422 protein-coding genes, 11 tRNA genes, 6 rRNA genes, 1 other RNA gene and 4 pseudogenes (2 of these 444 cut by a window edge) are annotated in these 461,373 nt (G+C 60.0%); 174 read left to right on the top strand and 270 right to left on the bottom strand.

Annotated elements, in window-relative coordinates; genetic code table 11:
- The 6 genes from ATH90_RS23865 to ATH90_RS23890 all read right to left on the bottom strand — a co-directional run.
- Positions 1–333: the 5' end (the start) of a DUF1302 domain-containing protein gene (locus ATH90_RS23865; RefSeq protein ID WP_098467352.1), read on the bottom strand. Its footprint begins 1,458 nt before the window's first position; the window shows 333 of its 1,791 coding nt (coding positions 1–333); its start codon is at positions 331–333; its stop codon lies beyond the left edge, outside the window.
- 482 nt (positions 334–815) lie between these two features.
- Complete coding sequence (locus ATH90_RS23870; RefSeq protein WP_034109305.1) at positions 816–1,727, bottom strand: SDR family oxidoreductase; 912 nt, start codon at positions 1,725–1,727, stop codon at positions 816–818.
- A 173-nt stretch (positions 1,728–1,900) separates the two neighbouring features.
- On the bottom strand, positions 1,901–2,806 hold the full coding sequence (locus ATH90_RS23875) for an alpha/beta fold hydrolase (protein WP_069078179.1): 906 nt from the start codon (positions 2,804–2,806) through the stop codon (positions 1,901–1,903).
- The gene (locus tag ATH90_RS23880) at positions 2,806–3,588 is read right to left on the bottom strand and encodes a class II aldolase/adducin family protein (protein ID WP_098467353.1); all 783 of its coding nucleotides are present in this window, start codon (positions 3,586–3,588) and stop codon (positions 2,806–2,808) included. Before ATH90_RS23880 ends, ATH90_RS23875 begins: the two co-directional genes overlap by 1 nt.
- Positions 3,589–3,742: 154 nt before the next feature.
- Positions 3,743–4,429, bottom strand: a complete 687-nt coding sequence (locus ATH90_RS23885) for an LrgB family protein (RefSeq protein WP_034109308.1) — start codon at positions 4,427–4,429, stop codon at positions 3,743–3,745.
- Entirely contained in the window at positions 4,419–4,790 is a 372-nt protein-coding gene (locus ATH90_RS23890) for a CidA/LrgA family protein (protein WP_034109309.1), read from the bottom strand. The genes ATH90_RS23885 and ATH90_RS23890 overlap by 11 nt, the downstream gene beginning before the upstream one ends.
- Positions 4,791–4,901: 111 nt before the next feature.
- On the opposite strand from ATH90_RS23890, the gene ATH90_RS23895 reads away from it, so the two are divergent.
- Positions 4,902–5,798 carry a LysR family transcriptional regulator gene (locus ATH90_RS23895; protein ID WP_034109310.1) on the top strand — a complete coding sequence of 299 codons (897 nt, stop codon included), beginning with the start codon at positions 4,902–4,904 and terminating at the stop codon, positions 5,796–5,798.
- On the opposite strand, the gene ATH90_RS23900 is transcribed toward ATH90_RS23895, so the two are convergent.
- Positions 5,779–6,234 carry a flavodoxin gene (locus ATH90_RS23900; protein WP_034109311.1) on the bottom strand — a complete coding sequence of 152 codons (456 nt, stop codon included), beginning with the start codon at positions 6,232–6,234 and terminating at the stop codon, positions 5,779–5,781. The genes ATH90_RS23895 and ATH90_RS23900 overlap by 20 nt on opposite strands.
- A gap of 129 nt (positions 6,235–6,363) precedes the next feature.
- Here ATH90_RS23900 and ATH90_RS23905 point away from each other — a divergent pair, with 129 nt between their 5' ends.
- A complete protein-coding gene (locus ATH90_RS23905; RefSeq protein ID WP_034109312.1) occupies positions 6,364–6,831 on the top strand; it encodes a PAS domain-containing protein in 468 nt (155 codons plus the stop codon).
- Positions 6,832–6,890: 59 nt separating this feature from the next.
- On the top strand, positions 6,891–7,496 hold the full coding sequence (locus ATH90_RS23910) for a hypothetical protein (protein ID WP_034109313.1): 606 nt from the start codon (positions 6,891–6,893) through the stop codon (positions 7,494–7,496).
- Between the two features lie 2 nt (positions 7,497–7,498).
- Here the strand turns inward: ATH90_RS23910 and ATH90_RS23915 are convergent, their stop codons facing one another.
- Entirely contained in the window at positions 7,499–8,458 is a 960-nt protein-coding gene (locus ATH90_RS23915; protein WP_098467354.1) for a MerR family transcriptional regulator, read from the bottom strand.
- A 213-nt stretch (positions 8,459–8,671) separates the two neighbouring features.
- Here ATH90_RS23915 and ATH90_RS23920 point away from each other — a divergent pair, with 213 nt between their 5' ends.
- From ATH90_RS23920 to ATH90_RS23945, 6 genes are all read left to right on the top strand, one after another.
- On the top strand, positions 8,672–9,232 hold the full coding sequence (locus ATH90_RS23920; protein ID WP_034109315.1) for an antibiotic biosynthesis monooxygenase: 561 nt from the start codon (positions 8,672–8,674) through the stop codon (positions 9,230–9,232).
- 58 nt (positions 9,233–9,290) lie between these two features.
- Positions 9,291–10,001, top strand: coding sequence for a dihydromonapterin reductase (gene folM, locus ATH90_RS23925; protein ID WP_098467355.1), 711 nt, complete (start codon positions 9,291–9,293; stop codon positions 9,999–10,001).
- 20 nt (positions 10,002–10,021) lie between these two features.
- Positions 10,022–10,582, top strand: a complete 561-nt coding sequence (gene folE / locus ATH90_RS23930; RefSeq protein ID WP_025858052.1) for a GTP cyclohydrolase I FolE — start codon at positions 10,022–10,024, stop codon at positions 10,580–10,582.
- A gap of 2 nt (positions 10,583–10,584) precedes the next feature.
- Entirely contained in the window at positions 10,585–10,977 is a 393-nt protein-coding gene (gene folX / locus ATH90_RS23935) for a dihydroneopterin triphosphate 2'-epimerase (protein ID WP_034109317.1), read from the top strand.
- A 77-nt stretch (positions 10,978–11,054) separates the two neighbouring features.
- Positions 11,055–11,351 carry a DUF1244 domain-containing protein gene (locus ATH90_RS23940; RefSeq protein ID WP_034109318.1) on the top strand — a complete coding sequence of 99 codons (297 nt, stop codon included), beginning with the start codon at positions 11,055–11,057 and terminating at the stop codon, positions 11,349–11,351.
- Positions 11,344–11,682 (top strand): HopJ type III effector protein, encoded by a 339-nt coding sequence (locus tag ATH90_RS23945; protein ID WP_034109319.1) that lies wholly within the window; start codon positions 11,344–11,346, stop codon positions 11,680–11,682. Before ATH90_RS23940 ends, ATH90_RS23945 begins: the two co-directional genes overlap by 8 nt.
- Positions 11,683–11,839: 157 nt before the next feature.
- Here ATH90_RS23945 and trxB read toward each other — a convergent pair whose 3' ends face one another.
- Positions 11,840–12,802 (bottom strand): thioredoxin-disulfide reductase, encoded by a 963-nt coding sequence (gene trxB, locus ATH90_RS23950; RefSeq protein ID WP_003176041.1) that lies wholly within the window; start codon positions 12,800–12,802, stop codon positions 11,840–11,842.
- A 283-nt stretch (positions 12,803–13,085) separates the two neighbouring features.
- On the opposite strand from trxB, the gene cysZ reads away from it, so the two are divergent.
- Together cysZ and ATH90_RS23965 are read left to right on the top strand one after the other, a co-directional pair.
- Positions 13,086–13,853 (top strand): sulfate transporter CysZ, encoded by a 768-nt coding sequence (cysZ, locus tag ATH90_RS23960; RefSeq protein ID WP_098467357.1) that lies wholly within the window; start codon positions 13,086–13,088, stop codon positions 13,851–13,853.
- Positions 13,854–13,907: 54 nt separating this feature from the next.
- Positions 13,908–15,110, top strand: a complete 1,203-nt coding sequence (locus tag ATH90_RS23965) for a glycosyltransferase family 4 protein (RefSeq protein ID WP_098467358.1) — start codon at positions 13,908–13,910, stop codon at positions 15,108–15,110.
- Here ATH90_RS23965 and ATH90_RS23970 read toward each other — a convergent pair.
- The 7 genes from ATH90_RS23970 to rplU form a co-directional block, all read right to left on the bottom strand.
- Complete coding sequence (locus ATH90_RS23970; protein ID WP_098467359.1) at positions 15,079–16,182, bottom strand: NADH:flavin oxidoreductase; 1,104 nt, start codon at positions 16,180–16,182, stop codon at positions 15,079–15,081. The two genes, ATH90_RS23965 and ATH90_RS23970, sit on opposite strands and share 32 nt — an antisense overlap.
- 160 nt (positions 16,183–16,342) lie before the next feature.
- Entirely contained in the window at positions 16,343–16,825 is a 483-nt protein-coding gene (locus ATH90_RS23975) for a glutathione peroxidase (RefSeq protein ID WP_034109323.1), read from the bottom strand.
- Between the two features lie 101 nt (positions 16,826–16,926).
- Positions 16,927–17,391: a CreA family protein gene (locus tag ATH90_RS23980; protein ID WP_098467360.1), complete on the bottom strand. Its 465-nt coding sequence runs from the start codon at positions 17,389–17,391 to the stop codon at positions 16,927–16,929.
- A 15-nt stretch (positions 17,392–17,406) separates the two neighbouring features.
- The gene (gene proB, locus ATH90_RS23985; protein WP_034109325.1) at positions 17,407–18,525 is read right to left on the bottom strand and encodes a glutamate 5-kinase; all 1,119 of its coding nucleotides are present in this window, start codon (positions 18,523–18,525) and stop codon (positions 17,407–17,409) included.
- A gap of 129 nt (positions 18,526–18,654) precedes the next feature.
- Positions 18,655–19,878 (bottom strand): Obg family GTPase CgtA, encoded by a 1,224-nt coding sequence (gene cgtA, locus ATH90_RS23990; RefSeq protein ID WP_010206489.1) that lies wholly within the window; start codon positions 19,876–19,878, stop codon positions 18,655–18,657.
- 193 nt (positions 19,879–20,071) lie between these two features.
- Positions 20,072–20,329, bottom strand: a complete 258-nt coding sequence (rpmA, locus tag ATH90_RS23995) for a 50S ribosomal protein L27 (RefSeq protein WP_003176049.1) — start codon at positions 20,327–20,329, stop codon at positions 20,072–20,074.
- 34 nt (positions 20,330–20,363) lie between these two features.
- Positions 20,364–20,678 carry a 50S ribosomal protein L21 gene (gene rplU / locus ATH90_RS24000; RefSeq protein ID WP_007950961.1) on the bottom strand — a complete coding sequence of 105 codons (315 nt, stop codon included), beginning with the start codon at positions 20,676–20,678 and terminating at the stop codon, positions 20,364–20,366.
- A 239-nt stretch (positions 20,679–20,917) separates the two neighbouring features.
- Between rplU and ATH90_RS24005 the strand changes: the two genes are divergently transcribed.
- From ATH90_RS24005 to ATH90_RS24015, 3 genes are all read left to right on the top strand, one after another.
- Positions 20,918–21,886, top strand: coding sequence for a polyprenyl synthetase family protein (locus ATH90_RS24005; protein ID WP_034109326.1), 969 nt, complete (start codon positions 20,918–20,920; stop codon positions 21,884–21,886).
- Between the two features lie 169 nt (positions 21,887–22,055).
- The gene (locus ATH90_RS24010) at positions 22,056–22,397 is read left to right on the top strand and encodes a zinc ribbon domain-containing protein YjdM (RefSeq protein WP_098467361.1); all 342 of its coding nucleotides are present in this window, start codon (positions 22,056–22,058) and stop codon (positions 22,395–22,397) included.
- A gap of 161 nt (positions 22,398–22,558) precedes the next feature.
- Positions 22,559–22,816 carry a PA4570 family protein gene (locus ATH90_RS24015; protein ID WP_003194088.1) on the top strand — a complete coding sequence of 86 codons (258 nt, stop codon included), beginning with the start codon at positions 22,559–22,561 and terminating at the stop codon, positions 22,814–22,816.
- Between the two features lie 147 nt (positions 22,817–22,963).
- Here ATH90_RS24015 and ATH90_RS24020 read toward each other — a convergent pair whose 3' ends face one another.
- Complete coding sequence (locus tag ATH90_RS24020; RefSeq protein ID WP_003176055.1) at positions 22,964–23,581, bottom strand: BamJ family beta-barrel-assembly machinery protein; 618 nt, start codon at positions 23,579–23,581, stop codon at positions 22,964–22,966.
- A gap of 249 nt (positions 23,582–23,830) precedes the next feature.
- Here ATH90_RS24020 and ATH90_RS30030 point away from each other — a divergent pair.
- Positions 23,831–24,895, top strand: a pseudogene (locus ATH90_RS30030) (methyl-accepting chemotaxis protein); the annotation flags it as partial.
- Positions 24,896–25,156: 261 nt separating this feature from the next.
- A pseudogene (locus tag ATH90_RS30035) lies at positions 25,157–25,750 on the top strand (methyl-accepting chemotaxis protein); the annotation flags it as partial.
- A gap of 362 nt (positions 25,751–26,112) precedes the next feature.
- Here ATH90_RS30035 and ATH90_RS29260 read toward each other — a convergent pair.
- The 5 genes from ATH90_RS29260 to ATH90_RS24045 all read right to left on the bottom strand — a co-directional run bounded on the left by ATH90_RS29260 (position 26,113) and on the right by ATH90_RS24045 (position 30,488).
- Positions 26,113–26,295, bottom strand: coding sequence for a hypothetical protein (locus tag ATH90_RS29260; RefSeq protein WP_141537517.1), 183 nt, complete (start codon positions 26,293–26,295; stop codon positions 26,113–26,115).
- A gap of 93 nt (positions 26,296–26,388) precedes the next feature.
- Entirely contained in the window at positions 26,389–26,757 is a 369-nt protein-coding gene (locus tag ATH90_RS24030; RefSeq protein ID WP_010206499.1) for a glyoxalase superfamily protein, read from the bottom strand.
- A gap of 29 nt (positions 26,758–26,786) precedes the next feature.
- Entirely contained in the window at positions 26,787–28,250 is a 1,464-nt protein-coding gene (locus tag ATH90_RS24035) for an N-acyl-D-amino-acid deacylase family protein (protein ID WP_098467363.1), read from the bottom strand.
- Position 28,251: 1 nt separating this feature from the next.
- Positions 28,252–29,112 carry a MurR/RpiR family transcriptional regulator gene (locus ATH90_RS24040; protein ID WP_034109330.1) on the bottom strand — a complete coding sequence of 287 codons (861 nt, stop codon included), beginning with the start codon at positions 29,110–29,112 and terminating at the stop codon, positions 28,252–28,254.
- A gap of 26 nt (positions 29,113–29,138) precedes the next feature.
- The gene (locus tag ATH90_RS24045) at positions 29,139–30,488 is read right to left on the bottom strand and encodes a GntT/GntP/DsdX family permease (protein ID WP_069078764.1); all 1,350 of its coding nucleotides are present in this window, start codon (positions 30,486–30,488) and stop codon (positions 29,139–29,141) included.
- A 247-nt stretch (positions 30,489–30,735) separates the two neighbouring features.
- Between ATH90_RS24045 and ATH90_RS24050 the strand changes: the two genes are divergently transcribed.
- A complete protein-coding gene (locus ATH90_RS24050; protein ID WP_034109331.1) occupies positions 30,736–31,116 on the top strand; it encodes a lysozyme inhibitor LprI family protein in 381 nt (126 codons plus the stop codon).
- Positions 31,117–31,154: 38 nt separating this feature from the next.
- On the opposite strand, the gene ATH90_RS24055 is transcribed toward ATH90_RS24050, so the two are convergent.
- From ATH90_RS24055 to ATH90_RS24075, 5 genes are all read right to left on the bottom strand, one after another.
- Positions 31,155–32,600 carry a SulP family inorganic anion transporter gene (locus ATH90_RS24055; protein WP_034109332.1) on the bottom strand — a complete coding sequence of 482 codons (1,446 nt, stop codon included), beginning with the start codon at positions 32,598–32,600 and terminating at the stop codon, positions 31,155–31,157.
- Positions 32,601–32,794: 194 nt separating this feature from the next.
- Positions 32,795–33,688: an NAD-dependent epimerase/dehydratase family protein gene (locus ATH90_RS24060; protein ID WP_069078166.1), complete on the bottom strand. Its 894-nt coding sequence runs from the start codon at positions 33,686–33,688 to the stop codon at positions 32,795–32,797.
- 103 nt (positions 33,689–33,791) lie between these two features.
- Entirely contained in the window at positions 33,792–34,688 is an 897-nt protein-coding gene (locus tag ATH90_RS24065; RefSeq protein WP_098467364.1) for a LysR family transcriptional regulator, read from the bottom strand.
- A 30-nt stretch (positions 34,689–34,718) separates the two neighbouring features.
- On the bottom strand, positions 34,719–35,309 hold the full coding sequence (gene mdaB / locus ATH90_RS24070; RefSeq protein ID WP_098467365.1) for an NADPH:quinone oxidoreductase MdaB: 591 nt from the start codon (positions 35,307–35,309) through the stop codon (positions 34,719–34,721).
- A gap of 120 nt (positions 35,310–35,429) precedes the next feature.
- On the bottom strand, positions 35,430–36,194 hold the full coding sequence (locus ATH90_RS24075; protein WP_034109336.1) for a sulfite exporter TauE/SafE family protein: 765 nt from the start codon (positions 36,192–36,194) through the stop codon (positions 35,430–35,432).
- 188 nt (positions 36,195–36,382) lie between these two features.
- Between ATH90_RS24075 and ATH90_RS24080 the strand changes: the two genes are divergently transcribed.
- The gene (locus ATH90_RS24080) at positions 36,383–37,279 is read left to right on the top strand and encodes a LysR substrate-binding domain-containing protein (RefSeq protein WP_069078163.1); all 897 of its coding nucleotides are present in this window, start codon (positions 36,383–36,385) and stop codon (positions 37,277–37,279) included.
- Here the strand turns inward: ATH90_RS24080 and ATH90_RS24085 are convergent.
- Both ATH90_RS24085 and kynU read right to left on the bottom strand, forming a co-directional pair.
- Positions 37,225–38,631 (bottom strand): amino acid permease, encoded by a 1,407-nt coding sequence (locus tag ATH90_RS24085; RefSeq protein WP_034109338.1) that lies wholly within the window; start codon positions 38,629–38,631, stop codon positions 37,225–37,227. The genes ATH90_RS24080 and ATH90_RS24085 overlap by 55 nt on opposite strands.
- A gap of 137 nt (positions 38,632–38,768) precedes the next feature.
- Positions 38,769–40,019, bottom strand: coding sequence for a kynureninase (gene kynU / locus ATH90_RS24090; RefSeq protein WP_098467366.1), 1,251 nt, complete (start codon positions 40,017–40,019; stop codon positions 38,769–38,771).
- A 144-nt stretch (positions 40,020–40,163) separates the two neighbouring features.
- On the opposite strand from kynU, the gene ATH90_RS24095 reads away from it, so the two are divergent.
- The gene (locus tag ATH90_RS24095) at positions 40,164–40,637 is read left to right on the top strand and encodes an Lrp/AsnC family transcriptional regulator (protein WP_016974903.1); all 474 of its coding nucleotides are present in this window, start codon (positions 40,164–40,166) and stop codon (positions 40,635–40,637) included.
- Positions 40,638–40,758: 121 nt separating this feature from the next.
- Here ATH90_RS24095 and catA read toward each other — a convergent pair whose 3' ends face one another.
- The 3 genes from catA to ATH90_RS24110 are packed head-to-tail and all read right to left on the bottom strand — an operon-like array spanning position 40,759 to position 43,161.
- Positions 40,759–41,688 (bottom strand): catechol 1,2-dioxygenase, encoded by a 930-nt coding sequence (catA, locus tag ATH90_RS24100; RefSeq protein WP_034109340.1) that lies wholly within the window; start codon positions 41,686–41,688, stop codon positions 40,759–40,761.
- Between the two features lie 42 nt (positions 41,689–41,730).
- On the bottom strand, positions 41,731–42,021 hold the full coding sequence (catC, locus tag ATH90_RS24105; RefSeq protein WP_034109341.1) for a muconolactone Delta-isomerase: 291 nt from the start codon (positions 42,019–42,021) through the stop codon (positions 41,731–41,733).
- Between the two features lie 12 nt (positions 42,022–42,033).
- Positions 42,034–43,161, bottom strand: coding sequence for a muconate cycloisomerase family protein (locus ATH90_RS24110; protein ID WP_034109342.1), 1,128 nt, complete (start codon positions 43,159–43,161; stop codon positions 42,034–42,036).
- A 114-nt stretch (positions 43,162–43,275) separates the two neighbouring features.
- Here ATH90_RS24110 and ATH90_RS24115 point away from each other — a divergent pair, with 114 nt between their 5' ends.
- The gene (locus ATH90_RS24115; protein WP_034109343.1) at positions 43,276–44,151 is read left to right on the top strand and encodes a LysR family transcriptional regulator; all 876 of its coding nucleotides are present in this window, start codon (positions 43,276–43,278) and stop codon (positions 44,149–44,151) included.
- Positions 44,152–44,190: 39 nt separating this feature from the next.
- Here the strand turns inward: ATH90_RS24115 and ATH90_RS24120 are convergent, their stop codons facing one another.
- The gene (locus ATH90_RS24120; protein ID WP_069078160.1) at positions 44,191–45,171 is read right to left on the bottom strand and encodes an AraC family transcriptional regulator; all 981 of its coding nucleotides are present in this window, start codon (positions 45,169–45,171) and stop codon (positions 44,191–44,193) included.
- 313 nt (positions 45,172–45,484) lie between these two features.
- Here ATH90_RS24120 and antA point away from each other — a divergent pair, with 313 nt between their 5' ends.
- From antA to ATH90_RS24140, 4 genes are all read left to right on the top strand, one after another.
- A complete protein-coding gene (gene antA / locus ATH90_RS24125) occupies positions 45,485–46,876 on the top strand; it encodes an anthranilate 1,2-dioxygenase large subunit (protein ID WP_069078159.1) in 1,392 nt (463 codons plus the stop codon).
- Entirely contained in the window at positions 46,876–47,367 is a 492-nt protein-coding gene (antB, locus tag ATH90_RS24130) for an anthranilate 1,2-dioxygenase small subunit (RefSeq protein ID WP_069078158.1), read from the top strand. Before antA ends, antB begins: the two co-directional genes overlap by 1 nt.
- 49 nt (positions 47,368–47,416) lie before the next feature.
- Positions 47,417–48,424: an anthranilate 1,2-dioxygenase electron transfer component AntC gene (gene antC / locus ATH90_RS24135; protein WP_098467367.1), complete on the top strand. Its 1,008-nt coding sequence runs from the start codon at positions 47,417–47,419 to the stop codon at positions 48,422–48,424.
- A gap of 72 nt (positions 48,425–48,496) precedes the next feature.
- A complete protein-coding gene (locus tag ATH90_RS24140; RefSeq protein ID WP_034109348.1) occupies positions 48,497–49,900 on the top strand; it encodes an amino acid permease in 1,404 nt (467 codons plus the stop codon).
- Between the two features lie 135 nt (positions 49,901–50,035).
- Here the strand turns inward: ATH90_RS24140 and kynA are convergent, their stop codons facing one another.
- Together kynA and kynB are read right to left on the bottom strand one after the other, a co-directional pair.
- A complete protein-coding gene (kynA, locus tag ATH90_RS24145; protein WP_034109349.1) occupies positions 50,036–50,893 on the bottom strand; it encodes a tryptophan 2,3-dioxygenase in 858 nt (285 codons plus the stop codon).
- Positions 50,890–51,540 carry an arylformamidase gene (kynB, locus tag ATH90_RS24150; protein ID WP_098467368.1) on the bottom strand — a complete coding sequence of 217 codons (651 nt, stop codon included), beginning with the start codon at positions 51,538–51,540 and terminating at the stop codon, positions 50,890–50,892. The genes kynA and kynB overlap by 4 nt, the downstream gene beginning before the upstream one ends.
- A 376-nt stretch (positions 51,541–51,916) precedes the next feature.
- Here kynB and ATH90_RS24155 point away from each other — a divergent pair, with 376 nt between their 5' ends.
- Positions 51,917–52,261: a cupin domain-containing protein gene (locus ATH90_RS24155; RefSeq protein ID WP_034109351.1), complete on the top strand. Its 345-nt coding sequence runs from the start codon at positions 51,917–51,919 to the stop codon at positions 52,259–52,261.
- 48 nt (positions 52,262–52,309) lie between these two features.
- Here the strand turns inward: ATH90_RS24155 and mmsB are convergent, their stop codons facing one another.
- Together mmsB and ATH90_RS24165 are read right to left on the bottom strand one after the other, a co-directional pair.
- A complete protein-coding gene (mmsB, locus tag ATH90_RS24160) occupies positions 52,310–53,197 on the bottom strand; it encodes a 3-hydroxyisobutyrate dehydrogenase (RefSeq protein ID WP_034109352.1) in 888 nt (295 codons plus the stop codon).
- Between the two features lie 15 nt (positions 53,198–53,212).
- Positions 53,213–54,730: a CoA-acylating methylmalonate-semialdehyde dehydrogenase gene (locus ATH90_RS24165; RefSeq protein WP_034109353.1), complete on the bottom strand. Its 1,518-nt coding sequence runs from the start codon at positions 54,728–54,730 to the stop codon at positions 53,213–53,215.
- Positions 54,731–54,862: 132 nt separating this feature from the next.
- Between ATH90_RS24165 and ATH90_RS24170 the strand changes: the two genes are divergently transcribed.
- Complete coding sequence (locus ATH90_RS24170) at positions 54,863–55,810, top strand: LysR family transcriptional regulator (protein WP_098467369.1); 948 nt, start codon at positions 54,863–54,865, stop codon at positions 55,808–55,810.
- 262 nt (positions 55,811–56,072) lie between these two features.
- Here ATH90_RS24170 and yfiB read toward each other — a convergent pair whose 3' ends face one another.
- From yfiB to mrcB, 20 genes are all read right to left on the bottom strand, one after another.
- Positions 56,073–56,564: an outer membrane lipoprotein YfiB gene (gene yfiB / locus ATH90_RS24175; RefSeq protein WP_034109355.1), complete on the bottom strand. Its 492-nt coding sequence runs from the start codon at positions 56,562–56,564 to the stop codon at positions 56,073–56,075.
- Positions 56,565–56,568: 4 nt separating this feature from the next.
- Positions 56,569–57,831: a diguanylate cyclase DgcN/YfiN gene (dgcN, locus tag ATH90_RS24180; protein WP_069078156.1), complete on the bottom strand. Its 1,263-nt coding sequence runs from the start codon at positions 57,829–57,831 to the stop codon at positions 56,569–56,571.
- Positions 57,828–58,403 (bottom strand): regulatory sequestration protein YfiR, encoded by a 576-nt coding sequence (gene yfiR, locus ATH90_RS24185; protein ID WP_098467370.1) that lies wholly within the window; start codon positions 58,401–58,403, stop codon positions 57,828–57,830. Before yfiR ends, dgcN begins: the two co-directional genes overlap by 4 nt.
- 141 nt (positions 58,404–58,544) lie before the next feature.
- Positions 58,545–60,617 (bottom strand): exodeoxyribonuclease V subunit alpha, encoded by a 2,073-nt coding sequence (gene recD, locus ATH90_RS24190; RefSeq protein WP_098467371.1) that lies wholly within the window; start codon positions 60,615–60,617, stop codon positions 58,545–58,547.
- Positions 60,614–64,288: an exodeoxyribonuclease V subunit beta gene (recB, locus tag ATH90_RS24195; protein ID WP_098467372.1), complete on the bottom strand. Its 3,675-nt coding sequence runs from the start codon at positions 64,286–64,288 to the stop codon at positions 60,614–60,616. Before recB ends, recD begins: the two co-directional genes overlap by 4 nt.
- Complete coding sequence (recC, locus tag ATH90_RS24200; RefSeq protein ID WP_098467373.1) at positions 64,285–67,737, bottom strand: exodeoxyribonuclease V subunit gamma; 3,453 nt, start codon at positions 67,735–67,737, stop codon at positions 64,285–64,287. The genes recB and recC overlap by 4 nt, the downstream gene beginning before the upstream one ends.
- Positions 67,738–67,882: 145 nt before the next feature.
- A 5S ribosomal RNA gene (gene rrf / locus ATH90_RS24205) occupies positions 67,883–67,998 on the bottom strand.
- A 156-nt stretch (positions 67,999–68,154) separates the two neighbouring features.
- Positions 68,155–71,046, bottom strand: a 23S ribosomal RNA gene (locus ATH90_RS24210).
- A 251-nt stretch (positions 71,047–71,297) separates the two neighbouring features.
- Positions 71,298–71,373: transfer RNA gene (locus ATH90_RS24215), tRNA-Ala, on the bottom strand.
- Between the two features lie 30 nt (positions 71,374–71,403).
- Positions 71,404–71,480: transfer RNA gene (locus ATH90_RS24220), tRNA-Ile, on the bottom strand.
- Positions 71,481–71,562: 82 nt separating this feature from the next.
- Positions 71,563–73,099, bottom strand: a 16S ribosomal RNA gene (locus ATH90_RS24225).
- The 16S, 23S and 5S rRNA genes sit together here with 2 tRNA genes alongside, the layout of an rRNA operon.
- Positions 73,100–73,644: 545 nt before the next feature.
- Positions 73,645–74,265: a protein-methionine-sulfoxide reductase heme-binding subunit MsrQ gene (gene msrQ, locus ATH90_RS24235; RefSeq protein WP_034107009.1), complete on the bottom strand. Its 621-nt coding sequence runs from the start codon at positions 74,263–74,265 to the stop codon at positions 73,645–73,647.
- Positions 74,265–75,278, bottom strand: coding sequence for a protein-methionine-sulfoxide reductase catalytic subunit MsrP (msrP, locus tag ATH90_RS24240; RefSeq protein WP_098467374.1), 1,014 nt, complete (start codon positions 75,276–75,278; stop codon positions 74,265–74,267). Before msrP ends, msrQ begins: the two co-directional genes overlap by 1 nt.
- Before the next feature lie 63 nt (positions 75,279–75,341).
- Positions 75,342–76,199 carry a CDP-diacylglycerol--serine O-phosphatidyltransferase gene (pssA, locus tag ATH90_RS24245; RefSeq protein WP_034107013.1) on the bottom strand — a complete coding sequence of 286 codons (858 nt, stop codon included), beginning with the start codon at positions 76,197–76,199 and terminating at the stop codon, positions 75,342–75,344.
- 144 nt (positions 76,200–76,343) lie between these two features.
- Entirely contained in the window at positions 76,344–77,360 is a 1,017-nt protein-coding gene (gene ilvC / locus ATH90_RS24250) for a ketol-acid reductoisomerase (RefSeq protein WP_003176099.1), read from the bottom strand.
- Positions 77,361–77,407: 47 nt separating this feature from the next.
- Entirely contained in the window at positions 77,408–77,899 is a 492-nt protein-coding gene (ilvN, locus tag ATH90_RS24255) for an acetolactate synthase small subunit (protein ID WP_003176102.1), read from the bottom strand.
- A 2-nt stretch (positions 77,900–77,901) separates the two neighbouring features.
- Entirely contained in the window at positions 77,902–79,626 is a 1,725-nt protein-coding gene (locus ATH90_RS24260; RefSeq protein WP_034108444.1) for an acetolactate synthase 3 large subunit, read from the bottom strand.
- Positions 79,627–80,057: 431 nt separating this feature from the next.
- A complete protein-coding gene (locus ATH90_RS24265; RefSeq protein WP_034107015.1) occupies positions 80,058–80,387 on the bottom strand; it encodes a YqcC family protein in 330 nt (109 codons plus the stop codon).
- Positions 80,387–81,121, bottom strand: coding sequence for a tetratricopeptide repeat protein (locus ATH90_RS24270; RefSeq protein WP_098467375.1), 735 nt, complete (start codon positions 81,119–81,121; stop codon positions 80,387–80,389). Before ATH90_RS24270 ends, ATH90_RS24265 begins: the two co-directional genes overlap by 1 nt.
- A gap of 16 nt (positions 81,122–81,137) precedes the next feature.
- Complete coding sequence (gene mrcB, locus ATH90_RS24275; RefSeq protein ID WP_034107019.1) at positions 81,138–83,462, bottom strand: penicillin-binding protein 1B; 2,325 nt, start codon at positions 83,460–83,462, stop codon at positions 81,138–81,140.
- 118 nt (positions 83,463–83,580) lie between these two features.
- On the opposite strand from mrcB, the gene ATH90_RS24280 reads away from it, so the two are divergent.
- The 3 genes from ATH90_RS24280 to ATH90_RS24290 all read left to right on the top strand — a co-directional run bounded on the left by ATH90_RS24280 (position 83,581) and on the right by ATH90_RS24290 (position 86,041).
- The gene (locus ATH90_RS24280) at positions 83,581–85,137 is read left to right on the top strand and encodes a bifunctional aminoglycoside phosphotransferase/ATP-binding protein (RefSeq protein WP_098467376.1); all 1,557 of its coding nucleotides are present in this window, start codon (positions 83,581–83,583) and stop codon (positions 85,135–85,137) included.
- A gap of 93 nt (positions 85,138–85,230) precedes the next feature.
- On the top strand, positions 85,231–85,575 hold the full coding sequence (locus tag ATH90_RS24285) for a pentapeptide repeat-containing protein (RefSeq protein ID WP_034107023.1): 345 nt from the start codon (positions 85,231–85,233) through the stop codon (positions 85,573–85,575).
- Between the two features lie 193 nt (positions 85,576–85,768).
- Positions 85,769–86,041 carry a TfoX/Sxy family protein gene (locus tag ATH90_RS24290; RefSeq protein ID WP_034107025.1) on the top strand — a complete coding sequence of 91 codons (273 nt, stop codon included), beginning with the start codon at positions 85,769–85,771 and terminating at the stop codon, positions 86,039–86,041.
- A gap of 268 nt (positions 86,042–86,309) precedes the next feature.
- Here ATH90_RS24290 and ATH90_RS24295 read toward each other — a convergent pair whose 3' ends face one another.
- Genes ATH90_RS24295 through ATH90_RS24305 form a run of 3 tightly spaced genes read right to left on the bottom strand, consistent with a single transcriptional unit; the run spans position 86,310 to position 88,989 of the window.
- Positions 86,310–87,077, bottom strand: a complete 768-nt coding sequence (locus ATH90_RS24295) for a heme ABC transporter ATP-binding protein (protein ID WP_098467377.1) — start codon at positions 87,075–87,077, stop codon at positions 86,310–86,312.
- Entirely contained in the window at positions 87,077–88,114 is a 1,038-nt protein-coding gene (locus ATH90_RS24300) for a FecCD family ABC transporter permease (protein WP_098467378.1), read from the bottom strand. Before ATH90_RS24300 ends, ATH90_RS24295 begins: the two co-directional genes overlap by 1 nt.
- The gene (locus ATH90_RS24305; RefSeq protein ID WP_069078280.1) at positions 88,111–88,989 is read right to left on the bottom strand and encodes a heme/hemin ABC transporter substrate-binding protein; all 879 of its coding nucleotides are present in this window, start codon (positions 88,987–88,989) and stop codon (positions 88,111–88,113) included. Before ATH90_RS24305 ends, ATH90_RS24300 begins: the two co-directional genes overlap by 4 nt.
- A 157-nt stretch (positions 88,990–89,146) precedes the next feature.
- On the opposite strand from ATH90_RS24305, the gene ATH90_RS24310 reads away from it, so the two are divergent.
- Positions 89,147–89,464 (top strand): Rieske (2Fe-2S) protein, encoded by a 318-nt coding sequence (locus ATH90_RS24310; protein ID WP_034107033.1) that lies wholly within the window; start codon positions 89,147–89,149, stop codon positions 89,462–89,464.
- Here ATH90_RS24310 and sfsA read toward each other — a convergent pair.
- Entirely contained in the window at positions 89,461–90,171 is a 711-nt protein-coding gene (gene sfsA, locus ATH90_RS24315) for a DNA/RNA nuclease SfsA (RefSeq protein ID WP_034107035.1), read from the bottom strand. The two genes, ATH90_RS24310 and sfsA, sit on opposite strands and share 4 nt — an antisense overlap.
- Entirely contained in the window at positions 90,171–91,343 is a 1,173-nt protein-coding gene (locus ATH90_RS24320; protein WP_034107037.1) for a pyridoxal phosphate-dependent aminotransferase, read from the bottom strand. Before ATH90_RS24320 ends, sfsA begins: the two co-directional genes overlap by 1 nt.
- Positions 91,344–91,661: 318 nt before the next feature.
- Here ATH90_RS24320 and dksA point away from each other — a divergent pair, with 318 nt between their 5' ends.
- The 14 genes from dksA (at position 91,662) to ATH90_RS24395 (ending at position 111,161) form a co-directional block, all read left to right on the top strand.
- Complete coding sequence (dksA, locus tag ATH90_RS24325; protein ID WP_025857127.1) at positions 91,662–92,105, top strand: RNA polymerase-binding protein DksA; 444 nt, start codon at positions 91,662–91,664, stop codon at positions 92,103–92,105.
- An 82-nt stretch (positions 92,106–92,187) separates the two neighbouring features.
- On the top strand, positions 92,188–93,075 hold the full coding sequence (gene gluQRS, locus ATH90_RS24330) for a tRNA glutamyl-Q(34) synthetase GluQRS (RefSeq protein ID WP_034107040.1): 888 nt from the start codon (positions 92,188–92,190) through the stop codon (positions 93,073–93,075).
- 62 nt (positions 93,076–93,137) lie between these two features.
- Positions 93,138–93,314 carry a hypothetical protein gene (locus tag ATH90_RS24335; RefSeq protein WP_003176118.1) on the top strand — a complete coding sequence of 59 codons (177 nt, stop codon included), beginning with the start codon at positions 93,138–93,140 and terminating at the stop codon, positions 93,312–93,314.
- Positions 93,298–96,252, top strand: a complete 2,955-nt coding sequence (locus tag ATH90_RS24340; RefSeq protein ID WP_164393777.1) for a sensor histidine kinase — start codon at positions 93,298–93,300, stop codon at positions 96,250–96,252. Before ATH90_RS24335 ends, ATH90_RS24340 begins: the two co-directional genes overlap by 17 nt.
- A 22-nt stretch (positions 96,253–96,274) precedes the next feature.
- A complete protein-coding gene (locus ATH90_RS24345; protein WP_034107044.1) occupies positions 96,275–97,705 on the top strand; it encodes a sigma-54-dependent transcriptional regulator in 1,431 nt (476 codons plus the stop codon).
- A 709-nt stretch (positions 97,706–98,414) separates the two neighbouring features.
- Complete coding sequence (locus ATH90_RS24355; RefSeq protein ID WP_034107046.1) at positions 98,415–99,818, top strand: polynucleotide adenylyltransferase PcnB; 1,404 nt, start codon at positions 98,415–98,417, stop codon at positions 99,816–99,818.
- Between the two features lie 2 nt (positions 99,819–99,820).
- Positions 99,821–100,306 carry a 2-amino-4-hydroxy-6-hydroxymethyldihydropteridine diphosphokinase gene (gene folK / locus ATH90_RS24360; RefSeq protein ID WP_034107048.1) on the top strand — a complete coding sequence of 162 codons (486 nt, stop codon included), beginning with the start codon at positions 99,821–99,823 and terminating at the stop codon, positions 100,304–100,306.
- Positions 100,307–100,612: 306 nt separating this feature from the next.
- Entirely contained in the window at positions 100,613–101,413 is an 801-nt protein-coding gene (gene panB / locus ATH90_RS24365; RefSeq protein ID WP_034107049.1) for a 3-methyl-2-oxobutanoate hydroxymethyltransferase, read from the top strand.
- Positions 101,410–102,261, top strand: a complete 852-nt coding sequence (panC, locus tag ATH90_RS24370) for a pantoate--beta-alanine ligase (protein WP_098467379.1) — start codon at positions 101,410–101,412, stop codon at positions 102,259–102,261. The genes panB and panC overlap by 4 nt, the downstream gene beginning before the upstream one ends.
- A 225-nt stretch (positions 102,262–102,486) precedes the next feature.
- Complete coding sequence (gene pgi / locus ATH90_RS24375) at positions 102,487–104,151, top strand: glucose-6-phosphate isomerase (protein ID WP_034107053.1); 1,665 nt, start codon at positions 102,487–102,489, stop codon at positions 104,149–104,151.
- Between the two features lie 105 nt (positions 104,152–104,256).
- The gene (gene acs / locus ATH90_RS24380; protein ID WP_034107055.1) at positions 104,257–106,194 is read left to right on the top strand and encodes an acetate--CoA ligase; all 1,938 of its coding nucleotides are present in this window, start codon (positions 104,257–104,259) and stop codon (positions 106,192–106,194) included.
- 16 nt (positions 106,195–106,210) lie between these two features.
- Entirely contained in the window at positions 106,211–107,080 is an 870-nt protein-coding gene (locus ATH90_RS24385) for an oxygenase MpaB family protein (RefSeq protein ID WP_034107057.1), read from the top strand.
- Between the two features lie 57 nt (positions 107,081–107,137).
- Positions 107,138–108,154, top strand: coding sequence for a class I SAM-dependent rRNA methyltransferase (locus ATH90_RS24390; protein WP_098467380.1), 1,017 nt, complete (start codon positions 107,138–107,140; stop codon positions 108,152–108,154).
- Positions 108,155–108,242: 88 nt separating this feature from the next.
- Positions 108,243–111,161 (top strand): DUF748 domain-containing protein, encoded by a 2,919-nt coding sequence (locus tag ATH90_RS24395; RefSeq protein WP_098467381.1) that lies wholly within the window; start codon positions 108,243–108,245, stop codon positions 111,159–111,161.
- 285 nt (positions 111,162–111,446) lie between these two features.
- On the opposite strand, the gene ATH90_RS24400 is transcribed toward ATH90_RS24395, so the two are convergent.
- The 16 genes from ATH90_RS24400 to rlmE form a co-directional block, all read right to left on the bottom strand.
- The gene (locus tag ATH90_RS24400) at positions 111,447–112,067 is read right to left on the bottom strand and encodes a BON domain-containing protein (protein WP_098467382.1); all 621 of its coding nucleotides are present in this window, start codon (positions 112,065–112,067) and stop codon (positions 111,447–111,449) included.
- A 295-nt stretch (positions 112,068–112,362) separates the two neighbouring features.
- Positions 112,363–114,468, bottom strand: coding sequence for a polyribonucleotide nucleotidyltransferase (pnp, locus tag ATH90_RS24405; protein ID WP_017528788.1), 2,106 nt, complete (start codon positions 114,466–114,468; stop codon positions 112,363–112,365).
- Between the two features lie 194 nt (positions 114,469–114,662).
- Entirely contained in the window at positions 114,663–114,932 is a 270-nt protein-coding gene (gene rpsO, locus ATH90_RS24410) for a 30S ribosomal protein S15 (RefSeq protein WP_003177875.1), read from the bottom strand.
- Between the two features lie 115 nt (positions 114,933–115,047).
- Positions 115,048–115,965: a tRNA pseudouridine(55) synthase TruB gene (gene truB / locus ATH90_RS24415; RefSeq protein ID WP_010206595.1), complete on the bottom strand. Its 918-nt coding sequence runs from the start codon at positions 115,963–115,965 to the stop codon at positions 115,048–115,050.
- A 3-nt stretch (positions 115,966–115,968) separates the two neighbouring features.
- A complete protein-coding gene (gene rbfA / locus ATH90_RS24420) occupies positions 115,969–116,364 on the bottom strand; it encodes a 30S ribosome-binding factor RbfA (RefSeq protein ID WP_016973761.1) in 396 nt (131 codons plus the stop codon).
- A 159-nt stretch (positions 116,365–116,523) separates the two neighbouring features.
- Positions 116,524–119,049, bottom strand: coding sequence for a translation initiation factor IF-2 (gene infB / locus ATH90_RS24425; protein WP_025857113.1), 2,526 nt, complete (start codon positions 119,047–119,049; stop codon positions 116,524–116,526).
- Positions 119,050–119,076: 27 nt separating this feature from the next.
- The gene (nusA, locus tag ATH90_RS24430; protein ID WP_025857112.1) at positions 119,077–120,558 is read right to left on the bottom strand and encodes a transcription termination factor NusA; all 1,482 of its coding nucleotides are present in this window, start codon (positions 120,556–120,558) and stop codon (positions 119,077–119,079) included.
- Positions 120,559–120,605: 47 nt separating this feature from the next.
- The gene (gene rimP, locus ATH90_RS24435; protein ID WP_003235029.1) at positions 120,606–121,064 is read right to left on the bottom strand and encodes a ribosome maturation factor RimP; all 459 of its coding nucleotides are present in this window, start codon (positions 121,062–121,064) and stop codon (positions 120,606–120,608) included.
- Positions 121,065–121,204: 140 nt separating this feature from the next.
- A tRNA-Met gene (locus ATH90_RS24440) sits at positions 121,205–121,281 on the bottom strand.
- A gap of 96 nt (positions 121,282–121,377) precedes the next feature.
- Positions 121,378–121,463, bottom strand: a tRNA-Leu gene (locus ATH90_RS24445).
- A 22-nt stretch (positions 121,464–121,485) separates the two neighbouring features.
- Positions 121,486–121,869 (bottom strand): preprotein translocase subunit SecG, encoded by a 384-nt coding sequence (gene secG / locus ATH90_RS24450; RefSeq protein ID WP_010206600.1) that lies wholly within the window; start codon positions 121,867–121,869, stop codon positions 121,486–121,488.
- Positions 121,870–121,873: 4 nt separating this feature from the next.
- Positions 121,874–122,629 carry a triose-phosphate isomerase gene (gene tpiA / locus ATH90_RS24455; RefSeq protein WP_098467383.1) on the bottom strand — a complete coding sequence of 252 codons (756 nt, stop codon included), beginning with the start codon at positions 122,627–122,629 and terminating at the stop codon, positions 121,874–121,876.
- 66 nt (positions 122,630–122,695) lie between these two features.
- Positions 122,696–124,033, bottom strand: a complete 1,338-nt coding sequence (gene glmM, locus ATH90_RS24460) for a phosphoglucosamine mutase (RefSeq protein ID WP_034107070.1) — start codon at positions 124,031–124,033, stop codon at positions 122,696–122,698.
- A gap of 16 nt (positions 124,034–124,049) precedes the next feature.
- A complete protein-coding gene (gene folP, locus ATH90_RS24465; protein ID WP_069078287.1) occupies positions 124,050–124,901 on the bottom strand; it encodes a dihydropteroate synthase in 852 nt (283 codons plus the stop codon).
- Between the two features lie 8 nt (positions 124,902–124,909).
- Positions 124,910–126,820: an ATP-dependent zinc metalloprotease FtsH gene (gene ftsH / locus ATH90_RS24470; RefSeq protein ID WP_032803717.1), complete on the bottom strand. Its 1,911-nt coding sequence runs from the start codon at positions 126,818–126,820 to the stop codon at positions 124,910–124,912.
- 200 nt (positions 126,821–127,020) lie between these two features.
- Positions 127,021–127,671, bottom strand: coding sequence for a 23S rRNA (uridine(2552)-2'-O)-methyltransferase RlmE (gene rlmE / locus ATH90_RS24475; protein WP_010206606.1), 651 nt, complete (start codon positions 127,669–127,671; stop codon positions 127,021–127,023).
- A 106-nt stretch (positions 127,672–127,777) separates the two neighbouring features.
- Here rlmE and ATH90_RS24480 point away from each other — a divergent pair, with 106 nt between their 5' ends.
- Entirely contained in the window at positions 127,778–128,086 is a 309-nt protein-coding gene (locus ATH90_RS24480) for a YhbY family RNA-binding protein (protein WP_010206607.1), read from the top strand.
- A 23-nt stretch (positions 128,087–128,109) separates the two neighbouring features.
- Here the strand turns inward: ATH90_RS24480 and ATH90_RS24485 are convergent, their stop codons facing one another.
- From ATH90_RS24485 to grpE, 8 genes are all read right to left on the bottom strand, one after another.
- Positions 128,110–128,514, bottom strand: coding sequence for an MFS transporter (locus ATH90_RS24485; protein WP_069078288.1), 405 nt, complete (start codon positions 128,512–128,514; stop codon positions 128,110–128,112).
- 28 nt (positions 128,515–128,542) lie between these two features.
- Entirely contained in the window at positions 128,543–129,019 is a 477-nt protein-coding gene (gene greA / locus ATH90_RS24490) for a transcription elongation factor GreA (RefSeq protein WP_003235048.1), read from the bottom strand.
- Positions 129,016–132,237: a carbamoyl-phosphate synthase large subunit gene (carB, locus tag ATH90_RS24495; protein WP_010206612.1), complete on the bottom strand. Its 3,222-nt coding sequence runs from the start codon at positions 132,235–132,237 to the stop codon at positions 129,016–129,018. The genes greA and carB overlap by 4 nt, the downstream gene beginning before the upstream one ends.
- Positions 132,238–132,342: 105 nt before the next feature.
- A complete protein-coding gene (gene carA / locus ATH90_RS24500; RefSeq protein ID WP_025857106.1) occupies positions 132,343–133,479 on the bottom strand; it encodes a glutamine-hydrolyzing carbamoyl-phosphate synthase small subunit in 1,137 nt (378 codons plus the stop codon).
- Positions 133,480–133,738: 259 nt separating this feature from the next.
- Complete coding sequence (gene dapB, locus ATH90_RS24505) at positions 133,739–134,545, bottom strand: 4-hydroxy-tetrahydrodipicolinate reductase (protein WP_069078289.1); 807 nt, start codon at positions 134,543–134,545, stop codon at positions 133,739–133,741.
- A gap of 10 nt (positions 134,546–134,555) precedes the next feature.
- Positions 134,556–135,680, bottom strand: coding sequence for a molecular chaperone DnaJ (dnaJ, locus tag ATH90_RS24510; RefSeq protein WP_015885930.1), 1,125 nt, complete (start codon positions 135,678–135,680; stop codon positions 134,556–134,558).
- A gap of 316 nt (positions 135,681–135,996) precedes the next feature.
- The gene (gene dnaK, locus ATH90_RS24515) at positions 135,997–137,913 is read right to left on the bottom strand and encodes a molecular chaperone DnaK (protein ID WP_025857104.1); all 1,917 of its coding nucleotides are present in this window, start codon (positions 137,911–137,913) and stop codon (positions 135,997–135,999) included.
- A gap of 102 nt (positions 137,914–138,015) precedes the next feature.
- Positions 138,016–138,576 (bottom strand): nucleotide exchange factor GrpE, encoded by a 561-nt coding sequence (grpE, locus tag ATH90_RS24520; protein ID WP_025857103.1) that lies wholly within the window; start codon positions 138,574–138,576, stop codon positions 138,016–138,018.
- 254 nt (positions 138,577–138,830) lie between these two features.
- Here grpE and recN point away from each other — a divergent pair, with 254 nt between their 5' ends.
- The gene (recN, locus tag ATH90_RS24525; RefSeq protein ID WP_034107082.1) at positions 138,831–140,504 is read left to right on the top strand and encodes a DNA repair protein RecN; all 1,674 of its coding nucleotides are present in this window, start codon (positions 138,831–138,833) and stop codon (positions 140,502–140,504) included.
- Between the two features lie 85 nt (positions 140,505–140,589).
- Here recN and fur read toward each other — a convergent pair whose 3' ends face one another.
- Complete coding sequence (gene fur / locus ATH90_RS24530) at positions 140,590–140,994, bottom strand: ferric iron uptake transcriptional regulator (RefSeq protein WP_003194220.1); 405 nt, start codon at positions 140,992–140,994, stop codon at positions 140,590–140,592.
- 98 nt (positions 140,995–141,092) lie between these two features.
- Here fur and ATH90_RS24535 point away from each other — a divergent pair, with 98 nt between their 5' ends.
- Positions 141,093–141,620 carry an outer membrane protein assembly factor BamE gene (locus ATH90_RS24535; RefSeq protein WP_098467384.1) on the top strand — a complete coding sequence of 176 codons (528 nt, stop codon included), beginning with the start codon at positions 141,093–141,095 and terminating at the stop codon, positions 141,618–141,620.
- 63 nt (positions 141,621–141,683) lie between these two features.
- Here the strand turns inward: ATH90_RS24535 and ATH90_RS24540 are convergent, their stop codons facing one another.
- Positions 141,684–141,986 carry an RnfH family protein gene (locus tag ATH90_RS24540; RefSeq protein WP_098467385.1) on the bottom strand — a complete coding sequence of 101 codons (303 nt, stop codon included), beginning with the start codon at positions 141,984–141,986 and terminating at the stop codon, positions 141,684–141,686.
- On the bottom strand, positions 141,979–142,413 hold the full coding sequence (locus ATH90_RS24545; RefSeq protein ID WP_025857099.1) for a type II toxin-antitoxin system RatA family toxin: 435 nt from the start codon (positions 142,411–142,413) through the stop codon (positions 141,979–141,981). The genes ATH90_RS24540 and ATH90_RS24545 overlap by 8 nt, the downstream gene beginning before the upstream one ends.
- Positions 142,414–142,581: 168 nt before the next feature.
- On the opposite strand from ATH90_RS24545, the gene smpB reads away from it, so the two are divergent.
- Positions 142,582–143,064, top strand: coding sequence for an SsrA-binding protein SmpB (gene smpB, locus ATH90_RS24550; RefSeq protein ID WP_025857098.1), 483 nt, complete (start codon positions 142,582–142,584; stop codon positions 143,062–143,064).
- 35 nt (positions 143,065–143,099) lie between these two features.
- Here the strand turns inward: smpB and ATH90_RS24555 are convergent, their stop codons facing one another.
- On the bottom strand, positions 143,100–143,867 hold the full coding sequence (locus ATH90_RS24555) for a GntR family transcriptional regulator (RefSeq protein WP_034107087.1): 768 nt from the start codon (positions 143,865–143,867) through the stop codon (positions 143,100–143,102).
- 251 nt (positions 143,868–144,118) lie between these two features.
- Here ATH90_RS24555 and ATH90_RS24560 point away from each other — a divergent pair, with 251 nt between their 5' ends.
- The 7 genes from ATH90_RS24560 (at position 144,119) to ATH90_RS24595 (ending at position 153,288) form a co-directional block, all read left to right on the top strand.
- Positions 144,119–145,813 (top strand): lactate permease LctP family transporter, encoded by a 1,695-nt coding sequence (locus ATH90_RS24560; protein ID WP_069078291.1) that lies wholly within the window; start codon positions 144,119–144,121, stop codon positions 145,811–145,813.
- Between the two features lie 69 nt (positions 145,814–145,882).
- A complete protein-coding gene (locus ATH90_RS24565) occupies positions 145,883–148,693 on the top strand; it encodes an FAD-binding and (Fe-S)-binding domain-containing protein (protein ID WP_098467386.1) in 2,811 nt (936 codons plus the stop codon).
- 150 nt (positions 148,694–148,843) lie between these two features.
- Complete coding sequence (locus ATH90_RS24570) at positions 148,844–149,122, top strand: hypothetical protein (RefSeq protein WP_034107093.1); 279 nt, start codon at positions 148,844–148,846, stop codon at positions 149,120–149,122.
- Between the two features lie 104 nt (positions 149,123–149,226).
- Positions 149,227–149,623, top strand: a transfer-messenger RNA (tmRNA) gene (gene ssrA / locus ATH90_RS24575).
- A 187-nt stretch (positions 149,624–149,810) separates the two neighbouring features.
- The gene (locus ATH90_RS24580; RefSeq protein WP_098467387.1) at positions 149,811–151,067 is read left to right on the top strand and encodes an integrase domain-containing protein; all 1,257 of its coding nucleotides are present in this window, start codon (positions 149,811–149,813) and stop codon (positions 151,065–151,067) included.
- Between the two features lie 950 nt (positions 151,068–152,017).
- Positions 152,018–152,998, top strand: a complete 981-nt coding sequence (locus tag ATH90_RS24590) for a site-specific integrase (RefSeq protein ID WP_098467720.1) — start codon at positions 152,018–152,020, stop codon at positions 152,996–152,998.
- Positions 152,995–153,288, top strand: a complete 294-nt coding sequence (locus ATH90_RS24595) for a hypothetical protein (protein ID WP_098467388.1) — start codon at positions 152,995–152,997, stop codon at positions 153,286–153,288. The genes ATH90_RS24590 and ATH90_RS24595 overlap by 4 nt, the downstream gene beginning before the upstream one ends.
- Before the next feature lie 234 nt (positions 153,289–153,522).
- On the opposite strand, the gene ATH90_RS29265 is transcribed toward ATH90_RS24595, so the two are convergent.
- Positions 153,523–154,497, bottom strand: a complete 975-nt coding sequence (locus ATH90_RS29265) for an HNH endonuclease family protein (protein WP_141537518.1) — start codon at positions 154,495–154,497, stop codon at positions 153,523–153,525.
- Positions 154,494–156,620: an AAA family ATPase gene (locus ATH90_RS24605; RefSeq protein ID WP_098467390.1), complete on the bottom strand. Its 2,127-nt coding sequence runs from the start codon at positions 156,618–156,620 to the stop codon at positions 154,494–154,496. The genes ATH90_RS29265 and ATH90_RS24605 overlap by 4 nt, the downstream gene beginning before the upstream one ends.
- A gap of 627 nt (positions 156,621–157,247) precedes the next feature.
- Between ATH90_RS24605 and ATH90_RS24610 the strand changes: the two genes are divergently transcribed.
- The 3 genes from ATH90_RS24610 to ATH90_RS24620 all read left to right on the top strand — a co-directional run bounded on the left by ATH90_RS24610 (position 157,248) and on the right by ATH90_RS24620 (position 161,490).
- Positions 157,248–158,690 (top strand): hypothetical protein, encoded by a 1,443-nt coding sequence (locus tag ATH90_RS24610; RefSeq protein WP_098467391.1) that lies wholly within the window; start codon positions 157,248–157,250, stop codon positions 158,688–158,690.
- Between the two features lie 523 nt (positions 158,691–159,213).
- Positions 159,214–159,597, top strand: a complete 384-nt coding sequence (locus tag ATH90_RS24615; RefSeq protein ID WP_098467392.1) for a nucleotide pyrophosphohydrolase — start codon at positions 159,214–159,216, stop codon at positions 159,595–159,597.
- A 24-nt stretch (positions 159,598–159,621) separates the two neighbouring features.
- Positions 159,622–161,490: a DUF2075 domain-containing protein gene (locus tag ATH90_RS24620; protein ID WP_098467393.1), complete on the top strand. Its 1,869-nt coding sequence runs from the start codon at positions 159,622–159,624 to the stop codon at positions 161,488–161,490.
- A 206-nt stretch (positions 161,491–161,696) separates the two neighbouring features.
- On the opposite strand, the gene ATH90_RS24625 is transcribed toward ATH90_RS24620, so the two are convergent.
- From ATH90_RS24625 to ATH90_RS24640, 4 genes are read right to left on the bottom strand one after another with little or no spacing between them, the layout of a single operon-like run.
- A complete protein-coding gene (locus ATH90_RS24625) occupies positions 161,697–162,281 on the bottom strand; it encodes a condensin complex protein MksE (protein WP_098467394.1) in 585 nt (194 codons plus the stop codon).
- Complete coding sequence (locus ATH90_RS24630; RefSeq protein ID WP_098467395.1) at positions 162,274–163,695, bottom strand: hypothetical protein; 1,422 nt, start codon at positions 163,693–163,695, stop codon at positions 162,274–162,276. Before ATH90_RS24630 ends, ATH90_RS24625 begins: the two co-directional genes overlap by 8 nt.
- Before the next feature lie 8 nt (positions 163,696–163,703).
- Positions 163,704–166,661 (bottom strand): MICOS complex subunit MIC60, encoded by a 2,958-nt coding sequence (locus tag ATH90_RS24635; protein ID WP_141537519.1) that lies wholly within the window; start codon positions 166,659–166,661, stop codon positions 163,704–163,706.
- Positions 166,662–166,677: 16 nt separating this feature from the next.
- Complete coding sequence (locus ATH90_RS24640; RefSeq protein WP_098467397.1) at positions 166,678–167,475, bottom strand: hypothetical protein; 798 nt, start codon at positions 167,473–167,475, stop codon at positions 166,678–166,680.
- 253 nt (positions 167,476–167,728) lie between these two features.
- Between ATH90_RS24640 and ATH90_RS24645 the strand changes: the two genes are divergently transcribed.
- The 7 genes and pseudogenes from ATH90_RS24645 (at position 167,729) to ATH90_RS24670 (ending at position 173,038) form a co-directional block, all read left to right on the top strand.
- The gene (locus ATH90_RS24645; protein ID WP_098467398.1) at positions 167,729–168,604 is read left to right on the top strand and encodes a helix-turn-helix transcriptional regulator; all 876 of its coding nucleotides are present in this window, start codon (positions 167,729–167,731) and stop codon (positions 168,602–168,604) included.
- Between the two features lie 229 nt (positions 168,605–168,833).
- Entirely contained in the window at positions 168,834–169,307 is a 474-nt protein-coding gene (locus ATH90_RS24650) for a GIY-YIG nuclease family protein (RefSeq protein ID WP_098467399.1), read from the top strand.
- Positions 169,308–169,333: 26 nt separating this feature from the next.
- Positions 169,334–169,489: pseudogene (locus ATH90_RS29275) on the top strand (IS5/IS1182 family transposase); the annotation flags it as partial.
- Between the two features lie 162 nt (positions 169,490–169,651).
- Positions 169,652–169,858, top strand: coding sequence for a hypothetical protein (locus ATH90_RS29280; protein ID WP_141537520.1), 207 nt, complete (start codon positions 169,652–169,654; stop codon positions 169,856–169,858).
- A 241-nt stretch (positions 169,859–170,099) separates the two neighbouring features.
- Positions 170,100–170,351: a DUF6124 family protein gene (locus ATH90_RS24660; RefSeq protein ID WP_098467401.1), complete on the top strand. Its 252-nt coding sequence runs from the start codon at positions 170,100–170,102 to the stop codon at positions 170,349–170,351.
- A 112-nt stretch (positions 170,352–170,463) separates the two neighbouring features.
- Complete coding sequence (locus tag ATH90_RS24665; protein WP_098467402.1) at positions 170,464–171,489, top strand: hypothetical protein; 1,026 nt, start codon at positions 170,464–170,466, stop codon at positions 171,487–171,489.
- Positions 171,490–171,604: 115 nt separating this feature from the next.
- Positions 171,605–173,038, top strand: a complete 1,434-nt coding sequence (locus tag ATH90_RS24670) for a glycosyltransferase family 39 protein (RefSeq protein WP_098467403.1) — start codon at positions 171,605–171,607, stop codon at positions 173,036–173,038.
- Positions 173,039–173,053: 15 nt separating this feature from the next.
- Here ATH90_RS24670 and ATH90_RS24675 read toward each other — a convergent pair whose 3' ends face one another.
- The gene (locus ATH90_RS24675; protein WP_010206662.1) at positions 173,054–173,542 is read right to left on the bottom strand and encodes a TIGR00645 family protein; all 489 of its coding nucleotides are present in this window, start codon (positions 173,540–173,542) and stop codon (positions 173,054–173,056) included.
- Positions 173,543–173,705: 163 nt separating this feature from the next.
- Here ATH90_RS24675 and ATH90_RS24680 point away from each other — a divergent pair, with 163 nt between their 5' ends.
- Positions 173,706–175,529 (top strand): hypothetical protein, encoded by a 1,824-nt coding sequence (locus tag ATH90_RS24680; protein ID WP_098467404.1) that lies wholly within the window; start codon positions 173,706–173,708, stop codon positions 175,527–175,529.
- 7 nt (positions 175,530–175,536) lie between these two features.
- On the opposite strand, the gene ATH90_RS24685 is transcribed toward ATH90_RS24680, so the two are convergent.
- Together ATH90_RS24685 and ATH90_RS24690 are read right to left on the bottom strand one after the other, a co-directional pair.
- On the bottom strand, positions 175,537–175,854 hold the full coding sequence (locus ATH90_RS24685; RefSeq protein WP_034107109.1) for a PA4575 family protein: 318 nt from the start codon (positions 175,852–175,854) through the stop codon (positions 175,537–175,539).
- A 211-nt stretch (positions 175,855–176,065) separates the two neighbouring features.
- Complete coding sequence (locus tag ATH90_RS24690) at positions 176,066–178,504, bottom strand: Lon protease family protein (protein ID WP_034107111.1); 2,439 nt, start codon at positions 178,502–178,504, stop codon at positions 176,066–176,068.
- A gap of 267 nt (positions 178,505–178,771) precedes the next feature.
- Here ATH90_RS24690 and ATH90_RS24695 point away from each other — a divergent pair, with 267 nt between their 5' ends.
- The 4 genes from ATH90_RS24695 to ATH90_RS24710 all read left to right on the top strand — a co-directional run bounded on the left by ATH90_RS24695 (position 178,772) and on the right by ATH90_RS24710 (position 182,364).
- Positions 178,772–179,260: a DUF3015 domain-containing protein gene (locus tag ATH90_RS24695; RefSeq protein WP_015885974.1), complete on the top strand. Its 489-nt coding sequence runs from the start codon at positions 178,772–178,774 to the stop codon at positions 179,258–179,260.
- Positions 179,261–179,352: 92 nt separating this feature from the next.
- Entirely contained in the window at positions 179,353–181,206 is a 1,854-nt protein-coding gene (locus ATH90_RS24700) for an Lnb N-terminal periplasmic domain-containing protein (protein WP_098467405.1), read from the top strand.
- Positions 181,207–181,439: 233 nt separating this feature from the next.
- On the top strand, positions 181,440–181,796 hold the full coding sequence (locus tag ATH90_RS24705; protein ID WP_098467406.1) for a hypothetical protein: 357 nt from the start codon (positions 181,440–181,442) through the stop codon (positions 181,794–181,796).
- A 70-nt stretch (positions 181,797–181,866) separates the two neighbouring features.
- A complete protein-coding gene (locus ATH90_RS24710; protein ID WP_098467407.1) occupies positions 181,867–182,364 on the top strand; it encodes a GreA/GreB family elongation factor in 498 nt (165 codons plus the stop codon).
- Here ATH90_RS24710 and gdhA read toward each other — a convergent pair.
- Together gdhA and ettA are read right to left on the bottom strand one after the other, a co-directional pair.
- Complete coding sequence (gene gdhA, locus ATH90_RS24715; protein WP_034107120.1) at positions 182,361–183,698, bottom strand: NADP-specific glutamate dehydrogenase; 1,338 nt, start codon at positions 183,696–183,698, stop codon at positions 182,361–182,363. The genes ATH90_RS24710 and gdhA overlap by 4 nt on opposite strands.
- 348 nt (positions 183,699–184,046) lie before the next feature.
- Positions 184,047–185,711: an energy-dependent translational throttle protein EttA gene (ettA, locus tag ATH90_RS24720; protein WP_025859215.1), complete on the bottom strand. Its 1,665-nt coding sequence runs from the start codon at positions 185,709–185,711 to the stop codon at positions 184,047–184,049.
- A gap of 162 nt (positions 185,712–185,873) precedes the next feature.
- Between ettA and ATH90_RS24725 the strand changes: the two genes are divergently transcribed.
- The 3 genes from ATH90_RS24725 (at position 185,874) to glyA (ending at position 191,930) form a co-directional block, all read left to right on the top strand.
- The gene (locus ATH90_RS24725) at positions 185,874–186,485 is read left to right on the top strand and encodes a LysE family translocator (RefSeq protein WP_034107122.1); all 612 of its coding nucleotides are present in this window, start codon (positions 185,874–185,876) and stop codon (positions 186,483–186,485) included.
- 115 nt (positions 186,486–186,600) lie between these two features.
- Entirely contained in the window at positions 186,601–190,452 is a 3,852-nt protein-coding gene (locus tag ATH90_RS24730) for a bifunctional diguanylate cyclase/phosphodiesterase (RefSeq protein ID WP_034107124.1), read from the top strand.
- 224 nt (positions 190,453–190,676) lie between these two features.
- Positions 190,677–191,930 carry a serine hydroxymethyltransferase gene (gene glyA, locus ATH90_RS24735; RefSeq protein ID WP_015885982.1) on the top strand — a complete coding sequence of 418 codons (1,254 nt, stop codon included), beginning with the start codon at positions 190,677–190,679 and terminating at the stop codon, positions 191,928–191,930.
- 183 nt (positions 191,931–192,113) lie between these two features.
- Here the strand turns inward: glyA and yjiA are convergent, their stop codons facing one another.
- From yjiA to ATH90_RS24750, 3 genes are all read right to left on the bottom strand, one after another.
- Entirely contained in the window at positions 192,114–193,073 is a 960-nt protein-coding gene (yjiA, locus tag ATH90_RS24740; RefSeq protein WP_034107127.1) for a GTPase, read from the bottom strand.
- 156 nt (positions 193,074–193,229) lie between these two features.
- Entirely contained in the window at positions 193,230–193,427 is a 198-nt protein-coding gene (locus tag ATH90_RS24745; protein WP_003194308.1) for a YbdD/YjiX family protein, read from the bottom strand.
- A 15-nt stretch (positions 193,428–193,442) separates the two neighbouring features.
- Positions 193,443–195,509 (bottom strand): carbon starvation CstA family protein, encoded by a 2,067-nt coding sequence (locus ATH90_RS24750; protein ID WP_034107129.1) that lies wholly within the window; start codon positions 195,507–195,509, stop codon positions 193,443–193,445.
- A 174-nt stretch (positions 195,510–195,683) separates the two neighbouring features.
- Between ATH90_RS24750 and ATH90_RS24755 the strand changes: the two genes are divergently transcribed.
- Complete coding sequence (locus ATH90_RS24755; protein ID WP_034107132.1) at positions 195,684–196,052, top strand: PilZ domain-containing protein; 369 nt, start codon at positions 195,684–195,686, stop codon at positions 196,050–196,052.
- 63 nt (positions 196,053–196,115) lie between these two features.
- Here the strand turns inward: ATH90_RS24755 and radA are convergent, their stop codons facing one another.
- The 3 genes from radA to katB all read right to left on the bottom strand — a co-directional run bounded on the left by radA (position 196,116) and on the right by katB (position 199,675).
- Positions 196,116–197,483: a DNA repair protein RadA gene (radA, locus tag ATH90_RS24760; protein ID WP_034107134.1), complete on the bottom strand. Its 1,368-nt coding sequence runs from the start codon at positions 197,481–197,483 to the stop codon at positions 196,116–196,118.
- Between the two features lie 35 nt (positions 197,484–197,518).
- Positions 197,519–198,067, bottom strand: a complete 549-nt coding sequence (locus ATH90_RS24765) for an ankyrin repeat domain-containing protein (RefSeq protein ID WP_098467408.1) — start codon at positions 198,065–198,067, stop codon at positions 197,519–197,521.
- Positions 198,068–198,133: 66 nt separating this feature from the next.
- Positions 198,134–199,675: a catalase KatB gene (katB, locus tag ATH90_RS24770; protein ID WP_034107138.1), complete on the bottom strand. Its 1,542-nt coding sequence runs from the start codon at positions 199,673–199,675 to the stop codon at positions 198,134–198,136.
- Between the two features lie 287 nt (positions 199,676–199,962).
- On the opposite strand from katB, the gene mscL reads away from it, so the two are divergent.
- Positions 199,963–200,382, top strand: coding sequence for a large-conductance mechanosensitive channel protein MscL (mscL, locus tag ATH90_RS24775; RefSeq protein WP_034107141.1), 420 nt, complete (start codon positions 199,963–199,965; stop codon positions 200,380–200,382).
- 44 nt (positions 200,383–200,426) lie between these two features.
- Here the strand turns inward: mscL and ATH90_RS24780 are convergent, their stop codons facing one another.
- Positions 200,427–201,203, bottom strand: coding sequence for a ferredoxin--NADP reductase (locus ATH90_RS24780; RefSeq protein ID WP_034107143.1), 777 nt, complete (start codon positions 201,201–201,203; stop codon positions 200,427–200,429).
- Positions 201,204–201,582: 379 nt separating this feature from the next.
- Here ATH90_RS24780 and ATH90_RS24785 point away from each other — a divergent pair, with 379 nt between their 5' ends.
- Both ATH90_RS24785 and ATH90_RS24790 read left to right on the top strand, forming a co-directional pair.
- Entirely contained in the window at positions 201,583–202,293 is a 711-nt protein-coding gene (locus ATH90_RS24785) for a helix-turn-helix transcriptional regulator (protein ID WP_034107145.1), read from the top strand.
- A 160-nt stretch (positions 202,294–202,453) separates the two neighbouring features.
- Positions 202,454–203,578, top strand: coding sequence for a methyltransferase (locus ATH90_RS24790; protein ID WP_098467409.1), 1,125 nt, complete (start codon positions 202,454–202,456; stop codon positions 203,576–203,578).
- A 66-nt stretch (positions 203,579–203,644) separates the two neighbouring features.
- On the opposite strand, the gene ATH90_RS24795 is transcribed toward ATH90_RS24790, so the two are convergent.
- Genes ATH90_RS24795 through ATH90_RS24805 form a run of 3 tightly spaced genes read right to left on the bottom strand, consistent with a single transcriptional unit; the run spans position 203,645 to position 206,273 of the window.
- Positions 203,645–203,812, bottom strand: coding sequence for a DUF2474 domain-containing protein (locus ATH90_RS24795; RefSeq protein WP_010206690.1), 168 nt, complete (start codon positions 203,810–203,812; stop codon positions 203,645–203,647).
- A gap of 12 nt (positions 203,813–203,824) precedes the next feature.
- Entirely contained in the window at positions 203,825–204,832 is a 1,008-nt protein-coding gene (gene cydB, locus ATH90_RS24800) for a cytochrome d ubiquinol oxidase subunit II (RefSeq protein WP_034107149.1), read from the bottom strand.
- A 1-nt stretch (position 204,833) separates the two neighbouring features.
- Entirely contained in the window at positions 204,834–206,273 is a 1,440-nt protein-coding gene (locus tag ATH90_RS24805) for a cytochrome ubiquinol oxidase subunit I (RefSeq protein ID WP_034107151.1), read from the bottom strand.
- 318 nt (positions 206,274–206,591) lie between these two features.
- Here ATH90_RS24805 and ATH90_RS24810 point away from each other — a divergent pair, with 318 nt between their 5' ends.
- Positions 206,592–207,830 (top strand): MFS transporter, encoded by a 1,239-nt coding sequence (locus tag ATH90_RS24810; protein WP_034107153.1) that lies wholly within the window; start codon positions 206,592–206,594, stop codon positions 207,828–207,830.
- 99 nt (positions 207,831–207,929) lie between these two features.
- Here ATH90_RS24810 and ATH90_RS24815 read toward each other — a convergent pair whose 3' ends face one another.
- From ATH90_RS24815 to ATH90_RS24830, 4 genes are all read right to left on the bottom strand, one after another.
- Entirely contained in the window at positions 207,930–210,113 is a 2,184-nt protein-coding gene (locus tag ATH90_RS24815; protein ID WP_098467410.1) for a xanthine dehydrogenase family protein molybdopterin-binding subunit, read from the bottom strand.
- A complete protein-coding gene (locus ATH90_RS24820; protein WP_069078317.1) occupies positions 210,110–211,099 on the bottom strand; it encodes an FAD binding domain-containing protein in 990 nt (329 codons plus the stop codon). The genes ATH90_RS24815 and ATH90_RS24820 overlap by 4 nt, the downstream gene beginning before the upstream one ends.
- The gene (locus ATH90_RS24825) at positions 211,096–211,602 is read right to left on the bottom strand and encodes a (2Fe-2S)-binding protein (protein WP_034107158.1); all 507 of its coding nucleotides are present in this window, start codon (positions 211,600–211,602) and stop codon (positions 211,096–211,098) included. The genes ATH90_RS24820 and ATH90_RS24825 overlap by 4 nt, the downstream gene beginning before the upstream one ends.
- A gap of 96 nt (positions 211,603–211,698) precedes the next feature.
- Positions 211,699–212,145, bottom strand: a complete 447-nt coding sequence (locus ATH90_RS24830) for a DUF4879 domain-containing protein (protein ID WP_034107160.1) — start codon at positions 212,143–212,145, stop codon at positions 211,699–211,701.
- Between the two features lie 173 nt (positions 212,146–212,318).
- On the opposite strand from ATH90_RS24830, the gene ATH90_RS24835 reads away from it, so the two are divergent.
- Positions 212,319–213,614, top strand: coding sequence for an NCS2 family permease (locus tag ATH90_RS24835; RefSeq protein ID WP_034107162.1), 1,296 nt, complete (start codon positions 212,319–212,321; stop codon positions 213,612–213,614).
- Complete coding sequence (trmA, locus tag ATH90_RS24840; RefSeq protein ID WP_034107164.1) at positions 213,611–214,690, top strand: tRNA (uridine(54)-C5)-methyltransferase TrmA; 1,080 nt, start codon at positions 213,611–213,613, stop codon at positions 214,688–214,690. Before ATH90_RS24835 ends, trmA begins: the two co-directional genes overlap by 4 nt.
- On the opposite strand, the pseudogene ATH90_RS29285 reads toward trmA, so the two are convergent.
- The 8 genes and pseudogenes from ATH90_RS29285 to ATH90_RS24875 all read right to left on the bottom strand — a co-directional run.
- Positions 214,673–214,827: pseudogene (locus tag ATH90_RS29285) on the bottom strand (DUF2442 domain-containing protein); the annotation flags it as partial. The gene trmA and the pseudogene ATH90_RS29285 sit on opposite strands and share 18 nt — an antisense overlap.
- 17 nt (positions 214,828–214,844) lie before the next feature.
- Positions 214,845–216,161 (bottom strand): TolC family outer membrane protein, encoded by a 1,317-nt coding sequence (locus tag ATH90_RS24845; protein ID WP_098467411.1) that lies wholly within the window; start codon positions 216,159–216,161, stop codon positions 214,845–214,847.
- Positions 216,158–217,483 carry an HlyD family type I secretion periplasmic adaptor subunit gene (locus ATH90_RS24850; RefSeq protein ID WP_098467412.1) on the bottom strand — a complete coding sequence of 442 codons (1,326 nt, stop codon included), beginning with the start codon at positions 217,481–217,483 and terminating at the stop codon, positions 216,158–216,160. The genes ATH90_RS24845 and ATH90_RS24850 overlap by 4 nt, the downstream gene beginning before the upstream one ends.
- Complete coding sequence (locus ATH90_RS24855) at positions 217,480–219,216, bottom strand: type I secretion system permease/ATPase (protein ID WP_069078320.1); 1,737 nt, start codon at positions 219,214–219,216, stop codon at positions 217,480–217,482. Before ATH90_RS24855 ends, ATH90_RS24850 begins: the two co-directional genes overlap by 4 nt.
- A gap of 175 nt (positions 219,217–219,391) precedes the next feature.
- Positions 219,392–220,015, bottom strand: coding sequence for a heme acquisition protein HasA (locus ATH90_RS24860; protein WP_098467413.1), 624 nt, complete (start codon positions 220,013–220,015; stop codon positions 219,392–219,394).
- A gap of 103 nt (positions 220,016–220,118) precedes the next feature.
- Positions 220,119–222,869 (bottom strand): TonB-dependent receptor, encoded by a 2,751-nt coding sequence (locus tag ATH90_RS24865; RefSeq protein WP_034107177.1) that lies wholly within the window; start codon positions 222,867–222,869, stop codon positions 220,119–220,121.
- A gap of 883 nt (positions 222,870–223,752) precedes the next feature.
- Positions 223,753–224,751 carry a FecR family protein gene (locus ATH90_RS24870; RefSeq protein ID WP_098467414.1) on the bottom strand — a complete coding sequence of 333 codons (999 nt, stop codon included), beginning with the start codon at positions 224,749–224,751 and terminating at the stop codon, positions 223,753–223,755.
- A gap of 63 nt (positions 224,752–224,814) precedes the next feature.
- Complete coding sequence (locus ATH90_RS24875; RefSeq protein ID WP_028618031.1) at positions 224,815–225,336, bottom strand: RNA polymerase sigma factor; 522 nt, start codon at positions 225,334–225,336, stop codon at positions 224,815–224,817.
- A 206-nt stretch (positions 225,337–225,542) separates the two neighbouring features.
- On the opposite strand from ATH90_RS24875, the gene aroQ reads away from it, so the two are divergent.
- Both aroQ and ATH90_RS24885 read left to right on the top strand, forming a co-directional pair.
- Entirely contained in the window at positions 225,543–225,992 is a 450-nt protein-coding gene (gene aroQ, locus ATH90_RS24880; RefSeq protein ID WP_034109387.1) for a type II 3-dehydroquinate dehydratase, read from the top strand.
- The gene (locus ATH90_RS24885) at positions 225,989–226,837 is read left to right on the top strand and encodes a shikimate dehydrogenase (RefSeq protein ID WP_098467415.1); all 849 of its coding nucleotides are present in this window, start codon (positions 225,989–225,991) and stop codon (positions 226,835–226,837) included. The genes aroQ and ATH90_RS24885 overlap by 4 nt, the downstream gene beginning before the upstream one ends.
- A gap of 143 nt (positions 226,838–226,980) precedes the next feature.
- On the opposite strand, the gene ATH90_RS24890 is transcribed toward ATH90_RS24885, so the two are convergent.
- A complete protein-coding gene (locus ATH90_RS24890) occupies positions 226,981–227,622 on the bottom strand; it encodes a TetR/AcrR family transcriptional regulator (RefSeq protein ID WP_034109389.1) in 642 nt (213 codons plus the stop codon).
- Positions 227,623–227,699: 77 nt separating this feature from the next.
- Complete coding sequence (gene quiC, locus ATH90_RS24895; protein ID WP_098467416.1) at positions 227,700–229,601, bottom strand: 3-dehydroshikimate dehydratase QuiC; 1,902 nt, start codon at positions 229,599–229,601, stop codon at positions 227,700–227,702.
- Positions 229,602–229,822: 221 nt separating this feature from the next.
- Between quiC and ATH90_RS24900 the strand changes: the two genes are divergently transcribed.
- Entirely contained in the window at positions 229,823–231,157 is a 1,335-nt protein-coding gene (locus ATH90_RS24900; protein WP_034109391.1) for an MFS transporter, read from the top strand.
- 1 nt (position 231,158) lies between these two features.
- Here ATH90_RS24900 and ATH90_RS24905 read toward each other — a convergent pair whose 3' ends face one another.
- On the bottom strand, positions 231,159–232,037 hold the full coding sequence (locus ATH90_RS24905) for a DMT family transporter (protein ID WP_034109392.1): 879 nt from the start codon (positions 232,035–232,037) through the stop codon (positions 231,159–231,161).
- A 178-nt stretch (positions 232,038–232,215) separates the two neighbouring features.
- On the opposite strand from ATH90_RS24905, the gene ATH90_RS24910 reads away from it, so the two are divergent.
- The 3 genes from ATH90_RS24910 to ATH90_RS24920 all read left to right on the top strand — a co-directional run bounded on the left by ATH90_RS24910 (position 232,216) and on the right by ATH90_RS24920 (position 234,662).
- Positions 232,216–232,632 carry a membrane lipoprotein lipid attachment site-containing protein gene (locus ATH90_RS24910; protein WP_034109393.1) on the top strand — a complete coding sequence of 139 codons (417 nt, stop codon included), beginning with the start codon at positions 232,216–232,218 and terminating at the stop codon, positions 232,630–232,632.
- A gap of 155 nt (positions 232,633–232,787) precedes the next feature.
- A complete protein-coding gene (ypfJ, locus tag ATH90_RS24915; protein ID WP_098467417.1) occupies positions 232,788–233,678 on the top strand; it encodes a KPN_02809 family neutral zinc metallopeptidase in 891 nt (296 codons plus the stop codon).
- Positions 233,679–234,662 carry a hypothetical protein gene (locus ATH90_RS24920; RefSeq protein WP_069078389.1) on the top strand — a complete coding sequence of 328 codons (984 nt, stop codon included), beginning with the start codon at positions 233,679–233,681 and terminating at the stop codon, positions 234,660–234,662. It begins immediately after the preceding gene.
- Positions 234,663–234,697: 35 nt separating this feature from the next.
- On the opposite strand, the gene ATH90_RS24925 is transcribed toward ATH90_RS24920, so the two are convergent.
- The 3 genes from ATH90_RS24925 to ATH90_RS24935 are packed head-to-tail and all read right to left on the bottom strand — an operon-like array spanning position 234,698 to position 236,771.
- The gene (locus ATH90_RS24925) at positions 234,698–235,297 is read right to left on the bottom strand and encodes an HAD family hydrolase (RefSeq protein ID WP_098467418.1); all 600 of its coding nucleotides are present in this window, start codon (positions 235,295–235,297) and stop codon (positions 234,698–234,700) included.
- A complete protein-coding gene (gene tesB / locus ATH90_RS24930) occupies positions 235,294–236,163 on the bottom strand; it encodes an acyl-CoA thioesterase II (protein ID WP_025858197.1) in 870 nt (289 codons plus the stop codon). Before tesB ends, ATH90_RS24925 begins: the two co-directional genes overlap by 4 nt.
- 38 nt (positions 236,164–236,201) lie before the next feature.
- Positions 236,202–236,771, bottom strand: a complete 570-nt coding sequence (locus tag ATH90_RS24935; protein WP_069078387.1) for a GNAT family N-acetyltransferase — start codon at positions 236,769–236,771, stop codon at positions 236,202–236,204.
- A 75-nt stretch (positions 236,772–236,846) separates the two neighbouring features.
- On the opposite strand from ATH90_RS24935, the gene ATH90_RS24940 reads away from it, so the two are divergent.
- Together ATH90_RS24940 and ATH90_RS24945 are read left to right on the top strand one after the other, a co-directional pair.
- Positions 236,847–237,767, top strand: coding sequence for a histone deacetylase family protein (locus tag ATH90_RS24940; protein ID WP_034109398.1), 921 nt, complete (start codon positions 236,847–236,849; stop codon positions 237,765–237,767).
- Between the two features lie 171 nt (positions 237,768–237,938).
- Complete coding sequence (locus ATH90_RS24945) at positions 237,939–239,165, top strand: TIGR03862 family flavoprotein (RefSeq protein ID WP_098467419.1); 1,227 nt, start codon at positions 237,939–237,941, stop codon at positions 239,163–239,165.
- Between the two features lie 131 nt (positions 239,166–239,296).
- Here ATH90_RS24945 and ATH90_RS24950 read toward each other — a convergent pair whose 3' ends face one another.
- A complete protein-coding gene (locus tag ATH90_RS24950; protein ID WP_069078384.1) occupies positions 239,297–240,631 on the bottom strand; it encodes an RNA helicase RhlE1 in 1,335 nt (444 codons plus the stop codon).
- 48 nt (positions 240,632–240,679) lie between these two features.
- A complete protein-coding gene (gene yedA / locus ATH90_RS24955; protein WP_034109401.1) occupies positions 240,680–241,576 on the bottom strand; it encodes a drug/metabolite exporter YedA in 897 nt (298 codons plus the stop codon).
- A 160-nt stretch (positions 241,577–241,736) separates the two neighbouring features.
- Between yedA and ATH90_RS24960 the strand changes: the two genes are divergently transcribed.
- Positions 241,737–242,198, top strand: coding sequence for an Lrp/AsnC family transcriptional regulator (locus ATH90_RS24960; RefSeq protein WP_098467420.1), 462 nt, complete (start codon positions 241,737–241,739; stop codon positions 242,196–242,198).
- Between the two features lie 268 nt (positions 242,199–242,466).
- Here ATH90_RS24960 and ATH90_RS24965 read toward each other — a convergent pair whose 3' ends face one another.
- From ATH90_RS24965 to ATH90_RS24975, 3 genes are all read right to left on the bottom strand, one after another.
- Positions 242,467–243,078 carry a 3'-5' exonuclease gene (locus ATH90_RS24965; RefSeq protein WP_098467421.1) on the bottom strand — a complete coding sequence of 204 codons (612 nt, stop codon included), beginning with the start codon at positions 243,076–243,078 and terminating at the stop codon, positions 242,467–242,469.
- Positions 243,079–243,121: 43 nt separating this feature from the next.
- The gene (locus ATH90_RS24970; protein WP_024077544.1) at positions 243,122–243,598 is read right to left on the bottom strand and encodes an NYN domain-containing protein; all 477 of its coding nucleotides are present in this window, start codon (positions 243,596–243,598) and stop codon (positions 243,122–243,124) included.
- Positions 243,599–243,726: 128 nt separating this feature from the next.
- Positions 243,727–244,467 carry a DUF2076 domain-containing protein gene (locus tag ATH90_RS24975; protein ID WP_098467422.1) on the bottom strand — a complete coding sequence of 247 codons (741 nt, stop codon included), beginning with the start codon at positions 244,465–244,467 and terminating at the stop codon, positions 243,727–243,729.
- A 176-nt stretch (positions 244,468–244,643) separates the two neighbouring features.
- On the opposite strand from ATH90_RS24975, the gene ATH90_RS24980 reads away from it, so the two are divergent.
- Positions 244,644–245,303: a YciC family protein gene (locus ATH90_RS24980; protein WP_034109576.1), complete on the top strand. Its 660-nt coding sequence runs from the start codon at positions 244,644–244,646 to the stop codon at positions 245,301–245,303.
- A 41-nt stretch (positions 245,304–245,344) separates the two neighbouring features.
- Entirely contained in the window at positions 245,345–246,433 is a 1,089-nt protein-coding gene (locus ATH90_RS24985; RefSeq protein ID WP_034109405.1) for an endonuclease/exonuclease/phosphatase family protein, read from the top strand.
- A 62-nt stretch (positions 246,434–246,495) separates the two neighbouring features.
- Here ATH90_RS24985 and hrpB read toward each other — a convergent pair whose 3' ends face one another.
- On the bottom strand, positions 246,496–249,003 hold the full coding sequence (gene hrpB, locus ATH90_RS24990) for an ATP-dependent helicase HrpB (protein ID WP_098467423.1): 2,508 nt from the start codon (positions 249,001–249,003) through the stop codon (positions 246,496–246,498).
- A gap of 148 nt (positions 249,004–249,151) precedes the next feature.
- Here hrpB and ATH90_RS24995 point away from each other — a divergent pair, with 148 nt between their 5' ends.
- Positions 249,152–249,571, top strand: a complete 420-nt coding sequence (locus tag ATH90_RS24995; protein ID WP_034109407.1) for a hypothetical protein — start codon at positions 249,152–249,154, stop codon at positions 249,569–249,571.
- 15 nt (positions 249,572–249,586) lie between these two features.
- Complete coding sequence (locus tag ATH90_RS25000) at positions 249,587–250,492, top strand: cation diffusion facilitator family transporter (protein WP_098467424.1); 906 nt, start codon at positions 249,587–249,589, stop codon at positions 250,490–250,492.
- A gap of 27 nt (positions 250,493–250,519) precedes the next feature.
- Here ATH90_RS25000 and ATH90_RS25005 read toward each other — a convergent pair whose 3' ends face one another.
- Positions 250,520–251,581 carry a DUF6515 family protein gene (locus tag ATH90_RS25005; protein ID WP_098467425.1) on the bottom strand — a complete coding sequence of 354 codons (1,062 nt, stop codon included), beginning with the start codon at positions 251,579–251,581 and terminating at the stop codon, positions 250,520–250,522.
- A 397-nt stretch (positions 251,582–251,978) separates the two neighbouring features.
- Here ATH90_RS25005 and ATH90_RS25010 point away from each other — a divergent pair, with 397 nt between their 5' ends.
- Positions 251,979–252,458, top strand: a complete 480-nt coding sequence (locus tag ATH90_RS25010) for an Lrp/AsnC family transcriptional regulator (protein ID WP_003194418.1) — start codon at positions 251,979–251,981, stop codon at positions 252,456–252,458.
- Between the two features lie 143 nt (positions 252,459–252,601).
- The gene (locus ATH90_RS25015; protein ID WP_025858220.1) at positions 252,602–252,811 is read left to right on the top strand and encodes a DUF2788 domain-containing protein; all 210 of its coding nucleotides are present in this window, start codon (positions 252,602–252,604) and stop codon (positions 252,809–252,811) included.
- On the opposite strand, the gene ATH90_RS25020 is transcribed toward ATH90_RS25015, so the two are convergent.
- From ATH90_RS25020 to ATH90_RS25035, 4 genes are all read right to left on the bottom strand, one after another.
- The gene (locus ATH90_RS25020; protein WP_034109410.1) at positions 252,806–253,441 is read right to left on the bottom strand and encodes a pseudouridine synthase; all 636 of its coding nucleotides are present in this window, start codon (positions 253,439–253,441) and stop codon (positions 252,806–252,808) included. The genes ATH90_RS25015 and ATH90_RS25020 overlap by 6 nt on opposite strands.
- A gap of 71 nt (positions 253,442–253,512) precedes the next feature.
- Positions 253,513–254,985, bottom strand: coding sequence for an AMP nucleosidase (gene amn, locus ATH90_RS25025; RefSeq protein WP_161630243.1), 1,473 nt, complete (start codon positions 254,983–254,985; stop codon positions 253,513–253,515).
- A gap of 164 nt (positions 254,986–255,149) precedes the next feature.
- Entirely contained in the window at positions 255,150–256,802 is a 1,653-nt protein-coding gene (locus tag ATH90_RS25030) for an acyl-CoA dehydrogenase family protein (RefSeq protein ID WP_098467426.1), read from the bottom strand.
- A 66-nt stretch (positions 256,803–256,868) separates the two neighbouring features.
- Positions 256,869–259,259, bottom strand: coding sequence for a hybrid sensor histidine kinase/response regulator (locus tag ATH90_RS25035; RefSeq protein ID WP_034109412.1), 2,391 nt, complete (start codon positions 259,257–259,259; stop codon positions 256,869–256,871).
- Positions 259,260–259,535: 276 nt separating this feature from the next.
- Here ATH90_RS25035 and ATH90_RS25040 point away from each other — a divergent pair, with 276 nt between their 5' ends.
- The 4 genes from ATH90_RS25040 (at position 259,536) to ATH90_RS25055 (ending at position 263,056) form a co-directional block, all read left to right on the top strand.
- Positions 259,536–260,333 carry a hydroxymethylpyrimidine/phosphomethylpyrimidine kinase gene (locus ATH90_RS25040; protein ID WP_034109413.1) on the top strand — a complete coding sequence of 266 codons (798 nt, stop codon included), beginning with the start codon at positions 259,536–259,538 and terminating at the stop codon, positions 260,331–260,333.
- An 18-nt stretch (positions 260,334–260,351) separates the two neighbouring features.
- On the top strand, positions 260,352–260,981 hold the full coding sequence (thiE, locus tag ATH90_RS25045) for a thiamine phosphate synthase (protein ID WP_034109414.1): 630 nt from the start codon (positions 260,352–260,354) through the stop codon (positions 260,979–260,981).
- Positions 260,982–260,992: 11 nt separating this feature from the next.
- The gene (gene hemL, locus ATH90_RS25050) at positions 260,993–262,276 is read left to right on the top strand and encodes a glutamate-1-semialdehyde 2,1-aminomutase (RefSeq protein WP_034109415.1); all 1,284 of its coding nucleotides are present in this window, start codon (positions 260,993–260,995) and stop codon (positions 262,274–262,276) included.
- Positions 262,277–262,501: 225 nt separating this feature from the next.
- Entirely contained in the window at positions 262,502–263,056 is a 555-nt protein-coding gene (locus tag ATH90_RS25055) for a tetratricopeptide repeat protein (RefSeq protein ID WP_010206766.1), read from the top strand.
- Between the two features lie 127 nt (positions 263,057–263,183).
- On the opposite strand, the gene ATH90_RS25060 is transcribed toward ATH90_RS25055, so the two are convergent.
- On the bottom strand, positions 263,184–263,510 hold the full coding sequence (locus ATH90_RS25060) for a DUF1820 family protein (protein ID WP_003236992.1): 327 nt from the start codon (positions 263,508–263,510) through the stop codon (positions 263,184–263,186).
- A gap of 131 nt (positions 263,511–263,641) precedes the next feature.
- Between ATH90_RS25060 and miaB the strand changes: the two genes are divergently transcribed.
- The 5 genes from miaB (at position 263,642) to lnt (ending at position 269,329) form a co-directional block, all read left to right on the top strand.
- Positions 263,642–264,970 carry a tRNA (N6-isopentenyl adenosine(37)-C2)-methylthiotransferase MiaB gene (gene miaB / locus ATH90_RS25065; protein WP_034109416.1) on the top strand — a complete coding sequence of 443 codons (1,329 nt, stop codon included), beginning with the start codon at positions 263,642–263,644 and terminating at the stop codon, positions 264,968–264,970.
- Positions 264,971–265,196: 226 nt separating this feature from the next.
- On the top strand, positions 265,197–266,201 hold the full coding sequence (locus ATH90_RS25070; protein ID WP_069078377.1) for a PhoH family protein: 1,005 nt from the start codon (positions 265,197–265,199) through the stop codon (positions 266,199–266,201).
- Positions 266,194–266,652: an rRNA maturation RNase YbeY gene (gene ybeY / locus ATH90_RS25075; RefSeq protein WP_098467427.1), complete on the top strand. Its 459-nt coding sequence runs from the start codon at positions 266,194–266,196 to the stop codon at positions 266,650–266,652. The genes ATH90_RS25070 and ybeY overlap by 8 nt, the downstream gene beginning before the upstream one ends.
- Before the next feature lie 41 nt (positions 266,653–266,693).
- Positions 266,694–267,533, top strand: coding sequence for an HlyC/CorC family transporter (locus ATH90_RS25080; protein WP_010206772.1), 840 nt, complete (start codon positions 266,694–266,696; stop codon positions 267,531–267,533).
- Between the two features lie 272 nt (positions 267,534–267,805).
- Positions 267,806–269,329 (top strand): apolipoprotein N-acyltransferase, encoded by a 1,524-nt coding sequence (gene lnt / locus ATH90_RS25085; protein WP_034109578.1) that lies wholly within the window; start codon positions 267,806–267,808, stop codon positions 269,327–269,329.
- A gap of 105 nt (positions 269,330–269,434) precedes the next feature.
- Here lnt and ATH90_RS25090 read toward each other — a convergent pair whose 3' ends face one another.
- Both ATH90_RS25090 and ATH90_RS25095 read right to left on the bottom strand, forming a co-directional pair.
- Entirely contained in the window at positions 269,435–270,196 is a 762-nt protein-coding gene (locus tag ATH90_RS25090) for a YdcF family protein (protein ID WP_098467428.1), read from the bottom strand.
- A 114-nt stretch (positions 270,197–270,310) separates the two neighbouring features.
- A complete protein-coding gene (locus ATH90_RS25095; RefSeq protein WP_034109420.1) occupies positions 270,311–270,628 on the bottom strand; it encodes a hypothetical protein in 318 nt (105 codons plus the stop codon).
- Positions 270,629–270,890: 262 nt separating this feature from the next.
- On the opposite strand from ATH90_RS25095, the gene leuS reads away from it, so the two are divergent.
- From leuS to ATH90_RS25120, 5 genes are all read left to right on the top strand, one after another.
- Positions 270,891–273,497 carry a leucine--tRNA ligase gene (gene leuS / locus ATH90_RS25100; RefSeq protein ID WP_034109421.1) on the top strand — a complete coding sequence of 869 codons (2,607 nt, stop codon included), beginning with the start codon at positions 270,891–270,893 and terminating at the stop codon, positions 273,495–273,497.
- 88 nt (positions 273,498–273,585) lie between these two features.
- The gene (locus ATH90_RS25105; protein ID WP_034109422.1) at positions 273,586–274,191 is read left to right on the top strand and encodes an LPS-assembly lipoprotein LptE; all 606 of its coding nucleotides are present in this window, start codon (positions 273,586–273,588) and stop codon (positions 274,189–274,191) included.
- Between the two features lie 39 nt (positions 274,192–274,230).
- The gene (gene holA, locus ATH90_RS25110; RefSeq protein ID WP_034109423.1) at positions 274,231–275,268 is read left to right on the top strand and encodes a DNA polymerase III subunit delta; all 1,038 of its coding nucleotides are present in this window, start codon (positions 274,231–274,233) and stop codon (positions 275,266–275,268) included.
- Between the two features lie 237 nt (positions 275,269–275,505).
- The gene (gene arfA, locus ATH90_RS25115) at positions 275,506–275,670 is read left to right on the top strand and encodes an alternative ribosome rescue factor ArfA (protein ID WP_003176285.1); all 165 of its coding nucleotides are present in this window, start codon (positions 275,506–275,508) and stop codon (positions 275,668–275,670) included.
- Between the two features lie 61 nt (positions 275,671–275,731).
- Positions 275,732–277,057 (top strand): lytic murein transglycosylase, encoded by a 1,326-nt coding sequence (locus tag ATH90_RS25120; protein ID WP_034109424.1) that lies wholly within the window; start codon positions 275,732–275,734, stop codon positions 277,055–277,057.
- Between the two features lie 111 nt (positions 277,058–277,168).
- On the opposite strand, the gene ATH90_RS25125 is transcribed toward ATH90_RS25120, so the two are convergent.
- The 13 genes from ATH90_RS25125 to ATH90_RS25185 all read right to left on the bottom strand — a co-directional run bounded on the left by ATH90_RS25125 (position 277,169) and on the right by ATH90_RS25185 (position 289,676).
- Positions 277,169–278,101: a S66 peptidase family protein gene (locus ATH90_RS25125; protein WP_034109425.1), complete on the bottom strand. Its 933-nt coding sequence runs from the start codon at positions 278,099–278,101 to the stop codon at positions 277,169–277,171.
- Between the two features lie 156 nt (positions 278,102–278,257).
- Positions 278,258–279,259, bottom strand: coding sequence for a lipoyl synthase (gene lipA, locus ATH90_RS25130; RefSeq protein WP_162163623.1), 1,002 nt, complete (start codon positions 279,257–279,259; stop codon positions 278,258–278,260).
- 26 nt (positions 279,260–279,285) lie between these two features.
- Entirely contained in the window at positions 279,286–279,933 is a 648-nt protein-coding gene (gene lipB, locus ATH90_RS25135; RefSeq protein ID WP_049711375.1) for a lipoyl(octanoyl) transferase LipB, read from the bottom strand.
- Entirely contained in the window at positions 279,933–280,214 is a 282-nt protein-coding gene (locus tag ATH90_RS25140) for a DUF493 domain-containing protein (RefSeq protein ID WP_025858241.1), read from the bottom strand. The genes lipB and ATH90_RS25140 overlap by 1 nt, the downstream gene beginning before the upstream one ends.
- 84 nt (positions 280,215–280,298) lie before the next feature.
- Positions 280,299–281,456 (bottom strand): D-alanyl-D-alanine carboxypeptidase family protein, encoded by a 1,158-nt coding sequence (locus ATH90_RS25145; protein WP_034109429.1) that lies wholly within the window; start codon positions 281,454–281,456, stop codon positions 280,299–280,301.
- Between the two features lie 194 nt (positions 281,457–281,650).
- The gene (locus tag ATH90_RS25150) at positions 281,651–282,649 is read right to left on the bottom strand and encodes a septal ring lytic transglycosylase RlpA family protein (RefSeq protein ID WP_034109431.1); all 999 of its coding nucleotides are present in this window, start codon (positions 282,647–282,649) and stop codon (positions 281,651–281,653) included.
- A complete protein-coding gene (mltB, locus tag ATH90_RS25155) occupies positions 282,649–283,659 on the bottom strand; it encodes a lytic murein transglycosylase B (protein WP_098467429.1) in 1,011 nt (336 codons plus the stop codon). The genes ATH90_RS25150 and mltB overlap by 1 nt, the downstream gene beginning before the upstream one ends.
- A 17-nt stretch (positions 283,660–283,676) precedes the next feature.
- On the bottom strand, positions 283,677–284,780 hold the full coding sequence (rodA, locus tag ATH90_RS25160) for a rod shape-determining protein RodA (protein WP_052211155.1): 1,104 nt from the start codon (positions 284,778–284,780) through the stop codon (positions 283,677–283,679).
- Positions 284,781–284,811: 31 nt separating this feature from the next.
- A complete protein-coding gene (gene mrdA, locus ATH90_RS25165; RefSeq protein ID WP_034109437.1) occupies positions 284,812–286,710 on the bottom strand; it encodes a penicillin-binding protein 2 in 1,899 nt (632 codons plus the stop codon).
- Between the two features lie 15 nt (positions 286,711–286,725).
- Positions 286,726–287,193: a 23S rRNA (pseudouridine(1915)-N(3))-methyltransferase RlmH gene (rlmH, locus tag ATH90_RS25170; protein ID WP_003176297.1), complete on the bottom strand. Its 468-nt coding sequence runs from the start codon at positions 287,191–287,193 to the stop codon at positions 286,726–286,728.
- 9 nt (positions 287,194–287,202) lie between these two features.
- Positions 287,203–287,697 (bottom strand): ribosome silencing factor, encoded by a 495-nt coding sequence (rsfS, locus tag ATH90_RS25175; RefSeq protein ID WP_010206793.1) that lies wholly within the window; start codon positions 287,695–287,697, stop codon positions 287,203–287,205.
- Between the two features lie 69 nt (positions 287,698–287,766).
- A complete protein-coding gene (gene nadD, locus ATH90_RS25180; protein ID WP_034109439.1) occupies positions 287,767–288,411 on the bottom strand; it encodes a nicotinate-nucleotide adenylyltransferase in 645 nt (214 codons plus the stop codon).
- Positions 288,411–289,676 (bottom strand): glutamate-5-semialdehyde dehydrogenase, encoded by a 1,266-nt coding sequence (locus ATH90_RS25185; protein WP_034109440.1) that lies wholly within the window; start codon positions 289,674–289,676, stop codon positions 288,411–288,413. The genes nadD and ATH90_RS25185 overlap by 1 nt, the downstream gene beginning before the upstream one ends.
- Before the next feature lie 174 nt (positions 289,677–289,850).
- Between ATH90_RS25185 and ATH90_RS25190 the strand changes: the two genes are divergently transcribed.
- Both ATH90_RS25190 and ATH90_RS25195 read left to right on the top strand, forming a co-directional pair.
- On the top strand, positions 289,851–290,534 hold the full coding sequence (locus ATH90_RS25190; RefSeq protein WP_034109580.1) for a DNA-3-methyladenine glycosylase: 684 nt from the start codon (positions 289,851–289,853) through the stop codon (positions 290,532–290,534).
- Positions 290,535–290,702: 168 nt separating this feature from the next.
- On the top strand, positions 290,703–292,019 hold the full coding sequence (locus tag ATH90_RS25195) for a bifunctional DedA family/phosphatase PAP2 family protein (protein ID WP_034109442.1): 1,317 nt from the start codon (positions 290,703–290,705) through the stop codon (positions 292,017–292,019).
- On the opposite strand, the gene ATH90_RS25200 is transcribed toward ATH90_RS25195, so the two are convergent.
- From ATH90_RS25200 to ATH90_RS25210, 3 genes are read right to left on the bottom strand one after another with little or no spacing between them, the layout of a single operon-like run.
- Positions 292,016–292,606 (bottom strand): LON peptidase substrate-binding domain-containing protein, encoded by a 591-nt coding sequence (locus ATH90_RS25200; protein ID WP_034109443.1) that lies wholly within the window; start codon positions 292,604–292,606, stop codon positions 292,016–292,018. The two genes, ATH90_RS25195 and ATH90_RS25200, sit on opposite strands and share 4 nt — an antisense overlap.
- Positions 292,607–292,627: 21 nt before the next feature.
- Complete coding sequence (locus tag ATH90_RS25205) at positions 292,628–293,344, bottom strand: LrgB family protein (RefSeq protein ID WP_069078372.1); 717 nt, start codon at positions 293,342–293,344, stop codon at positions 292,628–292,630.
- Complete coding sequence (locus ATH90_RS25210) at positions 293,341–293,694, bottom strand: CidA/LrgA family protein (RefSeq protein WP_015886074.1); 354 nt, start codon at positions 293,692–293,694, stop codon at positions 293,341–293,343. The genes ATH90_RS25205 and ATH90_RS25210 overlap by 4 nt, the downstream gene beginning before the upstream one ends.
- Before the next feature lie 164 nt (positions 293,695–293,858).
- Here ATH90_RS25210 and ATH90_RS25215 point away from each other — a divergent pair, with 164 nt between their 5' ends.
- The 3 genes from ATH90_RS25215 (at position 293,859) to ATH90_RS25225 (ending at position 296,917) form a co-directional block, all read left to right on the top strand.
- Positions 293,859–294,314 carry a MaoC family dehydratase gene (locus ATH90_RS25215; protein WP_010206803.1) on the top strand — a complete coding sequence of 152 codons (456 nt, stop codon included), beginning with the start codon at positions 293,859–293,861 and terminating at the stop codon, positions 294,312–294,314.
- Between the two features lie 213 nt (positions 294,315–294,527).
- The gene (locus ATH90_RS25220; RefSeq protein ID WP_034109447.1) at positions 294,528–296,246 is read left to right on the top strand and encodes a C13 family peptidase; all 1,719 of its coding nucleotides are present in this window, start codon (positions 294,528–294,530) and stop codon (positions 296,244–296,246) included.
- 29 nt (positions 296,247–296,275) lie between these two features.
- On the top strand, positions 296,276–296,917 hold the full coding sequence (locus ATH90_RS25225) for an oxidoreductase (RefSeq protein WP_034109449.1): 642 nt from the start codon (positions 296,276–296,278) through the stop codon (positions 296,915–296,917).
- A 196-nt stretch (positions 296,918–297,113) separates the two neighbouring features.
- Here the strand turns inward: ATH90_RS25225 and ATH90_RS25230 are convergent, their stop codons facing one another.
- Genes ATH90_RS25230 through ATH90_RS25245 form a run of 4 tightly spaced genes read right to left on the bottom strand, consistent with a single transcriptional unit; the run spans position 297,114 to position 301,343 of the window.
- Positions 297,114–297,398 (bottom strand): YceK/YidQ family lipoprotein, encoded by a 285-nt coding sequence (locus ATH90_RS25230; RefSeq protein ID WP_034109452.1) that lies wholly within the window; start codon positions 297,396–297,398, stop codon positions 297,114–297,116.
- Positions 297,391–298,020: a flavin prenyltransferase UbiX gene (gene ubiX / locus ATH90_RS25235; RefSeq protein WP_010206807.1), complete on the bottom strand. Its 630-nt coding sequence runs from the start codon at positions 298,018–298,020 to the stop codon at positions 297,391–297,393. Before ubiX ends, ATH90_RS25230 begins: the two co-directional genes overlap by 8 nt.
- On the bottom strand, positions 298,017–299,366 hold the full coding sequence (mpl, locus tag ATH90_RS25240; protein WP_098467430.1) for a UDP-N-acetylmuramate:L-alanyl-gamma-D-glutamyl-meso-diaminopimelate ligase: 1,350 nt from the start codon (positions 299,364–299,366) through the stop codon (positions 298,017–298,019). Before mpl ends, ubiX begins: the two co-directional genes overlap by 4 nt.
- A gap of 57 nt (positions 299,367–299,423) precedes the next feature.
- Positions 299,424–301,343: a sigma-54-dependent Fis family transcriptional regulator gene (locus ATH90_RS25245; protein ID WP_098467431.1), complete on the bottom strand. Its 1,920-nt coding sequence runs from the start codon at positions 301,341–301,343 to the stop codon at positions 299,424–299,426.
- A 273-nt stretch (positions 301,344–301,616) separates the two neighbouring features.
- Here ATH90_RS25245 and exaC point away from each other — a divergent pair, with 273 nt between their 5' ends.
- The 9 genes from exaC to ATH90_RS25290 all read left to right on the top strand — a co-directional run bounded on the left by exaC (position 301,617) and on the right by ATH90_RS25290 (position 310,981).
- Positions 301,617–303,137: an acetaldehyde dehydrogenase ExaC gene (gene exaC, locus ATH90_RS25250; protein ID WP_034109459.1), complete on the top strand. Its 1,521-nt coding sequence runs from the start codon at positions 301,617–301,619 to the stop codon at positions 303,135–303,137.
- Between the two features lie 156 nt (positions 303,138–303,293).
- Positions 303,294–304,727, top strand: a complete 1,434-nt coding sequence (gene eat / locus ATH90_RS25255) for an ethanolamine permease (RefSeq protein ID WP_069078367.1) — start codon at positions 303,294–303,296, stop codon at positions 304,725–304,727.
- Between the two features lie 52 nt (positions 304,728–304,779).
- Positions 304,780–306,174, top strand: a complete 1,395-nt coding sequence (locus tag ATH90_RS25260; RefSeq protein WP_098467432.1) for an ethanolamine ammonia-lyase subunit EutB — start codon at positions 304,780–304,782, stop codon at positions 306,172–306,174.
- Positions 306,171–307,004 carry an ethanolamine ammonia-lyase subunit EutC gene (gene eutC / locus ATH90_RS25265; RefSeq protein ID WP_034109464.1) on the top strand — a complete coding sequence of 278 codons (834 nt, stop codon included), beginning with the start codon at positions 306,171–306,173 and terminating at the stop codon, positions 307,002–307,004. Before ATH90_RS25260 ends, eutC begins: the two co-directional genes overlap by 4 nt.
- A 91-nt stretch (positions 307,005–307,095) precedes the next feature.
- Positions 307,096–307,554 carry a GNAT family N-acetyltransferase gene (locus ATH90_RS25270; RefSeq protein ID WP_017528964.1) on the top strand — a complete coding sequence of 153 codons (459 nt, stop codon included), beginning with the start codon at positions 307,096–307,098 and terminating at the stop codon, positions 307,552–307,554.
- 321 nt (positions 307,555–307,875) lie between these two features.
- Positions 307,876–308,532, top strand: a complete 657-nt coding sequence (locus ATH90_RS25275) for a DedA family protein (protein ID WP_034109466.1) — start codon at positions 307,876–307,878, stop codon at positions 308,530–308,532.
- A 6-nt stretch (positions 308,533–308,538) separates the two neighbouring features.
- On the top strand, positions 308,539–309,354 hold the full coding sequence (locus tag ATH90_RS25280; RefSeq protein ID WP_098467433.1) for a M90 family metallopeptidase: 816 nt from the start codon (positions 308,539–308,541) through the stop codon (positions 309,352–309,354).
- 109 nt (positions 309,355–309,463) lie between these two features.
- Positions 309,464–309,991 (top strand): inorganic diphosphatase, encoded by a 528-nt coding sequence (gene ppa, locus ATH90_RS25285; protein ID WP_098467434.1) that lies wholly within the window; start codon positions 309,464–309,466, stop codon positions 309,989–309,991.
- A gap of 213 nt (positions 309,992–310,204) precedes the next feature.
- On the top strand, positions 310,205–310,981 hold the full coding sequence (locus tag ATH90_RS25290; protein ID WP_069078364.1) for a LexA family transcriptional regulator: 777 nt from the start codon (positions 310,205–310,207) through the stop codon (positions 310,979–310,981).
- 322 nt (positions 310,982–311,303) lie between these two features.
- Here ATH90_RS25290 and ATH90_RS25300 read toward each other — a convergent pair whose 3' ends face one another.
- From ATH90_RS25300 to ATH90_RS25335, 8 genes are all read right to left on the bottom strand, one after another.
- Complete coding sequence (locus ATH90_RS25300) at positions 311,304–312,461, bottom strand: glutathionylspermidine synthase family protein (protein WP_098467435.1); 1,158 nt, start codon at positions 312,459–312,461, stop codon at positions 311,304–311,306.
- A gap of 12 nt (positions 312,462–312,473) precedes the next feature.
- Positions 312,474–313,184 (bottom strand): DUF1190 domain-containing protein, encoded by a 711-nt coding sequence (locus ATH90_RS25305; RefSeq protein WP_034109475.1) that lies wholly within the window; start codon positions 313,182–313,184, stop codon positions 312,474–312,476.
- 18 nt (positions 313,185–313,202) lie between these two features.
- Positions 313,203–313,631 carry a DUF350 domain-containing protein gene (locus ATH90_RS25310; RefSeq protein ID WP_034109476.1) on the bottom strand — a complete coding sequence of 143 codons (429 nt, stop codon included), beginning with the start codon at positions 313,629–313,631 and terminating at the stop codon, positions 313,203–313,205.
- A gap of 15 nt (positions 313,632–313,646) precedes the next feature.
- Positions 313,647–314,321 (bottom strand): DUF2491 family protein, encoded by a 675-nt coding sequence (locus tag ATH90_RS25315; protein WP_098467436.1) that lies wholly within the window; start codon positions 314,319–314,321, stop codon positions 313,647–313,649.
- On the bottom strand, positions 314,308–315,342 hold the full coding sequence (locus ATH90_RS25320) for an ion channel (protein ID WP_098467437.1): 1,035 nt from the start codon (positions 315,340–315,342) through the stop codon (positions 314,308–314,310). The genes ATH90_RS25315 and ATH90_RS25320 overlap by 14 nt, the downstream gene beginning before the upstream one ends.
- 72 nt (positions 315,343–315,414) lie before the next feature.
- On the bottom strand, positions 315,415–315,975 hold the full coding sequence (locus tag ATH90_RS25325) for a rhomboid family intramembrane serine protease (RefSeq protein ID WP_098467438.1): 561 nt from the start codon (positions 315,973–315,975) through the stop codon (positions 315,415–315,417).
- A 56-nt stretch (positions 315,976–316,031) separates the two neighbouring features.
- Positions 316,032–316,730, bottom strand: coding sequence for a PspA/IM30 family protein (locus tag ATH90_RS25330; protein WP_034109482.1), 699 nt, complete (start codon positions 316,728–316,730; stop codon positions 316,032–316,034).
- Between the two features lie 17 nt (positions 316,731–316,747).
- Complete coding sequence (locus ATH90_RS25335) at positions 316,748–317,329, bottom strand: YjfI family protein (RefSeq protein ID WP_034109484.1); 582 nt, start codon at positions 317,327–317,329, stop codon at positions 316,748–316,750.
- Positions 317,330–317,699: 370 nt separating this feature from the next.
- On the opposite strand from ATH90_RS25335, the gene ycaC reads away from it, so the two are divergent.
- From ycaC to ATH90_RS25375, 7 genes are all read left to right on the top strand, one after another.
- Positions 317,700–318,332 (top strand): isochorismate family cysteine hydrolase YcaC, encoded by a 633-nt coding sequence (ycaC, locus tag ATH90_RS25340; protein WP_049711340.1) that lies wholly within the window; start codon positions 317,700–317,702, stop codon positions 318,330–318,332.
- Positions 318,333–318,859: 527 nt separating this feature from the next.
- Positions 318,860–319,504 carry an NAD(P)H-dependent oxidoreductase gene (locus tag ATH90_RS25350; protein WP_034109487.1) on the top strand — a complete coding sequence of 215 codons (645 nt, stop codon included), beginning with the start codon at positions 318,860–318,862 and terminating at the stop codon, positions 319,502–319,504.
- Entirely contained in the window at positions 319,443–319,820 is a 378-nt protein-coding gene (locus ATH90_RS25355) for a MerR family transcriptional regulator (RefSeq protein ID WP_080758327.1), read from the top strand. The genes ATH90_RS25350 and ATH90_RS25355 overlap by 62 nt, the downstream gene beginning before the upstream one ends.
- Before the next feature lie 125 nt (positions 319,821–319,945).
- Positions 319,946–320,188 (top strand): exodeoxyribonuclease VII small subunit, encoded by a 243-nt coding sequence (locus ATH90_RS25360; protein ID WP_003176346.1) that lies wholly within the window; start codon positions 319,946–319,948, stop codon positions 320,186–320,188.
- Positions 320,185–321,072, top strand: coding sequence for a (2E,6E)-farnesyl diphosphate synthase (gene ispA / locus ATH90_RS25365; protein WP_034109489.1), 888 nt, complete (start codon positions 320,185–320,187; stop codon positions 321,070–321,072). The genes ATH90_RS25360 and ispA overlap by 4 nt, the downstream gene beginning before the upstream one ends.
- 110 nt (positions 321,073–321,182) lie before the next feature.
- Complete coding sequence (dxs, locus tag ATH90_RS25370) at positions 321,183–323,081, top strand: 1-deoxy-D-xylulose-5-phosphate synthase (protein WP_069078359.1); 1,899 nt, start codon at positions 321,183–321,185, stop codon at positions 323,079–323,081.
- A 157-nt stretch (positions 323,082–323,238) separates the two neighbouring features.
- Positions 323,239–325,128, top strand: coding sequence for a TonB-dependent receptor domain-containing protein (locus ATH90_RS25375; protein ID WP_098467439.1), 1,890 nt, complete (start codon positions 323,239–323,241; stop codon positions 325,126–325,128).
- 92 nt (positions 325,129–325,220) lie between these two features.
- Here ATH90_RS25375 and ATH90_RS25380 read toward each other — a convergent pair whose 3' ends face one another.
- The 11 genes from ATH90_RS25380 to nrdR all read right to left on the bottom strand — a co-directional run bounded on the left by ATH90_RS25380 (position 325,221) and on the right by nrdR (position 333,413).
- The gene (locus ATH90_RS25380) at positions 325,221–326,006 is read right to left on the bottom strand and encodes a cobalamin-binding protein (protein WP_034109494.1); all 786 of its coding nucleotides are present in this window, start codon (positions 326,004–326,006) and stop codon (positions 325,221–325,223) included.
- Positions 326,003–326,422, bottom strand: coding sequence for a nuclear FMR1 interacting 1 family protein (locus ATH90_RS25385; protein ID WP_034109495.1), 420 nt, complete (start codon positions 326,420–326,422; stop codon positions 326,003–326,005). Before ATH90_RS25385 ends, ATH90_RS25380 begins: the two co-directional genes overlap by 4 nt.
- The gene (ribA, locus tag ATH90_RS25390) at positions 326,419–327,036 is read right to left on the bottom strand and encodes a GTP cyclohydrolase II (RefSeq protein WP_034109496.1); all 618 of its coding nucleotides are present in this window, start codon (positions 327,034–327,036) and stop codon (positions 326,419–326,421) included. Before ribA ends, ATH90_RS25385 begins: the two co-directional genes overlap by 4 nt.
- Before the next feature lie 129 nt (positions 327,037–327,165).
- Positions 327,166–327,885, bottom strand: coding sequence for a substrate-binding periplasmic protein (locus ATH90_RS25395; RefSeq protein WP_098467440.1), 720 nt, complete (start codon positions 327,883–327,885; stop codon positions 327,166–327,168).
- Between the two features lie 66 nt (positions 327,886–327,951).
- Positions 327,952–328,917 (bottom strand): thiamine-phosphate kinase, encoded by a 966-nt coding sequence (gene thiL, locus ATH90_RS25400; protein WP_034109503.1) that lies wholly within the window; start codon positions 328,915–328,917, stop codon positions 327,952–327,954.
- Between the two features lie 16 nt (positions 328,918–328,933).
- Positions 328,934–329,434 carry a transcription antitermination factor NusB gene (gene nusB / locus ATH90_RS25405; protein WP_017736636.1) on the bottom strand — a complete coding sequence of 167 codons (501 nt, stop codon included), beginning with the start codon at positions 329,432–329,434 and terminating at the stop codon, positions 328,934–328,936.
- Positions 329,431–329,907 carry a 6,7-dimethyl-8-ribityllumazine synthase gene (ribH, locus tag ATH90_RS25410; RefSeq protein WP_003176356.1) on the bottom strand — a complete coding sequence of 159 codons (477 nt, stop codon included), beginning with the start codon at positions 329,905–329,907 and terminating at the stop codon, positions 329,431–329,433. Before ribH ends, nusB begins: the two co-directional genes overlap by 4 nt.
- A 90-nt stretch (positions 329,908–329,997) precedes the next feature.
- Entirely contained in the window at positions 329,998–331,089 is a 1,092-nt protein-coding gene (gene ribBA / locus ATH90_RS25415; RefSeq protein WP_034109506.1) for a bifunctional 3,4-dihydroxy-2-butanone-4-phosphate synthase/GTP cyclohydrolase II, read from the bottom strand.
- Positions 331,090–331,104: 15 nt separating this feature from the next.
- Complete coding sequence (locus ATH90_RS25420; RefSeq protein ID WP_034109508.1) at positions 331,105–331,767, bottom strand: riboflavin synthase; 663 nt, start codon at positions 331,765–331,767, stop codon at positions 331,105–331,107.
- 48 nt (positions 331,768–331,815) lie between these two features.
- Positions 331,816–332,952: a bifunctional diaminohydroxyphosphoribosylaminopyrimidine deaminase/5-amino-6-(5-phosphoribosylamino)uracil reductase RibD gene (gene ribD / locus ATH90_RS25425; protein ID WP_034109510.1), complete on the bottom strand. Its 1,137-nt coding sequence runs from the start codon at positions 332,950–332,952 to the stop codon at positions 331,816–331,818.
- Positions 332,949–333,413: a transcriptional regulator NrdR gene (gene nrdR / locus ATH90_RS25430; RefSeq protein ID WP_010206843.1), complete on the bottom strand. Its 465-nt coding sequence runs from the start codon at positions 333,411–333,413 to the stop codon at positions 332,949–332,951. The genes ribD and nrdR overlap by 4 nt, the downstream gene beginning before the upstream one ends.
- Before the next feature lie 140 nt (positions 333,414–333,553).
- Between nrdR and ATH90_RS25435 the strand changes: the two genes are divergently transcribed.
- The 3 genes from ATH90_RS25435 (at position 333,554) to trxA (ending at position 335,685) form a co-directional block, all read left to right on the top strand.
- Entirely contained in the window at positions 333,554–334,009 is a 456-nt protein-coding gene (locus ATH90_RS25435) for a YbaY family lipoprotein (protein WP_034109512.1), read from the top strand.
- Positions 334,006–334,662 (top strand): class I SAM-dependent methyltransferase, encoded by a 657-nt coding sequence (locus ATH90_RS25440; RefSeq protein ID WP_034109514.1) that lies wholly within the window; start codon positions 334,006–334,008, stop codon positions 334,660–334,662. Before ATH90_RS25435 ends, ATH90_RS25440 begins: the two co-directional genes overlap by 4 nt.
- A gap of 150 nt (positions 334,663–334,812) precedes the next feature.
- A complete protein-coding gene (trxA, locus tag ATH90_RS25445) occupies positions 334,813–335,685 on the top strand; it encodes a thioredoxin (protein ID WP_069078356.1) in 873 nt (290 codons plus the stop codon).
- Here the strand turns inward: trxA and ATH90_RS25450 are convergent.
- A complete protein-coding gene (locus tag ATH90_RS25450) occupies positions 335,682–336,029 on the bottom strand; it encodes a hypothetical protein (RefSeq protein WP_098467441.1) in 348 nt (115 codons plus the stop codon). The genes trxA and ATH90_RS25450 overlap by 4 nt on opposite strands.
- A 130-nt stretch (positions 336,030–336,159) precedes the next feature.
- On the opposite strand from ATH90_RS25450, the gene ATH90_RS25455 reads away from it, so the two are divergent.
- The 5 genes from ATH90_RS25455 to ATH90_RS25475 all read left to right on the top strand — a co-directional run bounded on the left by ATH90_RS25455 (position 336,160) and on the right by ATH90_RS25475 (position 340,106).
- Positions 336,160–336,747: a DUF2796 domain-containing protein gene (locus ATH90_RS25455; protein ID WP_034109520.1), complete on the top strand. Its 588-nt coding sequence runs from the start codon at positions 336,160–336,162 to the stop codon at positions 336,745–336,747.
- Between the two features lie 63 nt (positions 336,748–336,810).
- Positions 336,811–337,521 (top strand): ABC transporter ATP-binding protein, encoded by a 711-nt coding sequence (locus ATH90_RS25460; RefSeq protein WP_034109522.1) that lies wholly within the window; start codon positions 336,811–336,813, stop codon positions 337,519–337,521.
- 1 nt (position 337,522) lies between these two features.
- Positions 337,523–338,788, top strand: a complete 1,266-nt coding sequence (locus ATH90_RS25465; protein WP_098467442.1) for an ABC transporter permease — start codon at positions 337,523–337,525, stop codon at positions 338,786–338,788.
- An 11-nt stretch (positions 338,789–338,799) separates the two neighbouring features.
- Entirely contained in the window at positions 338,800–339,312 is a 513-nt protein-coding gene (locus ATH90_RS25470; RefSeq protein WP_034109526.1) for a DUF3299 domain-containing protein, read from the top strand.
- 95 nt (positions 339,313–339,407) lie between these two features.
- Positions 339,408–340,106 carry an OmpW/AlkL family protein gene (locus ATH90_RS25475; RefSeq protein ID WP_098467443.1) on the top strand — a complete coding sequence of 233 codons (699 nt, stop codon included), beginning with the start codon at positions 339,408–339,410 and terminating at the stop codon, positions 340,104–340,106.
- A gap of 160 nt (positions 340,107–340,266) precedes the next feature.
- Here the strand turns inward: ATH90_RS25475 and ATH90_RS25480 are convergent, their stop codons facing one another.
- Positions 340,267–341,151 (bottom strand): sugar nucleotide-binding protein, encoded by an 885-nt coding sequence (locus ATH90_RS25480; protein ID WP_034109530.1) that lies wholly within the window; start codon positions 341,149–341,151, stop codon positions 340,267–340,269.
- 141 nt (positions 341,152–341,292) lie between these two features.
- Here ATH90_RS25480 and ATH90_RS25485 point away from each other — a divergent pair, with 141 nt between their 5' ends.
- Positions 341,293–345,552 (top strand): DEAD/DEAH box helicase, encoded by a 4,260-nt coding sequence (locus ATH90_RS25485; RefSeq protein WP_098467444.1) that lies wholly within the window; start codon positions 341,293–341,295, stop codon positions 345,550–345,552.
- 113 nt (positions 345,553–345,665) lie between these two features.
- Here the strand turns inward: ATH90_RS25485 and ATH90_RS25490 are convergent, their stop codons facing one another.
- Positions 345,666–347,771, bottom strand: coding sequence for a mechanosensitive ion channel family protein (locus ATH90_RS25490; RefSeq protein ID WP_098467445.1), 2,106 nt, complete (start codon positions 347,769–347,771; stop codon positions 345,666–345,668).
- Positions 347,772–347,947: 176 nt separating this feature from the next.
- Here ATH90_RS25490 and ATH90_RS25495 point away from each other — a divergent pair, with 176 nt between their 5' ends.
- The 4 genes from ATH90_RS25495 (at position 347,948) to ATH90_RS25510 (ending at position 352,346) form a co-directional block, all read left to right on the top strand.
- Positions 347,948–349,150, top strand: coding sequence for an MFS transporter (locus tag ATH90_RS25495; protein WP_034109536.1), 1,203 nt, complete (start codon positions 347,948–347,950; stop codon positions 349,148–349,150).
- Between the two features lie 211 nt (positions 349,151–349,361).
- Positions 349,362–350,141, top strand: coding sequence for an endonuclease/exonuclease/phosphatase family protein (locus tag ATH90_RS25500; protein ID WP_069078350.1), 780 nt, complete (start codon positions 349,362–349,364; stop codon positions 350,139–350,141).
- Positions 350,138–351,400, top strand: coding sequence for a cardiolipin synthase ClsB (gene clsB / locus ATH90_RS25505; RefSeq protein WP_034109539.1), 1,263 nt, complete (start codon positions 350,138–350,140; stop codon positions 351,398–351,400). The genes ATH90_RS25500 and clsB overlap by 4 nt, the downstream gene beginning before the upstream one ends.
- Positions 351,390–352,346 (top strand): lysylphosphatidylglycerol synthase domain-containing protein, encoded by a 957-nt coding sequence (locus ATH90_RS25510; protein ID WP_034109540.1) that lies wholly within the window; start codon positions 351,390–351,392, stop codon positions 352,344–352,346. Before clsB ends, ATH90_RS25510 begins: the two co-directional genes overlap by 11 nt.
- Before the next feature lie 105 nt (positions 352,347–352,451).
- Here ATH90_RS25510 and ATH90_RS25515 read toward each other — a convergent pair whose 3' ends face one another.
- The 3 genes from ATH90_RS25515 to ATH90_RS25525 all read right to left on the bottom strand — a co-directional run bounded on the left by ATH90_RS25515 (position 352,452) and on the right by ATH90_RS25525 (position 355,437).
- Positions 352,452–353,207, bottom strand: a complete 756-nt coding sequence (locus ATH90_RS25515; RefSeq protein WP_069078349.1) for an alpha/beta hydrolase family protein — start codon at positions 353,205–353,207, stop codon at positions 352,452–352,454.
- The gene (locus ATH90_RS25520) at positions 353,197–354,306 is read right to left on the bottom strand and encodes a DUF3182 family protein (protein WP_098467446.1); all 1,110 of its coding nucleotides are present in this window, start codon (positions 354,304–354,306) and stop codon (positions 353,197–353,199) included. Before ATH90_RS25520 ends, ATH90_RS25515 begins: the two co-directional genes overlap by 11 nt.
- A 171-nt stretch (positions 354,307–354,477) precedes the next feature.
- Positions 354,478–355,437, bottom strand: a complete 960-nt coding sequence (locus tag ATH90_RS25525) for a GlxA family transcriptional regulator (protein WP_098467447.1) — start codon at positions 355,435–355,437, stop codon at positions 354,478–354,480.
- Between the two features lie 96 nt (positions 355,438–355,533).
- Between ATH90_RS25525 and ATH90_RS25530 the strand changes: the two genes are divergently transcribed.
- On the top strand, positions 355,534–356,097 hold the full coding sequence (locus ATH90_RS25530; protein WP_034109548.1) for a cysteine hydrolase family protein: 564 nt from the start codon (positions 355,534–355,536) through the stop codon (positions 356,095–356,097).
- A gap of 21 nt (positions 356,098–356,118) precedes the next feature.
- Here the strand turns inward: ATH90_RS25530 and tam are convergent, their stop codons facing one another.
- On the bottom strand, positions 356,119–356,880 hold the full coding sequence (tam, locus tag ATH90_RS25535; RefSeq protein WP_098467448.1) for a trans-aconitate 2-methyltransferase: 762 nt from the start codon (positions 356,878–356,880) through the stop codon (positions 356,119–356,121).
- Between the two features lie 100 nt (positions 356,881–356,980).
- On the opposite strand from tam, the gene ATH90_RS25540 reads away from it, so the two are divergent.
- Entirely contained in the window at positions 356,981–357,901 is a 921-nt protein-coding gene (locus ATH90_RS25540; protein ID WP_098467449.1) for a LysR family transcriptional regulator, read from the top strand.
- 53 nt (positions 357,902–357,954) lie between these two features.
- Here ATH90_RS25540 and ATH90_RS25545 read toward each other — a convergent pair whose 3' ends face one another.
- Together ATH90_RS25545 and ATH90_RS25550 are read right to left on the bottom strand one after the other, a co-directional pair.
- Positions 357,955–358,470, bottom strand: a complete 516-nt coding sequence (locus ATH90_RS25545; RefSeq protein WP_003232445.1) for a single-stranded DNA-binding protein — start codon at positions 358,468–358,470, stop codon at positions 357,955–357,957.
- Between the two features lie 9 nt (positions 358,471–358,479).
- A complete protein-coding gene (locus ATH90_RS25550; RefSeq protein WP_034109553.1) occupies positions 358,480–359,874 on the bottom strand; it encodes an MFS transporter in 1,395 nt (464 codons plus the stop codon).
- A gap of 178 nt (positions 359,875–360,052) precedes the next feature.
- Here ATH90_RS25550 and uvrA point away from each other — a divergent pair, with 178 nt between their 5' ends.
- Positions 360,053–362,887, top strand: coding sequence for an excinuclease ABC subunit UvrA (gene uvrA / locus ATH90_RS25555; RefSeq protein ID WP_069078326.1), 2,835 nt, complete (start codon positions 360,053–360,055; stop codon positions 362,885–362,887).
- 63 nt (positions 362,888–362,950) lie between these two features.
- Here the strand turns inward: uvrA and bfr are convergent, their stop codons facing one another.
- From bfr to tyrS, 55 genes are all read right to left on the bottom strand, one after another.
- On the bottom strand, positions 362,951–363,415 hold the full coding sequence (gene bfr, locus ATH90_RS25560; protein WP_015886133.1) for a bacterioferritin: 465 nt from the start codon (positions 363,413–363,415) through the stop codon (positions 362,951–362,953).
- A gap of 155 nt (positions 363,416–363,570) precedes the next feature.
- On the bottom strand, positions 363,571–365,019 hold the full coding sequence (locus tag ATH90_RS25565) for a catalase (RefSeq protein WP_098467450.1): 1,449 nt from the start codon (positions 365,017–365,019) through the stop codon (positions 363,571–363,573).
- Positions 365,020–365,257: 238 nt separating this feature from the next.
- Entirely contained in the window at positions 365,258–365,644 is a 387-nt protein-coding gene (gene rplQ / locus ATH90_RS25570) for a 50S ribosomal protein L17 (protein ID WP_003176402.1), read from the bottom strand.
- A 41-nt stretch (positions 365,645–365,685) separates the two neighbouring features.
- Positions 365,686–366,687 carry a DNA-directed RNA polymerase subunit alpha gene (locus tag ATH90_RS25575; protein WP_003176403.1) on the bottom strand — a complete coding sequence of 334 codons (1,002 nt, stop codon included), beginning with the start codon at positions 366,685–366,687 and terminating at the stop codon, positions 365,686–365,688.
- Between the two features lie 22 nt (positions 366,688–366,709).
- On the bottom strand, positions 366,710–367,330 hold the full coding sequence (rpsD, locus tag ATH90_RS25580; RefSeq protein WP_003176404.1) for a 30S ribosomal protein S4: 621 nt from the start codon (positions 367,328–367,330) through the stop codon (positions 366,710–366,712).
- 18 nt (positions 367,331–367,348) lie between these two features.
- The gene (gene rpsK / locus ATH90_RS25585) at positions 367,349–367,738 is read right to left on the bottom strand and encodes a 30S ribosomal protein S11 (protein ID WP_002555466.1); all 390 of its coding nucleotides are present in this window, start codon (positions 367,736–367,738) and stop codon (positions 367,349–367,351) included.
- Between the two features lie 30 nt (positions 367,739–367,768).
- Positions 367,769–368,125, bottom strand: coding sequence for a 30S ribosomal protein S13 (gene rpsM / locus ATH90_RS25590; RefSeq protein ID WP_003194635.1), 357 nt, complete (start codon positions 368,123–368,125; stop codon positions 367,769–367,771).
- 129 nt (positions 368,126–368,254) lie between these two features.
- Positions 368,255–368,371, bottom strand: a complete 117-nt coding sequence (gene rpmJ, locus ATH90_RS25595) for a 50S ribosomal protein L36 (RefSeq protein ID WP_002555468.1) — start codon at positions 368,369–368,371, stop codon at positions 368,255–368,257.
- A gap of 28 nt (positions 368,372–368,399) precedes the next feature.
- Positions 368,400–369,728, bottom strand: coding sequence for a preprotein translocase subunit SecY (secY, locus tag ATH90_RS25600; RefSeq protein WP_003194637.1), 1,329 nt, complete (start codon positions 369,726–369,728; stop codon positions 368,400–368,402).
- Positions 369,729–370,166 carry a 50S ribosomal protein L15 gene (gene rplO / locus ATH90_RS25605; RefSeq protein WP_003176407.1) on the bottom strand — a complete coding sequence of 146 codons (438 nt, stop codon included), beginning with the start codon at positions 370,164–370,166 and terminating at the stop codon, positions 369,729–369,731.
- A gap of 3 nt (positions 370,167–370,169) precedes the next feature.
- Positions 370,170–370,346, bottom strand: coding sequence for a 50S ribosomal protein L30 (gene rpmD / locus ATH90_RS25610; protein ID WP_003176408.1), 177 nt, complete (start codon positions 370,344–370,346; stop codon positions 370,170–370,172).
- A gap of 2 nt (positions 370,347–370,348) precedes the next feature.
- The gene (gene rpsE, locus ATH90_RS25615; RefSeq protein WP_003176409.1) at positions 370,349–370,849 is read right to left on the bottom strand and encodes a 30S ribosomal protein S5; all 501 of its coding nucleotides are present in this window, start codon (positions 370,847–370,849) and stop codon (positions 370,349–370,351) included.
- 3 nt (positions 370,850–370,852) lie between these two features.
- Positions 370,853–371,203: a 50S ribosomal protein L18 gene (gene rplR / locus ATH90_RS25620; RefSeq protein WP_003186037.1), complete on the bottom strand. Its 351-nt coding sequence runs from the start codon at positions 371,201–371,203 to the stop codon at positions 370,853–370,855.
- A 10-nt stretch (positions 371,204–371,213) separates the two neighbouring features.
- Positions 371,214–371,747, bottom strand: a complete 534-nt coding sequence (gene rplF / locus ATH90_RS25625) for a 50S ribosomal protein L6 (protein ID WP_003194640.1) — start codon at positions 371,745–371,747, stop codon at positions 371,214–371,216.
- Between the two features lie 12 nt (positions 371,748–371,759).
- Positions 371,760–372,152 carry a 30S ribosomal protein S8 gene (gene rpsH, locus ATH90_RS25630; protein ID WP_010566853.1) on the bottom strand — a complete coding sequence of 131 codons (393 nt, stop codon included), beginning with the start codon at positions 372,150–372,152 and terminating at the stop codon, positions 371,760–371,762.
- 208 nt (positions 372,153–372,360) lie between these two features.
- A complete protein-coding gene (gene rpsN / locus ATH90_RS25635; protein ID WP_003176414.1) occupies positions 372,361–372,666 on the bottom strand; it encodes a 30S ribosomal protein S14 in 306 nt (101 codons plus the stop codon).
- Between the two features lie 13 nt (positions 372,667–372,679).
- Positions 372,680–373,219 (bottom strand): 50S ribosomal protein L5, encoded by a 540-nt coding sequence (rplE, locus tag ATH90_RS25640; protein WP_003194642.1) that lies wholly within the window; start codon positions 373,217–373,219, stop codon positions 372,680–372,682.
- A gap of 22 nt (positions 373,220–373,241) precedes the next feature.
- Complete coding sequence (gene rplX / locus ATH90_RS25645) at positions 373,242–373,556, bottom strand: 50S ribosomal protein L24 (RefSeq protein WP_007896770.1); 315 nt, start codon at positions 373,554–373,556, stop codon at positions 373,242–373,244.
- Positions 373,557–373,567: 11 nt separating this feature from the next.
- A complete protein-coding gene (rplN, locus tag ATH90_RS25650; RefSeq protein WP_002555479.1) occupies positions 373,568–373,936 on the bottom strand; it encodes a 50S ribosomal protein L14 in 369 nt (122 codons plus the stop codon).
- 23 nt (positions 373,937–373,959) lie between these two features.
- Positions 373,960–374,226 (bottom strand): 30S ribosomal protein S17, encoded by a 267-nt coding sequence (gene rpsQ / locus ATH90_RS25655; protein WP_003176419.1) that lies wholly within the window; start codon positions 374,224–374,226, stop codon positions 373,960–373,962.
- A gap of 2 nt (positions 374,227–374,228) precedes the next feature.
- Positions 374,229–374,420, bottom strand: coding sequence for a 50S ribosomal protein L29 (gene rpmC, locus ATH90_RS25660; RefSeq protein ID WP_002555481.1), 192 nt, complete (start codon positions 374,418–374,420; stop codon positions 374,229–374,231).
- Complete coding sequence (gene rplP / locus ATH90_RS25665; RefSeq protein ID WP_003176421.1) at positions 374,420–374,833, bottom strand: 50S ribosomal protein L16; 414 nt, start codon at positions 374,831–374,833, stop codon at positions 374,420–374,422. Before rplP ends, rpmC begins: the two co-directional genes overlap by 1 nt.
- A gap of 12 nt (positions 374,834–374,845) precedes the next feature.
- Positions 374,846–375,532: a 30S ribosomal protein S3 gene (gene rpsC / locus ATH90_RS25670; RefSeq protein ID WP_003176422.1), complete on the bottom strand. Its 687-nt coding sequence runs from the start codon at positions 375,530–375,532 to the stop codon at positions 374,846–374,848.
- A gap of 13 nt (positions 375,533–375,545) precedes the next feature.
- Positions 375,546–375,878, bottom strand: a complete 333-nt coding sequence (gene rplV, locus ATH90_RS25675; protein ID WP_003103908.1) for a 50S ribosomal protein L22 — start codon at positions 375,876–375,878, stop codon at positions 375,546–375,548.
- Between the two features lie 11 nt (positions 375,879–375,889).
- A complete protein-coding gene (gene rpsS / locus ATH90_RS25680) occupies positions 375,890–376,165 on the bottom strand; it encodes a 30S ribosomal protein S19 (protein ID WP_002555486.1) in 276 nt (91 codons plus the stop codon).
- Between the two features lie 16 nt (positions 376,166–376,181).
- Positions 376,182–377,006, bottom strand: a complete 825-nt coding sequence (rplB, locus tag ATH90_RS25685) for a 50S ribosomal protein L2 (RefSeq protein WP_003186055.1) — start codon at positions 377,004–377,006, stop codon at positions 376,182–376,184.
- A gap of 14 nt (positions 377,007–377,020) precedes the next feature.
- Positions 377,021–377,320: a 50S ribosomal protein L23 gene (gene rplW, locus ATH90_RS25690; protein WP_002555488.1), complete on the bottom strand. Its 300-nt coding sequence runs from the start codon at positions 377,318–377,320 to the stop codon at positions 377,021–377,023.
- Positions 377,317–377,919, bottom strand: a complete 603-nt coding sequence (rplD, locus tag ATH90_RS25695) for a 50S ribosomal protein L4 (protein WP_003176424.1) — start codon at positions 377,917–377,919, stop codon at positions 377,317–377,319. The genes rplW and rplD overlap by 4 nt, the downstream gene beginning before the upstream one ends.
- 12 nt (positions 377,920–377,931) lie before the next feature.
- Complete coding sequence (rplC, locus tag ATH90_RS25700) at positions 377,932–378,567, bottom strand: 50S ribosomal protein L3 (protein WP_003194649.1); 636 nt, start codon at positions 378,565–378,567, stop codon at positions 377,932–377,934.
- A gap of 81 nt (positions 378,568–378,648) precedes the next feature.
- A complete protein-coding gene (gene rpsJ / locus ATH90_RS25705) occupies positions 378,649–378,960 on the bottom strand; it encodes a 30S ribosomal protein S10 (RefSeq protein WP_003186070.1) in 312 nt (103 codons plus the stop codon).
- A gap of 159 nt (positions 378,961–379,119) precedes the next feature.
- Complete coding sequence (tuf, locus tag ATH90_RS25710; RefSeq protein ID WP_025857206.1) at positions 379,120–380,313, bottom strand: elongation factor Tu; 1,194 nt, start codon at positions 380,311–380,313, stop codon at positions 379,120–379,122.
- A 30-nt stretch (positions 380,314–380,343) separates the two neighbouring features.
- On the bottom strand, positions 380,344–382,449 hold the full coding sequence (fusA, locus tag ATH90_RS25715) for an elongation factor G (protein ID WP_034109562.1): 2,106 nt from the start codon (positions 382,447–382,449) through the stop codon (positions 380,344–380,346).
- A gap of 30 nt (positions 382,450–382,479) precedes the next feature.
- Positions 382,480–382,950 carry a 30S ribosomal protein S7 gene (gene rpsG / locus ATH90_RS25720; RefSeq protein WP_002555493.1) on the bottom strand — a complete coding sequence of 157 codons (471 nt, stop codon included), beginning with the start codon at positions 382,948–382,950 and terminating at the stop codon, positions 382,480–382,482.
- A gap of 118 nt (positions 382,951–383,068) precedes the next feature.
- Positions 383,069–383,440 (bottom strand): 30S ribosomal protein S12, encoded by a 372-nt coding sequence (gene rpsL / locus ATH90_RS25725; RefSeq protein WP_002555494.1) that lies wholly within the window; start codon positions 383,438–383,440, stop codon positions 383,069–383,071.
- A gap of 217 nt (positions 383,441–383,657) precedes the next feature.
- Positions 383,658–387,857: a DNA-directed RNA polymerase subunit beta' gene (rpoC, locus tag ATH90_RS25730; RefSeq protein ID WP_034109564.1), complete on the bottom strand. Its 4,200-nt coding sequence runs from the start codon at positions 387,855–387,857 to the stop codon at positions 383,658–383,660.
- Positions 387,858–387,921: 64 nt separating this feature from the next.
- Entirely contained in the window at positions 387,922–391,995 is a 4,074-nt protein-coding gene (gene rpoB, locus ATH90_RS25735; RefSeq protein WP_034109566.1) for a DNA-directed RNA polymerase subunit beta, read from the bottom strand.
- A gap of 219 nt (positions 391,996–392,214) precedes the next feature.
- On the bottom strand, positions 392,215–392,580 hold the full coding sequence (rplL, locus tag ATH90_RS25740) for a 50S ribosomal protein L7/L12 (protein ID WP_034109568.1): 366 nt from the start codon (positions 392,578–392,580) through the stop codon (positions 392,215–392,217).
- Positions 392,581–392,658: 78 nt separating this feature from the next.
- Positions 392,659–393,159, bottom strand: coding sequence for a 50S ribosomal protein L10 (gene rplJ / locus ATH90_RS25745; protein ID WP_016969477.1), 501 nt, complete (start codon positions 393,157–393,159; stop codon positions 392,659–392,661).
- 199 nt (positions 393,160–393,358) lie between these two features.
- Complete coding sequence (gene rplA, locus ATH90_RS25750) at positions 393,359–394,054, bottom strand: 50S ribosomal protein L1 (protein ID WP_003176434.1); 696 nt, start codon at positions 394,052–394,054, stop codon at positions 393,359–393,361.
- Positions 394,054–394,485: a 50S ribosomal protein L11 gene (gene rplK, locus ATH90_RS25755; protein WP_003176435.1), complete on the bottom strand. Its 432-nt coding sequence runs from the start codon at positions 394,483–394,485 to the stop codon at positions 394,054–394,056. Before rplK ends, rplA begins: the two co-directional genes overlap by 1 nt.
- 117 nt (positions 394,486–394,602) lie before the next feature.
- Positions 394,603–395,136, bottom strand: coding sequence for a transcription termination/antitermination protein NusG (gene nusG / locus ATH90_RS25760; protein ID WP_003176436.1), 534 nt, complete (start codon positions 395,134–395,136; stop codon positions 394,603–394,605).
- A 9-nt stretch (positions 395,137–395,145) separates the two neighbouring features.
- Positions 395,146–395,514 carry a preprotein translocase subunit SecE gene (gene secE / locus ATH90_RS25765; protein ID WP_003194658.1) on the bottom strand — a complete coding sequence of 123 codons (369 nt, stop codon included), beginning with the start codon at positions 395,512–395,514 and terminating at the stop codon, positions 395,146–395,148.
- Positions 395,515–395,559: 45 nt separating this feature from the next.
- Positions 395,560–395,635: transfer RNA gene (locus tag ATH90_RS25770), tRNA-Trp, on the bottom strand.
- Positions 395,636–395,793: 158 nt separating this feature from the next.
- A tRNA-Thr gene (locus ATH90_RS25775) sits at positions 395,794–395,869 on the bottom strand.
- A gap of 25 nt (positions 395,870–395,894) precedes the next feature.
- A tRNA-Gly gene (locus ATH90_RS25780) sits at positions 395,895–395,968 on the bottom strand.
- Positions 395,969–395,992: 24 nt separating this feature from the next.
- Positions 395,993–396,077: transfer RNA gene (locus ATH90_RS25785), tRNA-Tyr, on the bottom strand.
- A 143-nt stretch (positions 396,078–396,220) separates the two neighbouring features.
- Positions 396,221–396,667: a hypothetical protein gene (locus tag ATH90_RS25790; protein ID WP_034109570.1), complete on the bottom strand. Its 447-nt coding sequence runs from the start codon at positions 396,665–396,667 to the stop codon at positions 396,221–396,223.
- A 7-nt stretch (positions 396,668–396,674) separates the two neighbouring features.
- Entirely contained in the window at positions 396,675–397,424 is a 750-nt protein-coding gene (locus ATH90_RS25795) for a pantothenate kinase (RefSeq protein WP_098467451.1), read from the bottom strand.
- Positions 397,414–398,373 carry a bifunctional biotin--[acetyl-CoA-carboxylase] ligase/biotin operon repressor BirA gene (gene birA, locus ATH90_RS25800; RefSeq protein WP_098467452.1) on the bottom strand — a complete coding sequence of 320 codons (960 nt, stop codon included), beginning with the start codon at positions 398,371–398,373 and terminating at the stop codon, positions 397,414–397,416. Before birA ends, ATH90_RS25795 begins: the two co-directional genes overlap by 11 nt.
- Before the next feature lie 168 nt (positions 398,374–398,541).
- Positions 398,542–398,657, bottom strand: a 5S ribosomal RNA gene (gene rrf, locus ATH90_RS25805).
- Between the two features lie 156 nt (positions 398,658–398,813).
- Positions 398,814–401,705, bottom strand: a 23S ribosomal RNA gene (locus ATH90_RS25810).
- Between the two features lie 251 nt (positions 401,706–401,956).
- Positions 401,957–402,032, bottom strand: a tRNA-Ala gene (locus ATH90_RS25815).
- Positions 402,033–402,062: 30 nt separating this feature from the next.
- Positions 402,063–402,139 (bottom strand) — tRNA-Ile (locus ATH90_RS25820).
- A gap of 82 nt (positions 402,140–402,221) precedes the next feature.
- Positions 402,222–403,758 (bottom strand): 16S ribosomal RNA (locus ATH90_RS25825).
- A 553-nt stretch (positions 403,759–404,311) separates the two neighbouring features.
- Positions 404,312–405,511, bottom strand: a complete 1,200-nt coding sequence (gene tyrS / locus ATH90_RS25835; RefSeq protein ID WP_034109594.1) for a tyrosine--tRNA ligase — start codon at positions 405,509–405,511, stop codon at positions 404,312–404,314.
- 209 nt (positions 405,512–405,720) lie between these two features.
- Between tyrS and ATH90_RS25840 the strand changes: the two genes are divergently transcribed.
- On the top strand, positions 405,721–407,139 hold the full coding sequence (locus ATH90_RS25840) for a peptidoglycan DD-metalloendopeptidase family protein (RefSeq protein ID WP_069078395.1): 1,419 nt from the start codon (positions 405,721–405,723) through the stop codon (positions 407,137–407,139).
- Between the two features lie 3 nt (positions 407,140–407,142).
- Positions 407,143–408,234 carry an anhydro-N-acetylmuramic acid kinase gene (locus ATH90_RS25845; protein ID WP_098467453.1) on the top strand — a complete coding sequence of 364 codons (1,092 nt, stop codon included), beginning with the start codon at positions 407,143–407,145 and terminating at the stop codon, positions 408,232–408,234.
- 87 nt (positions 408,235–408,321) lie between these two features.
- Here the strand turns inward: ATH90_RS25845 and erpA are convergent, their stop codons facing one another.
- A complete protein-coding gene (erpA, locus tag ATH90_RS25850) occupies positions 408,322–408,672 on the bottom strand; it encodes an iron-sulfur cluster insertion protein ErpA (protein WP_003176443.1) in 351 nt (116 codons plus the stop codon).
- 165 nt (positions 408,673–408,837) lie between these two features.
- Entirely contained in the window at positions 408,838–409,872 is a 1,035-nt protein-coding gene (argC, locus tag ATH90_RS25855) for an N-acetyl-gamma-glutamyl-phosphate reductase (protein WP_034109601.1), read from the bottom strand.
- Between the two features lie 136 nt (positions 409,873–410,008).
- Here argC and hemJ point away from each other — a divergent pair, with 136 nt between their 5' ends.
- From hemJ to coq7, 6 genes are all read left to right on the top strand, one after another.
- The gene (gene hemJ, locus ATH90_RS25860) at positions 410,009–410,437 is read left to right on the top strand and encodes a protoporphyrinogen oxidase HemJ (protein ID WP_098467454.1); all 429 of its coding nucleotides are present in this window, start codon (positions 410,009–410,011) and stop codon (positions 410,435–410,437) included.
- A gap of 24 nt (positions 410,438–410,461) precedes the next feature.
- Positions 410,462–411,424: an NAD(P)H-dependent flavin oxidoreductase gene (locus ATH90_RS25865; RefSeq protein WP_010206937.1), complete on the top strand. Its 963-nt coding sequence runs from the start codon at positions 410,462–410,464 to the stop codon at positions 411,422–411,424.
- A gap of 68 nt (positions 411,425–411,492) precedes the next feature.
- On the top strand, positions 411,493–412,455 hold the full coding sequence (locus ATH90_RS25870; protein ID WP_034109605.1) for a DUF805 domain-containing protein: 963 nt from the start codon (positions 411,493–411,495) through the stop codon (positions 412,453–412,455).
- Between the two features lie 63 nt (positions 412,456–412,518).
- A complete protein-coding gene (locus ATH90_RS25875) occupies positions 412,519–413,307 on the top strand; it encodes an SDR family NAD(P)-dependent oxidoreductase (protein ID WP_034109607.1) in 789 nt (262 codons plus the stop codon).
- 46 nt (positions 413,308–413,353) lie between these two features.
- Positions 413,354–413,692, top strand: a complete 339-nt coding sequence (locus ATH90_RS25880) for a histidine triad nucleotide-binding protein (RefSeq protein WP_098467455.1) — start codon at positions 413,354–413,356, stop codon at positions 413,690–413,692.
- Positions 413,693–413,811: 119 nt separating this feature from the next.
- Positions 413,812–414,459, top strand: coding sequence for a 2-polyprenyl-3-methyl-6-methoxy-1,4-benzoquinone monooxygenase (gene coq7 / locus ATH90_RS25885; RefSeq protein ID WP_034109609.1), 648 nt, complete (start codon positions 413,812–413,814; stop codon positions 414,457–414,459).
- A gap of 72 nt (positions 414,460–414,531) precedes the next feature.
- Here the strand turns inward: coq7 and ATH90_RS25890 are convergent, their stop codons facing one another.
- A complete protein-coding gene (locus ATH90_RS25890; protein ID WP_005792019.1) occupies positions 414,532–414,954 on the bottom strand; it encodes an OsmC family protein in 423 nt (140 codons plus the stop codon).
- A gap of 245 nt (positions 414,955–415,199) precedes the next feature.
- On the opposite strand from ATH90_RS25890, the gene crp reads away from it, so the two are divergent.
- Positions 415,200–415,844, top strand: a complete 645-nt coding sequence (gene crp, locus ATH90_RS25895; protein WP_034109612.1) for a cAMP-activated global transcriptional regulator CRP — start codon at positions 415,200–415,202, stop codon at positions 415,842–415,844.
- Here crp and ATH90_RS25900 read toward each other — a convergent pair.
- From ATH90_RS25900 to ATH90_RS25965, 14 genes are all read right to left on the bottom strand, one after another.
- Entirely contained in the window at positions 415,841–416,536 is a 696-nt protein-coding gene (locus ATH90_RS25900; protein ID WP_098467456.1) for a lipoate--protein ligase family protein, read from the bottom strand. The two genes, crp and ATH90_RS25900, sit on opposite strands and share 4 nt — an antisense overlap.
- 153 nt (positions 416,537–416,689) lie before the next feature.
- A complete protein-coding gene (gene trpC / locus ATH90_RS25905; RefSeq protein ID WP_034109617.1) occupies positions 416,690–417,526 on the bottom strand; it encodes an indole-3-glycerol phosphate synthase TrpC in 837 nt (278 codons plus the stop codon).
- Entirely contained in the window at positions 417,523–418,572 is a 1,050-nt protein-coding gene (gene trpD, locus ATH90_RS25910) for an anthranilate phosphoribosyltransferase (protein ID WP_010206948.1), read from the bottom strand. Before trpD ends, trpC begins: the two co-directional genes overlap by 4 nt.
- Positions 418,573–418,581: 9 nt before the next feature.
- A complete protein-coding gene (locus ATH90_RS25915; RefSeq protein ID WP_034109621.1) occupies positions 418,582–419,175 on the bottom strand; it encodes an aminodeoxychorismate/anthranilate synthase component II in 594 nt (197 codons plus the stop codon).
- 9 nt (positions 419,176–419,184) lie between these two features.
- Positions 419,185–420,666 carry an anthranilate synthase component I gene (gene trpE, locus ATH90_RS25920; protein ID WP_069078400.1) on the bottom strand — a complete coding sequence of 494 codons (1,482 nt, stop codon included), beginning with the start codon at positions 420,664–420,666 and terminating at the stop codon, positions 419,185–419,187.
- Positions 420,667–420,736: 70 nt separating this feature from the next.
- Positions 420,737–421,555 (bottom strand): phosphoglycolate phosphatase, encoded by an 819-nt coding sequence (locus ATH90_RS25925; protein WP_034109625.1) that lies wholly within the window; start codon positions 421,553–421,555, stop codon positions 420,737–420,739.
- The gene (gene rpe / locus ATH90_RS25930) at positions 421,552–422,226 is read right to left on the bottom strand and encodes a ribulose-phosphate 3-epimerase (protein ID WP_025857056.1); all 675 of its coding nucleotides are present in this window, start codon (positions 422,224–422,226) and stop codon (positions 421,552–421,554) included. Before rpe ends, ATH90_RS25925 begins: the two co-directional genes overlap by 4 nt.
- A gap of 84 nt (positions 422,227–422,310) precedes the next feature.
- Positions 422,311–423,459 carry an iron-containing alcohol dehydrogenase gene (locus ATH90_RS25935; RefSeq protein WP_034109627.1) on the bottom strand — a complete coding sequence of 383 codons (1,149 nt, stop codon included), beginning with the start codon at positions 423,457–423,459 and terminating at the stop codon, positions 422,311–422,313.
- A gap of 196 nt (positions 423,460–423,655) precedes the next feature.
- Positions 423,656–424,480 carry an ABC transporter permease gene (locus ATH90_RS25940; RefSeq protein WP_017739612.1) on the bottom strand — a complete coding sequence of 275 codons (825 nt, stop codon included), beginning with the start codon at positions 424,478–424,480 and terminating at the stop codon, positions 423,656–423,658.
- Positions 424,481–424,492: 12 nt separating this feature from the next.
- Complete coding sequence (locus ATH90_RS25945) at positions 424,493–425,725, bottom strand: ABC transporter permease (RefSeq protein WP_034109630.1); 1,233 nt, start codon at positions 425,723–425,725, stop codon at positions 424,493–424,495.
- Between the two features lie 133 nt (positions 425,726–425,858).
- Positions 425,859–426,899 (bottom strand): ABC transporter substrate-binding protein, encoded by a 1,041-nt coding sequence (locus tag ATH90_RS25950; RefSeq protein ID WP_034109632.1) that lies wholly within the window; start codon positions 426,897–426,899, stop codon positions 425,859–425,861.
- Between the two features lie 43 nt (positions 426,900–426,942).
- Positions 426,943–428,055 (bottom strand): ABC transporter ATP-binding protein, encoded by a 1,113-nt coding sequence (locus tag ATH90_RS25955; RefSeq protein ID WP_034109634.1) that lies wholly within the window; start codon positions 428,053–428,055, stop codon positions 426,943–426,945.
- 243 nt (positions 428,056–428,298) lie between these two features.
- A complete protein-coding gene (locus tag ATH90_RS25960; RefSeq protein WP_016977885.1) occupies positions 428,299–428,928 on the bottom strand; it encodes a response regulator in 630 nt (209 codons plus the stop codon).
- An 18-nt stretch (positions 428,929–428,946) separates the two neighbouring features.
- A complete protein-coding gene (locus tag ATH90_RS25965; protein ID WP_098467457.1) occupies positions 428,947–430,941 on the bottom strand; it encodes a PAS domain-containing sensor histidine kinase in 1,995 nt (664 codons plus the stop codon).
- Positions 430,942–431,018: 77 nt separating this feature from the next.
- Here ATH90_RS25965 and ATH90_RS25970 point away from each other — a divergent pair, with 77 nt between their 5' ends.
- Entirely contained in the window at positions 431,019–431,993 is a 975-nt protein-coding gene (locus tag ATH90_RS25970; RefSeq protein ID WP_034109638.1) for an alpha/beta hydrolase family protein, read from the top strand.
- A 34-nt stretch (positions 431,994–432,027) separates the two neighbouring features.
- Here the strand turns inward: ATH90_RS25970 and ATH90_RS25975 are convergent, their stop codons facing one another.
- The 3 genes from ATH90_RS25975 to ATH90_RS25985 are packed head-to-tail and all read right to left on the bottom strand — an operon-like array spanning position 432,028 to position 434,493.
- Positions 432,028–432,795, bottom strand: coding sequence for a TerB family tellurite resistance protein (locus ATH90_RS25975; protein WP_034109640.1), 768 nt, complete (start codon positions 432,793–432,795; stop codon positions 432,028–432,030).
- A 1-nt stretch (position 432,796) separates the two neighbouring features.
- Positions 432,797–433,471 carry an N-acetylmuramate alpha-1-phosphate uridylyltransferase MurU gene (gene murU / locus ATH90_RS25980; protein ID WP_098467458.1) on the bottom strand — a complete coding sequence of 225 codons (675 nt, stop codon included), beginning with the start codon at positions 433,469–433,471 and terminating at the stop codon, positions 432,797–432,799.
- Entirely contained in the window at positions 433,468–434,493 is a 1,026-nt protein-coding gene (locus ATH90_RS25985) for an aminoglycoside phosphotransferase family protein (protein ID WP_098467459.1), read from the bottom strand. The genes murU and ATH90_RS25985 overlap by 4 nt, the downstream gene beginning before the upstream one ends.
- Positions 434,494–434,623: 130 nt before the next feature.
- On the opposite strand from ATH90_RS25985, the gene ATH90_RS25990 reads away from it, so the two are divergent.
- The 11 genes from ATH90_RS25990 to ATH90_RS26040 all read left to right on the top strand — a co-directional run bounded on the left by ATH90_RS25990 (position 434,624) and on the right by ATH90_RS26040 (position 448,760).
- Positions 434,624–437,434, top strand: a complete 2,811-nt coding sequence (locus tag ATH90_RS25990; protein WP_098467460.1) for an LPS-assembly protein LptD — start codon at positions 434,624–434,626, stop codon at positions 437,432–437,434.
- Positions 437,409–438,746, top strand: coding sequence for a peptidylprolyl isomerase (locus tag ATH90_RS25995; RefSeq protein WP_098467461.1), 1,338 nt, complete (start codon positions 437,409–437,411; stop codon positions 438,744–438,746). The genes ATH90_RS25990 and ATH90_RS25995 overlap by 26 nt, the downstream gene beginning before the upstream one ends.
- A complete protein-coding gene (pdxA, locus tag ATH90_RS26000) occupies positions 438,743–439,732 on the top strand; it encodes a 4-hydroxythreonine-4-phosphate dehydrogenase PdxA (RefSeq protein WP_098467462.1) in 990 nt (329 codons plus the stop codon). Before ATH90_RS25995 ends, pdxA begins: the two co-directional genes overlap by 4 nt.
- Positions 439,729–440,541 carry a 16S rRNA (adenine(1518)-N(6)/adenine(1519)-N(6))-dimethyltransferase RsmA gene (rsmA, locus tag ATH90_RS26005; RefSeq protein ID WP_034109651.1) on the top strand — a complete coding sequence of 271 codons (813 nt, stop codon included), beginning with the start codon at positions 439,729–439,731 and terminating at the stop codon, positions 440,539–440,541. Before pdxA ends, rsmA begins: the two co-directional genes overlap by 4 nt.
- A gap of 178 nt (positions 440,542–440,719) precedes the next feature.
- Positions 440,720–441,100 (top strand): Co2+/Mg2+ efflux protein ApaG, encoded by a 381-nt coding sequence (gene apaG / locus ATH90_RS26010; protein WP_034109652.1) that lies wholly within the window; start codon positions 440,720–440,722, stop codon positions 441,098–441,100.
- A complete protein-coding gene (locus ATH90_RS26015; RefSeq protein WP_034109653.1) occupies positions 441,100–441,951 on the top strand; it encodes a symmetrical bis(5'-nucleosyl)-tetraphosphatase in 852 nt (283 codons plus the stop codon). Before apaG ends, ATH90_RS26015 begins: the two co-directional genes overlap by 1 nt.
- 32 nt (positions 441,952–441,983) lie before the next feature.
- A complete protein-coding gene (gene glpE, locus ATH90_RS26020) occupies positions 441,984–442,313 on the top strand; it encodes a thiosulfate sulfurtransferase GlpE (protein WP_034109654.1) in 330 nt (109 codons plus the stop codon).
- Positions 442,314–442,597: 284 nt separating this feature from the next.
- On the top strand, positions 442,598–444,520 hold the full coding sequence (locus ATH90_RS26025; RefSeq protein ID WP_034109656.1) for a PrkA family serine protein kinase: 1,923 nt from the start codon (positions 442,598–442,600) through the stop codon (positions 444,518–444,520).
- A gap of 113 nt (positions 444,521–444,633) precedes the next feature.
- Positions 444,634–445,905 carry a YeaH/YhbH family protein gene (locus ATH90_RS26030; protein WP_034109658.1) on the top strand — a complete coding sequence of 424 codons (1,272 nt, stop codon included), beginning with the start codon at positions 444,634–444,636 and terminating at the stop codon, positions 445,903–445,905.
- Positions 445,902–447,467 (top strand): SpoVR family protein, encoded by a 1,566-nt coding sequence (locus ATH90_RS26035; RefSeq protein WP_034109660.1) that lies wholly within the window; start codon positions 445,902–445,904, stop codon positions 447,465–447,467. Before ATH90_RS26030 ends, ATH90_RS26035 begins: the two co-directional genes overlap by 4 nt.
- 63 nt (positions 447,468–447,530) lie before the next feature.
- A complete protein-coding gene (locus ATH90_RS26040) occupies positions 447,531–448,760 on the top strand; it encodes a multifunctional CCA addition/repair protein (protein ID WP_098467463.1) in 1,230 nt (409 codons plus the stop codon).
- Between the two features lie 57 nt (positions 448,761–448,817).
- Here ATH90_RS26040 and folK (ATH90_RS26045) read toward each other — a convergent pair whose 3' ends face one another.
- Positions 448,818–449,336: a 2-amino-4-hydroxy-6-hydroxymethyldihydropteridine diphosphokinase gene (gene folK, locus ATH90_RS26045; protein ID WP_098467464.1), complete on the bottom strand. Its 519-nt coding sequence runs from the start codon at positions 449,334–449,336 to the stop codon at positions 448,818–448,820.
- Complete coding sequence (gene folB, locus ATH90_RS26050; RefSeq protein ID WP_015886183.1) at positions 449,327–449,680, bottom strand: dihydroneopterin aldolase; 354 nt, start codon at positions 449,678–449,680, stop codon at positions 449,327–449,329. The genes folK (ATH90_RS26045) and folB overlap by 10 nt, the downstream gene beginning before the upstream one ends.
- A 74-nt stretch (positions 449,681–449,754) precedes the next feature.
- Between folB and plsY the strand changes: the two genes are divergently transcribed.
- Positions 449,755–450,324, top strand: a complete 570-nt coding sequence (gene plsY / locus ATH90_RS26055; protein ID WP_025857033.1) for a glycerol-3-phosphate 1-O-acyltransferase PlsY — start codon at positions 449,755–449,757, stop codon at positions 450,322–450,324.
- A gap of 33 nt (positions 450,325–450,357) precedes the next feature.
- Here the strand turns inward: plsY and tsaD are convergent, their stop codons facing one another.
- Positions 450,358–451,383 (bottom strand): tRNA (adenosine(37)-N6)-threonylcarbamoyltransferase complex transferase subunit TsaD, encoded by a 1,026-nt coding sequence (tsaD, locus tag ATH90_RS26060; RefSeq protein WP_034109665.1) that lies wholly within the window; start codon positions 451,381–451,383, stop codon positions 450,358–450,360.
- Positions 451,384–451,585: 202 nt separating this feature from the next.
- On the opposite strand from tsaD, the gene rpsU reads away from it, so the two are divergent.
- The 5 genes from rpsU (at position 451,586) to ATH90_RS26085 (ending at position 460,095) form a co-directional block, all read left to right on the top strand.
- Positions 451,586–451,801: a 30S ribosomal protein S21 gene (gene rpsU, locus ATH90_RS26065; RefSeq protein ID WP_002551877.1), complete on the top strand. Its 216-nt coding sequence runs from the start codon at positions 451,586–451,588 to the stop codon at positions 451,799–451,801.
- Positions 451,802–452,245: 444 nt separating this feature from the next.
- Positions 452,246–454,219 (top strand): DNA primase, encoded by a 1,974-nt coding sequence (dnaG, locus tag ATH90_RS26070; RefSeq protein WP_098467465.1) that lies wholly within the window; start codon positions 452,246–452,248, stop codon positions 454,217–454,219.
- A 67-nt stretch (positions 454,220–454,286) separates the two neighbouring features.
- A complete protein-coding gene (gene rpoD, locus ATH90_RS26075; RefSeq protein ID WP_034109669.1) occupies positions 454,287–456,137 on the top strand; it encodes an RNA polymerase sigma factor RpoD in 1,851 nt (616 codons plus the stop codon).
- 121 nt (positions 456,138–456,258) lie between these two features.
- On the top strand, positions 456,259–460,002 hold the full coding sequence (locus tag ATH90_RS26080) for a bifunctional diguanylate cyclase/phosphodiesterase (RefSeq protein WP_098467466.1): 3,744 nt from the start codon (positions 456,259–456,261) through the stop codon (positions 460,000–460,002).
- A 16-nt stretch (positions 460,003–460,018) separates the two neighbouring features.
- A tRNA-Ile gene (locus tag ATH90_RS26085) sits at positions 460,019–460,095 on the top strand.
- 45 nt (positions 460,096–460,140) lie between these two features.
- Here ATH90_RS26085 and ATH90_RS26090 read toward each other — a convergent pair.
- A complete protein-coding gene (locus ATH90_RS26090) occupies positions 460,141–460,566 on the bottom strand; it encodes a VOC family protein (RefSeq protein WP_034109673.1) in 426 nt (141 codons plus the stop codon).
- Positions 460,567–460,678: 112 nt separating this feature from the next.
- Between ATH90_RS26090 and ATH90_RS26095 the strand changes: the two genes are divergently transcribed.
- Positions 460,679–461,373, top strand: partial view of a LysR family transcriptional regulator gene (locus ATH90_RS26095; protein WP_098467467.1) — the 5' portion only. It continues 175 nt past the right edge of the window; only the first 695 of its 870 coding nucleotides appear in the window; the start codon lies at positions 460,679–460,681; its stop codon lies beyond the right edge, outside the window.

Here is a 461,373-nt window from a genome sequence, read left to right on the forward strand (position 1 = left end):
CTTGCCGCGTACGAATACGCCTGTGTCGCCGTACTTCAACTCAAGGTCGTGCAGGCCCTTGAAGATCTTGGAGAAGGTCTCGCCCTTCTTGAAGTTCAGGCGCCCGTCATCCCCCGTGGAAGCCTGGCCGGTGCCGCCATTCACGGTGCCCACCAGTTTGCTGTCGGCATCGCGCATCCCCCAACTCGCGCCCACTGACAGCGACGAATCGAATTGCCCTTCGATCTCGCCAATGTTGAACGAAACAGCCTGTGCCTGGGCACAGCAACCCAACGCAACCGCAGCGGCCAGCGCCTGTGGCCTGAAGATGGCGCGCATTGTTGTTCTTGTCATGCGTCTTCCCCGGTGAGTGACAGAAGGCCCCACCCTACTGCCGCCCATGTGGAGCGATAAGCGCACCAAGGAGGGATTCGTGTTGTCGCTCGAAAGGATGACAGGCCGCTCTGGCCGGGGTCTGGGCGCGCGCATGCATCCGGTGGATGGCGGGTTATCAGGAGAATGGATAGCACGCCCAGCAACTGTTGCCGAATCAGCAACAGTCCTTGTCATGAATCGGCATTACTCATTTTGTTACTAACGGCTATTCTTGCCGGGCTTTCAGGGCAAATGGCCCGCTTCCCCCTCCGGAAGAAAAGCCTGATTCAGATGGATTGATGTCTTTTTTCAATCTGTTACCGGTGTTCACTGACGTTGATTTATCGCTCCTTGATCCAACGTCTTACTTCAGCCGCTGCGTTTGCAGCGGCTTTTTTTTGCCCAAAATAAAACGGGGCGCTGTCAGCGCCCCGCAGGATTCAAGCTTTTTCAAGCAACGATCACAGGCTGTATTTCTGTAGATTGGCCATCATCTCCTTCAGGGCCTCGATGTTGTCCTTGGGGTGCGCGGCCCCCTCGAAGTCGCAGATCTGCTGCCAGTGTGCCGCCACGTCTTCGGGCGAGAAACCGGCTTGCGGGTCAAAGCCCACACCCAGGCTGCGTTCCCAGCGGGTCTTGCCGATCCAGCCGCCACCGACTTCAAACAGCCCGGACGTTTCCTGGCAGGCCTCGCTGCCCAGGTACACCACCAGCGGGCTGACCAGCTCCGGCTTGAGGCGCTCGAACACTTGCGGCGGGATCAAGCCTTCAGTCATGCGCGTGCCCCCCGTGGGCGCGATGGCGTTGACCAGGATGTTGTTCTTGCGCCCTTCCAGCGCCAGGGTGCGGGTCAGCCCATACAGGCCGAGCTTAGCCATGCCATAGTTTGACTGGCCGAAGTTGCCGTAGATGCCCGAGGTGGACGCGGTGAAGATCACCCGGCCATAACCTTGCTCGCGCAGATGAGGCCAGGCGGCGCGGGTCACTTTGTAGGCGCCTTCGACGTGCACCCGGTAAACCAGGTCCCAGTCGCTGTCGTCCATTTTGTGGAAAGTCTTGTCGCGCAGGATACCGGCGTTGTTGACCACCACATCGATACGGCCGAAGGCGTCGAGGGCGTTCTGCACGATCTTGTCACCGTCGGTGACAGAGTCATGGTTGGCCTCGGCGATACCACCCGCCTCGCGAATTTCGGCCACGACCCGGTCAGCAGCCGAAGCGTTGGCGCCTTCGCCCTGGGTGGAGCCACCCAGATCGTTGACCAGCACTTTGGCGCCGTGTCTAGCGAACAGCAGCGCATGGGCCCGACCCAATCCGCCGCCGGCACCGGTGACGATCACGACCTTATCCTGGAACTGCACTGATTCACTCATACCGAACTCCAATGGCGACAATGGGAATGGGTCGAGTGTCAGGCACGGGGGCCATGGTCACAATAACCACGACTGAGCCTGAATGGTGCTCGATAAGGCAGAGGGATGATCATGTGGGCGCTGGCATGCCTGCGATGCAAGCGCCTTGGCCTTTCAGTCGAACCGCAGCGATGCTATCGCAGGCAAGCCAGCTCCCACACGGGGCCAGCAATGCGCTCGCGAAACGCCAGGTAATGCTTGAGCACCTGCACCGGCGCCTCGATCTGCGGGTAGTGGCCGATATTGGCCAACAGCACCGTATCGGCGTGTGGCACCAACGCGCGGTAACGCTCCACCATGTGGGCGCCGGAAATCGGGTCGATCTCGCCATCGATCACTCGCAGCGGTACTTCACCCTGCTGCATCGCGTGCACCCAACGTTCACGCAGGCGTCGACGCTGAGGGATGTAGGCGATGAGTTTATGCAGGATGCGCGTGCCTTCGTGAGAGTCGATCAGGCTCCAGAAATCATCCAGGGCACTTTCGCTGGGGCGGGTATTGGGGCCGAAAATCTGATTGAAGCTGTTCGCCAGGGCATTGCGTCCGAAGGCGCGGCCGATCATCCAGCCCAGGGGGCTGAGCAACATCTTCTGCACCAGGGCCGGGCGATGGGTTTCGGGAAACAGGCCACCGTTGAGAAACACACAGCTGGCCATATGAAAGCGACCTTCGTAGTGCCTGGCGAGCAGTTCCTGGGCAACGCTGTCGCCGTAGTCATGGGCGAGCACGTGTACTGGCTGCTCCACGCGCAGGTGCTCGAGCAACGCTTGCTGCAGATCCGCCTGCTCCAGCAGGCAATAACCATGGTCCAAAGGTTTGGCCGAATCGCCAAAGCCGAGCATGTCACAGGCAATTACCAGGTTTCGCTGGGCCAGGGGCTGCCACAGGTAATGCCAGTCCCAACTGGCAGTAGGGAAGCCATGGATCAACAGCAACGGTTCTCCCTGCCCCGCCACCCAGTAGCGGATGGTGTGGCCGTGGAAGTCGAACGTCTGGCTGCGTTTGCGCCAGACACTCAGCGGGATCTCGGCGAGTGGCATCAGGTTTTATACCCAGGATCGAAGCTGTCCAACTTGCGCAGCAACGCCGGCCAGGCCAGCGCGCCCCCCATACCTTGAGCACTCTTTGTGACAGCCGCCACCATTGCCTTGGCGCCGGCAAGGATCTGCGGCCCGATGGCGATCAATTCGGCGCCGCCGTTTTGCGCCAGCACCTGGATGTCGCAGGCGCGCTGGAAGGTAAACATCATCAAAAAGGTGTCGGCGATGGTGCTGCCGCAGGTCAGCAGACCGTGGTTGTGCAACATCAGAAAGCTGTTTTCGCCCAGGTCGGCCTGCAGACGGGCCTTCTCTTCGTGGTTCAACGCCACCCCCTCGTAGGCGTGATAGGCCAGGCTCGACAGTACGAAGATCGATTGCTGGCTGATCGGCAACACACCCTGCTTCTGCGCTGCCACCGCGACACCGGCAGCGGTGTGGGTATGCAACACACAGGTCACGTCGTGACGCACTTCATGGATGGCGCTGTGGATGGTGTAGCCCGCAGGGTTGATCTCGTACGGGCTGTCCATCAGTTTGTTGCCGGCTTGATCGACCTTGACCAGGCTCGACGCAGTGATCTCATGGAACATCAGCCCATAGGGGTTGATCAGGAAATCATCGGTGCCCGGCACCTTGGCGGAGATATGGGTGAAGATCAGGTCATCCCAACCATGCATCGCCACCAGGCGATAGCAGGCTGCCAGGTCGACGCGGGTTTGCCACTCGGCGGCGCTGACCTGATCTTTGACATTCTGTGGCGATAGAACGGGGGCTAGGCTCACGGTAACGACCTCCTTGGCGCACGTTATTGTTATTGTTTTTTTGAGTGATGGGCCAGTCTAGTCAGACGTCGGGGCTGCAGGAGTTGCCTTCGCAGCCAGCTTGATGGCCGTACGAGTCAGTGTTGAGAATAGTTTAAATTGCGCACAAGCAGTGTCAGAGAAGTGCCGCCAATAAAGGCACGGCAAACAGGTTGAGCAAGCCCGTCAGCACCATCACCAACCCTGCGACCGAGCCCTCTTCGCCCCCCACTTCATGCGCCCGGCTGACGCCCGCACCGTGGGCCCCTACCCCGAATAACGCGCCCCGCGCCAGAGGCGTGCGCAACGGTAACCACTTGAGCAGCACGCCGCCGAGCATGGCGCCAAACACACCGGTGAACATCACGAACACCGCCGTCAGCTCCGGTACGCCGCCAAGGTCGGAGGACACCGGCATGGCAAACGGCGTGGTAATGGAGCGCGGCACCAGCGACATCGTCACCGCACTGTCCAAGGCCAGGGCTTTGGCCAGGCCGAACGAAGTGGCGATGGACGCCGCGCTGCCCGCGACCATCCCCAGCAACAACGCCGACCAGTGCCGCGCCAACAGCCGCCGCTGTTGCCAGATCGGCACGGCGAACGCCACGGTCACCGGCCCGAGTACCAGCATCAGCCAGTGGGTGTCGGCCGCGTATTCGGCGTAGGCCGTGTTCATGGGCACGGCCACCGCCAGCAGCAGTACAGGCACCAGGATCAACGGCGACAACAGGTAGCGACCGGTGCGCCGGTAGATCCAGCGGCTGAAGATGTACGCCCCCAAGGTCAAGGCGAGCCAGAACACCGGCATCAGTTCAAGCTTCATGGCGCAGCCTCCAGCGGCAGACCAGCTCCACGGTGAACGCCGTGACCAGCATCACCGCCAAGGTACTGAAACCGATCACCAGCAGGATGCGCCAACCGTCATTGCGCAGCAGGCCACCATAGTCCAACAGGCTCATCAAGGCGGGAATGAAGAACAGCAGCATCTCGGCCATCAGCACGCCCGCGCCCAATTGCAGGGCCGCCGGCTTGACCAGGCCGCTGGCGAAGGTTGCCAACAACAGGCCCAGGCCCACGACGCCACCGGGAACCGGCCACTTCAACCACACGGCCAGTTGGCAGCCAAGCAGGTAGATAGCCAGCAGTACGACCAGTTCAATGAACAAACGGATAAAACGTTTCATGGGCTTTGGGTCCTCGCAGGCGCTCATTTTAGAGAGGCTCGCCCCATCCCCACAGCGAATTGTTAGACTGCCAGCCATTCCACTCTGGAATACGACGCCGGGAATCACACCATGGAATTCAAACAGCTGCGCAGTTTTGTCGAAGTGATCCACCAGGGCGGATTTACCCAGGCCGGCAAAACCCTGCATATCAGCCAGTCCGCTGTCAGCAAGCAGGTCGCGCACTTGGAGCAAAGCCTCGGCACGCCACTGCTTGACCGGATAGGCTCGCAGATCCGCCTGACCGCCGCTGGCCACGTGGTCCTGCAACGTGCCGAAGCCATGCTGCGCCTGCAAAACGAGCTGCTCAGCGAATTGGATGACATGCAGCAATTGACCCGCGGTGAATTGCGCCTGGGCCTGCCATTGCTGGCGGGCGATACCTTGTTCGCCGGGTTGTTTGCCGAATACCGCAGGCGTTATCCGAACGTGACCATCCAACTGCTGGAAGGCGGCAGCCGCAATATCGAGCAGGCCATCCTGAGTGGTGAACTGGAAGTGGGGGGCAGCTTGAAGCCCAGCGACCCGGCATTTGCCTGGCAAGCGTTCTGCGACGAGCCCCTGGATGCGTTATTGCCGATCGATCATCCCCTGGCGGATAACGCCCAGGTACGCCTGGAGGAATTGGCCGAGACGCCGTTCCTGATGTACCAGCGCAGCTTCGTGCTGAACGACCGCCTGATGCAGGCATGTGAGCAACTGGGGTTTACGCCGAAGGAAATCGGTCGCAGTGGCCAGGCGGACTTCCTCGCCGCCCTGGTCGCCGCCGGCCAGGGCGTGGTGCTGCTGCCCAGTGTGGTCGCCCGTGGGCTGGTGCGGCCAGGCGTGGTACGCCTCACATTGAAGGCACCCGAGTACCTGCGCTGGGACATTGCGTTTATCTGGCGTGAGGGCGCCTATCTGTCGAAGGCCGCCCAGGCCTGGCTGGCGTTGCTGCGCGAATTTCCGGTCAAGCGCGCAGTGCAGTGACCAGTTCAGCCAGCCATGGCTCGGCATCGGCTTCCGGCGTGACGCTTTCACTGGCGTCCAGGCGCAGCATCGGCAGCACTTCGCGCACGCCCAGTTCGGCAAACAGCTCGCGCATCTGCTCACCGCCGCCACAGAAGGTGTCGCCATAGCTGGCGTCGCCCAGGCCGATCACCGCACCGGGCAGGCCGCGCCAGGCGGCCGGCAGTTGGTCGCGAATCATCGAATACAGCGGTTGCAGGTTGTCGGGCAGTTCGCCCATGCCGGTGGTGGAGGTCACCGCCAGGAAAGCATCCGGCGCAAACGCCTGCACATCCGCCAGGCTGGCGCGAGGGTTGTGCCAGGCCTCAAAACCGGCGGCATTGAGGATACCGGCAGCGTGACGGGCAACTTCTTCAGCCGTGCCGTAGACCGAGCCGGAAAGGATGGCGACTTTCATCAATCTGATCCTGTAGTTGAGCGAAAGCCTGGGATATTAACAGCTGGCGCAAATATTTCGGCGCACCCCGTGCAACATTCAGGGCATGTCATAAACTGCCAACTTCAATCACAAGCCATGGACCGCTCAATGATTAACGCCAAGCTGATGCAACTGGTTGTGAATGCATCCAACGACGGTATCGTCATTGCCGAACGCGAAGGCAAGGACAAGCCACTGATCTATGTCAACCCGGCATTCGAACGGCTGACCGGCTACACCCTTGATGAAATCCTTTATCAGGATTGCCGCTTCCTGCAAGCGGGCGACCGCGACCAACCGGCCCTGATGGCCATCCGCGATGCCTTGGAAAGCGGCGGATCCTGCCGGGAAATCCTGCGCAATTATCGCAAGGACGGCAGTCACTTCTGGAACGAGCTGTCGCTTTCAACGGTATACAACGAGGCCGACAAGCAGACTTACTTCGTCGGCGTGCAAAAGGACGTCACCCTCCAGATCAAGGCCCAGCAACGCGTGGCTCAACTGGAAGCCGAGCTGGCGCGGGTCGGGGCCGAGCTGGCGGCGCTCAAAGCGACGAGCGGATCTAACAAAATTTAGAAAATACGTTCATTACGGAGGATAATGGCATTTTAACACCCCCTCACCGAGCTCGATCGATGCAACGCGATGCGCTTCTGACCCAGGATGAGCTGGATTTCATTCAGAACATGCAGCACAACCCACAGCTCAACCTGCGGGATGCGTCGTCGAGCCTGACCGTCAATGGCGGCGCGCAACTTCGCGATTTGCTCACTCGGCTGGCCGCCCACGACCACGTCACCCTCCAGGCGCAATTCGATAACCAGCAACTCACCTTCCCCCTGCACCTGGTAGAGGATGAGTTTCATGCCGTGCATTTGCGCTTGGGTGTGCCGAGCATTTTCGAAGACGGGCCGATGATCCGCCCGTGGCGCCTGGCACTGGAATCACCCGTAGCGCTGGAAAACATCAAGGGCACCCCGGGCGCACTGTGGGTGCATGAGGTGTCATTCAAGGGTGTGCTGGTGGAGATTCGCGGCAGGATCAAACCGCCGAAAACCTTTTCCCTGTGGTTCAGCCCCTCGGGCTATGAACGCATCGCACTGCGCGGCACGTTCGAGCGGGAAACTGCACGGGGGTTGTTTGCCTACCGCCTGAACCAGGGCGACGTGGATGAAACCGAGCGCCTGCGCCAATTCATCCTGCACCAACACCGCCTGGTCCACCCGCAGATGCACGCCTGAGATCAGGTATCCAGCGTCCCGCCGAGAAACTGCTGCAAGCGCTGCTGCATCGAGCGACCGTCATTGCCCAGGCAGCCGATGGGCGTGCCCGACAGCCCTGCCCCGGCAAGGTCAGAGGCTGCACCGGCGAGGAACAGCGGGCAATCTAGGGTCAACGCCAAGCGGTTCAGGCGCGCAGCCAGATCCTGGTTGTGTGAGTGATTGGAAAAGAGGACGAGCCCTTGGGGCCGAGTCTTTTCACAGACCAGCGTCAATTCATCAAGCGGTTGCCCCATGGGCAGCACCTGCACGGCCAGCGCATCTCGACTCATCATCAACGCGGCAACCAGCAACTCCAATTTACGGCACTCGCCGGGAATGGCCGCCAGCAAAATCCGTGGAGCCTTCGTGGCACATGCCAGGCGCAGGCGCTCCAAAGCGCGCACTTGCAGGAAACTGTCGAGGAACAGCCATTCGCTGGCCTGGCCAAAACGGCCCTGGTGGCGTAGCAGGTTGCTCCACAGAGGCATCAGGATGTCCTGGAACGCCACGCTGAGCGGGTAGCTGGCGAGCACCTGGCCATAGAGGCTTTCCAACTGCCGGTCGTCGAATTCACTGACAGCCTGCATCAGCCGCACCTGCCATTGCGGCCATTCATTCTCCTCGACCGTATCTCGCTCGGCCCGTACCGCTTCGGCCTGCTGATCGTCACGGGCGAGAATCTTGCCCACCTTGCTCACGGCCACGCCGCGCTCGATCCAGTCGAGAATACGATTGACGGTCTGGATATCGGTCTTGGAGTAGAGGCGGTGCCCACTTTCGGTGCGCGTGGGCTGGATCAGCCCGTAACGTCGCTCCCACGCACGCAATGTCACCGGGTTGACACCTGTCAGTCTCGAAACTTCACGAATAGGAAACAACGCATCGGCATCCGAACGGATACCGTGGACTATTTCGCGATGAGGCACAGTAATTTCGGGCATTTGAGGTCGGAAACATCCGTGTAAATGTGGGTCCCATTTAACGCCGAATCAACTGTCCGATTCAAGCAGCCAGGCAAACCGACCGAAGTGTCTGGCGTATTTTTGCAAAACAGGAATAATCCTTGCCTGTTTTTTAGCGCAGCCGCATTACCCCGCGGCTACGCCTGTGTGCCACCTACCCGGTCCAGCGCACCCGATTACTGGAGATACATAATGTCTACCTCACCCGTCACCCTGATGGTTGCGCGCCGCGTGGCCAAGGGTCGCTACGAAGAACTGATGGCCTGGCTGCGCGAAGGCGAGCAATTGGCCACGGACTTTCCCGGCTACCTGGGTTCAGGCGTCCTCGCGCCACCGCCCAATGATGATGAATTCCAGATCATATTCCGCTTCGCCGATGAGAAGACCCTGCATGCCTGGGAGTTTTCCGCCTCCCGCAGCGCGTGGCTCAGCCGTGGCAGCGACTTGTTTGCCGACCCATCCGAGCACCGCGTGCGCGGCATCGACGGCTGGTTCGGCGCGGTAGGGGCACGTCCGCCGCGCTGGAAGCAGGCAGTAGCGATCTGGCTGGCGTTTTTCCCGGTGTCGCTGCTCTTCAACTTCGTCCTGGGCCCGCTGCTGGGCGAGTTGGACCTGGCGCCACGCGTGCTGGTCAGCACCCTGGCGCTCACGCCCCTGATGGTCTACTGGTTCATCCCGCTGTCGACCCACCTGTTGGCGAATTGGCTGCATCCTGCCCCGACCCCGCGCAAGGCCACCGAAGCCGCGGCGTGAATACACGGGGTGGCCGGTCGCTGGTATAGTTTCAATCTGCCAGCGATTCGAGCCCCCCATGACCGCAACAAACGCCCCGATCCTGATCACCGGTGCCGGCCAACGTGTCGGCCTGCATTGCGCCCAGCGCCTGCTGGACGAGGGCCAATCGGTCATATTCAGCTACCGTAGCGAGCGCCCCGGCGTGCAAGCGCTGCGCGAACGCGGGGCGATCGGTGTGTTTGCCGACTTTTCCAGCGAAGCCGGGATCCTTGCGTTTATCGCTGAACTCAAGAACCTGACGCCCAGCTTGCGGGCCATCATCCACAACGCTTCGGCCTGGGTTGCAGAAACCCCGGGTGACGAGAGCCGCGCCTTGATCGACATGTTCAGCGTGCACATGCTTGCGCCGTACCTGATCAACCTGCATTGTTCACCCTTGCTGCAACGCTCTTCACCCGCCGACATCGTGCATATCAGCGATGACGTGGTGCGCAAGGGCAGCCGCCAGCACATCGCCTATTGCGCCACCAAGGCCGGGCTCGACAGCCTGACCCTGTCGTTTGCCGCGCAGCTTGCGCCGCTGATCAAGGTCAACGGCATCGCTCCGGCAATGGTGATGTTCAACGACGGCGATGACGCAGCCTACCGCGCCAAGGTGCTGGCCAAGTCGGCACTGGGCATCGAGCCCGGGCCCGAAGTGATCTACCAGAGCGTGCGTTACCTGCTGGACAACCCCTATGTCACCGGTACCACCCTGACCGTCAACGGCGGGCGGCATATCAAGTAAGCCGTTTGTGAGGATGTTGTATGACCTTATCCCTGCCCCACCATTACCGCGAGATCCTCAAGGGCTTGGGCGAAGACCCCGAGCGCGAAGGCTTGCTCGATACGCCCAAGCGCGCCGCCAAGGCCATGCAATACCTGTGTCATGGCTACGAGCAGAACCTGGAAGAAATCGTCAACGGTGCGCTGTTTGCCTCTGACAATGACGAGATGGTGATCCTCAAGGACATCGAGTTGTACTCACTGTGCGAACACCACCTGCTGCCGTTTATCGGCAAGGCTCACGTGGCCTACATTCCGACCGGCAAGGTGCTGGGCCTGTCGAAACTGGCGCGCATCGTCGACATGTTCGCCCGCCGCCTGCAGATCCAGGAAAACCTCACGCGGCAGATCGCCGACGCCATCCAGGACGTGACCCAGGCCGCCGGCGTGGCCGTGGTGATCGAAGCCAAGCACATGTGCATGATGATGCGCGGCGTGGAAAAACAGAATTCAACCATGAACACCTCGGTGATGCTCGGCGCGTTCCGCGAGTCGAACACCACGCGCATGGAGTTCCTGCAACTGATCGGACGGAGCAAGTAGCAATGCCACAACTTCAACCAGGCATGGCGCGCATCCGGGTCAAGGACCTGTGCCTGCGCACCTACATCGGCATCAACGAGGACGAGATCCTCAACAAACAGGATGTGCTGATCAACCTGACCATCCTGTATGCCGCCCAGGACGCCGTGCGCGACAACGATATCGACCACGCGCTGAATTACCGCACCATCACCAAGGCAATCATCGCCCACGTCGAGGGCAACCGTTTTGCCCTGCTGGAGCGCCTGACCCAGGAGTTGCTTGACCTGGTGATGAGCAACGAGTCGGTGCTGTACGCCGAGGTCGAAGTGGACAAGCCGCATGCGCTGCGCTTTGCCGAATCGGTTTCGATAACGCTCGCGGCGAGCCGCTCAACCTCAAGCGACAAGCTTTAAGCCACACGTTAACGCCAATCTCACTCCAACTTGCAGCTTGAAGCTTACCCGCTTGAAGCTGTCTCGAAGAGACCGCCATGAACGACCAACAACGCCTTGAACTCGAAGCCGCCGCCTTCCGCCGGCTGGTGGCCCACCTGGACAGCCGCAAGGATGTGCAGAACATTGACCTGATGAACCTCTCGGGCTTCTGCCGCAACTGCTTGTCCAAGTGGTACAAGGCCGAAGCCGATGAGCGCCAGATCGAACTGAGCCTCGATGATGCCCGTGAAGTGGTGTACGGCATGCCGTACGCCGAGTGGAAAGCCCAATACCAGAAAGAAGCCAGCGCCGACCAGCAGGCCGCGTTCGCCAAAGGAAAACCCCATGACTGATCTGAACACCCTGCGCGCCAGCCTCAACAGCGGCGAACACGTTTTTGCCGATACCCTGGCGTTTGTCGCTGCCGGTTATGACTACCAGCCGCAAGCCTTCACCAACGGCGATGTGGAAAACGCTGCCGGGCAGAACGAAGGTTCGTGCAAGACACTGGGATTGGCATTGCTGGAAGGGTTGAGCGATCAGGAAGCGTTGCTGGCGTTTGGCGAGCATTACCGTTCGGTGGTGGCAACGCCTGAGGGCAGCGACCATGGCAACATCCGTGCATTGATCGCCAATGGCTTGGCCGGTGTGAAGTTCAGCGCACACCCCCTGACCCGCCGCTAACCCGGTCACTGTGGGCGGCGGGCGTGCCCGCGATGGCGGTGGTGCCTGGTGCACCGTTATCGCAGGCAAGCCAGCTCCCACATGTGTTCTTGGGTATTAGTTAAATCGCGGAAATAAAAAAACCGGCCTCAGGGCCGGTTTTTTTAGGTCAACGGGTTCAGAACGAAGCGTTCTGCAGGCCGTCGAGGTAACGCTCTGCGTCCAATGCCGCCATGCAGCCGGCGCCGGCCGAGGTGATGGCCTGACGGTACACGTGGTCAGCCACGTCACCGGCAGCGAAGATACCTTCGATGTTGGTGGCCGTCGCGTTGCCTTCACGGCCGCCCTGCACCACCAGGTAGCCGTCTTTGGCTTCCAGCACGCCTTCGAACAGCGAGGTGTTCGGGGTGTGGCCGATGGCGATGAACACGCCGTCGACTTTCAACTCGTCGAAGCTGCCGTCGTTGTTTTTCAGGCGCGCACCGGTCACGCCCATGTTGTCGCCCAAGACTTCGTCCAGGGTGGCGTTGAGCTTGAGGATGATCTTGCCTTCAGCCACACGGGCGTGCAGCTTGTCGATCAGGATCTTCTCGGCGCGGAAGGTCTCGCGGCGGTGAACCAGGGTCACGGTGCTGGCGATGTTGGCCAGGTACAGCGCCTCTTCCACGGCTGTATTGCCGCCACCGACGACGGCGACCGGCTTGTTGCGGTAGAAGAAACCGTCGCAGGTCGCGCAGGCGGACACGCCTTTGCCCATGAACGCTTCTTCCGATGGCAGGCCCAGGTAACGGGCGCTGGCGCCGGTGGCAATGATCAGCGCGTCACAGGTGTAGACGCCGCTGTCGCCGGTGAGGCTGTAAGGCTTCTTGGAGAAGTCGACCTTGTTGATGTGATCAAACACGATCTCGGTTTCGAAGCGTTCGGCGTGCTCTTTCATGCGCTCCATCAGCACCGGCCCGGTCAGGCCGTGGACGTCGCCCGGCCAGTTGTCGACTTCAGTGGTGGTGGTCAACTGACCGCCCGCCTGCATGCCGGTGATCAGCAACGGCTTGAGGTTGGCCCGGGCAGCGTAGACGGCAGCGCTGTAACCGGCAGGGCCGGAACCGAGAATAATCACTCGCGAATGACGGGTATCAGACATGACTCACTCCTATCGACCACCCGGAGTACAAGGTGGCTGGAATAAAAAAGGGACCACGAAGCACTTGGGGAAGGCTTGAACTCGCAGGCCCTGAAAAATAATGGGTGCAGCGTATCGAGGGGGGCAAGATTAAGGAAATACGGAATAACAATCCAGCTCATAGGTGGTCTCTATGCAGTCCACACGATTAATCGACGGCTTTGTTACCACGGATGTCGCCGCTTTCGCCTTGAAGGCAAAGCCGGTAAGGTCGGCGCGTTCGTTCCTTTGCTCGGAGTTCTCCATGCCCGCCCCTGCTCTTTCCGGCCCGCAATACCTGCGTGAAGGCCTCAAACTGGTGTTGAGCCCAGGCCTGCGCCTGTTTGTGCTGTTGCCGCTGACGATCAACCTGGTGCTGTTCGTCGGCTTGATCTATTTCGCCGGCCATCAGTTCAGCCTGTGGGTGGACCACTTGATGCCGACACTGCCGAGCTGGCTGAGCTTCCTGAATTACCTGCTATGGCCATTGTTCGTGGTGCTGGTGGTGCTGATGGTGTTTTTCACCTTCACGATGCTGGCCAACATTATCGCGGCGCCCTTCAACGGCTTCCTGTCAGAGAAGGTCGAAGTGGTCGTGCGAGGCACCGATGACTTCCCAGCCTTCAGCTGGGGCGAGTTGATCGCCATGGTCCCCCGCACCCTGGCGCGGGAAATGCGCAAGCTGGGCTACTTCCTGCCACGGGCCATCGGCCTGTTTATCCTGTCGTTCATTCCAGTGGTCAACCTGATCGCGGCACCGCTTTGGCTGTTGTTTGGCGTGTGGATGATGGCGATCCAGTACATCGACTACCCGGCCGACAACCACAAGCTGGGCTGGAACGAAATGCTCGCCTGGCTGCGCCAGAAGCGCTGGCAGAGCATGAGCTTCGGCGGGATCGTTTACCTGGTGCTGCTCGTGCCGGTGGTCAACCTGCTGATGATGCCGGCGGCGGTGGCCGGGGCTACGTTGTTCTGGGTGCGCGAGCAAGGGGCCGAGGCAATGGCACAGCAGCAAAAAGTGACCACGTCATAAATCCATCATCTCGATGACACAATGACGACATGGCCTACAGCGACACTGTGGGTCATGACGACAGCTTCGCTTCACATCACCCTCATCACCGAAACCTTCCCGCCAGAGATCAACGGGGTGGCCAATACCCTTGGCCGCCTGTGCGAGGGGTTGCGCGCTCGTGGCCATCAAGTCGAGCTGGTTCGCCCGCGCCAGGGCGTCGACCAGAGCCGCCCCAGCGACGACGCGCTACTGCTGTGCCGCGGCTGGCCGCTGCCGGGTTATCCGGGCCTGCAATGGGGGCAGTCGTCGATGCACAAGTTGCTGAGGCGCTGGACGCGCCAGCGCCCGGACGTCCTGTACATTGCCACGGAAGGGCCCTTGGGCCTGTCTGCCCTGCGCGCGGCACGTCGCCTGGGAATCAGCGTGGTCAGCGGCTTCCATACCAATTTCCAGCAGTACTCGAACCAATATGGCTTGAGCCTGTTGAGCCGTATGGTCACTCACTACCTGCGCTGGTTTCACAACCGTTCGACCCTGACCCTGGTGCCCAGCGCCAGCCAGCGGCTGGAGTTGGAGCGCCGGCATTTCGAGCGCCTGGGAATGTTGTCCCGCGGGGTCGACAGCCAGTTGTTCCACCCGGCCAAGCGTAACAATGCATTGCGCGAAAGCTGGGGCCTGGAAAACGACGACATTGCAGTCCTGCATGTCGGGCGCCTGGCGCAGGAGAAGAACCTGGGGCTGCTCAAACGCTGCTTCGATACGCTGCAGGATGCTTATCCCTGGCGCCGGCTGAAGTTGATCATCGTCGGCGATGGCCCGCAGCGCCCGCTGTTGGAGCAGGAACTGCCCGACGCGGTGTTCTGCGGTACCCAACGCGGCGAAGAACTGGCCCGGCACTATGCTTGCGGGGATCTGTTCCTGTTCCCCAGCCTGACCGAAACCTTCGGCAATGTGGTGTTAGAAGCCATGGCTTCCGGGCTCGGCGTAGTGGCGTACGACCAGGCGGCTGCAACCCAGCATATTCGTCATGGCTACAATGGCGTGCTGGCGATGCCGGGAGATGAGAATGCTTTTTGCGATGCCGCCGTCTGGTTGCTGGAAGAGCGCGAGACCTTGCGCCGGGCTCGACTGAACGCTCGCCAACATGCCAGCCGCCAGGGCTGGCCGGCGATCATCGAGCAATTCGAACGCCAGTTACGCGGTGTGTGTGAGGACGGGCATCCACTGCCCGTCCTGTCGCCACTTACACCAGGGTCGTCAACGCCTCACGACTGAACGGCAGGATGTCACCCTCGCGCCCTTCGCGCACTTTCACGGCCCAATCCGGGTCCACCAGCAATGCACGGCCCACGGCCACCAGGTCAAACTCGTCGTTGTTCAAGCGCTCCAGCAGCTTTTCCAGGCTGGCCGGTTGCGCGACCTTGTCGGTGTTGACCATGAACTGCAGGAACTCGCCATCCAGGCCAACGCTGCCCACGGTGATGGTCGGCTTGCCGGTGAGCTGACGGGTCCAGCCGGCCAGGTTGAGGTCGGAACCTTCGAATTCAGGCTCCCAGAAACGGCGTGTAGAGCAGTGGAAAATGTCCACGCCGGCGTCAGACAACGGCTTGAGAAATGCTTCCAGCGCCTCCGGCGTTTGCACCAGGCGCGCGGTGTAGTCCTGTTGCTTCCACTGGGAGAAACGGAAGATGATCGGGAAGTCCGGGCCCACCGCAGCACGCGTGGCCTGGATCAGCTCGATGGCAAAGCGCGAGCGGTTGGCCAGGCTGCCGCCGTATTCGTCCGTACGCTGGTTGCTGCCCTCCCAGAAGAACTGGTCGACCAGATAGCCGTGGGCGCCGTGGATCTCCACGCCGTCCATGCCGATGCTCTGGGCATCCTTGGCGGCTTGGGCGAAGGCGTTGATGACATCCTTGATGTCTTGTTGGGTCATGCCGTGGACGACCACGTTGCCGTCCTTGAGTTTCTCCATCGGACCGTAGGCCGGCACGCTGGCATCAGGCTCGGTGCCAATACGGCGCACACTGCCCACATGCCAAAGCTGTGGAACGATCTTGCCGCCCTCGGCGTGCACGGCGTCGACCACTTTCTTCCAGCCGGCCAGCGCGGCTTCACCATAGAAATGCGGGACGTTTGGGTAACCGTTGGACGCCCGGTGGCCGACCACGGTGCCTTCAGTGATGATCAGGCCCACGCCGGCAGCGGCGCGGCGGCGGTAATACTCGATCACCTTGGCGTTGGGTACGCCACCCGGGGAAAACGACCGTGTCATTGGCGCCATGACGACGCGGGTCGACAGTTGCAATGCACCGAGCTGGAAAGGTTTGAACAAGGCTTGGACGGGCATGGGAGCGCTCCACGGAAGACAGGATTTATGATGTCGATAATATGGGCAGCGCGCCGTGCGGGATAGCACTATTGATCTGGGTGATTAAGGGGTAAAAGCAGGACGCGGAGCATCCGAAGGGCATTCCCACGCGGGGCGTGGGAACGATCGAACCGGTGTTTCAGGCCAGGGCTTTTTCGATGGCCTGGACCACCGACGGATCATCGGGCGGGGTACGCGGAGAAAAGCGCGCGAGTACCCGCCCATCCTTACCCAGCAGGAATTTCTCGAAGTTCCAGGTGATATCCCCAGGAAACTCGGCGCCCTCACCCGCCAGCAGGCGGTACAGCTGATGACGATCAGGACCGTTGACCTCAAGCTTGCTGCCCAACGGGAACGTCACGCCGTAGTTCAGGCTGCAGAACGACTGGATCTCTTCCTCGGTACCTGGCTCCTGCCCTGCAAACTGGTTGCACGGCAGGCCGAGCACGGTAAATCCCTGGTCCTTGTACTGCTGGTAGAGGTTTTCCAGCGCGGCATATTGCGGGGTCAAACCACATTTGGAGGCCACGTTGACTACCAGCACCACTTGCCCCTTGAAGGGCGCCAGTGGCAGGTCTTGTCCGTCCAAAGCTTTGAGTTTCAGGTCGTGGAAAGCACTCATGACGAACTCCAGATATCCCATGTTCTTCGCATTGCGGCCTTTCGAGATTACAACCCGCAAGCCTGCAATCATAGACGCCGATTACAAAACTCGCCTGCGGGTTACTGAGCGGTCGGCCAGGGCAGAATCGGAATGGCCGTCACGGCGTTCTGCGGGCTGCCTTCGATCAGGCGGTCGCTATAGACCAGGTACACCAGGGTGTTGCGCTTCTTGTCGAGGAAACGTACCACCTGCATGGTCTTGAACACCAGCGAGGTGCGTTCCTTGAAGACTTCGTCGCCGTCCTTGAGCTCGCCCTTGAAGTGGATCGGGCCCACTTGGCGGCAGGCAATCGAGGCTTCGGCACGGTCTTCGGCCAGGCCCAGGCCGCCCTTGACGCCGCCGGTCTTGGCACGCGACAGGTAGCAGGTCACGCCGTCGACCTTGGGGTCATCAAAGGCTTCGACCACAATCCGGTCATTGGGGCCGACAAACTTGAACACGGTCGACACTTGGGCAATTTCTTCAGCCGAGGCCAGCAGTGGCATGGCCAATAGCACACCGAGCAATACTTTCATTGAGCGCATCGTGTATTCCTTTGATTAGACCAGGATCAGGTTATCGCGGTGCACCAGTTCCGGTTCGGCCATGTAACCCAATAATCCGACAATCGCATCGGACGATTGTCCAATAATCTTCTGCGCTTCCAGGGCACTGTAGTTCGCCAGGCCGCGGGCGATCTCGCGACCGTCCGGCGCCACGCACACCACCATCTCGCCACGGCGGAAACTGCCCTGCACCAACTTGACGCCCACCGGCAGCAAGCTCTTGTTGCCTTGGGACAGGGCCGACACCGCGCCGTCGTCCAACACCAGCGTGCCACGGGTTTGCAGATGACCGGCCAGCCACTGTTTGCGCGCCGCGAGCATGCCGCGTTCCGGCGACAGCAGCGTACCAATGCGCTCCCCGGCCTTGAGGCGGTCCAGCACGCGGTCCAGGCGCCCACCGACGATGATGGTGTGGGCGCCGGACCGTGCGGCCAGGCGCGCTGCACGCAGCTTGGTCTGCATGCCGCCACGGCCCAGGGCGCCGCCAACGCTGCCGGCCACGGCGTCCAGCGCAGGGTCATCGGCACGCGCCTCGTAGATCAGTTGGGCGTCGGGGTTGTTGCGCGGGTCAGCGTCGAACATGCCGTCGCGGTCAGTGAGGATCACCAGCAGGTCAGCTTCCACCAGGTTGGCCACCAGGGCGGCCAGGGTGTCGTTGTCGCCGAAGCGGATTTCGTCGGTGACCACCGTGTCGTTTTCGTTGATCACCGGCACCACCTTGAGCTCCACCAAGGCGCGCAACGTACTGCGGGCGTTGAGGTAGCGCTTGCGGTCGGACAGGTCGTCGTGGGTCAGCAGGATCTGCGCCGTGTGGCGGCCGTGCTCGGCAAAGCTGGATTCCCAGGCTTGCACCAGGCCCATCTGGCCGATGGCGGCGGCGGCTTGCAGCTCGTGCATCGCGCTGGGTCGCGCGGTCCAGCCGAGGCGGCTCATGCCGGCGGCAACCGCCCCGGACGACACCAGCACCAACTCGACACCGGCCTCATGCAAGGCCACCATCTGCTCGACCCAGACACTCATGGCTGCGCGATCCAGCCCCTTGCCATCCGCCGTCAACAGCGCACTTCCGATCTTTACGACCCAGCGCTGTGCACCTGTCACTTTGCTCCGCATCATCTTCAACCTTAGATAGAGGGCTGCACGCGACCCAGCGCCGCCCATAACGTTATTCGTGACTACTTTAAAGACTACAGATACCAAAACGCCGCTCGAGTGAGCGGCGCTTAAGTTTACTGCAACGAATCAGTCGCGCACGTAAATGATTTCCGGACCGTCTTCATCATCCACGTCTTCTTCGTCCCAATCATCGTCGCCGATGTCATGGACTGACTTCACGCCGCTGCGGCGCAGGGCACGCTGGTCGTCCAGGGCTTGCAGCTGGGCACGGGCTTCGTCTTCGATGCGCTGGTCGAGTTCGGCCAGTTCGGCCTTGAACACCGGATCGGCGGCCAGGCGGTCGGCACGGTCTTCGAGGTAGCGCATGATGTCGCGGGTCAGGCGTTCGGTGCCTTCTTTGGCGATGGCCGAGATCACGTAGACCGGGCCTTCCCACTCCAGGCGGTCGACGATTTCCTTGACGCGCTCCTCGTGCTCTTCTTCGAGGATCTGGTCGCATTTGTTCAGCACCAGCCAACGATCACGCTCAGCCAGGGACGGGCTGAACTTGGTCAGTTCGCTGACGATCACTTCAGCGGCGTCCGGTGCACTGGTGTCATCCAGCGGCGCCATATCCACGAGGTGCAACAGCAGACGGGTACGCGACAAGTGCTTGAGGAAGCGAATCCCCAGGCCTGCGCCATCGGAAGCGCCTTCGATGAGGCCGGGAATGTCGGCGATCACGAAGCTTTTCCAACGGTCAACGCTGACCACGCCCAGGTTGGGTACCAAGGTGGTGAACGGGTAGTCGGCGACTTTCGGCTTGGCGGCCGAAACCGAGCGGATGAAGGTACTTTTACCGGCGTTTGGCAGGCCCAGCAGGCCTACATCGGCGAGTACTTTCATTTCCAGCTTGAGGTCACGCTGCTCGCCGGGCTTGCCTGGCGTGGTCTGGCGTGGCGCACGGTTGGTGCTGGACTTGAATCGGGTGTTACCCAGACCGTGCCAGCCGCCCTGCACAACCATCAGCTTCTGGCCGGCCTTGGTCAGGTCGCCGATCACTTCCTGGGTGGCGGAGTCGATGATCGTGGTGCCGACCGGTACACGCAGTACCAGGTCTTCACCTTTTTTGCCGGTGCAGTCGGTGCTGCCACCGTTGGAGCCACGCTCGGCATCGAAGTGCCGGGTGTAACGGTAGTCGACCAGGGTGTTCAGGTTTTCGTCGGCCATCATGTAGATGGAACCGCCGTCACCGCCGTCACCGCCGTTCGGGCCACCGTTTTCGATGAATTTTTCGCGACGGAAACTCATGCAACCGTTACCGCCGTCGCCTGCTTTTACTCGGATGGAAACTTCATCAACGAACTTCATAACAAAACGCCTCTCGCCGCACGGACGAGCTTAAGAAACCAAGACATAAGACTCTTGCAAAAATGAGCGCAGCGACCTCAATCAACGACCGCAAATCCAGCGCCTGAGCCCATCACAAACAGCTTTGCAAGAGACTCACCCCACAAACGAAAAAGCCCCGTCGCAAGACAGGGCTTTTCCAGCGATCTCGCAATTAAGCTGCGACAACGCTCACGTAACGGCGGTTGAACGCGCCTTTTACTTCAAACTTGATCACGCCTTCGATTTTCGCGAAGAGGGTGTGATCTTTACCCATGCCAACACCGTAACCGGCGTGGAATTGGGTGCCGCGCTGACGCACGATGATGTTGCCCGGAATGATTTTCTGGCCGCCATACATCTTCACGCCAAGGCGTTTGGCTTCTGAGTCGCGACCGTTACGGGTACTACCACCAGCTTTTTTGTGTGCCATGAGTCAATTCTCCTAGTGAGGAATTAGGCTGAAATTAAGCCTGAATACCGGTGATTTTGATCTCGGTGTACCACTGGCGGTGGCCCATACGCTTCATGTGGTGCTTACGACGACGGAACTTGATGATGCGGACTTTATCGTGACGACCTTGGGAGATCACTTCAGCCACAACGGTAGCGCCAGCAACAACTGGAGCGCCGATGTTCACGTCATCGCCATTGGCGACCAACAGAACGCGATCAAAAGTAACGGATTCGCCGGTAGCGACTTCCAGTTTTTCGATCTTCAGGTATTCACCTGGGGCGACTTTGTATTGCTTGCCACCAGTAACAATTACTGCGTACGACATGGTATTTCTCCGATAATCCTGCTCACCCAGCGCTTTATAAGAAGAGGTATTGGCTGGCATGGCTGCATGGGATGGACGTCCCGAATGCAATTGCGTAAGGCAGGTGCTGCCCAGGAAGTTCAGGGTGCGCGATTGTACGCAAGGCAACCGGGTGTTGCAAGAGGCCGTCTATCGCGCCTTGACACTACGGGGCCTGGGTCCTAGCATGCCGCGCAACCCTTCTGGAGCGACTGTCGCTGATGCAACCCCAAGCTTTCTACCGCGCGGTCGCGGACGATTTTAGCGCCGTCGACGGCATCATCAAGAAGCAGCTGACTTCTAAAGTGCCGCTGGTCTCCAAAATTGGCGACTACATTACGTCGGCGGGCGGTAAACGCCTGCGTCCTTTATTAGTGTTGCTGTGCGGCAAGGCCCTGGGTCGCGAAGGCGATGACGTGCGCCTGCTGGCTGCCACTATCGAATTCCTGCACACCGCCACCCTGCTCCATGACGACGTGGTCGACATGTCTGGCATGCGCCGTGGCCGCGAGACCGCCAATGCCATGTGGGGCAATGCCCCTAGCGTGCTGGTTGGCGACTTCCTGTACTCGCGCTCGTTCGAGATGATGGTCGAACTCGGCTCGATGCCCGTCATGAAGATTCTTTCACAGGCCACGCGCATCATCGCCGAAGGCGAAGTGCTGCAACTGTCGAAGGTCCGTGACGCCAGCACCACCGAAGAAACCTACATGGAAGTGATTCGCGGCAAAACCGCGATGCTCTTCGAAGCCTCCACCCACAGCGCGGCCGCGCTGTGCGGTGCGACGGCCGAACAAGCCGAAGCCCTGCGCACCTTTGGTGACCACCTGGGTGTGGCGTTCCAGTTGGTAGACGACCTGCTCGACTATAAAGGCGACGCCGAAACCCTGGGCAAGAACGTCGGCGATGACCTGGCCGAGGGCAAGCCGACCTTGCCGCTGATCTACACCATGCGCGAAGGCACGCCGGAACAGGCCGCCCTGGTGCGCAAGGCGATCCAGAAAGGCGGGATCGAAGACCTGGAGGCCATCCGTGCCGCTGTCGAGGCGTCCGGCTCCCTGGAGTACACCGCGCAACTGGCACGCGACTACGTGGCCCGTGCGATCAAGTGCCTGGAAGCCCTTCCGGCCAGCGAATACCGGGACGCCCTGGTTGAGCTGAGTGAGTTTGCGGTCGCGCGTACACACTGATTGCGCACTCAGTAATCTGGAAACTGGCTGGCCTGCGATAACGGGAGTGAATTCACTGCCGCTCTCGCAGGCCAGCCAGTTTCCACATTAGCCCGAGCCCAACCCCACCCACCTCTAAAACCCTATATAATGTGCGCTTTTTAGCCATCCTGACTTTCAAGGAGCTTTAGTGAGCACGTTGCCACCCTGCCCGAAATGCAATTGCGAATACACCTACGAAGACGGCGCCCAGCTGATCTGCCCGGAATGCGCCCATGAGTGGTCCGCCAATGACGAGGCCGAAGCAGCCAGCGACGAAACCGTGAAGAAAGACTCTGTGGGCAACGTCCTGCAGGACGGCGACACCATCACCGTGATCAAAGACCTCAAGGTCAAGGGCACGTCCCTGGTGGTCAAGGTCGGCACCAAGGTCAAGAACATCCGTCTGTGCGACGGCGACCACGATATCGATTGCAAGATCGACGGTATCGGCCCGATGAAGCTCAAGTCCGAGTACGTGCGCAAAGTCTGAACCTGCTGTCTCCATCCCGCGCCCGCCGCGGGATGGCGTTTCGCCCTCCTCGTTGATCGAACGCAATATCCACACAGAAAAAACCAGAAACCGCCAATAGGCACTTGCTATTCTACGAATAAGAATTATTCTCATTGAAACCCATCAAGGAGATGCGACCCATGACTTATTTGATAGATGCCTGGCTGGACCGCCCACACCCTTACCTGCGGATCCTGCATCGGGAAACCGGCGAAGTCTGTGCGGTACTGGAAGAAGAAGCGCTGAATGAACTGCAGGACCAGGGTGACCTGGACGTCAACGGGCTGAGCTCGAGTGAACCTGGGGTACTGAAGGAGGTGGTGCGTAATCTGTTTCTGTTCTGCTATGCCCGAGCGTTGCGCCCGGCGACGGAGCTGAATGGCAAGTTCCATCCATGAAAACACCCACAAGACGTGAGTGCACCGGCTTCATAGGGGAGCCGGGCGCGCCCGCGATGCAGACAACTCGGTCAACCCTGCTACCGAGGTGATGCTATCGCAGGCAAGCCGCCTCCCACATGAAGCCGGCGCCGATGCTATCGGGTCTTACAGAACGTCGAGCAGCTCGACGTCGAACACCAGAACGCTGTGCGGCGGGATGCTACCAACGCCTTGAGCGCCGTAAGCCAGTTCGCTCGGCACGTACAGACGCCATTTGCTGCCGGCATTCATCAGTTGCAGGGCTTCGGTCCAGCCAGCGATCACGCCGCCAACCGGGAATTCTGCAGGCTGGCCGCGCTCGTAGGAGCTGTCGAACACAGTGCCGTCGATCAGGGTGCCGTGGTAGTGGGTACGTACCTGGTCTTCACGGGTCGGCTTGGCGCCATCACCTGCGGTCAACACTTCGAACTGCAGGCCGGAAGCCAGGGTGGTGATGCCATCACGCTTGGCGTTTTCAGCCAGGAACGCCAAGCCAGCGCCAGCCGCGGCTTCAGCCTTGGCCGCTGCTTCGGCTTGCATGATTTCGCGGATCACTTTGAAGCTGGCAGCCATTTGCTCTTGGTCAACGCGGCTAGGCTTGCCGGCGAACGCGTCGGTCAGGCCAGCCAGGATCGCGTCCAGGCTTACGCCCGGTGGCGGGTTGTCGCGCAGTTGGTCGCCCAACTGACGGCCGATACCGTAGCTGACGCGGGTTTCGTCGGTGGACAGATTAACTTCGGACATGAAGAGGCTCCGCTGTAGGACAACACGTGTTTCCCCGTGCTACCCAGAACTAAAAGGGCCAGCAGACTAGCACACAAGACCCACCCATGATCAGCCCTCCCCGGCCGCTCCCTGCAATCGCGCCCCTTCGTCACCCCTGACAAAATAGCATTTCAGATTCACCGCTTGCCGCCGATACAGCCCTACACAGCAGCTGGCTCCAAAATCAATAACCGTCCAGCACACCCCATCATTCTTGCGGAGCATTCGATGAATAGCTGGTTCGGCAACATCAGCGTCAACCTCAAACTGGGCCTGGGCTTCGGCCTGGTGCTTGTCCTCACGTCGATACTGGCATTGACCGGCTGGACCAGCCTGGGCAGCCTGATCGACCGCAGTAACTGGATGAGCGATATCACCCAGCTCAACGCGTCGTTGACCAAACTGCGCATCGTGCGCCTGCAATACATGCTCGCCAACGGCGACGAAGCGGTGGCCCAGAACGTACAGACCAACCTGGATGCCTTCGCCGCCCAGCAACAGAAATTGCTGGATAGCTTCAAGAGCCCGGAAAACCTCAAGCTGCTCAACGAGCAGAAATCCATCATCACTGCGTACCAGCAGTCGCTGAACAAAATGCGCGAGGCCTACCGTAATGGCAACGCCTCCCGCCAGGTGATGGGCGACAAAGCCGACATCGCCAACGCACAGATCGATGCGTTGGAAGCCAGCGTGAAGCAAATGCCCGACAGTTCGGAGCATCTTGCCCAATTCCAGGCCGTGGCCGACGCCAAGATGCAATTCCAGTTGGCCCGCTACGAAGTGCGCGGCTACACCGGCAACGTCAACCCGGACACAGAAGCCCGCGCTGCCGCACAGATTGAAAAAGCCATCGCCGGCTTGAAAAACCTCAGCGCCGCCTTCGGCACCAACCAGCAAAGCGCATTGACCGCGCTGGAAACCGCCCTGGGTGCCTATCGCAACGCCGTGCAGAACTACAAGGCGGCCAACGCCAACATCGTTACCGCCCGTGCCGAAATGACGACACAAGGTGCCGACATCGTCACGATCAGCGACAAGCTGTACGAGATTCAACTGACTCGCCGCGATGCCGAAAGCGACCAGGCCCGTAGCCTGCAGTTGATCAGCACGTTGCTGGCACTGCTGGTGGGCATCATCGCCGCACTGATCATCACCCGCCAGATCACTCGCCCGATCCAGGAAACCCTGGCCGTGGTGGAACGCATTGCCTCCGGCGACTTGAGCCACACCATCCAGGTCACTCGTCGGGATGAATTGGGCGTGCTGCAACAAGGTATCCAGCGCATGGGCACCACCCTGCGTGAATTGATCAGCGGCATCCGCGACGGCGTGACCCAGATCGCCAGCGCCGCTGAAGAGTTGTCGGCCGTGACCGAACAAACCAGCGCCGGCGTGAACAGCCAGAAGATCGAGACCGATCAGGTCGCCACGGCGATGCACGAAATGACCGCCACGGTGCAGGAAGTCGCACGTAATGCCGAACAAGCCTCCCTGGCGGCAGCCGATGCCGACGGCCAAGCCCGCGCAGGCGACAAAGTGGTGGCTGAGGCCATCGCCCAGATCGAGCGCCTGGCCGCTGAAGTGGCACGTTCCACTGACGCCATGACCCACCTGCAACAAGAGAGCAACAAGATCGGCAGCGTGATGGACGTGATCAAGGCCGTCGCCGAACAGACCAACCTGCTGGCCCTCAACGCCGCGATTGAAGCGGCGCGTGCCGGTGAAGCCGGTCGTGGGTTTGCCGTGGTGGCTGACGAAGTGCGCGGCCTGGCCCAGCGCACGCAGAAGTCCACCGAGGAAATCGAAGGCCTGGTCGCCGGGTTGCAGAATGGCACCCAGCAAGTGGCCAATGTGATGAACAACAGCCGCAGCCTCACCGACAGCAGTGTCGAGTTGACGCGCAAGGCCGGCGTGTCGCTGGAGAACATCACGCGTACGGTGTCGAATATCCAGTCGATGAACCAGCAGATCGCCGCCGCCGCCGAGCAGCAAAGCGCCGTGGCTGAAGAGATCAGCCGCAGCATTGTGAATGTGCGTGATGTGTCGGAACAGACCGCTACGGCGAGTGACGAGACAGCCAAGTCGAGTGTGGAACTGGCGCGGCTGGGCAGCCAGTTGCAGCAGATGGTCAGTCATTTCCGGGTGTAAGCAACCAAAAAGCCGCCTCGGCCTAAACCGAGGCGGCTCCACTTCTCAGACCTTAGCGGTCATCGAAGCTGTCCCGCAGGAACTTCCAGACGTGATAAGCACGTAGGCAGTTCACTACGAGGTTCCACGTACGTCGTGCAAACTTAGACATACTCGGCCCTCCGTGAGTTGGGCCTTACCTCCAGCGCACTTACCGGAACACGTGAGCCTTGGGACGCTGGTCATAGCTTCCGATGAGGCGGCCGGGCTTTGGTTCCTCCCGCATGAATCCGGCACGGATTACTAGCCCGTGGCGTTCGGTCCATAATTCCGCGCGCATACCCAGCCACCTACAAAACGAAGTACGTGGAACGGAGGCGATACTAACCGACATCCTCCTCGAAGGTGTGACGGGAGGCGAGAAACCCCTCGTAAAGGTCAGTTGATTTATTGCCAGTTTTTGCCGCCTTTTTTGAAACTTTCAGCGTATAAACATGAAAACCGTCAGCCTCCGTCGCCCCTTGCGTAGTGCGATGTTCGCCAGTAGTATCATCTTTGCTGGTCATTGCTTCCGTTGAGACAGCAACCCCAGCCACTAACTGGGATTGCAAAAAAAACCGCCCTACCAAGGCGGTTTTTTATTGCCTGCGATTTGCCCTTCAGCCCTCGCCTTCCTCGACGAACACCACGCGATTCCCGAACGGGTCCTTGATGCTCATCTCCCGCGATCCCCAAGGTGTTTCCTCAACCCCAGGCTTGGCATATCGATAATCCTTGCCCGCCAACTGCTGCTGATAGGCGTCCACCCCTTGCGCCTGGATCCGCACCGCAGCACCCGGCGAGGCATCGCCATGATGCTCAGTCAAATGCAGCACACATTCACCCAACGACACCTGCAAATACAGCGGGAAATTCGCCTCGAAACGATGCTGCCAATCCACCTTGAACCCCAGGAAATCGACGTAGAATTCCAACGCCTTGGCCTCGTCGAAAATCCGCAGGATGGGGGTGACTTTTCCTAAGTGCATGGTGACCGCTCCGTGTATGAGAGCGACCACTATAGAGACGAAAACCCACGACGCAAATCCCCAGTACGTGCCAGGAAGCGACCCGGTCGCCGGCCATTGGCCTGCCCATCGCTATAGCTCAACACGCCGTTGACCCACACCCCATCGATGCCCTCCGCTGCGCGTTGCGGCGCCTTGAAATCCGCCACGTCGCGCACGCGCAGCGGGTCGAACAACACCAGGTCGGCCCAGTGCCCTGCGCGAATTTCACCTCGCTCGGCCAGGCCAAAACGCGCCGCCGAAAGGCCGGTCATCTTGTGCACGGCGGTGTGTAATGGGAACAACCCGACATCGCGGCTGAAATGCCCCAATACCCGTGGAAACGCGCCCCACAAACGCGGATGCGGGAACGGATCCTCGGGCAACCCATCCGACCCGACCATCGACAGCGGGTGCGCCAGGATGCGCCGCACATCCGCTTCATCCATCCCGTAATACACCGCGCCCGCCGGTTGTAGCCGGCGCGCTGCGTCCATCAATGAAACGTCCCACTCTGCGGCAATATCCTGCAGATCACGCCCGCCCAGTTCCGGGTGCGGCGTCGACCAGGTGATGGTGATACGAAACGCGTCGGTCACCTGCTTGAGATCCAGGGTCGAGGAACTCGCAGCATAGGGGTAGCAATCACAGCCTACCGGATGGGTTTTCGCCGCCAGCTCCAATGAGGCCAACAGCTGCGGGCTACGCCCCCAGTTACCGGCACCGGCACATTTGAGGTGGGAAATGATCACGGGTGCCTGGGCATGCCGGCCGATCAGGAACGCTTCGTCCATCGCCTCCAGCACCGGTTCGAATTCACTGCGCAAGTGGGTGGTGTACACCGCACCGAACGCAGTGAGTTCCTCACTCAATTGCAGCACCTCGTCGGTCTCGGCGTTGAACGCACTGGCGTAGGCCAGGCCTGTGGATAAACCAAGGGCACCGGCGTCGAGGCTCTCTCGCAACTGCACGCGCATGGCCGCGATTTCATCCGTGGAGGCGGTGCGGTGCAGGTCGTCCATATGGTTGCTGCGCAACGCGGTATGGCCGATCAGTGCAGCGACGTTCACCGCCGGATGGGCACCTTCCACAGCGGCGCGGTAATCGGCAAAGCGCGGGTAAGTGAAAGCCTCGCGCGTACCCAACAGGTTCATCGGGTCCGGCGGATCGCTGCGCAAGCTCACCGGCGACGCGCTGATACCACAGTTGCCCACAATGACCGTGGTCACACCCTGGCTGAGCTTGGGGAGCATCTGTGGATGACGAATCACCACCGTGTCATCGTGGGTGTGCACGTCGATGAAACCCGGTGCCAAGACGCAGCCACTCGCATCGATCTCCTGCTCAGCCTGGGCGTTCGACAGGTCGCCAATCGTCTCGATGCGCCCGTCGCGCAGCCCCACATCGGCCACATAGCCCGGGGTGTTGCTGCCATCGATGATCAGCGCCTGGCGTATCAGCGTGTCGTATCTCATATCAGTCTCCAAGCGGCAGGCTGTCAGGGCCGCCGCGATAATCGTCCAGGGCCAGCTTGATCCGCCGCAGGCGCTCCTGGTTGTCATCCGGCAGGGCCAGGGCCAGTTCGGTGGCGAGCAGGTCGATGGCCAGCAGCATGCCGTAGCGCGCCGCAGTGGGCTTATAGATAAAGCTGGTTTCCGCCGGCTGCAGGGGCAGCAGTACATCCGCCAGCCGAGCCAACGGCGAGTCGGCCAAGGTGATGGCAACCATGCGCGCGTCGTAGTTGCGCGCCAGTTCCACCACGTCCAGCAGTTCGGGCGTCAGGCCGGTCAAAGAACACACGATCAGCGCATGCTCCGGCCCCAGTGTTGCGGCCGTGACGCGCATCATCACCGGGTCATGGCAGGCGGCAATCGGATAGCCCAGGCGTACCAGGCGTACTTGCAACTCATCGCTGCACAGGCTCGACGGGCCGCCCATGCCGAATGCATGGATCATCCGCGCCTTGCCCAGCAGGTTGACCGCATCGACGAAGCTGGCCTGGTTGAACCCCGACAAGTGCTGACGCAACGTCGCCTCGATATCCCCCAGGATCTGCCGGTGAAATGCCGACTGCTCGGGCAACCCCGCAGGGTCGAGGTAGCGACTGCCCACCCCACTGGCCTGGGCCAATTGCAGGCGCAAGTCACGCAGGTCGCGACAGCCCACACTGCGCGCGAACCGCGACAGGGTGGCGGTGCTCACCTCGGCCCGTTGGGACAACTCTTCCAGGCTGGCCGACGCGGCAAACCCCACGTCATCGAGCATCAGCTTGGCGATACGCCCTTCGCCGGCGCTGAAGGCGTCCTGGCGGGCGCGGATCTGGTAGAGGATGTCCATGGGGTCTCCGGGTTATAAGATGAGGCTCATAAAACAAGAGACAGGCCGTAGGTGAGACCGAAGGCCACCACAGAAATCAAAGTCTCCAGCACGGTCCAGGTCTTGAAGGTCTGGATCACCGTCATATTGAAGTATTCCTTGATCAGCCAGAAGCCGCCGTCGTTCACGTGGGAAAAAATCACCGAGCCGGCGCCGGTGGCCAGCACCAGCAATTCGGGGTGTGGATAGCCAAGGCCCATGGCGACAGGCGCCACCACGCCGGACGCGGTGGTCATGGCGACCGTGGCCGAGCCCGTGGCAATACGCATCAGTGCGGCAAACAGCCAACCCATCACCAATGGCGACAGATGAAAAGCGTGGGCCAGCCCCAGAATTTCGTTGGTAACACCCGCATCCACCAGGATGCGATTCAAACCGCCGCCCGCCCCCACCAACAAGGTGATGCTCGCGGTGGGAGCCAGGCATTCATTGGTGAACTTGAGGATCGACTCGCGGTTGAAACCCTGCGCAATACCCAAGGTCCAGAAGCTCACCAATGTGGCCACCAGGAGCGCAATCACCGAGTTGCCGATAAACAGCAGGAACTGGTTGAAACCGGTGCCCGGCGTGGAGATCACGTTGGCCCAGCCGCCGATCATCATCAGCACCACCGGCAACAGGATAGTGCCCATGGTCAGCGTGAAGCTTGGCAAGCGCGTACGCGGTTCGCGGTCGATGAACTGGCGTTCCAGCGGGTTCTGCGCCGGCAGGTGAATACGCGGCACGATGAATTTGGCGTAGACCGGGCCGGCAATGATTGCCGTAGGAATGCCGATCAGAATCGCATACAACACGGTCTGCCCCACCGACGCGTTATACGCCAGCACCGCCATCATCGCCGCCGGATGCGGCGGCACCAGCGCATGCACCACCGACAGACCGGCAACCATCGGCAGCCCGACCATCAGGATCGACACGCCCACCCGCCGCGCAACGGTAAAGGCGATCGGCACCAGCAACACAAAACCGACCTCGAAAAACAGTGGCAACCCCACCAGGAAAGCGATGCACACCATGGCCCAGTGGGCGTTGCGCTCGCCGAACCGATTGATCAACGTGCGTGCCACCTGCTCGGCACCGCCGGACTCGGCCATCATCTTGCCGAGCATGGTGCCCAGCGCCACGACCAGGGCGATATGCCCCAAGGTTTTGCCGACGCCGGCCTCGTAGGAACCCATGATGGTATCCGCCGGCATCCCTGCCGTCAGCGCCAGGCCGATGGAGACCAGGGTGATGACGATGAACGGGTTGAGCCGGTAACGTGCAATCAGCACGATCAAAGCGATAATGGCGATGGCAGCGTATGCCAGTAGCCCGAAGCCCGGTGATGCGGCCATGCGGTACTCCTCGGAAAGGGTCACGTCGAATTGGTTGTGAAACTCATAAATCATTACCGAGGAGTATTTTCAATTTTTATGAAAGTAATTTTCGCCCACAGATAAGCGCTGTCGCGTTGGGATATGCCCGACAACCGTCTATGAAAATTCGGGGGGTGTTCTTACATGAAGATCAGCCGATGCCGGAAACTCAACGCGCACCTTCGCGTCATAGAATGCGCCTCCCCCCATGCACAGGATACCGACCATGATTCGCACCGCTTTTGTCGCCAGCACGCTGTTCCTCGCCCTATGCACCACGGCTTCGGCCGCCGACAACGCGGCGTTGAAAAAATGCATGGACACCGCCAACACGACCGCCGACATGGTCAATTGCAACGCCAAGGAAGCCAAGGTGCAGGACGCGCGCCTGAACAGGGCCTACAAGACCGCCCTCGCCGCCCAGGAAGGCGCGCGCAAGCAGCAACTGCAGGACGTGCAGCGCCTGTGGATAAAATACCGTGACGCCAATTGCGTCTTCGCAGGCTCGGCCACCGGCGGCACTATCGACCAGGTCAACGGCTCCGGGTGTGTGCTCGACATGACACAGACCCGCGCACAGGAACTCGAAGACCTGGTCGGGCCATAAATCCCCCTTGCAGGAGCCGGTTGCCGGCGCCTGCAACGTCAGTCGTGGTGAACCTTGGCTCGCTTGAGCAGCTTCTTGCAGCGCTCCGACAAATGCAGCACCCGCAGGTGCTTGCCGGCCTTGGCATAGCGCTCGCGCAAGGTCATCAGCGCGGCAATCGCCGAGTAGTCGACAAAGCTCAGGTGACGGCAATCGAGCGTCACCTGTGCCGGGTCGTTGGCCGGGTCGAATTGATTCAGGAACGGCGTGGTCGAGGCGAAGAACAACGTGCCATGCAGGCGATAAAGCTTGCTGCCATCGGCCTCCAAGTGCTCATCCGCATACAGCTCCCGCGCTTGTTGCCAGGCGAAATTCAACGCTGCAATCACAATCCCGCACAGCACCGCCGTGGCCAGGTCGGTGAACACGGTGATGACGGTCACCGCGATAATCACCAACACGTCATTGAGCGGCACCTTGTTGATCACCCGCAGCGAAGCCCAGGCAAACGTCTGCTGGGACACCACGAACATCACCCCCACCAGCGCCGCCAGCGGGATCCGCTCGATAAACGGTGACAGGAACAGAATGAACAACAGGATCATCACCCCGGCAAACACCCCTGAGAAACGCCCGCGCCCGCCGGAGCTGAGGTTGATCACGGTTTGCCCGATCATCGCGCAACCGCCCATTCCCCCGAACAGGCCCGAGACCATATTCGCGGCGCCCAGGGCTACGCTTTCGCGGTCGGGGTAGCCGCGAGTCTCGGTGATTTCGTCAGTGAGGTTGAGGGTCAGCAGGGTTTCCAGCAACCCGACCATGGCCATCAGGAACGCATAGGGCGCAATGATGCCCAGGGTTTCCAGGGTCCACGGGACTTGCGGCAGGGCAAAGGTCGGCAGGCCGCCAGCGATGTGGGCCATGTCGCCCAGCGTGCGCGTGGGCAGGCCGAGCAGGTACACCGCCAGGCCGACGCCGAGGATCGCCACCAATGCGGGCGGCACGGCGCGGGTGATGCGCGGCAGCAGGTAGACGATGGCCATGGTCACCAGCACCAGGCCGGTCATCACGTACAGCGGCGTGCCACTGAGCCAGTGCTCACCGTTCTTGAAGTGCTCCAATTGCGCCAGGGCAATGATGATTGCCAGGCCGTTGACGAACCCCAGCATCACCGAGTGCGGCACCATGCGCACCAGCTTGCCCAGGCGCAGCAGGCCGAAGGCGACCATGATCAGCCCGCCCAGCAACACCGTGGCCAGCAAATACGCCACGCCGTGTTGCACCACCAACGCAACGATCACCACCGCCATCGAGCCCGCCGCACCGGACACCATGCCGGGGCGGCCGCCAAATAATGCCGTGAGGGTGCAGATGATAAAGGCGCCATACAGCCCCATGAGCGGGTTGAGATGGGCCACCAGGGCAAAGGCGATGCATTCGGGCAGCAACGCGAAAGACGTGGTGAGGCCGGCCAGGGCATCGGCGCGCAGACGGGTGAGGTTCATGGGGTACCAGGGCATTGCGGGGGATTAGGCGGGGAATGGTACGGAATTGAAGGAGGTGGGGCTAGTCTCGAAGAGCGTATCGCCCCCTTCGCAAGCAAGCCCGCCCCCACACTGACTGCATTCCAACGTTGGAACTCGGTCAACTATGGGAGCGGGCTTGCCCGCGAAGGCAGCAGCGCAGTATCACGCGAACATCACACCATCTCGTTGCGAATCCACTCCACCACCGATGTGCGCTTCGGCGCCCAGCCCAGCAGTTCACGGGCATGCTTGCCGCGCACTCGGCTGTTGGAGCCCAGGCCATAGTTAGCCATTTCATAGCCCCACTCGGCTTCGGCGTCCGCCAAAGGCCAATCCTGCGGTTTGCCCAGGTTCAGCGCGTCGGCAATCGCGGTGGTCATGTCGATGAACGACGCCTCGCCGCTTTCCACGAAGTAGAAGGTGCCCGGTACATTCTTCGTCAACGCCAGCAGGTACAGCGCCACGACATCTTCAATGTGCACGTTGGACCAGATGTTCTGCCCGGTGCCCACATGGCGCACCACGCCGCTCTTGCGTGCCTGCTTGAGCAGACGGGGCAATTGCACGCTGTCGCGCTTCACACCCAGGCTGTGCCCGTAGATCAGGGTGTTGCAGATCACCGCCGAATTCACCCCGTCCTTGGCAGCCGCCAGAATCAGGTTGTCGATGGCCACGCGGGCAGCCTTGTCGACCGTCGGTTCTGGCAGGCTGTCTTCGAAGTAGATGACATCGCTGGACTTGCCACCCGACGCGTCACCGACGATGCTCGAACCGCTGGTGTGCAGGAACGGCTTGTTCGAACCCTTCAAGGCAGCCAGCAGAGTTTCTACGGCGGCGCGATGGTCGCTGCTCGCAGCGTTGATCACCGCATCAGCCTTGCGCGCTTGCTCAGTCAATACGGCGGTGTCGTCAAGGTTGCCGATCACCGGGGTAATGCCCAGGGCGGTCATTTCAGCCGCTTGCTCGGCGCTGCGCACCAGGCCGGTGACAGTGTGGCCAGCCTTGACCAGGCCGGTCGCGATGGAACCACCGATAAAACCTGCGGCGCCGGTAACGAATACGTTCATGGAGAGTGCTCCTGACGGGGTAAGTGATGCGTCCAGTATCAGGGCCTCATCCCTGACGAATAAGCCCCTGTTGCCCAATTCACTCTTGCGCCAAGGTCACGAATCAACAGGCATACCGCGCCAGCTTGGCCTGTATGAAGTCCAGGAAGCACTGGATGCGCAACGCCAACTGCGAGTTGCGATAGAACACCGCGTGGATCGGCTGGCGATAACCGCTGTTGAACGCCTCCAGCACCGGCACCAGGCGCCCGGCGTCGATATCGTCGATGGTCATGAAGTTCGACAGGCAGCAGATGCCCTGCCCCTCCAGCGCCAACTGGCGCACGGTTTCGCCACTGGAGGCCGCCACGCTGGGCTGGATCAGCCAACGGTCGCCCTCCACATGGCGCAGCGGCCAGTGGTTGAGGGTTTCGGTCTGGGTGAACCCCAGCAAGGTATGGTCCGCCAACTCGGCGACCGTGGTCGGTGTGCCGTATTGCTTGAGGTAGCCGGGGCTGGCGAGGATATGCAGCGGCGTGGAGCCGAGGGCGCGCGCATGCAGTGTGGAGTCGGCCAGGGCACCGATGCGAATGGCGATATCGGTGCTCTGTTCCAGCAGGTCGATGATCAAGTCGTCGCTGTTCAGCTCCAGCTGGATGTCCGGGTAGAGGCTGCGAAACTCGGCAATGTACGGCACGATCCCATGCAGCATGAACGGCACGGCGGCATTGATACGCAGGCGACCCGCCGGTTTTTTCTGGCGTGACGACAGGCGTTCTTCCAACTCATCCATCTGTGCCAGGATCACCTTGGCCTGCTCGAAGAAATACTTGCCCTCTTCGGTCAGGTCCATGCGCCGCGTGGTGCGGTTGATCAGCGTGGTGTCGAGCTTGGCTTCCAGGCGCGACAAGGTACGGCTGACCGCCGAGGGCGTCTGCCCGACCTGCTCTGCGGCAGCGGAAATCGACCCGCATTCAATCACACTGACGAAGATCTGTAGCTCATCGGATCGGGCTTTCACAGGCGCTCCTCGTTATCGGTTCACAGCAGCTTACACCGAGATATTGAACACCTGCGCCAGATGCTGTTCGTAGCGCACCACGTCAGCCTCGATGGCCGGGCGCTTCATCACGTCCACACACAGGAAGGTCGGCAGGCCCGTCATACCGAGGAACTCGTTGGCCTTGTGGAACGGGAAGTACACCGCGTCCACGCCCTTGGCTTCAAAGAAGTCGGTCGGGTCGTCGAAGGCTTGCTGGGGCGCGTTACAGGTCAGCGACAACATGTACTGCTTGCCCTGGACCAGGCCGCCGCTGCCGTACTTCTGCGATGCGTCGGAACGGGTGCGGCCGTCGCTGGCGTACAGGCTGCCGTGGCCTTGGGTAAAGACTTCATCAATGTACTTTTTGACGATCCACGGTGCGCCCATCCACCAACCAGGCATCTGGTAGATGATCACATCGGCCCAGAGGTATTTCGCGACTTCTTCGGCAACGTCATAGCCTTCGTCGATATGGGTGACGTTGACATCGAGGCCAGCGCGGTCCAGCAACGCCACGGCGGCGTCATGCAGGGTGCTGTTGTAGCGACCATCGGAGTGAGCGAACTGCTTGCCGCCGTTGAGCAGGAGGACTTTTTTCATGGGAGGGCATCCAGAGGGGTTAAAAATGTCTGCCGGCAGGCTAACGACATTGGCCCCTGGGAATAAGCAACGACACGGCAAAATACATTTGACCTGATCGCACGAATACCCAGCCCATTGTTAACCGCCGATCAGCAGATGAGCGCCCAACAACCCCATGCCGATGAAAAATACGCGCTTGAACAACAGCGCGCTGACGCGCCTGCGCACCACCTGCCCCAACCACATGCCCAACAGTGCCGGTACCAGCGCCAGCAGCGACGCGTTGATTTCCCCGCCCCCAAGCGTACCGCGCCAGGCCAGCCCGGCAGCCAATGCCAGCGTCGAAACGCTGAATGAGAGTCCTAGCGCCTGCACCAGTTGGTCGCGATTCAAGCCCAGGGCTTGCAGATAGGGCACGGCTGGAATCACGAACACACCGGTTGCCGAGGTGATGACGCCGGTCATCACGCCGCATAGAGGACCCAACCAGCGTTCGGTTTCAGGCTTTACCCTGAACGAGGGCAGGAACAATCCGCTCAGTGCGTACACCAGCAATGCCCCGCCCAATGCATGGATCACCCAACCACCGCCGTCCATGCCCAGCCACAAGGTGCCAAGCCCGGTGCCGAGGAAGATCAGCAACAGCATCGGCCAAAGTCGCTTGGTCAGGGCGCCCAGGTGACCGCCGAATGCCAACTGCCACAGGTTGGTGACCGTCGAGGGGACGATCAACAATGCAGCTGCCTGCGCCGGCAGCATAGCCAGGCCAAGCATGCCCATGGCGACGGTGGGCAAGCCGAGGCCGATCACCCCCTTGACGGTGCCAGCCAGCAGGAAGGTGCCGATCACCAGCAGGGTCAAGGCTGGTCCTAGGTTTTGGTAGAACGCGAGGAAGGTATTCATTGGGGCAGTGTGAGGGTTTTCGCTGGCGCGGGAAATTCGCCATATACTGAGGCAGCCTCTTGTTTTGTGTGAGGCTGAGGGCCTTTTCGCGAGCAAGCCCGCTTCACACTTGAAGGTGCTCGCCCATCCACATGTGGGAGCGGGCTGGCTCGCGAAGACGCCAGTCCAGTCACAGGAACCCCGCAACCATGCATTTTGACCTGATTGATCTGCGCCTTTTCCTGCACGTCCTCGACACCGGCAACATCACCGCCGGCGCGGCCCGCAGCCATCTATCCCTGGCTGCGGCCAGCGCCCGCATCCGGGCGATGGAGGCCTCCATGGGTATCGCGTTTCTTGAGCGCGGCCGTCGAGGCGTCACGCCAACGCCCGCCGGCAAAGCCCTCGCCCGTCATGCACGCCTGCTGCTGCAACAGGCCGAGCACCTGCAACAGGACCTGGCGGAATACGCCAAAGGTGTCAAAGGCCAGGTGCGCCTGCTGTGCAACACCACCGCCCTCAGCGAATACCTGCCGGAATTGCTGGCGGACTTTTTGCGCGAGCACCCCAACCTCGATATCGACCTGCAGGAGCTGCCGAGCCTGCGCATCACCCAGGCCTTGCGCCAGGGCACGGCCGACCTCGGGATCATTTCCGACGCCGTCGACACCCACGGTTTGCAGACCCTGCCCTTTCGCGATGACCCGCTGGTGCTGATCATGCCGTTGGACCATCCGCTCACCCCGCAAAACGTGAGTTTCATCGACAGCCTGCAACACGACTACGTCGGCTTGGCGGCCGACAGTGCGCTGGCGGTGTACCTGGAAGAACAGGCGCTGCACGAAGGCTTTCGCTTGCAGACACGCATCCGTGCCGAGGGGTTTGACGGGGTGATTCGCATGGTCGCCCGTGGCGCTGGCCTGGGTATCGTGCCCCAGGCCGCGCTGCAGCGTTCGCCCTCGGAAAGTCGCGTCAAGGCCCAGCCGCTCACGGAGGACTGGGCTTGTCGCCGGTTACTGCTCTGCGCACGCTCGTTCGAACATCTGCCCGGCTACGCCAAGGCCTTGTTCGACGCCTTGGCCCTGCCCTTGCGGAAAAACCCGTAGTACACCGCCGACAGCATCAGCAGGAACGGCACGCCAAATACCAGCGTCATCTTGAACGCCTCGGTGAAGTAAGTGGTGATCATCACCGCGCCCATCAGCACCAGGCCCAGCAGGGTGCTATAGGGAAACAGCCGCAGCTGGAACGACAGCTTCGCGCCGCCGTGGCGCTTGCGGTAGCGACGGAAGAAGAAGTGCGTGAGGAAGATCATGAACCAGGTAAAGATCGCGCCAAACATCGAGATGGCCATCATCAGGGTGAATGAGCTTTCCGGGTATACCACATTCAGCAACGTTGCCAGGGCAATGCCCGAGCTGGACAGCAGCAACGCGTTCAGCGGAATGCCGCTCTTGCTCAAGGCGCCCATGGACGTGGGCGCAAAGCCGGCGCGGGACAGGCTGAACATCATGCGAGTGGTGATGTAAAGCTGGCTGTTCATCGCCGACAGCGCCGCGATCAGGATCACGAAGTTCATCACCCCGGTGGCGCCGGGAATGCCGATGGTCTGCATCACCGTCACGAACGGGCTCTGGGTTTGCCCGGCCTGGTTCCACGGCACGATGGCCAGCATCAGCGCCAGGGTCAGCAGGTAAAACACCACCAGGCGCACGATGGTGGCGCGGAAGGCCTTCTTCACGGCCTGTTCCGGGTCCGCCGCTTCACCGGCGGCCACGGCGATCATCTCCACACTCAGGTAGCTGAAGATCGACACGATCACCGCGATCCACATGCCGTTCAGGCCATGGGGGAAAAAGCCGTCGTGAGCGGTGTAGTTCTGCACCCCGTACTCTGGGTTCCCGGAGCCGAACACCACGTAAACGGCGAGGAGGATGAAGCCAACGATGGCGCTGATCTTGATCGTCGAGAACCAATATTCGAAGTTGCCAAAGGTCTTCACGCTGATGGCGTTGAGCAAGATCAGCACGCTGGAAAACGACACGATCCACACCCATTCCGGCACAGCGGCGAACCAGTACTTCATGTACATCGCCACCGCCGTGACCTCGGCGCCTACCGCCAGCACAATCGCCGCCCAGTAGGCGTACCGCACCAGGAAGCCGGCCAGGGGGCTGATGTAGAACTCGGCGTAGGCGCCGAAGGATCCGGACGTGGAATGGGCGACCGTCATCTCCGCCAGGCAGCCCATCAACAGCAACGTGATCAACGCGCCGATGGCGTAGCTCACCAGCACACTGGGGCCGGCATAACCGATGGCGTAGGCGCTGCCCATGAACAGCCCGGTGCCAATGGCGCCGCCAATGGCGATCATGCTCATCTGGCCGGAAGTGAGCTGGCGCCGCAGGCCCAGCTCGCGGTGGGTGATCTCGGCAAAGCCGTTGTCTGGCGTGGTCACGTGGTGTGCCCCTTTATTATTGTGATGGTTGTTGCTGACGCTGAACCCTGTGGGAGCTGGCTTGCCTGCGATAGCGCCGGTGCATTCACCACCGTCATCGCAGGCAAGCCAGCTCCCACATTTTGATCGGCGGTGTGTCAGGTGACGCTGTTGCGAACTTTGAACTGCGGCTGGTCCCAGGTGCGGTTGTCGAGGATGTCACCCAGGATTTCCACGGCATCCCATACCTCGGTAAAGCGGGTGTACAGCGGGGTAAAGCCGAAGCGCATGATGCGTGGCTCGCGGTAGTCACCGATCACGCCACGGGCGATCAAGGCCTGGATCACGGCGTAGCCTTCAGGGTGCTCGAAGCTCACATGACTGCCGCGCCGGGCGTGCTCACGCGGGGTGATCAATACCAGCTCATGGGCGGCGCAACGGGTTTGCACCAACGCGATGAACAGGTCGGTCAGCGCCAGGGATTTGCTGCGCAGGCTGGCCATGTCGGTCTGGGCAAAAATCTCCAGGCCGCATTCAACCATCGCCAGCGAAGTGATCGGCTGCGTGCCGCACAGGTAGCGGGCGATGCCGGCGCTCGGTGCGTAGTTCGATTCCATGGCGAACTGCCGGGTGTGCCCGAACCAGCCCGACAGCGGCTGGCGCACCACGTCCACCAGCGCCGGGTTGACCCACACAAACGCCTGGGAGCCCGGGCCGCCGTTGAGGTATTTGTAGGTGCAGCCAATCGCGTAATCGGCACCGGCCTGATGCAGGTCGATGGGCACCGCGCCCGCCGAGTGCGCCAGGTCCCAGATACTCAGCGCGCCACACTCGTGGCTCAGGGCTGTAAGCGCCTGCATGTCGTACATGAAGCCGGTCTTGTAGTTGACGTGGGTAAGCATCACCACTGCCACGTCCTGGTCGATGGCCTGGGGCAATTCGTCCGGGCTGTTCACCAGGCGCAGCGAATAGCCTTGCTGCAGCAACTCGGCCAGGCCCTCGGCGATGTACAGGTCGGTGGGAAAGTTACTCGCCTCGCTGACGATCACTTTGCGCCCAGGCTGACGCTGGCGCTGTACGGTCAACGCGGCGCTGAGCACCTTGAACAGGTTGATGGAGGTGGTATCGGTGATCACCACTTCGCCGTCGCGGGCACCAATCAGCGGTGCCAGGCGGTCGCCCAGGCGTTGGGACAAATGCGCCCAACCGGCGCTGTTCCAACTGCGAATCAAACCATTGCCCCACTCTTCGGCGATCACTGCCTGTGCCCGGGCCAGCGCCGCCACCGGGCGTGCGCCAAGGGAGTTGCCGTCGAGGTAGATCACGCCCTCCGGCAGGGCGAACTGGCGGCGTAATGGCGCCAGCGGGTCCTGGGCGTCGAGGGCTTGGCAATCGCTTCGAGTGGTCATGGGCTGTCCTGATTCTTATAAGTCGGAATGGACAAAATAATGAACGAAGTTTTAGAGAATTTTCGTGCAAAGTGCTGGGTAACAGGCTAATTAAGCTGTAGGAAATTCGAATTTAACCCCCAAATACGCGGATTTATTCTAACCATGATTCTCGACGCCACCGACCTGCGCCTTCTGCATTTCCTGCAACAGGATGGCCGTATCAGCAACCAGGAATTGGCAGAAAAAGTCGCGCTGTCGCCGTCCGCGTGCCTGCGCCGCCTGCGTCTGTTGGAGAGCGAGGGCATCATCAGCGGCTACCGTGCAGTGCTGAATGCCGAGCAGCTGGGGATTGAGCTGGAGGCCATCGTCCACCTGTCCTTGCGCCAGGATGTGGAGGATTGGCATGAGACATTTATCAAGAAGGTGCAGGGCTGGCCGGAGGTGGCCAGCGCCTATGTGATCACCGGCGCCAGCAACTATGTGCTGCGGGTGCAGGCGCGCAACCTCAAGCACTTTTCGGACTTTATCGTGAACCACCTGAACCGCACGGCGGGGGTGATGGATATCCGCTCGGAGATTGTGTTGCAGAAGATCAAGGATCGCGATGAAGTGTTGGACCTGGTCATCCGCAAATGACCGCAACAGCCTAAAACCCGTGGGAGCGGGCTTGCTCGCGAATACGGTGCGCCAGTCAATACACCGGCTGGCTGATCCCACGCATTCGCGAGCAACCCCGCTCCCACTTGTTTAACCGCATTTAATCTTCCAACGCGCGGACTCGTTGCATGCGCTTTTGTTCTACCGGCGCTTCGGCAGTCTGCAATTCAAAGTCAAAATCAATCTGCGCAAACCGCCCTTCCACGCCAAACTCGCGCGCCAGTTGCGGGTCGTCACTGAAGCGAATCTCGGCGATCAACTCATCCCGCGTCGCATAGGCAAAGTCGTCATGCAGGTACGGGTCGTCCGACAGGTTGATCTGCGTGGTCAGGTGCCGATGCCCCGGCGCCGAAATGAAGAAGTGAATATGCGCCGGCCGCTGGCCGTGGCGCCCCAGTTGGTCGAGCAGTTGCTGGGTGGGCCCGGTCGGCGGGCAGCCATAGCCGGACGGCACGATACTGCGGAATCGGTAGTTGCCCTGGGCATCGGTCTCGATGCGCCGGCGCAGGTTGAATTCGGATTGCGTGGGGTCAAACCACGAATACGTACCGCCGGTATTGGCCTGCCACACATCCACAATCGCCCCGGCCAACGGCTTGCCATGGGTGTCGCGCACTTGCCCGCGCATGAACAGCGGCACCGCGTCGTCCGTGCCATCGTCCAGCCGCGCCTCGTACTTGCTCAACGGCGCCCCGGCCACATACAACGGGCCTTCGATGGTACGTGGTGTGCCACCGGACTTGCCGGCTTCCTCGTCCGCGGCGTCCATCAACAAGTCCAGGTAATGCTCCAGGCCCAGCCCGGCGGCGAGCAGGCCGGCTTCCTGGTTCTTGCCCAGCTCATTGAGGTAATTGACCGCCTTCCAGAACTCTTCCGGGGTCACTTCCAGGTCTTCGATGATGTTCACGGTGTCGCGCAGAATCCGGTAGATCAACGCCTTGGTGCGCGGGTTGCCAGCGTCGTTGAGGTTGCCGCTGGCTTCTTCGAGAAACTGTTGGGCTGGGGCAGTCTGGGACAATCGGATGGACATGGTGCATTCCTCATCTTGTAATTATTGGGGGACATGACGGGCTTAACGGTCGTCTTCACGGATCGACGAAGGGTGCCGGCACAGGGCGTTCACTTCGATGGCCATGTAGGGATAAAGCGGCAGCTGCATCAGCAGGTCGTGCAGTTCTTGAACGCTGTCGACATCGAACACGCTGTAGTTGGCGTAGTGCCCGGCGATGCGCCACAGGTGGCGCCATTTGCCTTCGTGCTGCAAGCGCTGTGCGAGGGCTTTTTCATCAGCCTTCAAGCTGGCTGCGCGCTCGGGGTTCATGTCGACGGGCAGGTTCACGGTCATTTTTACGTGGAACAACATGGTGGGTGCCTCTTAGTGTTTGTCACGACGGAAGAACGCCAGGCGCTCTTCATCGACGGCCAGGCCCAGGCCCGGCGCGGTGGAGACATGCAGCTGGAAATCCCGGTACACCGGCGGCTCGGTGAGAATGTCTTCGGTGAGCAGCAACGGGCCGAACAGTTCGGTGTCCCACGCCAGCTTGTTCAGCGTGAGGAAGGCATGCGCCGACGCCAGCGTGCCGATGCCACCTTCGAGCATGGTGCCGCCGTACAGGCCGATCCCGGCCGCCTCGGCAATCGCCGCTGTGCGCAGTACCGCGCGGGGGCCGCCGTTCTTGGCGATCTTGAGGGCGAACACCGACGCCGCGCCTTCGCGGGCCAGGTTGAAGGCGTCCTCGACACACTCGATGGATTCATCCGCCATGATCGGCGCCGGGCTCGACAGGTTGAGCCGCGCCATGCCGCCACGGTTGTTGCGTGAGATGGGCTGTTCGATCAGGTCGATGCCGTTGTCGCCGAGCACCTTGCACGCGCGCAACGCAACCGCTTCGTCCCAGGCCTGGTTGACATCGACGCGCACACTGGCGCGGTCGCCCAGGGCCTTTTTGATCGCAATCACATGGGCCAGGTCGTGGCTGACGTCACCCGCACCGATCTTCAATTTGAAGATGCGGTGGCGGCGCAGGTCGAGCATCTTTTCGGCCTCGGCAATGTCCTTTTCGGTGTTGCCGCTGGCCAGGGTCCAGGCCACCGGCAAGGCATCGCGCACGCGGCCACCCAGCAGCTCGCTGACCGGCAGGTTCAGGCGTTTGCCAAGGGCGTCGAGCAAGGCACTTTCGATGCCGGACTTGGCAAAGGTGTTGCCACGGATGCTGCGTTCCAGGCGCAACATGGCGGCGTTGATGTTGCTGGCGTCCTGGCCGATCAGCAACGGCGCGAAGTGGCGGTCGATGTTGACCTTGATGCTGTCGGGGCTTTCATTGCCGTAGCTCAGGCCGCCAATGGTGGTGGCTTCGCCGATGCCCTCGATGCCGTCGGCGCAGCGCAGGCGGATGATCACCAGGGTCTGGTTTTGCATCGTGTGCATCGCCAGCTTGTGCGGGCGGATGGTGGGAAGGTCGACGATGATCGTCTCGATCGACTCGATGGCGCAAATCGGCATGGCAATACCCGTTGGGTTCTTTTTAGATTCAAGCCGATTCTGTCCCGCATCTTTCTCGGCTTCCAATATAGAATTGGTCTCAAGCAATACCCTCAAGGTATGAAAGGAGCCGTTATGGAACTGCGTCACCTGCGCTATTTCCAGGTGCTGGGGGAAACCCTGAATTTCACCCGCGCCGCCGAACGCCTGCACATCGCCCAGCCGCCATTGAGCCGGCAGATCCAGCAACTGGAGGACGAATTGGGCGTGGTGCTGCTTGAGCGTGGTCGACCGTTGCGGCTGACCGAGGCCGGGCGCTTTTTCTATGAGCACGCCAATGTGCTGCTGGAACAACTGAACAAGGTCTGCGACAACACGCGACGCATCGGCCAGGGTGAGAAGACCTGGCTGGGTATCGGCTTCGCGCCGTCGACCCTGTACGGCGTGTTGCCGGAGCTGATTCGGCGGCTGCGCACCCATGAGGCGCTGGAGTTGGAGTTGGGGCTGTCGGAGATGACGACCCTGCAGCAGGTCGAAGCGCTCAAGGCCGGGCGGATCGACGTAGGGTTCGGGCGCATTCGCATCGACGACCCGGCCATTGTCCAGCGCGTGCTGGTGGAGGATCGGCTGGTGGCGGTACTGCCCACCGGCCACCCGTTGCTGGCCGCCCCCGCGACCCTCGCGCAACTTGCCGCCGAACCCTTCGTGCTCTACCCCGGCAACCCACGCCCCAGCTATGCCGACCACGTGATCGCGCTGTTCGACGCCCATGGCCTGAGCCTCAAGGTAGCGCAGTGGACCAATGAACTGCAGACCGCCATCGGCCTGGTCGGCGCCGGCATGGGTGTGACACTGGTGCCGGCCTCGGTGCAGGTGCTGCACCGTGCCGACATCGGCTACACGCCGATTGTGGAAGCCACCGCGACGTCGCCGATCATTCTCAGCCGGCGGGTGAATGATCAGTCGCCGGGGCTGAGTCATTGCCTGCACCTGGTGGAAGAATTGATCTGAGCCCCAAAGCCAGCTCCCACTTTTTGATCTTCATTGCTTTCAAACGCTGCGCATACGCTTGCGCTGCAACGTCTGGCTCGGCGACTCATCGAACAGCTTGCGGTACTCCGCCGAGAACCGTCCCAAGTGAGTAAAGCCCCACCCCAGGGCGATCTCGGAAATGGTACGGGTGGCGCCGTGTTCGAGGATTTCCTGGCGCACGGCAGAAAGTCGGTACTTCTTCAAATAGGCCATGGGCGACAGCGCGAAGTATTTGCGAAACGCATCGAACAGCTTGAACCGCGACACACCGGCGGCGGCTTCCAGGTCTTCCAGGTGCACGGCTTCGCGCGCGTTGTCGTGGATGCACTGGCGGGCACGGATCAGGTAATGCGGCAGTTTCACCCCCAAGACATCGCGCAGTTCTTCGGAGTAATTGTTCGGCTGGGCCAGGATCAGGCCCTTGATCAGCGAGCTTTCCAGGTCGCGGGTAAAGGCGGCCTGCTCATACAACTCGCTGCCATGTTCCAACTCCGCAATAAAGTAACGCGCCATGCGCCACCACGACGCTGAAGCACCGTCCACCGCGTCCATCACCGACTCAAAGCGCAACGGCGCCTCGATCGGCCGTTGCAGCAAACCTTCCAGCGACTCACTCATCGCCGCGCGCGTGATCACCACCTGCAACTTGCGGCAGTCGCCGGAGATCGCCAGCACCTGATGCTCGTTGGGCGAGATAATCACACCCTGGTCGCGGTTGGAACTCAGGCGCTCACCGTTCTTGCTCAACTCCTGCTCGCCCACCAGGGGCAGGCTCAGGCTGTAGCTGCTGAAGTGCTCGGCGTCTTCGATGTCGATGGTCACGTCAGTGCCGTATTCGATCACACCCAGGGTAGTGGCGCGGGACTTGAATACGTTGGCGCTGTGGTGAAAGCGCAGGCGTTCGGGCGTGGCGGTGGCCAGGCGATGGGGCCCGCAGATACCGGACATCCAGCTGCGGGCGCCCTCCAGGTCGAAGCGTTGAATCGTTTGGCTGCTCATCAGGGTGCACCCACGGCGGTTAGGCTGTTGCGCGCTCTGGCGGCGCGTCGTTAGTGTTCCATAGCAAGTAATGCGCCACGCCAGCGCAATAGCCACTGGGTGGATAGCAATCGTCGACTAGGCGGATAAGCCGCCGGTTTTTTCGCCTCATGCCCCGCCAGACAGTAGCGCATCCCGTCACGACTATGCACCGGGTTGGGTATTTGCTGCCCAATTTTCCGGCCCAGGTTCCCCCACTAAGCGGATAGCCCGCACCCTGCCCCGCTGCCTCTAATAAACCACCGATTAGCCCCTACCCAAAAAGGTGCCTCCCATGAGTGGTGCAAGAAGCGTCGAGCAGTGGAAAACGTTTATCGAAAGCTGCCTGGACTTTCGTCCGGCAGACGACGTGTTCCGTATTGCCCGCGATATGTTCACCGAGCCGGAACTGTTCGATCTGGAGATGGAACTGATCTTCGAAAAGAACTGGATCTACGCCTGCCACGAAAGCGAACTGGCCAATCACCACGACTTCGTGACGATGCGCGCCGGGCGCCAGCCGATGATCATCACCCGCGATGGCGAAGGTCGGCTCAATGCGTTGATCAACGCCTGCCAGCACCGCGGCACCACCCTGACGCGGGTCGGCAAGGGCAACCAATCCACCTTCACCTGCCCGTTCCATGCCTGGTGCTACAAGAGCGACGGCCGACTGGTGAAGGTCAAGGCACCGGGGGAATACCCGGAGGGTTTCGACAAAGCCACACGCGGCCTGAAAAAGGCACGCATCGAGAGCTACAAGGGCTTTGTATTCATCAGCCTGGACGTGAATGGCACCGACAGCCTGGAAGACTTCCTCGGCGACGCCAAAGTGTTCTTCGACATGATGGTTGCCCAATCCGCTACCGGTGAGCTGGAAGTGCTGCCGGGCAAATCCGCCTACACCTACGACGGCAACTGGAAGCTGCAGAACGAAAACGGCCTGGACGGTTATCACGTCAGCACCGTGCACTACAACTACGTGGCCACGGTGCAGCATCGCCAACAGGTAAACACCGAAAACGGCACAGGCGCAGGCAGCACCCTGGACTACAGCAAGCTCGGCGCCGGCGACGCCAACACCGATGACGGCTGGTTCGCGTTCAATAACGGCCACAGCCTGTTGTTCAGCGACATGCCCAACCCCAGCGTGCGCTCCGGCTACGCCACCATCATGCCGCGCCTGGTGGAAGAACACGGCCAGCAAAAGGCCGAGTGGATGATGCACCGCCTGCGCAACCTGAATATCTACCCGAGCCTGTTCTTCCTCGACCAGATCAGCTCGCAGCTGCGCATCATCCGCCCGGTGGCGTGGAACAAGACCGAGATCATCAGCCAGTGCCTGGGGGTGAAGAACGAGTCCGATGCCGACCGGGAAAACCGGATCCGCCAGTTCGAGGATTTCTTCAACGTGTCCGGCATGGGCACACCGGATGACCTGGTGGAGTTTCGCGAAGCCCAGCGCGGTTTCCAGGGCCGGCTTGAACGCTGGAGCGATATCTCACGCGGCAGCCACCGCTGGGAAACCGGCCCAACGCCCAACAGCGAAGCCATCGGCATACAACCGGCGATGACCGGCACCGAGTTCACCCACGAAGGCCTCTACGTCAACCAGCACCGCAACTGGCAGCAGTTCCTGCTCAACGGCCTCGATAGGCAAGCGCTGACACTGCGGGAGGTGAAGTGATGAATGCCCAGTTGCAGTACCAGATCGAGCAGTTCTTCTACCGCAAGTCCGCGCTGTGCGACGCCCAGGACTGGGATGCCTATGTGCAGTTGTTCGACCCGCAGAGCGAGTTCCACCTGCCGCAGTGGGACTCGGAGCACGTCTACACCCGCGACCCCAAGCGCGAGATGTCGTTGATCTATTACGCCAACCGCTCGGGCCTGGAAGACCGCGTGTTCCGCCTGCGCACCGGCAAGGCCGCGTCGGCCACGCCGATGCCACGCACCTTGCACCTGATCAACAACGTGCGCATTGCCGAGCAGGCGGATGGCACGCTGGAGGTGCGACTGAACTGGCACACCCTGTTCTATCGCCTGGCCACCTCAGAGCAATTTTATGGCCACGCCACCTATCACCTGAAACCCGATGGCGACAGCTGGTTGATCACCCGCAAGCACGCGCTGCTGCTCAACGACACGATTAATTCGGTGCTCGATTTCTATCACTTGTAGCAGAGAGCCTTGTGGCGAGCGCACGTCAGAAATACGCGGAGAGCAATACATGAATCACAAAGTGGCCTTCAGTTTTGCCGACGGCAAGACCCTGTTTTTCCCGGTGGGCGCCAATGAAATCCTGTTGGATGCAGCGCTGCGCAACGGCATCAAGATCCCTCTGGATTGTCGCGAAGGTGTCTGCGGCACCTGCCAGGGCCGTTGCGAGTCCGGCGACTACAGCCAGGACTATGTCGATGAGGAAGCCCTCTCCAGCCTCGACCTGCAACAACGCAAGATGCTCAGTTGCCAGACGCGGGTGAAGTCCGATGCAACCTTCTATTTCGACTTTGATTCGAGCCTGTGCAATGCGCCGGGCCCGGTGCAGGTGCGTGGCACGGTGAGCGCGGTGCAGCAGGTGTCGGCCAGTACGGCGATCCTGCAGGTGCAGTTGGAACAGGCGCTGGATTTTCTGCCGGGCCAGTACGCGCGCCTGGCGGTGCCGGGCACGGACAGTTGGCGGTCGTACTCCTTTGCCAACCTTCCGGGCCATCAACTGCAATTTCTGCTGCGCCTGTTGCCTGATGGGGTGATGAGCAATTACATCCGCGAACGTTGCCAGGTGGGCGATGAGCTGTTGATGGAAGCACCACTTGGCGCCTTCTATTTGCGTCACGTCACCCAGCCATTGGTACTGGTGGCGGGTGGAACCGGGTTATCGGCCTTGCTCGGCATGCTCGATGAACTGGCCGCCAGTGGTTGCGACCAGCCCGTGCACCTCTACTATGGCGTGCGCGGTGCCGAAGACTTGTGCGAAGCGCCGCGCATCCAGGCCTATGCCGCGAAAATCCCGGGCTTTCGCTACACCGAAGTCCTCAGCGCACCTTCAGAGGACTGGCCCGGCAAGCGCGGCTACCTCACCGACCATTTCGACCTGGCCGAATTGCGGGACAGATCGGCGGATATGTACCTGTGCGGCCCCCCGCCAATGGTCGAATCCATCCAGCAATGGCTGACGGATCAGGCACTTGATGGCGTTCAGCTGTATTACGAAAAGTTCACGCAGAGTAATATCTGACCCCTCAGCACTTCTGAGGGGCTGATGCGGCGTGCACTCAACCCTGAGAAAAACAAGTAGAAGGGAATGTTAATGGCGGATGACATGGTTAACCCGGTAGGCCTCAAGCGTGGCCTGAAGAACCGGCACATTCAGCTGATCGCCTTGGGAGGGGCGATTGGCACGGGGTTGTTCCTCGGCTCGGCCGGGGTGCTCAAGTCGGCGGGCCCGTCGATGATCCTGGGTTACGCGATTGCCGGTTTTATCGCGTTCCTGATCATGCGCCAGCTCGGCGAGATGATCGTCGAAGAGCCGGTGGCCGGTTCCTTCAGCCACTTCGCGCACAAATACTGGGGCGGCTACGCAGGCTTCCTGGCGGGCTGGAACTACTGGGTACTCTACGTACTGGTGGGCATGGCCGAACTGACGGCGGTGGGCAAATACATCCAGTTCTGGTGGCCGGAGATCCCGACTTGGGTCAGTGCACTGGTGTTCTTTGTCGCGGTGAACCTGATCAACACCCTGAACGTGAAGTTCTTCGGGGAAGCCGAGTTCTGGTTCGCGATCATCAAGGTGGTGGCGATTGTCGGCATGATCGTCCTGGGTTGCTACCTGCTGTTCAGCGGCACCGGAGGTCCACAAGCCTCCATCAGCAACCTGTGGAGCCACGGCGGGTTCTTCCCGAATGGCGGCATGGGGCTGTTGATGTCCATGGCGTTCATCATGTTCTCGTTCGGTGGCCTGGAGCTGGTGGGGATCACCGCCGCCGAGGCCAGCGAGCCGCGCAAGGTCATCCCGAAGGCGATCAACCAGGTGGTGTACCGGATCCTGATTTTCTACGTCGGCGCCCTGACCGTGCTGCTGTCGCTGTACCCATGGGACCAGCTGCTGCAAACCCTCGGCGCGTCGGGCGATGCCTACAGCGGCAGCCCGTTCGTGCAAATCTTCGCGTTGATCGGTAACGACACCGCCGCGCACATCCTCAACTTCGTAGTGCTGACCGCGGCGCTCTCGGTGTACAACAGCGGCGTGTACTGCAACAGCCGCATGCTGTTCGGCCTGGCCGAGCAAGGCGATGCGCCCAAATCGCTGATGAAGCTCAACAAGCAAGGCGTGCCGATTCGGGCACTGGCGATCTCGGCGTTGGTGACGATGCTGTGCGTGGTGGTCAACTACGTGGCACCGCAGAGTGCCCTGGAGTGGCTGTTTGCGCTGGTGGTTGCCTCGCTGATGATCAACTGGGCGCTGATCAGCATCACCCACATCAAGTTCCGCAAAGCCATGGGTGAACAAGGCGTAACGCCGTCCTTCAAGACCTTCTGGTTCCCATTCAGCAACTACCTGTGCCTGGCATTCATGGTGATGATCATCAGTGTGATGCTGGCGATCCCGGGCATTCGCGAGTCGGTGTATGCAATGCCGGTGTGGGTGGGGATTATCTATGTGGCGTATCGGTTGCGGGTGCGCAGGAGTCACGCGGTCGTCAACGCACAATAATACCTGGGGGAGCCGCGATGGCGGTGTGTCAGCTACGGGGTGTACTGGCTGAAGCTGCGCCATCGCAGGCAAGCCAGCTCCTGCAGTTTTGAATGCATGCCAAATGAAAAGCCCCGGTGATCCGGGGCTTTTTGTTTATAGCGTCGAGCGTACTCGCCACAACTCGGGGAACAACACCGTGTCGAGCATCTTGCGCAAATACCCCACACCTTCCGTGCCGCCAGTGCCGGGCTGGAAGCCGATGATCCGCTCTACCGTGGTCACATGGCGGAAGCGCCATTGGCGGAACGAATCCTCCAGGTCGATAAACTTCTCGGCCAACTGATACAGGTCCCAGTAGCGGGTCGGGTCGCGGTACACCTCACGCCACGCCGCCTCCACGGACTCGTCGTGAACCGTCGCAGCCGTCGGGTCGCGCTCGGCACGTTTCGGATCAATCGCCAGGCCGGCCTTGATCATCAGGTTGATCGCCTCGTCATACAGCGACGGCGTGGCGATTGCCACTTTCAACTCGTTCAACAGCTCCGGCCGATGGGCGTGAGGCCGCAACAGTGCTGCGCTTTTATTGCCGAGGATAAATTCGATTTCGCGGTACTGGAACGACTGGAACCCCGACGACTGCCCCAGGAACGGCCGGATCGCCTTGTATTCCGACGGTGTCATCGTCGCCAGCACCGCCCAGGCGTGCACCAGTTGATCGAAGATGCGCGACACACGCGCCAGCATCTTGAACGCCGGCGGCAGCTCGCCCAGGCGCACGTGTTCGCGGGCCGCCTTGAGTTCGTGGAGCATCAGTTTCATCCACAATTCGGAGGTCTGGTGCTGGATGATAAACAGCATTTCGTTGTGGTCCGGCGACAGCGGGTGCTGGGCGCTGAGGACTTTGCCCAGGTCCAGGTAATCGCCGTAGCTCATGGACTCGGAAAAATTCAGTTCGGCGTTATGCCATTCTTCGGGCGGCTGGTAATCGGCAGAGAAGGGACATTGGCTCATCGCGTGGGCTCCTTGAGCGGGCGGAGAATGGCGCGGACCGGGCTCGCGTCCAGGTTGGCAAAACGCAGCGGCAGCGCGATCAGTTCATAGTCGCCCTCCGGTACGTCATCGAGCACGATGCCTTCGAGAATCGCCATGCCATGGCGGGCCACGGCGTTGTGTGAATCCATGGTCTTGGACTGTTGCGGGTCAAGGGACGGGGTGTCGATACCGACCAGGCGCACGCCGAGGCTGGCGAGCAACTCAATGGTTTGCGGGGCGATGGCGGTGAAGTCCGCATCCCATTCGGTCAGCGGCGCATGTGGATAAGTGCGCAGCAACACACGCTCGGGCAGGTTATCCACACGCCCCTCCAACTGGTGCGGCTGCACCAGCGCACCGCTGTCCAGGCAATGCAGTACGCGGCATGCGCCCATGTAGACATCCAGCGACACCTCGCCGATGGGCGCGCCGTCCGCGCTGTAATGCAGCGGCGCATCCACGTGGGCACCGGTGTGCGGCGACAGGGTGATACGCCCGACATTCACCGGGCACTCCGGGCCAAACTGCCACACGCGTTCTTCCTGGAACGGCGTATCCCCCGGCCAGGTCGGGGTCGCCGTACTCAAGGGCGGGCTGATATCCCACCACGTTTTTATTGGGTTCATTCGAAGGCTCTCGGCGGTTACTTCGGTGAATGATACGAGGGCCTGCCGCGAATTTTCTTGCGAATTCCGGCGCGAGGCGGGAAATCTTTCGCACTTACTGCGAAGAAATAGCGCCAAGACGCACAAATCTACCGTTCAGAAACACCTCCCCTCCCCTGTAGGAGCCGGGCTTGCCCGCGATGATGGTGTGTCAGGCGATGGCGATGCAAACAGTGCCGCCGCCATCGCGGGCAAGCCCGGCTCCCACGGGATGTCGCCGTGCCTGCCGAATGAACGCCTGCCTGCGCTTCTGGGCATCCCGATGTCGAGTTCAGACCACTGACACAACGCCCGAGGCCTTAGGGTGCACCTTTCCATTCGCTGCCTCGGAGTCATCATGTCCAAGCCCATCACCGTACTGCGCGACACCCACCCACTGCCCGTCCTGGACGCGTGCAAATGGGAGAAGCTGGAGGGCGACCCACATACCGTCAACCTCAACGCCTACACCAGCGAAGACGGCAGCAAGATCATGGGCACCTGGATCTGCACACCGGGCAAGTGGTACGTGGACTACGTGAAGTGGGAATACTGCCACTTCCAGGAAGGCTACTGCATCATCACGCCCGATGGGCTGGCGCCGATTCACTTGCGGGCTGGGGATATCTTCGTGGTGGAACCGGGGATGAAGGGGACGTGGGAAGTGGTCGAGACAGTGCGCAAGTATTTTGTGTTTGCTTGAGCCGCAAAAACCCGGGAGCCCACTATAAGCAGGCTCCCGGAAACGCCCCTACTTGGGCTTGCGATAGCTATTGATGATCGCTGAGAAGTCCTTGCCCCCTTCCCCACGCTGGCTCATCGATTGGTACAACTGCTGGGCCACGGCGCCCAGGATGACGGGCTGCTTGGCCTGGCGCGCGGCCTCGGTCGCGAGGCCCAGGTCCTTGAGCATCAGGTCGGCGCCGAAACCACCGGTGTAGCCACGGGACGATGGCGCAGTCTCGATCACGCCCGGCCATGGGTTATAGGTGTCAGAACTCCAGCAGCGCCCGGTGGAGCTGTTGATGATGCCGGCCAGCACCTGGGTGTCGATGCCCAACGCGTCGCCAAGCGCCATGGCTTCGCTGACGCCGACCATGCTGATCCCCAACAGCAGGTTGTTGCAGATCTTCGCGATTTGCCCAGTGCCCACCTCACCGCAAAGGACGATGTTGCGGCCCATCTGCGCCAGCACCGGTTGCAGGGTGGCAAACAGTTCCGGCGTGGCGCCGACCATGAAGGTCAGGGTGCCAGCCTGGGCGCCGCCGGTGCCGCCCGAGACCGGCGCGTCGGCGACGGCCACACCTTGCTTGGCCGCGGCCGCCGCTACATCGCGGATGGTTTGCGGGTCGATGGTGCTGCAATCCACTGCCGGTACGCCCTTGCCGATACCGGCGAGTACGCCGTCTTCATTCAGCCAGACGCTGCGCACATGCGCCGCCGCCGGCAGCATGGTAATCACCAGCTCCGCACCGTTGGCGGCATCACGCGGTGAATCGCTGATGGTGCCACCCAGTTCGGCCAACTCCTTGAGTACTGTCTGGTTCAGGTCGAACAGGTTCAACGCGTGGCCGGCCTTGATCAGGTTGCGGGCCATGGGTGCGCCCATGTTGCCCAAGCCGATAAATGCAATCTTCATGGTCGTCTCCCGGTATCAGCGCAAGTTGATGGTGGTGTTGACGCCATCGTTGACCGTGTCGTCGTCGAACCAGCGGCTGGTGACGGTTTTGGTCTGGGTGTAGAACTGCACCACTTGCTTGCCGTACGGGCCCAGGTCGCCGAGCTTGGAACCGCGCGAACCCGTGAAGCTGAAGAAGGGGACCGGCACCGGGATCGGGATATTGATACCGACCTGGCCTACATCGATTTCGCTCTGGAACTTGCGCGCCGCCGCACCGCTCTGGGTGAACAGGCCGGTGCCGTTGCCGAATGGGTTGGCATTGACCAGCGCAATGGCCTGGTCGAGGGTGTCGACTTCCAGCACCACCAGCACCGGGCCGAAGATTTCCTGGGTGTAGATCTGCATGGAGGGGGTCACGCCCGAGAACAGGGTCGGGCCGACAAAGTTGCCCTGCTCAAAGCCCGGCACCTTGATGTCGCGGCCGTCGAGCTCCAGCTTGGCGCCTTCTTTCACACCGCTTTCGATCAGCTCGAGGATGCGTGCCTTGGCGCGCTTGGAGATCACCGGGCCCACATCCGTGCCGGCTTCGCTGCCCGCGTTGACCTTGAGCTTTTGCGCCAGCGCCTTGAGGTCCGGCAGCCATTGCTTGGACGCGCCCACCAGCACCACCACCGACGTGGCCATGCAACGCTGACCCGCTGCGCCGAACCCCGCACCCACCAGGGCATTGAGGGTGTGTTCGCGGTTGGCATCCGGCAGCACCACGGCGTGGTTCTTGGCGCCCATCATCGACTGCACGCGCTTGCCATGTTTGCCGGCCAGGTCATATACATGGGTGCCCACGGCGGTCGAGCCGACGAAGGACACCGCCTTGATGTCTTTGTGGGTGCAGAGCGCATCCACCACATCCTTGCCGCCGTGCACCACGTTGAGCACGCCAGCCGGCACACCGGCTTCCAGCGCCAGCTCCACCAGCAGCATGGTCGACAGCGGGTCCTGTTCGGACGGCTTGAGGACGAACGTGTTACCGCAGGCGATCGCCATCGGGAACATCCACAGCGGAATCATCGCCGGGAAGTTGAACGGCGTGATGCCGGCGCACACGCCGATGGGTTGGCGCAGCGTGTAGGTGTCGACGCCACCGGCAACGTTCTCAGCGAACTCGCCCATTTGCAGGGTGCCGATGGAGCAGGCGTGTTCCACCACTTCCAGGCCACGGAAAATATCGCCTTCGGCATCGGCAATGGTCTTGCCCTGCTCGTTGCTGAGGACCACGGCAATGCGCTTGGAATGTTCGCGGATCAAGGCCTGCAGCTTGAGCATGATGCGCATGCGCGCGCCGATCGGGGTGAGCTTCCAGGTCTGGAAGGCGCGGTGGGCGGCGTCGATGGCGGCGTTGACCTCATCGGCGGTGGCGAACGGGACTTTGGCCAGCACTTGCTGGGTGGCCGGGTTGACGATGTCTTGCCACTCGGTGGTCTTGGACTCGACCCACTCGCCGTTGATCAGCAACTTGACCTGTTGCACGGAAATATCGGCAGATGCGTTCATGTGGTCTCCAAATCTTATAGTTATGCAGAGAACCAAGGCGTTGAATCGCCTTGAAGAATGAGGCGTTCGGACTGTTTTTGGAGTATAGATGTGCAAATCTCTAATAAGAACGCACATAAAAGCCGGACCAATATGCAAAAAAACATCACGTCCCTGGGCTCCCTGAACTGGGATGACCTGAAGTTTTTCCTCGAAGTGGCCCGCACCCGCAAGGCCAGCGTGGCCGCCAAGCGCCTGGCGGTGGACTACACCACGGTGTCGCGGCGTATCAGTTCGCTGGAAGTGTCCCTCGGCACCCTGCTGTTCGAAAAATCCCGGACCAACGGCTTCGTCCTCACCACCGAAGGCCAACGTTTGCTGGGTTATGCCGAGTCCATCGAAAGCACCTTGCACATGGCCTGCGAGCAAGTCTCCGGCTCCGGCGTGGCACTGTCCGGCCACGTGCGCATGGGCTGCACCGAAGGTTTCGGCAGCTTCTTCGTCACTCCGCAGCTGAGCCACTTCGTCGACACCTACCCGGCCATCTCTGTGGACATTTTGCCCCTGCCCCACTTCATCAGCCTGTCCAAGCGCGAAGCCGACATTGTCATCGCCCTGGAGCGCCCGGAACACGGGCCCTATGTGTGCTGCAAGCTGTGCGACTACAAACTGCAGCTGTACGCGACCCAGGAATACCTGGACCAACACCCGCCCATCCGCAAACCCGCGGATTTGGTCGAGCATCCGTTTATCAGCTATGTGGATGACTTGGCGTTCAGTTCGGAGCTGCTGTACCTGGCGAACGTAGTGCCCGGCGCCAGCGCCAGCCTGCGCAGTACCAGCGTGATCGCCCAGTACGTGGCGGCGCAACAGGGGCGGTCGATGGCGATATTGCCGTGTTTTCTGGCAGCACAGGATCCACGGTTGTTGCCGGTGCTGGGGGAGCAGATTGCGCTTACGCGGCAGTTCTGGATGTACTGCCGGGAGGACTTGAGGAAGTTGAAGCGGATTACGTTGTTGTGGGATTACATCAGGGAAGTGACCGAGCAGAACCAGGGGTTGTTGATGGGGGAGACGCGGGAGATCAGGTTCGCGGATTAAAGGGCCATCAACGACGGTTCGCTTTAAGTTGCAGGACGTTTTCTAGAGACTCTCTACCCCATTGCACCTTACCGTTTGGGTTTAGCGACATGCCGTGGTGACCCCTACTGCAAATTTGGGAAGCATCATAACCCACCGTGGGAGCTGGCTTGCCGGCGATGGCAGTATGTCCGTCAGTACATCCAGTACTGAGACACCGCTATCGCCAGCAAACCAGCTCCCACAGTTGATTGGGTTTTACATTGAGGTCGGCGGGACGGGCTCAGTCCGCGATCACCACAATCGACACCCGCCGATTCTCGGTGCGTCCCGCCACTGTGTCGTTGGACGCCACTGGCTGACTGCTGCCCAGCCCGCGCAGCTGGATGTTTTCTTCCTTCATGCCCACACCGGTCAACACCGCAGCCACACTTTTGGCGCGGCGCAGGGACAGTTGCTGGTTGTAGGTTTCCTTGCCCGACGCATCGGTGTGGCCGTCGACGCGAACGCGCTCGATACCCACGCCCAGCAGGGCCTTGCCGATGCGTTGGACGATGTCGGTGCTGGGTTGGTTAAGTGTCTCGACGTCGCTGCCAAACAGCACTTTGCCGGACAGGCCGAAGGCCCAGCCATCGTCGGTCAACGCAAAGCCTTGTTGCTTGAGGACCGCCACTTGCGCTGGGGTCAGGCCTTTGGGCGGGGGCGTCTGGCAGCCGCCGAGGGCGAGCAGTGCGACGAGCAGGGAGATAAACATGAAACGCGCGGTCGAGAACAAGGGGTCAGCTCCTGTGGTGAACGTTGGCGGCAGAGTGCTCCGACTCTGCCGTTTGCTGGCCGCCCGAGGACAGACGCTTGGCCTGGTACATCGCTGCGTCGGCGGCATTGAGTAAGGCACCTGGGGTGGCGCCATGATCGGGGTAGATGGCGATGCCGATACTGAGGGAGGTCAATACCTGGGTATTGCCGGGCACGGGGATTGGCAGGTCCATGCTGGCGATGATCTTGTCGGCGATGCGCCGGGCGTCTTCCACTTTGTGCAACGGCGCCAGCAGGATGGCGAATTCGTCACCGCCCAGGCGCGCGACTAAATCGTCTTCCCGCAACTGCGCACGCACACGCTCGGCAACGGCCACGAGGACGGCATCACCGGCGGCGTGACCAAAGCTGTCGTTGATCTCTTTGAAGCGGTCGCTGTCGAGGTAAAGCACCGCCACCTGCTCCTTGACCTTGGCCGCACTTCGCAGGGCACGGATCAAACGGCCTTCAAAGAAGGCGCGGTTGGGCAGGCCGGTGAGGCTGTCGTGGTTGGCCTGGTGGGCGAGGGATTCGTTTTCGCTTTGCAGGTGGCTTTGCCAGGCTTCCATCTCGCCGAGCAAGGCGTTGAAGTCACTGCCCAGGCTGTCGAGTTCGGCGATTTTCGCCGGCGGCACGCGGCGGTCGAAGTCGCGTTCGCTGCGGGCGGCGTGGGCCACGGCGGCGAGGCTTTGCAGCGGGCCGGTGATGCCGCGCAACAAGCGTCGCGCCAGGTGCAGCGCGATCCACGCACTGAGCGCGGTGCAGATGAGAATCCCGGCCAGGCCGCTGAGCAGGAAGCGCAGCAGGCTACCGCCGTGACCGGTGAGATGAGTGCTGCCAATGGCTCGCCCTTGATGGAGGATCGGCTGGCTGATGGGTTGCTCAAGCAGGGTATGCGCCAGTTCCAGTTCAACCCGCGAGAGCATGCCGGTATCCGGGCGTATCCACTGCGCCAGCAACTTGCCATTGGCGTCGAAGACTTCGGCGTTGGCCACCTCTTCGGTGGAGGCAATCAGGCTGAGGGCTTCAGTGGCCGCGGCGCTGTCGTTGAACACCACCGCCGCTTCCACGGTGTAGTTGATGGAGCGTGCGATCAGGTGCAAGTTGTGTTCGGCATACACTCGCAGCGCCAACACGCCAAGCAGGGTCAGCGAGACGCTCGCCAGGGTCACTGCCAGCAGCGCCAGGATGAGGTGCCCTCGGCCGATGACGGAGCGCAGGGTCGGTCGCACCTTATCCCCCTTCATGGCGCAGGTGCTCGGCGACGGGACAACTGCAGCACGCTGGGGTGAATGCGCACGCCGCTGCGTGCCACGGAGTCGAGGTTGACCTCGAACGACACTTGCTCATCCCCCACCCGCAGGCAGAAAAGGCTGCCCACCGTGCATTGGTCGCCACCTTCGCTGATGCTCAGCACCGGGTGACCGATCAACGAGGTAAACAAATGGCTGCGCTCATCGGCACTGAGTTTGCCGATGTACACCGCATCACATGCATTGACGATTTCAGGATGGCTGGCCAGCAGGCGCTGCACCACGACCGGACGGCCGGTGGCCTGGGTGGTGCCTTTGATCAGGTCGTCGGTGTATTGGGTCGGGCCGACGATACACAGGCGCAATTGCGCAGGCTCTACCGGCCAACGCGCATAGCTGAGGATACCGAGCACCACTTGGGTGACCGACTCGGCGCGTTGGGCGGCCAGGTCTGCGGGGTCGGGTGCCTGGGCGAACACGTGTGGCGCGAGCACACACAGGACCGCCATCAGTAGCCTGCATCTCCAGCTCAAACTGCGCTCTGTGGGCGAGACAGCCACGTTCATGCAGCAATTCTCTCAGATGTTTTCTAAATGATGCCGCAACGATAGCACAGCGGCGCAAAACCCCGCGAAGACCGGTCTTTGCGGGGCACGCTATTTTTTCAGAAAAATCAGGCGCCTGAATCAGAAATAGTGCATGACCTGTCAGTCAATTTTCTCAGGCTCGTGACCCAACTCCAGCATCAACCCGCTCAAGCGCTTGACCTTGCGTCTTACCGCTTCTTCAAACACGCCACCCCGGGGTTCGATCAAGCTGAACCAGCGCTTGGCCCGGGTGATGCCGGTGTAGATCAACTCCTTGGTGAGCACCGGGTTCAACGCATCCGGCAGGATCAGCGCGGTATGGGTGAACTCCGAGCCCTGGGATTTGTGCACGGTCATGGCGTACACGGTTTCCACATCATTCAGGCGGCTGGGCAGTACGAAACGCACGCCGCCCTGGCCATCATTACGTGGGAAGGCGACACGCAGCACCTGGGGGCCACCGTCACTTTCGGGCAATTTGAGGGCGATGCCGATATCACCGTTCATCAGGCCCAGGCCGTAATCGTTGCGGGTCATCAGCACCGGGCGGCCTTCGTACCATTGCTCCTCGCCTTCGATCAGCCGCACCTTGCGCAGGGCCGCGGTGATGCGCAGGTTCAGGCCTTCCACGCCCCAGGGGCCTTTGCGCACCGCACAGAGCAGTTGGAACGCGTCGAAGGCTTGCAGCAGTTGTTGCGCCCAGTGGGTCCAGGCTGGGTCTTCGCGCGGGGTGCCTGGCCCGGGCCTCGCGCTTTGCAGCAGGTTGAGGTAGTAACGATAACCCTGGGCGCCGTCGCTACCCTGCCCGTCCAGGACCAGACGCTCGAGGGCGTGGTCGTGCTCGCCCTTGAGGCTGACGCAGAACAGGTCGCTGTGGCTGCGCGCTGCCAGTAGCTTGCGGGCTTCCTCAGCGTCTTGCTGGTTGACCCAACGCGCCAGTTGGCCGATGCCACTGCCTTCGCCGAAACGTCGCGAGTAGCGCAACATCACCACTTGCTGGGCCAGGGGATGGCTGCCATCGAGGTCGGCCTGCAGGCCACTGGCGCTGAGGTCTTCGCCACTGACGGCTTGCAGCCATTGGCGGGTCTCGGCGCTGTAGAAGCCGGCTTCGGCGTCGCGGCATAGATCGCCGAGTACGGCCCCCGCTTCTACCGACGCCAATTGGTCCTTGTCGCCCAGCAGCACCAGGCGTGCATGCGGCGGCAAGGCGTCGAGCAGGTTGGCCATCATTTCCAGGTCGATCATCGAGGCTTCGTCGACGACCAGCACGTCCAGGGGCAATGGGTTGCCGATGTGATGACGGAAATGCCGCGTGCCCGGGCGACTGCCCAGCAGGCGGTGGACAGTGGTGACCTGGGTCGGGATTTTTTCCTTCACGTTGTCAGGCACTTTCAGCGACAGCACTTGCTGGCTGATGGACTCGGTGAGGCGCGCCGCGGCCTTGCCGGTGGGCGCGGCCAGGCGAATGCGCAACGGGCTGCCGGCTTCCACAGCCGGGGCCTGTAACAGCGCGAGCAGACGCACCACGGTGGTGGTCTTGCCGGTGCCGGGGCCACCCGTGACGATGCTGAATGCACCGCGAGTGGCCAGGGCGCAGGCGAGCTTTTGCCAGTCGATCACGCCGTCGGGTGGCGGTTGGTCGAACAGGCTGTCCAAGCGCTGCGGCAAATCGGCGGCGACACTTTCATGGGTGGCGAGACGCAGGCGCAAGGCGGTGTCGATGCGTCGCTCATAGGTCCAGTAGCGGCGCAGATAAAGACGCTTGCCGGACAGGACCAATGGGCGACTTCGGGCGGATTCGCTGCCATCGACTGCCAGCGCGACCAGGTGGCTGGCGGCAAGCGCATGGCACCAGTGGGCGCCGTCCAGGCCTTCGAGCAACTGCGAAGGCAGCAGCATGGCGCCGGTTTGCAGGTCGCCTTCAGGCGGCAACGACAGCGCGAAGTCCGGCGCCTTGAGCGTTTCGAACAGGTCGAGGCAGACGTGGCCATGGCCCAGTTGATGGCTGGTCAGCGCGGCGGCCAGCAGCACCAGCGGGTCAGACTGCGGATCTAGCTCGTGCAGAAAGCCTACGAAGGCTTTGTCCAGGGCACGCAACCAACCCCGATCCACCCAGCGTTCCAGCAGCTGCACCAGGTCGGCGGCGCGGCTGAGGGGCATCAGTTCCTCAAGCGGTAACGGCGACAGGCTCATAACAGCACTCCTTGTTCCCAGGCGGGCTCAGCCTTGGGCGGGATGGGCTTGCCCTGGAACAACAGGTCCAGGCCTTCGATCAGGTCCCGTGGTGGCCGGGTGAAATACGCCCCCTGGCTCGTGGACTGTGTACCGCGCAGGAACAGGTACAGCGCGCCGCCAACATGGCGGTCGTAGTCGTAGTCCGGCAGGCGCGCCTTGAGTTGGCGGTGCAGGGCCAGCAGGTAAAGCACGTATTGCAGGTCGTAACGGTGCTCGAGGATCGACTGTTCCATGGCGTCCTGGGTGTATGCCGAATCGTCGGGACCGAGCCAATTGGATTTGTAATCGGCCACGTAGTAGCGGCCATCATATTGAAAGGTCAAATCGATAAAACCCTTGAACATGCCGTTGAGCAGCACGGGCTCGGCGGCGACGCGGGAAACGCCGCTGTGGGTGTATTGGCACACCAGTTTATCGAGGGCGAGCACGTCGACTTTGTGGCTGGCGAACCAGAACTCCATCTCGATCTGGTACTGCTGCAAACGGCTGAGGGAAACGTGACCGTTATCCACCGGCAGTGGTGTTTGCAGCAGGTGGCCGAGCCAATCGCTGAGGGTGATGATCCAGCCTTCCCAGTTGCGACGATTGCAGCGGGCGCCCACGGCCTTTTCGATGGCCTCGGGCGTGACGTTGAAGCCCTCCTCCCCTGCCCATTCCAACAGACCGTGGAGGAAGGTCCCTGGGTTAGGACCGCGTGGGAAGCGGTGAATATCCCCGCCGGACGCCGCCACTTCGCGTGGAGCATCCGGGTCGAGACGCTCGTCATCGAACAGCTTCTGGGCCTGTGGGCTTTCCGGCGCTTCGAGCGTGGCGGCGCTCATGCTGTCGCCGATGCGCAAGGCACTGTAGGAGGCAATCCACCAGTTTTCCGCAGCCTTGCGCTTGGGCAGCAATGGCGCTCGCAACGTGGCTTCGTTGCGGGGTGGGTGAAAGACGATGTCTTGCGCTTCGGGCACCTGGGCATAGTCGATGGCAGGGCAACCTGCTTGCAGGTCCAACAGCCAACGCGCCAGGCCGGCAGACTCCCCCAACGGCGCTCCCGCACCGAGCAAATAACCCAGCGCCGACAGGTGCAGCACGGAGCTGTTGCTGTTACCGCGCTTGAGGTCGGCGATGCCCAACCAGCACGCATGCTTGGCGCGGGTCAGGGCTACGTAGAACAGGCGCAAGTCTTCGGCCAGGCGTTCGTTGTCGGCCTGGACGATCAATTCAGGCGTAGGGCGCAGGCTGACTTGGGATTTACCGTGTTCATCGTGGTAGTGCAGCGGCAAGCGGCTGCCATCCACCGGTTTGGCCGAGCAGATGAAAGGCAGGAAAACCAGGTCGTACTCAAGGCCTTTTGACTTGTGGATCGTCACCACCTTGACCAGTTGCTCATCACTTTCCAGGCGCAGGATTTGTTCCTCGCCCGCTTGACCCGAGAGCGCCAGGTGTTCGGCCAAATGACGGATCAGTGCCTGTTCGCCGTCCAGTTCCGAGGCGGCCTGTTGCAGCAGTTCGCTGAGGTGCAGTAGGTTGGTCAGCACACGTTCGCCATCGCTGCGCGCGATCAGGGTTTGCGGCAGTTTGAAGTCGTGCAGCAGGCGGCGCAGCATCGGCAGCACGCCTTGGGTACGCCAGATCGCACGGTAGCCACGAAACTGCATGACGCGGCTTTCCCACGCGAGCTCATCCTGGTTCAGACGCTCCAGTTCCAGCAGTGACAGGTCAAGGGTGACGCAGGCCAAAGCGGCGCGCAGCGGACGCTCGACATCCGGCTCGGCGCAGGCCTTGAGCCAGGCCAGCAGGTCGTGGGCTTCCTGGGCAGCGAAGACCGAGTCCTTGTCGGAGAGGTACACGCTACGTACGCCACGGGCGGCCAGTTCGGCTCGCACGGCCTGGGCTTCCTTGCCGTCGCGCACGAGGATGGCGATATCTGACGGAAGCACGCCGTTGAAACTTGCGTCCGCTTGTAGGAAGCCGGCAGTACCTTGTTGTCCGCCGTTGAGCAATTCAACAATGTGCGTGGCGCAGGCGGCTGCCAGTTGCTGACGATAAACCGCATTGGAAACCGGCTGGTCAGTGGGCAAGTGCCAGAGGTTCATCGCCGGCAGCGTTTGACCACCGACTTGCAATTGTTCCTTGCGGCCCTGGGACAGCACCGAGTGGAAAGGCACCGGGTTTTCGCCATGAGGCTCGCGGAACAGGAACGCACCGCGGCCTGTTTCGGCACGCTGGAACACGTGGTTCACCGCTTCGACCATCGCATGGCTGGAGCGGAAGTTGGTGCCCAGTGTGTGGTGGCGACCGGTAGTGGACTGTCGGGCGCGCAGGTAAGTGTAGATGTCGGCGCCACGGAAGGCGTAGATCGCCTGCTTGGGGTCGCCGATCAGGAACAGCCCGCTGTCGAGGTGGTTCTCTTCGATGCGGTAGATGCTGTCGAAAATGCTGTATTGCACCGGGTCGGTGTCCTGGAACTCGTCGATCAACGCCACCGGGAATTGCTCCCGGATCACACTGGCCAGTCGCTCGCCACCGTCGGCCTGCAGGGCAGCGTTGAGGCGGATGAGCATGTCGTCAAAACCCATTTCGGCGCGACGACGCTTTTCTTCCTCGAAGCGTTTGCCCACCCAGCCGGCGGCGTGTTGCAACACGGCCGCGTCGGGTGTCGGCAGCGCATCAAGGGCCGCCTTGAGGCCCGCCATGGCGTCGATACCGGGATGCTGCGGCGGTTCGCCTTTCCAGGCTTCGGCGATGCCGTCGGGCGTCAAACGCGTGAAGCCGGTGCCGATGTCCAGTTGCTCGAGGGTTTCGTCAGCGGCCCAGGCGCTGATCTTTTCGAACCAGGGCTCGAAATAACGCGCTTGCATCTTGCGACCGTCAACGGCTTTGGCAGCCACGGCTTGCAGGCAGATGTCACGCAACTCGGCGGCCCATTGTTGCCAGGGGGCCTTGAGTGTTATCAGCGCTTCGCGGCGTTCCTGCAGGCAGGCGTTGATCAGCTCGGCGGGCTCGCGGGTCTCACCAGTAGGCCGTTCGCTGCCAAACAGCGCGCGTACCCGAGGCATCAGCGCTGCGGGTCCACCCCAGTTATTGCGCACCCAGTTGAGCGCATCGTCGTGCATCGGGTAGCAGAACAGTCGCCAGTAATCGCGCAACACTTCGCCAAGCAGGTCGCTGTGGTCGGTTTCCAGGGTTTGCGTGAACAGGCTGCCGCTGTCGAAAGCGTGTTCGCGCAGCATGCGCTGGCACCAACTGTGGATGGTCGAGACGGCGGCTTCATCCATCCACTGGGCGGCGATGTCCAGGCGGTTCGCGCAAGCGGGCCATTGTTCCGGTGGGTAGTCGGCGCGCAGATCGGCGATGAGCGTGTCGGGCTGTTCAATTTCTTCGCGGAAAAAACGAGCGGCTTCAGCCAGACGGATACGGATCCGTTCGCGCAGCTCCTTGGTGGCCGCGTCGGTGAAGGTCACCACCAGGATTTGCGGCGGCAGCAGCTCACGACCAAAGCCCGCGTCGTCGCCACCATGGCCGAGGACCAGGCGCAGGTAGAGGGCCGAGATGGTGAACGTCTTGCCGGTGCCGGCACTGGCTTCAATCAGCTGGCTGCCTTTGAGCGGGAAGGCCAGGGCCAAGGCTTTGCTGGTCATGCGCTGGCCTCCTCGCCGGTGAGTGATCGCCACGGGGCGTTGAGCAGGGGGCGATACAAGGTTTCGCACCAACCTTCGAATTCTTCGCTGGCGATGAGTGTGGCGTAGTCGGGAAATTGCCGGGTGAGCGCCGGGGTTTCGCGACGTTCGCCATCGGTGGTCAGGCCATCACCTTCGTAGGCTTTACTGGCGGCCGCCTGCGCCTTCGCGGGATCGGTTTGACCGAGCCAGGCAAAAGCAGTCTTGACGGCGACAGGCAGCGGTTTACTCATTCCGACGTGCCAGGCGAGCAGTAGGTTGCCGAGCACGTCCTGGGCATTGGATTGATCCAGAGGTGACAGGAGCAAGGTGTCGTCGCTGGCCACCAGGCCAGTGCTTAACGGCAGGCCGCAGGCGCAGGCAACCACGTGATTGACCCAGGGGCGAATCAGGCGGTGCCACTTGCGGGTCTTGATCGAGCCAATGCTGTTGGGAATGGTGGTGACGCTCAGCAACCCGCCATCACTGCGTCGATGCAGGCCGCTGATCCAGCCTTCCAACTCAACACCATGATGCTCAAAACTGACCGGTTCGGCGCCGGGGTGCGGCGTGGGCCACAGGGCCAGAAGTTGCTGGTGGCGCCGCAGCAGGTCAGGCAAGGGCTCGATCAGTTCGTTGCGCAGGTATTCGCCGAAACCAACCATCGGCAACAGGCCACTGCCTTGCAAGCGCAGGGCCTGGGCGTTCAGGGCCTGATCAAAGTGATCGGGTTGGGTGAGCGCGGCGTTGAGCAGGCTGTCGCTCAAGCTGTAGCGTTGTAATGCGTCGAGAACGAAGGGCTCTTCGTCAGCGAGTGGCACTTCGGCGGCTTCGAAGAACACTTTCAGACGTTGACTGAAGAAATGTTTTACCGGGTTGCGCAGGAAGTCTTGGAGCTGGCCGAGACTCAGGGGCTCTTCCTGTTGGTGGGGTGCCAGGTCGTGATCCGTCGGGAGGGCATCGGATGCTTCATGGAGTAACTGCCATTCGCGCGCGTAGCTGAATAGCGCGTCGCCCTCATGGAAGTAGCGGGCGCTGAACGGTTGCAGCGGATGCTCTTGTGTCATCGCTTCGATCAACGGTTGGTCGCTCTGTGCGTGGTGCCAGCCACTGCTGAGATGGTCACGCAGTTGGCCGACCAGTACCGATGCCGGGCGATCGCTATTGTCACGGATGCTACGGCCAACCCAACTGATGTATAGCTGGTCACGCGCTGAAAGCACGGCTTCGAGCAGCAGATAGCGGTCGTCTTCACGACGTGAACGGTCGCCGGGCCGGTAGTCGCTCCCCATCAGGTCGAAGTCCAATGGAGGTTGCGCGCGCGGGTAATCGCCGTCGTTCATGCCGAGCAGGCAAACCAGCTTGAAGGGGATCGCACGCATGGGCATCAGGGTGCAAAAATTGACAGCTCCAGCCAGGAATCGCTGGGACAGGCGACCCTGGTCGAGGCCAGCCAGCCAGGCCTCGCGGACGACAGTGAGGGGTAACTCGTCCTGCAAGCCTACGGACTCGCAGGTCTCCAGCCAGGTTTCCCGGAGTTGTTCGAGCTGGCCCATCAGGTAGTCGTCGTGTTCGCTGCTGGGTAGGAAGAACAATTGCATCAGGCGCTGCAGGCGTTCGCCCCACTCTTTCGGAGGCGCGGGTTGCGACAAGGCTTGATGAGCGTCGTTGAGTGCGTCGAGCAAGGCGACGAGCGGGCCGATCAGTGCGGCGTCGAGGCCACCGATTTCGTCATAGGGCTCAATGCCGTCACATGCAGCACCGGTGCCCACTGCGTAACCGAGCAACATGCGGCGAAGGCCGAAACGCCAGCTGTTTTGTTCCAGCTGCGTTGGCAGCCCGAGCCCGGCACGTTGTTCGGCGTTAAGCCCCCAACGGATACCGGCGCCTTCGATCCAGCGGTGCAACGTGGGCAGATCGCGCTCCTTGATGGCAAAACGTTCGCGTAAGGCAGGAACATCAAGCAGGTCGAGGATTTCGCTGACGGGGAAGCGGCTGTCGGGGAGTTTCAGCAGGTGTTCGACGGCAATGAGCAGAGGGTCGCGACCGCGTTGGCCTTGGTCGGTCAGGGTGAACGGGATAAAGCGTGGGTCGTTGCGCTCAAGCTGACCGAACACGGCGCGGATGTGGGGCGCGTAGCTGTCGACGTCGGGGACCATGACGATGATGTCCCGGGGCCGCAGCGTAGCGTCGGCACTGAAGCGCTGGAGCAATTGGTCGTGAAGGATTTCGACTTCGCGTTGGGCACTGTGGGCAATGTGGAAGCGGATTGAGGTATCGCATTCCAGATCGACGGCAGGCCATAGCTCGCGGGTTTCGTTGAGTGGGCGCAGTTCGAGGATATCGTCCTGGAGCTGGTTGAGCAGCGTGGTGGGCTCGCTGTCGCTGAACAGGTCGATGCGGCCATCGCGGAATGCGGCCCGGTAGCTATTGGGGTCGTCGTAACTGTCCAACAGGCTGATGTAGTCACGGCCTTGCTTGCCCCAGGCGGCCAGTAACGGGTGGGCGTGCTGGTGCAGGGTTTGTGGGTCGATGGTGACCGGCATGCCTGCTTTGCGCGCTTGGCGTTTGTATTCGTTACGCAGCAGGTCTTTGTCAGCGACGATGTCGGCCCAATGATGGCGACAAGGGTTGTGCACGCAGAGCAGGACTTGGCTGAATCGCGCCAGGCCGGCAAGGGCTTCAAGCGCCTGTGCTGGCAACGAGGAGATGCCGAAGACGATGACTCGAGATGGCAAGCCTGGTGGGGCGCTCTCCAGCGAATTGATGCGCTCGATGAATCGCTGGTGAACGCCGGCACGGCTTTCGGCCATGCCCTCTTCACCTACATCCAGCAACAATGCACGCCACAGTTCGGCTTGCCAGCAGTTAGCCGGGTTGAGGGGCTTGGTTTCGCCTCGGCCGTTACGCAATTGGTGGCGACCGGCGGCCCAGTCCTCCAGCCAGTCGGCGCGATAAACCTGGTATTGGTCGAACAAGTCCGCCAGGCGTTCGGCGAGCTGGTAGCGTTTACGCAGGTCGGTGTCGTGGGTAAGGAAGCGCTGCAGCGGTTCGAAGTGCGGCTGATCGATAAGCTCTGGGAGCAGGCGCATTAGACGCCAGGTCAGTGGGGCTTTATCGAGCAGGGATTTGGGCGGAATTTCATCTCGGCCCAGAACCATGCGGTAAAGCTGCCACATGAAGCTGCCGGGCAATTGCACATCGATCGCGGCGGCGATGCCACAACCGCCCATATCGTCATCTTCCGGGTCTTCAGCCAGGGCCAGCTTCAGCCACTGGGCGATGCCGTTACTTTGTACCAGGGCGATTTCATTTTCCAGGGGCGCCAGGGGGTAGCGGCGCATCCAACTGACCACCAGGCTGCGCAGTTCGTCCAGGCGGTTGCCGTGAACCACCATGAATCCAGCACTGAGGGACGTTGCATCCGGCATAACGGCTTCCTTGGGAAAAGCAAAATCGAGGGTGCGACTTTAGCACTGTGGGCAGTTATTGGCGGAACTGGGATGTTAACTGTCTTTTCGACCGCCCAAAACAAAACCCCTGTTTGCGTTAGCAAACAGGGGTTTTGGAATTTAATCTTGACGATGACCTACTCTCACATGGGGAAACCCCACACTACCATCGGCGATGCATCGTTTCACTGCTGAGTTCGGGATGGGATCAGGTGGTTCCAATGCTCTATGGTCGTCAAGAAATTCGGGTACTGAGTCGTGGCCAGCTGGCCTCGCTTCAGCAAAATGGGTATGTGATAGCTTTCGGTGTTTGTGAGATTCGAACTTTCGGTTCATTTCGTCTTCACACACCGCAATCTGATGCTCGTTAGAGTAGTCAAATTGCTTGGGTGTTATATGGTCAAGCCTCACGGGCAATTAGTATTGGTTAGCTCAACGCCTCACAGCGCTTACACACCCAACCTATCAACGTCGTAGTCTTCGACGGCCCTTCAGGGAACTCAAGGTTCCAGTGAGATCTCATCTTGAGGCTAGTTTCCCGCTTAGATGCTTTCAGCGGTTATCTATTCCGAACATAGCTACCCGGCAATGCCACTGGCGTGACAACCGGAACACCAGAGGTTCGTCCACTCCGGTCCTCTCGTACTAGGAGCAGCCCCTCTCAAATCTCAAACGTCCACGGCAGATAGGGACCGAACTGTCTCACGACGTTCTAAACCCAGCTCGCGTACCACTTTAAATGGCGAACAGCCATACCCTTGGGACCGGCTTCAGCCCCAGGATGTGATGAGCCGACATCGAGGTGCCAAACACCGCCGTCGATATGAACTCTTGGGCGGTATCAGCCTGTTATCCCCGGAGTACCTTTTATCCGTTGAGCGATGGCCCTTCCATACAGAACCACCGGATCACTAAGACCTACTTTCGTACCTGCTCGACGTGTCTGTCTCGCAGTCAAGCGCGCTTTTGCCTTTATACTCTACGACCGATTTCCGACCGGTCTGAGCGCACCTTCGTACTCCTCCGTTACTCTTTAGGAGGAGACCGCCCCAGTCAAACTACCCACCATACACTGTCCTCGATCCGGATAACGGACCTGAGTTAGAACCTCAAAGTTGCCAGGGTGGTATTTCAAGGATGGCTCCACGCGAACTGGCGTCCACGCTTCAAAGCCTCCCACCTATCCTACACAAGCAAATTCAAAGTCCAGTGCAAAGCTATAGTAAAGGTTCACGGGGTCTTTCCGTCTAGCCGCGGATACACTGCATCTTCACAGCGATTTCAATTTCACTGAGTCTCGGGTGGAGACAGCGCCGCCATCGTTACGCCATTCGTGCAGGTCGGAACTTACCCGACAAGGAATTTCGCTACCTTAGGACCGTTATAGTTACGGCCGCCGTTTACCGGGGCTTCGATCAAGAGCTTCGCGTTAGCTAACCCCATCAATTAACCTTCCGGCACCGGGCAGGCGTCACACCCTATACGTCCACTTTCGTGTTTGCAGAGTGCTGTGTTTTTAATAAACAGTCGCAGCGGCCTGGTATCTTCGACCGGCATGAGCTTACGGAGCAAGTCCTTCACCCTCACCGGCGCACCTTCTCCCGAAGTTACGGTGCCATTTTGCCTAGTTCCTTCACCCGAGTTCTCTCAAGCGCCTTGGTATTCTCTACCCAACCACCTGTGTCGGTTTGGGGTACGGTTCCTGGTTACCTGAAGCTTAGAAGCTTTTCTTGGAAGCATGGCATCAACCACTTCGTTAACTAAAAGTTAACTCGTCATCAGCTCTCGGCCTTAGAATCCCGGATTTACCTAAGATTCCAGCCTACCACCTTAAACTTGGACAACCAACGCCAAGCTGGCCTAGCCTTCTCCGTCCCTCCATCGCAATAACCAGAAGTACAGGAATATTAACCTGTTTTCCATCGACTACGCTTTTCAGCCTCGCCTTAGGGACCGACTAACCCTGCGTCGATTAACGTTGCGCAGGAAACCTTGGTCTTTCGGCGTGGGTGTTTTTCACACCCATTGTCGTTACTCATGTCAGCATTCGCACTTCTGATACCTCCAGCAAGCTTCTCAACTCACCTTCACAGGCTTACAGAACGCTCCTCTACCGCATCACTTACGTGATACCCGTAGCTTCGGTGTATGGTTTGAGCCCCGTTACATCTTCCGCGCAGGCCGACTCGACTAGTGAGCTATTACGCTTTCTTTAAAGGGTGGCTGCTTCTAAGCCAACCTCCTAGCTGTCTAAGCCTTCCCACATCGTTTCCCACTTAACCATAACTTTGGGACCTTAGCTGACGGTCTGGGTTGTTTCCCTTTTCACGACGGACGTTAGCACCCGCCGTGTGTCTCCCATGCTCGGCACTTGTAGGTATTCGGAGTTTGCATCGGTTTGGTAAGTCGGGATGACCCCCTAGCCGAAACAGTGCTCTACCCCCTACAGTGATACATGAGGCGCTACCTAAATAGCTTTCGAGGAGAACCAGCTATCTCCGAGCTTGATTAGCCTTTCACTCCGATCCACAGGTCATCCGCTAACTTTTCAACGGTAGTCGGTTCGGTCCTCCAGTTAGTGTTACCCAACCTTCAACCTGCCCATGGATAGATCGCCCGGTTTCGGGTCTATTCCCAGCGACTAGACGCCCTATTAAGACTCGCTTTCGCTACGCCTCCCCTATTCGGTTAAGCTCGCCACTGAAAATAAGTCGCTGACCCATTATACAAAAGGTACGCAGTCACAGAACAAAGTCTGCTCCCACTGCTTGTACGCATACGGTTTCAGGATCTATTTCACTCCCCTCTCCGGGGTTCTTTTCGCCTTTCCCTCACGGTACTAGTTCACTATCGGTCAGTCAGTAGTATTTAGCCTTGGAGGATGGTCCCCCCATATTCAGACAAAGTTTCTCGTGCTCCGTCCTACTCGATTTCATGACTAAGAGATTTTCGCGTACAGGGCTATCACCCACTATGGCCGCACTTTCCAGAGCGTTCCGCTAATCTCAAAGCCACTTAAGGGCTAGTCCCCGTTCGCTCGCCACTACTAAGGGAATCTCGGTTGATTTCTTTTCCTCAGGGTACTTAGATGTTTCAGTTCCCCTGGTTCGCCTCTTGCACCTATGTATTCAGTACAAGATAACCATCTTATGATGGCTGGGTTCCCCCATTCAGACATCTCCGGATCAAAGTCTGTTTGCCGACTCCCCGAAGCTTTTCGCAGGCTACCACGTCTTTCATCGCCTCTGACTGCCAAGGCATCCACCGTATGCGCTTCTTCACTTGACCATATAACCCCAAGCAATCTGGTTATACTGTGAAGACGACATTCGCCGAAAATTCGATAATACTCAATTACGAGTAACTCACAAATTTTACCTTAGCCTGATCCGTTACCAGTGAAAGTAACGTTCAGTCTATCTTTCTATCACATACCCAAATTTTTAAAGAACGATCTAATCAAAGACTAGAAATCAACATTCATCACCGTTTTGGTGGAATGCTCATTTCTAAGCTTTCAAAACTTTCAGAAGCAGTAGTGGTGGAGCCAAACGGGATCGAACCGTTGACCTCCTGCGTGCAAGGCAGGCGCTCTCCCAGCTGAGCTATGGCCCCGTATTTCTACAGGCGTTTCCCACACAAAATTGGTGGGTCTGGGCAGATTCGAACTGCCGACCTCACCCTTATCAGGGGTGCGCTCTAACCAACTGAGCTACAGACCCAATTTCGGGCTGCTTCTTATCGTCTTCTTCAATGAATCAAGCAATTCGTGTGGGAGCTTATGGAGCAGCTGATGTCGTCGATTAAGGAGGTGATCCAGCCGCAGGTTCCCCTACGGCTACCTTGTTACGACTTCACCCCAGTCATGAATCACACCGTGGTAACCGTCCTCCCGAAGGTTAGACTAGCTACTTCTGGTGCAACCCACTCCCATGGTGTGACGGGCGGTGTGTACAAGGCCCGGGAACGTATTCACCGCGACATTCTGATTCGCGATTACTAGCGATTCCGACTTCACGCAGTCGAGTTGCAGACTGCGATCCGGACTACGATCGGTTTTATGGGATTAGCTCCACCTCGCGGCTTGGCAACCCTCTGTACCGACCATTGTAGCACGTGTGTAGCCCAGGCCGTAAGGGCCATGATGACTTGACGTCATCCCCACCTTCCTCCGGTTTGTCACCGGCAGTCTCCTTAGAGTGCCCACCATTATGTGCTGGTAACTAAGGACAAGGGTTGCGCTCGTTACGGGACTTAACCCAACATCTCACGACACGAGCTGACGACAGCCATGCAGCACCTGTCTCAATGTTCCCGAAGGCACCAATCTATCTCTAGAAAGTTCATTGGATGTCAAGGCCTGGTAAGGTTCTTCGCGTTGCTTCGAATTAAACCACATGCTCCACCGCTTGTGCGGGCCCCCGTCAATTCATTTGAGTTTTAACCTTGCGGCCGTACTCCCCAGGCGGTCAACTTAATGCGTTAGCTGCGCCACTAAAAGCTCAAGGCTTCCAACGGCTAGTTGACATCGTTTACGGCGTGGACTACCAGGGTATCTAATCCTGTTTGCTCCCCACGCTTTCGCACCTCAGTGTCAGTATTAGTCCAGGTGGTCGCCTTCGCCACTGGTGTTCCTTCCTATATCTACGCATTTCACCGCTACACAGGAAATTCCACCACCCTCTACCATACTCTAGTCAGTCAGTTTTGAATGCAGTTCCCAGGTTGAGCCCGGGGATTTCACATCCAACTTAACAAACCACCTACGCGCGCTTTACGCCCAGTAATTCCGATTAACGCTTGCACCCTCTGTATTACCGCGGCTGCTGGCACAGAGTTAGCCGGTGCTTATTCTGTCGGTAACGTCAAAACAGTTACGTATTAGGCAACTGCCCTTCCTCCCAACTTAAAGTGCTTTACAATCCGAAGACCTTCTTCACACACGCGGCATGGCTGGATCAGGCTTTCGCCCATTGTCCAATATTCCCCACTGCTGCCTCCCGTAGGAGTCTGGACCGTGTCTCAGTTCCAGTGTGACTGATCATCCTCTCAGACCAGTTACGGATCGTCGCCTTGGTGAGCCATTACCCCACCAACTAGCTAATCCGACCTAGGCTCATCTGATAGCGCAAGGCCCGAAGGTCCCCTGCTTTCTCCCGTAGGACGTATGCGGTATTAGCGTCCGTTTCCGAACGTTATCCCCCACTACCAGGCAGATTCCTAGGCATTACTCACCCGTCCGCCGCTCTCAAGAGAAGCAAGCTTCTCTCTACCGCTCGACTTGCATGTGTTAGGCCTGCCGCCAGCGTTCAATCTGAGCCATGATCAAACTCTTCAGTTCAAACATCTTTGGGTTTTTAAGAAACCCTAAACTTGGCTCAGCAATCGTTGGTTACATCTTTGATTTCTCGCGGAGTAACTTGCGATGCTGATAATCTTGTTGACTATCAGTCTGACTCCACAAGCACCCACACGAATTGCTTGATTCAGTTGTTAAAGAGCGGTTGGTTAAGATCTTTCGTCTCAACCGAGGCGCGCATTCTACAGCAGCCTCATTTGCTGTCAAGTGATTATTTTCAGAAGTTTTCGAAGAATTCTTCAACAACTTCAACCACTTGCGCTTCCGATCTCTCGTTAGCGGGAGGCGAATTCTACAGCGTTACACGCTGCTGTCAACACCTCTTTTTCTCCGCTTTCGACCGAGATGATCGAAACGTTAATAGAGCCAAACAACACCGCCCCACCAACTCCTTCTGGGCTTCGATGAACTGAAGCAACTCGCTGTCGAATTCTGCGTAACTACTTGTTTACCAAGGAGTTTTCCGTTTCGACTGCGCCGGAAGTGGGGCGAATTATAGACTTCCAGAATCTGCCGTCAACCCTTAATTACGTTTTTGTTGCAGAAAGTGGTTTTTTCGCAATAAGCCGTGGGATTCGTCGCATCACAGGCGGTATCCGCAGCACCAGGAGCAACGCACCTATAGAAGCGTAGAGAGCCCATTCCTTCAGATCTGCTCGCACGATCCACAGCATATGCAGCAAGCCGAGCCCAAGAATCACATACACCAGGCGATGCAGCTTCTTCCAACGACTTCCCAAACGACGCTGGCTGTAACGATTCGACGTCACCGCCAAAACCAACAGCAACAGGAAGCCCAGCGCCCCCACTATAATGTAGGGCCGCTTGCGCAACTCCACACCCAACTGCGACCAGTCCAACCCCAGCACAAACACACAGTACGCAGCCAGGTGCAGCACTACATAGGCAAAGCACCACAAACCCAGTTGGCGGCGTACCGCTATCCACCCCGCCCAACCACTAAGCTTCTGCAGCGGTGTCATTGCCAGGGTGATCAGCAGCAGAATCAATGTACCGAGCCCCAACCGATCTACCAGCACCTTGCCTGGATCGGGCCCGAGGGCAGAACCCCACGCCTCATAGAGCCAGAACAGCGGCCATATCGCCGCTGCTATGAAGACGCTCATGCGCCAGATCGGGTAACGCATCAGTAATTCTTCCGCAGGTCTAGGTCGGTATAAAGAGACGCCACCTCATCCGAGTAACCATTGAACATCTGCGTCTCACGCACATTAGGACTAAACAAGCCACTGGGCAGACGCCGCTCACGGGCCTGAGTCCATCGAGGGTGATCAACCGTCGGGTTTACGTTTGCATAGAAGCCATACTCATTGGCAGCAATGCTCTGCCAAGTGGTTTTCGGCTGTTCGCTCACGAGACTGATCCGCACAATGGACTTCACACTCTTGAAGCCATACTTCCACGGCACCACCAGGCGCAGGGGCGCACCATTCTGATTAGGCAATTCGCGCCCATACATCCCCACCGCCAGGATCGCCAGAGGGTTCATCGCCTCATCAAGACGCAACCCCTCCACATAAGGCCAGTCGATCAAGCCAAAACTCGAACGCTGCCCCGGCATGCTCTTTGGATCCTGGAGGGTTTCAAAACGGATGTACTTGGCTTTGGAGGTCGGTTCAACCTGCTTGAGCAACGCTGAAATCGGAAAACCGATCCAGGGAATCACCATGGACCACGCCTCGACGCAGCGCAGGCGGTAGATCCGCTCTTCCAACTGATAAGGCTCCATGAAGTCTTCCAGGGCGTAACGGCCTGGCTTGGCAACCTCGCCATCGATGACAACGCTCCAGGGTTCGGTCTTGAGTGAACCGGCATTCGCTGCCGGATCACCCTTGTCGGTACCGAACTCATAGAAGTTGTTGTAGTGCGTGGCGTCCTTGAAGGGCGTGATCGCCTCGCCCTTCACCGTGACTGCCTGCCATTGGGTGCCCGGCAGCTTGTCGGCAAACCAGCTCGGCGCCCTGCCCGCCTCGACATCGGCATAACGCGAAGCGTCTTCAGCGCTGGCCCAACGCGGCAAAGTGCTGGCTACCATGCCGGCAAGCGCACCACCGAGCAAAGCACGACGAGAGAGATAGAAGGATTCAGGAGTGACGTCGGACTCGTGGCAATCGGACGCTTTAGGCAATTTGATTAACATGGCAACTCCGCAGCATTGGAGAACTGATGTACCAGTAGACTGCGGAGTATGGGGGAAATTACATTAAGGCAACGTTTTGTCGCGGCGCAGATGCAGCAGATACTGAACCGGCCCCGACGCAGCGTAAACCAGGAAGGCCAGCAACAGAATGCGCGGCGGATCACTGAACACCACGGCGAATACCAGCACCACTGCCAGGATCGCTACAAAAGGCACACGCCCCTTCAAGTCCAGCTCCTTGAAGCTGTTGTATTTGATGTTGCTGACCATCAGCATGCCGGCCGCGGCCACCATCAAGGCCACCAGGAACGACATTTTCGAACCCTGGATGCCGTAATCACTGAACGCCCAGACGATACCCGCCACCACACCGGCGGCAGCAGGGCTGGCCAAACCGATGAAGTAACGCTTGTCGGCAGTTCCCACCTGGGTGTTGAAGCGCGCCAGACGCAGAGCGGCCCCGGCGACATAGATGAAGGCAACCATCCAGCCGACCTTACCCATATCACCCAGCGCCCAGGCAAATGCCAGCAACGCAGGGGCGACGCCGAACGCGACCATGTCCGACAGCGAGTCGTACTCGGCACCGAAGGCACTTTGCGTGTTGGTCATGCGTGCCACGCGCCCATCCAGGCCATCGAGCACCATGGCGACGAAGATTGCGATGGCAGCAAAACCGAAGTACTTGCTGGCGCTCGCCGCATCACCCGCCGCCAGCGCGCTTTGGGCGCTCATGGAATTGATGATGGAATAGAATCCGGCAAACAGGTTCGCCGTGGTGAACAGGTTGGGCAGAAGATAGATGCCACGATGCCGGACCTTGCGACCTTCCGCGTCATGCCCTTCTTCGACATGCTCATCGATCGGCAGCAGGCTTTCGGCTTCAGAAGCCTGGCTTGGCTCTTCGGGACGTTCGCTCATGGACTTTACCTTGCAACGGTGTGAAAAAAATACGACCAATACTTGCGGCGAGTGTTCGCCCGCAAACGATGCAGCTTTATACCAGAACAAGCCCCCAAACGAAAAAACGCGGCCTAAGCCGCGTTTTTCCTTGATGCGTACGACTTAGTTCTTGGCTTTGTCGACGATCTTGTTGGCACCGATCCACGGCATCATGGAGCGCAGTTGCTCGCCGATGACTTCGATACCGTGAGCGGCGTTGTTACGACGCTTGGCGGTCATCGAAGGGTAGCCGGTAGCGCCTTCGCTGATGAACATTTTGGCGTATTCGCCGTCCTGAATACGTTTCAGGGCGTTGCGCATAGCCTGGCGGGACTCGGCGTTGATCACTTCCGGACCAGTCACGTACTCGCCGTATTCGGCGTTGTTGGAGATCGAGTAGTTCATGTTGGCGATACCGCCTTCGTACATGAGGTCAACGATCAGCTTCAGTTCGTGCAGGCATTCGAAGTAGGCCATTTCCGGCGCGTAGCCCGCTTCAACCAGGGTTTCGAAACCGGCTTTCACCAGTTCAACGGTACCGCCGCACAATACGGCTTGTTCGCCGAACAGGTCGGTTTCAGTCTCGTCCTTGAAGGTGGTTTCGATGATGCCGGTACGGCCGCCACCGACGCCAGCAGCGTAGGACAGCGCCACGTTCTTGGCATTGCCCGATGCGTCCTGGTAGATCGCGATCAGGTCAGGGATACCGCCGCCCTTGACGAACTCGGAACGCACGGTGTGGCCCGGCGCTTTTGGCGCGATCATGATCACGTCAAGGTCAGCGCGTGGCACGACTTGGTTGTAGTGGATCGCGAAGCCGTGGGAGAAGGCCAGGGTAGCGCCCTTCTTGATGTTCGGCTCGATTTCGTTCTTGTACAGCGCGGACTGGAACTCGTCCGGGGTCAGGATCATGACCAGGTCGGCAGCAGCAACGGCGGAAGCAACGTCAGTCACTTTCAGGCCGTGGGCCTCAGCCTTGGCAACAGTGGCCGAGCCTTTGCGCAGGCCGACGGTCACGTCAACGCCGGAGTCTTTCAGGTTGCAAGCTTGCGCGTGACCTTGGGAGCCGTAGCCGATGATGGCGACTTTCTTGCCCTGGATGATCGACAGGTCACAATCTTTATCGTAATAAACTTTCATGAGGTTCCTCTATATATCCAGGCCGTAAGGCCATTCGCTAATTTGGGTTAGATGCTGAGTACTTTGTCGCCACGGGCAATCCCGGTGACACCACTGCGTACGGTTTCCAGAATCGAGGCCGTCCCGATCGACTGGATGAAGCTGTCCAGCTTGTCGCTTGTACCGGTCAGTTGAACGGTATAAACGCTGGCGCTCACATCAACGATCTGCCCGCGATAAATGTCGGTAGTCCGTTTGATCTCGGCACGTTGGGCACCCGTGGCCTTGACTTTAACCAGCATCAGCTCGCGCTCGATGTGGGCACTTTCCGACAGGTCGACCAGCTTGACCACTTCGATCAGCTTGTTGAGGTTCTTGGTGATCTGCTCGATCACCTCATCGTGGCCAACAGTCGTCAACGTCAGGCGCGACAGGGTCGGGTCTTCGGTCGGGGCCACGGTCAGGCTTTCGATGTTGTAGTTACGTTGCGAAAACAGGCCGACAACACGAGACAGAGCGCCGGGTTCGTTCTCCAGAAGCAGGGAGATAATGTGCCGCATGATTAAGTACGCTCCGTCTTGTTCAGCCACATGTCGCGCATAGAGCCGTCTTTGATCTGCATCGGGTAGACGTGCTCGCTGGTATCCACCTGAATATCGATGAACACCAGGCGGTCCTTCATGGCGAACGCCTCTTCCATCTTCGGCTTCAGATCTTTCAAATCGGTGATGCGAATGCCGACGTGGCCATAGGCTTCAACCAATTTGACGAAATCTGGCAGCGACTCCATGTAGGAATGGGAGTGACGGCTGTTGTAGCTCATGTCCTGCCATTGACGAACCATGCCCAGCACGCCGTTGTTCAAGCAGACGATCTTCACCGGAAGGCCGTACTGCAGGCATGTCGACAACTCCTGGATGTTCATCTGGATGCTGCCCTCACCGGTGACGCATGCGACGTCGGTGTCGGGGAAGCTCAGCTTCACACCCATGGCCGCAGGGAAACCAAAGCCCATCGTGCCCAGGCCACCGGAGTTGATCCAGCGGTTCGGCTTGTCGAACTTGTAGTACTGCGCGGCGAACATCTGGTGCTGGCCCACGTCGGAGGTCACAAAGGCATCGCCCTTGGTCACTTCGCACAGGGTCTCGATCACGGTTTGTGGCTTGATGATGCTGCCGTCGCCCTTGTCATAAGGGAAAAGGCCGCGATCACCGCGCCATTCGTCGATCTGCTTCCACCAGCTGGCAACGGATTCCTTGTTCGGCGTCTCGCCAATGTCCTTGAGTGCGGCGACCATTTCGGTCAATACGCTTTCAACAGGACCTACGATCGGCACGTCGGCCTTGATGGTCTTGGAAATAGACGCCGGGTCGATGTCGATATGGATGATCTTGGCATTCGGGCAGAATTTGCTCGCGCCGTTGATCACTCGGTCATCGAAACGCGCGCCCACCGCCAGGATCACGTCGGCGTGGTGCATCGCCAGGTTGGCGGTGTAGCTGCCGTGCATGCCGAGCATGCCGACGAACTGACGGTCCGAACCCGGAAAGGCACCGAGGCCCATCAAGGTATTGGTCACTGGCAGGTTGAGCAGCTTGGCCAGTTCGGTCAAAGGCGCAGAACCGCCGCCCAGAATCACGCCACCGCCGGAGTACAACACTGGACGCTTGGCCGCCAGGAGCATTTCTGCCGCCTTGCGAATTTGCCCCGAGTGCCCACGGACGGCCGGGCTGTAGGAACGCAGCTTGGCTTTCTTCGGGAAGATGTATTCGAATTTTTCCGCTGGGTTGGTCATGTCTTTCGGGATATCGACCACCACGGGGCCCGGACGACCGGACTGCGCGAGGTAGAAGGCCTTTTTCATGACTTCCGGGATTTCCGACGCATGCTTGATCATGAAGCTGTGTTTCACGATCGGCCGGGAGATACCGATCATGTCGGTTTCCTGGAATGCATCGGTGCCGACCATGGTGCTCGCCACCTGGCCGGAAATGATCACCATCGGGATGGAGTCCATATACGCAGTCGCGATGCCGGTAATGGCATTGGTCGCGCCAGGGCCGGACGTCACCAGTACCACGCCGGCTTTACCGGTGGCACGGGCGTAACCGTCAGCCATATGGGTCGCGGCCTGTTCGTGGCGAACCAGGATGTGGGTAACAGCCGGTTCCTTGAACAGTGCGTCGTAGACATGCAGCAGAGCACCGCCTGGGTACCCGTAGATATAGTCGACGCCTTCGTCACGCAAAAAGCGGACGAGCATCTCACCGCCAGATAAAAGCTCCACGTTGTTCACCTCTAAAACGCCAGAATACCGTCCGTTAAAAACCGACGGGTCTTAATAGGTTTACTTCTCAACAGAGCATGAGCGACGGTGGTCGCCGACTACGTCAGCACTGACTGAGCAAGTATTGGGATCGTCCCAAGTGTTGCGGGCTTTTCCCACCCAGCGCGAGGTAACGCGTTGCGGGTGTTACAGGTCGGCGCGGATATGCGCCTCATGATCTGCTGAGCGGGCCTGCTTCTGGCAGTCCCGATACAGCGGACTTTGGATTCTTCTGTTTCAGGCCCTTCAAGTCAAGCAATAATTGCGCTTTTTTCCAACTAAGCGCATGAGAACGTAGAAGAAAGGGCTCTGAGGAGGGATAAAACTCGCCTGAATGTCGTCAAGCGGTAGAAATGTGCGCAAGACTGCCGGAAAACCCGGCAGTCAGGCAATTAACGAGCGTCGACGATCAATTGGTCGAACTTTTTCAGCGCATTGCGCAAGCCGAGGCTTTGCAGCGGACGGTCGGCGTAGACCATCTCGGCCATTTCCAGGATGCCCGAGGCATTGGGCAGCGGCAGATCCTGTTCGAGGATCTGCTTCATGCGCACCAGAAATATCCATTGCAGCCACTGGTGAAAATCCAGGGTGTCCACCGAAAACGGCTCGACGGAGCTGAGCGCTTCGATGCTGGGGGGCACGTCGTCCCACCAGCCTTGCACGCGCAACTCTCGTTCAATCAGCAATAGCTGTTCGGCAATTGCGGGAAACCGTGCATCCATCAGAGGCTGACCTTGGCTTTCTGGCGCGCCTGGGCAGCACCGGCAGCGTCGCCTTGTGCCGCACGTGCGTCGCCAATCAGTGCCCACAGGCTGGCTTGAAGGTCAGGACGACCATTGGCCAGGGTCAGGCCACGACGGGCGAACTGCTCGGCCTGCGGTGCATCGCCCTGGGCCATCCGTACCTGGGCCAGGCGATACAAGACTTGCGGCTCACGCGGTGCCACTCGCTGGGCACGCTCCAGACTCGACGATGCACCATTGAGGTCACCACCTGCCTGCTGTTGCTGTGCCGTGGTCAACAGGGCCAGCACCGGGCCGTCCAATTGCTCGTCAGCCGACAAGCCACCGCCACTGGAGGACGACGGAATGCCACTCGGCGTCGATGGCATGTTGTAGGTGCCCTGGTTGACCGGGGCCGTCTGAATCGGCGCGGTATCGATCGGGCCGGTGTTGCTCGCCCCTGGGGTCCACGGCTCGGCGCTGATTGGCGCCGATGTCGCGGCACCACCGCCTGGCACCATCACGACCACGCCCGAATCCTGCGGCATGGCTTGTGGCTTGGCTTGGGCGGGACGATTGGTCACGGTCTGGCGGAAACCGCCATTGGCCGAGATCCGGTCGTTATTGGACACGGCAGTGCTCGAATCCACCACGGGAATGGAGCCGCGCTGCACGCTGGAGCAACCACTGAGCAAAGCCAGGGCTGTAATAGCTGGAATCCACCACTTGTTCACTTGAAACCCTCTTTGCTTAATTCATCCAGCCCTTGACCCAATCCATCACCGACTCCGCATCAGCAGGGGCACTGCCACCGCATGCGGCGCCGGGTGGCGGTTCGCTGCCGCGAATATACGGCATCTGCACCGCGCCCGGACAGTTGGCATCGGAGCCCTGGCCAGTGTGCGGATCAATCCAGGCCTGCACGATGTTATCTGGCTGCGGCATGTTCAACGGCAGCGGGTCAGCCTTGCGCATGAAGCTGGTCCAGACCTGCAGCGCACCGGTAGCGCCGGTAAACGGCGTCTTGCCGTTATCGTCGCGTCCCAGCCACACCACCGCTAGCACGTCCTGGCCAAACCCTGCGAACCAGCTGTCACGCGAGTCATTACTGGTACCGGTCTTGCCTGCCAACGTCAGGTTCGCCGGCAGCACGCTGTAGACCGAACGTCCGGTACCTTCGCGCATCACGCGCTGCATGGCATTCTGGATCAGGTAGATGGAGCCGGCATCGAATCGCTGCTGGATCTGGAACGGGTAGCGTTTGAGCGGCTCGCCCTCAGCGGTCAGCACGCTGCGGATCCCGCGCATGGGGGTATTGAAACCACCATTGGCGAGGGTCTGGTACATGGTCGCGACTTCCATCGGCGTCATCGCGCCAGCGCCCAGCAGGATCGACGGGAACGCCGGGAACTCACGATTGACACCCAGCCGCGCTATCGTCTTGAGGACATTCGGCACGCCGACCTCAAGGCCCAGCCGCGAGGTGGAAATGTTGTAGGAATGTGCAATGCCCTGGTAGAGGAACACCGTCCCGTGGGAGCGACGATCAAAGTTCTGCGGCGTCCACACCTGGCCATCGCCCCCTTTGACCGACAGCGGATCATCCGACAGCCAACTGGTCAGCGTGTACTTGCTCGGCTTTTCCAACGCGGTCAGGTAAACGGCAGGCTTGACCAGCGAACCGATGGGGCGCACCGCATCCAGCGCGCGGTTGAACCCCGCAAAACTGGCTTGGCGACTGCCGATCATGGCCTGTACTTCACCGGTTTCCGGGTTGGTCACGACCATGGCCGCTTCCACTTCATCGGAACCTTTGCGGCCTGTCAGGCGCTTGAAGGTGTCATTGACCGACGCTTCGGCCTTCATCTGCAGGATCGGGTCGAAACTGGTAAAGATCCGCAGGCCTTCTTCGGTCAAGTCTTCATCGCGGTAGTCTTCACGTAGCTGGCGCTTGACCAGGTCGATAAAGCCCGGGAAGGAGCTGTCCGCCAGCTTGCCACGGGTGGTGACACCCAACGGCATCTTCTTCGCTGCAGCCACTTGTTCAGCCGTGGCAACGCCCTGCTGTTCAAGCACGTCGAGCACGAGGTTACGACGTTCCAGCGCTCGCTCCGGGTTGCGGCGAGGGTTGTAGTAGGAAGGCCCCTTGACCATGCCCACCAGCAACGCGACCTGGTGCAGCTTCAGTTCGGACAGCGGCTGGCCGAAGAAAAACTGACTGGCCAAGCCGAAACCGTGCACTGCGCGTTGGCCGTCCTGGCCGACGAATACCTCGTTGAGGTACGCCTCGAGGATTTCCTGCTTGCTGTAGTGCAGCTCAAGCAGCATCGCCATCATGGCTTCGGTGAGCTTACGGGTCAGGCTGCGTTCGTTGGTGAGGTAGAAGTTCTTGACCAATTGTTGCGTCAGCGTACTGCCGCCCTGGGTCATCTTGCCGCCGGAGGTGTTCACCCAGACCGCACGGGCGATCGACTTCGGCGAGACGCCCCAGTGGTGGTAAAAATCGCGGTCTTCAACGGCGACCAGGGTTTCCAGCAGGTAAGGCGGCACCTGATCAAGCTTGATCAGGATGCGATCTTCGAGGTTTTTCGGGTAGATGCCGCCGATCATCAGCGGCTCGAGGCGCACCACCGGCAGCTTCGAGCCGTTGAGGGACGACAGCTCGGCGACGTAATCGCCAGAAAAGCGCACGCGCACAGGCTGGGCTTTTTCCAGGCCCTCGTAGAACTGGAAGCCACGGGTATTGAGGTCGACAGTGTTACCACTGACGGCCGCCGCACCCGGGCCGTTGCTCACGGGTTCGCGGCGATAGCCCAAGGCATCGAGCTCGGTAAGGAAGTCATCCTTGCTCAGCTTCTGGCCGGTGAACAACTCCAACGGACGGGCGTACACCTTGGCAGGAATGGTCCAGCGCTTGCCGGAGAATTTCTCTTGCACCACGGCGTCGAGATACACCGCAAAGCCGGCGAGCACCACAAGGCCTACCAGGCCGAGTTTGAGCGCCCAGCCCAGCCAGGGGCGCAGGCCGCGGGAAGGAGGTTTTTTACGGGAACGGGGAGATCGGGTTCGAGTCATGGCGGCGGATTATACGCACTTTATTGACGATCAACATGAGCCGGACAGCGGTTTGCACGACCGGCTGCAACAGCCATAATGCCCGCCATGTTTTTCCTCAGACTCCGAAGGATCGCCCGTGAGCCAGTCCCTGATCGCTGCCCTGCAAAACCCGGCTTTATACCCCCATCCGGTTGAAGCGTTCCAAGTCATCGAGACCCATATTTCCTGGGTCGTACTGACCGGCCCCTACGCCTATAAACTGAAGAAACCGATGAACTTCGGCTTCCTGGACTTCACCCACCTGGAAAAGCGCGGTCACTTCTGCAACGAAGAGCTGCGCCTCAACCAGCGCCTGACCGAAGATTTGTATCTTGAAGTGCTGCCGATCACTGGCACCGCCGAGGCGCCGCAGTTGGGCGGCGACGGCCCAGTCATCGAGTACGCCTTGAAAATGCGCCAGTTCCCGCAGAGCCAACTGCTCAGCACCCTGCAAGCCAACGGCGAACTGACCAGCGCGCACATCGACGAAATGGCCAGGCAGATTGCGCAGTTCCACCTCGCGGCTCCCAAAGTCCCGCAGGAACACCCGGCCGGCACACCGGATGAGGTCATGGCACCGGTTCGCCAGAACTTCGACCAGATTCGCCCGTTCCTCAGCGACAAGGCCGACCTGGCCCAACTGGATGCCCTGCAGGCCTGGGCTGAAAGCAGCTTCGAGCGCCTCAAGCCGCTGTTCTCCCAGCGTAAGCAGCAGGGTTTCACCCGCGAATGCCACGGCGATATTCACTTGGGTAACGCCACCTTGATCGATGGCCACGTGGTGATCTTCGACTGCATCGAATTCAACGAGCCGTTCCGCTTCACCGATGTGTACGCCGATACCGGCTTCCTGGCGATGGACCTTGAAGACCGTGGCCTCAAATCCCTGGCGCGCCGCTTTATCAGCCAGTACCTGGAGCTGACGGGCGACTACCAAGGCCTTGAGGTGTTGAACTTCTATAAAGCTTACCGCGCCCTGGTACGCGCCAAGATCGCGCTGTTCAGCATGCCGAGCGAAGCCAGCCCGGTGCAACGCGCCACGACCCTGCGCCAATACCGCAACTACGCCAACCTGGCGGAAAGCTACAGCACTATCCCGTCGCGCTTCCTGGCAATTACCCACGGTGTTTCGGCCGTCGGCAAAAGCCATGTGTCCATGCGCCTGGTGGAAGCCTTGGGTGCCGTGCGCTTGCGCTCGGATGTGGAACGCAAGCGTCTGTTCGGCGAGCAGCATGTGGAGAACACCCCACAGGCCGGCATCTACGCGGCCGACGCCAGTGCAGCGACCTACGCACGCCTGAATGAAATGGCCGATACCGTACTGCGCGCCGGTTACCCGGTAGTACTGGATGCAACCTTTCTGAAGCGTGAACAACGCGATGCAGCGTCCAAGGTAGCCGAGGCCACCGGTGCGCCGTTCCTGATCCTGGATTGCAATGCGCCGCAAGCCGTTATTGCCAGCTGGTTGGCGCAACGTCAGGCGGACAAAAACGATCCTTCCGACGCAACATTGGCTGTTATCGAAGAACAGCAAGCCAACCGCGACCCGCTGACCGCCGAGGAACTGCTCCTCAGCAAGCGCGTCGAGACCAATGAAAGCGGGACCCTCGATGCTTTGGTGGCGCATATTCGCCAACGCTTGCCAAGCCTGTAAGAAAAATTTCTTGGTCGTGTCGCTTACTTAGAGCGCACGACCGAGCAATAGTGGCACTATAATGGCGCCATAAATCCAACAGGAGTCGCCATCATGAATCAGCCCAAGCTTCTTGATACTCCGCTTTACTCGCTCCTGCACAAAGACGATATCCGAGGCTTTAACCAGGAACGCCCGAAAGACGGCGTCATCGACATGCGCGGTGGCGACTTCCGTGGATTGGACTTGCGTGAACTGAACGCCACGGGCGTGGATTTTACCGACGCCTATTTCCGCTCCGCCGACTTGCGCGGCCTGGATCTGCGCGACTGCCCGTTGGAAGGCGCGAGCCTCGCCCATGCGCAGATTTCTGGAACCTACTTCCCGCCAGAACTGACCGCCGACGAGATCCTCATGTCGGTCAATTTCGGCACGCGTTTGCGCTACCGCACCCGCTGAATCCCTCCACGTCAGTCCCGGTATCGCGTAAGCGCACCCGGGACTTCCCGCCTGCCTGATCCCTCTATTTTTGTAAGCCTTTAGGCCGTTTCCGACTAAAGAACTACGCTTTTCCTACTGAGCGCTACACTCCTGTTCAGGCTTGCCTGGTCACGATACCCACCGCACCATTCGGCCGTCGCAAGGAGGCTTGATGAACGATGAGCTGCAACACCTGAAAAATCTTGGCAAGACGTCAGCACAGTGGCTGCATGCGGTGGGCATCCACAGTGCGTCCGACTTGCGTCGCTTGGGCGCCGTCGATGCGTACAGGGCCGTTCGCACCCGCGGGTTTCGCGCATCAAAAGTGCTGCTGTATGCCATAGAAGGGGCATTGATGGATGTGCACTGGAACGATATTCCTCCCGAGCGCAAGGATGCGTTGAACCGTCAACTGGACGCTATATCTGCGCGCCAGAAAAACTAGATCACCGGCCAAGACCAACGTTTACAGGCACTCCGAACGGACGTTTGAGAAAAGCTGAAGAAGCCGTGAAAACAAATGTTGACTCTCAAATGAGAATCGTTATGATTATCACAACTGGTCGCGAGATCAGCCGATAACTGAAAGACCATTGGTTCGGACTCTCAGATTATCTCCTCATCAGGCTAATCACGGTTATTTGACCCGGCTCTTGCCGGGTCTTTTTTTGCCTGCAAAAAATCCACCTGCAGACAACGTTCGGCACTCACGCTCAGCGTGCAATGATCAACGGGTGTCCACGCTCCGGATGGGGCTGAACGAGTACATCCAAGCCAAATACAGCTTTCAGCGGTTCCGGCCGCATTACCTGTGCCGGCGTATCCAAGGCATGGGGACGCCCCGCCGCGAGCAACAGGATCCGGTCACAGTAGCGCGCTGCCAGGTTCAAGTCGTGAAGGATCACCAACACTGCCGCCCCGTGATCAGCGAACGCACGAATAGCCTGCAAGGTCGTGTGTTGATGCAACGGGTCCAGCATCGAGGTCGGCTCATCCAGCAACAACGTCTGCCCCGCCTCACCCGGCCACAATTGCGCGAGCACGCGCGCCAGGTGCACGCGCTGGCGCTCCCCACCCGACAGCGCAAGGTAGCTGCGACCACTCAGGTGGCTGACATCTGCCGCCTGCAACGCCGCCGCGATAATCTCGTCATCGCGCACGCGCCCAGTCTGGTGGGGCAAACGCCCCATACCGACCACCTCCTCAACACGGAACGCGAAGTCCAGCGTCGAGGCTTGTGGCAATACCGCCAGGCGCTGGGCCCGTTGGGCGCCCCCCCAGTCGCTTAACGGGCGCTGATCGAGCCACACTGCGCCCCGGTCGGGATACAACTCGCCGCACAACGCACCGAGCAACGTGCTCTTGCCCGCGCCATTGGGGCCCAACACGCCCAGCACTTCGCCTGGTAACACATCGAGCGTGACATCGGCCAACACCGTTTTGCGGCCACGACAGATCTGCAAGTCTTCCACACGCAGCATCAGGCACGCCCCCGCAACAACAGGTAAAGAAAAAACGGTGCACCGATAAACGCTGTGACGATACCGATCGGCAGTTCAGCCGGCGCCAAGGCAAGCCGTGCACCCAGATCGGCAAACAACAGCAGGCTCGCTCCCGCCAGAACCGAAGCCGGCAGCAGCACCCGATGATCAGGCCCCGCCAGCAAACGCACCAGATGCGGCACCACCAGCCCCACAAAACCGATCATGCCTGCTGCGGCCACTGCGGCGCCTACCCCTAACGCCGTGCAGAAGACCAACTCGCGCTTGAGCCCTTCCACATCGATACCCAAGTGATTGGCCTCCGACTCGCCGAGCAGCAGGGCATTCAGCGCGTTGGCCCGACGCGGCAACCACAGCGCCACACCCGCACTCACCAGTAACAAGGGCCATAACCGCGAATAGCTGGCGCCGTTGAGGCTGCCCAGGTTCCAGAACGTCAGGGTGCGCAAGGTGGCGTCGTCGGCCAGGTAGGTGAACAGGCCCACCGCCGAACCGGCGAGGGCTGTCAGGGCGATGCCGGCGAGCAGCATCGTCGCGACGTTGGTCTGCCCGTTGCGTCGCCCCAGTCGATAGACCAGCGCAGTGACGCCCAGCCCCCCCAGGAACGCACAGAGTGACAAAATATAAGGCCCGAACGCATCCGGTAAACCACCGAAAAACGTCCCCCCGACAATCGCCACCGCCGCCCCCAGCGCGGCACCGCTGGAAACCCCAACCAACCCCGGATCAGCCAACGGGTTGCGGAACAATCCCTGCATCGCCACGCCCGACAGTGCCAACACGCCGCCAACGGCCAATCCCAGCAGCGTGCGCGGCAAACGGATCTGACCCAGGATCAGTTCGGCCTGCTCCAGCCCGTGCGCATCAATCGGCAGCCCCATCAACCGCAGCGCGGCCCTGAGCGTATCCAGCAGGGGCAAGCTGACGGGCCCCAATGCCAGCGAGAGCCAGATCGCCAATACACACAACAGCGCCAACCCCACAAACAACGCCTTGGGTTTAACCAGCGTGGTCATGGGGCAGGCTTGGCTGGGGAAGGATAAAACCCGGCAGACAGCGCCGCGAGGCTCTGTGGCAGACGCGGCCCAAGCCCGCCGACCAGCAAGGTGGGATCGACCTCAAACACTCGCCCATGCTTGGCCGCAGGCGTGGAGGTCAGGATCGGGTTTTCCTTGAACAATGCGCTACGCGCCGCCTCACCGGCCAGGGCACGATCAGCAAACACCAGCACATCGGGGCTCAACCCAGCCAAGGACTCCACCGAAAACGGCTTGTAGCCAGTATGGGTCGCCAGATTACGCCCACCGGCCTGTTGCAGCATCCAGTCAGCCGCGGTGTCCTTGCCCGCGATCAGCGGCTTGCCCCCCGCATGGCCGAGCAACAGCAACACGCCTGGCGCCTTTTGGGTGGACTGGGCGTTGGTTACCCAGCGTTTCTGCTGGTCCAGCGCCTGCGCATAGGCGGTAAACAATTCGTCGGCCTTGGCCTCACTGCCCAGCAACTTGCCCAAATGCTGGAGGTTGTCTTTTAACGTCGGCAGGTCCGGCTGCGCCGAGAACATTTCCACCTGAACGCCGGCGTTGCGGATCTGCGCCAGCACGGGTGGCGGGCCCATTTCTTCAGTGCCTACCAGCACCTGTGGGCGCAAACTCAGGATGCCCTCAGCCGATAGCTGCCGCTGATAACCAATGCTCGGCAACGCCTTGAGTGACTCCGGGTGCTGACTGGTGGTATCCACGCCCACCAACTTTGACTCACCGCCCAGGGCTGTCACCCATTCGGACAATGCCCCACCGGCACTCACCCAGCGTTGCGGCAGTTCAGAGGCCTGAGCCGCGTGGTTGACCAGCAGTCCGACAACAAGCGCGATAGCGCTGGCACTCAGGCGCATAACAGGGTTTCCTTCCAAGGGCAGGGCCGCTCAAGCACTCATCGATGTGACAGGGAACGCCCGGCTGGCATCGTATTGAGCACCCGGTCAGCTGACGGGCGAAGCCTGCATTTGATAATTGTTTGCATTTGAACGTCAAGGCACTTAAAGGATTGAAATGAAGTTTCTCTGCTCCTCCGACACCCTCGCGCCCAACAGCAGCCTCGGTTTTGATATCGACGGCTGCAAGCTGCTGGCCGTGCGCCGGGACGGTGTTGCGTACTTCTACATCAACCGCTGCCCCCATCGTGGCATTCCACTGGAATGGCAACCCGACCAGTTTCTCGACACCAGCGCCAGCCTGATCCAGTGCGCCACCCACGGCGCGCTGTTCCTGATCGAGAGCGGTGAGTGCATCGCCGGCCCATGTGCCGGCCAAAGCCTTACCGCCCTGCCCGGCCGCGAAGACGCCCAGGGCCTGTGGGTTGAGCTCTAGTCGAGCAGCACGGCCAGCCGCCGGTCCACGCAGATTTCCTCGGGTGTGATCCGCACGCCATATGCCAGCACCTCTACCCCCGCCGCCTTGGCTTCGCGCAGGGCAGCAGCATAGCCCGCATCGATCTCCACCGCCGGGCGCACGGCATCAATGCCCGAGAGATTGACGCAGTACAACTGCACCGCACGCACACCCTCCCGCGCCAGATAGGCCAGCTCGCGCAAGTGCTTGGCGCCACGTTGGGTCACCGCATCGGGGAAGGCCGCCACCGCAGAGCCATCAAAGCCCAGGGTCACACTCTTGACCTCGACGTAAGCCGAGCCGTCGGGATAGTCCAAACGAAAGTCGATGCGGCTTTTCTCCTGGCCGTAGGGCACTTCGCGCTTCAACGCGGTAAAGCCGTTGAGTTCGGTAATGATCCCCGCGTTCAGCGCCTCCTCGACCAACTGATTGGCACGTGCTGTGTTCACACAGGCCAAACGGCCCTGGGGCGTCTCGGCGATTTCCCAAGTGCCCGGCAACTTGCGCTTGGGGTCATTGGAACGGCTGAACCAGACCTGGCCGCCTTCCACCATGCAATTGAGCATCGAACCGGTGTTGGGGCAGTGGATGGTAAGTAACTCACCGGTAACGGTTTCGATATCGGTGAGAAAACGCTTATAGCGGCGGATCAGCCGCGCTTCTTCGAGGGGAGGATTAAAACGCATCAGCCTTGCCAGCTCCGCAAGCCACGGGCGATGCGCTCCACCGCCTCCTGCAGCCGATCGAGGTTTTGTGTGTAGGCAAAGCGCACATGATGACCGGCTTTGAAGCGGCCGAAATCAAGGCCGGGGGTGAAGGCCACATGCTCGGTCTCGAGGAAGTGACGACAGAATGTGAAGGCATCACCGCCGAACGCGCTGATATCAGCATACAAATAGAACGCACCTTCCGGCTCGACCGCTATGCCAAACCCCAACTCGCGCAAGGCCGGCAGCAGGAAGTCGCGACGCCGGCCGAATTCGGCCCGGCGGTCCTCCAGAATGCTCAGGGTTTGCGGGGTGAAACAGGCCAGCGCCGCGTGCTGGGCCATGCTTGGCGCGCTGATGTAGAGGTTTTGCGCCAATTTTTCCAGCTCGCCCACTGCCGCCGGCGGTGCCACCAACCAACCCAGGCGCCAGCCGGTCATGCCGAAATACTTAGAAAAACTATTCAGAACAAAAGCCTCGTCATCGACTTCCAGCACGCTGGCTGCGTCGGTGCCGTAGGTGAGGCCATGGTAGATCTCGTCCACCACGAGGTGGCCGTTGCGCGCCTTGATCGCGGCAGAAAGGCCGGCCAGTTCGTCACGCGTAAGGATCGTCCCGGTCGGGTTGGCCGGCGACGCTACCAACGCGCCGACACTGTCCTGGTCCCAATGCTTGGCCACCAGGTCGGCGGTCAGCTGATAGCGCACCTCGGGGCCGACCGGCACCAACTGGGCCGCGCCCTCCACCAACCGAAGGAAATGGCGATTACACGGGTAGCCGGGATCGGCGAGTAGCCAATGCTTGCCCGGGTCCACCAGCAGGCTGCTGGCGAGCAACAACGCACCGGAGCCACCGGGTGTGATCAGGATGCGCTCGGGGTCGACGTTCAACCCGTAGCGCTGCTGGTAGAAACCGCTGATGGCCGCGCGCAATTCCGGCAGGCCACGGGCCGCGGTGTAGCGGGTCTTGCCGTTGGCCAACGCGGCCTGGCCAGCCTGGATGATGGGTTCGGCGGTGGTGAAATCCGGCTCGCCGATTTCCAGGTGGATCACGTCATGGCCGGCAGCCTGCAGCTCATTGGCACGCGCCAGCAATGCCATGACATGGAAAGGTTCGATGGCGCGACTGCGCGCACTGTAGGGCTGAGCCATTAGCCTTCCTTAACGGTGAGGACAAAAGTTGGATTCTACCGAACCCGCGCCGTAAAACATGTTCTATTGCCTGCCCGACGGCATGTGCCAGCCGGGCAGGCGCCTGCAAAACGACTAAAATCAACATTCGAGGCGAACCATACCCAGTCATGGCGGGCTGCGGCAGTTTGCAACCCTTGGCGATGGGCCTCGACAACCGGGAGTGGCGCACCCCGAATCTATCTGGTAAGTTCGCCCGCTTGCAGCCGCAGGGCCGGCAGGTGTCGGTGACGTTGCAATCCTGCGCAATGGATTAGAAGAGTGAGAGGCGGTCTATTCATGTCCACCCAAGCAAAGCAACAGCAGACTCAAGGCCTCAACGGCTTCGAACCTTACGTAGAGAAGAAAGGTGAGGAGTACATGGGCGAGCCCATGCGCGAGCACTTCACCAAGATCCTGAACAAGTGGAAACAAGACTTGATGCAGGAGGTCGACCGTACGGTTGACCATATGAAGGACGAAGCAGCCAACTTCCCTGATCCGGCCGACCGTGCGAGCCAGGAAGAAGAATTCGCCCTTGAACTGCGCGCCCGTGATCGCGAGCGCAAGTTGATCAAGAAGATCGACAAGACGCTGCAACTGATCAAGGACGAGGAATACGGCTGGTGCGAATCCTGCGGTGTCGAGATCGGTATCCGTCGCCTGGAAGCCCGCCCAACCGCGGACCTCTGTGTAGACTGCAAGACCTTGGCTGAAATCAAGGAAAAACAAGTCGGCAAGTAATCGGCCGAGTTGAATGAATGGGGCGTGCGAACGCCCCATTTTTGTTTCTGGGGTTTACCGAATTTCCAGTAGTATCCGGCCCATGACAGCCTCTACCTATATCGGGCGTTTCGCCCCCACACCCAGCGGCCATTTGCATTTCGGCTCCCTGGTCGCCGCCCTCGCCTCCTACCTCGACGCCCGCGCCAATCAAGGCCGCTGGCTGATGCGCATGGAAGACCTCGACCCACCCCGCGAAGAGCCCGGTGCCCAGGCGGCGATCCTGCACGCCCTGGAGAGCTACGGCTTCGAGTGGGACGGTGAATGTGTCCGACAAAGTGAGCGGCATGAAGCCTACGCAAAAGTGCTCAACGACATGTTCAACCACGGCCTGGCCTACGCCTGCACCTGCTCGCGCAAACAGCTGGAGCCTTACAACGGGATCTATCCGGGGCTGTGCCGCAACGTTGGGCATGACCAGCAAGACGCAGCTATTCGCCTGCGTGTCCCTGAGCTGGAATACCATTTCACCGACCGAGTGCAGGGCGAATTCCGACAGCACCTGGGTCGTGATGTAGGCGATTTCATCATCCGTCGCCGCGACGGCCTCTACGCCTATCAACTGGCCGTGGTGCTCGACGATGCCTGGCAAGGCGTCACCGACATCGTGCGCGGTGCCGACCTGCTCGACTCCACGCCACGCCAGCTCTATCTGCAAGAACTGCTGGGCCTGCGTCAACCGCGCTACCTGCATGTGCCGCTGATCATCCAGCCGGACGGCAACAAGCTGGGCAAATCCTACCGTTCCCCGCCGTTGACACCCGACCAGGCCACGCCTTTGCTATTGAGAGCGCTGCGCGCCCTCGGCCAGCAACCTGGCGACGAACTGCTGCACGCCAGCCCACGGGAACTGCTGGATTGGGGCATCCAGCATTGGGACGCCACCAAGATCCCGCGCACACTTACACTGGCCGAAGCGCAATTGAGCTGAAGGCGCTTGCAGCTTGCCCGGCATCCGTTACCATCGCCGCAGTTTTTCAATCAGAGGCCAACATGTACATCTATCGATTGGTCCTGCTGCTGGTCGTCGGGATCTACCTGTTTTCCCCCGCCATCATGGATTGGTGGATCGACGCCACGGGCGCCTGGTATCGCCCTTATCTGCTGTGGTTGATCCTGATCGTCGTGACTTTCATCCTGCAGAGCCAAAAAGATGCCGATGAGCTTTAGCCTCACCCAGATGCTGCTGATCAGCGCCGCCTACCTGGCCGCGCTGTTCGGGGTGGCCTGGATCAGTGAGCGCGGAATGATTCCGCGGGCGATCATTCGCCATCCGTTGACCTACACATTGTCCCTGGGCGTGTACGCCAGCGCCTGGGCGTTCTACGGCACGGTGGGCCTGGCCTACCAGTACGGTTATGGCTTTCTGTCCAGTTACCTCGGGGTGTCCGGCGCATTCCTGCTGGCGCCGGTGCTGTTGTACCCGATCCTGAAGATCACGCGTACCTACCAGCTGTCTTCCCTCGCCGACCTGTTTGCCTTCCGCTTTCGCAGCACCTGGGCCGGCGCGCTGACCACCATCTTCATGCTGATCGGTGTGTTGCCGTTGCTGGCCCTGCAGATCCAGGCCGTGGCCGACTCCATCAGCATCCTGACCCGCGAGCCGGTGCAACATCGGGTAGCCCTGGCCTTCTGCGCACTGATCACCCTGTTCACGATTTTCTTCGGCTCACGCCATATCGCCACCCGTGAGAAGCACGAAGGCCTGGTGTTTGCGATTGCCTTCGAGTCGGTGATCAAGCTGATCGCCATCGGCGGCGTCGGCCTTTATGCGCTTTACGGCGTGTTCGATGGCCCGCAACAGCTGGAACTGTGGCTGCTGCAAAACCAGACCGCCCTCGCCGCCCTGCACACGCCGTTGCAGGAAGGCCCGTGGCGCACACTGCTGCTGGTGTTCTTCGCCTCGGCGATCGTGATGCCGCACATGTACCACATGACCTTCACCGAGAACCTCAACCCACGCTCGCTGGTCAGCGCCAGCTGGGGTTTACCGCTGTTCCTGTTGTTGATGAGCCTGGCGGTGCCGCTGATCCTGTGGGCAGGCTTGAAACTGGGTGCTACCACCAACCCTGAATACTTCACCCTCGGCATCGGCATTGCCGCCAATAGCCCGGCCTTGGCGCTGCTGGCGTATGTCGGCGGGTTGTCGGCCGCCAGCGGGTTGATCATCGTCACCACCCTGGCGCTTTCGGGGATGGCGCTCAACCACCTGGTCTTGCCGCTGTACCAGCCGCCGGCCGAGGGCAATATCTACCGCTGGCTGAAATGGACACGCCGCGCGCTGATCGTCGCCATCATCATGGCAGGCTACGGGTTCTACCTGTTGCTGGGCGCCGGGCAGGACTTGGCCAACCTGGGTATCGTCGCGTTTGTCGCCACCTTGCAGTTCCTGCCGGGCGTGCTGTCGGTACTGTACTGGCCGACCGCCAATCGCCGTGGTTTCATCGCCGGGTTGCTGGCAGGGATCCTGGTGTGGATCGTCACCATGCTGCTGCCGCTGGTCGGCAATTTGCAGGGCTTCTACATCCCGCTGTTGAACATGATCTACGTGCTGGATGACACCAGTTGGCACATGGCGGCCATTGCGTCATTGGCCGCCAACGTCTTGATGTTCACGCTGATCTCGCTGTTCACCAACGCCAGCCCGGAGGAAACCAGCGCCGCCGAAGCGTGCGCCGTGGATAATGTGCGGCGCCCGCAACGCCGTGAGCTGCATGCCGCCTCGCCCCAGGAGTTCGCCACGCAACTGGCCAAGCCTCTGGGCGCCAAAGCCGCGCAAAAGGAAGTTGAACAGGCGCTGCGCGACCTCTACCTGCCATTCGATGAGCGGCGCCCGTATGCATTGCGCCGCCTGCGTGACCGTATCGAAGCCAACCTGTCCGGCTTGATGGGGCCGAGCGTGTCCCAGGACATGGTGGAAACCTTCCTGCCCTACAAGGCCGGCGGCGAAAACTACGTGACCGAAGACATCCATTTCATCGAGAGCCGGCTAGAGGATTACCACTCACGCCTCACCGGCCTCGCCGCCGAACTCGATGCCCTGCGCCGCTACCACCGCCAAACCCTGCAGGAGTTGCCAATGGGGGTGTGTTCCCTGGCCAAGGATCAAGAGATTCTGATGTGGAACAAGGCCATGGAAGAGCTGACCGGTATCGCGGCGCAGCGCGTGGTCGGTTCACGTCTCAACACCCTGGGCGATCCCTGGAAAGAATTGCTGCAAGGCTTTATCAACTTGCCCGACGAGCACTTGCACAAGCAACACTTGGCCCTCGACGGCCAAACCCGCTGGCTCAACCTGCACAAGGCCGCCATCGACGAGCCCCTGGCGCCCGGTAACAGCGGCCTGGTGCTGCTGGTGGAAGACCTGACCGAGACCCAGATGCTCGAAGACAAGCTGGTACATTCCGAGCGCCTGGCCAGTATTGGGCGACTGGCGGCGGGCGTGGCGCATGAAATCGGCAATCCGATCACCGGCATCGCCTGCCTGGCGCAGAACCTGCGGGAAGAACGTGAAGAAGACGGCGAGATTACCGAGATCAGCGGGCAGATCCTCGAACAGACCAAGCGTGTGTCACGCATCGTGCAGTCGCTGATGAGCTTTGCCCACGCGGGGGCCCATCAGAACCAGGACGAAGCCGTGTGCCTGGCCGAAGTGGCACAGGATGCCATCGGGCTGCTGGCCTTGAACCGGCGCAATTTCGAAGTACAGTTCTTCAACTTGTGCGACCCCGACCATTGGGTCGATGGCGACTCACAGCGCCTGGCCCAAGTGCTGATCAACCTGCTGTCCAACGCCCGTGACGCAACGCCTGCCGGCGGCGCGGTACGCGTCAAGACCGAGGCTTTCGAACATACGGTCGATCTGATCGTCGAAGATGAAGGTAGCGGTATTCCACAGAACATCATGGACCGATTGTTCGAACCCTTCTTCACCACCAAGGACCCAGGTGAAGGTACCGGTCTGGGCCTTGCACTGGTCTATTCCATCGTTGAAGAGCATTATGGACAAATCACCATCGACAGCCCGGCTGACACCGAAAGCCAACGCGGCACCCGTATTCGGGTGACCTTGCCGCGTCATGTCGAAGCGACGTCCGCTGTGAACTGAGACCGTCGAGAGAATTGAATCAATGCCGCACATTTTGATCGTCGAAGACGAAACCATTATCCGCTCTGCCTTGCGTCGCCTGCTTGAACGAAATCAGTACCAGGTCAGCGAAGCCGGCTCGGTGCAGGAAGCCCAGGAGCGTTTCAGCATTCCCACGTTCGACCTGATTGTCAGTGACCTGCGCCTGCCTGGCGCGCCTGGCACCGAGTTGATCAAGCTTGGCCAGGGCACCCCGGTGCTGATCATGACCAGCTATGCCAGCCTGCGTTCGGCAGTGGACTCCATGAAGATGGGCGCGGTGGACTACATCGCCAAGCCTTTCGACCATGACGAGATGCTTCAGGCGGTAGCCCGTATCCTGCGTGACCGTCAGTCGGCCAGCAGCGCGCCTGCCGAGCAACGTCCTGCAGGGAAAACGGCCGACAAGCCCGGCGTCGACAACAGCAACGGTGAGATCGGCATCATCGGCTCCTGCCCACCGATGCAGGACCTGTACAGCAAGATCCGCAAAGTCGCGCCCACCGACTCCAATGTATTGATCCAGGGCGAGTCAGGCACCGGTAAAGAACTGGTGGCGCGCGCCCTGCACAACCTGTCCAAGCGTGCCAAGGCGCCGATGATCTCGGTGAACTGTGCGGCGATCCCCGAATCCCTGATCGAGTCCGAACTGTTCGGCCACGAGAAGGGCGCGTTCACCGGCGCCAGCGCCGGGCGTGCGGGCCTGGTGGAGGCAGCGGACGGCGGCACGTTGTTCCTCGATGAAATCGGCGAGCTGCCCCTGGAAGCCCAGGCGCGCTTGCTGCGCGTGCTTCAGGAAGGTGAGATTCGCCGCGTGGGCTCGGTGCAATCGCAAAAGGTTGATGTGCGCCTGATCGCGGCGACTCACCGAGACCTCAAGAGCCTGGCCAAGATCGGCCAGTTCCGTGAGGATTTGTATTACCGCCTGCACGTGATCGCGCTCAAACTGCCGGCCCTGCGCGAGCGTGGCGCCGACGTCAACGAAATCGCCAGCGCATTCCTGTTGCGCCAGAGCGCGCGCATCAACCGTACCGACCTGAAGTTCGCGCCGGACGCCGAGCAGGCCATTCGGCATTACTCGTGGCCGGGTAACGTGCGGGAGCTGGAAAACGCGGTCGAGCGCGCCGTGATCCTGTCCGAAAGCCCGGAAATTTCCGCCGAACTGCTTGGAATCGATATCGAGCTCAGTGACCTGGAGGATGACGACTTCATCGGCCTGGCCCCTCAACAAGGCGGCGGTAGCAATACCAGCCATGAGCCGACGGAAGATCTGTCACTGGAAGATTACTTCCAGCATTTTGTCCTTGAGCATCAGGACCATATGACTGAGACCGAACTGGCGCGCAAGCTGGGCGTGAGCCGTAAGTGCCTGTGGGAACGCCGCCAGCGCCTGGGCATTCCTCGGCGCAAGACCGGTGTGGCGAGCGAGAGTTGAGGGTTCGCCCCCACAGGTAACACCCACCGATGTGAAAAAACTGTTACCGCGGATATTTCGCGTAACAAAAGCCGGGGCTTACGGTAACGAAGCCCCGGCTTTTTTTGATCCGTCAAAAGCCCGAAACCACCTGAAACCCCCGTTTTTACTGGGCGGTGCAAAAGTTGGCACGCACCCTGCTATATGCTTAGTACAAAAACAATAACAAGCTTTGTACAAGACAATAAAAATAAGACGAATCGACTCACGCATAACAAAAACAACACGGCGGAGGCGCAGCTAACTGATTCTTTTGGAGAGGCGTTGCATTTGGGGCTTGCCCCGCAACCAGGCCGAGAACAACAAAAACTGCCCTAAGGCAGAGCCTGAACTGGTTGGATCGTAGATCAGCAACACAGCGACCAAAGCAATCCGTTTGCTCTTGACTCCCGATTGGGAGTGTCATGAAGGTCAAGCTTCATGGCGAGGGCGATCAACAAAAACAAGAAGCCCGAAATCAATAATAAAAATAGAGCACGCAACTACTTCTGGGGGAGCTTCGGCTCCCCTTGTAGTTTCCGGGATTTGGCTTTCGTGATTCACCGCAAAGGCTTATGGCGCAATGCCTGTAGCTTGTTCCTACACCATCCCCTGACTAAATGCTAGAATCCCGGCCCATCATGCGGTCATTCTTCGTTATGGCCGAACATTCCTTCAAACAGTGCATCCCATGCTGAAGAAGTTGTTCCAGTCATTCCGTTCTCCCTTGCGTCGTACGCAACACAAACGCAGCACGCCTGAAGTGCTCAACAGCAGCCAGCATTCGCTGCAACGTGCTCAATTCAGCCGTTATGCAGTGAACATCGTCGAACGGTTGCAGAACGCCGGCTACCAGGCTTACCTGGTGGGCGGGTGCGTACGCGACATGTTGCTCAATATCACGCCCAAGGACTTCGACGTCGCCACCAGCGCCACACCTGAGCAGGTACGTGCTGAATTCCGCAACGCGCGGATCATCGGTCGGCGCTTCAAGTTGGTGCATATCCACTTCGGTCGCGAAATCATCGAAGTCGCGACGTTCCGAGCAGGCCACCCGCAAAACGACGAAGAGGAAGACACCAACCAGTCCTCCCGCAACGAGAGCGGGCGCATTTTGCGCGACAACGTCTACGGCACCCTTGAAGAAGATGCGCAGCGCCGCGACTTCACCATCAACGCCCTGTATTACGACCCTGTCAGCGAGCGCATCCTCGATTACGCCAATGGCGTACACGATATTCGCAACAACCTGATCCGCCTGATCGGCGACCCGGTCCAGCGCTATCAGGAAGACCCGGTGCGCATGCTGCGGGCCGTGCGTTTCGCTGCCAAGCTGAACTTTGGCATCGAGAAACACACTGCCGCGCCGATTCGCGACCTGGCGCCGATGCTGCGTGAGATCCCTTCGGCACGCCTGTTCGAAGAAGTGCTCAAGCTGTTCCTCTCGGGCTACGCCGCCGACACCTTCGAAATGCTGGTGGACCTGCAGTTATTCGATCCGCTGTTCCCGGCCAGCGCCGAGGCATTGGAATACAACCCGACGTACACCCACACCCTGATCAGCGAAGCGCTGATCAACACCGACCTGCGCATCAAGCAGAACAAGCCGGTTACCCCGGCGTTCCTGTTTGCCGCCCTGTTGTGGCCAGCCCTGCCAAAACGCGTCCTGCGCCTGCAAGAGCGTGGCATGCCGCCAATCCCGGCCATGCAGGAAGCCGCGCATGAGTTGATCGCCGAGCAGTGTCAGCGCATCGCCATTCCGAAACGCTTCACCCTGCCGATCCGCGAGATCTGGGACATGCAGGAACGCTTGCCGCGCCGCAGCGGCAAACGTGCCGACCTGCTCCTGGACAACCCGCGCTTCCGCGCCGGCTATGACTTCCTGCTGTTGCGTGAAAGCGCAGGCGAGCAGACCGATGGCCTGGGCGAATGGTGGACCGACTACCAGGATGCCAACGACAGCGAACGCCGCGACATGATCCGCGACCTCGGCAGCAAGGGCGACGGCGACGGCGCTGGGCCGAAGAAGCGTCGTCGCAGTGGCACCAAGCGCAAGCGCAGCGCTGCTGACGCCTCGGGCGCTGCGGGCGAATAAACGTGGAACGCATCTACATCGGCATGGGCAGCAACCTGGCTGCCCCGGATCAGCAATTGCGCAGTGCTATCGGCGCGCTGGCGCAATTGCCAGGCACCACCGTCGCCGGTGTCTCGGCCTTCTATCAAAGTGATTCACTGCTGCCGGGCCAACCGCGCTACACCAATGCGGTGGCCGCCTTGGACAGCAGCCTTGCGCCCCTGGCACTGCTCGATGCACTGCAAGCCATCGAGAACGATCAAGGCCGCGAACGCCTTGAGCGCTGGGGCCCGCGCACGCTCGACCTGGACATCCTGCTGTTTGGCGATCGCCTGATCGACGAGCCGCGCCTCAAAGTGCCCCATTACCAAATGCATCTGCGCGCGTTTGTGCTGTACCCGCTGGCGGAACTGGCGCCCGCCACCCTGTCATTGCCTGACGGCCAGACCCTGCGCGACTTACTTGCCGACTGCCCGTTTGTCGGGCTGGAGCGCCTCCCCCAAGACTGACTCGGTCGATGTGGGCGCGGGCTGGCCTGCTCCCACAGTGCAATCTCCCGTCGCTGGAAAACGGCGCTCAAGTTGCTGAATCGCGTCAGTAACAGCGGTAACACCGCCATCGTAACAATGCGGTAACACATCCAATTGACTTCCCGTGTCCTCCTCACGACTATAGGCGTCCCGCTGCCGCCAACCCGGCGCTAAAGGGCGCAATCCAGGCCTTATAAGCACTGCTCTCAAGACAGTGCGCCTGTATAAACGAAGACTCACGCGCGTTACTCGCTGTTTCCAAGCGCCTGAACGAGGACCCTTTTCATGCCAGACATTACCCTGACCACCTTGCAGAGCCTCAAGCTCAAAGGTGAAAAAATCACCATGCTGACCTGCTATGACGCCACCTTCGCCCACGCCAGTTGCCAGGCCGGGGTTGAAGTGCTGCTGGTGGGCGACTCCCTGGGCATGGTTCTTCAAGGGAATGACAGCACCCTGCCCGTCACCACCGATGAACTTGCGTACCACACCGCCAGCGTCAAGCGCGGCAACGATGGCGCCTTCATCATCGCCGACCTGCCGTTCATGGGTTACGCGACGCTCGAACAGACCTTCCAGAATGCCGGCAAGCTGATGCAAGCCGGTGCGCACATGATCAAAGTCGAAGGCGCCGTGTGGCTCGCCGAGTCGATTCGCCTGCTGGCAGAGCGCGGCGTGCCGGTTTGCGCACACATGGGCCTGACGCCGCAGTCGGTGAACATCCTCGGCGGCTACAAGGTACAAGGCCGCAATGAAGCCCAGGCGCGCCAGATGCGTGCTGATGCCATTGCCCTGGAGCAAGCCGGCGCGGCCATGATTCTGCTGGAGTGCGTACCGAGCGAGTTGGCCGCTGAGATCACCCAGGCCGTGAAAGTGCCAGTGATCGGTATTGGCGCGGGTTCCGCCACCGATGGCCAGGTGCTGGTGTTGCACGACATGCTCGGCCTGTCGATCAGCGGCCGCGTGCCAAAGTTCGTGAAGAACTTCATGGCTGGCCAGGCCAGTATCCACGACGCATTGAGCGCCTACGTCGCTGAAGTCAAAGGCGTGACCTTCCCTGGCGCCGAACACGGATTCTCTGCATGAACACCGTAAAAACCGTACGTGAATTACGCGCTGCCGTGACCCACGCCCGCAGCGCCGGCAAGCGCATTGGCTTCGTGCCCACCATGGGCAACCTGCACAGCGGCCACTCCACCCTGGTGACCAAGGCCGCCCAGCAGGCCGACTTCGTGGTGGCCAGCATTTTCGTCAACCCGCTGCAGTTTGGCGCCGGCGAAGACCTGGACAAATACCCGCGCACCCTCGCCGCCGACCAGGAAAAGCTGCTGCAAGCCGGCTGTAACCTGCTGTTCGCGCCCACCGTCGAGGAAATGTACCCCGGCGGCATGACCGGCCAGACCCGCGTCAGCGTCCCGCAATTGTCTGAAGGCCTGTGCGGCGCCAGCCGTCCGGGGCACTTCGAAGGCGTGGCGACGGTGGTCAGCAAGCTGTTCAACATGGTCCAGCCGGACATCGCTGTGTTCGGCCAGAAGGATTACCAGCAACTGGCGGTGATCCGCGCCATGGTCCACGACTTGAACATGCCCATCCAGATCATCGGCGAGCCCACCGTGCGTGCCGACGACGGCCTAGCGCTGTCGTCGCGCAACGGCTACCTCACCGATGAGCAACGCGCCATTGCCCCGGTGCTGTACCGCAGCCTCAGCCAGATCGGCGCAGCGATCAAAGCCGGTGACCACGATTTTGCCAGGCTGCGCGCCGAACACGTGTCGCAGATCGAAGCGGCCGGGTTGCGCCTGGATTACCTCGAAGTGCGCCAAGGCGTGCATTTGCGCCCAGCCACACCCGAGGACCGCGATATCGTGATTCTGGTAGCCGCCTATCTAGGGGCCACCCGCCTCATCGACAACCTGCATCTGACCCTCGACTGACCCCTCCCCGTTGCCCTCCTCGCTGCGTAGATTAAAAGTGCCGGTATAAAAAAGTACCGGCCTGAGCGCAGACAAAGCCAAGACATATCGACTCGCTAGGTTTAATGTAATCGCCCTGCGCTATGGTTAGCGCTGTCTGGAACCCATTACTTGATGAAAGACTGGACGTTCCGGGCCTAGAAGTGTCCTAAAGGCAGTCCCCGTAATAAAAGGAAACCCGCAGCGATGGCGTACTACCGCACTCCTCATGACGTTACCGCTCTGCCCGCCTGGCAAGCGCTCAATCAACATCGCCAAGCCATGCAGGATTTCAGCATGCGCGAAGCGTTCAATGCCGATCCTCAGCGTTTCTCCCAGTTCACCTTGAGCAGCTGCGGACTTTTCCTCGATTACTCGAAAAACCTGATCACCAGCGAAACCCGCGACCTGCTCGTGGGCCTGGCCAATGAAGTCGGCCTGAAAGACGCGATCAACTCGCTGTACGCCGGCGAGCCGGTCAACTCTTCCGAAGGTCGCCCTGCCCTGCACACTGCCCTGCGCCGTCCGGTAGGCGACAAGTTGTCGGTGAACGGCGTGAACATCATGCCGGACGTGCACAAGGTGCTGAACCAGATCACTGACCTGGTCGGCCGCATCCACGACGGCCTGTGGCGCGGCTACACCGAGAAGCCGATCACCGACGTGGTGAACATCGGTATCGGCGGCTCGTTCCTCGGCCCGGAGCTGGTCTCCGAAGCGCTGTTGTCCTACGCCCACAAGGGCGTGCGCTGCCACTACCTGGCGAACATCGATGGCAGCGAGTTCCACGAGCTGACCATGAAGCTGCGCGCCGAGACCACGCTGTTTATCGTCTCGTCGAAGTCTTTCAACACTCTGGAAACCCTGAAAAACGCCCAGGCCGCCCGTGCCTGGTACCTGGCGCAGGGTGGCTCGGAAGCCGAGCTGTACCGCCACTTCATCGCCGTGTCCAGCAACAACGCGGCAGCCGTGGCTTTCGGTATTCGCGAAGAAAACATCTTCCCGATGTGGGACTGGGTCGGCGGTCGTTATTCGCTATGGTCGGCCATCGGTTTGCCAATTGCCCTGGCGATCGGCATGTCCAACTTCAAGGAGCTGCTGTCCGGTGCCTACACCATGGACCAGCATTTCCAGAACGCGCCATTCGAAGCCAACATGCCGGTGCTGCTGGGCTTGCTGGGCGTGTGGTACGGCAACTTCTGGGGTGCGCAGAGCCATGCGATCCTGCCGTACGACCACTACCTGCGTAACATCACCAAACACTTGCAACAGCTGGACATGGAATCCAACGGTAAGAGCGTGCGCCAGGATGGCACCCCCGTGGCGACCGATACCGGTCCGGTGATCTGGGGTGGCGTGGGTTGCAACGGTCAGCACGCCTATCACCAGTTGCTGCACCAGGGGACCCAACTGATCCCAGCCGACTTCATCGTGCCGATCGTCAGCTTCAACCCCGTGTCCGACCACCATCAGTGGCTGTACGCCAACTGCCTGTCCCAGAGCCAGGCGCTGATGCTCGGCAAGACCCGCGCCGAAGCTGAAGCCGAGCTGCGCGACAAAGGCATCCCGGAAGATGAAGTGCAAAAGCTGGCACCGCACAAGGTGATCCCGGGCAACCGTCCGAGCAACACCCTCGTGGTCGAGCGCATCAGCCCGCGCCGCCTGGGTGCGCTCGTCGCCATGTACGAGCACAAGGTGTTCGTGCAGAGCGTGGTCTGGGGCATCAACGCCTTCGACCAATGGGGCGTGGAGTTGGGCAAGGAACTGGGCAAGGGCGTCTACAACCGCCTGACCGGCGCCGAAGAAACCTCGGCCGAGGATGCTTCGACCCAGGGCCTGATCAACTACTTCCGCGGTCGTCACCGCGGCTGATACAGGTATTGCAGGGCCAACGTCCGTTTGGAGGTTGGCCTTGAACCCTCCCCCTGCAGGGTGCATCTTTATCACTTGTCGCAAAAACAAGAATAAGGATCGCTCATGTTCGATATCAGCACGTTCCCCACCGCCGATGCCGTCCGCCGGGCTGCGCAACTCAGTCAAGAGGACTATCAGCGCCTCTACCGTCAATCCATCGAGCAGCCAGAGACCTTCTGGGCTGAACAAGCCAAAGGCTTTCTCGACTGGATAACTCCCTGGCACACCGTTCACCGCTCGGACATCAACACCGGTGCCGCGCAATGGTTCGCCGGCGGCCAACTGAACGTCAGCTACAACTGCATCGACCGGCACCTGGCGCAACGCGCCGATCAGGCGGCCTTCATCTGGGAAGGCGATGATCCGGCAAAGTCCTCCCGCATCACCTACCGCCAACTGCACCAGAACGTCAGCCGCCTGGCCAATGTGCTGAAAAGCCGTGGCGTGAAGAAAGGCGACCGGGTATGCATCTACATGCCGATGATTCCGGAAGCCGCCTACGCCATGCTCGCCTGCACGCGGATTGGCGCCGTGCATTCGGTAGTGTTTGGCGGGTTCTCGCCGGACGCCCTGCGTGACCGTATTCTCGATGCCGACTGTCGAACCGTCATCACCGCAGACGAAGGTGTACGCGGCGGCAAGCCGGTGGCACTGAAACAGAATGTCGACAAGGCCCTGGCCAGTTGCCCCAACGTCAGCACCGTGCTGGTAGTGGCGCGCACGGGGGCGGACCTGAACTGGGTGAAAGACCGCGACATCCAGTATCAACAAGCCCTGGATGCCGCCAGCGACAACTGCCCGCCCGAGCCGATGGACGCCGAAGACCCGCTGTTCATCCTCTACACCTCCGGCAGCACCGGCAAACCCAAGGGTGTGTTGCACACCACGGGCGGCTACCTGCTGCAAGCGGCGATGACCTTCAAATACGTGCTCGACTACCGTGAGGGCGAAGTGTTCTGGTGCACCGCCGACGTGGGCTGGGTCACCGGCCACAGTTACATCGTGTACGGCCCGCTGGCCAATGGCGCGACTTCGCTGATGTTCGAAGGCGTGCCGAGCTACCCAGACAGTTCGCGTTTCTGGCAGGTGATCGACAAGCATAAGGTCAACATTTTCTACACCGCGCCCACCGCCTTGCGTGCACTGATGCGCGAAGGCCATGGCCCCCTGGAGAACACCTCCCGCGCCAGCCTGCGCCTGCTGGGCAGCGTCGGCGAACCGATCAACCCGGAAGCCTGGGACTGGTACTTCAATGCGGTAGGTGAACAGCGCTGCCCGATTGTGGATACCTGGTGGCAGACCGAGACCGGCGGCATCATGCTCAGCCCCTTGGTCAGCGCGCAGCGGATCAAGCCTGGCTGCGCCACCCAGCCGATGTTCGGCGTACAGCCCGTGTTGCTGGATGAACACGGCAAGGAATTCAGCGGCGCCGGCAGTGGCGTGCTGGCGATCAAAGCCAGTTGGCCGGGGCAGATCCGCAGTGTGTACGGCGATCCGCAGCGCATGATCGACACCTACTTCAAACCCTACCCCGGCTACTACTTCACCGGTGACGGCGCACGGCGCGATGAAGACGGCGACTACTGGATCACTGGGCGCATCGACGATGTGATCAACGTGTCCGGTCACCGCATCGGCACCGCCGAGGTAGAAAGCGCCCTGGTGCTGCACGACCAGGTCGCCGAGGCCGCCGTGGTGGGTTACCCCCATGACGTCAAGGGCCAGGGCATCTATGCGTTTGTCACCCCCATGAATGGCGTGGAACCCAGCGACGCACTAAAAAAACACCTGTTGGAGCTGGTCAGCAAGGAAATTGGCAGCTTCGCCAAGCCGGAGCTGATTCAATGGGCACCGGCCTTGCCGAAAACCCGCTCTGGCAAGATCATGCGCCGGATTTTGCGCAAGATCGCCTGCAACGAACTCGACAGCCTCGGTGATACCTCCACCCTGGCCGACCCGAGCGTAGTCGAAGGCTTGATCGACAAACGCCTGAACCGATAGGAAACCCCACGTCGCCATGGAATTTATCCGCAGCCGTATCGAAACCCAGTTGATGAGCCTGACCGGCCTGTCGCTGGGTCAACTGGACCTGGAAAACCCCAAGGGCGACCCAGGCCTGTTCGGTCCCGACTCGGTGAGCTGGCAAGTCCATGGCGACTTCAGCAGCATGCTCATCGGCGGCATCAGCGCCTTGATGCTGCAAGCCTTGCACCCACTGGCCCTGGCAGGCGTGTGGGACCATTCTAATTTTCGCCAGGACATGCTCGGACGCTTGCGGCGCACCTCGCAGTTCATCTCCGGCACCACCTTCGGCTCGCGTAGAGACGCCGAATGGCTGATCGAAAAAGTGCGCACCATTCACCTGCAGGTGGTTGGCCATGCGCCGGACGGTCGGGCTTATGCCGCCAGCGACCCGGAACTGCTGACCTGGGTGCATGTGGCGGAAGTCAGTAACTTCCTGGCCGCGCACTTGCGCTATCGCAACCCACACCTGTCCGGTCGAGACCAGGACCGTTACTACAGTGAAATTGCCTTGGTGGCCGAGCAGTTGGGCGCGCGGCACGTGCCGCGTTCTCGGCAGGAAATTTCGGATTATCTGGCACGCATCCGCCCGCAATTGCTGTGCGACGACCGCAGTCGCGAAGTGCTGCGTTTACTTCTGAATGCGCCCTCCCCCAGCCTGCTGGCCAAGCCGTTGGGCGCGTTGATGATGCAGGCCGGCATCGACCTGCTGCCGGATTGGGCCAGCGCCATGCTCGAACAGCACCAGAGCCCGCTGCAACGCCAGATGATCCGCGCCGGGGTCAAACGCAGTGCACCGATGCTGCGCTGGGCCATGCGCAACGGTTCGGTACAACGTGCCCATCGGCGGATGGGGTTGATGTAGGCGACGGCGCATAGCTGTTAAACTTCGCGCCCTCAATTCCCCAGCAAGGCGCGCTCCATGTCTTCCTTGAATCAGGCGCTGCGCGCCGCCCTCGATCATCGCCAAGACCTGCTCAGCGAACTGCACGCCCAGGGCACCGACTGCTACCGGCTGTTCCATGGCAGCCAGGAAGGCGCGGGCGGCCTGACCATCGACCGCTACGGCCCGCAACTGCTGGTGCAGAGCTTCCATCAATCCCTGGAAACCGAAGACCTGCTGGCCTTGCATCAACAGGTCAACCAGTCCATGGGACTTGAATTGTTGCTGGTGTACAACGACCGCTCCCGTGGCAATTCGCGCATCGACCGTGAAGACACGGTGTATCGCGCCGAACCCGCAGCACTGGAAGACCTGGTTGGCCACGAGTGGGGCCTCAATTACCGCGTGCGCGGACGCCATGCCGGGCAAGATCCCCTGCTGTTCCTGGATCTGCGCAACACGCGGGGCTGGGTCAGGGCGCACAGTACCGGCAAAAGCGTGCTGAACCTGTTCGCCTACACCTGCGGCGTTGGCCTGAGCGCGGCCGCCGGGGGGGCCCGCGAGGTGTGCAACCTGGACTTCGCCGAGGGCAACCTGGCGGTCGGGCGCGAGAACGGCCTGCTGAACCCGCAGTTGCCGACCATGGAATTCGTGCAGTCCGACTATTTCCCGGCCATTCGCCAACTGGCGGGCCTGCCGATCACCCAGCGGCGTGGGCAAAAGCTGCCAAGTTATCCACGCCTGGAAGCGCGTCAATACGACCTGGTATTGCTGGATCCACCGGCCTGGGCCAAGAGTGCATTCGGCACCGTCGACCTGCTGCGCGACTACCAAAGCCTGCTCAAGCCTGCGCTGCTGGCCACTGCCGACAATGGCGTGCTGATCTGCTGCAACAACCTGGCGAAAGTCAGCATGGATGACTGGCGCGAACAGGTCCTGCGTTGCGCGGAAAAAGCCGGCCGCCCTGTGCGTGACTGGACAATCATGACGCCAGGCGCGGACTTTCCCTCGCAGGATCAACAGCCCCCGCTGAAAACCCTGATACTTCAGTTGTAAGAGGTTTCTCAAAGGGCCCCGCTCTTCGGAACCGAAAACCCGTGCCATACTCCAAGGCACTCCTGTTTGACATAGATGGCGTCACCCCATGCCCAAAGGATTGATTCGCGCCGCTGGCGCCTTGTTGACCGCCCTTGCCCTGTACAGCTTGCTGGGCTTTTTGATCCTTCCCGGTATCGCGCTTCGCATTGCCAACCAGCAACTGGCCCATTACGCCACGGTGCCCGCGCGGATCGAGCGGATTGAGCTCAACCCGTTCAGCCTGGAAGTGACGGCATGGGGACTGAAAATCGGTGAGCCCGGCAAGGAGCAGGTAGGTTTCGAGCGCCTCTACGCCAACCTGCAGATCGACAGTCTCTGGACCCGCGCCCTGCACCTCGCCGATGTGCAACTGGACAAGCCCAAGACTGAGTTGTTGTTCGACAAGTCCGGCCAGTTGAACCTGGCGCAGTTGTTCAAGCTGCCCCCCAGCGAGCCAACCCCGGCGGATCCGGATGCCAAGCCTTTCCCATTGCGTATCGACAGCATCAAGCTGGCGGGCGGCTATGTACACTTTCAGGACCTACGCCCCAGCGAACCTATCGAATTCCTCTACGACACCCTCGACTTCGAGCTGAAAAACCTCAGCACCTTGCCTGAAGACAATGCCGACATGACCCTCGTGGCGGCCGGACCTGAAGGTGGGCAAATCGACTGGAAAGGCAATTTCAGCCTGGTGCCGATCATTTCCGAAGGCACGCTGAAGGTCACCGATGGCAAGATGAAAGCCTGGTGGCCCTATGTGCGTGACGCGCTGCCACTGGTGCTTGAAGACGGCGTGCTCAACTTCAGCACCGAGTACAAGTTCAGCCTGGCCAAAGAGACCGAACTGAATCTGACCAACACCACCGCCAGCATTGCGCCATTTGCCATCAAGGCACCCGACGGTCGCCCACTGGTGCGCCTGGAGCGCCTGGACGTCAGCGAAACCACGGTGGACCTGGCCAAGCAGCAAGTGGTGGTCGGCAAGATCCGCAGCAACAAACTGGAAACCTGGGCGGCCCTTGAAGCCGACGGGCAACTGGACTGGCAAAAACTGTTCGCCAGCCAACCGAGCAAACCGGCCAAGGCGCCGGAGCCCGCAACGGCACCGGCGACCGCCGACTCGCCAAAACCCGAGCCCGTCGCACCCAGCAAGCCTTGGCAAGTACTGCTCAAGGACGTGCAACTGCGCAACTATCAGGTACACCTGGCTGACCGCCAGGCCAAGCCCGCGGTCGCGTTGGAAGTGGGCCCGCTGAATGTCGATGTGCAGAACTTCGATAGCCTCAACCAGAGCCCGTTTACCCTGAAAGTCGACTCAGGCGTAGGCAAGCAAGGCAAAATCCAGGCGACCGGCGAGGTCAACCTCAACCCGGTCAGCGCCAAGCTCAAAGTGAACACCCAGGATATCGACCTTCGGGTTGCCCAGTCCTATATCAGCCCCTTCATCCGCCTTGAACTGCGCAGCGGCATGCTCGGCAGCAATCTCGATGTAAACCTGAAAAGCACCACCCCCCTGAAGTTGCAGGTCACAGGCCGCGCGCAGGTCGACCAATTGCACACGCTGGACACCCTCAAGACCCGCGACTTCCTCAAATGGCAGCGCCTGGTGCTCGAAGGCGTGAACTACCAGCACGGCGATAGCCTGTCGATCGACAAGGTCAACCTGCTACAGCCATACGCACGCTTCATGATCAACGATGACCGTACCACCAACGTTGATGACCTGTTGATCGCGCAACCGGCCGACAAAAGTCCCAAGCCCGCCAGCAAGGACAAGCCACTGGGCATTCGTATCGGGCAGATTGCGATCAACGACGGTTCGGCCAACTTTGCCGACTTCAGCCTCACGCCCAACTTCGCCACGGCGATTCAACAGCTCAACGGGCAGATCGGCACCATCGACAGCCGCCAGGCCAAACCGGCCAGCGTCGACATCAAGGGCAAGGTGGACCGCTACGCGCCGGTCACGATCAAGGGCAGCGTGAACCCGTTTGATCCAATGGCAGCGCTGGACATCGCCACCAGTTTCAAACGCGTGGAGCTGACCACGCTGACGCCCTATTCCGGCAAGTTCGCCGGGTTCCGTATTCGTAAGGGCCGCCTCAACCTCGATTTGCATTACGTGATCACCAAGGGCCAGTTGAAGGCCGAGAACAAGGTGGTGGTCGAGCAATTGCAACTGGGTGAGAAAGTCGACAGCGCCGATGCCGTGGACTTGCCGATTCGCCTGGCGATCGCGCTGCTCAAGGACAGCGATGGCAAGATCTCCATCGAACTGCCGGTGACCGGCGACCTGAATAACCCGCAATTCAGCGTGATGCCGATTGTGTGGCAGACCCTGCGTAACCTGGTAGTGCGCGCAGCGACAGCGCCCTTCAGGTTCATTGGTGGGTTAGTGGCCGGCGGCGGCTCGGAAGACCTTGGGAATGTGTCGTTCGCCGCAGGTTCCAGCGAGTTGAACAAAGACGCCGAGGGCGCCTTGAACACGCTGGCCAAGGCGTTGAAAGAACGCCCCACCCTGCGCCTGGAAATCGAAGGCACCGCCGCTGCCAGCAGCGATGGGCCGCTCCTCGCCGAGCAGCGTCTGGAACGCGAATACCAGTACAACTACTACAAAATGCTCCAACGTCGTGGTGACAAGGTGCCGGCCCAGGCCTCCTTGCTGGTCGTGCCAGAAAGTGAAAAAGCGCCACTGCTTGAAGGTATCTACCGCACCCGCTTGAAACAGCAACCCCCAGCCGAATGGAAAGACCTGAGCCGCGATGAGCGCACTGCGAAGCTCAAGGACGGTGTGATCAAGTTCTGGAGCACGAGCGATGTGTTGCTGCGCCAACTGGGCCAGGACCGCGCCAGCACTATCAAGGACTACTTGGTGGACAAGGGCCAGCTGGAAGACGACCGGGTGTACTTCATTGATGCCAACCTGGGCCAGGCTGAAAAAGACGGCCGTGTCGTCACGCCCATGCACCTGGATGCCGAATAATCCCTGAGCGACACCTGTCCCCATCCACACGCTGGTTTGCCGGCGATAGCATCACCCCGAGTCAACTCCATGACTGAGGCGTTTGCATCGCTGGCAAGCCAGAGCCAGCTCCTTTAGTCGTTGGGCCAAGGACTTCGTTTCGACCCGACATAGAAAAGGCCCCGACACGAATGTCGGGGCCTTTAATGACCACATCCTTGTGGCCGGTCGCATGAACCTGTGGGGTACTTCGAGTGGATAACTAGCTCACTCTTTGCCGCCTAGTTCAGACGAAATCCTCTAACGTTACTCTGCTTTCAGGCCATCGGCCGATACAGCTTTAACGCCTTTGATTTTCTTGGTGATATTCACCGCGGTAGTTTTCTGGGCTTCAGTGACCGCTACGGTCGAAGACAGGGACACTACGCCTTTGTTGGTTTCGACTTTGATGTCGGTGCCTGGGATACCTTTCTCGGTGACCAGGTCAGCTTTCACTTTAGTGGTGATCCAGGTGTCCGAGGTGGACTCTTTGGCATCAGCTGCTGCGACTTTGGTTTTGTCGACGTTGTCAGCCTTGGTCGCGCCGCCAGCCATCAGGCCGTCAGCCGAAACGGCGGTTACGCCTTTGATTTTCTTGGTGATTGCTACAGCAGTAGCTTTCTGAGCGTCAGAGATGGCAACTGTCGACGACAGGGAAACCACACCTTTGTTGGTTTCAACCTTGATGTCCGAACCCGGAATGCCTTTCTCGGTCAGCAGGTCAGCTTTCACTTTGGTGGTGATCCAGGTATCCGAGGTGGACTCTTTAGCCTTGGTCACTTCACCGGCCGCCAAAGTCATTGGGGCTTGGGAAGTCTGAGCAAAAGCAACATTAGCACCCATGGCCAGGGTCAGAGCGGTAGCAGTAGCGAGAGCGAACTTCTTCATACGAGTAACTCCTGTTTTATTAAAAGTCTGCAGTGTGTGAACCTTGATGCTGCAGCGTTAACAGGGTTATTGCAGGCAGTGTGCCAAGTCCGAAGCGCAGAATAAATCCTTATAAAACAACACGTTATGAAATAGCGTGATTTTCGGAATCGTGCAACTTGCATGAAGCCAGCCATCCCTGCATGCAAGTTGCGGCTTTTGGAGCCTGGTAAGCGTCTGATTATTCGGCCTTTTCCCGCAGGCATAAAAAAAGGACTCCGAAGAGTCCTTTTTTCAGCGTGAGCTTTAAGCGTGATTAAACGCCCGAAGCCTTGGCTGCTGCTACGTCCTTGATGGACAGCTTGATACGACCGCGGTTGTCCACGTCCAGTACCAGCACTTCCACTTCCTGGCCTTCTTTGAGAATGTCAGTCACTTTCTCAACGCGAGCGTCGCTCAGCATGGAGATGTGAACCAGACCGTCTTTGCCCGGCAGGATGTTGACGAATGCGCCGAAGTCGACGATGCGCTCAACCTTACCGACGTAGATCTTGCCGATCTCGGCTTCTGCGGTGATGCCCAGAACGCGCTGACGCGCGGCTTCTGCAGCTTCCTTGGTTTCGCCGAAGATCTTGATCGAGCCGTCGTCTTCGATGTCGATCGACGCCTTGGTCTCTTCACAGATCGCACGGATGGTCGCGCCGCCTTTACCGATGACATCACGGATTTTGTCGGTGTCGATTTTCATCGCGATCATGGTCGGAGCATTTTCCGACAGCTCGGTGCGGGACTGACCAATGATCTGGTTCATCTGGCCGAGGATGTTCAGGCGCGCTTCCAGGGCTTGGCCCAGGGCGATTTCCATGATTTCTTCGGTGATGCCCTTGATCTTGATGTCCATCTGCAGCGCGGTCACACCTTTGGCGGTACCGGCTACTTTGAAGTCCATGTCGCCCAGGTGGTCTTCGTCGCCCAGGATGTCGGTCAGGATGGCGAACTTCTCGCCTTCTTTAACCAAGCCCATGGCGATACCGGCAACCGGTGCCTTCATCGGCACACCAGCGTCCATCAGCGCCAGGGAAGCACCGCAAACGGAAGCCATGGAGCTGGAACCGTTGGACTCGGTGATTTCCGACACAACACGAATGGTGTAAGGGAACACGTCAGCAGCCGGCAGCATGGCCTGAACCGAACGACGGGCCAGACGGCCGTGACCGATTTCGCGACGACCAGCACCGCCCATGCGACCACACTCGCCCACCGAGAACGGAGGGAAGTTGTAGTGCAGCATGAAGGGGTCTTTTTTCTCGCCTTCCAGGGTGTCCAGCAGCTGTGCGTCACGTGCAGTACCCAGGGTCGCAACGACCAGGGCCTGGGTTTCACCACGGGTGAACAGGGCCGAACCGTGAGTCTTCGGCAGCACGCCGACTTCGATGTTCAGCGGACGTACGGTGCGGGTGTCACGACCGTCGATACGTGGCTTGCCGTTAACGATGTTTTCGCGAACGGTGCGGTATTCGATTTCACCGAATGCAGCTTTGACGTCGCTGGCAGAAGGCTGGCCTTCTTCACCGGACAGCTTGGCCACGACCTGGTCCTTCAACTCGCCCAGGCGAGCGTAACGGTCGGCCTTGACGGTGATGGTGTAGGCATCGGAGATGGCAGCGCCGAACTCGGAGCGGATAGCACCCAGCAGTTCGGTGGCTTCCGGGGCAGCAGCCCAGGTCCAGGTTGGCTTGGCAGCTTCGGCGGCCAGTTCGGTGACAGCCTTGATGACCGCCTGGAATTCGTCGTGGGCGAACAGCACAGCACCCAGCATCTGGTCTTCGGTCAGCTCTTTGGCTTCCGATTCAACCATCAATACGGCTTCCGAGGTACCGGCAACGACCATGTCCAGGCTCGATGCTTTCAGTTGCTCGTAAGTCGGGTTGAGCAGGTAGCCGGTGCTTTCGTGGAAGGCAACGCGGGCAGCGCCGATCGGACCATCGAAAGGAATACCGGAGATGGCCAGGGCAGCCGAGGTACCGATCATCGCAGCGATGTCCGGATCGGTCTTCTTGCTGGTGGAAACGACGGTGCAGACAACCTGCACTTCGTTCATGAAGCCTTCTGGGAACAGCGGACGGATCGGACGGTCGATCAGTCGGGAAGTCAGGGTTTCTTTCTCGGAAGGACGGCCTTCGCGCTTGAAGAAACCGCCAGGGATCTTACCGGCAGCGTAAGTCTTTTCCTGGTAGTGAACAGAAAGAGGGAAGAAGCCTTTGCTCGGGTCAGCGGTCTTGGCGCCAACAACGGTCACCAGTACGGTAACGTCGTCGTCAACGGTAACCAGCACTGCGCCGGAGGCTTGACGGGCGATACGGCCTGTCTCGAGGGTAACGGTCGACTGACCGAACTGGAATTTTTTGATAACCGGGTTCACGGTGTCCTACCTTCTTTGTGGCTCTTGGGGAACTTGTCTTCTTGCGAAATTCTTGGGCAATGCCGGGAATCGGCCCGACGCTAGTCCAGGGTAAAACGTGTATCCAGATAAAACTTGAGGCTGGGAGCCTGCCATGGGCCAGCAGGAATCCCACTGACACACGGCAGACAACCAACCTCTAGCGCAATCGCTTATTAGCGACGCAGACCCAGGCGACCGATCAGAGTCTGATAACGACCCAGATCCTTGCCTTTCAGGTAGTCCAGCAGCTTACGGCGCTGGTTTACCATGCGGATCAGACCACGACGGGAGTGGTGATCTTTACCGTTGGCCTTGAAGTGACCTTGCAGCTTGTTGATGTTGTGGGTCAGCAGTGCAACTTGCACTTCTGGCGAACCAGTGTCACCAACAGCTTGCTGATAGTCAGCAACGATTTGTGCTTTTTCTTGAACGTCGAGAGCCATGAGGCAATCCTTTTTTCAGGAAACCACCCAAAGGGCAGTTTCAACAGGCCAGGGACAAATCCCTGTATCTAAAAATGAGTGTTGACCGTGCCTGTTAACAGCCACACTCGTTCGGTCATTCTGACCGAATCAGTCGACGTGGCGCGATGCGCCCGTCTTCGCTCACTTCACCGATACCGATAAAGCGACCGTTATGATCCTGTACCCGCACCATGCCGAACTTCGGGGCATCCGGGGCACGTACCGGCTGGCCGTTGAGCCAGTAGAACGCGCTGTGCTCCGAAAAGTGCAGCAATGGCCAATCCAGCAAACCGCTGTCCGATGGCATCAGGAAACGATCGACCGCTTCGTTGCCGCCTTCGGCGTGTACGGCTTCCAACTCTTCCAGCGTGACGGTCTGGGCCAGGCTGAAAGGACCTGCCTGGGTGCGTCGCAGTTCTGCAACGTACGCGCCGCAACCAAGCTTTTCACCGATATCTTCCACCAGGGTACGGATATAGGTGCCTTTGCTGCAGTCCACGGCCAACCGGGCGGTGTCGCCTTCACAGGCGAGCAATTCCAAGCGCGCAATAGTAACAGAACGCGGTTCGCGCTCCACTACTTCGCCCGCACGTGCCAGCTTGTAAAGAGGCTGTCCATCACGCTTGAGCGCCGAGTACATCGGCGGTATCTGACTGATTTCCCCACGAAAACCGGGTAAAACGGCTTCGATATCAGCACGACCAACGGTCACGTCGCGAACCTGCAAAACATCACCTTCGGCATCCGCCGTGGTGGTGGTCTTGCCCAGTTGCATCAGGGTTTCGTAACCCTTGTCGGAATCGAGCAGGTACTGCGAAAACTTGGTGGCTTCGCCAAAGCACAACGGCAGTACACCGGTGGCCAAGGGATCGAGGCTGCCAGTGTGCCCGGCCTTTTCGGCGTTGAGCAGCCAGCGGACCTTCTGCAACGCAGCATTGGAGGTAAAGCCAATGGGCTTGTCGAGCAGAATGATGCCGCTGACATTGCGACGGATACGTTTGACCTGAGCCACCGCTTACTCCTTGGCGTCTTCAGGTGTGGACGGATGCTGGCTGTCTTCAGCCACGGCGCGCTCGATCAGTGCCGACAGGTGCGCACCACGCACGACGCTTTCGTCGTAGTGGAAGTGCAACTGAGGAACACTGCGCAGCTTCATTTCACGGGCCAACTGCATGCGCAGGAAACCTGCAGCCGAGTTGAGCACCTTGATGCTTTGCGCGATCTCTTCGCTGCTGTCCTGCCCCATCACGGTGATGAAGATCTTGGCGTGACCCACGTCACGGCTCACTTCTACGGCGGTGATGGTGACCAGGCCAACGCGAGGGTCTTTGACTTCGCGACGGATCAGTTGGGCCAGCTCGCGCTGCATCTGATCGCCGATACGCTGGGTACGGCTGTATTCTTTTGCCATGTCTTGTTACCTGTTACTGCCACACGGTGAAACCCGTGGGGTCTGAAAGCGGCAAACGCCCGGCCTGACAAAAGCCAGACCGGGCGTTGCGTTTAGAGTCCGTACGCAGCGAGGGGCATTTGCATGCCCACACGCCGCGTGGCTCCGGAAGTGCGCGAGTTAGAGGCTGCGAGCAACCTGAACCTTCTCGAAGACTTCGATCTTGTCGCCCACCTTGACGTCGTTGTAGCTCTTGACGCCAATACCGCATTCCATGCCGGCACGTACTTCGGAAGCGTCATCCTTGAAGCGGCGCAGGGATTCCAGCTCGCCTTCGAAGATAACGATGTCTTCACGCAGTACACGGATTGGACGGTTACGGTACACGGTGCCTTCGACAACCATGCAGCCGGCGATCGCGCCGAATTTCGGCGAGCGGAACACGTCACGTACTTCGGCGATACCCAGGATGTTCTCCCGGACGTCGCTGCCAAGCATGCCGGTGAGGGCTTTCTTGACGTCTTCGATGATGTCGTAGATGACGTTGTAGTAACGCATGTCCAAGCCTTCCTGCTCGACGATCTTGCGAGCGCCAGCATCGGCACGCACGTTGAAGCCGAACAGTACAGCGTTGGAAGCCAGTGCCAGGTTGGCGTCGGATTCGGTGATACCACCGACACCGCCACCGACAACGCGCACTTGCACTTCGTCGTTACCCAGGCCATTCAAGGCGCCGTTCAACGCTTCGAGGGAACCACGTACATCAGATTTGAGGACGATGTTAAGCGTCTTCTTCTCTTCCTGGCCCATGTTCTCGAAGATGTTTTCCAGCTTGCCGGCGTGAGCACGGGCCAGCTTGACCTCACGGAACTTGCCTTGACGGAACAGAGCCACTTCACGGGCTTTCTTCTCGTCGGCAACTACGCTCATCTCGTCACCAGCGTCCGGGGTACCGTCCAGGCCGAGGATCTCGACCGGGATAGCAGGACCTGCTTCCTTGATTGGCTTGCCGTTCTCGTCGAGCATGGCACGCACACGGCCGTAGTTCGAACCGACCAGCACCATGTCGCCTTGGCGCAGGGTACCGTCTTGAACCAGGACGGTCGCAACCGGGCCACGGCCCTTGTCGAGACGGGATTCAACCACAACGCCACGGCCTGGAGCCGATGGAGTAGCGGTGAGTTCCAGAACTTCGGCTTGCAACAGAACAGCTTCGAGCAGCTCGTCAACGCCGGTACCCATCTTCGCGGAGACCGGTACGAATGGAGTGTCGCCACCCCACTCTTCGGACGTCACGCCGTGAACCGACAGTTCGCTACGGATGCGATCGAGATCGGCGCCCGGCTTGTCGATTTTGTTCACAGCGACAACCAACGGAACGCCAGCTGCCTTGGCATGCTGAACGGCTTCGATGGTTTGTGGCATCACGCCGTCGTCCGCTGCAACCACCAGGATCACGATGTCGGTCGCCTTGGCACCACGGGCACGCATTGCGGTAAACGCGGCGTGACCAGGGGTATCGAGGAACGTCACCATGCCACGGTCGGTTTCAACGTGGTAAGCGCCGATGTGCTGGGTGATACCGCCGGCTTCGCCCGCAGCAACCTTGGCACGACGGATGTAGTCGAGCAGGGACGTTTTACCGTGGTCAACGTGGCCCATTACGGTCACGACCGGTGCACGGGAAACCGCCTCACCTTCAAACTTCAGGGACTCGGCCAGGGAATCTTCCAGGGCGGTGTCGCTGACCAGGGTCACTTTGTGGCCCAGCTCTTCAGCAACCAGTTGGGCAGTTTCCTGATCCAGTACCTGGTTGATGGTGGCCGGAGTACCCAGCTTGAACATGAACTTGATGATTTCAGCTGCCTTGACCGACATCTGTTGGGCCAGATCGCCCACAGTGATGGTCTCGCCGATCTTCACTTCACGCACGACAGGGCCGGTTGGGCTCTGGAAACCGTGGGCGTTGCGTTTCTTCAGCTTGGCCTTGCCGCGACCACCACGACGGAAGCCATCGCTTTCTTCGTCGGTAGTGCGTGGAGCAACGCGTGGAGCAGGCGCTTTCTCTTTGACCGAAGCACGATGTGGAGCGTTTTTGCGCTCGCCATCGCCACCACCACCGCGACGATTGTTATCGTCAGCACGTGGCTTGTCCGGACGACGAGGTTCGTCGCGTTTACGGGCGTCAGCAGCAGGTGCCGGTGCAGCGGCAACCGGAGCGGCCTCACGCACAGCTTCTACTGGGGCGCTAGGTGCGGCGACCGCTTCAGTGGCAGCAGGTTGCGCAGCAGCAGGCTGGCGACGCGCTTCTTCTTCGGCGCGACGCTTGGCTTCTTCTTCAGCCTTCTGACGAGCAGCATTTTCTACTGCGCGACGTTCTTCCAGTTCGCGTTTGCGCTCGGCTTCGATTTCTTCCGGGCTGCGCTGTACGAAGACTTTCTTCTTGCGTACTTCAACGCTGATGCTCTTGCTACCAGCAACACGCAGGGTGCTGGTGGTTTTGCGCTGCAATGTAATCTTGCGCGGTTCTTCCACTTTCGCCTTGTGGCTGCTCTTCAAGTGAGTCAGCAAAGACTGCTTCTCACTGTCGCTCACACCTTCGTCGGCGGCGGTGTGCGGCAGACCTGCCTCACGCATCTGCTGCAACAGGCGCTCTACCGGTGTTTTGACCTCATCGGCCAGTTGTTTCACCGTGACTTGCGTCATGCACTTCTCTCCTCAGGCCGCGCCTAGTTACTCGAACCAATGGGCTCGGGCGGCCATGATCAACTTGCCGGCACGATCATCGTCAATGCCGTCGATGTCGAGCAGATCGTCAATAGACTGCTCGGCCAGGTCTTCGCGGGTAATTACGCCGCGCACCGCCAGTTCCATCGCCAAATCCTTGTCCATACCCTCAAGCGAGAGCAGGTCTTCGGCCGGATGGGCGTCTGCCAGCTTTTCCTCAGTAGCGATGGCTTTAGTCAACAAACGATCCTTGGCCCGAGCGCGAAGCTCGTTGACGGTGTCTTCGTCAAAGCCGTCGATGTTGAGCATTTCTTCCAACGGTACGTAGGCAATCTCTTCCAGGCTGGTGAAGCCTTCATCTACCAGCACCTGCGCCAGGTCTTCATCGACTTCCAGCTCTTCGATAAAGTTGCGCAGGATGTCACCGGTTTCAGCTTGCTGCTTAGCCTGGATGTCCGATTCGGTCATCACGTTCAGGGTCCAACCGGTCAGTTGGCTGGCCAGACGCACGTTCTGACCACCACGACCAATGGCCTGAGCCAGATTGTCTGCGCCAACGGCGATGTCCATTGCATGGGCATCCTCGTCAACGATAATTGCCGCCACTTCAGCCGGCGACATGGCGTTGATCACGAACTGCGCCGGGTTATCGTCCCACAGCACGATGTCCACACGCTCACCGCCCAATTCGCCCGACACTGCCTGGACGCGCGAACCGCGCATACCGATGCAAGCGCCTTGCGGGTCGATGCGTTTGTCCTTGGAACGGACCGCGATCTTGGCGCGCGAACCCGGGTCGCGGGACGCAGCCATGACTTCGATCAGGCCTTCGGCGATTTCCGGCACTTCGATACGGAACAGCTCGATCAGCATTTCCGGCGCGGTACGCGACAGGATCAGCTGCGGGCCGCGGTTCTCGGTGCGGATTTCCTTGAGCAGCGCACGCAAGCGCACGCCGACACGGAAGGTTTCGCGAGAAATGATGTCTTCACGGGCCAGCAACGCTTCAGCGTTGTTGCCCAAATCGACGATCACGTTGTCGCGTGTCACTTTTTTCACGGTGCCAGAGATGATTTCACCCAGGCGTTCGCGATAGGCGTCAACGACTTGAGCGCGCTCGGCTTCGCGAACCTTCTGCACAATGACCTGCTTGGCAGTCTGTGCAGCAATACGGCCGAACTCGATCGATTCGATCTTTTCTTCGACGACATCACCGACCTTGGCGCCAGGATGCGTTTCAGCAACCTTGCTTGGCCAGGTTTCGATGGCCGGATCATCAAGATCGGCTTCTTCGACGACCGTCCAGCGACGGAAAGTCTCATAGGCACCGGTGTGGCGGTTAATTTCCACACGCAGATCAACTTCGTCTTCAAAACGCTTTTTGGTAGCAGTGGCCAGAGCCAGCTCCAGCGCCTCAAAAATCACGTTTGCCGGTACGCCCTTTTCATTGGATACCGACTCAACAACCAGCAGTACTTCTTTGCTCATCGTACGCCTCGCCTTTCGCAAGCCATTGGATCCGCGGGATCCGCGTCTCAGTCAAAACTGGGAATAATGTTGGCCTTGTCGATCATATCGATCGGCAACAGGAATTCATGGTCTTCTACCTGCACCACGACATCCTGTTCTTCTACACCGCGCAGAAGGCCCTGAAAGTTGCGTCGCCCTTCAAAAGGAGACCGCAGCTTGATCTTCACTTGTTCACCGGCAAATTTTGCAAACTGATCAATAGTGAACAGTGGGCGTTCCATGCCTGGCGAGGAAACTTCGAGGGTGTATTCAACGGAGATTGGATCTTCAACATCCAGCACACCGCTGATTTGACGGCTGACAATGGCACAATCGTCCACCAGCACGCCGCCCTCTTTATCGATATAAACGCGCAACATTGAGTGGCGACCTTGAGCCGAAAACTCAATACCCCAGCATTCATAGCCTAGGGCCACGACCACCGGGGCCAACAAGGCCTGCAACTCTTCTAGCTTGCTCGACACCTGAACCCCCTCGTGCATGTATGTGCATGCTGTGCAAAATAAAAAAATGGGCGAAACGCCCATCCTTGAAACGCCGTCGAACAGCGGCGTTGAAAGTGTCCAGCTAACAAAAAGCCCCTTAAAAGGGGCTCCGCTAAAACTGGTTGCGGGGGCCGGATTTGAACCGACGACCTTCGGGTTATGAGCCCGACGAGCTACCAGACTGCTCCACCCCGCGACAAAGCTGGGGCGGAAGTATACGACCGATCCCTTACAGGGTCAATGTAACCTTCCACCTACAAGAAAGCCCGCAACAGCGGGCTCTCCTGATAATTGGTACCGAGAAGGGGACTCGAACCCCTACACCCTATGGGCACAACCACCTCAAGGTTGCGTGTCTACCAATTCCACCACCTCGGCAATACAGCGTTTACAACCCTTCTTACTTCTGCTCTTGAGCTGGAGGTACGTCAGTCGCTGGAGTAGCCGACTTTTGCTCTTGAAGCACCGGGACATCATCAGAAGCCGGTTTTGCTTTTGGTACTTCCAACACTGCTGGGTTTGGGAGACCTACTTGAGTCAGCACATGAGCTTTCTCTTTAGCAAAGTAACCTAACCCTAAGCTGGTTATGAAGAAACCGGCGGCAAGTATAGCAGTAAACTTACTAAGAAAGGTAGAGGAACCTTGGCTTCCGAACACAGTATTTGAAGCACCTGCACCGAAAGACGCACCAGCATCCGCACCTTTACCCTGTTGCAACAAAACCAGGGCAACTACGCCCAGGGCAGCCAACAGATGAAAAACGACTACGACTGTTTCCAGCATTTTTTCAGTTTCCCGCGGCGCGACAGATCGCACCGAACTCATCTGCATTCAGGGAAGCTCCACCAATGAGCCCCCCATCGATATCCGGCATGCCGAACAGTTCGACCGCATTGGCCGCCTTCACGCTGCCGCCGTATAGAAGACGCACACCTTGTGCGACTTCAGAATTCTCTGCCGCCAACTGCGCGCGAATGACTGCATGCACATCCTGCGCCTGTTGCGGTGTAGCAGTCAGCCCGGTGCCAATGGCCCAGACCGGCTCGTAAGCAATGACCGCGTTGGCAAACGCACCAACACCCAGCTCCTCGATGATGCTGCCCAACTGACGCGAGACAACCTCAAGAGTCTTGCCCGATTCGCGCTGCTCCAGGGTCTCCCCTATGCACAACACTGGAATCAAGCCACAAGCCTGTGCCGCTGCGAACTTGCGATTGAGTGTTCCATCACGCTCGCCCATCATCTGACGGCGCTCGGAGTGCCCGACAAGCACATAGGAACAACCCGCATCGACCAGCTGACTCGGCGAAATCTCACCGGTCAACGCACCTTGCATCGGTTCCACCGCAGAGTTCTGCGCGCCGACCTGGATCGACTTGCCTTTCAAGCCATCAACCACTTGGTTGATATGCAGGCAAGGCGGAAAAACCGCTACATCAACACCGCTAGGCAAGGCCAAGTGACGAAGGCCATTGATCAGCTCAGCGACACTGGCGCGGGTACCGTGCATCTTCCAGTTACCAGCTACCATAGTGCGACGCATGCTGTACCTCGTCGGTCAAAGTGGGCGCAGATGTTACCCAACCACATCATCACTGGCAAGCCGAATTCAGGCGCAAACTTCAGTTACCAGTTTTGCCAGGTCCTCGGCATGGGCGCGAACCTGTGTTTCGTCATCACCTTCGACCATGACGCGCACCAGAGGCTCTGTGCCAGACTTGCGCAACAGCACTCGACCACGCCCCGCCATTGCCACGGTGACGCGCTCGCACGCTTCCTTGACAGCCGGGTGCTCGATCGGGTTTTCACCGCCGGCAAAACGCACATTGAGCAGCACTTGCGGACACTTGCGCAGCGCCTGGCGCGCCTGGGCCAGACTCTCTTCGCGACGACGCAACGACAGCAGCACCTGCAGCGCAGCGATGATCGCATCGCCCGTAGTGGTGTGCTGGAAGCAGACAACGTGCCCGGAGTTCTCGCCACCCACCTGCCAGTTACGCTCGAGCAGCTCGGCAATCACATAGCGGTCACCGACGTTCGCGCGCACGAACGGGATACCCAGGTCCGCCAAGGCCAACTCAAGCCCCAGGTTGCTCATCAGCGTACCGACGACACCCCCTTGCAGCTTATTGCGCTCATGCAGGTCGCGGGCAATGATGAACAGGAGGTCGTCACCATCAACGATGGCACCCGTGTGATCCACCATCAGCACACGGTCGCCGTCACCATCAAAGGCAATACCCAGGTCGGCATGCTCAGCGAGGACGGCTGCCTGCAATTGCTCCATATGCGTGGAGCCGCAGTTGTCATTGATGTTCAGGCCGTTAGGTTGGGCCGACAGCACCGTCACGTCCGCACCCAATTCCTTGAATACGCTTGGCGCCACTTTGTAGGTCGCACCATGGGCGCAATCGACCACAATCTTCAGGCCGGCAAAATTGGTGCTGCTCGGCACGCTGCTCTTGCAGAATTCAATGTATCGGCCAGAGGCGTCGTTGATACGCGATACCTTGCCCAGCTTGCTGGATTCGACCACGGTCATCGGCGCATCCAGCAGCTCTTCGATCATCAACTCGATCTCGTCCGGCAGCTTGGTGCCCTGGCCCGAGAAGAATTTGATGCCGTTGTCATCATGAGGATTGTGCGAGGCACTGATCACAATACCGGCTTCGGCGTGGAAGGTACGCGTCAGGTAAGCGATTGCCGGCGTCGGCATAGGCCCCAGCAGCATGACATCGGCGCCCGCCGCAGATAGCCCCGCTTCCAGTGCCGACTCAAACATGTAGCCGGAGATACGGGTGTCCTTGCCCACCAGGATGCGGCAGGCGCCCATGCTGCGGAACGCCATACCCGCCGCCCAACCCAGCTTGAGCATGAAATCAGGAGTAATCGGGAATTCGCCGACCCGACCACGGATACCGTCGGTGCCAAAGTATTTTTTAGTCATAAGTGCTCCATCATTCTTATTCGGCTGATTCTACCGCGGCAATCATGCGCACCACATCCACCGTCTCGGCGACATCATGCACACGCAAAATACGCGCGCCTTTGCTTATTGCAAGCGCTGCCAGTGCAAGACCACCGTACAGCCGCTCACCCACCGGACGATTCAGCGCAAGCCCTATCATGCTCTTGCGTGAAACACCGACCAGAAGAGGTCGACCAAGGTCATGCAGGGATTCCATATGCTTGAACAGGCTTAGATTGTGTTGCAGGGTCTTGGCGAAGCCGAAGCCGGGATCGAGGATGATTTTTTGCTCGGCAATCCCCGCCGCAGCGCATTGAGCCATCCGATCGGCAAGAAAACCACTCACTTCGCCAACGAGATCGTCGTAGTGAGGGCTGTCTTGCATGTTGCCGGGCTCCCCCAGCATGTGCATCAGGCACACCGGCAACCCGGTAGCAGCAGCGGCATCCAGGGCACCGTCGCGCTGAAGGGAGCGCACATCGTTGATCAACCCCGCGCCCAGACGCGCCGTTTCGCGCATCACGGCAGGCGTCGAGGTGTCGACCGAGATGATCACATCCAGCTCACGCGCAATGCGCTCGACTATCGGTGCAACCCTCTCCAGCTCCTCCAAGGGAGAAACCAGGCGAGCGCCAGGCCGAGTCGACTCACCCCCCACGTCAATCAGGGTCGCCCCCGCAGCTACCATTGCCTCAGCGTGGCGCAATGCAGCATCCAGCTGGCTGAAGCGGCCGCCGTCAGAAAAGGAATCGGGGGTTACATTAAGAATGCCCATGACATGTGTATGGGCCAAATCAAGAACCCGGTTGCCGCAAGGCAACCGGGTAGAGGACAACGCAGAAGTCATTTCAAACCTTAGTGGTCAGCTGCAGGACCGCCGATCGGGGTTTCAGGGCGCTCGTTCTGAACCACTGGCGGCGTGCCAGAGGTGCCCGAACCACCTTCCCAATCGCGAGGTTCACGCGGCGTGCGACCAGCCATGATGTCGTCGATCTGGTCGGCATCAATGGTCTCGTACTTCATCAGCGCATCCGCCATGGCATCCAGCTTGTCGCGGTTGTCGGTCAGGATCTGCTTGGCCGTGCCGTAGCACTGGTCAATGATGCTGCGCACTTCGGAGTCGATCAGCTTGGCCGTCTCACCGGAGAAGCTGGCGCTCTGACCGCCACCGCCACGACCCAGGAACACCTCGCCTTCTTCCTCGGCATACATCAACGGACCGAGTTTTTCCGACAAGCCCCACTTGGTCACCATGTTCCGTGCGATCTGGCTGGCACGCATGATGTCGTTGGAAGCACCGGTCGTCACGCCGTCGAAGCCCAGTGTCATCTCTTCAGCAATACGTCCACCGTAGAGCGAGCAGATCTGGCTGATCAGTGCGCGCTTGGAGAGGCTGTAGCGATCCTCTTCCGGCAGGAACATCGTGACACCCAGTGCCCGACCACGAGGAATGATCGACACTTTGTAGACCGGGTCGTGCTCAGGCACAACGCGACCGACAATGGCGTGACCCGCTTCGTGATAGGCAGTGTTCTGCTTCTCTTTTTCAGACATGACCATGGATTTGCGCTCGGCGCCCATCATGATCTTGTCTTTGGCCAATTCGAACTCTTTCATCTCCACGATGCGCTTGCCGGTACGGGCAGCGAACAACGAAGCTTCGTTGACCAGGTTGGCCAGGTCGGCACCGGAGAAGCCTGGGGTGCCGCGCGCAATTACGGCCGGAGCCACGTCGTCACCCATTGGGACTTTGCGCATGTGTACTTTGAGGATCTGCTCGCGACCACGAATATCTGGCAAGCCAACCACGACCTGACGGTCGAAACGGCCCGGACGCAGCAAGGCAGGGTCCAAGACGTCAGGACGGTTGGTTGCAGCGATCACGATGATCCCGTCGTTCATTTCAAAGCCGTCCATCTCAACCAGCAATTGGTTGAGAGTCTGCTCACGCTCATCATGACCACCGCCCATGCCGGCACCACGATGGCGACCAACGGCGTCAATTTCATCGATGAAGATGATGCAAGGCGCATGCTTTTTAGCCTGTTCGAACATATCGCGAACACGGCTGGCACCGACGCCGACGAACATCTCGACGAAGTCAGAACCGGAAATGGTGAAGAAAGGCACCTTGGCTTCGCCGGCAATCGCCTTGGCCAGCAAGGTCTTACCGGTACCCGGAGGACCGACCATCAGTACGCCGCGTGGAATGCGGCCACCCAGGCGCTGGAACTTGCCCGGGTCGCGCAGGAACTCGACCAGCTCGCCCACTTCTTCCTTGGCTTCGTCGCAACCGGCAACGTCAGCCAGGGTGGTTTTTACCTGGTCCTCGGAGAGCAGGCGTGCCTTGCTCTTGCCGAAGCTCATCGGCCCGCCCTTGCCTCCCGCACCGCCTTGCATCTGGCGCATGAAGAACATGAACACGGCGATGATCACCAGGATCGGGAAGCTGGCAACCAGCAACTGGGTCCAGATGCTCTGCTGCTCAGGCTGCTTGCCTTCGACAACGACGTGGTTATCCACCAGGTCGCCGATCAGACCGTTGTCCTGAATTGCCGGACGAATGGTCTTGAAGCTGTCGCCATCGTTGCGTTTGCCGGTGATTACGTAGCCATCAACCGCCACGCGCTCGACCTTGCCATCCTTAACTTGCTGGATGAAGTCGGAATAGTTGAGGGTCTGCGGCTCGTTAGGGCTGGAGAAGTTGTTCATCACCGTCACCAGGACAGCCGCGATGATCAACCACAGGATCAGATTCTTTGCCATATCGTTCAATTAACTACCCTCTGAAGCAAGCTCCGCTACTGGCGCGTGCTTCGCATGATATTCACCGGCCTAACTTACTACATTACCTACAACACTGGCAGGCGCCGTCTGTAACCCTTTGTGAAACTTTGACTACACAATATTCGTAAAGCTTCGTGACGAAAGCGATATAAAAAAACCTATCGACTCCCTTCAAACCTTTAAAGACGCTCATCACTGGCGGCGCCTTCGATGCCGCGGAAGCCCCGCGCCAACAGGTATTGCTCGCGAGACCGGTCACGAGAAGAGTCCGGTTTACGCATCTGAACCTTGTCGAACAGCTTGCGGATGTTCTTGTGGTACTCGTCGAAGCCTTCACCCTGGAAGACCTTGACCAGGAAATCACCCCCCGGACGCAATACCCGACCCGCCAGATCCAGTGCCAACTCGCACAGGAACATGGCGCGCGGCATATCAACAGCCGGTAATCCACTCATATTGGGGGCCATGTCGGAAATCACAAGGTCCACCTGCGAATTTCCTACAGCTTCCAGGATCTCGGCCAGCACAGCGTCCTGGGTAAAGTCACCGTGCACAAAGGTCACGTCCGGGATGCTGTCCATCTCCAGGATGTCAGAAGCGATCAAGCGGCCTTGCCCACCAATCAGACGACTGGCCACCTGGGACCAGCCACCCGGGGCAGCGCCCAGGTCGATCACGCTCATGCCTGGGCGAAACAATTTGTCCTTGTCCTGGAGCTCCAGCAGCTTGTAGCTGGCCCGGGAACGGTAGCCGTCCTTTTGCGCCTTTTTGACGTAAGGATCGTTGAAATGTTCTTGTAGCCACTTAAGGCTGGTTTTGGAACGGGCCACGGGCCACCTCGAAAAATAAAACGGGTCGTGATTAACTGGGCGGTCCCGGACTCGCTCGGGTAAACTGGCCGCCGCTTTTTACAAGATCAGACGCAGGGGTCAGATTATGCCGCTCACTCAAGAGCAGAAGAAACAGTACAAATCCATTGGCCACCATCTGAAACCAGTTCTGATTGTGGCAGATAACGGTTTGACTGAAGGTGTGTTAGCCGAATTCGAACGTGCACTGAACGATCATGAACTGATCAAGATCAAGGTCAACATCCTTGATCGCGAAGCGCGCCTGGCCGCCATTGCAGAGCTGTGCAAGGTGGGCAAAGCGGACCTGGTCCAGGTCATCGGCAAGATGGCGCTGCTGTATCGCAAGAACTTCAGCGTCAACAAGCAACTGTCGAACGTACACCGCTTCAAGTAATCGTTGTCAAACGACAACAAGGGTCAAGGGCGTGCTTCGCGCGCCCCGCCACTCCACCCAGGCGCCGGCTGTATAACCAGCACCAGGCCGGAGAACCCTAGCACAAGATAGCTGAATAGCTGCCAGCGCAACGCTTCCGGCAACCAGACATGCACCACGCAAAACATTGCGCATGCATACAGCGCCATCAACAGCAGTTGCCCGCGAATATCCCGCCACAAACTCCCCAGACCCTCGGCCTTGACCAGCACCAACGCCTGGAGCGTCACGCACGCCGCCGCAAAACTCACCAGCAACGCACTGAGTAATCCATCGATCTCGTCGATCAGTAACGGCGCCAGGCCAATCAGGCCCAGAGCCGGCAGTACACCAATATGCAGCAACCACAGGCCACCCACCCAAAGCATCTGGGAGAGCTGCCAAAGCATGGCGCCCGCACGGAGCGGGCGCCGCCTTTCAGACGTGGCGAACTTCAACGATCTCGTACTCGATCACGCCGCCTGGCGTCTTCACAGCCACCACATCACCTTCTTCCTTGGCAATCAAGGCGCGGGCAAGCGGCGAACCGACAGAGATCTTGCCGAGTTTGAAGTCAGCCTCATCTTCGCCAACGATGTGGTAGACCACGCTTTCATCAGTCTCGACGTTGGCGATTTCCACGGTAGTGCCGAAAATCACCTTGCCGGTCTTCGGAATGGTCGTCACGTCGATAACCACCGAGTTCTGCAGGCGGCCTTCGATATCACGGATCCGCGCCTCGACCATCCCTTGCTGCTCGCGAGCAGCGTGGTATTCGGCGTTTTCCTTCAGGTCACCCAGTTCGCGGGCCGTACCGATGTCCTGGCTCAGCTTTGGACGTACGACCTTGGTCAGATGGGCGTGCTCCTCTTCCAGGGCCTTGAAGCCCTGGACGGTCATTGGGTATTTGGTCATGCCTTCAATCCTGCGTGTAGATCCTGCAAGCGACGCACGGTCTTTTCCGGACCGAACTTGAGCGCTTCGCAGATAGCTTCGCCAGCAGCAATGGTGGTGGTGCAGTAGATCTTGTGCTGCAAGGCGTTACGACGAATGGAGTAGGAGTCCGCGATCGACTGGCGACCTTCGGTCGTGTTGATGATCAAGGTGACTTCGTCATTCTTGATCATGTCGACCACGTGCGGACGGCCTTCCGTCACCTTGTTCACGCGACGCACTTTCAGGCCGGCAGCTTCGATCAGCTTGGCGGTCCCGGCAGTGGCCACGACTTCAAAGCCCAAGTTGATCAGATCACGGGCCACGCCTGCAACCAGTGGCTTGTCATCATCACGCACGCTGATGAACGCAGTACCACCGGTCGGCAGCACTTCGCTGGCACCCATCTGGGCCTTGGCGAAGGCTTCACCGAAGGTATCGCCAACACCCATCACTTCACCGGTGGACTTCATCTCTGGGCCCAGGATCGGGTCCACACCAGGGAACTTGGCGAATGGGAACACCGCCTCTTTCACGCTGTAGAAGTTAGGAATGATTTCCTTGGTGAAGCCGATTTCCTTCAGGGTCTTACCGGCCATCACGCGAGCAGCGATCATCGCCAGGGACACACCGATACACTTGGAAACAAATGGCACGGTACGCGAAGCGCGCGGGTTGACTTCGATGACGTAGATGTCCTCGCCTTGCAGCGCCAACTGTACGTTCATCAGGCCGACCACGCCCAGCTCCAGGGCCATTTTCTTGACCTGTTCGCGCATCTCGTCCTGGATGTGTGCCGGCAGCGAGTACGGCGGCAGCGAGCACGCGGAGTCACCGGAGTGAACGCCCGCCTGTTCGATGTGCTGCATGATCGCGCCGATCACCACGTCTGTACCGTCGCACACCGCGTCCACGTCCATTTCAATGGCGCAGTTGAGGAAGTGGTCCAGCAGCACCGGGCTGTCGTTGGACACTTTCACCGCATCACGCAGGTAACGCTTGAGTTCTTCTTCTTCGTAGACGATTTCCATCGCACGGCCGCCCAGTACGTAGGACGGACGCACCACCAGCGGGTAGCCGATCTTGCTGGCTGCACGGATGGCTTCATCTTCGCTGCGCACGGTGGCGTTTGGCGGCTGACGCAGGTTCAGGCGCTCAACCATTTGCTGGAAGCGCTCGCGATCTTCTGCACGGTCGATAGCGTCCGGGCTGGTACCGATGATCGGCACGCCGGCCGCTTCGAGGGCACGTGCCAGTTTCAGCGGGGTTTGGCCGCCGTACTGGACGATCACGCCCTTCGGCTTCTCGACGCGCACGATTTCCAGCACGTCTTCCAGGGTCACTGGCTCGAAGTACAGGCGATCGGAGGTGTCGTAGTCAGTAGAAACAGTTTCCGGGTTGCAGTTGACCATGATGGTCTCGTAGCCGTCTTCGCGCAGCGCGAGAGCAGCATGGACGCAGCAGTAGTCGAACTCGATACCCTGGCCGATACGGTTCGGACCGCCGCCCAGGATCATGATCTTGTCGCGACCCGACGGCGCGGCTTCGCACTCTTCCTCGTAGGTGGAGTACAGGTACGCGGTATCGGTGGAGAACTCGGCCGCGCAGGTGTCAACGCGCTTGTAGACCGGGAAGATCTCCAGCTTGTGGCGATGAGTACGCAGGTTCTTCTCGGTCACGCCCAGCAGCTTGGCCAGACGCTGGTCGGAGAAGCCTTTGCGCTTGAGGCGGAACATCATGTCGCGGTCGATGCTGGCCAGGCCCAGGGTCTTGACCTTCTCTTCTTCCTTGATCAGATCTTCGATCTGTACCAGGAACCACGGGTCGATCATGTTCATGCCGAAGATGTCTTCGACGGTCATGCCGGCGCGGAAGGCGTCAGCCACGTACCAGATACGCTCGGCGCCCGGCACAGTCAGCTCGCGCTTGAGCACGCTCATGCTTTCCGGGTTGCTCAGGTCGAGTTTTTCGTCCAGGCCGCAAACGCCCACTTCCAGGCCGCGCAGGGCTTTCTGCAGGGATTCCTGGAACGTACGACCGATGGCCATGACTTCACCCACAGATTTCATCTGGGTGGTCAGGCGCGCGTCAGCCTTGGCGAACTTCTCGAAGGCAAACCGTGGCAGCTTGGTCACAACGTAGTCGATGGACGGTTCGAAGGACGCCGGGGTCTTGCCACCGGTAATGTCGTTCGACAGCTCGTCCAAGGTGTAGCCCACCGCCAGTTTGGCCGCGACCTTGGCGATCGGGAAGCCAGTGGCTTTCGAAGCCAGGGCCGACGAACGCGATACGCGCGGGTTCATCTCGATCACGACCATACGGCCGGTGTTCGGGCAGATGCCGAACTGAACGTTGGAACCGCCGGTTTCCACGCCGATCTCGCGCAGCACCGCCAGGGAGGCGTTACGCAGGATCTGGTATTCCTTGTCGGTCAGGGTCTGTGCCGGCGCAACGGTGATCGAGTCACCGGTGTGCACGCCCATCGGGTCGAAGTTTTCGATCGAGCAGACGATGATGCAGTTGTCCTTCTTATCGCGGACAACCTCCATCTCATATTCTTTCCAGCCGATCAGGGATTCGTCGATCAGCAGCTCTTTGGTCGGCGACAGGTCCAGGCCACGGGCGCAGATTTCTTCGAACTCTTCACGGTTGTAAGCGATACCGCCACCGGTGCCGCCCATAGTGAAGGACGGACGGATGATGCACGGGAAGCCCAGGGTCTCGAGGACCGCATTGGCTTCTTCCATGCTGTGGGCGATGCCGGAACGTGGGCACGCCAGGCCGATGGACTTCATGGCCTTGTCGAAACGCGAACGGTCTTCCGCCTTGTCGATGGTGTCGGCATTGGCGCCGATCATCTCTACGCCAAACTTTTCCAGGACGCCTTCGCGCTCCAGGTCCAGGGCGCAGTTCAACGCGGTTTGGCCGCCCATGGTTGGCAGCAGCGCGTCCGGACGCTCTTTTTCGATGATCTTGGCAACGGTCTGCCACTTGATCGGCTCGATGTAGGTGGCGTCGGCCATGGCCGGGTCGGTCATGATGGTGGCCGGGTTGGAGTTCACCAGGATGACGCGGTAGCCCTCTTCGCGCAGGGCTTTACAGGCCTGGGCGCCGGAGTAGTCGAATTCGCAGGCCTGGCCGATCACGATCGGGCCAGCGCCGAGAATCAGGATGCTTTTTATGTCTGTACGTTTTGGCATGGGTTTGTCACTCAAATCCGCAGGTCAGTCGGCAAGCCGTCTTGAACAATCTTTGAAAAGCCTGCGAGGGCCGCCGAAATTCGGGGCCGCCCGCAAGCCGCTCAGTCAGCGTCGCTTGGCCATCTCATTGATGAAACGGTCGAACAGCGGCGCTACGTCGTTCGGGCCCGGGCTGGCTTCAGGGTGGCCCTGGAAGCTGAACGCGCTCTTGTCGGTGCGCTCGATACCCTGCAGGGAACCGTCGAACAGCGACTTGTGGATGGCGCGCACGTTGCTCGGCAAGGTGGCTTCATCTACCGCAAAACCGTGGTTCTGGCTGGTGATCATCACGACGCCGGTGTCCAGGTCTTGTACCGGGTGGTTGGCACCGTGGTGGCCGTGGCCCATTTTCAGGGTCTTGGCGCCCGAGGCCAGGGCCAGCAGTTGGTGACCGAGGCAGATACCGAATACCGGGATCTCGGTTTCCAGCACGTCCTTGATCGCCTGGATGGCGTAGTCGCAAGGCTCAGGGTCACCCGGGCCGTTGGACAGGAACACACCGTCCGGTTGCAGGGCGAGCACGTCGCTGGCCGGGGTTTGCGCCGGCACGACGGTCACGCGGCAACCGCGCTCGACCAGCATGCGCAGGATGTTGTACTTCACGCCGTAGTCGTAGGCGACCACGTGGTAAGGCAACTCGGCAGCATCGATGGTCGCATGGCTGTCAGTCTTCAAGTCCCAGACGGTGGAGCGCCACTCGTACTTCTCTTTGACGCTGACGACTTTCGCCAGGTCCATGCCTTTCAGGCCTGGGAAGCCTTGCGCTGCGGCAATCGCCGCCTCTTCGGAAATATTGTCACCGACCATGATGCAGCCGTTCTGCGAGCCTTTTTCACGCAGGATGCGTGTCAGGCGGCGCGTATCGATACCCGCGATTGCCACCACGTTGTTGGCTTTCAGGTAATCGGACAGCGACATCGTATTACGCCAGTTGCTCGCAACCAGTGGCAGGTCACGAATCACCAGGCCGGCCGACCAGACACGATCAGACTCGACATCTTCCGGTGTAGTGCCGGTGTTGCCGATGTGCGGATAGGTCAGGGTGACGATCTGTTGGGCGTAGGAAGGATCGGTAAGGATTTCCTGATAGCCGGTCATGGCAGTGTTAAACACCACCTCTCCAACGGTTTGACCGTCGGCTCCAATGGCTTCGCCGCGAAAAATGCTGCCATCAGCAAGGGCGAGTATGGCTGGCTTAGTCAAGAAGACCTCCCGTAAATAAAGCCTGAAAGGGCGATCGCAGGTTGTAAAAAAGCGGAGTGACGTATGGACACGTCACCCCGCTTCTTCACTGAATTATTCTGCGCGCTTTTAGTGGACACACTAAAGCTGTAGCTTACAGAAAAAGGCTTTTTTGGTCCACCGCTAATGAGCCTAAAAGGCAGGGGAATGCGACAGGACGTCGCTTAGCGGGTAAAAACGGAGCCCAAGCATAAGCTTGAGCCCTCGTTTTAGCTACTGATTAGTGCAGGTCCAGCACATCGCGCATGTCGTAGAGACCCGGCGCACGACCGTCCAGCCAAAGCGCAGCACGTACCGCCCCCTTGGCAAACGTCATGCGACTGGACGCTTTATGCGTGATTTCCAGGCGCTCACCCTCGGTGGCGAACAACACGGTGTGATCACCCACCACATCGCCACCGCGCACGGTTGCAAAACCAATGGTGTCGCGCGCGCGCGCACCGGTGTGGCCTTCGCGGCCGTACACCGCCACTTTCGACAAGTCTCGACCCAGCGCATCGGCAATTGCTTCGCCCATGCGCAGCGCGGTGCCCGACGGCGCGTCGATCTTGTGGCGGTGATGGGTCTCGATGATTTCGATATCCGCCTCATCCCCCAGCACCCGCGCCGCCAGATCAAGCAGCTTGAGCGACAGGTTCACGCCTACGCTGAAGTTGGCCGCGAAGACGATAGGAATATCCTTGCCCGCCTCCACCAGCAACTGCTTCTGCTCAACCGTCAAACCGGTGGTGCCGATCACCATCGCCTTGCCCGCCTTGCGGCAGAAAGCCAGGTTTTTCAGCATCACCTCCGGCAGGGTGAAATCGATCAGCACGTCGAACTCGTCAGCCACCTGCTCCAGGTTGCCAGACAACGAAACGCCGATACGCCCCAACGAGGCCAACTCACCAGCGTCCGCACCGATCAACGTACTGCCAGGGCGAACGATCGCCGCGGTCAGCCCCGAGGCCGGCGAGCGCTGCTGCACCGCCTCGACCAGCGTCTTGCCCATGCGCCCGGCAGCGCCCATTACGGCTATACGTCGCATACTCAATTCCTTACAGGTCGCCGAAGAAGCGCTTCACGCCATCGAAAAAGCCCGTGGTTTTCGGCGAGTGGGAGTCATCACCTTCCAGCGAACTGCGGAATTCCTCAAGCAGTTCACGCTGGCGACGGCCCAGGTTGACGGGGGTTTCCACCGCCACGCGGCACATCAGGTCGCCCGCACCACCACCGCGCACCGGCGCAACGCCTTTGCCTCGGATACGGAACTGCTTGCCGGTCTGCGTGCCTTCCGGAATCTTGAGCTTGACGCGACCATCAAGGGTCGGGATCTCCAACTCGCCACCCAGCGCCGCATCCACAAAGCTGATCGGCACTTCACAGAACAGATGCTTGCCGTCGCGCTGGAAGATCGAGTGCTCGCGCACATTGATCACCACGTACAGGTCGCCCGTTGGACCACCCTGGGTACCCGCCTCGCCTTCGCCCGAGAGGCGAATACGGTCTCCGGTATCGACGCCAGCTGGCACTTTCACCGACAGCGTCTTGTACTCTTCCACGCGGCCTTCGCCGTGGCAGGAATCGCACGGGTCGGAAATGATCTTGCCCTGGCCATGGCAACGCGGGCAGGTCTGCTGCACCGAGAAGAAGCCCTGCTGCATGCGGACCTGACCAATACCGCCGCACGTCGGGCAGGTGATCGGCGAAGAGCCTTTCTTGGCACCCGAGCCGTCGCACGGCTTGCAGTTGACCAGCGTCGGCACGCGGATATTGACGCTGGTGCCGCGCACGGCTTCTTCCAGGTTCAATTCCAGGGTGTAGCGCAAGTCGCTGCCACGCTGGGCGCCGCCACGCTGACCACCCCGGCCACCGCCGAAGAAGTCGCTGAATACGTCGCCGAAAATATCGGAGAAGTTCTGACCGCCAAAACCGGCACCGCCGCCACCCATGCTCGGGTCGACGCCGGCGTGGCCATACTGGTCGTAGGCCGCACGCTTGTTGGGATCAGACAGGCATTCGTAGGCCTCGTTGGCCTCTTTGAACATTTCTTCGGATTCTTTGCTATCCGGATTACGGTCCGGGTGATGCTTCATCGCCAGGCGACGGTACGCCTTCTTCAGGTCCGCCTCGCTGGAGCCGCGCTCCACACCCAATACTTCGTAATAGTCACGCTTTGCCATAAGTCTTTGCACTCTTAAGGACGTTCGGCCAGACCCTCCTGAGCCCTGCCAAACTCGTTGAGCCCCAATACAGGCCCGGACCCAACTCACGTCAATTCAACGATCCTGGTCATAACTACTTTTAGCCAGGTAGCCGGCCAAAATGCGGTATTTATCGCTCGGAAAGCAGGAGCATTCCCGATCACACCGCCAGCATCCGAACCCTGTCGCATGCTGTAAAAATTCACATACCCCAGACACGCCAACGCGGGAGCAAGCTCCCGCGCGGCGACATCCTACCAGTCACCGCTTGATAGCGGTCAACCGGGCGACCAACTTACTTCTGGTCTTTTACTTCTTCGAACTCGGCATCGACAACGTCGTCGTGCTTGGCTTCAGGCTCTGCCTGTTGCGCCGCACCGTCAGCTGGCTGGCCTTGTTCGGCATACATTTTCTGCGCGACTGGAGCAGAGACTTTCGACAGCTCTTCGATCTTGGCTTCGATAGCGGCCTTGTCGTCGCCTTTTACGGCGGCTTCCAGGGCAACTACTGCCGCTTCGATGGCAGTCTTCTCTTCAGCAGTCACTTTATCGCCAGCATCAGCGACCATCTTGCGTGTCGAGTGAACCAGTGCATCACCCTGGTTACGAGCGCCAGCCAGCTCAGCAAACTTGGCATCCGCATCGGCGTTGGCTTCGGCGTCACGAATCATCTGTTGAATTTCTTCATCAGACAGACCGGAGTTGGCCTTGATGGTGATCTTCTGCTCTTTGCCAGTCGCCTTGTCTTTCGCGCCGACGTGCAGGATGCCGTTGGCGTCGATGTCGAAGGTCACTTCGATCTGTGGCACACCACGTGGTGCTGGTGGAATCTCGGCCAGGTCGAACTTGCCCAGGGACTTGTTCTGAGCCGCCTGCTTACGCTCACCTTGCAGCACGTGAATGGTCACAGCGCCCTGGTTGTCATCGGCAGTCGAGAACACCTGGGATTTCTTGGTAGGAATCGTGGTGTTTTTCTCGATCAGCGCAGTCATCACGCCACCCATGGTTTCGATACCCAGGGTCAGCGGGCTGACGTCCAGCAGCAGAACGTCTTTCACGTCACCGGCCAATACCGCGCCCTGGATGGCAGCACCCATGGCAACTGCTTCGTCCGGGTTCACGTCTTTACGTGCTTCTTTACCGAAGAACTCGGTGACCTTCTGCTGAACCAGTGGCATACGGGTCTGACCGCCCACCAGGATCACGTCATTGATGGAACCGACGTCGATACCGGCGTCTTTCAATGCAATGCGGCAAGGTTCGATGGTGCGCTGAACCAGGTCTTCAACCAGTGCTTCCAACTTGGCGCGAGAGATCTTCACGTTCAAGTGCTTAGGACCGGTGGCGTCTGCAGTGATGTACGGCAGGTTCACGTCGGTCGACATGCTCGAGGACAGCTCGATCTTCGCCTTCTCAGCAGCTTCTTTCAGGCGCTGCATGGCCAGCGGGTCACCCTTGAGGTTCATGCCGCTTTCTTTCTTGAATTCGTCAACGAGGTAGTCGATCAGACGAATGTCAAAGTCTTCACCACCCAGGAAGGTGTCACCGTTGGTGGCCAACACTTCAAACTGGTGCTCGCCATCAACTTCAGCGATCTCGATGACCGAGACGTCGAACGTACCGCCACCCAGGTCATAAACGATCACAGTGTGGTCGCCCTTGGCCTTGTCCATACCGTAGGCCAGAGCAGCTGCGGTTGGTTCGTTGATGATACGTTTTACGTCCAGGCCCGCGATGCGGCCGGCGTCTTTGGTCGCCTGGCGCTGGCTGTCGTTGAAGTAGGCCGGAACGGTGATCACCGCCTCGGTCACTGTTTCACCCAGGTAATCTTCGGCCGTCTTCTTCATCTTCTTCAAGACTTCAGCCGAAATCTGCGGTGCAGACATCTTGTTGCCATTGACTTCAACCCAGGCGTCACCGTTGTCAGCCTTGGCGATTTTGTAAGGCACCATCTTGATGTCTTTCTGTACGACTTCTTCGTCGAACTTACGACCGATCAGACGCTTTACCGCGTACAGCGTGTTGTGCGGGTTGGTGACAGCCTGACGCTTGGCCGACTGGCCAACGAGGATCTCGCCATCATTTGCGTAAGCAATGATCGACGGCGTGGTACGCGCGCCTTCGGCGTTCTCGATGACTTTGGCCTTGCCGTTTTCCATGACGGAGACACAGGAGTTGGTGGTCCCCAGGTCGATACCGATAATTTTGCCCATGATTTACTCTCCCGAAACTTGAATTTGGATGCCGCAGCAGTGGTGGCTAACTGCGGTAGCACTTAAACGCTTGACTTATAAATGGGGGCCTTGCGGCGTATTTCAAGCCTGCTCATCAATAGAAGGCGAAACGGGTGCAGGAGCCTTGCTCACCACGACCATCGCCGGACGCAGCAAGCGACCGTTGAGCTGATATCCCTTCTGGAACACTTTCAACACACTGTTGGGCTCCAGGTCATGGCTTTCCTGCATGGCCATGGCTTGGTGATGCTCAGCGTTGAACGGTTCGCCGCCTGTTGGATCAATGGCTTCCAGCTGATAACGCTTCAGGGTGTCCTGGAACATTTTCAGGGTCAGCTCGATCCCTTCGCGCATCGGGCGGATGTTTTCGTCATCTGGATTGGACAACTCGAGGCCACGCTCCAGGCTGTCGATGATCGGCAGCAAATCACTGGCGAACTTTTCCAGTGCGAATTTATGAGCCTTCTCTACATCCTGCTCGGCACGGCGGCGGACGTTCTGCAGATCGGCGGCAACACGCAAAGACTGGTCCTGCGCTGCGGCCAATTGCTCTTCGAGCACTTGCACACGAGTTGCCAGCTCATCGCCGACAGCCGAATTGGCGTCTGGAGTTTGCGTATCCTGCGTCTGTTCGTCAGCCATAGATTTCTCCTTTCAAAATCATGCGCGAACTCAACTCGCGCTTCTGTTCCGGTATATGGGGCCACAATTTCCAGGTTCAAGGGCGCAGGCGTTACCAAAAGTCTTTCCCATGACCAGAATCAATTCCTGCCCATCAATTCCTCATTGCGCTAAGAAACGCGCCGACTCAAGCAAATCGAGCTAAGCGCCAGGATTGTCACGCCCGAGCAAAACACTGTATAAATAACCAGACCTAAAGCCTGGGAGCGGCCGTCATGCTCGTGCACCTGTCCGTACATAACTACGCCATCGTTGAACATCTGGATCTCGAACTCGATCGCGGGATGAGCGTAATCACAGGCGAAACCGGCGCCGGCAAGTCGATCATGCTCGACGCCCTGGGCCTTACGCTCGGAGACCGCGCCGACAGCGGCGTGGTACGCCCCGGTGCGGACAAGGCCGATATCCTGGCCACCTTCGACCTGGCGGATATTCCCGAGGCAGAAGCCTGGCTGGCCGAGCGCGACCTTAATAATGAAGGCCCGTGCATCCTGCGCCGAGTCATCACGGCTGAAGGCCGCTCGCGCGGCTACATCAATGGCACACCTTGCCCACTCGGTGACCTTAAAGCCCTGGGCGAGCTGCTGATCGACATCCACAGCCAGCATGAACACCAATCCCTGCTGAAAACCGACACCCACCGCCGCCTGCTCGACGAATACGCGGGCGCAACCGACCTTGCCCGCCAGGTGCAACTTGCTGCTCAGCGCTGGCGCCAGACCCGCCACGAACTGGAGCGCCTCTCCAACTCAGGTGACGAGCAACGTGCCCGCCATCAGTTACTCAGCTACCAACTCGAAGAGCTGGAAAGCCTGGGCCTGGGGGAGACCGAACTGGAGCAGCTTGAGCAGGAACACAAGAACCTCACCAACGCCGAAACCCTGCTGGGTATCTGCCGCCAAGTGGTGGAGCAATGCAGCGAGAGCGACTCTGGCAATGTGCTCAACGCACTGACGGCCAGCCTCAATCGCCTGTCCAGCGTGAACAACGCCTCCGGCTCGCTGAGCGAGGCCACGACCTTGCTCACCAGTGCACAGATCCAGGTAGAAGAAGCCGTCGGCGAACTGAACCGCTTCCTGGATCACTTCGATGCCGACCCGGCACGCCTGCAGGAAATCGAAGAGCGCCTGGACACTATCTATACCCTGGCGCGCAAACATCGGATCCAGCCCACTGAAGTGGCGACGATGCAGCAAAAGCTGCTGGATGAAATCGAGACGCTGAACGCCAACGATGAATCCATCGAGCGCCTGGGTGATGAGCTCGCCTCCTTCGCCCGCCACTATCAGGAGAAAGCACGCGAACTCAGCGACCTGCGCCAACAAGCCGCGACGAGCCTGGCCAGCGCAGTGGAGCTGGAGATCCAGCGCCTGGGCATGCCTGGCGGACGCTTCACCATCGAATTACGCGCCAACGCCAGCAATGAACTGCAACCCCATGGCCTGGAACAGGTTGAACTACTGGTCAGCGCCAACCCTGGCCAACCGCTCAAGGCCCTGGCCAAAGTGGCGTCCGGCGGCGAGCTGTCACGGATCAGCCTGGCGATCCAGGTGATTACCGCGCAAACCTCTCGGGTGCCCACATTGGTATTCGACGAGGTCGACGTGGGCATTGGCGGTCCGACGGCGGAAATTGTAGGTCAACTGTTGCGGCGCCTGGGGGACAGAGGCCAGGTACTGACAGTCACCCACTTGCCGCAAGTGGCCGCCCAGGGCCATCAGCACCTGTTTGTGCACAAGGTCCGCGGCAGTGATGCAACGCACACGGCCGTGTCCAAGCTGAACAAGTCGGAACGCGTGGAAGAGGTGGCGCGGATGCTCGGCGGCATTGATCTGACCAAGGAGTCCTTGGCGCACGCAAAGAAAATGGTCGTGGCGACAAAGGCCTGAGCAGACTATTTTCTCTTTATAGAAAGCACGAAGGCGACCCTGAGGTCGCCTTCGATCGTTTTGCAGAGTCAATCCGCAGCGCTTTTTACTTTTTCTTACGGATGTACAGGACCAGATTATGGTCAACCAAATCGAAGCCATGCTCCTCAGCAATCTTGTGCTGCAGCGCTTCGATTTCCGGGCTGGTGAACTCGATAACCTCATTGGTATCCAGGTCCACCATGTGGTCGTGATGACCACCGTCAGCCAATTCGAACACGGCATGACCGCCGTCGAAATTATGACGAACCACCAGCCCTGCGGCTTCAAACTGGGTCAGCACACGGTAAACCGTGGCCAGGCCAACGTCCTCGTTAGACTCCATCAGCGCCTTGTAGACATCCTCGGCACTCATGTGGCGCTGCTCAGCAGAATCGAGCATTTGTAGAATCTTGACTCGTGGCAGAGTCACTTTAAGACCGGCTTTGCGTAGTTCGCTATTTTCAACCATGGTTAGCTTTCTCGCGGATGCTGCTTCGCAGCTTCTCTTAATACGGGTATGATCGGCGTTTACGTTGTCCCAGCCAAGATAGTGGAAGTCGCCCACCGATGCAAAACACCAAGCTCTTGCTAACCAGTTTCACCTTTGTGGGACTGCTCGCACTCGCCGGTTGTTCATTCCCCGGGGTTTACAAAATCGACATCCAGCAGGGCAATGTCGTCACGCAGGACATGATAGACCAGTTACGCCCCGGAATGACCCGACGGCAAGTACGGTTTATCATGGGTAACCCCCTGCTGACCGACACTTTCCATGCCGATCGCTGGGATTATCTCTACAGCCTGCAACCAGGTGGCGGTGAACGCCAGCAGGAGCGCGTCAGTGTCATTTTCAATGGCAATGACCAGCTCGTCAGCCTGTCGGGTGACTTCATGCCCGGCGTGAGCCGTGACGAAGCACTGCTCGGCAAGGATAACGGTACCAACGTGACTGCCCCTGCGCAGGAAGGTGAAAAGCCGAGGTCCGATGTTCCGGCCAAGCCTGGCTCACTGCTCGACAAGATCCAGAAAGACGTCGACGGCGTGGAAACTGTTCCCGTCCCGACGCCGCAGCCTCTGGACACCAGCCCGCAGTAAGTTTGCGGCGCCCAACAAAAAGCCCGGCATGCCGGGCTTTTTGTTGCCTGCCTTTTGGCTGGCTTATGAATTCTGCTGCCGAGCCAGTGCCGCCTTGGCAGCGCGCAGTCGGCGCACCTCTTTCGGGTCAGCCAGCAATGGCCGGTAGATCTCAATACGGTCCCCCGCCCGCACGGCACGCACGTCTGCGTCTGGAACGACCTTGCCGAATATCCCCAAAGGACAATCAGCCAGGTTCAACTCGGGAAATTGCGCTGCAATCCCTGACGCCTGCACCGCCGCACGCAAGCTGGCGCCCGCAGGCACCGCCACCGTCAGCAATACCTGACGATCCACGGCGGCATGCACCACTTCAATCTCAACCATGCAATTGCTTGGCTCGCTGGCAAAACGCATCCACCAGTGTATTGGCGGCCTGGTTGAACAACGGGCCCAACGTTGCTCGCACGATAGGCCCGGCGTAATCAAAGGAAAGATCCAGGCTGATTTTGCAGGCCTTGTCCGTCAGCGCCTTGAACACCCATACCCCATGCAACTGGGTAAACGGCCCCTCCTGCAAATTCATTTCGATGGATTTCCCAGGCACCAGTACATTGCGCGTAACAAAGTGCTGGCTAAGACCGCCTTTCGCGACCCCGACACTGGCGACCATGTGCTCATCGCCGCTTTCCAGCACCTCGGCCGTTGAGCACCATGGCAAGAATTCCGGGTAACGCGCCACGTCGTTGACCAGGTCATAGAGCGCCTGTGCCGGATAGGGCAGCAGCGCTGAACGTTGAATATGCGTCGTCATGTGTGCGTTATTTCCACAGCTGAGCGGCAAACATCGCGAAAGAACAGCCCGATCCGCGAAAGAAAAAAACCAGAGAACTGCCCGCATTGTCCGGGATTCGTCCAACACGCTCAAGCACGCAGGTTGACCGTAGCCGACACGCTCGCAACTCCCTATAATGCCGCCCCTATGGCTAAACAAAAGAAACACCCCACAGGGACCATCGCGCAAAATAAAAAGGCGCGACACGATTACTTCATCGAACATCGGTTCGAGGCTGGTCTGGTCCTGGCCGGCTGGGAAGTAAAGAGTCTGCGTGCCAGCAAGCTGCAACTGGTCGACAGTTATGTGCTGCTCAAGGATGGCGAGGCGTGGCTGCTCGGCAGTCACATCACCCCGCTGACCACCGCGAGCACTCACGTGATTGCCGACCCGGTACGCACGCGAAAGCTGCTGCTCAACGCGCGTGAAATCGACAAGCTTGCCGCTGCTGTACAGCAGAAAGGCTATGCCTGCGTGTGCCTGTCCTGGTACTGGAGCAAGCACCTGGTCAAGTGCGAGATCGCCTTGGGCAAGGGCAAGAAGGAATACGACAAGCGTGACACCGAGCGCGAGCGCGACTCCAATCGCGAACTGCATCGTGCCGTGCGCAACAAGGGCAAGGAAGACTGACCCTTGCTGCGATGTAGCCGCGGAGGCTTCCTCGGCTACATCCCCTTGCGGCGCTCCGCACGCGCGACGCGCTGAACTTCCTGACGCACTTCCTCCAGCACTTCCTGCACATACAGCAGGTGGCGTGTTGAAACCTCCCGCGCCTGCTCGGCTCGCCCCTCGATAATCGCCAGGTACAAATCCCTGTGCTGACTGATCAGCATGTCGCGGGTTTCCGTGCGCTGCTGGTACATGCCACCGATGTTGGTCACCACGTTGCGTTTCAGCAGGTCGAACAGACCGCGAATGGTGTGCAACAACACCGCGTTGTGGCTGGCCTCGGCGATAGCCAAGTGAAACCGCGCATCCGCCGCGCCCTCTTCCGCTCGACTCACTTCATCGGAGCGCGTGTAGCAATCCTGTAGCGCTTCGAACGCCGCCGTGAGCCGTTCGCGGTCGACCTCGGTGGCGCGCAGCGCGGCGTAGTAGGCACAAGACGCTTCAAGGGTCTGCCGAAACTCCAGCAGATCACGCTGCGCCTCGGGATTGTTCTCCAACAGGTGCAGCAGCGGATCACTGAACGTGGAGCCGAGAGATTCCGCCACGTAGTTACCACCCCCCTGGCGGCTGACGAGCAAACCTTTGGCCGCCAACTTCTGGATCGCCTCACGCAAAGAAGGTCGCGACACACCAAACTGCTCAGCCAAAGCGCGCTCGGCCGGCAAACGTTCGCCCGACTTCAGCGTGCCCTCGAGGATCATGCCCTCAAGCTGCTCGACGATATCGTCAGACAAACGGCGCTGACGCACCTGATCAAACCCCATAACTCACTCTCCACCATCCCGACCACTCGCCGGGGCCTCTATTCTGGCCTATCGCAGCGAATGCAGCACCTATCAGAACGCCCTCGTTTCAGCCGATCAGCACGCGCTGGCAGCCGACCTGAGACTAAAGTTTCTCGAGCGGCAAATTGACACACCCCTGCCAAGGCTTTTACTCTAGCCAACAGCGATTGTAAATTGGTATTACCAATTATCCAAGCTGACCAAACAACAACAATCAGGGGCCACCCCATATGCAAACCTGGCAACAGCTCTACAGCCCGCTCGGCAGCCTCGGCCTGTCCGCACTGGCGGCCGTCATTCCGATCGTATTCTTCTTCCTGGCCCTGGCCGTATTCCGCCTCAAAGGCCATGTGGCGGGTAGCATCACCCTGGGGTTGTCGATCCTGGTGGCGATCTTCGCGTTCCAGATGCCGGTAGACATGGCACTGGCCGCTGCCGGCTATGGCTTTGCCTACGGTTTGTGGCCGATCGCGTGGATCATTGTCGCCGCGGTATTCCTCTACAAACTCACCGTCAAAAGCGGCCAGTTCGAGATCATTCGCAGCTCGGTGCTGTCGATTACCGACGACCAGCGCCTGCAAGTGCTGCTGATCGGCTTCTGCTTCGGCGCCTTCCTGGAAGGTGCGGCCGGTTTCGGCGCACCGGTAGCGATTACTGCTGCACTGTTGGTCGGCCTGGGCTTCAACCCCCTTTACGCCGCCGGCCTGTGCCTGATTGCCAACACTGCCCCCGTGGCCTTTGGTGCGCTGGGTATCCCGATCATCGTGGCAGGCCAGGTGACCGGCATCGACGCGTTCAAGATCGGCGCCATGACCGGTCGCCAGCTCCCCCTGCTGTCGCTGTTCGTGCCGTTCTGGCTGGTGTTCATGATGGACGGCCTGCGCGGCGTGCGTGAAACCTGGCCGGCTGCGCTGGTGGCAGGCCTGAGCTTTGCTATCACCCAGTACTTCACGTCCAACTTCATCGGCCCGGAACTGCCGGACATCACGTCGGCACTCGCCAGCCTGATATCCCTGACCCTGTTCCTGAAAGTGTGGCAACCCAAGCGCACCGCAGGTGCACAGATTGCCGGCGCGACTTCCAGCGCGGCAGTCACCGCCAGTGCAGGCGGTTTCGGCCTGCCACGCAACACGATTGTCTCACCCTACAGCCTGGTGCAGATCTTCAAGGCCTGGTCGCCGTTCCTGATTCTCACCGTGCTGGTCACTATCTGGACCCTCAAGCCATTCAAGGCAATGTTCGCCGCCGGTGGTTCGATGTACAGCTGGGTGTTCAACTTTGCGATCCCACACCTTGACCAACTGGTGATCAAAGTCGCCCCCATCGTGACCAACCCAACGGCGATACCTGCGGTGTTCAAGCTGGACCCAATTTCAGCTACCGGCACGGCCATTTTCTTCTCTGCGCTGATTTCGATGCTGGTACTCAAGATCGATGTCAAAACTGGTCTTACCACTTTAAAAGAGACCTTTTACGAACTCCGCTGGCCGATCCTGTCCATCGGCATGGTGCTGGCCTTCGCATTCGTCACCAACTACTCCGGCATGTCTTCGACCATGGCGTTGGTATTGGCCGGGACCGGTGCAGCCTTCCCGTTCTTCTCGCCTTTCCTGGGTTGGCTGGGGGTTTTCCTGACAGGCTCTGATACCTCGTCCAATGCCCTGTTCAGTTCGCTGCAAGCCACCACCGCGCATCAGATCGGCGTCAACGACACCCTACTGGTCGCTGCGAATACCAGCGGTGGCGTTACCGGCAAAATGATCTCGCCACAATCGATTGCGGTGGCCTGTGCCGCAACAGGCCTGGTGGGCAAGGAGTCCGACCTGTTCCGCTTTACCCTCAAGCACAGCCTGTTCTTTGCCACCATCGTGGGGCTGATCACCCTGGCCCAGGCCTACTGGTTCACCGGTATGCTGGTGCACTGAGACCTGCACGCACTAGGGTAAGAATCGACGCCGGACACGATTCCGGCGTCAGCTATTTCTGGAGGACCGATGAGCCTGCCTGCTGCCTTTCTAAGCGACGTCGCACACCTGATCCCGAAAGACCGGCGTTTCGACGACCCGCTTTCCACCCTGGCCTTCGGCACCGACGCCAGTTTTTACCGACTGATCCCACAGCTGGTAGTCCGCGTAGAGTCGGAAGACGAAGTCGTTGCATTGCTGCAACTGGCTCAACGTGACCATGTACCGGTAACCTTCCGCGCCGCCGGCACCAGCCTGTCCGGGCAAGCCATCAGCGACTCGGTGCTGATCGTGCTGGGCGACAACTGGAACGGCCGCGAGATTCGCGGGCAAGGCACGCAGATCCGCCTGCAACCCGGCGTCATCGGTGCCCAGGCCAATGCGTGGCTGGCGCCGTTCGGGCGCAAGATCGGGCCGGACCCGGCATCGATCAACGCCTGCAAGATCGGGGGTATCGTCGCCAACAATGCCAGCGGCATGTGTTGCGGCACGGCGCAGAACACCTATCACACCCTGGCCGGGATTCGCCTGGTGTTGGCTGACGGCAGCCGCCTGGATACCGAAGACGCAGCCAGCGTGATGGCGTTTCGTGAACAGCACGGGGCGCTGCTTGAGCGTCTGGCGACAATGGGTCGCGAGACCCGGGCAAATGCTGAACTGGCGGCAAAAATCCGCCACAAGTACCGTCTGAAAAATACCACTGGGCTGTCACTCAATGCCCTGGTGGATTTCGACGACCCGCTGGATATCCTCAGCCACCTGCTGGTGGGCTCCGAGGGCACCCTTGGGTTTATCAGCGCGGTCACCTATGACACCGTGATCGACCACCCTAACAAAGCGTCGGCGCTGATTGTGTTTCCGGATGTAGAGACCTGCTGCAATGCGGTGACCGTCCTCAAGACCCAACCCGTCTCGGCGGTCGAGCTGCTGGACCGTCGCAGCATGCGCTCGGTACAGGACAAGCCGGGCATGCCCGCTTTCGTTCAGCAACTATCGGAAAATGCCTGCGCCCTGTTGATCGAATCCCGTGCGGCGTCGTCGTCCTTGTTGCACGAGCAACTGGCCTTGATCATGGCTTCCCTGGCTCGATTTCCGGTTGAAAAACAAGTCGATTTCACCGAGGACCCCGTGGAAAACGCCCGCCTGTGGGCGATCCGCAAAGACACCTTCCCCGCCGTCGGCGCTGTGCGCAAGACCGGCACGACAGTGATCATCGAGGACGTGACCTTCCCGGTCGAGCAACTGGCCATCGGCGTCAACCGCTTGATCGAACTGTTCGACAAACATCACTACGACGAAGCGATACTGTTCGGGCACGCGCTGGAAGGCAATCTGCACTTCGTGTTCACCCAAGGTTTCAACAGCGCGCAAGAAGTCACACGCTACCAGGCGTTCATGGACGACGTGGCGCAATTGGTGGCGGTGGAGTTTGGTGGGTCGTTGAAAGCCGAACACGGCACCGGGCGCAATATGGCGCCGTTCGTGGAGCTGGAATGGGGCACCGACGCCTATCAATTGATGTGGCAACTCAAGCGCCTGCTCGACCCCAACGGCATTCTCAACCCGGACGTGGTGCTCAGCGAAGACCCGCAAATCCATCTCAAGCACCTCAAACCGTTGCCCGCCGCCGACGAGCTTGTGGATAAGTGCATCGAATGCGGCTTCTGCGAGCCGGTGTGCCCGTCGAAAGGCCTGACCTTGAGTCCGCGCCAACGCATCGTGATCTGGCGCGACATCCAGGCCAAGAAACGTGCGGGTGTCGACACCACTGCGCTGGAAGCCGCGTATCACTACCAGGGCATCGACACCTGCGCCGCCACCGGACTTTGCGCCCAGCGCTGCCCTGTAGGAATCAATACCGGCGACCTGGTGAAAAAGCTGCGCAGCCGCGACGCAGACCGTACGAAAACAGCCGAATGGCTCGCCACTCATTTCGCCACTGCGCTGCAAGGCGCGCGCTTTACACTGCATGTGGCCAATGGCGCACGCATGCTGCTCGGCGCGCCTCGCCTGGCGAAGCTGTCGGCCAGCGTGACCAGGCTCTCCAAGGGGCAGATTCCGCAGTGGACCAACGCCATGCCGCAGCCGGAAAAAGCCATCCGCTTCAGCCCGGCCGTGACAGACGCGCGGCCACGGGTGGTCTACCTCGCCGCCTGCGTCTCGCGCGCCATGGGCCCGGCAGCGGGGGACAAGGAACAGATGTCGCTGTACGACAAGACTCGCAGCCTGCTGGAAAAGGCCGGTTACCAAGTCGTGTTCCCCGATAACCAGGACAGCCTGTGCTGCGGCCAGCCCTTCGCCTCCAAAGGCTATGCCGAACAGGCCGAGCACAAGCGCCAGGAACTGATCGGCGCGCTGCTCCACGCCAGCCGTGGCGGGCTTGACCCCATCTACTGTGACACCAGCCCCTGTACCCTGCGCCTGGTTCAGGACCTGGGTGACACGCGCCTGGACCTTTACGACCCTGTGCGTTTTATCCGCACGCACCTGATGGACCGCCTGGACTTCACGCCCCAGGACGCGCCGATTGCCGTGCATGTCACCTGCAGCACCCAGCACTTGGGCGAAAGTCAGGCGCTGATCGACCTGGCCCGACGCTGTTCCAACACCGTGGTCATCCCGGAAGGCATTCACTGCTGCGGTTTTGCCGGCGACAAAGGCTTCACCACGCCGGAACTCAACGCCCATTCGCTGCGCACCCTCAAGGACGCGGTGCAATATTGCAGCGAAGGCATCTCCACCAGCCGCACCTGCGAGATCGGCCTGAGCCAGCATGGCGGCATTGACTATCACGGGTTGGTCTACCTGGTGGACCGGGTCACGCAGGCCCGCGCCCACTGATCCTGCAAAAATGAACCTGCAAAAAAACAGAACCCTGGCGCACCAGCGTAGTCATCTGCATAGGCCTCGACAAACGAGGCTCAACAGTGATGTCGCTGGCAGCCGTTCAACGCCAGCAGCGTCGAGCCCTTTTGCGCAAGGAGATACCCTATGAAGCGTTCCGCTCTTGCTGGCTTGTTCGTTACCGCTGCGATGCTGGCCTCCCCTGTGTTCGCCGCGGGCGAGCCTGATCTGTGCAAAATCAATCTGGACAAAATCAACAACGGTAAAGCGCTGCTCGCCACTGACACCAGCGGTAAAAGCGGCGAGATAGACACTGCCGTCTCCCAAGCCAAGGCGGCGCACGCCGCGGGCGATGACAAAAAGTGCATCGAGATCACCTCGAAGGCGCTGCAAGACCTGCAGAACAGCGAAAAAGGCGGCCAATAGGCGGCTCAGTCATGGAAGACGAACCTTCGGGTTGGCCTTCCGTGACCGTTTGGCGTACACTGCACAGGCTTGTCACTCACTAAGAAACAACGAGTTACAAGCACGGGGCCGTTTAGGATTCGACGCCGGTCGCGAAACTTTAGGTGCATGCCGAGTTGGTAACAGAACTCGTAAATCCACTGTTGCAACTTCTTATAGTTGCCAATGACGAAAACTACGGCCAGGAATTCGCTCTCGCTGCGTAAGCAGCCTTAGCCCTGAGCTTCTGGTACCTTCGGGTCCAGCAATCACCAGGGGATGTCTGTAAACCCAAAGTGATTGTCATATAGAACAGAATCGCCGTGCAGTACGTTGTGGACGAAGCGGCTAAAACTTACACAACTCGCCCAAAGCACCCTGCCCTTCGGGTCGCTGAGGGTTAACTTAATAGAAACGGCTACGCATGTAGTACCGACAGCGGAGTACTGGCGGACGGGGGTTCAAATCCCCCCGGCTCCACCAATTCATCATCTAAAGACGTCCACGGACGTCTTTTTTTGTGCCTGCGATTCAGTAAATACGCGGCTTCCAGCGCTTTTGCGGTCTTTTGAGATTTTTTGAGTTCCAGCCATTCGGGTATTCCAGACGGTATTCCAGCTCATCCGGTGCTAATCTTTGGAATACCGAATCAGTGCTTGAGGACAATCTCATGCCTGCTCAAAACCTCCGCCTCTCCGATCGACAGCTCAAGGGAGTCAAACCCGCGTCCAAGGATTACGTCCTCACGGACGGTGACGGTTTGCGGCTCCGCGTACGCAGCAACGGCTCGTTGCTGTGGAGTTTCAACTACCGCGAACCGGTGACCAAAAAGCGCATCAACATCGGTTTCGGGACCTACCCCGAACTGTCACTGGCGAACGCACGAAAGAAGGCAGTCGAAGCGCGCGAGCTGCTCGCCCAAGGCATCGATCCGAAGGTGCAACGCAATACGTTGAATGAAGCCAAGCGCGCAGAAACGGAACACACCTTCGAGAACGTGGCCACCGCCTGGTTCGAGCTCAAGAAAGACTCGGTCACCCCAGCCTACGCCGAGGACATTTGGCGGTCGCTCACGCTGCATGTGCTCCCGGACTTGAGGACTACACCACTCGCTAAAATCACCGCACCGATGGTGATCGGATTGCTTCGTCCAATCGAAGCGAAAGGCAGCCTGGAGACGGTCAAACGTCTTAGCCAGCGGCTAAACGAGATCATGACCTACGGCGTAAATTCCGGCCTGATCTTCGCCAACCCGCTCACCGGCATTAGGGCAGTATTCAAGAAGCCCAAGAAAGAGAATATGGCTGCGCTTCCGCCCGAAGAACTCCCCGAGCTCATGCTGGAGATCGCGAACGCCAGCATCAAACGCACGACCCGCTGCCTGATCGAATGGCAGTTGCACACGATGACTCGTCCCGCCGAGGCGGCGACTACTCGCTGGGCTGACATCGACTTTGAAAGGCGTGTCTGGACTATCCCATCGGAGCGGATGAAAAAGCGCCGCCCTCACAGCATCCCGTTGAGTGATCACGCTGTCGCACTGTTAGTGTCACTGAAGACTCACAGCGGCCATCGCGAATACGTCTTCCCGGCAGACAGAAATCCACGCACCCACGCCAATAGCCAGACCGCCAACATGGCATTGAAACGCATGGGCTTCCAGGATCGCTTGGTCAGCCACGGCATGCGCTCGATGGCCAGCACCATCTTGAATGAACATGGCTGGGATCCTGAGCTCATCGAAGTGGCCCTGGCGCACGTCGACAAGGATGAGGTGCGGAGCGCCTACAACCGAGCCGACTACATCGAGCGCCGGCGCCCGATGATGGCCTGGTGGAGTGAGTACATCCAGAAAGCCGCCACCGGCAGCCTGCTCGCCTCAGCGTACGGCCAAATCAGAGACAAGGACGTGGTGCCGATTCGCTAGCGCTGTACAGGCGCAAGAACTGCAGCAACAACTGAACGTTCAAGATTCGGGGCAAGCAGCCTCGCTTATCCGCTTCTAAGCGCGGGTCCATCCAAACAGGGCTGCAAAGCCGCCCTGTTTGGATGGACCTTACTTTGAAGAGCAAAAAAGCGACCACGTTGTCCAGGATTTACCACGGAATTCCACCGGTGGATAAACGCTCTTCAAGTCCAAAGTGGCGCTGAATTTCGAACCTTGACCGGGTTTATCCACAGGCGTAGAACTGGCCGTGCAAGCGCTGTCGATGACAGCAACCCAGGTGGCCCGAACCTTGAAGGCCACGCCGCTCCCGCGGTGGTTCCCCCCAAAAGGCGATTCGCGTCCGGCAGCTCGCCCGGTCACCTCCCCGGTGATGGATGCCTACTTCAGATCATGGCCCTCGTGCGCCAGACGACACTTCCTACTTCGCTGCCCTGCAGCAACCTATCCGCTTGGCCGAATCTTGCGCCAACCTGCGCCCGTCTCTTTCTCCTGGAAAGAGACGGGCGCTTCAAACACTGCTGCAGACCTCATCGCACTTGGCTTTGCGGCAACTCCTCTCGTGACAATTGGCGTGACAAACGCCGACGTCACCAGCAACAGCGCTGTAGATGATGGTGCCGCAGACCACGGAATGGACTGCACCTGACTGACAGTCAGGTATGCCCCGGTCATCGCATCGCTGAGTTCACCCAGCTCAAGATCTTCAGGCGCTGGTCTCGTCAGCCAGTGCAGCCTCCACCCGTCCACCGGTATCGGTGCTCAGGAGGCCAGATCATGAGATGCCCTTGCTCCCGGTTGTAAGGAGCCGCCAGTCCTGCGTAGTGGACACTCCCCACAGGTCGCAGGGGCCTTGATCCCTGATAACACTCAACATTCTTGGCGGGATGACGTGGGGCGAGGATCGGAGAGCGGACGATGAGGTGACCGACATGGCATTGGTGGGGAGACGCGATGGCCGCAATTTCGGCTACGGCAGGCAATTGAGCTATGCAGGACTGCAGGCGCTGAAAGATATGTTCGGCGGCGGCCATTACGGCACAGTCAAAGCGCACTGTGATCGGTGGCAGGTATTCGTCAAATGGTGCCGTTCCGAACTGGGGCCCGGTATCAATGATGCGCGGCAGATTGATCTGAAGGTGTTGGCCGACTATGCGGCGCATTTGCGCGACGTAGTTGGGCGCGGTGAGCTCGCCGTCAGCACTGCACAAAACCGGATATCCAGCGTTAACAGAACCATGGCGGCGCTTCGCGGTGATCAGTGCGTGAAGTTGCCCAGCCCGAGCAAGGCGTTAGGTATGCAGCGCACCGGGGTTCGACAATCAGTGCCGCAAGGCCAAGACCGCGAACAGGTTAAGCAGATCGTCGATGCGCTTTGCAGCTGTCATCAGCTACGAGCGGCAGCGATCGTTCTGTTGGCGCGAGCCACCGGCATGCGCTTGCGTGAGGCTATCCTGGCTGACCTGCCACGGCTAAGCCGTGAGGCTAAGGATTTAGGCAGGATTAACATTCAGGATGGCACCAAAGGCGGCCGCGCCGGTGCCTCGGCTCCACGTTGGATTGCGGTGGATGGCTATGTTCGAGGTGCACTTGGGTTTGCACGGCAAGTGTCGCCTGCGGGTAGCCGCAACCTGCTTGCGCCACACGAAAGCTACCTGAATTTTCTGCAAGAAATCATCCGCCCTGCGCGGGACATCCTGCATGCACACATCCTCAAAGGCTTCCATGAGCTACGAGCGGCGTACGCATGTGAGCGCTATGAGCAAATCACCCAACATCACGCGCCTATCAACGGCGGCCAATGTTGCCAGGTAGATAGGAATCTTGATCGTCAGGCCCGGAGACAAATCAGCTATGAGCTGGGGCACGGTCGGATCGCCGTAGTCTCCGCGTACATTGGAGGGCAGTCATGAGTAAGCCATTCGATATGGAGTTGTTCTTGGCTGGCGTGCTGACCGGATCGCACGCGACGCGGCAACGCCATTTGCGGCAAGCAAAGCATATCCAAGCCGAGATTGCTAAACGTTGGCAGCGAGAGAAACCTTGGGCCTGGCAGCGAAAGCATCTGGATTGGTTCCTAGAACATCGCCTTGCTCAGAGCAGTGAGGGGACCAGATACTACTATTTGCTGACTGTGCGGCTGATCGCTCGTCGACTAGGAAAGTCATGGGTGCTCCATGCACTCATGCCCCTCGTCCAATGACATTCCTTATTGGCAACTATGGAAGAAAGAATGGAAGGAAATGGACTTCGCGGAAATTAAAGCAGAGTGGTACAAGTAGCCCGGCACTCTATATTCGGTAGCACGGGTCGCTGCTGTCGCCCACCCACGGTAGCGGCCCTATGCTCTGTACGAAATTGTGTTCGCCAATCGTTGTAGGATTTGTCTTGCCTGCGGTAGACCGAAAGTCGGTTTTTACACACTCTGACCAAGGGTTTATGGTCGCCTGGCGAGAGCCGTGAACGCTGCCATAATCTCGGTGCGCTCTTTGTCCAAAAGTTTTTTCACCATAGCAGAGTAGGGCATCGAAGGAGCCTTTAGTTTGTCTAAATCTTTGAAGATATCCATTGCATCGTTGTACAGATAATCGAATAGTTCACCTGGCTTTTTGGTGGCCGCATCCATCAGCTTATTACGCGCTTTGAGGAGTTGATTCGTTACTTCAAGCATTAATGATGTACGTGTTTCGACCAGTTTTTTGCGGTTCAAGCCAAAAATTTGATAGGTATGTAGTCCATAAGGGTCCCAAGCGTTTCCCACCCTATTTGGCGCAATCAGGCTTAGTCCACCCTCAACAATCCAATCCAAGTGATCATTAGGGTTCCGGCGGGTAGGGTCGATAAGGTAGGCGTCTTCAAGGTCGAGGTCATCACCTTCGGCTACCGCCCGCTGGCCACCAATTGGGAAATGGTCATATTTTCCCAGTTTGTATTTACCTGATTGTGTTTTTTGCTGATAAGGCTGTTCGACAGTCAATTTATGTATTTCATGATATTCCGAAATATTGCAATGGCTGCAACTTGGTAACAGATTTGTCCACGTTGAGGCTAGCCACCAGTAACCCTTGTGGCTCGAGTCTTCGACAACGCGTCCTTTGGGGCGAAAGTGTTCAACCTGAGCGGACATCACGGCTCTATAGCTAGATTCACAGTAGGCGCATTTGTCATGAAATAGTTTGTCCAGCGCTTCTTTAACATCTTTGGAACGGTATGCTGCGAAGTTAAACTTTTCGGGAATTTTAGCTTTTGTTATTTTGCCTTTTTTTTTCGTGGCTTTTGCCTTGGCCACTGCGGGTTTGGTTGCTAGTGCTGCGAAATGCTTGATGGCGCGTAGCCTTTCCTTAGCCCCTCTGCCGTTTGGCGATGCCAGCGATAATGGCTCTGCTACCGTGCTTCGATCTATGGAAATCACTGATCCACTCCATTGGAGTCAGCCCGCAGGCGTTCGAGGATAAGGTTTACGGCATCTTCTCGTACTGCTGTCCTATCAAGGGTATCTGAACGAAGCTGTTCGATGATGTGCCGGCGCAATGCTTCATTGACCACCTGCTTTTCAGGCGTGTCACCGATAATGGAAAAGGCGTTCATCTGTTCCGAGAAATGCGCATCAGGCGAAGTGCTGCGTGAATTGGACAACACGATCCGGTCAAGCTTGAGTACGGTCTCGGGTTCCACGGTGCTAGCCAGACCGAAATACTCCGAGGTCAGCAGTTGTTCTGCGCGCATGGCGGTGACGTCCGGCAAGCCCGTCATTTCCTGGACGCAGCCTTCATCGTCCTTGATAAGTACATGAACCTCGCCGTCGAACATACCTCTTAGGCAAAGGGGGTCGTGGGTGGTGTAGATGAACTGCACTTGAGGCATAGCGCGGCGCAATGCAGAAACGATCTGCATTTTCCATCGGGGGTGCAAATGCAATTCGATTTCGTCGATCAGTACTATTCCACGGGCATCTTCAAGATTTTCCCAAGTCCGGAGCATGTTACGGATGATGTCCAGGCTCATAGCAAATAGCGAGCGATACCCATCGCTCAAGCGAAAGATCGGGATGCTTTCGTTGTGTCTTCGTACGAGCACCTCACCCGACGCCAGCCGATATATCTCGTCGTACGTGTCGAGATTCAGGATCTCGCGCAGCGCTCGCGCCACCGGGAAAAAAGCCTTTTCACCAAGTAATTCCAACCAGGCAGCTGAGTGGGGTAGTGGTTTGTTTTTTTCGAACAGGGAAGCAATGCTCGAAGTTTTTCTGATGATTCTAGAACTAGACTGCTCATCGTGAAATGAACGATGCGCACCATAGCCAAGAATTAAGCCACTGCGCAGATTTTGGCTTGAGAAAGAGCCGTCCCGACGAATACAGATATCGCTAGCTTCGCCGTCATCGAAGGTGACTCTAATGTTTGACTGAACTACGTGAGGTTGATCGTCTGTACCCTCTGCCAAGGTATCTCTGGGCAGGGTTGACTCCCAATCAAAATTTATTCGGGACCTCAATTTTGGGCTCATCACACCCAATGCAATCGCCTGAAGAATCGAGCTCTTACCTACTGAGTTTTCTCCCAGAAGCACTGTTGCCGGGGCAATGCCGCGTTCTTGGGTGGCGTGGTGACCAAAGTTTATTTTTAGCTTTTGAATCCCCTTGAAATGCTCGATTTCAATGACCCGGATTCGGGAGAAGTGGGGCTTTTCTGGGTTCGCTTCAGGGTTTCGAACGGTAACGACTTGCTCGGTAAAAGCCGGGGTGATCCCGGCGAGGCGATTCATGAACGCCTGCCACTCTGCTGTGGAGGTCTCCGCAATGAATCCCGCCAGCTCGCTGGAAAATTCGCCCTCCATGGGCGGAGATTTTCTGATGGACGTTTCTAGAAGTGCTCCGAGCAACCAAAGTTTCGCGGCGCCTACGAATGGCAGACGTTTATTGAATAACTCTTCCAGCGTAGGGAGTATGGTCTCGTACTTGTTACCACGCAATTGGCCCAAGCGCGCCCAGAGGTCAGAAAAGTATGCAGACCGGTGGACCATGAGGTTACTACGATTGAGCTTCAGCGTTTCAATCGTTTCCCGGCCACGGCTAGTTTTATGAGTACATGTGCCATTGAATCTGAAGGCTATATGATCGAATGGCTTGTCGCGACAGGGGTCGATTAGTACAGGCGACTCGATTTCTGCATCGTGCCACGGGGTAAACGGCGGTACACGCTTTGATGTTGTAGGGTATTGGTTTGCTTTGAATCTTGCACATACCGGACAGGCCGGAATCAGGTTGTTCCACTCGTACGCATACCACACATAATGGTCTGCACTTGTCGTAGTTTCATACCTTAAACGTCCTTTTGCATTCATCAACGGTCGGTGGTGATGAACAGCGAAATCCTGAACGCTCAGCGGGCTTTCGCAATAACCGCATTTGTTCTCGAACACCTCAAGAAGAGCCATTCTGACGCTGGGCTGATTCCAGAGGCGAGAATCGAGGTTCGGGCGCCGGCTCAAGCGCTCGTCATCTGGCAGCTCGAAGTGGGCACGTAGCAGATCCATTTCTTTTGCCAGCGACTCGCTGCGCAGTGCGGTGGGTTGTAGCTCTGGGGCTCGCCAGATATGTCTCAACGTCAGGTCCCTTTAAGCGTTCAGTTGCCGAGCCCACAGCGGAGTCGTTGCTGGGCTCAATAAAAGAGTCAATGAGGGCCGGAGCTTATAGTGCAGGCGCATTGAGTGGCAAGGTGCCACCTTGCTGGCGCAGAGCGCTGATTGCGCCATGTCACGCGTAACTTCTTTGCTAGATTGTGGAAAAACTCCCGATTCGATTCCATCGAAAGCCATAACTAGCTGATTTGTTTATAGATACCCTATGAGGTACGTCAAAAAATCCACACAATTCCAGCCCCGCGAAAACCGGGACCCCACGGCCAACAACCGTCCGTCTGTCTCCACTACCAAGCGCTCGTCCGCCCCACTGATTGCAAAATGCCTCTATTGATCTAAAGTTCACAGCTTGCGCAAAGAAACTCGCTAAACCCTAGAGGTCAAGGATGCAGATAATTATTCTCGGATTGAAGCCCTTTATTTCGAATCTGAAATTTCGTGAACGCCAAGAACAATCACCCTCCGGCACCTCCGCACATTAATTTTATTACTTATCTAGCTTAGACTGCAAAAGGCAAAAACATGAAGCTTTCGGAACGATTCAAACTCTCCAAAACTCAATTCGAACTGGACTTTGTCGATATTGATACTGATTTTGACACGCGATTATTTGTGGACCCTTATCTTCTTGGATTAAGACCGGATCGCTGGTCGATAAAGGCTGCCAGTTCAGTAAGGTCCTTTTTTTCTCATTTCTTAGATCTAGTTCGCCAAGGGAAAGAGGACGATGCTTTTGAACTCTTCTCACATCTTCATGAGCCTAATGAGACCTGCCTCGGGCTTTCTTCAGGGAAACCTAGGGGTAACGGAATTGGTAGTGAGGACGCAAAGAAACTTTTCGAAAGCATCATGGGAAGTAAGGCAATACAGTCCGGAAAAATTACCGACCTAGAAGACTTTAGACTATTTATTCCAGGAATCGGCAAAGATAAAGTTTCAGATATGACTACCAACCTCATACGAGGCAGCCTCATTACCTATACGCAGGCCCAATGCAAACTACATAAAATAAAATTAACAGCTGGTGTTTCCGCCGGACCTATATGGGATGTACCCCGAAAAAAGTGGATATTTACTCACGAAGACACACTGCTTGTTGAAGGGAAAAAGATCCTTCTCACCCCGAAAGGAATCGTTTCTTATAGCAAGGCTTATGCCCCTGAGAATTACTATAATAAACATGTACTTGAGTATCTCCAACATGAGCACATAAGAACAGGTAGCATATGGGTCGAGCATCGCAAGGATGGAACTCCTTATATTTCAAAAAAGAGTCTAAAAGAAAATGTAGTAAAAGATTTTACCAAGGAATGGTTATTCGACTTCACAGAAAAACACCCACTGGTTTTTAAATCCTTCAGAGATCAGCAAGCGCAGCAGGTTAGATCTCTCCCATCTGATTCAATTGATCCCGAGCTCAACTTGAATTCAGTAGTAGATCACCTGATTGCGAAACTACGCTCGATTAAGCAGGGGCCATCAACGGCATCAGATTATCACAAAACAATAGTTGGCATTCTTGAAATGCTACTTTATCCAAACGCCTCATCACCTGTACTCGAAGCCGAGATAAACCAGGGCAGAAAGAGGATTGATATATACTTCGAAAACTCAGCCAAGGAAGGCTTTTTTCATACACTCCATATGATTCACAAGATACCCTGCCCGTATCTAATTATCGAATGCAAGAACTACTCAAAGGACATACAAAACCCCGAGCTTGATCAAATGATTGGACGATTAACCGTTAATCGAGGAATGCTTGGAATCATAACATGCAGAGAGATATCTAAAAAAGAATTATTCATTGAAAGATGCAGAGACTCATTTAAAAATGGCCACGGCTTAATTATACCATTAACTGACGCAGACCTAATATCAGCACTTGAGAAGCTAAAGCTCGAACATAAAACCCCACTAGAAGAGGTGCTTAACGAAATAAAAAATACAATTATTATGTCCTGACAGAAAAAATTAGTAGCGGCAACAATTGGGGTGTGGTGTTCCGATTGTTGCCACCTTAAGTCCATTACTCTAGTCGCTAAAAAATCAGCTGAAAAGGTCCTCACCTCCTCCGCCGACGCGCTTCCCGTCGAAGAAGAGCAAAGGTGGACCTCTTGCCGGAGGCCCTCTCAGGGCTGTTGCCGCTGACCAGTTCGGAGAGGAAGTGTCCAGCCCCAGCAATAATTTACGTCACGGCCAACATCCGTTCGCCTGGTGCCGATTGCCATCACCTGCTAGCCAGAAACGGCCCATTCTGCAAACTAACGAACAGAGGGAGAAAAGGCCGCTAGTCGGTGGGCATGGGGGTCGTCGCGGCCTACTTAGCCACGCTCAAAGCACCTAGCGAATACTGGCAAGTAATGCGGCCAGCAGAGAGCGTGTGAGAAAAAACACAAAAAAGCTGCGCAAGCGGCGAAAACTCTTACAATCTTACGCCAGACTTCCTACACATTTTTTTGCCCCCCGATACTCAAGAGATAGCCCCGTGAGTGACTCAGACAGCTCATCCGCGCCACTGGTTGACGTAGTGAAGCTTGCCGCATCCCCTCAGCGTTTCGCAGATGATCGCGACTGGCAGCAGTTCCACTCCCCAAAAAATCTCATCCTGGCGCTCACTGGCGAGGTAGGAGAGCTGTGCGAGATTTTCCAATGGATGAGCGATGCCGATTCGCTCTCCGTAGCTAAAGATCCCGAAATCGGCCTAGCCGTAAAAGACGAATTGGCGGACGTACTGATGTACCTGGTTCGCCTGAGCAGCGTGCTCGGCATCGACCTCAACGAGGCGGTGACACGGAAACTCGCCTCGAACGGCCAGAAGTACCCCGTGGATAAAGCCAAAAGCAGCAGCAAAAAGTACGACCGACTCTGAACAACTCGAATCTAAGGACAGCCCGTGATCGTTTACGCTGCGACCAAACAGCAATTTCTAAAAGACAACGATAACGATGACATCGAGGAGGTGATCCTCAGGCACTACAAGGAAGCTACCGGCAAGAACGTTGGCAGTTCGGAAATCAGGTCGTGGCAAGGATCCCTTACGTACATGGCCAAGGTCCTTAGAGATGAAGGCTTGCCGAACGACGCAGGCTTGGCCATCGAATTGCACATTCCGCAGTCGTCGAAACGGATCGATTTTCTGCTCACCGGTCGCGACGAAAACCAAGCAAAAAAAGCTGTATTGATCGAATTGAAGCAATGGAGCAAAGCCAACGCCACGACCAAGGATGCCATCGTCAAAACGGCGCTAGGTGGCGGCCTCGTTGAAACCATTCACCCGTCCTATCAGGTATGGTCATACGCAGCGCTGCTCGAAGGCTTCAACGAGGCCGTGTACAACAAAAGCATCGAGATCCGCCCGTGTGCCTACCTCCATAACTACGTCAGCGACGGCATCATAGACTCAGCGCACTACGAGCCTCATATCAGCAAAGCTCCACTGTTTCTGAAAGGCCCTGAAGAGCTCAGCAAGCTCCGAAGCTTTCTGAAAAATCATATTGCTCACGGCGACAACAAAGAGGTCCTTTACGAACTGTCCGATGGAAAAATCCGCCCGTCAAAAGCACTAGCCGAGGCCCTGGGCGGGCTGATGAAAGGCAAGCCTGAGTTCGTATTGATTGACGATCAGAAGGCAATTTTCGAGTCGGCGCTCGCAGCGGCAAGCGAGGCTTCGGAACAGACGCCAAAGGTGCTGATCATCGAGGGGGGACCAGGCACCGGGAAAACTGTTCTAGCTATCAATCTGCTGGTGAGGCTCACCGAATTGAAGCTGTTGAGCAAATACGTCTCCAAGAATGCTGCCCCGCGCAAGGTCTACGAAAGCAAATTGGTTGGCACCGTCAAACGCAGCCACTTCTCCAACTTCTTTTCAGGCTCAGGGGCGTTCATCGAGACTGAGCCCAACACATTCGATGCGCTTATCGTAGACGAAGCTCACCGGCTGAATGAGAAAAGCGGGCTTTATGGAAACCTTGGGGAAAACCAGATCAAGGAGCTGATTGATTCAGCGAAATGCTCAATTTTCTTCATTGATGAAGACCAGCGTGTAACCTTGAGGGATATCGGCAGCAAGCAGGCGATACGCGCCTTTGCAAAAGCCAAGGGTGCTGTGGTTGAAGAACACGTGCTGTCTTCGCAGTTTCGCTGCAGTGGTTCTGACGGTTACCTAGCATGGCTGGATGACACGCTAGGCATTCGCTCGACGGCAAATCCGACGCTTGAGACTCAAGAGTACGAGTTTAAGGTGTTCGACTCACCTCAGGCGATGCATGAAGCAATCAACGAGAAAAACCACGGAAACAAAGCTCGTGTGGTCGCGGGCTATTGCTGGCCTTGGTTGAGCAAGAAAGACCCCACCGCCGCTGACATCGTCATTGGTGACTACAAACGCCAATGGAACCTGGATCAGGACGGCAGCCTATGGATCATCGCTGAGAACTCCATCGAGCAGGTTGGCTGCATTCATACCTGCCAAGGTTTGGAAGTGGACTACATCGGGGTGATCATCGGGCCAGACCTAGTTGTACGTGACGGTAAGGTAGTGACATCCCCAGATGAGCGCGACAAGCATGATAAATCGACTCGCGGCTGGAAAAAAATGATGAAAGAGCAACCTACCCTCGCGAAAAATGAAACAGACCTGATCATCAAAAATACCTATCGAACTCTGATGACACGCGGGATGAAGGGTTGCTACCTGTACTGCACCGACAAAGAGACTACGCAATACTTCGAGAGTCGGCTTAGCCAGCACAGCAATCATTGACGCTATCGTTTGCTAGAAGCCCCTGTTCATGTGAGTGGGGACATCGTACGCACAGGGGCGATAATCGTAAGCGTCCACCCAACTCGCCTTACGTAAGTCAGGTCGGCACCCACTGATGCGGCAGCAATGTAGGCATGGCCATATACCCAAGGATTGAGTTGCGCCCAATTTCCCTGGCATACGTACCTCTCTGGGGTCAGCTCACCCTAAACGTCGAGATCGCCTTCACCAAGGAGATCATCAAAAAAAGCGGCGCCTGATTCAGATAAGACTAAATTCCCCCTTCCGTTACGGTAAGCAATGGCTCGTGTTTCGAGCTTCTTGATGTGCTCCATTAACATACCGCTTTTCATCCCACACGCTATCAAAACCTCAACCTTATCCTCCGCCTTGCCGATTTCTTCGATATGGATGTTTGACAGACCCGCCGAGTCTTTCAGCAGCACGTCCATTGTGAATCCCAACTCCAATGCTCCCCGAAACAGCACCAGCAGCAGGCCTTGGATGTTGCGTGCTAGATCATCTCTGGCATCAATACCATCACTGGTGCGGATGTAGGCAAAGCCATCACGCATGACCAGCTCGTACCCAATCAGATCGTAGAAACTGCGGTAATGATCGAAATTATTCAGTACCTCCTCGAAGTACGGATTTGACTTCAAGCCACCATCAATAAAGACGGTGCGGTTGATCATCTTTCCGTACATGAGCTGACCATAGAGCTCTACAGACAGCTTTCGATTAATCACTTTGGCCTGTGCAATCGGCAGCGAAGGTTCGTGGTCAAACATGTTCAGTCTCCACTTGTAGCTTGTAGTACCTCAGGCTCTCGCAGTCAGTTGCGAGGTTGCCGATATGGTAGTGCGGGATGAGGCAAATTCCTTCTCGCTTGCGCAGCCAGCCCACCGATATTAAAAGATCAGTCAACTCGTACCCTTTAAGTCGGCCTTTCAGGTGTTCATGCATGGCGACATGGGCGTCATCGGTAAGCCGTGGCTCCCACTCCTCGACCAGATTACCGATGGCCAACAAGCGAGCATCGCGCCGACGCTTGAGCTCGCCCGACTCGTTGGCCTGCCCGCTGAGCTGGTGAATCTTCCCGGTGCTGATCTTGATGTTGGGCAGCGTTGCGCGCAGATGCTCTGCCAGCGCCAAGCGCTGATTAGCGTCTGGCCACTCAACTTTTGCTTCGAACACTCGCATTTTCAGCCCGGAGTAGGTGTTCAGATGGGCGAAGACAGGGTGCGTGCTGGGCAAAATATTGTCCTTCAAACTCCCATCATGCAGCTCACGCACGCTGCCATAGAGACGATTCCAAGCCTGTTCGATCTTGTCATAGGCACGACGGTGCGCCTCACTCTGCTGGACATAGCGCATCAACGAACCGCTGATGATCGAAATGTCATGCCGGTATGAGCGAATCGACTCGACGGAGTAATAAACCGAGCTGGCCAGCTTGTCGTGACCATAGTGAGCCAGTTGATCGCCGATGCAGGTCAGTGCTGTAAGAGCAGGCTTAGTCCCCTTCAGGTCAGTGTGCTCCCCCAGAAACTGCAAAGCAGGCAGGATGTTGCGTAGATAGATGTTGTTGATCTCCCCCAAGGCTTCCTGAGCCTTAGCCACCTCATCAATTACGTCATAGCGCATCCGATCGACGATCTCACCGAGTCGCTGGAGCCGGCCCTGTAGCGCATCCACACACTCCTTCATCTTGGCGGTTGCAGCGCGTATCTCCTTGCGCAGCACGCTCACCTGCTCCTGAAAACCGATATCTTCATTGCTCAGGGAGGGCAGAGTGACAAACACTTCGTATAGTCGATTGAACGAGGCCCGGATCAACTCATAATCAGCACTGTTCAAATGACGCAGACGCGCTCCGTCGAAGTGACGGAACATCTCGATCACGAAGGGGGCAAAAACCATCACGCCACGAGCGCTGTCTACCTGAATGACTAGCCCAACACGCTCAAGATTTTCAACACAAAGAGCACTTTCTAGTTTGCGCCGCTCGGCCGGCACCTCACGTAAAACCCGCGTATTAGGTAACGGTGCTACAGAGTCCAGCAGGGCGCGTAACTTCTGCTGGTACATGACAATGCGTACTTCCTCGCCTTCACCAACTTTATCCATGTGGTCAATCAGATCAAGGAAAACCCCCTTGTTCTGGATCATGTTGATCAGTGCAACGTCTGTTTTGACGACCATCAGATCCTCTACTCTTCCATTTCGGCAGCAAGATCCGGCTCGACAGCCTCAAGGCACTCCAGGGCGATCAATGACTCACTTACTCCGGTATAAAGAATCGTCCGGTTCGGGCTGTAGGACTGGTCAGTTGCGTTGAAGTAGTCGAGATTCATGTAGTTGCCCAGCACTTTGCTGATACCGGAGGTCAGGCCAGGCGTGGCCCCGAACACACAGAAGCCATCCGCGTCGGCGATGTCGCGGGCAGAGCGCAGATTCTTATCATCAAGATTGGATAGCTCATCGATGAACAGCGGCAAGCTGACCTTGGTGTCGGCTTGCAGCAACTCTTTGAGCAGGAAAGCCAGCAGGCGGCAGTTAATCATCACTGAAGTGCCGGTTGATTGCGCTTCTACAGTGAACTCGTCACTGCCGTGAAGCTTGACGCGGTAATCGACGCTGACAATCAGGCGAGCCATGTTTAGGGTGGCATCGCGACGTTGATCGGACTCGACGAACTGAGTGCAGAAACTCCCCAGACGGTCGTAGAGGACTTGTGGTGGTAGCTCACCACCGGTCAGATTCACCGAATCTACGGTCTTCAGCAACTCATCAAACTGGGGATGGAGCTTGCAGTCGATAGCCACAGCCGTGAGGTTGGATACCTTGATTGACGACAGGTGATTCTCGATCTCCTTGATAAAGGTGCTGATCAGGGTGCGCGCGTGCCTGATCGACTGAATCTGGATCATCGTGTCGTCGTTATGCTGAACCACTTGGTTGAAATGGTTGCTCTCCTCCATATCGAGACGACCGTAAAGAACCCGGTACTTCTCATGCAAATTGGTTAGCGTTTCTAGGCTGATGGCGCTGCGATGGGCATGCTCGGCATCATCGTCAAGAGCCACCACATCCAACAGATCGGATACCAGCAACTTGATCTGGTTAAAACTACGGGTGGTGGCTTGGCTGCGACTTTCGATGGTATCCATCAAATCCTGAGTGACCACGATCTCCTGCCGCTCTGCACGCTGGTAACCGGTATTCAAGTACTCCAGACGGGAATGCAGGATGTCGTTGACTGTCCTACCCCAGCGGAGCATGGATTGTTCACGCTCCTTGGCGGCCTCTAATGCCGTCCTGGCCTGATCAACCAGACGGTTGGCCTCGTCGAGCTGCTGGTTGAGCTCAAGACAACGAGCCTCAAGAATTGCGTACTGCTCGGTGGTCTCGCCGTGCTCCTGCCCAAGCCGCACGAACTCCTGTTCAATGAACTCATGGCGTTTCAGAAGAGCAATGTTGCGTTCATCCTTCTCGATCTGAGCCTGCTTAGCAGCAATAGTGGCTTCGATCTGCTCGACTGACATTTTCGTCTTATTGGCAAGATCATTGGCGCGGCGCTTTTGCTGGGTAAGGCGCTTTCCAACAGATGCCAATTCGTCCTTACGGCTCTGTAGCAGCTTTCCAGCATCGTAGTGTTTAACCGGGACTGGAGTCGGTCTGCTCAGAAACGTGAGCGAGCCATCCAGCTCATTAAAAAGCGCGGTGAAATCACTGATCGTCTCAATATTGCCCTCGAGCAATGGCGGGCACTCGCCGGTGAAGACCTCCTGGTTCAGCGAGTAGAGGATGTCCGCTGTGCGGCTGGGGATCTGATCCAGATCCAGGAGTGATGGCCTCGCACCTTCAATAAGGATTTCAAGGTCTTTGACCTTCTGGCTGCCTTTGTTGATTTCGCGCGTTAACTGCTCGAACTCACGGCGAAACTCGCCATCGTCCTTCAGAGCCTTAATGTCGGCTCGATCCTCCTCGACCTGCGCCGCCAGTGCCGCAGCAATCTCTTCCGGGGTCATAGACGCGTAGCCATGCATTGCCGTTGAGAGGTCGATGGAATCCTTCTTGATCCGGTCGTAGTTCTTCCTAATCTCGCCGATTGCGCCTTTTAGCTCCTTGAGCTGGGTATTTTTGCTAATCGCCTGCTCACGCTGATGGTCAGCACCTTCTTTGACCGCACTGTAGTTCGCAGAGCACTGCATGCGAACGTCGAGGTAGGCAGAGCCCTGCTCGTTGATGCTCTGCTCAACGTCACACAATAAGTTCATCAGATCCGAACTTTGAGCATAAAAATCTGCGAAGCCTTGATTGAAACGGTCCCAGTACGGCTGTCCGTTACGAATCATCTGGAGCCGATTTTTTACCGAGCTCAGGGTTTCATAGCGCGACAGAATTTCGATGAGGTTGACGTTCAGCTCAGCCTCCGTACGATCCTTTCTGCCTTCAATAATCGTGGCGATGGTGTCCGGCAGAGTACGTTTGTCTTTGGCTGCAATGTCAAAGGCCAGGTGGATCAGGCGCTTCCAGGCATCAATCTCGCGAGCCTGCCCCCCCCCACTCTTGAGCGGCAGCAGACAAAAGCGTCCGGCATCAGGGCGTGTCGGCTGGTGCTTGTAAATTCGCTCCTTGATATTAGCTACATCCTTGATCACAACAGCGCCTAGCCTTTTCAGGGGCAGTTCAATCTGTGATCTCGACAACTCTTCAATTGGTGCGCCCATCCCTCCATTGAGGCTAGATTCATGATTCCAGAACAGGTGCTCGATTTCCGAATATTGCACTGGCACAGCAGTACGCTCATAGCTGTATTGCTTGGTTCCCACGTTAAGGATGATACAAAACGGACCATGCGGGTTTTCCGCTTCAAGAACCATGAAGGAGTTTCGCTCGGGAAAATAAAATCCAAAAGTCGCATCTCGACCGTAATAGCCTTTTGTGCTTTTGAATCCAAACTTTCTCTCACAATCGTGGAGGTTTTCTTCGGGCAAAAGAAAGAACTTCAATGCATTGAGCATTGAAGTCTTACCCTTATTATTATCGCCGAGCAAGGCTGTGTGTTGGTCGATACGAACCTTCGTATAGCAGTATGCCCCGCTATTTATCAAAACGATCTGCTTCATTTTAAAGGTTTCGTGAAACATAGATTCAATGCTCATGGCCGCTCCCCAAATACTACTGACCCAAGTAGGTTTCTTGCTCAAGTACTTTGCTAGTCTCACGCATAAACTGGATCAATTGATCTGTTTCAGGTGATAACCCCTGATATTTAATTACCTCTTGGCGTTGCTGATCAGTCAACGCGTACTTTGACTGAGCCAGGCGCTCTCTCACGTCAGGCGGCACAAGGAATACGGGGGGCTTGTCGTGCAGCAAGGTGGTCAAGGAAGCGAACATCCGTAGCCCCCCAATGTCCACATCAAACAAGCAATACAGCCTATCGAACTGACCTAACATTTTTGCATTCAGCCTGTTAGTCACCTGGTTGCCCGAACCGGAAATCAACTCAATATCACTAGCAGTAACAGCCAAAATTTCAGCAATGAATGGCAGCGTTTCATCGACTCGAAGGAAGTTCTCCAGATTCTCGACAATAACTCCCACCTTGCCCAACACGCGCGGCAGCACCCAAGACCCAGCCTCAGTCACCGCAACAGCCGGATGCCGGTGCTGAAAAGAGCGAAACATCAGTAGCGACTCGGAGACACCAATTCGATGACTGTTGCCGTCTATAGCAGCACCGACTCGCCCCCCAACATCAGAAGGCCTGAACCTCATCAAGAGCTCATCGAATGCAGCCGAAAGAAGCACTTCGACGTGATAACTATTTTTTTTAAGCTTCTTGGAAAAAAATATTCGACTGATATCTGCACGTGCCACGCCAGCAGCCAAAAGCTTGGCAATCAGTGCATCAAAATTGATGGGCTGCCTAGATTGAATCTTGTCAAGGTAGCGATAAATGACAGATGACATTGGACTTCCTTGTAGAGCTGTAAACATTCAAGAAGTTACGGCCGGGCTCAATGAAAAACGCCCTCCTTCGTGAGGATGCATCCGCTTGGCCTCCCGCTCCATTCTGATCAAGCGCCCGTACTGCTGCGATCAAGCGGCCACTCCGCACTATGCAAGCCTTTGATTGAGTTCGGCAATCACGATATGTAATCTTTAGCGACTCATCTAGAGTGTTTACCTGTACAGGTAAAGTTTTCGAACAGATGGAGGGACCATGAAACGCAAGCAGTCGATCGAGTCCATACGTTGGGATCTAGCACTGCGCTATCGTCTGATCGAGACAGTGGTCTGGTGGGAAGGCCGCCTGACCACCAATCACCTGATGCAGAGCTTCGGCATCAGCCGTCAACAAGCGTCGAAGGACATCAACACCTACATCAACGAACATGCGCCGAAGAACCTCGAATATGACAAGCATTTGAAGGGATACGTCCCAAGCCGCCGCTTCCAACCGCTGTTCATCGATGACAGCGCCAGTGCCTATCTGCACCTTCTCAACCAGAACCATGAGCGCGCCCCACACATCGAGGGTCTGGCACTTGCTTATGCACACACAGAGGTATTAGCAGTGCCGGATCGCTCGGTACGGCCGGAAGTGCTGCGTCCGCTGCTAAAAGCCTGCCGGGATGGTCTGCGCCTGGAGTGCGAGTATGTGTCCTTCACCAGCCCCGGTGGCGAAACTCGCCTGATCGCCCCGCACACCTTGGTTTACACCGGAATGCGCTGGCACGTGCGGGCCTATTGCGAGAAGAATCGGGATTATCGCGACTTCGTTCTGAGCCGATTCCGCGGCATACCGGATCTGATGGATGATCCTACAGACCACGGCCGCGAGAGTGATCCGGGCTGGACCACCTTGCTGCAGGTGATCATCGAACCCGACTCGCGTCTGAAACCGGAACAACGCGCCATCATCGAGGCCGACTACGGCATGCGGGATGGCCGACTGCCAATCGAAACCCGTGGCTCACTAGTGCAATACGTGCTGCAGCGCTATCAGATCGACCCAACCAAAGTGCATGCCAAGGCGACAGCGCAGCAGATTGTCGTCGCCAACCTGGATGAGCTGCAGCCTTGGCTGTACCACTGAGCAAAGGTAAATACGTGGTCACGCCGCCGATTCTCTACACCCTGCACATCTAACTGGAGCAGATGCAACTCAATCCGTCGATCTGGAGGCGCATCCGCGTCAGCGGCGATTGTACCCCGGGGGAGTTGCTCTGTTAGATCCTCTCACATGTCGGCCTGATCCAGATTGGAAAACCCGCGCCCCTTGCAAGCGAGATCCCGATGCAGCTGCAATCTACCGAGATAGCCTCATGACCGAGTTGACCATTGTCGATATTTACTGGACCGAACGGACCAAGCTCCAATATGACGCCCAAAAGCAGACGTACATCCCTCCTGGGAACGGCGATATGGATGGAAACGGGTTCTATTGCGTCTATGGGCGCCATCCCGTTTACGGCCCTGACGTGCTTCTGTACATCGGCGAAACGAAGGAGACGGAGAGTGGCCGGTCCTTTCGAGATCGGCTAGGTGAACACCTAAAAGGGCGATTTTGGTACCACGCCAACCTGTCCGTCGCACTTGGCACCCCAGACTGCAACCAGAAACTCATGCCACAAGAAATCCGTTTCGTAGAGTCGATCTTAGTCGCTGCTCACAAACCAGCTCTGAACCGCGTGCATATCGACTGCGCAATGGAAGGTTCTGAGCGCTTTCTGGTCAGGAATTGGGACTTTCCTGACGCACTTCAGCATGAGTGTTCGGGCTACTACTGGCGGCAGTAACAGCATAGCCAGACTGTTTGATCTGGCCCAAGTATCGACAGCGCAACATCATCGAGCGCATGTTTGGCTGGGAGAAGGAGAACCGCCGGATCGTGACACGCTTGGACAAGCTCGCGAAAAGCTATGCAGCTAGGGTATCGCTGGCTTGTTCCATGCGGTTTTTGCGACACCTCTTCTCGTACGGAGCCTATGAGCCCCTGACCTGCGAGCCCAAGGGCAACAATCAACAGCGCGACCATCTGCTTGATAGATTCGGCTCCGATTCGTTTTAGGGGGCGGAGCTGAAAAAGCACCGTCCATCGGAATCCAGTCCACACAGCGTTCCAACTGGTATTCCAAGCAAGTTGACCAAACATTTTGTTTACCAGCCAAAACAACTAGATACCGCCTTGTTTCAAATTACCCCGGCAATTCCAAGCATCAACAAAACCCGCCTAGCGCGGGTTTTGTTGTTTTTAGGGTTTGGAAAACCCGACAGGATGAACCTTCAGAATTTTCCTTCAAGCTACCGCGCCATTGATGAACTGGCGCAATCCGCGCCACAACGCTAACTTCCCACAGTCGCTGCTCATCAGCGACCGGCTTTGACAGGCCGAAAAGTGTAACCTTTCACACCCCTTGATAAGACGGCATGCTTGACGCACTCCGCCTCGTTCATGGCGGCTGTGCGTGGGGCATCTTCGGGTGCGCCGGGTTCCTACACTTCCGGTCTGTCAACCCGCGTACAGCTGCCACCCATTCCTGTTTGACAGCAGGGGGCGGCAGCTCCTTAAACAGTGTGGGAGCTTAATCATGAAAAAGATCACCCCCAATCCCCCCTCCGCAACCCTCTTCACTATCGCTCCGGACGTCACCTCCGAAGCCCTACTAATCCAAGCCAGCGAAACCCTCGCCTCGCTCAACGCCATGACCACCGACCTGGCTTTCGAACTCGAAGGCGCCCACCGTCACAAGCTGCTGGCCACCCAACAACTGGTCGTGCTGGGCGAACTGCTGGTCGAGCGAGTGCTGGTCCTCACCCAAGACACACAAACATTCCAGTAACAAAAAGGCCGAGACGCGTTCAGCGACTCGGCCTTTGTTTGTGCGTCTGGAATCCCGCCACACTTGCGATTACCCTGCTCTCCTCTATCAGACAACCGGAAGTCCGATACCCGTGCTCAAGCCCCTCGCCGTTCTCACCCTCGCCTGCGCCCCTGTGCTCGCAACCGCCGCCGACCTGGCCGGTGTCTGGACGGGTACCCTGGGTAAATCCGCGATCACCGCGTGTTTCAACGGTGCCCACGGTGCGAATGGAAGTTACTACTACCAACGTATTCTCACGCCCATTCAGCTGACCCAGGCCAATGCCAGTGAGCCGTGGGTGGAAGACGGACAAACGGGTTTCTGGCAGTTGGACGATCCGCAGGGCGACAGGTTGACCGGCACCTGGAGCAAAGCCTTGGGCGGTAAAAGCCTGGCGTTGGTGCTCAACCGTGCAGACTCCGATGGGTGCGCCAGCGACACCTACAACAACGCGCTTGAAGCCCTGCCGCCTGCGGTAAAAGTCGAGAGGAAGACCTTCGCCGAGCACGCCTATCAAGTGAAGACCCAAGGTGGGCAGGTCATCCTGAAACTGGAAGGCGACGGGGCGGCCCTCGACAAGATCAATCGCGACCTCGCACGCCTGGCGATCAACCCGCAAGGCCAGGCCGAGTTCTACCGAGAACGGCGCAATTCACTGGACCAGAGCGGCGGCACCGCGACCAGCGAGATCACAGTGGAACCGTTCTACTGGTCATCGCACTGGATCACCGTGCGTTTCTATCGCTGGTCGGCAGGCTACGGGCGCGGGGGTATCAGTTGGGGTCTGCACAGTTGGAACCTGCAAACCGGCGAAAAGGTCGATCCCTGGACGTGGCTGGGCGGCCATGAGCAATGGGACACGCCCTATTCGGGCCAGGTCAAACTGCCGGCCGCTTTCAGCACCTGGTTGGCCAAGCAGACCACCACGGACGAAGGATGCCCAGCCGTGACCAGCTATTCCTCGTTCGACTTGAGCTTCAACACCCAAGGGCTGCAACTGTCGACACCCGCTCAGGGCGATGGCTGCGATAACGAGCTGAGCTTCACTTGGGAGCAACTGCAGCCCGTGCTGAGCCCGCAAGGTCAAGCCGCACTGCCTAGCTTGATGGCTCCCTGATCGACCTTACAAAAATCCAACATCCATTCACGAAATATTCAGAAACACCAACGGATACTAGCCCATTGCAATGACCGTTCCCCCGGACGGTCCTCCTGCCTTGGTAGCCCCATTCATGACGCGTCCCGCCCCCCTGCTGCTCCTGCTTGCTGGTCTGTTGTTCTTCTTTGCCCTGGGTAACCATGAGCTGCAAGGCTCCACCGAGGCCCGCGTCGCCGGGATCGCCATGGCCATGCACCTGGACAATAACTGGGTGGTGCCCCAGTTGTTTCGGGAGCCCTTCCTGGAAAAGCCGCCCCTGAGCCTGTGGATCGACGCCGGGGCGATTCGCCTCTTCGGCGGCACCACCTGGGCTGTGCGCCTGGCGTCGGCGTTTGCCGGATTGTTGAGCGTGATGCTGCTCTACGCCATGCTGCGAAGGTTTGGGCGGTCGCAAACACTGGCGTTCAGCGCGGCCTTGATCCTGGCAACCATGGCCAGCTACTGGAGCAATGTACGCGGCGTGGGTGAGGACTCACTGCTCACCCTCGGCGTGACCGCTGCGCTGCTGGCGTTCTATCAGGCCGTGCGGCCAGATCGTCAAGGCTCCAGCGTAGGCGCATGGGCACTGTTTACGGCGGGGATGGTGATCGCCACCCTCAGTAAAGGCGTGCTGGGGTTGGCGATGCCGGGCATTGTGATTTTTGTGTACCTGGCCAGCACCAGCCTGATGGACAAGCGCCTGCACATTGGCGACTGGCTCAAGCCGGCACTGTTGACCCTGTTGGCGTTGGTGCCGCTGATCATCTGGCTGGGCTTCCTGTACCAACGCGGCGGGATGCAGGCGGTGGCCGAAGTGCTGTTGACCAACAGCGTCGGGCGGTTCAGCGGCTCATTTGTCGAGGCCGGGCATTACGAGCCGTTCTACTACTACATCGCCAAGTTGCCCGAAGCCTTCCTGCCCTGGAATATCCTGGTGTACCTGGGCCTGTGGCATTTCCGTAAAAGCCTGGTGCGCAACCGCTACCACCTGTTCTTCAGCGTCTGGCTGGTGGCGCAGTTCACCCTGCTCACCCTGGCGTCGAGCAAACGCACTGTGTACCTGATGGCACTCACGCCCGCCGCCGCCGTGCTGGCCGCGGAATATGCACGGGCACTGCTGGACTGGCTGAAGGCCCACAAACCCGCATTGCACAAGCACCACAGACCCGTAGTGGGCGGTGTGTTCACCCTGGCCGTGGGTTGCTACCTGATCGCGGCCTTCTGGTTTGCGCCCAAGGCCGACGTGCGTCACTCGTTCGTACCGGTGATCAGCCAAGTCCAGGCATTGAAAGATGAAGGCAGGGAAGTGGTGCTGTTCCGGCCCAACGAACGCATCGCCGGGGCCAGCGTGTTCTACCTGCAGGCCTACTTGCCGATCCTGCAAACGGAAGCGCAGCTGCACAGTTACCTCAGTGCAAAGCCCGGCAACGTTGCGTTGCTGGACCCTACCGACGACCTGGTTACCCCGGTGAAGGTGTTCAAGCAGATGTCGATCAATCGCCAGCCTTACGCCTTCGTGGAGCAGTAAGGCTGGCGCAGGGCATCAGTGCTTGGTGACCTTGTCCAGGTAACCCATGGCAAATGCCGAGACCACGAAGGTCATGTGGATGATCACGTACCACATCAAGTGCTGCGGATCGACGTTCTTGGCGTCCATGAAGATGCGCAGCAAGTGGATGGACGAAATCGCCACGATGGAGGCCGCCACTTTCATCTTCAACGACGAAGAGTCCATGGTGCCCAGCCAGTTGAGCTTCTCTTTGTTGTCATCGATATCCAGCTGCGAGACGAAGTTCTCGTAGCCGGAGATCATCACCATCACCAGCAAGCCACCGACCAGGGCCATGTCGATCAACGACAGCAGCACCAGGATCAGCTCGGACTCGGCCATCGAGAACACACTCGGCAGCAGGTGAATCACTTCCTGGAAGAATTTCAGCGCCAGCGCCAGCAACCCCAGGGACAAGCCGAAATAGATCGGCGCCAGCAGCCAGCGCGAGGCGTACATAGCATTTTCGATAAAGCGTTCCATTGGATCTCACACAGCTTGGCTAGAAATGGCGGCGAGTATACCAGCCGCTACAAGTCACCTGTAACCACGAGAAAACTGACGTGGGCGGCATCTGTAAGGGAATTTTTCTGCTAGTGTCGAGCCCAATAAATCGGCTCGATGACGTCGAACAGGAAAAACTCAGATGATGGATGTGCGATCCCCCTTGGCCAGTATCGGCCTGTGCGCGGCATTGCTGCTGGCCGGCGGCTGCTCCCCCAGCGACGAGCAGAAGCAGACCACCCTCGAAGAGAAAAGCGCCAAGTTCGAACAGTCCCTCGACAGCATCCAGGACCCCAAGCTGCGCGACGCCGTCGCCGACCTGGGCGGTTCGCTGCTATTACTGGAGCGGGCGCGGGTCAAGCTCGCCACCAAACCCATCGAAGCCGAATACGGCGAGGACACCCTGGCCTTGCTCAAGCATTACCCCACGCCCCAAGCGCTGGTGGACACCTACATCAATGGCCTGTTCGTGCTGCGCAAGACCTCCCATTCCGACTACCTGACCGATTTGCAGCCGGTGTTCCCGTTCAACTTCAACATCCCGGACCAGTTCCCCTTCCCCCACGGCCTGGAATGGCAGTCGGTGACCTTGAGCAACAACAAGGTCATCCCCTTCCAGCCAGAATGGTCGGAAACCGATCCCGGCATTCAGCTGAGCCCCAGCAGTTCCAACCTCACCAACCCCGACGACCTGACGGTGACCTACCCGTTCTTCGATGGCATCGAGACGGAAAACAAGAGCCAGCCACAGCCCGTCAGCCTCAAGGGCACAGTCGAAGTGATCGCGCCGGGCAAGGTGTTGACGTTTGACCTGTCGAAAAAGGACGTCGGCCACACGCGCACCGAAGGCAATATCAGCCTCAAGCTGCTGCTCCTGGAGAAAAATTACGCCGAGATCGAGCTGACCAACAGCCAACCGCTGGCACCCGAAATCGGCGACGAGTCGCCCAACCCGCTATTAGTGCAAGCGCGGGACACCACCGGGCAATTCCTTACGCGCTCGGGCTCGATCAATGAAAGCAGCGCACAGGTGGCGTTCTACGAGAAACAGCTGGCCGAGATGCAAAAGCAGAAGGCCTGGTCGGAGGCGTTCGAGAAACAGCTGACCGATGAGCAAAAAGCCTTCGAACACAAGCAGAGCAGCCATTACGCCAAAGTGTATTTCAATGGCTTGATCGACAACCTGCAGGTCAACGTACTGGATTTCTCCACCGCGACCCTCACCCGCAAAGACCTCGACCTGCCGGTACTGCGCTTCGACAAGAACAGCCTGCAGAAGACCGTACAAGCGCTGCCCATGCCGGTCACCGTGTATGACGACGGCGCCGCCAGCTGGCTCAAAGACGCGAGCATGACCGAGGACCAACTGAAAAACAGCGTCACCATCAGCCAGTCGGTCGAAGATGCCAGCGCCGCGCACATCGCGTTCGATCACCCCTTCACCTTCAATGACGACCTGGTGGGCAGCGAGCGCAACAGCAGCGAATCCCCCGTGACCTTCTTCACTGCCGATGAAAAAGGCCAGCGCGGCGAGCCGATCGAATTGCCGACCGAGGCCTTTGAACTGAACCCGGCGCGCGGCACCCTTACCTACGACCTGAACCTGTTCCCGGAAAACCCGGCCTATGTCGTGGGTTCGATTCCACTGTTCCTGGCGACCATCGAGAAAGCCGAGATAGACGTGACCCAGCTGCCCAAAGGGCTGACCCTCAAGGACAACGCGCTGATCGTCGACCAGAAGGAATTCCCCGCTGACGGCTGGCGCTTCTACGCCAAGGACGCCAGAGGCAACTACCTCAAGGAAATCCTCGGCGTGAGCCACCGCGCCGAGGAGTACGGCACGGCGATGTTTGACGTGCATTACTTCTACGGCCAGCCGACGACCCTGGAAAGCTACCAGCGCACCGACCTGACTACCGTGCAATACGGTTTCGAGGTCAAGCTGGACAAACCCGAGAACAAATAACCGGCGCCTACAGGGCCAACCGGTCATGCCCGCCGTTGAGCTGGCGCAGATGGGCCTGCATGTGCAGGCACCAGATCTGTGGGTCGCCCGCCAGCTCATAGCCGTGCAGGGTCAGGCTGTCCACGATGGATTCCAGAATATTTTCCGCGGCGAATGGCCCTGGAAACGGGCCTTGGGACTTGATGGTGGATGGCTGTTCGCCGGTCATTCCGGCGGCAAACAACAAGGTCCACATCCCGTTATCCCCCGCTAGAGGGCGAATGGAACATTCGATACGGGTGACCAGGCCAAAGCACTGGCGGGTAAGGCAGAGGTTGCGCGGCATGGCGGCGACCCTCGGTAGATCGGTGTTCAACCTGCGCCTGGGCGAGGCTGTTTCTATCCAGCGACTCCTGTGGATATCCCTTGATCACAGAATAGAATAAAACCAAGACAAACCAAGGTTGTAGGGACCAACGGGCATTGGCCCCCGATTTACCAGTCAATTTAATGACATCCCCCCGGTAGGAGCCGGGTTGCCGGCTCCAGGGGGTGTGTCAGGTCGGCTTGGCTTCCGCCAGCGCCTGCTGTGCCAGTTCCTTCTCGGCCTCCTTCAAGTCTTCTTCGCTGATCATCTCGGCAATCGCGCGCAACCGCTCGACCACCCGCGCATTCACCGAGCCCTCAGGAAATTGCCCCTCGGCGTCCGGCTCACCAGCAGGCTCGCCCACCAGCAGGCTCAACGCCTCATCCGCCTGGCGCACGGCATAGATATGGAACTGCCCGGCGCGTACGGCCTGCAAGACCTTCTCATCGAGCATCAACGTGGCAACGTTGGCTTGTGGAATGATCGCGCCCTGCTCGCCGGTCAGACCGCGGGCTTCACAGAGGCGGAAGAAACCTTCGATCTTCTCGTTGACCCCACCCACCGCCTGCACTTCACCAAACTGGTTGATCGAGCCGGTGATGGCAAAGCACTGCTTGAGCGGTGTTTTCGACAAGGCCGAGATCAAGGTGCACGCCTCGCCCAGGGAGGCACTGTCGCCGTCCACGTAGCCGTAGGACTGCTCCAACGCGATGCTCGCGGAGATCGCCAGCGGGAATTCCTGGGCATAACGGCTGCCCAGGTAACCGGTGAGGATCATCACGCCCTTGGAGTGGATCGGCTGGCCAAGGTTGACCTCACGCTCGATGTCGACAATACCGCTGCCGCCGGGGTACACCGTGGCGGAAATCCGCGCCGGCACGCCGAAGGCGGAGTCGCCCACTTCCAGTACCGTCAGGCCGTTGCACTTGCCCACCGCTGCACCGGCCGTGTCGATCAGGATGACACCGGCAAGCATGTCATCGAGAATCCGCGCGGACACCCGCCCGGTGCGCGTGGCCTTGGCCTTGAGTGCACGCTCGATGTGACCGGCGTCGGTCATCTCGTCACCCGCCAGGTGACGAATGAAGTCCGCCTCGCTGACCAGTTGGAACAAGTCCCCAATGCGCGCCGACAAGCGCCCCTGGTGCTCGGCCAGGCGTGCGCTGTAAGTGGCCAACCGCGCCACCGCGTCCGAGGTCAGCGGCGCCATGCCTTCTTCCGACGTGCGGGTTTTGAGCAACTGCGCGAACTGCTCCAGGCTTTCGTCGACCATCGGGATGTCTTCATCGAAGTCCACCAGCACCCGGAACATTTCCTGGAAGTCCGGATCGGCGTCCTGCAACGCGTAGTACAGCTGACGCGAACCGATGATGATCACCTTGACCTGCAGCGGGATCATCTGCGGGTTGAGGGTCACGGTCGCCAAGCGGCCCAGCTCGCCCAGCGGCGATTCCATTTTCAGCTTGCGCGATTGCAGGGAACGCTTGAGGGCGTCCCATACGAACGGCTCGCTGAGCATTTTCTCGGCTTCCAGAATCAGGAAACCACCGTTGGCACGGTGCAGGGCGCCCGGGCGCAACTGGCGATAGGTGGTGTAGAGCGCGCCCTGGTCGGTGCTGTATTCGATCCGTCCGAACAGGTTGTCGTAGGTCGGGTGCGGTTCAAACACTACCGGTGCGCCACCGTTGACCGCATGGCCCACCACCAGGCTTGGGCAATATTGCTCCTCGAGCAGCTTGCGCGCCTGGGCGTCGGTCTTGGCGTCGTCGACCAGTTGCTCGACCACCGTCTTGAGCAAGTACACCTGCATGGCCTGCAGGTAACCGCAGACGGCGGCATTTTCCGCGTACTTTTCCGACAGCGGCGCAAGCAACGGCTGCAGCGCCAGGGTGATGGTTTCTTCGTTGAACTGACGCAGTTGGTTGTTGGACTCGCGCTTCCACTGCGGCAGGCTCGCCAGCTCTTCATTGAGGCGTTCTTCGAGCTCGGAAATATCCGAGTGGAAGCGCTCGCGGTCAACGTCCGGCAACTGCGAGAACTCGGCCTCGTCCAGCGCCTTGCCGTCGAGCATCGGCGTGAACGCGATGTTGGAGCTGTCACGGTAAAGCGCCACATCCTTTTCCAGGGCCAGGCGTTCGATCACGTCCAGGGCCTTGTCGTAGCGCTGGTTGAACGCCCGGTCGATGGCGCTTTTGCGCTGTTGATACGTCGGGTGCTCGAAGACTGCGGGGAAGGTGGCCACCAGGTTGTCGACCAACCCGTTGATATCGGCAATGAACGCCGCCGCCGCACCGCCCGGCAATTCCAGGGCACGGGGTTCGCGAGGCTCATCGAAATTGTTCACGTAGACCCAGTCTGCCGGGGTCTGCAGGCGCTTGCCTTCGGCCTTCAGGTAGCGTTTGACGAACGAAAAGCGGCCGGTGCCCGGCTCGCCCATCACAAATACGTTGTAACCGGGGCGTGGCATGGCCACACCGAACTGCAAGGCTTCAACCGCACGTTCCTGGCCAAGCACACCGCGAAAGGGCTCCAAATCATTGGTGGTCGAGAAGCTGAACTGTTCAGCGGAGAAAGGGCGAGTCAGCGCTTCGGGCGCTAGACGCAAGCTGGCAGCAACAGGATCAGGCATCGGGCTTCCTTACATCAGGCGGGGCAGATGACGGCATTCTGGCTCCCGGTTATGCACCCTGGCAAGGCGCGCTTGTGGGAAAGCTTAGACAGGAGAGGCGTCCTACAAAAAAATCGCGATAACGCTGATTGTTTTATAAAAACACACGGAACCCTTGGAACATGCCTAAACTCCAAACTGCGCGGGTTGGACTAATAACCGATCCCTAGGGCGCTATGAAGTGCCTGAACCCTTGTCCATTGGTTTGCACACAAAGAGAACAAAGCTATGAAACGGATCCTTCTCGGTACTCTCTTCACCGTCGTCTCCCTCAATGCAATGGCAGAAGCACCAGGTGGCCCGAACTGTGGTTGGGGCAACATGTTGTTCGAAGGCCAGCGCGGTACTCCAGCTCACTTCCTGGCCTCCACCACCAACGGCACCTCGGGTAACGCCACCTTCGGCATGACCTCGGGCACCAACGGTTGCAGCACCAACAGCGCCCTGACCTACGGCGGCAAGTCTTGGATTGCCATGAATGGCATGATGAACGAGCTGTCCGAAGACATGGCCAAGGGTAACGGCGAAGCGCTGACTACCTACGCCGTGGTACTGGGTGTTGCACCAGAAGATCGTGAGCACTTCGCTGCCGTGACCCACGAGCACTTCCAGCAGATCTTCAGCAAGGCTGACGTGACCGCTGATGACGTGCACAACAACACCATTGCTGTACTGAAAAGTGATGCCCGTCTGGCGAAATACGCTACCCAGGCTTAAGCTCGACCAGCCCGCGCCTTCCAAGGCGCGGGTTTTATTTTTGGACCCGCCTCCTCCTTGGGTCTTTATTATTTCCGACTTAAGTTGCCCCTATGCTCAAACGCTTTGCCTGGATGGCACTCTTTGCCTGCGCCCCGCTGTACGCGGCCCCGCATCTTGATGATCAACGTTTGCAGCAACTGGCCAACGATCCGTTCTGGCTGTCCCTCGGCCATTACGAAGCCGGCAAGATCAGTGGCTGGCGCAGTTACGTCAGCGACAAGAAGTTCTTCCTCGCAGCCGACGGTGCCCACCACCCGGATGCCGAACTCAAGGCCACCGTTAACGCACTCTATGCGCCGGCCAGCCTGGGTGAAAAACACGCCCAATGCGTTTACCCCGCACGTACCCGCTGGCTCAAGGATCAGTTGCACCTCACTGACCTGCCCACCGTGGACTGCACAGAATTCAAGCAATGGTTCAAGGACGTCGCCCCCCACAGCGCGGTGATGATCTTCCCGGCGGCTTACCTCAACAGCCCGTCCTCGATGTTCGGCCACACCCTGCTGCGCATCGACCAGGCCGACGTGCAAAGCAACAACACCGCCCTGCTCAGCTACGCGATCAACTTCGGCGCCTACATCGAAGGCTCCGACAACAGCATCCTCTACGCCTGGAAAGGCCTGATGGGCGGTTATCCCGGCCTGTTCGCCCTGGTGCCTTACCAGGAGAAGCTGTCGGAATACCGCAGCCTCGAGAACCGTGACCTGTGGGAATACCGGCTCAACCTCACGCAAGTCGAGACCGAACGCATGGTCGAGCACGTGTGGGAGCTCAAGCAGATCCAGTTCGACTACTTCTTCTTTGACGAAAACTGCTCGTATCGCCTGCTGGAACTGCTGCAAGTGGCACGTCCTGGCCTGCGCCTGACCGAACAATTCCCTCTCACAGCCATCCCGACCGACACGGTCAAGGCCGTGAAAGACGCCGGCCTGGTGGAGAAAATCGACTACCGGCCCTCCCGTGAACGCGAGTTGCTGGAGCGCGCCAAGCCGCTGGACAGCGACGAGCAGCAATGGGTATTGAAGGTCAGCGACGACCAGAAGCAATTGCAGGAGCCGGCCTTCAAAGCCCTGCCCCGCGAACGCCAGGCCCTGATCATCGACGCCGCCTACCGCCTCGGCCGCTACCGCGCCAACGGCCTGGAACGCGACACCGCACGCTCCCAGCGCAGCTTCGAATTGCTGCGCGCAATCAACCAGAACCCAGCGCCCGACCTCAAGATCACGCCCCCTGGCCTACCGGAAAACGGCCATGAATCGCGCACCTGGCAAGCCGGGATCGGCACCCGGGGCGACAAGGCCTTCGGTGAGTACGGCCTGCGCATGGCCTACCACGACCTCAACGACAACGCCGAAGGCTTCCCCCTCGGCGCGCAGATCGAAATCCTGCAGATGAAACTGCGCCAGTACGAAGGCAACCATTGGCAACTGCAGCAACTGGACCTGGCCACCATCCGCTCCCTGACCCCACGCAACGCTCTGTTGCAGCCGTGGTCCTGGCAAGTCACCGGCGGCCTTGAGCGGGTACCCGGCAAACACGACGATGAAACCCTGGTCGCCCACGTCAACGGCGGCGCCGGCGGCACCTGGCAACTGCGCGACGACATGCTCGGCTTCGCCCTCGGCACCGTGCGCGTGGAACACAACAACGACTTCAACGAAGCCATTTCCCCGGCGGCAGGGTTCAATACGGGCGTGCTGTGGAAAAACCCACTGGGTAACCTGAGCCTGGAAGCCAAGGGCGACTTCTTCACCAACGGCGAAGTGCGCCGCAGCATCAGCCTGAACCAGCAGTGGGAATTGTCCCGCAACCTGGGCCTGCGCCTGAGTGCACAGCGCGAGTACAGCCATTTGTCGACGCCGGTGAATGAAGTGATGCTCGAAGTGAAGTGGTATCACTACTGATCTGTAGGACCTGGCGAACATCCAATGTGGGAGCGGGCTTGCTCGCGAAAGCAGAGTGTCAGTCACTGGAAACGTGGCTGATACACCGCTTTCGCGGGCAAGCCCGCTCCCACATTGGCTTATGTGTCTGGCCAATGTATGCACAACACCTTTCTCACCTCCCTTTCACATCCCTCCAACGAATCCCCTTCTAGACTCTCCGTATCAGCCGTGAAACGGCCAGGGAGTACGCCATGTGGCGGTATGCGGTAATGCTGTGTGCGGTGGTGGGGTTGGCGGGTTGCCAATCGACTCATCAGGAGTTGCTGGCCAAAGGGTACCCTCCGGCGTTTGCCGACGGTTTTGACGATGGCTGCAGCAGTGGTCGCCAGGCGGCCGGGGTGATTACCGGGGAGTTTCGCAAGAACGTGCCGCGTTACCTGAAGGACCGGCCATACGCCGAAGGCTGGGAAGATGGCTTTCGCCAGTGCAAGGCGATGCGCGAGAACGAGGAACTGCGGGACTATAAGCAGCGCCACTGGGATGACCGGGATCGCGAATGGCAACAGGAGAAAGACCGTGACGCCGCCCGGGCCTATCGCTCGCAATAGGTCGCTTTCAGACATCCATCGAAACTAAAGCACGGCGAACATGGCCCAAACTCCATAGAGGGAGAATGTCATGAGCCGAGCTTTTGTTAACGAGGACAACGCCGCCGCCCAGGCCGACCAGCCGGTAGAGCGTCAGGTCAGCGAGCAACCCAATCGCCTCACCGCGCAAGGCTTGGCGCAGTTGCAGGCCAAGGTTGCGCAGCTACAGAGCGAGTACAGTGCCGAATCCGCCAGGGGCGAACAGGCCGATAAACAACGCCAGGCCGATCTTGAACGGGATTTGCGTTACTTCAATCAGCGGGTGCAAAGCGCCCAAGTCGTGGCGCCGGCCACCTCCACCGACAAGGTGCAGATCGGCAGTTGGGTGACCTTCGCCAATGAGCAGGACGAGCAGCAGCGCATTCAATTGGTCGGTGAAGACCAGGCCGATGCCGGCGCCGGCTTGATCAACTGGGGCTCTCCCCTGGGCCGTGCCTTGTTGGGCGCCCAAGTCGGCGACGAGGTCCTGTGGCAACGCCCCGTCGGCGATCAGTTGATCGAAGTGCTGCGCATCGAAGCCGAGGCTTAGACGATGCCTTGGGCCAGCATCGCGTCGGCGACTTTCACAAAGCCTGCGATGTTGGCGCCTTTGACGTAGTTGACCCGGCCGTTTTCTTCGCCGTAATGCACGCAGGCATGGTGGATCGATTGCATGATGTGGTGCAGCTTGCTGTCCACTTCACCCGCCGTCCACAGCAGGCGCATGGCGTTCTGCGACATTTCCAGGCCACTCACCGCGACGCCACCGGCATTGGACGCCTTGCCCGGCGCGAACAGAATGCCCGCCTCGATAAAGATATCCACCGCCTCAAGGGTGGTCGGCATGTTGGCGCCCTCGGCCACGCAGACGCAGCCATTGCGCAACAGCGTGCGGGCGGCTTCGGCGTCGAGTTCGTTCTGGGTCGCGCAAGGCAGCGCGATGTCGCAGGCCAGTTCCCACGGGCTTTTGCCCTTGCGGAATTCCAGGCCGAAACGCTCGGCCAGTTCGCTGATGCGGCCGCGCTGCACGTTCTTCAGCTCCAGCAGCGCTGACCATTGCGCTTCGGTCAAGCCGCTTTCGGCGTACAGGGTGCCTTCGGAGTCGGACAGGGAAATGACCTTGCCGCCCAGGTCCATCACTTTGCGTGCGGCGTATTGCGCCACGTTGCCGGAGCCGGACACCGCGACACGCTTGCCTTCTACCCGCTGGTGGTTGCGCTTGAGCATTTCTTCGGCGAAGTACACACAACCGAAACCGGTGGCTTCCGGACGGATCAGGCTGCCGCCATAGGTCATGCCCTTGCCGGTCAACACCGAGGTGAACTGGTTGCTCAGGCGTTTGTACTGGCCGAACAGGAAGCCAATTTCACGGGCGCCCACGCCGATATCGCCGGCCGGCACGTCGACGTCTGCGCCAATGTGGCGGTACAGCTCACTCATGAAGGCCTGGCAGAAGCGCATGACTTCAGCGTCGCTCTTGCCCTTGGGGTCGAAGTCCGAACCGCCTTTGCCGCCGCCCATGGGCAGCGAGGTCAGGGAATTCTTGAAGGTCTGCTCGAAGGCGAGGAATTTCAGCACGCCCAGGTTCACCGACGGGTGGAAACGCAGGCCGCCCTTGTAGGGGCCGATGGCGCTGTTCATCTGGATACGGAAACCGCGATTGACCTGGACCTTGCCGTGATCATCCACCCACGAGACCCGGAATGTAATGGCGCGTTCCGGCTCGCAGATGCGCTCCAGGATGCCCGAGTTCAGGTAGTGGGGGTTGGCTTCAAGGAACGGCCAGAGGCTGCGCAGGACTTCTTCCACGGCCTGGTGGAATTCTGGCTGGTCGGGGTCGCGTTTCTTGAGGCGGGCAAGGAAGGATTCGACGGATTCGATCATGAAATGTCTCGGCAAATTGATTGTTTTTAAATGAGATTGAGCCGGACTTTAGCAATTCATGTCGCACCGCGACAGGGCAAAATGTCGCCTTTGTGAATTTAAATGGTGCATTAGATATAAATAGCACTGTTTTTTTGCCCCTTAACAGGGATTTGAACCCGAGACATGCACCACCCGTGAAACCGCTACCGCAGGCAAGCCAGCTCCCACATTTGACAGCGTGCGCCGCTGCACATCGGTCGAGTGTGGGAGCTGGCTTGCCTGCGATGAAGTCACTTTGGCGCACCTGAATTGCACCCACAAAAAACGGAGCCCGAAGGCTCCGTTCTTTCACGCCACCAACCTGAATCAGGCCAGTTTTTTGTGCCGTACACGGTGCGGCTGGGCCGCTGCATCGCCCAGGCGCTTTTTACGGTCCGCTTCGTACTCGGTGTAGTTACCTTCGAAGAACACCGCTTGCGAGTCGTCCTCGTACGCCAGGATATGCGTCGCGACGCGGTCAAGGAACCACCGATCGTGAGAGATCACAATGGCAGCGCCCGGGAAGTCCAGCAGGGCTTCTTCCAGGGAACGCAGGGTTTCAACGTCGAGGTCGTTGGAAGGTTCGTCGAGCAGCAGGACGTTGCCACCCTCCTTCAGGGTCAAGGCCAGGTGCAAGCGACCGCGCTCACCACCGGACAGGTCCTTGACGAATTTCTGCTGGTCGCCGCCCTTGAAGTTGAAACGCCCCACGTAGGTGCGTGACGGGATTTCATAGTTGCCGATGCGGATCTGGTCGGAACCGTCGGAGATCTGCTGGAACACCGTCTTGCTGCCATCGAGGTCGTCGCGGCTCTGGTCCACACAGGCCAGTTGCACGGTTTCGCCGATCTCGATGCTGCCGGAGTCCGGGGTTTCCTTGCCCATCAGCATGCGGAACAGGGTGGATTTACCCGCACCGTTACCACCGATAACGCCGACGATCGCGCCTTTTGGCATGGAGAACGACAGGTTGTCGATCAGCACGCGGTCGCCATAGCCTTTGGAAACGTTCTTGAACTCGATGACCTTGTCACCCAGGCGCGGGCCGGCCGGGATGTAGATCTCGTTGGTCTCGCTGCGCTTCTGGAATTCCTGCGACTGCATTTCTTCAAAGCGTTGCAGACGTGCCTTGGACTTGGACTGGCGGGCCTTGGCGCCTTTGCGCACCCATTCCAGTTCTTCCTTCATGGCTTTTTCGTGGGCCGATTGCTGCTTGGATTCGGCCGCCAGACGGTCGGACTTGGCTTCCAGCCAACCGGAGTAGTTGCCCTCGTAAGGGATACCGGCGCCACGGTCGAGCTCGAGGATCCAACCCGCAACGTTGTCCAGGAAGTAACGGTCGTGCGTGATCGCAACCACAGTGCCCGGGAAGTCGTGGAGGAAATGTTCCAGCCAGGCGACGGAATCGGCGTCCAAGTGGTTGGTGGGTTCGTCGAGCAGCAGCATGTCGGGGGCCGACAGCAGCAGGCGGCACAGGGCCACACGACGCTTCTCACCACCGGACAGGTGTTCGACCTTGGCATCCCAGGCCGGCAGGCGCAGCGCGTCGGCGGCGACTTCCAGCTGGCGCTCCAGGTTGTGACCGTCGCCGGCCTGCAGGATCGCTTCGAGCTTGGCCTGTTCGGCGGCAAGCTTGTCGAAGTCGGCATCTGGCTCGGCGTAAGCGGCGTAGACCTCATCCAGGCGCGCCTGGGCGTCCTTGATCACGCTGACGGCTTCCTCGACCACTTCACGCACGGTCTTGGCCGGGTCCAATTGAGGCTCTTGCGGCAGGTAGCCGATGTTCAGCTCAGGCATCGGGCGGGCTTCGCCTTCGAACTCGGTGTCGACGCCGGCCATGATTTTCAGCAACGTGGACTTACCCGAACCGTTGAGGCCGAGCACGCCGATCTTGGCGCCAGGGAAGAAGGACAGCGAAATGTTTTTCAGGATTTCCCGCTTCGGAGGGACAACTTTACCCAGCCGATGCATGGTGAAGACGTATTGAGCCAAAATGTGGACCTCATGAAAAAGTGAGAACAGGCCTACGTAGCGTCATGGCGCTGTACATAGCATTGCGAATCCTCAAGGTTAACCTAAGTGGCCGAGCGTATCGAAATCTATCTGTTAGATTAGCCGGCCATCCCCCCCCAGCGGCTTCAGGAAACACCCTTCATGCTCAGCGTCATGTCTGCACTCGGGTTGCTGCTGTTAATGCCGGGCCCCACCAACACGCTGCTGTTGCGCTCGGGCTTGCTCACCGGGTTCAGGCGCGCCTGGCCACTGAGCCTGCTGGAGTGCCTGGCGTACCTGCTGCAGATATCCTTCTGGGGCTACCTGCTCAGCCATCTGGGCGACAGCGCGCCCTGGGGGCTGAAGCTCGTGCAGTTCGCTTCGGTGTGTTATTTGATCAGGACTTCGTACCTGCTGTGGTGCAATCCCGACGAAACACTCAAATCCGCGCCTGAAGCCCGCGTATCCCGGCTCCACTTCTTTTTACTGACGTTGATCAACCCCAAGGGCTTGCTGATCGTCTCGTTTATCGTCCCGATGCAGACATTTGCCGACTTGAGCCTTTATATGCAGTTTGTCGCGCAATTCACGCTGGTGGTGATACCGGTGGGGTGCACCTGGGTGTTGTTCGGTGCTCGCATCAAAAGGGGCGAATACACCTGGTTGACGCCGCACACGATCAACCGCACGGCCTCTGTGGTTATCTGCGTATTTACGCTGGCGATCCTGTCGCGGCTGGCGGGCAGCCTGATCAGCACCGGCGGCGTGCTTTAGTCCCGCCAGGCGGGGCTGGCACTTTGCCACAAGTCAAGGCATGCTAGCCGCCCTCCGGGCGTCCGGCTTATAGTGCACGTCGCGCGCCAGTCCAGCCAAACCGCAGGATCACAGCTTGTCCAAAGTCACGCCGCCAACTCCCCTGCGCGCCGCTCATATAGCGCCGGGAGCGCCCCTGCACGGCACCTTCAAAGGCGCGTTGGCGACGCTTGTCCTCATGCTGCTCGCCTTATTGTTCTGGCAACTGCTCGACCAGCTGCAGCAAAACCAGAAGAATCAACAGCAATACACCATCGACTACAGCGCCGACCTGGCAGAACAAATCAGCCTGAACATGGCCCTGAGCGCAAAAATCGCGCTGAACCTGCTGCCGATGGTCGAGCCGCCGCGCGACAGCGAACAACAGCTGGCATTGATGCGCACCTTGCAACGCTCGCTGCCGGAACTGCGCAGCGTCGCCCTGCTCGCCCCCAGCGGCGCGATGATCAGTGACAGCGCCACTGACAGCCAGGACAGCGCCTTGCTGGAAGAGCTGGCACAGCGCAGCCACGCCCAATCCTATTACCTGAGCAACAGCAACGACGGCACCATCATCTACCTGTTGCTGCACCAGCCCAGCGGCGGCTCGCGCATGTACTGGGTGTTGCGCCTGGCGCCCACTTACCTGGCCAACCTCACCCGCCAGGACGGCCAGGGCCACCGCCCGATGTGGGTCATCGAGAATCGCGTCAACCACCGCGTGATCAGCCGCGACAGCGGCATGCCCGCCCAATGGGCCGGCGCCCTCACCCCGGACGAGCTGAATAAAAGCGTACTGGTCACTCCCCTGAGCAAAAGCGACTGGCAATTGCGCGGGCTGTTCGACCGTACTGCGGTGCTGGAGGAACTGCTGCCGGCGTTTATCGGCAAGTGCCTATTGGGCCTGGCGTTCTCGCTGATCCCGGTGATCGTGCTACTGAACATGCGCCGCCGCCAGCGCCAAGTGCATGAAGGGCGGCGGCGCTACCAGGACATTTTCGAAGGCACCGGCGTGGCCTTGTGCGTGCTTGACCTGTCGGGCCTGAACGCGTTCTTCGACAGGACTCAACTGGAGACCCGCGAGCAACTGCACGCCTGGCTGCAGGACAACCCCGACGAACGCCAGCAACTGCTCAAGGAGTTGCGCATCACCGAGGTCAACCAGGTGGCGGTGCGCCTATTGAACGTAGGCTCCTGCGAAGAAGCATGGGAACGCCTGATCGATGACTGCCCGCGCAACGCCACGTCCATCGGCTACCAGATCCTCGAAGCCGTCCTGACCCAACAGCACCAGTTGGAGCTGGAGATCCAGCTCAAGGACGTGGCCGGCAACGAGCAATACCTGTGGCTGGTGATGCGTTTGCCGGAGCAGCAGGACGATTTCAAGGCCGTGATCCTCAGCATCAGCGATATCACCAGCCGCAAGCTGATCGAACTGTCGCTGGTGGAGCGTGAGAGCTTCTGGTCGGACGTGGTGCGCACCGTGCCCGACCACCTGTACGTGCAGGACGTGATCAGCCAGCGGATGATTTTCAGCAACCACCATTTGGGCCACACCCTCGGCTATAACAAGGCCGAACTGCAGCAAATGGGCGAGTACTTCTGGGAAATCCTGCTGCACCCCGAGGATGGCGAGCATTACCACGACCTGCGCCAGCAGCAACGCCAGGTTGGCTACACCACCCAACTGCAATGCCAGCTGCGTTTCCGCCACCGCAACAACCAATGGCGGCGCTTTGATATCCGCGAGCAAGCCCTGGCCCGCGACAAGACCGCGCAAATCACCCGCATCATCGGCGTGGCCAAGGACATCACCGACCAGATCGAAGCCAGCGAATCCCTGCGCGACAGCGAGCAGCGCTACCGCATGCTCGCTGAAAGCATCAGCGACGTGATCTGCTCCACCGACAGCCAGTTGGTGCTCAACTATATAAGCCCCTCGGTCAACGCCGTGCTGGGCTATGACGTGGACTGGGTGTTCAAGAACGGCTGGCAGTCGATCATCGCCAACCCGCAGCAACTGACCGGCATTTATAGCCTGGTGGAACAAGTCAGCCGCGCATTGGGCGATATCGACGCACTGAACAAACTGCGCGATGAGATTCAAACCCAGCTGTTCCTGTTCGACTGCCTGCGCGCAGACGGTCGCAAGGTGCCGATCGAGCTGCGCATGGTGCTGGTGTGGGACGAACACGGCGCCTTCGAAGGCATCCTTGGCGTGGGCCGCGATATCAGCCAGCAACGCCGCGCCGAGAAAGACCTGCGCATGGCCGCTACGGTATTCGAGCACTCCACTTCGGCGATCCTGATCACCGACCCCGCAGGCTATATCGTGCAGGCCAACGAGGCGTTCAGCCGGGTCAGTGGCTATGCCGTGAGCGATGTACTCGACCAGTTACCGAACATGCTCACCGTCGACGAACAGCAGGAAGCCCATCTGCGCTACGTGCTCAAGCAGTTGCACCAGCACAGCACCTGGGAAGGCGAGGTGTGGCTCAAGCGTCGCAACGGCGAGCATTACCCCGCGTGGGTCGGCATTACCGCCGTGTTCGACGATGAAGGCGACCTGGCCAGCTATGTGTGTTTCTTCAGCGACATCAGCGAGCGCAAGGCCAGCGAGCAGCGCATCCACCGCCTGGCCTACTACGACGCCCTGACCCACCTGCCCAACCGCACGCTGTTCCAGGACCGCCTGCACACCGCGCTGCAGTCCGCCGAACGGCAGAAGTCGTGGGTGGTGTTGATGTTCCTCGACCTCGACCGTTTCAAACCGATCAACGACTCCCTGGGCCACGCCGCCGGCGACCGCATGCTCAAGGAAATGGCCACGCGCCTGCTGGGTTGCGTGGCCGAGGACGACACCGTGGCGCGCATGGGGGGCGACGAGTTCACCTTGCTCCTGCAACCCCGGGTCAGCCGCGAAATGGCACTGAACCGTGCGATTCACGTGGCCGAGCAGATCCTCGCGAGCCTGGTGAAGCCTTTCGTGCTAGAGGGCCGCGAGTTCTTTGTGACCGCCAGTATCGGCATCGCCCTCAGCCCGCAGGACGGCAATGAGCTGAGCCAGCTGATGAAAAACGCCGACACCGCGATGTACCACGCCAAGGAACGCGGCAAGAACAACTTCCAGTTCTACCAGGCGGACATGAACGCCAGTGCCCTGGAACGGCTCGAGCTGGAAAGCGATTTGCGCCATGCCCTGGACCAGAACGAATTCGTGCTCTATTACCAACCGCAGTTCAGCGGCGACGGCAAACGCCTGACCGGCGCCGAAGCCTTGCTGCGCTGGCGTCACCCACGCCGCGGCCTGGTGCCACCGGGCGACTTCATTCCGGTGCTGGAAGAGTTGGGCCTGGTCGTGGACGTGGGCGACTGGGTGATCAGCGAAGCCTGTCGCCAGCTCAAGACCTGGCACCAGAACAAGGTGCGCGTGCCGAAAGTCTCGGTGAACATCTCCGCACGGCAGTTCTCCGACGGCCAGTTGGGCACGCGCATCGCCACCATTCTCAAGGACACCGGCCTGCCGCCGGCATGCCTGGAGCTGGAGCTGACCGAAAGTATCCTGATGCGCGAAGTGAACGAGGCCATGCAGATCCTCGACAGCCTGAAAAACCTGGGCCTGAGCATTGCGGTCGACGACTTTGGCACGGGTTATTCATCGCTCAACTACCTCAAGCAATTCCCCATCGACGTGTTGAAGATCGACCGCACGTTCGTGGATGGCCTGCCCTCCGGCGAACAGGATGCGCAGATCGCCCGCGCCATTATTGCCATGGCCCACAGCCTCAACCTGGCGGTAATCGCCGAGGGTGTGGAAACCCATGAGCAGTTGGACTTCCTGCGCGAACATGGCTGCGATGAAGTGCAGGGCTACCTGTTCGGGCGGCCGATGCCGGCGAATCGGTTCGAAGCGCAGTTCAGTAATGACGCGCTGTTCATGTTCGACTGAAACCCTGCAGTGGAGCCACCGGCCTCATCGCGGGCAAGCCCGGTTCCCACAGGGGAATGCCTTGCCGATGTGGGCGCTGGCTTGCCTGCGATGGCGCCAGCGCAGGCACCGCTTATCCCCAGATGAGCCCCACTTGTCCGCGACATGATGTCCTTTCATATGCCATCTAAAACCCATTGGGTTAGAATGCCCTCCTTTTCTGCCCCCGATCCTTGAGGACCGCCATGTTCAGCCGTGATTTGACTATTGCCAAGTACGACGCCGATCTCTTCGCCGCCATGGAGCAAGAAGCCGTGCGCCAGGAAGAGCACATTGAGCTGATCGCTTCGGAAAACTACACCAGCCCTGCGGTGATGGAGGCTCAAGGTTCGGTTCTGACCAACAAGTACGCCGAAGGCTACCCAGGCAAGCGCTACTACGGTGGTTGCGAGTACGTCGACGTGGTTGAGCAACTGGCCATCGACCGTGCAAAAGAACTGTTCGGCGCCGATTACGCCAACGTCCAGCCACACGCCGGCTCCCAAGCCAACAGCGCCGTGTACCTGGCCCTGCTGCAAGGCGGCGACACCATCCTGGGCATGAGCCTGGCCCACGGCGGTCACCTGACCCACGGCGCCAGCGTTTCCTCCTCCGGCAAGCTGTACAACGCCGTTCAATACGGTATCGATGCCAACGGCCTGATCGACTACGACGAAGTCGAGCGCCTGGCGGTCGAGCACAAGCCAAAAATGATCGTGGCCGGTTTCTCTGCCTACTCGCAGATCCTGGACTTCCCACGCTTTCGCGCTATCGCCGACAAGGTTGGCGCCTACCTGTTCGTCGACATGGCTCACGTAGCAGGCCTGGTCGCTGCTGGCGTCTACCCGAACCCGGTGCCTTACGCTGACGTGGTGACCACCACCACCCACAAGACCCTGCGCGGCCCGCGTGGCGGCCTGATCCTGGCGCGCGCCAACGCCGAGATCGAGAAAAAGCTGAACTCCGCTGTATTCCCGGGCGCCCAAGGTGGCCCGCTGGAGCACGTGATCGCCGCCAAGGCGATCTGCTTCAAGGAAGCGCTGCAGCCTGAGTTCAAGACTTACCAGCAACAAGTGGTGAAAAACGCCCAGACCATGGCCAGCGTGTTTATCGAACGCGGCTTCGACGTGGTATCCGGCGGTACTGAGAACCACCTGTTCCTGCTGTCGCTGATCAAGCAGGACATTTCCGGTAAGGATGCTGACGCTGCCTTGGGCAAAGCCTTCATCACCGTGAACAAGAACTCCGTGCCGAACGACCCACGTTCGCCGTTCGTCACCTCCGGCCTGCGCTTCGGCACCCCGGCTGTGACCACCCGTGGTTTCAAGGAAGCGGAGTGCAAGGAACTGGCTGGCTGGATCTGCGACATCCTGGCAGACCTGAACAACGAAGCCGTGATCGACGCGGTACGTGAGAAGGTCAAGGCCATCTGCAAAAAGCTGCCGGTATACGGCGCTTGATAGCAGTTGCTTGAACAAGAAGCCCGGCGCTAGAGCCGGGCTTTTTTATGCCTGAAAATACTGCGCTTCCACTCTGAAATGAGTGCTGGCTTGCCTGCGAGAGCGGCCTGTCAGCTGGCACATCAGGGGCCGCCCCACCGCAATTGCTGGCAAGCCAGCTCCCACAGTGGGCCGTGTCTCAAGTCAGGGCTGGTAAACCTTGGCAAAGCCTTCGCGAATCTTTTGCTCCGGCAACTCATCGGCAATAAACACGATCACGCTTTCGCGCACCTCGCCTTCGGCCCACTCGGTATCCCAATCGAAGCCGTACAACTTCAGCACGCCCTGGAACACCATGCGCCGGTCCTCCCCAGCAATGTTCAACACGCCCTTATAGCGCAGCAATTGTTTGCCGTGGTCTTCCAGCAGTTCGTTCATGAACGCGCTGAGCCGGTCTATGTCCAACGGCTCTTCGGTACGCAGCACCAGGCTGGAAATACGGTCGATGGACGGCGCGGCACTCACCGGGCGCAGGCTCATGCCAGCGTTGAGGTTGAAGCCGCGTACATCGAGCAATTGCGCCAGGTCGATGTTGCCATGGTCCACCACATGAATCGGTGCACGGCGATTGATGCGGGTGAGGCGTTCGCTGAGCGCGTCAAAGGTGGCGTCATCGACCAGGTCGCGTTTGCTCACCAGCAGGCGGTCGGCAAAGCCGATCTGGGCCTGGGCGATGGTCTGGGTCAGGTGGTGCTCGGCGTGGGCCGCATCCACCAGGGTAATGATGCCGTCGAGGATGTAGCGTTCGCGCAGTTCTTCGTCGATGAAAAAGGTCTGGGCCACCGGCGCCGGGTCAGCCAGGCCAGTGCACTCGATCACCAGGCGGTCGAAGGCGATCTCGCCGCTGTCCAGGCGCTCAAGCAGCAGGTACAGGGCTTTGGTCAGGTCGGTGTGGATGGTGCAGCACACGCAACCGTTGGACAGCGTCATGACTTGCACCGGCTCTGTGCCCAACAGCTGGGTGTCGATACCGGCGTCACTGAATTCGTTTTCGATCACGGCGATTTTAAGGCCGTGCTCGGTCTTGAGCAGGTGGCGCAGCAAGGTGGTCTTGCCGGCGCCGAGGAAGCCGCTGAGGACGGTGACCGGAATGGGAGCGGACAAAAACAGTTCTCCTTATAACGCAAGGAACACAAGACAAATGTGGGAGCGGGCTTGCTCGCGAACGCGGTGTCTGCGTCAGCACCTACAACTGCTGACACACCGCCTTCGCGAGCAAGCCCGCTCCCACCATGGATCACCGCAAGCCCGAGTGCCGGGTTAGCAGCACTTAGGCCCACCCTTGCCGCCGTAACGGGCTTCCTGGCGTTCCCGGAAGAACGCCTTGTAGTCCATCACCGGCTTGTCCGGGTGTTTGGTTTGCATATGCTCGACGTAGGTGTCGTAGTCGGGCATGCCGACCATCAGGCGCGCGGCCTGACCGAGGTATTTACCGAGGCGACTGATGTCATTGAACATGATTGCAATCCTCGATCACGCGTCCGGAACAGCCTGGAATGGGGCTTCTTTATCCGTACGCTCTTTGTTGCCCCAGGCGGCGACGCCAACCTTGAGCGCATAGAACAGGATGCTGAATACCACGAACAGGAACAGCGCCGTCAGCGTTGCGTTGGTATAGGCGTTCCAGATCACGTGCTGCATCTGGTCAATGCTCTTGGCCGGGGCCAGGATCTGACCGTTGGCCAGCGCGTCGCTGTACTTCTTGGCCAGCGACAGGAAGCCGATCGCGGGGTTAGCGTCGAACAGCTTGATGAAGCCCGCCGTGGTGGTGCAGATCAGCAGCCAGACGGCTGGCAGCATGGTCACCCAGATGTAGCGTTGGCGTTTCATTTTGATCAGCACAACGGTAGCGAGCATCAGCGCGATACCGGCCAGCATCTGGTTGGAGATACCGAACAGCGGCCACAAGGTGTTGATACCGCCCAGTGGGTCGATCACGCCCTGGTACAGCAGGTAACCCCACATGGCCACGCAACCGGCAGTCGCGATCAGGTTGGCGGTCCACGACTCGGTGCGTTTCAACGCCGGAACGAAGGAGCCCAGCAGGTCCTGCAGCATGAAGCGACCGGCACGGGTACCGGCGTCGACTGCCGTCAGGATGAACAGCGCTTCGAACAGGATTGCAAAGTGGTACCAGAACGCCATGGTGTTTTCACCCGGCAGTACGCTGTGCAGGATCTGCGCGATCCCCACCGCCAGTGTCGGTGCACCGCCGGCACGCGCCAGGATAGTGGTTTCACCGATGTCATGGGCCACCGCAGACAGCGCCTCAGGCGTGATCGCAAAGCCCCAGCTGCTGACGGTCTGTGCCACGGTGACGACGTCGGTGCCGACAATCGCGGCCGGGCTGTTCATGGCGAAGTACACACCCGGCTCGATCACCGACGCAGCAACCATCGCCATGATGGCCACGAAGGACTCCATCAACATGCCGCCATAACCGATGTAGCGGGCATGGCTTTCATTAGCCAGCAACTTCGGCGTGGTGCCGGAAGAGATCAGCGCGTGGAACCCCGAGACCGCGCCACAGGCGATGGTGATGAACAGGAACGGGAACAGGCCGCCCTTCCACACCGGGCCAGTGCCGTCGATGAACTGGGTCAGTGCCGGCATTTTAAGGTCGGGCATGGTCACCAGGATGCCGATTGCCAGCGCAATGATGGTGCCGATTTTCAGGAACGTGGAGAGGTAGTCACGCGGTGCCAGGATCAGCCACACCGGCAGTACCGCGGCCACGAAGCCGTAGCCGATCAGCATCCAGGTGATCTGGATCCCGGTGAAGGTGAACGCCTTGGCCCAGACCGGGTCAGCAGCGATCTGGCCGCCCAGCCAGATCGAGCCCAGCAGCAACAGCACCCCGATGATCGAGATTTCGCCAATGCGGCCAGGGCGGATGTAGCGCATGTAGATGCCCATGAACATCGCGATCGGGATGGTCGCCATCACCGTGAAGATGCCCCACGGGCTCTCGGCCAACGCTTTGACCACGATCAGCGCCAGCACCGCGAGGATGATGATCATGATCAGGAAGCAGCCGAACAGCGCGATGGTGCCTGGGATACGGCCCATCTCTTCGCGAACCATGTCCCCCAGGGAACGGCCGTTACGACGTGTGGACAGGAACAGGATCATGAAGTCCTGAACCGCACCGGCCAGTACCACGCCGGCAATCAGCCAGAGCGTTCCGGGCAGGTAGCCCATTTGCGCCGCCAGCACCGGGCCGACCAACGGGCCTGCACCGGCAATCGCCGCAAAGTGGTGACCGAAAAGGATGTGTTTGTTGGTCGGCACATAGTCCAGACCGTCATTGTTGAGCACTGCGGGGGTGGCCCGCCGTGGATCGAGTTGCATCACGTTGTTAGCGATGAACAGACTGTAGTAGCGGTACGCAACCAGATAGATGGCCACAGCAGCGACCACAATCCACAAGGCGTTGATCGCCTCGCCGCGGCGCAAGGCCACTACGCCAAGGGCGCACGCTCCTACGATTGCCAGCACCAGCCAGGGTAGGTGGCGTAGCAGGCTATTATTATTTTTCATTTTTATATTCCAGCCAGGGTGGACAGAAAGGACAGCCATCCGGAGTTTAGCGCTACTGGCCTTAAAGGCCACCCCCCTACGTTGGTCTAGAGCCTTGCAGCGGCAAAAAAAACAGAAATACAGGCCCGATGATGGCTCGGGGCTACAATCCTCCTACCCACAGAGGATTTGACCATGAGCGAGCAGCACTCGGATCGCCGTCGTTTTCGCCGTATTGCCTTCGATGCGCGCACGACTATTGCACAAGACGACTGGAATTGGCCGGTGCAACTGGTGGATTTATCGCTCAAGGGCCTACTGGTGCAACGACCCGACGACTGGCGCGGCAATCGCGCGGCGCCCTTCGACGTGGAGATCCGCCTCGACCCAGACGCCCATATAAAGATGCAGGTAAAGCTCGCCCACGACGATCATGGCCAGTTGGGCTTTGTGTGCGTGCATATCGACGTGGACTCGATCAGTCATTTGCGGCGCCTGATCGAGTTGAACCTGGGTGACGAGGAAGAACTGCACCGGGAGATGGCGGCATTGTTAGAGGCCTAACGACCAACGCCTATCAACATAGGGGAGCTGGCACATTGAACAGTGTGCCAGCGGGATCGTTGATTATTCGAAGAGTGCATCCAGGGCCTGTTCCAGGCGCGTCACCCCAATGATCCGAATGCCCGGCGGCGATTCCTTGGGCGCATTGCCCTTAGGCACGATCGCCCGCTTGAAACCATGCTTGGCCGCTTCCTTCAAGCGCTCCTGGCCACTGGGCACCGGGCGGACTTCACCCGACAAACCAACTTCACCGAACACCAGCAGATCATGGGGCAGCGGCCGGTTACGCAGGCTCGACATCACCGCAGCCATCAACGCCAGGTCGGACGCGGTCTCCAGCACCTTGACCCCGCCGACCACGTTGAGGAACACGTCCTGGTCGTGGGTGGGGATGCCGCCGTGACGGTGCAATACCGCCAGCAGCATCGCCAGGCGGTTCTGATCCAGGCCCAGGGTCACGCGGCGCGGGTTGGCCAAATGGCTGTCATCCACCAATGCCTGCACCTCCACCAGCATCGGCCGGGTGCCTTCCCACGTTGCCATCACGACACTGCCCGGGACTTCCTCCTGGGCGCGGGTCAGAAAGATCGCCGATGGGTTGGAGACTTCTTTCAACCCGCGGTCAGTCATGGCGAACACACCCAACTCGTTCACTGCGCCGAAGCGGTTCTTCACCGCCCGTAGCAGGCGCAGGCGTCCGTCGGACTCACCCTCGAAATACAGCACGGTGTCGACCATGTGCTCCAGCACCCGTGGCCCGGCCAGCGCGCCTTCTTTGGTGACATGACCGACCAGGAAGATCGCCGTGCCGCTCTGCTTGGCATAACGCACCAGCAGCGCCGCACTCTCGCGCACTTGGGAGACACCGCCCGGCGCGGACTGCAATTGCTCGGTGAAAATCGTCTGGATCGAGTCGATCACCATCACCTTGGGTTTTTCGATACGGGCCGTGGCAATGATGCTTTCGATGCAGGTTTCGGTCATGACCCGCAACTGGTCCTGGGGCAAACCCAGGCGACGGGCGCGCATGGCGACTTGTTGCTGGGACTCTTCACCGGTGACGTACAGCGCCGGCATGCGGCTGGCGATGCTACAGAGGGTCTGCAACAGGATGGTCGACTTGCCGATACCGGGGTCGCCACCGATCAGGACGACCGAGCCGTCCACCAAGCCGCCGCCCAGCACGCGGTCCAACTCGCCGGAGGCTGTGGAAAAGCGCGGGATTTCTTCGACGCTGACTTCGGCCAGGGTCTTGATCTGCGCCTGCTGCCCCGTCCAACCGGCACGCCCGGTGGGCGCCGCAGCACCGCCACTCTCGATCATGGTTTCAGTCAGGGTGTTCCATGCGCCGCACTCGGTGCACTGGCCAGCCCACTTGGGAAAGGTCGCGCCGCACTCCGTGCAGCCGTACATGCGCTTGGCCTTTGCCATTTGAGAACCTCCAACCGAAAAAACGCGATGATAGCTCAGCGCGACGCCGGGGTCCGGATTTCACCGCTGGCCAATCGTGAAGCACTGTTACCGACCGGGTCTTCGGCATTGAGATCGGCGCCTTTGGCTTTCAACGCATCGAGCAGTTCGACGCGCTTGAACAGCCCGGCGTACATGGCCGCCGTCTGCCCGGCACCGTTGCGCTGGTCGGGGTTGCAGTCGGTCGCCAGCAAGCGTTGGGCGATTTTCAGCTCGCCCTTGAAAATCGCACCCATCAACGCGGTGTTGCCGCGTTTGTCCTGCACGCAGGCGTCGGCCCCGGCACTGAGCAGGCGCTCCACGAACGCGTCCTGGCCGTGGTAGGCGGCGAGGATCAGCGCGGTGTAGCCCTTGTCGTCTTGGGTGTTGAGGCTGTAACCGGAGTCGACGAAGGTGTTGAGCATGTCGACGTCGCCACGGCGGGCGGCGTCGAAATAGTAATCCTGCAGCTGGGCCTTGAGCGCGGCCGGGTCATTGGGGGCAGGCTGCCCGGCCAATGCGTTCAGCGACCAGCAGGCCAGAACAGCCAATATGAAGGTACGCATCATCCAGATCCTCTGCATAGCCCCCCTGCAGGAGCCGGCAAGCGGCTCCTGCAGGGGGCAACGTGGTTAGTCGGTGAGTTTTTCCGCCAGCGCCTTCACACGCGCCAGGTCACCCTTGGCAACCTTGGCCACGCCGGTGCCGTACTCCGGGTCGGCTTTGTAGAGGAACGACAGGATGATGTGCTTGCTCTCGTCATCGGTGGTCGCCAGCGAGCCACCGAAGTTGTCGATCAAGTCCTGACGCTCTTTCTTATTGAAAGAGCGATACAGATCACCGGCCTGCTTGAAGTTCTGCTCGCGCTGGATCTTCGCCTGCTGGGTGCTACCTGACAGGGCCGACTGGCTGTAGCGCGCGGTTTGCGGCTCGTCCCGTGGCAGCAGGCGGCTTGGCTGGTAGTTCACGCCGGTGGTGGTCTTGCCGACGTTCATCGCGCCGTCCTGGTTGCCGTTGTTGACGGCCACCCGTGGGGCATTGATCGGCAGTTGCAGGGCATTGGCGCCCAGGCGGTACATCTGGGTGTCCGCGTAGGAGAACACGCGACCTTGCAGCAGGCGGTCTTCCGACGGTTCGATACCCGGTACCAGGTTGGCCGGGGCCATGGCGACCTGCTCGGTTTCCTGGAACACGTTGGCCGGGTTGCGGTTCAGCACCATCTGCCCGACTTTACGCTCGGGCACATTCGGCCAGATCTTGGTGGCGTCCAGCGGATCGAAGTCGAACTTGGCCAGGTCTTCAGGCTTGAGCACCTGCACGTACAGGTCCCACTTGGGGAAGTCGCCCTTGTTGATATGGGTGACCAGGTCGTTGGTCATGTGGCTGTAGTCACGCCCCTGCACGTCGGTGACCTGCTTGGGATCGAGGTTCTTGATGCCTTGCAGGCTCTTCCAGTGGAACTTGACGTAGTGCACCTCGCCCTTGGCGTTGATCAGCTTGTAGGCATGCACGCCATTGCCGTCCATCTCCCGGTAGCTGGCCGGGGTGCCGGAGTCGGAGTACAGCTCGGTCAGCGTACGCGTGGCCTCGGGTACATGGGAGAAGAAGTCGAAGCGACGGGAATCGTCATCCAGGTTGGTGCGCGGGTCCGGCTTGAAGGCGTGGACCATGTCCGGGAACTTGATGGCATCACGGATGAAAAACGTCGGGAAGTTGTTGCCTACCAGGTCCCAGTTGCCATCGGCGGTGTAGAACTTGGTGGCGAAACCGCGTGGGTCGCGCAGGGTTTCCGGGGAGTGGTTGCCATGGACGACGGCGGAGAAGCGCACGAACACCGGCGTGGATTCGCCTGCCGCGAACACCTTGGCCTTGGTCAGGTCGCTGAGGTTGTCGGTGACGGTGAAGGTGCCGTGTGCCCCGGTACCACGCGCGTGTACCACGCGCTCAGGGATGCGCTCGCGGTCGAAGCGTTGCAGCTTCTGGATCAGTTGCACGTCTTGCAACAACACCGGGCCATTAGCGCCGGCGGTCTGCGAGTTCTGGTTGTCGCCCACCGCAGCGCCATTATCGCGGGTCAGGTTGGCGGCTTGCACCGACAGGGAAAGCAGGCTGGCAGTCACCAGCACCAGCGCGGATCGCGCTGAAACAGGCCTGCGGCTCATTGGATTGTTCATCGAGGTTTCCTCTGGTTTTTTTAGTGCACATTCAGTTGTGCTTGCCAGAGGCTAGTGACCCGGGAGTCAGAAGATAAATAGAAAAGCCGTACCAACCCGATTAATAAATTAATGTGGTAAACCACTGATATCACGGGTATTTCGCGCGCGACTGGTGGCACTTTGCAAACTATTTGCGATTTGATGTGTCGATAAAAACTAACAGTGTTAACAGTTGTGTCAGGCAAGCCTGCTATGAGTGATTTACACTGAGCTCCACCCTTCTCATCTGTAACAAGGAATAACCTATGGGCGTGATCAGTGAGTTCAAGGCCTTCGCGGTCAAAGGTAATGTGGTCGACATGGCCGTCGGTATTATCATCGGCGCAGCCTTCGGCAAAATTGTTTCCTCGTTTGTAGGCGACGTGGTGATGCCGCCGCTCGGTCTGTTGATCGGGGGTGTGGACTTCGGCGACTTGGCGATAACGCTCAAGGCCGCGCAAGGCGATCTGCCCGCGGTTGTGCTGGCGTACGGCAAGTTCATCCAGAGCGTCATCGACTTTGTGATCATCGCGTTCGCGATCTTCATGGGTGTGAAGGCAATCAACCGCTTGAAGCGTGAAGAGGCCGTGGCGCCAAGCCTGCCACCGACGCCGAGCAAGGAAGAAGTGTTGCTGGGTGAGATCCGCGATCTGCTCAAGGCACAGAACGACAAGCCGCTTCAGTAACTGTCGGCTTGAAAAAAAGGCGCCTGCTTGAGGCGCCTTTTTTATTACCAGTAGTTTTCTACTGCAACCTGGCCAGGGCGACGACTCAAGCTCAGATTCATATCGCGCTGCTTGAGCAACTGACGCGTGTCATCGACCATCTGCGGGTTGCCGCAGATCAACACGCGGGAATGTTCCGGGGTCAGTTCAACGCCGGCTGCGCGCTCCAACTCGCCATTTTCGATCAGCGTGGTAATGCGCCCATTCAGCGCGCCGGGATGCTGTTCACGGGTGACGATAGGGACATAGGTCAATTTGTGCGCGTACTCGGCCAGGTACTCGCGCTCGCCCAACGCCTTGATCAATGCCTGATAAGCCAACTCCTTGGCTTCACGTGCGCTGTACACCAGGATGATGCGCTCGAATTTCTCCCAGACCTCGAAGTCCTGCAGGATCGACAAGAACGGCGCCACCCCGGTGCCGGTGCCCAGCATCCACAAGTCACGGCCATCTACGAACCGGTTCAACGTCAGGAATCCGGTGGCCTGGCGTTCCACCATCAGGGTATCGCCCACCCGCAGACGACTCAGCTCACTGGTGAACTCACCGTCCGGGACGACGATCGAGAAGAAGTCCAAGTGCTCGTCGAACGGGGAAGACACCAAGGAATAGGCACGCCATACGGTGCTGCCATCCGCCTTGGTCACCCCCAGGCGTACAAACTGGCCCGCGGTAAAACGAAAGCCCGGGTCGCGGGTGGTGCGCAAGGTAAACAGGCTGGGGGTCAGCGATTGCACGTCGAGCAGGGTCTGGCGGGTAAATTTCTCAGCACTGGCCGTCATGGGGGGCTCCGTTCTACAGGTGCCCTAGTGTCCCTCAAAGTCGCGCGCGGAAACACCTATGGTTGGTAGTGGCATCGCGCAGCACGCAATGATGGCAACTTAATTGCACCGCTAATCAATTCGCTATTAGCCTTCAATGCACGCTCATATCCGCACTGTTAGTTGGTCGTTACAGGTTTCCTCAAGCCCCTAATAAAGCTGGATTTTCACAACTAACCCTTTCAATAGCCCAACTAACCCTGTGGCAAAACATTCTTAAACCCAGCCACGCAAGAGCGAAAATTTCCTGTCGTGATGTAGGCATTATCCTACACTCATTTTCGTGCAGCATTGGGAGCCAGGATGTCCCCAAGTCTCATGACCCCACGGAGAGTGACCGATGGTTAACTGGCGAAATACAAGGCTCCCCAAGCTGGAAAGCGAGAGCGAGATTACCCATGTATTCGAGATGGTTATCAACAAAACCCATGAACTTGGTTTCCAGTATTGTTCCTTCAAGATGAGCGCTCAATTACCCAGGCAGCCGACCCAGCCGATTGAACTCACCAACTATCCAAAAGAGTGGACAACCGTCTATGAACAAGCGCGCTTCTTCGACGTAGACCCCGTTGTAAAACACTGCAAAGCGTCCGTATTACCCATTGTCTGGGAGGAAAAAACGTTTGAAGGCTCGCCCAGTTTATGGTCTTTGGCGCAAACGCTAGATGTCAGCGTGGCCTGGACCCAAGCGGTACATGACTTCCGCGGGGTATTCAGTATGCTGACCCTGGCACGCAGCGAGCCGGAGGTTCTTCCGGAGGAACTGTACGAGAAAGCCGGCCAAGTGTTGTGGCTATGCCATGCGATGCATTTGGTCGTCGCGCAGAAATATGCCGAGAACACCGACGCCAGCCCGGTCAGCAAGTTGACTGCGCGAGAAAAGGAAATCCTCATGTGGTCCGGCAAAGGCAAGACCGCAGCAGACATCGCCACCATCCTCTGCCTGTCCGAGCGCACTGTCGGCTTTCATATCTGCAGTTGCTTCAAAAAACTGGGCGTCAACAACAAGATCGCCGCAGTGCTCTGTGCAGCGCAAGCGGGGTGGATTTAAGCGATTCAGAAACAGCGCATGTAATCCCCTCGAAAAAAACGTAACATTTAGGGTCAATTCTGAGTGCTGAGCAGCCCCCTGGGGTGCGGCCCGATGTTCACTCAGACGGTTCGGCTAGCGACCGCCGGACACCCATCGTTTACCCAGAGCCTCCCCCGCCATGCCCCTGCTCGAAAGCCCCTTCGCCCAGCTCGATCTGATCCGCCAGCCAGAGCAACATAACGATCCGCTGCAAGCCTTCGATGCCGCCGATGAGTACCTGCTCAGCCATTTGGCCGAACAGCAGCCGACTGCCGATACCCGTGTGCTGGTACTCAATGACAGCTTCGGCGCGCTGGCCGCCAGCCTTCAGGGCCGGGTGCAGGTCACCTCCAGCGGCGATTCGTTCCTGGCGGCCCAGGGGCTGGAAAAAAACCTGGTGCGCAACGGCAAGGCCTTTGATGCGGTGACCTTCATTCCCGCCAGCCAGGCCCCGGTCGGGCCTTTTGATCGCGTGCTGGTCCGCGTGCCGAAAACCCTGGCCTTGCTGGAAGAGCAATTGATCCGCTTGCAGGGCCAACTGGCGCCGGGTGCCGAAGTGATCGCCGGGGCGATGGTCAAGCACTTGCCACGGGCAGCGGGCGAGTTGCTGGAACGGTATGTCGGCCCGATGCACGCGTCGCTCGCGGTAAAAAAGGCCCGCCTGCTGATCGCCACCGTTGAAGACCGCCCCGTTGCCGTCTCGCCCTACCCCACCCGCTACACGCTGGACGCGCCGGCCATCGAGCTACTGAACCACGCCAATGTGTTCTGCCGCGAGAGCCTGGACATCGGCACCCGCGCATTCCTGCCCCACCTGCCGAACAACCTCGGCAGCGCCCGTGTGGCAGACCTGGGGTGCGGCAACGGCGTACTGGCGATCGCCAGCGCCCTGCAAAACCCCGAGGCGCAATACACGCTGGTAGACGAGTCCTACATGGCGGTGCAATCGGCAGCCGAAAACTGGCACGCTGCACTCGGTGAGCGCGATGCCGTCGTGCGTGCCGCCGACGGCCTGGCCGGGCAAGAACCGCAATCGCTGGACGTGGTGCTGTGCAACCCGCCGTTCCATCAGCAACAGGTGGTCGGTGATTTCCTCGCCTGGCGCATGTTCCAACAGGCACGTGAAGCGCTGGTAGTGGGCGGAGCCCTCTATATAGTCGGCAACCGCCACCTGGGCTATCACACCAAGCTGGCGCGCTTGTTCCGGGGTGTCGAGCAAGTCGCCACGACGCCGAAGTTCGTGATCCTCAAGGCGCGCAAATAAAAAAACCCTGCTTCTCTCGCGAAAGGCAGGGTTGAAAAGCCGGGCCGCGAAGCCCGGATCGGGATGTCAGTGGGTGGTCAGGCCGGCGGCATTCATGAACATGCGCATCAGGCTGGCCACGACGAACAGGGCCAGCACGCTGCCGGTCCAGATCATCGCCAGCCACCCCAGGCGCCGCCACAACGGCTGCTTCTCGGCCTGTTCAATCTCGTGCAACGAAGGTTTGCCGGACATGGAACGACCCTCCTAGTGATAACCGTCTTCGTGGGTGACCTTGCCGCGGAACACGTAGTAGCTCCAGAAGGTGTAGCCCAGGATGAACGGGATGATGAATAGCGTGCCCACCAGCATGAAGCCCTGGCTTTGCGGCGGCGCGGCAGCATCCCAGATCGACACCGATGGCGGGATGATGTTTGGCCACAGGCTGATCCCAAGTCCGCTGTAGCCGAGGAAGATCAGCACCAGCGTCAGCAGGAACGGCGTGTAGTGCGCATTACGGGCCACCGCGCGGATCAGTCCATACATGGTGACCAGCACCAGGATCGGCACCGGCAGGAACCAGAGCAGATTCGGCAGCGTAAACCAGCGCGAGGCGATTTCCGGGTGCGTCAGCGGCGTCCAGACACTCACGATGCCAATCACCGCCAGTACCACGAAGGCCAACGGCCGTGCCAGGTTGTGCATTTTCTCCTGCAACGGGCCTTCGGTCTTCATGATCAGCCAGGTGCAGCCAAGCAACGCATAGGCCACGATCAGCGCCACCCCGCAGAACATCGTGAACGGCGTGAGCCAGTCCAGCGAACCGCCGGCGAACTGGCGGTTCACCACCGGGATGCCATCGATAAACGCGCCTAGCGCCACGCCCTGGAAGAATGTCGCCGCCAGCGAGCCGCCGATGAAGGCCTTGTCCCACAGGTGACGCTTGTGGTCCTTGGCCTTGAAGCGGAACTCGAAGGCAACGCCACGGAAGATCAAGCCGATCAGCATCAGGATCAGCGGCAGGTACAACGCCGACAACACCACCGAGTAGGCCAGTGGGAACGCGCCAAACAATGCCGCGCCCCCCAATACCAGCCAGGTTTCGTTACCGTCCCAGACCGGGGCCACGGTGTTCATCATCACGTCACGGTCGGTCTTGCCCGGGATAAACGGAAACAGGATGCCGATACCCAGGTCGAAGCCGTCCATGACCACGTACATCATGATGCCGAAGATGATGATCACGGCCCAGATCAGCGGAAGATCAATACCCATCTCAATTCCCCTTGTGCTGGATGTGCGCGTGGTCGTCGTCGCTGCCGTCATCGGCGGCAGACAACGGACGAGCCGGCGTGCGTTTCTGGCCAGGGCCACCGTGGGTAGGCTCGCTGCCTTCGTGGGTCTGGGGCCCTTTGCGCACCAGGCGCATCATGTAGCCCAGGCCCGCACCGAAGAGCGCGAAGTACACCACCACGAACAACACCAGGGTGATCGTCATCTGCGCCAGGCTATGCCCGGAAGAAGCGTCTGCCGTGCGCATCAAGCCGTAGACCACCCACGGCTGGCGGCCGATCTCGGTGGTGAACCAGCCGGCGAGAATCGCGATCAAGCCGGACGGGCCCATCCACAACGCCAGGTACAGGAACGGTTTGGACGTGTACATCTTGTCGCCCCGGCGCAGCCAGAGGCTGAACAGTCCGGTGAAGATCATCAGGAACCCCAGGCCGACCATGACCCGGAACGACCAGAACACGATGGTCGAGTTGGGGCGGTCCTCGGGTGGGAAATCCTTGAGGGCCGGCACCTGCTTATCCAGGGAGTGGGTAAGGATCAGGCTGCCCAGGTAAGGGATCTCCACCGCGTACTTGGTTTTCTCGGCCTTCATGTCGGGCCAGCCGAAGAGGATGAGCGGCGTCGGTTCGTTGCCGATGTTTTCCCAGTGGCCTTCAATGGCAGCGATTTTGGCCGGCTGGTGCTTCAAGGTATTGAGGCCATGGAAGTCGCCGATCACCGCCTGGATAGGCGCGACGATCAGGGCCATCCACATGGCCATCGACAACATTTTACGGATCGCCGGGTTGTCCTTGCCGCGCAACAAGTGCCAAGCCGCCGAGGAACCGACGAAGAACGCGGTGGCCACGAAGGCCGCCGTGGCCATGTGCGCCAGGCGATAGGGGAACGACGGGTTGAAGACGACGGCGAACCAATCGGTCGGAATCACGCGGCCATCGATGATTTCAAAGCCCTGGGGCGTCTGCATCCAGCTGTTGGACGAGAGGATCCAGAACGTGGAAATCAGCGTACCGACGGCCACCATCACGGTGGAGAAGAAGTGCAGGTTACGCCCGACCTTGTTCCAGCCGAACAGCATCACGCCGAGGAATCCGGCTTCGAGGAAGAAGGCGGTGAGCACTTCGTAGGTCAGAAGCGGTCCGGTGACGGCGCCGGCGAAGTCCGAGAAACGGCTCCAGTTGGTGCCGAACTGGTAGGCCATGACCAGGCCGGAGACCACGCCCATGCCGAAGTTGACGGCAAAGATCTTCGACCAGAAGTGGTAGAGGTCTCGGTAGGTGTCGTTGTGGGTCTTGAGCCACAACCCTTCCAGTACCGCAAGGTAACTGGCCAGGCCGATGGTGATCGCCGGGAACAGGATGTGGAAAGAGATGGTGAACGCAAATTGAATTCGGGCGAGATCTAGCGCCTCCAAACCGAACATAAGTCTTCCTCTGTCAGGTAATACCGGCTGCTGGCGGAAGCCTGCACCCACTGCCCCCACGGATATGGAGTCTGGCGAATTTCAATTCGTTTCTTTTTTTAACCAACCACGCAGGGAATCTGGCCCTGAGGCCGCCAGAGCGATGTCCGGGCGAACATTGATCTGGATCAAGCATTACTGAAAGAGTAGTCCCATTTTCAGGATTGAACTGTGTGGTCTTTTGCCGCGTGACAGACTGCCTCAGCTCAGTTGTTGCAACTATCTGTTACAACTTAGTGATAATCTCGGCGCTTCTTCCGGCCCTGACCTGAATCCTCGATGCCTAGCGAACCCGCGTTGCTGTTGCGCCACCACCGCCCTTTCATTGCGTTCTGGCTGGCGCGTATCTTCACCGCCAGCGGCTTCCAAATGCTCACCGTGGCCATCGGCTGGAACCTCTACCAATTGACCGGCAATGTGCTGGACCTCGGCTTGGTCGGCCTGGTGGAGTTCGTGCCGCGCGTGCTGTTCATGTTGCACACCGGGCACGTGGCCGACCGCTATGAGCGGCGCAAGGTCGCCGCCATCTGCCAGACCGTGCAGGCATTGATCGCCCTGTCCCTGGCCATTGGCGGCCTGACCGGCAACGTGACCCGCGAGATGATCTTCATCCTCGCCTTCCTGCTCGGCGCGGCACGCTCGTTCGAAATGCCCACCACCCAGGCCATGCTGCCGAGCATCGTACCCAGCGCATTGTTCCCGCGCGCGGTGGCCTCGTCGCAGTCGGCCCAGCAACTGGCGACCATTGTCGCGCCGGCGCTCGGCGGTTTGCTCTATGCCTTTGGCAGCGTCTGGGTGTATGGCCCCACTGTCGCGCTGTACCTCATCGCCTGCGTGCTGACCCTCAACCTGCCCGCCCGCCAGACCCCACTCAACAAAGGCAAGGCCACCCTGGATTCGCTGCTGGCCGGGATCCGTTTTATCCGCAGTCGCCCGGACATCCTCGGCGCCATCTCCCTCGACCTGTTCGCCGTGTTGCTGGGCGGCGCCACCGCGTTGCTGCCGGTGTTCGCCAAGGACATCCTGCTGACCGGCGCCTGGGGCCTGGGCTTGCTGCGGTCGGCGCCGGCGGTGGGTGCGTTGTTGATGTCGCTGTGGCTGGCGCGGTTCTCCGTGGATCGCCATGTCGGCCGCGTCATGTTCACCGCCGTCGGTGTGTTCGGAGTAGCGACCATTGCTTTTGGCCTGTCCACTTCGTTCTGGTTCTCCCTGGCAGTGCTGGTGGTGCTGGGAGCGGCGGACATGATCAGCATGGTGATTCGCGCATCGTTCGTGCAGCTGGAAACCCCAGATGAAATGCGCGGGCGCGTCAGTGCCGTCAACGGCCTGTTTATTGGCGCGTCCAACCAATTGGGCGAGTTCGAGTCCGGCATTACCGCCCACTGGTTCGGCACCGTGCCCGCCGTGGTCATGGGCGGAATCGGTACGCTGGTGGTGACCGGGGTCTGGATCAAGTTGTTCCCGAGCCTGGCCAATCGCGACCGCATGCACGTGCCGGTGGAAGAGCCCAAAGCCTGAGGTGTGCCTCAGTTGCTGTGGGAGCCGGGCTTGCCCGCGATAGCGGTGTGTCAGGCAAGCCAGCTCCCACAGTGGATCTTCAGCGGGTCATAGGTCGGGTCAGAGGACCTTCTCCAGGGTGATGGGAAACTCCCGCACCCGCTTGCCGGTGGCGTGGTAAATCGCATTCGCCACTGCCGCCGCGACCCCGACAATGCCGATCTCACCCACGCCCTTGGACCCCAGGGCATTGACGATCTCGTCCTGTTCCTCGACAAACACCACATCAATCTCGCCAATATCCGCGTTTACCGGGATGTGGTACTCGGCCAGGCTGTGGTTCATGTAGCGCCCCAACTGATGGTCGATCTGGGTTTCTTCGTGCAGGGCCATGCCGATGCCCCACACCACGCCGCCAAGGATCTGGCTGCGAGCCATCTTCGGGTTGACCACCCGCCCGGCGGCGATCGCACTGACTACCCGGCTGACCTTGATGGTGCCCAGGTCTTCATCCACCTGCACCTCGACGAAGACTGCCGAGTGGGTGGCGGTGCTGTAGCCCTCGCGTTTTTTGTCGGGCTCACTGTCGACCTGTACTTCCAGCGTGTCTTCGCCACTGTCCTTGACCAGCTGCGCCAGCGACACACTCACGTCGCCGGTATGCAACTGACCGTCTTCGAAGCGTACGGACTCGGCATCCTTGAACACCGGATACGTCTGCCGGGCAACGGCCAGCAGTTTGCCGGTCAACGCTTGGCAGGCTTGCTGCACGGCCGTGCCCACGGACGACACGGTAAACGAACCGCCCTGCAGCGGTGCGGTGGGCAATGACGAGTCGCCCAACAGAAAGGCGACATCCTCGACCGCCACGCCACTGGCTTGCGCCGCGATCTGGGTCATCACCGTGTAGGTGCCGGTGCCGATATCGGTGGTGGCGCTGCTGACCGTCAGCTTGCCCTGGGCGTCGATCCGCGCCTTGGCGCTGGCCTTCATCTGCATGGCTTCCCACACCCCGCCGGCCATGCCCCAACCGATCAACTGGCGGCCGTCGCGCATGCTGCGCGGTTCCGGGTTGCGCTGGCGCCAGCCGAACCGCTCGGCGCCTTCGCTGTAACACTCGCGCAGGGCCTTGCTCGACCAGGGTTTGTCTTCGTTCTGGTTACGCTCGGCGTAGTTGATCAGGCGCAGTTGCACCGGGTCGATGCCCAGTTCGCAGGCCAGTTCATCCATCGCGCACTCCAGGCCGATCACCCCAAGGGCCGCGCCAGGTGCGCGCATATCCAGCGGGGTGAACACGTCCAGTGGCACCAGTTTGTAGGTCAGTTGCACGTTATCGCAGTGGTAAAGCATGCCGCTCCACTCCACTACATGTTCGCTGAAATCCTCAAAGCGCGATGTCTGGCCGATGGCGGTGTGCCCCAGTGCCAGCAGGCGTCCATTGGCGGCGGCGCCCATTTGCAAACGCTGCAAGGTGCGCGGGCGGTAGCCGAAGGTGAACATCTGTTGGCGGGTCAAGGTGACGCGCACCGAGCGCTTGAGCGCCAGGGACGCCATCACCGCCAGGGGTAACTGGTACTGCGGGCGCAAGCCGGAGCCAAAGGCGCCGCCAACGAAGGCGGCGAAGACGCGCACCTGGCTTTTATCCAGGCCGAAGACGTCTTGCACATAGGCCTGGCAATTCTGCGGGCCCTGGGTCTTGTCATGGATATGCAGGGTGCCGTCCGGCTGATACAGCACGGTGCTGGCGTGGGGCTCCATCGGATTGTGGTGCTCGATGGGCGTGCTGTAGTGCACATCCAGGCTGACAGCGGCGCCGGCCCACTCGGCCTGGAAGTTGCCGCGCGGCGCAGGCGGGGTTTGCGGCGAGACATACGCCTGTTCCTGCAAGGCTACCAGGTCGGTTTCGAAGGCTTCGGTTTCGTACTCGATGTCCACCAGGGAACCGGCATGCCGCGCCAACTCAAGGTTATCGGCGATCACCAACGCCAGGGGCTGGCCGCTGTACAACACGCGGTCGTTGTACAGCGGGCGAAACGGCGAGCCGTCAGCGGCGTCGTCGTCCTGGAACGCCTCGTCGTAGCTGGCGATTGCTGGCCGATTGAGGTGATGGATCACCTCTACCACACCCGGCAGCGCCAGCGCCCTGGAAGCGTCGATGCGCAGTACGCGGCCCTTGGCGACGGTGCTGGACACCACGCTGCCATGCAGCAGGCCGTCCTCGGGAAACTCACCGGCATAACGGGCCTGGCCGGTGACCTTGAGCAGACCGTCAACCCGGTCCAACGGTTTGCCGATAGCGGTCATGGGCGTTCTCCTGCGACAGCGGCGTCACTCAGGGCACGAATGATCCCCCGGCGTGCCAGCTTGATCTTGAAGCCGTTGTGCGCCAGTGGCTCGGCGTCTTGCAGCAGGGCGTCGGCGGCGTGGCTGAAGGTTTCGCGGCTGACGACCCGGCCGATCAGCCCGGCTTCCACGGCGCGGTCGCGCCAAGGCTTGTGGGCCACGCCGCCCAGGGCCAGGCGTGCATCGACGATGACGTCGCCGTCCAACTCAAGCGCTGCGGCAACGGACACCAGGGCGAAGGCATAAGACGCACGGTCGCGGATTTTCAGATAGTTGCTGTGGCTCGCCAGGTTATCGGCGGGCAGCTCGATAGCGGTGATCAGCTCATCGTCGGCCAGCAGGTTGTCACGTTGTGGTGTGTCACCGGGCAGGCGGTGGAAATCGGCAAACTCGATGATCCGCGCACCGGCACGCCCTTCGACATGCACACGCGCTTGCAACGCGGCCAAGGCAACGCACATGTCCGACGGATGGGTTGCCACGCACTGTTCACTGGCGCCAAGGATCGCGTGGATGCGGTTCAAGCCGGTTCGCGCCGGGCAACCACTGCCGGGCTGGCGCTTGTTGCACGGCACGGTGGCGTCATAGAAGTAATAGCAACGGGTGCGCTGCAACAGGTTGCCGCCGGTGCTGGCCATGTTGCGCAGCTGCGGCGAGGCACCGGCCAGGATGGCCTGGGACAGCAGTGGGTAACGCTGTTCGATCAGCGGGTGCCAAGCCAGGTCGGCATTGCTCACCAGGGCGCCAATCAACAGCCCGCCCTCGGCCGTTTCCTGAATGTCATGCAACGGCAGGCCGGTGATATCAATGAGATGCTCGGGGCGGCTGATGTTTTCTTTCATCAGGTCCAGCAGGTTGGTGCCACCGGCAATAAAGCGCGAGACGCCACTGCTCAGGTGCACGGCCTCCTGAACGTCGGCCGGCTTGCTGTAATGGAAGGGGTTCATTGCTCACCTCCCACGACTTCCTCGATGGCATCGCGGATATTGCTGTAGGCGCCACAGCGGCACAGGTTGCCGCTCATCAGCTCTTTGATTTGCGCGGTGTCGTGGGCGCGGCCTTCATTGGCCAGGCCCACGGCGGAACAGATTTGGCCGGGTGTGCAGTAACCGCACTGGAAGGCATCGTGCTTGATAAAGGCTTGCTGCATGGGGTGCAGCTGGTCGCCGTCGGCCAGGCCCTCGATGGTGGTCAGCTCGGCACCGTCGCACATCACCGCCAAGGTCAGGCAGGCATTGATTCGCTTGCCGTCGCGCAACACCGTGCAGGCGCCGCATTGGCCGTGGTCGCACCCTTTTTTGCTGCCGACCAGGTCGAGCTGCTCGCGCAACAGGTCGAGGAGCGTGGTCCAGGGCAACACATCCAGTTGGCGGTCCTGGCCGTTGAGGCTCAGGCGTATCGAGTGGCTGGCGAACGGTTGGGCCGCCGCGCCATTGGGGGTCGCGCTCATAAACACCTCACGGGTCGGTATACATCCGCGGCGTTCAGGAAAGTCGCCGTCTCAGGGGTACGACTTCCTCGGGTATTGAGCGTTCAAGGTGATTGATCAGCGGATATTAAGCAGCGTCGTCAGCGTACTTTGCGGCGGGTTGATGGAAGAGTTGCTGTATTGGAACCAGCCCTGGGCTTCGACATTCAGGTCAAATACATAGATGTAGCCCATTAACGTGCCTTGACCATTACAGGCCTCGCTGACGTTACCCACCTGGCAGACCGGCGTGCGCTGCCCGTTCAGTTCCGCGCCATCAAAGCGGCCCATGGGGTTGTTGCCCAGGCCCACTTCCATGACAGAAACCTTGGTAGGCCCGCGGTGCGTGCACATCTGCGTGCTCTGAGCGCGTTCGGGAATGGTTTCGGTGCAACGCGCCGACTCAACCTTGAACACGCGCACTTCGCTCAAGGGCGGTGCAGTCGCGCCCCAGGCCGGTGCTGCGCCGAGCAACAGGCTGATACAGGGGATCAGGGCTAGACTCCACGGGCTGGCGTTTTTCATGCTGCGGGTGACCTTCGTTTAAACGTCGGCGCAGTATGCCTCAAGGCCTCGGCTGCTGGTATGATGCGCCGCTTTTTCCGATCCTCTCTGAAACCACAGGCGCTTGGCGCAGTTTGTGCTTTGACTTAGAGGTCAACAAATCACGACGCAACATAGCGTCACAGGGAGCAGGCATGCTGGAAAAGCTGTTTCAACTCAAGGCACACAACACCAACGTGCGCACCGAGATACTCGCGGGCATCACGACATTCCTGGCCATGGCCTACATTCTGTTCGTGAACCCGAGCATCCTCGGCGAGACCGGCATGGACAAGGGCGCAGTCTTCGTCGCGACCTGCCTGGCAGCCGCGATCGGTTCGACCGTAATGGGCCTGATCGCCAACTACCCGATCGCACTCGCGCCGGGCATGGGCCTCAATGCCTTCTTTACCTACACCGTGGTCCTGCACATGGGCCACACCTGGCAGGTGGCGCTGGGTGCGGTATTTATCTCGGCGGTGCTGTTCTTCCTGCTGTCGATCTTCCGCATTCGTGAATGGATCATCAACGCGATCCCCTTGCCCCTGCGCTCGGCGATTGCCGCCGGTATCGGCCTGTTCCTGGCGCTGATCGCCTTGCATAACGCCGGTATCGTGGTGAGCAACCCGGCCACCATGGTGGGCCTGGGCGATCTGAAACAACCGGCGCCGATCCTGGCCACCCTGGGTTTCGTGCTGATCGTCGCGCTGGAAGCCCTGGCCGTTCGCGGTGCGGTGCTGATCGGCATCCTGGCGGTGACCATCGCGTCCATCGTGTTGGGCTTTACCCCATTCATCGGTGTCACCTCGGTACCACCGTCCCTGGCCCCGACCTTCCTGCAACTGGATATCAAAGGCGCGCTGGACATCGGCCTGGTCAGCGTGATCTTCGCCTTCCTGTTCGTCGACCTGTTCGATAACTCCGGCACCTTGATCGGCGTGGCCAAGCGCGCCGGCCTGATGGGCAAGGACGGCCACATGCCGAAAATGGGCCGTGCGCTGATCGCCGACAGTACCGCTGCCATGGCCGGTTCCCTGCTGGGCACTTCGACCACCACCAGCTACATCGAGTCGGCTGCAGGCGTGAGCGCCGGCGGCCGCACCGGCCTGACCGCCATTGTGGTCGCCCTCCTGTTCCTGCTGGCGTTGTTCTTCTCGCCACTGGCCGCCAGCGTGCCGGCCTACGCCACAGCGCCTGCACTGCTGTTCGTGGCGGTGCTGATGACCCAGGGCCTGGCCGAAATCGACTGGGACGACATCACTGTTGCAGCGCCGGTGGTGGTCACCGCCCTGGCGATGCCCTTCACTTACTCCATCGCCAACGGCATCGCCTTCGGTTTCATCGCCTGGACCGCCATCAAGCTGCTTTCGGGCCGCTACCGTGAGCTGAACCCGGCCCTGGTGATTCTGTCGATTCTGTTCGTGATCAAGCTGGGCTGGTTCAACGCATGACTTTTGACGCCACAAGCTACACCGCTCAACTGCAAGACAAGGTCACGCGCTTGCGTGACCTGCTGGCCCCGTTCGACGCGCCAGAGCCGCAGGTCTTCGACTCGCCGCTGCAGAACTTCCGCCTGCGCGCGGAGTTCCGACTGTGGCGCGAAGGCGGTGAGCGCCACTACGCGATGTTCTCCCAGGACGACAAGCGCACGCCGATCCTGATCGAAGCGTTCCCCATCGCCAGCCAGCGCATCAACCAGTTGATGCCGCAACTCAAGGCTGCCTGGCAAGCGAGCGCCGCCCTGAGCCACAAGCTGTTCCAGGTGGAGTTCCTCACCACCCTGGCCGGCGATGCGATGATCACCCTGTGTTATCACCGCCCGCTGGATGAACACTGGCACACCGCCGCACGCCAGCTGGCGGCCGACTTGAATGTCAGCATCATCGGCCGCTCCAAGGGCAAGCGTGATGTGATCGGCCATGACTACGTGGTGGAAAAACTCGACGTCGGCGGCCGTACCTTCAGCTACCGCCAACCTGAGGGGGCCTTCACACAGCCCAACGGTACGGTGAACCAGAAGATGCTCAACTGGGCCTATGAGGCCCTGGGCGATCGCCCGGATGATTTGCTCGAGCTCTACTGCGGCAACGGCAACTTCACCCTGCCTTTGGCAACGCGCGTGCGTAACGTGCTGGCGACCGAAATCAGCAAGACCTCGGTGAATGCCGCCCTGAGCAACCTCGATGAAAACGCGGTGGGTAACGTAACCCTGGTGCGCCTCTCCGCCGAAGAACTCACCGAAGCGCTCAACGAAGTGCGCCCGTTCCGCCGCCTGCACGGCATCGATTTGAAGCGCTACGAGTTCGGCAGCGTCTTCGTCGACCCGCCGCGCGCCGGCATGGACCCGGACACCTGCGAACTGACCCGGCGCTTCGACAACATCCTGTACATCTCCTGCAACCCGGAAACGCTGGCGGCGAACATTGCGCAACTGCATGACACGCACCGCATTACCCAGTGTGCAATGTTTGACCAGTTCCCGTGGACGCACCACATGGAATCCGGGGTGTTATTGACCCGGCGGTAACTCAACGTCTTCCGGTTCCTCCTTGCGCGGCCGCCCGCCCTTCATGCCATTGGCGCGGGCGGCGGCGGCCTTGGCGGCGCTCTTGTGCAACCGTTGCACGGGGCAGCCAGGCGGGTGGCCAAGTCCATCAGGGGTTGTTTGTGGCAACCACCCCTCATGCCGAGGGCCGGAAATACCCCGCCAACGCGCGCAAATCCTGTTCGCTCAGCACCCCCGCGTAATACTTCAACTGAATCCTCGCCAGCAAATACGCATGCCGCGCATTCGCCAGGTCGCGGCGTGCGGTGAAAAGTTGCTGTTCGGCGTCGAGCACGTCGAGGTTGACCCGTTCGCCGCCGGTGACACTTTTCTGGGTCGCCGTGACCAAGGCGGTGGCCGAGCTGACGGCCATTTCATAGGCGCGCACCTTCGCCGCGCCGCTGGTGTTGAGGTTGAACTGCTTGCGCAACTCCACCAGCGTGGTGGAGGTTTGCGCGTCCAGCTCATATTGGGCCTGGGACAGCTGGTTCGCCGCCTGGCGGGTGGAGGCCGATACCCCGCCGCCGGCAAACAGCGGCAGGCTGACCTGGATGCCAACACTGTTGGTGTCGTACTTCTGGTTGTAGCTGCTTTCCGAGTCGGAGCGGGTCTGGCGGCTGGTGGCGTACAGGCTGACCTTGGGCAGGTGACCAGCGCGTTTGCGCTCCACTTCATAGGAGGCCACCTCCAGAGCATGGTGCTGGGATTTAAGCTCCGGGTTATTGGCCATGGCCATTTCGCGCCAGGTTTCGAAACGGTTGGGCTGCAGGGGCGGGATGTCGAATTGAGGCGTCAGCGGCGCCAGCTCTTCGATCTGCAGCGGTTGGCCGACAATGGCTTCCAGTTCGCGCAGGGCGCTGTCCTGGGCATCCTGGGATTCGATCTCTTCGGCCTGGGCCAGGCTCAGGCGCGCCTGGGTTTCCAGCACATCGGTGCGCGTGCCTTCACCGCCCTTGAGCAGGCGATCATTGAGTTGCAGGCGCTCGGCATACGCGCGTTTCTGTGCACGACTCAGCTCGATACGTTCCTGGGCCAGCAAGGCCTGGCTGTAGGCATTGAGCACCCGCACCGCCAGTTCCTGGCTCTTGCCGCGAAAACGCTCGTCGGCCATCAAGGCCTGGGCGGTGCCCTGGCGAAACCGCGCGTAGGCCTCGTAATCCAGCAGCGGTTGCTGCAAGGTCAGGGTCGACGCATAACTGCGGTAGTCGCGGTCGCTGGTGGCATCAGCCGCCGTCACTTCGGATTCGTTGCGCGAGTTGTTATAGCTCCATGACAAATTCGGCAACAACGCCGCACGCCCGATCGCGCGATTTTCCTCACCGGCTTCACGCGCCTGGATAGCCGCCTGAAAGGTCGGGTCGTTGCGCAGGGCCAAGTCGTAGGCGTCCAGCAAACCCAGGGCATGCGCCGCCGAGGTACAACCGAAACACAAGGTAAACAACAGCGCCTTCATTCTTCCACCAGGGCCATGTGGGTGCGATCCAAGAGCGGTTTGAACAGGTAGTTGAGCATCGAGCGCTCACCGGTCTTGACGAAGGTTTCCACCGGCATGCCCGGCCTGATCCGTACGCCGTCCAGTTGTTGCATTCCGGCCGCGCTGACTTGGGCGCGCAGCGTGTAGTAAGGCTCGTCGGTCCGTTCATCGACCTGGCGGTCCGCCGAAACCAGGGTGACTTCACCGGCCACCCGTGGCGTGGTGGCCTGGTTGAACGCCGAGAACAGCAACTCCACCGGCAAGCCCGGGTGGACCTTGTCGACCATCTGCACCGGCACACGGGCCTCCACCAGCAAGGGTTCGCCCTGGGGCACGATGTCCATCAACGCCTGGCCGGGTTTGATCACCCCGCCTTCGGTGTACACATCCAGTCCCACCACCACGCCGGAGGCCGGCGCGCGTACCAGGCTGTTGGCCAGTTCGAACTCGGCAGAGGCGAGGCGATTGCGCAGGTCGTCGGTGCGGGTGCGGGTGTCGGCCAACTGGCTGCGCAGGTCTTTCTGGAAGTCTTCGCCCAACTGGCGGATCCGCAGGCGCAGCTCCAGCACCTGGCGTTGCAACTGGCCGATACGGCCGTAGTCCTCGGCGATGGCGCCGTCGACCTGGGCGTACAAGCGCTCGCTGTCGAGCAGGCGATTGCGCGGGATATAACCGTCACGCGCCAACTCGCGCAGGCCCTGCAGTTGCTCATTCAATGCCGCGCGTTGCTGGACTTTGCTGGCTTGCGAGTCCCGCGTCCCGCGCAACTGCGCCTCGGCGCCAGCGATGGTTTCACGCAGGCCTTGTTGCTCGATGGCCAAGGCCTGGGCGCGGCTATTGAACAGCTGTCGTTGCAGGTTCAGGGTGCCCGCCGCCTCCGGATCATTGAGCAATTCGGGGCCGAAGGTGATCGCGGTCGCCCCCTCGCTTTCGGCACTCAAGCGCGCTTCGCTGGCCAGGGAAGCCAGGTACTGGCTGCGCAGGGACTGCATCTGCCCGCGCAACGGGGTTTCCTTGAGGCGTAGCAGCACCTGGCCGGCGCTGACCACCTCACCATCGCGCACTTCGATACGCTCGACGATGCCCCCGGCCGGGTGTTGCACGGTCTTGCGATGGCCCGAGACCATGACCTTGCCCGACACCGCGACGCCCTTGTCCAAGGGCGCCAGCGCCGCCCAGCCGAGAAAACCGGCAAAGCCACCGAGCACCAACAGCCACCCCAGGCGCGAATACTGTTTGTCGTCCAGCGCCAGTACATTGTTCGGCGCATCGCTGATCAACACTGGTTTGCCCTGGCTCATGCCTGCTTTCCTTCACCGAGGCGGTAGCTCATGCTCAGGGTCGATACGGGCTTGTTCGCGGCGGGCTTGTGCCGCGCCTCCAACACGCGCGCGGTCGGCCCGAACGCCTGCAATTGGCCGTCCTTGAGGATCAGCAGTTGGTCCGTCAGGGACAGCACGTTGGGTTTGTGGGTGATCAGGATCACAGTACGGCGTTGTTGCTTGAGCTGGGCGATGGCCTGTAGCAGGGCCTGCTCGCCCACTTCATCAAGGTTGGCGTTGGGTTCGTCCAGCACGATCAGCGCAGGCAAGCCGTACAGCGCACGGGCCAGCGCGACGCGTTGTTTCTGGCCACCGGACAGGCCGGCACCGCCCTCCCCCAACGGGGTGTCATAGCCCTGGGGCAGTTGCAGGATCAGCTCATGCACACCGGCCATTTGCGCGGCCGCGAGGACCTTATCCGCGTCGACCTCAGCCAAGCGTGCGATGTTTTGCGCGATGCTGCCGGCGAACAATTGAATGTCTTGCGGCAGGTAGCCGATGTGCGGACCCAGCTGTTGTTTGTCCCACAGGGCCAGGTCGGCACCGTCCAGCCGAACCTTGCCGGCCAGGGGCGCCCAGGCGCCCACCAGTAGCCGGGCCAGGGTGGACTTGCCGCAGCCCGACGGCCCGATCACGCCGAGCACATCGCCCGCGGCCAGGTTGAAACCCAGGTTGGCCAACGCTGGCCGACGGCTGCCAGGGGCACAGGCACTGACTTGCTCGACGCTCAATTGGCCCTTGGGCACCGGCAGGCTCATACGGGCTGGCCGCGCCGGGTTGGCCTCCAGCATCTGCGACAAGCGTTGGTACGCCAGCCGCGCCGAGCCCCATTGTTTCCATACGCCGATCAGTTGGTCGATGGGGGTCAACACCCGGCCCATGAGGATCGAGCCGGCAATCATCATCCCCGGCGTGATCTCGCCCTGCACCGCCAGCAACGCGCCCAAGCCCAGTACCAGGGATTGCAACGCCAAGCGCACGCCCTTGGACCAGGCGCTGACGGCCGCGGTCTTTTCGCTGGCCAGGTTTTGCTGGGCCAGGAAGGCTTGATGCTGGTCGAACCAACGCGCGCGCAACGTGCCGAGCATGCCCATGGCTTCGATGGTGTCGGCATTGCGCAGGTTGGCCGTGGCCTGCTGGCTCGCGCTGATGGACAACTGGCTGGCCAGGGTCATCGGCGCCTGGCTGACGTAATGGTTGACCCACGCCAGCGCGATCAATAGCACCGCACCGACCAGTGCGAGCAGGCCGAGCCAGGGGTGGAACAGAAAGATCACCAACAGGTACACCGGAAACCAAGGTGCATCGAAAAACGCGAACAACGCCTGGCCGGTGGCGAACTGGCGCAGGGTGGTCAGGTCATGCAGCGCCTGGCCGGCCGCCTGGGTGCCGCCCTTGAGTTGTGCTTCGAACGCGGCGTCGTACACCCGCTGGTTCAAGCGCATGTCCATCTGCGTGCCGAGGCGGATCACGACCTGGCTGCGCACCCACTCCAACGCGCCCATCAGCCCGAACAGGCCGAGGATCATCAGCGTCAGCATCAACAGGGTCATCTGGTTGCCCGAGGCCAGCACCCGATCGTACACCTGCAGCATGTACAGCGCCGGGGCGAGCATCAACAGGTTGATCACTGCCGAGAACAGGCCGATGTTGAAGAAGCCACTTCTATAGGCCATGAGGGCGGCCAGGGTTTCGTTGCCGGCGTGGCGCATCTGGGAATTCTCGAAAGGGTGAGCGGGCAGCGTCGCCGCGTTGACAGGCCATGCGACGCTGCGCAGAATTCGGCACCGCCGTCGCTGAAGAAGTAGAAGGCTTGGGCGACGGCGGTGTGTCATGCGGCGAATGGGAGAGCGATCTTCCATTCGCTTTTTTCATGCAGCCAGGGCTCTAGGCCGCGAGTGCCCAGTCCTGTGCCACGTCTTGCACACCCACCAGAGCAACTTCGGTGTTGGCAGCGGAGGCCGAGTGGCTGGCGACGGCAGCGGCGATGTCGTCGAAGGTGCTGTCGAGGCCCTCGCCGATCGACCCCAGCAGATCAGTGAGGACGGTTTCCAGGGCGGACGTGTTGCCCTGCATGAGGCCATAGATCACGCTCTGCACTTCGTTGCCCACGCGACCGGCATCCGAAGCAGCGCTCAGGTCGAGGCCGTTGAACGCAACCTTGAAGTCGGTGAGGCTGAAATCACTGCCGCCGCCGCCACCCAGGCCGGTGCCCAGTTGCACGTTATCCAGCTCGCCCCACAGGAAGTGGTTCTGGTTGCTGCTGGCAGGCAGCGCAGGGTTGAACACATAGTGCAGGCCATTGCTGGTGTCGCTGTCGGCGATAAAGGCGTAATCCGAGCTATTGGCGCCGTGGGTCGCGTACTGGTCACCGCTGAGGGAGCCGTTGCTGAAACCACCGGTATTGCTACTGCCGTGACCCGCCGTGGCGAAGCCCAGGGCCCAGGCGCTCAGGTACTCGCCAACCGTGAAAGAACCCAAGCCAGAATCGTAGCTAACAGAAATAGTCATCACTAAACCTCGTTAAACAACGCTATTGATGAGCACGCACAAGGGGCGCACTTTTTACCCACCGTTGGGTAAAACCATTGATCCAGTGCAAGGCTGCTACTGATCAGAATTTGTATTCCAACATTCCGCTCAGGGTCCGGCCGCGGGCCAGGCTGAGGTTGTTGGCATCGCCCATGGCGACGAAATAGGCCTCATCGGTGGCGTTCTCCAACGCCAGCGCAATGTTCAAGTGGTCGGTCATCCAGTAACTGGCGTAAAGGTCATACAGGGTGTACTGGGGCCAGAGTGCCTGGTCGATCAGGTCGTAACCCTGCTGATTCAGGTTCTCCCCGTTGCCCGCGCTGTAGCGCACACGCACGCCGGTATCCAGGCGTTTGTCCAGGAAGCGCGCGCCCAGGGTCAGGGAGCCGCGGTCGGCAGGCATGTACGTGGCATTGCCCATGATCCGGCCACAACTTTCCTTGTTGTTGGCGACCTCATCGTCCAGCACTTCATAGCGGGTCACGAAGCGAATGCGTGAAACGCCGTTTGCGTCCACATAGCGCTCGATACGCGAAGTGCTCGGCCCGTTTTTCTTCGCACCGCCCAGGTAATAGTTTTTCGAACAGAACTCGTTGCTGCCGATCATGTGGGTGTAGCTGAAGTTGGCGTACGCCCGGCCCATGTCGTAGTTGAGCTGGTACTCCATGCCGCGAAAGCGCGTGGGGTTGGTGTTGTTGACGTAGGCCATGGTGCCGAGAAAGCCGCCGACGGTGGTTTCCGGCAGGCTGACGCTGGTGTTCAGGAACGAGAAATTCTCGATCTTGGTATCGAAGTACGCCACCTTCATGCCCAGGCGATCGTCACTGAACAACAGCCCTTCCTTGAACACGTTCATGCCCACTTCCCAATCCTTGGATTCCTCGGGCTTGAGATAAGGGTTTGGAAACACCCGCTCACCCGACCCGCCGCCATGGGGGCGACCTGTCATGAAGGTTTCGGTCACCCCTGGCGGGCGCCAGCCCTTGCCCCAGCGGGTGTAGAGCTGCAGCCAATCCACTCCGGGTTTGACGGCGATACCGAAGGTCGGCGAAAACTGGCCCTCCTCACGGTCGATATCAATCACTTCGGAGACCCGCTTGGGCCCCACCAGGCTGCTGTAGAAGCGATCGCGCCGGTACAGCGTCATGCCGGTCTCGCCCTCCAGCCGATAGCGGTCGTAACGCAGGCCGCCATCGACGGTCAGCCAATCGCCGTATTCGTACTGCAGGTTATTGAACAGGCTGGCGATGGTCCGTTTACCGCCTGGCGTGCCGCCTTCGGCGTAGGGCAGCAGGCCGAGCTGGTTGACGGCCTCGACCTTGTTGGTCCGCGGCTTGAACTCGTCCTGGTACAGCTCCATGCCGTAGTTCCAGCTCACATGACCCCGCTCGCCGAAATCGAAACGCGAGGTGTTGTCGCCCTGCAAACCCCAGGTGTCGGTCTGGAAGTGATCGGTGTAGGCCCCCACGTAGTTGCCGGTGCCTACCGACGACATGTTCGGTGTGTTGCCACGGTCCAGTTGGGTGGTCACGTAGTAAACCTTGGCCTTCAGATCGACCAGTGGGTTATCTGGCGTGTAGCTGTAGTCCAGCGCGAAGTTCTTGGCGTTGAGGTTGTTCTTGCTGACACGCTGATAGAACACGCTTTGATTGTCATCGGAGGTATAGGCCCAAGCGTCGTTGCTGTCGCTGTCACTCTCCAGGTAGCTCAGTTGCACGCGCTGGTCATTGGGCAGGTTGAGGCCGAGCTTGATGATCTGTGAGCGGGTCACGCTGCCCATGTCGCCGACTTCGCTGTTCAGCCAATCATCGAACGCGGCGGGCATGACCTTGCGCGCACGCAGGTTGGTGCCCAGCTTCTGGTCGTTGTGCGTGCCGGCGCGGTAGTTGCCGAAATGTCGCTCGCTGTAGCCGAGCAGCACATCGCCGCGCTCATCACCAAAGGCAAACACGCCACTGCCATTGAAGTAGGTACCGTTGCCCAACTCACCGAGACCACTGCCCGCGCGAAAACGTCCGCCAAGTTCCTTACCGTCCTTGAGGAACTCGCTGGCCTCCAGCGTCTTGAACGAGGCTATCCCGCCGAGTACGGCCGCCCCGCCCTGCCCCGACTGGCTGCCCTTGTCGATCTCGACGCTGGAGAGGAACTCCGGGTCGATCACCATGGTGCCGTTGCGCTGCTGGTGGCCGTTGACGTTGAAGTTCTGCCGCATGCCGTCGATGTTCATGTTCACGCGGCCGTAATCCTGCACGCCACGAATGTTCACCGACAGACCGGGGTCACGCTGGTTGACGGCGGTGTAGACGCCCGCGGTTTCTTCAAGCATGTCGGCAGCGTGACGGGGCGGGCGTTTGTCGATCATGTCACGGCTGATGACGGCCACGGACTTTGGGGTCTGGTACACCCAATCGCTCGCCTGGCCATTTGTGTTGCCCGTGATGGTGGTGGTGCCTACGGTCATGGCGCCGGCGTGGTCGTCGCTGACACGGCTGAGGGTGACCTGGCGCTCACTGGTAAACCGATACTCCACCGGCGCGGCACCGAGCAAACGGCCCAGGCCCTCCTGCACGCTGAAACTGCCCTTGATCGCGGTGCTGCTCAACCCTTGCAAGCGCTGACTGTCGAACAGCACCTGCAAGCCAGCCTGGTCGGCGAAGGCCAGCACGGCACTGCCAAGAGATTGCGCGGGAACATCGAACGCCAGCACGGCAGGCTGGGTAGCACCCGATTGAGGCTGCGCGGCATACACCGGCGTGACAGCAGCGAACACGCCCAGGTGAATGGCCAGGGCTAACCGGCTACCGGTAATACGCCCCTTGTTGTGTGCTGACATTTTCGGTTGTTCCCTGCACTAAGCGTTTTTGTTTATGCGAATGCTTCTCACCTAGCAAGACGTACGACGCGCAGGAAGTCAGTAAGGTTTTTTCAAAAGTTTTTTAACAAAGGGATTTCAGCCCGGAAAACGGCAGGCGCCGACTTGCCGGCAATAGCGATAGCTACCGACACAACGCGGTAACAACAGCTACCCACGATGCGAAGCGAGCCGCTGTTGCTGTTGCTGTTGCTGTTGCTGTTGCTCTTGATCGTGCTTTTGATCTCAGGCGCCCCATCAAACACGCTGGCCGGAATTCGACAGGGATTTGGGGGGTAAACCGGCAGGGATGCCGGTTTAGCCGCCCCGCGCCATGGAGGGCGCGTGGCGGCGGCCCCCCAAATCCCTGTCGGATTACGGGCACACCGAGCGTGAGCGAGGTGCCGAGTGTTGGGGCAAGAGCGTTTTGCTTACTTTTGCGCTGTTCAAAAGTGAGCCGCTGTAAGAGCGGAACCCATAGCCGCCATCACCTAAATAACGGATATATACCCGGTCTGATCCAACCTCCAGGTCGGCTGTCAGGCCGCCTTCGCGGGCAAGCCCGCTCCCACAGTTGGATCGCGGGGTGTCAGGAAGAGAGTGGTTGACTGTCAGGGCGCCTTCGCGGGCAAGCCCGCTCCCACAGTTTTGGGTCGCGGGGTGTCAGGAAGAGAGTGGTTGGCTGTCAGGGCGCTTTCGCGAGCAAGCCCGCTCCCACATTTTTGGATCGTGGGGTGTCAGGAAGAGAGTGGTTGGCTGTCAGGCCGCCTTCGCGGGCAAGCCCGCTCCCACAGTTGGATCGTGGGGGTGACCGTTAGATGGCGGTCAGGCCACTAACTTGGGCTGGCCCGCGTCTACAGGCCAATCAATAGATCAGGCTCAGGCCTGCCAGGTCCAAGCGTTGCACCTGCAACTCCTGGGTAAGCGTGCCAAGGGCCGTGTCGAGCATGTCGAGACGAAACACACCGCTGACCTCGCGATCACCCAGTGCCGAGTCGGCCAGCACCACGCGCCCGGGGCGGTAGCGGTTGAGTTGCTCGATGACGTTGGCCAGCGGCTGGCGATCAAAGATCAGCACGCCGCGTCGCCAACTGGTGGCGCGCTCTACATCGAACGGCTCAAGGGGCACGATACCTTGCTGAAGGTTATAGCGTGCGGCCACGCCTTCCTTGAGCACCCTGTCAGCCGGGCCCTTTTTCGGGATGGCTTGCAGGGAAACCTCCACACTGTGTTCCAGCACGCCGACCCAGGCCTGGCTATTGCCTTCGCGTCCCACCACAAACCGTGTGCCCAGCGCGCGGGTTTGCCCCCCGGCGCTCTGCACCACGAACGGCCGGGTTTCCTCGCCCACCATCGGCGCCACATCAAAGATCGCCGAGCCCTGGAGCAGGCTGATGCGGCGCTGCACACCGTCGTAGTCCAGGCGGATGGCACTGTCGGAGTCCAGCTCGACCTGGCTGCCATCGGCCAGGTGCACAGTGCGCACCTCGCCTTTCTGGGTGATGTAGTCGGCCTGCATGCGCAGCACCACGTCCGGCCCGCGCACCCAGCCCACACCGGCCACCACCACGACCAGCGCGACGGCGGCGACACGCTGCCATGGCCTGTGCCGCTTTGGCCGGCGCGCAGGCAGCGGCGCCGCCGACGGGCGTTGACGGTGCACCGGCTCTTCCTTGTACACGTCGCCCAACGCCGCCCACGTCTGCTCGGCAAAGCGCAATGCCGCTTCATGGCGACTGTCGCAGGCGATCCAATGCTGCAGCTGGGCCTGTTCCTGGTCGGTCAGGGCACCGGCGTGCAAGCGCACCGCCCACTCGGCGGCCGCCTCGGTAATGCTGTGCTGTTGCGGACCCTGGCTATTCACGTGTGAATCTCGAATTTTTCGTTATGTAACGCTGTGACGACTGACCTGACGTTTTTCGGTAATTCATTCGTCGGATGGCGCCACCTCGCCGTCCTGCAGGCGCTGCATCACGTAAGCCAACGCCTTGGCCAGGTGCTTTTGCACGGAGCTGTCAGAGATGTCCAGGTGCCGGGCGACCTGAGCGTGGGTCATGCCTTCGATGCGGTTGAGGCGGAAAATCTGCTGGGTGCGTTCCGGTAACTCCGCCAGTGCCTGCTTCAATGCCTGTCGCTGTTGCTGCGCCATTGCCTGAGCCTCCAACCCGGCCACTTCATCTTCAATCTCGGCCAGCGCCTCGTGGGGCACGGAATCAGTCTTGCGCCGCGCTTCCTGGCGAATATGGTCGATCAGCAGATTGCTCGCCGTTCGATAGAGATAGCCCTGGGAGTTGTCGATGCGCTCGCCGGCCGGTTTTTCGGCCAGGCGCAGGAAACTTTCCTGCACCAGGTCTGCGGCCAACTGCGGGTCACGTACCTTGCGCGCCAGATACCCGCGCAGGGTATCGGCATGCTTGAGAAACAGGCCCTTGAGATCCACGTCCGACAAACCGACTCCCTGGAATGTTAAGGAAACAGGCGGGCATCTTAAGCGTTGTCGAGAATGATTTTCAATTGATATCTAATCCGATTCGAGCGTACGAACATTCTGATTAACAGTTCGGTAATCGAACACATCCGCTGCCATCAATTGACCAAATTAACCAACCAGTACATTTTATCCACACAACTAACAAGAACTGTGGAGACTCTCCCATGCCGCCTATCGTGCTGGTGCTCAACGGCCCCAACCTCAACCTGCTCGGCACCCGCGAGCCCGCCACCTACGGCCATGAAACCCTGGCCGATATCGCTGCCCTGTGCGGCCGCAGCGCCGAACAGCTCGGCTTGAAAATCGAATTTCGCCAGACCAACCACGAAGGCGAATTGCTCGACTGGATCCACGGCGCCCGCGCCCGCTGCGCCGGCATCGTGATCAACCCGGCGGCCTGGACGCACACCTCGGTGGCGATTCGCGATGCGCTGGTCGCCAGCGAAGTGCCGGTGATCGAAGTGCATCTCTCCAACGTGCATGCCCGTGAAGCCTTCCGTCATCACTCCTTTGTATCGCCTATCGCCAAGGCGGTGCTGGCCGGGTTCGGCAGCCATGGTTATCACTTGGCCCTGGAGCACTTCAGCCAGCTGTTCAAAGGGTCGTGCCGATGAAACCGCGCATCCTCGCCGGCTTGATAGGCGCCGGTATCCAGGCCTCCCGCACGCCTGCCTTGCATGAACAGGAAGGTGACGCCCAGGGGCTGCGCTACCTGTATCGCCTGATTGATCTCGACCTCCTGCGCCTGGACATCAACGCCCTGCCCGACCTGCTGCACGCCGCCGAACTCATGCACTTCACCGGGCTGAACATCACCTACCCGTGCAAGCAAGCCATCCTGCCGTTGCTCCATGAATTGTCCGACGAGGCCCGCGGCATTGGCGCCGTCAACACGGTGGTCTTCAAGGACGGCAAGCGCATTGGCCACAACACCGATTGCCTCGGGTTCGCCGAAGGTTTTCGCCGCAACTTGAATGATGTCGCCCGCCAACGCGTAGTGCAGATGGGCGCCGGTGGCGCTGGCGCGGCGGTGGCCCATGCGCTGCTGGCGGAAGGTGTGGAGCACTTGAGTGTTTTCGACGTGGACGCCAGCCGTGCGCGCGACCTTGTGGATAACCTTGCGCAGCGTTTCGGCGCCGGTCGTGCGCAGGTTGGCCACCATCTGGAAAACGCGATGGCCGAGGCCGATGGATTGGTGAACACCACGCCGATGGGCATGGCCAAGCTGCCCGGCACGCCAGTACCTGCAGCGTGGTTGCGGGCGCAACTGTGGGTAGCGGAGATTGTGTACTTTCCGCTGGAAACCGAACTGCTGCGAGATGCGCGGGCCCTTGGCTGCCGCACATTGGATGGCGGCAACATGGCGGTATTCCAGGCAGTGAAGGCGTTTGAGTTGTTCAGTGGGCAGATGCCGGATGCACAGCGGATGCTGGCGCACTTCCAGAGCATGAATACCTAACTGACAAAACCGGATCAACCTGTGGGAGCTGGCTTGCCTGCGATAGCGGCTTGCCAGCCGACATTTGCATACCTGACGCGCCGCCATCGCGGGCAAGCCCGCTCCCACATGGATTGCATTTCAACTTAGGGAATCGCGTTTGTTCAGGCCTGCAAGTACCGCATCACCGAATCACAAATCATCTCGCGATGCCGCTGCTTGATCGCCTCATCCGACAGCTCGATCTGAAAGATCTCACTGAACGTATGGCGGTTGGACACGCGGTAAAAGCTGAACGAGTTGATCAGCAGGTGCACGTCCAATGGCTCCAACCCCTCGCGAAACAGCCCCATCTCAGCCCCACGACGCAACGTCGCGCCCAGTGCTTCGAGGATGTTGCTGTTCATTGCCTTGATCGAGTCCGAGCGCTTCACGTATTCGGCGTTGTGGATATTTTCGATGCTGACAATGCGCACGAAATCCACGTTCTGGTCGTGGTGATCAAAGGTGAACTCCACCAGCCGGCGGATCGCTTCCCGTGGCTCCAGGGCGGTGAGGTTCATGCGGGTTTCGGTGTTGCGGATGTCGCCGTAAAGCTTCTCCAGCACCTCGACGTACAACTGCTCCTTGCTGCCGAAGTAGTAGTAGATCATGCGTTTGGAGGTGTGGATGCGCTCGGCGATCGCGTCCACGCGAGCGCCGGAAAGGCCCTGCTGGACAAACTCGACGATGGCTTCCTGGAGTATGTTCTCGCGGGTCTTTTCCGGATTGTTCTTACGACTCTTGCGGGGTGCCTCGGAGGTCATGGTGCGCTCACGGCCAGTGTTATGCAGGCCGTGATTATGGGCCGCGATGCTCGCCGAAGGAAGCACCCGGCCCGCCGTTATAAGCGCGCCTGGCGTACCGCACCGCTGCGTGATTTGGCCATCGCCGCCAGACGCACCGCCACGTTGGCCGCGCCATAGCCGGCATAACCATGCTTGCGCTGGATGATCTCGAAGAAAAACCGCCCTTCGAAAGGTTCGGTGTACACGTGAAACAACTCACCGCCTTGGGCGTCGCGGTCGTACAGCACGTTGTAGTACGCCAGTTCGCTGAGGAACTCATCGTCGAAATCGAAACGCGCCGCCAGGTCATCGTAATAGTTGAGCGGGATATCCAGCAGCGGCACCCCAGCCTCTTTGGCGCGGCGAACTTCGGCGAAAATATCCGCGCAGTCGAAGGCAATGTGGTGCACACCCGAGCCGCGATAGCTCGACAGTGCGTGGGAAATTGCCGTATTGCGGTTCTCGGAGATATTCAGCGGCAAGCGAATCGAGCTGCAGCGGCTGCGCAGGGCACGGCTTTTCACCAGGCCGTAAGGGTCAGGCAGCACCACCTCGTCATCGGCTTCGAAATCCAGCAGGCTCTTGTAGAACAGCACCCAACTGTCGAGGCTGTCGGCCGGCAAGGCCATGGCCATGTGGTCGATGCGCAGCAAGCCGCCGCTGGATGACGTGGCGGGTTGCAGGTTGAAGTCGGTGTCGTAGAGGCCGCCTTCGCTCGGGTCCACCAGGTAAATCAGACTGCCATCCGGCGCACGCACCGCCGCCAGTTCCAGTTCGTTGGGCCCCACCAGGCCGCGATACGGCTGGCCCTTGTAAGCCACCGCACGCTCCAGGGCCTTGGCGCTGTCCTTGACGCGGATCGCGGTGGCGCACAACGACGGCCCGTGGGCTTCGAAAAAATTGTGGGCGAACGAATAGGGCTCGCAGTTGAGGATCAGGTTGATATCACCCTGGCGTAACAGGCTGACGCTCTTGGAGCGATGCTGCCCGGCCTTGACGAACCCCAGGCGTTCCAGCCAGTGGGTCAGCTTCGCGCCGAGACTTTCGTCCACGGCAAATTCGAGGAACTCGATGCCGTCGTACTCGCTGGCCGCCGGGGTATCAAACAGAATCTCGACCGGCTGCACCGGCGCTTCCTGTTGCAGACGCTCGCGGGTCTTTTCTTCCAGGTACAGCAAGGAGCGCAGGCCGTCTGCCGCGTTTGCCCGAGTTGGCGCGGCGCGGAAGCCGTCGTTGAAAATCTCGAGGGACAGCGGCCCGGTGTAGCCACTCTTGATGATCGGCGCAAGAAACCCCGCGAGGTCGAATTCGCCTTGGCCGGGGAAACAGCGGAAATGTCGGCTCCACTCCAGGACGTCCATGGCCAGGATCGGCGCGTCGGCCATTTGCACAAAGAAGATCTTGTCGCCAGGGATATCGGCAATCGCGCTTGGATCGCCCTTGAGGGACAAGGTATGGAAGCTGTCGAGCAGTACGCCAAGGCTGGGGTGATCAACCTGACGCACCAGGTTCCATACCTGCTGCCAGGTGTTCACATGCTTGCCCCAGGCCAGCGCTTCATAGCCAATGCGCAGGCCACGACGCCCGGCCTGTTCGGCCAGCAGGCCGAGGTCATCGAGCAGAATACGCTCGTCACCCATGCAGTCGGCCGAGGCGTTGCTGCACACCAGCACCAGGTCGGTGCCCAGTTCCTGCATCAGATCGAATTTGCGTTCGGCGCGCTCCAGATTGCGTGCCAGGCGGTCACGGCGGCAGCCTTCGAAGTCGCGAAACGGCTGAAACAACGTGATGGCAATGCCGAGGTCGGCGCACATCTGCCTAACTTCACGCGGGCTGCCATCGTAATACAGCAGATCGTTTTCGAAGATTTCTACGCCATCAAACCCGGCGGCCGCGATGGCTTCGAGTTTTTCCGGCAGGGTTCCGCTCAGGGAAACGGTGGCAATAGAGCGTTGCATCGGCGACTCCCGGCATTTGAGGCTCGTCTTATTTACGGCAAATTATTGGCCGCTAAACTGTTCACAGCAATTAAAATGTACGAACCGGTTAGTTTTTGGTGCGATTATCGAACACTATGCCGCTTTGGCGAATTGACGGTTTTTTAACCGCTGCTCACCATCGACCCCGTAACAAAGACCCAGAACACACCATAAAAATTTCAAAAAACGGGTACGACCTCATGCCTCTGCAAAACTCCGCCCTGGCCGACCGCCCGGGCAACCCGCACGCCGGCATCGGCGACAAGATCCGCGGCGCCCTGGCCGTGGGTAAAACGCGCTGGGGCATGCTGGCCCTGGTGTTCTTCGCCACCACCCTGAACTACATCGACCGCGCCGCCCTGGGCGTGATGCAGCCCATCCTGGCCAAAGAGATGAGTTGGACGGCGATGGACTACGCCAACATCAACTTCTGGTTCCAGGTCGGCTACGCCATCGGCTTCGTGCTGCAGGGTCGCTTGATCGACCGCGTGGGCGTGAAACGCGTGTTCTTCTGCGCAGTCTTGTTGTGGAGCCTGGCAACCGGCGCCCACGGCCTGGCCACCTCTGCAGTAGGGTTCATGGTGTGCCGGTTTATCCTCGGGCTGACCGAAGCCGCCAACTACCCCGCCTGCGTCAAGACCACACGCTTGTGGTTCCCGGCGGGTGAACGTGCGGTGGCCACTGGTATCTTCAACGCCGGCACCAACGTCGGTGCGATGATGACGCCGATGTTGCTGCCATTGATCCTGCACGTGTGGGGCTGGCAGGCGGCGTTCCTGTGCATGTCGGCGCTCGGCGGGATCTGGCTACTGTTCTGGGGCTTGAAGTACTTCAACCCCGAAGACCATCCCACCGTCAAACAATCCGAACTGGACTACGTGCAACAGGAAGTCGAACCGGAGCAACCCCGCGTCCCCTTCAGCCGTATCCTGCGCATGCGCGGCACCTGGGCCTTTGCCCTCGCCTACTCGCTGACCGCACCGGTGTTCTGGTTCTACCTGTATTGGCTGCCGCCGTTCCTGAACCAGCAATACAACCTGGGCATCAACGTCACCCAGATGGGCATCCCGCTGATCATCATTTACCTGACCGCCGACTTCGGCAGCGTGGGTGGAGGGATTCTGTCGTCGTTCCTGATCGGCCGTGGCATGAACTCGATCAAGGCGCGGTTGCTGTCAATGCTGCTGTTTGCCTGCTGCATCGTCGGCGTGATCATGGCGGCCGGTTCCAGCCAGCTGTGGGTCGCGGTGTTTGCCATCTCCCTGGCGATTGGCGCGCACCAGGCCTGGACGGCCAACATCTGGAGCCTGGTCATGGACTACACGCCCAAGCACATGATGAGCACCGTGTTCGGGTTCGGCGGCATGTGCGCGGCCATCGGTGGCATGTTCATGACCCAGATAGTCGGCCACATCCTCACCGTCACCAACAACAACTACACCGTGTTGTTCACCCTGATCCCGGCGATGTACTTCATCGCACTGACCTGGATGTACTTCATGGCACCGCGCAAGATTCCTACCGTAGACGCCTGATCTACCTGCGCCGCTGCTGCCAGGCAGCGGCCAGCCCGCTCATGCAGATCACCCCGATACCGACCACTGTGGTCAGGTCCGGGGTGTGGTTGAACACCAACCAGCCCAACAACCCCGCGAACACGATCTGGCAATAGCCGAACGGCGCCAGCAAGGCCGGCGCCGCAAAGCGGAACGCCTGGGTCAGCATCAAGTGGGCGGTCATCCCGCACGTGCCCAAGGCCAGCATCAATACGCCGTGCCACAGCGTGGGGACCTGCCAGAAGAACGGCACCATCGCACTCATCACCAGGGTATTGCACAGGCCGGCGAAGAAGTTGCTGGTGGTGGGCGTGTCGTATTGGCTGAGGATGCGCGTCAGCAGTTGGTAGAAGCAGAAGAACAGCGCCGAACACAGCGGCAGCAACACCGCCGGGGTGAACAGTTCGCCGCCGGGGTGGATGATGATCAGCACGCCGACAAACCCGCAGATCACCGCCAGCCATTGGCCCCGCGTCACGTGCTCGCCGAGCAGCGGCACCGACAGCGCTGTCACCAGGATCGGCGCGAGAAAGTTCACCGCCGTGGCTTCCGCCAGCGGGATGTAATGCAGCGCCGCGGTGAAAAACAGGCTGGTGCCCAACAGGCACAGCGCCCGCACCACCTGCATCCCCGGCCGCTTGCTGCGCAGCACCCGCAGGCCCGATTGCGGCAGGAAGATGCCCGCCATCAATAAGGTGTGCACCAGGTAACGAGCCCACACCACCATCACGATCGGATAGAACCCCGCCAGGTATTTGGACAAGGCGTCATGGCTGGAAAACAGAAACGTCGCCACCACAATCAGCAGGATGCCTTTGAAGGGGTGGTTGACGCCGGAAAGCGGGGTACTGACAGTCATTGAATTCTCTTGCGTGGCGCACGGTGGGACTCAACCCGGTAATCTAGCAGCCGGGCCGGAGTCTGCCCCAAGAGCATAACTAAACACCGTGCGAACAGCGCACTAAATCATGGGATTCGAGTCCAACGCTGCACCTTAGCCTCTGCGTTGTACACTTTTTAACCAAGGCCCTGCCGCTATGAAAAAAACACTCTTTGTTCTTTCTGCCCTCGCCCTGCTGACCGCCTGTAACCAGGAGTCCAAGGAAGCGCCCAAGCCCGCGCCGCCTTCCGTGCAGGCCACCCTCGTGCCGCAAACCCCGCCCACCGACAAATGGGTGGGCAAATGGATTGGCGTCGAAGGCCTCAACCTGACCATCGCCAAGGACGACAGCATCGGCCGTGGTCACTACATCCTCACCATGCAATACGGCCTCGACGCCGATGACTCGGGCACCTTCAAGGGTGAAGCTGCCGAAGACGGCATCGCCTTTACCCGTCCCGATGGCCCGCAACTGCTGCGCGCCGGCGACGGGCCCGCCACCGGGCTGAAATGGCTGGCGGATAAAAAAGATTGCCTGGTGGTGGACACCGGCGAAGGTTATTGCCGCGACTGACCTGGTTTTGCTGACACACACTTCATCTGGCGCCCCTGCCGGAACGGGCTGAGAGCAGCGATACTAAGCAGCTCTCAAACTTCTCGGACAGCCGGGCTGGCGCCATTCCTACGCACCAACAACACTGTTTCAGAGTTCATCGAGAGGATTGCCCCATGCTATGGAAAAAAGGCCGACGCAGCGACAACGTGGTGGATGCCCGCGATGGCAGTGGCGGCGGTGGGGGCGGTGGCATGCGCTTTGGGGGCGGCAAGGGCCTGAGCCTCACGGCCATCGTGCTGATCGTCGGCATTGGCTGGCTGACCGGCCAGGACCCGTTGCAGATCCTCGGCCAACTGACCGGCCAAATGGAACAGGCACCCTCGGTGAGCACGCAGTCGCGCCAGGCGCCGCCGGCCAACGATGAACACGCTGATTTTGTGCGTGCCGTACTGGGCGATACCGAAGACACCTGGGGCCAGGTGTTCCAGGAAAACGGGCTGACCTACAAGAACCCGAAACTGATTCTGTTCCGCGGCCGGGTGAATTCGGCCTGCGGTGGCGCCACGTCGGCCAGTGGCCCGTTTTACTGCCCGGCTGACCAACAGGTCTACCTGGACCTGGATTTCTTCCGGGAAATGTCGCAACGCTTCCAGGCCGCCGGCGATTTTGCACAGGCGTATGTGATCGCCCACGAAGTCGGGCACCACGTGCAGACGCTCCTCGGCATCTCGTCGAAGATCCAGGCCGCGCGCCAACAGGGCCGGCAGATGCAAGGCGATGGTGGCCTGCTGGTTCGCCAGGAACTGCAGGCCGATTGCTTCGCCGGGGTGTGGGCCAACCGTGCCCAAAAGCGCCTGAACTGGCTCGAACCCGGCGACATTGAAGAAGCGCTGAATGCGGCCAACGCCATTGGCGATGACCGCCTGCAACAACAGGGTCAAGGCCGCGTTGTGCCGGACTCGTTTACCCACGGCACCTCGGCACAGCGGGTTCGCTGGTTCAAGACCGGCTTCGCCCAGGGCCAGATCACTCAATGCGACACCTTTACCGCCAAGAGTCTTTAGATGAATAAACGATTGGGATTGCTGTTGGGCGTGCTGATTACCTGTTCCTCACCCACCTGGGCCGCCGAGAAAGCACATGGCGTCAAGGTGGTCAGTCCCGATCGTTTTCACCTGGATGCCGGCGAACTCAGCCTGGGCTTGAGCCAGGACTGGCACCAGCCGCTGCCCCAGGTCACCCGCGCGTTGATCATCGTGCATGGGCGCCTGCGCAACGCGCAAACCTACCTGCAAAGTGGTGAAGACGCCGCCGAACAGGCAGGCCAGGCCGCCAACACACTGGTGATTGCCCCGCAATTTCTCAATGCGTCCGACATCAAGCGCAACCCTCTGGATACTCAGGTACTGCACTGGAATGGCAATGACTGGATGGCCGGCGCGCCCTCCGTCGGCCCGGGCCAGATCAGCGCCTACGGTGCGCTCGACCAGATCATCAAGCACCTGGGCAACCGCAAGCTGTTCCCGGCACTCAAGGAAATCGTGGTCGCCGGCCATTCCGGGGGCGGCCAGGTGGTGCAGCGTTTCGCACTCACCGGTCACGATCACCCGACCCTGCAAACCGAAGGCATCAGCCTGCGTTACGTGGTGGCCAATCCGTCGTCCTATGCCTACTTCACTGCGCAGCGTCCGGTGAAATTCGACACCGCCAGTTGCCCCGGCTTCAACGACTGGAAGTACGGCATGCAAAACCTGCCGGCCTACGCCAAGGGCCAGGGCGCCGAGCAGCTTGAGCAAGCCTATGTATCACGCGACATCACCTACCTGCTGGGCCAGCAAGACACCGACCCGAACCACCCCGCGCTGGATAAAAGCTGCGCCGCCGAAACCCAGGGCGCGTATCGCCTGATTCGCGGGCACAACTATTTTGACTACCTCAAGCAGCGGCATCCCCAGTTGCGCCATAAGCTGGTGGAAGTGCCGGGGGTGGGGCATAACGGGGATGGGATGTTTACGTCGCCGGAAGGCCAGCAGGTACTCTTCCAATAACACCCCCTGAAGACACCCGCTCCCACATTTGAGCTCTATTGCCTGGGCTGGATCATCCCGAGTAAGACCACGCAGTCTGGGGCATGCCAGTCCGCCAACTCCGGCCACGGGTTCTGCGGCACGTTCACCAACACCGTCCGCGACCCCGCCGCCCGGCCACAATCGAGGTCGAAGCGGTAATCGCCGACCATCACCATCTCGCTAGGCACCACCTCCCAAGCGGCCGCCAGCTTCAGCAAGCCACCCGGATCAGGCTTGGGCGGCGCATCCTCACGCCCCAGCACATCCTCGACGGCAAAGCAGTCCGCCAGGCCAATCGCTTCCAGGGTGATGTGCGCCAACTCCCGCGCATTGCGGGTCAGGATGCCCAATCGATAACCCCGCTCGGCCAGCGCGCGCACCAGTTCCACGGCGCCTTCGGCCGCCACCGAACCCAGCGCCAACGCCCGCTCATGCTCCAGCAGCCAGGCGTGCTTGGCCGCCGCAACCTCGGCCGGCAACGCGGCCAGGTGAGTGAGGATGTCGTCCTCGGGCGGAATCTCGAGGGCGACACGAATGGCGGCAAAGTCATGCACGGCCACCGTCAGGGTGCCATCCATGTCGAACACCCAGTGCCTGACGTCCGACAGGCTCATGCCCAATCCTTGCGATGGCGAATCAAGCCTTCCTGGGTCACCGAGGCCACCAGTTGCCCGGCGCGGTTGTACACGCTGCCACGGGAGAACCCACGGGAATTGCCGGCCCACGGGCTGTCCATGGCGTACAGCAGCCAGTCATCGGCACGCAGGTCGGCGTGGAACCACAGCGCGTGGTCGAGGCTGGCGACCTGCATGTCTTTCTGCCACACGGTCTTGCCATGGGGCAGCAGCGAGGTGGTCAGCAGGCCGAAGTCCGAGGCGTAGGCCAACAGATACTTGTGCAGCGCCGGCGCGTCGGCCAGGGCGCCATCGGCGCGGAACCACACGTACTTGACCGGGTCGGACGGCTGCGGGTTGAACGGGTCTTTCTCCGTCACCGGGCGCACTTCGATGGGCTTGGGGCACAGGAGCTTGTCGCGCATGTGCTCGGGGATCAGGTGCGCACGCTGTTGAGTGAGTTCCAGCTCCGACGGCAGGTTTTCCGGGCCGACCACCACGGGCATGGTGGTCTGGTGATCGAAGCCTTGCTCGTCGTACTGGAACGACGTGGTGCAGGTGAAGATCGGATGCCCCTTCTGGATCGCCGTCACGCGGCGCGTACTGAAGCTGCCACCATCGCGCACGCGGTCCACCGAGTACACCACCGGCAACTTCGCATCGCCGGGGCGCAGGAAATAACCGTGCAGGGAATGCACGTGCCGCGCTTCTTCTACGGTCTGGCTGGCTGCCGACAGTGACTGGCCGAGCACTTGGCCGCCGAACAGTTGGCGAAAACCCAGGTCCTGGCTGCGGCCGCGAAAGAGGTTTTCCTCGATCGGCTCCAGGGTCAGCAAGTCCACCAGATCTTCCAATACTTGGCTCATAGAGCAACTCCTAAAATCTATGGGGCATTCCGGGCTGCCTATCCATGCAGCGTGTCCAACCATTGGGCGCGGGTGATGCGATACAAAACATGATGGCGCAGCGGGTCATCGGCTGCGACCTTGGGGTGTTCAAAATCTGCCAGCGGATCGTAATGCATACCGATGGCCTGCATGACTTTTTGTGATGGCAGATTGGCTTGCGTGGTGAAGGCAACAATCTCGTCCAGGCTCAAGCGATCAAACCCACAGCGCAATGCGGTCCACGCAGCCTCGCTGGCGTAACCCAGGCCCCAGTGTTCGCGAGCCAGGCGCCAGCCGATCTCCACCGCGGGGGCAAAGTCCGCCTCAAAGCTGACATTCAGCAACCCGGTAAGGCCGATGAATTCGCCGGTGTCCTTGCGTTGCAAGGCCCACAGGCCAAAGCCGTATTCGGCGAAGTGGCCGCGAATGCGGCCGATCAACGCGGCGCTTTCCAAGTGGCTCAGCTTGGCTGGGAAATAACGCATCACCTGCGGGTCGGCGCACATGCGCGCGAAATCCTGCAAGTCGCCGTCGCGCCATTGGCGCAGCACCAGGCGCGCACTTTCCAATTCCAGTATCGGCTCCATGGATCCCCTCCCTTGCCATGTGCGTGAGTGTACAGCGCTGTTAAGATCCGTCGCAGGTTCCCGTCAGAAAATCCCATGCCTTTGCCATTGATCTACCACGATGACTACAGCCCAGAGTTCCCGGCGGACCATCGGTTCCCCATGGACAAGTTCCGCCTGCTGCGCGACCACTTGGTGGACAGCGGCCTGACCCAGGACAGCCAACTGCTGCGCCCGCAGCTGTGCCCGCCAGAGATTCTCGCCCTGGCCCATGACAAGGGCTATATCGAACGCTACATGGGCGGCGAGCTGTCCCGCGAAGACCAGCGCCGCCTCGGCCTGCCCTGGAACGAAGCCCTGGCCCGGCGCACAGTGCGGGCGGTTGGCGGTTCGATCCTGGCGGCGGAGCAGGCGCTGGAACACGGCCTGGCCTGCCACCTGGCGGGCGGCACGCACCACGCCCATTACGATTACCCCGCAGGTTTCTGCATTTTCAATGACCTGGCGGTGATCAGCCATTACCTGCTGGCCAGCGGCCGGGTGAGTCGGGTGTTGATCTTCGATTGCGACGTGCACCAGGGCGATGGCACTGCGCGCATCCTCCACGACACACCGGACGCCATCACCGTATCGCTGCACTGCGAAAAGAACTTCCCGGCTCGCAAGGCCCAGAGTGACTGGGACATCCCACTGCCGATGGGCATGGGCGATGCCGACTACCTCAAGGTGGTGGACGACGCGCTCAACTACCTGTTGCCGCTCTACCAGCCCGACCTGGTGCTGTACGACGCCGGCGTCGACGTGCACAAGGACGACGCCCTCGGCTACCTCAAGCTGACAGACCAAGGCGTCGCCGCCCGTGATGAAAGCGTGATGCGCCACTGCCTGGGGCGCGACATCCCGGTGATGGGCGTGATCGGTGGTGGCTACAGCAAGGACCGCCCGGCCCTCGCCCGCCGCCACGGTATCCTGCACCACAGTGCGCAACGGGTATGGACGTCATCAGGTTGTCACTGAACTATGGGCGTTACCCACAATGCCTGTGGAACGGCCTGTGGATAACTTGAGCGTAAGCGTCTGAAGCCCCGTAACCGTATAGCCTGCGCGAAGCTGTACGTTTTTTGATCAGGCACGTGCGCCGTCCTCGGGTAGAATGTGCGGCCTATTCAAGCGACCGTAGCCTTGCCCATGCCCCTGACTCCTCCCCAACACGTCTCCATTATCGGCGGCGGCCCCGCCGGGCTGATGGCCGCTGAAGTCCTGAGCCTGGCGGGCGTGCGCGTGGATCTGTACGACGGCATGCCGTCAGTGGGGCGTAAATTCCTGCTGGCCGGCGTGGGCGGTATGAACATCACCCACTCCGAGGCTTACCCGGCATTCCTGTCGCGCTACGCCGAACGCGCGCCGCACATGGCGCCATTGCTGCGGGCGTTTGGTGCCGACGCGTTGTGCGAATGGATTCACGGCTTGGGTATCGAGACGTTTATCGGCACCTCCGGCCGGGTGTTTCCGACGGACATGAAAGCCGCGCCGCTGCTGCGCGCCTGGCTCAAGCGCCTGCGTGACCAGGGCGTGGTTATCCACACCCGTCATCGTTGGCTGGGCTGGAATGCCGAGGGCGATTTACTTATCCACAGCCCCGACGGCGAAAAAACTGTCCACAGCGATGCCGTGCTGCTGGCCCTTGGTGGCGGCAGCTGGTCGCGCTTGGGTTCCGACGGTGCCTGGCTCAAATTGCTGGAAGACCGGGGCGTGCCCTACGCCCCGCTGCAGCCGAGCAACTGTGGCTTCGAAGTGTCGGCCTGGAGCGAATTGATGGTCAGTAAATTCGCTGGCGCGCCGTTGAAAAACGTCGCCATCGGGCTGGGGGATGACAAGCCTCGCCTGGGCGAATGCGTGGTCACCGCCATGGGGATCGAGGGCAGCCTGATCTACGCGCTGTCGGCGCCGATTCGGGAAGCGATCAACCACCATGGTTCGGCAACCGTGCATATCGACCTGCTGCCGAGCAAGCCGCTGGACAAGGTCCAGGCTGCGCTGGCCAAACCGCGTGGCTCACGCTCGATGAGCAAGCATCTGCACAGCCAGCTGGGGTTGGACGGGGTGAAAGCCGCGCTGCTGCGTGAATTGGCACCGGCAGAGCACTTCAATGATCCAGCGCAGTTGGCGGTGGATATCAAGGCGCTGCCATTGACCCTGGTGAAGACACGGCCGATGGATGAGGCGATCAGCACGGCGGGTGGCGTGCCATTCGAGGCGTTGGATGAGCGCTTGATGCTCAAGCAATTGCCGGGAGTGTTTTGTGCGGGGGAAATGCTGGACTGGGAAGCGCCGACGGGGGGCTACCTGCTAACCGGGTGCTTTGCCAGCGGACGGGCTGCCGGGCGCGGCCTGTTGGAGTGGCTTGGCCGCTGAGTCTTGCGCTGGATTCAAAGCCGCATTCGCGAGCAAGCCCGCTCCCACATTCAATCGAGTTCCAACGTTGGAATACAGTCAAATGAGGGAGCGGGCTTGCTCGCGAAGAGGCCATCAACAGCGCCGAAGAATTACTTCTTCTTGCGCGGCCCGGTATTGAACACCGGCACCTTGCGCACCGGTTTGATCGACGGCTCCGCCGGCGCCACGTCCCCGCTGTCCACCCACTTGCCGAGGTTGCGCTTACCGCCACCGCCCGACGCTTTTGGCTTCTTCGGCTTTTTCGGCTTCTTCACCACCTGCCCGCTGGCATCGGTGTCTGGCACGCGGTGTTCCGGTTCGAAGTCTGGTTCCGTCTTGCGGGTCAAGGTCTGACGCGTGAGCATCTCGATGGCCGACAGCATGTTCACTTCATCGGCACACACCAGGGAAATCGCCTCACCGGTGTTGCCCGCACGCCCGGTACGGCCGATACGGTGGATGTAGTCCTCGGCCACGATCGGCAAATCGAAGTTGACCACCAGCGGCAGGTCTTCGATGTCCAGGCCACGGGCTGCCACGTCGGTGGCCACCAGGATCTGCACGTCACTGGATTTGAAGCGGTCCAGCGCACGTTGGCGGGTCGCCTGGGGCTTGTCGCCATGGATGCCGTCGGCATTGATGCCCAGGCCCTGCAACTTATCCACCAGCGCATCCACGCCGTTACGGGTCTTGGCGAACACCAGCACCTGCTTCCAGCGCCCTTTGCGCATCAGGTGCACAAACAGCTCCGGCTTGCGTTTCTTGTCCACCGGCACCACCCATTGCTTCACGGTGTTGGCGGCGACGTTGCGCGGGCTGACTTCAATGCTCAGCGGGTCGTTGAGCATCTGCCCGGCCAGCAGGCGGATGTCATCGGAGAACGTCGCGGAAAACAGCAGCGTCTGGCGCTTTTTCGGCAGCATCCGATAAATGTTGGCAAGCTCTTCGGAAAAGCCCAGGTCGAGCATGCGGTCGGCTTCGTCGAGCACCAGGGTTTGCAACTGGTTGAGTTTCAGTGCGTTCTGGCGAAACAGGTCGATCAGGCGGCCAGGCGTGGCGACCAGAATGTCGACGCCCTTGCGCAGCTTCATCATCTGCGGGTTGATGCTTACGCCGCCGTACACCGCATACGTGGTGAGAGGCAGGTGTTGGGCGTACTCGGCAACGCTGGCGTGAACCTGCTCGGCCAGTTCGCGGGTCGGGCACAGGATCAGCGCGCGCGCCGAGTTGGCGGCGACTTTCGGCCCTTCCATCGTCAGCAGTTGCAGGAGCGGCAAGGCGAAACCGGCAGTCTTGCCGGTGCCGGTCTGGGCCGCGGCCATCAGGTCGCGACCGGCCAGCACCGCCGGAATGGCTTGCGCCTGCACCGGCGTTGGGGTCTGGTAGCCAAGCGTCTCAAGGGCGCGCAGCAAGGGTTCGATCAGGCCAAGGGTGGCGAAAGTCATGTGTTTACCGTAGGAAAAATTCAGCGCAAGGGCGTAATGCGCCGCAGTTTACCTTATTTCCGGCTTGGGCTTTCGCCACTGGGGCAGGCTGATCAACAGCACCGCGCTGATGATCACCAGCATGGCCAACGCCTCTTCCAGGCCGATGGTCTCGCCGACAAACACAATCCCCAGCAATACCGCCACCGCCGGGTTGACGTAGGCATAGCTGGTCGCTGCCGCCGGGCGCACGTGCTTGAGCAGGTACATATAGGCGTTGAAGGCGATGATCGAGCCGAACACGATCAGGTAGCCCAGGGCCAGCCATCCTTCCACTGGCGGCATCGCCTGCAGGCGCTCACCGGACAGCGCGCTGACGATCAGCAGCGCAACACCGGCTACCAGCATTTCCGCAGCACTGGCCATGGCGCCCTGAGGCAGTGGCAGTTGTCGACTCCAGACTGAACCGAACGCCCAGGATGCTGCCGCCAGTAACAGCAAAACAGCGCCCATCGGACTCGACTGCAAGGTATTGCCCATGTTGAGCATGGCAATGCCGACGATCCCCAGGATCACCCCGGCCCATTCCAGTCGGGTATTGCGCGCGCCCCAGAAATACCCACACAGCAAGGTGAACAGCGGCACGGTCGCCACCGCCAGCGCAGCGACGCCGGACGACACCCCCATGTGCTCCGCCACGCTGACGCCGCCGTTTCCGACGGTGAGCAGCAAAATGCCGATCATCCCGGCGGCCTTCCATTGCGCCCACGTCGGCGCCGGCACCCCGCGCCATCTGAGGAACCCATACATCAACGCACCCGCCGTGCAAAACCGAATCCCGGCCAGCAATAACGGCGGCCAGTACTCCACCCCAATGCGGATCACCAGGTAGGTAGACCCCCAAATCACATACAGCGCAAAGAAGGCAGCGATCAGCGGTAAGGGAAAGCGACGTGGGCCAGGCATTGGGTAGCTCTGCGGCAGAAGATAGGAGCTTTATTCTAAAAAGACAGGTCGTTAAACATAAGTTACAAAACCTGTTTAAAACGCCGTTACACTTTTCAAAGCATGGTTGTGAAGGCTATAAACCGTGCTTTCGAAAGCCACGCGTCACCGGAGCCTTATCATGGACAAATACGACCGCATGCTCCTCAGCGCCCTGCTGGAAGACGGCCGCGCGTCCTACGCGCAACTCGCCCGCAAGGTAAACCTCTCCGCCCCCGCGGTCGCTGAGCGAGTGGCCAAGCTCGAGGCCAGTGGCGTGATCACGGGTTATCAGGCCAAGGTGGACCTGTCCAAAGTCGGCTTGCCGATTCAATGCGTGATGGAGTTGCGGCTGACGAACCATGGCAGCCAAAAGACCTACGACGCCCTGGCGCAAATCCCTGAGCTGACCGAGTGTCATCGGGTAACGGGTGATCCGTGCGTGATCATGCAAGCGGCAGTGGGCACCATGCCAGAGCTGGAAAACCTGATTAATCGGGTGGCGAAGTTCGGGTTCAGCAAGACCTCGATCATTTTGTCGAGCGCGATAGAGCGGCGGGTGCCGTTGGGGCAGTTGGAGGGTAATGGGAAAAATTGTGGTTGAACCGCCGCCATCGCGGGCAAGCCCGGCTCCCACATTTGAAATGCATTCCAACTGTAGGAGCCGGCCTGCGATGACGTCCGTTGCATCAAGTCGTGGATCAGGCGCTGGACTGCACACAGTCTCGATGAACGACACTTAACCCCTGTGGGAGCGGGCTTGCTCGTGAAGGCGATGTGTCAGTCAATATATCCGGCGACTGATCCACCGCTTTCGCGAGCAAGCCCGCTCCCACATTTGAATCTTCTGTGTTCTTGGCGTTGTGGTGGGGTTAGAACCCGCGATGCTTCTTCAGATGCTCGTTGATCTTCGCCGCAGGCACTTTCTGCAAGGTGCACAGCAGGTCGTGGGACAGTTCACGCAAGCCATGGGTGCCGCGCAGTTCCCGGGCCAGATGGGCCGTGAGATTGGCCGCCATTTCCGCATCGGCCATCGCCCGGTGAGCCTTGCCGGTATGGGGCAGTTGGGCGTAGCTGTTGAGGGTGCCGAGCTTGTGGTTGGGCGCAGCGGGCATCAGGCGACGGGCCAGCAGCAGGGAACAGGCGAACTTCTGCAGGCGGGTACGGCGAATCAAACCCAGTTCAAAGTCCCAGAACTTCTGGTCGAACGCGGCGTTGTGCGCCATTAGCGGTGTGGTGCCGACAAATTCATGCACCTCGTTCATCACCCGCTCGGCCGGCGGCGCGCTGCGCAGCATGGCGTTGCTGATACCCGTGAGTTGCTCGATAAAACCCGGCACGCGCACGCCGGCATTCATCAGGCTCTGGTAGCGATCCACGATCTGCCCGCGCTCGAGGATGACCACCGCGATTTCCGTGGCCCGGCAGTGGCTGCTCGGGGTGATGCCGGTGGTTTCAAAGTCGATGACCGCTATACGTTCCAAACCTGTTCCAACTCCGTCTAACTGTTTATTAAGCCACAGCGCTCTATTTGAGCAGCAACGCGCCTTCGATCGGCACGTAGCGGCTGGCGGCGCGTATCAGCGAGTTGGCCGTCAGCCCCGGTACGCCATAGGCCACGGCTTCGACGCCATGCTTGTGGATGATGCGGTCGAGCAGCATGTCGAAATCACCGTCGCCGGAGGCCAGCACGATTTCGTCGACGTGGTCGGCGGCGTCCATGATGTCGATGGTGATGCCCACGTCCCAGTCGCCCTTGGCCGAGCCGTCGCTGCGCTGGATGTAGGGCTTGAGTTTTACCGTGAAACCCAGGTTGCGCAGGATCTGCTGGAATTGCTGCTGCTTGCTGTCACCACGGTCGATGGCATAGGCGTACGCCTCGACGATCTGCCCGCGCGAGCTGATATCAGCCCACAGGGCGGCATAGTTGAAGTGGCAGCCATACGCCTGGCGCACGGTGTAGTAGAGGTTTTGAACATCGGCGAACACTGCAATTTTCTTCACCGCACTTCCCCATGACTGCCGCTTGGACCCCAGACGCGAAGGTCCGCAAAGACGCCAGTATGCCAGCCGAGGGAATGTTTCCGGGAAAAATCAGACCGGGGCGACAAAGCGCCCCGGTTGAACAGGGCTCAGACGAAGGAGTCGTCGTCGCCGAAGGAAGAGGAATCGTCGGAGTAGTCGTTGTCGGCAAAGCCGTCAGAGGCATTGTCATTGCCCCAATTGTCATTGCCGGCAAACTTCTGGTCGTCGTTGCCCCAGTTGCCGTTGTCACTGGCCGGTGCAGGCTCTTCACGGATGATTTCTTCCACCACTTGCGGCTGTTGCGAGTTGTGGTTGAACAGGCTGCTGATACCCTCGGCCAGCAGTACACCGCCGGCCACGCCGGCAGCGGTTTTCATTGCCCCGCCGAGGAATCCGCTGCCAACCGGAGCGGCTGGAGCCGGTTGTTGATAATTCTGCTGCGGCGCAGGTTGACTGAACGCCGGCCGCGCCGGTTCGCGCCAGCCACCACCGGAAGACGCCGGAGCGCTTTGAGCGGGTTGCGGGTCACGGGAACCGCCACCGCCGAAGATGCTCGACAGGAAACCACCGCTGCTCGCCGGGGCAGGTTGCGCGGACTTGGCCCGTTGCAGCTCTTCCTGCAACTGCTGGATCTGTTGCGCCTGCTGCTTGTTCTGCGCGTCGAGACTCTTGAGCGCGTGCTCCTGAACCAGGATCGACTGGGTCATGTAGTACCCGGCCGCTGGCTGGCGAGTCATGTGTTCCTTGATCCGCGCCTCGGCCTGGGCATCGCGCGGGGCTGAGTCCGTTTCGGCTTGTTGCAACCGTGAAAACAGTCCATCGATCAGGCTTTGCTCTTCGCTGTTCATGGCGACCTCGTTAGATTGCCGGTAGAAATCGTGATCTCGCCTGTGATCAGGCGCGTTTCCAGTTATGGGGGTGTTACGAGTTGTTTCAATGGTCTTTACTCAAGGTTTACGTTTGCTTACCGCCCGTGATGATCGGTTAAAGTGTTGCCCTTGCTTTCAGGCCTGCGATGAACTTGATGAATCCGTTAGATGTACTGCGCGACTCCTTGCGTTTCACCCAACGTAACCTGGGCGCCATCGTCCAGTTGTGTTTGCCATTGGTGATTTTCGAAGCCCTGCTGCAACAGGTGCTCAACCATGTGGTGGGCCCGGATGCGTTCCCCGGCTACAGCGTGGTGGTGGGTTTGCTGGTGTACCCGCTGTACACCGGGGCACTGATCCTGTTCCTGGACGCCCGCACCCGGGGCGAGTCGCCGCGCACCCAGGATGTGTGGGCCATGGCCCTGACCCTGTGGCCGCGCTTCGCCCTGCTCACGGCCATGAGCACGCTGCTGATCCTGCTGGGGTTGTCGTTGTATTTCCTGCCGGGCCTGTGGCTGATGGTGGTGCTGGCGTTTGCCGAGTACCTGCTGGTGCTGCGCGGCATGCCGGCGCTGGAGGCGATGAAGGAAAGCTTCCGCCTGAGCCGTGGGCATTTCTGGCTGATCCTGGTGTGCCTGCTGTGCGTGATGACACCCCTGTGGCTGCTCAAGGGCGCCAGTGTTGCGGCGTATCCAACGCCTGCGCCGCTGCTGGGCCTGTTGCTGGACAGCATCCACAGCTTCCTGCAGCTGTTTACCAGTGTGGTGCTGTTTCGTTTATTCATGCTGATCGGTGGCGATGCCGACGCGCGGTGATATGCTCCGTGCCTCTTCTGACACGCATATAAGCCGAGCCGATGACCCGTTTATTGCGCATCACCCTGCTGGGCCTGCTGATTATCGCAGGCCTGCTCGTCGCCCTGATCTACAGCCTGACCTGGCGCCCAGAAGCGAAGGAAACCCTACCGGTGAGCTGCGTCGCACCCCGTGCGCCCACGTTGCTGCCGGGGCAGGCGCTCAAGGTCATGACCTGGAACGTGCAATACCTGGCCGGCAAGAACTACGTGTTCTGGTACGACACCGCCGACGGCAGTGGCCCGGACGACCGCCCCACCGTTGAGGACATGGCCGCCAGCCTCGACGAAGTGGCGCGGGTGATTCGCGACGAACAACCCGACGTCCTGCTGCTGCAGGAGCTCGATGAAAACGCCAAGCCCTCCCACTACCAGGACCAACTCGCACTGTTGCAGGAGCGCCTGATCGACCTCTACCCCTGCAGTGCCCAAGCGTTCGACTGGAAAGCCGACTTCGTGCCAGACCTGCATATCTTCGGCAGCGTCGGCCGCAAATTGGCGACCCTGAGCCGCTACCAGATCGAACACGCCGAACGCCTGCAATTACCCGCGCCCGAGGCCAACTTCATCAGCCGCCAGTTCCAACCCAAGCCAGCCTTGCTGTTGACCTACCTGCCGTTGAGCGACGGTGGCCAACTGGCCGTGCTCAACACCCGCCTGGACGGCGACGCACCGGGACGCAGTGCGGTGCAGGAGCAGGTACAAACCACGGTCAGGCTGCTGGATAAATTCGAAGGGCGTGGCACGCCCTGGCTGATCGGCGGGGATTTCAACCTGCTGCCCCTCGGCCAATTCCTGCGCCTGGACGCCGGCAAACGTGGGCAGTATTCGCCGGACAGCGAGTTGCATTTGCTGTGGGACAAGTACCCGATGATTCCGAGCAATAGCCAGTCCAGCGGGATCGACCGTGAGAAGTGGTTGACGAACTTCCCCAACGACCCGAGCGTGGACGGGCCGGACCGCACACTGGACTACCTGTTCTACAGCCCAAGGATCAAGCGAGTGGAGGCGAAGGTGCGGCAGGAGGATACGTTGCGTATTTCCAACCACTTGCCGGTGATTGCGCGGTTCCTGTTGCCGGCCGCGCCATAACAAACACACCCAACACCTGTGGGAGCGTGCTTGCCTGCGCCCACATTTGACCTCTGTCGCGCCTACTTGCGCGGTTTGATCCGCGCCGTCGCCTCGGCCACCAACGGGTCATCCGGCCAATAGTGCTTGGGGTACCGCCCCTTCAAATCCTTCTTCACCTCGGCGTACGTGCTGCGCCAGAAGTTAGCCAGGTCCTGGGTCACCTGTACCGGCCGGCGCGCGGGGGACAGCAAGTGCAGCTTCACCACCTGGCGCCCGCCGGCAATGCGCGGGGTGTCGGCCAGCCCGAACAATTCCTGCAAGCGCACTGCCAGGATCGGCGGCTGTTCGCTGTAGTCCAGGCGCACCGACGAACCCGATGGCACTTTCACATGCTGCGGCGCGAGTTCGTCGAGGCGCTGGGGCAGCGGCCAGGGCAGCAGGTTGTGCAGGAAGCTGGAGATGTCCAGGTTGGCAAAATGGCTCAGCCGCGAGACTTTGCCCAGGTACGGCATCAGCCAGTGTTCCAGGCTGGCGAGCAGGGCCTTGTCGCTGAGATCGGGCCACTCACCAGGTTTGCCGGCGTCCAGTTGACGCAACAGCATCACACGGGCCTGCCATTGGCGCAGCTCAGGAGTCCAGGGCAGCAGCTCCAGGCCTTTGCGGCGCACCAGGTTGACCAGTGCCTGGCTGCGGGCGGACTCGTCGAGACCGGTCAAGGGTTCACGGCTGAGCACCAGCTCACCGACCTTGCGCTGGCGTTCGGCACGCAGTACGCCTTCGCGTTCGTCCCAGTCGAGTTGGTCGACATTGCGCACCTGCTCGGCAAGTACCGTGTCGAACAGCGCCGGGTCAAAATCCGCCGCCAGGTAGATGCGTTCTTCACGCTGGCCCTGGCGGCTGCCCAGGTCGGCGATCACCAGCCAGGGTTGTTTCATCAGGCTGTCAGCTTCGGCGAACAGTGCCGCACGGCCGTTGGCCAGGCGGTACTCGGCGCCGCCGGCGCGACGCTGCTGGGCGACACGGTCCGGGTAGGCCAGCGCCAGCAAGGCGCCGAGCCAGCGTGGGTGGTCGGGGTCGGCCACCGGTTGCGTGGCCTGGCCTCTCAGATAACCGCGATACTGCCGCGCCAGTTGCCTGGCCCGTTGCACGCCGCCTTGAGTACCCCGTGCGCGCTCTTCGCCGGACAACAGCGCGAGACGACTGTGCAAATCCGCCCCGCCACCGCGCAAGATATCACGCTCTCCCAGCAGCGCAGCCACCTCGCAAGCCGTCGCCGCCAGCCCCAAGTCCTGACCGCGCAGCAGCAGGTGGGCGATACGCGGATGGGCCGGCAGTTCGGCCATCTTCTGCCCGTGGGCGGTGAGTGTGTCGTCATTCAAGGCGCCAAGGCGCTGCAACAGGTCCTGGGCCTGGGCATACGCAGCGGTCGGCGGCGCATCCAACCACACCAACTGTGCAGGCGTGACGCCCCAACGCGCCAACTGCAAGGCCAAGCCGGCGAGGTCGGCGGCAAGAATTTCCGCACTGCCGTGGGCGGCCAGGCCTTCATGCTGGTCTTCGGACCACAGGCGATAACACACGCCCGGCTCCAGGCGCCCGGCCCGGCCGGCACGCTGGGTGGCGCTGGCGCGGGAAATGCGCTGGGTGTCGAGGCGGGTCATGCCGCTGCCCGGGTCGAAACGCGGCACCCGCGCCAACCCGGCATCGATCACTACACGCACGCCGTTGATGGTGAGGCTGGTCTCGGCGATGTTGGTCGCCAGCACGACTTTGCGTTTACCCACAGGCGCCGGGTCAATAGCAGCGCGCTGCGCATTGAGGTCCAACTCGCCATGCAGCGGGCATAGCAGCACCTCACTGCGGTCGCCCAAGGCATCGGCCAGTTGCTGGTTGACCCGGCGAATCTCCGCCTGCCCCGGCAAGAACACCAGCACGCTGCCGGTTTCGTCGTGCAGGGCGTCGAGAATGGTTTGCACCACACGCGGCTCGATGAATTCACCGGGCTGGTACGGCCGGCCCCAGCGCATCTGCACCGGGAACATGCGCCCTTCGCTGCGCAGGATCGGCGCGTCATCCAGCAGGCTGGCAAGGCGCTCGCCTTCGAGGGTGGCGGACATCAGCAGGATCTTCAGCGGCTGCTCATCGCGAAACAGTTCGCGGCCGTTCAGGCTCAAGGCCAGCGCCAGGTCGGCGTCGAGGCTGCGCTCGTGGAATTCGTCGAAGATCAGCAGGCCCACGCCGTCCAGTGCCGGGTCGTCCTGCAGGCGACGGGTGAGGATCCCTTCGGTGACCACTTCGATGCGGGTGTTGGGGCCGACTTTACTGTCGAGGCGGATGCGGTAGCCGACGGTTTCACCGACCTTCTCGCCCAATTCACTGGCCAAGCGTTCGGCCGCTGCACGAGCTGCCAGACGGCGGGGCTCGAGCATCAGGATGGTCTGCCCGGCCAGCCAGGGTTCGTTCAACAACGCCAAGGGCACACGGGTGGTTTTACCGGCGCCGGGGGGCGCTTCCAGCACGGCTTCATGGCGATTCGCCAAGGCGTCACGCAGGGCGGGTAAAACTTCATCAATCGGCAACGAATTCATACTGGCTCCAAAGCAGAGCGGCGAGTATAACGGCGAACTGCAGGATGCTGATGCAGGTCTCAGAAGCGCCACCCCCTTCAATTGTGGCTGCATCAAAAGGTGGGAGCTGGCTTATAGTCATCTTTAAATCGTGTTCAGGAGAATTTTCATGCGTATCGCTTCCCGTGTCATCGGCGGTGTCCTCGCCGTCACCCTGCTGAGCCAACTGACGGCCTGCGGTTCGATCTTCTACCCAGACCGCCGTGGCCAGATCGACGGCAAGATCGACCCGACCATTGCCGTGCTCGATGCCGTGGGCCTGCTGTTCTATGTGATTCCTGGCCTGATCGCGTTTGGTGTGGACTTCGCCACCGGCGCGATCTACTTCGAACCGGGCAAGACCGCCCAGGTCGACCCGCAAACCCTCCACGAAGCCATCGGTGCCGACGGCAAGGTCGACAACGCCAAGCTGCAAAGCATCATCCAGAAAGAAACCGGGCGTAGCCTGCCGCTGGACGACCCGCGCATGATCCAGTTCAAAGGCAGCGTGCAACAACTCGCCAGCCTGGGCCTGCAACCCGCCGCTTAAGGATTCGACCCGCCTATGACCAGCAGTCCCGAACACGCCAGGCTCTTGCGCCTGGCCACCCGTGCGTCGGTGGGCGTGGCCAGTGCGCTGATTATCACCAAGGCCATCGCGTGGTGGCTCAGCGGCTCGGTGAGCATGCTTGCCGGGTTGACCGACTCACTGCTGGATGGCGTGACGTCGCTGCTGAACCTGCTGGCCGTGCATTACGCCCTGCGCCCCGCCGATGATGATCACCGGTATGGGCATGGCAAGGCAGAGTCGCTGGCGGGCATGGCGCAGGCGCTGTTTATCGGCGGCAGTGCGATGCTGATTGCGTTCCAGGCCTACGAGCGCCTGCAGCATCCGGAACCGGTGGGCGCACCGTGGCTGAGCATCGGTGTGATCATCTTTTCCCTGGTGCTGACCGTGGCCCTGTTGATGCTGCAACACCGGGTGATCCGCGAAACCGGCTCCAACGCCGTGCGCGCAGATTCGCTGCACTACCGCTCGGACTTGATGCTCAACGGCAGCATCCTCGTGGCACTGGTGCTGGCCGGGATGGGCTTTCATCAATTCGACGCCTGGTTCGGCCTGGGCATCGCCGCCTACATCTTGTGGAGCGCGATCCAGATCGCCCGGGAAAGCTTTGCGGTGTTGATGGATGAAGAGCTGCCGCCAGACGTCAGCCAGCACATGCTGGAACTGGCCCGTGGCGTACCGGGAGTGTTGGGTGCGCATGATTTGCGCACACGTATTTCCGGCAGCCACTGGTTTGTGCAACTGCACCTGGAGTTGCCGGGGGAATTGACGCTGTCAGTGGCCCACGGCATCAGCGACCAAGCCGCCGATGCGATTCACAAGGCCTACCCCCGCGCCGAAGTGCTGGTGCATGCTGACCCTGCGGATCAGCTACAAGCAACACGTGACAAGCCTCAAGCTTGAGGCTAAAAGCTCGAGGCTTACTGCGGCTTAATATTGCACCTGATAACCCCGACTGCTCAGGCAGTTGCCCTGGGCCTGGCGGTAGGTTTGCACCACGGCCGGGTCGGGGGCGTAGGTGACTTGCTGCGGGTCGAAACCGCTTTGCTGCACCGCCCAGCGATAACAGTCATAGCCGTCCTGCTGCACCTGGGCCGGTGACTGGCCGTTGGCGGGATACGCCACCACGTCATAGCCATTGCCTTGCGGCGTGGGCTGCGGCGCCGGCACGGCGGTCGGCGGTTGCACCACCACGTACTGCTGGGAGCTGCTTTCGTAGGTGTAGTAGGCACCGGCCGCGAGGAAGAACAGCGCACTGCCCACCCACACTTCACGTGCGTAGTCCGGCAGGTAGTGCACGCGAATGCCGTACGGTGGCGTCACCACTACATAGCGCGGGCCTTGCGGACGGTACCAGTAGCCACCGGAGTAGAAATAGTCCTGGCCACGGTAAGGCACGCGGTAATTGCGATCAGGGAAGCGGTCGATCACATAACCGGGGCGATGTTGCGGGCCTGGGCCCCAGCCATTTCCGTGCCCGTCGGGGCGCCCTGGCCAACGGTTGTCGCCGGGACGGCCATTGCCATTGTTGTACCCGCCGCCATTGTTACCGGGCCGAGAGCCCGGGCCGCCGGCTTCCCAGTGCGGGTTGCCATCGGTGCGTCGAGGGATGTCGCGGTAATAGCCCTGGCGGGGTTCCTGGGTCTGGCGGACGGTGTCGGGGCGACCCTGGATCGGCAGGTTGTTCGACGGTTGCGGTTGTGGCGCAGGGCGGGACTGCTCATTGCCCTGGGGACGCCCCTGCCATTGACCGCCGCCATTCTGGCCGCCGCGATCGACATGCGGGTTTTGCGGGCGCGGTTGAGTGTTCTCCGGCCGTGGCTGATTATTGCCTGGCCGCCCGCCCCCCTCAGGGCCTCGCTCATGCTGCCCACCACCGCCTTGCGGTCGCTGCCCTTGCCCCGGTGAGTTATCGCGCTCATCGGCCATTACCTGCGTGCCAACGGTGACCACCAGCAAACCTACACCTGCCATATGCCAGATGCGCTTCATGCTATTCCTCACTGCGGATTAGGGCCTGTCCATGAGACTGGAAAAGCGAGGCCCGGTTCTCGCACAGGTTATCAGCAGGCAAAAGAAAAGGGGTGACCCGTCGGCCACCCCTTGAGAACTTCGTCCTGGCTCAACGCTTTTGACGTTGGCTCACCTCACGCCGTCTTGTGGACAGTGTGCAGCCTGGAGGCCGGCTCAACCCTGCTGGGGTGGCGGCCGCAGCGGGCCTGATTGGGCGAGCTGCTGTGGACTGTTGTCCAGGCGGTGATTCTGTTGATAAAGATACCCGCCAGCGCCCGACAGATGATTGCGAAGATTGCGTCAATAAACAGTGCTTGCGCAATTTTTAACCCTTCATGGATAATTCACCGCAATAGTTACGACAAAGGCCATCCCAATGAGCAAGCTTGACCGATACGACCTGAGTATTTTGGCGGAATTGCAGCGCGACGCGAGGATCTCCAACCAGGAGTTGGCCGAACGCATCGGCTTGTCGCCGTCGCCGTGCTCGCGCCGGGTCAAGCAGTTGGAAGACGATGGCTACATCGCCCGCCAGGTCGCCCTGCTCGACCGCAAGATGCTCGGCTTGAGCCTCACGGCCTATGTGCTGATCGGCATGGACCGCCACACGCCCGAGCGTTTCGAGAATTTCGAAGCGGCGATCCGCACCTTGCCCCAGGTGCTGGAGTGCAGCCTGGTGACGGGGATGGATGCTGACTATCAATTGAAAGTGGTGGTGCCGGACATGGATCACTACCAGAAACTGTTGCTCGGCCACCTGACCCGCATTGAAGGCGTCACCAGCGTGCGTTCAAGTTTTGTGCTGAACCAGGTCTTGAATAGCACCGAACTGCCCCTGACCCACCTGCGCACCTGACCTCAATCACACTGCCGAACGCCTGTGGGAGCGGGCAAGCCCTTTCCCACATTTGCATTGCACTTCGATCCAGATCAATGGTGTGCCTCTAGCGCTGCCGTATACTTTGTCGCCTGCCTTGTCGGAAGCCCCCCATGAACAACATCGACCCCGCCCTGTTTGAAGAATGGATGATGACCGGCCTGGTCACCCTCCTGATCATTTTCATGGGCTTTATCGTGTGGGACCTGGCGAAGAAGTCCAAGGCCGGGCGCTTTGGCTCGTTCATCCTGTTCTTCGTGCTGGGCCTGGGCGTGGCCGCGTTCATCATCAAGAGCGTAGTGATCGGCCTGATCGAGTCCGGCGCTTTATAAGCGCGCCGGCACTTCCTTCCATTGGCCTTGGTCCAGGCCCTCGATCGACCAGTCACCAATCCGTACGCGCACCAAGCGCAACGTGGGCAACCCGACGGCGGCGGTCATGCGCCGTACCTGGCGGTTGCGGCCCTCACGAATGACCAGCTCCAGCCAGTGAGTCGGGATGCTTTTGCGAAACCGTACGGGTGGGTTGCGCGGCCATAGTTCGGGCTCGTCCAACGGCCGGGCTTCGGCGGGCAAGGTCATGCCGTCATTCAGCTCGACGCCATCGCGCAGGCGTTGCAGCTGCTCTTCGCTGGGTTCGCCCTCGACCTGCACCCAGTAGGTTTTTGCCAACTTGTGCTTGGGGTCGGCAATCCGCGCCTGCAACTGGCCGTCATTGGTCAGCAGCAACAGGCCTTCGCTGTCACGGTCCAGGCGGCCCGCCGGGTAAATGCCGGGGATGTCGATGAAATCCTTGAGCGTCGCGCGCCCACCTTCGTCGCTGAACTGGGTCAGCACATCGAACGGTTTATTGAACAGGATCAACTTCGGCTCGGACGGCGGTGCCTTGGCGACACGCCGAGCAGCGGAATAGGGAGGTTTCACGCCAGGGCGGCGTGAATCGGGACGAGTGGGACGGGACATGGCAAAGGAACATCTAACGGTCAGGACCGACAATGCTAGTGGCCTGACCGTTAAATGACCATCCCAACCGCTTAGCGGAACGGCGGCTCGTCGAAGCTGCGCAGTTTGCGCGAGTGCAGCGAGTTGAGTTCGGTGCGCAGCAAGTCCACCGCCTCGATGCCGATCTTCAAGTGCTGGCTCACCGCACGTTCATAGAACGCGTTGGCAGAACCTGGCAGCTTGATTTCGCTGTGCAGCGGTTTGTCCGACACGCACAGCAACGTGCCATACGGCACCCGCAGGCGATACCCCTGGGCGGCGATGGTGCCGCTTTCCATGTCCACGGCCACGGCGCGGGACAGGTTGATCAACGGGCGCTCCTGGGCCCAGCGCAGTTCCCAGTTGCGGTCGTCGTAGGTCAGTACGGTGCCGGTGCGCAGGCGTTTTTTCAGCTCTTCGCCTTTTTCGCCGGTGACGTTGGCGGCCGCTTGCTGCAAGGCCAACTGCACTTCGGCCAACGCCGGGATCGGGATGTTCGGCGGTACCACGCGGTCGAGAATCCCGTCGCGGCGCATATAGGCATGAGCCAGCACGTAGTCGCCGATCGTCTGGGATTGGCGCAGGCCGCCACAGTGGCCGATCATCAGCCAGCAATGCGGACGCAGCACGGCCAGGTGGTCGGTGATGTTCTTGGCATTGGACGGGCCGACGCCGATGTTCACCAGGGTCACGCCGTGGCCATCAGTGGCCTGCAGGTGATAGGCCGGCATCTGGTAACGGTGCCACACCACGCCAGCGGCAATGGCGGACGCTTCACCGTGGTCCATGCTCTTGTCGATCACCACGTTGCCCGGCAGCACCATGCGGATGAACCGCGGGTCGCTGCGCAGTTGCTCCAGGCCATGCAGGATGAACTGGTCGACATAACGGTGGTAGTTGGTCAGCAGGATCCACGGCTGCACATGGCGCCAGTCGCTGCCGGTGTAATGCACCAGCCGGCGCAGGGAGAAGTCCACACGGGCCGCATCGAACAGCGCCAGGGGCAGCGGGTCGGTGTTTTCCCAGTCGTACAGGCCGTCGGCGATGCCATCCGTTGCGGCCGACAGGTCGGTGCTGGGGAACACGCGAGCCAGGGTCGCGGCGGTCACACCGGAGCCGGCCAGTTCATCGCCCTGCTCCACCACGTACGGGTAGGGAATGTTCTGCTGGCTGACGCCGACTTCCACCGTCACGGTGAAGTCGTGCATCAGCGGCACCAATTGCTCCAGCAGGTACTTACGGAACGCCGCAGGATGGGTGACGGTGACGCTGTAGGTCCCCGGCAACTGGACTTTGGCATACGCCCGAGTGGTCTGTGGGACTTCGCCGTGGCAGTGGTAAGTCAGGCGCAGTTCCGGGTAACGAAACAGCGCACGTTGTTCGGCGTCGGGCTCGACGCGGTCTTTGAGGTATTGCTTGAGGGCTTGATTGAGCGCGCCAGTGGCACGCTCATGCAGGGCCGCCAGCCGATCCACGGCTTCTTCAGCGGTTTGCACGACAACAAAAGCTTCGGTCACGGTAAGCATCCTGTGTTCTGACTTGCAGGCCTTTATCTTGCCTGTATCCCAGCGGGAATGCGATCAATGTGGGCGCCGGGCTTGCCCACGATGGCGTTGGTCCAGTCATCCATTTATGAGCTGGCACACCGCCACTGGCTGCACGCCAGCGCCCACTTCTGGGCCGCGTGCAATCAGAGGGAAGGCGGCGTTGAACGGGCGACAATCGCCTCTACGTCCACCCCCCGCGGCAAGGTGCCATACACCCGGCCGGACGAGTCGCCCAGCCGGCTGGCAATAAAGCCATCACTGACCGCCGCATTCCCCGCCTCCAGCAAGAGCTTGGCCTGCAACGCCACGGCGATGTCCTCGGTAAGTTGCCGCGCACGGTACTGGATGTCCTGAGTGTCCATGAACGCCGACTTCAATTGCTCGATATGCCGCGCCAACAGCCGGTCACCATGCCCATCGCCCAGTTCGACAAACAGTGCTTCCAACACACCCGGCTCCTTGGACAACGCCCGCAGCACGTCCAGGCATTGCACGTTGCCGGAACCTTCCCACGTCGAGTTCACCGGTGCCTCACGGTACAGGCGCGGCAGGATGCTGTCCTCGACATACCCGGCACCGCCCATGCACTCGGCCGCCTCGTTGATCATGGCCGGGGCGCGCTTGCAGATCCAGTACTTGCCCACCGCCGTCACCAGACGGGTGAACTTGGCTTCCTGCTCATCCCCCACATGATCCAGCGCGCGGCCCATGCGCAGGCTCAGGGCCAGCGCGGACTCGCTTTCCAGCGCCAGGTCAGCCAGCACGTTTTGCATCAGCGGTTGCTTACTGAGTACGCGGCCGCCGACCGAACGATGGGCACAATGATGGCTGGCCTGGGTCAGCGCCTGACGCATCAGGGCACTGGAGCCGACCATGCAATCGAAACGGGTCATGGCGACCATCTCGATGATGGTCGGCACGCCACGGCCTTCTTCGCCGATCATCCAGGCCAGGGCACCGCGGAACTCCACTTCACTGGAAGCATTGGAGCAGTTGCCCAGTTTGTTCTTCAGGCGCTGGATGTAGAACTCATTGCGCGTGTCATCCGGACGATGCCGGGGCAGCAGGAAACACGTGAGCCCCTTGTCGGTCTGCGCCAAGGTGAGAAACGCATCGCACATCGGCGCCGAGCAGAACCACTTGTGCCCCACCAGTTCATACGCCTGGCCCGTGCCGCCCGCGCCCACCGGGTAAGCACGGGTAGTGTTCGCGCGCACGTCAGTACCGCCCTGCTTCTCGGTCATGGCCATGCCGATGGTGGCACCGGCCTTATGGGCAATGCCGACATTGCGTGGATCGTATTGGGTACTGAGGATTTTCGGCAGCCAGATGCCAGCCAGGTCAGGCTGCAGACGCAGGGCGGGCACACAGGCGAACGTCATGGTCAGCGGGCAGCCGGTGCCCGCTTCGGCCTGGCTGTGCAGGTAGGTCATGGCGGCGCGCGCCACATGAGCACCGGGCTGTGGGTGCGCCCAGGGCAACGACGGCAGGCCATGCTCGACGGCGGTGCGCATCAGTTCGTGATAGGCCGGATGAAACTCAACCAGGTCGATGCGATGGCCATAACGGTCATGACTGCTGAACACCGGCTTGTTCTGGTTCGCCAGGAACCCTGCGTCCATCAACGGCCCGCCGGCCAGCGCACCATAGGCATCGATGCGCGCCTGCGCCCAGCCGGCGCCGAAGCGGCGTGACCACTCCTGCAGGGGCACGTCGATACGATACAAGTTGGCGCCATCCAGGGACGGCGGCTGGTTGGTGACGTCGTGGGTTTCGGCAAACTGATGCAGGTTCATGACGGGCCTCCTGAAAAGGCCACGTTCAGTTGAGGCCTGAAATTCAGTTAAGCACCGTCATACGCCTTAAAAAAGTGGCATACGCGCCGAATGTCCGGCGCTTTCGCCCTCAACCGGGCACAACAAACGGCGCTCCAACATCGCCTGCAAGGCCTCGAAACGCACAGGTTTGGCCAGGCGATCCGAGACACCGACACCATGGCAATGCTCGCGCGCCGACACATTCAGCGAGGCACTCAAGGCAATCACCGGCAACTCTCCACAACCCGGCAATGCACGAATCTGGCAGCACAATGAGAAACCACCTTCGGGAATATCCAACAATACCGCGTCGAAATTCGCACTCTGCAACGCCGCCAGCGCGCTCGCGCCCGTGTCCACGGTTTTCACCCGGTAACCAAGCTTGAGCAGCATGCCACGCACCACCAACTGGCCGACGCTGTTGTCATCCACCAACAGCACCGAACACTCGTGGGGTGCACGTTGCTTATCTGGCGCAGGCTTGGACTCGGCCGGCACCGGGCTGACGTCCACTTCCAGCTGGAAGCGGCTGCCTTTGCCCGGTTCGGAATGATGGGTGAGGCGCCCGCCCAGCAGCTCGATCAGTTGGCGGCAGATCGCCAGGCCGATGCCCAGGCCGCCGTACTCGCGTGTCATGGAGCCATCGAGCTGGAAGAAACGCTGATACAGGGTAGCCTCGTCGAGGGAAGCAAAGCCGATACCGGTGTCGGTAACAATAAAGCTCAGGCGCACGCCACCGTCACTGTGGGGCACGCCGACCACACGCAAGCGTACCGAGCCTTCATGAGTGAACTTGAAGGCGTTATCCAGCAGACAATCCAGGCACTGCAGCAGTTTGTCGACGTCGCCCTGTACGCGGTCCGGCAGTTCGTCTGCCACGTCGATGGAAAACGCCAGGCCTTTGCTCTGGGCGCTGGCGCTGAACTGCTGGCGCAAGGTGTCGAGCGTACCGCGCAGGCTGAACACCTGGGGCTGGGCACTCAAGCGTCCGGCCTGCAATTCGGTGAGGGTGAGGATACCGTTGACCATGCGCATCATGTCCCGCGCCGAACCGGCGGCGGTTTGCTGGTATTGCGCCAGGTCCGCGTCCAGCGGCACCGTCTGCATCAGCTCGAGGGAGCCGATCACGCCATTCATGGGCGTACGCAGTTCGTGGGTCAGGGTGGCGAGGAATTCATCCTTTAGCCGGTTGCTGCGGGCCAATTGCTGGTTGAGCACTTCAAGCTTCTGGCTGGCATCGAACAGGATCTGCGCCTGTTGCTCACGCATGGAATTGATGCGGTCGGCCAAGGCCAGGGACAACAGCGCCACTTCGATCGCAGAACCGATCTGGCTGGCGTACATCGTCAGGAACACATTGGGCAGGTAGCCCAACACCATCATCGTATTGATCACCCCACCCAGCAGGAATGCCGACCAGGCAATGATGAAATAGCGCGCCACCCGCTGCCCGCAATACCAGGCCTTGATGGCGGCCACAAAAATGGTCACGGTAAACACCAGCGCCAAGCCGGTGGCCAGGCGCAGCGCCAGGGCGTAGCTGGTCATCAACGACAGCAGCATCACCACGCCACCACCGGCCACCAGCGCCAGCAGCAAACGGTTGATCCAGCGACTGTGCTGCGCCGTGTGCAAAAAGCTGCGCGCAAACAGGCTGCCGAACAGCGCCGCCGAACCGATCAGGAACGGTGTCGCGGCATTCGCCCACCACGGGTTGTTCGGCCAGAAATACTCCACCGCCGCGCCGTTGACCGACAACTGGTACAGGCCGAACGAGGCGATATAAAGGATGTAATAGAGGTAGCTGGTGTCGCGCACGCTGAGGTAGATGAACAGGTTGTAGACCAGCATCCCCAGCAACACGCCATAGATCAGGCCCAGCACATACAGGCGCAACGGTTGTTGCTCCAGGTAGGCCGTGCTGGACCAGAGCGTCAATGGCGCCTGGATCGAGCCTTCGCTTTGCAGGCGCAGGTAGACGGTTTTCGCCTCGCCCGGCGTGAAGTCGAGCTTGAACAGGTAGTTGTTCTGGCGAATCTCGCGAGCAGAGAACGGCAACGCATCCCCCGTGCGCCCGGCCAGGCGGTAGGTGCCGGTGCTGTCGGGTAGATACAGGTCAAGATGGTCGAGCGGCGGGTAGGCCAGTTCCAGCAGCCAGGTGCGTTGCGCGTCGGTGGCTTGCGGCACGTAATGCAGGTTCAACTTGAGCCAGAACACCGAGCGCGAGTAGCCGGCATTCAGGGTGTCTTTATCGTGGGGCTTGAACTGCGAGTTGGCGGATGGCGCGCTGACATCAGCAATTGTGAGGGCATCGGTCGGGTCTTCGAGCACTTGCATGACCCGGCCCAGTGGCAGGCGACGCGTGTCTTGGTTGAACTCGACGGCGCTGGCGAGCATGGGCAGCCCGCACAACAATAAAATCAGCAAATAGCGCATAGAGCCCCAGCGTGGCCTGTCCGGTTATGTCAAAAAGCCCCCCATTCCTTTTGAGAAGACGTACACCGGCAATACAGTTAGTTGTTTGGATCCACTCTAGCATAGCCATTAAAGGCTATTGGACACCATTGAAATAATTTTTTGAAAGGCTCTAGAACAAGCATTACAGAAGGTTTTAACCGCTACTCGTGCGCCAAAAAAGCGTCACGCACCGGGCAAAATTCAGCCATCGCCAGACGGCCCCGCCAAAAGCGTTTGGTGGTAAGCTCGCGCACCATGAATATCTACAGCTCTCGCCCCGTTGTCCTCTGTCTCTCCGGCCATGATCCCAGTGGTGGCGCCGGCTTGCAGGCAGATATCGAAGCCCTGCTCGCCCAGGGTTGCCATGCGGCTCCGGCCGTCACCGCCCTGACCGTGCAGAATACGGTCAACGTCAGCGATTTCCGTGTGCTCGACCGCGAGTGGGTACTGGCCCAGGCCAATGCCGTACTCGGCGACTCCGAAGTGGCGGCGGTGAAGCTGGGCATGCTCGGCTCCACCGCGATGGTCGACACCGTGGTCGAACTGCTGCAGGCGCATCCGCACCTGCCCGTGGTGTGCGATCCGGTGCTGCGTGCCGGCGGCGGTGGCAGCCTGGGCAAGGACGAAGTCGGTTACGCGATGCGTGAGCGGCTGCTGCCGTTGTCGCTGATCGCCACGCCGAACCTGCCCGAAGCGCGCATCCTCGCCGAACTGCCCGAAGGCACCGCGGACGAATGCGCCGAGAAGCTGCTGCCGTACATCAGGCACCTGCTGATCACCGGCGGCCATGGCGACGAGCACGAAGTGCACAACCGCCTGTACGGCCGCGACGGCACGCGCCAAACCTTTACCTGCCAACGCCTGCCCGGCAGCTACCATGGTTCGGGCTGCACGTTGGCCAGCGCACTGGCCGGCCGGATTGCCCAGGGCGAAGGGTTGGTCAGCGCCGTGCAATCGGCACTCAACTACACTTGGCGCACCCTGCGTGACGCCGAACAACTCGGTCAGGGCCAGTTTGTACCGCGCCGCCTGCCGCTGGATTTCTGCTCTTAACAGCAAGAGGCCTGCCTGATGAAACTACGTGGCCTGTACGCCATTACCGACAGCCAACTGTTGGCCGGCAAATTCCTCGCCTACGTCGAAGCGGCGCTGGACGGTGGCGTGACCCTGTTGCAGTACCGCGATAAAAGCAGCGACGAAGCCCGGCGCCTGCGTGAGGCCGAGAAGTTGCGTGAGCTCTGCTCGCGCTACAAGACCCAACTGATCATCAACGACGACGCCGAGTTGGCCGCACGCCTAGGCGTCGGCGTGCACCTGGGCCAGACCGATGGCCCGTTGACCCCTGCCCGTGCACTGCTCGGCTCCAGGGCGATCATCGGCGCGACTTGCCACAGCCAGATCGAACTGGCCGAGCAGGCCGCCAAGGAAGGCGCCAGCTACGTCGCCTTCGGCCGCTTCTTCAACTCCAACACCAAGCCCGGCGCCCCGGCCGCTACCTTGGAGATGCTGGCCCAGGCCCGCGCGCGCCTGCAGCTACCGATCTGCGTGATCGGCGGCATTACCCTGGAGAACGCCGAACCCCTGGTGGCCCACGGTGCCGACCTGCTGGCGGTGGTGCACGGCCTGTTTGGCGCCGACAGTACCCAGGAAGTCACGCGCCGCGCTCGCGCGTTCAACGATCTGCTTAAAATTTCAGTTTAGAGAGCCCCATCATGTCCCGTTCCGAAACGCTGTTTGCCAATGCCCAGAAACACATCCCCGGCGGTGTGAACTCCCCCGTGCGTGCGTTCAAGAGCGTCGGTGGCACGCCGTTGTTCTTCAAACATGCCGAAGGCGCCTACGTCACCGACGAAGATGACAAGCGTTATGTGGACTACGTCGGTTCCTGGGGCCCGATGATCCTCGGCCACAGCCACCCAGACGTGCTGGACGCAGTGCGCAAGCAGCTGGAACACGGCCTGTCCTACGGCGCGCCGACCGCCATGGAAACCGAAATGGCGGACCTGGTCTGCAGCATCGTGCCGTCGATGGAAATGGTGCGCATGGTCAGCTCCGGCACCGAAGCCACCATGAGCGCGATTCGCCTGGCCCGTGGTTTCACCGGCCGCGACAGCATCATCAAGTTCGAAGGCTGCTACCACGGCCATTCCGACAGCCTGCTGGTCAAGGCCGGCTCCGGCGCGCTGACCCAGGGCGTACCGAGCTCGGCCGGCGTACCTGCCGCGTTCGCCAAGCACACCCTCACCCTGCCGTTCAACGACATCGCCGCCGTCGAGCAAATGCTCAATGAAGTCGGCCAGGACGTGGCGTGCATCATCGTTGAGCCGGTGGCCGGCAACATGAACTGCGTACCGCCAGCGCCGGGCTTCCTCGAAGGCCTGCGCGAGCAGTGCGACAAGCACGGCGTGGTGCTGATTTTCGACGAAGTGATGACCGGTTTTCGCGTTGCCCTCGGCGGCGCCCAGGCGCACTACGGCGTCACGCCGGACCTGAGCACCTTCGGCAAGATCATCGGTGGTGGCATGCCGGTGGGCTGCTTCGGCGGCAAGCGCGAGATCATGCAGCACATCGCGCCGCTGGGCCCGGTGTACCAAGCCGGTACGTTGTCGGGTAACCCGCTGGCCATGGCCGCCGGCCTGACCACTCTGCGCCTGATCAGCCGCCCGGGCTTCCACGCCGAGCTGACCGACTACACCACGCGCCTGCTCGACGGCCTGCAACAGCGCGCCGATGCCGCCGGTATCCCATTTGTTACCACCCAGGCGGGCGGTATGTTCGGCCTGTATTTCAGCGGCGCCGACGATATTGTCACCTTCGATGACGTGATGGGCAGCGATGCCGACCTGTTCAAGCGCTTCTTCCACCTGATGCTGGAAGGCGGCGTGTACCTGGCACCGAGCGCCTTCGAAGCCGGCTTCACCTCGATCGCCCACGGCGACGCCGAGCTGAAACTGACCCTCGACGCTGCCGAACGCGCCTTCGCCGCACTGAAATAACAGGCCGCAACCATCAGGCACCGAGCAAACGGTGTCTGATTTGCTACTTTGCTTACAGAGATTTCCGAGTTTTTTCGAGAAATCACCTGCAATCCGGCGGATAACTTGCCCAAGCAGCAGAAAAACGAGTAAAGACTTTGTAAGCAGAGGCCTGCTTATTTCATAATGCGCGCTTATTGGATCCCCCGAGGATCCGCGTGCCCCGTCAGAGGTAAGTCGATTCCCATGAAACGCACCGGCCGCACCCTGGTTCTGGGCTGCCTGTTGCTCCTTCAGCCGCTGCTGGCACATGCACAAGCAGGCGGCAACTCGTTGTTAATCCCAGCGATGGGTCGTTGCACCCTCAATACCCAGCCAGACAGCCAGGCCGAAGCGCTGAGCGCGTGCCAGAAACAGGCCGACGGTGGGGATGCGCAGGCGCAATACGAGTTGGGCGAGTACTTCCACGACAGCAAAAACCCTGCCCGTGACCTCAACAAAGCCTTGAGCTACTTCGAGAAAGCCTCGTTGCAGGGCCATGCGCAAGCGCAATTCGAACTGGGTAACATGTTCTTCAAGGGCGAAGGCGTGCCAGCCAATAACGTCCAGGCCTACATCGTGCTGAAAATGGCGGCGGTCAATGGCGCCGAAGACGCGCTGGACACGGCTGACGAAGTCGCCGAGCACATGCAGCGCGATGAGCTGGAAGTGGCGACCCAGGTGTTGGGCCAGATCTTCCGCAACTACCTGCAGGAACTGCAGAGTGCCGATGGGCGTTCGCCCTTTTCACCCCTGCCCTGAATTCATCTAGACCCTTCTATCGCTATCGCAGGCAAGCCAGCCCGCACACTCGACCGAGTTCCAACATTGGAATGCTGCCAACTGTGGGCGCTGGCTTGCCTGCGATGGGCGCGGCGCGATTAAAGCCCTACTTTTCAGGCATCGGCATCGGAAACGGCATGACATTGCTCACGCCCCGCGCCTCGCTGATCTTCGGCGTGCCCAAGCGCTCGACTTCATCGATGCGCACAATCGAATGCATCGGTACAAAACTGCGCACCACGCCTTCAAACTGAGCCTTGAGCTTCTCTTCGCCCGGATCGACGACCAATTGGGTGCGCTCGCCAAAGACGAACTCTTCCACCTCCAGGAAACCCCACAGATCGCTCTGATAGATCTGCTTGGCGTACATTTCGAACACCTGGCCCTGGTTGAGGAAAATCACCTTGTAGATTGGAGCTTCACGTTTGGTCATGGTGGGCGAACAACACATCGGGGATATAAAAGAGGGCGCGAACTATAGCATGGCACCCGATGCACAACGCTAGGAACCAATGGGCATGCCCCCTATAATGCGCGGTTCTTTACCACCAGTTGACGATTCCCATGGCCAAGAAGCTTTACATCGAAACCCACGGTTGCCAGATGAACGAGTACGACAGCTCGCGCATGGTCGATCTGCTGGGCGAACACCAGGCCCTGGAAGTCACCGCCCGCGCCGAAGATGCCGACGTAATCCTGCTCAATACCTGCTCGATCCGCGAGCGGGCCCAGGACCGTGTGTACTCGCAGCTGGGCCGCTGGCGCGAATTGAAACTGGCCAACCCGGACATGGTGATCGCCGTCGGCGGTTGCGTGGCCAGCCAGGAAGGCGCCGCGATCCGTGATCGCGCGCCCTATGTCGACGTGGTCTTCGGCCCGCAGACCCTGCACCGCCTGCCGGAAATGATCGACGCCGCACGCGTCACCAAGCTGCCGCAGGTCGACGTATCGTTCCCGGAGATCGAAAAATTCGACCATTTGCCCGAGCCACGTATCGATGGCCCGAGCGCCTACGTGTCGGTCATGGAAGGCTGCAGCAAGTACTGCACCTTTTGCGTGGTGCCTTACACCCGTGGCGAAGAAGTCAGCCGGCCCTTTGACGACGTGCTATCGGAAATCATCCACCTGGCCGAGAACGGCGTGCGTGAGGTCACCCTGCTGGGCCAGAACGTCAATGGCTACCGCGGCCTGACCCACGACGGTCGCCTGGCCGACCTGGCGGAGCTGATCCGCGTAGTGGCTGCCGTGGACGGTATCGAGCGGATTCGCTACACCACCTCGCACCCGCTGGAGTTCTCCGACAGCCTGATCCAGGCCCACGCGGAAGTACCGGAACTGGTCAAGCACCTGCACTTGCCGGTGCAATCGGGTTCGGACCGCATCCTGGCCGCCATGAAGCGCAACCACACCGCCCTGGAATACAAATCCAAGCTGCGCAAATTGCGCGCAGCGGTGCCGGGCATCTGCATCAGCTCGGACTTTATCGTCGGCTTCCCCGGTGAAACCGAGAAAGACTTCGAGCAGACCATGAAGCTGATCGAAGACGTCGGCTTCGACTTCTCCTACTCATTCGTCTACAGCCAGCGGCCTGGCACCCCGGCCGCCGACCTGGTGGATGAAACCCCGGAAGCGTTGAAAAAAGAGCGCCTCAACGCGCTGCAACATCGCTTGAACCAGCAGGGTTTCGAGATCAGCCGACAAATGGTCGGTTCCATCCAGCGCATCCTGGTCACCGACTACTCGAAAAAAGACCCGGGCGAATTGCAGGGCCGTACCGAGAACAATCGAATCGTAAACTTCCGTTGCGATAATCCGACCCTGATCGGCCAGTTTGCCGATGTGCACATCGATGCGGCCCAGCCCCATTCGTTGCGCGGGTCGTTGATTCAGTAACCCATCAAGAATGCTGGCTGATGGAGATCAAAATGTGGGAGCGGGCTTGCTCGCGAAGGTGGCGCTTGCGTCGATACCTGTATTGGCTGACACAGCGCCTTCGCGAGCAAGCCCGCTCCCACATTTAGACCGCGCAGCGTTCCGATAACGTAAGTGCTTTCGTACCCGCGCCACTGGCGTTATTCTCTCTTTCACCTCAACAGCCAAAGGGCGGCTAAAAGCGACCTTGAACGCACCCATAGTAGAACCCCATCGTTTTCTCCTCGAGCCGTTTGAGGCTCGCCGTTTCGCCAACCTGTGCGGACAGTTCGACGAGCACCTGCGCCTGATCGAACAACGCCTGAGCATCGAGATCCGCAACCGCGGCAATCAATTCGAGCTCATTGGTGAACCCCAACACACCACGTCCGCAGAAAACCTGCTGCGCCGTCTATACCGTGAAACCAAGGGCAGTGAGCTGTCGCCGGAAACGGTGCACCTGTACCTGCAGGAATCGGCGGTGGAAGACTTGGCCAACAACCCTGTGGCCGAAGCCAGCGTGGCCCTGCGTACCAAAAAAGGCATGATTCGCCCACGCGGCTTGAATCAGCAGAAGTACGTCAAGGAAATCCTCGGCAACGATATCAACTTCGGCATCGGCCCTGCCGGTACCGGCAAGACCTACCTGGCCGTGGCCTGCGCGGTCGACGCACTGGAGCGCGAGCAAGTCCGCCGCATCCTGCTGGTGCGCCCGGCGGTCGAGGCTGGCGAAAAGCTCGGTTTCCTGCCCGGCGACCTGGCCCAGAAGATCGACCCGTACCTGCGCCCGCTCTACGACGCACTGTACGAGATGCTCGGCTTCGAATATGTCGCCAAGCTGATCGAGCGCCAGGTGATCGAGATCGCCCCGCTGGCCTACATGCGTGGCCGTACCTTGAACAACAGCTTCATCATCCTCGACGAAAGCCAGAACACCACGGTCGAGCAAATGAAGATGTTCCTCACCCGGATCGGTTTCGGTTCCACCGCCGTGATCACTGGCGACGTGACCCAGGTCGACCTGCCCAAGGGCACCAAGTCGGGCCTGGCCCAGGTGATCGAGGTGCTCAAGGACGTGCCGGGCATCAGCTTCACGCACTTCATGCCTAAGGACGTGGTTCGCCACCCGCTGGTGCAGCGCATCGTCGAAGCCTACGAGCGCTTCGACCACCGCGACGATGCACCGGCCAAGGACGTTCGCCACGATGCTTGAGCTAGACCTGCAGCTGGCCACCGAAGCGCCCGCCCCCAGCGAAGCACAGTTTCGCCAATGGTGCGCCCTGGCCCTGCGCCAGCGCACTGCTGACTCGGAACTGACCATTCGCCTGGTGGACGAGCCCGAGGGCCGCGAGCTGAACCGCACCTGGCGCCAGAAGGACTACGCGACCAACGTGCTGTCCTTCCCCGCCGACGTACCGGATGAATTGCTGGATATCCCGTTGTTGGGCGACCTGGTCATCTGTGTCGCGGTGGTGGAGCGCGAGGCGAAGGAACAAGGCAAGGAACTAGAAGCCCACTGGGCCCATCTAGTCATCCACGGCTGCTTGCATCTCTTGGGTTACGACCATATAGACGATGACGAAGCCGAAGAAATGGAAACACTGGAACAAACGTTGCTTGCAGAGTTGGGTCATCCGGACCCGTATGCGGACGACGAAGTCTAAAAACACTCAACTGTAACAATAAAGGATTCAGAGTAATCGCTATGAGCGAAGACCGATCGAGCAACGGGCAGAAGTCATGGCTGGGTAAACTGACCCAGGCTTTTGCCCACGAGCCGAAAAACCGCCAGGAGCTGCTTGAGCTGCTGCGCGAGGCCCATCAGAACAAGTTGCTGGACAGCGAAGCGCTGGCCATCGTCGAAGGCGCCATCCAGGTGGCTGACCTGCAAGTACGGGACATCATGGTCCCGCGCTCGCAGATGATCAGCATCAAGGCGACCCAGACGCCGCGGGAATTCCTCCCGGCCGTGATCGACTCGGCGCACTCGCGCTACCCGGTGATCGGTGAAAGCCATGACGACGTCATGGGCGTCCTGCTGGCCAAGGACCTGCTGCCGCTGATCCTCAAGGAGAACGGCGACAGCTTCAACATCAAGGACCTGCTGCGTCCGGCCACCTTCGTGCCCGAATCCAAGCGCCTCAACGTGCTGCTGCGCGAATTCCGCGCCAACCACAATCACATGGCCATTGTGATCGACGAATACGGCGGCGTGGCTGGCCTGGTGACCATCGAAGACGTGCTGGAACAGATCGTCGGCGACATCGAGGACGAGCACGACGTCGAGGAAGACAGCTACATCAAGCCGCTGCCCAGCGGTGACTTCCTGATCAAGGCCTTGACGCCGATCGAGAACTTCAACGAGTTCTTCGACAGCGAATTCTCCGATGACGAGTTCGACACCGTCGGTGGCCTGGTGATGAGTGCGTTCGGGCACCTGCCCAAGCGTAACGAGACCACCGAGATCGGCGCCTATCGCTTCCGCATCCTGAATGCCGATAGCCGCAGGATCCATCTGATCCGCCTGACACCTATTGCCCGCTAAGGAAGGGGTGGGTCATCAGCTGTTTCCTGTGTCGCGTTGCCCCTGAGAGCGGGCCAGGCAAGGCGCAGGCCGCAGGGAATGGCGCCCCCTTTTCAAGGCCTGCAACGCAGCATGGCCCGCTCCCAGGGGCAACCCGTAGGGCCGGGCCTGCTGCGACACAGGGCTGCGTTACTCGTCGTTCATTTGGAAAAACCACACCACACGCCTCGCGCCTTGCCCTGTGCCGCAGCAGGCCGGCGCGACACAGGAAATAGCTGATGACCCACCCCTACATGCGCCGTCTGATCGCACCCGGCTGGCCCGGTAACCTGCTGGCCGTGGTGGCCGGCGCCATCACCACCCTGGCGCTGGCGCCGTTCGACCTGTGGCCGTTTGCGCTGGTGGCGGTCGGATTGTTCTATGTCGGGCTGCGGGACCTGAGCCCACGCCAGGCCCTGGGCCGTGGCTGGTGCTTCGGTTTCGGCCTGTTTGGCGCTGGCACCAGCTGGATCTACTACAGCATCCACCACTTCGGCGGCGCTTCGGTGCTGCTGGCTGGGTTCTTGATGCTGCTGTTTACCGCCGCAATTGCCTGGTTCTTCGCCCTGCCCGCCTGGCTGTGGGCACGCTGGTTGCGTCGCAATGAGGCGCCATTGGCCGATGCACTGACGTTTGCCGCGTTGTGGGTGGGCCAGGAAGCGTTTCGCGGCTGGTTCCTCACCGGGTTCCCGTGGTTGTACTCCGGCTACAGCCAACTCGACGGCCCCCTCACCGGCCTCGCGCCAGTGGGCGGAATGTGGCTGATCTCCTTCGCCCTGGCACTCACGGCGGCCTTGCTGTGCAACCTGCCGCGCCTGCTGGCCGGCAAGCGCAACGCGTTTATCGGCGCAGGCCTGGTGTTGCTGGTAGCCCCCTGGGCGATCGGCCTGGCCCTCAAGCACCACGCCTGGACCAGCCCGTCCGGCGCTCCACTGACCGTGGCAGCCATCCAGGGCAATGTCGAACAGAGCATGAAGTGGGACCCAGAGCAGCTCAATGCGCAGCTCGCGCTGTACCGCGACATGAGCTTGAGCTCCAAGCGTGTCGATTTGCTGGTGTGGCCGGAAACTGCGGTACCGGTGCTCAAGGAGTCCGTCGAGGGCTACCTGGGCATGATGGGCAAGTTCGCCGCCGACCGGCATACCGCGCTGATTACCGGCGTACCGATTCGCCAGGAAGTGCACCATCATAAGCGCTACTTCAACGGCATCACCGTGGTCGGTGAAGGCGACGGCACCTACCTCAAGCAGAAGCTGGTGCCTTTCGGCGAGTACGTACCGCTGCAAGACATGCTGCGCGGCCTGATTGCCTTCTTCGACCTGCCGATGTCGGACTTCGCCCGTGGCCCGTCCGACCAGGCGATGCTACAGGCCAAGGGGTATCAGATTGCGCCGTTCATTTGCTACGAAGTGGTGTACCCCGAGTTCGCTGCCGGCTTGTCGGCCCAGAGCGATCTGCTGCTGACCATCAGCAACGACACCTGGTTCGGTCGCTCCATCGGCCCCCTGCAGCACCTGCAAATGGCGCAGATGCGTGCGCTGGAAGCCGGCCGCTGGATGATCCGCGCCACCAACAACGGCGTCACCGGCCTGATCAACCCCTTTGGGCAGATTACCGAGCAGATCCCGCAGTTCGAGCGCGGCATCCTCTACGGCGAAGTGGTGCCCATGCACAACCTCACGCCGTACCTGCAATGGCGTTCGTGGCCGTTGATCATTGTGTGCCTGGGCCTGTTTGGTTGGGCGCTATTGGCCGGCCGGATGTCCAAGACCGTCTGACCGACAGGCTTATGACAATGTGGCAGCTGGCTGGCCTGCGATAGCGGTGGGTCAGCCAGCCAATGTGCAGGCTGGCAGCCTGCTCCCCCATTTGCATGTGCGGTGTTATCGGTAGAACACTCGATACCCCACCTGCCCCACCGCCTCATTGAGCAATTGCCCGCTCTGCCATATCGACTTGAACTCCGGCATCCAGCCTCCTAACGGCCGGGCGTTGTCCACCCCCAGGAACCCCACGGGCGCTGGCACCACGGTAAAGCCGGCCTTCTCGAAACTCCACACCGAACGCGGCATGTGCCAGGCTTGGGTCACGACCACCACGCGCTTGATGCCTTCGGGCAGCAGGATCTCGGCGCTCATCTGCGCATTTTCCCAGGTGGTGCGGCTACGCTCTTCCTTCCATCGCACCTTGACGCCAAAGTCATCCTGCATCGACACCGCCATCAACTCGGCCTCGCTGGGCGGCGTGCCGTAATGCAGGCCCCCGGTGGTCAATACTGGCAACCCGGAGGCCTTGGCCAAGCGTGCGGCATAGCGCTGGCGCTCGAGGCCGATACCCGTGGGTTGGTCGGAGCCCCAGGCCGGGTCACCGCGTTCACGCCCCGAACCCAAAACCACGATGGCATCGGCACGCTGGGCCAGGGTAGACCAGTCCTCGCGGGCCAACGGCGGCTCGGTTTCCAGCACCCGCGCGCCCCACTCCACCATCACTGGCAGGCTGATCAGCCACATGCCCCCAAGCCCCAAGGCAAAGCAGCACGCCGCCAAGCGCGGACGGCTGCGACGAAACCACCAGGCAAGCGCCAGCAACAGCAAGAGAATGCCGGGCGGCAGAAGCAATTGTTTGATGAAGTAACGAATAGGCATCGGGCATCTCCAAAGATGCCCGAAGCCTAAGGTGTAACGGGGTTTAGCGACAATCTTTACGGTGACATGCTTTACGGTGAACTAGAGCGATGATGCCGTTCAGGGGGGAGCGAATTACTTGTAGCGGGCGGACCGGAGCTTTTCCGGGCCACGACCGGCCGACAAGTCCTTGAGCCACACCACCTTGGCTGAATGCGTAGGCTCCTTGATGGGTGGGGTTGCCACCCAGGGAGGCGCACTGCGCCCATTGCGTTCCAGATAAACATTGATCAGTTCCAGCTCCGCACGGCTCAAGCCACGCAGTTCCAGCTCCACAGGCCGCTCATCACGCAATCGGCCCGCTGTCCTCGCTGCATCCAATGCACGACCCAATCGGTCGATCAGTCCTTCATAGATATCGGGTTTCGTTACGATTCGCTGCGATTCAACCATCCCCTCACCTCATTGAAGATATGACTCACTCCCCAATAAACAGCGTAGCCCCCATGGCTGCACCTGCCTGGCGCCGCGACAGACGGCCCTGCCTGCGCAATCAGGGTTTCCCTCGATAGAGTGGGGTCATGTATGCTACGGCGCTTCCTGTAACTCCACTTCCCGCAGGGTTTGGGCACGGACGCGCCGCTTTTTGGTGTCGCTCAACCTGAATGTTGCACCGAAGAGGATTAGGCCACCCCTATTCAGTTCAAAAGTAGCCATGCACGAACAATATCAGCCCCGTGAAATAGAAAATGCCGCCCAAACCTTCTGGGACGAGCAAAAGTCCTTTGAAGTCAGTGAACAGCCAGGCAAGGAGACTTACTACTGCCTATCGATGTTCCCTTACCCCAGCGGCAAGCTACACATGGGGCATGTGCGCAACTACACCATCGGCGACGTGATTTCCCGCTACCAGCGCATGCAAGGCAAGAACGTCCTGCAACCCATGGGTTGGGACGCCTTCGGCATGCCGGCGGAAAACGCCGCGATGAAAAACAACGTAGCCCCCGCCAAGTGGACCTACGAAAACATCGCCTACATGAAGAGCCAGCTGCGCAGCCTGGGCCTGGCGGTGGACTGGTCCCGCGAAGTGACCACCTGCAAGCCGGACTACTACCGCTGGGAACAATGGCTGTTCACTCGCCTGTTCGAAAAAGGCGTGATCTACAAGAAAAGCGGCACCGTTAACTGGGACCCGCTCGACCAGACCGTACTGGCCAACGAACAGGTAATCGACGGCCGCGGCTGGCGCTCCGGCGCGCTGATCGAAAAGCGCGAAATCCCGATGTACTACTTCAAGATCACCGCGTACGCGGATGAGCTCTTGTCGAGCCTCGACGACCTGCCGGGCTGGCCTGAACAGGTCAAGACCATGCAACGCAACTGGATCGGCAAGTCCAAGGGCATGGAAGTGCAGTTCCCGTACAACGTCGACTCGATCGGCGCAGCGGGCGCACTCAAAGTCTTTACCACCCGTCCCGACACGCTGATGGGCGCAACCTACGTCGCCGTGGCCGCCGAACACCCGCTGGCCACCCAGGCGGCCCAGAACAATCCTGAGCTGCAGGCATTCATCGCCGAATGCAAAGGCGGCAGCGTGGCCGAAGCCGACGTCGCCACCCAAGAGAAAAAAGGCCTGCCGACCGGCCTGTTCGTCGAGCACCCGCTGACCGGTGAAAAACTGCCGGTGTGGGTCGCCAACTACGTGCTGATGCACTACGGCGATGGCGCAGTAATGGCTGTGCCGGCTCACGACGAGCGCGACTTCGAATTCGCCACCAAATACAACCTGCCGATCAAATCCGTGGTGCGCACCAGCTCGGGCGACACCAACCCGGCCCCGTGGCAAGACGCCTACGGCGAGCACGGTGAACTGATCAATTCCGGCGAGTTCGACGGCCTGGACTTCCAGGGCGCGTTCGACGCCATCGAAGTCGCCCTGATCAAGAAAAACCTCGGCGCCTCGCGCACCCAGTTCCGCCTGCGCGACTGGGGCATCAGCCGCCAGCGCTACTGGGGCTGCCCGATCCCGATCATCCACTGCGAAAGCTGTGGCGACGTGCCCGTACCGGAAGACCAATTGCCGGTCGTCCTGCCGGAAGACGTGGTGCCGGACGGCGCAGGCTCGCCACTGGCGCGCATGCCCGAGTTCTACGAGTGCAACTGCCCGAAATGCGGCCAGCCTGCCAAGCGTGAAACCGACACCATGGACACCTTCGTCGAGTCCTCGTGGTACTACGCCCGCTACGCCTCGCCGCACTATGAAGGCGGCCTGGTAGAAAAATCCGCGGCCGACCACTGGCTGCCGGTCGACCAGTACATCGGCGGTATCGAACACGCCATCCTTCACCTGCTGTATGCGCGCTTCTTCCACAAGCTGATGCGTGACGAAGGCCTGGTGAGCTCCGATGAGCCGTTCAAGAACCTGCTGACCCAGGGCATGGTGGTCGCCGAGACTTACTACCGCCGTGAAGCCAATGGCGCCTACACCTGGTTCAACCCGGCCGATGTCGAGCTTGAGCGTGACAGCAAAGCCAAGGTCATCAGCGCCAAGCTGATCGCCGACGGCCTGCCGGTCGAAATCGGCGGCACCGAGAAGATGGCCAAGTCGAAGAACAACGGCGTCGACCCACAGTCGATGATCGATCAGTTCGGCGCCGACACCTGCCGCCTGTTCATGATGTTCGCCTCGCCGCCCGACATGAGCGCCGAGTGGTCCGACTCCGGCGTCGAAGGCTCGCACCGCTTCCTCAAGCGCGTCTGGCGCCTGGCGCACGCCCACATCAGCCAGGGCCTGCCGGGCAAACTGGACGTGGCAGCCTTGAGCGACGAGCAGAAACTCATTCGCCGCAGCACCCACCTGGCCATCAAGCAAGCCAGCCAGGACGTGGGCCAGAACCACAAGTTCAACACCGCCATCGCCCAGGTGATGACGCTGATGAACGTGTTGGAAAAAGCACCACAAGCCACTGAGCAGGATCGCGCGCTGGTACAGGAAGGCCTGGAGACGGTCACCCTGCTGCTGGCCCCGATCACGCCGCACATCAGCCACGACCTGTGGAACCGCCTGGGCCACAGCGACGCCGTCATCGACGCGCGCTGGCCGGTGCAGGATGACAGCGCACTGGTACAGGACACGCTGCAACTGGTGATCCAGGTGAACGGCAAACTCCGTGGCCAGATCGACATGCCGGCTACCGCCAGCCGCGAAGACGTCGAGGCGGCTGCCCGCGTCAACGAAAACGTGCTGCGCTTTACCGAAGGCCTCACGATCCGCAAAGTGATCGTGGTGCCTGGCAAACTGGTCAATATCGTCGCTAGCTAATCGGATCGGGCGCAGGGCTTGGGCCCTGCGCCGAACAAAGCCTTCAGGGCCTCGATAAGGCCCACATGGTTTCAAGGGGAGCAACAAAATGATCAAACGCAACCTGCTGGTTATGGGCCTCGCCGTGCTGCTGAGCGCTTGCGGCTTCCAGCTGCGCGGTACCGGTACCAACGAAATGGCGATCAAGGAATTGGACGTCAGTGCCCGCGACGCCTACAGCGAAACGGTGACCCAGCTGCGTCAGGTCCTGGAAAACAGCGGCGTTCACGTCTACACAGGCGCGACCTACAAGCTGTTCCTGGCCGGTGAAAAAGAAACCCAGCGCAACCTGAGCTACGCCAGCGCCGGGCGTGCCTCCGATATCGAACTGAGCACCCAGCTCAACTTTGAAGTCCAGGGCCGCGACCACCTGCCCCTGATGGCTGACAGCATTCAGGTACAGAAGATCGTCAGCCACGACGGTAACAACCTGGTAGGTTCGGACTCCGAGATTATCCAGGTACGCAAGGAAATGCGCCGCGAGCTGGTACAGCGCATGGTCCTGCGCCTGTCGATGATCACCCCGGAACAACTCGAGACCTTGCAGCAGCGCGCTGACGACAAGGCCAAGGCTGATGCCGACGCCCTGAAAGCCGCGCAAGAGTATGAAAACAACACGCCGAAACAGTCGCCTGTTGAAGTACCAGTCGAGTAAGACAAACGGGGCGCCCCAAGCGCCCCGTTTACCCTGCCTATGAAGCTCGCCCCCGCCCAACTCGCCAAACACCTGCAAGGTGGCCTCGCGCCTGTCTATATCGTCAGCGGTGATGACCCGCTGCTGTGCCAGGAAGCCGCCGACGCCATCCGCACCGCTGTTCGCCAGCAGGGTTTCGACGAACGCCAGGTCTTCAGCGCCGACGCCAGTTTCGACTGGGGCACATTGCTGCAAGCCGGCGCAAGCATGTCGCTGTTCGCCGAGAAACGCCTGCTGGAACTGCGCCTGCCTTCGGGCAAACCCGGCGACAAAGGTGCAGCCGCCCTCATGGAATACTGCTCGCGACCGGCCGAAGACACGGTGCTGTTGATCAGCCTGCCCAAGCTCGACGGCAGCGCGCAGAAGACCAAATGGGGCAAGGCCCTGGTGGAAGGGGCGCACACCCAGTTCATCCAGATCTGGCCGGTGGACAGCAACCAGTTGCCGCAATGGATTCGCCAACGCCTGTCCCAATCAGGGTTGTCGGCGACCCAGGACGCGGTGGAGTTGATCGCGGCCCGGGTCGAAGGCAACTTGCTGGCCGCCGCTCAGGAGATCGAAAAGCTCAAGCTGATGGCCGAAGACGGGCAGATTACCGTCGAAACCGTGCAGGGGGCCGTGGCGGATAGCGCGCGCTTTGACGTGTTCGGGCTAGTCGACGCGATTCTCAATGGCGAACCTGCCCATGCCCTGCGCATGCTTGAAGGCCTGCGCGGTGAAGGCGTGGAACCACCGGTGATTCTCTGGGCCCTGGCCCGGGAACTGCGGGTACTGGCCAATATTGCCCTGCAATACAGCCAGGGCACGCCATTGGACAAGGCCTTCAGCCAAGCCCGGCCGCCGGTATGGGACAAGCGCAAGCCGCTGATGAGCAAAGCGCTGCAACGGCACTCGGCGCAACGCTGGGCGCAATTGCTGCTGGAAGCGCAACGAATCGACGCGCAGATCAAGGGCCAGGCGGCCGGTTCGCCATGGATGAGCCTGAGCCGTTTGTCGCTGTTGATGGCCGGCCAGCGCCTGACCTTGCCCGCCGAATAACCTTCTCTCAAAAACACCACAGCTCCCATGTAGGAGCGGGCTTGCCCGCGAATGCGGTGGTTCAGCTGACACTTGCAGTGACTGGCACGCCGCCTTAAGCGGGCAGGCCCGCTCACACATTTTGACCGTGTACACCTTCAAATTTTCTATATGTCCTACACATCGACGGGCTTTACAGCGGCTGGACTTCGGCAGATGATTTGCGCCGCTTCCTCCCACTCCACGAGAGCACCAGCCATGAGCAAAAAGCCATCCAAGCATGGCCCCAACAAGGCCAAGTCCATCATCGCCCAGCCACTGTTCCGCAGCCGTCAGGAACGCGCCGGCAAGGGCAAAGGCAGCTACCGCCGCGAAGCCTTCCAGTCTAATAGCTGGGAGGCTTCTTACTTTCTGGCTGCCTGAAGGCAAGCGCCCCTCTGGCATGATAAGGTCTGTACCTGATTTGTAATCCCTGGACCTGTGCATGCCCTCTAGTCTTTCCCGTCGTTGGCACCTTCGCCAACTGATCGCTGCCTCCAGCCTCATTCTGCTTGTCGCCTGTGCGGAGAAACCCACCGCCGCCGACGCTCAACCGCTGCCCAAGCTCCAGACCGCCCCCGTGGTAGCGCCCGCTGTCGTGGCACCGCTGGCCGTGGACAACCTCGATATCCAGCCGACCCAGACCTTTGCCGAATGGCAGGCTGGCTTTCGCGTGCAGGCCCTGCAGGCCGGTATCACCGCGGCCGTTTTCGACAATGCCTTCGCCAATGTCACCCCCGACATGGCGGTGATCCGCGCCGACCGCAGCCAGCCGGAATTTTCCCGGCCGGTGTGGGAATACCTCGACGGCGCCCTGTCGCCCGTGCGCGTGCGTAATGGCCAGGCATTGCTGATCAAGTACGCCGATATCCTGCAAAGCATCGAACAGCGGTATGGCGTCGACCGCCAGGCGCTGGTGTCGGTCTGGGGCATGGAGAGCAACTTTGGCCAGTTCCAGGGCAACAACTCGGTGATCCGCTCGCTGGCGACCCTGGCCTACGAAGGCCGTCGCCCGGCGTTTGCCCAGGCGCAGTTGCTGGCGGCGTTGCAAATCATCCAGCACGGCGACATCCAGGCTGACCAGATGAAAGGCTCCTGGGCCGGGGCCATGGGCCAGACCCAATTTATCCCGACCACCTATAACACCCACGCCGTGGACTTCGATGGCGACGGTCGCCGCGACATCTGGAACAGCCCGGCCGATGCCCTAGCCTCCACCGCGCATTACCTGCAAAGCTCTGGCTGGCAGAAAGGCCAGCCGTGGGGCTTCGAGGTGAAACAGCTGCCGGCGAACTTCGACTACGCCCTGGCTGACGGTGGCGTGCGCAAAACCATCGCCGAGTGGCTGAAACTGGGCATCCAACTGCCGCCTGGCGCGAGCATGCCGCCCAACGTCGACCAACTGTCCGCCGCCCTGCTGCTGCCGGCGGGTTATCGCGGCCCTGCGTTCCTGGTGCTGGATAACTTCCGCGCAATCCTCAAGTACAACAACTCGTCGTCCTACGCGCTGGCGGTTGGCCTGCTGTCGGAACGCTTCGGTGGTGGTGGCGTGATTCGCGGCGATTGGCCGAAGGACGAGCTGCCGCTGAGCCGCTCCCAGCGCATCGACTTGCAGACGGCCCTGAGTGCCAACGGCTATGACGCGGGCAACCCGGACGGGATTATTGGCGCCAACACGCGCAAGGCGATCCGTGCGGCACAGCAGGCGCTGGGCTGGCCGGCAGATGGCTATCCGACGGTAAAACTGCTGGAATCGTTGCAGGGTCGGTAGATCGTCGTAAGGCAACTACCGCTATCGCAGGCAAGCCAGCCCCCACGGGAATGCGTTCCAACCGTGGGCGCTGGCATGCCTGTAAAGACGACCGGGGAAACACCATCACGCTCAGGGTTTGAGCACGACATCCTGCTCCAACACCAGCCTCTTCTCCCCCGCATCCAGCCGCACCCGCGCGCCCATTGGCAACGTCAAGTTCGGGTCACAATGCCCACTGCGCCAGCCGGCCAATACCGGGATACCCAGTGGCGCGAAGGTCTGCTTCAGCAACCGCGCCAACGCCATGTTATCCACGCCCGCCACATCACCCACCAGCACGCCAGCAACCTGTGCCAACTTGCCGGCAAGACGCAGGTGCGTCAGCAGGCGGTCAATGCGATAAATCGGCTCGTTGACGTCCTCGATCAGCAGGATGATGCCTTCTGCATCGATCTCGTAAGGCGTGCCCATGACCGCCGCGATCATCGACAGGTTGCCACCCAGCAAGCGCCCGCAGGCGATGCCAGGTTCGAGGGTGGTCAGTGGATAGGCCACCGGGTGCATCAACTCACTGCCGGCGCTCAAGTGGCCGCGTAGCAGGTTGAACAGGGAGGACTCGGTGGGTTGTTGCTTGTCGCCGAGCAGATCGGCGTTGAGCATCGGTCCGTGGAAGGTCACAAAACCCGCGTAGCGGCTGATTGCCAGATGCAGCGCGGTGATGTCGCTGTAACCCACGAAGGGCTTGGGGTTGGCACGTAGCAGGTCGAAGTCCAGGCTATCGAGCAGACGTGGCGTACCGTAGCCGCCGCGCAGGCAGAAAACGGCGTCGATTTCAGGGTCGGCAAAGGCATTGTGAAGGTCGGCAAGGCGGACTTTATCGCTGCCGGCGAGGTAGCCGTCGCGCTCATAGACACCCGGGAAGATTCGCAACTCATAGCCGCGTGCGCGCATCCATTGGCCGGCTTTTTCGACGTCCAGCGCGGCAGGGCCGGCGGGGGCGATCAGGGCGATCGTGCCTTCGGGGCGAAGGGCGGGTACAGCGGCGGTTACTTTACCGGTCATCCATGGTCTCCCCAACATCGACGCAGAACCCAATGTGGGAGCGGGCTTGCTCGCGAACGCGGAGTATCAGCCTATAAACCAGGTGACTGATACACCGATTTCGCGAGCAAGCCCGCTCCCACACAAGCCCGCCTCCACATTCAATTGCGGTGCGGCTTACGAGACCAGGCTCGCCTTGACCAGCTTGGCCTGCTCGTCCGCATGGTACGAGGAACGGACCAACGGGCCCGAGGCCACGTTCTTGAAGCCCATCTTGTAGCCTTCTTCGGCGAACCAGGCGAAGGTGTCCGGGTGCACGAAACGCTGCACTGGCAAGTGGCTGCGGGACGGTTGCAGGTACTGGCCCAGGGTCAACATGTCGATGTCGTGTTCGCGCATGCGTTTCATGACTTCGATCACTTCTTCGTCGGTCTCGCCAAGGCCCAGCATCAAGCCGGACTTGGTCGGGATGTGCGGCATCATCTGCTTGAATTTCTGCAGCAGGGTCAGCGACCACTGGTAGTCCGAACCGGGGCGGGCAGCCTTGTACAGGCGCGGCACGGTTTCAAGGTTGTGGTTGAACACATCCGGCGGCTCGGCGGCGGTGATTTCCAGCGCCACGTCCATACGCCCACGGTAGTCCGGGACCAGGGTTTCGAGCATCACGTTCGGCGACAGCTTGCGGATTTCGCGGATGCAGTCGGCAAAGTGCTGGGCACCGCCGTCACGCAGGTCGTCGCGGTCTACCGAAGTGATCACTACATACTTGAGTTTCAGGTCGGCGATGGCGATGGCCAGGCTTTCCGGCTCATTGACGTCCAGTGGTTTCGGACGACCGTGGCCCACGTCGCAGAACGGACAACGACGGGTGCAGATGTCACCCATGATCATGAAAGTGGCGGTGCCGCCGGAGAAGCACTCACCCAGGTTCGGGCAGGACGCTTCTTCGCACACGCTGTGCAGCTTGTGCTTGCGCAGCAGGGCCTTGATACGGTCGACTTCCGGCGAAACCGGGATGCGCACGCGGATCCAGTCAGGCTTCTTCGGCAGTTCGGTGGTCGGAATGATCTTCACCGGGATGCGTGCAACCTTCTCGGCGCCGCGCAGCTTGACGCCGGCTTCCACCTTGGCACGCGGGGCCGGGGCCGGACGTTCGGTGACGTCCAGCGTCGGGATCATGGTTTGCACTGCATCAGTAGTCATAATCAGTCGATTCCGCCCGTGAGGGTCGTCTGCTCAGCATAGTCGAGGTGTTTGACGAGCTGCGCACGCAGCCGGGCACTTACCTCGGCAAATTTAATCGGTGTGGCGTGGTCACTCAGTTGCGTCATCGCCAACCCGGCATAACCACACGGGTTGATCCGCCGGAACGGTGCCAGGTCCATGTCCACGTTCAGGGCCAGGCCATGAAAGGAACAACCGTGGCGAATGCGCAGGCCCAGGGAGGCGATTTTCGCGCCGTCGACATACACACCCGGTGCATCCGGCTTGGCCGCGGCGGTCACGCCGTAACTGGCCAACAGTTCGATCAGGCAAGCCTCCATGCGGCTGACCAGGTCGCGCACGCCAAACCCCAGCTTGCGCACATCCAGCAGCAGGTAAGCCACCAGTTGGCCCGGACCATGGTAAGTCACTTGGCCACCTCGGTCGACCTGCACCACCGGAATATCACCCGGCAACAACAGATGCTCAGCCTTGCCAGCCTGGCCCTGGGTGAAGACCGGCGGGTGTTCGACCAGCCAGATCTCATCGGGGGCCGACGTGCCGCGCTCATTTGTGAACCGCTGCATGGCGTGCCAGACGGGCTCGTAGTCCATCCGACCGAGCTCGCGAAAGCCCAGGACCTGTGACATCACAGCACCATGTGCACGAAGCCGGTAGCCCGCAGTTCGCTGTTGATGTTGTAGAGCTGGTCCTGATCCGTCGCAACGATGTGCAACTGGATCGTGGTGTATTTACCCGTGGAGCTTTGACGCTCGTCCACGCGGTTGTCGTTGATCGTCGCGTACTTTCTGACGATCTCGAGAATCTTGTCCTTGCGGCCCACGCCGGTATCGCTGATCACCTTGACGGGATAATCCGTCACTGGGAATTCGATCTTGGGCGCCTTTACTTCTACTTCTTTATCGGTCATGGCGTAACGGCCTCGTAAGCGTAAGCCGTGGCGACGGGCAAAGCCCCGTGTCGGATCAACACGGGGCTTTGCAGGTGCACACTATCAGTTGAACAAGCTGTAGAAGAATAGACGGATGCTATCCCAGACGCGGCGGAAGATACCACCCTCGTCGACGGCGTCCAGCGCGATCAGGTCGGCACTGTGCACCACTTTGTCGTCCAGCTTCACTTCGACCTTGCCGATCACATCACCCTTGGCGATTGGGGCAACCAATTGCGGGTTCATGGTCATGCTGGCCGCGAGCTTTTTCAGCTGGCCTTTAGGCATGGTCAGGGTCAGGTCGTCAGCCAGGCCGGCCTTGACCTGGGAGGTAGCGCCTTTCCACACCGGCGCGGTCGCCAGCTCAGCACCCTTCTGGTAGAAGGTCTGGGTTTCGAAGAAACGGAAACCGTAGGTCAGCAGTTTTTGCGTCTCGGCCGCACGGGCCTGTTCGCTGTTGGTGCCGAAGACTACGGCGATCAGGCGTTGGCCGTCACGGACAGCAGACGACACCATGCAGTAGCCGGCTTCGTCGGTGTGGCCGGTTTTCAGGCCATCGACAGTCTTGTCGCGCCACAGCAGCAGGTTGCGGTTAGGCTGCTTGATGTTGTTCCAGAAGAATTCCTTCTGGGAGTAGATCGCGTAGTGCACCGGGTCGACACGGATGATCGCGCGCGCCAGGATCGCCATGTCATGAGCCGACGAGTAGTGCTCTGGGTTCGGCAGGCCGGTCGGGTTCATGAAGTGGCTGTTGGTCATGCCCAGGTCGGCCACGGTTTTGTTCATCATGTCGGCGAACGCGTCTTCGCTGCCGGCGATGTGCTCGGCCAGGGCGACGCTGGCGTCGTTACCGGACTGGATGATGATGCCGTGCAGCAGGTCGCTCACGGTGACCTGCGAGCCGACCTTGATGAACATCCGCGAACCACCGGTACGCCAGGCGTTTTCGCTGACCGTCACCGGGTCGTTCTCGCCGATCTGGCCGCGACGGATTTCCAGGGTCGCGATGTAGGCGGTCATCAGTTTGGTCAGGCTGGCAGGCGGCAGGCGCTGGTCACCATTGCTCTCGACCAGCACGTTGCCACTGGCGGCATCCATGAGGACCCAGGACTTGGCGGCCAGTTGCGGTGAAGCTGGCACCATTTCAACCGCCCAGGCGGCCGGGGTGATGATCAGCGAGATAAGCAGGCACGTGCGTTTGGCTAAGGTGGTGATGTTCATCCGTCTCTCGAAATTGCTTATGGAAACTTGCCCTCGCGGGCAAAACTTATTCAGACAGCCCGCTTCCAGACTGTCACGTGTTCGGTTGCCCGCTCACCCCTTGCCCCTGGGTTTTTATTCTTCAACGAGCCAACAACCAGGGTTCAAGCCCGCGCACGAGCCTGAACCATCAATTCTCTATTCTTCGGCAGGGCTTATTCCGCCGTCACTACGCTGGGTTGCCCCAGGTTGGCCAGGCGCACGCTGTTCTGCACTTGCGCGACCTCGCTCGGCGAACCGATCGGGCCCATGCGTACTCGGTGCAACGTCTGCTGGTTACGCACGATGGAGCTGATGAACACCGGCGCATTGACCATGCTGCTGAGCTTGGACCTTAACAGTTCTGCCGCATCCGGGTTGGCGAAAGCGCCCACCTGCAGGTATTGCCCACCCGCCAGCGAAGCACCCTGCGCGGCCTGCGGCACGGCCACGGTGTCCGGCGCGTGTTGCTGTGGCGGCGGCGTCCACTGCTCGACCTTGCCGGCCGACGCGGTGATTTGCGGTTGCGGTGTCTGTGGCTCGTTGAGCATCAACGGAGCCGGTTTGCCACGCTGGGCCCAGTACTGGGCCGGGTCGATGCCTTCGACCTTGACCCGCGCAGTACCGGTTTCGGCATAACCGAGTTTCTTCGCAGCGGCGTAGGACAAGTCGATGATGCGGTCCGAGTAGAACGGGCCACGGTCGTTGACGCGCAGGATCACGGTGCGGTTGTTGTCCAGGTTGGTCACCCGCACATAGCTGGGCAACGGCAACGTCTTGTGCGCCGCGCTCATGCCGTACAGGTCATACACTTCGCCGTTGGCGGTGTTCTGGCCGTGGAACTTGGTGCCGTACCAGGACGCCGTGCCCGATTGCACGTAGGTCTTGGATTCCTGCAACGGGAAATAGGTCTTGCCCAACACGGTGTACGGGTTGGCCTTGTAGGCACCGGTATGCAGGGTGGGCGTGGCGTCCGGGATCTTCGACACGTCGACGTCCCACCACGGCGCGCCGTCTTTGTGCGCGCGGTTGATGTCCAGGCCCGGCTGGGAACGAACAGCCGTGCCCCCGGACTTCTGCGCCGGACCACGGCTGGTGGAACAACTGACGACCAGCAGGGACAACGCGGCGAACGCCACCAGCTTGAGCGGTTTATTGAACGGCGATGCCCGCATTACTTGTTGCCCCGTGCTTGGACCAGCATGTCTGACAGCTGATGCACGGCCATGGCGTACATCACACTGCGGTTATAACGCGTGATTGCGTAGAAATTCTTCAGGCCCATCCAGTATTCCGGGCCATTTTCACCTTCGAGGCGGAACGCCGTCACCGGCATATCATCGCGTGGCGCATTCTGACTCGACCAGCCCAGCGCCCGCAACTCCCCGACCGTCTTGGCCGGCTCGATGCCCTGGGTCAGGCCTTCGTCGGCGCGATCGCCGCTGACATCGGCACGGATCACCACCGGTTCGCCAGCGACCCAGCCATGGCGCTTGAAGTAGCTGGCCACGCTGCCGATGGCGTCGTCGGGGTTGCTCCAGATATTGATATGCCCGTCGCCGTCGAAGTCCACGGCGTAGGCGCGGAAGCTGCTCGGCATGAATTGCGGCAAGCCCATCGCACCGGCGTACGACCCCTTGAGGGTCAGCGGGTCGACCTGTTCCTCGCGGGCCAGCAGCAGGAATTCGCGCAGCTCCTTGCGGAAGAAATCAGCGCGGGGCGGGTAATCGAAGCCCAGGGTCGACAAGGCGTCGATCACCCGGTAACTGCCGGTGTTACGCCCGTAGAAGGTTTCAATGCCAATGATCGCGACGATCACTTGGGCCGGCACGCCGTATTCCTGCTCGGCGCGGGCCAGTACCGCCTCGTGTTGGCGCCAGAAGTCCACGCCACGCGCCACCCGGGCGTCGGTGAGGAACATCGGGCGGTATTCTTTCCACTGCTTCACACGTTCGGCTGGGCGGGAGATGGCGTCGAGGATCGCCTGCTTTTTCTGGGCTTCGCGGAACACGCCCATCAGTTGCTCACCGGCGAAACCATAGTCGCGGGTAATTTCACCGACAAACTCGGCGACCTGGGGTGAACCATCGTAGTCACCGGCCTGCGCCTCTTGCGTTGCGCCCAGCAGCCCAATCAGGCCCATCCAGGACGCGTGCCGAGTCGCCCAGCCGCGCATTACTTGCATTGACATCTTCACCTTATTCAAACCTGTGCGATCCATTTGCGATGCGTATGAATCGACATCAAAACCCCAAACGCTGACAGCAATGTCACCAGCGAAGTTCCGCCGTAGCTAATGAACGGCAACGGCACCCCAACCACCGGCAACAGGCCACTGACCATACCGATGTTGACGAAAACGTAAACAAAAAAAGTCATGGTCAGGGCGCCGGCCAGCAATTTGCCGAACAGCGTCTGCGCTTGCGCAGTGATCACCAGGCCGCGACCAATCAGCAGCAAATAGATCAGCAACAGCGCGCAAATGCCCACCAGGCCGAACTCTTCGCCCATCACCGCAATAATGAAGTCGGTGTGGCTCTCGGGCAAAAAGTCCAGGTGTGACTGGGTCCCCAGTAACCAACCCTTACCAAATACTCCGCCGGAACCGATGGCGGCCTTCGACTGGATGATGTTCCAGCCGGTGCCCAGCGGGTCGCTTTCCGGGTCGAGGAACGTCAGGATCCGCTGCTTCTGGTAGTCATGCATAAAGAAGAACCACATGGCCACGGCCACGGGCACGGCGGCGGCCAGTACGCTGAGGATCCAGCGCCAGCGCAGACCGCCCATGAACAGCACGAACGCACCGCCCGCCAGGATCAGCAGCGAGGTACCAAGGTCCGGCTGGCGCACGATCAGGATAAACGGCACGCCGATCAGGATCAGGCTGATGCCCACGTGCTTGAGTTGCGGCGGCAAGGTGCGCTTGGACAGGTACCAGGCAATGGTCGCCGGCATCAAAATCTTCATGAATTCCGACGGCTGGAAGCGAATCACCCCCGGAATGTTGATCCAGCGGGTCGCGCCCATGGCGTTGTGGCCCATCACGTCCACCACCACCAACAGCAACACCCCGGCGATGTAGCCCAAAGGCACCCAGCGCGCCATGAAGCGCGGCTCGAGCTGGGCGATCACCACCATCGACAGCAACCCCAGGCCGAACGACGACGCTTGCTTGATCAGCAGGTCCCAGTTCTTGCCGCTGGCCGAATACAGGACGAACAGGCTGCCGGCCGCCAAGGTCAGCAGCAGGATCAGCAGCGGGCCATCAATGTGCATGCGCTGCAGCAACGTCGCACGGCGACGCATCACATCCTCGCTGGAGAGGATGCGGTCAAAATTACTCTTCACGGGCCGTAACCTCGGTGCTTGAAGGGGGGCCGCCATATTCGGGCTTGAGCCTGCCGTCGTCGGCCAACAGCCAGGCGTCCATCACTTGGCGCACCACGGGTGCCGCAACGCCGGAGCCGGACTCGCCGTTCTCGACCATCACCGCCACCACGATTTTCGGGTCGTCCGCCGGGGCAAACCCGACAAACAAGGCGTGGTCGCGGTGGCGTTCCTGAACCTTGCTGCGGTCGTATTTCTCGCCCTGCTTGATCGCCACGACCTGAGCGGTACCGCTCTTGCCGGCGATGCGGTATTGCGCGCCCACCGCCGCCTTGCGCGCGGTACCACGGGCGCCGTGCATCACTTGCTGCATGCCGTGGTTGACCTTGGTCCAGTCCGACGCATCACGCAGCACGATATCCGGGATCGGGTTCTCATCCACGGGCTTTTCGCCCTCGATGGTCTTGGCCAGGTGCGGACGGTTCCAGATACCTTTGTTGGCCACCAGCGCGGTGGCCTGGGCCAGTTGCAGCGGGGTGGCCTGCATATAGCCCTGGCCGATGCCAAGGATCAGGGTTTCGCCCGGGAACCAGGCCTGGCGACGGGTCGCGCGCTTCCACTCCCGCGACGGCATCAAGCCTGGCGATTCCTCGAACATGTCCAGGGAGACTTTCTGGCCAAGGCCGAACTTGCCCATGTAGGCAGACAAGCGGTCAATGCCGAGCTTATGGGCCAAGTCGTAAAAATAAGTGTCGTTGGAGCGCATGATCGCGGTATCCAGGTCGACATAGCCGTCACCGGTGCGGTTCCAGTTACGGTATTTGTGATCGTAGTTGGGCAGCATGTAGTAGCCCGGGTCGAACACGCGGCTGGAGGCCGTGACCACGCCTGCGTCCAGTCCGGCAATCGCCACCGCCGGCTTGATCGTCGACCCCGGCGGATACAGGCCGCGCAGTACGCGGTTGAACAGCGGCCGGTCGATCGAGTCGCGCAACTCGGCGTAGGCCTTGAAGCTGATGCCGGTCACGAACAGGTTAGGGTCAAAGCTGGGCTGGCTGACCATCGCCAGCACTTCGCCGGTCTTGGGGTCGAGGGCAACCACTGCGCCACGACGACCGCCCAGGGCCATCTCCGCCGCTTCCTGCAGCTTGATGTCCAGGCTCAGCACGATGTCCTTGCCCGGCACCGGGTCGGTACGCTTGAGCACACGCAGTACGCGGCCGCGCGCGTTGGTCTCGACTTCTTCGTAACCCACCTGGCCGTGCAGCTCGGGCTCGTAGAACCGCTCGATGCCGGTCTTGCCGATATGGTGGGTGCCGCTGTAATTGACCGGATCGAGGGTCTTGAGCTCTTTCTCGTTGATCCGCCCCATGTAGCCGACGGAATGCGCAAAGTGCGGCCCTTGCGGGTAATGCCGCACCAACTGCGCCACCACTTCCACACCTGGCAAACGGAACTGGTTCACCGCGATCCGGGCGATCTGCTCTTCGGTCAGTTCAAACAGGATCGGCACCGGCTCGAAGGGCCGGCGCCCCTGCTTCATGCGTTTCTCGAAGATCACCCGGTCTTCCGGGGTCAGCTGCAGCACCTCGACGATCACGTCGAGGATCTGCTGCCAGTCGCCGGAACGCTCGCGGGTCATGCTCAGGCTGAAGCTGGGCCGGTTATCCGCGACGACCACGCCATTGCGGTCGAAGATCAGCCCGCGGGTCGGCGGAATCGGCTGCACATGCACCCGGTTGTTCTCCGACAGCGTGGAGTGATAGTCGTACTGGATCACCTGCAGGAAATACAGGCGGGCGATCAGCACGCCCAACAGCGCCACCACCATGATTGCGCCAAACACCACGCGAGCGCGTACGAGACGTGCGTCTTTCTCGTGGTCCTTGATGCGGATCGGCTGGGTCATCGGGAGGGGCGCAGATTATTTGTGGTAAGGGTGCCCGGACAGAACTGTCCAGGCGCGATACAGCTGTTCACCGATCAGGATCCTTACCAGCGGGTGCGGCAGCGTCAGCGCCGACAGCGACCAACGCTGGTCCGCCCGCGCACACACTTCCGGCGCCAGCCCTTCGGGGCCGCCCACCATGAAGTTGACCGTGCGCGAGTCCAGGCGCCAGCGATCCAGTTCCACCGCCAACTGCTCGGTGCTCCAGGGTTTGCCGTGCACTTCGAGGGTGACGATGCGCTCGTTGGGGCCGACCTTGGCCAGCATGGCTTCGCCTTCCTGACGGATAAAGCGCGCCACGTCGGCATTCTTGCCCCGGGTATTGAGCGGTATCTCCACCAGTTCCAGCGACAGCTCAGCGGGCAGACGCTTGGCATACTCGTGCCAGCCTTCTTCCACCCACTTGGGCATGCGTGAACCGACAGCAATCAGACGCAGGCGCACAGCCGTTCCTTATTCCTGGTCTTTGTTCAGCTTGTCGAAGTGCGCATGGCCCACTTCCGGGCTGTGGTGCTTGCCATCGGCGGCACGGCTTTGCTCGGCGCCTTTCCACAGACGTTCCAGGTCGTAGAACTGGCGGGCGTTGGACGTCATCATGTGAACGATCACGTCGTCCATGTCCAGCAGTACCCAGTCGCTGTCGCCCTTGCCTTCTTCACCCAGTGGCTTCACGCCTTGGGCCTTGACGGCTTCGCGGACCTTGTCGAGCATCGCGCCGATCTGGCGGTTCGAGGTACCGGTGGCGATGATCATGTAGTCGGTGATGCTCTGCTTGTCGCGCACGTCCAGCACCTGGATGTCCTGGGCCTTGACGTCTTCCAGGGCCGCCACGGCGACTTTTACCAGCTCTTCGCCAGCCAGCTCAGGGCCGGTGTGGGCTTCTACTGGCAGCGGGGCGCTTTTGAAGGTGCCTTTGCGCTTAACTTTGCTTACGTCTTTGTTCGTCATATAAAACTCGTTTTGCTCGTATGTTCGGGCGCTCGCTGTACGACTGTGCGTACGTTCAAGCGCGCCTTTTCAGTTCGACGCACGGTAAAGCCCGTGCGCATCGATGTAGGCCAGGACCGCGTCAGGCACCAGGAAACGTACCGACTTCCCGCTGGCCAGCAGTTGACGGATCTGGGTGGCGGACACCGCAAGCGGGGTCTGCCAGACGAATGCAATATTCCCGTTCGGCCCGGTCAGGGCCAAGGGGTCACTTACCGACCGCGCGGCCAGCAGGTTGCGCAAGGCATCCGGCGGTTCGCTGTCGGCATCCGGGCGTTGCAAAACCAGGATGTGGCAATGCTGGAGGAGTTCCTCCCAGCGATGCCAAGAGGGCAGGCCGCAAAATGCGTCCCAGCCCAAAAGCAGAAACAACTGGTCCTGCGCGGCCAACTCGGCGCGCATCAGTTCCAGGGTGTCAACAGTGTAGGACGGTTTATCGCGCTTGAGCTCGCGGTCGTCCACCACCAGCGGCGTTATGCCTTCCACCGCCAGGCGCACCATTTCCAGGCGCTGCTGCGGCGACACCTGCGGCATGTCGCGATGGGGCGGCCGTGCGTTGGGTATCACCCGCAGCTCGTCCAGCGCGAGGGCGTCCGCGACTTCCAGGGCACTGCGCAAATGGCCAATGTGCACGGGGTCGAAGGTACCGCCGAGCAGCCCGATGCGTTTAGCCATCAAGTGCGCACATGACCGTCGCCGAACACCACGTACTTCTCGCTGGTCAGGCCTTCCAGGCCAACCGGGCCACGGGCGTGGAGCTTGTCGGTAGAGATACCGATCTCCGCACCCAGGCCGTACTCGAAGCCATCGGCAAAGCGTGTCGAGGCGTTGATCATCACCGACGCGGAATCCACTTCGTTGAGGAAGCGCCGCGCATCGCTGAAATGCTCGGAGACGATGGCGTCGGTGTGCTTGGAGCCGTAGGTGTTGATGTGTTCGATGGCTTCGTCGAGGTCGTCGACAATCTTGATCGACAGGATCGGCGCAGTGTATTCGGTGTACCAGTCCAGCTCGGTCGCTTCGATCACGTCAGCACCCAGCAGCGCACGGGTGCGCTCGCAACCCCGCAGTTCGACGCCCTTGTCGCGGTAGATGGCAGCCAGCGGCGGCAGCACGCGATCGGCAATACCGACGTGCACCAGCAGGGTTTCCATGGTGTTGCACGGGGCGTAGCGGTGGGTCTTGGCGTTGTCGGCGATACGGATCGCCTTGTCGATGTCGGCGGCGACGTCGATGAATACGTGGCACACGCCGTCCAGGTGCTTGATGACCGGCACCTTGGCATCACGGCTGACGCGTTCGATCAGGCTCTTGCCACCGCGCGGCACGATCACGTCGACGAACTCCGGCATGGTGATCAGCGCGCCAACGGCAGCGCGGTCGGTGGTTTCCACCACCTGCACCACTTCGGCGGGCAACTCGGCCACGGCCAGGCCCTGCTGGATGCAGGCCGCGATAGCCCGGTTGGAATTGATCGCCTCGGAACCGCCACGCAGGATGGTGGCATTGCCGGACTTGAGGCACAGGCTCGCGGCGTCGATGGTCACGTTTGGACGCGACTCATAGATGATGCCGATCACGCCCAGGGGCACGCGCATCTTGCCGACCTGGATACCGGACGGCAGGTAGCGCATGTCGCGGATTTCACCGATGGGGTCAGGCAGCTTGGCCACCTGACGCAGGCCTTCGATCATGTCGTCGATACGTGCCGGGGTGAGCGCCAGGCGGTCCAGCAGTGCCGGCTCAAGGCCATTGGCGCGGCCGTTGGCCAGGTCCAGTTCGTTGGCGGCGGCGAGCTCGGAGCGCGAAGCATCCAGAGCGTCGGCGGCCGCCAGCAGGGCACGGTTCTTCTGCGCAGTGCTCGCACGGGCGATCAACCGCGAGGCCTGACGGGCAGCGCGACCCAGGCGGGTCATGTAGTCAAGAACGGACTCAGTCATGGTCAGGGAGTCTTGGCAGGGAGGAAAGCGGCAGATTATAGCTGTGACGCCGCTCGACTGACAGCGGTGAGGGGCGGATGGTCGAAATGAACTGTAAAAACCTGGGGTTCAGCGGTAATTAAGGTGGGAGTTGTTATGATTCCGTCACATTTAGCCGTATTTACCCTGACCGCCATGCCCAGTTCATCGCCGCAACGCCCCGCAAGCGCCCTGCCCGACAGCTTCTTCGACCGCGACGCGCAAATTCTCGCGCGAGAATTGCTCGGAAAAGTCATACGCCACCGCGTCGGCAAAATCTGGCTTTCGGCGCGAATTATTGAAACCGAAGCCTATTACGTGGCCGAAAAAGGCAGCCATGCGTCATTGGGCTACACAGAAAAGCGTAAGGCTTTGTTTCTGGATGGTGGCCATATCTACATGTACTACGCCCGTGGCGGCGACTCCCTGAACTTCAGCGCCCAAGGCCCGGGTAACGCCGTGCTGATCAAATCGGCATACCCGTGGGTGGATGAAGTCTCTGGCCCGACCAGCCTGGCGCAGATGCTCCTGAACAACCCGAATGCCGACGGCAGCCCCCGCGCCGCGCAAAAGCTCTGCGCCGGCCAGACCCTGCTGTGCAAAGCCTTGGGGTTGAAGGTGCCGATGTGGGACGCAAAACGCTTCGACCAGGAATGGCTCTACGTTGAAGACGTGGGCCAGGCGCCGACCCAAATCATCCAGACCACCCGCCTGGGCATCCCCAGCGGTCGCGATGAGCACCTTATGTACCGCTTCGTCGATGCTGGCTATGCGCCTTATTGCACGCGGAACCCGCTGCGCCGTGGCCAGGTCGAAGGCCGCGACTATTTTTTGATTTGAAGTGATCGAGACGGGTGCCCTTGCTGGAAAACGATACCCGCAACACGCAGATCCAATGTGGCAGCGGGCTTGCCCGCGAATGCAGTGCGTCAGCTACAGGTTCCCTTACTGATACACCGTTGATCTTCACCGTCTCAGATTTTGTCTTGCCTACATGGAGAGGTTTGTATGGGCCAATGGCTCGATAGCATTACCGGCTGGTTGACCCTGAACCCCGAATGGCTGGCGGTGGCGGTGTTTATCGTCGCTTGCGTGGAATGCCTGGCCATCGCCGGGCTGATCGTGCCGGGCACGGTACTGTTGTTTGCCATTGCCGCACTCGCCGGCAGCGGCGCGCTGTCCCTGAGCGAAACCCTGCTGCTGGGTTTCCTCGGCGGGTTATTGGGTGACGGGGTGTCCTACTACCTGGGGCGACATTTCCACCAGAACATCCGGCGCCTGCCCGGCTTGCGCCACCACCCTGAATGGATGAACGGCGCCGAAACCTACTTCCACAAATACGGGATCGCCAGCCTGTTGGTCGGGCGTTTCATCGGCCCACTGCGGCCCATGCTGCCGATGGTGGCCGGGATGTGCGACATGCCCTTCCCGCGCTTCGCAGCCGTCAGCATCGTGGCAGCCGCGGGCTGGTCGGTGGCCTACCTGCTGCCGGGATGGGCGACCGGCGCCGCCTTCCGCCTGCCATTGCCCGAAGGTTTCTGGCCTGAAGCCGGCATTGTTGCCGGCTGTATCGCGGTGGTGGTGGGCTTGAGCCTGAACAGCAGCCTGCGCGGCCATCGCCGCGCCACCTTATGGATCGGCTGCGCCAGCCTCACGGGGTTGATCGCCCTGTTTATCGGCTACCCCCACCTCAATGACTTCGACCAGGGCCTCAGCGCCCTGGTGCAGGAACACCGCAGCGCCTGGCTGGACGAAGTGATGGTGCGCATCACCCAACTGGGTGAGTTCAAGAAGATGTTCGTTGCCAGCGCTATCTTCACCGGCCTGCTGCTACTGGCGCGACAATGGCGCCATGCGGTGTTTGTCGGCGTGACCCTCGCCGGTGCGGCGGTGATCAACACGGGGACCAAGCTGTTTTTCGCCCGTGGCCGCCCGGAAATCCTGACCGACCCGCTGACCAGCTTCAGCATGCCCAGCGGCCATGCGTCCGGCGCGTTCGCGTTTTTCCTGGCCCTGGCGATACTGGCCGGTCGCGGGCAACCTATCCGGCTGCGCCTGACCTGGATGTTGCTGGGCTGCATTCCGGCGGCCTTCATCGCGCTGTCGCGGGTCTACCTTGGCGCCCATTGGCCCACGGACATCCTGGCCGGCACACTGCTGGCAATGACCGTGTGTGCGTTCAGCCTGAGCGTCAGCCAGTATCGAAGCCCGCTGCCGGCGATGTCACAAAAAGCCTGGTGGCTGTTGCTGCCGGCGCTGGTCGCCGTGCTGAGCTTCATCGCGCTCACCGGCACGCCCCACGCCCTGCTGCGCTACGCCTATTAGGTGAACAACTCGCCCTGCAACTCGTCGAGCAACATCTGGATCGCATCCAGCCGTTGCTGCGGGTCGTCGAGTTGCAGCAGGTCGATCTTGTCGGCGTCTGTGAAGGGCAGCAGATACGCCAGTTGATTGCCCAGGGCTTGTTGGCCGTCGGCGTGGGCGTCCATGTCCAGCGAGGCCACCATCGGGTGCTCGGCCAACGCCTGGAGCAGCGCCAGCAGGTCGGCATCCTCTTCGTCCAGTGGCTGGTCCGGCAAATCTTCGAGCCACTGCACATCGGCTACCAGCAGTTGGTCCTTCTGCACGCCGGCGTCACGCACCCGGAACCGGCGACCGCCTTCCACGCGAATGCCCAGCAGGCCGTTGTCCTGCTGCTTGAAGTCGCGAATCAGCGCTTCACAGCCGATCAGCGCGTAGCCGTCCGGGGCCATGCCCACTTCCTTGCCGTCGAGGATGCACACCACGCCGAAGCCTTCGCCCTTTTTCATGCAGCGACTGATCATGTCCAGGTAGCGCGCCTCGAATATCTGCAGGTCGAGGGTGCAGCCAGGGAACAGCACGGTATTGAGCGGGAACAACGCCAGACTCATAAAGGTTTCCTTAAACCCGGTTTAAACAATCACCGACACGGCCAGCGGCAGGAACACTGCCGTGGCCACGCCCATCAGACTCATGGCCAGCGCTGCAAAGGCGCCGCACTCTTCGCTTTCCTGCAAGGCCACCGAAGTGCCGACGGCGTGGGCGGTCATGCCCAGCGCCATGCCGCGCGCCTCGGGGCTGTGCACGCCCAGGCGCGACAGGTACGCCGGGCCGATCATCGCACCGATCACCCCGGTGATCAGCACAAACACCGCCGCCAGCGCGGCCACGCCGCCGATCTGCTCGGCCACCAGCATGGCTATCGGCGAGGTCACCGACTTGGGCGCCATGGTCATCAGCATCATATGTTCAGCGCCGAACCACCAGCCCAGCAGCACGCACAGTCCGGTGGCCAGCACCCCGCCTATCACCAGCGTAGTAAAAATCGGCCAGAACAATTGGCGAATACGCCGCAGGTTCAGGTACAGCGGCACGGCCAGGGCCACCGTCGCCGGGCCCAGCAGGATGCCCATGATCTCGGTGCTCTTGCGGTACTCGGCGTAGCTCAGGCCACAGCTGATCAGCACGCCGATCACCAGCAGCATGGAGACCAGCACCGGTTGCAGGAAGATCCAGCGGGTTTTCTCAAAGCCTGCCAGCACCAGCTGATAGGCACCGAGGGTGATGCCAATGCCGAACAAGGGATGATGGATCACCGCCGTCCATGCGCCCTGCCAGTCGAAGGTCATTGGTCCTTCTCCTTGCGCTTGACCATCTGCTGCATCAGCACGCCGACGAAGCCCATGGCGATCACCAGCGACAGCACCAGTGCGCCGACAATGGCCCAGAAATCAGCGGCGATGTCCTTGGCGTACACCATCACCCCCACCGCTGGCGGCACCAGCAATAACGGCAGGTAACGCAACAGGCTGCTGGCCGCCAGGCTCAGTGGCTCGCCGACTTCGCCCCTCCATACCAGAAAGCCAAGCATCAGCAGCAGCCCGATGATCGGCCCCGGCAGCACCGGCAACAGCAAATGGTTGATCGCGGTGCCGATCAGTTGAAACAGCACCAGCCAGGTCAGGCCACGTAACAGCATCCGTTCTTCCCCCTCAGGACTCGCCCGCATTATAAGCACGCCAGCCCTATGCACCGGCATTCGCCAAAAGCATGGTGGGTTGACCAGGCTGATTGGCCATGATGATCTACATTGGTTCTCTGTAACCCATAAAAAACAGAATCGGTGAACCAAGGAGAGACGCAATGCCCTATGTACCCGTAGCGCAGCTCAAAGATTATGTCGGCAAGGAACTGGGACGTTCCGAATGGCTCACCATCGACCAGGCGCGCATCAACCTGTTCGCCGAGGCCACCGGCGATCATCAGTTCATCCACGTCGACCCGGTCAAGGCCGCGCAAACCCCGTTTGGCAGCACCATCGCCCACGGCTTCCTGTCGCTGTCGCTGATGCCCAAGCTGATGGAAGACCTGCTGATCGTGCCCGAGGGCCTGAAGATGGCCGTCAACTATGGCCTGGACAGTGTGCGATTCATCCAGCCGGTGAAGGTCAACTCAAAGGTGCGCCTGAACGTGACACTCAATGACGTCACCGAGAAAAAACCCGGCCAATGGCTGCTCAAGGCTACCGCCACCCTGGAAATCGAAGGGCAGGAAAAACCGGCTTACATTGCGGAGTCGCTGTCGCTCTACTTTGTGTAACCGCCCCGGTCCTCTGTAGGAGCTGGCTTGCCAGCGAAGAACGGACAGTCGCCGCATTCCCCCTGAATGCCTGCGCCATCGTTAACGACCATCGCCGGCAAGCCGGCTCCTACGGGTCTGTGGAGAGGCACAATCCTTACCACAGCGTATGTAAATTTATGTATGGAACTCGCAGCTGCGGCATACTCGGCGCTCAATTATCCGGATCCCGCTATGCGCCCACTCGCTCCCCTCGCCCTTGCCCTGTTGCTCACCGCTTGCGGAGACGGCGAATCGCTGTTGCCGCCCGATGCGCGCCTGCCCGACGGCGGCCGTTATCGGGGCGATGTGGTCAATGGCTTGCTGCAAGGCCAGGGTCGCGTGGACTACCCCAACGGCAGTTGGTACGCCGGCCAGTTCGACAAAGGCCAGTGGCACGGCCAGGGCGAATGGCATGGCAGCAACGGTGAAGTCTATAAAGGCCAGTTCCAGCAAGGCCTGTTCGATGGCCAGGGCAGCCTGACCACGGCGGGCAGCCATTATGTGGGCGGCTTCAAGAACGGTCGACGCAACGGCGAAGGCACCCTCAAAGAGGGGCAGATGACCTATCGCGGCGAATTCAAGGACGACCAGTATTCCGGCCTCGGCCGCCTGGAGCTGGCGGACGGCAGCCAGTACCAGGGCCAGTTCGCCCACGGCAAGCCGAACGGCGAAGGCCAGCGCAACGACGACAGCGGTAACCAGTTCAGCGGCCATTTCGTCGATGGTCAACTGGAAGGCAACGGCACCTTCAACAGCGCCGATGGCGATATTTATGTCGGCCAGTTCAAGCAGAACCAGCTCAACGGCAAGGGCCGCTACGAGAACGCCGACGGCGATGTGTGGATCGGCCAGTTCAAGGAAGGTGCGCTGAGCGGCAAGGGCGAGTTGATCGGCGTCGACGGCAGCCATTATGTCGGCCAGTTCAGCGATTGGCGCTTCACTGGCGAAGGCCGCCTGAACCTCACCGACGGCAGTTTCTATATCGGCGGCTTCGACAGCGACAGCTATCAAGGCAAAGGCACCCTGGTGCTCAACGACGGCACCGTAGAAGCTGGCACCTGGGTGAACGGCATGCGGGTGCGTGACGCCGACGGCAAGCTGCTGCCCGACCCACTGGAGATCGGCGTGCTGGCCCAGGGTCGCCTGCTCGACGCCGCCCTCGCCGCGGTGCCTGCCTCCACCGCCGCCGTCGAGCTGTATACACTGGCCGTAGCCGGCGACGGCAAACAAAGCGTGTTCCTGCGCGAGGCCGACTACGTCAGCAACATGCTCGCCACCCGCTTCGGCGCGCGCGGGCAGATTCGCCTGGTCAACCACCGCGACCACATCGCCGACCGCCCGCTCGCCACCCGCGAAAGCCTGCGGCGCGCCGTGCAAACCCTGGCCGAACGTACGGGGCCGGAAGACCTGGTGTTTATCTACATGACCAGCCACGGCACCCACGAACACGAACTGGTGCTGGACCAGCCGCGCATGGAGCTGGCCGACCTGCCGGCCGATGAGTTGGCCGCAGTGCTGGCGCCGCTGAAGAACCGCGACAAGATCGTGGTGATTTCCGCCTGCTACTCCGGCGGTTTCATCCCGGCCCTGAAAGATGACCGCACCCTGATCATGACCGCCTCGCGGGCTGACCGTGTGTCCTTCGGTTGCTCCGAGGAAGCCGACTTCACCTACTTCGGCGACGCCCTCTTCGCCCAAGCCTTCAACCAGACCGACGACTTGCAGCAAGCCTTCAAGCTGGCACAACTGCATGTGGCCGAACGCGAACAGGCGGACAACTTCGAAGCCTCCGAACCGCAGATCTGGGCCCCCAAGGGCGTCATCGCCCACTGGCAATTATTACGCAAGCAGCAGGCACGAAAGGCACTCGAAAGCGTCTCAATGAATAGCAAGGAAGCCAAAGGCAACTAAGCTGAACTGTGTAACAAGGGGGAAACACCATGTACCTGACGCCTCAGCATATCTTGCTTGCCGGAGCCTCCGGCCTTACCGGCGAACACCTGCTCGATCGCCTGCTCAACGAACCCACCGTGACCCGCGTGCTCGCACCGAGCCGCAAGCCCTTGGCCGAACACCCGCACCTGGAAAACCCGGTGGGCGACCCGGCGGTGTTCCTGCCGCAACTCAGCGGCCCGGTGGATCTCGCCTTCTGCTGCCTGGGTACTACCATCAAACAGGCCGGCTCCGAAGCCGCCTTCCGCGCCGTTGACTTGGACATGGTCGTGGCGTTCGCCAAGCGCGCGCGAGAAATGGGCGCGCGGCACCTGATCGTGATCAGCGCCATCGGCGCAGACCCGAAATCTTCGATCTTCTACAACCGCGTCAAAGGGGAAATGGAGGAAGCGTTAAAAGCCCAGGACTGGCCACAACTGACCATCGTGAGGCCGTCGCTGTTGCTGGGGGAACGGCTGGAGCCGCGCTTGGCAGAACAACTGGCCGGGCCATTGTCGCGACTGATCCCGGGCAAATACCACGGCATCGAAGTGTGCGAACTGGCCCGCGCCATGTGGCGCCTGGCGCTGGAGGAGCAGGATGGGGTACGGGTGGTGGAGTCGGATGAGTTGCGTAAGCTGGGCAAATAGACCGATTTGACGACCTGGCAGAGATCCAAATGTGGGAGCGGGCTTGCTCGCGAAGGGGGAGTGTCAGCCGGTGTATGAGTCGACTGATACACCGCATTCGCGGGCAAGCCCGCTCCCACATGGGTGTGTGGGTCAGCCGGATTTAAAGGTGGGAGCCGGGCTTGCCCGCGATGAGGCCAGCCCAGGCAATGCACCTCTAGAGGCCACCTGTGGCGTTGAAGCCAACGCCCAACACCGTCAACACCGACAGCGGCAACAACAAAGTATCGAGCAGCGCACTCGCCGGCAGGTCGACACCCGGATAACCCGGCGCCTCGGCACCAAACCGGTCCATGGCGCAACAGCCGCCATTCAAGGCGTACAAATCCAGCCGCGTGCCGGCATACACCACCGGGGCGTTCGGTTTTGCCGCGTCCAGCGTGCGCGCGGTGGCGCAGCCTGTGAGGTGCAACGCCAGCACTAACAGCAGCGCCTTATTCATCGCTGCTCAAATGGTGTTCGCCCCAACGTGGCAGCATGTCCTGGGGAATGTTCAGCAAGTTGAGGATGCGCGCCACCACGAAGTCCACCAAGTCATCGATGGTCTGCGGCTGGTGATAGAAACCGGGCGAGGCTGGCAAAATCGTTACGCCCATGTTCGACAACTTGAGCATGTGCTCCAGGTGAATGCTCGAATACGGCGCCTCACGCGGCACCAGGATCAACTGCCGGCGTTCCTTCAGCGTCACGTCCGCCGCACGTTCGATCAGGTTGTTGCAGGCACCCGTGGCAATCGCCGACAAGGTGCCGGTGGAGCACGGCACTACAACCATCGCCGCCGGCGCACCCGATCCGGACGCCACGGGCGACATCCAGTCCTCTTTACCGTAAACCTTGATCTGCCCCGCCGCCGCACCGGTGTACTCGGTGAGGAAGGCCTGCATCATCTGCACCTTGGGCGGCAGCGCCACATCAGTCTCGGTGGCCATCACCAACTGCGCGGCCTTGGAGATCAGGAAGTGCACCTCACGTTCTTCTCGCACCAGGCAGTCCAGCAGGCGCAAGCCATAGGGCGCGCCCGATGCGCCGGTCATCGCCAGGGTGACGCGTTCCGGGCCGCTCATTTCAGTGCCTCGGCCAGTTTGCCGTGCAGGCCACCGAAACCGCCGTTGCTCATGACGACCACATGGGTGCCAGGCTTGGCCTGGTGCTTGACGTGCTCGATGATGCCTTCGAGGGTGTCGCACACAGCTGATGGCACGGTGCACAGTGCCGCAATCGCCGGCAGGTCCCAGCCAAGATTGGCCGGTGCGTACCACACCACCTGGTCGGCGTCGTTGACGCTTTCCGGCAGGCCATCGCGGTGGGCGCCGAGCTTCATGGAGTTGGAACGCGGCTCGACAATCGCGATGATCGGCGCGGCGCCGACCCGCTTGCGCAGGCCATCCAGGGTGGTGGCAATGGCGGTCGGGTGGTGGGCAAAGTCGTCATAGATCGTAATGCCATTCACCTCGGCGACTTTTTCCATCCGCCGCTTCACGCTCTTGAACGCGCTCAGCGCGGCAATGCCCATCGACGGCACCACGCCCACATGCCGCGCAGCCGCCAGGCTGACCAGGGCATTGGCAACGTTGTGCTGGCCGGTCATGTCCCACTCGATAATGCCTTGGGCTTCGCCTTCGAACAGCACTTCGAACCGGGAGCCGTCTTCGCTGAGCAGCTTGACCTGCCACTGGCCGCCCGCGCCGGTGGTTTGCACCGGGGTCCAGCAGCCCATTTCGATCACACGCTGCAAGGCCGGCTCGGTGGTCGGGTGGATCACCAGGCCTTCGCTCGGGATCGTGCGCACCAAGTGGTGGAACTGGCGCTCGATGGCCGCCAAGTCGGGAAAGATGTCGGCGTGATCAAACTCAAGGTTGTTCAGGATCGCCGTGCGCGGGCGGTAGTGAACGAACTTGGAGCGTTTGTCGAAGAAGGCGCTGTCGTATTCATCGGCCTCGATCACGAAGAACGGCGTGTCGCCCAGGCGCGCCGACACCGAGAAGTTCTGTGGCACACCGCCAATCAAAAAGCCCGGGCTCATGCCTGCGTGCTCCAGCACCCAGGCCAGCATGCTGCTGGTGGTGGTCTTGCCGTGGGTGCCGGCAACCGCCAGCACCCAGCGGCCTTGCAGCACATGGTCGGCCAGCCACTGCGGGCCAGACACATAAGGCAAACCTTTATTGAGTACGTATTCGACCGCCGGGTTGCCACGGGACATGGCGTTGCCGATCACCACCAGGTCCGGGACCGGGTCGAATTGTGCGGGGTCGTAGCCTTGGGTCAGCTCGATACCCTGGGCCTCGAGTTGCGTGCTCATGGGCGGATAGACGTTGGCGTCGGAGCCCGTGACGTGGTGCCCGAGCTCTTTGGCCAGAACCGCCATCGAGCCCATGAACGTGCCGCAAATACCGAGAATATGAATGTGCATAGTCGACCTCGTAAAACATCGAGGCAGGTTAGCGCAGGGGGGCGAAAATCGCACCTTTTAGCTGAGGGCGTGACGTGCGATACCGTGCCTGCGCAGCTTTCTATACAGGGTGTTGCGGCTGACGCCCAGTTGCTCGGCCGTGTGCGTCATGTGCCAGCGCTGTTGCTGCAGCGCCGTGAGCAATGCCAGGCGCTCGGCGTCTTCCAGCGGCGACTCCTGCGGCGTGGCCGGCGCGACGACCACGGGGCGGGCCTGGCGAATCTGCGCAGGCAGGTCATCAAGGCTGACACGCCCTTCGTCACACAGCGCCACCAAGGTCCGCAGCACCGTGCGCAGTTGGCGGACGTTACCCGGCCAGGCAAATGCCAACAGCGCCATGCGCGCCGCCGGGTCGAGCGCTACCGTCTCGCCATTGGCCTCCTGGGCCAGCAGGAAATCCAGCAACTGGGATTTATCACTGCGCTCGCGCAACGGTGGCAAGCCGACTTCCAAGCCATTGAGCCGGTAGTACAAGTCCTCGCGAAAGCTACCGTCCTGCACGCGCTCAAGCAAATTCCGGTGGGTTGCGCTGACAATACGTACATTCACCGCCTGGGGTTCACCGCCGAGCGGCACCACCAGCCGATCCTCCAGCACCCTTAATAGACGCGTTTGCAGCGCCAGGGGCATATCACCGATTTCATCGAGGAACAGGGTGCCGCCATCGGCTTGCTGCAACTTGCCTTGCATGCCCTCTTTGCGCGCACCGGTAAAGCTGCCGCCGCGATAGCCGAACAGCTCGCTCTCGATCAGGCTTTCCGGGATGGCGGCGCAGTTGAGCGCAACAAATGCCTTGTCGGCCCGCAGGCTGGCCAGGTGCACCGCCTTGGCGAAGGCCTCTTTGCCGGAGCCGGTTTCGCCATTGATCAACAACGGCACATCGCGCTCGAATACCCGCAACGCCTTGCTGAAGTCCTGTTGCAGCGCCGGGTCACCCAGGCAAATGCCGGGCAGGCGCGGGCGCTGCGCCACGGCAGGCTTGGCGATCGCGGCGGGAACGCTGCGCGCTTGGCCGCGCAGCGCCGCGAACAAATGCCGACCATCACGGGTACGCAACGGCCAGCTGGCGGTGGCGTTGGCGCTGGCGCGTCCGAGCAACTGATCCAGGGAGCATTCGAAAAAAGCCTCCACCGGCTGGCCCAACAAGCCGCCACGTAATTGACCCAACAGGTTCAGCGCGCTCTGGTTCACCGCACAGATGCGCCCTTCGCCGTCGAATGCCAGCAACCCTTCGCTGAACAGCCCCACCGATTCCGCCTGCAGGTGAAAACGCAGCAACCAGTGGTGTTCAAAGTGGCGCAGGAAGTAGCAGCTCTCGATCATCTTTGCCGACAGGTTCACCAACGCCATGGTGTGGAACTGGCTCTGGCGCGACACCGCTTCCCGCGCCGAGGACACGTCAAGCACGGCCAGCAGGTCGCCGTGGGGGTCGAACACCGGGCTCGCCGAACAGGTCAGCCCGGTATGCCGGCCGCGAAAGTGTTCATCACGATGAATGGTCAGGGATTGGCGCTCCACCAGGCAGGTGCCAATGCCATTGGTGCCTTCGCAGGCTTCGCTCCAATCCGCGCCCAGCCACAGTCCGGCGCGCTCGAAGATCTTGCGCTCGGACGGCGCCGTGACACAGTTGAGGATCACGCCCCGCGCATCGGTGAGCAGCACGGCGTGGCCGGCGCCGGAGAGTTGCTGATGCAGGCTGTTCATCTCGCTGCCGGCAATGCGCAGCACTTGTTGCAGGCGCTCGCGGCTTTCCAGCAGGCGGTCGTGCTCAAGCACCGTGGGGGCGATGGTTTGCGCAGGGTCGAGGTGGTAGTCCTCCAGGCAACGCAGCCAGGAGCGGGCGATGGACGGATCGCTAGCGGGCCCGTGAGCCAGCTCTTGGCCGCGTGTGACCGTGAGCACCTGCTGGGCATGGCGACTGAAATGATCGTTGTGCATTTCTTATTATTCTCCCTGCGTGAGAACGCCCAGCATCCCCCAGCCATCCAGGCAATGCAATCCCGGTGCGACCCACCGGTCACAGGCTGTACCGTTCCTGGCACAAACTGTCACACCACCTGTACCAACGCTGCTACAGCAACGCCTTGCAACAAAGCCCAACCCCTTGATTTTCCTGGCCCACAAAGCGGTGGCCCAACCTTTGCTCTACGCTTTATCAAGCGCTTGCTGCGCTGCGCTCCCAATAAACATAAAAGCCAGGAGATACCCACCATGCGTTACGCACACCCCGGTACTGAAGGCGCTATCGTTTCGTTCAAGGCCAAGTACGGCAACTACATCGGCGGCGAGTTCGTTGCGCCGGTCGATGGCAACTATTTCACCAACACCTCGCCGGTCAACGGCAAGCCCATCGCCGAATTCCCACGCTCCACCGCCAAAGACATCGACAAAGCACTGGACGCCGCCCATGCCGCCGCTGACGCCTGGGGCAAGACCTCGGCCCAGGACCGTTCGCTGGTCCTGCTGAAAATCGCCGACCGCATCGAACAGAACCTCGAACTGCTGGCCATCACCGAAACCTGGGATAACGGCAAGGCCGTGCGTGAGACCCTCAACGCCGACATCCCGCTGGCAGCCGACCACTTCCGCTACTTCGCCGGCTGCATTCGCGCCCAGGAAGGCACCAGCGCCGAAATCAACGAACACACCGCGTCGTATCACTTCCATGAGCCACTGGGCGTGGTCGGCCAGATCATCCCGTGGAACTTCCCGCTGCTGATGGCGGCATGGAAGCTTGCCCCAGCCCTGGCCGCCGGTAACTGCGTGGTGCTCAAGCCTGCCGAGCAAACCCCGCTGGGCATCAACGTGTTGCTGGAAGTGATCGGCGACCTGCTGCCACCGGGCGTGCTGAACGTGGTGCACGGTTTCGGCAAAGAAGCCGGCGAAGCCCTGGCCACCAGCAAACGCATCGCCAAGATTGCCTTCACCGGCTCGACGCCCGTGGGCTCGCACATCATGCATGCAGCGGCCGAGAACATTATTCCGTCTACGGTGGAGCTGGGCGGCAAGTCGCCGAACATCTTCTTCGCCGACATCATGAAAGCCGAGCCTTCGTTCATCGAAAAGGCTGCCGAAGGCCTGGTGCTGGCGTTCTTCAACCAGGGTGAAGTGTGCACCTGCCCTTCTCGCGCACTGGTGGAAGAGTCGATCTACGACGACTTCATGAAAGTGGTGATGAAGAAGATCGAGTCGATCAAACGTGGCGACCCGCTCGACACCGACACCATGGTCGGCGCCCAGGCGTCCGAGCAGCAGTTCGACAAGATCCTGTCCTACCTGGAAATCGCCAAGGGCGAAGGCGCGCAACTGCTGACCGGCGGCAAGGTCGAGAAGCTCACTGGCGATATGGCCGGCGGCTATTACATCCAGCCGACCCTACTCAAGGGCACCAATGAAATGCGCGTGTTCCAGGAAGAAATCTTCGGCCCAGTGGTGAGCATCACCACCTTCAAGGACGAAGCCGAAGCCCTGGCGATTGCCAACGACACCGAGTTCGGCCTGGGCGCCGGGGTGTGGACCCGCGACATCAACCGCGCCTACCGCATGGGCCGGGCAATCAAGGCGGGCCGCGTGTGGACCAACTGCTACCACCTGTACCCGGCGCATGCCGCGTTCGGCGGCTACAAGAAGTCCGGCGTGGGGCGTGAGACGCACAAGATGATGCTGGATCACTACCAGCAGACCAAGAACTTGCTGGTGAGCTACGACATTAATCCACTCGGGTTCTTCTAACTTAGCCTTACAGCAGGCGACCCGCTCTCAACTTGAAATGCAATCAAATGTGGGAGCCGGCTTGCCTGCTCCCACATTTGAACTTCGCAAGTCACTGCTACCTCATCCGGCACAAAGAGGCCGAGTTAAAACAATAAGAACGGAAGGTACTTCCCCATGCCTAGCGAACCTACAAGTTCATCGGTCGACTTTGAAAAAGTCGACTCCCAGTACTTCCAACAACGCGAACTGAAAAAAGGCGCTGCCGGCTGGGTGCTGCTGGTCGGCCTCGGCGTTGCCTACGTGATTTCCGGCGACTACGCCGGCTGGAACTTCGGCCTGGCCCAAGGTGGCTGGGGCGGGATGTTCCTCGCCACTTTGCTGATGGCCACCATGTACCTGTGCATGTGTTTTTCCCTGGCCGAACTGTCGTCCATGATCCCCACCGCTGGCGGTGGCTACGGTTTTGCCCGCAGCGCCTTCGGCCCCTGGGGCGGGTTCCTCACCGGCACCGCCATCCTGATCGAATACGCCATCGCCCCCGCCGCCATCGCGGTGTTTATCGGCGCCTATTGCGAGTCGCTGTTCGGTATTGGCGGCTGGATGATTTACCTGGCGTTCTACATCATCTTTATCGGCATCCACATCTTTGGCGTGGGTGAGGCCTTGAAATTGATGTTCGTGATCACCGCCGTGGCCGCGATTGCCCTCGCCGTGTTCCTGGTCTCCATGGTGCCGCACTTCAATGTCGCCAACCTGCTGGACATTCCAGTGACCGAGGCCAAGGGCGCCAGTACCTTCCTGCCGTTCGGCTACGTGGGTGTGTGGGCGGCGATTCCGTATGCCATCTGGTTCTTCCTCGCCGTAGAGGGCGTGCCCCTGGCCGCCGAAGAAACCAAAAACCCCAAACGCGACCTGCCGCGCGGCCTGATCGGCGCCATTGTGGTGCTGACCAGTTTTGCCCTGCTGATCCTGGTGATCGCGCCGGGCGGCGCCGGCACTTACGCGCTGATCAAATCCGGCAACCCGCTGGTGGAAGCGCTGGCCTTGTCTTACGGCGGCTCGACCTGGATGGGTAGCTTCGTCAACCTGGTCGGCCTGGCCGGGCTGATCGCGAGCTTTTTCTCGATCATCTATGCCTATTCGCGGCAGATCTTCGCCCTGTCCCGCGCCGGTTACCTGCCGCGCAAACTGTCCGAGACCAACAAAAGCAAGGCGCCTGTATTGGCACTGGTCATCCCCGGCGTCATCGGTTTTGGCCTGTCGCTGACCGGCCAGGGTGACCTGCTGATCCTGGTGGCGGTGTTTGGCGCGACCATTTCCTACGTGCTGATGATGGCCGCGCACATCACCCTGCGCATCCGTCGCCCCAAAATGGACCGTCCGTACCGCACGCCGGGTGGCATCTTCACCTCAGGCGTTGCGCTGGTGCTGGCCTGCGTGGCCGTGGTGGCGGGCTTTCTGGTGGATCCACGGGTGGTGATTGGCGCCGCGATCATCTATGGAGTATTAATTGCTTACTTTGCTTTCTACAGCCGGCATCACTTGGTAGCGGGCACGCCCGAAGAGGAATTCGCGGCGATCCAGGCCGCAGAGGCCGCCTTGCACTAACTGCCGTAAACCTCGACGCGGGCAACAGCCCGCGTCGTCAAGGAGACACTGTATGGCAAGTTTTTCCCACGCGGTGGGTGCTCAAACCTATCGCTTCGACAGCCTCAAGGACGTGATGGCCAAGGCCAGCCCCGCGCGCTCCGGTGACTTTCTCGCCGGCGTCGCCGCACAGAACGACGGTGAGCGGGTGGCCGCGCAGATGGCGTTGGCCAATGTCCCGTTGAAACACTTCCTGCAAGAAGTGCTGATCCCGTATGAAAGCGATGAAGTCACCCGGCTGATCATCGACACCCACGACAAGCAGGCGTTCGCCACAGTCAGCCACCTCACGGTCGGAGGCCTGCGCGACTGGCTGCTCAGCGACGCGGCCGACGAACATTCCCTACGCGCCCTCGCGCCAGGGCTGACACCGGAAATGGCCGCCGCCGTGTCCAAGATCATGCGTGTACAAGACCTGGTGCTGGTGGCGCAGAAGATCCGCGTGGTCACGCAGTTTCGCGGCACCATGGGCCTGCGCGGGCGTTTGTCCACGCGGCTGCAGCCCAACCACCCGACAGACGAACCGGCCGGCATTGCCGCGAGCATTCTCGATGGCCTGCTGTACGGCAATGGCGACGCCATGATCGGCATCAACCCGGCCACCGACAGCATCGCCTCGATCTGCGCCATGCTGGAGATGCTCGACGCGATCATCCAGCGCTATGAGATCCCGACCCAGGCCTGCGTACTCACCCACGTCACCACCTCCATCGAGGCTATCAACCGTGGTGTGCCGCTGGACCTGGTGTTCCAGTCGATTGCCGGTACCGAGGCCGCCAACGCCAGTTTCGGCATCAGCCTGAGCGTGCTGCAAGAAGGCTACGAAGCGGGCCTGAGCCTCAATCGCGGCACGCTGGGCCAGAACCTGATGTATTTCGAGACCGGCCAGGGCAGCGCCTTGTCGGCCAACGCGCATTTCGGCGTTGACCAGCAAACCTGCGAAACCCGCGCCTATGCAGTGGCCCGGCACTTCAAGCCGTTCCTGGTGAACACGGTGGTCGGCTTTATCGGCCCCGAGTACCTGTACAACGGCAAGCAGATCATCCGCGCCGGCCTCGAAGACCACTTCTGCGGCAAGCTGCTCGGCGTGCCGATGGGTTGCGACATCTGCTACACCAACCACGCCGAAGCCGACCAGGACGACATGGACACCCTGCTGACCCTGCTGGGCGTGGCCGGGATCAACTTCATCATGGGCATCCCGGGTTCCGACGACATCATGCTCAACTACCAGACCACCTCGTTCCACGACGCGCTGTACGCCCGCCAGACATTGGGGTTGAAACCGGCGCCGGAGTTTGAACAGTGGCTGGCCAAGATGGGCATCTTCACGCAAGCCGACGGCAAGGTGCACTTCGGCAACAGCCTGCCACCGGCGTTTCGCCAAGCCTTGGCGCAATTGGGATGAAGGAGCCGCCCGTGCAACTCGACCTGCCTGACAACCCGTGGTTGGAACTGCGCCGCCTGACCCCGGCGCGCATTGCCCTGGGCCGCACCGGCACCAGCATCCCCACCAGCGCACAGCTGGATTTCCAGTTCGCCCACGCCCAGGCGCGTGACGCGGTGCATTTGCCCTTCGACCACGCGGGCCTCAGTCGCCAGTTGGCCGAACGCGGCCGCGACAGCCTGTTGCTGCACAGTGCCGCCACCGACCGGCACAGCTACCTGCAACGTCCGGACCTGGGGCGGCGACTCAGCGATGAGTCGGCCCAGGCGTTGCGTGAATACGCCTCGGCCAATCCCGGTGGCGTGGACTTGGCGGTGGTGGTGGCCGATGGCTTGTCGGCGCTGGCCGTGCATAAACACACCTTGCCGTTCCTGGCGCGCATGGAAGAACAAACTCACGCCGAAGGGTGGTCCCTGTCGCCGGTGATTCTGGTGGAACAAGGCCGCGTGGCGGTGGCGGATGAAATCGGGCAACTGCTCGGCGCCAAAATGGTGGTGATCCTGATCGGCGAACGGCCCGGCCTCAGCTCACCGGACAGCCTGGGCCTGTATTTCACCTACAACCCCAAGGTCGGCCTCACCGACGCCTATCGCAATTGCATCTCCAACGTACGCCTGGAAGGCCTGAGCTACGGCATGGCGGCCCACCGCCTGCTTTACTTGATGCGAGAGGCGTGTCGCCGGCAGCTGTCGGGGGTCAACCTCAAGGACGAGGCGCAGGTCCAGACCCTCGAATCCGATGATCCGGACCTGATGAAAGGCAATTTCCTGCTCAGCTCACCGGATGACTGATCGCTGCCCGATTGCGCTTTTTCGCGCCATTAGGCAGCATCGAGTCACGGCCGCGTGTGTGGTCATCCCCCATTGGAAGTTGAGGCCTGGCATGCGGATTACTCAAGCGACCCTGGAACACCTGGACCTGTTGACCCCACTCTTCGTCAAATACCGTGAGTTCTATGGCGCCTTGCCGTTCCCGGATTCATCGCGGGCCTTCCTGGAAAAACGCCTGCGCCGCAAGGAGTCGGTGATTTACCTGGCCCTGGCCGACGATGACGACAAGAAATTGCTCGGTTTTTGCCAGCTGTACCCGAGTTTTTCGTCGTTATCGCTCAAGCGGGTGTGGATCCTCAATGACATCTACGTGGCTGAAGATGCCCGCCGGCAGCTGGTGGCGGACAACCTGATGCGCACGGCGAAGAAGATGGCCAAGGAAACCCACGCCGTGCGGCTGCGGGTGTCGACCAGCAGTGACAACGAAGTCGCGCAGAAAACCTATGAGTCGATCGGGTTTCGCGAGGACACCGAGTTCAAGAACTACACCTTGCCGATCAGCGAAGACTGACCCCACGCCCCTATCCAATCGGAGAATCGGCTTATGTGGGCGCTGGCTTGCCTGCGATAGCATCACCTCGGCCTTACGGACACACCGAGGTGCCTGCATGGCAGGCAAGCCAGCGCCCACCATTGGACATTCGATAATATCCAGACCCTGGCCCAACGTTTACGCGACATCCTTCGCTACAAAACCCACACGCTTTTCACGGCTCAATCCGTATAATGCGGACCTTTCAGGGTTGTAAGAAATGCGGCATACACTTGTAGCCTTATTACCCGAGCTTCCGCACAGGCCTGCTGAGCCGGGCCGTTCACACAGGTGCCATCCATGGATTTCAACCCGCTCGACCTTATCCTGCATCTCGACGTCTACCTCGACCTGCTGGTAACCAATTACGGTCCGTGGATCTACGCCATTCTGTTTCTGGTCATTTTTTGCGAAACCGGCCTGGTGGTCATGCCATTCCTGCCAGGTGATTCGTTGCTGTTTATCGCCGGCGCCGTTGCGGCAGGCGGCGGCATGGACCCGGTACTGCTGGGCGGCCTGCTGATGCTGGCGGCTATCCTCGGCGACAGCACCAACTACGTGATCGGGCGAACGGTGGGCGAACGCTTGTTCAACAACCCGAATTCGAAGATCTTCCGTCGCGACTACCTGCAAAAAACCCACGACTTCTACGACAAGCACGGCGGCAAAACCGTGACCCTGGCGCGCTTCCTGCCGATCCTGCGCACCTTCGCACCGTTCGTCGCCGGCATCGCGAAAATGCCCTACCCGCGGTTCTTCGGTTTCAGTGTGCTGGGCACCATCCTCTGGGTTGGCGGCCTGGTGACCCTGGGCTACTTCTTTGGCAACGTGCCGTTCATCAAGAAAAACCTGTCGCTGCTGGTGGTGTTCATCATCCTGCTGTCGCTGGTGCCGATGATCATTGGCGTGTTCCGCAGCCGTTTTGGCCGCGCGTCCTCCGAAGCCAAGTCGCAGTAAGCGGCGATGTGGTCCCTCAGCGCCTGGCGTCGCCGGCGCTTGCTGGCCAAGCACCCGATTGCCGATGACACTTGGCAACGGGTGCGCCACCACCTGACCTTCCTCGACGGCATCAGCGCCGAGCAGGACCAGTGGCTGCGCGAAGCCTGCGTGGTGTTCCTCGCCGAAAAACACCTGACCGCCCTGCCCGGCGTCGACCTGCACCAGGAACAACGCCTGCTCCTCGCCGCCCAGGCGCAACTGCCACTGATGAACCTCGGCGACCTCGACTGGTACCAGGGCTTCCACGAAATCGTGCTGTACCCCGACGACTTCGTCAGCCCCCAGCGTCATCGCGACAGCAGCGGCATCGAACACGAGTGGGACGGCGAACACAGCGGCGAAGCCTGGCAACAAGGCCCGGTCATCCTCGCCTGGCCCGGCGTGCTCGCCAGCGGCAACTGGGAAGGCTACAACTTGGTCATCCACGAACTGGCGCACAAGCTCGACATGCTCAACGGCGACGCCAATGGCCTGCCGCCCCTGCACAACGACATGCGCGTGCAGGAATGGGCCAGCGTGATGCAAAGCGCCTACGACGACCTCAACCGCCAGTTGGACGCCGACCCGGACGCGGACACCGGGATCGACCCCTACGCCGCCGAAAACCCGGCGGAATTCTTTGCCGTCACCAGCGAATATTTTTTCAGCGCCCCGGATTTACTGGTCAATCGTTATCCACAGGTGTACGCCCAGCTGAGCCGCTTTTATCGCCAGGACCCCCTGGCCCGCCTCACTCAACTGCAAGCCGGCGACCCGCGTTATCAGCCGCAGGGCGAATGACCGTACGACGTCTGGCGCATGGCATCCGCGGCGGAATATGCCTATAATCGCCGCCACTTTTAGGCCAATCCGGCCAAGTTTCTTGGCCAATTAACGGGGGCAACGCCCAATGAGCTACAGCAAGATTCCGGCTGGCAAAGACCTGCCGAACGACATCTACGTCGCCATCGAGATTCCGGCCAACCACGCGCCGATCAAATACGAAATCGACAAAGACAGCGACTGCCTGTTCGTTGACCGTTTCATGGCCACCCCGATGTTCTACCCGGCCAACTACGGTTTCATCCCTAACACCCTGGCTGACGACGGTGACCCCCTCGACGTGCTGGTCGTAACCCCTTACCCGGTGACCCCAGGCTCGGTTATCCGCGCACGCCCGGTCGGCATCCTGAACATGACCGATGACGGCGGCGGCGACGCCAAAGTCATCGCGGTTCCACACGACAAGCTGTCCCAGCTGTACGTGGACGTGAAGGAATACACCGACCTGCCGCCACTGCTGCTGGAACAGATCAAGCACTTCTTCGAGAACTACAAAGACCTCGAAAAAGGCAAATGGGTGAAGATCGACGGTTGGGGCAACGCAGACGCCGCCCGCGCCGAGATCCTGAAGTCGTTCGCAGCCTACAAAGGCTGATACCTGCTCCTCATTGCCTCGGCAATAAAAAAGCCCCGATCATTCGGGGCTTTTTTTGTGGGAAAAACTAAACCCGAAGTTCAAGGCTTTATAAACAACGTTTAACTTCGATCACAATCCGAAGTATCAGGCTACAACTAAGCAACGCCCTACGCGCGCCACTCAACGCATGGTTTATTTGATCTGTTTTTCCGGCCAGTAAACTCTGCGTTTATGAATACATCAGGTGATCGTTTAAAAGCGCTACTACGGGAAGTTCATCTTTCCGCCTCCGATTTCGCCAAGAACCGCGGCGTCACGCCTCAACATGTGAACAACTGGTTCAAGCGCGGCGTCCCCATGGGCCGACTCAACGAGATCGCAGAACTGCTGTGCATTTCCAGTCGTTGGCTGCGCACTGGCGAAGGCCCCAAACACCCACCGGCCAACTTCCAACTGGAAGGCCCCAGCACCCGAAAAGGACTGCCCACCACCCGCGAAGGCAGCGGCAAATACCTCACAGGCCCCGCCTGCCCTCCGGAAAAAATCGACGTGGAGATCGACCTCCACCCCTCATTCACCTCCACCGAACGCATCCGCGTCTCCCTGCACACCCTCCAGACCCTCAACGTCAACCCCGACCGCGCCCTGGGCGCCTACATGGTCGACAACAGCATGATCGACATCATCCAACAAGGCGCCACCCTCGCCATCGACCGAGGCCGCACCCAAATCATCGACGGCGAGATCTACGCGGTGGAGCACGACGGGATGCTGCGCATCAAATACCTCTACAACAGGCCCGGGGGTGGCTTACGGATGCGCAGCCACAACGCCGGCGAACATCCCGACGAGTACCTGACGTACGAGCAGCGGTTCGAGCAGAACTTCCAGATCGTGGGGTGGGTGTTCTGGTGGTCCACCCTCAACAACCGCCGCCCACCGGTTCCGTTGGATGAGCACCTGTTGGGCTGGGAAGGCTCTAAATCGGATCCGGAGGTGGGCATTTGAAGTGAATGTGGGTATCATGCGCCGCACATTTGGCAGGGGGTGGCGAAGGCTATCCACCCTGCTCGGCGAAGCGGAGGAGTTCCCGCGGATGCCCCGACTATTCAGCCCGACGCAATGTGGGCTGAGCGATTTGAAGGCTGGTGAGGCTTGTCAAAAACAAGCTGAAGCAGTCCCCGAGAAGCCGGCCACAAGCCGGCTTTTTAATGCCTATGGGAAAAGTCTCGGCAGATCCGTTACTGCCCCGCCCACCTCCGAGCAGTACCGATCCACAGCCCAGTCACACGCTTGCGCCAACGAAGTCCAAATCCCTAACCCGCGCAACTCAATCCAATATCAAATGCGGCAAAAACCGGCTCGAATCCTTGGTAATCAAACTGTTGTCTTCTCGCACCCCAATCCCCGCCGCCTGGTCCCCAATCACCCAGGACCCAATCAACGTATAGCTGTCCCCAAACCTTGGCAGCGGCGCGAACTCCTGGAGGATAAAGGGCGCATCCGTGTAAGGGCCGTCCTCCTTCACAATCACCCCATCAGCCGTTTGCAACTCGATGTTGGCCCCTTCCCGCGAGAAGAACGGCTTGCGCACCCAGCCCTTCGGCACGGCTTTGCCCGGGTCGGTATCCAAGTGGGACGCGAGCAAATTCGGGTGACCTTTGTTGAATTCCCACAGCAGCGGCAGGATGCCTTTATTGGAAATGATGGATTTCCACGCAGGCTCGAAAAACTGGGTGTCACTCTCGGCAATCGCGGTGCCGAAGGGTTCGTGGAAGATGAATTCCCAGGCGTGCAGTTTGAACAGGTGGGGGATCCAGCGATCTTCGAGGTCGACGAAGCGGCCTTCGGCGGTGAGGCCGATGTCTTCGATGTCGATGTGGCGCGATTCGATGCCGACTTTTTCCGCGACAAGGCGCAGGTAGTCGGTGGTGCCTTTGTCTTCGACTGAGTCTTTCATGGAGGCGAAGTAGAACGGCTGGTTGACCTGCAGTTGGGCGAAGGCCTGGTGCAGTTTGGTGTCGATGCTGTTGAACTGGTCGGCGTGCTTGGGCAGCAGGCCGCGTTCGATGCATTGCTCCAGCCAGCCCCATTGAAATGCCGCGGCCTCGTAGAGGCTGGTGGGGGTGTCGTAGTTGAGTTCGAGCAACTTGGCGGGGCCGGTGCCGTTGTAGGAGAAGTCCATGCGCCCGTACAGGTGCGGGTGGCCTTCTAGCCATGAGGTGCGGATCATGTCGTAGAAGGACGCGGGAATGCTCAGGCGGTCGAGCAGTTCTTCGCTGTGGACCACGCGGGCGACGAGGTCCATGCACATGTCATGGATCTCGGTGGTCGGGTCTTCGAGGTCGTGCTCGATTTGCTTGAGCGAGAATTGGTAGTACGCGCTTTCGTCCCAGTAGGGTTCGTTGTCGATGGTGTGGAACAGAAAGCCGAGGCTGTCGGCGGTCTGTTTCCAGTCATGACGTTCTGCGCAGTGGATCTTCTTCATGGCCCGCCTTCCTTAACTGCTCGACCCGCCGCCGCCCCAGCCACTGCGTGCGCTGGCCTTGCTGCCGAAACCGCCACGGGAGGTCGCCGACGCCACGGAGCTCGACTTGCTGGGGGTGCGCAGCGTGTTGGTGTAATTGCTGCTGCCGTAGCGGGCCTGGTTCGAACGGCCAAACGTGGCGCCATTCGAGACGCGCTGGTTGAGCGTCGAGGAGCCGTAATTGCCGCGATCATCGCGGTAGCGATACACCGGCTCTGAGCGGTAGCTGTTGCGATTGTTGCTCAGCATGTTGCCGATCAGCAGGCCGGTCAGCAGGCTGCTGGTGGAGAAGCCTGAGCCGCCACTTGCCTGAGCGTTCCCAGCCTGAGCGTTGGCAGCGTCGACCTGGGACTGTGTCACCTGGCCTTCGGCGGTCAGTTCGAAACCACCCAGCCGGGGGATGAACTTGCCGGTGGAGTCCTGCTGGCACCAGTCGGCGACGAAATCGGCATCGCAATCGGCCTGGCTGTCGTACACCGGTGCAATGCGGCGATGTTCGGCCATGGCCGTCATGTAGGCGTCCGAGCAGACGTCCACCGGCAGTTTTTCATCGGCGCACTGCTGAACAGACTGAAAGTTGTACTTCTTCTGCAGATCGTAGGTTTTTTCCGTCGGGCCGCAGCCGGAAATCGCCATGGCGACCGACGCCGCCAGCGACAGCTGGACGTACTTGCTTCGTTTCATCGGGAGCTCCGTGCGCGATCAGTTCTGGGTAGGCGTCATGCACGCGGCATTCAACATGCCGACGCTGATGGCCACGGCGGCCACGTAGATGCCGGCTGCGAGTTCGCCGTTCTTGATGCGCTCGGACGTGCCTTTGAGCACCAGGCTGGTCAGCAGGAACGCCAACAGTTGGACGACGGCGGCGATCACCGCCCAGACAACGAAGTCGAGGATGCTGATCGAGTAGGCAATCACGTTGCTGGCCGGAATGGCGAAGCCCACGATCGCGCCGCCCAGGGCGACGGCCGCGGAGACGTTGCCCGCGCGGATCAGCTCGAACTCCTTGTGCGGGGTGATGCGGGTGTAGATGAACTGGAACAGCGCGAACAGCACCGCCGCCCCGAGGATATACGTGACAAACCCGAACACGGCCGCTTTGTTCAGGGAGATGGAGAGAGCTTCTAGCATGTGTTTCTTCCTTTTTTAGAGCGCGTTCAAGTCGGTTGTGTACAGCGAAATGCCCAGCGATGTGCTCAGGCTGATGGTGCCTTCCGCGTCTTCCTCGACGGAAAACAGCAGGAACTCCCGGCGATCGGTCAGGCCGGTGTCGCGGGCGTACAGCATCGAACGGTGCTCGACGGTGTAGGCGTCCTCGGGGTTGACCACACGCTCGCTCATCGCCACCAATTCGGTCTGGCCAGCCTCGCTTCCCCACACGCGCGCGTATTCGACGCCATCGTGGGTGTAGGTCGGCAAGCCGATCAGGCTTTGTGGCCCCGCCAGCCGGCGCAGCTCCGCTTCGCTGCTGATAGTGACGTAACTCAGGTAGTTGAACAGGATCACTGACTCGACCTGCCCGACGATGTCGCCCGTGGTGTGCACCTGCAACCAGTAATCTTCGTCGTTCATGTAATAGCGCGACAGCCAGGTCGACTGCCCGAGGTCGACGGTGCCGTTACTCCAGATCTCCTGCGAGCCGGGGATCACCACCGAGGTTTGCCCGTCGAGCAGCAGTTTCAGGGTGGTGTCGAACATCACGCCTTTGCCCGGTGCCAGGCCCAGCGGCCCGGTGGTCGGCAGGGGTTCGCCGGCGGTGCGGTTCGATTGTGGGTTCGCGTTCGGGGCCTCAAGCCCCATCAACTGTTTAAACCATCCCATTGGAGATTTCCTTGAGGCGGGTGGAGGCAATGTAGAAGAGCTCGCCGCCTTCAACGCGCGTGGCGCTGGGCGGGTTGATCGACGGTTGCTGGGCGCCTTTGGCGCGATAGCCGATGAGGGTGGCGTTGTGGTGTTCTTTCATTCGGGTGTACAGGTCGCCGAAGGTGGCTTCAAAGGCCTCGGGCAATCGCATCAGGTATTGGGTGGCGCCCTGCCCCACGCACAGCAGCTCATTTATGACCACCGACGAGCCCGGGTCCTGAGAGGCGCGCACCAGCATCTCGATGGCCATGCTTGAGGTGCACTCCAGGCTGGGTGCATAGGAGCTGGCGAGTGCGGCAATTTCGCTTTCATTGAAGTGGGCGACCACATGCCCGATCGGGTTCAACTGGTTCACCGCCAGCACGGTGGCCAGCGTCAGGTCATCAGACGGGGTTCGCACCAGCACACGCTCGGCACCGGGCACACCTGCACGCCGTAAGAACGCGGTGGAGGACAGGCTTTCACCGCGGATGAACGCCGCCTTGCCCGGCATCGGGTTTTCGTCGAGGGTGCAATCGCAGATGACGATCAGGTTGTCGTTCGAGGTTTCGTCCTGCAGCAACAACTCAATGACCCGCTCACTGGATGCACCTTCCCAGCCAATGAGCACGGTATGGCCGACCTTGCCGGTGAAATCGCCTTTGCCCTTCATGCCTTTTCTCCATGCATCGATGACACTGCTGGTGGTTTTGCCGATGGCTGCAGTCAGCAGCGCGATGCCCCCGAGCATGACCCACGTGGCCACGAACACTCTGCCTGCCGAGGTCTGCGGCGCAAGATCGCCATAGCCGACAGTCAGCGTGGTGGTGAGATAGAAGTAAACAAACGTGGCGGGAGCGGTGAGGTGCTGCTCGCCCAGGTACACCAGGCCCAGGTAAGCCGTGCTCAGGTGTACACCCAAGGCGATGACCAGGCCTGCCCAACCGAAGCGGTGAAACAGGGAGGACGCGTACATGCGCAACAGAAGAAAAATCGACATTTCGTCCCTGGCTCCCTGGGTACTTGATTCCTGATGACGTCTTGGCCTCGACATCTGGATGCTCAAGTGCGCTCAGCCGGCATTAAACCCGTTGCGTGGTGTGGAGAGAAGTACCTTGGCTGCAATAAATCCGGCGAACGCACCAAACAGATGCCCTTCGAAGGAAACGCCTTGGCGAGGCAGGAAGCCAAGGACCAGTCCGCCATACAGTACCGCCACGACACCGGCCGTTATCAGGTTGCTCCAGCTCCTGTGGAACCAGGCGCGGGACAACAGGTACGCCCATAACCCAAAGACCCAACCGCTGGCACCCACGTGCACGCCCGAAAAACCGAACAGCCAGACCAACGAGCCGCCCAGCAGGATGATGATCGAGCTGACGGTCACGAACCGATTGAGCCCTTCGATCATGACCAGGGTGCCCAGTATCAGGAAGGCAACCAGGTTCGCGCTGAGATGGGCAAACGACGTATGTAAAAACGGTGAGGTGAGGATGCCGAACAGCCCCTGCAGCGTTCTCGGAACCAGGCCGAACGCCACGAGGCTGTAACCGGTCGCTACGTTGAGCACGTGCAGCGCGACCATGAACAGCGCCAGGCCTGCGATTGTCTTGAAACCCTTCAGGGCGTCCATCCTGACCTCGAGGTAAAAAAGAAGGGCAGGTACTGCCCTTCCTGCGCCGCCGATGCTTACTCGGCCGACTTTTGCTTCAAGCGTTCCAGAATCGCATTGGCGCTGCCTTCGTTCGGCGTGATGCCGGCTTCGCGCAGCTTGCGTTCCAGGTCAGTTCCCGTCGACGCCTCGACCAGTTCATCCTGGGCTTGCAGTTCAGCGGCGCGTTGCTGCTGCTTGGCCTGCAGGCGGTTCAGCGTACCGACGGCGGTTTCCAGCTTGCCGTTGGCACCACCGCTGGCGATAGAGGCGCTGACCTGGGCCTTCTGTACGCTTTCGCGCGCCTTGGCCATGTCCACTTGCTGGCGCAGGCTCTTGATCCGGCTTTCGGCCTTGGTGATGTCCTTGCGCATGCTGTCCGCGTAGCCGCCGAACTCGGTGGCCTGCTTGTGCTCGGTGTCCCGCTCGCTGGTCAGGGTCGAAATCGCTTCGGCGACTTCCAGGGCGAGGTCTTCACGATTGGCCTGCAGGGCAGCCATCGCCTTGGACTCCAGGTCCTTGATCTTGGCGTCGTACTCGCTGACGCGATCAGTAGCCAGTTTGTGCTTGGCCATGATGCTGACCAGCTCACGCTTGGCGTTGGCCAGCGCGGTGTCCGCATCACGAATTTCCTGGTCGAGGATGCGCAGGGCTTGTTGGTCGACGATCGATTCGCCGACTTCGCTGGCACCGCCACGTAGCGCGGTGAACAGTTTGCTCCAGATGGATTGAGTCATTGGATACTCCCGAATGCTTAATTGAAGAAACGTTCAAAGGCTTCGCTGGCGCGTTGCACGTTGTCGACGAGGGTTTTCACCTCGGTCACGATGTTGGTCAGGCTGGAGTCGGAGCTCAACGCGCCGAACATGTTGTAGACAACCTGCCCGTTAGGCATGGACTCGATGCCGATGGAGGACAGCGGGAACATCTCCCGGCTGCGCAGTACCGCGTCATTGAATTTTTCGACATCGTTGATGGACTCGACGTCGACCAGCACGGTGTCGACGATGATCTGCTCGCCCACCACCGCGATGTAAATCGGCAAGCCACCGAAGTCGTTCATTTCCAGCTTGATGCTGGACTCGGAGCCTTGAACCAGGGAAAGCGTAATGTCGTTGGAGACCACTTCGTCCAGGGCCTGAAGCGCCGTGAAGAGGCGATCGATATTCCAGTTGGTACCTGCGCTCATGAAATTCTCCGACATGAATGAACCAGCCAGAATCGGCTGGCGAAGCTGTTTCTCCATCTGCTTGAGCAGGCTTCGGTTTTCGGGAAGCACCCAAGTCTCGTGTTTCACATAACCGGCGGCAGCCAGGCCCGCGCGCATCTGCTTCATGTAAAAGCTCGATGGCTTTTTCGCGGACGGCTTCAAGCGCTCTCCCTGAAGGCTTGCGGAATCGGTACCGGGCCCTGCGGACGGGCTCGATGGAGAGCTGCTGTTCATGGTACTGACCTCGCTGTGAAAAACTCACGCGTGAGAAAATCTACAGGCTATTTTCGCCAGGCTCAATAGCTCACGCGTGAGATTTTTTTCCTTACATTTTCCTGCCACGAAAAAGACCGGTCCGCTTGCCTAACCAGGAATTGTCTCTTCTGAGTTGACGGTATTACCTATCCCAGCCGATTTATCCCCCGCAGCCCACCCATTAATCTGTGCCCATGTTGAACGCAACGCCCAACCAACCTAAACAAAAAAGGATTCAACCATGAGCACTCCAACCTACAACCGCTTGAACAAAGACGACGCCGTAGTCCTGCTGGTCGACCACCAGACCGGCCTTATCTCCCTGGTGCAGGACTTCTCGCCCAACGAGTTCAAGAACAACGTGCTGGCCCTCGCCGACCTGGCCAAGTTCTTCAACCTGCCGACCATCCTCACCACCAGCTTCGAGCAAGGCCCCAACGGCCCACTGGTACCGGAGTTGAAGGAGATGTTCCCGGACGCGCCGTACATCGCTCGCCCTGGCCAGATCAATGCCTGGGACAACGAAGACTTCGTCAAGGCGATCAAGGCCACCGGTCGTAAGCAGATCATCATTGCCGGTGTGGTCACGGATGTGTGCGTAGCGTTCCCGACCTTGTCGGCGCTGGCGGAAGGGTTTGATGTGTTTGTGGTGACCGATGCATCGGGCACCTTCAACACCACGGTGCAGCAGGCAGCGTGGAGCCGGATGACGCAGGCCGGGGCGCAGATGATGAATTGGTTCTCGGTGGCCTGTGAGCTGCATCGCGACTGGCGCAACGATATCGAAGGCTTGGGAAACCTGTTGTCCCAGCGCATTCCCAACTATCGCAACTTGATGAACGGCTACTCGGCGCTGACGGCGCGCAAGGACTGACTCCACCGCTGCACCCACTAAGCCTGCCTTAAACAGCAGGCTTTTTTGGTTAGCAGAGTTGCGTGACTCTCCAGACTTAGTCTGCCCGTTCACGTTCAATCTGCTCGATGCCTGGCAAGTGGGTTTGCCGTTCTGTGGGCAACGACTCGACTCACTGATAGTCCGCCACGCCAATCGATCGGTTGTAGTCAAGCAGCGCATATTCGGCGACGACTTCGTTCTTGCTCTTGGGCTTTTAGCGTTTCGGGGCTGGGGCGTTTGTCCAGCGGCGCCAGTTGGTGACACCCAGGCAACTGTGCAAGCACCTCTTGCACACATTCCGAGCCTGGCCACGCCTCGGCAAAAGCACGCATGTACTTGAGATTGCACGGTGAGAACCCCTTCATGAAAAGCGCCTCAGAAGAGCCTTCCACGGGTTAACGAAATGTCCTGCTGGCAATGACAAATCGGCGCATTGCGAACCACGCGCTTGACTCTCCCCTATACGGTAACCCTTACCCTGGAACGCCCTGTTCAGGACCACACTCATGCCGCCGCGCACCCTGGTTATCCTCGGTCATCCCTCTACCTCCAGCTTCTGTTCAGCCCTGGCCGACACCTACACCCACGCCGCCAAAAACGCCGGCCATGAAGTGCGCGTGCTGCGCTTGGGCGACCTGGCTTTCGACCCCGTCCTGCACCACGGCTACAGCCAGATCCAACCGCTGGAACCCGACTTGCTCAGCGCGCAATCCGACATTCTTTGGGCCACCCATCTGACGTTTGTGTTCCCAATCTGGTGGGGCGGCATTCCCGCGGTGATGAAAGGGTTTATCGACCGCGTTTTCCTGCCCGGCTTTGCCTTCAAATACCGGGACGGCAAGGCTTTCCCTGACAAACTGCTCTCAGGCCGCACCGCGCACCTGTTAGTGACCCTGGACACGCCGCCATGGTATTACCGCTGGTTCTACCGCATGCCGGGCCTCCATCAGATGCGCAAGACCACGCTGGAGTTGTGTGGGGTAAAAACGCTCAAGACGTTGCTGTTCGGGCCGGTGCTGGGCTCTACTGCGACACAGCGGGACAAGTGGCTGAAACAAGCCGGCGCGTTAATAGAGAAAGGGAGTTTTCATGTACATCGGCAAAGCCGCGCAATTGTCAGGCACAACCATCAAGGCGATTCGTCACTATGAGGCGATCGGGCTGCTGCCAGAACCGCAGCGCCGAGGCCAGTATCGGGTCTATTCGGAGCAAAGCGTTGAGTGGCTGATGTTTATCAAGTGCGCTCAGCAGTTGGGGTTCAAGCTCAAGGAATTGCAGGAAATCCTTCGAGGCCATCACGGCGGTGCATTACCTTGGGACCGAGCAGATCAGGCCATCGCTGAAAAAAAACAGGAGCTGGCGCTGAAAATTGCCGTGTTGCAGGAAATGCACGTGGGGTTGCAGGCCTTTGAAGAACAGTTGAAAGCAGCGCAGGGGCAGTGCTCGTCAATGGCGCAAAGATCCTGACCGGCGGTGAGCCGAATAAAATGGCTTTTCGGCTCACAAGCCTGAACACCCTCCCCCACTCATTTGCCCAGAATCCCCATGTCTGCTAGTGTCGCGCCGGTTTACCGTCTACCGGAATAGCCGCCATGGCCCGCAAAAAAGTTGCACTCGATTTCGAACAATCCCTCGCCGACCTGCAAACCTTGGTCGAGCGTCTGGAGAACGGCGAGTTGTCGCTGGAAGACTCGTTGACAGCGTTTGAGCAAGGCATCGGCCTGACCCGTGACTGCCAGAGCGCGCTCGCGCAGGCGGAGCAGAAGGTGCAGGTGCTGCTGGAACGTGACGGGGAGTTGGCCGAAGAGCCTTTCGATGCGGAACAGCCCGAATGATCGACGCGTATCAGGCCAGTAGCCAAGCCCGGGTCAATGCGGCGTTGGAACCCTTGTTTGTTGCGCCAAGCCCGGAAATGAAGCGCCTTTATGAGGCCATGCGCTATAGCGTGATGAATGGCGGCAAGCGTGTGCGCCCGTTGCTGGCCTACGCCGCCTGCGAGGCCTTGGGCGCGCCGGCCGAGCAGGCCAATGGCGCGGCCTGCGCGGTCGAGTTGATTCACGCCTACTCCCTGGTGCACGACGACTTGCCGGCGATGGACGACGACGATCTGCGTCGTGGCCAACCGACCACCCACAAAGCCTTCGATGAAGCCTATGCGATCCTGGCCGGCGACGGCCTGCAGAGCCTGGCGTTCAGCGCGCTGCTGGACCCGGCACTCAGCAGCGTGAATGCCGAGGTTCGCCTGCGCATGGTCACCGCATTGGCCCACGCCGCTGGCCCGGCCGGCATGGTCGGCGGGCAGGCAATCGACATGGGCTCGGTCAGCCTCAAGCTGGACCAGCAGGCCCTCGAACACATGCACCGCCACAAGACCGGCGCGCTGATCGAAGCCGCCGTGCACTTGGGCGCGCTGGCGAGCGGGCGCGCCGAAGCCGCGCATTTGGCCGCCTTGCAGACCTATTCCCGGGCCATCGGCCTGGCGTTCCAGGTGCAGGACGACATTCTCGACGTCGAGAGTGACACCGCGACCCTGGGCAAACGCCAAGGCGCTGATATCGCACGGGACAAGCCGACTTATCCGGCGCTGCTCGGTCTTGCAGCGGCCAAGGCCTATGCCCTGGAGCTGCGTGACCAGGCCCTGGACGCCCTGCGACCTTTCGACGCGGCGGCCGAGCCACTGCGTGACCTGGCGCGCTATATCGTCGAACGCCGGCACTGATAACCGCGGCCTTTGCAGCCGCATATCGGCCAACTTCGGCGCTCTGCGTGGGCAGTTTGCGATGCTTGAGGTAAACTGCCGCCTCTTCTATACCTATAACGATTCGCCTGATGCCCACGACGTTCCAAGAGATTCCCCGCAAGCGCCCGTCCACGCCCCTGCTTGACCGTGCCGTCACGCCGGCCGGCCTGCGTCGACTGGGTGAAGCCGAGCTGGAAACCCTGGCCGATGAGTTGCGCCTGGAATTGCTCTACACGGTCGGCCAGACCGGTGGGCATTTTGGTGCCGGCTTGGGTGTCATCGAGCTGACCATCGCCCTGCACTACGTGTTCGACACCCCGGACGACCGGTTGGTGTGGGACGTAGGCCATCAGGCGTACCCGCACAAGATCCTCACGGGCCGCCGCGAGCGCATGGGCACCCTGCGCCAGAAGGACGGCGTTGCCGCCTTCCCACGGCGCTCCGAGAGCGAATACGACACCTTTGGCGTCGGCCACTCCAGCACCTCCATCAGTGCAGCGCTGGGCATGGCAATTGCCGCCCGCCTGCAAAACAGCGATCGCAAGGCGATTGCAGTGATTGGTGATGGCGCGCTGACCGCGGGCATGGCCTTCGAAGCACTCAACCATGCGCCGGAAGTGGACGCCAACATGTTGGTGATCCTCAACGACAACGACATGTCGATCTCGCGCAATGTCGGTGGCCTGTCCAATTACCTGGCCAAGATTCTCTCCAGTCGCACCTACGCCAGCATGCGCGAAGGCAGCAAGAAGGTGCTCTCGCGCCTGCCTGGCGCGTGGGAAATTGCCCGGCGTACCGAAGAGTACGCCAAGGGCATGCTGGTCCCTGGCACCCTGTTCGAAGAGTTGGGCTGGAACTACATCGGCCCGATCGACGGCCACGACCTGCCCACCCTGATCGCCACGCTGCGCAACATGCGCGACCTCAAGGGCCCGCAGTTCCTGCATATCGTCACCAAGAAAGGCAAAGGCTTCGCCCCGGCGGAAGTCGACCCGATCGGTTACCACGCGATCACCAAGCTCGAACCCCTGGATGCTCCCGCCGCCGCGCCGAAAAAGGCCAGCGGGCCGAAGTATTCCGGTGTGTTCGGTGAATGGCTGTGTGACATGGCCGCTGCCGACCCGCGCCTGGTGGGCATTACCCCGGCGATGAAGGAAGGCTCCGACCTGGTGGCGTTCAGCGAGCGTTTCCCGCTGCGCTACTTCGATGTGGCGATTGCCGAGCAGCACGCGGTGACCTTCGCGGCAGGTATGGCCTGTGAGGGCGCCAAGCCGGTGGTAGCGATCTACTCGACATTCCTGCAACGCGGTTATGACCAGTTGGTGCATGACGTGGCGGTGCAAAACCTCGACGTGCTGTTCGCCATCGACCGCGCGGGCCTGGTGGGCGAAGACGGCCCGACCCACGCCGGCAGCTTTGACCTGTCCTACCTGCGCTGCATCCCTGGCATGCTGGTCATGACACCGAGCGACGAAAACGAACTGCGCAAGATGCTCAGCACCGGCCACTTGTACAACGGCCCGGCTGCCGTGCGTTACCCGCGCGGCAATGGCCCGAATGCGGTGATCGAAAAGGACCTGGAGCCTATCGAGATCGGCAAGGGCATCGTGCGTCGCCAAGGCAGCAAGACGGCCTTCCTGGTGTTTGGCGTGCAGTTGGCCGAAGCGCTGAAGGTTGCCGAGAAGATCGACGCTACCGTGGTCGACATGCGCTTCGTCAAACCCCTGGATGAAGCGCTGGTGCGCGAGATCGCCGGCAGCCATGAGCTGCTGGTGACCGTCGAAGAAAACGCCATCATGGGTGGCGCCGGTGCGGCGGTCAGCGAATTCCTCGCGCGGGAAAATATCCTCAAGTCAGTGCTGCACCTGGGCTTGCCAGATGTGTACGTCGAACACGCCAAGCCGGCGCAGATGCTGGCAGAGTGCGGGTTGGATGAGGCCGGCATCGAGGCGTCGGTGCGCGAGCGCATGGCACTCCTGAATCTGTAATCCAATGTCCCGGTAAAAACAGGGACTCACATGTGGGAGCGGGCTTGCTCGCGAATGCGGTGTGTCAGGTATGACATCTGTCACTGAAACATCGCATTCGCGAGCAAGCCCGCTCCCACATTGGCTTTGTGTCAATTTTAAAAGCTATGGACAGTTCATGAAACACCTGTACCTTGCCCTGCTGCTGCTACCCTCCCCGGACCTGCTCGCCGACACCCGCGACGATGCCTTGAAACTCCCCAACGTCGTCATCAGCGCCAACCGCCAAGTCCAGGCCCGCAATGACAGCAGCGCCGCCAACACGGTGTTCACCCGCGACGACATCGACCGCCTGCAACCCACCCGCCTCACCGACCTGCTCAACCGCGTGCCCGGCGTGCAAATAGCGCCAACCGGTGGCCGTGGCAGCCTGCCCGGGGTGTATATCCGTGGCACCAAATCCGCGCAAAGCCTGGTGCTGGTGGACGGCCAGCGCATTGCCAATGCCACTTCCGGTGACAGCGGCCTGCAATACCTCAACGTCGACCAGATCGAACGGGTAGAAGTGCTGCGCGGCTCACGCTCGGTGATCTACGGCAGCGATGCGATTGGCGGCGTGATTCAGGTGTTCACCCGGCGTAACGCCGAACAAGGCCTGCAACCGCGCCTGAAGCTCGGGTTCGGCAGCCATCACACCTGGGAGCGCAGCCTCGGTCTCTCCGGTGGCGATGAACAGACCCGTTTCAACCTGGGCGCGAGCCTGGATGAGACCGCCGGTATCAACGCCACCCGCACGTCATTCCCCAGCGATGGCGACCATGACGCCTACCGCAACCAATCCCTCAGCCTGAACCTCAGCCATACCTTCAATGATGCACTGGAGGTGGGCTTCAACCTGTTGGATAACCGCGGCAAATCGGAGTATGACAACAGCTTCGGCCGCTACGACATCGCGACCGGGCAGACCGTTGGGCAAAAGCCCTACACGGACTACACCGTCAGCAGCGCCAGTGGCTATGCCGATGCCACGCTCAACGAGCACTGGCAGTCGCGCCTGGAATGGGGCCATAGCGAGAACCGTGACACCAAGCGCGACACCCTCAGCGATGACTTCAGCGTGTTCAATACCTACCGCGACTCGGTGAACTGGCAGAACGACCTGACACTGAATGAGCAGAACAGCCTGATCCTCGGTGCCGACTGGTATGAAGACCGCTTCCACGGCTCCACGACCTTCACCGAAAACAGCCGCTGGAACCGCGCCGCCTTTGTGCAGCACCGCTTCCACGGCGAATGGTTTTCCACTGAGCTGGGGCTACGGCGCGACCAGAACCAGCAGTTTGGCGGGCAAAACAGTTGGAGTGGCACCGTCACATTGCCGGTCAACCCGGACAACGACCTGCTACTGAGCTACAGCGAAGGCTTCCGAGCGCCGACCTTCAACGACCTGTATTACCCCGATACGAAGTACAGCAACCCCGACCTGCAACCTGAAACCTCGAAGAGCTACGAGCTGCAATGGCGCAGCCAGTTGAGCGACAGCACGCGCTTGGAAGCCTCGCTGTACCGCACCGACTTGAGTGATGCGATCATCCTCGACCGCGCAGGCCGGCCGCAAAACGTGGCGTCTGCACGCATCAACGGCGTTGAGGCCGCGCTCAAGCAGGAACTGTTTGGCTGGCAAGGTAACCTCGGGCTGTCGCTCATCGACCCACGCGACCGAGACAGCGGCCACACCCTGGCCCGCCGGGCGCGGCGTACGTTGAGCCTGGATCTGGATCGGCAGTTCGACAAACTGGGGCTGGGCGCCAGCTGGCAGGCCATCAGCCACAGCTATGACGATGAAGACAACACGCACCGCCTGGGGGGTTATGCCTTGTTGGGGTTGCGCAGCAGTTGGGCGCTGAACCGGGAAGTATCGCTGTCGCTGAAGGTCGATAACCTGCTGGACAAAACCTATGCGCGGGCGCGTTACAGCTATGACGACCCGGGGTTCTTGAACAATCAGGATTATCGCGAAGAGGGTCGGGTGTGGATGCTGGGAGTCACGTGGACACCTGAGATCTGAATGGGCTGTACCGGCCTCATCGCAGGCAAGCCCGCGCCCACATTTGGAATGCGCTCCTCCCTTTGGGAGGTGGCTTTCCAGCGATAGCGGTATCACCGGTTCGGCGCAATCACCTGACACAACCGTCCCAACGCTTCCAACATCTGCCCACTGGGCCGCTCCAGGCCTTTATCGGGCACCTGCCGCACGCGTTCCGCCATCGTTGGCCAGACTTTCCACGCCGCCTTCTGGGCTTGATCACCCACCAGGATCATCTCGGGATCACGTTGCAACACCGACTCGATACTCACCTGCGGTGCGGGCAGCTTGAGGTCATCGAACACGTTGCGCGCGCCGCACACCGTCAGCGCATCGCTGATGATCTGGCCACCGCCCACCGTGTACAACGGCTGATCCCACACCTGGTAAAACACTCGCAACGGCTCGGCACGCTGGTAGCGCTGGCGCAGTTCGACCAGGCGTTGGCGCAATTGCGCGGCCAACTGACGGCCGGCTTCAGCGCGGCCCAATTGCTCGGCAATGGCCTGGACCTGGGTGGTGAGCTGTTCAAGGCTATGGGGTTCGGCGACGTACACCGGAATGTTCAGGCGCTGCAATTGCTCACGCTGCGCCGGGCCGACGCTGCCGGGCCACAGCAGGATCAGGTCGGGCCTGAGGCTGAGCAGGCGCTCCATGTCCAACTGGCCGTAATGCCCCACGGACGGTACGTGCGCCAACGCCGCCGGGCGATCACCACCGTCGAGCACGCCCACCAGCACATTGGCAGCCCCCAGTTCGGCAACGATTTCAGACAGGGACGGCGCCAGGCTCACGACTCGCTCAGCCGCCAGCGCCTGGGCGCTCAATGCCAGCAGCACTGCCAGCCAGTAACGCCTCATCCCAGTTGACGAGGGATGCGATAGAGGTAGAACAGCACCACGGTCGACAGCGCCAGCAGGAACAGCGGCACCGCCTCCAGGCCGACGAACACCGCCAGCGCACCGATCCAGGCCGGTACGGCAGCGATCAGCAAGGCAGTGCGCCGACGGGCCGCCAGGGTGATCCAGGCAGCCGGTTCTTCAGGGGTATCGAGGGCTTTGGAGGTGGCGATCAACGCGTGTTTATAGCCGTTGAAGTAGCGCAGGCTGAGGAACATCGAGGCCACGCCGGCAATGAAAAACGGCATGGCCAGCACCGGCAGCAGGGATTCGGACTGGCCGAACACCAGGTTGAGCACAAAGAGGGGAAGCAAAGCCAGGGCCAGGTACTGCCACCAATTGAAGGACAGTCGCCGTTTTACCTGGCCTCGGGTCACGCGCGGTCGACCTCGCCCTGGTGCTCGTTACCCATCATGTGGTCGAGCTTGCTGGCCTTGGTGGCCAGGTAGAGCTTGTTGTGCGGGTTGTGCCCGGTGTGCAGCGGCACACGCTCGGCCACGGTGATGCCCATCTCGGTCAAGGCCTTGACCTTGCGCGGGTTGTTGGTCATCAGGCGCAGGGATTTGACGCCCAGGTGCTCCAGCATCGGCAGGCAGATCGCGTAGTCACGCTGGTCGGCCGCGAACCCCAGGCGCTCGTTGGCCTCGACGGTATCGGCACCGCCATCTTGCAGCTCGTAGGCGCGGATCTTGTTCATCAGGCCAATGCCACGGCCTTCCTGGCGCAAGTACAGCAGCACGCCTCGGCCTTCCCGGGCAATGGCCCGCATGGCCGCTTCCAGTTGCGAGCCGCAGTCACAGCGCTGGCTGAACAGCGCATCGCCGGTCAGGCATTCGGAGTGCACACGGCCCAGCACTGGCGCGCCGTCATCGATATCGCCCAGGCTGAGCACAACGTGCTCGCGCCCGGTGGCTTCTTCGAGAAAGCCGTTCATGGTGAACGTGGCAAAAGGGGTAGGCAGCTTGGAAGCGGCGACGAAAACGACGGGCACCGTGTGCTCCTGATTTCAGTTTTTACAGAGGCGGCCATTGTAACAGCAGGTTCCTACAGACGCTTAAGCTGAATTATCGCTGATAAAGATCAATAGGTTCGATTGGCCTTCGCCTTGGTTCTATGCAGATCAGAACGGATAGGGTTGTTTCCAACGTTCGAAAGTCGGCTTTAACTCACCACTCTTCACCAGTGCGTCCATGCGCTGGTCGAACACCGCCATCAAGCTCCGGCCCCGCTCGTTATCGGCAAACCCGATATAAAGCGGGAGTTCGGCAATACGCGTCAGGGCGAACTTCGAGGGATCCTGCGCTTGAGTGAGCACGTACTTGGCTTCGGCCAATGCATCGATGTAGAAATCGGCCCGGGCGTGCTCCAGCATTGGCAATATGCCATCGCGGCGTTCGATCTGGTTGAAACGGCGAACCGTGGGCAAGTACCCCTCGTACTTGTAGCCGCGTACCCAGGCCAGGCGGTAATTGCCCAACGTGGCCAGCGTCGGTGCCGGAGTACTGGCCAGCCCGAGCGCGTAGATAGGGTCGGAATCGAACTTCCAGCGAGGGTACAACACGCCCTCGACTTCATTGCGATAGGCACCGACCCAGCCATCCACCTCGCCGCGTTGGGCCAGGCCGACTGAACGGGTGTAGGGCACGGAACGAGTCTGCAACGTGATGCCGGCGGGTTCGAAGACCTGGCGCAGCACGTCCCAGGCCAGGCCGCTGCCGTCTTTATTGGTGTAGTCGCTCCATTCCTCGCTGGCCAGTACGACCTTGCCGGGCACGTCCTGGGCCTGACCCGCGGCGGTAAAGGCACATAGCACGAGCAGCAGCCAGCGGCGCACATCCATGGTGACGAACTCCTACAGGACCTTGCATGCGTGATATCGCTATTGAGGGTAGCGCAGCATGCCGATTCAGGGGGTCTCGCGAAAATGCTGATAGCCACGGATGGCCGGCGTGATGTCCTGCCCGTTGGCATCGAGCAAAATGACACCCTGCCCTGCCTCGACCCGGCCGATCACATGGACCGGCCAGCCATCGGCGAGTAACGGTGCCAGCTCGGCGGGTGGCAGCGTGAACGCCAGCACATAGTCGTCCCCCCCGCTCAACGCCGCCACACGTGCTTCGTCATCACCGACAAACGCCAGCAGCGCCTTGGACAAAGGCAACTGTTGACGCTCGATCAGCAGGCTGACCCTGGAGGCCGTGGCGATATGCCCGCAATCGGCCAGGAGCCCGTCGGAGATATCCATCGCGGACGTGGCCTTGCCGCGCAATGCCAGCCCCAGGGCCAACTGCGGTTGCGGCGACCAGTAGTGGGCCAGCAACGGGTCGGCGATAGCCGCGTGCGCACTGCGCTGGCCCAGTACCAGCGGCAATGCGCCGGCGGCATTGCCCAGTTCACCGCCGACGCACAACAGGTCGCCCGGTCGCGCACCGCTGCGGGTCAAGGCCAGCCCAGCCGGCACACGGCCAAACACGGTCATGGTCAGGCTCAGGGGCCCACGGGTGGTATCACCGCCCACCAAGCCCACGCCACAGCTTTGCGCCATGAGGTTCAAACCCTGGGCATAGCGTTGCAGCCAGTTGGCATCAACCGTCGGCGTGGTCAGGGCAAGGGTGAACGCAAGGGGGTGGGCGCCCATGGCCGCCAGGTCGCTCACGGCCACGGCCAACGAGCGCTGGCCGAGCAGGAACGGGTCGCAGGGGTCGGAAAAATGCACCCCGGCCACCAATGTATCGGTGGAAATTGCCAGCTGCTCCCCAGCGGGAAGCGCCAGCAAGGCGCAGTCATCGCCGATCCCCAGGGCAATACCTTCGCCGCCCTGCGCACAGGGCGCGGCGGCGAAGTAATTGCGGATCAGCTCAAACTCACCCATCAGACTCAAGCGCGAATTAGCGCTTGTACGCCTTCACTTCGGCTTCACGCAGGCGTGGAGCCAGCTTGTCGAGTACGCCGTTGACGAACTTGTGGCCGTCGGTCGAACCGTAGACTTTCGCCAGTTCGATACCTTCGTTGATCACCACGCGGTACGGCACGTCGACGCGATACAGCAGTTCCCAGGCGGACAGGCGCATCACGCACAGCTCTACCGGGTCCAGCTCTTCGATGGTCAGGTCCAGGCAAGGCGCCAGGGCTGTATCGATCTCGGTCAGGTGGGCATGCACACCGTGCAGGATGTCGTGGAAGTACGGCAGGTCGGCGAAGGTGAAGTCGTTGTCGACGCGAAACTGCGCCTCGATTTCGTTCAACGAGGTGCCCGCCAGGTGACGCTGATACAGCGCCTGGGTCGCCAACTGACGAGCAGCGCGACGCTTCTCGTTCTTGGATGGCTTGCCGGCGTCTGCTGGGCGTGGCTCGCGCGGGTTGAAGTTGTCGCTCTCGTCGGAAATCACTTGGCCTCCAGCTGCGACAGCAGGCTGACCATTTCCAGGGCGGACAATGCAGCTTCAGCGCCTTTGTTACCGGCCTTGGTGCCGGAACGCTCGATGGCTTGCTCGATGGAATCAACGGTCAGCACGCCGAAAGCAACGGGCACACCGAACTCCATGGACACCTGGGCCAGGCCCTTGGTGCATTCGCCGGCCACGTATTCGAAGTGCGGGGTGCCGCCACGAATGACCGCGCCCAGGGCGATGATCGCCGCGTATTCACCCTGTTGAGCAACTTTTTGCGCAACCAGTGGAATTTCGAAGGCGCCAGGCGCGCGGATGATGGTGATGTCGCTCTCGCTCACACCGTGGCGAACCAGGGCGTCCACGGCACCGCTTACCAGGCTTTCAACCACGAAGCTGTTGAAGCGGCCGACTACCAGGGCGTAGCGGCCTTTGGGGGCGATGAAGGTACCTTCGATGGTCTTCAGGGTCATTCGACAAATCTCTTAAAGAGCCGGGACGCGTGTATGACGCGTCCCTTAGTGATATTTGAACCGCGAACAAGGGGCGAAAATCGCCAGCCTTTATTCGGAGGGCACGTATTCTACTACTTCCAGGTCGAAACCGGATATCGCATTAAATTTCATCGGTGCACTCATCAGGCGCATTTTACGCACGCCCAGGTCACGCAGGATCTGCGAACCGGCACCCACGATGCTGTAGGTGGTCGGTTTTTTCACCGGCACGTGATCAGCCGTTTCGCGAATATGCGCCAGCAGCACATCGCCATCCAACGGGTGGCCGAGCAACAGCACCACACCACTGCCTGCCGCGGAGACCGCAGCCATCGCGGCACGCAGGCTCCAGCGGCCGGGTTGCTTGACCATCAGCAGGTCGCGCAGCGGGTCCATGTTGTGCACACGCACCAGGGTCGGTTCTTCGGCGCAAATGGCCCCCAGGGTCAGGGCCATGTGCACGTCACCTTCCACTGAATCACGGTAGGTCACCAGATTGAATTGGCCCAGTTCGCTGTCCAGTGGCTGCTCGGCAATCCGCTGAACGGTACGTTCGTGGATCATGCGGTAGTGAATCAGGTCGGCAATGGTGCCCACCTTGATGTTGTGTTCGGCGGCAAAGGCTTCGAGTTCGGCGCGACGGGCCATGGTGCCGTCGTCATTCATGACTTCGCAGATGACGCCGCTCGGCTCGAAACCGGCCATGCGCGCCAGGTCGCAGGCAGCTTCGGTATGGCCGGCGCGAGCCAGGGTGCCGCCCGGTTGGGCCATCAGCGGGAAGATGTGACCGGGGCTGACAATGTCTTCGGCCTTGGCATCTTTCGCCGCAGCCGCTTGCACGGTGCGCGCGCGGTCAGCGGCGGAGATCCCGGTGGTGACGCCCGTGGTGGCTTCGATGGACACGGTGAACTTGGTGCCAAAACCCGAGCCATTGCGCGGCGCCATCAACGGCAGCTTGAGCAATTCGCAGCGTTCACGGCTCATGGGCATGCAGATCAGCCCGCGGGCGTACTTGGCCATGAAGTTGATGTGCTCAGCCTGGCAGGCCTCGGCGGCCATGATGATGTCGCCTTCGTTCTCGCGGTCTTCGTCATCCATCAGGATGACCATCTTGCCTTGGCGGATGTCTTCAACCAGTTCTTCGATGCTATTGAGCGCCACGCGGCACCCCCTTGGTCAGGATTTCAGGTAGCCGTTAGCGGCCAGAAAACTTTCAGTGATGTTACCGGATGCGGGCTCTGCGGCCTTATCGCCCAACAACAGGCGCTCCAGGTAACGTGCAAGCAAGTCCACTTCCAGGTTCACCCGGCGACCCGGCTGGTAAGACGCCATGATGGTTTCGCTGAGGGTGTGGGGAATGATCGTCAATTCGAATTCGGCGCCATTCACGGCGTTCACGGTCAGGCTGGTGCCGTCGACGGTGATCGAGCCTTTGTGGGCGATGTACTTGGCCAGCTCCTTGGGCGCGCGGATACGGAACTCCACCGCGCGCGCGTTCTCGCTGCGCGCGACCACTTCGCCGACACCGTCGACATGGCCGCTGACCAGGTGACCGCCGAGGCGGGTGGTCGGGGTCAGGGCTTTTTCCAGGTTGACCGGGCTGCCGGCCTTGAGGTCGTTCATCGCGGTGCAGTCCAGGGTTTCCCGGCTGACATCGGCGGCAAAGCCGTTGCCCGGCAGCTCGATGACGGTGAGGCACACGCCGCTGACGGCGATGCTGTCACCCAGCTTGACGTCGCCGAGGTCCAGCTTGCCGGTTTCAACCAGCAGGCGCACGTCGCCGCCTTTGGGGGTCATGGCGCGGATGCTGCCGATGGATTCGATAATGCCGGTGAACATTTCGTTCTCCTGAAAACGAGGGGCTGACGCTCAAGCGCAGGCCGGGAATTATACGCTCGCTGCGGGCACAGGAATGGCAGTGACTCGCCAGTCGTCGCCCACAGCGCGCATTTCAGTGATCTTGAGTTGGGGGGCGTCGGCCAGTTTCTCAAGCGGCCAGTCCAGCAAGGGTCGGGCGGCGGAGCCGAGGAACTTGCCGGCGATGAATATCACGTACTCATCCACCAGGCCTTGCTGGGCAAACGCACCCGCCAGGCTTGGACCGGCTTCCACCAACACCTCGTTGACGCCACGAGCGGCCAGGGCGACCAGCGCCGAACGCAGGTCGACCTGGCCCTCCACGCCCGGTACCACCAGGCACTCGGGGCCACGGGGGAACTGGTTTTCCGGGGTCACGCAAGTGATGACCAGCGCCGGGCCAGCCTTGAAGAATGGCGCGTTCAGCGGCACGCGCAGGCGACCGTCGATCAGCACGCGCAACGGCGGGCGCGACATGGCCAGGGCGGTGGTGGCGTCGTCCAGGCCGAGTTCGGCGGCGCGCACGGTCAGGCGAGCACCGTCGGCCAGCACCGTGTCGGCGCCGGTCAGTACCACGCTGGCTTCGGCGCGCAGGCGCTGCACGGCGGCGCGGGCGGCGGGGCCGGTGATCCATTGGCTCTCGCCGCTGGCCATCGCGGTGCGGCCGTCCAGGCTCATGGCCAGTTTTACCCGCACGAACGGCAGGCCATGTTCCATGCGCTTGAGGAAGCCTCTATTGAGCGCCCGCGCTTCACCTTCCAGCACACCGCTGCGCACTTCGATCCCGGCCTGGGCCAGGCGCTGCATGCCGCGCCCGGCGACTTCCGGGTTAGGGTCCTGCATCGCCGCGACCACCCGCGCCAACCCGGCACTCACCAGCGCGTCGGCGCAAGGCGGAGTGTGCCCATAGTGGCTGCAGGGCTCGAGGGTCACATAGGCCGTGGCGCCGCGCGCCTGGTCACCGGCCGCACGCAGCGCATGGACTTCGGCATGGGGCTCGCCGGTGCGCACGTGCCAACCTTCGCCGACGATCTGCCCGTCACGCACAATCACGCAGCCGACCCGTGGGTTGGGGTGAGTGGTGTAGCGGCCATTGCGCGCCAATTCGAGGGCACGGGCCATGTAGTGGGCATCGAGCACAGCTTGTTCGGCAGAAGGAGGGTTCATTCTTTGGCAGGCTCACGGGCCAGGCGGTCGATCTCTTCGCGGAACTCATTGAGGTCCTGGAAGCGTCGATACACCGAAGCGAAACGGATATAGGCAACTTCGTCGAGCTTCTGCAGCTCGCCCATCACCAGCTCTCCAACCACCAGGCTCTTGACCTCGCGCTCGCCGGTCGCACGCAGCTTGTGCTTGATATGCACCAGCGCCGCCTCCAGCCGCTCGACACTCACCGGGCGTTTTTCCAGGGCGCGCTGCATACCCGCGCGCAGTTTTTCTTCGTCGAAGGGCTGGCGGCTGCCGTCGGATTTGATCAGGCGCGGCAACACCAGTTCGGCGGTTTCGAAGGTGGTGAAACGTTCACCGCAGGCCAGGCATTCGCGCCGGCGACGCACTTGATCGCCCTCGGCGACCAGACGCGAGTCAATGACCTTGGTGTCGTTGGCACCGCAGAAGGGACAGTGCATGGTTGGCAGGCAACAAATAAAGGGAGGGCCATGGTAGCGCATCCCCGTGGCAAGACAAGCCATAGCCTTTACGGTATATAGGCTGACTATTATGTTTCATATTTTTTAAGCCACGGATTTTGTCCTTTCTGGAGCCGTACATGCAGTTACGACCACTTGTTTTACTCACCCTGTTCAGTGTCCTGGTCGCCTGCAGCAGCGAAGCCCCCAAGCCGGCCGCGCCTCAACCCACGCCGGCACAAGAGAAAAAAGTCCCCGGCATTGAAGACCTCGGCCCCCTGCCCGCCTTCCAGCGGGAGATCAGCGGCAGCCTGACCAACATTCCAGCGGGGGCTGAAGTCGAAATGGCCCTGCTGGTGATCGACGACCGTTCGCGCCCGCAACAATTGCTCGCCAGCAGCGTGCTGACCGGCAATGGCCAGCCCCTGGCTTTCCGCCTGCGTTTCAATCCTGAAGCCTTCCCAGCCGGTGCGCGGGTTGAATTGCGGGGCCGCGCCAGCCAGTCCGGCCAGTTGATCCTGCACCTGCCCGCCGTGCGCATCACCCAGGCGATCACCCAGACCACCGGCCCCCTGCAACTCGTCAAGGCACCATGACGCCACCGCTGGACCTGCAAGCGGCCCTCAGCGAACTGATCGGCGACGCCCACTTGGTGCCCTGCCCACTGCCGGGCACCGCGCTGTCGTTGTGGCTGCTGGATGCGGACAACATGGACCGAGCCTTCAGCCCCGAGGAAACCCGCCGCATCCTGCATGAACCGCCCTACTGGAGTTTTTGCTGGGCCAGCGGCCTGGCGCTGGCGCGGTACCTGGCGGCGAACCCCGAGTGGGTCGCGGGCAAACGCGTGCTGGACTTTGGCGCCGGTTCCGGCGTGGCCGGGATTGCGGCGGTCAAGGCCGGCGCGCGGGAAGTGGTGGCCTGCGACCTCGACCCGTTGGCCTTGGCGTCCTGTCGGGCAAATGCCGAGCTCAACGGCGTAGAACTGGGCTACTCGGTAGATTTTTTCGCCGAAGCCGACCGCTTCGACCTGATCCTGGTCGCCGACGTGCTCTACGACCGGGCGAACCTGCCGCTGCTGGATCAGTTCCTGACCCGAGGCCGTGAAGCGCTGGTGGCGGATTCGCGGGTACGGGACTTTCAGCACCCGGGTTACCAGCGGCTGCAGATCCTGGATGCCCTGACATTGCCTGACTTGGCGGAGCCTTGGGAGTTTCGCAAGGTGAGCCTGTACCATTCGCGGCGCCCTTGAAGCCATCGCGGGCAAGCCCGCTCCCAATAGGTGAGCACCTCCCCCGTGGGAGCGGGCTTGCCTGCAATAACGATCTTGACTCAACCAAGCTTTCAGCCGACGGCGCCAGCCCTTATAGTTGCCCCATTCCCGCTTTATTCGAGACGCCCCATGAGTGAGTCCACGCCGTACATCTTCGATGTCACCACCGCCCATTTCGACCAGGCTGTGATCCAGAACTCTTTCGAAAAACCCGTACTGGTGGATTTCTGGGCCGAGTGGTGCGCGCCGTGCAAGGCGTTGATGCCGCTGCTGGCGCAGATCGCCGAGAGTTATCAGGGCGAATTGCTGCTGGCCAAGGTCGATTGCGAGGCCGAGCAGGATATCGTTGCGCGTTTTGGCATTCGCAGCCTGCCGACCGTGGTGTTGTTCAAGGACGGCCAGCCAGTGGACGGGTTTGCCGGGGCACAGCCGGAGTCCGCGGTGCGGGCGATGCTGGAGCCGCATGTGCAGATGCCACCTCCCGCGGCAGCGGACCCTTTGGAGCAGGCCCAGGCGCTGTTTACCGAAGGTCGCATCAGCGATGCCGAAGCCGTGCTGGTGGCGTTGCTGGGCGAAGACAACACCAACGCCGCAGCGTTGATCCTGTACGCCCGCTGCCTGGCCGAACGCGGTGAACTGGGCGAAGCCCAGACCGTGCTGGACGCGGTGAAGAGCGACGATCACAAGGCCGCCCTCGCCGGGGCCAAGGCGCAAATCACCTTCCTGCGCCAGGCTGCCGACCTGCCGGACGCCGCCGACCTGAAAAGCCGCCTGGCGCAAAATCCGCAGGACGACGAAGCAGCCTACCAGTTGGCGATCCAGCAACTGGCGCGCCAGCAGTACGATGCTGCGCTGGAAGGCCTGCTCAAGCTGTTTGTCCGCAACCGCAGCTACAGCGAAGGCCTGCCGCACAAGACCTTGCTGCAGGTGTTCGAGCTGCTGGGCAACGATCACCCGCTGGTGAGCGTGTACCGCCGCAAGTTGTTTGCCGCGCTGTATTAATCACCGACCCAGCTGTACAGCGGCGTATCCCCGCCGCTGGCAACCTTCACCTTGGCGCTGTGACGCAGGCGCACCAACAGGCGCTTGCCCGCCGAGGCATCGCCCGCCAAGCCTTCCAACTGGTCAAGCAGCTCCAGGCCACTGAGTTGGCCGGCGTTGCGCAACAGGTCCTGGGCGCTCTGCCACAGGTCATCACTGTGTTTGACCGGAGCCACCGGCGCGGCGGCCGTACTGGTTACCGGCGTCGCCTGCAATTGCGCGCCCAGCCGTGCCCAATCGCCGTCGTCCAGCTCCAGGGTCAAGTCCACCGGCAGGTCGCCGACGGTTCCACGAATTCGCAACATCGTCCTTACTCCTGCACTTTTCTGACCGGCATGCTCCCATGCGGCTTGCGCAACGCCAAGCGGGCGGTCAAACTCTCGGCATATTGTTATAAGATCACATAACAAAACTTTCATGTTCTGGAGCCTTCCCATGCGCCGTCTGTTGCTTGCTTTGCCGTTTGCCCTGCTGCCCCTGGCGGCTGCCCACGCTCATGACGATCACGACCATGAACACGGCAGCCTCGGCGCCCACGAGCATGGCGTCGGCCGCCTCAACGCCGTGCTCGACGGCCAGGCCCTGGAGCTTGAGCTGGACAGCCCGGCGATGAACCTGGTGGGCTTCGAACACCTGGCCACCACTGCGGCGGACAAAGCCAAGGTCGCGGCCGTGCGCAAGCAACTGGAGAACCCTGTCGCCCTGTTCAACCTGCCTAAAGGTGCCGGTTGCGTGGTCAGCACCCAGGCGCTCAACAGCCCGCTGTTCGGGGACAAGCCGGAAGCCGACCACGACCACGACGATGACGCCAAGGACGGCGCCCACGAGCATCATCATGACCACAGCGAAATCCACGCCCACTACCAGTTCACCTGTACCACGCCGACCGCCTTGGGCAATCTCGACCTGACCCAGGTGTTCAAGACCTTCCCCGCCACCCAGAAAATTCAGGTACAACTGATCGGCCCGAGCGGTCAGCAAGGTGTTGAAGCGACGGCCACCGCAGCCACCCTGACGTTCTGATTTGAAAACCCGCCCACAATGGATCGGTGCCATTTTCCTACCCGCAGGCGACATTGATTTCCCATGACTCAAGCGTTAATCGAACTGTCTGACCTGGGCTTCAACTGGCCCGGGCACCCGCAGTTGCTGGACATCCCCGCCTTCCGCCTGGAAGCGGGAGAAACCCTGTTTCTCAAGGGCCCGAGCGGCAGTGGCAAAACCACGCTGCTGGGCCTGCTCGGCGGTGTGCAGACACCCAGCCGGGGCAGCATCCGTCTGCTCGGCCAAGAGCTCACCGACCTCTCGGCCGGTGCCCGCGACCGTTTCCGGGTCGACCACACCGGCTACATCTTCCAACAGTTCAACCTGCTGCCGTTCCTGTCGGTGCGTGAGAACGTCGAGTTGCCATGCCACTTCTCCACACTGCGCGCACAGCGCGCAAAGCAGCGTCACGGCAGTGTCGATCAGGCCGCCGCTGCGTTGCTGGCGCACCTTGGCTTAAAGGACAAAGACCTGCTGGAACGCCGTGCCGACTCGCTGTCCATCGGCCAGCAGCAACGGGTGGCCGCCGCCCGGGCGTTGATCGGCCAGCCGGAACTGGTGATCGCCGACGAACCCACCTCGGCCTTGGACTACGACGCCCGCGAAGCCTTCCTGCAACTGCTGTTCGCCGAATGCCGCGAAGCCGGCGCCAGCCTGTTATTTGTCAGCCATGACCAGAGCCTGGCTTCGCTGTTCGACCGCAACCTGTCGCTGGCCGAACTCAATCGCGCCGCCACGCCCGCAGAGGTTTGAGATGTATCTGTTCCGTCTAGCCATGGCCAGCCTGGCTAACCGCCGCTTTACCGCGATCCTCACCGCCTTCGCCATCGCGCTTTCAGTCTGCTTGTTGCTCGCGGTGGAGCGCGTGCGCGTTGAGGCGCGCAACAGTTTCGCCAGCACCATCAGCGGCACCGACCTGATCGTCGGCGCCCGTTCGGGCTCGGTGAACCTGCTGCTGTACTCGGTATTTCGCATAGGCAACGCCACCAACAACATCCGCTGGGACAGCTACGAGCACTTCGCCGCCAGCCCTCAGGTGAAATGGGCGATCCCGATTTCCCTCGGTGACTCCCATCGCGGCTACCGGGTGATGGGCACCAACACGTCCTACTTCGAGCATTACCAATACGGGCGCAAGCAAAACCTCGAACTGGCCAGCGGCCGCGCCTTCGCCACCGACCCGTTCGAAGTGGTGCTGGGCGCCGAAGTCGCCGATGCGCTGCACTACAAGCTCGGCGATAAACTGGTGCTGGCCCATGGCGTCGCGGCGGTCAGCCTGGTGAAACACGATGACAAACCGTTCACTGTGGTCGGTATTCTCAAGCGCACCGGCACGCCGGTAGACCGCACGCTGCATATCAGCCTCGGCGGCATGGAAGCGATCCATATCGACTGGCACAACGGCGTGCCTGCCCAGGGCAAAGGTCGCGTCAGTGCCGATCAGGCACGCAACATGGACCTCACCCCACAGGCCATCACCGCGTTCATGCTCGGCCTGAACAACAAGATCTCCACGTTCGCGCTGCAACGGGAGATCAATGAATTCCGTGGCGAGCCGATGCTGGCGATCCTGCCCGGCGTGGCGCTGCAAGAGTTGTGGAGCATGATGGGCACCGCCGAGAAAGCGCTGTTCGTGATCTCGCTGTTCGTGGTGCTCACCGGCCTGATCGGCATGCTCACGGCGATCCTCACCAGCCTCAATGAGCGTCGACGCGAAATGGCGATCCTGCGTTCGGTGGGCGCACGCCCTTGGCATATCGCGACGCTATTGATTTTCGAAGCCTTCGCCCTGGCACTCTCCGGTGTGATCGCGGGCTTGGGTTTGCTGTACGTGTGCATCGCCGCGTCGCGCGGGTATCTGCAGGCCAACTATGGCCTGGACCTGCCGATGGCGTGGCCGAGTGAATATGAATGGACGCTGCTCGCCGGTATCCTGGCTGCCGCGCTGTTGATGGGCAGCGTGCCCGCGTGGCGCGCCTATCGGCAATCCCTGGCCGATGGCCTGTCCATACGTTTATGAGGAAGGACTCGATGCGTCGCGCCCTGTTTGCACTGTTTCTACTGTTCGCCCTGCCCGCCTGGGCGGCCGAACCTAAAGAGCTGACCTGGTCGGAACTGATCCCCCCGGATGCCGAGCCGGAGGTGCCGAACATGCAACCCCTGCACAATCTCTCCAGCATGGCGGATGCCCTGGAGTCGGCGCCAGCGGCCAAGCAGGACATGCCCAACGCCCCTGTCGTGCCGGGGCTCGATGGTCAGCACATTCGTTTGCCGGGCTACATCGTGCCCCTGGAAGTTGGCGAAAACGGCCGCACCACGGAGTTCTTGCTGGTGCCTTATTTCGGCGCGTGCATCCACGTACCGCCGCCACCGTCGAACCAGATCGTGCATGTCAAAAGCGAAATCGGCGTGAAGCTCGATGAGTTGTATCAGCCGTACTGGATCGAAGGCGCGATGCAGGTCAAGCCGTCCACCAGCGAGCTGGCCGATGCCGGTTACCAGATGGAAGCCGAGAAGATTTACATGTACGAACTGCCGGAATAGCGCTGATCGACCTTTCATTGAGCTGAGTCAAAAGATCGCGCGGAACGATCTTTACCATTGGACGTACAACTTTTAAACGTCCTTTTGGAGCTCCCATGAACAAGTCTCTGCTCGGCGCGTCCCTCTTCGCGCTCGCCCTTGCCGCCCCTGCCGTCCACGCTCACGAAGCGGGTGACATTCTGATTCGCGCCGGTGCAATTACCGTGAACCCGAAGGCAGACAGCGGCAGCGTCAAGGTTGACCAGGGCCCATTGGCCGGCGCCAACCTGGGCGGCAAGGCGACCATGAGCAGCGACACCCAGTTGGGCTTGAACTTCGCTTACATGCTGACCAACCACGTTGGTATCGAACTGCTGGCCGCCACGCCGTTCGAGCATGACGTGAAGATCAAGAACACCGCCCTCGGCGCCGCGAACGGCAAGCTCGGCACCCTCAAGCACCTGCCGCCAACCCTGAGCGTCGTGTACTACCCGCTGGACAACAAGTCGGCGTTCCAGCCGTACGTAGGCGCGGGTATCAACTACACCTGGATCTATGACGAACACGTCGGCAGCCGTGCCTCGAATGCCGGTTTCAGCAACTTCAAGGCAGAGAACTCCTGGGGCTGGGCCGCGCAAATCGGCGCCGACTACATGATCAACGACAAGTGGATGATCAACGCCCAGGCGCGCTACATCGACATCAGCACCAAGGCGACGGTGGACAACAACGCACTGGGCCAAAGCACTCGCGCCAAGGTCAATGTGGACGTGGACCCGATGGTCTACATGGTGGGTATCGGCTACAAGTTCTAACCACGACCTGACAAACGCCACACTGTGGGAGCGCGCCTGTGTAGGAGCGGGCTTGCCCGCGATAGCATCGCCTCGGTGCAACTGACAGACCGAGGCGACCGCATCGCGGGCAAGCCCGGCTACCACACAAGCCCGCTCCCACAGTCGTTTTTGCGCGGGCTCAGCTGTGGCGGTAGAACCGATCCAGCAATGCCGGCAGCCCCGCCCGCCACGCCCGTGGCTTGATGCCGAAGGTGTGGAGGATTTTCTTGCAGGCGAGCACCGCGTGTTGCGGTTCTTCACTCGCATCCGGCCGGGCCGCGTGGGCCTGGGCGGTGGGGGATTCGATCGCCAGCGGGTGAAAGTTGCGCGCTTCGGTGAGGATCGCCTGGCCCAGCGCCAACGGTGTGGTCGCCTCATGGCCGGCGTAATGGTAAGTCCCCCACAGCGGCGCCGCGCAATCGAGTTGCTTGAGCACCGAGATGATCACCCGTGCCGCGTCATCCACCGGTGTCGGGTTGCCGCGACGGTCATCGGCCATCAGCAACTCATCCGGCTTCTCGGCCCGCGCCAGGAAGCGCCCGAGGGTGCCGTCGACGCTGTCATCCAGCAGCCAGCCAAACCGCAGCAACACATGTTGCGGGCAAGTGGCGCGCACACTTTGTTCGATTCGCCACAACGCCTGGCCGCGCAGGCCCAGGGGCACCGGCTCGTCTTTTTCGCTGTAGGCGGTGGCGCGGGAGCCATCGAATACGCGGTAGCTGGACGGTTGCAACAAAGTGATGCTGTGGTGCTGGCACAGTTCGGCCAAGCGTTCGATGGCGAACTCTTGGGCCGCCAGGCGAGTTTCGCTGACCCCTTCCGCCTGGAACCAGTCGAAATAGTAGGCGAGGTTGATCAACGCATCGGGACGGGTGTCGTCGAGCAATTGGGTAAGGCTCGCGGCATCCCAGCCGTCTTTGGGCGGTTTGGGGGCGAGGAAACCGATGTCTTCCTCTGCACCGAGGCGAATCAGCGCCTGCCCGAGGGCATTCCCGCCGCCCAGTAACATAAGGCGCATTCGCATAGATTGAGCAGGCCCGGTCTGTGTGGAACGATGGTTATTAGGTATTTGTCAGAATCGTTGCATTTTGCGGGTTTGTAGCGCAACCGTCACGGATAAAGTGCGGGGTTGCAACTTGTTGTAGCCGGCCGCATAACTGAACGCATGAACCTTCCTGAATCCACGGACACGGCCCTGGACGGCTTCCACCCCGCCGTCAGCACCTGGTTGCGCAGCACCTTCCCCTCGGTGACAGGCGCCCAGGCCCAGGCGTGGCCGCTGATCCGCCAACGCCAATCGACGCTGATCGCCGCGCCCACCGGCTCCGGCAAGACGCTGACGGCGTTCCTGGCGGTGCTCGATGACCTGGTCCACCAAGGCCTGGCCAACGGCGGTGAGTTGCCAGATGAAACCCTGGTGGTCTACGTGTCGCCGCTCAAGGCGCTGTCCAACGACATCCAGATCAACCTGCAAGACCCGCTGGCCGGTATCACTGAGCACCTGCAGAAGCTGGGCCTGCCGCCGCTGGTTATCCGCACCGCCGTGCGCACCGGCGACACCCCGCAAAAAGACCGCGCGCTGATGCGCAAGCGCCCGCCGCATATCCTGGTGACGACTCCGGAATCGCTCTACGTATTGTTGGGCTCGGACTCCGGCCGACAGATGCTCGCCAATACACGCACGGTGATCGTCGATGAGATCCACGCCATCGCCGCCGGCAAACGGGGCAGCCACCTGGCCTTGAGCCTGGAACGCCTGCAACACTTGTGCGCCGGACCGCTGATGCGTATCGGCCTGTCGGCCACGCAAAAGCCCATCGACGCGGTGTCGCGGTTCCTTGTCGGCAGCGGCCGGACGTGCGCGATTGTCGATATCGGCCACGCGCGCCCGCGCGACCTGGATATCGAGGTGCCGCCCGTGCCGCTCTCGGCGGTGATGGCCAACGATGTGTGGGAGCGGGTCTACAACCGCCTGGCCGAACTGGCCCGCGAACACCGCACCACACTCGTGTTCGTCAACACCCGACGCCTGGCCGAGCGCTTGGCCCGGCACTTGAGCGAACGCCTGGGCAAGTCCGCCGTGGCAGCTCACCACGGCAGCCTGGCCAAGGAAATGCGCCTGGACGCCGAGCAACGCCTCAAGGGCGGTGCGCTGCAAGTGCTGATCGCCACCGCGTCCCTGGAGCTGGGGATTGATATCGGCGATGTGGACCTGGTCTGCCAGATCGGCTCGCCCGGCTCCATCAACGGTTTTCTGCAAAGGGTGGGGCGCTCCGGCCACCACGTCGGCGGCACGCCCAAGGGGCGCCTGTTCGCTACGACCCGCGACGACTTGATCGAATGCGCCGCCCTGCTCGACTGTGTGCGCCGGGGCGAGCTGGACACCCTGCACATACCGGTCGCGCCGCTGGACGTGCTGGCCCAGCAGATCATCGCCGAAGTCAGCGCCCAGGAATGGTCCGAGCAGGCCTTGCTGGACCTTATCTGCCGCGCCGCGCCCTACGCCACCCTCGATGAAGGGCACTACCAAGCACTGCTGCAGATGCTCAGCGAGGGTTATAACGGCCGCCAGGGCATCCGCAGCGCCTACCTGCACCGCGACGCCCTGACTCGCACCCTGCGCAGTCGACGTGGCGCCAAACTGACTGCCGTGACCAGTGGCGGTACCATCCCCGACAACGCCGACTACAGCGTGCTGCTCGAGCCCCAGAGCTTGAGCATTGGCAGCGTCAACGAAGATTTCGCGGTGGAAAGCATCGCCGGGGATATCTTCCAGCTCGGCAATACGTCGTACAGAATCCTGCGCGTCGAGGCCGGCAAAGTGCGGGTCGAAGACGCCCATGGCCAACCGCCGACCATTCCCTTCTGGCTGGGTGAGGCGCCGGGGCGCAGCAACGAGCTGTCGGCGGCGGTGGCGCGCCTCCAGGGCCAATTGGACGCGTTGCTCAGCGCAACGCCGGGCGACCTGCACGCCGCACAGGACTGGCTCACCGGCACCCTCGGCCTGAACCGCGCCAGCGCCGAGCAGATTCTCGATTACCTGGCTCGCACGCGCCTGGCCCTGAGTGCCTTGCCGTCCCAGGACACGTTGATCATGGAGCGTTTTTTCGACGCGTCCGGGGGCACCCAACTGATCATCCATACGCCATTCGGCAGTCGCGTCAACCGCGCCTGGGGCTTAGCGCTGCGCAAGCGTTTTTGCCGCACATTCAATTTCGAACTGCAGGCCGCGGCCAGCGAGAATGCGATCGTGCTGTCACTGTCCACCAGCCACAGTTTCGAGCTGGACGACGTGTGGCGCTACCTCAACAGTCACAGCGCCGAGCATCTCCTGATCCAGGCTGTGCTGGATGCACCGCTGTTCGGCGTGCGCTGGCGCTGGAATGCCGGCGTGGCGTTGGCGTTGCCGCGCTTTACCGGTGGGCGCAAGGTCGCGCCGCAGATCCAGCGCATGAAAAGTGAAGACCTGATCGCCAGCGTGTTTCCCGACCAGATCGCCTGCCTGGAAAACCTCGCCGGCGAGCGCGAGATCCCCAACCATCCGTTGGTGGAACAAACCCTCGACGACTGCCTGCACGAAGCCATGGACAGCGACGCCTGGCTGGCCCTGCTGCGGCGCATGGAGCGCGGCGAGGTGCGGCTGATCAGCCGCGACCTGCCAGCGCCGTCGCCCATGGCCGCGGAAATTCTGAGTGCGCGGCCCTATACCTTTCTTGACGATGCCCCACTGGAGGAACGCCGTACACAGGCCGTGCTCAACCGGCGCTGGAGCGACCCGCAAAGCACCGACGACCTTGGCGCGCTGGATGCCGACGCCATCGCCGGCGTGCGCGAAGAGGCGTGGCCGGCGCCCAACGGGGTGGATGAAATGCATGAGGCGCTGATGAGCCTGGCGTGTATCGCTGGCAACGAGGTCACGCCGCAATGGGCGAAATGGCTGCAGGCCCTGGCCAAGGGTGGCCGTGCCTATCCACTGCACACTCACTTGCAAACCAGCCTGTGGGTCGCCGTTGAACGCCTGAGTTGTGTGCAGGCGATCTACCCCAACCACTTGCCGTTGCTGCCCGGCTTCGATGAGCCCTGGTCGTACGAGGATGCCGTGACGGAAGTGCTGCGCGCGCGACTTGGTGGGTTCGGCCCGCTGAGCCTGATCGAGATCGCCGGGCCCCTGGCCTTGCCGGTGGCGGATGTCACACAGGCGCTGGCCCGCCTGGAGCAGGAGGGCTACGTGCTGCGCGGGCATTTCAGCCCTGGCGCCACGCACGAGCAATGGTGCGAACGCCACCTGCTGGCGCGCATTCATCGCTACACGGTCAAGCGCCTGCGCCGGGAAATCGAGCCTGTGGCGTTGCAGGATTTCATGCGGTTTCTGTTCGATTGGCAGCACCTTTCCGAAGGCACCCGTGGCCAGGGCAGCGCGATGCTGGCGCAGATCGTCGGGCAGTTCGAAGGCTATGCCGCCGCCACGTCCGCCTGGGACAGCGACCTGCTCAGTGCACGTCTCAAGGACTATTCCTCCACCTGGCTCGACGAGCTATGCCGCAGCGGCAAGCTGGTGTGGACACGCTTGAGCAACAAGGCCAGCGCCATGGCGTTGCGCAGCACACCGGTGGTGTTGCTGCCACGCAGCCAGGTGGGACTGTGGAGCGCACTGACCGAACTCACCGACGCCTCCAGCCTGTCGCCCAAGGCGCAGAAGGTGCACCAAGCCCTGCGCGACCACGGCGCGCTGTTTTTTGATGAGTTGGTGCACGAAGCCCACTTACTGCGCAGCGAACTGGAAACCGCCTTGCAGGAACTGGTGGGTGCCGGGCTGGTGAACGCCGACAGCTTCGCCGGCCTGCGCGCCCTGACCACGCCCGCCAGCAAACGCCAGGCGCGCAGCAGCCGGCGTGGGCGCGGTGCGTTTGTCGGCGGCATGGACGATGCCGGTCGCTGGGCACTGGTGAGGCGCTCCTCAACCGCCGCCGGCCCGCACTCGGCAGAAACCCTGGAGCATGTGGCGATGACCCTGCTGCGCCGCTATGGCGTGGTGTTCTGGCGCTTGCTGGAGCGTGAAGCCGAGTGGTTGCCAAGCTGGCGCGAATTGCTGCGCACATTCCATCGGCTGGAGGCGCGAGGCGAGATTCGTGGCGGGCGGTTTGTCAGTGGCTTGGCGGGGGAGCAGTTTGCATTGCCGGAGGCGATCCCGTTGCTGCGTGAAGTGCGGCGTCGGGCCCATGACGGCAGTTTGATCGCCGTGTGCGGGGCGGACCCGTTGAACCTGGTGGGCACGCTGTTGCCAGGCAGCAAAGTGCCGGCGGTGAGCGGTAATCGGATTGTGTACCGGGATGGGTTACCAGCGGCGGTAAGGGTGGCGGGCAAGCAGCAGGTGCTAATCGACGTGGATCAGCAGGCAGTGCAAGAGAAATTGATCAGGCACTGAATCCGTATTGACCCTGCTGGCCTCATCGCGGGCAAGCCCGTCGCCCACAGGGGGAATGCATTCCCAGAATGGGCGCAGGCTTGCCTGCGATGAGGCCTTGACTGTCACACCCATCATTGAGACCTGGGCTGCTCCGTCACCACCACCGACGCCGGCACCTCGTCACCCGGCTCATCCACCTGCGGCGTACGCTTGGGCAACAACACCTGCTGGGGATAAGTCTGCGCGAAGTGCACTTCATCACAGTTATCCACAAGCTTCTTCAGCCGCTGGTTGAACGCACGACTCACCGCATATTGCCCACCCGACACCGTGCGGAACTGCGCGGTGAGCACCACGCCGTTGAGGTCCATCCTGTCGACGCCAAACACCTCCAGCGGCCCTTGCAGGTTGTACTTGAGGAACACGTCATCACGGATCGACTGCCCCGCTTCGCGGATCAGCTCCACGGCCTTGTCCACGTCCGTGTCGTAGGTGAACTGCACCGAGAAGAACGCGTAGGCAAATTGCCGCGACTGGTTGGTGACCGCCTTGATCTGCCCAAATGGCACCGAGTGCACAAACCCCTTGCCGTCGCGCAGGCGCAGGGTGCGGATGGTCAGGCCTTCGACAGTACCGGCGTGACCGGAGTCGAGCACCACCCAATCGCCGATGGACAGGGTGTCTTCGATGATGATGAACAGGCCAGTGATCACGTCCTGCACCAACTGCTGCGAACCGAAACCGATGGCCAGGCCGACCACCCCGGCACCCGCCAGCAGCGGTGCAACGTTGATACCAAGGTTGGCCATGGTGGTGATTGCGCAGATCACCACCAGGATGATTTTTACCGCATTGCGCAGCAGCGGCAGGATGGTCTTGACCCGCGTGCTGGGTTGGCGGCTGGAGCGTTTGTTGACCGGCGGCTTCAACGCTTCCTGGATGGCCGTGTCGAGCACCACCCAGAACAGCCAGGTCATCAGCAGGATCAGGCCGATGCTGCTGAGGGAGTCGCTGATCGCCCGGCCCACCGAATTGCGCTGGGCAAATTCAAACAGCGACACGCCCCAGATCCGCCCGAGTATCTCGATAAAGGAGATGGCCATGACGATGCGCAGGATTGCGTGCAGCAGGCTGAGGAAGCGTTCCTTGTAGGCGCTGCTGCGCTGGATGGCGACCTGGCTGCGAGACTTGAACAGGTGTTGCAGCACTGTGCTCAGGAACACCGTGCCAATCAGCAGAATGGTGGTGAACAGCGCGCAGCGCAGGGCCTTCTGGTTATCGTCGCCGGCGCCGATCAGGTTGACCGCCGAGACCAGCACCATCAACAGGATCGGCCAGTACCACAACCCGGAAAACACCCGCAGCGACTGCTGCAGGGCCGGGTGCTTAAGGCGTTGTGCCAACGGTCTGTTACGGATCAAGTGGGCGACCGGCCGACGCAGTCGCACGACCAGCACGCCGAAGATCACCGCCGCGAACAGGCCGGTGAACACGGCGACGCTGCTGGTGATATTGCCGCCGAACTGGCGGGCGATCTGCGGGCTGGTCAAGGCGTCGCTGAGGGCGGCGAGGAAACCGATCAGGAACAGCGGCTTGGGGCAGTAGTCGCGAATAATCTGCACCGCTGGGCGCTTGTGGCCGACATTGAACATGACAATGACGCACAACAGCATCGACGTGGAAAAGATGCCGCTGCTGGTGGCGTAGGCAAAACACAGTGCCAGCGCGCGGCCTATGGAGGTGGGTAAAAAGTGGCTGACATACAGGGTCAGTGGCAGGCAAATCAGCGCGGGAATCGTATAGGGCACGACATAGCCCAGCACCGCCTGCAACCGCTTGCGCTGCCCGATGAAGGGGCGTCGGCTCAGGCGTTGTACGACAAAGCGCCCGAGCAAAGTGAGCACAGTGAAGGCGCCGATCCACACGCCCGACAGCAACAGGAAGTCCCCGGCGATGCTCCATGGCGAACGCGCGGCGGTCTGGTCGACCAGGCGCCCCACTTCATCGGCCGCACGGTCCGCCCGCAGGCGCCAGGCGTCGATGAGGTCCTGGTTGAGGTCGAGCTTCTCTTGCACATCATCGATGCTGGCGCTGATCGCCCCGAGAAGCCCGCCTTCGACGAGCAATTCCGGCTTGGCCGGCGTTTCGGGTTCAGGCGCCGTGGCCGCAGCCTGTAGCGCGCCACTGCCGCAGAACAACAGCGCGCCGAGCAGTAATGCAGTCTTTAGATTCAGCAAAACACCGGGCTCCTTCAGAAGGGTCTGTAAGGAACTGACGGGTTTGAGCCTTGATCGTTCCCCTTTTGCGCAATCTTTGACTCACACGCAAATATCAAATGCCAATCCCTGGCTTTTTCCACAACAGCCAACACTCGACACTGCGCTCCTGATTGAAACCCACCGGAGTTGCAGCCATGCCCATTGCCTTGCTCGCGCTGACCCTCAGCGCTTTCGCCATCGGGACGACCGAGTTCGTCATCGTTGGCTTGCTACCCACCATCGGCGCCGACCTTGGGGTCGACTTGCCGTCCGCCGGCCTGTTGGTCAGCCTCTACGCCCTGGGCGTTGCCATCGGCGCACCGGTGCTCACGGCCCTCACCGGCAAAGTCCCGCGCAAATTCCTGCTGCTGTCGCTGATGGTGCTGTTCACCCTCGGTAACTTGCTGGCCTGGAAGGCACCGAGCTATGAATCCCTGGTACTGGCGCGGATCGTCACCGGCCTGGCCCACGGGGTGTTTTTCTCGATTGGCTCGACCATCGCCACCAGCCTGGTGCCCAAGGAAAAAGCCGCCAGTGCGATTGCAATCATGTTCACCGGCCTCACTGTCGCGTTGGTGACCGGCGTGCCACTGGGTACGTTTATCGGCCAGCATTTCGGCTGGCGTGAAACCTTCCTCGCCGTTTCGGCGCTGGGTGTGATCGCGTTTATCGGCAGCCTGATCTACGTGCCGAAAAACATTGCGCACAGCAAACCTGCGTCCCTGCTGCAACAACTGCAAGTGCTCAAGCAACCGCGCTTGCTGCTGGTGTACGCCATGACGGCCATCGGCTACGGCGGCTCGTTTATCGCGTTCACCTTCCTGGCGCCGATCCTTCAGGACATCGCAGGCTTCAGCGCCAGCACCGTGAGCCTGGTGCTGCTGGTGTACGGCGTCTCGGTCGCCGCCGGGAACATCTGGGGCGGCAAGCTGGCGGATAAACGCGGCCCGATCAGTGCGCTGAAAATCATCTTTGCCCTGCTCGCCGCCGTGTTGTTCGTGCTGACCTTCACCGCTGGCAACCCGTGGCTGGCCCTGGCCACCGTGCTGGTGTGGGGTGCGGTCGCCTTCGGCAACGTACCGGGCCTGCAGGTGTATGTGGTGCGTCAGGCCGAACATCACACGCCGCAAGCGGTGGATGTGGCCTCGGGGCTGAATATCGCCGCATTCAACCTGGGGATTGCCGGTGGCGCCTGGGGCGGCGGTTTGATCGTGGCACACCTGGGGTTGATCCACACGGCCTGGATCGGTGGCTTGGTGGTGCTGGTGGCGTTGGCTCTGACCGCCTGGAGTGGCCGCCTTGATCGCTTGGGGCCGGTGTATGCCGAGTCGTCGAACCGGAGCGTGGCCGGACACTGACTCGATCACACCATCGAACCCGTGTGGGAGCGGGCTTGCCCGCGAATGCGGTGTGTCAGTCAATCATTCAACGACTGACACGTCGTAATCGCGGGCAAGCTCGCGCCTACATTTGGTTTATGCCGTTTGTAGAAAGGTGGAAACTTTCAGCCAAAAATCAGAGTCAGCCATGAACGGGGGCCAGGCCCCCCTTTCTTTCACAGGAGCAATCATGGCTGCGATCCCAGACTGGGTGCCCATCACCCCCAGCGTCGCCATCACTCGCTTCACGGTGCTGACGGTCAATATCCACAAGGGCTTCACCGCCTTGAATCGACGTTTCATCCTGCCCGAACTGCGTGAGGCGGTGCGCAGCGTGGGTGCCGACATGGTGTTCCTGCAGGAGATCCACGGCACTCACGAGCGCCATCCCCAGCGCTACAACGACTGGCCGAACATGCCGCAATACGAGTTCCTCGCCGACAGCATCTGGCCGCAGTTCGCCTACGGGCGCAATGCGGTCTACCCCCACGGCGACCACGGCAATGCGCTGCTGTCGAAATTCCAGATCGTTAGCTACGACAACCTTGATATCTCCCAGAGCGGGCATGAAAACCGTGGCCTGCTGCATTGCGTGTTGCGCTTGCCGGGCAGCGGCCAGGAGGTGCATGCGATCTGCATTCACCTGGGCCTGCGCGAGGTGCATCGCCAACAGCAACTGCGCCTGATCGAGCAGCGCATCAGCGAGATCCCAGCGGATGCACCGCTGATTGTTGCCGGTGACTTCAACGACTGGCGCCACAAGGCCGACCTGAGCCAGAGCGGCCTGAAGGAAGTATTTGTCCAAACCCTGGGCAAACCCGCGCGCACCTTCCCGGCGCGCCTGCCGTTGCTGCCACTGGACCGGATCTACGTGCGTAATTTGAAGGTGCATAACCCAAGGGTGCTGACGACGCGGCCCTGGTCCCATCTGTCCGACCACGTGCCGCTGTCGGTGGAGATCGAGCTATGAATATTGCTGTTGAACACATCTCCACCGACCAACCGCCAGACGAAGCCAAGGCCCGTGACCTGGACTATGGCTGGCAGAGCGGCAACCAGGTCGAGTTGCTGGAGAACGGCGAGGCCTACTTCCCCAAGGTCTTCGAGGCATTGCGCGCTGCCCGCAGGGAAATCCTGCTGGAGACGTTCATCCTCTTCGAAGACAAAGTGGGCCATGAGCTGCAAGGCATTCTGATCGAAGCGGCGCAGCGTGGCGTGAAGGTGGTGGTGAGCCTGGATGGCTTTGGTTGCGGCGAACTCAGCCCGGCGTTTCTCGGCGAGCTGGCCGAGGCTGGTGTGGCCGTGCAGATGTTCGACCCGGCCTCCAAGACGCTGGGCATTCGCACCAATTGGTTTCGCCGCTTGCACCGCAAGATTGTGGTGGTGGACGCCGAAGTGGCGTTTATCGGCGGGATCAATTTCTCCGCCGACCACCTGGGCGACTACGGCCCCGAAGCCAAGCAGGATTACGCGGTGCAGGTGATTGGGCCGGCAGTGGCGGACTTGCATCATTTTGCCCTGGCACAAAGTGGCCGCCAGGTACGCACGCGACGCGGCTGGCGACGGCGCCAGCAACGGCCGTCGCTGTGGTCTACCGACAAGGGCGATGGCCAGGTGCGCCTGATCTACCGCGACAACGTGCAGCACCGTGACGATATCGAAGAAGCCTACATCCATGCGTTGAGCAAGGCGCAAAAACGCGCGGTCATTGCCAACGCTTACTTCTTCCCCGGCTACCGCCTGCTGCGGGAGATCCGCAACGCTGCGCGACGTGGCGTGCAGGTGCAACTGATCATGCAGGGCCAACCCGACGTGCTGCTGGCCAAGTTGGCGGCGCGCATGCTCTACGACTATCTGCTCAAGGATGGCGTGGTGATTCACGAGTATTGCCAGCGCCCGCTGCACGGTAAGGTGGCACTGGTGGATGACGACTGGAGCACCGTGGGGTCAAGCAACCTGGACCCGTTGAGCCTGGCGTTGAACCTGGAAGCCAACGTGCTGATTCGGGACCGCGCTTTCAATCAACAGTTGTATGAACGCCTGGAGACCCTGGCCAGGAACCATTGCCAGACCATGCCTGAGAACCGCAAGCCGCGCCTGTGGCTGTGGCGTTTGACCGTGGGTTTCCTGGTCTTCCACGTGATGCGCCACTTCCCTGCACTGACGGGTTGGTTGCCGGCACACAAGCCGCGGTTGAAACCTTTTGAGGCCCAGCACCATGACGTCTGAAACCAAAGGCTCGCGGTTCAAGCGCTGGAAGAAACCGCTGACGATCGCCTTCTTCCTGCTGCTGATCGTGCTGTTCACCCTGCTTGCACGGCGCATCGACTGGAGCGAGGTGGTGCAAACCCTGGGCGACTTCAAGGTGCGCACGCTGGTAATCGCCAGCGCGCTGACGCTGTGCAGTTTTCTCGTCTATGCCAGCTTCGACCTGATCGGTCGCACCTACATTCGCCAGAACCTGGTATGGAAGCAGATCCTGCCGGTGGGCATCATCAGTTACGCGTTCAACCTCAACCTGAGCGCGTGGGTCGGCGGTATTGCCATGCGCTACCGTCTGTATTCGCGACTGGGGGTGAGTACCAGCAATATCGCCAAGATCCTCGGCCTTAGCCTGGCCACCAACTGGTTTGGCTACATGGCAATAGCCGGGGTGATCTTCAGCAGTGGGCTGGTCACGATGCCGCCGGGCTGGAAGGTCAGCACCACGGCCCTGCAAGGCATCGGCGCGTTGTTGGTGCTGGCCAGCCTGGGTTATCTGCTGGCCTGCCAGTTTTCGAAAAAGCGTGCATGGACCGTTCGCGGCATGGAAATCAACCTGCCGTCCGTGCGTATGGCGTGTTTGCAGTTGCTGTTGGGCGCGCTGAACTGGTCGCTGATGGCAGCGGTGATCTTCACCTTGTTGCCGGCCAAACTCGACTATCCGTTGGTGCTGGGGGTGTTGCTGATCAGCGCGATTGCCGGGGTGCTCACCCATATTCCGGCCGGGCTGGGTGTGCTGGAGGCGGTGTTCATTGCGCTGTTGCAGCATGAGGCGTCGCGGGGCAGCTTGCTGGCCGGGTTGATTGCGTATCGGGCCATCTACTTTATTGTGCCGCTGCTGATAGCACTGGTGATGTACCTCGGCGTGGAGGCGAAGGCCAAGGCGTTGCGGGTGAAGAAAAGCCCTGCCTGACAACGTGGTGCCGAGTGGATCGCTATCGCGGGCAAGCCCGCTCCCTCAGGGGCACAGTGCGATGGGGAGCTGGCTTGCCGGCGATAGCGGTAGACAGAACACCGCTTATCGAGACTGGATGATGCTCAACCGCTCACCCACCACCATTTCGGTGATCCAGTCCACCAGGATCGAGGTGTAGGCCTGCTGGGACACCGGGTCGCTGAGGGAATGGTCAGCACCATCGATGATGCGGTGGGTCAGGGAATGCGTCTGCTGGCACGCCGCGCGGTAACTCATGATCGTGGCATGGGGCACGTGATCGTCGGTTTCCGATTCGACGATCAGCACATCCCCGGTAAACGCCGAACACGCGTGCAAGGCGCGATTGGTTTCGGCATGCACCAGCGTGCTGCGGTAATCCATCAAATCGGCCTTATCCAGATCACGCTTGGGCTTGAGCCATTCCTGGTCGCGGTAAAGCGCCGGAACGCGCAGCGCCAGCCAGCGCACCGGGCGCAGTGACGTGAGGATGGCGGCCAGGTAGCCGCCATAGCTGGTGCCCACCACCGCAACCGCCGAGGTGTCGATGGCCGGGTGGGCCAGCAGCCGGTCATAGGCCGCCAGCAGGTCGCGCAGGTTGTCCTCACGGGTGACGCGGGACAACGGAATGCCAGTACCGGCGTGGCCGCGCAGGTCGAAGGTGAGGCACACGCACCCAAGGCCAGCGATGCCTTTGGCGCGCTCAAGGTCACGTTCCTGGCTACCGCCCCAACCGTGCACAAACAGCACGCCCGGTACTTTGGACTTGGGGCTCAGGAAGGTGCCGCTCATCTGTTCGTCGTCGATATCGATCGCAATGCTTTCGCTTCTAGCCGTCATAAGATTTAACCGTCACGTACTTGAGAAGAAACTCGCTGTTTTCCGCCGGGCCGCGATACACCTCGATGGCATCGGCCGGCAGGGGTTGGTCCACGTAGGTTTCTACCGAGGACACACGGATCGCCCGCAGGCCGGGGTTATTGATAAAACTCTGCAACGCCGCGACTTCCGCGCTGCTGGCCCCGCCCATGCGCCAGGATTGTTCGAGCACGCCACTGCGCCGCTGGCCGTCGCTGTCCAGGCCTTGGGCAATGTCATAGTTGCGCCGCGAGGCATAAAACCCGGGATAAGCCTCATTGGCGGCATCGTCGAAGACCTGGGCCTGCTCGATGGCTTCACGCACATCGTCGGGCAGTTCGAGCTGCAACAGGTCTTGGTAGCCCCCCGGCACCACCAGCAGGTTGGAGCCGCCATAGACGTCCTCGCCCTGCCCGTCCTTCGTCAAGTATTGCTCGCCGCAATAACTGAACACGTGCTCGCCAATAAAGCTCTGGCCGACGCTGTGGGTGACCACGTCATGCAGGTCTTGCTCCAGCACCACCCCCTCGTTGAACAGCTTCGCCGCGTCAGGTCGCGCCAGCACGGCGTCGAATTCATCGAGACTGTGGATAACTTCCTGCCCACGACCCGCGCAGGCATGCACGGGTTTCAGCCGAATTGGCCCGCTGTACAGCAAGCGCGTGGCGGCGGGTCGGGCGTCCTCCAAGGCGAAGACGCTCAGGCCATCCAGCACGACTTTTCGCACACGCTCGCTGAACAAGGTTGACCAACCTTGCGGCGCTTTAGCCTCGGGGCCGAGCACGCCATGACTGATGGCTTTGGTGCAGATGAAATCGTGGTCGACGTAGCCGCCCCAAAGATCCTGCGGGCCCTTGATGTTGAGCGCCCGCGCCTGGGCCGGGCCGACCAGGGTTTGCGTGGGCAACAGGTACAGTGTGCGCCCCGCATGTAAATCGGGGTCGTAGCTGCCGCCGAATTTGAGCCCGAGAATCTGCGCCAGCCAGCGCGCCAGGGCGCGGTTGGTTTCGACCTCATGCAGCGGCGCGCCCTCGCGTGTGGAGTGAGCGACTACCAGCTTCTTGCGTTGAGTCGGGGTCATGCGTCCCCCTTGGCCATCCCGCGATGTGTGTGCGAGAGAGGTTGCAGGGATCAGGCCAAGGCTCTTTCAGGCAAGATAGTTTTCAAATCAAGCAGTTGCCGAAAAACCAATGGCAGTTGGCCTGCCTCATTCTGCACGACAGCGTACTCGCGCTGCGGCGTTCTGCACGATTCAGACGCCGAAGCGGCTGCGGTAATCGCTGGGTGCGAGGCCAGTGATCTTCTTGAAGGTGGCACGGAAGGCGCTGGGGTCCTGGTAGCCCACGGTCCAGGCGATATGGTCGATGGTGCCATTGGTGAACTCCAGCATCTGCCGCGCCTTGCCCACGCGCAGGTGCTGGCAGTATTCGGTGGGTTTCAAGCCAGTGGCGTTACGAAAGCGCCGCAGGAACGTACGCTCTTCCAGGCCCGCCTCCAGGGCCATCGCCGCCACGCAAACATCCACCGCGCCGCTGGCCTGCAGCCAGTGCTGAACCTTGAGGATGGCCGCGTCACCGTGGCCGAGAATGGGCGCGAAGTTGCTGCCGCACTGGCTGGCGCTGTCACTGTGCTCGATCACCAGGAAACGCGCGGTATCGGCCGCAATGCTTGGGCCCATCAGGCGGTCGACCAGGCGCAGGCCGAGTTCGGACCAGGCCATCAAGCCGGCGGTGGTAATCAAGTCGCCGTCATCGACAATCGGTTTATCCGCCTCCAGGCGCACGGCCGGGTAACGGGCTGCAAACGCGTTGGCCGACGACCAGTGGGTGGTGGCAGTGCGCCCATCAAGCAACCCGCTGCGCGCCAGCATGATCGAGCCAATACACACGCCCCCCAGCACCGTGCCCGCAGCATGTTGCTGGCGAAGCCATTCCAGTAGCGCAGGGGGCGCCTGGTCTTCGGTAAACTCACCAATCGACGGCGGCACCAGTACAGCCATCATCGATTGATCGGGGCCAGGGTGGCTGCTGAATACACGTTCTGGTTTGCCGCTGGCATCCACCTGCCAATGGCTGACCCGCAGCAGCGGCAACTGCGCGGATTGATGCTCGGCGGCGATACGGTTGGCGACGCCGAACAGGTCGGTCAAGCCGTGCACGGCTGCCAGTTGCGCACCTTGGTAGATCAACACGCCCAGCTCAACAACGACCATTGTCAGTTTTCCCCCTGTTATTGTCGGTGCAGCCAATCCCAGGTGCGGGCGCCAGCTAAGATACTGGACCCATCAACCCATCACGAGGCAACACACATGGCCAAGCAAGCGCTCATCCTAATCGATATCCAGAACGACTACTTCCCCCAAGGCAAGTGGCCACTCGACGGCGTGGACGCCGCGGCAGACAAGGCCGCGCAGGTGCTGCAGGCGTTTCGCCAGGCGGGCGATGCGGTGATTCACGTTCGTCATGAGTTCACGTCCGAGGATGCGCCGTTCTTCACACCGGGCTCCGAGGGCGCGCATCTGCATCGCACAGTGCTGAACGAGGGCAGTGAGCCGGTGGTGCTCAAGCACTTCGTGAACGCGTTCCGCGAGACCAACCTGCGTGCCCTGCTGGAACAACGCAGCATCACGGAATTGGTGGTGGTCGGCAGCATGAGCCACATGTGTATCGATGCTGTGGTGCGGGCGGCGGCGGACCTGGGCTACAAGGTCACGGTGATTCACGACGCGTGTGCGACGCGGGACCTGGAATTTAATGGGCAGGTGATTCCCGCTGCGCAGGTGCATGGGGCGTATATGGCATCACTGGCGTTTGGTTATGCGGGCGTGGTGTCGGCGGATGAATACTTGAAAGCGCAAGCGGCGGCGGCATGACCGCCACTTGCCTGGGTGGTGTTAGCGGGTAGCAATGATGAACAGACGCGGAAAAGGCAGCAGCACGGTGCCATCGGCCAGGGCTGGGTAAGCCCGGGTGATCCGCGCCTGGTACGCCTGAAGGAAGGCGGCTTTTTCGCTGTCGGTCAACGGCGCGAGAAACGGTCTCAGGGCTGACGCCTTGAACCACTCCACCACCGCCGCGTGATCTGCCAGCGGGTGCAGATAGATGGTACGCCACACATCGACGGTGCTGCAGTGCCGGCTCAGCAGCTCGTAGTAGTAACTCGCGGTGTGGCGTTCATTGTGTTTGACCGCACCGATTTTGGCAGACCATGGGCCATCGGCCGCGACTTCACGGGCAAGCCGGTGAGCGGGCTCATCAAGGTTGTCCGGCGTTTGCACCGCCAACGTGCCACCGGGCGTGAGTTGCTGAACCAACCGCGGGTAAAGCGTGGCGTGGTCCGGCAGCCATTGCAGGGACGCGTTGGCCAGGATCACATCGCAAGCTTGCGCAGGGCGCCAGGCACCGATGTCCGCCAGTTCGAAGTTCAGCGCCGGTAACCGTTTGCGGGCGTCGACCAGCATGTCATCGGAGCTGTCCATGCCGGTGATGCGCGCGTGCGGGAAGCGCTGGGCCAATACTTCGGTGGAGTTGCCGGGGCCGCAGCCCAGGTCGACGGCCGTACGCACTTCAGTATTCGGAATGGCCGCCACCAGGTCACGGACGGGACGGGTGCGCTGCTGTTCGAACATCGTGTACTGCTTGGCTGACCAGGTCATCACGGCTTTCCTTCTTTTGAGGTTGGCCACAGCCTAATTCTTGTGAGCCATGAGAACAAATGCCAGGATTGGAGCCCTCCCATACCTGAAAAGTATTCCTATGCTGGAGCTTCGCCAACTCAGGGCCTTCGTGGCCATCGCCGAAGAAGGCTATATCACCCGCGCCGCCGAACGCCTGGGCATGCAGCAGCCACCGTTGACGCGGATGCTGCAAAGCCTGGAGGCCGAGTTGGGCGTGATCTTGATGGAGCGTTTGCCCCGTGGCGTGCGCCCCACCACCGCCGGCCTCGCTCTGCTGGACGAAGCCCGGGAAATACTCGCCCAGGCTGAGGGTGTCGCCGAGGTGGTTCGCCGCGCGGCGCGCGGTGAACGTGGGCGCCTGGCGATCGGCTTCACCAGTTCGGCCGCGCTGCATCCCTTTGTACCGAGTGTGCTGCGGCTGTTCCGCGAAACCTTTGTCGGCGTCACCGTGGTGTTGGAGGAAGCCGGTACGGGCGAACTGCTGGACGCGTTGCTGCACGAGAAACTCGACGCGGCGTTTATCCGCTCACCCCTCAGCGGGACGCAATTGCTGCAGGACGAACCGATCCTGGTGGAGCCCATGTTGCTGGCGCTGCCGACGGATCATCCCCTGGCAAGCGATTCAGCATCGCCCCTGCCCTTGGCGGCCTTGGCGACCGAGTCCTTCGTGCTCTATCGCCGTCGCGTCGGCTTGGGCCTGTATGACGCCATTCTGGTGGCCTGCCGTGAAGCAGGGTTCAGCCCGCAGGTGGTGCAGGAAGCACCGCGCATGACCGCCACACTGAGCCTGGTAGCGGCAGGGCTTGGGGTGTCGATCGTGCCCGCGTCGATGCAGCGATTGCGCGGGGACGGCATTGTTTATCGGGACCTGACGGAATGCAGCAGCCTGGTGGCGCCCTTGCACCTGGCGACGCGGATTGGGGATGGCTCGGCGGTGTTGCAGCGTTTCCGGGCAATGGTTGTCACGTCAGCCTCGACCGACGCTGATGGCAGGCAATAAAAAACCCCCGAGGCATGAGCCATCGGAGGTTTTGTTCGTTCCGGGCCTAGACCTTAGAACGGAATATCGTCATCAAAGCTGTCGAAATCCGGAGCCGGCTGCGGTGCGGCCTGTTGTGGCGCTGGGCGCGACTCACGCTGTGGCTGCTGGCTTGGCTGTGGGCGGGACTGCTGTGGACGCGGTGCCGAGTTGGACATGCCGCCCTGGCCCTGTTGGTCGCCCTGCGGACGGCCGCCCAGCAGTTGCATGGTGCCTTGCATGTCGACCACGATTTCAGTGGTGTAACGCTTGATGCCGTCTTTTTCCCACTCGCGGGTCTGCAGCTTGCCTTCGATGTAGACCTGCGAACCTTTGCGCAGGTACTCACCGGCGATCTCTGCGACCTTGCCGAACATCGACACACGGTGCCATTCGGTTTTCTCGACCTTCTGGCCGGTCTGCTTGTCGGTCCACTGTTCGCTGGTCGCCAGACTCAGGTTGGTCACGGCGTTACCGTTAGGCAAGTAGCGAACCTCGGGATCCTGGCCGCACGTACCGACCAATATGACTTTGTTAACCCCACGGGCCATAACGTTCTCCTAGGCTGGGCGCGCTGTCGGCACTGGGTTGACCAGTTGCTCGAGCGTCGCGCGATCCAATAATTCGGTGTCCAATTTGATGTAGATGGCGGCTTCTTCAGCAACAACCACGGCATCGGTAACCCCTGTAACGGCCTTAAGGCGCTCGACCAGACCGGCTTCGCGGATCGCTTCAGGCGATAACGGCAAACGCAGACTCGTCACATAGGGAGGTTCGCGCATGGTAACAGCAAAGGCCAGCCAGAGGGCAGCCAGACCTGCGCATCCAAGGAACACAACCGACAAACCGCCATGCTGGAACATCCAGCCACCCATGATGCCGCCCAGTGCAGAGCCGAGGAACTGGCTGGTGGAATACACCCCCATTGCCGTCCCTTTGCCACCGGCCGGTGAGACCTTGCTGATCAGCGATGGCAGCGAAGCCTCCAGCAGGTTGAACGCGGTGAAGAACACCACCGTGCCGATTACCAGCGCCCGCAGGCTGTCGCCGAACTGCCAGAAGAATAGCTCAGTGAGCATCAATGTCGCGACGGCGCCCAGGAGAACTCGTTTCATTTTGCGTTTCTTTTCGCCGTAGATGATGAACGGGATCATGGCGAAGAACGAAATCAGCAGCGCTGTGAGGTAGACCCACCAGTGCTGTTCCTTGGGCAGGCCGGCTTTTTCCACCAAGGCCAGGGGCAAGGCGACGAAGCTGCACATCAGCATCGCGTGCAACACGAAGATACCTAAATCCAGGCGCAGGAGGTCAGCGTGCTTGAGCGTCGGCAGCAATGCCTGCCGGGCGACGCCCGACTCCCGATGCTGCAGCGTGCCGGTGGAGCGCGGCACCATAAAGGCCACGATCACGATACCAAACAACGCCATGCCGCCGGTGGCCAGGAACAGCCCGTGCAAGCCGAACGCGCGCGTCAGCAAGGGGCCGACCACCATGGCCACGGCGAACGACAGCCCGATGGTCATGCCGATCATGGCCATGGCCTTGGTGCGGTGTTGCTCGCGCGTCAGGTCGGACAGCAACGCCATGACCGCAGCAGAAATGGCGCCGGCGCCTTGCAGAACTCGCCCGGCGATCACGCCCCAGATCGAATCGGACTGCGCCGCGAGCACACTGCCGAGGGCAAACACGATCAGCCCCAGGTAAATCACCGGGCGGCGGCCAATGCGGTCGGAAATGATCCCGAACGGAATCTGGAAAATGGCCTGGGTCAGGCCATAGGCGCCAATCGCCAGGCCGATCAATGCGGGGGTCGCACCTGCGAGATCCATTCCATAGGTCGCCAGCACCGGCAACACCATAAACATGCCCAGCATACGGAAGGCGAACACCAGGGCCAGACCGCTTGCTGCTCGGGTCTCGCCGCTACTCATGCGTTCGCTGTGGGGATCGTGCATGGAAAAACCTCGTGTGAACCGGCGGCGATTCTACCAGTCCCATCGATTGAGAGGGTATATGCGGCGCTTTGCCGCGCAGCTTTCATCTAAGGCTGCAAGCGGCCTTTTGACAGTGTATATTCATCCAGTCTTTAGCCGTATACTCCGGCATTATTTACGCCCGCCGTGCGAGGCCATCTTGGACAAGATCCTGATTCGTGGGGCTAGAACCCACAACCTGAAGAACATCGACCTGACCCTGCCCCGGGACAAACTGATCGTCATCACCGGCTTGTCCGGGTCCGGCAAATCGTCCCTGGCGTTCGACACGCTGTATGCCGAAGGCCAGCGTCGCTATGTGGAATCGCTGTCGGCCTATGCCCGCCAGTTCCTGTCGATGATGGAAAAGCCCGACGTCGACACCATTGAAGGCCTGTCGCCGGCGATCTCCATCGAGCAGAAGTCGACCTCCCATAACCCACGCTCCACCGTGGGCACCATTACCGAAATCTACGACTACCTGCGCCTGCTGTATGCACGCGTGGGTATTCCGCGTTGCCCGGACCACGACATTCCCCTGGAAGCCCAGACCGTCAGCCAGATGGTCGACCTGGTGCTGGCCCAACCGGAAGGCGCCAAGCTGATGCTGCTTGCACCGGTGATCCGTGAGCGCAAGGGCGAACACCTTTCGGTCTTCGAAGAACTGCGTGCGCAAGGTTTTGTGCGCGCGCGGATCAACGGCAAGCTGTATGAGCTGGACGAAGCGCCGAAGCTCGACAAGCAGAAGAAGCACTCGATTGATGTGGTCGTCGACCGTTTCAAAGTGCGCGCCGACCTGCAGCAGCGTCTGGCCGAATCCTTCGAAACCGCGCTGAAGCTGGCCGACGGCATTGCCCTGGTGGCGCCGATGGACGACGAACCGGGCGAAGAGATCATCTTCTCCGCGCGCTTTGCCTGCCCGATCTGCGGCCACGCCATCAGCGAGCTGGAACCCAAGCTGTTTTCCTTCAACAACCCGGCCGGCGCCTGCCCGACCTGTGATGGCCTGGGGGTGAAGCAGTTCTTCGACATCAAGCGCCTGGTCAACGGCGACCTGACGCTGGCGGAGGGAGCGATTCGCGGCTGGGACAGGCGCAACGTCTATTACTTCCAGATGCTGGGGTCATTGGCGTCGCACTATAAATTCAGCCTTGAAGTGCCGTTCAACCAACTGCCGGCGGACCAGCAGAAGGTCATTCTAAATGGCAGCGGGTCGCATAACGTCGACTTCAAGTACCTGAATGACCGTGGCGATATCGTCAAGCGTTCCCACCCGTTCGAAGGCATCGTGCCGAACCTCGAGCGTCGTTACCGCGAGACCGAATCGGCGAGCGTGCGTGAAGAGCTGGCAAAATTCCTCAGCACACAGCCCTGCCCGGATTGTCGCGGCACTCGTCTGCGTCGTGAGGCACGGCATGTATGGGTAGGCGAGAAGACCTTGCCGGCGGTGACCAACCTGCCGATCGGTGACGCCTGCGAGTACTTTGGCGTACTCAAGCTCACCGGCCGCCGCGGCGAAATCGCCGACAAGATCCTCAAGGAGATTCGTGAGCGGCTGCAGTTCCTGGTCAACGTTGGCTTGGATTACCTGTCGCTGGATCGCAGTGCCGATACCTTGTCAGGCGGTGAGGCACAGCGCATTCGCCTGGCCAGCCAGATTGGCGCCGGCCTTGTGGGCGTGTTGTACATCCTTGATGAACCGTCGATCGGGCTGCACCAGCGCGACAACGATCGCCTGCTAGGCACGCTGAAGCACCTGCGAGATATAGGCAACACGGTGATTGTGGTCGAGCACGACGAGGACGCGATCCGCCTGGCGGATTACGTGGTCGATATCGGCCCGGGCGCGGGTGTGCACGGCGGGCATATTGTCGCCGAGGGCACGCCTGCCGAAGTCATGGCTCATCCCGATTCGCTGACCGGCAAATACCTGTCCGGCCGCGTGAAGATCGAAGTGCCGGCCAAGCGTACACCGCGCAACAAGAAACTGGCCCTGCACCTCAAGGGCGCGCGTGGCAACAACCTGCGCAATGTCGACCTGGAAATCCCACTGGGCCTGCTGACCTGCGTGACCGGTGTCTCCGGCTCGGGCAAATCGACGCTGATCAACAACACGCTGTTCCCCTTGAGTGCCACCGCCCTCAATGGCGCGACCACCCTGGAAGCGGCTGCACACGACAGCATCAAAGGCCTGGAACACTTGGACAAGGTGGTCGATATCGACCAGAGCCCAATTGGTCGTACGCCGCGCTCCAACCCGGCAACCTACACCGGGCTGTTCACGCCCATTCGCGAGCTGTTTGCTGGCGTTCCGGAATCCCGCTCACGGGGCTACGGACCAGGCCGGTTCTCGTTCAACGTCAAGGGCGGTCGCTGCGAAGCGTGCCAGGGCGATGGCTTGATCAAGGTGGAGATGCACTTCCTCCCCGACATCTACGTGCCATGCGATGTGTGCAAGAGCAAGCGCTACAACCGCGAGACCCTGGAGATCAAATACAAGGGCAAGAGCATCCACGAAACCCTGGAGATGACCATCGAGGAAGCGCGGGTGTTCTTCGACGCGGTTCCGGCGCTGGCGCGCAAGCTGCAGACGCTGATGGACGTGGGCTTGTCCTACATCAAGCTGGGGCAGTCGGCGACCACGCTGTCCGGCGGTGAGGCGCAGCGGGTGAAGCTGTCTCGCGAGCTGTCCAAGCGCGACACCGGCAAGACCCTGTATATCCTCGATGAGCCGACCACCGGCCTGCACTTCGCGGATATCCAGCAGCTGCTGGACGTGCTGCACCGCCTGCGCGACCACGGCAACACCGTGGTGGTGATCGAACACAACCTTGACGTGATCAAGACCGCGGATTGGCTGGTCGACCTCGGGCCGGAAGGTGGCTCCAAGGGCGGCCAGATCATCGCCGTGGGCACGCCGGAGCAGGTTTCCGAAATGCCGCAATCGCACACCGGTTACTACTTGAAACCGTTGCTGGAACGCGACCGGGCCTGACTTTTCGGGCCCAATGAAAAGCCCCTGTCACTTTGCGGTGACAGGGGCTTTTTTAGCCGGAAATCAGAACTGCGATTGCAGGTAGTTTTCCAGGCCGACCAGCTTGATCAGGCCCAGCTGCTTTTCGAGCCAGTAGGTGTGATCTTCTTCGGTGTCATTCAACTGCACCCGCAGGATTTCCCGGGTGACATAGTCGTTGTGCTGCTCGCAGAGCTCGATACCCTTGCAGAGCGCGGCACGGACCTTGTACTCGAGGCGCAGGTCGGCAGCGAGCATGTCAGGTACCGTGGTGCCCACATCCAGATCATCAGGACGCATACGTGGCGTGCCTTCGAGCATGAGGATGCGGCGCATCAATGCGTCGGCGTGCTGTGCCTCTTCTTCCATCTCGTGGTTGATACGCTCGTAGAGCTCGGTAAAGCCCCAGTCTTCGTACATGCGCGAGTGGATAAAATATTGGTCACGAGCAGCCAGTTCGCCCGTCAGCAACGTGTTTAGGTAATCGATTACGTCGGGGTGACCTTGCATCGCCCTACATCTCCCTGCTTTAAAGTCTGTAGTTTGAACCATGATGACCAGAAGGTCACGAGACCAACGGCAGAAAAGTGAAGATTTGCGGTGAAAAGTAGCTGAAATAACGCAAAAACCGCCCAAATGAGGGCGGTTCTGCTTATCGTTTAGAGTTAGTTAAGCGATACACCCAACGCCTTTGCGATTGCTTCTCCATAAGCAGGATCTGCTTTGTAGAAGTGCTGCAGCTGACGCTGGACCACATCACTGGAAACCCCACCCATTGCACCGGCGATGTTGCTGGTGAGCAACGCTTTCTGCTCATCGTTCATCAGCCGGAACAGCGCACCGGCGTGGCTGTAGTAGTCAGTGTCTTCACGGTGATCGTAACGGTCAGCGGCGCCGCTCAAAGCCAAAGCAGGCTCAGCATACTGAGGTGCCTGTTTTGGTGCATCGGCGTAGCTGTTCGGCTCGTAGTTGGGCGCTGCGCCACCGTTGCTGCCGAATGCCATGGACCCGTCACGCTGGTAGCTGTTGACCGGGCTAAGCGGAGCGTTCACCGGCAACTGCTGGTGATTGGTACCGACGCGGTAGCGGTGGGCATCTGCGTACGCAAATACACGGCCTTGCAGCATACGATCTGGCGACAGGCCTACACCTGGAACCATGTTGCTCGGGCCAAACGCAGCCTGTTCCACTTCCGCGAAGTAGTTCTGCGGGTTGCGGTTGAGTTCCAGTTCGCCGACTTCGATCAACGGGAATTCCTTCTGCGACCAGGTCTTGGTCACGTCGAATGGATTCTCGTAGTGAGCGTTGGCCTGGGCCTCGGTCATGATCTGGATGCACACGCGCCATTTCGGGAAATCACCGCGCTCGATCGCGCCAAACAAATCGCGCTGGGCGTAATCAGGATCGGTACCGGCCAAGCGTGCAGCTTCGGCAGGTGCCAGGTTCTTGATGCCCTGTTTGGTCTTGTAGTGCCACTTGACCCAGTGACGCTCGCCCTTGGCGTTGATCAGGCTGTAGGTATGACTGCCGAAGCCGTGCATGTGACGGTAGCCATCTGGGATGCCACGGTCCGAAAACAGGATGGTGACCTGGTGCAGCGCTTCTGGGGAGTGCGACCAGAAATCCCACATCATTTGCGCGCTTTTCAAGTTGCTTTGCGGCAAGCGCTTCTGAGTATGAATGAAGTCCGGGAACTTCAATGGATCGCGAATGAAGAACACAGGGGTATTGTTACCCACGATGTCCCAGTTGCCTTCTTCGGTGTAGAACTTCAGGGCGAAACCACGTGGGTCACGCTCGGTGTCAGCCGAACCACGCTCACCGCCTACAGTGGAAAACCGCAGGAAGGTCGGGGTTTGCTTACCGATGGACTCAAACAGCTTGGCGCTGGTGTACTGCGTAATGTCTTGGGTGACGGTGAAGGTGCCATAGGCGCCCGAGCCCTTAGCGTGTACACGGCGCTCAGGAATGTTTTCACGGTTGAAGTGAGCAAGCTTCTCGATCAGATGAAAGTCGTCGAGCAGCAACGGACCGCGCGGGCCGGCGGAACGGGAATTCTGGTTGTCTGCAACGGGAGCGCCGCTGGCGGTAGTAAGGATTTTATTCTGACTCATGCTCAATTTCCCTCAGGTCGGACTTGGAACTGCCGGCTAATCGGCTTGGTGGAAGTATTGATCATCAATATGACGTCTACAAATTCATTAAATTATAGGCGTCGATAGAGAATAACTACCAACCTCCTCACCCCCTATAGTGCCGAGCACAACCCGCAAACGCTTGTACACATCGCGCTTTTGTTACGCGCACAAAAAACCGGGCACTAGGCCCGGTTCTTCGTTACAGCTTGTCGTCTTACTCGGCGCTTACAGCTTCGCCAGCAGTAGCACGATCAACCAACTCGACGTACGCCATAGGCGCGTTGTCGCCAGCGCGGAAACCGCACTTGAGGATGCGCAGGTAGCCACCCTCACGGGTAGCGTAACGCTTGCCCAGGTCGTTGAAGAGCTTACCAACGATAGCTTTCGAACGAGTACGGTCGAAAGCCAGACGGCGGTTAGCCAGGCTGTCTGTCTTGGCCAAAGTGATCAGCGGCTCAGCAACGCGACGCAGTTCTTTAGCTTTCGGCAGTGTAGTTTTGATCAGCTCGTGCTCGAACAGCGACACCGCCATGTTTTGGAACATGGCCTTGCGGTGCGAGCTGGTACGGCTCAGGTGACGACCACTTTTACGATGACGCATGGTTCATTCCTTACCAAACTCACGTTCGGTGATTACGACGATCAGGCAGTCGCCTTGTCGTCCTTCTTAAGACTTGCAGGCGGCCAGTTGTCGAGGCGCATGCCGAGGGACAGACCGCGGGAGGCCAGAACGTCCTTGATTTCAGTCAAGGATTTCTTGCCCAGGTTCGGAGTCTTCAACAGTTCTACTTCGGTACGCTGAATCAGGTCGCCGATGTAGTAAATGTTTTCCGCCTTAAGGCAGTTAGCCGAACGTACAGTCAGTTCCAGATCGTCAACCGGGCGAAGCAGGATCGGATCGATCTCGTCTTCCTGCTCGATTACCACTGGTTCGCTGTCACCTTTGAGGTCGACGAACGCAGCCAACTGCTGTTGCAGGATGGTTGCAGCGCGGCGAATAGCCTCTTCAGGATCCAGAGTACCGTTGGTTTCCAGATCAATAACCAGCTTGTCCAGGTTAGTACGCTGCTCGACACGGGCGTTTTCCACCACGTATGCGATACGGCGAACCGGGCTGAACGAAGAGTCAAGCTGCAAGCGACCAATGCTGCGGCTTTCGTCTTCATCGCTCTGACGCGAGTCGGCCGGTTCATAACCACGACCACGAGCTACAGTGAGCTTCATGTTCAGGGCGCCGTTAGACGCCAGGTTAGCGATTACGTGATCGGGGTTAACGATCTCGACATCATGATCCAGCTGAATATCGGCAGCGGTAACCACCCCCGAACCCTTCTTCGACAAGGTCAGCGTAACTTCGTCACGGCCGTGCAGCTTGATAGCCAGACCTTTAAGGTTCAACAGGATTTCAATTACGTCTTCCTGTACACCTTCGATGGCGCTGTACTCGTGGAGCACACCGTCAATCTCGGCCTCGACTACTGCACAGCCGGGCATTGAGGACAACAGGATGCGGCGCAGCGCGTTGCCCAGGGTGTGGCCAAAACCACGCTCGAGAGGCTCGAGAGTAATTTTGGCGCGGGTTGGACTGACAACCTGCACATCAATGTGGCGGGGTGTCAGGAACTCATTTACCGAAATCTGCATGGATGCACCTATTTTCTAGCCCTTACTTGGAGTAGAGCTCGACAATCAGGCTTTCGTTGATGTCGGCGGACAGATCACTGCGAGCAGGAACGTTCTTGAAAACGCCCGACTTCTTCTCAGTGTCTACTTCTACCCATTCTACGCGGCCACGTTGGGCACACAGATCGAGAGCTTGGACAATGCGAAGTTGGTTTTTTGCTTTCTCGCGAACTGCGACCACGTCACCAGCACGAACCTGGTAGGACGGAACGTTTACGGTCTGACCGTTAACGCTGATCGACTTGTGCGATACCAGCTGACGGGATTCGGCACGAGTCGAACCAAAGCCCATACGGTATACAACGTTGTCCAGACGGCATTCGAGCAGTTGCAGCAGGTTTTCACCGGTTGCACCTTTCTTGCCAGCAGCTTCTTTGTAGTAGCCGCTGAACTGACGCTCGAGAACGCCGTAGATACGACGGACCTTCTGCTTTTCACGCAGTTGGGTGCCGTAGTCGGACTGGCGACCGCGGCGTTGGCCGTGGATACCAGGTGCTGCTTCAATGTTGCACTTCGATTCGATCGCGCGCACGCCGCTCTTCAGGAAGAGATCGGTGCCTTCGCGACGAGCGAGTTTGCATTTTGGACCAATGTAACGAGCCATTCTTTACAATCTCCTGGATTACACGCGGCGCTTCTTCGGCGGACGGCACCCGTTGTGCGGGATTGGCGTCACGTCGGTGATGCTGGCGATCTTATAGCCACAGCCGTTCAAAGCACGGACAGCAGACTCACGACCTGGACCTGGACCTTTGACGTTAACGTCGAGGTTTTTCAGGCCGTATTCCAGCGCAGCTTGACCAGCACGTTCAGCAGCTACTTGAGCAGCAAACGGGGTGGACTTGCGGGAACCGCGGAAACCCGAACCACCGGAGGTAGCCCAAGAAAGCGCGTTACCTTGACGGTCGGTGATGGTCACGATGGTGTTGTTAAAAGATGCATGGATGTGGGCGATGCCATCAACCACTGTCTTTTTAACTTTTTTACGAGGACGAGCAGCAGGTTTTGCCATGATAATTTTCCTGTCGATTCGCTGGGGCGATTACTTGCGGATCGGCTTACGCGGACCTTTACGGGTACGCGCGTTAGTCTTGGTACGCTGACCGCGTACTGGAAGACCACGACGATGACGCAGACCGCGATAGCAACCGAGGTCCATCAAACGCTTGATTTTCATGTTGATTTCGCGACGCAGGTCACCTTCAGTGGTGAACTTCGCCACTTCGCCACGCAGCTGTTCAATCTGCTCGTCGCTCAGATCCTTGATCTTAGCGGCTGGGTTTACCCCAGCGACTGCGCAAATTTTCTGCGCAGTAGTGCGACCAACACCATAGATGTAGGTCAGCGAGATAACAGTGTGCTTGTTATCTGGAATGTTAACGCCTGCAATACGGGCCATTCAGTGGGACTCCAATTGACAGCTACCTACGCCCCGGAAGCCAAGAAATAGGGCGCGAGATAATATCGCTGTAATAACAAATAATCAACCCGGCAGCGCACTAGCTGCCGGGCTTCAAGCGGATCACACTCAGCCTTGGCGCTGTTTGTGACGCGGTTCCGCGCTGCAAATTACTCGAACAACACCTTCGCGGCGAATAATCTTGCAGTTACGGCACAGCTTTTTCACCGATGCACGAACTTTCATCACCAACTCCTCGAACCTTATGGGGTACTCAGCGCAACATGCCGCTGCCGTAGCCCTTCAGGTTGGCTTTCTTCATCAGGGATTCGTACTGGTGCGAAACGAGGTGCGATTGTACTTGGGACATGAAGTCCATCACAACCACGACCACGATCAGCAACGAGGTCCCGCCAAGGTAGAACGGAACGTTTGCTGCAACCACCAGGAACTGGGGCAACAAGCACACGGCCGTCATATATAGAGCACCGAACAGGGTCAAACGAGTCAGAACACCATCAATGTAGCGTGCGGACTGCTCACCTGGACGGATGCCCGGAATAAAGGCACCGGACTTCTTCAGGTTTTCCGCTACGTCTTTCGGATTGAACATCAACGCCGTATAGAAGAAGCAGAAGAAAATAATCCCTGCACTAAACAGCAGAATATTCAACGGCTGACCAGGAGCGATCGACTGAGAGAGGTCCTGCAGCCAGCCCATATTTTCAGACTGACCAAACCAGGTACCCAACGAAGCCGGAAACAGCAAAATGCTGCTCGCGAAAATTGCCGGAATAACACCGGCCATATTCACTTTCAGCGGCAAGTGGCTGGTCTGCGCAGCAAAGACCTTACGGCCCTGCTGACGCTTGGCGTAGTGAACAGCAATACGACGCTGGCCACGCTCAATGAACACCACAAAACCGATAATCGCTACTGCCAGCAAACCGATGGCAACCAAGGCGAAAATGTTGATATCACCCTGACGTGCAGACTCGAAAGACTGCCCAATCGCTCTCGGAAGACCGGCGACGATACCTGCGAAAATCAACATCGAGATACCGTTGCCAACACCACGCTCAGTAATCTGCTCACCCAGCCACATCATGAACATCGCACCAGCCACAAATGTGGATACCGCGACGAAATGGAAGCCAAAGTCACCAGTGAACGCAACGCCCTGCCCGGCCAGGCCAACGGACATGCCGATAGCTTGGACCAGGGCGAGGACGACAGTGCCGTAGCGGGTGTACTGGCTAATCTTGCGACGGCCAGCTTCACCTTCCTTCTTCAACTGCTCCAGCTGCGGGCTGACGGCGGTCATCAGTTGCATGATGATCGATGCCGAAATGTACGGCATGATCCCCAGTGCAAAGATGCTCATCCGTTCCAGCGCGCCGCCGGAAAACATGTTGAACAAGCTAAGAATGGTCCCCTCATTCTGTCGAAACAGGTCTGCGAGTCGGTCCGGGTTGATACCTGGAACCGGGATGTGTGCGCCTATTCGGTAGACGATAATCGCCAGGAACAGAAAACGCAGACGAGCCCAAAGTTCAGACATACCGCCTTTGCCGAGCGCTGAGAGAGCACCTTGCTTAGCCATTTATTCCTCGAACTTGCCGCCAGCTGCTTCGATAGCCGAACGCGCACCTTTGGTGGCGCCGATTCCCTTGCCGATAGTGACAGCGCGAGTCACTTCACCGGACAGCATGATTTTCACACGCTGTACGTTGACGTTGATCACGTTGGCATCTTTCAGGGTCTGCACAGTAACGATGTCGCCTTCCACTTTAGCCAGCTCGGACAGACGCACTTCTGCGCGATCCATGGCTTTCAGGGATACGAAACCGAACTTAGGCAGGCGACGATGCAGCGGCTGTTGACCGCCTTCAAAGCCTGGAGCGATGGTGCCACCGGAGCGGGAGGTTTGACCTTTGTGGCCACGGCCACCAGTCTTACCCAAACCGCTACCGATACCACGGCCCGGACGATGCTTTTCGCGACGGGAACCCGGCGCTGGACTCAGATCATTGAGTTTCATCGATTAACCCTCTACACGCAGCATGTAGTAAGCCTTGTTGATCATCCCGCGATTCTCGGGAGTATCCTGGACTTCTACAGTGTGACCGATGCGACGCAGACCCAAACCTTTAACACACAGTTTGTGGTTAGGGATGCGGCCGGTCATGCTTTTGATCAGCGTTACTTTAACGGTAGCCATGATCAGAAGATCTCCTTGACAGTCAGGCCACGCTTGGCAGCGATGGACTCAGGAGATTGCATAGCTTTCAAACCTTTGAAAGTGGCGTGAACCACGTTTACCGGGTTAGTCGAGCCATAGCACTTGGCCAGAACGTTCTGAACGCCAGCAACTTCGAGGACAGCACGCATAGCGCCGCCAGCGATGATACCGGTACCTTCAGAAGCAGGCTGCATGTACACCTTCGAAGCGCCATGGGCGGACTTCATCGCGTACTGCAGAGTGGTGCCGTTCAGATCAACTTGGATCATGTTGCGACGAGCAGCTTCCATTGCCTTCTGGATCGCAGCAGGCACTTCACGTGACTTGCCACGGCCGAAGCCAACACGCCCTTTACCATCACCAACCACGGTCAACGCGGTGAAAGTGAAGATACGGCCGCCTTTAACGGTTTTGGCTACGCGGTTAACTTGAACCAGCTTCTCAATGTAGCCTTCGTCGCGCTTTTGGTCGTTATTTGACATAACTTAGAACTCCAGCCCAGCTTCACGAGCAGCATCAGCCAGCGCTTTCACGCGACCGTGGTACTTGAAGCCAGAGCGGTCGAAAGCCACTTGCGAGACGCCAGCGGCCTTAGCACGCGTAGCGACCAGCTGGCCAACCTTTGTGGCCGCGTCGATGTTGCCGGTGGCACCATCACGCAGTTCTTTATCCAAAGTCGAGGCGCTTGCCAGGACTTTGTTGCCGTCGGCCGAGATGACCTGGGCGTAGATGTGCTGCGACGAGCGGAACACGCAGAGACGCACGACTTCGAGTTCGTGCATTTTCAGGCGTGCTTTGCGAGCGCGACGCAGTCGAGTAACTTTTTTGTCGGTCATTTGCTATGCCCTACTTCTTCTTGGCTTCTTTACGACGGACGACTTCGTCCGCGTAGCGCACACCTTTGCCTTTGTACGGCTCTGGTGGACGGAAGTCGCGGATCTCAGCGGCCACTTGACCTACCAGCTGCTTATCGATGCCCTTGATCAGGATATCGGTCTGGCTAGGGGTCTCAGCAGTGATGCCCGCTGGCAGTTCGTAATCCACAGGGTGCGAGAAGCCAAGGGCCAGGTTCAAAACCGTGCCTTTTGCTTGCGCTTTGTAACCAACACCGACCAGCTGGAGCTTACGCTCGAAGCCTTGGCTTACGCCTTGGACCATGTTGTTTACCAACGCACGCGTGGTACCGGCCATTGCGCGAGTTTGTTGATCGCCATTGCGAGCAGCGAAACGCAGCTCACCAGCTTCTTCAACGATCTCAACGGACGAATGGATGTTCAGTTCAAGAGTACCCTTGGCACCCTTCACCGAAAGCTGTTGGCCTGCGAATTTGACTTCGACACCGGCTGGCAGCTTAACGGGGTTCTTAGCGACGCGAGACATGCTTATCCCCCCTTAGAACACAGTGCAAAGAACTTCGCCGCCGACACCGGCAGCGCGCGCAGCACGATCCGTCATCACACCTTTGTTGGTGGAGACGATAGACACGCCCAGACCGCCACGAACTTTCGGCAGATCTTCAGCGGACTTGTACTGACGCAGGCCTGGACGGCTAACGCGCTTCACTTCCTCGATGACCGAACGGCCTTCGAAGTACTTCAGCTCGATGGACAGCAGTGGCTTGGTTTCGCTGCTGATCTGATAACCCGCAATGTAGCCTTCGTCTTTCAGGACTTTGGCAACAGCTACCTTCAACTTGGAAGATGGCATGCTTACGACGGACTTTTCAGCCATCTGGGCATTACGGATACGAGTTAGCATGTCCGCTAACGGGTCCTGCATACTCATGGGCTAGACGCTCCTAATACAAAAAAATTAGCCTTGCGGCTACATATGTCGCCGAGAATCTCCGAGCATAGAAAACACGGGCTCAGGCGAGCCGGGTATTCTAGACACACTCCGGAAATGAAACAAGCCCCAAAAGGGGCTTGTTCCAGATTCAAGGTCACCGGTGGTCGTTATCTTGCGACGCCAACCACCTGGACTCTGAAAGTACTTACCAGCTGGCTTTAACCAGACCTGGTACGTCACCACGCATTGCTGCTTCACGCAGTTTGTTACGGCCGAGGCCGAACTTGCGGTAAACGCCGTGTGGACGACCGGTCAGGCGGCAGCGGTTACGCATGCGCGAAGCGCTTGCGTCACGTGGCTGCTTCTGCAGAGCAACTGTAGCTTCCCAACGCGCTTCTGGACTTGCGTTCAGATCAACGATGATTGCTTTCAGTGCTGCACGCTTCTTGGCGTACTTGGCAACCGTGAGCTGACGCTTCAGCTCGCGGTTTTTCATGCTCATCTTGGCCATGGTCCTACTCCAATCAGTTGCGGAACGGGAATTTGAAAGCACGCAACAGGGCGCGACCTTCATCATCGTTCTTGGCAGTGGTGGTCAGGGTGATGTCCAGACCGCGGAGAGCATCGATCTTGTCGTAGTCGATTTCCGGGAAGATGATCTGCTCTTTCACGCCCATGCTGTAGTTACCACGACCATCGAAGGACTTGGCATTCAGGCCGCGGAAGTCGCGAACCCGAGGCAGGGAGATCGACAGCAGACGATCCAGGAATTCGTACATACGCTCACGGCGCAGAGTCACTTTGACGCCGATCGGCCAACCTTCACGGACTTTAAAGCCAGCGATGGATTTCCGAGCGTAAGTCACAACGACTTTTTGACCGGTGATCTTTTCCAGGTCAGCAACAGCGTGCTCGATGACTTTTTTGTCGCCGATCGCTTCGCCCAGACCCATGTTCAGGGTGATTTTGGTGACGCGCGGAACTTCCATCACGTTCCCGAGCTTAAGTTCTTCCTTAAGCTTGGGGGCGATTTCCTTCCGGTAAATCTCTTGTAGTCGTGCCATGGTCTTATCTACCTAGCAGTGTTCAAGCATCAACCGCTTTTTGGGTCGACTTGAAGACACGAATTTTCTTACCGTCTTCTACTTTGAAACCAACGCGGTCAGCCTTGTTGGTTTCGCCGTTGAAGATGGCGACGTTAGAAGCGTGCAATGGCGCTTCTTTCTCGACGATACCGCCCTGTACGCCCGACATCGGGTTAGGCTTGGTATGACGCTTGACCAGGTTCAGACCACCAACGACCAGACGGTCGTCAGCGAGAACCTTCAGCACCTTACCGCGCTTACCTTTGTCTTTGCCGGCGATCACGATGATCTCGTCGTCACGACGAATCTTTTGCATGTCGGATCTCCTTACAGCACTTCTGGGGCGAGCGAGACGATCTTCATGAACTTCTCAGTACGAAGTTCACGGGTCACTGGCCCAAAGATACGGGTGCCGATCGGCTCTTGCTTGTTGTTCAGAAGAACAGCAGCGTTGCCATCAAAGCGGATAATGGAGCCATCTGCACGGCGTACGCCGTGACGAGTGCGAACTACAACAGCAGTCATCACTTGGCCTTTTTTCACCTTACCGCGAGGAATTGCTTCCTTCACGGTAACTTTGATGATGTCACCGATACCAGCGTAACGACGATGGGAGCCACCCAGCACCTTGATGCACATAACACGGCGAGCGCCGCTGTTATCGGCCACATCGAGCATGGATTGAGTCTGAATCATATAATTTCTCCGACCCCTAGTCCTTAGACTTCCACAGCGCGTTCGAGAACATCAACCAGTGCCCAAGACTTGGTCTTGGCCAGCGGACGAGTTTCACGAATAGTGACTTTGTCGCCGATGTGGCACTGATTGGTTTCGTCGTGCGCGTGCAGCTTAGTCGAACGCTTAACATATTTACCGTAGATCGGGTGCTTAACGCGACGCTCGATCAGAACGGTGATGGTTTTGTCCATCTTGTCGCTGACAACACGGCCAGTCAGCGTACGGACAGTCTTTTCGGCTTCAGCCATGATCACTTACCTGCCTGCTGGTTGAGCACAGTCTTCACGCGAGCGATGTCACGCTTAACTTGCGAGAGCAGATGAGACTGCCCCAACTGGCCAGTTGCTTTCTGCATACGCAGATTGAACTGGTCGCGCAGCAGGCCGAGCAGTTGCTCGTTCAGCTGCTGTGCGGATTTTTCACGAAGTTCATTCGCTTTCATCACATCACCGTCCGTTTAACAAAGGAGGTGGCGAGCGGCAGCTTTGCAGCAGCCAGGGCGAAAGCCTCACGCGCCAGCTCTTCAGAAACACCCTCGATTTCATACAGGACTTTGCCTGGCTGAATCTGGGCTACCCAGTATTCCACGTTACCCTTACCTTTACCCATACGAACCTCGAGAGGTTTTTTGGAGATCGGCTTGTCCGGGAATACACGGATCCAGATCTTGCCGCCACGTTTTACGTGACGGGTCAGAGCACGACGCGCTGACTCGATCTGACGAGCGGTGAGACGACCACGAGCTACAGACTTCAGCGCGAACTCGCCGAAGCTGACTTTGCTACCGCGCTGAGCCAGACCACGGTTGTGGCCTGTCATCTGCTTGCGGAACTTCGTACGCTTAGGTTGCAACATTTGGCGTACCCCTTACTTAGCAGCTTTTTTACGAGGCGCTGGTGCTTGTGGTTTCAGTTCTTCTTGGCGACCACCAATTACTTCGCCTTTGAAGATCCAAACCTTTACACCGATCACACCGTAAGTGGTGTGAGCTTCGTAGTTGGCATAGTCGATGTCGGCACGCAGGGTGTGCAGTGGCACACGACCTTCGCGATACCATTCAGTACGTGCGATTTCAGCACCGCCGAGACGACCGCTCACTTGGATTTTGATGCCTTTGGCACCAATGCGCATGGCGTTCTGTACGGCGCGCTTCATAGCACGACGGAACATTACGCGACGCTCCAGCTGCTGAGCTACGCTCTGCGCAACCAGCATACCGTCGAGCTCCGGCTTGCGGATCTCTTCGATATTGATGTGCACAGGCACACCCATTTGCTTGGTCAGGTCCTGACGCAGTTTCTCAACATCTTCACCTTTCTTCCCGATAACGATACCTGGACGAGCGGTGTGGATGGTGATACGTGCAGTTTGCGCCGGACGATGGATATCGATACGGCTTACGGACGCGCTTTTTAGTTTGTCTTGGAGATACTCACGCACCTTCAGATCAGCGAACAAGTAGTCCGCATAAGTCCGACCGTCTGCGTACCAGACGGAGGTGTGCTCCTTGACGATTCCCAGGCGAATGCCAATGGGATGTACTTTCTGACCCATCTCTTCGACTCCGTTACTTGTCAGCAACCTTGACAGTGATATGGCAAGACCGCTTGACGATGCGATCAGCACGGCCTTTGGCACGTGGCATGATGCGCTTCAGCGAACGCCCTTCGTTGACGAAAACGGTGCTGACTTTCAGGTCATCAACGTCTGCGCCTTCGTTATGCTCGGCGTTGGCTACGGCCGACTCCAGCACTTTCTTCATGATCTCGGCGGCTTTCTTACTGCTGAAAGCCAACAGGTTGAGCGCTTCGCCCACCTTCTTCCCGCGGATCTGGTCGGCGACCAAGCGGGCTTTCTGGGCGGAGATTCGAGCGCCCGACAACTTAGCGGCTACTTCCATTTCCTTACCCCTTAACGCTTGGCTTTCTTGTCTGCCACGTGCCCACGATAAGTGCGGGTACCGGCAAACTCGCCTAGTTTGTGGCCGACCATGTCTTCGTTAACGAGAACTGGGACGTGTTGACGACCGTTGTGTACTGCGATGGTCAGACCGACCATTTGTGGCAGGATCATCGAACGACGCGACCAGGTCTTAACTGGTTTGCGATCGTTCTTTTCCGCCGCCACTTCGATCTTCTTCAGTAGGTGAAGATCAATAAAAGGACCTTTTTTCAGAGAACGTGGCACTGTCGTATCCCTCTATTTACTTGCGACGACGGACGATCATTTTGTCGGTACGCTTATTACCACGAGTCTTCGCGCCCTTAGTCGGGAAGCCCCATGGCGATACCGGATGACGACCACCAGAGGTACGACCTTCACCACCACCGTGTGGGTGGTCAACCGGGTTCATGGCAACACCACGAACGGTTGGGCGAACGCCACGCCAGCGTTTGGCACCAGCTTTACCCAGCGAACGCAGGCTGTGCTCGGAGTTCGAGACTTCACCCAGGGTCGCGCGGCACTCAGCCAGCACTTTACGCATCTCACCAGAACGCAGACGCAGGGTCACGTAGACACCTTCACGAGCGATCAGCTGAGCCGAAGCACCAGCGGAACGAGCGATTTGCGCGCCTTTACCTGGCTTCAATTCGATGCCGTGTACGGTGCTACCAACTGGAATGTTGCGCAGTTGCAGAGCGTTGCCCGGCTTGATCGGTGCCAGGGCACCTGCGATCAGCTGGTCGCCAGCGCTCACGCCTTTAGGGGCGATGATGTAGCGACGCTCGCCATCTGCGTACAGCAGCAGAGCGATGTGAGCAGTACGGTTTGGATCGTATTCGATACGCTCGACAGTGGCAGCGATGCCATCTTTGTCGTTGCGACGGAAGTCGACCAGACGATAATGCTGCTTATGGCCACCACCGATGTGACGAGTGGTAATACGACCATTGTTGTTACGACCACCAGACTTCGATTTCTTCTCGAGCAGCGGTGCGTGAGGAGCGCCTTTATGCAGCTCCTGGTTGACCACCTTGACCACAAAACGGCGGCCAGGGGAAGTCGGTTTGCATTTAACGATTGCCATGATGCACCCCTTCCTTACTCAGCACTGCTGCTGAAATCGAGATCTTGGCCTGGCTGAAGGGAGATAACTGCCTTCTTCCAGTCATTACGCTTGCCCAGACCGCGAGCAGTGCGCTTGCTCTTACCCAGAACGTTCAGGGTAGTAACACGCTCTACTTTCACGCTGAACAGGCTTTCGACGGCCTTCTTGATTTCCAGCTTGGTTGCGTCAGTTGCAACCTTGAAAACGAACTGGCCTTTCTTGTCAGCCAGAACCGTAGCCTTTTCGGAAACGTGCGGGCCAAGCAGAACTTTAAATACGCGTTCCTGGTTCATCCCAGCAGCTCCTCGAATTTCTTCACGGCCGACACGGTGATCAACACCTTGTCGTATGCGATCAGACTAACTGGATCGGAACCTTGCACGTCACGTACATCAACGTGTGGCAGGTTACGAGCAGCCAGGTACAGGTTCTGATCAACAGCTTCAGACACGATCAAAACGTCGGTCAGGCTCATGTTGTTCAGTTTGCCCAGCAGATCTTTGGTTTTTGGACTTTCAACAGCGAAGTCCTGAACCACGACCAGACGATCAGTACGCACGAGTTCAGCAAGGATGGAGCGCAGTGCTGCGCGGTACATCTTCTTGTTGAGCTTCTGAGAGTGATCCTGTGGACGAGCTGCGAAAGTGGTACCGCCGCCGCGCCAGATTGGGCTACGGATCGTACCAGCACGAGCACGGCCAGTACCTTTCTGACGCCAAGGGCGCTTACCGCCACCACGAACGTCGGAACGGGTCTTTTGCTGCTTGCTACCTTGACGGCCGCCGGCCATGTAGGCCACGACTGCTTGGTGAACCAGCGTCTCGTTGAATTCGCCGCCAAATGTCAGTTCGGAAACTTCGATCGCTTGAGCGTCATTTACATTTAATTGCATGTCAGCTTCCCCTTAACCGCGAGCCTTGGCCGCTGGACGTACAACCAGGTTGCCGCCAGTAGCGCCAGGAACAGCACCCTTGACCAACAACAGATTGCGTTCAGCGTCGACGCGCACTACTTCGAGGGACTGCACGGTCACGCGCTCAGCGCCCATATGACCGGACATTTTTTTGCCCTTGAATACACGACCAGGAGTCTGGCACTGGCCAATAGAGCCCGGGACGCGGTGGGAAACGGAGTTACCGTGAGTGTTGTCTTGGCCACGGAAATTCCAACGCTTGATCGTACCCTGGAAGCCTTTACCTTTGGACTGACCGGTTACATCAACCAGTTGACCAGCAGCGAAGATTTCAGCGTTGATCAGATCGCCAGCCTGGTAGTCGCCGTCTTCAAGACGGAACTCCATAACAGTGCGACCAGCTGCAACGTTTGCTTTAGCGAAGTGACCTGCTTGAGCAGCAGTCACGCGCGAAGCACGACGCTCGCCGACAGTGACTTGCACTGCACGATAGCCATCGGTTTCTTCAGTTTTGAACTGGGTGACGCGATTCGGCTCGATCTCAATGACCGTGACCGGAATGGAGACACCTTCTTCGGTGAAAATACGGGTCATACCGCATTTACGACCGACTACACCAATAGTCATGTTGTAAACCTCATGAGTGTACGGGGCTTTCACCCGCTATGGCCGCCCATTTCAGAGCGTTACACGACTAAGACCCGAGTCTTAGCCGAGGCTGATCTGTACTTCCACACCGGCCGCCAGATCGAGCTTCATAAGTGCATCAACGGTTTTATCCGTTGGCTGGACGATGTCCAGTACGCGCTTATGAGTACGGATCTCGTACTGGTCACGCGCGTCTTTGTTGACGTGCGGGGAGACCAGAACGGTGAACCGCTCTTTACGGGTAGGCAGTGGAATTGGACCACGCACTTGAGCACCAGTACGTTTCGCGGTTTCCACGATTTCCTGGGTGGATTGGTCGATCAGGCGATGGTCAAAAGCCTTCAACCTGATACGGATTTGCTGATTTTGCATTGGATTTCAGACTCCGGCTGCTATTCCCAGCGAGCGCAATACGCCCGTTAAAAGGAGGCGCAATTCTATAGACGCCCCAGATAGGTGTCAACCCAATAAAAAAGGCCCCCGCTGAGCGGGGGCCTTCTCAAAAAAACCGAGCTATCTCAGAAGAGATAATTACTCGATGATTTTAGCTACAACGCCAGCACCAACGGTACGGCCGCCTTCACGAATAGCGAAGCGCAGACCGTCTTCCATTGCGATGGTTTTGATCAGGGTAACAGTCATTTGAATGTTATCGCCTGGCATTACCATTTCAACGCCTTCTGGCAGTTCGCAGTTACCGGTCACGTCAGTAGTACGGAAGTAGAACTGTGGACGGTAGCCTTTGAAGAACGGAGTGTGACGACCGCCTTCTTCTTTGCTCAGAACGTAAACTTCTGCGGTGAACTTGGTGTGCGGCTTAACCGAACCTGGCTTAACCAGAACCTGACCACGCTCAACGTCGTCACGCTTGGTACCACGCAGCAGAACGCCGCAGTTCTCGCCAGCACGACCTTCGTCGAGCAGTTTGCGGAACATTTCAACACCGGTGCAGGTGGTGACGGTGGTGTCACGCAGACCAACGATTTCCAGTGGGTCCTGAACGCGAACGATACCGCGCTCGATACGACCAGTCACAACAGTACCACGACCGGAGATCGAGAATACGTCTTCGATTGGCATCAGGAACGGCTTGTCGGTCAGACGAACTGGTTCTGGGATGTAGGTATCCAGAGTTTCAACCAGTTTACGAACGGCAGTGGTGCCCATTTCGTTTTCGTCGTTACCTTCCAGAGCCATACGAGCAGAACCGATGATGATCGGAGTGTCGTCGCCTGGGAAGTCGTAAGTGCTCAGCAGATCGCGCACTTCCATCTCAACCAGTTCCAGCAGCTCAGCGTCGTCTACCAGGTCAGCCTTGTTCAGGAAAACCACGATGTACGGAACGCCTACCTGACGGGACAGCAGGATGTGCTCACGGGTTTGTGGCATCGGACCATCAGCGGCCGAGCAAACCAGGATAGCGCCGTCCATCTGGGCAGCACCAGTGATCATGTTCTTCACGTAGTCAGCGTGACCTGGGCAGTCAACGTGAGCGTAGTGACGAATAGTCGAGTTGTACTCAACGTGCGCGGTGTTGATGGTGATACCACGAGCTTTTTCTTCTGGTGCGCTGTCGATCTTGTCGAAGTCAACACGAGCCGAACCGAAAACTTCGGAGCAGACGCGAGTCAGAGCAGCGGTCAGAGTGGTTTTACCGTGGTCAACGTGGCCGATGGTGCCAACGTTTACGTGCGGTAGGGAACGATCAAATTTTTCTTTAGCCACGACAATTAACTCCTTGCCTAAAGGACTGAATCAGCCTTGTTTTTTGGATACAGTTTCAGCGATGTGCGCCGGAGCTGTGTTGTATTTTTTGAATTCCATAGAGTAGCTTGCGCGACCCTGGGACATGGAGCGAACGTCGGTCGCGTAACCGAACATCTCACCCAACGGAACCTCGGCGCGAATCACTTTGCCGGAAACCGTGTCTTCCATACCCAAGATCATGCCGCGACGACGGTTAAGGTCGCCCATGACATCACCCATATAGTCTTCAGGTGTAACAACTTCTACCGCCATGATTGGCTCAAGCAACTCACCACCGCCCTTCTGGGCCAGTTGCTTGGTTGCCATGGAAGCAGCCACCTTAAACGCCATCTCGTTGGAGTCGACGTCGTGGTAAGAACCGTCAAAAACGGTTGCTTTCAGGCCGATCAGCGGATAGCCGGCAACAACACCGTTCTTCATCTGCTCTTCGATACCCTTCTGGATAGCAGGGATGTATTCCTTAGGAACAACACCACCTACTACTTCGTTCACGAATTGCAGACCTTCCTGACCTTCGTCAGCAGGAGCAAAACGGATCCAGCAGTGACCGAACTGACCACGACCGCCGGACTGACGAACGAACTTGCCTTCGATTTCACAGTTCTTCGTGATGCGCTCACGATAGGAAACCTGAGGCTTACCGATGTTGGCTTCGACGTTGAACTCACGGCGCATCCGGTCAACCAGGATGTCCAGGTGCAGCTCGCCCATGCCGGAGATGATCGTTTGACCAGTCTCTTCATCAGTCTTGACGCGGAAAGATGGATCTTCCTGAGCAAGTTTGCCCAGAGCGATACCCATTTTTTCCTGGTCATCCTTGGTCTTAGGCTCTACGGCAACCGAAATAACCGGCTCCGGGAAGTCCATGCGAACCAGGATGATTGGCTTGGCAGCGTCGCACAAAGTCTCACCAGTGGTGACGTCCTTCATGCCGATCAAGGCCGCGATGTCACCAGCGCGTACTTCCTTGATCTCTTCACGGGCGTTTGCGTGCATTTGCACCATACGACCCACGCGCTCTTTCTTGCCTTTAACCGAGTTGATCACGCCGTCGCCGGAGGCCAACACGCCCGAGTAAACGCGGACGAAGGTCAAAGTACCCACGAATGGGTCAGTAGCGATCTTGAACGCCAGAGCCGAGAACGGCTCGCTGTCATCGGCGTGACGCTCCATCTCTTCTTCCTCGTTATCAGGGTTGGTACCCTTGATAGCAGGAATGTCGGTTGGAGCAGGCAGGTAGTCGATAACGGCGTCGAGAACCAGGGGAACACCCTTGTTCTTGAAGGAAGAACCGCAAACAGCCAAGACGATCTCACCAGCGATAGTACGCTGACGCAGAGCGGCCTTGATTTCCACGTTGGTGAGTTCTTCACCTTCGAGGTACTTGTTCATCAGCTCTTCGCTGGCTTCGGCAGCAGCCTCAACCATGTTGTTACGCCACTCGTCAGCCAGTTCCTGCAGTTCTTCAGGGATAGGCTTACGAACAGGAACCATACCTTTGTCAGCGTCATTCCAGTAAACAGCTTCCATGTTGATCAGGTCGATCTGACCTTGGAAGTTGTCTTCGGAACCGATAGCCAATTGGATTGGCACCGGGGTGTGACCCAGACGCTGCTTGATCTGGCCGATCACGCGCAGGAAGTTGGCACCAGCACGGTCCATCTTGTTTACGTAAACAAGACGTGGAACGCCGTATTTGTTGGCTTGACGCCATACGGTTTCCGACTGAGGCTCAACACCCGAAGTACCGCAGAACACAACGACAGCGCCGTCGAGTACACGCAGGGAACGCTCAACTTCAATGGTGAAGTCTACGTGGCCCGGGGTATCGATTACGTTGAAGCGATGCTCGTCTTTGTACTGCTTCTCGGAACCTTTCCAGAAGGCGGTAATAGCAGCAGAAGTAATGGTAATACCACGCTCCTGCTCCTGAACCATCCAGTCTGTGGTCGCGGCGCCATCATGCACCTCGCCCATTTTGTGACTTTTGCCGGTGTAAAACAGTACGCGCTCGGTGGTGGTGGTTTTACCAGCATCCACGTGAGCAACGATACCGATGTTACGGTAGCGGCTAATCGGAGTAGTACGAGCCATAAAGCCCTCGCAAAATTAGTGAAGCTAAGATTAGAAGCGGTAGTGCGAGAAAGCTTTGTTAGCTTCAGCCATACGGTGCACGTCTTCACGCTTCTTAACAGCAGCACCTTTACCTTCAGCAGCGTCCAACAGTTCGCCAGCCAAACGCAGAGCCATAGACTTCTCGCCGCGCTTACGGGCGAAGTCTACCAACCAGCGCATTGCCAGAGCGTTACGACGGGACGGACGAACTTCAACCGGAACCTGGTAAGTAGCACCGCCTACACGGCGCGACTTCACTTCGACCAGCGGAGCGATGGCGTCGAGAGCTTTCTCGAAGATTTCCAGGGGGTCGCTGTTCTTGCGTTCTTTAACCTTTTCCAGCGCGCCATAAACGATACGCTCGGCAACGGCTTTCTTGCCGCTTTCCATCACGTGGTTCATGAACTTGGCCAGGATTTGGCTTCCGTATTTTGGATCGTCAAGCACTTCGCGCTTGGCTGCTACGCGTCTTCTTGGCATGGATAAGCCCTCAAACGGTCTTCAGGTTCGCTCGGAATCGGTGCCCTTTCGGGACGCCTCCGACCTTACTCTTATCGACTCAGAAAATAAGATGATTCAGTTTTACAAAAAGCCGCTACTACTTAGGCTTCTTGGTACCGTACTTCGAACGACCCTGGTTACGACCTTTAACGCCGGAAGTATCCAAGGAGCCGCGTACGGTGTGGTAACGAACACCTGGCAAGTCTTTTACACGACCGCCACGGATCAGTACCACGCTGTGCTCTTGCAGGTTGTGACCTTCACCACCGATGTACGAGGAAACCTCGAAACCGTTGGTCAGGCGCACACGGCATACTTTACGCAGTGCCGAGTTAGGTTTTTTCGGCGTAGTGGTATACACGCGAGTGCATACGCCACGACGTTGCGGGCAGTTCTGCAGCGCAGGTACGTCGGATTTCTCGACGATACGCTTACGCGGCTGACGTACCAGCTGGTTGATAGTTGCCATCTACTAGCTCCACTGTTGTCTTGCGACGCTATTGTCTTGCAAGAAAAGCAAAATGGCAGGAACGAATTCCCGCCAAATTTAGGGGTACAAGAGTCTAAAGAGGATCTTGTCCCCAGTCAAGGCAAGGCCCCGACCTCCCCTCTCATCGAACCGGGGCAAAAATGCCTCGATCCGACGAATGGGGGCTGCCAGGGCCCAGACTTATTTATCGCAGAACTCAGTTACCGCTTGAGTTCAGCGCTTCGGTCAGTGCAGCTTCCACTTCACTGGCGCTTACGCGCAACGGCTTGTCAGCATCACGGCGGCGCTTGCGCTCGCTGTGGTAAGCCAAACCGGTACCGGCTGGGATCAGACGACCCACAACCACGTTTTCTTTCAGGCCGCGCAAGTAATCGCGCTTGCCGGTTACCGCTGCTTCGGTCAGTACGCGAGTGGTCTCCTGGAAGGAGGCCGCCGAGATGAACGATTCAGTCGACAACGACGCCTTGGTGATACCCAGCAGCACGCGAGTGAACTTGGAAACGAATTTCTCTTCGTTCGCCAGGCGCTCGTTTTCCACCAGTACGTGAGTCAGTTCCATCTGGTCGCCCTTGATGAAACTGGAATCGCCGGATTCAGCGATTTCAACTTTACGCAGCATCTGACGCAGGATGGTCTCGATGTGCTTATCGTTGATCTTCACGCCTTGCAGGCGGTAAACGTCCTGGATCTCGTTAACGATGTACTTGGCCAGCGCACTCACACCCAGCAGACGCAGGATGTCGTGTGGATCGCTCGGACCGTCGGAGATAACTTCGCCGCGGTTTACCTGTTCGCCTTCGAACACGTTCAGGTGACGCCACTTAGGAATCAGCTCTTCATACGGATCGCTACCGTCGTTCGGGGTAATGACCAGACGGCGCTTGCCCTTGGTCTCTTTACCGAACGCGATGGTGCCGCTGACTTCAGCCAGAATCGACGCTTCTTTCGGACGACGCGCTTCGAACAAGTCGGCAACACGCGGCAGACCACCGGTGATGTCACGGGTTTTCGAAGTTTCTTGCGGGATACGCGCGATAACATCACCGATCGCGATCTTCGCACCATCCGCTACACCGACCAGGGCGTTGGCTGGCAGGAAGTACTGAGCGATTACGTCAGTGCCTGGCAGCAACAGATCCTTGCCGTTGTCATCAACCATCTTCACGGCAGGACGGATGTCTTTACCGGCAGCTGGACGATCTTTGGCGTCGAGTACTTCAATGTTGGTCATACCGGTCAATTCGTCAGTCTGACGCTTGATCGTGATGCCCTCTTCCATGCCCACGTAGGTCACGGTACCTTTCATTTCGGTAACGATTGGGTGAGTGTGCGGATCCCACTTGGCCACGATTGCGCCAGCGTCGACCTTGTCACCTTCTTTAACCGAAATCACAGCACCGTACGGCAGCTTGTAACGCTCACGCTCACGACCGTAGTCATCAGCGATTGCCAGCTCACCGGAACGGGACACAGCAACCAGGTGGCCATCCACTCGCTCAACGTGCTTGAGGTTGTGCAGACGGACCGTACCGCCATTCTTCACCTGAACACTGTCAGCTGCGGAGGTCCGGCTTGCCGCACCACCGATGTGGAACGTACGCATGGTCAGCTGGGTACCCGGTTCACCGATGGACTGGGCAGCGATAACGCCGACCGCTTCACCGATGTTCACCTGGTGACCACGAGCCAAGTCACGGCCGTAGCACTTGGCGCAGATACCGTAGCGGGTTTCGCAGCTGATCGGCGAGCGAACAATCACTTCGTCGATGCTGTTGAGTTCGATGAACTCGACCCACTTCTCGTCGACCAGGGTGCCGGCAGGAACGATAACTTCCTCGGTACCTGGCTTGAATACGTCACGGGCAATGACACGACCCAATACGCGCTCACCCAGCGGCTCTACAACGTCACCGCCTTCAATGTGCGGAGTCATCAGCAGGCCATGCTCGGTGCCGCAATCGATCTCGGTCACGACCAGATCTTGTGCAACGTCTACCAGACGACGAGTCAGGTAACCGGAGTTAGCGGTTTTCAACGCGGTATCCGCCAGACCTTTACGAGCACCGTGAGTCGAGATGAAGTACTGAAGTACGCTCAAACCTTCACGGAAGTTCGCAGTAATCGGCGTTTCGATGATGGAACCGTCCGGCTTGGCCATCAGGCCACGCATACCGGCGAGCTGACGGATCTGCGCAGCAGAACCCCGTGCGCCCGAGTCGGCCATCATGTACATCGAGTTGAAGGACTCTTGGTCAACTTCGTCACCGTGACGGTCGATGACTTTCTCTTTCGAGAGGTTGGCCATCATCGCCTTGGAAACTTCGTCGTTCGCCTTCGACCAAAGGTCGATTACTTTGTTGTACTTCTCGCCCTGGGTTACCAGGCCGGAGGCGTACTGGCTTTCGATTTCTTTCACTTCGTCGGTGGCTGCACCGATGATGCGGGCTTTTTCATCCGGGATAACGAAGTCGTTAACACCGATGGAAACGCCGGAAATGGTCGAGTAAGCAAAACCGGTGTACATCAACTGGTCAGCGAAGATAACGGTCTCTTTCAAACCAACCACGCGGTAGCACTGGTTGATCAGCTTGGAGATCGCCTTTTTCTTCATCGGCAGGTTGACGACGTCGTACGACAGACCTTTCGGCACAACTTGATACAACAGCGCACGGCCGACAGTCGTGTCGACGATACGAGTGTTGGTCACGCTGCCGCCATCACGGTCGTTGACGGTTTCGTTGATCCGCACTTTGACCTTGGCGTGCAATGCGGCTTCGCCGGCACGGAACACACGGTCAACTTCTTGCAGGTCAGCGAACACACGACCTTCGCCCTTGGCGTTGATCGCTTCACGAGTCATGTAGTACAGACCCAATACAACGTCCTGCGACGGAACGATGATTGGCTCACCGTTGGCTGGCGACAGAATGTTGTTGGTCGACATCATCAACGCGCGCGCTTCCAACTGGGCTTCCAGTGTCAGCGGTACGTGCACGGCCATTTGGTCGCCGTCGAAGTCGGCGTTGTACGCAGCACAGACCAGCGGGTGCAGCTGGATAGCCTTACCTTCGATCAGTACTGGTTCAAACGCCTGGATGCCCAGACGGTGAAGGGTCGGTGCACGGTTGAGGAGAACCGGGTGTTCGCGGATCACTTCAGCGAGAACGTCCCACACCTCTGGCAGTTCGCGCTCGACCATTTTCTTGGCCGCTTTGATGGTGGTCGCGAGACCGCGCATTTCCAGCTTGCCGAAGATGAATGGCTTGAACAGCTCAAGTGCCATCTTCTTAGGCAGACCGCACTGGTGCAGACGCAGGGTCGGGCCTACGGTAATTACCGAACGACCGGAGTAGTCAACACGCTTACCGAGCAAGTTCTGACGGAAACGACCTTGCTTACCCTTGATCATGTCAGCCAGGGATTTCAGAGGACGCTTGTTCGAACCGGTGATAGCGCGGCCACGACGACCGTTGTCGAGCAAGGCATCGACAGCTTCTTGCAACATACGCTTTTCGTTGCGCACGATGATGTCCGGAGCGGACAGATCAAGCAGGCGCTTCAAGCGGTTGTTACGGTTGATCACGCGACGGTACAGGTCGTTGAGGTCGGAAGTCGCGAAACGACCACCGTCCAACGGTACCAGCGGACGCAGGTCTGGCGGCAGAACCGGCAGAACGGTCAGCACCATCCACTCTGGCAGGTTGCCGGAGCCCTGGAAGGCCTCCATCAACTTCAGACGCTTGGACAGCTTCTTGATCTTGGTTTCGGAGTTGGTTTGCGGAATTTCTTCACGCAGACGGCCAATCTCGTGTTCCAGGTCGATAGCGTGCAGCAGTTCGCGGACAGCTTCGGCACCCATGCGGGCATCGAAATCGTCGCCGAACTCTTCCAGCGCTTCGAAGTACTGCTCGTCGTTCAGCAGCTGGCCTTTTTCAAGGGTGGTCATGCCTGGATCGATAACGACATAGCTCTCGAAGTAGAGAACGCGTTCGATATCACGCAGGGTCATGTCCATCAGCAAGCCGATACGGGACGGCAGCGATTTCAGGAACCAGATGTGGGCAACCGGCGAAGCCAGTTCGATGTGCGCCATACGCTCACGACGAACCTTGGCCAGTGCAACTTCAACGCCGCACTTCTCGCAGATCACACCACGGTGCTTCAAGCGCTTGTACTTACCGCACAGGCACTCGTAATCCTTAACCGGGCCAAAGATCTTGGCGCAGAACAGGCCGTCACGCTCGGGTTTGAACGTACGGTAGTTGATGGTTTCCGGCTTTTTAACTTCACCGAACGACCACGAACGGATCATCTCAGGCGATGCCAACCCAATACGGATGGCGTCGAACTCTTCGACTTGACCCTGGTTTTTCAGCAAATTCAGTAGGTCTTTCAAGGCCTTTCCTCCTGGCGGAGCAGAGAGCGGGCTAAACAGCCCCGCTCTCGATTCGCGTCACGTGTTATTCGGTTTCCAGATCGATATCGATGCCGAGGGAACGAATTTCTTTGATCAACACGTTGAAAGACTCGGGCATGCCCGGCTCCATACGGTGATCGCCGTCCACGATGTTTTTGTACATCTTGGTCCGACCGTTCACATCGTCCGACTTCACTGTGAGCATTTCTTGCAGAGTGTAAGCAGCACCGTATGCTTCCAGTGCCCAGACCTCCATCTCCCCGAAACGCTGACCACCGAACTGAGCCTTACCACCCAGCGGCTGCTGGGTAACCAGGCTGTACGAACCGGTAGAACGAGCGTGCATCTTGTCGTCTACCAAGTGGTTCAGCTTCAGCATGTACATGTAGCCAACAGTAACCGGGCGCTCAAACTTGTTGCCGGTACGGCCGTCGAACAGCTGCATCTGGCCGCTTTCTGGCAGGTCTGCCAGTTTCAGCATGGCCTTGATTTCGCTTTCCTTGGCACCGTCGAACACCGGGGTAGCCATCGGAACGCCGCCGCGCAGGTTCTTCGCCAGGTCCAGGATTTCCTGGTCGGAGAAGGTGTCCAGCTCTTCGTTGCGACCGCCGATCTCGTTGTAGATCTCGTGCAGGAACTTACGCAGGTCTGCGACCTTGCGCTGCTCTTCGATCATACGGTTGATCTTCTCGCCCAGACCTTTGGCCGCGAGGCCCAGGTGGGTTTCAAGGATCTGACCAACGTTCATACGCGAAGGTACGCCCAACGGGTTGAGGACGACGTCGACCGGGGTGCCATTGGCATCGTGCGGCATGTCTTCAACCGGCATGATCACAGAGACCACACCTTTGTTACCGTGACGACCGGCCATCTTGTCGCCCGGCTGGATGCGGCGACGGATTGCCAGGTAAACCTTGACGATTTTCAGCACGCCTGGAGCCAGGTCATCGCCCTGCTGCAGTTTGCGCTTCTTGTCTTCGAACTTGTCGTCCAGCAGACGGCGACGATCAACGATGTAGGCCTGGGCCTTCTCGAGCTGCTCGTTCAGAGCATCTTCAGCCATGCGCAGTTTGAACCACTGGCCGTGCTCAAGACCGTCGAGGACTTCGTCGGTGATGTCCTGACCTTTCTTCAGGCCTGCGCCGCCTTCGGCCTTATGGCCTACCAGGGCGGAACGCAGACGTTCGAAGGTCGCACCTTCAACGATACGGAACTCTTCGTTTAGGTCCTTGCGGATCTCGTCGAGCTGGGTCTTCTCGATGGACAGTGCACGAGCATCACGCTCAACGCCGTCACGGGTGAAGACCTGTACGTCGATGACAGTACCTTTGGTACCGGTAGGTACGCGCAGGGAGGTGTCTTTAACGTCGCTGGCTTTTTCACCGAAGATCGCGCGCAACAGCTTCTCTTCCGGAGTCAGCTGGGTCTCGCCTTTCGGAGTGACCTTACCAACCAGGATGTCGCCCGCGCCTACTTCAGCACCTACGTAAACGATACCGGCTTCGTCCAGCTTGTTCAGTGCAGCTTCACCCACGTTCGGGATGTCTGCAGTGATTTCCTCTGGCCCAAGCTTGGTGTCACGTGCCACACAGGTCAGTTCCTGAATGTGGATCGTGGTGAAACGGTCTTCCTGAACAACACGCTCGGACAGGCAGATGGAGTCTTCGAAGTTGAAGCCGTTCCACGCCATGAACGCGATGCGCATGTTCTGACCCAGCGCCAGTTCACCCATATCGGTGGACGGGCCGTCGGCCATGATGTCGCTGCGCTGAACGCGATCACCCTTGCTCACCAGCGGACGCTGGTTAATGCAGGTGTTCTGGTTCGAGCGGGTGTATTTGGTCAGGTTGTAGATGTCGACACCGGCTTCGCCAGTTTCTACTTCGTCATCGGCAACACGAACCACGATACGGCTAGCATCCACAGAATCGATCACGCCGCCACGACGAGCCACGACGCAAACGCCGGAGTCACGAGCTACGTTACGCTCCATGCCGGTACCTACCAGCGGCTTGTCAGCGCGCAGGGTGGGTACAGCTTGACGCTGCATGTTGGAACCCATCAACGCACGGTTGGCGTCATCGTGCTCCAGGAACGGGATCAGCGACGCTGCAACCGAAACTACCTGCTTCGGCGAAACGTCCATCAAGGTGACGTCTTCCGGCGCCTTGACGGTGAACTCGTTCAGGTGACGAACAGCTACCAGTTCGTCGATCAGGACTTTCTTGTCGTTCATCGTGGCCGAAGCCTGAGCGATCACGTGATCTGCTTCTTCGATGGCGGACAGGAATACGATCTCGTCGGTGACCAGAGCGTCTTTCACCACGCGGTACGGGCTCTCGAGGAAGCCGTACTGGTTGGTGCGCGCATAAGCGGCCAGGGAGTTGATCAGACCGATGTTCGGACCTTCCGGCGTTTCGATCGGGCAAACACGACCATAGTGCGTCGGGTGTACGTCACGAACTTCAAAGCCAGCACGCTCACGGGTCAGACCGCCCGGGCCCAGTGCGGATACACGGCGCTTGTGGGTGATCTCGGAGAGCGGGTTGTTCTGGTCCATGAACTGGGAAAGCTGGCTGGAACCAAAGAACTCTTTCACCGCCGCAGCCACTGGCTTGGCGTTGATCAGGTCTTGCGGCATCAGGCCTTCGCTTTCAGCCATCGACAGACGCTCTTTGACCGCACGCTCAACACGTACCAGGCCAACGCGGAACTGGTTCTCGGCCATTTCGCCTACGCAGCGAACACGACGGTTACCCAGGTGGTCGATGTCATCGACGATGCCTTTGCCGTTACGGATGTCGACCAGGGTCTTCAGGACCGCAACGATATCTTCCTTGCACAACACGCCCGAACCTTCGATCTCGGTACGACCGATACGACGGTTGAACTTCATCCGGCCGACCGCAGACAGGTCATAGCGCTCAGGGCTGAAGAACAGGTTGTTGAACAGGGTTTCGGCAGCGTCTTTGGTCGGTGGCTCGCCAGGACGCATCATGCGATAGATCTCGACCAGCGCTTCCAATTGGTTGCTGGTGGAGTCGATCTTCAGTGTGTCGGAGATGAACGGACCGCAGTCGATGTCGTTGGTGTACAGGGTCTCGATACGAACAACCTGGGCCTTGGCGATTTTGGCCAGGATCTCGGTGTTCAGCTCGGTGTTGCACTCAGCCAGGATTTCGCCTGTAGCCGGGTGAACGATGACCTTGGCGGTAGTGCGACCCAGGACGTAGTCCAGAGGCACTTCCAGTTCCTTGATACCGGCTTTTTCGATCTGGTTGATGTGGCGCGCAGTGATACGACGGCCAGCTTCAACAATGACCTTGCCTTTTTCATCCTGGATATCCAGAACGGCAATTTCACCACGCAGACGCGACGCGATCAGCTCCAGCTTGAGGGTTTCATCCTTCAGGCTGAATACGTTGGTGGTGTAGAAGGCGTCCAGCACTTGCTCAGTGGTATAGCCGAGCGCGCGCAGCAGTACCGAGGCCGGCAGCTTGCGACGACGGTCGATACGCACGAACACGCAGTCTTTCGGGTCGAACTCGAAGTCCAACCACGAACCACGGTACGGAATGATCCGCGCGGAGTACAGGAGCTTGCCGGAGCTGTGCGTCTTGCCGCGGTCGTGGTCGAAGAACACGCCCGGGGAACGGTGCAGCTGGGAAACGATCACACGCTCGGTACCGTTGATAACGAAGGTACCGTTCTCAGTCATCAATGGGATTTCGCCCATGTAGACTTCTTGCTCTTTGATGTCCTTGATCGCTTTGTTCGACGATTCTTTGTCGAAAATGATCAGGCGGACTTTTACCCGCAAAGGTACGGCGTACGTAACACCGCGCAACACGCATTCTTTGACATCAAATGCCGGTTCGCCCAGGCGATAACCCACGTACTCCAGCGCAGCATTGCCGGAGTAGCTGATGATCGGGAAAACGGATTTGAAGGCCGCATGCAGGCCCACGTCGCGGAACTGATCTTTGGTCGCTCCCGCCTGCAAGAATTCACGATACGAATCCAGCTGGATAGCCAGAAGGTACGGGACATCCATGACGTCCGGCAACTTGCTAAAGTCCTTGCGGATACGTTTTTTCTCAGTATATGAGTAAGCCATCAGCGTTCCCCAGCTTGGTCACCTGCTTGTTTGGCCCCTCCGACGGGAGCAGCCAGAAAATCTTGCAAACCCCATGGTTTGCACCACCGCTTCGGGTGGCTACAGCGCGTTAATGGCGGCGACCGAGTCGACAGCCAAGAACGGAAAAAGGCCGGTGGCAAGAGCCACCAGCCATCAGCCTTCAGCTTAACGCTTGGGCTGGAGACGCAAGGTCGATGCTTACTTCAGCTCGACTTTAGCGCCTGCTTCTTCCAGAGTAGCTTTGGCTTTGTCAGCTGCGTCTTTGGCAACAGCTTCCAGAACCAGGGCAGGAGCGCCGTCAACTACAGCCTTGGCTTCTTTCAGGCCCAGACCGGTCAGTTCACGTACTGCCTTGATCACGTTTACTTTCTTCTCGCCAGCTTCGGTCAGCATGACGTTGAATTCGGTTTGCTCTTCAACAACGGCAGCAGCAGCAGCTGGGCCAGCGGAAGCAGCGGCAGCGGAAACGCCGAATTTTTCTTCGAAAGCTTTGATCAGCTCAACAACCTGCAGAACCGACATTTCAGCTACGGCGTTGAGGATATCGTCTTGGGAGATAGACATTGCTGTATTTCCTGAATTGGGGGACGGCCTACTCGGCCATCGAAATAAACAAAAATACGCGAGAGAAGTCGCTCAGCCTTAGGCTGCGGCGGCTTCTTTTTGCTCGCGAACTGCGGCCAGAGTACGAGCCAGCTTGCTGGTAGCGCCTTGAATCACGCTCATCAGCTGCGAAATGGCTTCGTCGCGGGTCGGCAGTGTTGCCAGTACGTCGATTTGGTTAGCTGCGAGGAACTTGCCCTCGAACGCAGCTGCCTTGATCTCGAACTTATCCTGACTCTTGGCGAATTCTTTGAACAAACGGGCAGCAGCGCCTGGATGTTCTTTGGAGAACGCGATCAGAGTCGGGCCGGTGAACACGTCGTTGAGAACACTGTATTCAGTGTCAGCAACAGCGCGCTTGAGCAGGGTGTTACGTACAACACGTACGTATACGCCAGCTTCACGAGCCTCTTTACGGAGTCCGGTCATAGCGCCTACTGTCACACCACGGGCATCAGCCACGACAGCGGACAGAGCAGCTTTGGCAGCCTCGTTGACTTCAGCGACGATGGCCTTCTTGTCTTCGAGATTAATTGCCACGGGTTTAACTCCTGCTTGTTACCGTTTCATCTGGCCGGAGCCGGATGTCGTTTTGGTGTCTGATTCGGTAAGGAACCGGGAGCACCATCTGCGTAGGCTTGTGGTTTAAGACTTGCGTCGCCTACGGTCTTGGATAGCCCCCGCCAGGCAGGGACCCCAATTTTTTCAATTGACGTAATCTCTCACGCCAACCTGTGTCTTATACGTCGAGCGAACCTTGGTCGATGACCAGACCTGGGCCCATAGTGGTGCTCAGGGTAACGCGCTTGACGTAGATACCTTTCGAGGAAGCTGGCTTGATACGCTTCAGATCAGCGATCAGGGCTTCAACGTTTTCCTTCAGCTTGACGGCATCGAAGCCGACTTTGCCAACGGAGGTGTGAATGATGCCGTTTTTGTCGGTGCGATAACGAACCTGACCAGCCTTGGCGTTTTTAACCGCGGTAGCTACGTCTGGCGTTACGGTGCCGACTTTCGGGTTAGGCATCAGGCCACGTGGACCCAGGATCTGACCCAACTGACCTACAACGCGCATTGCATCCGGGGAAGCAATAACTACGTCGTAGTTCAGGTCGCCGCCTTTCATTTCGGCAGCCAGGTCATCCATGCCAACGCGATCAGCGCCGGCGGCCAGAGCAGCTTCAGCTGCCGGGCCTTGGGTGAAGACAGCTACACGTACAGTCTTGCCAGTACCGTGTGGCAGCACAGTTGCGCTACGAACGACCTGGTCGGATTTACGTGGGTCAACACCCAGGTTCACAGCAACGTCAACGGACTCGCTGAACTTGACAGTCGACAGCTCGGTCAGCAGGGCGGCGGCGTCTACAAAGTTGTAGGACTTGCCCGCTTCGATTTTGCCGGCGATAGCCTTTTGGCGCTTGGTCAGCTTAGCCATTACACACCCTCCACGTTAAGGCCCATGCTACGAGCAGAACCGGCGATGGTACGCACGGCTGCATCCATATCAGCTGCAGTCAGATCCGCGTTTTTGGTTTTCGCGATTTCTTCCAGCTGAGCACGAGTCACGGTGCCAACCTTAACGGTGTTCGGACGAGCGGAACCGCTAGTCAGACCAGCAGCTTTCTTCAACAGAACCGAAGCCGGGGTCGACTTGGTTTCGAAAGTGAAGCTACGGTCGCTGTATACAGTGATGATCACTGGAGTCGGCAGACCTGGCTCAAGACCCTGAGTACGGGCGTTGAAGGCCTTGCAGAATTCCATGATGTTCACGCCGTGCTGACCCAGAGCTGGACCGACGGGTGGGCTAGGGTTGGCCTGAGCGGCCTTCACTTGCAGCTTGATGTAAGCGGTAATCTTCTTGGCCATGAGGCACTCCAATTACGGGTTCAAGCGCCTCGAAAGGCTCCCCGGTTACTTGCGCGTTTATCCCAGTGACGACAAAACCCCACAGCCTAAGGCTGCGGGGTTGGGATGCTTGTTCAGCTAGACCTTCTCGACCTGGCTGAACTCTAACTCTACCGGAGTAGAGCGACCGAAAATGAGCACTGCCACTTGGATCCGGCTCTTTTCGTAGTTAACTTCTTCGACAGTACCGTTGAAATCAGCAAACGGACCATCTGTGACACGAACAACCTCACCCGGCTCGAAGAGCGTCTTCGGCTTAGGCTTGTCGCTACCATCAGCAACACGACGCAGAATCGCTTCCGCCTCTTTGTCGGTGATAGGAGCAGGCTTATCAGCGGTACCGCCAATGAAACCCATGACACGAGGAGTGTCCTTGACCAAGTGCCAAGTACCTTCATTCATGTCCATCTGAACCAGCACATAGCCAGGGAAGAACTTGCGTTCGCTTTTGCGCTTCTGGCCATTCCGCATTTCAACCACTTCTTCAGTGGGAACCAGAATTTCGCCGAAGCCATCTTCCATGCCTGCCAGCTTTACGCGCTCTAGCAAAGAGCGCATAACATGCTTCTCGTAACCCGAGTAAGCATGCACAACGTACCAACGCTTAGCCACGGGACACCCTTAGCCAACAATCAAGGAAACAAGCCAGCCGAGCAGGGAATCAAGCCCCCACAACAGCAACGCCATAACCAGTACAACAGCCACAACGATCAACGTGGTCTGCGTGGTTTCTTGGCGAGTCGGCCAAACGACTTTACGGATTTCGGTGCGAGCTTCCTTTACCAGGACCGCGAAAGACTTGCCTTTGGCAGTCTGCAGGCCTACAAAGGCAGCTACAGCAGCAAGGGCAAGCAAAGCGAGTACGCGGTACAGGATCGGCGAAGCAGAATAGTACTGATTACCAACAACGCCTACGACCACCAAGGCGACTACAGCGAGCCACTTGACCAGATCGAAACGAGAGCTTTGAGCTTCAGCCTTAGGAGTCATCTATGAAGATCCTGTGAAAAGAAAGCCAGACACACCACGTGAATCTGGCAGGTCAGGAGGGAATCGAACCCCCAACCTACGGTTTTGGAGACCGTCGCTCTGCCAATTGAGCTACTGACCTAAAACAAAATCAGGCCGACCATTATGCAGGCCTGAAAAAGACTTTACAACAACCAACCCCACTAGACTTGAAATCGCCCTACAAGACCAGGCGCAACACCATCAAGCCGAGGTAGCTGTTAAAACAAAGGCAGATATTTTCATATCTGCCTTGTTATATGGAGCTCTTGAGCGGATTTGAACCGCTGACCTCACCCTTACCAAGGGTGTGCTCTACCAACTGAGCTACAAGAGCAAAACACCTGCACAACCTGCAAACTTGGAGCGGGTAGCGGGAATCGAACCCGCATCATCAGCTTGGAAGGCTGAGGTTCTACCACTAAACTATACCCGCGGAGCTTGCAGCTCACGCTAAAAATGGTGGAGGGGGAAGGATTCGAACCTTCGAAGTCGTAGACGTCAGATTTACAGTCTGATCCCTTTGGCCGCTCGGGAACCCCTCCTAAGCGAGCCGGCATTTTACATTACGCCGACCTTCTGTCAAGCATTTTCTCATTTAAAAATATGAGGTTAGCTGCATTGACCTTCGCTTCACCTTGTTGACCTTGAAGGTCTTCACTGCGAAGCGGGCGCCATTCTATGCAAACTATTCGAGAGTTGCAACGCCTTCGCACAACATTATCTTATGTTTTAACTCATTGAATTCCTTAGCAAGGTTTTCAAAGGGCAGATCGTCAGCAAGGCGTCGACTTTCGGGGGCTACGCGGAGCCAGTAGCCCGAGGCATCCGCAGTATTCAACAATTGAACCTTGACCTTTATATCCAGGCTCGTGAGCCGTTGCTCAACAGACTGAGCCTGGCGCAGATCCGCAAAGCCACCGATGTACAGGCAAGTGCTTTGCGTCTCTGACGCTTTTGCGCGATCTCGGCGCACCACAGCGTCAGAGGACTCACTGAGCAGGCGAATGTCCTGCTGTGAGCCTTTGTAAAGGCTCAGGGGCGTGACATCTTTAGCGCGCAACGGCGCTTCTTGTTGATGCCAAATGTAGTAGAAGGCGTTGAGAACAAGTAGAAGCAAAAACAGCCAACGCATAATCACCTCAGGACAAAGGGCAAGCCATCGCCAAGCCGACAAATACCAGGTCAGGAACGAGTCGCGCCTGCGGCACTGCATCCGTCACCAGATCAGCGTCTCCTCCGGTCAGGAACACGGTGAAGTCATCCCCCCAATAGCTTCTCGCCAACTCTAACTGAGTCAGTACAAACCCTCTCAGCATCAGCGTGCAGCCACGCTCCACCGCCTCTACGGTGGTACGACCCGGGGAGAGGCGCTCGAGCGCCCTTTCAGCGGCGGCGTCGTCATAGCGTATCTTGCGCGTGTGGGTTCGCAGTTGGTTGCGCATGAGAGGCATACCTGGGCAAATGAACCCACCCAGATGCTCGCCGTCCGCCGCAATAAAATCTGCTGTGGCTGCCGTGCCAAAATCAAGCACCAGACAAGCGCCGCGCGCCAGCTTGAACCCACCAAGCATCGCCAACCAGCGATCAAGCCCCAGACGCTCGAAATCTTCGTAGCCGTTGCGCACCCCAGCTATCTCTCGTGCGGGAGCAGCACACGAAACAGCAATGCCGAAAGCCTCATGCAGGGTCGCAACCAGCTTGCTTGTTTCTTCCAAGGCGCGAACGCTCACCAATCGGCAGCGCGTCAGTAACAACCCAGGAAGCGCTACCAGGCTTTCAATCAACGCCAGATCCGAACCAACAACCCCCTCCGCCGAAGCGCTCGCCTTTTCCGACTCGAGCACACGCCATTTGATAAAGCTATTCCCACAGTCGAGCTCAAGAATCATCACGCAACCTCAGGCTTAACTCTCCGCCACTGTAAATTTTCTCAACGCCATCGACGTCCAAGCGCAATGCCCCCTGACGGTCTACACCCAGCACGACCCCATCAACCTGGTTAACACCCGCTATAAGAGACACCGGCCGCCCCTGCCATGCGTGATTCTGCTCCCACTCCTCTTGAAGCGCGACAAAACCGCCCTTGCGATGCTGATCAAGGTAGCCTTGCAACTGCAGCCCCAGCTGCGCCACTAACGCGTTGCGATCAACCGGAAAGCCGGTCTCAAGCTGCACCGAAGTCCATTGCTGGTCTACTTCGTCAGCTCTCTGCATATTCACATTGATACCTATTCCGAGGACAACGTGACAGATATCAGCAGGGTCCCCTACCAACTCCAGCAAAATTCCGGCGATCTTCTTCTGCCCGACCAGGACATCGTTTGGCCACTTCAGCCCAGCCCCCCGCACACCCGACTCGCGCAAGGCCTGCATGACCGCCAAACCTACGACGAGGCTTAGCCCCTCCAATTGCCGAAGACCAGCCTCAATACGCAATACAAGACTGTAATAAACGTTTTGCGCAAAAGGGCTGACCCACTTCCGCCCTCTTCTGCCTCTTCCCGCTGTTTGCTGTTCAGCAAGCACCAGGAACGGTGCCGCGCAACCCGCATCAACAAGACGCAAGGCTTCGGCATTCGTGGAGTCAATGGAATCAGATATATGAACAGGCCATGCCAACGAGGGTGCGTGCAGCGCAATATCCTCAGCACTCAGGAACACCAGCGGTGACGCCAACTGGTACCCCTTGCCCCGAACCTTATGGATGGGCAGATTCAACTCAGCCTCAAGGTGCTGGAGCTGTTTCCAGACAGCACTGCGACTGACACCGAGGGCGGCGCCAAGTGCTTCTCCGGAATGAAATCGGCCATCTTTCAGAAGTTTTAACAACGTCAGCATGCAAGTATCGCCTCACAATGAGGCACGCATGATAGCCATGCGCAGGGTCATTGCATAGAAACGCCGGACTTTAGCATTGAAGGACAGGCCAATGAGCCTCTACGAACTTTTCGACCGCCCAAAACAAAACCCCTGTCTGCGTTAGCAAACAGGGGTTCTGGAATTTAATCTTGACGATGACCTACTCTCACATGGGGAAACCCCACACTACCATCGGCGATGCATCGTTTCACTGCTGAGTTCGGGATGGGATCAGGTGGTTCCAATGCTCTATGGTCGTCAAGAAATTCGGGTACTGAGTCGTGGCCAGCTGGCCTCGCTTCAGCAAAATGGGTATGTGATAGCTTTCGGTGTTTGTGAGATTCGAACTTTCGGTTCATTTCGTCTTCACACACCGCAATCTGATGCTCGTTAGAGTAGTCAAATTGCTTGGGTGTTATATGGTCAAGCCTCACGGGCAATTAGTATTGGTTAGCTCAACGCCTCACAGCGCTTACACACCCAACCTATCAACGTCGTAGTCTTCGACGGCCCTTCAGGGAACTCAAGGTTCCAGTGAGATCTCATCTTGAGGCTAGTTTCCCGCTTAGATGCTTTCAGCGGTTATCTATTCCGAACATAGCTACCCGGCAATGCCACTGGCGTGACAACCGGAACACCAGAGGTTCGTCCACTCCGGTCCTCTCGTACTAGGAGCAGCCCCTCTCAAATCTCAAACGTCCACGGCAGATAGGGACCGAACTGTCTCACGACGTTCTAAACCCAGCTCGCGTACCACTTTAAATGGCGAACAGCCATACCCTTGGGACCGGCTTCAGCCCCAGGATGTGATGAGCCGACATCGAGGTGCCAAACACCGCCGTCGATATGAACTCTTGGGCGGTATCAGCCTGTTATCCCCGGAGTACCTTTTATCCGTTGAGCGATGGCCCTTCCATACAGAACCACCGGATCACTAAGACCTACTTTCGTACCTGCTCGACGTGTCTGTCTCGCAGTCAAGCGCGCTTTTGCCTTTATACTCTACGACCGATTTCCGACCGGTCTGAGCGCACCTTCGTACTCCTCCGTTACTCTTTAGGAGGAGACCGCCCCAGTCAAACTACCCACCATACACTGTCCTCGATCCGGATAACGGACCTGAGTTAGAACCTCAAAGTTGCCAGGGTGGTATTTCAAGGATGGCTCCACGCGAACTGGCGTCCACGCTTCAAAGCCTCCCACCTATCCTACACAAGCAAATTCAAAGTCCAGTGCAAAGCTATAGTAAAGGTTCACGGGGTCTTTCCGTCTAGCCGCGGATACACTGCATCTTCACAGCGATTTCAATTTCACTGAGTCTCGGGTGGAGACAGCGCCGCCATCGTTACGCCATTCGTGCAGGTCGGAACTTACCCGACAAGGAATTTCGCTACCTTAGGACCGTTATAGTTACGGCCGCCGTTTACCGGGGCTTCGATCAAGAGCTTCGCGTTAGCTAACCCCATCAATTAACCTTCCGGCACCGGGCAGGCGTCACACCCTATACGTCCACTTTCGTGTTTGCAGAGTGCTGTGTTTTTAATAAACAGTCGCAGCGGCCTGGTATCTTCGACCGGCATGAGCTTACGGAGCAAGTCCTTCACCCTCACCGGCGCACCTTCTCCCGAAGTTACGGTGCCATTTTGCCTAGTTCCTTCACCCGAGTTCTCTCAAGCGCCTTGGTATTCTCTACCCAACCACCTGTGTCGGTTTGGGGTACGGTTCCTGGTTACCTGAAGCTTAGAAGCTTTTCTTGGAAGCATGGCATCAACCACTTCGTTATCTAAAAGATAACTCGTCATCAGCTCTCGGCCTTAGAATCCCGGATTTACCTAAGATTCCAGCCTACCACCTTAAACTTGGACAACCAACGCCAAGCTGGCCTAGCCTTCTCCGTCCCTCCATCGCAATAACCAGAAGTACAGGAATATTAACCTGTTTTCCATCGACTACGCTTTTCAGCCTCGCCTTAGGGACCGACTAACCCTGCGTCGATTAACGTTGCGCAGGAAACCTTGGTCTTTCGGCGTGGGTGTTTTTCACACCCATTGTCGTTACTCATGTCAGCATTCGCACTTCTGATACCTCCAGCAAGCTTCTCAACTCACCTTCACAGGCTTACAGAACGCTCCTCTACCGCATCACTTACGTGATACCCGTAGCTTCGGTGTATGGTTTGAGCCCCGTTACATCTTCCGCGCAGGCCGACTCGACTAGTGAGCTATTACGCTTTCTTTAAAGGGTGGCTGCTTCTAAGCCAACCTCCTAGCTGTCTAAGCCTTCCCACATCGTTTCCCACTTAACCATAACTTTGGGACCTTAGCTGACGGTCTGGGTTGTTTCCCTTTTCACGACGGACGTTAGCACCCGCCGTGTGTCTCCCATGCTCGGCACTTGTAGGTATTCGGAGTTTGCATCGGTTTGGTAAGTCGGGATGACCCCCTAGCCGAAACAGTGCTCTACCCCCTACAGTGATACATGAGGCGCTACCTAAATAGCTTTCGAGGAGAACCAGCTATCTCCGAGCTTGATTAGCCTTTCACTCCGATCCACAGGTCATCCGCTAACTTTTCAACGGTAGTCGGTTCGGTCCTCCAGTTAGTGTTACCCAACCTTCAACCTGCCCATGGATAGATCGCCCGGTTTCGGGTCTATTCCCAGCGACTAGACGCCCTATTAAGACTCGCTTTCGCTACGCCTCCCCTATTCGGTTAAGCTCGCCACTGAAAATAAGTCGCTGACCCATTATACAAAAGGTACGCAGTCACAGAACAAAGTCTGCTCCCACTGCTTGTACGCATACGGTTTCAGGATCTATTTCACTCCCCTCTCCGGGGTTCTTTTCGCCTTTCCCTCACGGTACTAGTTCACTATCGGTCAGTCAGTAGTATTTAGCCTTGGAGGATGGTCCCCCCATATTCAGACAAAGTTTCTCGTGCTCCGTCCTACTCGATTTCATGACTAAGAGATTTTCGCGTACAGGGCTATCACCCACTATGGCCGCACTTTCCAGAGCGTTCCGCTAATCTCAAAGCCACTTAAGGGCTAGTCCCCGTTCGCTCGCCACTACTAAGGGAATCTCGGTTGATTTCTTTTCCTCAGGGTACTTAGATGTTTCAGTTCCCCTGGTTCGCCTCTTGCACCTATGTATTCAGTACAAGATAACCATCTTATGATGGCTGGGTTCCCCCATTCAGACATCTCCGGATCAAAGTCTGTTTGCCGACTCCCCGAAGCTTTTCGCAGGCTACCACGTCTTTCATCGCCTCTGACTGCCAAGGCATCCACCGTATGCGCTTCTTCACTTGACCATATAACCCCAAGCAATCTGGTTATACTGTGAAGACGACATTCGCCGAAAATTCGATAATACTCAATTACGAGTAACTCACAAATTTTACCTTAGCCTGATCCGTTACCAGTGAAAGTAACGTTCAGTCTATCTTTCTATCACATACCCAAATTTTTAAAGAACGATCTAATCAAAGACTAGAAATCAACATTCATCACCGTCTTGGTGGAATGCTCATTTCTAAGCTTTCAAAACTTTCAGAAGCAGTAGTGGTGGAGCCAAACGGGATCGAACCGTTGACCTCCTGCGTGCAAGGCAGGCGCTCTCCCAGCTGAGCTATGGCCCCGTATTTCTACAGGCGTTTCCCACACAAAATTGGTGGGTCTGGGCAGATTCGAACTGCCGACCTCACCCTTATCAGGGGTGCGCTCTAACCAACTGAGCTACAGACCCAATTTCGGGCTGCTTCTTATCGTCTTCTTCAATGAATCAAGCAATTCGTGTGGGAACTTATGGAGCAGCTGATGTCGTCGATTAAGGAGGTGATCCAGCCGCAGGTTCCCCTACGGCTACCTTGTTACGACTTCACCCCAGTCATGAATCACACCGTGGTAACCGTCCTCCCGAAGGTTAGACTAGCTACTTCTGGTGCAACCCACTCCCATGGTGTGACGGGCGGTGTGTACAAGGCCCGGGAACGTATTCACCGCGACATTCTGATTCGCGATTACTAGCGATTCCGACTTCACGCAGTCGAGTTGCAGACTGCGATCCGGACTACGATCGGTTTTATGGGATTAGCTCCACCTCGCGGCTTGGCAACCCTCTGTACCGACCATTGTAGCACGTGTGTAGCCCAGGCCGTAAGGGCCATGATGACTTGACGTCATCCCCACCTTCCTCCGGTTTGTCACCGGCAGTCTCCTTAGAGTGCCCACCATTACGTGCTGGTAACTAAGGACAAGGGTTGCGCTCGTTACGGGACTTAACCCAACATCTCACGACACGAGCTGACGACAGCCATGCAGCACCTGTCTCAATGTTCCCGAAGGCACCAATCTATCTCTAGAAAGTTCATTGGATGTCAAGGCCTGGTAAGGTTCTTCGCGTTGCTTCGAATTAAACCACATGCTCCACCGCTTGTGCGGGCCCCCGTCAATTCATTTGAGTTTTAACCTTGCGGCCGTACTCCCCAGGCGGTCAACTTAATGCGTTAGCTGCGCCACTAAAAGCTCAAGGCTTCCAACGGCTAGTTGACATCGTTTACGGCGTGGACTACCAGGGTATCTAATCCTGTTTGCTCCCCACGCTTTCGCACCTCAGTGTCAGTATTAGTCCAGGTGGTCGCCTTCGCCACTGGTGTTCCTTCCTATATCTACGCATTTCACCGCTACACAGGAAATTCCACCACCCTCTACCATACTCTAGTCAGTCAGTTTTGAATGCAGTTCCCAGGTTGAGCCCGGGGATTTCACATCCAACTTAACAAACCACCTACGCGCGCTTTACGCCCAGTAATTCCGATTAACGCTTGCACCCTCTGTATTACCGCGGCTGCTGGCACAGAGTTAGCCGGTGCTTATTCTGTCGGTAACGTCAAAACAGTTACGTATTAGGCAACTGCCCTTCCTCCCAACTTAAAGTGCTTTACAATCCGAAGACCTTCTTCACACACGCGGCATGGCTGGATCAGGCTTTCGCCCATTGTCCAATATTCCCCACTGCTGCCTCCCGTAGGAGTCTGGACCGTGTCTCAGTTCCAGTGTGACTGATCATCCTCTCAGACCAGTTACGGATCGTCGCCTTGGTGAGCCATTACCCCACCAACTAGCTAATCCGACCTAGGCTCATCTGATAGCGCAAGGCCCGAAGGTCCCCTGCTTTCTCCCGTAGGACGTATGCGGTATTAGCGTCCGTTTCCGAACGTTATCCCCCACTACCAGGCAGATTCCTAGGCATTACTCACCCGTCCGCCGCTCTCAAGAGAAGCAAGCTTCTCTCTACCGCTCGACTTGCATGTGTTAGGCCTGCCGCCAGCGTTCAATCTGAGCCATGATCAAACTCTTCAGTTCAAACATCTTTGGGTTTTTAAGAAACCCTAAACTTGGCTCAGCAATCGTTGGTTACATCTTTGATTTCTCGCGGAGTAACTTGTGATGCTGATAATCTTGTTGACTATCAGTCTGACTCCACAAGCACCCACACGAATTGCTTGATTCAGTTGTTAAAGAGCGGTTGGTTAAGATCTTTCGTCTCAACCGAGGCGCGCATTCTACAGCAGCCTCATTTGCTGTCAAGTGATTATTTTCAGAAGTTTTCGAAGAATTCTTCAACAACTTCAACCACTTGCGCTTCCGATCTCTCGTTAGCGGGAGGCGAATTCTACAGCGTTACACGCTGCTGTCAACACCTCTTTTTCTCCGCTTTCGACCGAGAAGATCGAAACGTTAATAGAGCCAAACAACACCGCTCTACCAACTCCTTCTGGGCTTCGATGAACTGAAGCAACTCGCTGTCGAATTCTGCGTAACTGCTTGTTTACCAAGGAGTTTTACGTTTCGACTGCGCCGGAAGTGGGGCGAATTATAGACAGATATAATTCGCCGTCAACACTTAATTTCAGGTTTATTCGGATTTGAGCGTAATGCGCGCAAATGCCTTCTTCCCAGCCTGACAAACATGAGTGGCGCCCAGCTCGTATATAAAGGTGCGATCAACAACCTCACCATCTACACGCACACCACCGGAACCCAGGAGGTCACGCGCGACCGCCGAGTTCTTGACCAGGCCTGCCTTATTAAGGACGGCAGCAATCGGCATTGCCTCAGCAGCAGACAGTTCGATCTCCGGCAGATCATCCGGCAGCTCGCCATCCTTCATGCGATTGCCCGCTGCGCGATGAGCATTCGCCGCAGCCTCTTCGCCGTGGAAGCGCGCAACAATCTCTTCCGCCAGCTTGATCTTCACGTCACGCGGATTGGCACCTGCCTCTACATCAGCACGCAGCGCATTGATCTCATCCATCGAACGGAAACTCAGCAACTCGAAGTAACGCCACATCAGCGCGTCAGGAATCGAGACCAGCTTGCCGTACATCACGCCCGGCGCCTCCTGGATACCGACATAGTTGCCCAGGGACTTGGACATCTTCTTGACGCCATCCAAACCTTCCAGCAACGGCATAGTGAGAATGCACTGGGCCTCCTGCCCATACGCACGCTGCAACTCACGCCCCATCAACAGGTTGAACTTCTGGTCGGTACCACCCAGCTCAACGTCCGCACGCAACGCTACCGAGTCATAACCCTGGACCAGCGGATAGAGGAACTCATGAATGGCGATCGGTTGATTGGTGGAGTAACGCTTGTCGAAGTCATCACGCTCAAGCATGCGCGCGACGGTGTACTGGGAAGTCAGGCGAATGAAATCCGCCGGCCCCATCTGATCCATCCAAGTGGAGTTGAACGCCACCTCGGTCTTCGCCGGATCGAGAATCTTGAATACCTGTGTCTTATAGGTCTCGGCATTATCGAGGACCTGCTCACGGGTCAGCGGCGGGCGCGTGGCGCTCTTGCCACTCGGATCACCGATCATCCCGGTGAAGTCACCTATAAGGAAGATGACCTGATGCCCCAGCTCCTGGAACTGACGCAGCTTATTAATAAGCACGGTATGGCCCAAGTGCAGATCCGGCGCAGTCGGATCAAAGCCAGCCTTAATACGCAGGGGTTGGCCACGCTTGAGCTTTTCGATCAGCTCTGCCTCGACCAACAGTTCTTCCGCACCACGTTTTATCAGCGCTAGCTGCTCTTCAACCGACTTCATAACAGACCCGCAAGGCTCAGATTCAAAAGGGAACCAACCATACAAGATCAGGGACTAATTACAAGTTTTGCCCTGCGAACGGACACCGTTCAGCAAGCCCAGCGTTCGCGAGCTTGCGCCACAGATGATTTGGTTATATTTTATACAGTTATTTCATCTTCATCATGTCATTCATCTTTTCCATTTCATCTTCAAAGTCAAAATTACCTATGACCACTGAACCGTCTAAAGCGCCGCCGCTTTACCCGAAGACCCACCTGCTCGCCGCAAGTGGTATCGCCGCCCTTCTCAGCCTGGCACTCCTGGTATTCCCTTCCAGTGACGTAGAAGCCAAACGAACATCCCTGAGCCTTGACCTGGAAAGTCCAGTTGAACAACTGACACAAGATCAAGACGCTTCCGACGCGCAACAAGCCACAAACGCACCTACCGAATCGCCGTTCGCCCAGATAGAAAGCAGCCCCGAAGATACACAGCAAGCCGTCCAGGACCAGCCAGCGCGAGTCGCTGACGCGGCCAAGAACCCTCAACACCGCGAAGTGATCGTGGCCAAGGGCGACACGCTGTCGACCCTGTTCGAAAAAGTCGGTCTCCCTGCTGCCACCGTCAATGAAGTACTGGCCAGTGATAAGCAAGCCAAGCAATTCACCCAGCTCAAGCACGGCCAGAAACTTGAATTCGAACTGACGCCTGACGGCCAGCTGCACAACCTGCACAGCAATGTCAGCGACCTCGAAAGCATCACCCTGACAAAAGGCGCCAAAGGCTTTGCCTTCAACCGCATCACCACCAAACCGGTGATGCGCTCCGCCTACGTCCACGGCGTCATCAACAGCTCGCTGTCACAATCAGCTGCCCGCGCCGGCCTGTCCCACAGCATGACCATGGACATGGCCAGCGTGTTCGGCTACGACATCGACTTCGCCCAGGACATCCGCCAAGGCGATGAATTCGATGTGATCTACGAGCAGAAAGTCGCGAATGGCAAGGTTGTCGGCACGGGCAACATTCTCTCTGCACGCTTCACCAACCGCGGCAAGACCTACACCGCCGTGCGCTATACCAACAAACAAGGCAACAGCAGCTACTACACGGCCGACGGCAACAGCATGCGCAAAGCCTTCATCCGTACCCCCGTGGACTTCGCTCGTATTAGCTCGCGTTTCTCCATGGGTCGCAAGCATCCAATTCTGAACAAAATCCGCGCCCATAAAGGCGTCGACTATGCCGCCCCACGCGGCACGCCGATCAAGGCAGCCGGCGACGGCAAAGTGCTGTTGGCCGGGCGTCGGGGTGGTTATGGCAATACCGTGATCATCCAACACGGCAACACCTACCGTACGCTGTATGGCCACATGCAGGGCTTCGCCAAGGGCGTGCAGACCGGCGGCACCGTGAAGCAAGGCCAGGTGATCGGCTATATCGGTACCACCGGCCTGTCCACCGGGCCGCACTTGCACTATGAGTTCCAGGTCAATGGCGTACACGTCGACCCGCTGGGCCAGAAACTGCCAATGGCCGACCCGATCGCCAAGTCCGAGCGCGCGCGCTTCATGCAACAGAGCCAGCCATTGATGGCGCGCATGGATCAAGAGCGCTCCACCCTGCTGGCTTCGGCGAAGCGTTAAGGTATGCCGCTCTATATAGGTGTGATGTCCGGGACCAGCCTTGATGGCCTGGACATCGCCTTGATCGAGCAAGACCCTGCGATCAAGCTGATCGCCACGCACTACATCCCCATGCCAGACACCCTGCGCACTGAGCTACTCGCGCTGTGCGCCAGCGGCCCGGATGAGATCGCCCGCTCGGCAATCGCCCAGCAGAAATGGGTAAGACTGGCCGCACAAGGCATTCACGCCTTACTCGACCAGCAACGCCTCAAGCCCCAGGATATTCGCGCGATTGGCAGTCATGGCCAGACCATCCGCCATGAGCCCGCCCGTGGCTTTACGGTGCAGATAGGCAACCCAGCCTTGCTCACCGAGCTGACGAACATCACCGTGGTCAGCGATTTTCGCAGCCGCGATGTCGCCGCCGGCGGCCAGGGCGCCCCGCTGGTCCCTGCCTTCCATGAAGCGTTGTTTGGCAAACACACCGGCAATCGTGCGGTATTGAATGTGGGAGGTTTCAGCAACCTCAGCCTGATCGAGACCGGCAAACCGGTAGCCGGCTTCGACTGTGGCCCGGGCAACGTCCTGCTGGACGCATGGATTCACCAACAACGCGGCGAACACTTTGATCGCGACGGCCAGTGGGCGGCCAGCGGGCAGGTCGAGCCTCAGTTACTCAACGCCCTGCTCAGCGACCCATTCTTCGTGACCAAGGGCCCCAAGAGCACTGGCCGCGAAGTGTTCAACCTGGAATGGCTGCATCAACACCTTGGCCGCCTGCCTGCATTCGAGCCTCAGAATGTGCAGGCCACGCTGCTGGAGCTGACCGCGCTGACCATCGTCGAGTCGCTGCAGTTTGCCCAACCCCAGACAGAAACCCTACTGGTGTGTGGCGGTGGCGCTCACAATGCCACGTTGATGAAGCGTCTGGCAGCCCTGCTACCTTCAACCCACGTCAGCAGCACCGCCACCTACGGCGTGGACCCGGACTGGGTCGAGGCGATGGCCTTCGCGTGGCTGGCCCATTGCTGCCTCGAAGGCATCGCCGCCAACCGCCCAAGCGTTACAGGCGCACACGGGCTTCGGGTACTGGGCGCGATTTACCCGGCCTGAGGCGCCAATAAGCTGCACACAGTAAAACGCCGCTTGGCCTACAAAGCCAAGCGGCGTTTTTGTATCCGCTGTAGATCAGGCTATCGATCAGATCGAGAACGAAGACCCGCAACCACAGGTGGTCGTAGCGTTAGGGTTCTTGATCACAAAGCGCGAACCCTCCAGACCTTCCTGGTAATCCACCTCGGCACCTGCCAAGTACTGGAAACTCATCGGGTCCACGACCAGGCTTACGCCCTCGCGCTCAACGATGGTGTCATCATCGGCCACATCTTCATCGAAGGTAAAACCGTACTGAAACCCTGAACAACCGCCGCCCGTAACGAATACGCGCAGCTTCAAGCGATCATTACCCTCTTCATCGACCAGGCTCTTCACCTTGTGCGCAGCACCGTGGGTGAATTGCAAAGCCGTGGGGGTGAAGGATTCAACGCTCATGCTGATAATCTCCCGGCGTAGCGCCGCCATATGCGTAATGGCCGGTATTATCCGCTTCTCCTAGAAAAGCGGTCAACTATTGTTACGGTATATCAATCTGCACAGCCGCCATTAAAAACACAAAAGGCCCGATCAACGGGCCTTTTGCGCAACAGCCGGAAAGCCTTAAGGCAGCATGCCCGCGTGGGACAGGCCGAGCTTCTCGTCCAGGCCAAAGAGGATGTTCAGATTCTGCACCGCCTGGCCCGACGCGCCCTTGACCAGGTTATCGATCACCGACAACACCACGACCAGGTCGCCATCCTGGGGACGGTGCACGGCAATCCGGCACACATTGGCGCCGCGCACGCTGCGGGTTTCTGGATGGCTACCGGCTGGCATCACGTCGACGAATGGTTCGTTGGCATAACGCTTTTCGAACAGCGCCTGCAGGTCAACCGAACGGTCAGCCACAGTGGCGTATAGCGTGGAGTGAATGCCGCGGATCATCGGGGTCAGGTGTGGCACGAAGGTCAGGCCCACGTCTTTACCGGCTGCACGACGCAGGCCCTGGCGGATTTCCGGCAAGTGACGATGCCCTTTTACCGCGTAGGCCTTCATGCTTTCCGATGTCTCGGAGTACAGCGAACCTACCGCCGCACCACGACCGGCGCCACTCACACCCGACTTGCAGTCTGCGATCAGGCGCGACGCATCAGCCAACCCGGCTTCCAGCAATGGCAGGAAACCCAGTTGTGTTGCCGTTGGATAGCAACCTGGCACCGCGATCAGGCGCGCTTGCTTGATCTGCTCACGGTTGACTTCCGGCAGGCCGTACACCGCCTCCTCCAGCAACTCTGGCGCACCGTGCGGCTGGCCGTACCACTTGGCCCACTCATCGGCGTCCTGCAGACGGAAGTCCGCGGACAGGTCGATCACCTTGGTACCAGCGGCCAGCAGCTCACCGGCCAATGCGTGGGCAACACCGTGAGGCGTGGCGAAGAAGACCACATCGCACGCACCGAGGGTCTTGATGTCCGGAACACTGAACGCCAGGCCATCGTAATGGCCTCGCAGGTTGGGGTACATATCGGCCACGGCCAGGCCGGCCTCGGATCGGGAGGTGATGACCACCACCTCAGCTTGCGGATGCTGAGCCAACAGACGCAGCAATTCGACACCGGTGTAACCCGTGCCGCCGACGATACCGACCTTGACCATAAACCTGCCCTCAACGAACCCACTGGAAAGCCGTCGATAATAGGGGCCGTATCGTCCTGCGACAACCGTCAACGTGACGTACGGGCGCATGAGCCACTACTATCTTCAGTTACCGTGAACCTGGGAATAACTAGAAATGCTCTATCTATGGATCAAAGCCTTCCACATCGTCAGCATCGTCTGCTGGTTTGCCGGGCTGTTCTACCTGCCACGCCTGTTCGTCTACCACGCCCAAAGCGAGGATAGCGTCAGCAAGGAACGTTTCAGTGTCATGGAGCGCAAGTTGTACCGCGGCATCATGGGCCCGGCGATGGTGGCAAGCCTGGTATTCGGTATCTGGCTGATCGCACTGAACCCCGGCATCTTTCAATCAGGCGCCTGGATCCACGCCAAACTGACGCTGGTCGTGTTCCTGATCGGCTACCACCACATGTGCGGCGCGCAGGTAAAACGTTTTGCCCGTGGCGAAAACACCCGCAGCCATGTCTTTTATCGCTGGTTCAATGAAGTGCCCGTTCTGATATTGCTGGCTATCGTAATTTTGGTCGTGGTCAAACCGTTCTAATTTCAATTAATCGGGGTACCTCCAATGTCGCTGCCCGCTTTGCTCGAACAACGTCTGCGCCTGCCCGTCGTGGCGGCTCCGATGTTTCTGATTTCCAACCCGCAACTGGTCCTGGCGTGCTGCCGCAATGGGGTGGTCGGGAGTTTTCCGGCACTCAACCAACGCGAAAGCAGCGGGTTCAAGGCCTGGCTGGAGGAAATCGAAGCGGGTCTGGCGCAGTTGGACAACCCCGCGCCTTACGCCGTCAACCTGATCGTGCACAACAGCAACCCGCGACTGGAGGCGGACCTGGCGATTTGCGTCGAACACAAAGTGCCGATCGTCATTACTAGCCTGGGCGCCGTCAAAGAGTTGGTGGATGCCGTACACAGCTACGGCGGCCTGGTGTTCCACGACGTGACTACCCGCCGCCATGCCGAGAAGGCTGCCGAAGCCGGTGTGGATGGCTTGATCGCCGTAGCGGCCGGCGCTGGCGGCCACGCCGGCACCTGGAGCCCGTTCTCGCTGATTGCCGAAATCCGCCAGTTCTTCGACAAGACCCTGCTGCTGGCCGGGTGCCTCAACCACGGGCACGAGATTCTCGCCGCCCAGTTGCTGGGGGCCGACCTGGCCTATTTCGGCACACGCTTTATTGCCACCACCGAAAGCCATGCCCCGGATGCGTATAAAGAGATGCTGCTCACATCGCGCGCTGCCGACATCGTGCACACTCCTGCTGTCTCCGGCGTGCCCGCCAGCTTTATGCGCCAGAGCCTGGAAAACGCCGGTTTCGACCTCGCAGCCCTGCAGGGCAAAGGCGAGGTCAACTTTGGTTCCAAGCTCAAGCCATTGAGCGACGAGGCCAAGGCATGGAAGACTGTATGGTCTGCCGGCCAAGGTGTCGGTGAAATCGATGATTTACCCAGCGTCGATGAACTGGTTGCCCGCCTGGATGCCGAATACCGCAAGGCACGCGAACAGGCAGCGCAACTGCGCTGGCCACGCTGAACCAACCGTAAGGCCTGCCGATTGCGCAGGCCTGCACTCCTCCCTGAATAAGTGACAAGGAAGCCCGCATGAGCGACAACCGTTTCAAGATTGTGTTTGATGGCGCCTTGCTCCCGGGTGTCGAAAGCACCACGGCCAAACTGAACCTGGCCGAGCTGTTCAAGAGCGAAGTCGAAGCCATCGAGAAGCTCTTTACCGGCCGCACGGTGGCACTCAAGCGCGACCTGTCCCGCCCGGACGCCGAAACCTACCTCACCGCGTTGAAAAACGCCGGCGTCGATGCGCGTATCGAAGCCGAGCAACCCGTGGCCTTCAACCTCGCCGAAACCCATGAAACCGGCTCCAGCGCGTCCGACTTTTCTCGCCCGGCCGCTTCGCCCTACGCACCACCACGCGCTGCGGTAGGTGAGAACCTGCCGGAATACGCCGACCTCAAGGTTTTCACTATTCACGGGCGTATCGGTCGTCTGCGCTACCTGGCCTGGACCCTGGTGTTGACCCTTGCGATGCTGGTCGCAGGCGGCATCATCAGCACCGTCAGCTTTGCCGTGGCTACCGCCTCGCCAACCGCGGGCATGATCCTCGGGGTACTGCTGGGTCTCGCCTTGTTTGTTGCACTTGTCTGGGTCAGCGTACAGATCGGCGTGCAGCGCCTGCACGACTTGGGTTGGTCCGGCTGGCTGTACTTCCTCAACCTCGTCCCGCTGGTGAACAGTGTCTTCCCGATCCTGTTGCTGGTATTGCCGGGGAACGCGGGCGCCAACCAATATGGCGCGCCACCACCCCGCAACTCCACCGCGGTAAAAGTCCTGGCCACGCTGTGGTTGGCGTTTATCCCGATCATGCTGGCCATCGTGGTGACCCTGGGCATGAACGGTTACCTGAACCAACTCGAAGCCAACATGGACAGCGGCTACGAAAGCAGCTCCATCACCTCCGATGAAGACGCCGACCAAGGCGCGACCGTAGAAGAAGACGAAGCGCAGAGTGCTGACGAAGCGAGCGAACCTGTAGACTCTCCAGAACAGTAAAGAAACACCACCGGCCTGCGATGCCTCTGTCGCAGGCTCGGCGGTGTGGCGATGGAGAAAGGCATGACCCGTTACGCTCTGATCACCGGCGCCTCCAGCGGCATCGGCCTGGCATTGGCCGAAGCACTGGCCCGTCGCGGCCGCAGCTTGATTCTGGTGGCCCGCCAGCGTGATCAGTTGGAAAACATTGCAATCGAATTGACCCAGCGCTTTGGCGTCGAGGTGCTGTTTCGGGCCTGCGACCTCGGCGAGCCATTGCGCTTGTCCGGGTTCCTGCTGGAACTTGAAGAGGGCGAACGACAGATAGACCTGCTGGTGAACTGCGCCGGCATCGGCACCAGCGGCCCGTTCCTGGCCCAGGATTGGATGACCGAACAGGACCTGATGGAGGTCAACATCCTGGCCCTGACCCGTATGTGCCACGCGCTCGGTAACACCATGGCGCTGCACGGCGGCGGGCAAATTCTCAATGTGGCGTCCGTCGCGGCGTTCCAGCCTGGCCCGTGGATGAGCACTTACTACGCCAGCAAGGCCTACGTACTGCACTTCTCCGAAGGCCTGCGTGAAGAGTTGAAAACCTGTGGCATCAAGGTCTCGGTCCTGTGCCCCGGCCCAACACGCACCGCATTCTTCGGCACCGCGCAAATGGACACCGCCAAGCTCGACCGCAGCCAACAACTGATGAGCCCCGAAGAAGTGGCGCTCTACACTGTGCGGGCGCTGGAAAAGAACAAGGCCATCATCATTCCCGGCCGACGCAACCGCTGGATCGCCTTCAGCCCGCGCTTGAGCCCACGCTGGCTGACCCGCAAGATCGCTGGCGCCATCAACAAGGCCTATTGCCCGCGCTGACCGGCTGAGTACACTCACCCTGCACATTCATAATGGAGAAACAGCTGTGGATACTCTGTTCACCAAGATCATCAACAGAGAAATACCCGCGGATATCATCTACGAAGATGACCAGGTCCTGGCCTTCAAGGACATCCATCCGGCGGCGCCTGTGCATTTCCTGGTCATTCCGAAGAAACATATCGCCACGCTCAATGACCTGACTGAAGAAGACAAAGCCCTGGCAGGTCATATTTTGTTCACCGCCCAGCGCCTGGCGGTGGAGCAAGGCTGCGAGGAAGGCTTCCGGGTGGTGATGAACTGCAACCCGAAGGGCGGGCAGACCGTTTATCACATCCATATGCATGTGCTGGGTCAGCGCCAGATGAACTGGCCGCCGGGCTGATTCCCCACAAGGACAAGGGTCACCGCCTCAGGGCTGCGACCCCATGCCCCTGACTCAGTGCAAACGCTTCCCCCTCTCTTGCGGTAAACTGGCCGCCGAGATTCTTCCCGGAGGTCAGCATGACTACCCAACGTCACTACTCGCCGATTGACCGTCTGTTGCTGCAGGCCGACATGGCCATGCGCACACTCCTGCCCTTCAGCGGCCAACCGTATCGCCCCTCGCCCGCCATCGTGCAGCCCGACGCGCAGATGAGCGAGACCGATACTCGCCACGTCGCCGGCCTGATGCGCATCAACCATACCGGCGAAGTCTGTGCCCAGGCGCTGTACCAGGGGCAGGCGCTGACCGCCAAGCTGCCGCAGGTGCGCGCAGCCATGGAACATGCGGCCGAGGAAGAAATCGACCACCTGGCCTGGTGCGAGCAACGCATCCGCCAATTGGGCAGCCACCCCAGCGTACTGAACCCGCTGTTTTACGGTTTGTCGTTTGGAATCGGCGCTGCTGCCGGCTTGATCAGCGACAAAGTCAGCCTGGGGTTTGTCGCGGCGACCGAACACCAAGTGTGCAAGCACCTGGACGAGCATCTGGAGCAACTGCCGGCCGAAGACGAAAAATCCCGGGCCATCCTTGAACAGATGCGTGTTGATGAAGCGCATCACGCAGAAAGCGCACTGGATGCTGGCGGCTTCCGCTTCCCGGCGCCAGTCAGGTTTGGCATGAGTGTGTTGGCGAAGGTCATGACCAAAAGCACCTATAGAATCTAGCCGCATCGAATCCACAGGCAAAAAAAAGGGCGCTATCACAGCGCCCTTTCTTTTTGCCCGTCGATTGAGCGATCAACCCAACTCGATGATTTCGTAGTCGTGGGTGATGGCCACACCCGCCGCGCCCAGCATGATCGACGCCGAGCAGTACTTCTCAGCCGACAACTCAATCGCACGCTTGACCTGGGCTTCTTTGAGCGCCCGCCCCTTCACCACAAAATGCATGTGGATCTTGGTGAATACCTTGGGGTCTTCAGTGGCGCGCTCGGCTTCCAGGAAGGCTTCGCAGCTTTCCACGGCCTGGCGAGACTTTTTCAGGATACTGACCACGTCGAAATTGCTGCAACCGCCCACACCAAGCAGGAGCATTTCCATCGGGCGTACACCCAGGTTACGGCCACCGGCTTCCGGCGGACCGTCCATGACCACAACATGGCCACTGCCCGACTCACCGAGGAACATGGCTTCGCCCGCCCATTGGATGCGTGCCTTCATCGCCCAGACTCCACTGCTAAAAAAGGGTCGCCAGCTTAGCACAGGGCTCGCGTGGGTCAGCGTTTCCGACAAAAGCGATCAATAGCAGGGTTTACGCGGAAATTTGGCTAATCGAGACAGAATGTGTCTGTTAAGCTGGCGCCAAATCGATGGCGTATTGCCACCCTTTATCCATCGTGTATCAATGCCGATACCGATGCGTACAACAACTCCAACTACCTGCGCAGTCTTTTCGGGACACAACCATGGTTGCTCTTACTCCCATACCCAAGATCAAGAATCTCGACAAGCTGTTGATGCATTGCCAGCGCCGTCGCCACCCGGCCAAGCACAACATCATCTGCGCCGGTGAACGCTCCGAAACGCTGTTCTTCATCATAAAGGGCTCGGTCACTATCCTGATCGAGGACGAAGATGGCCGTGAAATGATCATCGCCTACCTGAACACCGGGGATTTCTTTGGGGAACTGGGGCTATTCGAACAAGCCGGCAAGGAACAGGAACGTAGCGCCTGGGTGCGGGCAAAGGTCGAATGTGAAGTGGCCGAGATCAGCTATGCCAAATTCCGCGAACTGGCCCAGCAGGATCCCGACATTCTCTACGCCCTGAGCGGCCAGATTGCCCAACGCCTACGGGACACCACCCGTAAGGTCGGCGACCTGGCATTCTTCGACGTCACCGGTCGCGTCGCCCGCTGCCTTCTGGAATTGTGCAAACAGCCCGATGCCATGACTCACCCCGATGGCATGCAGATCAAAGTCACACGCCAGGAAATCGGGCGCATTGTCGGCTGTTCACGGGAAATGGTCGGTCGTGTGTTAAAAGACCTGGAAGAGCGCAACCTGGTGCACGTCAAAGGCAAGACAATGGTGGTGTTCGGTACCCGTTAACCCGGCAGGAAGCTGGCTAACAGCTGACGATACAAGGTATCCAGCCGGCTGATCGCATCCGGCGCTGGGAATGCCTCGTGCAAGGCGATATGGCTGTCAGCGCGAACCCGCTGGTCGAGACCGCAGGCTTCGTTGAACCGATTGACCGCCGCGATCAACGCCACGCGGTCGTTCTCCAGCAACAAGGCACCGTGCACCAACCCCACCGGACGGCCACCACTTTGGCGCCAACGCTGGGCAGTGCCGACCATCTTGCGACCGTTGAGATTGACATTGTAACGGCCGTCGCAAAACGCCCCATCGATTTCACCGACGGAGGCGTCGCCCCCCAACTCGATCAGCAAATCGCAGATCGGCTGGCATAAACGCTGATAACCGGTTTCGATGCGGCCTTGGTCGCCTTCGCTGCGCGGCGGTGCGTAGACCAAGGCGATGTTGACGGTAGCACTCGACTGCGGCACCGGCTCACCACCAGTTTCCCGCAGCAATACTGGCCAACCGGCGTCAGCCGAGACCTGGCTGGCGGCTTCGAACGCCGGCAGGCGGCTCAGGCGGCGCGGCATCACCAAGGCTTGGTCGTTGGGTTGCCAGAACAGCAGGCCGAATTCCTGATCACCGGCGCAGACAGCAGCGAGCAGTTCTTGCTCGGCAGCAAGACCTGCTTCGACAGTCATCGACATTGGCTGGATCATCGAGCACCTACTTATCTGGATAAACACAGAATCAACTGTGGGAGCTGGCTTGCCTGCGATGCAGGCACCTCGGTGTATCTAGGGCACCCAGGTGATGCTATCGCAGGCAAACCAGCTCCCACACACGCCAGCCCTGACATTACCGCGCTGGAGTCAGTCCAGGGTCGAACCGCTGACCGCCACGCCACGCTCCGGGAAGAACAGGCGCTGCAGCTCTGCTCCCGGGTTCTCGGCGCGCATGAAGGTCTCGCCCACCAGGAACGAATACACGCCGCTGATCTCCATCAGTTCCACATCGGCACGGTTGACGATGCCACTCTCGGTAATCACCAGGCGATCACGCGGGATGCGCGGCAGCAGGTCGAGGGTGTTTTCCAGGCTGACTTCGAAGGTGTGCAGGTTGCGGTTGTTCACCCCGACCAGCGGTGTATCGAGGGTTTTCAGTGCGCGTTCCAGCTCATCACCGTCGTGCACTTCCACCAGCACATCCAGGCCGACGCTTTTGGCGACTGCTGCCAGCTCGGCCATCTTCACGTCGTCCAATGCGGAAACGATCAACAGCACGCAGTCGGCGCCCAGGGCGCGCGCTTCGACGATCTGGTACGGGTCGACCATGAAGTCCTTGCGGATCACAGGCAGCTTGCACGCGGCGCGGGCTTGCTGCAGGAACAGGTCGGAACCCTGGAAGTAGTCGATATCGGTCAGCACGGACAGGCAAGTCGCCCCACCCTTCTCGTAACTGACGGCAATGTCCGAAGGAACGAAGTGTTCGCGAATCACGCCCTTGCTCGGCGAGGCCTTCTTGACCTCGGCGATCACCGCCGGCTGTTTGAGCTTGGCCTGGGCAATCAAGGCATTGGCAAAACCGCGAGGCGCGTCGGCGATCTTGGCCTGGCTTTCCAGCTCCGCCAGGCTGACGCGGGCGCGGCGCTCAGCTACCTCTTCGGCCTTGCGAGCGAGGATCTTTTCCAGAACGGTCGGCACACTCATCCTTCATTCTCCATCTTGAATACCGCGGTGAATGCTCCAAGCTCTTCGAGCTTCTCACGAGCCAGACCGGTGTGCAGTGCATCGTGGGCCAAGGCAACACCTTCCTTAAGACTATAGGCATGGTCCGCCGCGTAAAGTGCCGCGCCCGCATTCAGAACAATCATCTCAGCCGCTTTTTGACCATTCTCGGTCTTGCGACGCCCCAAGGCATCGCGAATCAGTTCCAGTGATGCCGCCGGGCTTTCCACGGCCAGGCCGTGCAGGCTCTGGCTCTTCATGCCCAAGTCTTCCGGCTCGACCCAGTATTCGGTGACCTGGTCATTCTTGAGCTCCGCCACGAAGGTCGGTGCCGCCAGGCTGAATTCGTCCAGGCCATCCTTGGAGTGCACCACCAGCACATGCTTGCTGCCCAGGCGTTGCAGCACTTCGGCCAATGGCCGGCACAGGGCCTGGCTGAACACGCCCACCACTTGGTGTTTCACACCGGCCGGATTCGTAAGCGGGCCGAGCATATTGAACAGCGTGCGCAGGCCGAGGTCCTTGCGCGGGCCGGCGGCGTGCTTCATTGCACCATGATGGGATTGGGCAAACATAAAGCCGATGCCGACGCTGTCAATGCAGCGCGCCACTTGAACCGGCGTCAGGTTCAGGTAGATGCCGGCCGCTTCGAGCAGATCGGCACTGCCGCTTTTGCCAGATACCGCACGGTTACCGTGCTTGGCCACGGTGCAACCCGCCGCCGCGACGACAAAAGAAGAGGCGGTCGAGACGTTGAAAATGTTCGCACCGTCACCGCCGGTGCCGACCACGTCGACCACACCGTCGAGGGTCTTGAGCTCAACCTTGTCCGCCAGCTCGCGCATCACCGATACGGCGCCGACGATCTCGTCGATGCTCTCGCTCTTCATGCGCATGGCCATCATGAACGCGCCGATCTGCGCGTCAGTGCATTGACCGGTCATGATCTCGCGCATCACATCGCTCATTTCAGCGGTGCTCAGGTCCAGGTGGCCGACGATACGGCTCAGGGCAGTCTTGATATCCATGGAAAGTCCTTAGCGCGTGCCGCCGCTCTGCTTGAGAAAGTTGGCGAACAGCTCGTAGCCCTGCTCGGTCAGGATCGACTCGGGATGAAATTGCACCCCTTCGATATTCAGTGTCTTGTGGCGCAGCCCCATGATCTCGTCGACCGAGCCGTCTTCCAGCTGGGTCCAGGCGGTCAGTTCCAGGCATTCCGGCAAGGTTTCGCGCTTGACCACCAGCGAGTGGTAGCGGGTCACCGTCACCGGCAGGTTGAGGCCGTGAAACACGCCCACATCATTATGGAACACCGGGCTGGTCTTGCCGTGCATCACCTGGCGCGCGCGCACCACGTCACCGCCAAAGGCCTGGCCGATGGACTGGTGGCCCAGGCACACGCCCAGGATCGGCAGCTTGCCGGCGAAATACTGGATCGCTTCCAGGGAAATACCCGCCTCGGTCGGCGTGCACGGGCCTGGAGAAACCACGATGCGCTCCGGGTTCAGGGCAGCGATCTGGGCCACGGTCAGTTCGTCGTTGCGCACCACCTTGACCTCGGCACCGAGCTCTCCCAGGTATTGCACGACGTTGTAGGTAAAGGAATCGTAGTTATCAATCATCAGCAACATGGGGAAACCTCAAGAATTGGGGGTCTGTTCAGCCAGCGCCACGGCGCGAAACATCGCGCGGCGCTTGTTCAGGGTTTCTTCCCATTCGAGGGCCGGCACCGAGTCGGCGACAATCCCGCCACCGGCCTGCACGTGCAGCTCTCCGTCCTTGATCACGGCGGTGCGGATCGCAATGGCCGTGTCCATGTTGCCGTTCCAGGCGAAATAACCCACGGCGCCGCCGTAGACACCGCGCTTGACCGGCTCCAGTTCGTCGATGATTTCCATCGCGCGGATCTTCGGCGCACCCGACAAGGTGCCCGCCGGCAGAATCGCGCGCAGTGCGTCCATCGCGGTCAAGCCGGCTTTCAGCTCGCCGGTGACATTGGACACGATATGCATCACGTTGGAATAACGCTCGATCACCATTTTTTCGGTGAGCTTCACCGAACCGATTTCGGAGACACGCCCGGTGTCGTTACGGCCCAGGTCGATGAGCATCAGGTGCTCGGCGATTTCCTTGTCGTCGCTCAACAGGTCTTCTTCCAGCGCCAGGTCGGCCTCTTCGGTCGCACCCCGCGGGCGAGTACCGGCGATCGGGCGCACGGTGATCAGGTTGTCTTCGACGCGCACGAGTACTTCCGGCGAACTGCCTACCACGTGGAAGTCACCAAAGTTGAAGAAGTACATGTAGGGCGTCGGGTTGAAGCAGCGCAATGCGCGATACAGATCGATCGGCGCGGCCTTGAAGTCGATGGACATGCGTTGCGACGGCACCACCTGCATGCAGTCACCGGCAAGGATGTATTCCTTGATGGTATCGACCGCACGCTCATAGTCATCCTGGGTAAAGCTGGAGCGGAACACCGGGTCGGCCGCCGGCGGACGGCTGAGGTCCAGGCCGCGACGCGGGGTGATTGGCTGGCGCAATTTTTCCAGCAGTGCTTCGAGGTTGGCCCGGCCTTGCTCGAACGCATCGGACTGGGACGGGTCGGCAAGCACGATCGCGTGCATCTTGCCGGCGAGGTTGTCGAATACGACGACCGCATCGGAAACCATCAGCAGAATATCCGGCACACCCAGCGGATCCGGGTTCGGGCATTTGCCCAGGCGCTTTTCCACGTAACGCACGCAGTCGTAACCGAAGTAACCCACCAGGCCGCCGTTGAAGCGCGGCAACCCTGCAATGGTCGGCACGTTGTAGCGCGCCTTGAAGGCTTCGACGAACGCCAGTGGGTCTTCGACATCGTGGCTTTCGATCTCGACGCCATCATGGGTAATGCTCACATGGTGGTCATGTACACGCAGCACTGTGCGGCACGGCAGGCCGATGATCGAGTAACGGCCCCACTTCTCGCCACCCTGTACCGATTCGAGCAGGTAGGAGTTGGGCTCGTCGGCCAGTTTCAGGTAGATCGACAGCGGCGTGTCGAAGTCGGCCAGGGTTTCGCAGGCCAAGGGAATGCGGTTATAGCCGGCAGCGGCCAAACGCAGGAATTCTTCGCGGGTCATCATATGCCTCGTGGCTTGAGGGTCTAACAGTCAGGTATGCAAACGTGCCGCAGAGCGCGGCCAGGATCAGTCAGGCGCGCCAACGCCAGCGGGCCAGGGCCTTGATGACTTTCATCCAGAGTTTGCGGGTGACCACCACGATGGCATTTCCAGAAGGGGACGGATCGGTGTCGGGCAACGTTATCTCAGCGCCAGCTCCCAAGCAACCGGGGATTAACAGGCGCAGGTCATCAATCACCATTGCCGGCGACTCTTCGGCAATCGGCCGACCATGGTTATAACCGTAGCTGAGCGCCACACACTGCACGCCCGCGGCCTTCGCCGCCTGCACATCACTGCGCGAATCGCCGACAAACAACGACTGCGAAGCCGGGATATTGGCCATTTTCATCACGAAGAACAGTGCCGCCGGGTCGGGCTTTTTCTGCGGCAGGGTGTCGCCACCGATGATCCAGCGGAAATAACGGCCGATTTTCATCTGGTCCAACAGCGGCGCGACGAAGCGTTCCGGCTTGTTGGTGATCAGGGCCATTTCCACGCCCTGCTTGCTCAGCCACTTGAGGGTGTCACGCACGCCCGGGTAAACCACGGTCAGTTCGTGGTCGCCCTCATAGGCGGCGTTGAACAGTTCCAGGGCGTGTTCGGCCTCGACCTCGTCCACGCCTTCAGCATCGATGTTGTTGGCCAAGGCCCGGCGCACCAGCATCTGCACACCGTTGCCGACCCATTCGCGCACCGAATCGATCCCGGCCGGCTTGCGCCCCAGCTTGAGCAACATTTCATCCACCGCCGCCGCCAGGTCAGGCACCGAGTCGATCAAGGTACCGTCCAGATCGAACATCACCAGCCGTGGCAATTTGCCGGGGAACAGCTGCTCAAAGCCGCTCATGGACGCGCCAGCGCCAGTTCTGCGCGCATCTTGTCGATGACCTCCTGGTAGTCCGGCGCATTGAAGATCGCCGAGCCAGCCACGAAGGTGTCGGCGCCCGCCGCGGCGATTTCGCGGATATTGTTGACGTTGACCCCGCCGTCGATTTCCAGACGGATGTCACGACCCGAGGCATCGATCAGCGCGCGGGCTTCGCGCAGCTTGTTCAGCGTGCCGGGGATGAACTTCTGCCCGCCGAAGCCCGGGTTTACGCTCATCAGCAGGATCATGTCGACCTTGTCCATCACGTACTCCAGCACGCTCAGCGGCGTGGCCGGGTTGAACACCAGGCCCGCCTTGCAGCCGCCTTCGCGGATCAGTTGCAGGGTGCGGTCGACGTGCAGCGAGGCTTCCGGGTGGAAGGTGATATAGGTCGCACCGGCTTCAACGAAGTCGCCGATGATGCGATCCACCGGGCTGACCATCAGGTGCGCATCGATCGGCGCAGTGATGCCGTACTTGCGCAGGGCGGCACAGACCATCGGGCCGATGGTCAGGTTGGGCACGTAGTGGTTGTCCATGACATCGAAGTGTACGAAGTCGGCACCGGCGGCCAACACCTTGTCCACTTCCTCACCCAGGCGGGCGAAGTCGGCGGAGAGAATCGATGGAGCAATGACGAAGGGCTGCATGACGCACCTTTTTTGAGCTAAATCACGATGGCGCGCATTGTATACCTCATGCTTTGTCGCGCGCACCGTGACCTAACTCAACGGTTAGTAAGCCGCCCGATAGATTTTCTCGATATCGGCCGCGCTGAGCTTGCGCGGATTGTTGCGCATCAACCGCTCAATGCCCGCCGCCTCCACCGCCATGCCGGGGATGGCGTCCTCGGGAACCCCAAAACTGTGCAGGCCAGCCGGGATCTCGACGGCGGCACACAGTCGCGTCATCGCCTCCACCGCCTGGTCGGCGGCATCGTTGACGCTCAAGCTGGCGACATTCACGCCCATGGCCTGCGCAATGTCCTGCATGCGCTCCACGCAGGCGAGCTTGTTCCAGTGCATCACATAAGGCAGCAACAGCGCATTGCTCACGCCATGGGCAATATTGAAACGCCCGCCCAGGGGATAGGCCAATGCATGCACCGCGCCGACCCCGGCATTGCCGAACGCCATCCCAGCCATGAGGCTGGCGGTGGCCATGTCGTCGCGGGCCTGCAGGTTGGCTGGGTTGGCGTAGGCCTTGGGCAACGCATTGGCGATCAACTTGATAGCGCCGATAGCCAAGGCGTCGGTGATCGGCGAAGCATTCAGCGACAGGTAGGATTCGATGGCATGCACCAATGCATCGACGCCACTGGCGGCGGTGACGCTGCGCGGGCAGGTCAGGGTCATTTGCGGGCTGATCAACGCCACATCCGGCAGCAGGAAGTCACTGACGATGCCTTTTTTCAGCTGCGCGGCCTTGTCGGAGAGAATCGCCACATTGGTCACCTCCGAACCGGTGCCGGCCGTGGTCGGGATGGCAATCAGCGGCGGCCCCTTGCGCGGCACCTGATCGACGCCGAACAAGTCCGCCAGCGCACCGTGATACCCGGCATAGGCGGCAACACTTTTGGCGATATCGATGGCACTGCCGCCACCCACGCCGATCAAGCCGTCATGCCCGCCCTCACGGTAGACGCGCATGCAGTCTTCGACGATGGCGATTTCCGGATCGGGCAATACGCGGTCGAAAATCTCGTAGGTGCGTTCGCCCAGGTGTTCGAGGGCCAGCGCCACGGTGCCGGACTTGACCAGCGCGGCATCGGTGACGATCAGCGGGTTATCCACATCCAGGCGCGTGAGCTCAGCGGCCAGTTGTTCGATGGCGCCAGCGCCGGTGAGCAGTTTGTGGGCGATCTTGAATGAGGAGGTACTCATGTGCGCGGCCTCTTATCAATGATGGGCTGGCACAAGAGTAGCTGGGGATTTTCGGTTGTGAACTATTCACCCTCTGAATGACACGATCAATGTGGGCGCTGGCTTGCCTGCGATGCGGGCGACTCGGTGTTACAGGCAAACCGAGGTGATGCTATCGCAGGCAAGCCAGCTGCCACAGTTGATCCGGTTCCGACCGTTACACTTGGGCGGTGCGCAGTTTCTCGCTACGGCCTCGCAGCCATTCAAGGGTCAGCAACAGCAACACCGAGAAGGCAATCAGCAGCGTGGCCGCCGCCGCGATGGTTGGGCTGAGGTTTTCGCGGATACCACTGAACATCTGGCGCGGCAGGGTCGCTTGCTCGGGGCCCGCGAGGAACAGCGTCACCACCACTTCATCGAACGACGTGGCGAATGCAAACAGCGCCCCGGAGATCACCCCCGGTGCAATCAACGGCAAGGTCACCCGACGAAACGCCGTCAGGGGCGAGGCCCCGAGGCTGGCAGCCGCGCGCACCAGGTTGTGGTTGAACCCCTGCAACGTGGCCGACACCGTGATGATCACAAAGGGTACGCCCAGCACCGCATGCACCACGATCAACGAGAAAAAACTGTTACCCAGGCCCAGTGGCGCAAAGAACAGGTAACTGGCCACGCCGATGATCACCACCGGCACCACCATAGGCGAGATTACCAACGCCATCACCAGGGCCTTGCCGGGGAAATTGCCGCGGGTCAGGCCGATCGCCGCCAGGGTGCCAAAGACCATGGCCAACACCGTGGCCGCCGGGGCGACGATGATGCTGTTCTTGAGCGCACGCATCCACTCGGCCGAGGCGAAGAAATCCTGGTACCAGTGCAGCGAGAAGCCTTGCAGCGGGTACACCAGGAAACTGCCACTGTTGAACGACAGCGGGATGATCACCAGCACCGGCAGTATCAGAAACAACAGGATCAAGCCGCAGAGGATCCGCAAACTGTAGAACCACACCCGCTCAACGGGCGACATATAAGGGCTCAGCATCGCAAGGTCTCCTCAGCTCAGGCGCAGGCGACTGGCGCCCACCAGCCGGTTGTAGATCAGGTACAGCACCACGGTCGCCAGCAGCAGCAAGCCGCCCAGTGCGGTCGCCATGCCCCAGTTGATGCTGGTGTTGGTGTAGAACGCCACGAAGTAGCTGACCATCTGGTCGTTCGGGCTGCCCAGCAGTGCCGGTGTGATGTAGTAACCAATCGCCAGGATGAACACCAACAGGCAGCCAGCGCCCACACCGGCATAGGTCTGCGGGAAGTACACGCGCCAGAAGCTGGCGAACGGATGGCAGCCCAGGGAAATGGCCGCACGCATATAGGTGGGCGAGATGCCCTTCATCACGCTGTAGATCGGCAGGATCATGAACGGCAGCAGAATGTGCACCATGGAGATGTAGACCCCGGTGCGGTTGAACACCAATTCAAGCGGTTTATCAATCAAGCCCATGCCCATCAGGGCACTGTTGATCAGGCCGCCCGATTGCAGCAACACGATCCACGCGGCCACTCGCACCAGGATTGAGGTCCAGAACGGCAGCAACACCAGGATCATCAGCAGGTTGCTCTTGCGCGCCGGCAGATTGGCCAACAGGTAGGCCAAGGGATAGGCCAGCAGCAGGCAGACAGCCGTGATCACCAGGCCCATCCAGAACGTGCGGGCAAAGATATCCAGGTAGATCGCCTGGTCGGGCGTGGCCGGCGCTACTTCGCCGAGGTCGTCGATACGGTGATCAACGGCCGCCAGCAGGTAGAAGGGTGTCAGGCTGCTGGTATTACGCCGGATCGCCTGCCAGTACGCCGGGTCGCCCCAGCGTTCGTCGAGGCTTTCCAGCGCTTCTTTATAAGAGCCAGGCGCTTCGCTGAACGGCAGCGCCCGCGCGGTTTTGGTCAGCAGGCTGCGGTAGCCGGCCAGTTCCATGTTCAAGCGTTTGGACAGATCGCCCAGCGTCTGGTTTTTGCGCGCCTCCCCCAGATCCTCACTGAGGGCCTGGTACACCGGCTCGCCCGGCAGGCCGCGGCCGTCCCAAGCCGTCACCGCGACCACGGTACGCGGTAACCCGCCCACCACTTCCGGGTTGCCGACGCTCTTGAACAGCAACGCCACGATGGGCACCAGGAACACCAGCAGCAAAAACAGCACCAGCGGTGCAATCAAGGCTTGGGCCTTCCAGCGATTGAGCCGCTCGGCACGCGCCAGGCGCTGCTTGAGGGTGGGGCCAGGAATGGCGATAGCCATGGCAAACTCCGAGTGTAAAAATGAATGCAATCTGCCCAACACAACAGATCCCATGTGGACCGGGCTTGTGTAGGAGCGAGCAAGCCCGCTCCTACACTTACCGGTTCCCACACGGACTTAGCGGTGTTGCTGGTTATTTAGCCGCCCAGGAGTTGAAGCGCTGCTCCAGTTGCTCACCGTTATCCGCCCAGAAGCTCACATCGATCTGCACTTGGTTGGCGATGTTTTCCGGGGTGGTCGGCATGTCCTTCAGCACGTCCTTGGCCAGCAACGGTACGGCTTGGGTGTTGGCCGGGCCGTAGGCGATGTTTTCCGAGTAGGTCTTCTGCTGCTGAGGCTGCACCGAGAAGGCAATGAATTTCTTCGCAGCCTCGGCACGGTCCTTGGCCAGGCCCTTGGGAATGGCCCAGGCGTCGAAGTCGTAGATGCCGCCGTTCCACACCACCTTCAGGTTGCTTTCTTTCTGCACGGCGGCAATGCGGCCGTTGTAGGCCGAGCTCATCACCACGTCACCCGAGGCCAGGTACTGCGGCGGTTGTGCGCCAGCTTCCCACCACTGGATCGACGGCTTGAGCTCGTCGAGTTTCTTGAACGCACGGTCCTGGCCATCTTTACCGGCCAGCACTTTGTAGACGTCCTTCGGCGCTACACCGTCGGCCATCAAGGCGAATTCCAGGGTGTACTTGGCACCTTTGCGCAGGCCACGCTTGCCGGGGAATTTCTTGGTGTCCCAGAAATCCGCCCAACTGGTTGGCGCAGAGGTCAGTTTGTCGGCGTTATAGGCCAGCACGGTCGACCACACGAAGAAGCCCACGCCGCATGGCTGGATCGCCCCCTTCACGTAGTCGGCGGTGTTGCCGAACAGTTTCGGGTCCAGAGGCTCGAACATGTCTTCATCGCAGCCACGGGACAGTTCTGGCGATTCCACTTCTACCAGGTCCCAGGACACGCTCTTGGTGTCGACCATGGCTTTGACCTTGGCCATTTCACCGTTGTACTCGCCGGCGACGATCTTGCCATTGCCCGCGCTTTCCCACGGTGCATAGAAGGCCTTGACCTGGGCCGCCTTGTTCGCGCCGCCGAAGGACACGACCGTCAGGTCCGGGCCTGCCATGGCCTGTGTCGCACCCATCAAGCTCAATGCCAAAACGGAATACTTCAAGGAACTCAACATTGTTGTTCTCTCCACGTGCAGGGTTGGTGAAGCCAGGGGGCGATCAATTCGCCTCTAGAAGTGGGTCGAGAGCGCGAACGTGCTCGACTTGCCAGCCAATCGGTACCACGTCGCCGACCGCCAGGGCTGGGTCCAGCTCGGCAATCGGTTGTTTCACAAAAAAGTCGGCCTTGCCGCAGACTTCCAGGCGCACGCGCACGTGGTCGCCCAGGTAGATGAACTCCGCCACCCGCCCGGAGAAGCGGTTGACGCAGCTTTCGCTGGAGCCATTGAGGCTGACGCGCTCCGGACGCACCGACAGGGTCACCGGGCCGCCGACCTGGCCCACATTCACGGCCAATGCCTCGACCTTCTCACCCCGCGCCAGCTCCACTACACAACGCTCGCCAGAGTGGCTGTGCAGGCGACCGTTGAGGCGGTTGTTCTCGCCGATGAAGTTGGCGACAAAGGTGTTCTTCGGTTCTTCGTACAACGTGCGCGGCGCAGCGATCTGCTGGATCTCGCCCTGGTGGAACACCGCCACCCGGTCAGACATGGTCAGCGCTTCGCCTTGGTCGTGGGTCACGTACACCACGGTCACGCCGAGGCGTTGGTGCAGGTGCTTGATCTCCATCTGCATGTGCTCGCGCAGTTGCTTGTCGAGGGCGCCGAGAGGTTCGTCCATCAGCACCAACTGCGGTTCGAACACCAATGCACGGGCCAAGGCCACACGCTGTTGCTGGCCGCCAGAGAGTTGCGCCGGGTAGCGCTGGGCGAAGGCGTCGAGCTGAACCATGCTCAGCACGCGTTTGACCCGCTCGCTGATATCGGTCTTGCTCAAGCCACGCACGGACAGCGGGAACGCGAGGTTCTCGGCGACGGTCATGTGCGGGAACAGTGCGTAGTTCTGGAACACCATGCCGATGTCGCGCTTGTGCGGCGGCACGTTGTTGATGGAGCGACCGGCCAACTGGATTTCGCCAGCCGTTGGGGTCTCAAAGCCGGCGAGCATCATCAGGCTGGTGGTCTTGCCGGAACCTGACGGCCCAAGCAGGGTGAGGAACTCGCCCTTGCGAATCTCCAGGTTGAGGTCTTTGACGATCAGGTTCTCGCCGTCGTAGCTCTTCTGCACGCCACGAAAGCTGACCAGCACATCATTTGTATCCACCTCGCTCATACCCGCACCTTTGTATTTTGGACTGCTGTGGAGCAAGCGTAGTCCAGGCGCGAAGCCCCGGAAATCGGGGGCCAGGAGAGAATTGCATCAGCCGGATGGAAGGTTTGGGGTAGGGATTGCCCTACACGGATGGCGGGGATGGAACAGTGCTGCGCCAAGGGGTGAGCGGCAAGCGGCAAGAATGGGCTTCAACCGCTTGAACACCTGTCGCAAACAGACACGCGCCCTGCAGACGCCCGGTGCCTACAGGAGTTTATGTTCCATCGCATACTTCACCAGCTCAGCCAGGGAGGTGATGTTGAGCTTTTGCATCAGCCGCGCCTTGTGGGTGCTGATGGTCTTGCTGCTCAGCGCCAGCTGCTGGGCAATGTCATTGACATTGGCGCCCTGGGCCAGGCGCTCGAACACCGAGAACTCACGCTCCGAGAGCAATGAATGCAGCGGCCGCGTGTCGGTGAGGCCCACTTCGAAGACCATGCGGTCGGCCAGGTCCGGATCGATGTAACGGCCACCCGCTGCCACCTTGCGAATCGCCGTCAGCAACAGCGCCGGGTCGCTGTCCTTGGTGGCGTAACCCGCCGCGCCAACCTTCAAGGCACGGGCGGCCATTTGCGCTTCGTCATGCATCGACAACACCAGGATGGCCGGCGGATTGTTCAGCGCACGTATGCGCGCAATCGCTTCCAGGCCGTTGACGCCGGGCATTGAAATGTCCAGCAGCACCACCTCGCACGCCACATGGCGCAGGGTTTCCAGCAGTTGCTCGCCGTTGCTCGCTTCCCCGACCACCAGCAGGTCTTTGGCCAGGCCGATCAATTGCTTGATGCCCTCACGAACAATGGTGTGGTCTTCGGCTACCAGTACGCGGATCACAGGGACTTCCTCTTGGTGTTAGGCATCCAACGGCACCGTGACACTCAGGGTGGTGCCCTCCCCCAGCTCGCTGTCCAGGCTCAGTTGCCCGCCCATGATCAGCACGCGCTCGCGCATGCCCACCAGGCCGAATGATACCGGGCGGCCCTCGACCTGGATGAAACCGACGCCATCATCGCTGATGGTCAGCCGCAAATCCGTGCCCTCGATGGCGAGGGTCAGTTCTACAGTATGCGCCTGGGCATGACGCATCACATTGGTCAGCGCCTCCTGCAGGATCCGGAACAGGCCAATGGCCTTGGCATCGCTCAGGGCCGGCAGGTTATCCGGCACTTGGACCAGGCAGGGGATGTGCGTGCGCGCTTCGAAGCGCCGGGCCTGCCATTCGATGGCGGAGGCAATGCCGGCATCCAGAATCGGCGGACGCAGCGCCGTCGCTACATCGCGCACCAACTGGAACAGTTGGGCGATCAGGCGCTTCATACTGTTCAAGCGTTCGTGCAAGCCCGGGTCGAGTTGCGCATAGGCCAGTTCGCACATCGAGGTTTCGAGCTTGAGCACCGTGAGCATTTGCCCGAGTTCGTCGTGCACCTCGCGAGCGATGCGCGCCTTCTCCTCTTCGCGCACGGTCTCCAGGTGGGCGGACAGTTCGCGCAACTGCGCTTCACTTTGCAGCAACGCGGCCAACGTCCGGCGCAGTTCGGTGACGTCGTTGAGATAGACCACCAGGTATTCAGCCTCGGCAAACCGCAGGAAGCTCAAGGACACATTGGTCGGCAGGATGCTGCCATCGGCGCGCCGGCAATCAGTGGCAAAATTCTGCGGGCCGTCTTCGCTGGCCCGCGCACGCTTCCACAGGTTGAGCCAGCGGTCCATGTCCAGGCTCGGATCAAGGTCGGCCAATGGCCGCTCGATCAGTGCACCGCAGGCATAGCCCAGCATGCTTTCGGCTGCACGATTGGCGTAGCGCACATGGCTGTCCCAATTGACCCAAAGGATGCCGACAGTGCTCTGGTCGATGGAAAACTGCGTCAGCTGCAAGGCCTCGGCACCAGCAGCGCGGGCCGCGCTTTCTTCGCGCGCGGCCAACAGGCCATGCTCCAGCACCCGTTGCTGACGCCGCTGCCAGAACACCGTGGCCAGGCTGGCGAGCAGCAACAGGCCCAGCAACAGGCTGAGGTTTTGCCACAGCCCCGGGGATTCCGTCAGGCGCGGGTACTTGGGTTGCAGCCAGCGGCTGTGCAATTGGTCCAGGTCGCGGGCGGGGATGGCGCGAAGCGCGCTCTGCATGATGCCCGCCAGCTCCGGCCATTCGCGACGTGTGGCCACCCGCAGCAATTGCGGCAGGCCGATATCCCCCACCACTGCCAGCCCGGCAAACTCGGCCTCGCCGGACAAACGGCTCAACTGCGCCTCATCCACCACCGCGTAACGTGCCTGCTGGCTCACCAGTAACTGCAGGGCCTGGCGTTCCATCGGCACGCCTTGCAGGTTGAGGGTGGGATAGGTGCTGCGCAGGTAATCGGCCACGGCACTGGGCATGCGCACGGCAACGCGAGAGTGGTCGTCGAGTTTTTCCAGCTCCACGGCACCACCGCCTTCCCGGATGCCAACGATGTGTTGTGGCACGCGCATGTAGGGATCAGTGAACAGCCATAGGCGCAAACCGGCCGGGGTTTGTTGCAGGCCGGGGGCAATATCCACCTCGCCCTCGCGCACGGCCGCTTCCAATTGTTCCTGGTTAGGGAAATTGCGCCAGGTCAGCTCGATATTCAGCGCCTTGGCCAACCACTGCATCAACTCGACGTTCGCCCCGGACAGCCGCTGCAGGCGCCGTTCGTATTGCGCGTAAGGCGCTTGCAACACCAGCCCCACTCGCAGTTCCGGGTGCTGCGCCAGCCATTCGCGTTGCTGCGCATTGAGCTGCGCCTGGGGTGCGGCGGGCGCAGGAGCGGCATTTGCCATCAAGGCAAGGCACAAACCGCCGATAACCAGCAGACAGCGAAAACCCATGATCCACGTCTCACATCACTGACAAATACTGACCAACCCATTAGGCTGCTGGAATCACTTCTGGCCGGGAATCAACGATGCCACATCGAAACCGTTCGGCACTGCCAGCATTGTGCCTGTCGCTACTTATTACCAGTGCCTTTTCTGCACAGGCGGCTGACGCCCCTGAGGCCGCCGCCGAAAAACCGGTGGAGCGTCAATCCTTGCCCGAGCGCAGCCAGGAAGAAGCCAGCGCCCTGGAACGCAAGATCCCGCAACAGGAACAGCAACAATTGCAGGCCGGCAGCGATTCATTCCTCGCCCTGTGGAAGCCCGCCAACAGCGCCGAACCCGAAGGCGTGGTGATTATCGTACCGGGCGCCGGCGAAAATGCTGACTGGCCGCAAGCAATCAGCCCATTGCGGCACAAATTGCCGGATGCCAATTGGGGCAGCCTCAGCCTGTCATTGCCGGATGTGAGCGTAGACACCCTGCCTCCGCGCGTGATGGAGGCGCCCAAGGCCACCGTCGACACCAGCAGTAAAGAGGCGAGCACCGCCGACAAGCCCATCGAACAGGCCGCCAGCGCGGAGGCCGAGGGCACCGACCCGGCGGTGGTTCCCGGGGTCGACGAGCAAGACAAGACTGACGCCTCGCGCATCTTCGACCGCATTGACGCGGCCGTGGCCTTCGCCCAGACCCAGAGCGCGCGCAGTGTGGTGCTGCTCGGTCATGGCACTGGCGCCTGGTGGGCCGCACGGTATTTGAGCGAGAAGCAACCGTCCCAGGTGCAGAAGTTCGTCATGGTCGCGGCGCAGACACCCACCGGCCGTCATCCGGATGTCCAGCAATTGGCCCCCGGCCTGAAGGTGCCGACCGCTGATGTCTTCTACCAAGACACCGCCCTGTCACGCAAAAATGCCCTGGCACGCGCGCAGGCGGCCAAGCGGTTGAAGAATGAGGGTTACAAGCAGGTGTCATTGAAGGCCCTGCCCGGCAACAGTGCAGCCGAGCAGGAGCAGTTGTATCGCAGGGTTCGGGGCTGGCTGAGCCCGCAGGCAAACACCGACTGATCCTGGATGCAACCGGATCAAAATGTGGGAGCGGCTAACGGAAATCCCGGCGCTCGCGAATCAATGCATAGGCACTGTGCAATTCGCGCGTGCGCTCGGTGGCCTCACGCACTTGCGCAGGGCTGGCGCCGGTGCCGGCAATCTTGTCCGGATGGTGGCGACTGAGCAGGCGCCGGTAAGCACGCTTGATCACCGACGGCTCAGTGGTGGCCGTCACCCCCAGCAACCGTAGCGCGTCCTGGTAGGTCGCGCCCCGGTTGACCAATGGCTTGCGCTCCGGCGTGTAGTCGGCAGCCAATGCCTGGAGTTGTTGCGGCGTCCAGCCCAGCCATTTGCCCCACTGGTCGATAAGGTCACGCTCGTCGTCACCGGCCCTTCCATCCGCCCAGGCCATGCGCCAACACGCGCGCAACACGCCCTCCGCCGCATGGGGTTGAGCCTTGAGCACGCGCAGGTAGGTTCGTACCCGGTCGGAGCCGGACTTGCCGCGATTGAAGGCCGCAATCGCACGGCGCTGGGCCGAGTCAGTCATGTCCAGCGCGCGCATTTCCTGGCGGGCCTGCTGGATATGCCCATCCACCACGCGCCCATTGCTCTTGGCCAAGCGTCCCAGCAACACAAACAACAATTCGTCATTGCGCAATGCCGGGCGTCCGCCCAAGCGCTCGCGCAACTGCGCCCAACTCTGCAGTTGCAGGCGACGGTCCAACGCCTGCCCCAACAGCGCACCCAACAAGGCCCCCGGAATACTGGCAATGGCAAAGCCAGCCCCGGCGCCGATCAGCGTCCCTGGCCACAGCATGCTACTGCCCCGCTGTCAGCAGGGTTTCTACTTGCGCGAGGCGCTCCAACGTGCCGACATCAATCCAGCGTCCCTTCATGTGTTCCCCCGTTACCAGACCTTTGGCCATGGCTGCCCGTAGCAGCGGCGCCAGCTTGAAGGCACCTGCGCTGCACCCCGCGAACAGTTCGGGGTCGAGCACTGAAATGCCACTGAAGGTCAGGTTATCGGCACCGGCCGCTGCATCATGAAGCAAACCTTGATCAAGGTAGAAATCACCGCCCGCCGGGTGATGCGCCGGGTTATCGACCATCACCAGGTGGGCCAGTCCCTTGAGTGGTTGCTTGAGCTGGGTGAAGTCGTAGTCGGTCCAGATATCGCCATTGACCACCAGGAAGGGCTCATCCCCCAATAATGGCAGCGCCTGGAAAATCCCACCGCCCGTTTCCAGCGGTTCGCCCTCGGGGGAGTAACGGATGCGCAAGCCAAACTGCGCGCCGTCCCCCAGATAGCTTTCGATCTGCTGGCCGAGCCATGCGTGGTTGATCACGATATCGGTGAAGCCGGCCTTGGCCAGCGCCTCCAGGTGATACTCGATCAAGCGCTTGCCACCGGCCTGCACCAGTGGCTTTGGCGTGTGCAGGGTGAGCGGGCGCATCCGCTCGCCCTTACCGGCCGCCAGGATCATGGCCTTCATACGCTCGCCTCACCGGGCTGGCGCAGGCTGGCCAGCAGCTCGCCCAACTCGCTCAATTCCGGACGGTCCGCCAGCACTGCTTCTATATAAGCAAAGAAGCGCGGCACGTCGGCCAGGTAGCGTGGCTTGCCATCACGGTGGCAGATGCGCGCGAAAATCCCGATGACCTTCAGGTGGCGCTGCACGCCCATCAGGTCGCTGGCGCGCAGGAAGTCTTCGAACTCCGCCTGCACCGGAATGCCCGCTTGCCCCGCACGCTCCCAGTAGCCGCGCTGCCAGTCCCGCACACGGGCCTTGGGCCAGCTGAGGAAAGCGTCCTTGAACAGGCAGGTGATGTCGTAGGTAACAGGCCCGTAGACCGCGTCCTGGAAATCCAGAACGCCCGGGTTCGGTTCGCTGATCATCAGGTTGCGCGGCATATAGTCGCGGTGCACCAGTACTTTGGGTTGCGCCAGGGCGCTGTCGATCAGGTGGTCGCTGACGCGCTGCCAGCGTGCTTGCTGCTGCGTATCCAGTTCGATACCCAAGTGCCGACGTACGTACCACTCTGGAAACAATTCGAGCTCGCGGCGCAGCAAGGCGACGTCATAGCTGGGCAGTGGCGCGTCCATCGGCAACTGCTGGAAGGCCAGCAAGGCGTCGATGGCATCGGCAAACAATTGATCGGCGTTTTGGTCGTCGATCACGTCCAGGTAGGTTTTTCTGCCCAGGTCATTGAGCAAAAGAAAGCCTCGCGGCAAATCTTCTGCGTAAATTTTTGGAACATTTATTCCCGACTTCGCCAGCAAATGCGCGATATCGACGAAAGGTTTGCAGTTTTCCTGGGGGGGTGGAGCGTCCATTACCACGAATGTCCGCCCACCGCCTTCCCAACGGAAATAGCGCCTGAAACTCGCGTCGCTGCTGGCCGCGGTCAATGTGGCCGGGGGTACGGCACCCCAGCCTTGAGCGTTGAAAAGGATCGGCAACTGCTCATCCAGCCAGACTTCCAGCTGTTGTAAACGTAGATCGTGCTCGGGCATTACAAGGGTCTCCGACGGCGCTAGCCGTCAAGCGGGGCATGCTTTATTATCACGCATCTTTTTCAGACCATCGAGAGGCGTGCGGCCCAAACCGCGGGCAGATGGCACGCAGGAAGCCCGGACTAATAAGATGGCATTGAAATCCCCCGCGTTTCGTAGAAAATTTCCGTTGCTGGTAACCGGCAGTCTGCTGGCCATGCAACCCTTCGCCACCTCATTCGTGGTCGCCGCGGAACAGTATGACTGCTCAGTCTCTGCTTCGGGTGCCTGGGATTGCGCGCCGAAAACCGCCGCAACCCCGCTGCCACCGCGCCCGGTGCATGATGGCGCAGCCATCAGCTCCGCCAACAGCACGGCGCAAGCCGACGCTGGCGGCAAAGCCGAGGCCGAGCCCAAGGCCGCACTGGTCACCGAATCCAAGGGCCGTGGCCTGCGTTCGCGCAGCGCCGACTACAGCCACCTGGACTGGGTACCGCGCGACAAGCTGACCGCAGCGCAGTTGGCCGAAACCGGTCCTTACTGCGGTGGTGCGTACATCGAGCCGATTCGTCCTGGCATGAACGACAAGACGAACAAGAGCGATGCGCCCACCTTCATCGGCGCCAAGGCCTCTCGTTATGAGCAGGAACAACAAGTGGCGACCCTGGCCGGTGACGTCGTCATGCGTCAGGGCAGCATGCAGCTGGAGTCGGAAGAAGCCAGCCTGTACCAGGCCGAGAACCGTGGTGAGCTGAACGGCAAGGTCCGTCTGCGCGACAACGGTGCACTGATCGTGGGTGACCATGCCGAAGTGCAACTCGACACGGGCGCCGCCCAGATCGATAACGCCGAGTACGTGCTGCACAAGTCGCGTATCCGCGGTAACGCGCTGTATGCCAAGCGTGCCGAGAACGCGATCATCCGCCTCAAGGACGGTACCTATACAACGTGCGAGCCAGACAGCAACGCCTGGCAGCTCAGGGGTAACAACATCACGTTGAACCCGGCCACCGGTTTCGGTACGGCCACCAACGCGACGTTGCGGGTCAAGAACATCCCGATCCTCTATACCCCCTACATCTACTTCCCGATCGACGACCGTCGTCAATCCGGCTTCCTGCCGCCAAGTTTCAGCACGGGCGGCGAAACCGGCTTCACCCTGGTTACGCCGTACTACTTCAACCTGGCGCCAAACTACGACGCCACGTTGTACCCGCAGTACATGACCAAGCGCGGTTTGTTGATGGAAGGCGAATTCCGCTACCTCACCAAATCCAGCGAAGGCCAGTTCGGCGGCGCGTACCTGAACGACGACAACGACGAGCGCAAGCGTCAGACCGATTACGAAAAAACCCGCTACATGCTCAACTGGCAACACAAGGGCGGGCTGGATTCGCGTGTACTGACCCAGGTCGACTACACCACGATCAGCGATCCCTACTACTTCCAGGACCTCAAGTCCTACGAAGAGGGTGTAGAGAGCCAGGACTACGTCAACCAGCAAGGCTCCGTGACCTATCGCGGCGACACCTTCCAGGCTCGACTGAACCTGCAGGCCTACCAGCTGGCGACGATTTCCCAGGTCACCCCGTATGACCGACTGCCACAGATCACCTTCAACGGCACCCTGCCGTACCATCCGGGTGGCTTGAACTTCAGCTACGAGACCGAGGCCGTGCGCTTCGATCGCGACCTGGAGAACGGCAACTTCACCAATGAAGACGGTCAAACCGAGGCACGCCTGGACACCTACGTCCGCGGCCTGACCCGTGCCAACGGTACGCGCCTGAACGTAGCCCCGGCCGTCGAATACCCGATGAACTGGACCTACGGCTTCGTCACACCGAAGCTCAAGTACGTGTACACCAAGTACGACCTGGACCTGGACAACATCGGCAAGAACCAGATCATTGCCGATCAAGCCGCAGCAACCGCAGCCAACCCTTACGCGGGTGGCACGTTCAAGAGCTCCCAGGACCGCGCGGTTCCGGTGGCCAGCGTCGACAGCGGCCTGTACTTCGATCGCAATACCAACTGGTTCGGCAAAGATTATCGCCAGACACTCGAGCCGCGTGCGTTCTACCTGTACGTACCGAACAAGGACCAGGCTGATATCCCGGTCTTCGACACCAGCGAATACTCGTTCAGCTACGCCTCGTTGTTCCGTGACAACCGCTTCAGCGGCACCGACCGGATCGGCGACGAGAACAAACTGTCCCTGGGCTTGACCAGCCGCTGGATCGAAGACAACGGCTTTGAGCGTCAACGCGTTTCCGTGGGCCAGGCGCTGTACTTCAAGGATCGTGAAGTTCAACTGCCGGGCATCCTGGCTTCTGACCGTGCCGACGCACGGTCGGATGTATCGCCAGTCGCCCTGGACTACGAGTTCCGCTTCAACCGTGACTGGCGCGCCACTGCCGACTACAACTGGGACACCGAGGAACACAGCCCTCGTTCCGGCAGCGCGATGCTTCACTACCAGCCGGAAGACAACCCGAACAAGATCATCAACGTCGGCTATCGCTATCGCAACGACCAGGTGGTTTACAACCAGCTGACCGGCAAATGGCAGTTTGGTGGTGACTACGGGCAGCCAGGCGACCCGAACTTCGTGAAGGATTACTACAAAATCCAGCAACACGACTTCTCGATGATGTGGCCGATCATTCCCCAGTGGAACCTGATCACCCGCTGGCAGTATGACTACGCTCGCAACCGTACCCTGGAAGCCTTCGGTGGTTTCGAGTACGACAACTGCTGCTGGAAACTGCGCGTCATCAACCGTTACTGGGTTTCCAACGACGAATACAGCCAGATCGCCCCGCTTAACGAAAAGGGTGACCACGGGCTCTTCTTCCAGATCGTCCTCAAAGGACTCGGCGGCCTGACCGGCGCCAAGGTAGAGAGCTTCCTCGACAAAGGCATTGAAGGTTATCGTGAACGTGAAGACCAAGCTTTCTGATTGTCTGCGCCCGCTAGTGCTGGGCGCACTGTTCCTGGGTACCGCATCGGCGCACGCTGCGGTTCAAGAACTGGATAAGGTAGTGGCCATCGTCGATAACGACGTGATCATGCAGAGCCAACTGGACCAGCGCGTCAAGGAAGTCCAGCAAACCATCGCCAAGCGTGGCGGTGGCGTGCCACCTACCAGCGTCCTGGACCAACAGGTTCTGGAACGCCTGATCGTCGAGAACCTGCAGCTGCAGATCGGTGATCGTTCCGGCATCCGTATTTCGGACGAAGAACTGAACCAGGCCGTGGGCACCATTGCCCAGCGCAACAACATGAGCATTGACCAGTTCCGAGCAGCCCTGGCCCATGACGGTTTGTCCTATGAGGACGCCCGTGACCAGATCCGTCGCGAAATGATCATCAGCCGTGTCCGTCAGCGCCGTGTCGCCGAGCGTGTTCAGGTGTCCGAGCAGGAAGTGAAGAACTTCCTGGCCTCCGACCTGGGCAAGATGCAGCTTTCCGAAGAACTGCACCTGGCCAACATCCTGATCCCGACACCGGACAGCGCCAACTCCGAGCAGCTCAATGCTGCCGCAGCCAAGACCCAGGCGATCTACGATCGCCTGAAAGCGGGTGCTGACTTCGCCCAAACGGCAATCGCCCAGTCCGGCAGCGACAACGCCCTCGAGGGCGGTGACATGGGCTGGCGTAAAGCCGCCCAGTTGCCTCCACCGTTTGACCGCGAGTTGAGCGCCATGGAAGTGGGTGGCATCACCCAGCCTGCACGCACGCCGGGTGGTTTCATCATCCTCAAGCTGCTTGAAAAACGCGGCGGCGAGACTTCGTTGAAGGATGAGGTGCACGTTCGCCATATCCTGGTCAAACCAAGCGAAATCCGCACCGAAGCCCAAACCAAGGAACTGGCCCAGAAGATCTATGACCGCATTGAAAGCGGTGAAGACTTCGCCACCCTGGCCAAAAGCTTCTCGGAAGACCCGGGCTCGGCCCTCAACGGCGGCGACCTGAACTGGATCGACCCGAAAGCCCTGGTGCCCGAGTTCCAGCAGGTGATGGCCGATACCCCACAAGGCGTACTGTCCAAGCCGTTCAAGACTCAATATGGCTGGCATGTGCTGGAAGTCCTTGGCCGTCGCGCCACCGACAACACCAACCAAGCCCGCGAGCAGCAAGCGCTGAACGTACTGCGTAACCGCAAATACGACGAAGAACTGCAGACCTGGCTGCGCCAGATCCGCGACGAAGCCTACGTCGAGAACAAGCTGCCGGGCGCCCAGACAGGCACCGACCAGGCAGTTCAGTGAAACCCCAGCGTTTCGCGGTGACACCCGGCGAGCCGGCCGGCATTGGTCCAGACCTGTGCCTGCTGGTCGCCTCGCAACCCCAGCCACACCCCCTGATTGCCATTACCAGCCGCGACCTGCTCCTTGAGCGGGCCGCGCAGCTGGGTGTGGCCGTCAATCTGCTGGACGTGGCGCCAGGCAACTGGCCCGACGCGCCTGCGCCTGCTGGCAGCCTGTACGTGTGGGACACCCCGCTGCAAGCCAACGTGGTTGCCGGGCAGCTGGACACGGCCAACGCGGCGTTCGTGCTGGAAACCCTGACTCGCGCAGGGCAAGGCTGCATCGACGGCGACTTCGCCGGCATGATCACCGCCCCGGTGCACAAGGGCGTGATCAACGAATCCGGCATCGCCTTTTCCGGCCACACCGAATTCCTTGCCGAACTGACCCACACCGAACAAGTGGTGATGATGCTGGCGACACGCGGGCTGCGGGTCGCCCTGGTGACCACGCACCTGCCGCTGCGCGACATTGCCGATGCCATCACGGCCGAGCGTGTAGAACGCGTGACGCGCATCCTGCACACCGACCTGCAACAGAAATTCGGCATTGCCCAACCGCGCATCCTGGTCTGTGGGCTCAACCCCCACGCCGGTGAAGGCGGTCATTTGGGCCATGAAGAAATCGACATCATCGAACCAACCCTGGAGCGTCTGCGCCAAGAAGGCATGGACCTGCGCGGCCCACTGCCGGCGGACACTCTGTTTACCCCCAAATATCTGGAGCACTGCGACGCAGTGCTGGCGATGTACCACGACCAGGGGCTGCCGGTGCTTAAATACAAAGGCTTCGGCGCCGCAGTCAACGTGACACTGGGCCTGCCGATCATCCGCACCTCCGTCGACCATGGCACTGCCCTGGACCTGGCAGGCAGCGGCAAAATCGATACCGGCAGCCTGCACGTGGCCCTGGAAACCGCCTATCAGATGGCCGAGACCCGTATATGACCGAGCATTACCAACACCGGGCGCGCAAGCGCTTCGGGCAAAACTTCCTGCACGACGCTGGCGTGATCGACCGTATCCTGCGCTCCATCCATGCCAAACCCGAAGACCGCTTGCTGGAAATCGGCCCGGGCCAGGGCGCATTGACCCAAGGCCTGCTGGCCAGCGGCGGCCAACTGGATGTGGTTGAGTTGGACAAGGACCTGATCCCGATCCTCAACCAGCAGTTCGCTGGCAAGCCCAACTTCAACCTGCATCAGGGTGATGCGTTGAAGTTCGACTTCAACACACTCAACGCCGCGCCCAACAGCCTGCGCGTGGTGGGCAACCTGCCGTACAACATCTCCACGCCGCTGATTTTCCACCTGCTGAACAACGCCGGGATCATCCGCGACATGCACTTCATGCTGCAAAAGGAAGTGGTGGAACGCCTGGCTGCCGGGCCTGGCGGTGGCGATTGGGGCCGCCTGTCGATCATGGTTCAGTACCACTGCCGCGTCGAACACCTGTTCAACGTCGGCCCAGGCGCGTTCAACCCGCCGCCGAAGGTCGACTCGGCCATCGTGCGCCTGGTGCCCCACGCCGTACTGCCACACCCGGCCAAGGATCACAAACTGCTGGAGCGCGTCGTGCGCGAAGCGTTCAACCAGCGCCGCAAGACCCTGCGCAACACGCTCAAGGCGCTGTTGAGCAATGCCGAGATCGAAGCTGCCGGCGTCGATGGCAGCCTGCGTCCCGAGCAACTGGACCTGGCCGCATTCGTGCGCCTGGCCGACCAGCTTGCCATCCAGCCTGCGCCCGTTACCGACTGAAGCACAGTGGGAGCGGGCTTGCCCGCGATGCATGCGGCGCGAAGCATCAGTCAGCACGCGTTGATGCAATCGCAGGCAAGCCCGTTCCCACAGACAGCATGTCTGGCCTAGTGCACACCTCTTGGCCTAGACTGATCCGCATCTGCTGTCCTCCGCTTTTGCTTTTAAGGCCTCTTGCATGTCCGATCCTCGCTACCAGATCGACGTCAGCGTCGTCACCCGCTTCCTGGCGGACCAATCGCAACCTGAACAGAACCGCTTTGCCTTTGCCTACACCATCACGGTGAAAAACAACGGGCTGGTGCCAGCCAAGCTGCTGTCGCGCCACTGGGTCATCACCGACGGTGACGGTCAGGTCGAAGAGGTGCGTGGTGCAGGCGTGGTTGGCCAGCAGCCGCTGATCGAAAGCGGCGCCAGCCACACCTACAGCAGCGGCACGGTGATGACCTCCAAGGTCGGCACCATGCAGGGCTCGTATCAGATGAAAGCCACCGATGGCCAACTGTTCGACGCCATTATCGCGCCCTTCCGCCTCGCGGTGCCTGGAGCCCTGCACTGATGGCGACCTACGCGGTCGGCGACCTGCAAGGGTGCCTGGAGCCTCTCAAGTGCCTGCTTGAGCGCGTGGCCTTCGACCCGGGCAACGATCGCCTGTGGCTGGTCGGTGACCTGGTCAATCGCGGCCCGGAGTCCCTCGAGACGCTGCGCTACTTATATAGCCTGCGCGAATCCCTGGTGTGCGTACTGGGCAACCACGACCTGCACCTGCTGGCGGCCGGCAATAACATCGAGCGCCTGAAAAAGGGCGATACGTTGCGCGAGATCCTCGAAGCGCCCGATCGCGTCGAGCTGCTGGGCTGGCTGCGCCGGCAAAAAATCATGCATTACGACGAGGGCCGCAACATGGCGCTGGTGCATGCGGGCATCCCGCCCCAGTGGACACTCAAGAAAGCCCTCAAGTGCGCTGCCGAAGTCGAAAGCGCCCTGGCCGATGACAACCTGTACACCGCCTACCTCGACGGCATGTACGGCAATGAGCCGGTCAAATGGGACAACGACCTTGCCGGCGTGACCCGTTTGCGCGTGATCACCAACTACTTCACGCGCATGCGCTTCTGCACCGCCGAGGGCAAGCTGGACCTCAAGAGCAAGGAAGGCGCCGACACCGCGCTGCCTGGCTACAAACCCTGGTTCGCCCACAAGGAGCGCAAAACCCGCGACGCGAAGATTGTCTTCGGTCACTGGGCTGCCCTCGAAGGCAAATGCGATGAGCCCGGCGTGTTCGCCCTCGACACCGGCTGTGTATGGGGCGGCGCCATGACCCTGATGAACATCGACACCGGCGAGCGCCACAGCTGCCAGTGCCAATCCCCCCTTCCCGTTACACTGCCGGCCGCCGCCAAGCGCTAGACGCAGGCGCTGCCAAGCCCAAGGAGCCCGCCATGAGCGAATTCAAACGTATCCCTCCCGAACAAGCCCAGGCCCTGCGCGAGCAAGGTGCGGTGGTGGTCGACATCCGCGACCAGCCAACGTATGCGGCTGGCCACATCACCGGTGCCCAGCACCTGGACAACGTCAACATTGCCGATTTCATCCGCGCCGCCGACCTCGACGCACCGGTGATCGTGGCGTGTTACCACGGTAACTCCAGCCAGAGCGCAGCAGCCTATCTGATCAGCCAGGGCTTCTCCGACGTCTACAGCCTGGACGGTGGCTTTGAGCTGTGGCGTGCGACCTATCCTGCGGAAATTTCCTCAGGCAATTCGCAATAATTTTTTTCACACCCCGCTACCCCGCGTGACGCTTGGGCTCGCGCCGTTTCTGACGAACGGCGCAGCCAAACTAATTGCGCATCGCGCCTTGACCTCTCCGATTCCGAACTATCCTTAAGCGCAGGCCATCCGAATCAGGGGAGAGCCGGTACACCGGCGTGCGGGTCATCGGTAGCGTTTCAGGGTGTTTGGGGGGAAAACGGCCATTGGCGTTCGCCAATGTCTGCCAGCATCGACTGATTGATCCGGCGTCGGCTCCACGTATCGAGCGAGGTGACGACGTCATGAGTATTTTTAGCCACTTCCAAAACCGCTTCGCATCCACACAGCAGGAAGAACTCACGCTGCAAGAGTATCTCGAGCTGTGCAAACAGGATCGCAGCACCTACGCGTCTGCCGCCGAACGTCTGCTGCTGGCGATTGGCGAGCCGGAGTTGATAGACACCTCGAACAATTCGCGGCTGTCGCGAATATTTTCCAACAAGGTGATCCGTCGCTATCCGGCCTTTGAAGACTTCCATGGCATGGAAGAATGCATTGACCAGATCGTCTCCTATTTCCGCCATGCCGCCCAAGGCCTGGAAGAGAAGAAACAGATCCTCTACCTGCTCGGCCCCGTCGGCGGCGGCAAATCGTCCCTGGCGGAAAAGCTCAAACAGCTGATCGAGAAGGTGCCCTTCTACGCCATCAAGGGTTCACCCGTCTTCGAGTCCCCCCTGGGATTGTTCAACGCCACGGAAGACGGCGCGATCCTCGAAGAAGACTTCGGCATCCCGCGCCGCTACCTCAACACCATCATGTCGCCGTGGGCCACCAAGCGCCTGGCCGAGTTCGGCGGTGACATCAGCCAGTTCCGCGTGGTGAAACTCTACCCGTCCATCCTCAACCAGATCGGTGTAGCCAAGACCGAACCGGGCGACGAGAACAACCAGGACATCTCGGCGCTGGTGGGCAAGGTCGATATCCGTAAACTCGAGGAATTCCCCCAGAACGACGCCGACGCCTACAGTTACTCGGGCGCACTGTGCCGGGCCAACCAGGGCCTGATGGAGTTCGTGGAGATGTTCAAGGCGCCGATCAAGGTGCTGCACCCACTGCTCACAGCGACCCAGGAAGGTAACTACAACAGCACAGAGGGCCTGGGTGCGATTCCGTTCACCGGGATCCTGCTGGCCCACTCCAACGAATCGGAATGGCACACCTTCCGCAACAACAAGAACAACGAAGCCTTCATCGACCGGATCTACATCGTCAAGGTGCCCTACTGCCTGCGGGTCAGCGATGAAATCAAGATCTACGACAAGCTGCTGTTCAACAGCTCCCTGTCCAAGGCTCATTGCGCACCCGACACCTTGAAGATGCTCGCACAGTTCACCGTGCTGTCGCGCCTCAAGGAGCCGGAAAACTCGAATATCTACTCGAAGATGCGCGTGTACGACGGCGAAAACCTCAAGGATACCGATCCCAAGGCCAAGTCGATCCAGGAATACCGCGACACGGCCGGCGTGGATGAAGGCATGAACGGCCTGTCGACCCGCTTTGCGTTCAAGATCCTGTCCAAGGTCTTCAACTTCGACCCCCATGAGATCGCTGCGAACCCAGTGCATTTGCTCTATGTGCTGGAGCAGCAGATCGAACAGGAGCAATTCCAGGCGGAAACCCGCGAACGCTACCTGCGTTTCCTCAAGGAATACCTGGCGCCGCGCTACATCGAATTCATCGGCAAGGAAATCCAGACCGCGTACCTGGAGTCCTACAGCGAGTACGGCCAGAACATCTTCGACCGCTACGTGTTGTACGCCGACTTCTGGATTCAGGACCAGGAATACCGCGATCCGGAAACCGGCGAGATCCTCAACCGCGTAGCCCTCAACGAGGAGCTGGAAAAAATCGAGAAACCGGCTGGCATCAGCAATCCGAAGGATTTCCGTAACGAAATCGTCAACTTCGTGCTGCGCGCCCGCGCCAACAACAACGGCAAGAACCCTACCTGGCTCAGCTACGAGAAGCTGCGGGTGGTCATCGAGAAGAAAATGTTCTCCAACACCGAGGATCTGCTGCCGGTCATCAGCTTCAACGCCAAGGCCAGCAAGGAGGACCAGCAAAAACACAACGACTTCGTCACACGAATGGTCGAGCGCGGCTACACAGACAAACAGGTACGGCTGCTCTCCGAGTGGTACCTGCGGGTTCGCAAATCGCAGTAAGGCAGCGACAGGCGTACGCTGCCGGGCCTCTGGCCTGGCAGCCGACCGCTTGTCTCTAAGCTTCCAGCTCGCGGCTTGAAGCTTGTAACGTGAAGCTGCCCGGAGGGCTCCCCATGAGCTATGTGATCGACCGACGCCTCAATGGCAAGAACAAGAGCACGGTAAACCGCCAGCGTTTCCTGCGGCGTTACCGTGACCACATCAAAAAGGCCGTGGAAGAGGCCGTCAGCCGCCGTTCCATTACCGATATGGAGCATGGCGAACAAATCAGCATTCCCGGACGGGACATCGACGAACCGGTGCTGCACCACGGCCGGGGCGGCAAGCAGACTGTCGTGCACCCCGGCAACAAAGAGTTCACCACCGGCGAGCATATCCAACGCCCCCAAGGCGGCGGCGGCGGAAAAGGCCCTGGGAAGGCGGGCAACTCCGGCGAAGGCATGGACGAGTTCGTGTTCCAGATCACCCAGGAAGAATTCCTCGAATTCATGTTCGAAGACCTGGAGCTGCCCAACCTGGTCAAGCGTAACCTGACCGGCACAGACACCTTCAAGACCGTGCGCGCCGGGATCAGCAACGAGGGTAACCCGTCCCGCATCAACATCATTCGCACCCTGCGCTCGGCCCATGCCCGGCGTATCGCCCTGTCAGGCAGCAGTCGCGCCAAGCTGAAGGAAGCCAAGGACGAGTTGGCGCGCCTGAAGCGCGAAGAACCGGACAATTTCGGCGATATCCAGGAAATCGAGGCAGAAATCGAGAAACTCAGCGCACGTATTCACCGTGTGCCGTTCCTCGACACTTTTGACTTGAAATACAACCTGCTGGTCAAACAGCCCAACCCCAGTTCCAAGGCGGTGATGTTTTGCCTGATGGACGTGTCTGGCTCCATGACCCAGGCCACCAAGGACATCGCCAAACGCTTCTTTATCCTGCTGTACCTGTTCCTCAAGCGGAACTACGACAAGATCGATGTCGTGTTCATCCGCCATCACACCAGCGCCCGGGAAGTCGACGAGGAAGAGTTCTTTTATTCGCGGGAAACCGGCGGCACCATCGTCTCCAGCGCGTTGAAGCTGATGCAGGAGATCATGGCCGAGCGCTACCCGGCCAACGAGTGGAACATTTATGCCGCCCAAGCCTCGGACGGTGACAACTGGAACGACGACTCGCCCATCTGCCGCGACATCCTGATCAACCAGATCATGCCGTTCGTGCAGTACTACACTTACGTTGAAATCACCCCCCGTGAGCACCAGGCCCTGTGGTTCGAATATGAGCGCATCGGCGAAGCCTTTGCCGACACTTTCGCCCAGCAGCAACTGGTCTCGGCCGGCGATATCTACCCGGTCTTCCGTGAACTCTTCCAGCGCAGGTTAGTGACATGACCGCCAAAAAAGAGCAAAAGCGCCAACCCATTTCCACGGGGTCCGAGTGGACCTTTGAACTGATCCAGGCTTATGACCGGGAAATCAGCCGCATCGCGGCGGGTTACGCCCTGGACACTTACCCTAACCAGATCGAAGTGATCACCGCCGAACAGATGATGGATGCCTATGCGTCGGTGGGCATGCCCCTGGGCTATCACCACTGGTCCTATGGCAAACACTTCCTCAGCACTGAAAAGTCCTACACCCGAGGCCAGATGGGCCTGGCGTACGAGATCGTCATCAACTCCGACCCGTGCATCGCCTACCTGATGGAAGAAAACACCATCTGCATGCAGGCACTGGTGGTGGCGCATGCCTGTTATGGGCATAACAGCTTCTTCAAGGGCAATTACCTGTTCCGCACCTGGACGGACGCCAGTTCGATCATCGACTACTTGGTGTTCGCCAAGCAGTACATCATGCAATGCGAGGAACGCCACGGCATCGATGCGGTGGAAGACCTGCTCGATTCCTGCCATGCGCTGATGAACTACGGCGTGGACCGCTACAAACGCCCTTACCCGATCTCTGCAGAAGAAGAGCGTCTGCGCCAGAAGGAGCGCGAGGAACACCTGCAGAAACAGATCAACGACCTGTGGCGCACCATTCCCAAACGTGCCGGCAAGAACAGCGACAAGGACAATGCACGCTTCCCCGCCGAACCTCAGGAAAACATCCTGTACTTCCTGGAAAAGCACGCCCCGCTGCTGGAACCTTGGCAACGGGAAATCGTGCGCATCGTGCGCAAGATCGCGCAGTACTTTTATCCACAGCGCCAGACCCAGGTCATGAACGAAGGCTGGGCAACATTTTGGCACTACACGTTGATGAACGACCTGTACGACGAAGGCCTGGTCACAGACGGCTTCATGATGGAGTTCCTGACCTCCCACACCAGCGTGGTCTTCCAGCCTGGCTTCGACAGCCCTTACTACAACGGTATCAACCCTTATGCGCTGGGCTTTGCCATGTACCGCGACATCCGGCGCATGTGCGAGCACCCCACCGAGGAAGACCGCCGCTGGTTCCCGGAAATTGCCGGCAGCGACTGGCTGTCCACGATCAAGTTCGCCATGAGCAGCTTCAAGGATGAGAGCTTTATCCTGCAGTACCTGTCACCTCAAGTGATTCGGGACCTCAAGCTGTTCAGCATCCTCGACGACGATCTCAAGGATGACCTGGTGGTGCCCGCGATCCACGATGAACCCGGCTACCGCACCATCCGCGAAACCCTGGCCGCGCAGTACAACCTGGGCAATCGCGAACCCAATGTGCAGATCTACAGCATCGATGTACGCGGCGACCGCTCGCTGACCCTGCGTCACCAGCAGCACGACCGCAAGCCTTTGGGCGAGTCTACCGAGGAAGTGCTCAAGCACCTGCACCGGCTGTGGGGGTTCGACATCCACCTGGAAACCCTGCAAGGCGATCAGGTGATGAAGACCCATCACGTGCCACCGCGCAGCGACCATAACGACAACGACTACGGCCGCCTGGACCTGGCTGTCGTTCATCTCTGAAACAGCAAAGCCTCCACTGGCCAGGCACAGGCGGTATCCTGTGGCGCTAATGGAGGCTTTTTCATGAAAATCTACAAAGTCGGCGGTGCCGTGCGTGACCGCTTGCTGGGCATCAAGGTCACCGACATCGACCGCGTCGTCGTGGGCGCAACCGCTGAAGAGATGCAGGCCAAGGGTTTCAAGCCGGTCGGTGCAGACTTCCCGGTGTTCCTGGACCCGAAGAATGGCGACGAATACGCCCTGGCCCGCACCGAACGCAAGAGCGGCCGGGGTTATGGCGGCTTTGTGTTTCATGCCAGCCCCGAGGTTACGCTGGAAGAAGACCTGATCCGTCGCGACCTGACCATCAATGCGATGGCAGAAGACGACGACGGCAACTTGACCGACCCCTATCACGGCCAGCGCGATCTTGAAGCGCGCATTCTGCGCCACGTTTCCCCGGCGTTCGCCGAAGATCCCTTACGCGTACTTCGCGTTGCGCGCTTTGCTGCGCGTTACGCGCACCTGGGTTTCACCGTCGCGCCGCAAACGCTGGAACTGATGCGTCAGCTCAGCGAATCCGGTGAACTCGAGGCCCTGACGCCTGAGCGCAGCTGGAAGGAAATCTCACGCGCCCTGATGGAAGATCAGCCCCAGGTGTTTATCCAGGTACTGCGTGACTGCAATGCGTTGAAGACCTTGATGCCTGAAGTCGACGCACTGTTCGGCGTACCGCAACCCGAAGCCCATCACCCGGAAATCGACACCGGCATACATACCTTGAGCGTGCTGGAGCAAGCCGCCTTGCACCAGCAGCCGTTGACTGTGCGATGGGCGTGCCTGCTCCACGACTTGGGCAAGGGCACGACGCCTGTGGATAAGTTGCCGCAGCATATCGCTCACGAACATCGCGGCTTGAAGCTGATCAAGGCCGTGAACGAGCGCTTCAAGGTACCGAAAGACTGCCAGGAACTGGCATTGCTGGTGGGTCAATACCACACTCACGGCCATCGGGCGCTTGAACTGAAAGCCTCGACATTGCTGGAGTTGCTGCAGAGCTTTGATGTGTACCGTCGGCCGCAGCGCTTTGAAGAGTTTGTGGTCGCTTGCGAGATGGACGCCCGAGGCCGCAAGGGCCTGGAGCAACGAAGTTATCCACAAGCGGATTATTTGCGTGGGGCGGCGAAGGCTGCCCGCGAAGTGGCCGTTGCCCCCTTGCTGGAGAAGGGTTTCAAGGGCCCGGGGCTGGGCGAGGCGCTCAAGCGCGAACGGCTCAAGGCATTAAAAATCTACAAGGAACGCCACGCACTGTAGGAGCTGGCTTGCCGGCGATAGCGCCCCCAGGAACGCCATCGCCGTCAAACCGGATGCTTACAAGAGAGCGTTCGGCGTGAGCGGCTGGCCGTGCCACTCAAACGCGACAGGCGCCAGTACCTGGTCAATCTGCGCCTCGCGCCACAGCTCGGCCAAGGTCTTGCCCACTTCAGGGTGCACACGCTCAGGCGCCATCAACGACAACGGCCACAGCACAAACGCGTTCTTGAGGATCTCCGCGCGAGGCAGGACCAACCCATCGAAATTGCCTACCAGGTCGCCATACAGCAGCACATCGATATCCAGCGGCAGGCCCTTGCGGTCCGGCGCATAACGACCATTGTCGGCTTCGATGATTTTCAACCGACGATCCAGCTCCATCAACGGCAGGTCGGTGCAAGCCGACACCACCAGGTTGAAGAACGGCCCGCTCTTGATACCCACCGGCTGGCTTTCGAACACCGCCGAGCAACGCACATCCGTCAAGAAACTCGCCAACGCGTCCAGGCCGGCGCAGAGATGGCGCTCGCGCTCGATATTGCTGCCTAGGCCAAGGTAAACCTGAGTTAGCGACATCCGCGCTCGATCTCCACGCCCACGCCCTTGGCTGCCGGCACGGCGCCAGGCTTGGTCAACTTGAGGTGCAACCAGGGAATCTGGAATTCGCTCATCAGTACTTCGGCCAGGCGCTCGGCGAAGGTTTCCACCAATTGGTACTGGGACTGTTCGGCAAAGGCCTGGATACGGGCGGACACACTGGCATAGTCCAGCGCCAGGGTGAGGTCGTCACCGGCGGCGGCCGGGCGGTTGTCCCAGGCGAAGCTCAGGTCCAGGCGCAGGCATTGGCGGATTCCGCGCTCCCAGTCGTAGGCCCCGATCACGGTGTCGACTTCCAGGCCTTCGATAAACACTCTGTCCAAGCACTCTTCTCCGCAGCACGACAAGGGCGCAATGCCCCGTTAGAATCAGGGCGTCCTCGCCCGGAATAGTTAGCATGTTTTGGTCACTGGCGATTCTCGCCTACCTGCTCGGCTCGCTGTCCTTCGCCATTTTGCTCAGCCGCCTGACGGGAAATCCCGACCCGCGAATGAGTGGCTCAGGCAATGCCGGCGCCACCAATATGTTGCGCCTGGCCGGCAAAAAGCTCGCCGTACTGACGCTGCTGGGCGACGTGTGCAAGGGCTTGTTGCCCGTACTGATCGCCAGCCTCGCCGGCCTGACCCTGCAACAACAGGCCTGGATCGGCGTGTGCGCGGTCCTGGGCCATCTGTTTCCACTGTACTTCCGTTTTCGCGGTGGCAAAGGCGTCGCCACGGCAGCGGGCATGTTGCTGGGGATCTACCCACCGGCAGCATTGCTGGCCGTACTGGCCTGGCTACTGACGTTCTACCTGACCCGTACCAGCTCACTCGCCGCGCTGATTGCCACGCCGCTCACCCTGCCGCTATTGGCCTGGCAAGAACCGGCTGCGTTGCTGCCGATGAGCGTGCTGACCCTGTTGATCGTCTGGCGCCACCGGGGCAATTTACGCGACCTGTTTGCCGGGCGCGAACGGCATTTTTAAATACACTCGCCGAGCCCGGCTCACATTACGGCATTACAACGGCGACAACTGCTCCATCGGCCAGCGCGCCTGCACGCTGATCGCCAGGCTTTCATGCTGCCCGGCCTGCAAGCGCTGGCAACCGGCATAGGCGATCATCGCGCCATTGTCGGTGCAGAACTCCGGCCGTGCGTAGAACACATCGCCGTTCATGTCGCCGAGCATTTTTTCCAGCGATGTGCGCAAGGCCTTGTTGGCGCTGACGCCGCCTGCGATCACCAGGCGCTTCATGCCCGCCTGTTTCAAGGCGCGCTTGCACTTGATGGTCAAAGTCTCCACCACGGCCTGCTGGAACGCCAGTGCGATGTCGCAACGGGCTTGCTCACTGTCGTCCCCGGCGCTGACGCTCTGCTGCCAGGTGTTCAGTGCACTGGTCTTCAAGCCGCTGAAGCTGAACATCAGGCCCGGGCGATCACACATAGGGCGCGGGAAGGTGTAGCGGCCGGCAACACCCTTTTCGGCGAGACGGGCGATTTCCGGGCCACCCGGATAATTGAGGCCCATCATCTTCGCGGTCTTGTCGAAAGCTTCACCGGCGGCGTCATCCAGGGACTCACCCAAAAGGGTGTATTGACCGATGCCATCCACCTGAACCAACTGCGTATGGCCGCCCGAAACCAACAAAGCGACGAACGGGAACTGCGGCGGTGTTTTTTCCAGCATCGGCGCCAGTAAATGGCCTTCCATATGGTGCACACCAAGGGCTGGAATACCCCAGGCAAATGCCAGCGCCTGGGCGCAAGAGGCCCCCACCAGCAGGGCCCCGACCAATCCAGGCCCGGCAGTGTAGGCAATGGCGTCGATCTCGGTCGGCACGCAGCCGGCCTCATCCAGCACCTGGCGAATCAGGGGCAGCATGCGTTTGACGTGATCACGGCTGGCCAGCTCCGGCACCACGCCGCCATAGGCACGGTGCAGGTCGATCTGACTGAACAGCGCATCGGCCAGGAGCCCGCGTTCACTGTCGTAAAGTGCGACACCGGTTTCGTCGCAGGAGGTTTCAAGTCCCAGTACTAGCATGGGTTTGCGCCTTGTAGAGGCTGAATTCGAAGGCGCGCATAATAGTCGCCACTCCCCCTCCCGACTAGCGGTTTTCGATCAGAGGCTTTGCATTCCGGGCAATGAGGGGTTAACATCCGCAACCCTTAAAAACCGACGACCTCAGCCGCGAATTTTTTGCGACGAGAACGTTGATCCCGGTAATGAAAGAAGGTAGCTCTGGATGCCAGCCGTCAAAGTTAAAGAGAACGAACCCTTCGACGTAGCTCTGCGTCGTTTCAAGCGCTCCTGCGAAAAAGCCGGTGTACTGGCTGAAGTTCGTAGCCGCGAATTTTACGAGAAGCCTACTTCTGAGCGTAAGCGTAAAGCAGCAGCCGCTGTTAAGCGTCACGCCAAGAAAGTTCAGCGCGAACAGCGCCGCGCCGTTCGTCTGTACTAATACACAGACGTTCGTAGCAAGCTTCTGCCAAGCCCGGCCCTCAGCCGGGCTATTGGCATTTGCGGATATCGCTTGATGCTTCACTGTCGACGCCGCACACGCGACCAAGACAACTGCTTCACACGTCAGGACTGGCTCTTTTGCCAGCGGTGCACGTCTCTTCTGACGAGCCTATCAAGGCTACTGACGAGCACACTCATTCTGCAAACAGGCGACCCACTGTGTCGGCTGTGCCCACCGAGGCGTTTCCGAGGCCCATCACTGGCCAATACCGGACGCCGGGCAACATTTCAACACCGAAGGCTGATCAGAAACTAACGTCAGTGAATATTCGGCAGATACACTTCCGTACAACCCATGCAGTCGCTAGCTGTTCAAGCACTCGATACGCGCGCTTGAACACTTCACGGGCCCTCATTTACACGCAGTGATGACGAGAACGCCATGGCCGGGCTGATTCCCCAGAGCTTTATTGACGACCTTCTGAACCGCACCGACATCGTCGATGTTGTCAGCTCGCGCGTGCAAATGAAGAAGGCTGGCAAGAACTACACCGCCTGCTGCCCGTTTCACAAGGAAAAGACCCCGTCGTTCAGCGTCAGCCCCGACAAGCAGTTCTATTACTGCTTCGGCTGCGGCGCAGGCGGCAATGCCCTCGGCTTCATCATGGACCACGACAACCTGGACTTCCCCCAGGCTGTCGAGGAACTGGCAAAAGCCGCCGGCATGGAAATCCCCCGCGAAGAAAGTGGCCGCCCGCATAAACCTCGGCAACCCACGGATTCGCCGCTGTACCCGCTGCTGACTGCCGCTGCCGAGTTTTACCGCCAGGCACTTAAAAGCCATCCGCAGCGCAAGGCCGCCGTCGACTACCTCAAGGGCCGCGGCCTCACCGGTGAGATCGCCCGCGACTTCGGGCTGGGGTTCGCCCCGCCCGGCTGGGACAACCTGTACAAGCACCTGAGCAGCGACACCCTCCAGCAGAAAGCCATGATCGATGCCGGCCTGCTGGTGGAAAACGCCGAAACCGGCAAGCGCTACGACCGCTTCCGCGACCGCGTGATGTTCCCGATTCGCGACAGCCGGGGCCGCATCATCGCCTTCGGCGGCCGCGTGCTGGGGGACGACAAGCCCAAGTACCTGAACTCGCCGGAAACGCCAGTGTTCCACAAAGGCCAGGAACTCTATGGCCTGTTCGAGGCGCGCAAGAACAATCGCAACCTCGACGAGATCATCGTGGTTGAAGGCTATATGGACGTGATCGCACTTGCCCAGCAGGGCCTGCGCAACGCCGTGGCCACCCTCGGGACCGCCACCAGCGAAGAACACATGAAACGCCTGTTCCGCGTGGTGCCCAGCGTACTGTTCTGCTTCGACGGCGACCAGGCTGGCCGCAACGCCGCCTGGCGCGCACTTGAGGCCACGCTGTCGAGCCTGCAGGACGGGCGTCGCGCACGCTTCCTGTTCCTGCCCGAAGGCGAAGACCCGGACACCCTGGTGCGCTCCGAAGGCACCGACGCGTTTCGCGCGCGCATCAATCAACATGCACAGCCGCTGGCAGACTATTTTTTCCAGCAACTGACCGAAGAAGCCGACCCGCGCTCCCTCGAAGGCAAGGCCCACATGGCCACCCTCGCCGCACCGCTGATCGACAAAGTACCCGGCGCCAACCTGAAATCACTGATGCGCATGCGCCTGCTGGAAATCACCGGGCTAAGCGGTGAAGCCGTCAGCCAGCTGGTGCACAACACACCCCATGATGCGGCGCCACCGGCCTACGACCCAGGCATGGATTACGACGCCATGCCGGACTACTCCGACTTCCACCAACCGCAGGAGGCCTACGCGCCCCAGCAGGCGTGGACACCGAAGAAGCCCGGCGCCGGCGGCAAGAAATGGGACAAGAAACCCTGGAGCAAGAACGGCAAGCGCGGTGACAGTGACGAGGCCTATGCCCCACGCACCCCGGTTGCCGTGGAAGCGCCCACATTGATTGCGCTGCGTACGCTCATCCACCACCCGCAACTGGCGGAAAAGGTCGAGAGCGCCGATCACTTTGCCAACGAGAGCAATACCTACGCACAGGTGCTGATCGCCTTGATCGAGGCGGTCCAGAAAAATCCTAAGCTAAACTCAATTCAGTTGATGGCGCGTTGGCATGGCACCGAACAAGGCCGGTTATTGAAAGCACTCGCAGAAAAGGAGTGGCTAATTGACGGCGATAACCTTGAACAACAGTTTTTAGACACCATTACTAGGTTATCCGCGGGTCAGCACACGCAGACCCTCGATGAACTTATCAAGAGAGCAAGGCAGCCGGGATTGACGGCTGAAGAGCAAATTCAGATAGCAAAACAGATGCGCGACCTCTTAAAACAGAATGTTTCCGCATCAAACCCGACCTCAGCTGGCGTGTGAGGTCATAGCTCGGGTATAATCCTCGGCTTGTTTTTTGCCCGCCAAGACCTTCAGTGGATAGGGTGTTATGTCCGGAAAAGCGCAACAGCAGTCTCGTATCAAAGAGTTGATCGTTCTCGGTCGTGAGCAGGGTTACCTGACTTACGCGGAGGTCAACGACCACCTGCCTGAGGATATTTCAGATCCAGAGCAGGTGGAAGACATCATCCGCATGATTAACGACATGGGGATCAACGTATTCGAAGCTGCGCCAGATAAGGATTCCCTTATGCTGGCGGACGCCGATACCGACGAGGCTGCCGCTGAAGAAGCTGCTGCCGCGCTGGCTGCTGTGGAGACCGATATCGGTCGTACCACCGACCCTGTGCGCATGTATATGCGTGAAATGGGTACCGTCGAGCTGCTGACACGCGAAGGCGAAATCGAAATCGCCAAGCGTATCGAAGAGGGCATCCGTGAAGTGATGGGCGCAATCGCGCACTTCCCTGGCACGGTTGACCATATTCTCTCCGAGTACACCCGCGTCACCACCGAAGGTGGTCGCCTGTCCGACGTCCTGAGTGGCTACATCGACCCGGACGACGGCATCGCGCCGCCTGCCGCCGAAGTGCCGCCGCCTGTCGATGCCAAGGCTGCGAAAGCGGACGACGACTCTGAAGACGACGATGCTGAAGCCAGCGGCGACGATGAAGATGAAGTCGAAAGCGGTCCAGACCCGATCATCGCTGCCCAGCGTTTCGGTGCGGTTTCCGATCAAATGGAAATCACCCGCAAGGCCCTGAAAAAGCACGGTCGCGGCAACAAGCAGGCGATTGCCGAGCTGTTGGCCCTGGCTGAGCTGTTCATGCCGATCAAGCTGGTACCGAAGCAATTCGAAGGCCTGGTCGAGCGTGTTCGCAGCGCCCTTGAGCGTCTGCGTGCACAAGAGCGTGCGATCATGCAGCTCTGTGTCCGTGATGCGCGCATGCCGCGTGCCGACTTCCTGCGCCAGTTCCCAGGCAACGAAGTAGACGAAAGCTGGACCGACGCACTGGCCAAGGGCAAGGCGAAATACGCCGAAGCCATTGGTCGCCTGCAGCCCGACATCATCCGCTGCCAGCAAAAGCTGACCGCGCTTGAGACCGAGACCGGTCTGACGATTGCCGAGATCAAGGACATCAACCGTCGCATGTCGATCGGTGAGGCCAAGGCCCGCCGCGCGAAGAAAGAGATGGTTGAAGCCAACTTGCGTCTGGTGATCTCCATCGCCAAGAAGTACACCAACCGTGGCCTGCAATTCCTCGATCTGATCCAGGAAGGCAACATCGGCTTGATGAAGGCTGTGGACAAGTTCGAATACCGTCGCGGTTACAAGTTCTCGACGTATGCCACCTGGTGGATCCGTCAGGCGATCACTCGCTCGATCGCCGACCAGGCCCGCACCATCCGTATTCCGGTGCACATGATCGAGACGATCAACAAGCTCAACCGTATTTCCCGGCAGATGTTGCAGGAAATGGGTCGTGAACCGACTCCGGAAGAGTTGGGCGAACGCATGGAAATGCCTGAGGATAAAATCCGCAAGGTATTGAAGATCGCTAAAGAGCCGATCTCCATGGAAACCCCGATCGGTGATGACGAAGACTCCCATCTGGGTGACTTCATCGAAGACTCGACCATGCAGTCGCCAATCGATGTCGCCACTGTTGAGAGCCTTAAAGAAGCGACTCGTGACGTACTCTCCGGCCTCACTGCCCGTGAAGCCAAGGTACTGCGCATGCGTTTCGGCATCGACATGAATACCGACCACACCCTTGAGGAAGTCGGTAAGCAGTTTGACGTAACCCGCGAGCGGATCCGTCAGATCGAAGCCAAGGCGCTGCGCAAGTTGCGCCACCCGACGCGAAGCGAGCATCTGCGCTCCTTCCTCGACGAGTGACACCAGAACCCCCGGCCCAGGCCGGGGGTTTTGTTTTGTATAGATAAAATCCCTCGCAACGCCCCTCCCCCGCAATGCCCGTCTACACTCGAACCATTCCCCGTGCCATAACGAGACCGTTATGCCCAGATTGCCGACTGTGTTACTGCTGTCGCTGCTGACCTGGACCGCAACGGCTGGCGCGTTGACTCTCAGCGATGATGAGCGTGGCTGGCTGGCGGACCATCAGGAGTTGCGCCTGGGGGTGGACGCGTCGTGGCCACCCTTTGAATACCGTGACGACGAGGGCCGCTACCAAGGCTTGGCGGCCGACTACGTGCGCCTGATCCAGGACCGCCTTGGCGTGCGCGTCAAGCTGATCGAGCCGCAGAACTGGAGCGCCGTACTCGAGCAGGCGCGGAACAACCAGCTCGACCTGCTGCCCGGCGTCATGTCCACGCCGGAGCGCCAGGGCTACATGGCGTTCACGCGCCCGTACCTCGACTTCCCCATCGTTATCCTGGCTCATGAAGGCGGCGCCAAACCGCGCAACCTGAAGGACCTCTACGGCTTGAAGATTGCCGTGGTCGAAAACTACGCCCCCCATGAACTGCTGCGCACTCATCATCCCGACCTCAACCTGGTGGCCATGCCGAATGTGAGTTCGACGCTGCAAGCCCTGGCCACGGATGAAGTCGATGCGGTGGTCGGCGATCTGGCCTCGAGCGTGTGGAGCCTGCGCCAACTCAAGCTCGACGGCTTGTACGTCAGCGGCGAAACCCCCTACCGCTATCAACTGGCGATGGGTGTACCGCGCGACAATAAAATGCTGGTGGGCATCCTCGACAAGGTATTGGCCGACCTGAGCCCACAGGAAACCGACGCGATCCAGCAACACTGGGTCGGCAGCTTTACCGACCACCGCACCTTCTGGACAGACCTGCTGATGTACGGCCTGCCCGCGGTGCTCTTGCTGAGCACCGTACTGGCCGTAGTGATTCGGATCAATCGCCGGCTCAGCTCGGAAATCTCCCGCCGCGTCGCCCTGGAACAGGAACTGCGCAGCAGCGAATACCACTATCGCGGCCTGGTGGAGAGCCTGTCCGCCATCGCCTGGGAAGCCAGTGTCAGTGATTTCACCTACAGCTACGTGTCGCCACATGCCGAGGAATTACTCGGCTATCCTCGCGCGCACTGGCTGATTCCAGGCTTCTGGCGCAACATCATTCACCCCGCCGACCTGACCCGCACCGAAGCCTATTGCTACCGCGAGACCCGCGCCAACCGTGATCACAGCATCGATTACCGCGTGATCACCGCCGATGGCCGCTGCCTGTGGGTGCGTGACATCGTCAGCCTCATCGAACACGGGCATGAGCCGGTACTGCGCGGCTTGATGATCGATATCAGCGAGGCCAAGCGTACTGAAGAAGCCTTGCAGCTGTCCGAGCAGAAATTCGCCTCTGTGTTCCAGCAATGCCCGGACATGCTGGTGATCGCACGCCTGTCCGACGGCTGCCTGCTGGAGGTGAACAAAGCGTTCGAGGACCAGATTGGCTTGAAGGCCGAAGAGGTGGTGGGCAAGACCGCCACCGAACTCAACATCTGGGGCATTGAAGGCGTGGGTCCCGACCTGCTGCAACGGGTGCAGACCACCAGCATCCGCAACCTGGAAATGCCGTTTCTGCGCAGTAACGGCCAAGCGTTCACCGGGTTGATTTCCGCCGAGCCGTTTCAACTCGATACCACGGAAGCCATCGTCGTGGTGGTGCGTGACATCACCCAGCTCAAGGCAACCCAACAGCAACTGCAAACCTCCGAAGAGAAATTCGCCAAGGCCTTCCACGCCTCCCCTGACGGCTTGTTGCTGAGCCGACAGCGCGATGGCCTGTTGATTGAAGTGAACGATGGCTTCAGTCGGATCACCGGTTTCAACAGCGCGGCATCCCTCGACCAATCGACACTGGAGATGGGCATCTGGGTCGACCTCAATGAACGCAAACACATGCTGGAACTGATGCAGCGCGATGGTTTTGTGCGCGACTTCGTCTGCCATATACGCCGCAGTGATGGCCAGATCCGTCTGTGCGAACTGTCCAGCCGTCCACTGCCGATCGGCGACGACGACTGTATGCTGACCATCGCGCGGGACATCACCGAGCGCCAGCTGATGCAGGAGAAACTGCAACAGGCCGCTACCGTGTTCGAAAGCACGGCCGAAGGCGTATTGATTACCGACACCCGGCAGAACATCAGCGCGGTCAACCGTGCCTTCAGCGAGATCACCGGATACAGCGAGGCCGAAGCCCTCGGCCAGACCCCGCGCCTGCTCGCCTCCGGCCTGCATGACAGCGCCTTCTACGCCGCCATGTGGCACCAGTTGACCGCGCAAGGTCACTGGCAGGGCGAGATATCAAACCGGCGCAAGAACGGCGAGCTGTACCCCAGTTGGCTAACCATCAGCGCCGTGCGCAACCGCGACCAGTTGATCACGCACTTTGTCGCCGTGTTCGCCGACATCTCCAGCCTCAAGCTGGCCCAGGCTCGCCTCGACTACCAGGCACACCACGATCCATTGACCGGCCTGCCCAACCGCACGCTGTTCGAAAGCCGACTGCAAGCGGCCCTCAACGGGCACCAGGAAACCGGCAAGCAAGGCGCCGTGCTGTTTCTTGACCTCGACCGCTTCAAACACATCAATGACAGCCTCGGCCACCCGATCGGCGACCTGCTGCTCAAAGACATCGCCGTGCGCCTCAAGGAACAACTGCGTGACATCGACACCGTCGCGCGCTTGGGCGGCGATGAATTCATCATCCTGCTGCCCGGCCTGCAACACGCCAGCGACGCCCAGTACCTGGCCAATAAACTGCTGGCCTGCTTCACCCCGCCGTTCCAGGCGGGTGAGCACGAGTTCTTTATCAGCGCCAGCATCGGCACCAGCCTGTACCCCCAGGACGGCACCGACGTCGCCACCCTGGTCAAAAATGCCGACGCCGCGATGTACCGCTCTAAAGCCAAGGGGCGCAACCGGGTCGAAAGCTATACCCGCGACCTCACCGCCCAAGCCAACGAACGCGTGGCACTCGAACATGAACTGCGCCGCGCCATCGAGCGCAACGAACTGAGCCTGTATTACCAGCCAAAACTGAGCCTGGAAACCCAGGAACTGATCGGTGCCGAAGCGCTGATCCGCTGGCGCCACCCCACGTTCGGCGACGTGCCCCCCGAGCACTTCATTGCCTTGGCCGAAGAAAACGGCATGATCCTGCAGATTGGCGACTGGGTGCTGGAACACGCCTGCCGGCAACTGCACGCCTGGCAAGGCACCTTTGACGATTTCGGCCCACTGTCGGTCAACCTGGCCGGCGCCCAACTGCGCCATCCCGGCTTGCTGGGTCGCATCGAACAGCTACTGCGCGACTACCGGCTCGAACCAGGCCGCCTGCAACTGGAGATCACCGAAAACTTCATCATGAGCCAGGCCGAGGAAGCGCTCGAGGTCCTGCACCAACTCAAGGACCTGGGCGTACAACTGGCAATCGATGATTTCGGCACTGGCTACTCATCCCTCAGCTACCTCAAGCGCCTGCCGCTGGACTTCCTCAAGATCGACCAGTCCTTCGTCCGCGGCCTGCCCGACGACCCCCACGACGCCGCCATCGTGCGCGCCATCATTGCCCTGGGCCACAGCATGCAATTCACCATCATCGCCGAGGGTGTGGAAAACCCCGCACAGCAAGCCTTCCTGGCTGCCGAAGGCTGCGAACAGATGCAGGGCTACATTGTCAGCCTACCGTTACCACCGGAGCTTTTCGCCGCGACATTTCTTCGTATGCGCATTGAGGACTTTTCGGATAGCACAGCGAGGAAACCATCGTTATAATCCGCGACCTGTTACAGGGCCTATAGCTCAGTTGGTCAGAGCAGAGGACTCATAATCCTTTGGTCCACGGTTCAAGTCCGTGTGGGCCCACCAAACAAGAAAGCCGCGCATTGCGCGGCTTTTGCGTGTCTGGCAGCCTCATTTCGCAAACAACTGCCCAATATCCCTGAATGCCTTGAACTCCAGCGCGTTCCCGCACGGATCGAACAGAAACAACGTCGCCTGCTCCCCCACCTGCCCCTTGAAGCGAATGTGCGGCTCCAGCACAAAGCGGGTTTGCCTGGCCTGCAAGCGTTCCGCCAAGGCATGCCAATCTTCCCAGCCGAGCACCACGCCAAAATGCGGCACCGGTACATCGTGGCCGTCTACGGCATTGGTGTGGGCAGCCTCCTGGGAGGCGGTTTTCGGATGTTCGTGAATGACCAACTGGTGCCCGAAGAAATTGAAGTCGACCCAGTGCTCACTGGAACGCCCCTCCTCCAGGCCAAACACTTCACCGTAGAAATGCCGCGCAGCGGCCAGGTCGAATACCGGAATTGCCAGGTGAAAAGGAGCGAGTGTCATCAGGTCAAACCTCTATGGGCATTAAGTGACCCGAGTTTAGCCTTGCTCCTGACGATGAAAAGACGATAGTTTTTGCGCCGAGCTCAAATTATTTCGATCAATCGAGACGCCCATGTTGCGCGAACTGAAGACCTTTATCGCAGTAACCCGTCACGGCACGTTCGCGGCGGCGGGCATGCATATCGGGCTGACGCAGTCGGCAGTCAGTGCGCAGATTCGTCAATTGGAGCAGACGCTCGGCGTGCAGTTGTTCGACCGTACCGGACGGCAGGCCACGTTGAACGCCGCGGGGTTGCGAGCCTTGCCATTGGCCAGGGAGATTCTGGACACGTTCAATCGCATGGCGGTGCCGGTGGATGCCAACGAGTACCGGGGCGAACTGAAAGTGGGTGCCATTACCACCGCGCAAACCGGCCTGTTGCCCCAGGCGCTGGTGCGTTTGCGCCAGGCGGCCCCGACGGTGGAGTGCAAGCTCATACCCGGTGTATCCCTGGAGCTGTTGAGCCGGGTGGACGCCGGTGAACTGGATTCGGCGATCATTATTCGGCCGCCCTTTGACCTGCCCAAGGAGTTGCACGTACAGCTGCTGCGCAAGGAGCCGTTTGCGCTGATTGTGCCTCATGCAACGATGGGCGATGACCCTTTGCGCTTGCTCGCGACACAGCCCCATGTGCGCTATGACCGGGCTTCATTTGGCGGTCGGTTGGTCAGCCGATTCCTGCGCGAACAGAAGCTTGAGGTCCAGGTGGCGCTGGAACTGGATGAGCTGGAAGCCATCGTCAAGATGGTCGAGTGTGGCCTGGGCGT

Source organism: Pseudomonas lurida (genome assembly GCF_002563895.1).
Classification (GTDB): Bacteria; Pseudomonadota; Gammaproteobacteria; order Pseudomonadales; family Pseudomonadaceae; genus Aquipseudomonas; species Aquipseudomonas lurida.

Coding starts and splice junctions, on each gene's coding strand:
- ATH90_RS23870 (WP_034109305.1), bottom strand. CDS start 1,727: ATGAGTGAATCAGTGCAGTTCCAGGATAAGGTCGTGATCGTCACCGGT.
- ATH90_RS23875 (WP_069078179.1), bottom strand. CDS start 2,806: ATGCCACTCGCCGAGATCCCGCTGAGTGTCTGGCGCAAACGCAGCCAG.
- ATH90_RS23885 (WP_034109308.1), bottom strand. CDS start 4,429: ATGAAGCTTGAACTGATGCCGGTGTTCTGGCTCGCCTTGACCTTGGGG.
- ATH90_RS23890 (WP_034109309.1), bottom strand. CDS start 4,790: ATGAAACGTTTTATCCGTTTGTTCATTGAACTGGTCGTACTGCTGGCT.
- ATH90_RS23895 (WP_034109310.1), top strand. CDS start 4,902: ATGGAATTCAAACAGCTGCGCAGTTTTGTCGAAGTGATCCACCAGGGC.
- ATH90_RS23900 (WP_034109311.1), bottom strand. CDS start 6,234: ATGAAAGTCGCCATCCTTTCCGGCTCGGTCTACGGCACGGCTGAAGAA.
- ATH90_RS23905 (WP_034109312.1), top strand. CDS start 6,364: ATGATTAACGCCAAGCTGATGCAACTGGTTGTGAATGCATCCAACGAC.
- ATH90_RS23910 (WP_034109313.1), top strand. CDS start 6,891: ATGCAACGCGATGCGCTTCTGACCCAGGATGAGCTGGATTTCATTCAG.
- ATH90_RS23915 (WP_098467354.1), bottom strand. CDS start 8,458: ATGCCCGAAATTACTGTGCCTCATCGCGAAATAGTCCACGGTATCCGT.
- ATH90_RS23920 (WP_034109315.1), top strand. CDS start 8,672: ATGTCTACCTCACCCGTCACCCTGATGGTTGCGCGCCGCGTGGCCAAG.
- folM (WP_098467355.1), top strand. CDS start 9,291: ATGACCGCAACAAACGCCCCGATCCTGATCACCGGTGCCGGCCAACGT.
- folE (WP_025858052.1), top strand. CDS start 10,022: ATGACCTTATCCCTGCCCCACCATTACCGCGAGATCCTCAAGGGCTTG.
- folX (WP_034109317.1), top strand. CDS start 10,585: ATGCCACAACTTCAACCAGGCATGGCGCGCATCCGGGTCAAGGACCTG.
- ATH90_RS23940 (WP_034109318.1), top strand. CDS start 11,055: ATGAACGACCAACAACGCCTTGAACTCGAAGCCGCCGCCTTCCGCCGG.
- ATH90_RS23945 (WP_034109319.1), top strand. CDS start 11,344: ATGACTGATCTGAACACCCTGCGCGCCAGCCTCAACAGCGGCGAACAC.
- trxB (WP_003176041.1), bottom strand. CDS start 12,802: ATGTCTGATACCCGTCATTCGCGAGTGATTATTCTCGGTTCCGGCCCT.
- cysZ (WP_098467357.1), top strand. CDS start 13,086: ATGCCCGCCCCTGCTCTTTCCGGCCCGCAATACCTGCGTGAAGGCCTC.
- ATH90_RS23965 (WP_098467358.1), top strand. CDS start 13,908: ATGACGACAGCTTCGCTTCACATCACCCTCATCACCGAAACCTTCCCG.
- ATH90_RS23970 (WP_098467359.1), bottom strand. CDS start 16,182: ATGCCCGTCCAAGCCTTGTTCAAACCTTTCCAGCTCGGTGCATTGCAA.
- ATH90_RS23975 (WP_034109323.1), bottom strand. CDS start 16,825: ATGAGTGCTTTCCACGACCTGAAACTCAAAGCTTTGGACGGACAAGAC.
- ATH90_RS23980 (WP_098467360.1), bottom strand. CDS start 17,391: ATGCGCTCAATGAAAGTATTGCTCGGTGTGCTATTGGCCATGCCACTG.
- proB (WP_034109325.1), bottom strand. CDS start 18,525: ATGCGGAGCAAAGTGACAGGTGCACAGCGCTGGGTCGTAAAGATCGGA.
- cgtA (WP_010206489.1), bottom strand. CDS start 19,878: ATGAAGTTCGTTGATGAAGTTTCCATCCGAGTAAAAGCAGGCGACGGC.
- rpmA (WP_003176049.1), bottom strand. CDS start 20,329: ATGGCACACAAAAAAGCTGGTGGTAGTACCCGTAACGGTCGCGACTCA.
- rplU (WP_007950961.1), bottom strand. CDS start 20,678: ATGTCGTACGCAGTAATTGTTACTGGTGGCAAGCAATACAAAGTCGCC.
- ATH90_RS24005 (WP_034109326.1), top strand. CDS start 20,918: ATGCAACCCCAAGCTTTCTACCGCGCGGTCGCGGACGATTTTAGCGCC.
- ATH90_RS24015 (WP_003194088.1), top strand. CDS start 22,559: ATGACTTATTTGATAGATGCCTGGCTGGACCGCCCACACCCTTACCTG.
- ATH90_RS24020 (WP_003176055.1), bottom strand. CDS start 23,581: ATGTCCGAAGTTAATCTGTCCACCGACGAAACCCGCGTCAGCTACGGT.
- ATH90_RS29260 (WP_141537517.1), bottom strand. CDS start 26,295: ATGACCAGCAAAGATGATACTACTGGCGAACATCGCACTACGCAAGGG.
- ATH90_RS24030 (WP_010206499.1), bottom strand. CDS start 26,757: ATGCACTTAGGAAAAGTCACCCCCATCCTGCGGATTTTCGACGAGGCC.
- ATH90_RS24035 (WP_098467363.1), bottom strand. CDS start 28,250: ATGAGATACGACACGCTGATACGCCAGGCGCTGATCATCGATGGCAGC.
- ATH90_RS24040 (WP_034109330.1), bottom strand. CDS start 29,112: ATGGACATCCTCTACCAGATCCGCGCCCGCCAGGACGCCTTCAGCGCC.
- ATH90_RS24045 (WP_069078764.1), bottom strand. CDS start 30,488: ATGGCCGCATCACCGGGCTTCGGGCTACTGGCATACGCTGCCATCGCC.
- ATH90_RS24050 (WP_034109331.1), top strand. CDS start 30,736: ATGATTCGCACCGCTTTTGTCGCCAGCACGCTGTTCCTCGCCCTATGC.
- ATH90_RS24055 (WP_034109332.1), bottom strand. CDS start 32,600: ATGAACCTCACCCGTCTGCGCGCCGATGCCCTGGCCGGCCTCACCACG.
- ATH90_RS24060 (WP_069078166.1), bottom strand. CDS start 33,688: ATGAACGTATTCGTTACCGGCGCCGCAGGTTTTATCGGTGGTTCCATC.
- mdaB (WP_098467365.1), bottom strand. CDS start 35,309: ATGAAAAAAGTCCTCCTGCTCAACGGCGGCAAGCAGTTCGCTCACTCC.
- ATH90_RS24075 (WP_034109336.1), bottom strand. CDS start 36,194: ATGAATACCTTCCTCGCGTTCTACCAAAACCTAGGACCAGCCTTGACC.
- ATH90_RS24080 (WP_069078163.1), top strand. CDS start 36,383: ATGCATTTTGACCTGATTGATCTGCGCCTTTTCCTGCACGTCCTCGAC.
- kynU (WP_098467366.1), bottom strand. CDS start 40,019: ATGACCACTCGAAGCGATTGCCAAGCCCTCGACGCCCAGGACCCGCTG.
- ATH90_RS24095 (WP_016974903.1), top strand. CDS start 40,164: ATGATTCTCGACGCCACCGACCTGCGCCTTCTGCATTTCCTGCAACAG.
- catA (WP_034109340.1), bottom strand. CDS start 41,688: ATGTCCATCCGATTGTCCCAGACTGCCCCAGCCCAACAGTTTCTCGAA.
- catC (WP_034109341.1), bottom strand. CDS start 42,021: ATGTTGTTCCACGTAAAAATGACCGTGAACCTGCCCGTCGACATGAAC.
- ATH90_RS24110 (WP_034109342.1), bottom strand. CDS start 43,161: ATGCCGATTTGCGCCATCGAGTCGATCGAGACGATCATCGTCGACCTT.
- ATH90_RS24115 (WP_034109343.1), top strand. CDS start 43,276: ATGGAACTGCGTCACCTGCGCTATTTCCAGGTGCTGGGGGAAACCCTG.
- ATH90_RS24120 (WP_069078160.1), bottom strand. CDS start 45,171: ATGAGCAGCCAAACGATTCAACGCTTCGACCTGGAGGGCGCCCGCAGC.
- antA (WP_069078159.1), top strand. CDS start 45,485: ATGAGTGGTGCAAGAAGCGTCGAGCAGTGGAAAACGTTTATCGAAAGC.
- antB (WP_069078158.1), top strand. CDS start 46,876: ATGAATGCCCAGTTGCAGTACCAGATCGAGCAGTTCTTCTACCGCAAG.
- antC (WP_098467367.1), top strand. CDS start 47,417: ATGAATCACAAAGTGGCCTTCAGTTTTGCCGACGGCAAGACCCTGTTT.
- ATH90_RS24140 (WP_034109348.1), top strand. CDS start 48,497: ATGGCGGATGACATGGTTAACCCGGTAGGCCTCAAGCGTGGCCTGAAG.
- kynA (WP_034109349.1), bottom strand. CDS start 50,893: ATGAGCCAATGTCCCTTCTCTGCCGATTACCAGCCGCCCGAAGAATGG.
- kynB (WP_098467368.1), bottom strand. CDS start 51,540: ATGAACCCAATAAAAACGTGGTGGGATATCAGCCCGCCCTTGAGTACG.
- ATH90_RS24155 (WP_034109351.1), top strand. CDS start 51,917: ATGTCCAAGCCCATCACCGTACTGCGCGACACCCACCCACTGCCCGTC.
- mmsB (WP_034109352.1), bottom strand. CDS start 53,197: ATGAAGATTGCATTTATCGGCTTGGGCAACATGGGCGCACCCATGGCC.
- ATH90_RS24165 (WP_034109353.1), bottom strand. CDS start 54,730: ATGAACGCATCTGCCGATATTTCCGTGCAACAGGTCAAGTTGCTGATC.
- ATH90_RS24170 (WP_098467369.1), top strand. CDS start 54,863: ATGCAAAAAAACATCACGTCCCTGGGCTCCCTGAACTGGGATGACCTG.
- dgcN (WP_069078156.1), bottom strand. CDS start 57,831: ATGAAGGGGGATAAGGTGCGACCGACCCTGCGCTCCGTCATCGGCCGA.
- yfiR (WP_098467370.1), bottom strand. CDS start 58,403: ATGAACGTGGCTGTCTCGCCCACAGAGCGCAGTTTGAGCTGGAGATGC.
- recD (WP_098467371.1), bottom strand. CDS start 60,617: ATGAGCCTGTCGCCGTTACCGCTTGAGGAACTGATGCCCCTCAGCCGC.
- recB (WP_098467372.1), bottom strand. CDS start 64,288: ATGACCAGCAAAGCCTTGGCCCTGGCCTTCCCGCTCAAAGGCAGCCAG.
- recC (WP_098467373.1), bottom strand. CDS start 67,737: ATGCCGGATGCAACGTCCCTCAGTGCTGGATTCATGGTGGTTCACGGC.
- msrQ (WP_034107009.1), bottom strand. CDS start 74,265: ATGCGTTACCCGATCTGGCGCATGAGCGTCTTCATAGCAGCGGCGATA.
- msrP (WP_098467374.1), bottom strand. CDS start 75,278: ATGTTAATCAAATTGCCTAAAGCGTCCGATTGCCACGAGTCCGACGTC.
- pssA (WP_034107013.1), bottom strand. CDS start 76,199: ATGAGCGAACGTCCCGAAGAGCCAAGCCAGGCTTCTGAAGCCGAAAGC.
- ilvC (WP_003176099.1), bottom strand. CDS start 77,360: ATGAAAGTTTATTACGATAAAGATTGTGACCTGTCGATCATCCAGGGC.
- ilvN (WP_003176102.1), bottom strand. CDS start 77,899: ATGCGGCACATTATCTCCCTGCTTCTGGAGAACGAACCCGGCGCTCTG.
- ATH90_RS24265 (WP_034107015.1), bottom strand. CDS start 80,387: ATGGATGCACGGTTTCCCGCAATTGCCGAACAGCTATTGCTGATTGAA.
- mrcB (WP_034107019.1), bottom strand. CDS start 83,462: ATGACTCGAACCCGATCTCCCCGTTCCCGTAAAAAACCTCCTTCCCGC.
- ATH90_RS24285 (WP_034107023.1), top strand. CDS start 85,231: ATGAATCAGCCCAAGCTTCTTGATACTCCGCTTTACTCGCTCCTGCAC.
- ATH90_RS24290 (WP_034107025.1), top strand. CDS start 85,769: ATGAACGATGAGCTGCAACACCTGAAAAATCTTGGCAAGACGTCAGCA.
- ATH90_RS24295 (WP_098467377.1), bottom strand. CDS start 87,077: ATGCTGCGTGTGGAAGACTTGCAGATCTGTCGTGGCCGCAAAACGGTG.
- ATH90_RS24300 (WP_098467378.1), bottom strand. CDS start 88,114: ATGACCACGCTGGTTAAACCCAAGGCGTTGTTTGTGGGGTTGGCGCTG.
- ATH90_RS24305 (WP_069078280.1), bottom strand. CDS start 88,989: ATGCGCCTGAGTGCCAGCGCTATCGCGCTTGTTGTCGGACTGCTGGTC.
- ATH90_RS24310 (WP_034107033.1), top strand. CDS start 89,147: ATGAAGTTTCTCTGCTCCTCCGACACCCTCGCGCCCAACAGCAGCCTC.
- sfsA (WP_034107035.1), bottom strand. CDS start 90,171: ATGCGTTTTAATCCTCCCCTCGAAGAAGCGCGGCTGATCCGCCGCTAT.
- ATH90_RS24320 (WP_034107037.1), bottom strand. CDS start 91,343: ATGGCTCAGCCCTACAGTGCGCGCAGTCGCGCCATCGAACCTTTCCAT.
- dksA (WP_025857127.1), top strand. CDS start 91,662: ATGTCCACCCAAGCAAAGCAACAGCAGACTCAAGGCCTCAACGGCTTC.
- gluQRS (WP_034107040.1), top strand. CDS start 92,188: ATGACAGCCTCTACCTATATCGGGCGTTTCGCCCCCACACCCAGCGGC.
- ATH90_RS24335 (WP_003176118.1), top strand. CDS start 93,138: ATGTACATCTATCGATTGGTCCTGCTGCTGGTCGTCGGGATCTACCTG.
- ATH90_RS24340 (WP_164393777.1), top strand. CDS start 93,298: ATGCCGATGAGCTTTAGCCTCACCCAGATGCTGCTGATCAGCGCCGCC.
- ATH90_RS24345 (WP_034107044.1), top strand. CDS start 96,275: ATGCCGCACATTTTGATCGTCGAAGACGAAACCATTATCCGCTCTGCC.
- ATH90_RS24355 (WP_034107046.1), top strand. CDS start 98,415: ATGCTGAAGAAGTTGTTCCAGTCATTCCGTTCTCCCTTGCGTCGTACG.
- panB (WP_034107049.1), top strand. CDS start 100,613: ATGCCAGACATTACCCTGACCACCTTGCAGAGCCTCAAGCTCAAAGGT.
- panC (WP_098467379.1), top strand. CDS start 101,410: ATGAACACCGTAAAAACCGTACGTGAATTACGCGCTGCCGTGACCCAC.
- pgi (WP_034107053.1), top strand. CDS start 102,487: ATGGCGTACTACCGCACTCCTCATGACGTTACCGCTCTGCCCGCCTGG.
- acs (WP_034107055.1), top strand. CDS start 104,257: ATGTTCGATATCAGCACGTTCCCCACCGCCGATGCCGTCCGCCGGGCT.
- ATH90_RS24385 (WP_034107057.1), top strand. CDS start 106,211: ATGGAATTTATCCGCAGCCGTATCGAAACCCAGTTGATGAGCCTGACC.
- ATH90_RS24390 (WP_098467380.1), top strand. CDS start 107,138: ATGTCTTCCTTGAATCAGGCGCTGCGCGCCGCCCTCGATCATCGCCAA.
- ATH90_RS24395 (WP_098467381.1), top strand. CDS start 108,243: ATGCCCAAAGGATTGATTCGCGCCGCTGGCGCCTTGTTGACCGCCCTT.
- ATH90_RS24400 (WP_098467382.1), bottom strand. CDS start 112,067: ATGAAGAAGTTCGCTCTCGCTACTGCTACCGCTCTGACCCTGGCCATG.
- rpsO (WP_003177875.1), bottom strand. CDS start 114,932: ATGGCTCTCGACGTTCAAGAAAAAGCACAAATCGTTGCTGACTATCAG.
- rbfA (WP_016973761.1), bottom strand. CDS start 116,364: ATGGCAAAAGAATACAGCCGTACCCAGCGTATCGGCGATCAGATGCAG.
- infB (WP_025857113.1), bottom strand. CDS start 119,049: ATGACGCAAGTCACGGTGAAACAACTGGCCGATGAGGTCAAAACACCG.
- nusA (WP_025857112.1), bottom strand. CDS start 120,558: ATGAGCAAAGAAGTACTGCTGGTTGTTGAGTCGGTATCCAATGAAAAG.
- secG (WP_010206600.1), bottom strand. CDS start 121,869: ATGCTGGAAACAGTCGTAGTCGTTTTTCATCTGTTGGCTGCCCTGGGC.
- tpiA (WP_098467383.1), bottom strand. CDS start 122,629: ATGCGTCGCACTATGGTAGCTGGTAACTGGAAGATGCACGGTACCCGC.
- glmM (WP_034107070.1), bottom strand. CDS start 124,033: ATGACTAAAAAATACTTTGGCACCGACGGTATCCGTGGTCGGGTCGGC.
- folP (WP_069078287.1), bottom strand. CDS start 124,901: ATGACTTCTGCGTTGTCCTCTACCCGGTTGCCTTGCGGCAACCGGGTT.
- ftsH (WP_032803717.1), bottom strand. CDS start 126,820: ATGGCAAAGAATCTGATCCTGTGGTTGATCATCGCGGCTGTCCTGGTG.
- ATH90_RS24480 (WP_010206607.1), top strand. CDS start 127,778: ATGCCGCTCACTCAAGAGCAGAAGAAACAGTACAAATCCATTGGCCAC.
- ATH90_RS24485 (WP_069078288.1), bottom strand. CDS start 128,514: ATGCTTTGGCAGCTCTCCCAGATGCTTTGGGTGGGTGGCCTGTGGTTG.
- greA (WP_003235048.1), bottom strand. CDS start 129,019: ATGACCAAATACCCAATGACCGTCCAGGGCTTCAAGGCCCTGGAAGAG.
- carB (WP_010206612.1), bottom strand. CDS start 132,237: ATGCCAAAACGTACAGACATAAAAAGCATCCTGATTCTCGGCGCTGGC.
- dapB (WP_069078289.1), bottom strand. CDS start 134,545: ATGCGACGTATAGCCGTAATGGGCGCTGCCGGGCGCATGGGCAAGACG.
- dnaJ (WP_015885930.1), bottom strand. CDS start 135,680: ATGGCAAAGCGTGACTATTACGAAGTATTGGGTGTGGAGCGCGGCTCC.
- dnaK (WP_025857104.1), bottom strand. CDS start 137,913: ATGGGCAAAATTATCGGTATCGACCTGGGGACCACCAACTCCTGTGTC.
- grpE (WP_025857103.1), bottom strand. CDS start 138,576: ATGGCTGACGAACAGACGCAGGATACGCAAACTCCAGACGCCAATTCG.
- recN (WP_034107082.1), top strand. CDS start 138,831: ATGCTCGTGCACCTGTCCGTACATAACTACGCCATCGTTGAACATCTG.
- fur (WP_003194220.1), bottom strand. CDS start 140,994: ATGGTTGAAAATAGCGAACTACGCAAAGCCGGTCTTAAAGTGACTCTG.
- ATH90_RS24535 (WP_098467384.1), top strand. CDS start 141,093: ATGCAAAACACCAAGCTCTTGCTAACCAGTTTCACCTTTGTGGGACTG.
- ATH90_RS24540 (WP_098467385.1), bottom strand. CDS start 141,986: ATGGTTGAGATTGAAGTGGTGCATGCCGCCGTGGATCGTCAGGTATTG.
- ATH90_RS24545 (WP_025857099.1), bottom strand. CDS start 142,413: ATGACGACGCATATTCAACGTTCAGCGCTGCTGCCCTATCCGGCACAG.
- smpB (WP_025857098.1), top strand. CDS start 142,582: ATGGCTAAACAAAAGAAACACCCCACAGGGACCATCGCGCAAAATAAA.
- ATH90_RS24555 (WP_034107087.1), bottom strand. CDS start 143,867: ATGGGGTTTGATCAGGTGCGTCAGCGCCGTTTGTCTGACGATATCGTC.
- ATH90_RS24560 (WP_069078291.1), top strand. CDS start 144,119: ATGCAAACCTGGCAACAGCTCTACAGCCCGCTCGGCAGCCTCGGCCTG.
- ATH90_RS24565 (WP_098467386.1), top strand. CDS start 145,883: ATGAGCCTGCCTGCTGCCTTTCTAAGCGACGTCGCACACCTGATCCCG.
- ATH90_RS24570 (WP_034107093.1), top strand. CDS start 148,844: ATGAAGCGTTCCGCTCTTGCTGGCTTGTTCGTTACCGCTGCGATGCTG.
- ATH90_RS24580 (WP_098467387.1), top strand. CDS start 149,811: ATGCCTGCTCAAAACCTCCGCCTCTCCGATCGACAGCTCAAGGGAGTC.
- ATH90_RS24590 (WP_098467720.1), top strand. CDS start 152,018: ATGGCATTGGTGGGGAGACGCGATGGCCGCAATTTCGGCTACGGCAGG.
- ATH90_RS24595 (WP_098467388.1), top strand. CDS start 152,995: ATGAGTAAGCCATTCGATATGGAGTTGTTCTTGGCTGGCGTGCTGACC.
- ATH90_RS24605 (WP_098467390.1), bottom strand. CDS start 156,620: ATGGATCTGCTACGTGCCCACTTCGAGCTGCCAGATGACGAGCGCTTG.
- ATH90_RS24610 (WP_098467391.1), top strand. CDS start 157,248: ATGAAGCTTTCGGAACGATTCAAACTCTCCAAAACTCAATTCGAACTG.
- ATH90_RS24625 (WP_098467394.1), bottom strand. CDS start 162,281: ATGTTTGACCACGAACCTTCGCTGCCGATTGCACAGGCCAAAGTGATT.
- ATH90_RS24630 (WP_098467395.1), bottom strand. CDS start 163,695: ATGGTCGTCAAAACAGACGTTGCACTGATCAACATGATCCAGAACAAG.
- ATH90_RS24635 (WP_141537519.1), bottom strand. CDS start 166,661: ATGAGCATTGAATCTATGTTTCACGAAACCTTTAAAATGAAGCAGATC.
- ATH90_RS24640 (WP_098467397.1), bottom strand. CDS start 167,475: ATGTCATCTGTCATTTATCGCTACCTTGACAAGATTCAATCTAGGCAG.
- ATH90_RS24645 (WP_098467398.1), top strand. CDS start 167,729: ATGAAACGCAAGCAGTCGATCGAGTCCATACGTTGGGATCTAGCACTG.
- ATH90_RS24650 (WP_098467399.1), top strand. CDS start 168,834: ATGACCGAGTTGACCATTGTCGATATTTACTGGACCGAACGGACCAAG.
- ATH90_RS24660 (WP_098467401.1), top strand. CDS start 170,100: ATGAAAAAGATCACCCCCAATCCCCCCTCCGCAACCCTCTTCACTATC.
- ATH90_RS24670 (WP_098467403.1), top strand. CDS start 171,605: ATGACGCGTCCCGCCCCCCTGCTGCTCCTGCTTGCTGGTCTGTTGTTC.
- ATH90_RS24675 (WP_010206662.1), bottom strand. CDS start 173,542: ATGGAACGCTTTATCGAAAATGCTATGTACGCCTCGCGCTGGCTGCTG.
- ATH90_RS24680 (WP_098467404.1), top strand. CDS start 173,706: ATGATGGATGTGCGATCCCCCTTGGCCAGTATCGGCCTGTGCGCGGCA.
- ATH90_RS24685 (WP_034107109.1), bottom strand. CDS start 175,854: ATGCCGCGCAACCTCTGCCTTACCCGCCAGTGCTTTGGCCTGGTCACC.
- ATH90_RS24690 (WP_034107111.1), bottom strand. CDS start 178,504: ATGCCTGATCCTGTTGCTGCCAGCTTGCGTCTAGCGCCCGAAGCGCTG.
- ATH90_RS24695 (WP_015885974.1), top strand. CDS start 178,772: ATGAAACGGATCCTTCTCGGTACTCTCTTCACCGTCGTCTCCCTCAAT.
- ATH90_RS24700 (WP_098467405.1), top strand. CDS start 179,353: ATGCTCAAACGCTTTGCCTGGATGGCACTCTTTGCCTGCGCCCCGCTG.
- ATH90_RS24705 (WP_098467406.1), top strand. CDS start 181,440: ATGTGGCGGTATGCGGTAATGCTGTGTGCGGTGGTGGGGTTGGCGGGT.
- ATH90_RS24710 (WP_098467407.1), top strand. CDS start 181,867: ATGAGCCGAGCTTTTGTTAACGAGGACAACGCCGCCGCCCAGGCCGAC.
- gdhA (WP_034107120.1), bottom strand. CDS start 183,698: ATGATCGAATCCGTCGAATCCTTCCTTGCCCGCCTCAAGAAACGCGAC.
- ATH90_RS24725 (WP_034107122.1), top strand. CDS start 185,874: ATGCTCAGCGTCATGTCTGCACTCGGGTTGCTGCTGTTAATGCCGGGC.
- glyA (WP_015885982.1), top strand. CDS start 190,677: ATGTTCAGCCGTGATTTGACTATTGCCAAGTACGACGCCGATCTCTTC.
- ATH90_RS24745 (WP_003194308.1), bottom strand. CDS start 193,427: ATGTTCAATGACATCAGTCGCCTCGGTAAATACCTCGGTCAGGCCGCG.
- ATH90_RS24750 (WP_034107129.1), bottom strand. CDS start 195,509: ATGAAAAATAATAATAGCCTGCTACGCCACCTACCCTGGCTGGTGCTG.
- ATH90_RS24755 (WP_034107132.1), top strand. CDS start 195,684: ATGAGCGAGCAGCACTCGGATCGCCGTCGTTTTCGCCGTATTGCCTTC.
- radA (WP_034107134.1), bottom strand. CDS start 197,483: ATGGCAAAGGCCAAGCGCATGTACGGCTGCACGGAGTGCGGCGCGACC.
- ATH90_RS24765 (WP_098467408.1), bottom strand. CDS start 198,067: ATGCGTACCTTCATATTGGCTGTTCTGGCCTGCTGGTCGCTGAACGCA.
- katB (WP_034107138.1), bottom strand. CDS start 199,675: ATGAACAATCCAATGAGCCGCAGGCCTGTTTCAGCGCGATCCGCGCTG.
- mscL (WP_034107141.1), top strand. CDS start 199,963: ATGGGCGTGATCAGTGAGTTCAAGGCCTTCGCGGTCAAAGGTAATGTG.
- ATH90_RS24780 (WP_034107143.1), bottom strand. CDS start 201,203: ATGACGGCCAGTGCTGAGAAATTTACCCGCCAGACCCTGCTCGACGTG.
- ATH90_RS24785 (WP_034107145.1), top strand. CDS start 201,583: ATGGTTAACTGGCGAAATACAAGGCTCCCCAAGCTGGAAAGCGAGAGC.
- ATH90_RS24790 (WP_098467409.1), top strand. CDS start 202,454: ATGCCCCTGCTCGAAAGCCCCTTCGCCCAGCTCGATCTGATCCGCCAG.
- ATH90_RS24795 (WP_010206690.1), bottom strand. CDS start 203,812: ATGTCCGGCAAACCTTCGTTGCACGAGATTGAACAGGCCGAGAAGCAG.
- cydB (WP_034107149.1), bottom strand. CDS start 204,832: ATGGGTATTGATCTTCCGCTGATCTGGGCCGTGATCATCATCTTCGGC.
- ATH90_RS24805 (WP_034107151.1), bottom strand. CDS start 206,273: ATGTTCGGTTTGGAGGCGCTAGATCTCGCCCGAATTCAATTTGCGTTC.
- ATH90_RS24810 (WP_034107153.1), top strand. CDS start 206,592: ATGCCTAGCGAACCCGCGTTGCTGTTGCGCCACCACCGCCCTTTCATT.
- ATH90_RS24815 (WP_098467410.1), bottom strand. CDS start 210,113: ATGACCGCTATCGGCAAACCGTTGGACCGGGTTGACGGTCTGCTCAAG.
- ATH90_RS24820 (WP_069078317.1), bottom strand. CDS start 211,099: ATGAACCCCTTCCATTACAGCAAGCCGGCCGACGTTCAGGAGGCCGTG.
- ATH90_RS24825 (WP_034107158.1), bottom strand. CDS start 211,602: ATGAGCGCGACCCCCAATGGCGCGGCGGCCCAACCGTTCGCCAGCCAC.
- ATH90_RS24830 (WP_034107160.1), bottom strand. CDS start 212,145: ATGAAAAACGCCAGCCCGTGGAGTCTAGCCCTGATCCCCTGTATCAGC.
- ATH90_RS24835 (WP_034107162.1), top strand. CDS start 212,319: ATGCTGGAAAAGCTGTTTCAACTCAAGGCACACAACACCAACGTGCGC.
- trmA (WP_034107164.1), top strand. CDS start 213,611: ATGACTTTTGACGCCACAAGCTACACCGCTCAACTGCAAGACAAGGTC.
- ATH90_RS24845 (WP_098467411.1), bottom strand. CDS start 216,161: ATGAAGGCGCTGTTGTTTACCTTGTGTTTCGGTTGTACCTCGGCGGCG.
- ATH90_RS24850 (WP_098467412.1), bottom strand. CDS start 217,483: ATGAGCCAGGGCAAACCAGTGTTGATCAGCGATGCGCCGAACAATGTA.
- ATH90_RS24855 (WP_069078320.1), bottom strand. CDS start 219,216: ATGCGCCACGCCGGCAACGAAACCCTGGCCGCCCTCATGGCCTATAGA.
- ATH90_RS24860 (WP_098467413.1), bottom strand. CDS start 220,015: ATGACTATTTCTGTTAGCTACGATTCTGGCTTGGGTTCTTTCACGGTT.
- ATH90_RS24865 (WP_034107177.1), bottom strand. CDS start 222,869: ATGTCAGCACACAACAAGGGGCGTATTACCGGTAGCCGGTTAGCCCTG.
- aroQ (WP_034109387.1), top strand. CDS start 225,543: ATGCCGCCTATCGTGCTGGTGCTCAACGGCCCCAACCTCAACCTGCTC.
- ATH90_RS24885 (WP_098467415.1), top strand. CDS start 225,989: ATGAAACCGCGCATCCTCGCCGGCTTGATAGGCGCCGGTATCCAGGCC.
- ATH90_RS24890 (WP_034109389.1), bottom strand. CDS start 227,622: ATGACCTCCGAGGCACCCCGCAAGAGTCGTAAGAACAATCCGGAAAAG.
- quiC (WP_098467416.1), bottom strand. CDS start 229,601: ATGCAACGCTCTATTGCCACCGTTTCCCTGAGCGGAACCCTGCCGGAA.
- ATH90_RS24900 (WP_034109391.1), top strand. CDS start 229,823: ATGCCTCTGCAAAACTCCGCCCTGGCCGACCGCCCGGGCAACCCGCAC.
- ATH90_RS24905 (WP_034109392.1), bottom strand. CDS start 232,037: ATGACTGTCAGTACCCCGCTTTCCGGCGTCAACCACCCCTTCAAAGGC.
- ATH90_RS24910 (WP_034109393.1), top strand. CDS start 232,216: ATGAAAAAAACACTCTTTGTTCTTTCTGCCCTCGCCCTGCTGACCGCC.
- ypfJ (WP_098467417.1), top strand. CDS start 232,788: ATGCTATGGAAAAAAGGCCGACGCAGCGACAACGTGGTGGATGCCCGC.
- ATH90_RS24920 (WP_069078389.1), top strand. CDS start 233,679: ATGAATAAACGATTGGGATTGCTGTTGGGCGTGCTGATTACCTGTTCC.
- ATH90_RS24925 (WP_098467418.1), bottom strand. CDS start 235,297: ATGAGCCTGTCGGACGTCAGGCACTGGGTGTTCGACATGGATGGCACC.
- tesB (WP_025858197.1), bottom strand. CDS start 236,163: ATGAGCCAAGTATTGGAAGATCTGGTGGACTTGCTGACCCTGGAGCCG.
- ATH90_RS24935 (WP_069078387.1), bottom strand. CDS start 236,771: ATGGAGCCGATACTGGAATTGGAAAGTGCGCGCCTGGTGCTGCGCCAA.
- ATH90_RS24940 (WP_034109398.1), top strand. CDS start 236,847: ATGCCTTTGCCATTGATCTACCACGATGACTACAGCCCAGAGTTCCCG.
- ATH90_RS24945 (WP_098467419.1), top strand. CDS start 237,939: ATGCCCCTGACTCCTCCCCAACACGTCTCCATTATCGGCGGCGGCCCC.
- ATH90_RS24950 (WP_069078384.1), bottom strand. CDS start 240,631: ATGACTTTCGCCACCCTTGGCCTGATCGAACCCTTGCTGCGCGCCCTT.
- yedA (WP_034109401.1), bottom strand. CDS start 241,576: ATGCCTGGCCCACGTCGCTTTCCCTTACCGCTGATCGCTGCCTTCTTT.
- ATH90_RS24960 (WP_098467420.1), top strand. CDS start 241,737: ATGGACAAATACGACCGCATGCTCCTCAGCGCCCTGCTGGAAGACGGC.
- ATH90_RS24975 (WP_098467422.1), bottom strand. CDS start 244,467: ATGAACAGCGAAGAGCAAAGCCTGATCGATGGACTGTTTTCACGGTTG.
- ATH90_RS24980 (WP_034109576.1), top strand. CDS start 244,644: ATGAATCCGTTAGATGTACTGCGCGACTCCTTGCGTTTCACCCAACGT.
- ATH90_RS24985 (WP_034109405.1), top strand. CDS start 245,345: ATGACCCGTTTATTGCGCATCACCCTGCTGGGCCTGCTGATTATCGCA.
- hrpB (WP_098467423.1), bottom strand. CDS start 249,003: ATGAATTCGTTGCCGATTGATGAAGTTTTACCCGCCCTGCGTGACGCC.
- ATH90_RS24995 (WP_034109407.1), top strand. CDS start 249,152: ATGCGTATCGCTTCCCGTGTCATCGGCGGTGTCCTCGCCGTCACCCTG.
- ATH90_RS25000 (WP_098467424.1), top strand. CDS start 249,587: ATGACCAGCAGTCCCGAACACGCCAGGCTCTTGCGCCTGGCCACCCGT.
- ATH90_RS25005 (WP_098467425.1), bottom strand. CDS start 251,581: ATGAAGCGCATCTGGCATATGGCAGGTGTAGGTTTGCTGGTGGTCACC.
- ATH90_RS25010 (WP_003194418.1), top strand. CDS start 251,979: ATGAGCAAGCTTGACCGATACGACCTGAGTATTTTGGCGGAATTGCAG.
- ATH90_RS25020 (WP_034109410.1), bottom strand. CDS start 253,441: ATGTCCCGTCCCACTCGTCCCGATTCACGCCGCCCTGGCGTGAAACCT.
- amn (WP_161630243.1), bottom strand. CDS start 254,985: ATGCTTACCGTGACCGAAGCTTTTGTTGTCGTGCAAACCGCTGAAGAA.
- ATH90_RS25030 (WP_098467426.1), bottom strand. CDS start 256,802: ATGAACCTGCATCAGTTTGCCGAAACCCACGACGTCACCAACCAGCCG.
- ATH90_RS25035 (WP_034109412.1), bottom strand. CDS start 259,259: ATGCGCTATTTGCTGATTTTATTGTTGTGCGGGCTGCCCATGCTCGCC.
- ATH90_RS25040 (WP_034109413.1), top strand. CDS start 259,536: ATGAATATCTACAGCTCTCGCCCCGTTGTCCTCTGTCTCTCCGGCCAT.
- thiE (WP_034109414.1), top strand. CDS start 260,352: ATGAAACTACGTGGCCTGTACGCCATTACCGACAGCCAACTGTTGGCC.
- hemL (WP_034109415.1), top strand. CDS start 260,993: ATGTCCCGTTCCGAAACGCTGTTTGCCAATGCCCAGAAACACATCCCC.
- ATH90_RS25055 (WP_010206766.1), top strand. CDS start 262,502: ATGAAACGCACCGGCCGCACCCTGGTTCTGGGCTGCCTGTTGCTCCTT.
- ATH90_RS25060 (WP_003236992.1), bottom strand. CDS start 263,510: ATGACCAAACGTGAAGCTCCAATCTACAAGGTGATTTTCCTCAACCAG.
- miaB (WP_034109416.1), top strand. CDS start 263,642: ATGGCCAAGAAGCTTTACATCGAAACCCACGGTTGCCAGATGAACGAG.
- ybeY (WP_098467427.1), top strand. CDS start 266,194: ATGCTTGAGCTAGACCTGCAGCTGGCCACCGAAGCGCCCGCCCCCAGC.
- ATH90_RS25080 (WP_010206772.1), top strand. CDS start 266,694: ATGAGCGAAGACCGATCGAGCAACGGGCAGAAGTCATGGCTGGGTAAA.
- lnt (WP_034109578.1), top strand. CDS start 267,806: ATGCGCCGTCTGATCGCACCCGGCTGGCCCGGTAACCTGCTGGCCGTG.
- ATH90_RS25090 (WP_098467428.1), bottom strand. CDS start 270,196: ATGCCTATTCGTTACTTCATCAAACAATTGCTTCTGCCGCCCGGCATT.
- ATH90_RS25095 (WP_034109420.1), bottom strand. CDS start 270,628: ATGGTTGAATCGCAGCGAATCGTAACGAAACCCGATATCTATGAAGGA.
- leuS (WP_034109421.1), top strand. CDS start 270,891: ATGCACGAACAATATCAGCCCCGTGAAATAGAAAATGCCGCCCAAACC.
- ATH90_RS25105 (WP_034109422.1), top strand. CDS start 273,586: ATGATCAAACGCAACCTGCTGGTTATGGGCCTCGCCGTGCTGCTGAGC.
- holA (WP_034109423.1), top strand. CDS start 274,231: ATGAAGCTCGCCCCCGCCCAACTCGCCAAACACCTGCAAGGTGGCCTC.
- arfA (WP_003176285.1), top strand. CDS start 275,506: ATGAGCAAAAAGCCATCCAAGCATGGCCCCAACAAGGCCAAGTCCATC.
- ATH90_RS25120 (WP_034109424.1), top strand. CDS start 275,732: ATGCCCTCTAGTCTTTCCCGTCGTTGGCACCTTCGCCAACTGATCGCT.
- ATH90_RS25125 (WP_034109425.1), bottom strand. CDS start 278,101: ATGACCGGTAAAGTAACCGCCGCTGTACCCGCCCTTCGCCCCGAAGGC.
- lipA (WP_162163623.1), bottom strand. CDS start 279,259: ATGATCCCGACGCTGGACGTCACCGAACGTCCGGCCCCGGCCCCGCGT.
- lipB (WP_049711375.1), bottom strand. CDS start 279,933: ATGTCACAGGTCCTGGGCTTTCGCGAGCTCGGTCGGATGGACTACGAG.
- ATH90_RS25140 (WP_025858241.1), bottom strand. CDS start 280,214: ATGACCGATAAAGAAGTAGAAGTAAAGGCGCCCAAGATCGAATTCCCA.
- ATH90_RS25145 (WP_034109429.1), bottom strand. CDS start 281,456: ATGAACATCACCACCTTAGCCAAACGCACGTGCCTGCTTATCTCGCTG.
- ATH90_RS25150 (WP_034109431.1), bottom strand. CDS start 282,649: ATGCGGGCATCGCCGTTCAATAAACCGCTCAAGCTGGTGGCGTTCGCC.
- mltB (WP_098467429.1), bottom strand. CDS start 283,659: ATGCAAGTAATGCGCGGCTGGGCGACTCGGCACGCGTCCTGGATGGGC.
- rodA (WP_052211155.1), bottom strand. CDS start 284,780: ATGCGTCGCCGTGCGACGTTGCTGCAGCGCATGCACATTGATGGCCCG.
- mrdA (WP_034109437.1), bottom strand. CDS start 286,710: ATGACCCAGCCGATCCGCATCAAGGACCACGAGAAAGACGCACGTCTC.
- rsfS (WP_010206793.1), bottom strand. CDS start 287,697: ATGACGAACAAAGACGTAAGCAAAGTTAAGCGCAAAGGCACCTTCAAA.
- nadD (WP_034109439.1), bottom strand. CDS start 288,411: ATGGCTAAACGCATCGGGCTGCTCGGCGGTACCTTCGACCCCGTGCAC.
- ATH90_RS25185 (WP_034109440.1), bottom strand. CDS start 289,676: ATGACTGAGTCCGTTCTTGACTACATGACCCGCCTGGGTCGCGCTGCC.
- ATH90_RS25190 (WP_034109580.1), top strand. CDS start 289,851: ATGCCCAGTTCATCGCCGCAACGCCCCGCAAGCGCCCTGCCCGACAGC.
- ATH90_RS25195 (WP_034109442.1), top strand. CDS start 290,703: ATGGGCCAATGGCTCGATAGCATTACCGGCTGGTTGACCCTGAACCCC.
- ATH90_RS25200 (WP_034109443.1), bottom strand. CDS start 292,606: ATGAGTCTGGCGTTGTTCCCGCTCAATACCGTGCTGTTCCCTGGCTGC.
- ATH90_RS25205 (WP_069078372.1), bottom strand. CDS start 293,344: ATGACCTTCGACTGGCAGGGCGCATGGACGGCGGTGATCCATCATCCC.
- ATH90_RS25210 (WP_015886074.1), bottom strand. CDS start 293,694: ATGCTGTTACGTGGCCTGACCTGGCTGGTGCTGTTTCAACTGATCGGC.
- ATH90_RS25215 (WP_010206803.1), top strand. CDS start 293,859: ATGCCCTATGTACCCGTAGCGCAGCTCAAAGATTATGTCGGCAAGGAA.
- ATH90_RS25220 (WP_034109447.1), top strand. CDS start 294,528: ATGCGCCCACTCGCTCCCCTCGCCCTTGCCCTGTTGCTCACCGCTTGC.
- ATH90_RS25225 (WP_034109449.1), top strand. CDS start 296,276: ATGTACCTGACGCCTCAGCATATCTTGCTTGCCGGAGCCTCCGGCCTT.
- ATH90_RS25230 (WP_034109452.1), bottom strand. CDS start 297,398: ATGAATAAGGCGCTGCTGTTAGTGCTGGCGTTGCACCTCACAGGCTGC.
- ubiX (WP_010206807.1), bottom strand. CDS start 298,020: ATGAGCGGCCCGGAACGCGTCACCCTGGCGATGACCGGCGCATCGGGC.
- mpl (WP_098467430.1), bottom strand. CDS start 299,366: ATGCACATTCATATTCTCGGTATTTGCGGCACGTTCATGGGCTCGATG.
- ATH90_RS25245 (WP_098467431.1), bottom strand. CDS start 301,343: ATGCACAACGATCATTTCAGTCGCCATGCCCAGCAGGTGCTCACGGTC.
- exaC (WP_034109459.1), top strand. CDS start 301,617: ATGCGTTACGCACACCCCGGTACTGAAGGCGCTATCGTTTCGTTCAAG.
- eat (WP_069078367.1), top strand. CDS start 303,294: ATGCCTAGCGAACCTACAAGTTCATCGGTCGACTTTGAAAAAGTCGAC.
- ATH90_RS25260 (WP_098467432.1), top strand. CDS start 304,780: ATGGCAAGTTTTTCCCACGCGGTGGGTGCTCAAACCTATCGCTTCGAC.
- eutC (WP_034109464.1), top strand. CDS start 306,171: ATGAAGGAGCCGCCCGTGCAACTCGACCTGCCTGACAACCCGTGGTTG.
- ATH90_RS25270 (WP_017528964.1), top strand. CDS start 307,096: ATGCGGATTACTCAAGCGACCCTGGAACACCTGGACCTGTTGACCCCA.
- ATH90_RS25275 (WP_034109466.1), top strand. CDS start 307,876: ATGGATTTCAACCCGCTCGACCTTATCCTGCATCTCGACGTCTACCTC.
- ATH90_RS25280 (WP_098467433.1), top strand. CDS start 308,539: ATGTGGTCCCTCAGCGCCTGGCGTCGCCGGCGCTTGCTGGCCAAGCAC.
- ppa (WP_098467434.1), top strand. CDS start 309,464: ATGAGCTACAGCAAGATTCCGGCTGGCAAAGACCTGCCGAACGACATC.
- ATH90_RS25290 (WP_069078364.1), top strand. CDS start 310,205: ATGAATACATCAGGTGATCGTTTAAAAGCGCTACTACGGGAAGTTCAT.
- ATH90_RS25300 (WP_098467435.1), bottom strand. CDS start 312,461: ATGAAGAAGATCCACTGCGCAGAACGTCATGACTGGAAACAGACCGCC.
- ATH90_RS25305 (WP_034109475.1), bottom strand. CDS start 313,184: ATGAAACGAAGCAAGTACGTCCAGCTGTCGCTGGCGGCGTCGGTCGCC.
- ATH90_RS25310 (WP_034109476.1), bottom strand. CDS start 313,631: ATGCTAGAAGCTCTCTCCATCTCCCTGAACAAAGCGGCCGTGTTCGGG.
- ATH90_RS25315 (WP_098467436.1), bottom strand. CDS start 314,321: ATGGGATGGTTTAAACAGTTGATGGGGCTTGAGGCCCCGAACGCGAAC.
- ATH90_RS25320 (WP_098467437.1), bottom strand. CDS start 315,342: ATGTCGATTTTTCTTCTGTTGCGCATGTACGCGTCCTCCCTGTTTCAC.
- ATH90_RS25325 (WP_098467438.1), bottom strand. CDS start 315,975: ATGGACGCCCTGAAGGGTTTCAAGACAATCGCAGGCCTGGCGCTGTTC.
- ATH90_RS25330 (WP_034109482.1), bottom strand. CDS start 316,730: ATGACTCAATCCATCTGGAGCAAACTGTTCACCGCGCTACGTGGCGGT.
- ATH90_RS25335 (WP_034109484.1), bottom strand. CDS start 317,329: ATGAAGCAGATGCGCGCGGGCCTGGCTGCCGCCGGTTATGTGAAACAC.
- ycaC (WP_049711340.1), top strand. CDS start 317,700: ATGAGCACTCCAACCTACAACCGCTTGAACAAAGACGACGCCGTAGTC.
- ATH90_RS25350 (WP_034109487.1), top strand. CDS start 318,860: ATGCCGCCGCGCACCCTGGTTATCCTCGGTCATCCCTCTACCTCCAGC.
- ATH90_RS25355 (WP_080758327.1), top strand. CDS start 319,443: ATGTACATCGGCAAAGCCGCGCAATTGTCAGGCACAACCATCAAGGCG.
- ATH90_RS25360 (WP_003176346.1), top strand. CDS start 319,946: ATGGCCCGCAAAAAAGTTGCACTCGATTTCGAACAATCCCTCGCCGAC.
- ispA (WP_034109489.1), top strand. CDS start 320,185: ATGATCGACGCGTATCAGGCCAGTAGCCAAGCCCGGGTCAATGCGGCG.
- dxs (WP_069078359.1), top strand. CDS start 321,183: ATGCCCACGACGTTCCAAGAGATTCCCCGCAAGCGCCCGTCCACGCCC.
- ATH90_RS25375 (WP_098467439.1), top strand. CDS start 323,239: ATGAAACACCTGTACCTTGCCCTGCTGCTGCTACCCTCCCCGGACCTG.
- ATH90_RS25380 (WP_034109494.1), bottom strand. CDS start 326,006: ATGAGGCGTTACTGGCTGGCAGTGCTGCTGGCATTGAGCGCCCAGGCG.
- ATH90_RS25395 (WP_098467440.1), bottom strand. CDS start 327,885: ATGGATGTGCGCCGCTGGCTGCTGCTCGTGCTATGTGCCTTTACCGCC.
- thiL (WP_034109503.1), bottom strand. CDS start 328,917: ATGGGTGAGTTTGAGCTGATCCGCAATTACTTCGCCGCCGCGCCCTGT.
- ribH (WP_003176356.1), bottom strand. CDS start 329,907: ATGACCCTGAAGACCATCGAAGGTACCTTCATCGCCCCCAAAGGCCGC.
- ATH90_RS25420 (WP_034109508.1), bottom strand. CDS start 331,767: ATGTTCACCGGCATTATCGAATCCATCGGCAGCATCCGCGCCATGACC.
- ribD (WP_034109510.1), bottom strand. CDS start 332,952: ATGAACCCTCCTTCTGCCGAACAAGCTGTGCTCGATGCCCACTACATG.
- nrdR (WP_010206843.1), bottom strand. CDS start 333,413: ATGCACTGTCCCTTCTGCGGTGCCAACGACACCAAGGTCATTGACTCG.
- ATH90_RS25435 (WP_034109512.1), top strand. CDS start 333,554: ATGCAGTTACGACCACTTGTTTTACTCACCCTGTTCAGTGTCCTGGTC.
- ATH90_RS25440 (WP_034109514.1), top strand. CDS start 334,006: ATGACGCCACCGCTGGACCTGCAAGCGGCCCTCAGCGAACTGATCGGC.
- trxA (WP_069078356.1), top strand. CDS start 334,813: ATGAGTGAGTCCACGCCGTACATCTTCGATGTCACCACCGCCCATTTC.
- ATH90_RS25450 (WP_098467441.1), bottom strand. CDS start 336,029: ATGTTGCGAATTCGTGGAACCGTCGGCGACCTGCCGGTGGACTTGACC.
- ATH90_RS25455 (WP_034109520.1), top strand. CDS start 336,160: ATGCGCCGTCTGTTGCTTGCTTTGCCGTTTGCCCTGCTGCCCCTGGCG.
- ATH90_RS25460 (WP_034109522.1), top strand. CDS start 336,811: ATGACTCAAGCGTTAATCGAACTGTCTGACCTGGGCTTCAACTGGCCC.
- ATH90_RS25465 (WP_098467442.1), top strand. CDS start 337,523: ATGTATCTGTTCCGTCTAGCCATGGCCAGCCTGGCTAACCGCCGCTTT.
- ATH90_RS25470 (WP_034109526.1), top strand. CDS start 338,800: ATGCGTCGCGCCCTGTTTGCACTGTTTCTACTGTTCGCCCTGCCCGCC.
- ATH90_RS25475 (WP_098467443.1), top strand. CDS start 339,408: ATGAACAAGTCTCTGCTCGGCGCGTCCCTCTTCGCGCTCGCCCTTGCC.
- ATH90_RS25480 (WP_034109530.1), bottom strand. CDS start 341,151: ATGCGAATGCGCCTTATGTTACTGGGCGGCGGGAATGCCCTCGGGCAG.
- ATH90_RS25485 (WP_098467444.1), top strand. CDS start 341,293: ATGAACCTTCCTGAATCCACGGACACGGCCCTGGACGGCTTCCACCCC.
- ATH90_RS25495 (WP_034109536.1), top strand. CDS start 347,948: ATGCCCATTGCCTTGCTCGCGCTGACCCTCAGCGCTTTCGCCATCGGG.
- ATH90_RS25500 (WP_069078350.1), top strand. CDS start 349,362: ATGGCTGCGATCCCAGACTGGGTGCCCATCACCCCCAGCGTCGCCATC.
- clsB (WP_034109539.1), top strand. CDS start 350,138: ATGAATATTGCTGTTGAACACATCTCCACCGACCAACCGCCAGACGAA.
- ATH90_RS25510 (WP_034109540.1), top strand. CDS start 351,390: ATGACGTCTGAAACCAAAGGCTCGCGGTTCAAGCGCTGGAAGAAACCG.
- ATH90_RS25515 (WP_069078349.1), bottom strand. CDS start 353,207: ATGACGGCTAGAAGCGAAAGCATTGCGATCGATATCGACGACGAACAG.
- ATH90_RS25520 (WP_098467446.1), bottom strand. CDS start 354,306: ATGACCCCGACTCAACGCAAGAAGCTGGTAGTCGCTCACTCCACACGC.
- ATH90_RS25525 (WP_098467447.1), bottom strand. CDS start 355,437: ATGGTCGTTGTTGAGCTGGGCGTGTTGATCTACCAAGGTGCGCAACTG.
- ATH90_RS25530 (WP_034109548.1), top strand. CDS start 355,534: ATGGCCAAGCAAGCGCTCATCCTAATCGATATCCAGAACGACTACTTC.
- tam (WP_098467448.1), bottom strand. CDS start 356,880: ATGACCTGGTCAGCCAAGCAGTACACGATGTTCGAACAGCAGCGCACC.
- ATH90_RS25540 (WP_098467449.1), top strand. CDS start 356,981: ATGCTGGAGCTTCGCCAACTCAGGGCCTTCGTGGCCATCGCCGAAGAA.
- ATH90_RS25545 (WP_003232445.1), bottom strand. CDS start 358,470: ATGGCCCGTGGGGTTAACAAAGTCATATTGGTCGGTACGTGCGGCCAG.
- ATH90_RS25550 (WP_034109553.1), bottom strand. CDS start 359,874: ATGCACGATCCCCACAGCGAACGCATGAGTAGCGGCGAGACCCGAGCA.
- bfr (WP_015886133.1), bottom strand. CDS start 363,415: ATGCAAGGTCACCCCGACGTAATCGATTACCTAAACACGTTGCTGACG.
- ATH90_RS25565 (WP_098467450.1), bottom strand. CDS start 365,019: ATGAGTCAGAATAAAATCCTTACTACCGCCAGCGGCGCTCCCGTTGCA.
- rplQ (WP_003176402.1), bottom strand. CDS start 365,644: ATGCGTCATCGTAAAAGTGGTCGTCACCTGAGCCGTACCAGCTCGCAC.
- ATH90_RS25575 (WP_003176403.1), bottom strand. CDS start 366,687: ATGCAGATTTCGGTAAATGAGTTCCTGACACCCCGCCACATTGATGTG.
- rpsD (WP_003176404.1), bottom strand. CDS start 367,330: ATGGCTCGTTACATTGGTCCAAAATGCAAACTCGCTCGTCGCGAAGGC.
- rpsK (WP_002555466.1), bottom strand. CDS start 367,738: ATGGCAAAACCTGCTGCTCGTCCTCGTAAAAAAGTTAAAAAGACAGTG.
- rpsM (WP_003194635.1), bottom strand. CDS start 368,125: ATGGCCCGTATTGCAGGCGTTAACATTCCAGATAACAAGCACACTGTT.
- rpmJ (WP_002555468.1), bottom strand. CDS start 368,371: ATGAAAGTTCGTGCATCGGTGAAAAAGCTGTGCCGTAACTGCAAGATT.
- secY (WP_003194637.1), bottom strand. CDS start 369,728: ATGGCTAAGCAAGGTGCTCTCTCAGCGCTCGGCAAAGGCGGTATGTCT.
- rplO (WP_003176407.1), bottom strand. CDS start 370,166: ATGAAACTCAATGATCTGAGTCCAGCGCCGGGTTCCCGTCGCGAAAAG.
- rpmD (WP_003176408.1), bottom strand. CDS start 370,346: ATGGCTACCGTTAAAGTAACGCTGATCAAAAGCATGACCGGCCGCATC.
- rpsE (WP_003176409.1), bottom strand. CDS start 370,849: ATGTCAAATAACGACCAAAAGCGCGACGAAGGCTACATTGAGAAGCTG.
- rplR (WP_003186037.1), bottom strand. CDS start 371,203: ATGACCGACAAAAAAGTTACTCGACTGCGTCGCGCTCGCAAAGCACGC.
- rplF (WP_003194640.1), bottom strand. CDS start 371,747: ATGTCTCGCGTCGCTAAGAACCCCGTTAAGCTGCCAGCCGGTGTCGAA.
- rpsH (WP_010566853.1), bottom strand. CDS start 372,152: ATGAGTATGCAGGACCCGTTAGCGGACATGCTAACTCGTATCCGTAAT.
- rpsN (WP_003176414.1), bottom strand. CDS start 372,666: ATGGCCAAGATGAGCATGAAAAACCGCGAGCTGAAGCGTCAGCTCACG.
- rplE (WP_003194642.1), bottom strand. CDS start 373,219: ATGGCACGACTACAAGAGATTTACCGGAAGGAAATCGCCCCCAAGCTT.
- rplX (WP_007896770.1), bottom strand. CDS start 373,556: ATGCAAAAGATTCGTCGTGACGACGAGATCATCGTGATCGCCGGCAAA.
- rplN (WP_002555479.1), bottom strand. CDS start 373,936: ATGATTCAGACTCAATCCATGCTCGATGTGGCCGATAACAGCGGCGCT.
- rpsQ (WP_003176419.1), bottom strand. CDS start 374,226: ATGGCTGAAGCCGAAAAGACTGTCCGTACGCTGACTGGCCGTGTTGTC.
- rpmC (WP_002555481.1), bottom strand. CDS start 374,420: ATGAAAGCGAATGAACTTCGTGAAAAATCCGCACAGCAGCTGAACGAG.
- rplP (WP_003176421.1), bottom strand. CDS start 374,833: ATGTTGCAACCTAAGCGTACGAAGTTCCGCAAGCAGATGACAGGCCAC.
- rpsC (WP_003176422.1), bottom strand. CDS start 375,532: ATGGGTCAGAAAGTACATCCCATTGGCATTCGCCTGGGAATCGTCAAG.
- rplV (WP_003103908.1), bottom strand. CDS start 375,878: ATGGAAGTAGCCGCTAAGTTGTCGGGCGCTCGAATCTCCGCCCAGAAA.
- rplB (WP_003186055.1), bottom strand. CDS start 377,006: ATGGCAATCGTTAAATGCAAACCGACTTCCCCTGGCCGCCGTTTTGTG.
- rplW (WP_002555488.1), bottom strand. CDS start 377,320: ATGAACCAGGAACGCGTATTTAAAGTTCTGCTTGGCCCGCACGTTTCC.
- rplD (WP_003176424.1), bottom strand. CDS start 377,919: ATGCAATTAAATGTAAATGACGCTCAAGCGATCGAAGTTTCCGAACTG.
- rplC (WP_003194649.1), bottom strand. CDS start 378,567: ATGACTATTGGTGTAGTCGGTCGTAAATGCGGTATGACCCGTATTTTC.
- rpsJ (WP_003186070.1), bottom strand. CDS start 378,960: ATGCAAAATCAGCAAATCCGTATCAGGTTGAAGGCTTTTGACCATCGC.
- fusA (WP_034109562.1), bottom strand. CDS start 382,449: ATGGCTCGTACTACTCCGATTAGCCGCTACCGTAACATCGGTATCGTT.
- rpsG (WP_002555493.1), bottom strand. CDS start 382,950: ATGCCAAGAAGACGCGTAGCAGCCAAGCGCGAAGTGCTTGACGATCCA.
- rpsL (WP_002555494.1), bottom strand. CDS start 383,440: ATGGCAACTATCAACCAGCTGGTACGTCAGCCGCGTAAGCGTATCGTC.
- rpoB (WP_034109566.1), bottom strand. CDS start 391,995: ATGGCTTACTCATATACTGAGAAAAAACGTATCCGCAAGGACTTTAGC.
- rplL (WP_034109568.1), bottom strand. CDS start 392,580: ATGTCTATCTCCCAAGACGATATCCTCAACGCCGTAGCTGAAATGTCG.
- rplA (WP_003176434.1), bottom strand. CDS start 394,054: ATGGCTAAGCTGACCAAGCGCCAAAAGGCTATCGCCGGCAAAATCGAA.
- rplK (WP_003176435.1), bottom strand. CDS start 394,485: ATGGCCAAGAAGATTACCGCTTACATCAAGCTGCAAGTGAAGGCCGCT.
- secE (WP_003194658.1), bottom strand. CDS start 395,514: ATGACTCCTAAGGCTGAAGCTCAAAGCTCTCGTTTCGATCTGGTCAAG.
- ATH90_RS25790 (WP_034109570.1), bottom strand. CDS start 396,667: ATGCGTTGGCTGTTTTTGCTTCTACTTGTTCTCAACGCCTTCTACTAC.
- ATH90_RS25795 (WP_098467451.1), bottom strand. CDS start 397,424: ATGATTCTTGAGCTCGACTGTGGGAATAGCTTTATCAAATGGCGTGTG.
- birA (WP_098467452.1), bottom strand. CDS start 398,373: ATGCTGACGTTGTTAAAACTTCTGAAAGATGGCCGATTTCATTCCGGA.
- tyrS (WP_034109594.1), bottom strand. CDS start 405,511: ATGAAGTCGGTTGAAGAGCAGCTAGCGCTGATAAAACGTGGTGCGGAA.
- ATH90_RS25840 (WP_069078395.1), top strand. CDS start 405,721: ATGACCACTGAACCGTCTAAAGCGCCGCCGCTTTACCCGAAGACCCAC.
- ATH90_RS25845 (WP_098467453.1), top strand. CDS start 407,143: ATGCCGCTCTATATAGGTGTGATGTCCGGGACCAGCCTTGATGGCCTG.
- erpA (WP_003176443.1), bottom strand. CDS start 408,672: ATGAGCGTTGAATCCTTCACCCCCACGGCTTTGCAATTCACCCACGGT.
- argC (WP_034109601.1), bottom strand. CDS start 409,872: ATGGTCAAGGTCGGTATCGTCGGCGGCACGGGTTACACCGGTGTCGAA.
- hemJ (WP_098467454.1), top strand. CDS start 410,009: ATGCTCTATCTATGGATCAAAGCCTTCCACATCGTCAGCATCGTCTGC.
- ATH90_RS25865 (WP_010206937.1), top strand. CDS start 410,462: ATGTCGCTGCCCGCTTTGCTCGAACAACGTCTGCGCCTGCCCGTCGTG.
- ATH90_RS25870 (WP_034109605.1), top strand. CDS start 411,493: ATGAGCGACAACCGTTTCAAGATTGTGTTTGATGGCGCCTTGCTCCCG.
- ATH90_RS25875 (WP_034109607.1), top strand. CDS start 412,519: ATGACCCGTTACGCTCTGATCACCGGCGCCTCCAGCGGCATCGGCCTG.
- coq7 (WP_034109609.1), top strand. CDS start 413,812: ATGACTACCCAACGTCACTACTCGCCGATTGACCGTCTGTTGCTGCAG.
- ATH90_RS25890 (WP_005792019.1), bottom strand. CDS start 414,954: ATGAAGGCACGCATCCAATGGGCGGGCGAAGCCATGTTCCTCGGTGAG.
- crp (WP_034109612.1), top strand. CDS start 415,200: ATGGTTGCTCTTACTCCCATACCCAAGATCAAGAATCTCGACAAGCTG.
- ATH90_RS25900 (WP_098467456.1), bottom strand. CDS start 416,536: ATGATCCAGCCAATGTCGATGACTGTCGAAGCAGGTCTTGCTGCCGAG.
- trpC (WP_034109617.1), bottom strand. CDS start 417,526: ATGAGTGTGCCGACCGTTCTGGAAAAGATCCTCGCTCGCAAGGCCGAA.
- trpD (WP_010206948.1), bottom strand. CDS start 418,572: ATGGATATCAAGACTGCCCTGAGCCGTATCGTCGGCCACCTGGACCTG.
- ATH90_RS25915 (WP_034109621.1), bottom strand. CDS start 419,175: ATGTTGCTGATGATTGATAACTACGATTCCTTTACCTACAACGTCGTG.
- trpE (WP_069078400.1), bottom strand. CDS start 420,666: ATGACCCGCGAAGAATTCCTGCGTTTGGCCGCTGCCGGCTATAACCGC.
- ATH90_RS25925 (WP_034109625.1), bottom strand. CDS start 421,555: ATGAGCGGCTTTGAGCAGCTGTTCCCCGGCAAATTGCCACGGCTGGTG.
- rpe (WP_025857056.1), bottom strand. CDS start 422,226: ATGCAGCCCTTCGTCATTGCTCCATCGATTCTCTCCGCCGACTTCGCC.
- ATH90_RS25935 (WP_034109627.1), bottom strand. CDS start 423,459: ATGAGTACCTCCTCATTCAAGATCGCCCACAAACTGCTCACCGGCGCT.
- ATH90_RS25940 (WP_017739612.1), bottom strand. CDS start 424,480: ATGCTGAGCCCTTATATGTCGCCCGTTGAGCGGGTGTGGTTCTACAGT.
- ATH90_RS25945 (WP_034109630.1), bottom strand. CDS start 425,725: ATGGCTATCGCCATTCCTGGCCCCACCCTCAAGCAGCGCCTGGCGCGT.
- ATH90_RS25950 (WP_034109632.1), bottom strand. CDS start 426,899: ATGTTGAGTTCCTTGAAGTATTCCGTTTTGGCATTGAGCTTGATGGGT.
- ATH90_RS25955 (WP_034109634.1), bottom strand. CDS start 428,055: ATGAGCGAGGTGGATACAAATGATGTGCTGGTCAGCTTTCGTGGCGTG.
- ATH90_RS25965 (WP_098467457.1), bottom strand. CDS start 430,941: ATGGGTTTTCGCTGTCTGCTGGTTATCGGCGGTTTGTGCCTTGCCTTG.
- ATH90_RS25970 (WP_034109638.1), top strand. CDS start 431,019: ATGCCACATCGAAACCGTTCGGCACTGCCAGCATTGTGCCTGTCGCTA.
- ATH90_RS25975 (WP_034109640.1), bottom strand. CDS start 432,795: ATGCTGTGGCCAGGGACGCTGATCGGCGCCGGGGCTGGCTTTGCCATT.
- murU (WP_098467458.1), bottom strand. CDS start 433,471: ATGAAGGCCATGATCCTGGCGGCCGGTAAGGGCGAGCGGATGCGCCCG.
- ATH90_RS25985 (WP_098467459.1), bottom strand. CDS start 434,493: ATGCCCGAGCACGATCTACGTTTACAACAGCTGGAAGTCTGGCTGGAT.
- ATH90_RS25990 (WP_098467460.1), top strand. CDS start 434,624: ATGGCATTGAAATCCCCCGCGTTTCGTAGAAAATTTCCGTTGCTGGTA.
- rsmA (WP_034109651.1), top strand. CDS start 439,729: ATGACCGAGCATTACCAACACCGGGCGCGCAAGCGCTTCGGGCAAAAC.
- apaG (WP_034109652.1), top strand. CDS start 440,720: ATGTCCGATCCTCGCTACCAGATCGACGTCAGCGTCGTCACCCGCTTC.
- ATH90_RS26015 (WP_034109653.1), top strand. CDS start 441,100: ATGGCGACCTACGCGGTCGGCGACCTGCAAGGGTGCCTGGAGCCTCTC.
- glpE (WP_034109654.1), top strand. CDS start 441,984: ATGAGCGAATTCAAACGTATCCCTCCCGAACAAGCCCAGGCCCTGCGC.
- ATH90_RS26025 (WP_034109656.1), top strand. CDS start 442,598: ATGAGTATTTTTAGCCACTTCCAAAACCGCTTCGCATCCACACAGCAG.
- ATH90_RS26030 (WP_034109658.1), top strand. CDS start 444,634: ATGAGCTATGTGATCGACCGACGCCTCAATGGCAAGAACAAGAGCACG.
- ATH90_RS26035 (WP_034109660.1), top strand. CDS start 445,902: ATGACCGCCAAAAAAGAGCAAAAGCGCCAACCCATTTCCACGGGGTCC.
- ATH90_RS26040 (WP_098467463.1), top strand. CDS start 447,531: ATGAAAATCTACAAAGTCGGCGGTGCCGTGCGTGACCGCTTGCTGGGC.
- folK (WP_098467464.1), bottom strand. CDS start 449,336: ATGTCGCTAACTCAGGTTTACCTTGGCCTAGGCAGCAATATCGAGCGC.
- plsY (WP_025857033.1), top strand. CDS start 449,755: ATGTTTTGGTCACTGGCGATTCTCGCCTACCTGCTCGGCTCGCTGTCC.
- tsaD (WP_034109665.1), bottom strand. CDS start 451,383: ATGCTAGTACTGGGACTTGAAACCTCCTGCGACGAAACCGGTGTCGCA.
- rpsU (WP_002551877.1), top strand. CDS start 451,586: ATGCCAGCCGTCAAAGTTAAAGAGAACGAACCCTTCGACGTAGCTCTG.
- dnaG (WP_098467465.1), top strand. CDS start 452,246: ATGGCCGGGCTGATTCCCCAGAGCTTTATTGACGACCTTCTGAACCGC.
- rpoD (WP_034109669.1), top strand. CDS start 454,287: ATGTCCGGAAAAGCGCAACAGCAGTCTCGTATCAAAGAGTTGATCGTT.
- ATH90_RS26080 (WP_098467466.1), top strand. CDS start 456,259: ATGCCCAGATTGCCGACTGTGTTACTGCTGTCGCTGCTGACCTGGACC.
- ATH90_RS26090 (WP_034109673.1), bottom strand. CDS start 460,566: ATGACACTCGCTCCTTTTCACCTGGCAATTCCGGTATTCGACCTGGCC.